Annotated in this window: 341 protein-coding genes, 1 tRNA gene and 1 riboswitch (2 of these 343 only partly in view); of the genes, 178 read left to right on the top strand and 164 right to left on the bottom strand. The window is 54.1% G+C overall.

The annotated features are described in order from the left end of the window. The 3 genes from LOC67_RS05470 to mdh all read left to right on the top strand — a co-directional run. Positions 1-319: the final stretch of a hypothetical protein gene (locus LOC67_RS05470; protein WP_230261494.1), read on the top strand. Its footprint begins 929 nt before the window's first position; only the last 319 of its 1,248 coding nucleotides appear in the window; the start codon falls outside the window, past its left edge; it ends in the stop codon at positions 317-319. A 29-nt stretch (positions 320-348) separates the two neighbouring features. Next, positions 349-1,677, top strand: a complete 1,329-nt coding sequence (locus tag LOC67_RS05465) for a hypothetical protein (protein ID WP_230261493.1) — start codon at positions 349-351, stop codon at positions 1,675-1,677. Between the two features lie 156 nt (positions 1,678-1,833). Continuing rightward, positions 1,834-2,781: a malate dehydrogenase gene (mdh, locus tag LOC67_RS05460; RefSeq protein ID WP_230261492.1), complete on the top strand. Its 948-nt coding sequence runs from the start codon at positions 1,834-1,836 to the stop codon at positions 2,779-2,781. Between the two features lie 238 nt (positions 2,782-3,019). On the opposite strand, the gene LOC67_RS05455 is transcribed toward mdh, so the two are convergent. Then, positions 3,020-4,093 carry an acyl-CoA dehydrogenase family protein gene (locus LOC67_RS05455; RefSeq protein ID WP_230261491.1) on the bottom strand — a complete coding sequence of 358 codons (1,074 nt, stop codon included), beginning with the start codon at positions 4,091-4,093 and terminating at the stop codon, positions 3,020-3,022. A gap of 228 nt (positions 4,094-4,321) precedes the next feature. On the opposite strand from LOC67_RS05455, the gene LOC67_RS05450 reads away from it, so the two are divergent. The 3 genes from LOC67_RS05450 (at position 4,322) to LOC67_RS05440 (ending at position 7,630) form a co-directional block, all read left to right on the top strand. Then, complete coding sequence (locus LOC67_RS05450; RefSeq protein WP_230261490.1) at positions 4,322-6,007, top strand: alpha-amylase family glycosyl hydrolase; 1,686 nt, start codon at positions 4,322-4,324, stop codon at positions 6,005-6,007. Between the two features lie 27 nt (positions 6,008-6,034). Further along, entirely contained in the window at positions 6,035-7,162 is a 1,128-nt protein-coding gene (locus LOC67_RS05445) for a glycerate kinase (protein ID WP_230261489.1), read from the top strand. A 63-nt stretch (positions 7,163-7,225) separates the two neighbouring features. Further along, positions 7,226-7,630 carry a GNAT family N-acetyltransferase gene (locus tag LOC67_RS05440; RefSeq protein ID WP_230261488.1) on the top strand — a complete coding sequence of 135 codons (405 nt, stop codon included), beginning with the start codon at positions 7,226-7,228 and terminating at the stop codon, positions 7,628-7,630. A gap of 272 nt (positions 7,631-7,902) precedes the next feature. On the opposite strand, the gene LOC67_RS05435 is transcribed toward LOC67_RS05440, so the two are convergent. Beyond that, on the bottom strand, positions 7,903-9,696 hold the full coding sequence (locus tag LOC67_RS05435) for a 30S ribosomal protein S1 (protein WP_230261487.1): 1,794 nt from the start codon (positions 9,694-9,696) through the stop codon (positions 7,903-7,905). A 483-nt stretch (positions 9,697-10,179) separates the two neighbouring features. Next, positions 10,180-11,283 carry a glucose 1-dehydrogenase gene (locus tag LOC67_RS05430; protein WP_230261486.1) on the bottom strand — a complete coding sequence of 368 codons (1,104 nt, stop codon included), beginning with the start codon at positions 11,281-11,283 and terminating at the stop codon, positions 10,180-10,182. A gap of 459 nt (positions 11,284-11,742) precedes the next feature. Between LOC67_RS05430 and LOC67_RS05425 the strand changes: the two genes are divergently transcribed. The 9 genes from LOC67_RS05425 (at position 11,743) to LOC67_RS05385 (ending at position 21,369) form a co-directional block, all read left to right on the top strand. Next, a complete protein-coding gene (locus LOC67_RS05425) occupies positions 11,743-12,492 on the top strand; it encodes a helix-turn-helix transcriptional regulator (protein ID WP_230261485.1) in 750 nt (249 codons plus the stop codon). Positions 12,493-12,609: 117 nt separating this feature from the next. Further along, positions 12,610-13,425, top strand: a complete 816-nt coding sequence (sufC, locus tag LOC67_RS05420; protein ID WP_230261484.1) for a Fe-S cluster assembly ATPase SufC — start codon at positions 12,610-12,612, stop codon at positions 13,423-13,425. An 80-nt stretch (positions 13,426-13,505) separates the two neighbouring features. Further along, positions 13,506-14,912: a Fe-S cluster assembly protein SufB gene (sufB, locus tag LOC67_RS05415; protein ID WP_230261483.1), complete on the top strand. Its 1,407-nt coding sequence runs from the start codon at positions 13,506-13,508 to the stop codon at positions 14,910-14,912. Positions 14,913-15,137: 225 nt separating this feature from the next. Beyond that, complete coding sequence (gene sufD, locus LOC67_RS05410) at positions 15,138-16,451, top strand: Fe-S cluster assembly protein SufD (protein ID WP_230261482.1); 1,314 nt, start codon at positions 15,138-15,140, stop codon at positions 16,449-16,451. 5 nt (positions 16,452-16,456) lie between these two features. Further along, complete coding sequence (locus LOC67_RS05405) at positions 16,457-16,777, top strand: metal-sulfur cluster assembly factor (RefSeq protein WP_230261481.1); 321 nt, start codon at positions 16,457-16,459, stop codon at positions 16,775-16,777. Between the two features lie 14 nt (positions 16,778-16,791). Then, positions 16,792-17,808 carry an ATP-grasp domain-containing protein gene (locus LOC67_RS05400; protein ID WP_230261480.1) on the top strand — a complete coding sequence of 339 codons (1,017 nt, stop codon included), beginning with the start codon at positions 16,792-16,794 and terminating at the stop codon, positions 17,806-17,808. Between the two features lie 227 nt (positions 17,809-18,035). Beyond that, positions 18,036-19,091, top strand: a complete 1,056-nt coding sequence (locus tag LOC67_RS05395) for a hydantoinase/oxoprolinase family protein (protein WP_230261479.1) — start codon at positions 18,036-18,038, stop codon at positions 19,089-19,091. Beyond that, positions 19,076-19,654: a hypothetical protein gene (locus LOC67_RS05390; protein WP_230261478.1), complete on the top strand. Its 579-nt coding sequence runs from the start codon at positions 19,076-19,078 to the stop codon at positions 19,652-19,654. Before LOC67_RS05395 ends, LOC67_RS05390 begins: the two co-directional genes overlap by 16 nt. Continuing rightward, positions 19,651-21,369, top strand: a complete 1,719-nt coding sequence (locus tag LOC67_RS05385; RefSeq protein ID WP_230261477.1) for a carbamoyltransferase — start codon at positions 19,651-19,653, stop codon at positions 21,367-21,369. Before LOC67_RS05390 ends, LOC67_RS05385 begins: the two co-directional genes overlap by 4 nt. 11 nt (positions 21,370-21,380) lie before the next feature. Here the strand turns inward: LOC67_RS05385 and LOC67_RS05380 are convergent, their stop codons facing one another. The 5 genes from LOC67_RS05380 to LOC67_RS05360 all read right to left on the bottom strand — a co-directional run bounded on the left by LOC67_RS05380 (position 21,381) and on the right by LOC67_RS05360 (position 27,073). Next, positions 21,381-22,034, bottom strand: coding sequence for a response regulator transcription factor (locus LOC67_RS05380; protein ID WP_230261476.1), 654 nt, complete (start codon positions 22,032-22,034; stop codon positions 21,381-21,383). 414 nt (positions 22,035-22,448) lie between these two features. Further along, on the bottom strand, positions 22,449-23,096 hold the full coding sequence (locus LOC67_RS05375) for a hypothetical protein (protein ID WP_230261475.1): 648 nt from the start codon (positions 23,094-23,096) through the stop codon (positions 22,449-22,451). 28 nt (positions 23,097-23,124) lie between these two features. Next, positions 23,125-24,891: a TIGR03545 family protein gene (locus LOC67_RS05370; protein WP_230261474.1), complete on the bottom strand. Its 1,767-nt coding sequence runs from the start codon at positions 24,889-24,891 to the stop codon at positions 23,125-23,127. Further along, positions 24,888-25,841, bottom strand: a complete 954-nt coding sequence (locus LOC67_RS05365; RefSeq protein WP_230261473.1) for a TIGR03546 family protein — start codon at positions 25,839-25,841, stop codon at positions 24,888-24,890. The genes LOC67_RS05370 and LOC67_RS05365 overlap by 4 nt, the downstream gene beginning before the upstream one ends. A gap of 341 nt (positions 25,842-26,182) precedes the next feature. Beyond that, on the bottom strand, positions 26,183-27,073 hold the full coding sequence (locus LOC67_RS05360; protein ID WP_230261472.1) for a hypothetical protein: 891 nt from the start codon (positions 27,071-27,073) through the stop codon (positions 26,183-26,185). A 1,328-nt stretch (positions 27,074-28,401) separates the two neighbouring features. Between LOC67_RS05360 and LOC67_RS05355 the strand changes: the two genes are divergently transcribed. The 12 genes from LOC67_RS05355 (at position 28,402) to LOC67_RS05300 (ending at position 40,685) form a co-directional block, all read left to right on the top strand. After that, positions 28,402-29,439 carry an acyl-CoA desaturase gene (locus LOC67_RS05355; protein WP_230261471.1) on the top strand — a complete coding sequence of 346 codons (1,038 nt, stop codon included), beginning with the start codon at positions 28,402-28,404 and terminating at the stop codon, positions 29,437-29,439. Between the two features lie 121 nt (positions 29,440-29,560). Next, on the top strand, positions 29,561-30,070 hold the full coding sequence (locus LOC67_RS05350; RefSeq protein ID WP_230261470.1) for a 3-hydroxyacyl-ACP dehydratase FabZ family protein: 510 nt from the start codon (positions 29,561-29,563) through the stop codon (positions 30,068-30,070). 276 nt (positions 30,071-30,346) lie between these two features. Then, the gene (locus LOC67_RS05345) at positions 30,347-31,111 is read left to right on the top strand and encodes a TerC family protein (RefSeq protein WP_410001118.1); all 765 of its coding nucleotides are present in this window, start codon (positions 30,347-30,349) and stop codon (positions 31,109-31,111) included. 227 nt (positions 31,112-31,338) lie between these two features. Then, positions 31,339-32,016, top strand: a complete 678-nt coding sequence (locus LOC67_RS05340; RefSeq protein WP_230261468.1) for a Dabb family protein — start codon at positions 31,339-31,341, stop codon at positions 32,014-32,016. A 52-nt stretch (positions 32,017-32,068) separates the two neighbouring features. After that, the gene (locus LOC67_RS05335) at positions 32,069-33,145 is read left to right on the top strand and encodes a mannose-1-phosphate guanylyltransferase (protein ID WP_230261467.1); all 1,077 of its coding nucleotides are present in this window, start codon (positions 32,069-32,071) and stop codon (positions 33,143-33,145) included. Positions 33,146-33,420: 275 nt separating this feature from the next. Continuing rightward, the gene (locus LOC67_RS05330; RefSeq protein ID WP_230261466.1) at positions 33,421-33,957 is read left to right on the top strand and encodes a TadE family protein; all 537 of its coding nucleotides are present in this window, start codon (positions 33,421-33,423) and stop codon (positions 33,955-33,957) included. A gap of 22 nt (positions 33,958-33,979) precedes the next feature. Next, positions 33,980-34,417 carry a TadE/TadG family type IV pilus assembly protein gene (locus LOC67_RS05325; RefSeq protein ID WP_230261465.1) on the top strand — a complete coding sequence of 146 codons (438 nt, stop codon included), beginning with the start codon at positions 33,980-33,982 and terminating at the stop codon, positions 34,415-34,417. A gap of 53 nt (positions 34,418-34,470) precedes the next feature. After that, the gene (locus tag LOC67_RS05320; protein WP_230261464.1) at positions 34,471-35,754 is read left to right on the top strand and encodes a vWA domain-containing protein; all 1,284 of its coding nucleotides are present in this window, start codon (positions 34,471-34,473) and stop codon (positions 35,752-35,754) included. 30 nt (positions 35,755-35,784) lie between these two features. Continuing rightward, positions 35,785-36,315, top strand: coding sequence for a hypothetical protein (locus LOC67_RS05315; RefSeq protein WP_230261463.1), 531 nt, complete (start codon positions 35,785-35,787; stop codon positions 36,313-36,315). A gap of 316 nt (positions 36,316-36,631) precedes the next feature. Then, positions 36,632-38,488, top strand: a complete 1,857-nt coding sequence (locus tag LOC67_RS05310) for a hypothetical protein (RefSeq protein ID WP_230261462.1) — start codon at positions 36,632-36,634, stop codon at positions 38,486-38,488. A gap of 259 nt (positions 38,489-38,747) precedes the next feature. Further along, complete coding sequence (locus LOC67_RS05305) at positions 38,748-39,740, top strand: sigma-54-dependent transcriptional regulator (protein WP_230261602.1); 993 nt, start codon at positions 38,748-38,750, stop codon at positions 39,738-39,740. A 744-nt stretch (positions 39,741-40,484) separates the two neighbouring features. Next, positions 40,485-40,685 (top strand): hypothetical protein, encoded by a 201-nt coding sequence (locus LOC67_RS05300; protein ID WP_230261461.1) that lies wholly within the window; start codon positions 40,485-40,487, stop codon positions 40,683-40,685. Positions 40,686-40,775: 90 nt separating this feature from the next. Here the strand turns inward: LOC67_RS05300 and LOC67_RS05295 are convergent, their stop codons facing one another. After that, a complete protein-coding gene (locus LOC67_RS05295) occupies positions 40,776-41,393 on the bottom strand; it encodes an RNA polymerase sigma factor (RefSeq protein WP_230261460.1) in 618 nt (205 codons plus the stop codon). A 598-nt stretch (positions 41,394-41,991) separates the two neighbouring features. Between LOC67_RS05295 and LOC67_RS05290 the strand changes: the two genes are divergently transcribed. Together LOC67_RS05290 and LOC67_RS05285 are read left to right on the top strand one after the other, a co-directional pair. Then, positions 41,992-42,618, top strand: a complete 627-nt coding sequence (locus LOC67_RS05290) for a sigma-70 family RNA polymerase sigma factor (protein WP_230261459.1) — start codon at positions 41,992-41,994, stop codon at positions 42,616-42,618. Positions 42,619-42,631: 13 nt separating this feature from the next. After that, on the top strand, positions 42,632-45,337 hold the full coding sequence (locus LOC67_RS05285) for a serine/threonine-protein kinase (RefSeq protein WP_230261458.1): 2,706 nt from the start codon (positions 42,632-42,634) through the stop codon (positions 45,335-45,337). 214 nt (positions 45,338-45,551) lie between these two features. Here the strand turns inward: LOC67_RS05285 and LOC67_RS05280 are convergent, their stop codons facing one another. From LOC67_RS05280 to LOC67_RS05265, 4 genes are all read right to left on the bottom strand, one after another. After that, on the bottom strand, positions 45,552-46,169 hold the full coding sequence (locus LOC67_RS05280) for a DUF4254 domain-containing protein (protein WP_230261457.1): 618 nt from the start codon (positions 46,167-46,169) through the stop codon (positions 45,552-45,554). Positions 46,170-46,259: 90 nt separating this feature from the next. Beyond that, entirely contained in the window at positions 46,260-47,264 is a 1,005-nt protein-coding gene (gene ilvC, locus LOC67_RS05275) for a ketol-acid reductoisomerase (protein ID WP_230261456.1), read from the bottom strand. Between the two features lie 162 nt (positions 47,265-47,426). Continuing rightward, the gene (gene ilvN / locus LOC67_RS05270) at positions 47,427-47,960 is read right to left on the bottom strand and encodes an acetolactate synthase small subunit (RefSeq protein WP_230261455.1); all 534 of its coding nucleotides are present in this window, start codon (positions 47,958-47,960) and stop codon (positions 47,427-47,429) included. Positions 47,961-48,393: 433 nt separating this feature from the next. Continuing rightward, positions 48,394-50,577 carry an alpha/beta hydrolase family protein gene (locus tag LOC67_RS05265; RefSeq protein ID WP_230261454.1) on the bottom strand — a complete coding sequence of 728 codons (2,184 nt, stop codon included), beginning with the start codon at positions 50,575-50,577 and terminating at the stop codon, positions 48,394-48,396. A 305-nt stretch (positions 50,578-50,882) separates the two neighbouring features. On the opposite strand from LOC67_RS05265, the gene LOC67_RS05260 reads away from it, so the two are divergent. Continuing rightward, entirely contained in the window at positions 50,883-51,764 is an 882-nt protein-coding gene (locus tag LOC67_RS05260; protein ID WP_230261453.1) for a dihydroorotate dehydrogenase electron transfer subunit, read from the top strand. A 236-nt stretch (positions 51,765-52,000) separates the two neighbouring features. Here the strand turns inward: LOC67_RS05260 and LOC67_RS05255 are convergent, their stop codons facing one another. From LOC67_RS05255 to ileS, 3 genes are all read right to left on the bottom strand, one after another. Next, on the bottom strand, positions 52,001-52,387 hold the full coding sequence (locus LOC67_RS05255) for a transposase (protein ID WP_230261452.1): 387 nt from the start codon (positions 52,385-52,387) through the stop codon (positions 52,001-52,003). A gap of 520 nt (positions 52,388-52,907) precedes the next feature. Then, positions 52,908-53,489 (bottom strand): phosphoribosylglycinamide formyltransferase, encoded by a 582-nt coding sequence (locus LOC67_RS05250; protein WP_230261451.1) that lies wholly within the window; start codon positions 53,487-53,489, stop codon positions 52,908-52,910. Beyond that, complete coding sequence (ileS, locus tag LOC67_RS05245) at positions 53,486-57,019, bottom strand: isoleucine--tRNA ligase (RefSeq protein ID WP_230261450.1); 3,534 nt, start codon at positions 57,017-57,019, stop codon at positions 53,486-53,488. Before ileS ends, LOC67_RS05250 begins: the two co-directional genes overlap by 4 nt. A gap of 399 nt (positions 57,020-57,418) precedes the next feature. On the opposite strand from ileS, the gene LOC67_RS05240 reads away from it, so the two are divergent. The 20 genes from LOC67_RS05240 (at position 57,419) to LOC67_RS05145 (ending at position 82,548) form a co-directional block, all read left to right on the top strand. Beyond that, positions 57,419-58,237 (top strand): ABC transporter permease, encoded by an 819-nt coding sequence (locus tag LOC67_RS05240; protein WP_315861038.1) that lies wholly within the window; start codon positions 57,419-57,421, stop codon positions 58,235-58,237. 47 nt (positions 58,238-58,284) lie between these two features. Continuing rightward, entirely contained in the window at positions 58,285-59,121 is an 837-nt protein-coding gene (locus LOC67_RS05235; RefSeq protein ID WP_230261448.1) for an ABC transporter ATP-binding protein, read from the top strand. A 2-nt stretch (positions 59,122-59,123) separates the two neighbouring features. Next, positions 59,124-60,383: an MCE family protein gene (locus tag LOC67_RS05230; RefSeq protein WP_230261447.1), complete on the top strand. Its 1,260-nt coding sequence runs from the start codon at positions 59,124-59,126 to the stop codon at positions 60,381-60,383. Between the two features lie 1,427 nt (positions 60,384-61,810). Next, a complete protein-coding gene (locus tag LOC67_RS05225) occupies positions 61,811-64,258 on the top strand; it encodes a polysaccharide biosynthesis tyrosine autokinase (RefSeq protein WP_230261446.1) in 2,448 nt (815 codons plus the stop codon). Between the two features lie 115 nt (positions 64,259-64,373). Then, on the top strand, positions 64,374-66,023 hold the full coding sequence (locus LOC67_RS05220; RefSeq protein ID WP_230261445.1) for a sugar transferase: 1,650 nt from the start codon (positions 64,374-64,376) through the stop codon (positions 66,021-66,023). A gap of 99 nt (positions 66,024-66,122) precedes the next feature. Then, complete coding sequence (locus LOC67_RS05215; RefSeq protein ID WP_230261444.1) at positions 66,123-67,424, top strand: hypothetical protein; 1,302 nt, start codon at positions 66,123-66,125, stop codon at positions 67,422-67,424. A 110-nt stretch (positions 67,425-67,534) separates the two neighbouring features. Next, on the top strand, positions 67,535-68,560 hold the full coding sequence (locus LOC67_RS05210) for a glycosyltransferase family 8 protein (RefSeq protein ID WP_230261443.1): 1,026 nt from the start codon (positions 67,535-67,537) through the stop codon (positions 68,558-68,560). A 19-nt stretch (positions 68,561-68,579) separates the two neighbouring features. Then, a complete protein-coding gene (locus LOC67_RS05205) occupies positions 68,580-69,221 on the top strand; it encodes a sulfotransferase family protein (RefSeq protein ID WP_230261442.1) in 642 nt (213 codons plus the stop codon). After that, on the top strand, positions 69,218-70,369 hold the full coding sequence (locus tag LOC67_RS05200) for a glycosyltransferase (RefSeq protein ID WP_230261441.1): 1,152 nt from the start codon (positions 69,218-69,220) through the stop codon (positions 70,367-70,369). Before LOC67_RS05205 ends, LOC67_RS05200 begins: the two co-directional genes overlap by 4 nt. Next, positions 70,366-71,556, top strand: a complete 1,191-nt coding sequence (locus LOC67_RS05195; RefSeq protein WP_230261440.1) for a glycosyltransferase family 4 protein — start codon at positions 70,366-70,368, stop codon at positions 71,554-71,556. Before LOC67_RS05200 ends, LOC67_RS05195 begins: the two co-directional genes overlap by 4 nt. A 63-nt stretch (positions 71,557-71,619) precedes the next feature. Next, positions 71,620-72,744: a hypothetical protein gene (locus LOC67_RS05190; protein WP_230261439.1), complete on the top strand. Its 1,125-nt coding sequence runs from the start codon at positions 71,620-71,622 to the stop codon at positions 72,742-72,744. Next, positions 72,716-73,426, top strand: coding sequence for a hypothetical protein (locus LOC67_RS05185; protein ID WP_230261438.1), 711 nt, complete (start codon positions 72,716-72,718; stop codon positions 73,424-73,426). The genes LOC67_RS05190 and LOC67_RS05185 overlap by 29 nt, the downstream gene beginning before the upstream one ends. A 238-nt stretch (positions 73,427-73,664) precedes the next feature. Then, complete coding sequence (locus tag LOC67_RS05180; RefSeq protein WP_230261437.1) at positions 73,665-74,918, top strand: glycosyltransferase family 4 protein; 1,254 nt, start codon at positions 73,665-73,667, stop codon at positions 74,916-74,918. Positions 74,919-75,043: 125 nt separating this feature from the next. Continuing rightward, a complete protein-coding gene (locus tag LOC67_RS05175) occupies positions 75,044-76,399 on the top strand; it encodes a hypothetical protein (protein WP_230261436.1) in 1,356 nt (451 codons plus the stop codon). A 205-nt stretch (positions 76,400-76,604) separates the two neighbouring features. Then, positions 76,605-77,855, top strand: coding sequence for a glycosyltransferase family 4 protein (locus LOC67_RS05170; protein WP_230261435.1), 1,251 nt, complete (start codon positions 76,605-76,607; stop codon positions 77,853-77,855). Between the two features lies 1 nt (position 77,856). Beyond that, positions 77,857-78,534, top strand: a complete 678-nt coding sequence (locus LOC67_RS05165) for an acyltransferase (RefSeq protein WP_230261434.1) — start codon at positions 77,857-77,859, stop codon at positions 78,532-78,534. A gap of 88 nt (positions 78,535-78,622) precedes the next feature. Next, positions 78,623-79,810: a glycosyltransferase gene (locus tag LOC67_RS05160; RefSeq protein ID WP_230261433.1), complete on the top strand. Its 1,188-nt coding sequence runs from the start codon at positions 78,623-78,625 to the stop codon at positions 79,808-79,810. Positions 79,811-79,820: 10 nt separating this feature from the next. Further along, positions 79,821-80,462 carry a WcaF family extracellular polysaccharide biosynthesis acetyltransferase gene (locus tag LOC67_RS05155; RefSeq protein ID WP_230261432.1) on the top strand — a complete coding sequence of 214 codons (642 nt, stop codon included), beginning with the start codon at positions 79,821-79,823 and terminating at the stop codon, positions 80,460-80,462. Beyond that, positions 80,459-81,943, top strand: coding sequence for a glycosyltransferase WbuB (locus tag LOC67_RS05150; RefSeq protein ID WP_230261431.1), 1,485 nt, complete (start codon positions 80,459-80,461; stop codon positions 81,941-81,943). The genes LOC67_RS05155 and LOC67_RS05150 overlap by 4 nt, the downstream gene beginning before the upstream one ends. A 2-nt stretch (positions 81,944-81,945) precedes the next feature. Further along, positions 81,946-82,548, top strand: coding sequence for a hypothetical protein (locus tag LOC67_RS05145; protein WP_230261430.1), 603 nt, complete (start codon positions 81,946-81,948; stop codon positions 82,546-82,548). Between the two features lie 42 nt (positions 82,549-82,590). On the opposite strand, the gene LOC67_RS05140 is transcribed toward LOC67_RS05145, so the two are convergent. The 5 genes from LOC67_RS05140 to cysS form a co-directional block, all read right to left on the bottom strand. Beyond that, a complete protein-coding gene (locus LOC67_RS05140; RefSeq protein WP_230261429.1) occupies positions 82,591-83,013 on the bottom strand; it encodes a response regulator in 423 nt (140 codons plus the stop codon). Further along, positions 82,982-84,907: a sensor histidine kinase gene (locus tag LOC67_RS05135; RefSeq protein WP_230261428.1), complete on the bottom strand. Its 1,926-nt coding sequence runs from the start codon at positions 84,905-84,907 to the stop codon at positions 82,982-82,984. The genes LOC67_RS05140 and LOC67_RS05135 overlap by 32 nt, the downstream gene beginning before the upstream one ends. Before the next feature lie 246 nt (positions 84,908-85,153). Continuing rightward, positions 85,154-85,783, bottom strand: coding sequence for a Holliday junction branch migration protein RuvA (gene ruvA / locus LOC67_RS05130; RefSeq protein WP_230261427.1), 630 nt, complete (start codon positions 85,781-85,783; stop codon positions 85,154-85,156). Positions 85,784-86,031: 248 nt separating this feature from the next. Beyond that, on the bottom strand, positions 86,032-86,514 hold the full coding sequence (gene ruvC / locus LOC67_RS05125; protein ID WP_230261601.1) for a crossover junction endodeoxyribonuclease RuvC: 483 nt from the start codon (positions 86,512-86,514) through the stop codon (positions 86,032-86,034). A gap of 80 nt (positions 86,515-86,594) precedes the next feature. Beyond that, positions 86,595-88,169 carry a cysteine--tRNA ligase gene (cysS, locus tag LOC67_RS05120; protein WP_230261426.1) on the bottom strand — a complete coding sequence of 525 codons (1,575 nt, stop codon included), beginning with the start codon at positions 88,167-88,169 and terminating at the stop codon, positions 86,595-86,597. Between the two features lie 686 nt (positions 88,170-88,855). Between cysS and ppdK the strand changes: the two genes are divergently transcribed. Beyond that, positions 88,856-91,495 (top strand): pyruvate, phosphate dikinase, encoded by a 2,640-nt coding sequence (gene ppdK, locus LOC67_RS05115; protein ID WP_230261425.1) that lies wholly within the window; start codon positions 88,856-88,858, stop codon positions 91,493-91,495. A gap of 195 nt (positions 91,496-91,690) precedes the next feature. Here ppdK and acpS read toward each other — a convergent pair whose 3' ends face one another. Together acpS and trpS are read right to left on the bottom strand one after the other, a co-directional pair. Continuing rightward, a complete protein-coding gene (gene acpS / locus LOC67_RS05110) occupies positions 91,691-92,071 on the bottom strand; it encodes a holo-ACP synthase (RefSeq protein ID WP_230261424.1) in 381 nt (126 codons plus the stop codon). A gap of 76 nt (positions 92,072-92,147) precedes the next feature. After that, on the bottom strand, positions 92,148-93,128 hold the full coding sequence (trpS, locus tag LOC67_RS05105) for a tryptophan--tRNA ligase (RefSeq protein WP_230261423.1): 981 nt from the start codon (positions 93,126-93,128) through the stop codon (positions 92,148-92,150). 499 nt (positions 93,129-93,627) lie between these two features. Between trpS and LOC67_RS05100 the strand changes: the two genes are divergently transcribed. Further along, entirely contained in the window at positions 93,628-94,791 is a 1,164-nt protein-coding gene (locus LOC67_RS05100; protein ID WP_230261422.1) for a TIGR03000 domain-containing protein, read from the top strand. A gap of 68 nt (positions 94,792-94,859) precedes the next feature. Here LOC67_RS05100 and LOC67_RS05095 read toward each other — a convergent pair whose 3' ends face one another. The 4 genes from LOC67_RS05095 to LOC67_RS05080 all read right to left on the bottom strand — a co-directional run bounded on the left by LOC67_RS05095 (position 94,860) and on the right by LOC67_RS05080 (position 103,906). Further along, positions 94,860-94,997 (bottom strand): hypothetical protein, encoded by a 138-nt coding sequence (locus LOC67_RS05095; RefSeq protein ID WP_230261421.1) that lies wholly within the window; start codon positions 94,995-94,997, stop codon positions 94,860-94,862. Between the two features lie 14 nt (positions 94,998-95,011). Beyond that, the gene (locus LOC67_RS05090; RefSeq protein WP_230261420.1) at positions 95,012-95,269 is read right to left on the bottom strand and encodes a DUF4404 family protein; all 258 of its coding nucleotides are present in this window, start codon (positions 95,267-95,269) and stop codon (positions 95,012-95,014) included. Between the two features lie 223 nt (positions 95,270-95,492). Then, positions 95,493-98,414 (bottom strand): ATP-binding protein, encoded by a 2,922-nt coding sequence (locus tag LOC67_RS05085; RefSeq protein ID WP_230261419.1) that lies wholly within the window; start codon positions 98,412-98,414, stop codon positions 95,493-95,495. A 56-nt stretch (positions 98,415-98,470) separates the two neighbouring features. Beyond that, entirely contained in the window at positions 98,471-103,906 is a 5,436-nt protein-coding gene (locus LOC67_RS05080; protein ID WP_230261418.1) for a DUF4347 domain-containing protein, read from the bottom strand. A gap of 431 nt (positions 103,907-104,337) precedes the next feature. Here LOC67_RS05080 and LOC67_RS27525 point away from each other — a divergent pair, with 431 nt between their 5' ends. The 5 genes from LOC67_RS27525 to LOC67_RS05055 all read left to right on the top strand — a co-directional run bounded on the left by LOC67_RS27525 (position 104,338) and on the right by LOC67_RS05055 (position 112,484). Next, positions 104,338-106,035 (top strand): TolC family protein, encoded by a 1,698-nt coding sequence (locus LOC67_RS27525; protein ID WP_230261417.1) that lies wholly within the window; start codon positions 104,338-104,340, stop codon positions 106,033-106,035. Positions 106,036-106,173: 138 nt separating this feature from the next. Next, positions 106,174-107,037, top strand: a complete 864-nt coding sequence (locus tag LOC67_RS05070; protein ID WP_230261416.1) for an efflux RND transporter periplasmic adaptor subunit — start codon at positions 106,174-106,176, stop codon at positions 107,035-107,037. Between the two features lie 6 nt (positions 107,038-107,043). After that, positions 107,044-108,879, top strand: a complete 1,836-nt coding sequence (locus tag LOC67_RS27520; RefSeq protein ID WP_230261415.1) for an efflux RND transporter periplasmic adaptor subunit — start codon at positions 107,044-107,046, stop codon at positions 108,877-108,879. Positions 108,880-108,899: 20 nt separating this feature from the next. Then, positions 108,900-111,071 (top strand): HlyD family efflux transporter periplasmic adaptor subunit, encoded by a 2,172-nt coding sequence (locus tag LOC67_RS05060; protein ID WP_230261414.1) that lies wholly within the window; start codon positions 108,900-108,902, stop codon positions 111,069-111,071. Between the two features lie 225 nt (positions 111,072-111,296). Next, positions 111,297-112,484 (top strand): HD-GYP domain-containing protein, encoded by a 1,188-nt coding sequence (locus LOC67_RS05055; protein WP_230261413.1) that lies wholly within the window; start codon positions 111,297-111,299, stop codon positions 112,482-112,484. Positions 112,485-112,647: 163 nt separating this feature from the next. Here the strand turns inward: LOC67_RS05055 and LOC67_RS05050 are convergent, their stop codons facing one another. Both LOC67_RS05050 and LOC67_RS05045 read right to left on the bottom strand, forming a co-directional pair. Continuing rightward, positions 112,648-114,810, bottom strand: coding sequence for a ferrous iron transporter B (locus LOC67_RS05050; RefSeq protein ID WP_230261412.1), 2,163 nt, complete (start codon positions 114,808-114,810; stop codon positions 112,648-112,650). A 27-nt stretch (positions 114,811-114,837) separates the two neighbouring features. Next, positions 114,838-115,119 (bottom strand): ferrous iron transport protein A, encoded by a 282-nt coding sequence (locus LOC67_RS05045; RefSeq protein ID WP_230261411.1) that lies wholly within the window; start codon positions 115,117-115,119, stop codon positions 114,838-114,840. Between the two features lie 787 nt (positions 115,120-115,906). On the opposite strand from LOC67_RS05045, the gene LOC67_RS05040 reads away from it, so the two are divergent. Continuing rightward, complete coding sequence (locus LOC67_RS05040) at positions 115,907-117,205, top strand: hypothetical protein (protein WP_230261410.1); 1,299 nt, start codon at positions 115,907-115,909, stop codon at positions 117,203-117,205. 13 nt (positions 117,206-117,218) lie between these two features. Here the strand turns inward: LOC67_RS05040 and LOC67_RS05035 are convergent, their stop codons facing one another. Beyond that, the gene (locus tag LOC67_RS05035; RefSeq protein WP_230261409.1) at positions 117,219-118,550 is read right to left on the bottom strand and encodes a 3-deoxy-D-manno-octulosonic acid transferase; all 1,332 of its coding nucleotides are present in this window, start codon (positions 118,548-118,550) and stop codon (positions 117,219-117,221) included. Positions 118,551-118,681: 131 nt separating this feature from the next. Continuing rightward, positions 118,682-122,398, bottom strand: coding sequence for a preprotein translocase subunit SecA (locus tag LOC67_RS27515; RefSeq protein ID WP_315861031.1), 3,717 nt, complete (start codon positions 122,396-122,398; stop codon positions 118,682-118,684). An 814-nt stretch (positions 122,399-123,212) separates the two neighbouring features. On the opposite strand from LOC67_RS27515, the gene rpiB (LOC67_RS05015) reads away from it, so the two are divergent. From rpiB (LOC67_RS05015) to LOC67_RS05005, 3 genes are all read left to right on the top strand, one after another. Beyond that, complete coding sequence (rpiB, locus tag LOC67_RS05015) at positions 123,213-123,746, top strand: ribose 5-phosphate isomerase B (protein WP_230261408.1); 534 nt, start codon at positions 123,213-123,215, stop codon at positions 123,744-123,746. Positions 123,747-123,765: 19 nt separating this feature from the next. After that, the gene (gene aroC, locus LOC67_RS05010; protein ID WP_230261407.1) at positions 123,766-125,031 is read left to right on the top strand and encodes a chorismate synthase; all 1,266 of its coding nucleotides are present in this window, start codon (positions 123,766-123,768) and stop codon (positions 125,029-125,031) included. Between the two features lie 193 nt (positions 125,032-125,224). Further along, positions 125,225-126,184, top strand: coding sequence for a hypothetical protein (locus LOC67_RS05005; protein WP_230261406.1), 960 nt, complete (start codon positions 125,225-125,227; stop codon positions 126,182-126,184). 55 nt (positions 126,185-126,239) lie between these two features. On the opposite strand, the gene LOC67_RS05000 is transcribed toward LOC67_RS05005, so the two are convergent. From LOC67_RS05000 to LOC67_RS04985, 4 genes are read right to left on the bottom strand one after another with little or no spacing between them, the layout of a single operon-like run. Then, positions 126,240-126,683: a DUF3750 domain-containing protein gene (locus LOC67_RS05000; protein WP_230261405.1), complete on the bottom strand. Its 444-nt coding sequence runs from the start codon at positions 126,681-126,683 to the stop codon at positions 126,240-126,242. Next, positions 126,667-127,692, bottom strand: a complete 1,026-nt coding sequence (locus LOC67_RS04995; RefSeq protein ID WP_230261404.1) for an ATP-binding protein — start codon at positions 127,690-127,692, stop codon at positions 126,667-126,669. Before LOC67_RS04995 ends, LOC67_RS05000 begins: the two co-directional genes overlap by 17 nt. Next, positions 127,689-128,198, bottom strand: coding sequence for a ribose 5-phosphate isomerase B (rpiB, locus tag LOC67_RS04990; protein ID WP_230261403.1), 510 nt, complete (start codon positions 128,196-128,198; stop codon positions 127,689-127,691). The genes LOC67_RS04995 and rpiB (LOC67_RS04990) overlap by 4 nt, the downstream gene beginning before the upstream one ends. Continuing rightward, positions 128,198-129,382 (bottom strand): Sua5/YciO/YrdC/YwlC family protein, encoded by a 1,185-nt coding sequence (locus LOC67_RS04985; protein WP_230261402.1) that lies wholly within the window; start codon positions 129,380-129,382, stop codon positions 128,198-128,200. Before LOC67_RS04985 ends, rpiB (LOC67_RS04990) begins: the two co-directional genes overlap by 1 nt. Before the next feature lie 329 nt (positions 129,383-129,711). On the opposite strand from LOC67_RS04985, the gene LOC67_RS04980 reads away from it, so the two are divergent. Further along, the gene (locus LOC67_RS04980) at positions 129,712-130,677 is read left to right on the top strand and encodes an SMP-30/gluconolactonase/LRE family protein (RefSeq protein WP_230261401.1); all 966 of its coding nucleotides are present in this window, start codon (positions 129,712-129,714) and stop codon (positions 130,675-130,677) included. 30 nt (positions 130,678-130,707) lie between these two features. Here the strand turns inward: LOC67_RS04980 and LOC67_RS04975 are convergent, their stop codons facing one another. The 3 genes from LOC67_RS04975 to tilS form a co-directional block, all read right to left on the bottom strand. Next, positions 130,708-132,762, bottom strand: a complete 2,055-nt coding sequence (locus LOC67_RS04975) for a PTS sugar transporter subunit IIA (RefSeq protein WP_230261400.1) — start codon at positions 132,760-132,762, stop codon at positions 130,708-130,710. A 262-nt stretch (positions 132,763-133,024) separates the two neighbouring features. Next, complete coding sequence (locus LOC67_RS04970; RefSeq protein ID WP_315861030.1) at positions 133,025-135,262, bottom strand: FAD-dependent oxidoreductase; 2,238 nt, start codon at positions 135,260-135,262, stop codon at positions 133,025-133,027. Positions 135,263-135,359: 97 nt separating this feature from the next. Next, positions 135,360-136,430: a tRNA lysidine(34) synthetase TilS gene (tilS, locus tag LOC67_RS04965; RefSeq protein WP_230261399.1), complete on the bottom strand. Its 1,071-nt coding sequence runs from the start codon at positions 136,428-136,430 to the stop codon at positions 135,360-135,362. A 195-nt stretch (positions 136,431-136,625) separates the two neighbouring features. On the opposite strand from tilS, the gene rny reads away from it, so the two are divergent. Then, the gene (gene rny, locus LOC67_RS04960) at positions 136,626-138,221 is read left to right on the top strand and encodes a ribonuclease Y (RefSeq protein WP_261366492.1); all 1,596 of its coding nucleotides are present in this window, start codon (positions 136,626-136,628) and stop codon (positions 138,219-138,221) included. Between the two features lie 9 nt (positions 138,222-138,230). Here the strand turns inward: rny and LOC67_RS04955 are convergent, their stop codons facing one another. The 8 genes from LOC67_RS04955 to tig form a co-directional block, all read right to left on the bottom strand. Continuing rightward, the gene (locus tag LOC67_RS04955; RefSeq protein WP_230261398.1) at positions 138,231-138,491 is read right to left on the bottom strand and encodes a DUF5989 family protein; all 261 of its coding nucleotides are present in this window, start codon (positions 138,489-138,491) and stop codon (positions 138,231-138,233) included. A 2-nt stretch (positions 138,492-138,493) separates the two neighbouring features. Then, positions 138,494-138,922 (bottom strand): hypothetical protein, encoded by a 429-nt coding sequence (locus LOC67_RS04950; protein ID WP_230261397.1) that lies wholly within the window; start codon positions 138,920-138,922, stop codon positions 138,494-138,496. Positions 138,923-139,628: 706 nt separating this feature from the next. Next, positions 139,629-140,429, bottom strand: a complete 801-nt coding sequence (locus LOC67_RS04945; protein ID WP_230261396.1) for a sulfotransferase domain-containing protein — start codon at positions 140,427-140,429, stop codon at positions 139,629-139,631. Positions 140,430-140,544: 115 nt separating this feature from the next. Continuing rightward, complete coding sequence (gene rsmH / locus LOC67_RS04940; RefSeq protein ID WP_315861029.1) at positions 140,545-141,438, bottom strand: 16S rRNA (cytosine(1402)-N(4))-methyltransferase RsmH; 894 nt, start codon at positions 141,436-141,438, stop codon at positions 140,545-140,547. Next, positions 141,438-142,346 (bottom strand): sugar phosphate isomerase/epimerase family protein, encoded by a 909-nt coding sequence (locus LOC67_RS04935; RefSeq protein ID WP_230261395.1) that lies wholly within the window; start codon positions 142,344-142,346, stop codon positions 141,438-141,440. The genes rsmH and LOC67_RS04935 overlap by 1 nt, the downstream gene beginning before the upstream one ends. Positions 142,347-142,745: 399 nt before the next feature. Beyond that, on the bottom strand, positions 142,746-143,015 hold the full coding sequence (locus LOC67_RS04930; protein WP_230261394.1) for an acylphosphatase: 270 nt from the start codon (positions 143,013-143,015) through the stop codon (positions 142,746-142,748). Next, positions 143,012-144,820, bottom strand: a complete 1,809-nt coding sequence (locus LOC67_RS04925) for a SpoIIE family protein phosphatase (RefSeq protein WP_230261393.1) — start codon at positions 144,818-144,820, stop codon at positions 143,012-143,014. The genes LOC67_RS04930 and LOC67_RS04925 overlap by 4 nt, the downstream gene beginning before the upstream one ends. A gap of 17 nt (positions 144,821-144,837) precedes the next feature. Next, the gene (gene tig, locus LOC67_RS04920) at positions 144,838-146,322 is read right to left on the bottom strand and encodes a trigger factor (protein ID WP_230261392.1); all 1,485 of its coding nucleotides are present in this window, start codon (positions 146,320-146,322) and stop codon (positions 144,838-144,840) included. A gap of 593 nt (positions 146,323-146,915) precedes the next feature. Between tig and LOC67_RS04915 the strand changes: the two genes are divergently transcribed. Continuing rightward, positions 146,916-146,988, top strand: a tRNA-Gly gene (locus LOC67_RS04915). Positions 146,989-147,233: 245 nt separating this feature from the next. Here the strand turns inward: LOC67_RS04915 and LOC67_RS04910 are convergent. Beyond that, on the bottom strand, positions 147,234-147,425 hold the full coding sequence (locus LOC67_RS04910) for a hypothetical protein (protein WP_230261391.1): 192 nt from the start codon (positions 147,423-147,425) through the stop codon (positions 147,234-147,236). A 377-nt stretch (positions 147,426-147,802) separates the two neighbouring features. Here LOC67_RS04910 and rpsJ point away from each other — a divergent pair, with 377 nt between their 5' ends. The 23 genes from rpsJ to LOC67_RS04795 all read left to right on the top strand — a co-directional run bounded on the left by rpsJ (position 147,803) and on the right by LOC67_RS04795 (position 165,090). Continuing rightward, on the top strand, positions 147,803-148,129 hold the full coding sequence (gene rpsJ / locus LOC67_RS04905) for a 30S ribosomal protein S10 (protein WP_147871869.1): 327 nt from the start codon (positions 147,803-147,805) through the stop codon (positions 148,127-148,129). Positions 148,130-148,441: 312 nt separating this feature from the next. Further along, positions 148,442-149,095, top strand: coding sequence for a 50S ribosomal protein L3 (gene rplC / locus LOC67_RS04900; protein ID WP_230261390.1), 654 nt, complete (start codon positions 148,442-148,444; stop codon positions 149,093-149,095). A gap of 5 nt (positions 149,096-149,100) precedes the next feature. Further along, positions 149,101-149,745, top strand: a complete 645-nt coding sequence (gene rplD / locus LOC67_RS04895) for a 50S ribosomal protein L4 (RefSeq protein ID WP_230261389.1) — start codon at positions 149,101-149,103, stop codon at positions 149,743-149,745. A 38-nt stretch (positions 149,746-149,783) separates the two neighbouring features. Continuing rightward, positions 149,784-150,107 (top strand): 50S ribosomal protein L23, encoded by a 324-nt coding sequence (gene rplW / locus LOC67_RS04890; RefSeq protein ID WP_230261388.1) that lies wholly within the window; start codon positions 149,784-149,786, stop codon positions 150,105-150,107. A gap of 70 nt (positions 150,108-150,177) precedes the next feature. Continuing rightward, complete coding sequence (gene rplB, locus LOC67_RS04885) at positions 150,178-151,035, top strand: 50S ribosomal protein L2 (protein WP_230261387.1); 858 nt, start codon at positions 150,178-150,180, stop codon at positions 151,033-151,035. 47 nt (positions 151,036-151,082) lie between these two features. Continuing rightward, positions 151,083-151,349: a 30S ribosomal protein S19 gene (gene rpsS / locus LOC67_RS04880; RefSeq protein ID WP_230261386.1), complete on the top strand. Its 267-nt coding sequence runs from the start codon at positions 151,083-151,085 to the stop codon at positions 151,347-151,349. 9 nt (positions 151,350-151,358) lie between these two features. Continuing rightward, positions 151,359-151,727 carry a 50S ribosomal protein L22 gene (gene rplV / locus LOC67_RS04875; RefSeq protein ID WP_230261385.1) on the top strand — a complete coding sequence of 123 codons (369 nt, stop codon included), beginning with the start codon at positions 151,359-151,361 and terminating at the stop codon, positions 151,725-151,727. A gap of 38 nt (positions 151,728-151,765) precedes the next feature. Next, positions 151,766-152,476, top strand: coding sequence for a 30S ribosomal protein S3 (rpsC, locus tag LOC67_RS04870; protein WP_230261384.1), 711 nt, complete (start codon positions 151,766-151,768; stop codon positions 152,474-152,476). Next, positions 152,415-152,831 (top strand): 50S ribosomal protein L16, encoded by a 417-nt coding sequence (rplP, locus tag LOC67_RS04865; RefSeq protein WP_094418260.1) that lies wholly within the window; start codon positions 152,415-152,417, stop codon positions 152,829-152,831. Before rpsC ends, rplP begins: the two co-directional genes overlap by 62 nt. An 81-nt stretch (positions 152,832-152,912) precedes the next feature. Next, positions 152,913-153,131, top strand: a complete 219-nt coding sequence (rpmC, locus tag LOC67_RS04860) for a 50S ribosomal protein L29 (RefSeq protein WP_315861037.1) — start codon at positions 152,913-152,915, stop codon at positions 153,129-153,131. A gap of 14 nt (positions 153,132-153,145) precedes the next feature. Further along, a complete protein-coding gene (rpsQ, locus tag LOC67_RS04855; RefSeq protein WP_230261382.1) occupies positions 153,146-153,472 on the top strand; it encodes a 30S ribosomal protein S17 in 327 nt (108 codons plus the stop codon). A gap of 26 nt (positions 153,473-153,498) precedes the next feature. Beyond that, positions 153,499-153,867: a 50S ribosomal protein L14 gene (rplN, locus tag LOC67_RS04850; RefSeq protein WP_230261381.1), complete on the top strand. Its 369-nt coding sequence runs from the start codon at positions 153,499-153,501 to the stop codon at positions 153,865-153,867. 41 nt (positions 153,868-153,908) lie between these two features. Beyond that, positions 153,909-154,256 (top strand): 50S ribosomal protein L24, encoded by a 348-nt coding sequence (gene rplX / locus LOC67_RS04845; protein ID WP_230261380.1) that lies wholly within the window; start codon positions 153,909-153,911, stop codon positions 154,254-154,256. An 18-nt stretch (positions 154,257-154,274) separates the two neighbouring features. Continuing rightward, positions 154,275-154,850: a 50S ribosomal protein L5 gene (gene rplE, locus LOC67_RS04840; RefSeq protein WP_230261379.1), complete on the top strand. Its 576-nt coding sequence runs from the start codon at positions 154,275-154,277 to the stop codon at positions 154,848-154,850. Positions 154,851-154,929: 79 nt separating this feature from the next. Further along, entirely contained in the window at positions 154,930-155,115 is a 186-nt protein-coding gene (locus LOC67_RS04835) for a type Z 30S ribosomal protein S14 (RefSeq protein ID WP_149498166.1), read from the top strand. Positions 155,116-155,137: 22 nt separating this feature from the next. After that, positions 155,138-155,533 (top strand): 30S ribosomal protein S8, encoded by a 396-nt coding sequence (gene rpsH, locus LOC67_RS04830; RefSeq protein WP_230261378.1) that lies wholly within the window; start codon positions 155,138-155,140, stop codon positions 155,531-155,533. A gap of 202 nt (positions 155,534-155,735) precedes the next feature. Further along, positions 155,736-156,275: a 50S ribosomal protein L6 gene (gene rplF, locus LOC67_RS04825; RefSeq protein ID WP_230261377.1), complete on the top strand. Its 540-nt coding sequence runs from the start codon at positions 155,736-155,738 to the stop codon at positions 156,273-156,275. 74 nt (positions 156,276-156,349) lie between these two features. Further along, positions 156,350-156,718: a 50S ribosomal protein L18 gene (rplR, locus tag LOC67_RS04820; RefSeq protein WP_230261376.1), complete on the top strand. Its 369-nt coding sequence runs from the start codon at positions 156,350-156,352 to the stop codon at positions 156,716-156,718. 57 nt (positions 156,719-156,775) lie between these two features. Then, positions 156,776-157,318, top strand: coding sequence for a 30S ribosomal protein S5 (rpsE, locus tag LOC67_RS04815; protein ID WP_315861036.1), 543 nt, complete (start codon positions 156,776-156,778; stop codon positions 157,316-157,318). Between the two features lie 84 nt (positions 157,319-157,402). Beyond that, the gene (gene rplO / locus LOC67_RS04810) at positions 157,403-157,900 is read left to right on the top strand and encodes a 50S ribosomal protein L15 (RefSeq protein WP_230261375.1); all 498 of its coding nucleotides are present in this window, start codon (positions 157,403-157,405) and stop codon (positions 157,898-157,900) included. A gap of 115 nt (positions 157,901-158,015) precedes the next feature. After that, entirely contained in the window at positions 158,016-159,410 is a 1,395-nt protein-coding gene (gene secY / locus LOC67_RS04805; protein ID WP_230261374.1) for a preprotein translocase subunit SecY, read from the top strand. A 356-nt stretch (positions 159,411-159,766) separates the two neighbouring features. After that, entirely contained in the window at positions 159,767-160,357 is a 591-nt protein-coding gene (locus LOC67_RS04800; RefSeq protein ID WP_230261373.1) for an adenylate kinase, read from the top strand. A gap of 155 nt (positions 160,358-160,512) precedes the next feature. Beyond that, positions 160,513-165,090 (top strand): PQQ-binding-like beta-propeller repeat protein, encoded by a 4,578-nt coding sequence (locus LOC67_RS04795; protein WP_230261372.1) that lies wholly within the window; start codon positions 160,513-160,515, stop codon positions 165,088-165,090. 5 nt (positions 165,091-165,095) lie between these two features. On the opposite strand, the gene LOC67_RS04790 is transcribed toward LOC67_RS04795, so the two are convergent. The 5 genes from LOC67_RS04790 to LOC67_RS04770 form a co-directional block, all read right to left on the bottom strand. Next, positions 165,096-168,119 (bottom strand): FG-GAP-like repeat-containing protein, encoded by a 3,024-nt coding sequence (locus LOC67_RS04790; protein WP_230261371.1) that lies wholly within the window; start codon positions 168,117-168,119, stop codon positions 165,096-165,098. Between the two features lie 140 nt (positions 168,120-168,259). Continuing rightward, positions 168,260-169,462: a DUF1559 domain-containing protein gene (locus LOC67_RS04785; RefSeq protein ID WP_230261370.1), complete on the bottom strand. Its 1,203-nt coding sequence runs from the start codon at positions 169,460-169,462 to the stop codon at positions 168,260-168,262. 100 nt (positions 169,463-169,562) lie between these two features. Then, positions 169,563-169,739: a hypothetical protein gene (locus LOC67_RS04780; protein WP_230261369.1), complete on the bottom strand. Its 177-nt coding sequence runs from the start codon at positions 169,737-169,739 to the stop codon at positions 169,563-169,565. 1,067 nt (positions 169,740-170,806) lie between these two features. Then, positions 170,807-173,101, bottom strand: coding sequence for an ABC transporter permease subunit/CPBP intramembrane protease (locus tag LOC67_RS04775; RefSeq protein ID WP_230261368.1), 2,295 nt, complete (start codon positions 173,099-173,101; stop codon positions 170,807-170,809). Then, positions 173,098-173,895, bottom strand: a complete 798-nt coding sequence (locus LOC67_RS04770) for an ATP-binding cassette domain-containing protein (RefSeq protein ID WP_230261367.1) — start codon at positions 173,893-173,895, stop codon at positions 173,098-173,100. Before LOC67_RS04770 ends, LOC67_RS04775 begins: the two co-directional genes overlap by 4 nt. A gap of 350 nt (positions 173,896-174,245) precedes the next feature. On the opposite strand from LOC67_RS04770, the gene LOC67_RS04765 reads away from it, so the two are divergent. Then, complete coding sequence (locus LOC67_RS04765) at positions 174,246-174,665, top strand: hypothetical protein (protein ID WP_230261366.1); 420 nt, start codon at positions 174,246-174,248, stop codon at positions 174,663-174,665. A gap of 155 nt (positions 174,666-174,820) precedes the next feature. Here the strand turns inward: LOC67_RS04765 and phoU are convergent, their stop codons facing one another. Beyond that, entirely contained in the window at positions 174,821-175,498 is a 678-nt protein-coding gene (gene phoU, locus LOC67_RS04760; protein ID WP_230261365.1) for a phosphate signaling complex protein PhoU, read from the bottom strand. Between the two features lie 418 nt (positions 175,499-175,916). Here phoU and LOC67_RS04755 point away from each other — a divergent pair, with 418 nt between their 5' ends. The 4 genes from LOC67_RS04755 to LOC67_RS04740 all read left to right on the top strand — a co-directional run bounded on the left by LOC67_RS04755 (position 175,917) and on the right by LOC67_RS04740 (position 180,764). Then, positions 175,917-177,482 (top strand): OprO/OprP family phosphate-selective porin, encoded by a 1,566-nt coding sequence (locus LOC67_RS04755; RefSeq protein ID WP_230261364.1) that lies wholly within the window; start codon positions 175,917-175,919, stop codon positions 177,480-177,482. Between the two features lie 80 nt (positions 177,483-177,562). Continuing rightward, on the top strand, positions 177,563-178,174 hold the full coding sequence (locus LOC67_RS04750; RefSeq protein WP_230261363.1) for a hypothetical protein: 612 nt from the start codon (positions 177,563-177,565) through the stop codon (positions 178,172-178,174). A 235-nt stretch (positions 178,175-178,409) separates the two neighbouring features. Then, positions 178,410-179,003 carry an RNA polymerase sigma factor gene (locus LOC67_RS04745; protein ID WP_230261362.1) on the top strand — a complete coding sequence of 198 codons (594 nt, stop codon included), beginning with the start codon at positions 178,410-178,412 and terminating at the stop codon, positions 179,001-179,003. An 18-nt stretch (positions 179,004-179,021) separates the two neighbouring features. Then, positions 179,022-180,764, top strand: a complete 1,743-nt coding sequence (locus LOC67_RS04740) for a serine/threonine-protein kinase (protein ID WP_230261361.1) — start codon at positions 179,022-179,024, stop codon at positions 180,762-180,764. 77 nt (positions 180,765-180,841) lie between these two features. On the opposite strand, the gene LOC67_RS04735 is transcribed toward LOC67_RS04740, so the two are convergent. Next, a complete protein-coding gene (locus LOC67_RS04735; RefSeq protein WP_230261360.1) occupies positions 180,842-181,480 on the bottom strand; it encodes a response regulator in 639 nt (212 codons plus the stop codon). Positions 181,481-181,848: 368 nt separating this feature from the next. Here LOC67_RS04735 and LOC67_RS04730 point away from each other — a divergent pair, with 368 nt between their 5' ends. Next, a complete protein-coding gene (locus tag LOC67_RS04730) occupies positions 181,849-183,288 on the top strand; it encodes a sigma-54-dependent transcriptional regulator (protein WP_230261359.1) in 1,440 nt (479 codons plus the stop codon). Between the two features lie 76 nt (positions 183,289-183,364). Here the strand turns inward: LOC67_RS04730 and LOC67_RS04725 are convergent, their stop codons facing one another. From LOC67_RS04725 to groL (LOC67_RS04640), 18 genes are all read right to left on the bottom strand, one after another. Then, positions 183,365-184,456 (bottom strand): formylglycine-generating enzyme family protein, encoded by a 1,092-nt coding sequence (locus tag LOC67_RS04725; protein ID WP_230261358.1) that lies wholly within the window; start codon positions 184,454-184,456, stop codon positions 183,365-183,367. Continuing rightward, positions 184,453-185,757: a DUF1552 domain-containing protein gene (locus LOC67_RS04720; protein WP_230261357.1), complete on the bottom strand. Its 1,305-nt coding sequence runs from the start codon at positions 185,755-185,757 to the stop codon at positions 184,453-184,455. Before LOC67_RS04720 ends, LOC67_RS04725 begins: the two co-directional genes overlap by 4 nt. A gap of 2 nt (positions 185,758-185,759) precedes the next feature. Next, positions 185,760-188,282 (bottom strand): DUF1592 domain-containing protein, encoded by a 2,523-nt coding sequence (locus tag LOC67_RS04715; protein ID WP_230261596.1) that lies wholly within the window; start codon positions 188,280-188,282, stop codon positions 185,760-185,762. A gap of 197 nt (positions 188,283-188,479) precedes the next feature. Next, positions 188,480-189,247 carry a PIG-L deacetylase family protein gene (locus LOC67_RS04710; RefSeq protein ID WP_230261356.1) on the bottom strand — a complete coding sequence of 256 codons (768 nt, stop codon included), beginning with the start codon at positions 189,245-189,247 and terminating at the stop codon, positions 188,480-188,482. Positions 189,248-189,307: 60 nt separating this feature from the next. Further along, positions 189,308-189,688 carry a histidine kinase gene (locus LOC67_RS04705; RefSeq protein WP_230261355.1) on the bottom strand — a complete coding sequence of 127 codons (381 nt, stop codon included), beginning with the start codon at positions 189,686-189,688 and terminating at the stop codon, positions 189,308-189,310. Next, positions 189,685-190,530 carry a sugar phosphate isomerase/epimerase family protein gene (locus tag LOC67_RS04700; RefSeq protein ID WP_230261354.1) on the bottom strand — a complete coding sequence of 282 codons (846 nt, stop codon included), beginning with the start codon at positions 190,528-190,530 and terminating at the stop codon, positions 189,685-189,687. The genes LOC67_RS04705 and LOC67_RS04700 overlap by 4 nt, the downstream gene beginning before the upstream one ends. Continuing rightward, the gene (locus LOC67_RS04695) at positions 190,527-191,225 is read right to left on the bottom strand and encodes a hypothetical protein (RefSeq protein WP_230261353.1); all 699 of its coding nucleotides are present in this window, start codon (positions 191,223-191,225) and stop codon (positions 190,527-190,529) included. The genes LOC67_RS04700 and LOC67_RS04695 overlap by 4 nt, the downstream gene beginning before the upstream one ends. Positions 191,226-191,417: 192 nt before the next feature. Beyond that, positions 191,418-191,912 carry a hypothetical protein gene (locus LOC67_RS04690; protein WP_230261352.1) on the bottom strand — a complete coding sequence of 165 codons (495 nt, stop codon included), beginning with the start codon at positions 191,910-191,912 and terminating at the stop codon, positions 191,418-191,420. A 53-nt stretch (positions 191,913-191,965) separates the two neighbouring features. After that, a complete protein-coding gene (locus LOC67_RS04685; protein ID WP_230261351.1) occupies positions 191,966-196,102 on the bottom strand; it encodes an ELWxxDGT repeat protein in 4,137 nt (1,378 codons plus the stop codon). 1,290 nt (positions 196,103-197,392) lie between these two features. Beyond that, a complete protein-coding gene (locus tag LOC67_RS04680; protein ID WP_230261350.1) occupies positions 197,393-198,646 on the bottom strand; it encodes a TIGR03032 family protein in 1,254 nt (417 codons plus the stop codon). A 188-nt stretch (positions 198,647-198,834) separates the two neighbouring features. Further along, complete coding sequence (locus LOC67_RS04675) at positions 198,835-199,278, bottom strand: hypothetical protein (protein ID WP_230261349.1); 444 nt, start codon at positions 199,276-199,278, stop codon at positions 198,835-198,837. A 261-nt stretch (positions 199,279-199,539) separates the two neighbouring features. Further along, the gene (locus tag LOC67_RS04670) at positions 199,540-200,103 is read right to left on the bottom strand and encodes an isochorismatase family protein (protein WP_230261348.1); all 564 of its coding nucleotides are present in this window, start codon (positions 200,101-200,103) and stop codon (positions 199,540-199,542) included. 21 nt (positions 200,104-200,124) lie between these two features. Continuing rightward, entirely contained in the window at positions 200,125-200,415 is a 291-nt protein-coding gene (locus tag LOC67_RS04665) for an FmdB family zinc ribbon protein (protein WP_230261347.1), read from the bottom strand. 228 nt (positions 200,416-200,643) lie between these two features. Beyond that, positions 200,644-201,222: a nucleotide exchange factor GrpE gene (gene grpE / locus LOC67_RS04660; RefSeq protein ID WP_230261346.1), complete on the bottom strand. Its 579-nt coding sequence runs from the start codon at positions 201,220-201,222 to the stop codon at positions 200,644-200,646. 36 nt (positions 201,223-201,258) lie between these two features. Continuing rightward, the gene (gene dnaJ / locus LOC67_RS04655) at positions 201,259-202,377 is read right to left on the bottom strand and encodes a molecular chaperone DnaJ (protein ID WP_230261345.1); all 1,119 of its coding nucleotides are present in this window, start codon (positions 202,375-202,377) and stop codon (positions 201,259-201,261) included. A 160-nt stretch (positions 202,378-202,537) separates the two neighbouring features. After that, the gene (groL, locus tag LOC67_RS04650; RefSeq protein ID WP_315861028.1) at positions 202,538-204,157 is read right to left on the bottom strand and encodes a chaperonin GroEL; all 1,620 of its coding nucleotides are present in this window, start codon (positions 204,155-204,157) and stop codon (positions 202,538-202,540) included. Between the two features lie 40 nt (positions 204,158-204,197). Beyond that, positions 204,198-204,494 carry a co-chaperone GroES gene (gene groES, locus LOC67_RS04645; protein ID WP_230261344.1) on the bottom strand — a complete coding sequence of 99 codons (297 nt, stop codon included), beginning with the start codon at positions 204,492-204,494 and terminating at the stop codon, positions 204,198-204,200. 132 nt (positions 204,495-204,626) lie between these two features. Further along, positions 204,627-206,333 carry a chaperonin GroEL gene (gene groL, locus LOC67_RS04640; protein WP_410001111.1) on the bottom strand — a complete coding sequence of 569 codons (1,707 nt, stop codon included), beginning with the start codon at positions 206,331-206,333 and terminating at the stop codon, positions 204,627-204,629. Between the two features lie 735 nt (positions 206,334-207,068). Between groL (LOC67_RS04640) and LOC67_RS04635 the strand changes: the two genes are divergently transcribed. Both LOC67_RS04635 and polX read left to right on the top strand, forming a co-directional pair. After that, positions 207,069-209,069 (top strand): hypothetical protein, encoded by a 2,001-nt coding sequence (locus LOC67_RS04635; RefSeq protein WP_230261342.1) that lies wholly within the window; start codon positions 207,069-207,071, stop codon positions 209,067-209,069. A 261-nt stretch (positions 209,070-209,330) separates the two neighbouring features. After that, positions 209,331-211,052, top strand: a complete 1,722-nt coding sequence (gene polX, locus LOC67_RS04630; protein WP_230261341.1) for a DNA polymerase/3'-5' exonuclease PolX — start codon at positions 209,331-209,333, stop codon at positions 211,050-211,052. Between the two features lie 99 nt (positions 211,053-211,151). Here polX and LOC67_RS04625 read toward each other — a convergent pair whose 3' ends face one another. After that, the gene (locus LOC67_RS04625) at positions 211,152-212,288 is read right to left on the bottom strand and encodes a lactonase family protein (protein ID WP_230261340.1); all 1,137 of its coding nucleotides are present in this window, start codon (positions 212,286-212,288) and stop codon (positions 211,152-211,154) included. 202 nt (positions 212,289-212,490) lie between these two features. Here LOC67_RS04625 and LOC67_RS04620 point away from each other — a divergent pair, with 202 nt between their 5' ends. The 3 genes from LOC67_RS04620 (at position 212,491) to LOC67_RS04610 (ending at position 218,340) form a co-directional block, all read left to right on the top strand. Beyond that, positions 212,491-215,805: a DUF11 domain-containing protein gene (locus LOC67_RS04620; protein ID WP_230261339.1), complete on the top strand. Its 3,315-nt coding sequence runs from the start codon at positions 212,491-212,493 to the stop codon at positions 215,803-215,805. 241 nt (positions 215,806-216,046) lie between these two features. Then, positions 216,047-217,039: a lipase family alpha/beta hydrolase gene (locus tag LOC67_RS04615; protein WP_230261338.1), complete on the top strand. Its 993-nt coding sequence runs from the start codon at positions 216,047-216,049 to the stop codon at positions 217,037-217,039. 29 nt (positions 217,040-217,068) lie between these two features. Further along, complete coding sequence (locus LOC67_RS04610; protein WP_230261337.1) at positions 217,069-218,340, top strand: sialidase family protein; 1,272 nt, start codon at positions 217,069-217,071, stop codon at positions 218,338-218,340. A 163-nt stretch (positions 218,341-218,503) separates the two neighbouring features. Here the strand turns inward: LOC67_RS04610 and pnp are convergent, their stop codons facing one another. From pnp to LOC67_RS04560, 10 genes are all read right to left on the bottom strand, one after another. Then, positions 218,504-220,753, bottom strand: coding sequence for a polyribonucleotide nucleotidyltransferase (gene pnp / locus LOC67_RS04605; protein ID WP_230261336.1), 2,250 nt, complete (start codon positions 220,751-220,753; stop codon positions 218,504-218,506). 524 nt (positions 220,754-221,277) lie between these two features. After that, the gene (gene rpsO / locus LOC67_RS04600) at positions 221,278-221,547 is read right to left on the bottom strand and encodes a 30S ribosomal protein S15 (protein ID WP_230261335.1); all 270 of its coding nucleotides are present in this window, start codon (positions 221,545-221,547) and stop codon (positions 221,278-221,280) included. A 106-nt stretch (positions 221,548-221,653) separates the two neighbouring features. Next, entirely contained in the window at positions 221,654-222,331 is a 678-nt protein-coding gene (cysC, locus tag LOC67_RS04595; protein ID WP_230261334.1) for an adenylyl-sulfate kinase, read from the bottom strand. A 163-nt stretch (positions 222,332-222,494) separates the two neighbouring features. After that, on the bottom strand, positions 222,495-223,346 hold the full coding sequence (locus LOC67_RS04590; protein ID WP_230261333.1) for an ABC transporter permease: 852 nt from the start codon (positions 223,344-223,346) through the stop codon (positions 222,495-222,497). Positions 223,347-223,350: 4 nt separating this feature from the next. Then, on the bottom strand, positions 223,351-224,160 hold the full coding sequence (locus LOC67_RS04585; protein ID WP_230261594.1) for an ABC transporter permease: 810 nt from the start codon (positions 224,158-224,160) through the stop codon (positions 223,351-223,353). A 163-nt stretch (positions 224,161-224,323) separates the two neighbouring features. Continuing rightward, complete coding sequence (locus LOC67_RS04580; protein WP_230261332.1) at positions 224,324-225,799, bottom strand: sodium/glutamate symporter; 1,476 nt, start codon at positions 225,797-225,799, stop codon at positions 224,324-224,326. Next, the gene (locus LOC67_RS04575; protein WP_230261331.1) at positions 225,796-226,359 is read right to left on the bottom strand and encodes a FliO/MopB family protein; all 564 of its coding nucleotides are present in this window, start codon (positions 226,357-226,359) and stop codon (positions 225,796-225,798) included. The genes LOC67_RS04580 and LOC67_RS04575 overlap by 4 nt, the downstream gene beginning before the upstream one ends. A 63-nt stretch (positions 226,360-226,422) precedes the next feature. After that, positions 226,423-227,112, bottom strand: coding sequence for an NAD-binding protein (locus tag LOC67_RS04570; protein ID WP_230261330.1), 690 nt, complete (start codon positions 227,110-227,112; stop codon positions 226,423-226,425). Positions 227,113-227,187: 75 nt separating this feature from the next. Beyond that, entirely contained in the window at positions 227,188-228,360 is a 1,173-nt protein-coding gene (locus LOC67_RS04565; protein WP_230261329.1) for an NAD(P)/FAD-dependent oxidoreductase, read from the bottom strand. Next, positions 228,357-229,160: a TIGR04282 family arsenosugar biosynthesis glycosyltransferase gene (locus tag LOC67_RS04560; protein WP_230261328.1), complete on the bottom strand. Its 804-nt coding sequence runs from the start codon at positions 229,158-229,160 to the stop codon at positions 228,357-228,359. The genes LOC67_RS04565 and LOC67_RS04560 overlap by 4 nt, the downstream gene beginning before the upstream one ends. 622 nt (positions 229,161-229,782) lie before the next feature. Here LOC67_RS04560 and LOC67_RS04555 point away from each other — a divergent pair. The 6 genes from LOC67_RS04555 (at position 229,783) to LOC67_RS04530 (ending at position 239,957) form a co-directional block, all read left to right on the top strand. Then, a complete protein-coding gene (locus LOC67_RS04555) occupies positions 229,783-231,306 on the top strand; it encodes a serine/threonine protein kinase (RefSeq protein ID WP_230261327.1) in 1,524 nt (507 codons plus the stop codon). A gap of 197 nt (positions 231,307-231,503) precedes the next feature. Next, positions 231,504-232,742: a 1-acyl-sn-glycerol-3-phosphate acyltransferase gene (locus LOC67_RS04550; RefSeq protein WP_230261326.1), complete on the top strand. Its 1,239-nt coding sequence runs from the start codon at positions 231,504-231,506 to the stop codon at positions 232,740-232,742. A 45-nt stretch (positions 232,743-232,787) separates the two neighbouring features. Further along, positions 232,788-234,971, top strand: coding sequence for a hypothetical protein (locus LOC67_RS04545; RefSeq protein WP_230261325.1), 2,184 nt, complete (start codon positions 232,788-232,790; stop codon positions 234,969-234,971). Positions 234,972-234,981: 10 nt separating this feature from the next. Next, the gene (locus LOC67_RS04540) at positions 234,982-236,259 is read left to right on the top strand and encodes a hypothetical protein (protein WP_230261324.1); all 1,278 of its coding nucleotides are present in this window, start codon (positions 234,982-234,984) and stop codon (positions 236,257-236,259) included. Between the two features lie 109 nt (positions 236,260-236,368). Continuing rightward, positions 236,369-238,315 carry an ABC transporter ATP-binding protein gene (locus tag LOC67_RS04535; RefSeq protein WP_230261323.1) on the top strand — a complete coding sequence of 649 codons (1,947 nt, stop codon included), beginning with the start codon at positions 236,369-236,371 and terminating at the stop codon, positions 238,313-238,315. Between the two features lie 355 nt (positions 238,316-238,670). Further along, positions 238,671-239,957 carry a PQQ-binding-like beta-propeller repeat protein gene (locus tag LOC67_RS04530; protein ID WP_230261322.1) on the top strand — a complete coding sequence of 429 codons (1,287 nt, stop codon included), beginning with the start codon at positions 238,671-238,673 and terminating at the stop codon, positions 239,955-239,957. Positions 239,958-240,066: 109 nt separating this feature from the next. On the opposite strand, the gene LOC67_RS04525 is transcribed toward LOC67_RS04530, so the two are convergent. The 3 genes from LOC67_RS04525 to LOC67_RS04515 form a co-directional block, all read right to left on the bottom strand. After that, the gene (locus tag LOC67_RS04525; RefSeq protein WP_230261321.1) at positions 240,067-241,131 is read right to left on the bottom strand and encodes a prenyltransferase/squalene oxidase repeat-containing protein; all 1,065 of its coding nucleotides are present in this window, start codon (positions 241,129-241,131) and stop codon (positions 240,067-240,069) included. 158 nt (positions 241,132-241,289) lie between these two features. Continuing rightward, complete coding sequence (mutM, locus tag LOC67_RS04520) at positions 241,290-242,174, bottom strand: bifunctional DNA-formamidopyrimidine glycosylase/DNA-(apurinic or apyrimidinic site) lyase (RefSeq protein WP_230261320.1); 885 nt, start codon at positions 242,172-242,174, stop codon at positions 241,290-241,292. 107 nt (positions 242,175-242,281) lie between these two features. Then, positions 242,282-243,223: a DUF429 domain-containing protein gene (locus tag LOC67_RS04515; RefSeq protein ID WP_230261319.1), complete on the bottom strand. Its 942-nt coding sequence runs from the start codon at positions 243,221-243,223 to the stop codon at positions 242,282-242,284. A 106-nt stretch (positions 243,224-243,329) separates the two neighbouring features. On the opposite strand from LOC67_RS04515, the gene trpB reads away from it, so the two are divergent. Both trpB and LOC67_RS04505 read left to right on the top strand, forming a co-directional pair. Continuing rightward, entirely contained in the window at positions 243,330-244,553 is a 1,224-nt protein-coding gene (trpB, locus tag LOC67_RS04510) for a tryptophan synthase subunit beta (protein WP_230261318.1), read from the top strand. A 192-nt stretch (positions 244,554-244,745) separates the two neighbouring features. Further along, entirely contained in the window at positions 244,746-245,429 is a 684-nt protein-coding gene (locus LOC67_RS04505; RefSeq protein ID WP_230261317.1) for a metal-dependent hydrolase, read from the top strand. A gap of 173 nt (positions 245,430-245,602) precedes the next feature. Here the strand turns inward: LOC67_RS04505 and nirD are convergent, their stop codons facing one another. Then, positions 245,603-245,938 (bottom strand): nitrite reductase small subunit NirD, encoded by a 336-nt coding sequence (gene nirD, locus LOC67_RS04500; protein ID WP_230261316.1) that lies wholly within the window; start codon positions 245,936-245,938, stop codon positions 245,603-245,605. A 114-nt stretch (positions 245,939-246,052) separates the two neighbouring features. Between nirD and LOC67_RS04495 the strand changes: the two genes are divergently transcribed. From LOC67_RS04495 to LOC67_RS04475, 5 genes are all read left to right on the top strand, one after another. Further along, positions 246,053-247,888, top strand: coding sequence for a TIGR03960 family B12-binding radical SAM protein (locus LOC67_RS04495; RefSeq protein ID WP_230261315.1), 1,836 nt, complete (start codon positions 246,053-246,055; stop codon positions 247,886-247,888). A 180-nt stretch (positions 247,889-248,068) separates the two neighbouring features. Beyond that, positions 248,069-249,217, top strand: coding sequence for a GNAT family N-acetyltransferase (locus LOC67_RS04490; protein ID WP_230261314.1), 1,149 nt, complete (start codon positions 248,069-248,071; stop codon positions 249,215-249,217). A 189-nt stretch (positions 249,218-249,406) separates the two neighbouring features. Then, entirely contained in the window at positions 249,407-251,566 is a 2,160-nt protein-coding gene (locus tag LOC67_RS04485; RefSeq protein ID WP_230261313.1) for a fused MFS/spermidine synthase, read from the top strand. A gap of 446 nt (positions 251,567-252,012) precedes the next feature. Further along, positions 252,013-252,324: a flagellar biosynthesis anti-sigma factor FlgM gene (locus tag LOC67_RS04480; RefSeq protein WP_230261312.1), complete on the top strand. Its 312-nt coding sequence runs from the start codon at positions 252,013-252,015 to the stop codon at positions 252,322-252,324. A 480-nt stretch (positions 252,325-252,804) separates the two neighbouring features. Next, positions 252,805-253,326: a Fur family transcriptional regulator gene (locus LOC67_RS04475; RefSeq protein ID WP_230261311.1), complete on the top strand. Its 522-nt coding sequence runs from the start codon at positions 252,805-252,807 to the stop codon at positions 253,324-253,326. 96 nt (positions 253,327-253,422) lie between these two features. Here the strand turns inward: LOC67_RS04475 and LOC67_RS04470 are convergent, their stop codons facing one another. Next, entirely contained in the window at positions 253,423-253,857 is a 435-nt protein-coding gene (locus tag LOC67_RS04470; protein WP_230261310.1) for a hypothetical protein, read from the bottom strand. 374 nt (positions 253,858-254,231) lie between these two features. Here LOC67_RS04470 and LOC67_RS04465 point away from each other — a divergent pair, with 374 nt between their 5' ends. Both LOC67_RS04465 and LOC67_RS04460 read left to right on the top strand, forming a co-directional pair. Further along, positions 254,232-255,146 carry a tetratricopeptide repeat protein gene (locus LOC67_RS04465; RefSeq protein ID WP_230261309.1) on the top strand — a complete coding sequence of 305 codons (915 nt, stop codon included), beginning with the start codon at positions 254,232-254,234 and terminating at the stop codon, positions 255,144-255,146. A 414-nt stretch (positions 255,147-255,560) separates the two neighbouring features. After that, positions 255,561-255,881: a hypothetical protein gene (locus tag LOC67_RS04460; RefSeq protein ID WP_230261308.1), complete on the top strand. Its 321-nt coding sequence runs from the start codon at positions 255,561-255,563 to the stop codon at positions 255,879-255,881. A gap of 90 nt (positions 255,882-255,971) precedes the next feature. Here the strand turns inward: LOC67_RS04460 and LOC67_RS04455 are convergent, their stop codons facing one another. The 3 genes from LOC67_RS04455 to LOC67_RS04445 are packed head-to-tail and all read right to left on the bottom strand — an operon-like array spanning position 255,972 to position 259,966. After that, positions 255,972-256,913, bottom strand: coding sequence for a CNNM domain-containing protein (locus LOC67_RS04455; protein ID WP_230261307.1), 942 nt, complete (start codon positions 256,911-256,913; stop codon positions 255,972-255,974). After that, positions 256,913-258,199: a CNNM domain-containing protein gene (locus tag LOC67_RS04450; RefSeq protein WP_315861027.1), complete on the bottom strand. Its 1,287-nt coding sequence runs from the start codon at positions 258,197-258,199 to the stop codon at positions 256,913-256,915. The genes LOC67_RS04455 and LOC67_RS04450 overlap by 1 nt, the downstream gene beginning before the upstream one ends. After that, complete coding sequence (locus tag LOC67_RS04445) at positions 258,200-259,966, bottom strand: ABC transporter permease (RefSeq protein WP_230261306.1); 1,767 nt, start codon at positions 259,964-259,966, stop codon at positions 258,200-258,202. A gap of 315 nt (positions 259,967-260,281) precedes the next feature. Here LOC67_RS04445 and LOC67_RS04440 point away from each other — a divergent pair, with 315 nt between their 5' ends. Beyond that, positions 260,282-260,476 (top strand): Flp family type IVb pilin, encoded by a 195-nt coding sequence (locus LOC67_RS04440; protein ID WP_230261305.1) that lies wholly within the window; start codon positions 260,282-260,284, stop codon positions 260,474-260,476. A gap of 214 nt (positions 260,477-260,690) precedes the next feature. Beyond that, entirely contained in the window at positions 260,691-261,572 is an 882-nt protein-coding gene (locus LOC67_RS04435) for an NAD-dependent epimerase/dehydratase family protein (RefSeq protein ID WP_230261304.1), read from the top strand. On the opposite strand, the gene LOC67_RS04430 is transcribed toward LOC67_RS04435, so the two are convergent. Beyond that, on the bottom strand, positions 261,569-262,441 hold the full coding sequence (locus tag LOC67_RS04430) for a DUF4465 domain-containing protein (RefSeq protein WP_230261303.1): 873 nt from the start codon (positions 262,439-262,441) through the stop codon (positions 261,569-261,571). The two genes, LOC67_RS04435 and LOC67_RS04430, sit on opposite strands and share 4 nt — an antisense overlap. 51 nt (positions 262,442-262,492) lie before the next feature. After that, entirely contained in the window at positions 262,493-263,308 is an 816-nt protein-coding gene (locus LOC67_RS04425; RefSeq protein ID WP_230261302.1) for a DUF1559 domain-containing protein, read from the bottom strand. Between the two features lie 240 nt (positions 263,309-263,548). Beyond that, positions 263,549-263,864: riboswitch (cobalamin riboswitch) on the bottom strand. A 97-nt stretch (positions 263,865-263,961) separates the two neighbouring features. On the opposite strand from LOC67_RS04425, the gene LOC67_RS04420 reads away from it, so the two are divergent. The 3 genes from LOC67_RS04420 to LOC67_RS04410 all read left to right on the top strand — a co-directional run bounded on the left by LOC67_RS04420 (position 263,962) and on the right by LOC67_RS04410 (position 267,041). After that, positions 263,962-264,786, top strand: a complete 825-nt coding sequence (locus LOC67_RS04420) for a 3-deoxy-manno-octulosonate cytidylyltransferase (RefSeq protein ID WP_230261301.1) — start codon at positions 263,962-263,964, stop codon at positions 264,784-264,786. Between the two features lie 195 nt (positions 264,787-264,981). Further along, positions 264,982-266,622 carry a CTP synthase gene (locus tag LOC67_RS04415; protein ID WP_230261300.1) on the top strand — a complete coding sequence of 547 codons (1,641 nt, stop codon included), beginning with the start codon at positions 264,982-264,984 and terminating at the stop codon, positions 266,620-266,622. Between the two features lie 53 nt (positions 266,623-266,675). Continuing rightward, on the top strand, positions 266,676-267,041 hold the full coding sequence (locus tag LOC67_RS04410) for a DUF1844 domain-containing protein (RefSeq protein WP_230261299.1): 366 nt from the start codon (positions 266,676-266,678) through the stop codon (positions 267,039-267,041). A 123-nt stretch (positions 267,042-267,164) separates the two neighbouring features. Here LOC67_RS04410 and LOC67_RS04405 read toward each other — a convergent pair whose 3' ends face one another. From LOC67_RS04405 to LOC67_RS04375, 7 genes are all read right to left on the bottom strand, one after another. Beyond that, entirely contained in the window at positions 267,165-267,620 is a 456-nt protein-coding gene (locus LOC67_RS04405) for a DUF420 domain-containing protein (protein WP_230261298.1), read from the bottom strand. 1 nt (position 267,621) lies between these two features. Then, positions 267,622-268,287: an SCO family protein gene (locus tag LOC67_RS04400; protein ID WP_230261297.1), complete on the bottom strand. Its 666-nt coding sequence runs from the start codon at positions 268,285-268,287 to the stop codon at positions 267,622-267,624. A gap of 151 nt (positions 268,288-268,438) precedes the next feature. Further along, a complete protein-coding gene (locus LOC67_RS04395; protein WP_230261296.1) occupies positions 268,439-269,482 on the bottom strand; it encodes a protoheme IX farnesyltransferase in 1,044 nt (347 codons plus the stop codon). Positions 269,483-269,503: 21 nt separating this feature from the next. Then, the gene (locus LOC67_RS04390; protein ID WP_230261295.1) at positions 269,504-270,613 is read right to left on the bottom strand and encodes a COX15/CtaA family protein; all 1,110 of its coding nucleotides are present in this window, start codon (positions 270,611-270,613) and stop codon (positions 269,504-269,506) included. Continuing rightward, positions 270,591-270,767 (bottom strand): hypothetical protein, encoded by a 177-nt coding sequence (locus LOC67_RS04385; protein WP_230261294.1) that lies wholly within the window; start codon positions 270,765-270,767, stop codon positions 270,591-270,593. The genes LOC67_RS04390 and LOC67_RS04385 overlap by 23 nt, the downstream gene beginning before the upstream one ends. Next, positions 270,764-272,128 carry a cytochrome c gene (locus LOC67_RS04380; protein ID WP_230261293.1) on the bottom strand — a complete coding sequence of 455 codons (1,365 nt, stop codon included), beginning with the start codon at positions 272,126-272,128 and terminating at the stop codon, positions 270,764-270,766. Before LOC67_RS04380 ends, LOC67_RS04385 begins: the two co-directional genes overlap by 4 nt. 210 nt (positions 272,129-272,338) lie before the next feature. Next, positions 272,339-273,130 carry a methylamine utilization protein gene (locus tag LOC67_RS04375; RefSeq protein WP_230261292.1) on the bottom strand — a complete coding sequence of 264 codons (792 nt, stop codon included), beginning with the start codon at positions 273,128-273,130 and terminating at the stop codon, positions 272,339-272,341. Positions 273,131-274,145: 1,015 nt separating this feature from the next. Between LOC67_RS04375 and purD the strand changes: the two genes are divergently transcribed. Next, positions 274,146-275,441 carry a phosphoribosylamine--glycine ligase gene (gene purD / locus LOC67_RS04370; protein ID WP_230261291.1) on the top strand — a complete coding sequence of 432 codons (1,296 nt, stop codon included), beginning with the start codon at positions 274,146-274,148 and terminating at the stop codon, positions 275,439-275,441. Positions 275,442-275,640: 199 nt separating this feature from the next. Here purD and LOC67_RS04365 read toward each other — a convergent pair whose 3' ends face one another. Further along, the gene (locus tag LOC67_RS04365; protein WP_230261290.1) at positions 275,641-276,060 is read right to left on the bottom strand and encodes a carboxypeptidase regulatory-like domain-containing protein; all 420 of its coding nucleotides are present in this window, start codon (positions 276,058-276,060) and stop codon (positions 275,641-275,643) included. Between the two features lie 59 nt (positions 276,061-276,119). After that, positions 276,120-277,256 (bottom strand): DUF1559 domain-containing protein, encoded by a 1,137-nt coding sequence (locus tag LOC67_RS04360; protein ID WP_230261289.1) that lies wholly within the window; start codon positions 277,254-277,256, stop codon positions 276,120-276,122. A gap of 689 nt (positions 277,257-277,945) precedes the next feature. Between LOC67_RS04360 and LOC67_RS04355 the strand changes: the two genes are divergently transcribed. Next, positions 277,946-279,520 (top strand): autotransporter domain-containing protein, encoded by a 1,575-nt coding sequence (locus LOC67_RS04355; protein WP_230261288.1) that lies wholly within the window; start codon positions 277,946-277,948, stop codon positions 279,518-279,520. A gap of 44 nt (positions 279,521-279,564) precedes the next feature. Here LOC67_RS04355 and LOC67_RS04350 read toward each other — a convergent pair whose 3' ends face one another. The 6 genes from LOC67_RS04350 to LOC67_RS04325 form a co-directional block, all read right to left on the bottom strand. After that, positions 279,565-280,974, bottom strand: a complete 1,410-nt coding sequence (locus tag LOC67_RS04350; RefSeq protein ID WP_230261287.1) for a tetratricopeptide repeat protein — start codon at positions 280,972-280,974, stop codon at positions 279,565-279,567. Continuing rightward, positions 280,971-282,938, bottom strand: coding sequence for a CRTAC1 family protein (locus tag LOC67_RS04345; protein WP_230261286.1), 1,968 nt, complete (start codon positions 282,936-282,938; stop codon positions 280,971-280,973). The genes LOC67_RS04350 and LOC67_RS04345 overlap by 4 nt, the downstream gene beginning before the upstream one ends. A gap of 197 nt (positions 282,939-283,135) precedes the next feature. Then, positions 283,136-284,047, bottom strand: coding sequence for a sugar phosphate isomerase/epimerase family protein (locus LOC67_RS04340; RefSeq protein ID WP_230261285.1), 912 nt, complete (start codon positions 284,045-284,047; stop codon positions 283,136-283,138). A 676-nt stretch (positions 284,048-284,723) separates the two neighbouring features. After that, complete coding sequence (locus LOC67_RS04335) at positions 284,724-288,062, bottom strand: DUF2126 domain-containing protein (RefSeq protein ID WP_230261284.1); 3,339 nt, start codon at positions 288,060-288,062, stop codon at positions 284,724-284,726. Then, entirely contained in the window at positions 288,059-289,012 is a 954-nt protein-coding gene (locus tag LOC67_RS04330) for an alpha-E domain-containing protein (RefSeq protein WP_230261283.1), read from the bottom strand. The genes LOC67_RS04335 and LOC67_RS04330 overlap by 4 nt, the downstream gene beginning before the upstream one ends. A gap of 163 nt (positions 289,013-289,175) precedes the next feature. Beyond that, positions 289,176-290,747 carry a circularly permuted type 2 ATP-grasp protein gene (locus LOC67_RS04325; protein WP_230261282.1) on the bottom strand — a complete coding sequence of 524 codons (1,572 nt, stop codon included), beginning with the start codon at positions 290,745-290,747 and terminating at the stop codon, positions 289,176-289,178. Between the two features lie 661 nt (positions 290,748-291,408). Here LOC67_RS04325 and LOC67_RS04320 point away from each other — a divergent pair. The 6 genes from LOC67_RS04320 to LOC67_RS04295 all read left to right on the top strand — a co-directional run bounded on the left by LOC67_RS04320 (position 291,409) and on the right by LOC67_RS04295 (position 299,107). Then, positions 291,409-293,607: a hypothetical protein gene (locus LOC67_RS04320; protein ID WP_230261281.1), complete on the top strand. Its 2,199-nt coding sequence runs from the start codon at positions 291,409-291,411 to the stop codon at positions 293,605-293,607. Between the two features lie 665 nt (positions 293,608-294,272). Continuing rightward, positions 294,273-295,010 (top strand): flagellar type III secretion system pore protein FliP, encoded by a 738-nt coding sequence (gene fliP, locus LOC67_RS27510; RefSeq protein ID WP_230261592.1) that lies wholly within the window; start codon positions 294,273-294,275, stop codon positions 295,008-295,010. A gap of 32 nt (positions 295,011-295,042) precedes the next feature. After that, the gene (locus tag LOC67_RS04310; protein WP_230261280.1) at positions 295,043-295,303 is read left to right on the top strand and encodes a flagellar biosynthetic protein FliQ; all 261 of its coding nucleotides are present in this window, start codon (positions 295,043-295,045) and stop codon (positions 295,301-295,303) included. Between the two features lie 57 nt (positions 295,304-295,360). Next, positions 295,361-296,188, top strand: coding sequence for a flagellar biosynthetic protein FliR (locus tag LOC67_RS04305; protein ID WP_230261279.1), 828 nt, complete (start codon positions 295,361-295,363; stop codon positions 296,186-296,188). Continuing rightward, positions 296,185-296,943 carry an EscU/YscU/HrcU family type III secretion system export apparatus switch protein gene (locus LOC67_RS04300; protein ID WP_230261278.1) on the top strand — a complete coding sequence of 253 codons (759 nt, stop codon included), beginning with the start codon at positions 296,185-296,187 and terminating at the stop codon, positions 296,941-296,943. Before LOC67_RS04305 ends, LOC67_RS04300 begins: the two co-directional genes overlap by 4 nt. A gap of 616 nt (positions 296,944-297,559) precedes the next feature. Then, complete coding sequence (locus LOC67_RS04295) at positions 297,560-299,107, top strand: 2-isopropylmalate synthase (protein WP_230261591.1); 1,548 nt, start codon at positions 297,560-297,562, stop codon at positions 299,105-299,107. 138 nt (positions 299,108-299,245) lie between these two features. Here LOC67_RS04295 and LOC67_RS04290 read toward each other — a convergent pair whose 3' ends face one another. After that, on the bottom strand, positions 299,246-300,946 hold the full coding sequence (locus LOC67_RS04290) for a glucuronate isomerase (RefSeq protein WP_230261277.1): 1,701 nt from the start codon (positions 300,944-300,946) through the stop codon (positions 299,246-299,248). A 316-nt stretch (positions 300,947-301,262) separates the two neighbouring features. On the opposite strand from LOC67_RS04290, the gene LOC67_RS04285 reads away from it, so the two are divergent. From LOC67_RS04285 to LOC67_RS04235, 11 genes are all read left to right on the top strand, one after another. Beyond that, entirely contained in the window at positions 301,263-303,131 is a 1,869-nt protein-coding gene (locus tag LOC67_RS04285) for a trypsin-like peptidase domain-containing protein (RefSeq protein ID WP_230261276.1), read from the top strand. Between the two features lie 354 nt (positions 303,132-303,485). Further along, on the top strand, positions 303,486-304,652 hold the full coding sequence (locus tag LOC67_RS04280) for a formylglycine-generating enzyme family protein (RefSeq protein ID WP_230261275.1): 1,167 nt from the start codon (positions 303,486-303,488) through the stop codon (positions 304,650-304,652). 300 nt (positions 304,653-304,952) lie between these two features. Beyond that, the gene (locus LOC67_RS04275; protein WP_261366406.1) at positions 304,953-306,032 is read left to right on the top strand and encodes an aspartate-semialdehyde dehydrogenase; all 1,080 of its coding nucleotides are present in this window, start codon (positions 304,953-304,955) and stop codon (positions 306,030-306,032) included. Beyond that, complete coding sequence (gene truA / locus LOC67_RS04270) at positions 306,029-306,853, top strand: tRNA pseudouridine(38-40) synthase TruA (protein WP_230261274.1); 825 nt, start codon at positions 306,029-306,031, stop codon at positions 306,851-306,853. Before LOC67_RS04275 ends, truA begins: the two co-directional genes overlap by 4 nt. 193 nt (positions 306,854-307,046) lie before the next feature. Further along, positions 307,047-308,546: a serine/threonine protein kinase gene (locus LOC67_RS04265; protein ID WP_230261273.1), complete on the top strand. Its 1,500-nt coding sequence runs from the start codon at positions 307,047-307,049 to the stop codon at positions 308,544-308,546. Positions 308,547-308,833: 287 nt separating this feature from the next. Then, on the top strand, positions 308,834-309,694 hold the full coding sequence (locus LOC67_RS04260; RefSeq protein WP_230261272.1) for an FHA domain-containing protein: 861 nt from the start codon (positions 308,834-308,836) through the stop codon (positions 309,692-309,694). 200 nt (positions 309,695-309,894) lie between these two features. Further along, entirely contained in the window at positions 309,895-311,253 is a 1,359-nt protein-coding gene (locus LOC67_RS04255; protein WP_230261271.1) for a lipopolysaccharide biosynthesis protein, read from the top strand. A 101-nt stretch (positions 311,254-311,354) separates the two neighbouring features. Then, positions 311,355-312,236 (top strand): NYN domain-containing protein, encoded by an 882-nt coding sequence (locus tag LOC67_RS04250; RefSeq protein WP_230261270.1) that lies wholly within the window; start codon positions 311,355-311,357, stop codon positions 312,234-312,236. 414 nt (positions 312,237-312,650) lie between these two features. Further along, on the top strand, positions 312,651-313,763 hold the full coding sequence (gene serC / locus LOC67_RS04245; RefSeq protein WP_261366399.1) for a 3-phosphoserine/phosphohydroxythreonine transaminase: 1,113 nt from the start codon (positions 312,651-312,653) through the stop codon (positions 313,761-313,763). Positions 313,764-313,885: 122 nt separating this feature from the next. Further along, positions 313,886-315,064 (top strand): phosphoglycerate dehydrogenase, encoded by a 1,179-nt coding sequence (locus LOC67_RS04240; RefSeq protein ID WP_230261269.1) that lies wholly within the window; start codon positions 313,886-313,888, stop codon positions 315,062-315,064. A 10-nt stretch (positions 315,065-315,074) separates the two neighbouring features. Next, entirely contained in the window at positions 315,075-316,241 is a 1,167-nt protein-coding gene (locus LOC67_RS04235) for an FG-GAP repeat domain-containing protein (protein WP_230261268.1), read from the top strand. 17 nt (positions 316,242-316,258) lie between these two features. On the opposite strand, the gene LOC67_RS04230 is transcribed toward LOC67_RS04235, so the two are convergent. After that, on the bottom strand, positions 316,259-316,765 hold the full coding sequence (locus LOC67_RS04230; protein ID WP_230261267.1) for a hypothetical protein: 507 nt from the start codon (positions 316,763-316,765) through the stop codon (positions 316,259-316,261). Between the two features lie 237 nt (positions 316,766-317,002). Here LOC67_RS04230 and LOC67_RS04225 point away from each other — a divergent pair, with 237 nt between their 5' ends. The 7 genes from LOC67_RS04225 to LOC67_RS04195 all read left to right on the top strand — a co-directional run bounded on the left by LOC67_RS04225 (position 317,003) and on the right by LOC67_RS04195 (position 326,762). Beyond that, entirely contained in the window at positions 317,003-319,096 is a 2,094-nt protein-coding gene (locus tag LOC67_RS04225) for a flagellar biosynthesis protein FlhA (RefSeq protein ID WP_230261266.1), read from the top strand. 39 nt (positions 319,097-319,135) lie between these two features. Next, on the top strand, positions 319,136-320,350 hold the full coding sequence (gene flhF / locus LOC67_RS04220) for a flagellar biosynthesis protein FlhF (RefSeq protein WP_230261265.1): 1,215 nt from the start codon (positions 319,136-319,138) through the stop codon (positions 320,348-320,350). Positions 320,351-320,659: 309 nt separating this feature from the next. Next, positions 320,660-321,460: a FliA/WhiG family RNA polymerase sigma factor gene (locus LOC67_RS04215; protein ID WP_230261264.1), complete on the top strand. Its 801-nt coding sequence runs from the start codon at positions 320,660-320,662 to the stop codon at positions 321,458-321,460. Between the two features lie 205 nt (positions 321,461-321,665). Then, the gene (locus LOC67_RS04210) at positions 321,666-323,447 is read left to right on the top strand and encodes an SMP-30/gluconolactonase/LRE family protein (protein WP_230261263.1); all 1,782 of its coding nucleotides are present in this window, start codon (positions 321,666-321,668) and stop codon (positions 323,445-323,447) included. A 24-nt stretch (positions 323,448-323,471) separates the two neighbouring features. Further along, a complete protein-coding gene (locus LOC67_RS04205) occupies positions 323,472-324,695 on the top strand; it encodes a glycosyltransferase family 4 protein (protein ID WP_230261262.1) in 1,224 nt (407 codons plus the stop codon). Positions 324,696-324,842: 147 nt separating this feature from the next. Then, the gene (locus LOC67_RS04200; protein WP_230261261.1) at positions 324,843-325,790 is read left to right on the top strand and encodes a serine/threonine-protein kinase; all 948 of its coding nucleotides are present in this window, start codon (positions 324,843-324,845) and stop codon (positions 325,788-325,790) included. Between the two features lie 6 nt (positions 325,791-325,796). Next, the gene (locus LOC67_RS04195; protein ID WP_230261260.1) at positions 325,797-326,762 is read left to right on the top strand and encodes an acetyl-CoA carboxylase carboxyltransferase subunit alpha; all 966 of its coding nucleotides are present in this window, start codon (positions 325,797-325,799) and stop codon (positions 326,760-326,762) included. A 79-nt stretch (positions 326,763-326,841) separates the two neighbouring features. Here the strand turns inward: LOC67_RS04195 and LOC67_RS04190 are convergent, their stop codons facing one another. Further along, positions 326,842-330,108, bottom strand: a complete 3,267-nt coding sequence (locus LOC67_RS04190; protein ID WP_230261259.1) for a GEVED domain-containing protein — start codon at positions 330,106-330,108, stop codon at positions 326,842-326,844. A 465-nt stretch (positions 330,109-330,573) separates the two neighbouring features. Beyond that, positions 330,574-331,203, bottom strand: a complete 630-nt coding sequence (locus LOC67_RS04185; RefSeq protein ID WP_230261258.1) for a CvpA family protein — start codon at positions 331,201-331,203, stop codon at positions 330,574-330,576. A gap of 220 nt (positions 331,204-331,423) precedes the next feature. On the opposite strand from LOC67_RS04185, the gene LOC67_RS04180 reads away from it, so the two are divergent. Further along, entirely contained in the window at positions 331,424-333,274 is a 1,851-nt protein-coding gene (locus tag LOC67_RS04180) for a M48 family metallopeptidase (RefSeq protein ID WP_230261257.1), read from the top strand. Between the two features lie 123 nt (positions 333,275-333,397). After that, on the top strand, positions 333,398-334,147 hold the full coding sequence (locus LOC67_RS04175) for a metal-dependent hydrolase (RefSeq protein WP_230261256.1): 750 nt from the start codon (positions 333,398-333,400) through the stop codon (positions 334,145-334,147). A gap of 9 nt (positions 334,148-334,156) precedes the next feature. Here the strand turns inward: LOC67_RS04175 and dtd are convergent, their stop codons facing one another. Beyond that, positions 334,157-334,615 (bottom strand): D-aminoacyl-tRNA deacylase, encoded by a 459-nt coding sequence (gene dtd, locus LOC67_RS04170; protein ID WP_230261255.1) that lies wholly within the window; start codon positions 334,613-334,615, stop codon positions 334,157-334,159. A 71-nt stretch (positions 334,616-334,686) separates the two neighbouring features. On the opposite strand from dtd, the gene LOC67_RS04165 reads away from it, so the two are divergent. Continuing rightward, complete coding sequence (locus tag LOC67_RS04165) at positions 334,687-335,592, top strand: DUF1559 domain-containing protein (RefSeq protein WP_230261254.1); 906 nt, start codon at positions 334,687-334,689, stop codon at positions 335,590-335,592. Between the two features lie 609 nt (positions 335,593-336,201). On the opposite strand, the gene LOC67_RS04160 is transcribed toward LOC67_RS04165, so the two are convergent. Continuing rightward, positions 336,202-337,422, bottom strand: coding sequence for an argininosuccinate synthase (locus LOC67_RS04160; protein WP_230261253.1), 1,221 nt, complete (start codon positions 337,420-337,422; stop codon positions 336,202-336,204). 45 nt (positions 337,423-337,467) lie between these two features. On the opposite strand from LOC67_RS04160, the gene larB reads away from it, so the two are divergent. The 7 genes from larB to LOC67_RS04125 all read left to right on the top strand — a co-directional run bounded on the left by larB (position 337,468) and on the right by LOC67_RS04125 (position 345,292). Continuing rightward, positions 337,468-338,490, top strand: coding sequence for a nickel pincer cofactor biosynthesis protein LarB (larB, locus tag LOC67_RS04155; RefSeq protein ID WP_230261252.1), 1,023 nt, complete (start codon positions 337,468-337,470; stop codon positions 338,488-338,490). Between the two features lie 56 nt (positions 338,491-338,546). Continuing rightward, entirely contained in the window at positions 338,547-339,443 is an 897-nt protein-coding gene (locus LOC67_RS04150; RefSeq protein WP_230261251.1) for an NAD(P)H-hydrate dehydratase, read from the top strand. Between the two features lie 45 nt (positions 339,444-339,488). After that, the gene (locus LOC67_RS04145) at positions 339,489-340,526 is read left to right on the top strand and encodes a substrate-binding domain-containing protein (protein WP_230261250.1); all 1,038 of its coding nucleotides are present in this window, start codon (positions 339,489-339,491) and stop codon (positions 340,524-340,526) included. Next, a complete protein-coding gene (locus tag LOC67_RS04140) occupies positions 340,523-342,001 on the top strand; it encodes a sugar ABC transporter ATP-binding protein (RefSeq protein ID WP_230261249.1) in 1,479 nt (492 codons plus the stop codon). Before LOC67_RS04145 ends, LOC67_RS04140 begins: the two co-directional genes overlap by 4 nt. Positions 342,002-342,062: 61 nt before the next feature. Further along, a complete protein-coding gene (locus LOC67_RS04135) occupies positions 342,063-343,127 on the top strand; it encodes an ABC transporter permease (protein ID WP_230261248.1) in 1,065 nt (354 codons plus the stop codon). 221 nt (positions 343,128-343,348) lie between these two features. After that, a complete protein-coding gene (locus LOC67_RS04130; protein WP_230261247.1) occupies positions 343,349-344,266 on the top strand; it encodes a bifunctional riboflavin kinase/FAD synthetase in 918 nt (305 codons plus the stop codon). 36 nt (positions 344,267-344,302) lie between these two features. Beyond that, complete coding sequence (locus LOC67_RS04125) at positions 344,303-345,292, top strand: DHH family phosphoesterase (RefSeq protein WP_230261246.1); 990 nt, start codon at positions 344,303-344,305, stop codon at positions 345,290-345,292. Positions 345,293-345,502: 210 nt separating this feature from the next. Here LOC67_RS04125 and LOC67_RS04120 read toward each other — a convergent pair whose 3' ends face one another. Beyond that, on the bottom strand, positions 345,503-347,437 hold the full coding sequence (locus tag LOC67_RS04120) for a membrane or secreted protein (RefSeq protein ID WP_230261245.1): 1,935 nt from the start codon (positions 347,435-347,437) through the stop codon (positions 345,503-345,505). Positions 347,438-347,685: 248 nt separating this feature from the next. Here LOC67_RS04120 and purB point away from each other — a divergent pair, with 248 nt between their 5' ends. Next, complete coding sequence (gene purB / locus LOC67_RS04115; RefSeq protein ID WP_230261244.1) at positions 347,686-349,134, top strand: adenylosuccinate lyase; 1,449 nt, start codon at positions 347,686-347,688, stop codon at positions 349,132-349,134. An 85-nt stretch (positions 349,135-349,219) separates the two neighbouring features. Here purB and ppk1 read toward each other — a convergent pair whose 3' ends face one another. The 3 genes from ppk1 to LOC67_RS04100 form a co-directional block, all read right to left on the bottom strand. Continuing rightward, complete coding sequence (gene ppk1, locus LOC67_RS04110; RefSeq protein WP_315861026.1) at positions 349,220-351,583, bottom strand: polyphosphate kinase 1; 2,364 nt, start codon at positions 351,581-351,583, stop codon at positions 349,220-349,222. 89 nt (positions 351,584-351,672) lie between these two features. Beyond that, on the bottom strand, positions 351,673-352,752 hold the full coding sequence (locus LOC67_RS04105) for a c-type cytochrome domain-containing protein (RefSeq protein ID WP_315861025.1): 1,080 nt from the start codon (positions 352,750-352,752) through the stop codon (positions 351,673-351,675). A gap of 427 nt (positions 352,753-353,179) precedes the next feature. Then, positions 353,180-353,896: a hypothetical protein gene (locus tag LOC67_RS04100; protein ID WP_230261243.1), complete on the bottom strand. Its 717-nt coding sequence runs from the start codon at positions 353,894-353,896 to the stop codon at positions 353,180-353,182. A gap of 484 nt (positions 353,897-354,380) precedes the next feature. Between LOC67_RS04100 and LOC67_RS04095 the strand changes: the two genes are divergently transcribed. Both LOC67_RS04095 and queC read left to right on the top strand, forming a co-directional pair. Then, positions 354,381-355,343: a 3'-5' exoribonuclease YhaM family protein gene (locus LOC67_RS04095; RefSeq protein ID WP_230261242.1), complete on the top strand. Its 963-nt coding sequence runs from the start codon at positions 354,381-354,383 to the stop codon at positions 355,341-355,343. Further along, a complete protein-coding gene (gene queC / locus LOC67_RS04090) occupies positions 355,340-356,032 on the top strand; it encodes a 7-cyano-7-deazaguanine synthase QueC (RefSeq protein WP_230261241.1) in 693 nt (230 codons plus the stop codon). Before LOC67_RS04095 ends, queC begins: the two co-directional genes overlap by 4 nt. Here the strand turns inward: queC and LOC67_RS04085 are convergent. From LOC67_RS04085 to LOC67_RS03985, 21 genes are all read right to left on the bottom strand, one after another. Next, positions 356,018-358,150, bottom strand: a complete 2,133-nt coding sequence (locus LOC67_RS04085) for a hypothetical protein (protein WP_230261240.1) — start codon at positions 358,148-358,150, stop codon at positions 356,018-356,020. The genes queC and LOC67_RS04085 overlap by 15 nt on opposite strands. Positions 358,151-358,156: 6 nt before the next feature. Further along, the gene (locus tag LOC67_RS04080) at positions 358,157-359,206 is read right to left on the bottom strand and encodes a prenyltransferase/squalene oxidase repeat-containing protein (protein ID WP_230261239.1); all 1,050 of its coding nucleotides are present in this window, start codon (positions 359,204-359,206) and stop codon (positions 358,157-358,159) included. Beyond that, positions 359,203-362,337 carry a hypothetical protein gene (locus LOC67_RS04075; protein WP_230261238.1) on the bottom strand — a complete coding sequence of 1,045 codons (3,135 nt, stop codon included), beginning with the start codon at positions 362,335-362,337 and terminating at the stop codon, positions 359,203-359,205. Before LOC67_RS04075 ends, LOC67_RS04080 begins: the two co-directional genes overlap by 4 nt. Continuing rightward, the gene (locus tag LOC67_RS04070; protein WP_230261237.1) at positions 362,337-364,382 is read right to left on the bottom strand and encodes a CARDB domain-containing protein; all 2,046 of its coding nucleotides are present in this window, start codon (positions 364,380-364,382) and stop codon (positions 362,337-362,339) included. Before LOC67_RS04070 ends, LOC67_RS04075 begins: the two co-directional genes overlap by 1 nt. Before the next feature lie 128 nt (positions 364,383-364,510). Then, on the bottom strand, positions 364,511-366,559 hold the full coding sequence (locus LOC67_RS04065) for a BatA domain-containing protein (RefSeq protein WP_230261236.1): 2,049 nt from the start codon (positions 366,557-366,559) through the stop codon (positions 364,511-364,513). Next, positions 366,556-367,434: a DUF58 domain-containing protein gene (locus LOC67_RS04060; protein WP_230261235.1), complete on the bottom strand. Its 879-nt coding sequence runs from the start codon at positions 367,432-367,434 to the stop codon at positions 366,556-366,558. The genes LOC67_RS04065 and LOC67_RS04060 overlap by 4 nt, the downstream gene beginning before the upstream one ends. 161 nt (positions 367,435-367,595) lie before the next feature. Next, positions 367,596-368,609: an AAA family ATPase gene (locus LOC67_RS04055; protein WP_230261234.1), complete on the bottom strand. Its 1,014-nt coding sequence runs from the start codon at positions 368,607-368,609 to the stop codon at positions 367,596-367,598. A gap of 428 nt (positions 368,610-369,037) precedes the next feature. Further along, positions 369,038-373,450, bottom strand: coding sequence for a VWA domain-containing protein (locus tag LOC67_RS04050; RefSeq protein ID WP_230261233.1), 4,413 nt, complete (start codon positions 373,448-373,450; stop codon positions 369,038-369,040). Between the two features lie 50 nt (positions 373,451-373,500). Next, positions 373,501-374,016 (bottom strand): RNA polymerase sigma factor, encoded by a 516-nt coding sequence (locus LOC67_RS04045; RefSeq protein ID WP_230261232.1) that lies wholly within the window; start codon positions 374,014-374,016, stop codon positions 373,501-373,503. A 185-nt stretch (positions 374,017-374,201) separates the two neighbouring features. Then, positions 374,202-376,259, bottom strand: a complete 2,058-nt coding sequence (locus tag LOC67_RS04040) for a protein kinase domain-containing protein (RefSeq protein WP_230261231.1) — start codon at positions 376,257-376,259, stop codon at positions 374,202-374,204. Then, positions 376,256-376,897: an ECF-type sigma factor gene (locus tag LOC67_RS04035; protein WP_230261230.1), complete on the bottom strand. Its 642-nt coding sequence runs from the start codon at positions 376,895-376,897 to the stop codon at positions 376,256-376,258. Before LOC67_RS04035 ends, LOC67_RS04040 begins: the two co-directional genes overlap by 4 nt. A gap of 128 nt (positions 376,898-377,025) precedes the next feature. Next, positions 377,026-379,095: an arylsulfatase gene (locus tag LOC67_RS04030; protein ID WP_230261229.1), complete on the bottom strand. Its 2,070-nt coding sequence runs from the start codon at positions 379,093-379,095 to the stop codon at positions 377,026-377,028. Positions 379,096-379,167: 72 nt separating this feature from the next. Beyond that, complete coding sequence (locus tag LOC67_RS04025) at positions 379,168-379,659, bottom strand: YraN family protein (RefSeq protein ID WP_230261228.1); 492 nt, start codon at positions 379,657-379,659, stop codon at positions 379,168-379,170. A gap of 126 nt (positions 379,660-379,785) precedes the next feature. Further along, on the bottom strand, positions 379,786-380,139 hold the full coding sequence (gene rplS, locus LOC67_RS04020) for a 50S ribosomal protein L19 (protein WP_230261227.1): 354 nt from the start codon (positions 380,137-380,139) through the stop codon (positions 379,786-379,788). Between the two features lie 57 nt (positions 380,140-380,196). Further along, on the bottom strand, positions 380,197-380,886 hold the full coding sequence (trmD, locus tag LOC67_RS04015) for a tRNA (guanosine(37)-N1)-methyltransferase TrmD (RefSeq protein WP_230261226.1): 690 nt from the start codon (positions 380,884-380,886) through the stop codon (positions 380,197-380,199). A gap of 52 nt (positions 380,887-380,938) precedes the next feature. Then, positions 380,939-381,364, bottom strand: coding sequence for a 30S ribosomal protein S16 (gene rpsP, locus LOC67_RS27250; protein ID WP_261366357.1), 426 nt, complete (start codon positions 381,362-381,364; stop codon positions 380,939-380,941). Positions 381,365-381,416: 52 nt separating this feature from the next. Further along, positions 381,417-382,892: a signal recognition particle protein gene (gene ffh / locus LOC67_RS04005; protein ID WP_230261225.1), complete on the bottom strand. Its 1,476-nt coding sequence runs from the start codon at positions 382,890-382,892 to the stop codon at positions 381,417-381,419. Between the two features lie 573 nt (positions 382,893-383,465). After that, positions 383,466-386,699 (bottom strand): ATP-binding cassette domain-containing protein, encoded by a 3,234-nt coding sequence (locus LOC67_RS04000; protein ID WP_230261224.1) that lies wholly within the window; start codon positions 386,697-386,699, stop codon positions 383,466-383,468. Positions 386,700-386,864: 165 nt separating this feature from the next. After that, positions 386,865-388,016 carry a hypothetical protein gene (locus LOC67_RS03995; RefSeq protein WP_230261223.1) on the bottom strand — a complete coding sequence of 384 codons (1,152 nt, stop codon included), beginning with the start codon at positions 388,014-388,016 and terminating at the stop codon, positions 386,865-386,867. A 126-nt stretch (positions 388,017-388,142) separates the two neighbouring features. Further along, complete coding sequence (locus LOC67_RS03990; protein ID WP_230261222.1) at positions 388,143-389,879, bottom strand: hypothetical protein; 1,737 nt, start codon at positions 389,877-389,879, stop codon at positions 388,143-388,145. 137 nt (positions 389,880-390,016) lie between these two features. Further along, entirely contained in the window at positions 390,017-390,589 is a 573-nt protein-coding gene (locus LOC67_RS03985; protein WP_230261221.1) for an HAD family hydrolase, read from the bottom strand. 72 nt (positions 390,590-390,661) lie between these two features. Here LOC67_RS03985 and LOC67_RS03980 point away from each other — a divergent pair, with 72 nt between their 5' ends. Further along, a complete protein-coding gene (locus LOC67_RS03980) occupies positions 390,662-391,906 on the top strand; it encodes a GspE/PulE family protein (protein ID WP_230261220.1) in 1,245 nt (414 codons plus the stop codon). 167 nt (positions 391,907-392,073) lie between these two features. Here LOC67_RS03980 and LOC67_RS03975 read toward each other — a convergent pair whose 3' ends face one another. Beyond that, positions 392,074-393,033 carry a bile acid:sodium symporter family protein gene (locus tag LOC67_RS03975; protein ID WP_230261219.1) on the bottom strand — a complete coding sequence of 320 codons (960 nt, stop codon included), beginning with the start codon at positions 393,031-393,033 and terminating at the stop codon, positions 392,074-392,076. Between the two features lie 79 nt (positions 393,034-393,112). On the opposite strand from LOC67_RS03975, the gene LOC67_RS03970 reads away from it, so the two are divergent. Together LOC67_RS03970 and LOC67_RS03965 are read left to right on the top strand one after the other, a co-directional pair. Then, on the top strand, positions 393,113-394,420 hold the full coding sequence (locus LOC67_RS03970) for a hypothetical protein (RefSeq protein ID WP_230261218.1): 1,308 nt from the start codon (positions 393,113-393,115) through the stop codon (positions 394,418-394,420). A 92-nt stretch (positions 394,421-394,512) separates the two neighbouring features. Continuing rightward, entirely contained in the window at positions 394,513-398,241 is a 3,729-nt protein-coding gene (locus tag LOC67_RS03965) for a bifunctional proline dehydrogenase/L-glutamate gamma-semialdehyde dehydrogenase (protein ID WP_230261217.1), read from the top strand. Positions 398,242-398,473: 232 nt separating this feature from the next. Here the strand turns inward: LOC67_RS03965 and ccsA are convergent, their stop codons facing one another. The 6 genes from ccsA to LOC67_RS03935 all read right to left on the bottom strand — a co-directional run bounded on the left by ccsA (position 398,474) and on the right by LOC67_RS03935 (position 407,966). Next, positions 398,474-402,058, bottom strand: coding sequence for a cytochrome c biogenesis protein (gene ccsA, locus LOC67_RS03960; RefSeq protein ID WP_230261216.1), 3,585 nt, complete (start codon positions 402,056-402,058; stop codon positions 398,474-398,476). A gap of 31 nt (positions 402,059-402,089) precedes the next feature. Further along, positions 402,090-403,127, bottom strand: coding sequence for a hypothetical protein (locus LOC67_RS03955; protein ID WP_230261215.1), 1,038 nt, complete (start codon positions 403,125-403,127; stop codon positions 402,090-402,092). Positions 403,128-403,531: 404 nt separating this feature from the next. Then, positions 403,532-405,253 (bottom strand): helix-turn-helix domain-containing protein, encoded by a 1,722-nt coding sequence (locus tag LOC67_RS03950; RefSeq protein WP_230261214.1) that lies wholly within the window; start codon positions 405,251-405,253, stop codon positions 403,532-403,534. 110 nt (positions 405,254-405,363) lie between these two features. Beyond that, positions 405,364-406,134: a hypothetical protein gene (locus LOC67_RS03945; protein ID WP_230261213.1), complete on the bottom strand. Its 771-nt coding sequence runs from the start codon at positions 406,132-406,134 to the stop codon at positions 405,364-405,366. A 194-nt stretch (positions 406,135-406,328) separates the two neighbouring features. Continuing rightward, positions 406,329-407,153, bottom strand: coding sequence for a histidinol-phosphatase (gene hisN / locus LOC67_RS03940; protein ID WP_230261212.1), 825 nt, complete (start codon positions 407,151-407,153; stop codon positions 406,329-406,331). Between the two features lie 156 nt (positions 407,154-407,309). Next, positions 407,310-407,966 (bottom strand): signal peptidase II, encoded by a 657-nt coding sequence (locus LOC67_RS03935; RefSeq protein ID WP_230261211.1) that lies wholly within the window; start codon positions 407,964-407,966, stop codon positions 407,310-407,312. 495 nt (positions 407,967-408,461) lie between these two features. Here LOC67_RS03935 and thrC point away from each other — a divergent pair, with 495 nt between their 5' ends. The 4 genes from thrC to LOC67_RS03915 all read left to right on the top strand — a co-directional run bounded on the left by thrC (position 408,462) and on the right by LOC67_RS03915 (position 413,044). Then, positions 408,462-409,889 (top strand): threonine synthase, encoded by a 1,428-nt coding sequence (gene thrC / locus LOC67_RS03930; RefSeq protein ID WP_230261210.1) that lies wholly within the window; start codon positions 408,462-408,464, stop codon positions 409,887-409,889. A gap of 325 nt (positions 409,890-410,214) precedes the next feature. Then, positions 410,215-411,018 (top strand): 4-hydroxy-tetrahydrodipicolinate reductase, encoded by an 804-nt coding sequence (gene dapB, locus LOC67_RS03925; RefSeq protein WP_230261209.1) that lies wholly within the window; start codon positions 410,215-410,217, stop codon positions 411,016-411,018. Between the two features lie 165 nt (positions 411,019-411,183). After that, entirely contained in the window at positions 411,184-411,543 is a 360-nt protein-coding gene (locus tag LOC67_RS03920) for a hypothetical protein (protein ID WP_230261208.1), read from the top strand. 199 nt (positions 411,544-411,742) lie between these two features. Then, positions 411,743-413,044, top strand: coding sequence for an MFS transporter (locus tag LOC67_RS03915; protein ID WP_315861024.1), 1,302 nt, complete (start codon positions 411,743-411,745; stop codon positions 413,042-413,044). A gap of 248 nt (positions 413,045-413,292) precedes the next feature. Here the strand turns inward: LOC67_RS03915 and thiC are convergent, their stop codons facing one another. From thiC to LOC67_RS03900, 3 genes are all read right to left on the bottom strand, one after another. Beyond that, positions 413,293-414,630: a phosphomethylpyrimidine synthase ThiC gene (thiC, locus tag LOC67_RS03910; RefSeq protein ID WP_230261206.1), complete on the bottom strand. Its 1,338-nt coding sequence runs from the start codon at positions 414,628-414,630 to the stop codon at positions 413,293-413,295. Between the two features lie 213 nt (positions 414,631-414,843). Continuing rightward, positions 414,844-416,232, bottom strand: coding sequence for a c-type cytochrome (locus tag LOC67_RS03905; RefSeq protein WP_230261205.1), 1,389 nt, complete (start codon positions 416,230-416,232; stop codon positions 414,844-414,846). 73 nt (positions 416,233-416,305) lie between these two features. Next, entirely contained in the window at positions 416,306-418,063 is a 1,758-nt protein-coding gene (locus tag LOC67_RS03900) for a hypothetical protein (protein ID WP_230261204.1), read from the bottom strand. Positions 418,064-418,156: 93 nt separating this feature from the next. On the opposite strand from LOC67_RS03900, the gene hisD reads away from it, so the two are divergent. The 5 genes from hisD to hisB all read left to right on the top strand — a co-directional run bounded on the left by hisD (position 418,157) and on the right by hisB (position 425,627). Then, positions 418,157-419,533: a histidinol dehydrogenase gene (hisD, locus tag LOC67_RS03895; RefSeq protein ID WP_230261203.1), complete on the top strand. Its 1,377-nt coding sequence runs from the start codon at positions 418,157-418,159 to the stop codon at positions 419,531-419,533. 44 nt (positions 419,534-419,577) lie between these two features. Next, a complete protein-coding gene (hisC, locus tag LOC67_RS03890; protein WP_230261202.1) occupies positions 419,578-420,636 on the top strand; it encodes a histidinol-phosphate transaminase in 1,059 nt (352 codons plus the stop codon). A gap of 199 nt (positions 420,637-420,835) precedes the next feature. Continuing rightward, positions 420,836-423,364, top strand: coding sequence for a hypothetical protein (locus LOC67_RS03885; protein ID WP_230261201.1), 2,529 nt, complete (start codon positions 420,836-420,838; stop codon positions 423,362-423,364). A 21-nt stretch (positions 423,365-423,385) separates the two neighbouring features. Continuing rightward, positions 423,386-424,945, top strand: coding sequence for an Hsp70 family protein (locus LOC67_RS03880; RefSeq protein WP_230261200.1), 1,560 nt, complete (start codon positions 423,386-423,388; stop codon positions 424,943-424,945). A 94-nt stretch (positions 424,946-425,039) separates the two neighbouring features. Continuing rightward, a complete protein-coding gene (gene hisB, locus LOC67_RS03875) occupies positions 425,040-425,627 on the top strand; it encodes an imidazoleglycerol-phosphate dehydratase HisB (RefSeq protein WP_230261199.1) in 588 nt (195 codons plus the stop codon). A gap of 458 nt (positions 425,628-426,085) precedes the next feature. On the opposite strand, the gene LOC67_RS03870 is transcribed toward hisB, so the two are convergent. From LOC67_RS03870 to LOC67_RS03835, 8 genes are all read right to left on the bottom strand, one after another. Continuing rightward, entirely contained in the window at positions 426,086-426,772 is a 687-nt protein-coding gene (locus tag LOC67_RS03870) for a hypothetical protein (protein WP_230261198.1), read from the bottom strand. Between the two features lie 154 nt (positions 426,773-426,926). After that, complete coding sequence (locus tag LOC67_RS03865) at positions 426,927-427,877, bottom strand: transglutaminase family protein (protein ID WP_230261197.1); 951 nt, start codon at positions 427,875-427,877, stop codon at positions 426,927-426,929. After that, positions 427,874-430,435 carry a circularly permuted type 2 ATP-grasp protein gene (locus tag LOC67_RS03860; protein WP_230261196.1) on the bottom strand — a complete coding sequence of 854 codons (2,562 nt, stop codon included), beginning with the start codon at positions 430,433-430,435 and terminating at the stop codon, positions 427,874-427,876. The genes LOC67_RS03865 and LOC67_RS03860 overlap by 4 nt, the downstream gene beginning before the upstream one ends. Before the next feature lie 327 nt (positions 430,436-430,762). After that, positions 430,763-431,668, bottom strand: coding sequence for a peptide chain release factor N(5)-glutamine methyltransferase (gene prmC / locus LOC67_RS03855; RefSeq protein ID WP_230261195.1), 906 nt, complete (start codon positions 431,666-431,668; stop codon positions 430,763-430,765). Beyond that, on the bottom strand, positions 431,668-432,747 hold the full coding sequence (gene prfA / locus LOC67_RS03850; protein ID WP_230261194.1) for a peptide chain release factor 1: 1,080 nt from the start codon (positions 432,745-432,747) through the stop codon (positions 431,668-431,670). The genes prmC and prfA overlap by 1 nt, the downstream gene beginning before the upstream one ends. Positions 432,748-432,934: 187 nt before the next feature. After that, positions 432,935-433,177 carry a 50S ribosomal protein L31 gene (gene rpmE, locus LOC67_RS03845; protein ID WP_230261193.1) on the bottom strand — a complete coding sequence of 81 codons (243 nt, stop codon included), beginning with the start codon at positions 433,175-433,177 and terminating at the stop codon, positions 432,935-432,937. 1,240 nt (positions 433,178-434,417) lie between these two features. Further along, positions 434,418-434,909: a fasciclin domain-containing protein gene (locus LOC67_RS03840; protein ID WP_230261192.1), complete on the bottom strand. Its 492-nt coding sequence runs from the start codon at positions 434,907-434,909 to the stop codon at positions 434,418-434,420. Positions 434,910-435,480: 571 nt separating this feature from the next. Further along, the gene (locus LOC67_RS03835; protein ID WP_230261191.1) at positions 435,481-436,488 is read right to left on the bottom strand and encodes an NAD-dependent epimerase/dehydratase family protein; all 1,008 of its coding nucleotides are present in this window, start codon (positions 436,486-436,488) and stop codon (positions 435,481-435,483) included. Positions 436,489-437,118: 630 nt separating this feature from the next. Between LOC67_RS03835 and LOC67_RS03830 the strand changes: the two genes are divergently transcribed. The 7 genes from LOC67_RS03830 (at position 437,119) to LOC67_RS03800 (ending at position 450,235) form a co-directional block, all read left to right on the top strand. Further along, a complete protein-coding gene (locus LOC67_RS03830; protein ID WP_230261190.1) occupies positions 437,119-440,436 on the top strand; it encodes a tetratricopeptide repeat protein in 3,318 nt (1,105 codons plus the stop codon). A 454-nt stretch (positions 440,437-440,890) separates the two neighbouring features. Beyond that, on the top strand, positions 440,891-441,931 hold the full coding sequence (locus tag LOC67_RS03825; protein WP_230261189.1) for a MotA/TolQ/ExbB proton channel family protein: 1,041 nt from the start codon (positions 440,891-440,893) through the stop codon (positions 441,929-441,931). 3 nt (positions 441,932-441,934) lie between these two features. Then, positions 441,935-442,372: an ExbD/TolR family protein gene (locus LOC67_RS03820; RefSeq protein ID WP_230261188.1), complete on the top strand. Its 438-nt coding sequence runs from the start codon at positions 441,935-441,937 to the stop codon at positions 442,370-442,372. A gap of 121 nt (positions 442,373-442,493) precedes the next feature. Further along, a complete protein-coding gene (locus LOC67_RS03815) occupies positions 442,494-445,259 on the top strand; it encodes a prenyltransferase/squalene oxidase repeat-containing protein (protein WP_230261187.1) in 2,766 nt (921 codons plus the stop codon). 346 nt (positions 445,260-445,605) lie between these two features. Further along, positions 445,606-447,078, top strand: a complete 1,473-nt coding sequence (locus tag LOC67_RS03810) for a MotA/TolQ/ExbB proton channel family protein (protein WP_230261186.1) — start codon at positions 445,606-445,608, stop codon at positions 447,076-447,078. Further along, on the top strand, positions 447,075-449,198 hold the full coding sequence (locus LOC67_RS03805; RefSeq protein ID WP_230261185.1) for a hypothetical protein: 2,124 nt from the start codon (positions 447,075-447,077) through the stop codon (positions 449,196-449,198). The genes LOC67_RS03810 and LOC67_RS03805 overlap by 4 nt, the downstream gene beginning before the upstream one ends. Next, entirely contained in the window at positions 449,195-450,235 is a 1,041-nt protein-coding gene (locus LOC67_RS03800; RefSeq protein WP_230261184.1) for a hypothetical protein, read from the top strand. Before LOC67_RS03805 ends, LOC67_RS03800 begins: the two co-directional genes overlap by 4 nt. 1 nt (position 450,236) lies before the next feature. Here LOC67_RS03800 and LOC67_RS03795 read toward each other — a convergent pair whose 3' ends face one another. Beyond that, the gene (locus LOC67_RS03795) at positions 450,237-451,100 is read right to left on the bottom strand and encodes a hypothetical protein (protein ID WP_230261183.1); all 864 of its coding nucleotides are present in this window, start codon (positions 451,098-451,100) and stop codon (positions 450,237-450,239) included. 26 nt (positions 451,101-451,126) lie between these two features. Continuing rightward, positions 451,127-451,666 (bottom strand): hypothetical protein, encoded by a 540-nt coding sequence (locus LOC67_RS03790; RefSeq protein ID WP_230261182.1) that lies wholly within the window; start codon positions 451,664-451,666, stop codon positions 451,127-451,129. A gap of 528 nt (positions 451,667-452,194) precedes the next feature. Here LOC67_RS03790 and LOC67_RS03785 point away from each other — a divergent pair. Further along, positions 452,195-453,055: an Rpn family recombination-promoting nuclease/putative transposase gene (locus LOC67_RS03785; RefSeq protein WP_230261181.1), complete on the top strand. Its 861-nt coding sequence runs from the start codon at positions 452,195-452,197 to the stop codon at positions 453,053-453,055. A 325-nt stretch (positions 453,056-453,380) separates the two neighbouring features. Here LOC67_RS03785 and gatB read toward each other — a convergent pair whose 3' ends face one another. Both gatB and gatA read right to left on the bottom strand, forming a co-directional pair. Further along, positions 453,381-454,853 (bottom strand): Asp-tRNA(Asn)/Glu-tRNA(Gln) amidotransferase subunit GatB, encoded by a 1,473-nt coding sequence (gene gatB / locus LOC67_RS03780; RefSeq protein ID WP_230261180.1) that lies wholly within the window; start codon positions 454,851-454,853, stop codon positions 453,381-453,383. 3 nt (positions 454,854-454,856) lie between these two features. After that, positions 454,857-456,314 carry an Asp-tRNA(Asn)/Glu-tRNA(Gln) amidotransferase subunit GatA gene (gatA, locus tag LOC67_RS03775; RefSeq protein WP_230261179.1) on the bottom strand — a complete coding sequence of 486 codons (1,458 nt, stop codon included), beginning with the start codon at positions 456,312-456,314 and terminating at the stop codon, positions 454,857-454,859. Between the two features lie 481 nt (positions 456,315-456,795). Between gatA and LOC67_RS03770 the strand changes: the two genes are divergently transcribed. Then, on the top strand, positions 456,796-457,710 hold the full coding sequence (locus LOC67_RS03770; RefSeq protein ID WP_230261178.1) for a hypothetical protein: 915 nt from the start codon (positions 456,796-456,798) through the stop codon (positions 457,708-457,710). Between the two features lie 6 nt (positions 457,711-457,716). On the opposite strand, the gene LOC67_RS27505 is transcribed toward LOC67_RS03770, so the two are convergent. From LOC67_RS27505 to mnmG, 3 genes are all read right to left on the bottom strand, one after another. Continuing rightward, on the bottom strand, positions 457,717-459,105 hold the full coding sequence (locus LOC67_RS27505; protein WP_230261177.1) for a sensor histidine kinase: 1,389 nt from the start codon (positions 459,103-459,105) through the stop codon (positions 457,717-457,719). A 29-nt stretch (positions 459,106-459,134) separates the two neighbouring features. Further along, positions 459,135-459,719, bottom strand: a complete 585-nt coding sequence (locus LOC67_RS03760; protein WP_230261176.1) for a response regulator — start codon at positions 459,717-459,719, stop codon at positions 459,135-459,137. Between the two features lie 511 nt (positions 459,720-460,230). After that, positions 460,231-461,373, bottom strand: the 3' portion of a protein-coding gene (mnmG, locus tag LOC67_RS03755) for a tRNA uridine-5-carboxymethylaminomethyl(34) synthesis enzyme MnmG (protein ID WP_230261175.1). 711 nt of this gene lie beyond the right edge of the window; the window shows 1,143 of its 1,854 coding nt (coding positions 712-1,854); the start codon falls outside the window, past its right edge — the gene reads right to left on this strand; it ends in the stop codon at positions 460,231-460,233.

The following is a 461,373-nucleotide window of genomic DNA, read 5'->3' as shown; positions in this document are numbered from 1 at the left end:
CAAACGGTTGCCCTATCGCTCAAGCGTCGGCGCCGACATCGCACCGGTCTTGATCGGCCGCGTCCTAACACCGGCTCGCGCGAGCGCCCAATCGCTGGATTTGAACAACCCGGCCCCGCAGCCAGCGCAGCAGATCACGACAGCGGGTTGGATAGGAATCCTGGTCACGGTCATTGCCGGTATCATGATCGCCGCAGGGTTAATGCTGCGTGCCGCAAAAGAATCGAAACGGACTCGAAAGCTAAGGCAAAACGCGATGGAGCAGGCGGGTTTTGATCCGCGTGTTTTACAAAGCGACCCTTCCAAAACCGCAGAATAGCCAACGAATCATCCGACACAGGAATCATTATGAAGTTCGGTTCTCGATGGGTCCGATTCGCGACCATCATCGTTGCGTTTTGCCTCGCTGGCTCCAGCGACAATTTTCAGTTCGCCAGATCACACGCCGAAAACGCGTTGAACCTACTGAGCGGTTTTGACGATCAGCGGATCCAAAACTGTTACCCGGTCACCGATACCGAGTCCGCAGCAGAAATGGCCAAACTGCTGTATCGAATAAAATCGATCAACGAAAAACGACTGCAGCAGTCATCATTGCAACTCGATTCAGATATCACTCCTGGTGATGTCGTTCACGTCGAAGGGGCGATCGAATCGATTCGCCAATATCCGTTACCGGATGACCTTTCGGAGTATCTGGAGATGGATGCCTTCCAAGAGGTCATTATCAATCATGCCTCCGGAAAACCTTTTTCGATCTTTGCACCACCACTTGCCGGTAAGATCGCAAAAGGCGACATGGTTTCTGCGGATGCGATCTTGGTCCAGAAATCAGACACCACGACGGCACTCGCAGCAAAGCGTCTCGCTTGGTTCCCCACGAACCCAGAAAAGCAGGGTTGGCAGATGCTCTCGTCAGTCGGATTCGACTTGAGTTTGATTTCGGATGCTGCTTCGCGTAATCGTCGCGTCCTTCAGGCGGAAGATGCCGATGCCTTTTACGGGTTGATGGCGGCTGCCCAGAAGGTTTCCTCGGTAAACGGAGGCGAACGGGTTGATCCTGTCGCGTTGTTGACAAGACCGACAGAGCTTTTCGCACAATGGATCAGCATCGATGCTGCGGTCGTTCGGGTAACTCGCATCGCAATCGATTCCGAATCCGTTCGCCAACAGCTTGGTCAGGACCACTACTTTCAGATCGATGCCAGTGGCGACCTGGGTAAAAAAGTGTTGCGTCTGGAGCGTGCCGAAGGCGAAACAGGACCGGCGATCGAAATGAGCGGCTCGTACCCGGTTACCCTCGTTTCAACAAAGCTACCCGAATTTTTGGATGCCGAATTCCGACAACGAAACTCGCTGGTCGCCATGATTAGCCACCCCGTCACCGTCGAAGGCTTCTTTTATCGTCTCTGGAGCTACAGCAACGAATTCATGACCAAGGAAGGTGGTGGCAAGCAAGTGGGGCCACTGATCGTCGCAGCAGACTGGACGTCACGACTGGATCCGACGCTCGAAGAAGAATCCGGAATCGCATGGTTTGGCTACGTCCTAGCTGCCCTAATACTGGGGGCAGTTTTGGGAACCTTCATTTGGCAACGCAAGAATACGCGTGAAGACGCTGCGATTCGCGAAAGAAACCGAAAGCCCATGACGATTAATATCCCCGACGAATCTTAATCTGCGATACGAAAGCCCAATTTGACGGCAGTGAACAACGTGTCCAGTCGGCCCTAGGCCACTTGACCGCCGCCGCTAGGTGGAGACGATGGTGCGCATGACCGGCGGGACGGCCGCCGCAAAGGCTTGAAACCTCTAACGCCAAAGAAATTCACCATGCGTCGCGCGAAAATTTCGATCATCGGAGCCGGAAACGTAGGAGCGACTTGCGCCCATTGGTGCGCGTCGGCCGAATTGGGAGACATCGTGCTTCTCGACATCCCGGCGACCGAAGACATGCCGGCCGGAAAAGCGCTCGATTTGATGCAATCCTCGCCGATCATGGGATTCGATTCCAATGTCATCGGAACCACCAGCTACGACGATACCGCTGACAGCGACGTGATCGTCGTCACCGCGGGTATCCCACGTAAACCAGGGATGAGCCGTGACGATTTGCTCGCGACCAACGCCAAAATCGTGACCAGCGTCGGTGAGCAAATTAAAAAGTCCAGCCCCAACGCAGTTGTCATTGTCGTCAGCAACCCGCTCGACGCGATGGTCCAACAGATGTGGAAAGTCACCGGATTTGACAAAGCCAAAGTTTGTGGCCAAGCAGGCGTTCTAGACACCGCGCGATACCGCACATTCCTTGCAATGGAATTGGGCGTTAGCGTCGAAGACATCAGCGCGTTGTTAATGGGCGGCCACGGTGACACCATGGTACCGATCCCAAGCTGCACCAGCGTTGGCGGTATCCCCGTTACGCAACTGATCGACACCGCGCGTCTTGATGAAATCGTTGAACGTACACGTAAGGGTGGTGCCGAAATCGTTTCGCTGCTGAAAACCGGCAGTGCCTACTACGCTCCCGCAGCGGCTTGTGCACAAATGGTTGAAGCCGTCGTCAAAGACAAGAAACGCTGTATCCCTGTCGCGGCATTGTGCGACGAAGAGTACGGTGTTGGCGGATACTATGTTGGCGTTCCCGTCATCATGGGCAACGGCGGTGTTGAGAAAGTCATCGAGCTGAACCTGACCGAAGCCGAAACCGCCGACTTCCAAAAGAGCGTCGACGCGGTGAAAGGCCTCGTCGCAACCATGGATGAATTGCTAAGCGCCTAGTCGCCAGCGAGTCTTTGTTAAGCCAAGTCGCCGGCACGTTTCAGTGTGCCGGCGAAGGATAAACAGCGGGCCATTTCAAAGTACCAGCCCGCAACACTCGCTGGCGTCACAGGGACTGTGACGGGTACTATCGAAAACCAGCACCACCAAAGTACCCAGCACGCTCCGCCGTGCTGGCCGCTCGCAACCATCCGGCAACACTCGCTGGCGTCACAGGGACTGTGACGGGGACTTTCTTCTACAGACCTGCCATCTCGCATAGATGAGCCTCTGCCACCGGTTGCGGACAACTCCACACCAAAAAGAAGAATGCCTGTTGGCAATAGCGTGCGACCGGATGGTTGGCCATCAAGCCGGCTCCTTTCGCAGTCGTCATCGCGGCGGCGGTCGTTCGCTGCACCAGGCTGTTTGCTTGGCTGCGCAGCTCGCTTAAATCAATATCGGACTCTGAATTCGTTGCCGAAAGCAATCGACTTCGAACCGCGAAATGCTCTTGATCGAATCGTTCCGCGATCGCACGCAAGTTCGTTCGATTGGTTGCCTCGAATTTCAAGTATTCCAAAGCTGCGAAAGAAAGCCCAAGAGCGAGTGCTGATGTTTGCAATCCACCGGCACCACCTGTTTTCTTGGTCGCATCGGATTTTGCTGACAGGACCTCTTCGGTTGGACCAGCGATAATAAAACGGTCGTCAACGAAAACGCCTTCAAGCTTCACCGAGTCAGTGCAACTTGACTCCATCGCGATCATCTTTGCCCCCGGTCCTGGATTCACTCCAGCGGTCTTCGCTTTTACCAAGGCCAGAACCTGCGATCCGTCGTCCAGACTGGCGCCGACCACGATCCAATCAACGCGACTTGCTCCGGTCACCCAAGGGATCATGCCGTCGAGAACATATCCTTGCTTGCATCTGGTCGCCGACACGACGGGGCGGTCTAGATGGCGGCGACTGGTCGTCAGATGACTGATCCCGACCGATGCGGTTTGACGCCCGTCGGCCAATTGGCTTACCAACGACTGATGCGCGTCGACTTGTGAACTTGCGACGAGGCGTTTCAATGCCCCTAAGTGCTGCGTGATGATGAACGTCGTCACCAAGTCTGCCTCGGCAAGCGTGATCAACGTTTCGATTTGCTGAACTGGCGACCAGCCGGCAAGACCAGCCAATCCGCGAATGACTCCAAAGTCCCCACAGGCCATCAAAGACTCTGCAGGCCAGTGATCGATGCTTTGCCATTTCGGTGCCGCGCTGGCAAGTGTCGCGGCAAGCGACGCCAGTGAAGTCAATGAGTTGTGCGCCATTGTTTCAGCCATTTCCTCGATCCGAATCTTCTTCGATCTCCACAACACGGGCCGTACCGGCAGATTGACCGCCGCAATCGCAGGTCTTTCTTGATCGAATCCCCCGCATTGTCAAGAACTGTAAACAATATGAACGCTCGGTTTGGCGGGATCGAGCGTTCGCGGGCATGAGCCCGTTCCATTCAGCGTCGGTCTCGGATGATCGGCTGCCATTACGCTGCTCGCAAGATTATTAACGCAATGATTGAATTGATTCGTTCGATTTATCCCGAGCATCTTGAGGAAGTCCATTCCGGAATCGAGGCCCTGCTTGAAAAGTATGCCGCCGAAATCAAGGCGGGAACTCAAGACGATCAAGAACAACTGACACAAAAGGATTCGATCCTTATCACCTACGGCGACAGCTTTCGCAGCGATGGCATCAGCCCGCTGCAGTGCCTGCGTCGATTTGCGACCGAACAACTTGGTGACAGCGTCAGTGCCGTTCACCTGCTGCCTTGCTTTCCCTACACGTCAGACGATGGCTTTAGTGTTCAAGATTATTACCAGATCGATCCGAAGCTCGGAAACTGGTTCGACATGCAGGAACTCGGAGAGTCCTTTGACCTGATGTTTGACGCGGTCGTCAATCACATCTCCAAAAGCTCGGATTGGTTCCAAGGGTATCTGAACGGCGTTCCCGAGTTCGATGAATTCTTTATCGCGGCGGATCCAGACGCTGATTACTCCAGCGTGACCCGCCCGCGAGCCCTACCGTTGCTTCACCCGTTTAAACGAGGCGACGAAACCGTTCACATCTGGACGACCTTTTCCGAAGACCAAGTCGACCTTAACTTTCATAATCCAAACGTCTTCCTTGCCGTCCTGGATGTGCTGCTGTTTTATGTTGCTCGTGGCGCCAAGTTCATCCGGCTTGATGCGATCGCATTTATCTGGAAAGAACACGGCACCAGCTGCATGCATCTAAAACAGACGCATGAGATCATCCAGCTATGCCGGAAAGCGATCGAGCAACTTCACCCGCATGTCGCACTGATCACGGAAACCAACGTTCCGCACAAAGAGAACATCTCTTACTTTGGCGACGGCACCAACGAAGCGCACTTGGTCTACAACTTCACGTTGCCTCCATTGTTGATGTATTCGCTGCACCAGCAGTCTGTCGAAAAGTTGACCGAGTGGGCAAGTTCTTTGGTTCTGCCCAGCGACCAAACTTGTTTCTTCAATTTCACTGCCAGCCATGACGGCGTCGGTGTCAGGCCTTTGCAAGGGATCATCGACCCAAGCGAAATTGATCAACTTGCCGACATCGCTCGATCACACGGTGGGTTTGTTTCAATGCGTGACAACGGAGACGGCACGCAATCACCTTACGAAATCAACTGCAACTATTTCGACTTTGCAACCGATCCATCGCTACCCGACGAGGTTCGCGTTCAGCGTTTTCTATTGACCCAGTCGGTGATGCTCGCGATACCAGGTGTTCCGGGCATCTACTACCATTCGATCGTCGGATCGCAAAACGATCGACAAGCGGCAATCGATTCGGGTATCAACCGACGTATCAACCGAGCAAAACTGCAATACGATCCGCTCGCCGACGAGTTAACCGATAGCGATTCGATCCGCGGGAAGGTTTTCAAAAGTTACAAGGCAATGCTTGATGTACGTGGGCAGGAACCGCTGTTTGATCCCTACGGTAAGGCGACTTACTCATCGCAAGGTCCGGTGTTTATTATCAAACGTGCTGGCGATGGGACCGAGCTATTTGCGGTTCACAATTTCTCTGACCAAGAACAAACAGTTCAGCTCTCAGCCGCTCCGCTTTCAGACATGCTGAGCCAATCTCGATTCGGTGACGCCAGTGCCGAAAGCTGCAATGTCACGCTAAAACCATACGAATTCATGTGGTTGAAAACGTCGTAGAGTCTTTCTTTCGCGAATCGTATTGATATGAACGTTCTGATCGTGCCCGACAAGTTCAAAGGATCGCTGACCGCAAGTGAAGTGATCGCGGCTATCGAATCGGGACTAAGAAGCCAACGACCAGATATCAATACTCACCCAGTCGTCGCGTCTGACGGGGGCGATGGATTTCTGGACGCAATATTGCAATGCCGAAACGAAGTCCGTCCAAAGCAGTGCAATACGCTGGACCCATTAGGTCGACCAACGGTTGCCGAATACGGATTCGATGAAAGCGAGAGCACTGCTTACGTCGAGATGGCACGTGCCAGCGGGATGGAGTTGATCACTGCAGCCGAGCGCAACCCCGCAATAACATCAACCGAAGGCACCGGTCTGCTAGTCGCCGACGCGATCAACCAAGGCGCAAAGACAATCTATGTAGGCCTTGGCGGTAGCGCAACCAACGACGGCGGCTGCGGAATTGCCAAAGCACTCGGCTATCGATTCCTGGATGATCACGGCAAAGAACTGGCCCCCGTCGGTGGCCAACTACATTCCATCAAGCATATCGATGGCTCTGGTGCAGTCGACTTGTCGGAGGTGCAAATTATCGCCGTCAACGATGTCGCCAACCCGCTGCTCGGACCCGAAGGAGCCGCCTTCGTTTACTCGCCACAAAAAGGTGCTGATCCCGCGATGGTACGCGAGCTGGATCGTGGACTTGATCACCTGCAATCCGTAGTGACCGGTGATCTTGGAATTGACGCGGCGAACGTGCCGGGCGCCGGGGCTGCAGGTGGGACCGGGTACGGGCTGAAAGTATTTCTCGGAGGCCGATTCATTTCGGGAATCGAATTTGTACTCGCACTCGCAGGTATGGAACGCTTATTGAGCGGTGGCCAAATCGATCTGATAATCACCGGCGAAGGACGCATCGACGATCAAACAGCCTATGGAAAATTGGTTCGCGGCGTCAGCGAGGTTGGTCAGAAATACGGCATCCCTGTCAAAGCCATTTGCGGACTGCTAGATCTGCAGGAACGCAGTGTCGAAGACATCGGCTTGGCTGACGTACTGCAGATCCATGATCCCAGTCGCCCTCTTGATGAAACCATCCGACAAGCGGCCAACCTAGTATCCGCCTCAGCGGCCAAACTGATTGCCAGTGCCTAAGCGGTTCGCAGGTGTTTAAGCTATAGATCGATCGGTCATAGTAACTGCGAGCCTGAGGTGGTGATGGACGTCTTGTATGGTTTAGAGCCGGAGCTTTCGAGCGGCGAATTCATTGACGTGTTGAAACGTTCGACACTCGCGGATCGGCGTCCTGTGGATTCACCGGACGTCATTGCGAAGATGCTTCAACACGCCGACCTGATCGTAACGGCACGCGACCAGTCAGGGTTACTGGTTGGGATCGCCCGCTCGATCACAGACTTTTGTTACTGCACCTATTTGTCAGACCTGGCCGTCGACGTTCAATTTCAACGAAAAGGCATCGGCAAACGACTGATCGAACAATCGCATCAGCATGCAGGCCTGGGAACCAACTTGATTCTGTTGGCCGCCCCCGCAGCAGAAAGTTATTACCCGCATATTGGCATGCAGGCGCACGGTTCGTGCTGGATCCGGCGTGGCCAATAGGATGGGAAACGAGAGTTTGTGACTGGACGGGACTCATCGCTTCGTCCACTACAGATTGCGGGCAGAGTCCGTCGAGAACCGACGCTAACGCGTTTCGGCTCAAGGTTGTCCTGGTAGGCATTCAGGCGGAGGGACTCATCGCTTCGTCCACTACCGATTGCAGAGCCCGTGGGGAACCGACGCTAACGCGTTTCGGCTCAGGGTTGTAGAAAAAGCCTCCCACCGGTGATCCGATGGGAGGCTTTCGTTATTCAGCAGTCGAATTTAGGAACTTAGTTCGCTGGCGGGAACAGAGGGCCTTCGCCGCTTCCGAGTCCACCCTTCAGCTCGCCATCTTGTGCAGGCATTTCGCTGGCTTCGGCGGCTTCGGCAGCAGCTGCTGCACGCTCTTCTTCCTCACCCCATTCGACACGTTTGAGCGACAGTCCGATCTTTCGCTCATCGGTATCGACACGCAAGACTTTGACTTCGATCTCGTCGCCAACTTTGACAACTTCTTCTGGGTTTTCGACTTTGTGCTCGGCCAATTCGCTGATGTGCAGCAAGCCTTCCAAGCCGTCTTCCAAACCGATGAAGACACCGAAGTTGGTGATCTTGGTGACGTTACCCTTGACCAATTGGCCAGGCTGGTACTTGTCTGGAATGTCGCCATCCCATGGGTCGTTGTCCAGTTGCTTCAGGCCGAGTGCGATACGACGGCGTTGCTCGTCGACGCTCAAGACGCGGCACTGTAGCTCTTGGCCTTTCTCCAGGACTTCGCTTGGGTGACCGATTTTGCGGGTCCAAGACATGTCGCTGACGTGAAGCAGACCGTCGATGCCTTCTTCGAGTTCGATGAACGCACCGTAATTGGTGAGGTTGCGAACCTTTCCGTTGACATCCGAACCTTCTGGGTAACGCTCCAAAACGTCTTCCCATGGGTTCTTTTGGGTTTGCTTCATACCCAATGAAAGCTGTTGGCCTTCGGGATCGACACCCAAGATCTTGACTTCGATCTTGTCGCCGATGTTGACCAATTCGCTTGGGTGATTGACCCGTTTGGTCCAGCTCATCTCGCTGATGTGAACCAGGCCTTCGATGCCTGGCTCCAGTTTGACGAACGCACCGTAGCTCATCACATTGACGACTTCGCCCATGTGGTTCGAATCGACAGGGTACTTCTGTTCGATGTTTTCCCACGGGTTGCGGTCCTTCTGCTTCAGACCCAAAGCGATCTTTTGCTTTTCGCGGTCGATGTGCAGAACCTTGACTTCGATTTCTTGGTCGATCGAAACCATTTCGGTTGGGTGCGAGATACGCTCCCAAGCCATGTCGGTGATGTGCAACAGGCCGTCGATGCCGCCCAGGTCGACGAACGCACCGAAGTCGGCGATGTTCTTGACGATACCTTTGCGGATTTGGCCGACTTCAAGTTCCTGCATCAAGAACGCACGATCTTCTTCGCGCTGGTTCTCGATCAGCGAACGACGGCTGATGACGATGTTGCGGCGGGTGTCGTCGATCTTCAAAACTTCGGCTTGGATCACGCGGCCGATGAAATCGCCGATGTCGCCGGGACGACGGATATCCACTTGGCTGCCTGGCAAGAAGACATCGACACCGATGTTGACCAGCAAACCGCCTTTGATCTTGCGGATGACCCAACCGGTGACCACTTGGCCTTCGCCGATCGTCGAGATGATCTTTTCCCACTCGATGATCTTCTCGGCTTTTTCCTTACTCAGGGAGATCATCCCGTAAGGATCGTCAGCAGCTCCGAAGTTGTCCTCCATCTCTTCGATCAAGACGCGGACAATGTCGCCGACCTTCGGCTTGGGCTCTTCAGGGCCCCATTCGTTCAGGTTGACGGTGCCTTCACTTTTGAAGCCAACGTCGATCAAGGCCCACTCGTCGTTCATTTCGACGATCTTGCCGTCGACGATCTGGCCTTGGCTGTAATCCTGCTGCTCAGCATGCTGCAAAAAATCGAGCAGCCAATCTTCCGTTTCCTCCTCTGGCGCTAGATTCGCCAGATCATCGAGCATATCGTCGTCTTCGAGGGAACGGATCAGATTGCGGTTAACCATGTGTCTTTCCGGTAGAATCCTAGGCGAGCTTCGCTTCTAAAAAAATTGCGTCTGAGGCCACTTTCCTGGGCTCTCGTGCTAGACGCCGCGAAGGAGGAGAAGATGTCCATCGTTCGCAAGAGGCGATCGCTGTGACTTGCTCGCGGCAGATTCAGGGGGTTGGTGGAAAAAATCGAACGCTTTGCACGTCCCAAGTACCGCAAAAGATTGAAAAGATGCGGTTCTGGACAGTCGAATTGCCGATTCATCCGGCATTCGAGGCAAAGTCCGGGCAACTTACCCGGATTCAATTCGCGTGAAGCTATCAGACACCGCTATCGGCGGCAATGGCAAGTCAACGGTTCTGTCTGATCGAACACAAGATTGTTACGTCGATCGACCTGAGCACCCGCCCAGCACCGATCGAGTCACATTGCCACACCAACATCTCTCGATCGGCCCATTCCGCCAGACGGGGCCGATCGAATTAGATCACGCGTCTTTTCACTCTTCGGCGACGTTGACGTACACCTTGAGTGCATCCTTTTCTTCGACCAACAGACGCATCATTTCCTGGTAATTATCCAGGCCGTCGACTGGGTGAGTCAGGATTTTGTCCAGAACGCCGGGGAACATCATGTCGCCGAGGGCCAAATCGCGGATCCCGCTTTCGAAGTGGGTGCGGTTTCCGTTGACGCTGCCGAGCAGCAACTTGTTACCCAAGACCCAGTTCAAATTGACGTTGTCCGAGGGGATTTCCAGGTTTTTATCACCGCCGGTGATGCTGGTCCAAACAACCACGCCGTTGTGACCGACGTGCTGCATCGCTTGGAAAGCGAGCATGCTGCTGCCGGTTGCGTCGACGATCAGATCTGGCTTTCCGGTCTTTTTGACCAGCTCTTCCATCGATGTTTCACGCGTGCTGATGTAGCTCGCTTCCATCCCGCTAACGATTTCGCTCTTCAAGTTTGGAGCTTCGCCGCGAGCCAGCGTGTAAACCTCAAGCCCACGCAGCTTCAAGATAAGCGTCGTCAGCAGACCGATTTGGCCAGAGCCCAGAACATAAGCCAAGCGGGGACGCCAGACTTTCATTCGCTGCTGTGCTTCGTAAGCCTGCTGAACCGCTTTGGCCGCACAACTCATTGGCTCCATCAATACGTGCAGGTGCTTCAGCCCTTCCGGCACACGGACGATGTACTCCTCCTCGTCGGCGAACTTTTCGGTCATGAAACCATGGCGAAGGTTGATGCCTCGCTCGTAATAGGTTTCTTCGCTGGTCATGTCGTTGGTGCCGATCATGTCATAGATCGACCCACCAGGCCGACGCACTGTAGCGGTCACATAGTCGCCTGGCTTGACGCGACGAACTTTGGGACCGACCGCTTCGACAACACCGAAGGATTCGTGTCCGATCACGAGGTAGTCGTCACCTTCGGGAGCGTTTCCATACAACGCTTCGTTGATTTCACGATCGGTGGCGTCGACGCCGACTTTCAACGTTTTAACTAAAACGCCGTTGCCATCGGGGAATGCATCGAGGGACGGCTCATGAACCTCGGTCAGGTGAACGCTGTTGGGAGTGCCGGGTTTAACCGCGACGGCTTTCATGGCAAATCGCTACTGGAGGGGGCGTTTAGAAAGGAAAGCCGCAAGCAAATCGCTTCAGCTTCTAACGATTGGTGGGGAAGGATTACAGGACAAGCGTATCCCGAAAAGCCCATCTGTCCGGGCGGATGATTATGACGCCCTAAAAGAAAGCAAATGGGAAAACCGGGTTTGCGCTGACCCGCTGAAAACGAATCGTACCAAGCGTCGCGGCAGCTTATTAGGGGGTGGTGACCGCTGTTTGGGGCAGATTCTGACTGTCGGTTAGCCGCCGTTAAATTGCTATCCAAACCGAAAAATTGGCAGCAAAGGGGACACGACTGCCGTTATCCCGACTTCATCGGGTGGTGGGCTCTGTTTTTTAACAACAGTAGTTGTCAAAAATGCCGAGGCTTGCAAAAGTAAGAGTGTTGCAAGTCGATTTCAGTTGCTTTTTAGTCCCAACCACCTCTGATTCTGGTCATGCGTACAGCGAATGGCAAGTCCGACAACTCGGCAGCCGACCATGCGGTGGTGCGGTCTGTCGATCGTGAACTGCTACGAGCAATTCCGACCGGCGAGCTGATTGGGATCGGAGAGCTGATTGATCGCCTGGGCGTTACTGCGACCGCCGTACGCCAGCGAGTTGACCGGATGCTCGACCGTGGATTGATCGAGCGCGAGAAAGTTGTTGCAGGACGCGGGCGACCGACATTCCAGTACCGACTGACCGATCAAGGCCGCCGAACCAACAGCGCCGACTCGACTGAACTGGCCGAGGCGATGTGGCAGGAGCTGCTTGCGATCGAAGACCCAGAGCTTCGCGATCGAATGTTGATTGGCATCGCAAAACGCTTGGGCAAGGAATACGCCAGCCGGTTGCACGAGGCGCGATTGGATGGATCTGCACCACTCGAAGATCGGATGCGGCTTTTGAGCAAGCTGTTGTCCGAACGTCGAGTCCGCAGTGACGTTGTTTCCGAAGGTGAATTGCCGGTTTTGGACATTAGTTCGTGTCCCTTCCCGACACTCGCCAATGGTGAGCACGACCATTCGATGTGCCGACTGGAAGAACTGCTGCTGTCCGAAGCGCTAGGCAAACCGGTGCATTTAAGCCAATGCCGCAAAGATGGTGACGCCTGTTGCCAGTTTGCCTTGGCCGACTCGACAGAGCACCAACGGCACCCGAGTAACTCGCTAAACGGCGAATCGGCAAATGCTTCGCGGGGTTAGCAGATGCTTCGCGGGGCTAACGGCTTTTCGTCGCCCTGCCAGAACGAACCAAGATCAGTTTAGTAATACAAAGTTTTTAGTCACAAACCGCAGCCAATAATTAGAAGTCAAGCGAATATGACTCACGTCTTGAAAATCGAAGACCTTCACGTTTCCGTCGGTGACAAGCCGATCCTGCGAGGCGTCAACCTGACCATCAACCATGGCGAAACCCACGCATTGATGGGCCCCAACGGTAGCGGCAAAAGCACGCTGGGCTTGGCGATCATGGGACACCCAGGATACGAAGTCACCAGCGGATCGATCACGCTTGACGGTGCAGACGTTTTGGAGATGGAACCCGACGAGCGTGCTCGTGCGGGGATCTTCATGGCATTTCAACGTCCGATGGCGATCCCCGGCGTCAAGATGGCCGACTTCTTGCGTCACGCGACCACCAATGTGCGACGTCCCGATCGTAAGGAAGGCGAAGAACTGATTCCGATGCGAGAGTTCCGCAAGGAACTGAAGGACAAGATGGAGCACCTCCGCATGGATGTCGAGTTCGCTCGTCGCTATGTCAACGACGGATTCTCCGGTGGCGAAATGAAGCGTGCCGAGATCCTTCAATTGGCGATGCTGCAACCCAAGTTTGCCGTGCTGGACGAAACCGACTCCGGCCTTGATGCCGACGCGGTTCGTTTGGCCAGTGAGTCGATCGCTGATATCGGTCACCAGAAAATGGGTCTGCTGATCATCACGCACCACGACAAATTGCTTGAGCACAACCCACCAGAATTCACGCACGTGATGCTGGGCGGACGACTTGTCGAAACCGGCGGCAAAGAACTTGCCGAAGAACTTCACCGCCAAGGATACGACCGAATTCGCAAGGCTTATCCAGAAGCCGAAGCACGCAACCAAGAGATGCTCGCCGAAGAAGCGATCGTCTAACTCTTCAGACGCGGTCACTTTGCCGTGTTTGATTGCCCAACAATACACTTCACTCCAGGTCGTGGAGATCCAATAGAACGATGAGCACCGACGCACCAAGTAAGCCCGAAATCGGCGAAATCAATAAGTACAACTTCCGCACCGAAACCAAAGGTGTGTTCAAAGCGAAAAAGGGTTTGAACCGCGAGGTTGTTAACCAGATTTCGGACATCAAGGACGAACCCGATTGGATGCGTGAGTTCCGCTTACGCTCGCTGGATATCTTCGAATCAAAGCCAATGCCCAAATGGGGCGGAAGCATCGACATCGATTTCCAGGACATCTTTTACTACCTCAAGCCGACCGAACAACAGGGTCGCACTTGGGATGATGTCCCACAAGAAATCAAAGACACGTTCGACAAGCTGGGCATTCCCGAAGCCGAGAAAAAGTTCTTGGCCGGTGTGAAGGCACAGTTCGAAAGTGAAGTTGTCTACGGGTCGCTGGAAGAAGACCTTGCCAAGAAAGGCGTTATCTTCACCGACACTGACACCGCCGTTCGCGAACATCCCGAACTGCTGCGTGAGTACTTCGGCAAAGTCATTCCGCCGGAGGACAACAAGTTCGCCGCGCTCAACAGTGCGGTCTGGTCCGGCGGTTCATTCATTTACGTCCCCAAAGGCGTGACGATTGATTTCCCATTGCAAGCGTACTTCCGCATCAACGCCGAAAGCATGGGACAGTTCGAACGAACCTTGATCCTGGTCGACGAAGGTGCCAACGTGCACTACGTCGAAGGCTGCACCGCGCCGATGTACAGCACCGAAAGCTTGCACAGCGCGGTTGTCGAAGTCGTTGCCAAACGGAACGCCCGCTGCCGTTACACAACGATCCAGAACTGGGCCAACAACATCTACAACCTGGTCACGAAACGTGCGTGGGCGTACGGTGACGCGACGATGGAATGGGTCGACGGCAACTTGGGCAGCAAGTTGACGATGAAGTATCCCGCCGTGCACATGAAAGAACCCGGCGCTCGCGGCGAGATCCTTTCGATCGCGTTTGCAAGTGCAGGTCAGCACCAGGACGCCGGTGCCAAGCTGGTCCACGAAGCGCCCAACACCACGGGCCAGATCATCAGCAAAAGCATCAGTAAGAATGGCGGACGAAGCAGCTATCGTGGCCTGGTAGCCGTTCAACCGGGTGCCCACAACAGCAAGAACAACGTCGTTTGCGACGCACTGATCTTGGATCCGGAAAGCCGCAGCGACACTTACCCGTACATCGAAATCAGCGAACAGGATGTCCAGATCGGACACGAAGCGAGCGTTTCGCGAATCGGTGAAGAGCAGATGTTCTACCTGCTGTCACGCGGCCTGACCGAACAAGAAGCCAGCACGATGATCGTCAATGGCTTTATCGAGCCACTCGTGAAAGAACTGCCGATGGAATACGCCATCGAAATGAATCGCTTGATTCAACTGCAAATGGAAGGCAGCGTCGGCTAGTCCGAATGCCGACGCCTTCGGCGGCGAAGCACGTGTTATTTAGGCATCGTGTTGTTTAAACACAGTATCGCTTAAGCATCGTGCTGACCTTAGCACCGTGCTGAAGTTCGCCGCCGCCAAGCTTTCATCGGGCTGTGTACAACGCGCCCGATCCGTGATTGATTGACGCCGACCCCAACACCGGCGCGACCCAAGCTGTACTTCAATTATCTCCAATAACATTCAATGTCATCTTCCACCGTTCACGCTTTCGATGAAGCCGGTTTCGAGGCTTTGCTAGAACAAGTCGCCGAGCCGGACTGGTTAGTCGCACTGCGTCGCGAAGCGTTCGAACACGCTTCAAAAATGGATTGGCCGCACCGCCGGCACGAAGAATGGATCCGTACCGACATTCGTACTTTCCAGCTCGGTAAGTATGGACTGCCAAGTCTCGGCGATACACCTGCCGAACTTGAATCCAGTCCACACCAGTTGGTCGAAGGCGTCCAGCTCGGCGGCCGAATCGAAACCGTCGATAGCGCTGTGGTGCAACACTCGCTCAGCGACGAACTGGCTTCCAAAGGCGTGGTCTTTGGACCGCTTAGCGAGCTGGCCGGTACGCACGCGGACCTTGTCCGCCCACACCTGTTTACCGCTTTTGATCCCGACCATGACAAATTTGCTGCTCTGCACGCGGCATTCATGGCCGGTGGACAGTTCTTGTACGTCCCCCGTGGCGTCACGATCAGCCAGCCGCTGCACATCGGCTCAATTATGAGCGACGGCGGAACCGACACGACGCACACACTGATTGTGCTCGAAGAAGGCGCCGAAGCGACCGTGTTGCACGAGTCCAACAGCTTGGATCCAAATGCGGGCGGACTGCACCTCGGCTCGATCGAACTGATCCAAAAGCCCGGTTCGCACCTGCGGTTTGTCAGCCTGCAGGAATGGGGACACAAAGCGTATCACTTCGCACAGCAGAAAGCGGTGATCGACCGGGACTGCACTTTGCAGTGGACGATCGCGGCGATGGGTTCGATGCTTTCAAAAGTCAATCAAACTGTCGACTTGATCGGCCCTGGTGCCGACAGCCAAGTCAACGGTGTGATGTTTACCGAAGCACGCCAACACTTGGCCTATCACACCCAGCAGCACCACCGGGCACCAAGTTGCCATAGTGACTTTTTGTACAAGGCCGCTCAGCAAGACAACAGCCGCACGGTTTGGCGTGGGATGATCAAGGTCGATCCCAAGGCTCAAAAGACCGACGGCTATCAACGCAACGATAACTTGGTGCTGTCCGCATCGGCGCGTGCGGATTCGATCCCTGGTTTGGAAATCGAAGCCGACGATGTGCGGTGCACGCACGGTAGCACGACCAGCAAGGTCGACGAGGAACAAATCTTCTATGCACGTTGCCGTGGATTCACACAGAAAGAAGCAACCCGAATGATCGTGACTGGTTTTTTCCAGCAGATCTTCGACCGAATCACCATCGAAAGTGTGCGGGAAGCACTCGGTGCCGCCATCGCCCGCCAAGTTCGCGAATACGAGTAAGAGAAATGGCTTTAGCAGAAGACAAGGTCCGTGAATCACTAAAGCAGGTGATCGATCCGGAACTATACGTTAACATTGTAGACCTGGGATTGATCTACGTCGTTAACGTCTCGGATGAGAAAGAAGATGGACGACACGATGTCCAAATCGACATGACGATGACCAGTCCCATGTGCCCGGCAGGCCCTCAATTGGTTGCCGGCACAAAGGCGGCCGCTGAAGAGCTCGAAGAAGTGGACTCTTGCGAGGTCAAAGTTGTGATGGATCCCCCGTGGTCTCCCGATCGCATGACGGATGAGGCTAGGGATCATTTGGGCATCTTTTAGGAAAGGATTGTGCTTTGAACATTTTCGTCGGTGAATATGTCTGCGGAGGCGGATTGGTCGGGGCGACCGATGAAGCGGGCTTGGACGAGTTGCGCAGTGAAGGCGAAGCCATGCTTCGCGCACTGGTCGCAGACGTTTCAAAGTTCGCCGAAACCACCGTTGTTCTTGATGAACAACTGGATGTCGAATGTGAAGCGACAACGAAAATTAAATTCGACAACGGCAGTCCGCTTTGGGCACAGTGGGCCAAGGCTGCTGCCGGTTGCGATGCAGCCCTGATCATTGCTCCCGAAGTCGATGGTTTGCTAGCCAAAGGCGTCGGCGTTCTGCGTAGCGCCGGAGTCGATGTGATCGCTGGCAGCGGCGACTTTCTGCGCGTCGCCAGCGACAAATTGCTAACAGCACAGTTGCTGCACCGTGCCGGGGTCAACCACCCACCTTTTGTTGCCCCCGAAGACGAACGCATGATCGGCGTCCTTGCCGACTGCCACAAGTTCGTCATCAAGCCTCGCGATGGCTGTGGCACCCAAGAGATTGAAACGTTCAGCGACTTTCGCGAAGCACGAAAGGCGCTCAAGACCGGATCGATTATGCAAGGCTGGATGAATGGCCGAAGCATTTCGATCTCCTATCTTGCATCGGGCAACTACCAAACGTTCTTGCCCGCGGTTTCTCAGGTCATCAGCCCGGAACACTGCAACTACAGCGGCGGCTGTGGACCGCTGGACGATGAATCACAACGTCGCGCCACTGCGATTGCTTCGCGTGCCATTGCGGCGATGCCGCCAACCGCCCGCGGCTTTGTCGGCTTGGACCTGATCCTCGGTGACGAACCCAGCCAAGACTGCGTCATCGAAATCAACCCTCGGCTCACCACTTCCTACGTCGGACTTCGCGAGATGATCCACGGGAACTTGGCCGCTCGGCTGTTTGATATGGAAACCGGCCCCGTACGCTGCAAAGCGACCGTTGAATCGGTGCGTTGGACGCCGGACGGAAAAGTCTACTTCGACGCACCGTTGCTCGCCTAACTGGCGATGATGCCTAGTGTCGCCCTTCACTCCGCAAGAGTAGCGGTCTTTCCCGCTTGTATTGTGGAGTGTAAGTCGACTCGTGAGAGATCAAACCACAAAACCAACAGGTCGCCCTTGGGTCATGGCTCAAACGGGCAATGGTCCCAACGCGAATCGCCCCAACGAGCAGGGTCACAACGAGCAGCGACCCGACAAGCAATGGTTCGGCCTTCATGAATTCATCGATGTGTTCAACCTATTCGCCTGTCGTCGGGATTGATATCGGGGGCGCGAATCTAAAGTACGCACACAGCAGTGGTGTCACGCTCGCAGTCGATTTTCCGCTGTGGCGAAAAAGCGATTGCTTGGCAACGCAATTGATCAACGATCTGGCGATATTGCCACCGCATCAGATGGTCGTTGTCACCATGACAGGCGAACTGGCAGATTGCTTTTTAGATCGTGAAGTCGGTGTCAAACATATCGTCGGCCAAACGCAACTGGCCGCTCAACGTTCCGGCGTCGGTCTGCAAATCTATGGTGTTGGCGGAGGATGGTATACCGACCAAACCTTCAGCGATCAAACCGATCGGATCGCAGCCGCGAACTGGCACGCTTTGGCAAGCCATGCGTCTAGCTATCTCCCTTCCGGACGAACAGGACTTTTGATCGATATCGGAAGCACCACAACTGACTTGATTCCGATCATCAATGGACAGGTTGCCACGGGAGCCCGAACGGATTTTGATCGTCTTTGTGAAGGTTCGTTGGTCTATGTCGGTGGTCAGCGAACACCAGTCAGTTCGATCGTCAACGAATTGACATTCAGGAACCGCCAAGTGCCCATCATGCGAGAAGTTTTTAGCACGATGGACGATGTCCGATTATTGTTGGGACTGACAAAGGAATCGAGGTCTTGCGAAACCGCCGACGGCAAGCCACGAGATTTATTCCACGCGGCCAACCGAATCGCACGAATGATTGGACTTGGACATCGCGAAGTTTCATTGAACGACGCAGCAAATTTGGCAGCACAAGTCTTTAATGCCGCAACCGAATTGATTGACCAAGGGATCAGAAAACTGTTCGCTCAATACGACATGCATGGCGTTCAAGAACGATCTGACGATGGACATGCAATTAATGTAATTGTCTCGGGTCATGCCGACGATCTGGTCCCAAAGTCGCTGCTAGAATCTGCTTCGCTACTTTCCGATCATTTGGGCCCTGAACAATCTCGCTGTGCAACGGCTATCGCGTTGACTCGTCTGTGGGAGCAACAGGTGTGCGACGCGTCATAAAGATCGGTGGAAGCCTGCTGCTACAGCCGAATTTGATCGAGGGCTTCTGTCGATGGCACAGCCTTCAGTCACCCGCAGACGATTACCTTATCGTCGGCGGCGGTAATCTCATCGAAGCGATCCGTGAACTTGATGCCCTTCACAACTTGCCGCCAGATTGGATCCATTGGCACTGTGTTGATCTATTGAAGTCAACACATCACTGGCTTGCCGATAGACTTCCGAGCTTTGATCCAATTCAAACTCAGGAAGAATTTGCCGCTCAAAAAGGCCGACCTCACTCTTGCGCCAATATGATCGTTCGCGTGGATAGCTTTTACCATCAAGGTGTCGATGCTAATCTTCCTGAAGACTGGCGTACGACAACTGATGCGATCGCTGGCTATCTTGCCAAACTGCTGATGGCCGAAGAGTTCGTGTTGCTGAAATCCTGCGATGCAGATGGAGCCTTATCCGTTGCAGAATTGGCCAAGCGAGGCATCATTGACGAGGCCTTGCCAATGATCGCCGACGGCCTACCCAAAATGCGGATTATCAACTTGGCTGCGCAGATCAAACAATGACCGCCATCCTAGGCCTATCCGCTTTCTTTCACGACTCCGCTGCAGCACTGATTGCTGACGGACGGATCATTGCCGCGGCGCAAGAAGAACGCTTCTCACGCATAAAGCATGACGAAGGGTTCCCCACATGCGCGATCAAATATTGTCTTGAAGAGGCAGGCTTAACCGAAGAGCAAATCGACTTCGTCGGGTTCTATGAAAAACCGTTGCTGAAGTTCGATCGGCTGCTAGAGACATACTTGTCATATGCCCCCGTAGGCTTCGTTTCATTTCGCAAAGCGATGCCGAATTGGATCGCAGAAAAACTGCGAATCCGGCGATTGATCAAGCAGGGGCTGAATCGAAAGTATCGTCGCCGTATCGTCTTTTGCTCGCATCACGAAGCACATGCGGCAAGTGCGTTCTACCCATCGCCTTTTGATCAGGCCGCGATCCTGACGATGGATGGAGTCGGCGAATGGAGCACTTCGACAATGGGAATCGGTCGCCATGATCAGATCAAATTGATTCAGCAAACGCGTTTTCCTCACTCGCTGGGACTGCTGTATTCAGCATTTACCCACTATTGCGGATTTCGCGTGAACTCAGGTGAATACAAATTGATGGGGCTTGCGCCGTATGGTCAGCCTCGATATGTCGATCTCATCAAAGACCGGTTGGTCAAGATCCATGATGACGGATCCTTTCGGCTTAACCTCGACTACTTTGGGTTCTGCCAAACGCTTCGGATGACGACACCGAAGCTTCACCGACTGCTCGGACGCGGCCCCCGGGAACGCGATTCGCAAATCGAGGCACTGGACAAGGATCTGGCTGCATCGATCCAAACTGTCACCGAGGAAATCGTGCTAAAAGCAGCGACGGAACTCCATCGCATCACTGGGCTCGACAAACTTTGCATGGCAGGCGGTGTTGCGCTGAATTGCGTAGCCAACGGGCGACTGCTTCGGGAAAGCCCATTTGAAAAGATATGGGTTCAACCTGCTGCTGGGGACGCGGGCGGTGCACTCGGCGTTGCGTTTCTGATCTGGCACCAACTGCTGAAAAAAGCCCGACCGTACGAACCATCCAGCACCGGAGTTGATTTTCAAAACGGAAGCCTGCTGGGGCCGAGCTATTCCGCGAAATCGATCGCCGAGCTGCTGCAGGGCAGGGGACAAGCGTTTCGGCAATTTGATGACGAAGATCTGCTCCATCACCACATTGCTAAACTGTTGGCCGAAGGAAAAGTCGTTGGACGATTCGCCGGGCGTGCGGAGTTTGGACCGCGGGCACTGGGCAACCGAAGCATCCTTGGCGACCCTCGAGTTGCCGAGATGCAGTCGACCATGAATATGAAAATCAAATTTCGCGAATCGTTTCGCCCCTTTGCCCCAGCAGTTTTGGCAAGCGAGGCACACCGCTTCTTTGATCTTTCGGAAGATACCACCAGCCCCTACATGCTGATGGTTTGCAATGTGAAAACAGATTCATTGCCTGCGACAACACATGTGGACGGCAGTGCACGGGTTCAAACGGTCAACGATGTCGACAACCCCAGCTTCGCAAAGCTGCTAAAGACATTCCATCAAACAACCGGTTGCCCGGTGCTGATCAACACAAGCTTTAACGTGCGTGGTGAACCGATTGTCGGCTCACCCGAAGACGCCCTGCGATGTTTCCAAAACACCGAGATGGACGCAGTTGTTTTAGAAAACTGCGTCATCGAAAAATAAGTTTGACGCGACTACTTTGAATCCAGCCGCGTTCGCAGAACCGCGAAGTCCGCAACCGAATCGGCATTCAGCTTTCGCAATGCTGATTGACGACGACGATCAACGGTTCGTGGGCTGATATCCAACTGGCGCGAGATCTCTCGGTTCGGATAGCCTTTGGTGGCAAGATCCAGAACCGCTGCCTCTTCGTTCGTCAGCTTATTGAGCAATTCTTCCGCCTCGGCGATTTTCGATGCTCGATGCTGATCGTCTTCAGAACGTTGCATCGCCAATTCGATTTCATCAGCAAGGCGCTGCAAGTGGAACGGCTTTTCCACCACACTGACGGCACCGAGCTTCATCGCATCAACAGCGGTTGCGACATCGGCAAAAGCGGTCAGCAAAATGACGGAAAGGCACGACCCTCGACCGGTTAAACGCCGAATCAACTCGACGCCTCCCATCTCCGGCATTCGGAGGTCGCTGATTACACAGCCCACCTCGTCCGGTTTAACGACATCCAACAGATACTTTGGATGATCGAAGGTAACGGGCTGATACCCAAATTCTCGCAACGACATCGCGAGACTGGATAGAAATTCTCGCTCGTCATCGACGATGTACAGCGATTTACGTTCGGTCGTTTCGATGAATTCGTTCACCGGCGCAGTTAGTGAAGAGGCCATGTAGGCTGTGAGGTCCGCGGAGGTCAAAACAAGTCTATTGGAGAGCACACTTCACTGTGCACTACACCATCCCAACTGTTTTTAGAACTCGCTCGGTTTTAACTTGTAAATGTCACCAAAGCCGCTCTGAATTGCCAGTTTTGGCCTGAACCAAGTTCGACTTCGTTCGGATGGCTGACAAACATCACCATCGGGAACGATCCAAGCAAGTTCCAAATCTCTGGTTCGCTGTTCAACATTGTTGCCCAACGACCATCCGCCCCGAGTGTTGTAGCGATCCGACGCTACCTACAGGTAATCATTGCCACAAAAACACCGGGTTTGCGGTTCCGATTCTCCTGTACACCCATAGTGATTCTATGTTACGTAGCAATCGCTAGCCAACTACGATCGGCGTTTGAGCAAAACTTTTCTTTAGTTTTTTTCTTGGGGGTCCGTCTTCCCCTGTTCGGTTGCACGCTTTGGTAGCGTCTTTAGGGAATCGGTTATTTGAGCAGCGACGCGCTCAATCGCGGCAAGAATACTGTCACACGAGGATCGGATCTTCTCCTCCTGCACCAGTCGTTCACGGCCAATCAATAGCGAGAGAACTTGGACTCCCATCGATGCGACGGACAGTTCGTTATTCAGCTTGTGTAGTACCGACCGAGTCTTTTCGATAACGGGCTGTTCCTGAAGGACCACAAAACAACCATTGATCGATTGCAGATTAGTCTCGTGTTCCGGCATTTCATCAACCTGCAACGGCCCACCGAAGTGTGGCGATACGCAGAGCGATTCGGACACATCGATCGAATACGAAGGCGTCGCCAACGGATAGTTTTGCTGAAATGTTTGCGGGCTGTCATTCGAGGGAGCCAAACGACACTGTTTCAGAAAACGATAACGATCCATCATCACCGCTGAATCGCTCGACAGATACTTGTCAGCCGGATGCGACCATTGCGACCCATCAGCATCGGGGCTTGCGAACAAACCTACCGTCGTTGCGTTCCCCCAAACTCGATCAATCTCGATCGAGTTTTCCGAAAGTGATCCCTGCCAGAAGACGATTTCATCCACGGTGTCTATCACTGCGAGGGTGAAGTGATCAGCGAAGGCGGCTTCTCAAGAGATCGTTCAGCCGACCGATCGTCACCTCAGAAGAATCAACACCACCTAAGACATCTTTTCCAAGGTCGGCTAACAACTGATCAGCCTTCGCAACAAGCTGCTGTGAACTTGCACTCTTCGTTGCGAACCAAGTTGTCAGTTGCTGCTGTTGATCAAGCAAGGCTTTGTCTGCTTTGGCAACCATCTTGGCTTTGGTCGCTTCCACTTGTTTTGCGATTGCATCGCTAGCAGCGTTCTTCAAGATGTCGCCTAGGTTGGTATCCATCTTCATTGCGAGATGGTCCCAGGTTCCTTCGAACTCTGCCTTGATCGTGATCATATCCACATCGGACAAGCTTTGGCGAAGTGCATCGGTTGCGGCAAGGGTTTCGTATTTGGAATCGACGTCCAAGCCAAGTTTGACGCCCGTTTGCTTACACGCCAGGATGCCATGGACTTGATCACCTTCGCTACGCATCTGAACCCAAATTTCGCGTCGTCCACCATTGATCGAAACGACCGCGTCTTTGTCGTCTCCCATCCGCATTGTTGGGGCTTCAGACTCAGGCCAATGGATGGTCAAGCGATCGACGTCGCTACCACTGCGACGGTCGCGAACGTAGCCAACTTTGACAGTCTGAGGTCCGTTCAGTTGCAGTTCAGCACGCAAAGGTTCATCGAGCAGTGTTGGCGAAGGCGTCATATTCTCGACCGTCCCGGTCAGCGAATAGGACTCGCCACCGGCACGCATTAGGCCTTGGATCTCGCAGCTTCGCACCAGAATATCTGGCTTGCGTGTCTGGCCTAACAGATCGATATCCACACCTCGGGCTCGTTCGTTTTCAGGCGCGACGACCGTATAGTTGGCGATTGTCCGGCCGTTTTCCCAGTACTGCTTGATGGTTGTGATCTGGTCTCGAACAGCATGACTGACCAAATCGATACCGGCGTTTTGTGATTGTGATAGGTCGCCGGGAACGAACTGATCGATTCGCTTCAAATCAGCTTGCTTAGCCAGTTCCAACTTCGCCAGGTCAGATTGAAATCGCTGCGGCAAAGTCTCGAGCGAAGCGATGATCGATTTCAACTCGGCGCGTGTCTCATCAGCCAGATTAACGGTGGTGCCGATTCGATCCCAATCTCGCAACGGGTTCTCGATCGCCTTGGCATTGCTTTTGAACTCGCGAATTTTCGTTTCAAGCTCTTTCGCACGTTTCGCAAGATCATCGTACTCGCGTTCGTAGCGCTGCTTGATGTCTTGACTAGTACGAACGGTTTCCAGCTCATCAGCAGCTTGCTCAACCTGATCGGTCAACTTGTCAGTGATGCCGCCAATCATTTGGCTCATCACACCGGGTCCGTCCGACAGGCTCGGGATGTCATCTTCGCTGGGCTCTTCGGGTTCAAAGTGTCCCGATGTTTCTCGCGACGAACCGACCTGAATTCCGGTGATCCGCCCACGGTTGGCAACCAAACGGCGATGCATCATCGCGTCGCCATCAAGTTCCAGTTCGATAAGGTCTGCACGTAATGCGTCGCGCAATTCTTTGTTGTCACGCGGATCGGCAACACGAAAGTCTTCGTAGCGGACCCGCGGTGGGAATAACATCACGTGGGTGCTGCCAATCTCGACCTTTGCGCCGGTGGCTGTTTGCAATCCCATGATCGTCGCCCATCGCGCCACCGGTCCCATGCCCAAACGCACGATCACCAGGACTGCTAAGACGATCAGTACCCGAGTAACTAAATAACGCCAGCGAATCATCCTGCCGCTTTCCTTTGCTGGGAGTGACGCAGTTGCTGAAGCAGATAGTTCAATGCTTCATCGTTGGAAGGTGTTTTGTCCGAATCATGGCCCTTCGGATCGTCTTGATCGCGATAGTCCTTCATTCGAATGACATCGATTTTGGTCTCCACCGAAACCAATTGTTCATTGGGTGGCAACTGGTCCGCCGTGGCGGTCTCGACCAGTCGCTGCTGCGCGGCCGAACCGGTCGCAGCTTCTTCGGTGATGAAATGTGTTTCTGTTGTCAGCACGCTATCGAGGGGCTCCGTCGAAGACTTGTCGCCTTTCTTTGCCCAACGTGGCGGCCGGGAAGCCGATTGAGAATCATCGATCCGAACCGATACGGGATGTGTTGCGGCTGAATCGTCATTGACGGCTTTGTCGTCGTGATTTTCGCCTGTACCGAGTTCTTTAGCAGACGGTCCATCAGCAGGGTTATCAATGCCAGCACTTTCGTCCGACGCGCTGGCCTCGTCAGTCGCCTTTTCTTCCTCTTCAACCGGCGCGATGTAGCGGAAGAATGGCAACGTGATTCTGTAAACCGGCCACACCGAGACAACGCCGATCAGAAAGCTGCCAAGAACCACCGTATTGTTTAAATCGGTCCACGGCATCAACGGAAAAGTCCATGCCTGGACGGCGAATTGATGACCTTGGGGATGGTTCAATAGATACTCACCGAGTTGATGTGAGTACTCGTCCAAACCAGGAGCAGCAAAGGAAACTCCGATCGCGACGGCAGCCATCAATGCATGATTGATTTGGAAGGTCAACAGTGTCAGCAAGACCAACACCGCCAACAAATTGCCGTGGGGAATGATCCCCAGCAATACGCCGAAGGCGCATCCCGCCGCCAATTGCTTTGGAAACCGACGATCAGCGATCGCTTTTCGAAGATTGTTGAGCAGCTTGAGCGAAAATACGACCATCGCAGTGCGCCTCCATGCGCACATCTAGCTTCTAGTTGTCCACCACTAGGCTTCATCGGCAATCCACCCAGCAGATATTCAATACAACCGTCACAAATTCACATGCCAGATGGATTCGTGATTTTGTCGCTGATTGCGGAAGATCGGTCGTGAAACTCTGTTTCGCAACCAATGACCCTGCCAAGAAGTTGATTCCTCGAAGCATCTTGTTGAGTCATAAGGCTAAAAACGCCAGGCCATCATTGAATGCCCACAAAAAAACGCTGACGGGAGGTTTCGCCAGCGTTTTCGATGTTTTCAGTTGGGTGACTCAGCCCGATCGGCTGAATCGAAAACCGTGCTCAGCTATCTTCGCTAAGTGATTCTTGGCTTTGCGAATCCTCGGACAGCGATTCGGTAGCCGATTCAGACTTACGTGAATCTGCGATGCGAGTCGCTTCGTTGACGACTGCGATGGCCGAGCGAAGTTCGATTGGAGAGAACCAAGCCACGTTGCCGGTGTACTTGCTTTCGACTCGGTTCTTTGCAGCCAATTCTTCCCACGACATCTTGTCCATCAGGTTCCATGCGGCCGCTTGAGCGGTGTTCTGTGCGACTTGGCGATTACCCAAAGCTTCGCAGAGGACATGGACGCGTTGGTCGGTGGTGACCAAGTCCAGTGGGACAATTTTGTAGGCCATCTTCGGTGTTGGGTCCGGCTTGCCGTGTTCGAGGCAAACGGTTGTGACTGCAAGTTTTTGTTGGCGATTGGGAGCGATACGCATCATACCGCCCATGCCCATACCACCACCCATGCCGCCCATGCCGCCGCCCATACCGCCTCCCATGCCGCCGCCGCCCATGCCGCCGCCCATGGCTTGACCGCCACCGCCGCCGCCCATGCCGCCGCCACCCATGCCACCCATGCCGCCGCCCATTCCTCCCATACCGCCCATGCCCATTTGGCGATTGATCGGAACACCAGCGAAGGCGCTTGGCATTTTCAGGTTGACGGGCTGATCGGTCAGGTTGCGAACCAGAACGTTCGCTTTGGCCGCGTTGACAGGAATGAACTTGACCTCAATCTGGCCTGCATCCATAGCGGAGAAAAACTCTGCTTCAGCCGCTTGGGGTTGATCGGGTACATCAGCAACGGCCACGGAAGCGACGAGTGCAAGCGCACTTGCGACTGCACCGCCGAAAACACGGCGAGAGAATTGGCGAACGGAGGATGTTTCGATTCGATAGAACACTTCGGAGTTCCTTGTGCGATTGGTGTCGCCCGGTGATGAGGCTGTCGCCCGGAAACGACGAGGGTTGGGGATACCAACACCGACCCGCGCCGGCCATCATCAATGTGATTGGCCGAGCATGGGGTGGTGAAACCGGGGTGAGAGGAAGAAGGCGTCGAGATCCGCGTCCCGATTTTCCCCAGGGGATGCGCAGAATCGTTTCCTCTTGCCTTTAATATCTTAGTTCGGCGAAAAGGCAGAACCAAGACAAAAGGTTATGAAGATGCCGGTGGAAAGTCGGAAAATCGCAAAACCGACACAGTGCGGGTAACCGGACACTTCGGCAGCTGATCGCAGACCGAGTCACACCCGGCAGATGGAGTCGACTTCAACCGCTTGGGCAGCAACCAAGCAGGCTCACCGGTTACCAGGCAGGCTCACCGGTACAGAATCTTCGCCAAGTCCGATGCCTATTGGTCCAATGCCGCCGGACGGCGTCCTAGACGACCTTGCCGACTGACGATTATTCGCCGGTGATCATTACCGCCGATATCGATCGATCCCGAAAAAAAAGCGGTTGAGTCTCAGGAATTCCGAAACTCAACCGCGTCGTTTGAAATCGCAAGTTTGCGTCAATGGGCTTCGTTGCTCCCACAGCAATTCAGCCCAATCGGCAATCCTGTTCGCCAGCGTCGAGTCAGCAGAACAACTGACTCTCACCGGTAATTCGGAACATCGACCAAATTGGGGACAGTGATCCGGTTTCTCTGAGGGTGAACAAGCGAATGTTGACCTGTAACGGGTATGCCGTTCCAGTTCGACGCATTGGGTAGACTTTGCCGGGTGAAGACCGTCGCAAAGCTGTCGCTATTTACTCAGCTGCTAATTCCTATTTGCAGCACGGACAGAGAGTCGATTGTCTTTTTCGAACATTCGACATTTGGGTTTTCGGGCTCGACGCGGGCCGCGTCGACACAGGACCCTCTGGATGTGCGCCCATTCAGCATCGAAATGTTTTTCGCTTGGCAGAGAAGCGATCCAGGAGCAATGGCGTGCGGGCGACATGTCTGATTGCCGCCAAAAAACAGCTGCCTATTGAGGGCATATGCCGCAGAACAGCCCTCACTTCTGACTGCCATTACCCTCTGTGGACGGATATTGAAGAATCTTTTACATCGTTGTTACAAGGATTGGTCTATCACGAGACAGACACAGAACAACAAATCCGTAGACTTTCCAACGTTCCGATTGTTGCTCGGCTTTTTCATTCGGAGAAGCGACCATTGCTGGCATTCACGGTTCGAGCACTAGCCGGCAGACATAGACCTCCCACAACGGACTCCGTCACGATGGCGAACGTAATTGAAACCCCCAAAAAGAAGAGTACGGGTAAACCGCAGCGTCTCGAATACCCCGATATGGAATTGGCGCAAGACGCCGTGTCTGGTGACGCGGTTGCCCTAGAAGCCAAAGATCAGGGCACCGCTGTCAATTTGTCGGGAATTCCGGCTTCTGATCGCAAACGAGCCGCCAACATTTCTTGGTGGGCAATCGGCTGGTTGGGCATGGCACACTTGGTAGTGCTGTTTGTCGCTCCGTTTACTTTCACCTGGGAAGGACTCGCAGTCGCAATTGGCCTGCACTGGCTGACCGGCAGCATCGGGATTTGCCTCTGCTACCACCGGCTGCTGACGCACTCCGGCATGAAGACGCCGACTTGGTTCAAATACGTCCTTACCAGCGTCGGCTGCCTAGCTGGCGAAGGTACTCCACTGGACTGGGTTGCCGACCACCGCAGCCACCACAAAAACAGTGATCAACCGGGTGACCCTCACTCGCCACACGATGGCGGTTGGTGGAGCCACATTTTCTGGTTGGCTTATCACACCCACAACGGTAACCGCAAAGCCTACCTACAAAAGTGGGCGCCCGATTTGTACAAGCTTCGCGGCATGCGGATCATGGACTACATGTTCTTGCCGATCCACATCGCGTCAGGTGCCATCCTATTCGGCATTGGTTACTACTTCAGCGGAATGGAAATGGCGGTTTCGTTGGTTGTCTGGGGTGTGTTTGTCCGATTGGTCGGCGTCCTGCACGCAACCTGGATGGTCAACAGTGCTTCACACATGTGGGGCTATCGCAACTACGAAACGACCGACGACAGTCGCAACAACTGGTTGGTCGCAATCATCGCGTACGGGGAAGGCTGGCACAACAATCACCACGCACACCCACGCATGGCAAAGCACGGTCACAAGTGGTGGGAATTCGACATCACCTGGCAAGCGATCAAGCTGTTCCGTGCCATGGGCCTTGTCTGGGATGTTGTTGACTATCGCAGCGTCGCTGAAAAGAAAGCCCGCGAAGAGCAGGCATCGGCATAGCAAGCAGAGTTGCCTTCGCCAGATAATCGTATCAGGCGAACCAGCTGAATCTGCTAACCACAGTTGAATATTCATGCCCGGTCGGATGCGTTCCGATCGGGTTTTCTATTTGGACCCAAACATGCCCGAAAGCCCAGCGTACTATCAGCACCGCTTCGAAACCGTCGAGCAGTATCTTCATCACCGAACGCCGTACCGGATGGTCGATTCGATCGAAAAGATTTCGCATGATCGAATTGAAACATCCGCAATCGTGGCGGCTGAAGCGTTTTATATGCCGGGGCATTTCCCAGGGGCTCCGATTGTGCCCGGGGCGATGATGCAGGAAATGACCACGCAGTCAGCAGGAATTTTGATTGCCGCCGAACACAACCCGATGGAAGACTTCGACACGTCCGACCCGAACGCGAATGAGTTTGCGTTGGGTGTGTTGGTTCGAATTAACCATGCACGCTTTCGAGGTTTCGCGCGGCCTGGGGATAAACTGTCGATTGTCGTCGAACTGATTGAACGCGAAGCAAACTGCTTTCAGTTTGTCGGCCGCGTCATCAAGGACGGGAACGCGATCATGAAGAACGGCTTTCAACTCGCCAATATTCCTTCCGCCCAATTGGTTGGAACACAGGTCTAGCAGTCGTTGGACTGGAAATACGGCAGGAACCGTGACAATACGCTGCCACCGGGTTGAGCAAGCACTGGGCCCCACACCATAATCCGGTCCCGATGGTGTGAACTTGCAACCCACGTATTCAACCCCGCGATTGCGATGATTGATCAACTTGCGACGATAGACTTCAGCGGATTCGGAATGCTGTTTGCCGAAGCGGCAACTCACGAGGCCGCGGCGAAGGCAGGGGACATGGCAGCCGACAGCCTATTTTCGCTCGGCGGAATCATGACGCTGGGAATGCTGGTTTTGCTGCAGGCAGTTCTTGGCTTTGACAACCTGCTCTATATCTCAATCGAAAGCAAGCGAGTCCCTGAGGAGGATCAATCAAAGGTCCGAAAGTGGGGCATCGGTCTGGCGATCGTCTTTCGGATCGTTTTGCTATTCGTGGTCGTCAAACTTATTGCGTTGCTTCAGGAACCGTTTTTCGGATTTGATTCCAGGGCGTTGTCGCTCAGCGTTTCCGGGCATAGCTTGATCGTGATCGGTGGCGGGGCATTCATTCTGTGGACCGCCATCAAAGAGATCTATCACCTTCTGGCGATCGAAGAAATCGACCATGACTCCGATGGCGGTGCCAAGAAATCCACCCTCGGGAAAGCGATCGCGTTGATCGTTCTGATGAATTTAGTGTTTTCATTTGATTCAATTCTAAGCGCGATGGCGTTGACGAAGAGCCTTGCGATCATGGCGACGGCGATCGTGATTAGCGGACTGCTAATGATCTGGTTAGCCGATCATGTCGCGGAGTTTTTGAAACGAAATCGCATGTACGAAGTGCTCGGCCTTTTCATCCTGTTCATCGTCGGTGTCATGCTGGTCAGCGAAGGCGGTCACTTGGCGTCGATCCAATTGTTCGGATACCACGTCCATCCGATGGCCAAGTCAACGTTCTACTTCGTTTTGGTCGTCTTGATCGTCGTCGATGTGGTGCAGGGGCGTTTCCAGCGCAAACTACTCGCTCAAAAACAGCGAGAACGAGTTGGCAACCAATCCACGTCATAAACCGCGTGAATGCCGGATCTCTCAGGCACGATTTAGAGCGCCAGTGTCCCGGCGGGCTCGGGTGTTCCGGATATAGAATTCCGCCTAAGACCAGGGCCACCTTGCGCGGCAGCTTTGTCAGTCGACTATCATGAAGCGAGTCGTATTCCCCGCCTCGCTTCCCTCCTTTCATCAAGTGTCGTCCAATGATCCGATTACTGATTCTTTCCGTCTGCGTGTCGACCGTCATGTCCACCACACTACGTGCTGAAGACCATCCATCACAAAAGCCCACTGGCTTATTAAGACACGCGGTTTTCTTTAGCTTTAAAGACTCATCTAGCAAGGAAGACGTTCAAAAGGTCGTCGACACCTTCGCGGCATTGCCGGATAAAATCGATTCGATCGTTGATTTTCAATATGGCGTCAACAACAGCCCCGAAGGTCTCGACGAAGGCTTCACGCACTGCTTCCTGCTCTCGTTCAAAGATGAAGCCGGTCGTGCGAAATACCTGCCACACCCGGCACACAAAGAGTTTGGCAATGTCTTGCGTCCACATATGGAGAAGGTGTTTGTGATCGACTATTGGGGCGATCCCAAACAACCCAAAGTTGACGAACCGTTGCTGCACGCCGTGTTCTTTGCGTTTAAAGAAGACGCATCAAAAGAAGGCGTCCAAAAGGTCGAAGAGGCTTTCGCAGCATTGCCAAGCAAGATCGATGGAATCAATGCGTTCGAATGGGGAATCAACAACAGTCCCGAACGCCATGACAACGGATTTACTCACTGCTTTTTGGTGTCGTTCGAAAGCGAAAACGCTCGCAAAAATTATCTGCCTCACCCGGACCACCAAGCCTTCGTCGGTGTACTAAAACCGGTTCTAGACAAAGTACGGGTGCTGGACTTCTGGGGCAAACGCCCGTAAGTCTATTGCAATCTTGCTGACAACTCGTCTGACTCAAAACTGAACGCAATCAATGTTGTATGCCGTCATCATGGCTGGTGGTAGTGGAACCCGCTTCTGGCCCGCTAGTCGCAAGCTGCGACCGAAACAATTGCTCGCGCTTTCCGGCTCGAACACCATGATCCAGGCCACCAGTGAGCGATTAAGCGAGCTGGTTCCTGCCGATCGTCAACTGATTTTGACGAACGAAATCTTGGTGGAACCGATCGCCGAGCAGCTGCCGGAATTGCCAGTCGCTAACTTGATTGGCGAACCGGCAAAGCGTGACACCGCACCGTGTATCGGCTTGGCTGCCTCATTGATTGCCGCTCGCGATCCGGAAGGGATCATGGCAGTGATGCCTTCGGACCATGTCATTGGGACGGACGAACAATTCTGCGCAGACCTGAAAGCCGCAGAAGAACTCGTCAACGAAGATCCAACTCGGATCGTGACGTTCGGAATTAAACCGACTTATCCGGCGGAGTCCTTCGGCTACATCCAACGCGGTGAAAAGTTAGCTCAAACGGACGCAAACGCGTTTGCCGTCGCGAAGTTCCGAGAAAAACCGGATCAAGCGACTGCCACAGAGTACCTGCAGTCGGGCGACTTCTACTGGAATAGCGGCATCTTTCTTTGGAAGGCGAAGACGATCCTGGCCGCACTCGAAGCGAACCAACCAGAAATGTTCGCCCACATTCAAAAGATCGCTGCGGCAATCGGCACACCAGAATATGACGATGTTTTGGATCGAGAATTCAAAGCGATCAAAGGAACCTCGATCGATTACGCCGTCATGGAAAGCTATGACAATGTCGTCGTCATCGAAGCCGGCTTTTCTTGGGATGACGTCGGCAGCTGGCAATCACTTGGTCGACTTCATCCTTCGGACCAGCAGGGTAACACTGCCGTCGGTGACCACCTCGCGATTGACACAACCGGCTCGATCATCTTTGGCGATGCCGATCATACAATCGTGACGATCGGCGTTGAGGACTTGATCGTGGTTCACACGAAAGACGCGACCCTCGTTGCACCCAAAAGCGCAGAAGAACGGGTTCGTGAAGCAGTCAAACTGCTGGAACAAACTGACCGGGTCGATCGGCTCTAGTGCTGATCGAATTCGGCACTGATTGTTTCGTCTGAAATGGCTTCTTCGCCCAGACCCACAGAATGATGTGGCGCTAACGCGCGCTCAAAGCCATGTCTGTTGCTTCGGCGAAACCGATGTTTCTTTTTTGCATCATTTTCTCCGACTGAGTGGCCGTACTCAGTCGGAGTTGGCGTAGTTTTGCCTGCATTGATGACGGTTTTTGCGTGCTAGTGACGCTAGCTGAGCTAGGTTTTCGAAGACCTAGATCCTCGCCTCAAGAGTCACTAACCCGCATGACCGTCATGTTTCTTTCCAAACGCCATGCTGCTGGAGGCGAAGCTTCCAGCCGCAATGCCCACTGCCGAAACGAAGTCGGCTCAGCAACGCAAGTTCGCGTCGGGCGGCATGGACGTCGAAGAAGATCCGATCGGCGCGCGGTCGCCACGGTCGAATTCGCAATCTGCCTTCCAGCCTTGATCGCACTAACGATCGGCACCATCGATATCTGTTCGATGCTGTTCTTAAAAGAATCCATCACCTTGGCAGCGTACGAAGGCGCGCGGATGGGTGTTGGGCGAGACCGCACCAATGGCGATGTCACTTCGCGGGTTCAAGCCTTTTTGGACGAACGCAACATCCAGTATTCCGGCGATCCTTGCACCTACGGATCTCCCGATTTTACCTCCGCGGATACGCTGGATAACGTCACGCTTACCGTTTCCGTTCCATGCGACGGCAACCTACTGATCCCATCAGTGTTCTATGGGGGAATGGACATCTCCGCTTCGGTGACGCTTCGCAAAGAGTACCAGAATTTGGCCAGCAACTAGTGCCAAATCAATGGAGACACCCATGACGAATCAAATAGCCAATCGAAGACGATCACGACGCAGACGCAAAGACCGCAAGGGCGCCGCGATCGTGGAGTTCGCAATCATCGCCAACCTGTTCTTTGTGATCGTGTTTACGTGCATGGAATTCGCACGCATGAACATGATCCGCAACCTAGCCCAAGACGCCGCATACTTTGCCGCTCGTCAAGCAATCGTTCCCGGTGCAACCTCCGGCGAAGCAATCGCTGCTGCCGAAGAGGTCATGGATATGATCACCACCACCGGCTACAGCGTTGATGTAAACGAGCTCAATGAAGACACGCCTGTTGTCGAGGTCAACGTCAAAGTCGACTTCAATGAAATCGCCCTGTTCGCGCCTTTGTTCTTACCCAACGCGGTGATCGAAACAACCGCCCGGATGAAGACCGAACGATACGACGGTTACTATCACCAATAGACGTGAAACCACGGGGAAGCTGACCTCTTCTCTTTTGATCAAGTTTTAGCACCATGAATATATCTATCGCTCGCAAACAATCGTCTTATCGACGTAACGGACTTCGCCGTCGCGGTTCCGTGATGGGAATGACCGCGGTCTTCCTGCCGATCCTGGCGATTCTAGCGGCATTCGCAATCAATGCCGCACACATGCAACTGACGCGTACGGAACTGATCGTCGCGACTGACGCTGCCGCTCGTGCAGCAGGTCGTGCGTTCAGTGAAGTCCAAACGGTTGATGCCGCCATCGATGCTGCTGTTTCGACAGCAGCACTTAACACCGTCAACGGAGATCCACTTCGCCTACGCACCGGTGACAACGACGGTGAGATTGAATTTGGGCTCACACTTCAACAAGGTGGCTACAACAGTCGCTACAACTTTCAGAAGATCCCAACCGGCGCTGTTCGAACGGGGACCGTTGCAAGTGCCGTGCGTATTCATGGAAAACGTCTTGGCGGATCACTATCGGGAAACGTTCCGCTGATCATTCCCGGTCTGTTGGACATGGATCGATTTGAAACACAATCCGACTCGGTCGCCATGCAGGTTGACCGTGACATCTCGTTGATCCTTGATCGTTCCGGTTCGATGGCCGAAATCAACTTCGACTGGGGGAGGGGCGAGAACCCATTCTCAAGTTCAGCGATCTACTGGGGATATCAACAAGGCATACTGACTCGTTCCTACAGAAACGGTGGATATCAGTATTACTACGCATCCGGGTACGATTCGGTCACTTACCAACAGTACCTCTGGGAAAACTACTTCGACAACGGACCGGCTCCGACGATGCCTTGGCAGGACCTTGTTGTCGCGGTGAACGCGTTTCTGGACGTACTGGATAAAACCAGTCAAGAAGAGCAAGTCTCCGTCGCGAGTTATTCAACCAATGCTTCGCTTGACACTCTGCTTGAAAAGAACCATCAAATCGTTCGCAACCGAGTCAATCAACTCAACACCGGTGGATGGACTGCGATTGGGAAAGGAATGCAAGAAGGCATTCAAGCTTTGGTCGACGGTCGCGCCCGCCCCTTCGCTGCCAAGACAATGGTGGTCATGACTGACGGGATTGAAAACCAATCACCTTGGGCAGCTCCGATCGCAAGGTCACTTGTCGCCAATAACCTTCTGACAATCCATACCGTCACCTTTGGCGATGGAGCCGACCAGCAGACGATGCGAGAAATTGCATCGATCGGAGGTGGTAAGCACTATCATGCCGCAACAGGAGCGGACCTGGTGCAGATTTTTGAAGAGATCGCGAACAACCTTCCAACCATCTTGACCGAATAGTCGTCAAGAATCGCACGGGGAATTGTTTTCATGTCACAACCAACGAACTCACCGCGTAAGCGTTCCGATTCAGGCAAGTCGCACTTCGGTGATATTCCTGATCGGAGCATCCAAAACGAACGGCGATCAATTTTGCCTCGCAGTAAAGCCGGACTGATCGCGGTCGCGGCTTCCTATCTGTTTTCGGTGACGTTGCTCGCGTTCGCCTTCACCGCACCGTTTAGGCGAACCGGAAACGCTGAAGCCGTCGAAGCGAAGAACGTCAAACTTGAGTACGAAGCTCGAATGTCTTCGGACCAATATGTCGACTTCTCACAGACTTTCGACCAACGGCTCAAAGACAACATGCGTCGCAAGGCGGAGAGCGAAGCGGTCGAATATCCAGACCATCAACAAGTGGTCGAGAACTGGGAAAAACGACAAAAGAAACGCCAAGCGATTCTCAGTGAGCTCAAACATGAAGCGGAAGAACACGGGATCGTGAAGGACACAATCCAGTGGAAATACGCGGAAGATCTCGAAAAGGTCAACCAGGACGGTCCCTCGAAGCAGAAACACTAGCTTCGTTCGGGGGTGGCTAGGATTGATCCGATGGACCGCTCGGCTTCTTAGAATCATCACGGATGACAATGCCGCGGACTGCTTTTCACGATTCGAACCTCAGCCATATTCTGACCCTATACTTGATCGGTCTTCGACCGTCGGTTCTGCCCACTTGGCGTCTAACGACCAGCCAACACTAGCCAGAAACCCCGAGGCAGGTGGTCCGCTGCCCCTAATTGGCGACCTTCTTGCGAGACCAGACGACAACTTTTCTGCGTTGCGATTAAGATATCCCAACGCACTCGTCGCACTTTTTCACCTGATTTATCTGCCCATGTGGTTCCGACGTCTCGCCCCAGCATTCTTGCTCACCACGATGTGGGCACCTCTGTCATTCGCTCAAACCGCTACAGAGCTGCCAACTCGTCCGGATGAACTGGTCCGGCAATTGTCTTCGCACGCCTCCACGGGAGGGCACGAACAAGCCGTGGCTGTCGGTCGCCTGATCCAGGTCGGCGCATGGAACGAAGCAGTTCGCTGGCTGGAAGAAATTGGCAAGTCGGACGAAACCGATGCCTTGGCTGATGCGGCGAGGACGATTGGTCCTACGATGATGCTTCGAGTTTCTCTTCGCGAAGAAATGACCGATGCCGCAAGAGACGCTTTGACCAAAATGTCAGCTGCTCTTAAGGAAACCAATCAATCCGCTCAAACGCTTCAAGCCGCGATCGCCGACCTGAACTCCGATTCGGTCGACAAGGTCGTCGCCGCCAATCGCGTTTTGCTTCAGGGTGGTCAAGCGGCGATCTCAGAGATGACAAAGGCAATCGGCCATGGCTTGTCTCAATCTCACTTCAACAAAGTCATCGAGGTCCTTCGAACATTTGGCCAGGACGCCGTCGATGCGGTAGGCGAGTTGGCTCTGTACGGTACGGCGAATGTCCGAAGCAATGCTTTGATCGCGTTCTTATCGCTCGCCGATCAAGAACGTGCCTTGTTATCGTCCCTCGGTGCTCAGTTCGGTACGAATTCGACTGAGGCAGAGCGGCAGATCGCGCGGCGTTTCACTGGCGTTAGCTCAAAGACCGACGCAATCCAATACATGACCGATCGATTGGCAATTCTTCGCGAAGACGCTCAGCGCTGCGTCAACAATCAAAACCCTGTGTTGATTTGGTCAATCGCGGACAAAGCGACTTCGGTCGCCGCGACTCGCAGTACAGAACTGTATCGTTGCTATCGCCAAGCATTTGACCTCGCTCAACAGATTCGGCGTTTTGACCAATTGCCACCAGCAATCATGAGAGAAGCCTTAGCCACCGATCTGACTTATCGAGTGATGGCTGACTTAGACTGGGGCACCCCGGAACAGCTGCAACAGGTTTCCTCAAGTTACGGCGAAGCTGTCAGTACCAGCAGCTTAACCACGGGACTGCGTGAAAGCATGTCGCGTGGCGATGAGGCAGCCGCCTTGGGATTCATCCGACTTCTAGCCGTTGACGCCGATCCTGAGACCCTAAATAGCTACGGTGGAAAGCGTTCTGCACTTGTCGACGCCGCGATCGAAGGAACGACACCTCGCATCCGCTACGAAGCTGCTGAGCTGATCGCGACATTGATCCAAAACGAAGGGCACGCGCACTTTTCTGGCTCAAGCGAAGTCAACCAAACGTTTTCGGAAATGGCATCGTTAAACGACCGCTCATCCGCAGTATTAATCGAAACTCGACCAAACGTCGCGGTCCAACAGGAAGCGATTCTCGGACAACTCGGCCATGATGTTCGACTGGTCACCTCGGCGATGCAAGCAGAACACGAAGTTGCCAAAGGCGGCGACCTGCGAATGATCGTCAGCAAGATTCAATTGGCTGATGCCGCCGCCGTCGAGCTGGTCGATCGAATCCGACGGTTGCCACGAGGTCGGAATATTCCGATTGTTTTCTTCAGTGACCAATCGGTTCATCCAGACGCGGTGGAGTCCGCAAAGCTAGAAACCCGCTCAAGTCGATGGAGTGGCGATCAAACGCCGTCGGTCTACGTCCTGCCAATCCCGGGTGGAACGGCGGCATTTTCGGACGTTCTAACCGAGGTGCAAGAGAAACAGCGTCTGGAGCCACTTTCGGTCAGCGATCGAGCTCGCTTCCAAAAAATCGCCCAAACCGCCCTGCAAAGTGTTTCGAATCGTCCTTAAAAAACGCCGGGTACCGGTGATCGAAATAAAACGCTAATTTCTCTGATTAGCTCGTGGACATTTGCGACGTCGTCGCGGGGTCATGGCGGAGCGGGTGATCCTTCTATGAACGTATAGTCTTTGTGGTGGACCGGGTTTCCGGGCGCTGCCGCTAGACGAGTCCACCACCATCGCATCGACGTCCAACGAAATGCTTGGCAATTCAGCGACAACACCACACGATACCGCACTACCGGGAATCATCGGTGATTGCGCAGCGATGCGAGAGGTTTACCGGGTGACGCGACGGGTCGCCGTCAGCAACGCGTCGGTCTTGATCCTTGGCGAAACCGGAGTCGGTAAAGAACTGATTGCCGGCGCGGTGCACAATCTCAGCCACCGAAGTGGGCGACCGTTTGTGCGAGTCAACTGTGGTGCGCTGAGCGAAAGCTTGCTCGAAAGCGAACTCTTTGGACACGTTCGAGGTGCCTTTACAGGGGCAGTAACCAACCGGACCGGTCGCTTCGAAGCGGCCCAGGGCGGAACGATCTTTCTTGATGAAATCAACAGCACCTCGCTAACACTGCAAGTCAAGTTGCTGCGGGTTTTGCAAGAGAAAGAATTCGAACGGGTCGGCGACACCAACACGCTTCGCACCGATGTCCGAATCATTGCCGCCAGTAACCGAGACCTGATGGGCGAAGTCCGCGCAGGCCGGTTCCGTGAAGACTTGTATTGGCGTCTGAATGTCGTCCCAATCGACATTCCACCACTGCGCAAGCGCCGTGATGATGTGCCATCACTCGTTTCGCATTTCCTGGATTACTACAACGAGCTGAACGATCGCTATGTCGTTCATATCGGGCCAGGAACCATGGACGCGCTACGAAACTACCACTGGCCTGGTAATGTTCGTGAACTCCAAAACTATATCGAACGCGCCGTCGTGATGGCGGAAACCGATGAGTTGGTTCTCGATCTGCTGCCAAAGTGTGTCACTGAAAATCAACCGCTTAACACCGACCCCATCTCCGGTGAAGGCCAACCTCGCAACTTTAAAGCGTTGACAAAATCGGTTGTGCAATCAGGTATTCGCGAAGCCGGTGACGACTCACAAGAACTCCATCGCAACGTCGTCGACAATGTCGAACGCGAATTGATCTCTCAGGTGCTGGAGTCCTGCAGCGGTGTCCAAACAAAAGCAGCAACCCGCCTTGGAATGAACCGGAATACGCTGCACAAAAAGATCAAAGACTACGGTCTTGGTGACTGAACAATCGACGGACCCGATCGAGCATCAATTAAAGCAGCACTCGTGTCCTCGCCGACATCGACACCGGGCGAGTTCCCTCTTCCAGTGATCGCTCGACGACACCCTCTACAGTGCGATAACTTTTGTGCAGTTCGCTCCAATGCCGTAATGCTGTCGGTATCTCCGTTTTGATCTCTCACAAAGCCGTCTTGGACTGCTTCATGCCCGGGGGAACAACGCTACCTTCACGGAGTGAAGGGCGACAATACGTGGCCAATCAGATTCGCATGTTCAGATGACGGGGCTGACGAACGCAATACGCGATGAACGCTTCCATCCAATCTCGAGAACTTTGGAACTCGCCGCATCTTCGTGCGTCACAGTGCAGCCATCGCATGCTAGATGCAAATAGGTTTGTGATCTGAAGCGCAGCACGTGCAAGATCGCATCGACCTACACAAGATTTGCCACAGGAACTTGTGTTCATGTGCCAAGCTTCAAAGTAGACATCGTTCCAATAATTCGTCCTGTTCCGACCCTAGTTGCAAGACGGGCTCCCCTGGACCTGGGGGGCAAATCATTGGATGAATCAAAAAAGATAGAGAAGCTGCAAATATTCCAAAACTGGATGCAAACTTGTTAGTAACAATCACGTTCTTCAATGGCACGGATTGCCTTTGGGATAGCTAAGCAAAGCAGATAGCCCTGTGCTTCGACGCAGATAAAGCTGTGCTTTGGTTTAGCAATAAACGAACGACTAGGTGAATGATGAAAGACTTGGATTACACCCTTGAGTTAGCAGACGGGACCGTTGTGAAAGTAGGCATGCTGGAAGGAACCCCACATCCTGACATCAAAGCATTTCATTTCCCCAAAGGCTCCCTGACTCCGTTTAGTCAGCAAAACCTTCCGAGCGCTCGCGAGGCAGATTTCGGAACGTCCAACCTACGAATGTCGCGCCGCTGATCTTTGGCAAGGCATCCGACTCCGCACGAAGGATGCAATTCGCCCTCGGCAAATCAATCCGGTCCGAGAATCGGAGAGAACGGCCGCAGATCAGTTCAGCTCATCAAAATGCTCGGGAAGCAACTCTCTTAGTCTCGCCCGAGCGCGTGCGAGCAGTGACTTGATCGCTTGTGGAGAGATCTCGAGCAAAGTAGCGACCTCGGTATAGCTTAGACCTTGGTAGTAGACCATTTCGATCGCTTGACGTTGCCGTGGGATCAGTCGATTGATCGCTGAACGCAAGCTTGCATTCAATTCAGCTTGCCGTATCCCTGCCGAAGGGCTCTCTTCAATATCCGTTGAATTGGACTCAATGTGGTCGAGCCCTACTTCCAAACCCGAAGCATCAACGGCAACTGATTTTCGACGCGCCCGGTTGCGCCGAACGTTCAGCGAATAGTTTTTCGTGATAAGCGAAAGCCAAGTGCAGAACTTTGCCGTGGGGACATAGTTGTTGCGAGACTGGAAGACTCGTAGGAACACTTCTTGGCTGACGTCTTCGTCGATTTCTTGTGAGCCGAAGACGCCTCGAACGACCGCGGAAACCAGTGGCGCGTAGAGATCCATCAGACCGTCGAGTGCGGCGAGTTCGCCCTGCTGAAGCTTGAGCATCAGTTGGACGCCTTCGTCTTCAAGGTATCGGTCGAATGTCGATGCGGGGGCAATCATACAGAAAGGGGGGGCAGAAGCAGGCGGGCTAAGGAGTAAAATGATTCAGTGAAGTGGCCCTAGAGGAAACAACGTAGCGGTAGCGAAGATTCAACAGCTTTTCATTGAATTCTTTACCAATGACAAAGGGGCATCTAGAAATGCTCTACTTCGTCAACGAACCTGTTTTTGTTGTTTAATTTTCCCTGGTATCCCGTTCTGATGAGTGGTTGGAAATCGCCGGTTTGGATGAGCCTCAACTTGCAACACGAGCAACAAATCCATTTCGCGAATGAACTGTTTTTGTTCATTTGCGAAACGATTCAAAGCTTCATAGCAAGTCAGGCTCTCAGGTGAGATTCTCAGTTCGCACCTGCGAACGAAGCGTGCCAACCCGCAAGACTCATTCGTGTTTGCAGGATGTCGTGCTTGCAGGACGTAACGAAGGATGCCAAGAACGAAGCATGCCTAGCGTGGTAGGATTTCTAGCGCGGTAGGATTTCTAGGGCTGATTGATGCGCATGTAGCCATCAGTCGTTGGAAATGAAACATGCTTCATGGCAGCAGACAAGTTGTCCTGACAGCCCCACGAAACAGTCTGGCGAAACGACTAATCAAGATGGTCGAAGACTTCGAACAACAAGAGATACGCAGCCGCCTAATGTCGGGCGGACAGGATGCGTTTGCGGAATTGTTTTCGGTCCATCGCACACGCCTTAAGAAGCTGTTATTTCACCACGTGGACACACGCCTCCGGACTCGAACCGACCTTTCTGACATTTTGCAAGAAGCGTACTTGGATGCGTTTCGTCGGATCGAACATTTTCTGAAGAAGCCCGAACTGTCTTTTTACGTTTGGCTTCGCCAGATCACATTGCAACGGTTGATCGATAACCATCGCGCCCACTTGCTAGCTGAAAAACGCAGCATCAAAACGGAGATTTCGTTATCCCAATCCGCCTACAGCTCGAAGACATCTCACGCCTGGGCACTCCAAATCGTTGAAAGCCAGCTTTCGCCGAGCCAGGTGGTGATGCATGACGAGATGGTCGCACGAGTCGAGCGGGCATTGGAATCGATGGACGCGACGGACCGCGAGGTGCTTATCCTGCGACACTTCGAAGAACTGAAAAACAACGAAGTTGCCGAAGTACTCAATCTCTCAGCCGCTGCTGCCAGCAACCGATATGTGCGAGCGTTAAAACGACTTCGCGATGTTGTGCTGTCCCACAGTGGGAATCAATGACTGGGCAATACCGATGGTAAGATCAACGGAACAGCGCGAACCGGTCGAAGTCCTCTGTGAACAGTTTCTAGAACAGTGGCGAAACGGCTCCGGTGTCAGCATCGAAGAATTTGCTTCGCGACACGAAGAAGCCAAGGATGACATCCTAACGCTTTTTCCGATGATGCTGGCGATGGAAAGCGTAAAAGAAAATCGGGTCAAAGAATCCTCACCGAGGCCGGTTCAGCTTCGCGTTGACCGCCTTGAACAACTGGGTGACTATCGGATCATTCGCGAAATTGGCCGTGGCGGAATGGCGATCGTCTTTGAAGCAGAACAGCAATCGCTGCATCGCCGCGTCGCCCTGAAAGTGTTTCCCGCTCAAGCGTTCGAAGACTCTGACCATCTGATCCGTTTCGAGCGAGAAGCCAAGATGGTCGCGGGGCTCTATCACCACAACATCGTTCCTGTCTATGGAACTGGGGAACAAGACGGACTGCATTACTTTGTGATGCAACTGATCGACGGGATGACCCTTGATCAATTCACCAAAGGCGTAAAATGCGATCAACATGATTCCCGCTTCGAGCCTTTGCGTGAACTGCTTTCACACCGCCAATCACATTCCCGCGAAACTCCCAAGCTAGAATCCGCAGAGCGTTTGATAGGCGATGCCGGCAAGCCAGACGGTGAAACCACTGAAGAACTTCGTCGCGGACGACAGTACTGGCACCGGATTGCCCATATCGGCAAACAAGTTGCCGAAGCATTGCAGTACGCCCATCAAAAAGGCATCCTTCATCGCGATATCAAACCATCAAATTTGATCTTGGATGCCGACTGGCGTGTTTGGGTAACCGACTTCGGACTGGCACATGAACTCACGCACGACCCCATCAGCCGCACCGGCGATATCGTGGGAACATTGCCCTACATGGCTCCCGAACGCCTCAACGGAATCACTGATGTCCGATCCGACGTCTACAGTTTGGGCCTGACGCTTTACGAGCTTCTGACATACCAAACAGCGATCGGCGGAATTAGCCGTAGCGAGATCCGGCGTAAGGTTCTTGATGGTGATGTCCCGCCGCCTCGATCGATCAGCAAAGACATTCCGAAGGATCTTGAAACGATCATCATGAAGGCGGTCATGCGCGAGCCACACTCGCGATACCCTACCGCCCAGGCATTCGCCGACGATCTCGACAACTATCTTCACGATCGTCCCATCCAGGCACGAAGGACCGGCTCAATCGATCGACTGCGACGATGGTCCCGGCGGAACCCTGCGGCCGCCTGCATGAGTTTCGCACTGTTGCTTTGTATCACCGTTTCCATGCTGATGGTGACCCTGCAGTGGCGACGAGCCGTAGCCGAGGGCGGCCGAGCGGAATCGAACCTTAGCCTCGCGCTGCATTCGATGGATCGATTGCTGGAAAGGTTCGAATCGGATTGGATGGAACACCCGTCGGTCTTAGATTCCGATCAAGAAACCGGGCCTGCGGAAATGCGGTTTGTCGTTTCTGATCGCAGCGCCTCGGTATTGCAAGAAGCCCTGTCGTTCTACGAACAGTTTGCCGAACAGAACGAAGGCGATCCAAGACTTAATCGTGACACCGCACGTGCGTATAGACGAGTGGGAGGGATTTACGAAAGGCTCGGGCACCTGCGTGATGCAGAGTCTGCCTACCGCAGCGAACTGAAAACGCTTCAGTCGATGGAAGAAACGCCCAGCTTCGAAAGGTTGGTAAGAATCACCGAGACCTATAACCGCCTGGCCATCGTGCTGAACGCGGAATATCGCCATAAGGAAGCTCGCGAACAACTGTTCAATGCCATCGGGCTGCTAAACAATCGCGACAACGAGGCACCCGACTCGGCGAAACTTCGCTACATGCTTGCACTCAGCAATCATAACCTTGGAAAAGTTCTCTGGTGGCTGCACGCATTCAGAGATAGCAACGTCAAACACCGATCGGCGATTGCCCTACTAGAAAAGTTGGTCGATGAGTTCCCTGAAGAAACCATTTATCGACACACACTCGCGAAAGCTTATCGCGACCACCGATTTTCGTCATTTAGGAACGACCGCCAGACCTCGCGAGCCTTAGAAGCATCCGCCATCTGCATTCTCGAAGACCTCGTCAACGACTATCCCGATGTCCCAGATTATCGCTGCGAGCTTAGTGAATTGCTGGAAGCATGCTCCAAGTTTGGCAGTGCACGACCAACCGAAAAAGAAGACCAAGCTCGCCGTGCACTTGAATTGTCGGAACAATTGGTCGCCGAATACCCAGCCATCCCGCGATATCAAGCATCACTCGCCAGATCGCTTTCGACCTGTGGTAGCCTCGCTGCAAGAACATCGCTGGAAGAGGCCGCTCCATACCACCGACGATCTGTCGCGATCTATTCTCGGCTGTGCAAGCAGTTCCCCAATGTCTACGACTACTTGATGTTTACCGCACACGCGATCGCATCCCATGCCGAATGCCAACTTCGGCTGGGCAATGAAGAAGATGCCCGCTTGGCATTCCGTGCTGCCGTTTCAAGACAAGAGAAATACTTGCAGATGCGTCCCGAATCTTTCTTCGGCAAGAAATGGCTCGAAGGACACCTGTGGACGCTGGTCCGGCTGGAAAAAGAGGCTGGCCGACTTGAATCGGCAGATTTCTACCGCCAGAAAGCAAAGTCGCTTCAACGCAAACAGCCATCGCGTTCAGGCGACGACGAGTCCTAGACCGCAAAGAGCTTGCCCGCCACGTGATGCGTCTGCCTAGCTTGGAGCCGCCGAACGATAGCAACCTATTGAACTTCAGCTCTGGACTTTCCCAAAGCGGCCTTCGATTCCACGAAACCAGCCGAAAAGAACGCTCCTTCCACGGAGTGAAAGGCGACCATGAATGAACAGGCCGGTAGTCAGCAACGCTTCCCGCGATCGCGTCCTACGATCCCTACGCGTTGTAGATCTCGGGATTCAATGACGGATCGTTATACATCTTCATCTGCCGATAAGTTTTGTGGCAAACTTTGCCATCGAAGATGTGATCGAGCAATTGCTGAAGCGAATTCGAAAGATCGGTGTGTTGCTGCTGACACAGATCGATTCTTGCCGCGACTTTGTTGCGATGTTCGGCATCCGCGTCATCACGTTCGAGCTGTTCGCGATAGTGATACAGCCGCAGCGACATAATTGACAGACGGTCGATCGCGCTGCCAGAGGTTTCGGTGTTCAGCGGTGCATTCGCAAGCGGCTGAATATGAAGCTGCTGCAGCGTCTCGGTAATCGCATCATCGAGCTTCTCGATCATATCGTTGCGAGCTTGATTGAGCTTATCGATCGCCCGTTTTACCTCGGCAATCTTTTCATCGTCCGCCGATGGGCTACGGGCAATGTCCTCTTGGTGCCAAAGCCGATAGTTGAACTCATGCTGTCGGCAAACCAATTCGAGAAAACCATCATAGGTATTCTCGATCGGCCCTTCATGCCATGCCGCAACGGTGTCGATTTGCAGTTGAGTAATCTCAGCAACGGTGGGTAGCTGTTGCTGCGCGACACTAGTTCCAGACATGGCTTTCTCCTTGTTGATGCCTTAAGCGGTCGGTACGACGTTTCGCGGCAAACTTAATCAGTCCCGCCGCGAAACGGTTCGACGTAAATCCTAGACTTCTTTTTCTTCGATCCAGGACATCATTTTTCGCAAGCCACGGCCGACTTGTTCAACACCGTGATCGCGTTCTTGGCGACGGGTCGCTTTGAAGAATGCAGCTCCACCACGGTTTTCCAAGATCCAGTTCCGTGCGAAGGTACCGTTCTGAATTTCGGTCAGAACACGTTTCATTTCAGCCTTGGTTTCAGGCGTGATGATGCGTGGTCCGGTGACGTAGTCGCCGTACTCAGCGGTGTTGCTGATGCTGTAACGCATGTAGCTCAAACCGCCTTGGTACAGCAAATCGACGATCAGCTTCAGCTCGTGCATGCACTCGAAGTAAGCCATTTCAGGTTGGTAGCCGGCTTCAACCAATGTTTCGAAGCCAGCCTTTACCAATTCGCTGACGCCACCGCAAAGCACAACCTGTTCGCCGAACAAATCGGTTTCGGTTTCTTCTTTGAACGAAGTCTCGATGACACCACCACGGGTGCCGCCGATACCTTTTGCGTAGGCCAGACCGATTTGCTTGGTTTCTTCGCTAGCGTCTTCACCCAAAGCGATCAACGATGGAACACCGCCACCCTTTTCGTACTCACTACGAACGAGGTGTCCGGGGCCCTTTGGAGCGACCAACAGAGTATCGATTCCCGTTGGAGGAACGATTTGTTGGAAGTGGATGTTAAAACCGTGCGAGCACATCAGCACGTTGCCTTTTTCAAGGTTTGGCTGGATGTCGTTTTTGTAGACGTCGGCTTGCACTTCATCTGGAAGCAAGATGTTGATGACGTCAGCTTGCTTGGTCGCATCGGCGATCGACAATGGCTTGAAGCCATGCGAAACGGCCAAGTCATAGTTAGCCGAACCGGGACGTTGACCGATGATGACGTTGACGCCGCTATCGCGAAGGTTCTGAGCTTGGGCGTGACCTTGCGAACCATAGCCTAGGATCGCAACAGTTTTGCCTTTCAAGTGCGAGAGATCGGCATCGTTGTCGTAGTAAACTTTTGCAGCCATAGATGAAGCAGTAGGGTGAACGGGTTGAGGAAGGAATGGGTTCAAATTTGAAAATGCGGAGTGGTCATTTAGCAGCGGATAAGAAACGCTCTGCGGCCACACCTCAAATGGGCGTCAACGGCGTTGACGCCAGATCGCAATTGGACGTTTTGCCGACTTAGACTAGGCGGTGGCCTTGGTCTGTTCGGCGACCACTAGGTCGGCGTCGCTACGTACCATTGCGACTCGCCCCGTGCGGACCAACTCGGTGATTCCGTAGGGTCGAATGCGTTCGATGAATGCCTGGACCTTGTTCTCACGACCACTGATTTCGATCATCAGTTCATCGGGTCCGACATCAACGATCTTGCCGCGAAAGATATCGACCAACTCACGAATTTCGGCTCGCTTTTGGCCCGGCGTTGCTTGGACTTTGACCAGCAACAAATCACGCTCAACAAAATCTCGGCTACTGACATCGATCACGCGTACGACGGTGACGATCTTCTCCAGCTGCTTGCGAACTTGTTCGAGAACTCGGTCATCACCGACGACGACGAACGTCATTCGCGATAGCGTATCGTCTTCGGTTGCACCGACTGCCAATGAGTCGATGTTAAAACCACGCGAGGCAAGCATCCCAGAAATGTGGGCAAGCACACCGGGAACGTTCTGCACCAAGGAGGAAAGAACGTGTCGCTGTGTGGGGCTGGACATGAGACCAGATTTCACCGTAAAGGGGTAAGGAACGAGCCAAAATTTGAGCCCGGTAGGATAATTTTGCCCGCTGATAGCAGCAAGGGCACCGGAGCAGGGCAGACAGTCCACCACAGGATTTGGTTCGGAATTGGGTGAATTTGATCCGGATTGCCGTCAATGTTGACCCCAAATTCGAACTTTCACTGCATCTTTCAGCCGCTGGAATCGCCTCAAACACCCTGCGAGCCCCTCGCACCCCCCATATCTGGGCGCCGCCTCGAAGCGGCCCTGATGCCCTAACCTCGCCTCAACCAGATCAAAAACCCTCCAGTTGGAGGGTGCGATCGGTCTTCCAGCTGGGATTCTCGCAAGGCTTTCTGAAGCGTTTTGATGGGTGGAGACAGCTTCAATCCGGAGGATCAATAATCCTGAGGCCCAACAATCCGGAGGCTCAACGCTCCGAAACCCGTACCGCATCGGCCGCGTTTGCGGCAGAGTAAACCTGTTGCACCAATTCGGGAACTTCGCCGCCGTCAACTTCGATCACATGCGGGGCTCGCAAGGAGACCAGCCCTGGCAAATCGAAATACTTGGACGCTCCCGGCACAAAATCGGCGTCTCGATAGTGGCTGACGCTACCAAATCGATAGCTCGGATTGGTAAGCACCAGCTCGTCCACCTGATCGGCTGCAAACACACCGGCTGCGATCACGGCAGGGAACTGGCCGACCAATCGGATGTTGGTTTCACTGCCGCGCTCGATCGATGCCAGAGCACACAATGTTTGATCATATCGCTTCACTAGCAGCGGGCGGTTGTAACCAAACGTGAATCCGGAATAGCTTCGCGGGTCGTCAATCAAAGGCTGAACAAGCTCGCCCTCGCGACGCTCTGGTGCCAACAGAAACGGCACGACCAAAGTAGAGTCAGGATAGTTTTCCAAGAACGCGACTTTCGTCCGAGAATCCAACCATTTCGACTGCATCCCGTCGTGGCTTGGATTGACGACAATCGACTTTGGCTTGGCCCCCGATTTGGCCGAAGAAAGTTCAATCATCTCGACACCAGACTTCCACGTTGGGTGCGAAACCAAGAGCCGGCGTAGACGGACACCCTCTTCGGTCTGATCCGACATCACCTCTGTCACCAATTCACTTCGATCGGGTAGCTGACGATCAAAGATGACACGCCACGCACCTCCTACAACTTCTCGAAACTGAGCTAGCTGCTCTGTGGCCTTGTCGGAATTGGGATCGGGAATCGTTTTGGAAAGAGCACGACTGTTTTGCCTTGACCACCAATTCAAAACTCGGCGTTCATGTTCGACACCGGTTTCTTTCGGAGCGGGATGCTGATCGTTGTAAACCGCCATCTCGGATTCAGTGAACGGCTCGAAATCGGATTCCGTTAGCGGTACATCGCCCGACAGGCCATCACCTATTAGGCCCAGGTGTTTCGCCATCCAGGGATACATCATCGAGCGTGTCACGTAGTTGTAGTTGTGTGGGTACTTCAGTAAATCGCCACACATCACGTTGTTGGGTTTTCCAAGCATCGCATAAAGCTTCTGTAGCTCTGGATAGCCATCGGCAAGCATGTCCTTGGTCCAATCATCTGCGGCAGTCATCCCTTGTGGCTTCGGAGCAAAGAGTGCCGCCAGTTCGACATTGCCGGTTCCGATACGCAAGTAGTTGCAGTTTTCGCAGTAGCATCCACCTTGCATCGAGGTGCTAACCATTCCGTTGGGAAAGGCGACTTTGACACGAGGATCAATCGCGGACAACAAGATCGTCTGCGTTCCGCCGCCGCTGCCACCGGTTACAGCCAAGCGATCTGGATCGACATCGGGCAACTCGCTCAAAAAGTCCAGTGACCGGATTGCGTTCCAGGTTTGCAAACCCATGATCGACTGCAGGTTCAGATCGGCTTCAATGCTGTAGAAACAGGGATTTTCCCGATCGGTTTCCTCCGGTCGTGCTTCGGCGTGTCGATGGGCAATCTGATAAGAAATTTGCTGCGAATCGGCGTAGCCCACCATGTCAAAAATAAACGCCACACATCCCATTCGCGCAAGATGGGCACAGCGTGCAAGTTTGGGATAGCGTCCAGACTTTTCGAATATCTCACCGCCGCTTTCAAGCTGCTTTGCCAACTCACCATCGCTTAGTTTCATCGTTCGTCCGCCGTGCCCATGGGGCGACAAGACGGCGGGCCGTTTCCCATCGACGATCCCGAACGAGTTATCTTCTGACGGGCGAAACAACATCCCCGAGACATAGTGCCCGGGCAAAGACTGAAAATACACCTTCTCGACGGTGAATCCGTCTCGCTGGATTTTGCCGTGAAAGACAGGATTCAGCGGAGTTTTCTCGGGCAATGGCCAGAGCCCCGTCCCAACCAAGACACGACGCTGAAGCTGAAGCCTGCGTTCCTCCCATTGCTCAGCCGTCGAGGGAACTTCGAACGGAAAATGGCCGTTCAATGTTTTTAGTGGAGGTGACTGTTCCGCGGTGTGGTCAGCCGAATTCGGTTTCGGCGTGTTTTCTTGAGCGTTCGTTTTTTCTTGAGCGATTGTGATCGCGGAAAAGCAGATCAAGCAGGCCGCCAAAGAATAAGCCAGTCCAGATCGAATCATCGGAAAACTCTCGCGTCAATCGTTGTTGGGGCGGGGAAGGGGAGGGTAGGGCAGGGCGGGGGATCAAAATTTCCACCCGGCGGGCTTCACTGTTTTAACCCTTTTTCGTTACCGTAGTGCGACGGCGCTCGAATATTCGGCTGGCAATTCGCCTCTGGCTGACCATTTGATGGGCCATCAACGTTTCCCGATCACGACGAATGGTATCCACGCATCACGATTCAGGTTGCCCTCAACGGATGACCGTTTCCGAGTGCAGAACCAATTCGCCGTGAAACGCATCCCTGTGACAAGCAGATTCAAACATGTCATCGTTGCACGCTGAATACTACGCCGACCAACTTGTTCAGCACCAAACCGAATTGGTGCAAAACGAGTTGATTGCGGAGTCCACTTACCGGTTGCGAGTGGCGTGCCCAGCGATCGCTGATCGCTGTGTTCCGGGGCAGTTTGTGATGATCCGACTCGCCGACGTTAACGCCCCACTGATTGGTCGAGCTTTCGCGGTCTGGGATGTCTTACCTGATGCGGACGGGACGCCCACCTTTGTTGATCTGATCTACCTTAAAAAGGGCAGCTTCACCACGGCGTGCGCGGCGAGTCCGGTTGGAACCAAGGTTTCACTTTGGGGACCACTGGGCAACGGTTTTGCCAACCGCCAATGCGATCGACTGATCATGGCCGTCGGAGGTATCGGGCAAACGCCAATGCTGTTGCTCGGCCGTGAAGCCTTGGGAACACAATCCTTCGGTCGTGCCGCGGGATGGGCAAAGCACGCGGAAGTGATTTACGGTGCAAGGCGAAGCTCGCTTCACGCAGGTGTCGAGCAATTTCGATCCGCCGGATTCGACATCACCTTGTGTACCGACGACGGGTCAGCCGGAACACAAGCCCTGGTACCTGATGTGCTCTCCGAGCGTCTGCAAGAGCTTGATGCGAAAGAAACGGTTCGAGTGGTTACCTGTGGCCCCGAAATCATGATGGAAAAGGTCGCCGAGGTATGCCAGAAGTTCCGCAGTGAAGGCCGGCTAATCGATTGCCAGGTTTCAATGGAAACTCCAATGGCCTGTGGCATCGGTATTTGCTTTTCGTGTGTTGCCAAAGTCAAGCAAGACGACGGCGAATGGGACTACAAACGGACGTGTGTCGAAGGCCCCATTTTCGAATCCGACAAAATCGTTTGGTAACGCAACCACAGCACAGTCCAAAACACCTGAGCCGCAAAGGCGCTAGCCGCGGTTGAAATAAACAATCATGCAGCAAAGCACAAACAACCGTCGCTAGCGCGATATCGGCTCAGTTCAATTTTCTTGAGCCGCAAAGGCGCTAGCCGCGGTTGAATTAAACAACCATGCAGCAAAGCACAAACAACCGTCGCTAGCGCGATCACGGCTCAGTTCAAACTGCCTGAATCGACCCGACGCTACTTACCTCGATCCATTCGATCTTGTGCTTCCTCAACATAGACCAATGCCTGCTCTAGAGCGGTCTCGGTTCTTAAAACCTGGATGTCCCCTTTCGTCGTCCAAACGGGTCGTCCAATAAAACGACGGTCAATTTCTCGTACCGCTCTGGTTCCATTCGCTTTCAGCTGATCGCGTACTCTAGTGATCTCGATGTCAGGGGCCGTCACGACTACATGCACATGATTGCTTCGTGTGCTGACGGCCCAAAGTTTCCATCCACGAAGGTCACAATGGGATCGGATCACTCGATCGACCACACATTGATGCTCATCCGAAAGCAAAATCACTTCGTGGCTTAATCGATCTTGGTGCCATTGCTGAAGTAGAGGTTGTGGCTGAGACATTCCCGTTGTTTTCCGTCGCCACCAGCGAGCATCACCTTGAAGAAACGTCCCGTACACGGACCAAGTCAGGAAAAGACCTGCGCAATTGGTGAGATGAGTTGCCATGTTTTTCGGAACGGGGCAGGTGATTTTTGGATCAACGTTCCATTTTAGGTTTCCAAAATCGCAACAAGAACAAGTGTAAATTTAACAACCGTCGCTAGCGCGATTACGGCTCAGTTCACTTTCCTTGAGCCGCAAAGGCGCTAGCCGCGGTTGAATCAAACAATCATGCAGCAAAGCACAAACAACCGTCACTAGCGCGAGAACGGCTTAGTCCTGTTTCCTGAGCCGCAAAGGCCCTAGCCGCGGTTGAATCAAACAATCATGCAGCAAAGCACAAACAACCGTCGCTAGCGCGATTACGGCTCAGTCCACTTTCCTTGAGCCGCAAAGGCGCTAGCCGCGGTTGAATCAATCAACCATTCATCACCGCACAAACAACCGTCGCTGGCGCGATAACGGCTCAGCTGATGGTTGCTCAAACCAATGTTCGGATCGCGTCGGGAAGGGCTTGGCATTCTTGCTCGAACACCCTTGCGGCTAGGCTGTCTGGAGTGTCTTCCTTGGTGACTTCACAGGCACGTTGCAAAATGATCGGGCCGTTGTCGTAGTGGTTGTCCACGAAATGGACGGTACACCCACTGATTGTGACACCGCGTTTGATCGCCGCTGAATGAACGTTGTGACCATACATGCCTTGGCCACCGAACGCCGGCAACAATGACGGATGGATATTGATCACCCGATTTTCGAAATCTGGTGGGATCATCACGTGCTTCAGAAAGCCTGCCATGACGACGTACTTGGCACCGCAAGCCCGGACCGGATCGAACATCGCTTTGCAATAATCCTCCTCGCCGTGATCTCGTTTACGGATGACAAGCGTTTCGATTCCGGCATCCTTTGCGATGTCAACTCCGCGCACGTCACTTCGGCTGCTGATGACTAATCGAATGTCGATCGGCAAACCATGCTGGTCACGGTGCACCAACAAATTCTCCAGAGTCCTTCCACCACCGCTTAAGAATACGGCGATGGGCAGCGATTGCTTCTCACTCATTTGCCGACCACCTTGCGAACGTAGACAGCACCATGCTCCGAGCTGGCAGCAGGAGCATCATCGAACTTGCCTACGGAGAGGCTGTCAGCCAACGTTTCGTCGCTGATCATGTCGCCATGCTCCTGGATCGCCTCAGCCACCTGGTCAGCTCCTGGCTCGACAGCGACCTCGATCCGATCGGTGTATTGGCAATCGATCTCTTTGCGCTGATTTTGAATCGCACGGATCAGGTCTTTCGCGATCCCTTCACGCTGCAGCTCAGGCGTGACTTCGGTATTTAAGACAACGACACAGCCTACACCCTGAGCCGCCGCCCAGCCGTCTTTGGCTTTCAGTCGCACTTCGATGTCTTGGCTGTCTAGCTCGATGGAGCTGTCTCCCAAAGCCAATTTGACAACGCCCTCGGATTGCAACGCCGCCAACAGTTCGTTGCCGTCCGCATCGGCTAAAGCCTTTTTGACCGCAGGAACTTGCTTGCCGACTTTGGGGCCCAAGCGTTTGAAGTTTGGCACCACAGTGTACTGCACATATTGATCGCCTTCGGTGGTGTAGTGAACCGCCTTGACGTTCAGCTCTTCACGAACCAATGCGTCGTGATTTTGCAACCAGCCGATCTTGGAATCGTCCGTCAGAATCACGGTCACTTCCGACAATGGCAAACGAACTTTTAACTTCTCACCGGCTCGTGCGGCTCGCCCCAAAGACGCGATCTCACGCAGCAGTCGCATCGACTCGGACAGTTCCTGGTCGATGACCTCTTTATTGCTGGTCGGGTAATCGCAAAGGTGAACACTTTCGAGCACCTTGCCGGCAAAAGGTTCGGTTAATCGCTGCCAAAGCGAATCGGCCAAGAATGGTGTGAACGGAGCGGCGAGCTTAGTCAACTGGATCAACGTTTCATACAAAGTCCAATAGGCATCGTGCTTGTCCTGCGAATCTTTATCGCTGGCCCAAAAGCGATCACGGCTTCGACGCACATACCAATTGCTCAGTCCATCCAACAGTGACGAAATCGCTTGGCAGGCGTTGTAGTTATCCAACGCGTCCATCCGATCGATTACCTTGGCGGTTGCCTGATGCAGCTCTGAAAGGATCCAACGATCGATCTCACTTCGCTGTGCTGCAGGGCGATACTTCGGAGCAGACGCCAATGATTCGGGCGAAAGTTGATCATCGGCTGCGGTCGCTTCACGCGGATCGAATCCGTCGATTTCTGCGTAGATCGAAAAGAAGCTATACGTGTTCCAGAGCCGTAATAGGAATTCAGGGATCGAATCTTTGATCGACTGCTCGGCATAAATGATCGAGTTCCAAGGTGCTTGATTGGCAAACAAATACCAACGCAAGGCATCGGCACCGTAGCGATCGAAGATCTCTTCGGGGCTACGGTAGTTCCGCAAGCTCTTGGACATTTTGCCGATCTGCTTGCTGAACTTCTTGCCTTGATGCTGCTTGGTTTCGGCCTCTTCTAACGCGATGATCTTTTTGCCATCGTCATCCTGGGCTTCCCACCACTGCGACAACATCAATCCCAAGACAATGCAGTTTCGAAACGGCACCGGATAATCGGCATCGGAGATCGACTTGTTTGCCGAGGCGGTATCCGAAGCGGCAGCCTCGTAGCCTTCTTCATAGATCGAGGCGCCTTCGCCAAACAACATCGTCGCGATCGCAAGCTGGCTGTAGAACCATCCTCGCGTCTGGTCGATCGCTTCGGAGATAAAGTCAGCTGGGAACTGAGATTTGAATTCTTTGTCGCCACCGTGCGGCCATCCCCACTGAGCAAAGGGCATCGCACCACTGTCGTACCAACAGTCGATGACTTCGCTGACGCGTTTCATCCGAGCACCTTCGGCGAACGGCGACGCGTAAGTCACCTCATCGATATAGGGCTTATGAACACGCAAATCGTCGACCAGATTTGGATCGGCAGCCTTGGCCTTTTCCCAAACTTCGGTACCGGAGACGCCCGGCTTTGCCAGTAGCTCGTCGTAGCTTCCGATCGCTTCCATCCGGCCAGTTTCTTGACAAACCCAAATCGGCAATGGGGTTCCCCAATACCGTTCACGCGACAGCGCCCAGTCGACATTGGATTCTAAAAAGTTCCCAAATCGGCCGTCACGGATATGCTCAGGCTGCCATCCGATCTGCGAGTTGTTCTTCAACATCAGATCCCGGAACTTCGTTGTCCGGATGAACCAGCTTTCCCGTGGATACTGGATCAACGGATCCTGGTCTGCTCGCCAACAGAATGGGTAGTCGTGCAAGTACTGTTCTTGCAAAAACATCAGGCCGCGTTCTTTCAGTTCACGCGATAGAGGCTTGTCGGCGTCTTTGACCCATGTGCCGATCAAGTCATCGCTGACCGCCTCGACGAACTTTCCGTCAGGTCCGACCGCGCAGAGCAGCTTCGGTTGTTCGCCTTCGACAAAACGACGGCGTTCTCGGTCATACACTTCATAGTCGACCTCGCCGAACGCGGCGGCTTGGTGAACGATGCCAGAACCGCTGTCGGTTGTCACAAAGTCTGCTTCGACAACTCGCCAATAATGGTGTAGCGAAGTCTGATCGCCATCAGGATTCACCAAGCTTCCCTGTGGATCACCGGTTGAATCCTTATAGCCGTCAAACGGTGGTGTGTAGCGAAGGCCGATCAAATCGGTCCCTTTGCAAGTTTCGATCGTCTCAAAATCACGCTTGGATTTTTCAGCGATCTTGGTCACCAAAGCCGACGCCATATAGATTTCGTCGCCCGATTCGGTATCGCGGACCAAGGTGTATTCCAATTCCGGATGCACCGCCGCATACATATTGCTGGGCAACGTCCAAGGCGTCGTCGTCCATACCAATAGACTGCGATCGGACTGATCGACTAGCGGGAACAAAACGTAAACGCTGGGGTCGGCAACTTCGCGATAACCTTGCCCCACTTCGCCACTAGAAAGCGCCGTTCCGCCTTGCGCCCACCACCAAACGATCTTGTGACCTTGATACAGCAGACCACGACCAAACAGATTCTTTAGGCTCCACCAAACGCTTTCGACATAGCTCTGGTGGTACGTCACATAGGCTTTTTCTAAATCAACCCAGAACCCAAGCCGCTCCGTCAGCCGCTGCCACTGCTGCATGTAGCGCCATACCGACTGCTGACATTTGTGAATGAAGGGCTCGACGCCAAAGTTCTCGATTTCCTCTTTACTGTGGATCCCTAGCTCCTTGCCCACTTCAACTTCAACTGGCAAGCCGTGGGTATCCCAACCCGCTTTACGCTCACAACGAAATCCCTGCATTGTCTTGTAGCGTGGGAAAACGTCTTTGATCGCACGGGTCAGACAGTGCCCAGGGTGAGGCATCCCGTTTGCCGTCGGGGGGCCTTCGAAAAAAACGAAGGGTGGCGCATCAGCACGTCGCTGCAACGATTTCTCGTAAATCCCATTTTGCTTCCAAAAGTCCAGAATCTCTTCTTCTAGCGAGGGAAATTTGGGAGTGGCAGGGGCAGCGCGAAATGGTGCGGCGGCTGATTTGGACATTGCTGTCAAATTGGAAGCTAAGACGGGATTGGTACAGACAGTCTCGAAGGAGGCGGAATTGTAGTGGCAGATGGCGATTTAATCGACACGGACGAAAGTTGAAACGTTCACGGGTGAAAACGGCCTTTCGAGGCATGCGGTCCCCCCGAGCGGACCTACTGGACAGACCTGTGATTTCGCCACTCCGAAATACCCCGCAACTTTGCCTCATCCGCAAAGTCAGCCCTGCCGATACAGACCGATATCCGGTGTACCAATCCGATTTCGCCGCTTCGGTATCAATGCGGCTTTACTTCGGTACCGAACCTGTTTCATCACAAGCGTCTGTTCCCAATGTCCACATCGGTTCCCACCGACAAAAAGCGATCCGGCAGTGAAGGTCCGCCTTCGGCCAGGGAGATGCTTTCAGCCTGGGTAATCCAGTGGGGATCGGCAGTTGTCGATGGCGTCGAAACGGTTGGCGATATCGCACTATTCGCCTGGCGAATGCTGGTCTGGATTTTTTCGCGACTTCCGCAACGCGGAACGCTGCTGACCAATTTCTACGAAATCGGAGTCTTAAGCCTGCCGGTGGTCGCGCTAACGGGGACCTTTATCGGAATGGTTCTTGCCGTTCAGACGTACTACCAGTTTCACGCGATCGGCCTGGAGACTCACCTTGGTGTGGTGATTAACACATCATTGGTACGTGAACTGGGACCGGTGCTTGCGGCGACCATGCTTGCCGGACGTGTCGGAAGTGCCATGGCTGCGGTACTGGGCACGATGCGAGTCACCGAACAGATTGACGCGCTGACAACAATGGGCGCCGACCCGGTTCACTACTTGGTGGTCCCGCGATTCTTGGCCTGCATCATGCTGATCCCTGCATTGACGATCATGGCAGACTTCATGGGAATTGTTGGAGGCTACTTCTACAGCGTCAACATCTTAGAAATCGACCATGCCGCTTACTTAACGCGATCCCGCGACGGCGTGGTTGGCTTCGACCTGTTTAGCGGAATCTTCAAGAGTGTGTTCTTTGGCGGCATCATCGCGATCGTCAGCTGCTACCAGGGCTTTCATTGCAAACCCGGTGCGGACGGCGTTGGCAAAGCAGCGACCTCGGCGTTCGTTTATTCGTTCGTGATGATCCTGGCGATCGACTTGGCGCTTAACATCATCTTGGATGAGATCTATTTCATGCTCTATCCGTCGGGGGCAAGCTTCCAGATATGAGCAGTGACGAAACTTCCAATGAACCATTGCAGCCGAATCAACGGCCAATGGCGGATCACACAGATTCGGCTGACGCGGAAACAACACAACCTGCTAATAAACCGCTGGTCGAAGCACAACAGATCGAAGTCACTTTCGAATCACAGACGATCATTCGCGATGTGACCGTATCGATCCCCGCAGGCGAAACGGTTGCCGTTATTGGCGAAAGCGGCTGCGGTAAAACCGTTTTCATGAAAACACTGGTCGGACTGATCACGCCGACCCGCGGTGCAATCCTGTTTGACAAACTGAATCTTGCGAAACTGTCACCGCAACATTTGAGCGATGTTCGACGACGGTTCGGCTTTGTTTTCCAAAACGCGGCACTCTTCGACAGCATGTCGATCTTTGACAACGTAGCCTTTCCGCTGCGTCAATCAACAGGCGCCGACGCAGATGAGATCCGCGAACGGGTGATGCGACACCTACAAGAAGTCGGCTTGCCAAAGTCCGTTGTACGCAAGCGACCGAGTGAATTGAGTGGCGGTATGCGAAAACGAGTCGGACTTGCACGTGCGATCATCTTAGAACCGGAGCTTGTCGTTTACGACGAACCGACAACAGGACTCGACCCGATCATGAGCGACGTGATCAACGAACTGATGCTTGATGTACGCCGCCGTTATCCGGTCACAAGCGTGATTGTGACGCATGACATGCGGACGGCGCAAAAGGTTGCCGATCGAGTGTTGATGTTCTACCCCAGGACAAGGCTTGATCGCCAAGCATCACAGATCCTCTATGACGGGCCTCCCGAAGGCCTTGAGGAGTCGCCTGACCAACGTGTTCGCCAATTCGTCCGCGGTGAAGCTGGCGACCGGATGAAGGAGCTTTCGAAATAGCGATGGATGACAATCGACTTAGATTCGGTGTTGGCGTTTTAGTCATAGCGGCGATCGGCATCGGGATAATCCTGACGTTTCTCTTTGGTGCCGTCCCAAGGGTGCTCACTCGTGAGTTTGAACTCAACGTGACGTTCCCCAACGCCGATGGCATCAGCAGCAACACCAAAGTTTTGCTGCGTGGTGTCGAGATCGGCCGAGTCTTGGAAAAGAAGCTTCAAGACAAGGATGTGTTGGTGCGCATTGCCATCGAATCGGCCTACCAGGATCGACTGACTCACGAGTATCTGCCCAGAATCGTGACCGGATCGCTGATCACGCGCGATGCAAAGCTGGAATTCTATAAGGCGGATGAAGAAGAACTGGTTTCCGTCTGGGACGATCAACTGCCAGTCGTGCGAGAGCAACGCTACACCAACGAACAGTGGATCAGCCGCGACGTTAAACGCAACGACCCGTTTGACCTGTTGACGAACATGGAAGACGAACTCCGTCTGACGCTACAGTCTGTTCGAGACGCGAGCAACTCGCTGAAGAGTGTCGGTGACAACGTCAGTCAGCTCGTTGGCGATGCCCAAAACGTTGTCGGAACCGCAAACGATGAACTCGGTGACTTGTCACAAGAAGCCCGACAAGCATTGGTGGAGTTTCAAGGCGCGATGCGTGAAGTCCGAGGGGTGCTTGCCAACGACGACCTGAAACAAGCGATGGCGGAACTGCCAACGGTGCTGACCGAAGCACAAGCGACCTTCCGTTCAACTCAGGAGACCTTTGACAGTTTCCGTGGAGTCGGCAATCAGTTTGAACGTGTCGGCATCGAAGCGGAGAAGACCGTGAAGAACGTCAACCAAACCGTTGATGCCGTGCGAGACACCGTGCAATCGGCCAAACGCAGCTTTAGCTCTGCCGAAAACGCGATCAAGAACATTGAGACCATTACCGATCCGATCGCCGAAAACAGCGATGAAATCGTTGCCCAAGCACTGACAAGCCTGCGGAACCTTGATCGAACGTTGAGACAGGTCGAATCCTTCGGCGCGACGCTGAACAACAGTGACGGAACAATTCGACGCCTACTGCAGGACGACGAAATGTATTGGAACCTAAAGCGAACCCTTGAGAACATTGAAATGGCCACAGCCAAGCTTCGTCCGATCATGGACGACGTAAGAATCTTCAGTGACAAGATCGCGAGGGACCCACGTGAACTAGGAGTGCGTGGAGCACTTAACAAACGTCCTAGTGGTTATGGCCTGAAATAGCCCATCCATGAATCCCCGTCTTCACTGGCCCGTCTTCGAAGAGGCGGGCACTGATCGAAAAAGATACAACTAGACAGCAAATAGTTGCTATCGAAGACAAGCGGTGACCTCCATCCCCCCCGCCACATCTATAGGCAAGACTGCGCGTCCTTTAAACGTTCGTTCGTGAACGCGCGCGAACATCTCTGTGTAACTTGCGTTTTGACAGATCTTCTCTGGGCAAACGATTCAACGCAGTTGTGCCAACTGCAACACCATTGCAGTTAGCTTAGCAGGCACTGAAGTTCACCTTGCGCGATTGCCCGCTTGCATGGCTCGTTCTGCCGTCCTCTAAAGCGGCTGAAACCACGTTGATCAGCTGCCTTCTTGGTACGGCGAATGCTTGTTGTGGGAAAAGTACTGCAACTGATCTCAGGTACTTGTTCCCCAGGTATTCATACTGCGGCTGATGGTGGTACCAGCCCCAAGACAATGATGAATGCTTTTCGAGCAACAACTAATCCCTGAACAAATCGACTCAGAAGGACGCGTACTAAATCACAAAGTTTTTCGTCGTTGGATGTATTCGCATCGATGTCAACGGAACGTGTTCTTCTGGATAACAAAAGACAGCTTCGCCGAATGTTCATCGCCGGTGACACGAATTGACACAAGGCAAACGACGCGAAAACAGAAACAGCGTCCACGTACGATCCATTCCTGTCCTATTGAGTATGCCACCACTGACATGACAGTGATGACAACATGATGAGTCGAATTGATTGCCTGCCAACACAGTGAACAACTGCAGGTCTATGCAACAACCATCGTTGGATTGTTACAACTGTCGCGCACAAACAAAACGTGGACCAATCGAATTCCACCAAGAACTATTCCAAGCCAATCCTCGGTAGTGATCGACAAGACGAACATCGACGCCCTTGGTTTTGATAATCGAAATTTCGATTTGTGTTCCTTGCCATCACCATTACAACCCATATCGTTCGTTGGCCACTTCGGGATGATGCGATTGGCAGCGGCATGCGAATAACCCACTTCCCGAAAAGGTGTAGATGTCACCCAAAGGGACGAAGTCCGCGCTTAACGGCTCGGTCCTTTGCAAAGTTCATCTCTACGCCAATCGGTTCCTTGAAGATTTCGGAGGTCTTCGATGACAACGAATCATTCTGAGAGCCTTATTCAGCCAGCAAAGCTTTTCGTTCGACGCTGCTGTGTTGATGCCAAACGCAAACCGATCCGTCTCAGCCACATCAGTTTGATAACAGGCTTTACGGTCGGCGGACTTGCAAACCTGAACTTGCGAGTGCCTGAACGGTCGATCATCGCCCGCCTTCTTAATCTTCCGAACGCATGCCATTCGCTCACCGGTATCAACTCCTGATGCCGTTCTTTTCCAATTCTGCTCCCAAATCAACAGCGGTTCACTGATGACAAATGCCCCCGCATCCGAATCGAACGAGCGAGAGCTAGATTTCAATCTGGATTTGGCCGGAATGCTTCGCCGCCGAATCCATCTGATCGCCTTCGGTCTGCTGGTCGGATCGACCGCCGCGACGATCTATTACCAAAAACAACAACCGCTCTACCAATCAAGCTTGACCGTCCTGGTTTCGCAAAAGTCCAGCGAAATCGCACGTAAGGGAGTCCGTTCCTCGGACGATTCAACGATTCCCGTGCAAGACAAGATCCTTGCAACTCACATGCAGCTGTTCACCAGCCCAAAGATTTTGCAGAAGGCGATCGACGACTTCGGACTCGACAAAAACGTCGGTCAGATCTCTCGCGGCCTCGCGATCAACAAAGCAGGCGAGGCGAGTATCCTGAATGCCACGTACGAAGATTCTGATCCAGAGGTCGCCGCAAAAGTCCTCGACGCGGTTTTCAAAGCCTACCACTCTTACGTCGAAACCCAATCGAAGTCAGTCGGACAGCAAGCGGTCGAACTGATTGCGACGACACAAGCACAGAACGAAAACGAACTCCGCTTGGCTGATGAAGAGTATCGTCAATTCGTCGCCTCGGTTCCCGCACTTGTCGGTTCCGGAGGGCTGTCCGATGACGTTCACCGTTCACGGCTTCGCAGCATCGAGACGGAATTATCCAAAGTTCGCCAGGCATTGGCAGATGCCAATTCGCGTCGTCAAGTGATCGTCAATGCGACCAAAGGCAAAGACCCCGAAGAGGTCACGGATGCTCAAGTGATGTCGCTCTTGTCTCAAGAAGACATCTCACGACTGAACGCGCTGGTCCAAATCAAAGAACGACGCAAAGTTCAACACATTGCCGACAGCCAAGAAGAAATCGACAACGCGATGGAGCGTCAGTCTTGGCAGGTCGAATTCCAAAGGTTAATGGGGCTTTCCAGTCAACGACATGTCCTCCGCACAACCTATGGCGCTGGACACCCAAGCGTTCGAGCGTTGGAAGCGGAAATCCAAAGCATTCGCGACTATGTCGACCAATATCGCACAGCCGATTCCGAGGACGAAGAATCTGTCGCGGACGCAAACTCAGCTGAGGCATTCGACCTTCCACCGGCTGAGATTCTGAAAACTTATTTCGAGATCCTTAAAAGCGACATCAATCAGTTCACCAATCGCGAACAAGAGCTGCTGGCACAATCGGAGCGAGAAACGGAGCTGGCCAAAGAAGTCGAGCTGACTGTGCTCAAAGGAGATTCGCTTCGTGCCAATCTTGATCGCGCACAAGCTCGATACGACGAAGTCTTCAAACGTCTTCAGGAACTAACACTCAGCAACGAATACTCCGGGTTTGCAACCGATCTGCTGGTGACGCCCAAAGCTGCCAACTTTCCGTTTTGGCCCAGCAAATCAAAAATCGCAATCTCCGGTGTGATGTCAGGCGTCATGCTCGGCTTGGTCTTGGCCATGATTGCAGAAATTCGCGATCGCACATTCCGCAACCCGACAGAAGTGGAAGCAGCCGTAGGGGCAAAGATCTTGGCTCATGCCCCACAATTATCATCAAGAAAGCTTCAGAAGGCTGCGATCCCCGATTCGAAAATTTCGCCAATGGTGGCGACGTTCCATCAGCCTTGTGGGAACGAAGCGGAAAGCTATCGAGCTTTGCGAACATCGATCTTGCTTCTGGCCAAACGTGAAAACAAAAACGTCTTTCTACTTTCAAGCCCAAGCCCCGGTGACGGGAAGACCACAACGATCTGCAACCTCGCCGTCTCGATCGCACAGACGGGAAAACGAGTTCTACTGATCGATGCCGATATGCGTCGACCAATGATTGACTATGTGTTTGGAATCGAAAACTCATTGGGTCTTTCCGACCTGATGCGAGGCCACCGCGCCTTGTCGATGTGCCTGAACGAATGCGAACAACTGAACCTCACGCTCTGTCCGAGCGGCACGAAAACGTCCAACCCGTCTGAATTGCTGGAGTCGCAACGGTTCGCAAAATTCATCGAACACATGCGTAGTGTTTACGACGTCGTCTTGATTGATTCACCACCGATCTTGGCTGTGACGGACGCGTCGATCATCGCGACACGCGTTGACAGTTGTTTGCTGGTCACCAAAGTCAAATCGAACAACGCGCCGCTAGTGCATCGCGCCTCAAGTTTGCTTGGTCAACAAGGTGCCACAATCGATGGCGTTGTGGTCAATCCCGATGATGGCCGCTTTGGCTATTCGGCATACAACTACTTTGCCAAACATGAATACGGGTATCTGAGCAGCTACCAAAGTCACTATCGCGTTGACGAACCGTCAACAACGACGAACTCGACAAGACGATTTGACGATGCGGAATCACCACTGGATAGCTACCAAATGGAACCGCCAATGGTTCAGTCTCCTCCACCAGTCAATGGACATGATTCATTAACGGTTGCTCGTAAATGAATCCAACACTAAATCGAAAGGCGTTCCCGCGACGGGTGCTGCTTTCAAATTTCGATTGTGCTGTTAAATCAACCCCTCGAAACTCAAACTCTCGGATCTCAAGGAAGGCACATCAATGACTACCACGCTAGACCAACGCGCGGTTCGTCAAGGTGACCCAAATGTCACACTGGATCATGCCGAGATGGCATCCCAGGGACGCCCCAGGGCAATGACGCCACTGAGTATGTTCGCGATCATGGAAATGGGTCGCAGACAAGCTTGGCAAGACGTCCGCACATCAGCACCGCTCGTGATTGTTGACGCGTTGTGTGTCATCACCGCACTGGCGATATCGACGGCGCTAGGTATCTGGACGAGCTTCGAGACTTCGGCCGTCTTCGCCACGAGCGTGACCGCACTGACTTTATGGATGCAGCACCTCAATGGACTCTATCCCGCTTGCGGTCAAAGTTACGCGACCGAGTTTCGCAGCATACTGCGGACATCGATGTTACTGTCCGTGGTAGTCGGCTTCGCGTTGATGACCAAGCATGATTGGGTGATCGGTCCAGTGATGACTTGGGCTGTTTTCACGATCACGCTTTTCCTGACTCTCGCTTCGGCTCGCCCGCTGGCAAGAAAGATCTTGGCGCGTTTTGACTGGTGGACACAACCTGTTGTGATTCTTGGCAATGGTCCCGAATGCCGCCAAACCCTAACACGACTGAACAGTTCTCGTCAGCATGGATTACGTGCAGCCGGAATCGTTTTTGATCCCGATCGCTACTGGCATGCCGAAGCGAGTGAAAACGCAAAACCGGTCTCTGGCCCGCATTTTGACGCCAAAAACGATGTGACAAAGAAGTCAGTCCCGCACACCGGGGCGACTCGGATCGCCGGCACGATGAAGCGATCGACGAGCCAATGGTTAGGCCCTTTATCGGACCTTGAAGCGATCATGAATCGTGCCGGTGCCTGCCGTTTGGCGATCGCAGACCCAGGCAGTGACCAATGGTACGACTTTCATTCGTTCCAAGGGGTGCCGCATGTCGTGATGCCATTGAATTCTGCGGGCCACCCCACAGAAACGGCAAGGCTTTGCCAAGTCGAAAACAACATCGAACTTCACTGTCGAACTGTGCTGACGCACCCGCATATGCTGTTAACCAAACGCATCATGGACTTGACGCTCGTCGTCCTGACAATGCCATTTTGGTTTCCGTTGATGCTGGCGATCGGATTGGCCATCAAAATTTTTGATCCCGGACCGGTCTTCTATTACCAACACCGGGTCGGTCGATTTAGCCATCCCTTCAGGGCAATTAAGTTTCGCAGCATGGTTTGCGAGGCTGACAAAAAGCTGCAAGCTTATTTGCAAAACAACCCCGATGCGAAAAAAGAGTGGCAATCAACGCACAAGCTTAAAAACGACCCTCGCGTCACCAAGCTCGGTTGCTTCCTTCGCAAGACCAGCCTCGACGAAATCCCTCAATTGCTAAACGTTCTCTATGGTGAGATGAGTTTGGTCGGACCGCGGCCCATCATCGATGGCAAAGACTACGACCGGGAGTACATCCAAGATCACCCAGAAGTCTTCGCCCTCTACCAGATGGTTCGTCCCGGAATCACCGGGCTATGGCAAGTCTCAGGACGAAACGAAACGAGCTACAAACAAAGGGTGTTCCTGGATCGATTCTATCTGCATAACTGGTCGATCGAGATGGACCTGTTCATCCTGTGGCGGACGGTAAAAACCGCACTGTTCCGCGAAGGCGCCTGCTAGGAAGGCACCCGCTTGAAAGTGATTGCGACCGTTTCGCCGCGGTGGCTTCATGATCCAGCCACACAACTCACTCTCGATTCTCGGATTCACATTTCGTTCATGCTGACACGCATCCAAGCGTCCCCCTACGCCGCACGGATATCAGACTGGGGACGGTTGCTGTCGGTGACGATTTCAGGGCAACTGGCCGTCCAAGCGATTGCCTTTTGCTGCGGCATTATGGTCATCCGCCTGCTGTCGATCGAACAGTACGCGCTATACACATTGGCCAATACGATGCTTTCGACCATGGGCTGTATCGCCGATTCGGGCGTCACCACTGGCGTGGTATCACAAGGTGGAAAGGTTTGGCGAGACCGCACTCGTTTGGGTGTCGTCTTAGCAACCGGAATGAACCTTCGTCGCAAGTTTGCTGCGGCGTGCATCTTGGTTTCGGCGCCAATCCTGATTCTGCTTTTTCAAAAACACGGTGCATCGTGGACAATGACGGCGACGATGATCGCGGTCATCATTCCGACGTTCCTGGTCAGTCTTTCGACCAAGATTTTTGAGGTCGCGCCGAAGCTTCATCAGAGCATCAAGCCGCTTCAGAATTCGCTGATCGGCACCGGTTTATTGCGAATGGTCATGACAGCGGGGTTCTTGATTACAGCTCCGTTTGGATTCCTGGCGATCCTTGCCACTGGGATTTCGCAGCTATTTTGCAACTGGCGATACAGACAGCTTTCGCTGCGTTATGCAGACTTTCACCAGACAGAAGACCCGACCGTCCGCTCGAACATCATGCGGATTGTCAAACGTTCCTTTCCTGGCGCGATCTACATTTCATTCTTGGGTCAAATCAACATCTGGCTAATCTCGTTCTTCGGCTCAACAGATGCAGTTGCTCAGATCGGCGCTTTGGGACGTCTTGCGTTACTGATCGCGGTCTTTCAATCAGTTTTCAACATCCTGATCGTGCCAAGGTTTTCGCGATTGCCGATCGAATCGCCGGTCATCCTCACGCGTTTCTTTCAAGTCCAAACGTTGCTTTGGATCTGTGGCGCTGGGATCGTTGTCGCCGTCGGGTTGCTACCTGATCAATTGCTTTGGTTGTTGGGGGATCAGTATGCAGGTTTGAATCACGAACTGATCCTGATGGCGATTATCTGTGCGATCACGTTGATCCGTTTCGGTATCCAATCGCTCAATTCGGCGAGAGGGTTTGTGATGAACCCTTGGATCTTCATGCCACTGAACCTGACGATCGTGACCGCCGGATATGCCTTATTTCCGCCGACAACTGTTTATAGCGCTTTGTGTGCTTCGCTTATCGGCAATGTTTTCGGACCGTTAATTCACACGGTTAATTTCTTTGTGCACTACCGCGCCGAAAAAGCAGTCGGATCGAACGACCAATGACCAGCCAAGTCGCAAAACCGAACCGGGGACCGGGACGCATTGCGAGCTCTAACAACAACAGCAGCCTTCACGAAGTCGCCCTCACAAAGTCACTCTGTCAATAATAAAGCATGACTAACCTAACAGTCGTTTCCGCCAGTGACTCGCGATACCTTCCCGGTCTATTTGTCACGTGGGGTTCAATCCTCAAATTCAGTCCGGATGTGGATATTGATTTCCACTTACTGCATGACGGAATCGCATCAGACGAACTGGCAGAACTTCGGAAGCAACTGGGACAAATTCGTGGGCGATTCACCCTAACCGACCACGAACTGGATGTCTCGCACTTTGACGGTTTCCCGGAGTTTTACTTTGACTCCAAAATGACATATGCGAGGCTGTTAATCCCACGAATCCTTGACGCCGACAAAGTTCTATACGTTGATACCGACGTCGTCATGACTCGCAACGTTGCTGAGTTCCAATCGTTAGAACTCGGCGATGCGATTGTCGGTGTTGTCAAAGAATGGGGATACGAGGGCGACCTAGATTCACGATTGTTCGCCGATGAATTCCCCGAAGTCCTCGCCCACCGGTATTTCAATTGCGGTGTGATCTTCATGGACCTGAATCGGATCCGCAACGAAGAACTTTTCGTTCGTGCGTCCGAAATCCTCACGGGTCATCCCAAACGCTGTCTGTACTGGGATCAATCGGCGTTGAACGTCGTTTTCGCGGGCAAATGCAAGTACTTGTCAGAGAACTCCAACTATCAAATCAAGCCGGGACACGAACCGTCGGTCGCGACATTGGAACAGCTGGTAAGCGAAGGGGTCAATCTTCACTACATGGCGAAAGCCAAACCATGGCTTTCGCATCAACAGTCGCTTTCGCACCGATTCTTTCATGCGATACGCGCCAGCCTTGAAGGTGATGTCGCTGCCGCCGAGCGAGTTCGCCAATCCAGGCCGGTTTGGACCGCTTGCATGGTCAACTGGATAAAGGGGGTACGTCTTCAAACCAAGGCGGCTCTTCGAATCGGAGACATTGGAAGTGCACGACGTCTTGGAAATGAACACATCCATCAAGCCCATTCGTTGTTGAAAGAAGCTGCTGCCAATCGCCGCGTTTCAGCCATGTTCCGTTCGATCTAACCCAACGACGATGACCAATATGAAAATCTTTTGCACCGGACTGTCTCGAACCGGAACGACGTCGATTTACGAAGGCTTCCGATACCTGGGTCTTCGCGCTTGCCATTTTCCATTCGCCATTTTTGGACAACCGGAAAAGATCGGCATCGAGCGATTTCAACCCAAGCTGAATCGAGGGCTGATTCAACGTTGGCAACTGCATCGAGAACTTAAAGCGATGCGTTGTCATGATCCGAGCGAGATCCTAAAGAAAAACGATGCGTTTTCGGATCTGCCAGTGCCGCTTTACTACCAGAGCTTTGACCGGCAGTTCCCAGACGCGAAGTTCATTCATACGACCCGTCCGATGACCGACTGGCTAAGCAGCATGGAATGGTTGCTGGATAAAGGTCGCTACGAAAAAGGCTGGGCGGTCGGTGAACTGGCTGACGAGCTTCACTATTCGATCTACGGTTGCACCAACTACGACGAACCGAAGCTAGCCAAAGCGTGGAACCGTCACGAAAACCAAGTTCGCGATCATTTTTCTGATCGGCCAGACAAGTTGCTGGTGCTGGATATTTCGAAAGGCGAACTTTCGTTTGAAAAGATCGCGCCGTTCCTAGGGTTGGAAGTCCCTGCTGATCCTTTTCCATCATCCAACGCGAAGGGCAAAGCATGAAAGTGTTCGTCCATAGCGCCACCGAGTGCTTCACTGACCACCTTCCCCATGGTGAAGGGCTGATCTTCTATGACTACCTGCAATCTTTGATTGCCCACGGGTATCAGTTTGATGGTTACAGCGCCAACGTCGCACTGAAGAAGCAGTTGGTCGGGGCTTCCATCGAAACATTCAAAAGCAGCTTTCCGCTTAAAAGTTTGCACCGGTTTGACTTTGGCAAGCGAATCAACCAACGATTTCGTGACGCGGTGCGTGCAGGGGCGCAGTACGACATCGTTTGGCGAGGGAATCCCTTTGAATCACTTTGCCCGGTCTGTCCAACGACCAACGGATTGCCACTTGTGGTCGGCCCTATTTTCTTAAGCTGGCCAAGTGAAAAGAAGGCGTCACGCATCCCCTATCGTCCCAGCCATCTTGCGTCACGTCTTGGTGCTCGAGGTTGGCAACAGACGCTGCAGAAAGCTGACCTGATCCTTTCGACCAGTTTAAAGCTGACCGAATCGTTTCGTCAGCGAGCCGACATTAGCGGACGGGTGATTACTATTCCCGTCATCATACAACGGCCCGCCGATATTCGTGCGGTCGTCCGATGTGCCAAACCGACGTGGAGGCTTTCTTGGGTCGGAAGACTGAGCCCAGAGAAATATCCGATGAAGGCAGTGCAGATCATCAAACAATTGGTCGATCGTGGGCACGATGTTCATCTGACGATGGCCGGTGAAGGCAAACTTCGTCAACAGATTGAATCGATGATTCAGCAGCTTGATCTGACATCGTCAATTCAGGTTCTTGGTGCGATCCCAAATCAACAGGTTTGGAAACTGCACGAAGAATGCGACATCCACCTGTCGACATCGCATGACGAGCCATACGGACGTGCAATTTTAGAATCCATGTGTGCTGGCTGTGTGCCGGTCGCACATCGTTCCGGCGGCCCGAAAGAGTTCCTTAGCAACCCGGACGAAGCAGTGCTCGTCGATTCGCATACGGTGTCATGCTATGCGTCCGCCATCGAACAGTTGATTGATGATGAGCAACGCTTTTTGAACATGTCTGGAAATGCAACCTCGGCAATGAATGCCTATAGCAGCGAACAAGTTGGCATTCGCCTCAATCAAGAGTTCCAAGCCCTTGGAGAAAGGAATTGAGAATCGGATTGTTCACACCGATACGCGTTTCTCGTGCCTTGGGTGCGTCCAAGAATCGGGTCGAATTCGCCGAGGCACTCGAACGTCAAGGATGGCAGACTGAAGTTTTTGGTGCCGAAGACATCGGTGCCGAACCGACCACCAGTCGCGAAGCCTACATCGAATATCAGCAGAAACTAAGGCGGTTCCTTTGCAACAATGAATCCGAGCTCGACATCGCGTTGGTGGAGGCAGACACGTTGCCTTTCCCACGCCAATCGATGCCGGAGGGTATGTTGCTGGTTGCTCGACCCGCGATGGTGGGGGTCTATCACACTCTGATTTCTGTTCCGCAACCGCAATTCAGCTTGGCAAGACGTATCGCACAAAAGGCGAAACAGGTAATCAGACCCCGATCATTATGGTCTAAAGAAGATTGCCGGGTGGGACAGCGAATCACTTGCCAAAACGTGGACTTAGTTCATGCTCTCACGCAGTGGGATGCCGACGCGTTAAGAGCCGACGGGGTTCGAAAAACCGCTATCGAGGTAATTCCCAACGGTATCCAATCGGACCGTGCAATAAACCTCCGTTCAGCAAGAGCGAAGCAATCATCGACGACCGATACGAAGTCGATCGTGTTCGTCGGAACGTTTGATTATCGCAAAGGATGCCTGGATCTGGCAAAGATCATGGGCCAGCTGTGGAGCCGAGATCCGGACTTCAAGCTAACCATCCTGGGAGCGAAAGGCCTATTCCAAACCGAACAACAGGTACGTAGTCACTTTTTGCCCGAACACCAAAATCGAATCAAAGTGGTGATGCGATTCGACAATGGCGAGTTACCCAACCTATTAGCCGCGCAAGCGATTGGAATTTTCCCCAGCTATATCGAAGGCTTCCCGTTTGGCTGTTTGGAAATGATCATGTCTGGACTACCGACGATCGCCTTTAAATCGCCAGGCGCAGAACACTTTGTTCCGGCAGACTTGCTCGTCAATCCGGGCGACACGAACGCTTCGGTAAACCTGATTGAACAACTGGCAAACGACTCAACTTTTTATTCACAAGCATCCGAATCGTGTCTTGAAGCGGCGTCTCCTTTCGACTGGGATCGCGTCGCGGACCGCGCGGCAAGGATCTACCAAGACGCCTTGGATCGACGACGAGGCGCAAAGCCTTTGGAACCACACTTCGTTCCGGCTTGACCATACCTCATACAAACTAACACCCTGACTGACATGTTACAGAATGATGGCCGTGGAGGCCCAATGATCATTCATCTCGTTCCCAACTCACGCGCCGAAGGCTGTGGTGTCACAGATTACGCGTCTGCAGTTTGCGATCAAATGCAACTGCTGGACCGAGAATATGAGACCAAGATCATCCGCATCAACGCGTACGATGGATCGACAACGACGGAATTTTTCGCGGCCCAGTTTTGGGGACACCTCAAAGAGCAATTGGCCGGCATCGAATCTGACATCACCGCAGTTGTCCTGCATTACAGCGGGTATGGTTACAGCCGTGACGGTGCCCCCGATTGGTTGGCCGCAGCGATGAACGATCGACCGGACTGTTTCGCATCGATTCCCATCGTCACTTTCTTTCACGAGTTGTACGCCACCGCATGGCCATGGCGTCGAACGTTTTGGCATAGCAGCCGTCAAAGACGTGTTGCCGAGTCACTGGCAAAGTCCAGCGACCATGTGCTGACCAACCGTCGTTTAAGTGCATCATGGCTTTCCGAATACGTTCAGCAAACCGATCAGCACGTCGGCTATTTGCCGGTGCCCAGCAACATCGGCGAACCCATTGACGTTGCCCCTTACGCGTCACGTAAACCGATCGCGATCCTGTTTGGCAGTCGGAATTTCAAACGGGCGTTTGCCAAAGGCACTGGCGCCCAATTGACTGCTGACATCTGCCAGAAGTATGGCATCAAGACGATTGTCGATATCGGCACCAAAGCCGACTGGAATACCAAAGCACTCGAGACCGCCGGGATTGAACTTCAGTGCCCAGGGTATCTCTCTGGTGATGAAGTGCTTTCGACGATGCTGTCGGCACGAGTCGGCTTTTTCAACTATTACCCAGACCACCTTGAAAAGTCCGGGATCCTTGCCGCATTTGCACGATGTGGTGTGCCATTGATCTCACCTCCGCGCGTCAATGCACAGTTGGCGCAGCTTATCGGCATTGAACACCCGCCGATGTTTTCGAAGTCGCTCCTATCGAAAACACAGCGACAATTCGATCACACGGCAAGGCGGACTTCTGAATGTCTGCACCAATGGAGCTTAAGCCACGGCGTGAAAGAACATGCCGAAATGATTATCAGCACATGTCTGGATGCAAAAACGCAAAATGAGGCTGCTGGCGTACCTTGTTACTAATCGCCACCGCCCCAAATTTGGCTCTTACCAATGGGTCAAGTATTGGGGAAAACGGTTGCGATTGGGCAAAGGCTTGACAACGCAGGTCTATCGTCAGTGGAAGTACGCGCCAAAGTGTCAACACTTTGGCCAGCGAGTTGCGATCTCAGAACTTTCTGTTTCTGGGAACTTAAACAAACTGTCCATCGGTGATGACTGTGCGATTGGTCGGGTCAGTATCCAGCTTCTTGACCGGGTGAACATTGGCAACTCGGTCGTTGTGAATGATGGCGCGAATCTGATTACAGGATCACACGATGTCCATGATCCGCAATGGCCGTTGATCACTCAGTCGATCACGATTGATGACTATGCCTGGGTTGCGACCGGGGCAACGATTTTGCCAGGTGTCACAGTGGGTCGCGGAGCCGTTGTCGGAGCATTCGCAGTCGTAGCCAAATCGATCCCACCGCTCGCCATCGCCGTTGGCAATCCGGCCAAAGTGATTGGATACCGAAAGACATCCGAGTTTGAGTATCAACCGAGCCAACTGTATGCGTTGTTTGAAGCTTGGTTGGGCCCGCCAGCTGGCTCTACAGACAAACAAGCAACTCAGCCGACAGTGATCCCCAACCAACCTGGGTTGTCGCAAGAACTCAGCGCCGTCCATACAGCGGGTGCTGACACCCCAATTTCGAGTTGACTTTGACTCCCATGATGTATCAATGTGACTCGAGTCAAACTGTTAGCTGATTGCGTGTAGCGGATCGTTTCTTCTGATTGCGATGAGCCAAAATTTCGACAGCCAGTTTGTTCCATTGTCACCAGCCTCACGTCGCGATTCTGGCTGGTTTTCGAGCCGGCGACAAAGCACCGACGCATTTAGAACCAAATCATCACTGCAGCTCAAAACAAGAGTCTTGGAGTATTCAAACTCAACGATGAATAAAATCGTTTTCGCACACCCAACCGGAAACGCAAATTCCCGCGCAGCGCTGACTGGTCTCTGCGAAGCATCGATCCTAAGTGAATTTCATACTTCGGTGGCAATGTATTCGGGCAACCTTTGGTCTCGGCTTTCATCGCTGCCCATGTGTGGCGAATTGAAACGACGATGCTTTGATGAACAGGCTCGAAAACACACTCGACATCGTGCGATTCGTGAACTCGGTCGCATCCTCGCTTCGAAAGCGAACTTGAAATACCTAACGCGTCGTGAGCAAGGCGTCTTCTCAATTGAAGCCGTCTATCGTGACATTGACCGACGTGTGGCACGATCGATTCGCAAAGGGCGCGGTGAAGCCGTCTATGCCTACGAAGATGGCGCACTGGAGTCGTTCCGCACTGCTCGCCAGAACGGAGTCCGGTGCATTTATGATCTGCCTATCGGATACTGGAAAACACAGCGAATGCTTCTTTCCGAAGAAGCCAAGCGATGGCCGGAGTGGGCCAGTACAATCACAAGCTTGCGTGACTCACCGACAAAGCTCGCCTACAAAGATGAAGAACTTCGGTTGGCAGACCGTATCTATGTCGCGAGCCAGTTCACCAAAAAGACGCTCGAAAACTTTGACGGGCCACTGGCGCCGATCGAAGTGATCCCCTACGGCTTTCCTCCCGCAGAAGCCCCGCGTGACTACGACGGTGTTCAAAAGAGAAAACTAAAGCTTCTGTTTGTCGGCGGACTGTCACAGCGTAAAGGTATCGCTGACATGTTTGCTGCGCTCGAACAACTCGGAACTGAAGTCGAACTGACCATCGTGGGTAAACCGATGGTCCAAGACTGCAAAGCATTGAATGCAGCTTTGCGACGCTGTCGCTGGATCCCATCCCTGCCGCACCAACACGTGATCGAACTGATGCGGCAGCACGACGTGCTGTTGTTTCCCTCTCTGTTCGAAGGCTTCGGTCTTGTCATCACCGAAGCGATGTCGCAAGGGACAGCCGTAATTACGACCAACCGAACGGCTGGCCCAGACTTGATCGAGCATGGTAGAAACGGCTGGATCGTTTCTGCCGGATCCACGGATTCGTTGCGGAATCAGATTCAAGAACTTTTGGACAAACCTGACCTCGTCGCGACTGTGGGCGAACAGGCACGCCAATCCGCTATCGCAAGGCCTTGGCATCGTTACGGCGACGAGTTGGCAGCGAGCATCCAACAGTTCCTGAAAACGGACCGACAAGCCGCATAGCGTCGGCTTTCGATCACAGATTCTTTGATCGTGAAATTGAGACAATGTCTCAAAGCAATCGTCTTCAACATTCTGCTTTGATCTGTTTCCGCGATATGAAAGCGGACACTCGTTCCTAATCGTCGATGTCGGAAATAAGTATTCCTTCGCATTCATCGGTAAGCAGCCTTCGCGACTGCTCAGCACTAACGTCTCCACTGGACACGTCCGGCGTTCGACTGATTCGCTACGGGATCTGGGCTTATGTGCTGCTGCTGATTTTCGAAGGAGCGTTGCGGAAATGGTTCCTCCCCGGATTGGCAACTCCGTTGCTAGTGATCCGTGATCCGATTGCCCTTGGTGTGATCCTGCTGGCCGGCCGGCACCGTCTTTTGCCGGTTAATACCTATGTGGTGACTGTCGTTTTGATCGGAGTCATCGCCACGATAGGGGCCGTCTTTTCCGGGCACGGCCATCCCTTTGTCGCCGCGTATGGTGCCCGCTTGATGCTGGTGCATTTTCCATTCGCATTTGTGATCGGAAAGGTCTTCAGTCGTCAGGATGTCATCAAGCTTGGTGAGGTCTTTTTATGGATCACGATCTTCATGGTGATCCTTGCCGGATTCCAGTTCATCAGCCCGCAATCCGCATGGGTCAACCGCGGTGTCGGCGGAGACATGGAAGGAGCGGGATTCGACGGTGCGATGGGCTACTTCCGCCCGCCCGGAACTTTCTCGTTCACAAACGGACTGACACTGTTCCTAAGTCTATCCAGCGCTTTTATCTTTTACTTCTGGCTTGAACCTCGCCAGACAAATCGGCTTGTGCTGCTCGGTGCGACAATCGCATTGATCGCGTCGATTCCTATTTCGATCAGTCGTGCACTTGTTTTCCAAGTCTTCATCACGATTTGCTTCACCACCATGGTTGCGGTTCGTCGGCCAAAGTATGCGAAGATGCTATTCCCGGCATTGATCGGGATTGGACTTGGCATCGGTGTCCTTGCGATGACGCCTGTCTTTCAAACTGCTATCGAAGTCCTGACCACGCGGTTCACCTCCGCCTCGAAAGCCGAAGGTGGCCTTGAGGGAACGCTGGGTGATCGATTCCTCGGGGGGATGATCACGGCGGTTGCCAATTCAACTGACAAAGCGATTTTCGGCGCGGGCCTTGGTCTGGGAACAAACGTTGGGGCGAAGTTAGCCACTGGCAAAGTTCAGTTCGTTCTCGCCGAAGCCGAATGGGGCCGAACGATCAGTGAGATCGGCCCGTTCCTAGGCGTTTCGCTCGTGTTCTTGCGCTGTGTTCTCGCACTACACCTGCTGTGGCTATCGTTCATCCAGATCAGCAAAGGTTCGCCGCTAGCCTGGATGATCATGAGCTTTGCTTTGCTGATCATCGCCCAGGGTGGGTGGGCGCAACCCACGGCACTTGGTTTCCACGCGTTGGTTCTGGGCCTTGTCATAGCCGCACTGAAGCCCTCGACGCCAAGTCACGCTTAGCTTTGCACAGACGATTCCTCTTTGGTGTTCAAGACGCCTGACTGAGATCGATTTTTGCAAAGGGCGACCATTGTCCTTTCAATCGGTCTGCGACAAAGCGGTCGCCCCTAAATCAAGTTCGCTAAAAGTGCGGATTGATTCTGACGTGCCTGTCGCTAACGATTGGCACATCCCCAACCCGATTTGATATCGATAGCACGATTCTGTGATTGCTCTGGAAGAACATACCGTTGAGCGGATTGAAAGTTCCGCTTCTGTACCAGCCTCTTCTCCGGCACAAGCTCCCTCGCACGTGGTCCTGGTTGGAAACTACCTTCCAGATCAACAAGAAAGCATGGAACGGTTTGCGGTATTGCTGCATCGCGAGCTTGCCGATCGTGGAATCGAGGTCCAGCATTGGCGACCGGTTTCGATTTTGGGACGCATCGCTGGGCGAACCACATCCGGCGTCGGCAAGTGGCTTGGATACTGTGACAAGTGGCTGTGCTATCCCGCGCTCGTGTACTTTCGAAGCCGCTTGAATCGCAAAGCACATTTCCATGTTTGCGATCACTCGAACTCTCCTTATCTGAAAGTTCTACCCAGCAAAAACACATCGATCACGTGCCATGATGTCTTGGCTGTCCGGGCAGCCGAAGGGTACTCCGATACATACTGCCACACGTCTCGGTTTGGGCGTCTGCTTCAACGTTGGATTAAAAACAATCTACTCCGTGCGGATCGTCTGGTAGCGGTTTCGCATCAGACAATGAGCCACCTTTATGAGTTCAACCCGACGGTAAGTACGGACCGTTGGCAAGTCATCCATCTTGCCTTGAACAACAATTTTTATCCGGCGCCGACTTCGCAGCGGCGAAAGCTGCTTGATCCCTATGGCTTGCGACCTTGTGAAGAGGAAGCGGATTTGGCAGATCCTGCGGAACACACAGAGCGGCAATCCAGTCGATTCATCATGCATCTTGGATCATCACTGCCGCGGAAAAACCGCGAGATGCTACTGAATATGGTCGGCCGATTGGGTGATCGCTGGGATGGAAAAATTTGCTTTGCAGGTGCCCCAGTCGATGATCGCTTGTGGGAACGAGCCAAAGAACTTGGCTTAGAAGATCGCATCGTCGAGATTTCCAAGCCCGACCATCAACTCTTGCTGGCGTTGTACTCAAGCTGTGAAGCATTCATTTTCCCTTCTTTTTCGGAGGGATTTGGATGGCCGGTTATCGAAGCTCAAGCCTGCGGTGCACCTGTCATCGCAAGCAACGTCGCACCGATGCCGGAAGTCAGTGGAGCGTCGGCGTTGCATGCCGATCCAAATGAGCCTGGCGAATTCGCTGACCAACTGATGTCGATTCAAGAGCCCAAAGCCCGCCAAAAGGTGATTGATCAAGGATATGAAAACTTGAAGCGTTTCACTTCGAAAGCGATGATCGATGCCTACGTCCAAATGATGGCTGAGTGAGATGCGGTTTGTTCGGTTGATTCTTAGGTTCGCATTGCTCGTGCTGCCATGGGCAATCCGCCGCCCTATCCTGGAAAAACTGTTCGGCTACCGCATTGCACCCACCGCACGAATTCGGCTTTCCTGGGTTTATCCTAAAACGTTGGTCATGGACGAACACTCAAGGATCGGGCCTTTCGTGGTGGCGATTAACTTGGACCGCGTTGAAATCGGAAGCCACTCATCCATCGGACGACGTAATTGGATTACCGGTTTTCCTACTGGAACATCCAGTCAACATTTCGCTGACCAAGCCGATCGCCGTAGTGAACTGATCATCGGACGTCATTCGGCGATCACAAAGAACCATCATCTTGACTGCACAAGCTCGATCGTGATTGGTGACTTCGTCACGATCGCCGGCTACCAGTCGCAGTTGCTGACGCACTCTGTTGATATCCATGTGTGTCGTCAAGCGAGCCACCCGATTCAGATCGGTAACTACTGCTTTATCGGAACCAAAACCGTGATCCTTGGTGGAGCTTCGCTTCCCGACTACTCGGTCCTGGGTGCGTGTTCGCTGTTGAACAAGCCTTTCGATAAGACGTTTACGTTGTACGCCGGCGTGCCCGCCCGTGCAGTTAAAGATCTTCCTCAAGAATCCAAGTATTTTTCGCGAGATGTCGGTTTCATTGTCTGATCACCCGAATGCGGTCACCACGCACGAGCAGTCAGCTCACCAGCCAAGCGACCGCCAATCGCCACGCGTGCTACATGTGATTCCTACGATGAATCCGTCATATGGCGGACCCTGTCAGGGTGTACGCAACTTGATCCCAGCGATGGATCAACTGGGATCCCAAAGTGAAGTGATTTCCTTCGACGAACCCAACAACGACTTTTCTTCGCTGGATCCATTTCCCGTCCATTGCCTAGGTCCGGGAAAAGGGCCTTGGTCGTACAACGGTGCCTATCGTCCTTGGCTGGAAAGAAACGCCAGCAACTATGACGTGATCGTGATTCACGGCGACTGGCTCTATCAATCGATTGCTACGATCAAAGCAATCCAATCACTTCGAAAACAGGCTGACGGCAAGACACTTCCCAAAGTCTTCGCAATGCCGCATGGGATGCTGGACCCGTGGTTTCAGCGTGATCCCTCGAGACGTCTAAAAGCGATTCGCAATTGGGTTTACTGGAAACTGATCGAACATCGGGTTATTTCCGATAGCGACGGCGTGTTGTTTACTTGCCACCGTGAGTTGGAACTGGCGCGAATCCCTTTTCGTCCTTATCGACCGAAGTGTGAAATCGATGTCGGATATGGCATTCCTAAGCCACCCGATTCGACATGGGAAATGGACGCCGCATTTCGCAAACGTTGTCCTCAACTGAAAGACCGACAATACCTGCTGTACCTCAGCCGTATCGATCCCAAGAAAGGGATTGATCTTTTGATTCGCGCATACGCCAAAGTTACCTCTGGACTGGAACCAGGACGATCGGTTCCGGCACTGGTTGTCGCGGGCCCCGACGATTCCTATTACGCCAAACAAATGAAGGCACTCGTTGCTGAACTAGGTCTTCAACACGACGGCAGTACCGATTCAGGCCAACCGGCGGTGATTTTTACCGGGATGCTCAAGGGCGATGCCAAGTGGGGCGCGTTCTATGGTTGCCAAGCATTCGTGCTGCCTAGTCATCAGGAGAACTTTGGTATCGCGGTGGCTGAAGCGTTGGCGTGTGGGGCTCCGGTTTTGATTTCTGACCAAGTCAACATTTGCGTCGAAATTAAAAATGCACGTGCCGGAATGGTCTCGGCGGACACATTCGATGGCACTTGCCAAACGTTGGAACGCTGGTTGGGGTTGCTGCCGACCGTCCGCGAAAAATACAGCGATGCCGCGACGGCTTGCTATGAACAACATTTCGCCGTCGACCGAGCCGCCGCAAAGTTCTACGAAGCCATCCAATAGCCGGACCGAAATGCTTGCCCCCGAACCTCGACAAAGGCTGGATCAATTTGATGCCAAAGTTGGACTCGACCGAGGCGTCTCGCGCCCCGTCGAGATACTTTGGTATCTGCTGAAGTGTCTGTTTTTCCTTAGTCCCTTGCCGTGGCCAAACGCACTAAAGCGGTTCATCCTGCGAACCTTTGGGGCCAAACTTGGCGAGGGAATCGTGATCAAGCCGCGAGTCAATATTCACTTTCCATGGAAACTGACAATCGGCGATCACTGCTGGATTGGCGAAGAAGTCTTCATCCTGAATTTCGAACCGATTCAATTGGGTAACAACGTCTGCCTGTCGCAACGAAGCTTTCTATGTGGAGGCAATCACGATTTTCGTGACCCGACGTTTTCCTACCGCAATGGACCGATCACGATTCACGACGGCGCATGGGTCGGAGCACAGTGCTTTGTCGGACCGAACGTCGCGATTGAACAATACGCAGTCATTGTCGCGGGCAGTGTTGTCACCAGCGACTTGCCAGGATCCATGATTTGCCGCGGCAATCCCTGTCAGGCGATCAAGCCACGCTGGCCGAACCGACAGCGTCCCGACGATCACCACGATCTTACTAGCGACACAGCACGGTTGACTTGCCCCAACGAGATACCCCAGTGAATATCCTTTTATACGGTCTGAACTACTCGCCCGAGGAAATTGGAATCGGAAAGTATTCGGGAGAGATGGTTGAGTTTCTTGCCGCACAGGGGCATCACGTCACGGTGGTCACATCGCCGCCCTACTATCCGCATTGGAAAGTCGGACAAGGATACAAATCGTGGGCTTACAAGACAGAGCTTGGCGAAACCACCGAAGGCTCTATCACTATCAACCGATGCCCATTGTGGGTCCCGCAAAATGCCAGCGGCGCCAAACGCATCTTGCACTTGGCTTCATTCGCCTTGTCAAGCTTTCCGGTTGTCCTTTGGAAAGCCATCCGAAAACGGTATGACATCGTGATGACGGTGGAGCCTGCGGCGTTCTGCATGCCAGCGACATTGATCGCGTCGACAGTCTCGGGTGCGAAGTCTTGGTTGCACGTCCAAGATTTTGAAATCGATGCCGCTTTCGAGCTTGGCATTCTGAAACAGCCCTTGCTGAAACGGCTGGTTCTGGCCGCTGAAGGCTTCTTGATGCGTCGATTCAAGAAGGTCTCCAGCATTTCACCCAACATGGTTTTCAAGCTCATTCAAAAGGGTGTCTCAGAGAACGACGCGACATTGCTTCCCAATTGGGTGGACTGCGAAGTGATGAAGCCTCTCGACGATAGCGTTGAAACAGGCGGCGATTTCATTCGCTCCACAGTTCCTTCTGCGATTGCAGGAACGTCCAATGCCTTGCGTATCGATGCGGCTGAACCGCCGATGACAAACGCCACAACATCGATCACAGAAATCCGCCGACAGTTCGGCTTGCCATCGGACCGATGCATCGCCATGTACGCTGGCAACATCGGGGCGAAGCAAGGCTTGGAAATCATCATCGAAACGGCACGCATGCATGCCGATCGTGATGACCTTTGCTTTGTAATCTGCGGGACCGGGGCTTCTCACGAACAGCTGCTGAAACAGTCTGCAGGAATCAAGAACCTGCATTGGCTTCCGGTGCAACCGCTTTCGCGATTCAACGAATTGATGAATTGCGCTGACATTCATCTTCTTCCACAACGAGCCGGTGCGGCCGACCTAGTCATGCCTTCGAAATTGACCGGCATGTTGGCAACGGGACGTCCCATCGTTGCCTGCGCCGCGCCAGGCACTCAAATCGCGGATGTGGTTAGCGGCAAAGGCTTAGTCGTCGCTCCAGACGACACCCAAGCATTCGCCGAGGCAGTCGTGCGGCTTGCCGAATCGGAAGACGAAAGGATCGAATTCGGCCGCGCTGGCAGACGCTACGCGGTCAACCATCTCAGTCGCTCTGCCGTTTTGTCCCGCTTCGAAAGAGAGCTTCAACAGCTAGCCGGGTTCCAAAGTGAACTGACGTTGGTATCACCAAAGTTTGAAGAACCGAACCAAACTCGTGAACGCCAATCGAGAGTCCGAACGACGTCGATCGGGCAAGACTCTAATCCTTCTACCGCGTCGCGAGTCGTTTCCTAGGCATGACTGATCGCAATAGCAAACCTCGCTTCCCGCGATACCGATATCTATTGGCTTGGATGTGGTGCATTAGCAGCCTTGCCGTTGCTGCGTACGCATTGTTGAAGCCCAGCACCACCGCAGCTGATCTGGTCGGAATTCCAGACCCGTGGGTCCAATGGCTGGACGAAAACTACAACCTGCGTACCTACGTGATGGCGGTGCTGATATGCGTTGGCCCAGCAAGCCTATTGGCCCACTACCAATGCACGATCATTCGCCGGTCTATCTTGGCAATCGTGCTGACGGTGCTGCTGGTCCTGGAGTTCTGTCAGCTGGCGATACCTAGCCGTGGCTTTAGCTGGCCGGACGTCTATTACACGATCGCCGGCGTGATCACTTGCGAGTTATTCGCCGTTGGGATGTTGCTATTCTGGCAAAGCAGCGTTCTGGATCATCTTTTGTTTGGATCCGATCGTGCGTCGGCGCGTCACAAGCAATTCTTTGCGTGGGCCTGCTTGGTGCTGATCGTGCTGCAGTTCGGCTTCGTCTTTGCGTCGAACTATCTGCCACCCGTCACGCAGGCTGTCTTGCCAACGTGGCTTGCGGATTGGCTCGGGCGATAGCGTCCTAGTCAAAAACCGCCGCATAATCGCGCTGCTACGTACTCAAGAAGCAGTGTCGATCAGGCTATCGAAGAATTGGACATATTCTTGGATGCCTCGGGGTTTGACGACGTAGTTGTCTGCCCCCACTTCTTCGGCTTTCCGCCGATCAATGATGTCACTGCTGTTGGAGCAGAGGAAGATATGTGGCTGGTCTTCTATCACGGGTTTTGATCGCAACCGTTCGACGATCTCAAACCCACTCATCCGAGGCATCCGCACATCAATGAGCACGAAGGCGGGTGCCGGCTCCGTGCCATCTTCAACGCCTTTCCAGAATTTGAAAAAGTCGTCACCACCCTGGAAGGTACGCAGCTTGTTGGTCAGTCTTGAGCGCGAGTACACCAGCTTGACGATATCAAGCTCCATTTCGTCATCATCGATGATGATAAAATCATGATCGCTCTGAATTTTGAAATCGACCATTTTGTTTCTTCAACGTGAATTTCAAGTGAGTGAAGTCTTCGCCTGACTCGGCGGAAATATCGCCTGAGTGTTTGTCGATAATGCGCCGACACAAACTCAGCCCGATTCCGGACGAATCTTCCTTTCCCGAGTCGCCTTTTCGAAACATCTTGAAGATTTCCTGAAGCTGGTTCGCAGGGATCGTTGACCCCGTATTCCTGACTCCAAAAACCCAACCGGCTTCATCCACTTCGGTAGCAGTAAAAGCTATCTCAAAACCATCACGATCAACGTACCGTAACGCATTTGCAATCAGATTATTGTACAACCACTCCAGTAGGGAAGGGTATCCCGATAATCCTGTCGGAAACGGATCTCGTTTGACAATTACCGATCGCAAACTCAATTGTTCCTCAAAACTATGTAATGCTTCGTCGATGATCTTGTCAAAATCAATCTGTTCGCGTGTCAGTTCCCCCCCAGCGAGCCTGGTCAACTGTCGGAAATCATCAACCATCCTGTACATTTGATCGGAGCACTGCTCGATCCGTGTTAGGTAAAACCCCATCGGATCTTCGGTACCAGATTCGGCCGCGTCCCCCTTGGGGAGCATCTCACGGAGCAATTCAAGCAAGTTGAGCTGTTTCCGCAGCGGCTCTCTTAGGTCGTGTGCGGCCAAGTGCGTGAAGTGTTCTAAATCCTGGTTCGCTTCTGTCAGCTGATGGTTTGCCGTTCGCAATTCGCGTTCATTTTGTTTGATTTCGGTCGCCATCGTCTCGAAGGCTCGGGCCAACGTGCCGATTTCGTCGTCACGCTGCACCGGCAGTATCTCGACAGTTTTTCGAGACCGAATGTTCTTTGCCGCTTGTGTGATCTGCTGCAAAGGAAGGGTCAGAAAGTTGGTTGTCATGTAGGCGACCACTAATGACAACAAGACCAAAAATGCGGTGGCGACGGTCGCCCACTGGATCACGCTCGATTGTGAGTCAGACACTACGATGTTCGTCGCTAGAACAGCCATCACGGCACTGCGGTTGTTTTTCACCGGCAGCAGTCGAAACTTACCGACCGCAAGCTGCTGGTGGCTGTCTTCAAGAACCACCGGATTCTGTATGCCGGCTTGTGTGACGATGGCTTGGCTGCCGGGAAAATCATCCTGGATCCGATAGCGTTTGCCAAACTCGAATCCGAACGTTTTGCTTCGATCGGGATGCAGCAGGTAGTCGCCGTTCTTATTGGCAATCAGAAACTGAAAAGAATCCGATCCGTCATTCAGCACGGTTTCAACTAGGTCGCTAAAACGCACGTTTATCACGACGATACCGATTGATTCTCCGGATCGGCTTTTGACCGGAGTTGCGATACGCAGCATCGGCTTATGCGGTTTTTCGATGGCTCCGAATTCACGATTTAAATCGATTTGAGAAACGAAAATTTCTCCCGCGTTCAGCTTGATCGCATCTTCGAAGTAGTACCGCGATCCTTTCTTTTGTAGGTGTTCCTCATCGACAACAACGATTCCGGAAGGCTTACGATCGACTCTGACGACTTCTTTGCCTTCGTCATCGAGCCCGATCAACCGAACCTGATCGAAATAGTCGCGATTGTTGATCGACTTTAGAAAGATCTCTTCAATCAAGTGAATTGCTTCACGACGTTGTGATTCGTCCGAATCTCCGTCACCGAGTGCTTGCTTGACCGTCGGGATCATTGCGGTCAAGACGATGTTGTCGACCAATGCCACCAACTCATTTTGGATCGACGTCACGCTCGCGGCTTGAATTTGAATCAAGCTTTCGGCTTGTTGATACCGTGTGATGCGTCGGTAACCGAAGAAGACAATGGCGCCGATAAACAGCGCCGTCGAAAGCACCAGTAGGATGGAGAACCAGCGAATTTGCCAAATGATTTTCATCGAGAAACCATCCCCACATCCCGCTTGGTTACTTTGAAACCAACTCGGTTTCGATCGCCGGTTGAATCAACTCATGTTCAGTTACGCTGCCTCGCTAGTGTAACTTTCAGCTAACGAAGCGTGTTTGATATTAGGGTTGGCATCCTACGAACGAAATCAGATTGACTGAAGCCAGCCAGACAAACCTGCTTGGTCATGCTGACTGGTTTATCTGAAGTGTGCGGTGGAGCGCGACATGTCCGCTTTCTAGACCGAACGTTGGTAGATCGCGGTCAACAACGATTCGGTGTCTTTGAACTTCTTCTTGCTGGCCAAAGCCTCGTCAATCAATTGACGCGCGTCAGCCTCGGAATGTCCCAGGGTAATCAGCGCGTCGAATGTCTCGCTGACGACAGCGTTCACGTTGTCGGTTGATTCACCCGCCGGCGTGGCTTGTTCGACCATCAACGCAAATCGTGGCATTTTGCGACGAAGCTTTGCGATGATACGTTCGCTTGTGGCGGGACCGATACCGGGCAGTGCCGACAACGACTTGGCATCCTGTTGCTCGATCATGACGGCCATTTCTTTCACCGGTCGCACCATGGCACGAAGTGCTTTCTTCACACCGACCCCGTCGACGCTGCAGAACAAATCAAAAAACTGACGCTCCGGTTCGGTCATGAATCCGACAAGACGTGGCGTCAACCTTCCGCCGCCTTGTGCGTTGCCTTCGATGTAATCCAAGGTATGAAGTTGAATCGTCTGTCCAACCTTGGTTTGAAGCTGTCGTCGGGTGTAGTCACCGACCAACACTTCGTAGTGAAACGGTGCCGATTCGATCGCGATGCTGGCTTCTCCGACGTAAGCCAACTTGCCTGAGATGTTAATAATCATGTTCGGTGAGTCCCTTCGTTGAATTGATGATCTAGCTGCGGTGTATTAGTGACCTGTGCTTCGTTCCACATGAAAACACGGGTTCGTGTCATCAGCCCCGGTTATTGCACCGAAACCGTGGCTAACGCCATACGGCTAATCCTAAATCAGGTTCGGGTCATCAGCCGACGGGCATTCGCCCCGGTTGTTGCACTGAAACCGCGGCTAACGCTATACGGCTAATCCTAAAATCGAGTTGAAACGAAGCACTAACCAATCGCCAACGGGTTAAAGCTGATGTGGTAGCTGCAGATGGCGATGGCGAGCGCGTCGGCGACGTCCGCCGGCTCCGGAACCGACTGCAGTCCGAGCTGCAGCCGAACGGCCTGTTGCATTTGATGTTTCGGTGCATGCCCGTTGCCGGTCATCACTTTTTTCACCTTGGTCGGTTCGAAGCTTTTCACTTCGATCCCGGCAGTTGCCGCGGCCAAACAGATGACGCCGCGGGCATGTCCCATCAAGATCGCGGTCTTGGGACGAGCGTAGTGCGAAAACAATTGTTCGAGCGCCACATAGCTTGGTGAATGCTGCTGGATCACCTCGCTGACGCCCTCGTGGATCTCCGCGATCCGCTGCTCAAGTGAATCTTTTTGCTTGCTACGAACAATGCCAGCTTCGATCAACCGAATTTCATGGCCGGTCACTCGGATGACTCCGTAACCGGTCGTATTCAATCCCGGGTCGATACCCAGGATTGTCATCGGTTTTGTGATCGCGTGAACGGTCGAACGAACATTCACGCGGTTGCCATTGCCCGGCAAGTGGGGCTTCATCAGGAAGTTTCCCAGGTCGTGCCTTCTTTCTTGTCCAACAACGAAATGCCGATGTCGGACAAACGGTTCCGAATCGCGTCGCCGGTTGCGTAGTCCTTTCGCTCGCGAGCTTCTTTGCGAAGATCGATCAGCAAGTGGACAGTCTTGTCCAGCATTTCTTGTGCTGCCTCGTCACCGCCACCCGCAGCAGGGACCTTGGTGAACAGTCCAAGGATATTGGTCAGTTCTTTCATCTTCTGCATCGCGGTCGTCAGCGAGGTGACTTCCGGGGCATCGACCTTCGCGCCTGGACCGAGTTTCTTTTCGTCGAGGTAGCGGTTCATCAAACGCAACCAATCGAACAAGACACTGACGGCCAGCCCGGTATTGAGATCATCGTCCATCGCGACGATGAATTTATTTCGGAACTCGTCAACTTGCTTGAGCAACTCATCGCTTCCGGGATCGAATTCGCCTTCGGCACGCGACCGAGCAGGCTCAAGCGAATCGTCATAGAACGACTTGCCAGTGATCTCTTCAAAGCGATCGAATAGGCGATAGAAACCTTCCAGTGCCGTACCGGCTTCTTCGAGCCCTTCGTCGTTGAACAGGATCGTGCTGCGGTAGTGGGTCCGAAGCAAAAAGAATCGGATCCGCGTTCCGGTATGGCGACGGATCAATGTGCTCAGTCCGCCGGCCCCTTTGGAACGGCTGATCTTGCCTTCGGCAGCTTCCTCGGGGGACGCTTCGGCAGCCGATTCACGATCGCTTTTGCCACCGACTTTGCCCTTCGCACCGGCTCGCATCAGCCCATTGTGCATCCAGTATTTGACCATCGGCTTGCCATGGCAGCAGCCGCTTTGGGCGAGTTCATTTTCGTGGTGCGGGAACATCAAATCGAGTCCGCCGCCGTGAATGTCGAAAGTCTCGCCCAGGATTTCTCGGCTCATTGCCGAACATTCGATGTGCCAACCGGGACGACCTTTGCCCCAAGGGCTGTCCCACGATATCTCGCCCGGCTTGGCGGTTTTCCAAAGTGCAAAGTCACCGGCGGAGCGTTTTTTGGCTGCCGCGCCACCGCCTTCGCCTTGCTGGTCGTCGATGTTGCGATTTGAAAGCTGGCCATATCCGGGATCTTTCACGACATCAAAAAAGACATCGCCGTCGACTTCGTACGCGAAGCCCTTTTCGATCAGGTTTTCGACGAAGCGGATGATGTTGCCCATGTGATCGGTCGCGCGGGGCATATAATCGATTTGGTTGACGCCCAACTCACGAAGGTTCGCGAGGTAGTCCGCGGTCATCTCGGTCGCGATCTGGGAAACCGGAATTCCACGTTCGCGGCTTTTGTTGATCAGCTTGTCATCGACATCGGTGATGTTCACAACCCATGTGGGTTCGTAGCCGCTGTATCGCAGGTATCGCTTGATCGTATCGAAGATGACGGGACCAACCATGTGGCCGATGTGGCTTTCGGCGTAGACCGTCGGACCGCACAAGTAGATGCCGACCTGAGGAGGATTCAGGGGCTGAAAGTCTTCCTTGGTTTTTGTCAGCGTGTTGTAGATTCGGAGCTTGCTGTCAGGGTTGGGCACGGGGCTGATCCGGCAATACAGGGGAAATGGGTCAATAACGCAGTAGAGTCCGTCAATGCGGGATTGTAGGGATCAGCCGGGATTAAGCCGAGACCGATTAGCTGTGTAATGCCGCGCTGCGGCGAAAGAGATGGCTGTGAAAAGCAGCCCAGCCGGGCAAGCGTGGCGCGCGGGCATGATCAGAAGATCGCTTCGGCACCCGAGATCGGGCTGATCCGACGCTCTACCATGGATTCAGTGCGGGCAGATTGACTGCGATCCGGGCTATCAGCAGCGATTCGTGCCGATGTGGACGGATCCGGGGCGACTTTGCGGCATCCGGTGTCAAGGGCGCTCGATTCAAGCGTTTTAATCGGTACGGATCCCCTGATCTCGCCACTCTTCTGCCGTACCTCTCATTGACCAAAACGCTTGACGGAAATAGATTTAGCCGCGCTCGGCCAGATAAGGTGAAGTGAATCGGGCGACTTTGGCGGATCTTCCGATGGTCCGCGGCCGCACCACTGCCGAGTAGGACGCCCCCGATTCGTCGCCAGAAGACGACTTATTTTCTCCCCCAGAGCTCTCACGGCGCGCTAGACCGTAAGTCCTTACCTGCACCAAATTTAACGGTGTAATCTTGGGCTCTTCGGATCGCCCGCGGCGGGCTCACGCCCTTTCTGAGACGGTTTCGATAGAGAACAACCATGGCGAACAAGATGGTCTATTACTTCGGTAAAACTAAAACCGAAGGCAAAGGCAAGTCAAAGCAACTCCTCGGCGGCAAAGGCCTGAACCTGGCCGAAATGACCTCGATTGGTCTTCCAGTGCCTCCAGGATTCACAATCACCACCGAAGTTTGCGGTCAGTATTACGAATCTGGCGAACAATTGCCCAGTGGCCTGATGGACGAGGTCGGTAAGGCTGTTAAGAAGCTGGAAAAAGAGCTGAGCAAGAAGTTCGGCGACAACGACAACCCACTGCTGGTCAGCGTTCGCTCCGGAGCCGCTGTCAGTATGCCCGGGATGATGAACACCATCCTGAACCTTGGTCTGAACGACGCCGCGACCGAAGGTCTGGCCAAAGCGACCAAGAACGAGCGTTTCGCTTATGACGCTTATCGCCGCCTGATCAACATGTTCGGCGACGTTGTCATGGGTATGGAACACCACACCTTTGAAGTCGCTTTCGATAAGATCAAAAAGAAATACAAAGTCGACGACGACACCCAAGTTCCCGCCGAAGGCCTCAAAGAACTTTGCGAAGCCTACAAAGCGGTCTACCAAAAACACACCGGTGAAGAGTTCCCACAAGACCCATTCGCTCAGCTTGAACTGGCGATCAAGGCTGTCTTCGGATCTTGGAATACCGAACGAGCAGTCAAGTACCGCGAAATCGAAAACATCCGCCACCTAGTCGGAACCGCCGTCAACGTTCAGTCGATGGTTTACGGCAACATGGGCGAAGACTCCGGAACCGGCGTCGCGTTCACTCGTAACCCCAACACCGGCGAAAACAAGTTCTACGGCGAATTCTTGATCAACGCTCAAGGTGAAGACGTCGTTGCCGGTATCCGCACCCCACAACCGGTTGCGGAAATGCCAAAGTGGAATCGTGCGATCCACAAGCAACTTCTCGAGATCAAAAAGATCCTGGAAGATCACTACACCGAAATGCAAGACATCGAATTCACCATCGAGCGTGGTGAACTGTTCATGCTGCAAACTCGGACCGGTAAGCGAACCGGTATCGCTGCGGTCAAGATCGCATGCGACTTGGTCAAAGAAGGCCTGATCGACGAGAAGGAAGCTGTCCTTCGCGTCCCACCAAACGCGCTGACTCAGTTGCTATTGCCTAGCTTCAAGACCACCGCTCGCAACGCCGCAGACGTGCTTTGCAAAGGCATTAACGCGTCACCAGGTGCTGCCGTCGGTAAGCTTGCCTTCACCGCCGAAGAAGCTCGTGAACGCAAAGACGCTGGCGAAAACATCATCTTGGTTCGCCGCGAAACCAGCCCCGAAGACGTTGACGGCATGAGCGCCGCAGTCGGTATCTTGACCAGCACCGGTGGTGCGACCAGCCACGCGGCTGTTGTTGCCCGTGGTTGGGGCAAGTGCTGCGTCGCCGGTGCGAGCGCCGTTCACATCGACGAAAAAGCCAAGAAGATCAAGGTCAACGGCAAGTCACTGGGCGCCAACGACGTCATCAGCTTGGACGGCACCACCGGTGAAGTCATGCTCGGTGAAGTCGAAACCCAAGAACCAAAACTGTCGGGCGACTTCGCAAAACTGATGAAGTGGGCCGATCAGTACCGCACCCTGGCCGTTCGCACGAACGCCGACTCGCCTGCGGACAGCAAGCGAGCTCGCGATTTCGGTGCCGAAGGTATCGGTCTGTGCCGTACCGAGCACATGTTCTTCGAACCAGAACGTATCATCCACATGCGTTCGATGATCTTGGCCGAAGACGAAGAAAGCCGCCGCGCCGCATTGGCAAAGCTGCTTCCGTTCCAACGCAAAGACTTCGAAGGCATCTTCAAAGCGATGAACGGACTGCACGTCACCGTTCGTTTGCTTGACCCACCGTTGCACGAATTCTTGCCTCACGACACTTCGGCACAAAAAGAAGTCGCGACCGAAATCGGTGTCAAACCAGGTGAAGTTAAAAAGCGTACCGCCGCTCTGCACGAAGCAAACCCAATGCTTGGTCACCGCGGTTGCCGCCTCAGCATCACCTATCCAGAAATCCTGGAAATGCAAGTTCGGGCAATCACCGAAGCTGCCATCAACTGCGCCAAGAAGAAGATCAAAGCTCATCCAGAGATCATGATCCCTCTGGTCGGTACCTTCCAAGAGTTGGCTCTGCTTCGCAAGAAAGCCGAAGAAACCATCGCCGCTACCAAGGCTGCGAAGAAGTACGAAGGTGAATTGGATATCGCGATCGGTACCATGATCGAAATCCCACGTGCTTGCTTGACCGCAGACGAAGTCGCCGAACACGCTGACTTCTTCAGCTTCGGCACCAATGACTTGACCCAAATGACCTTCGGCTACAGCCGTGACGACGTCGGTGGGTTCCTCGGCGATTACATCAACGAAGAAATCCTGGAAACCGACCCGTTCCAATCGTTGGATCAAACCGGTGTTGGCCAGTTGGTCGAAATGGGTGTCCAAAAGGGCCGCTCGACCAAGAAGTCGCTGAAGGTTGGTATCTGTGGTGAGCACGGTGGTGACCCATCGTCGATCGACTTCTGCCACCGCGTCGGATTGAACTACGTCAGCTGCAGCCCATTCCGCGTGCCAATCGCACGTTTGGCAGCGGCCCAAGCAGCGATCCGCAACGCCTAGTCGACGCGGGCATCCGCAACCGATAATCATGAATCGGGCAGATCACTTGGTCTGCCCGATTTTTTTATGCGCCAACGGCAAGGTTGTTGGCGGTGCTTGATGGCGGTTGCCCGAAAGCGGATACCGACACACCGTGTCAAAAACAGAACGTCACATCGTCAGAACAGCGACAGATGGAGAAACCGCAGTTCAACTCTATTCCGATTCTGCGATCACGTAGGCAACCGCATGTGTTCGACAAGCTGACAAGCTTAAATGCAATCGATCGATGCCATGGTCTTCGGCGCATTGCAAAGCGTTTCCCGCCAAGACAACTTCGTGGCCAACACCCGGCCGAACGACAATCTCGATTTCGTTCCAGCGAACACCACGACGACGACACCGCAGTGCCTTCATCACCGCTTCCTTGGCTGCCCAACGAGTTGCGAAATGGCCGGGCGCATCAGCCGACTGAACACAGTATTCGATTTCGTCAGCAGTGTAGACGCGTTCTAGAAACTGCTCGCCATGCGTTTCAATCATCTTGGCGATGCGAACAGTTTCAACGATTTCGGTACCGGTGGCGATGATCGGCATGGGTGAAGCCCGGCGGGGACCGGACGAAGCAAACGCGGAGAAGAGAGGCGTCGTGAAGCACAACGCCAGGGCAGCCTTATTTTAACCCAGCTGCCTTCTGCGTGCGCAACAGCACTTCGGCTGCAACGCTGCGCGCCCGCTGGGCACCTTTCGCCAAGACTTCGCGGACGAAATCAAGGTTCTGCTCAAGATCAACGCGGCGCTTGCGGGCCTCATCAAAATACGCTTCGCTGGCTTCGGCGATTGCCTTTTTTACTTCGCCATATCCAAAACCGCCACGTCGGTACATCGCCGCCATCTCCTCGCGCCCGGCTTGGTCAGCGAACAGACTGTAGAGCTGATAAAGGTGATCGCCCTCGGGTTCCTTTGCGTCTTCCATTGGACGGCTGTCAGTCGTGATTCGCATGATCTGTTTACGAATCTTTTTAACTTCGCCGAACAAGGGCAACGTGTTGTCGTAGCTCTTACTCATCTTTTCGCCATCGGTTCCAGGGACTTTCGCACTGTCGTCCAATACGTTGGCGTTGGGCAGTACGAAGGTCTCGCCGAACTGATGATTGAACCGACCGGCAATGTCTCGGCAAACTTCGATATGCTGAACCTGATCGGCACCAACAGGAACGAGCTGGCTGTCATAGGCCAAGATGTCGGCCGCTTGCAGCACCGGATAGGTAAACAGCCCCGCATCGGCAGCGATGCCTTTCTCGACCTTTTCTTTGTATGCGACACAGCGTTGCAAAAGCCCCATCGGCGTGCCGCTAAGCAAGATCCAGCACAGCTCGCTGACCTCAGGGATATCTGACTGAACAAACAAAGTTGCCTTTTCAGGATCCAGTCCCAAGGCAAGTAGGTCTAGCGCGACATTGATCACGTTTTCACGCAACTGGTCAGCATCGCGCACCGTCGTCAACGCATGCAAGTCGGCGATGAAATAAAAGCCATCGTTGTCATCTTGCAAATCGATGTACTGGCGAATCGCACCAAAGTAGTTCCCCCAGTGAGGTCGTCCGGTGGGTTGAATGCCGGACAGAACGCGTTTCGGTTTAGACTCGCCCATGAGGTGAACTTTTGAAGCTGTAAGAAATCGAGAATGAAAGTGGATTCAAACAATGCCGGGATCGAACCATGCGCTGAACTGAATCCGAGGCAATCTGATGCACCGAAGGATTCCAATCGAACTGAGCAACCAAATCGACTCAGTTCTGTTTGCAAAAGCGCATGTTGGCCCGTTGCAAACCGGGATTGTGGAGAAAACCGCTTCGTTTTTGAAGGCGGGGGTGCAACCGCAGGTCAAGAATCAGATTGATCTCACTTACTGATGACGTGATCAAATTGGCGCACTAAAGCCTACTAAAACTGCAGATTCGCGACGCTGAATTCGCAACGACGCACCGGCCAGAAGGATTCGGGGGCTTTCCAAACACCCTAAAGTCTTCCCAGTCTCTAAAATTTACCTGTTCTTCTTGATCGGCCTGATGCGACCGCTATCTTACTGATGCATCGGAGCCGAATTGTGCGGCATCATCAACCAGTAGGATCGGAGGGAATTTACAACTATGACGCGTTTTCGTTTTTCGGTCTGTATGGCGATGTTGGTCGCTGCAGCGGGCTTCTCTGACCTTGCCAGCGCGCAGGGTTCATCGGGAGGCTCTTCGGGCGGATCATCCGGTGGCTACGCCAGCAGTGGCGGCAGCAGCGGTGGTTCTTTGGTCAGCTACTACGGATCCTCCGGTGGCTACGCTAGCAGTGGCGGTTCATCGGGCGGATACGTCGGACCACTTCGACGTCTAGCTTCACGGATTCACGCTCGCCATGCGGCTCGGCACGCTTACTACGCATCCTCAGGCGGATCGTCCGGCGGCAGCAGCGGCGGTTCATCGGGTGGCAGCAGCGGTGGCGTCGCCATTCGCTACGTCCCTCAAGCCAGCTCTGGCGGCAGCAGCGGTGGCGTGCATAGTGTCTCAGCAGCCTCGACCAGCGTTCCTCTTAGCAGCTACGGTCGCCAACCTTCCGACGCATTGGCTGGCTACGAATCATCCAGCATCGAAAGCTCGTACCGCAAATACACCACGCCAAGCGATAACACCGCTGACCAAGTCGCAGCCGAAGCGGCTTCGAACGATTCCGATCGTTACGAAGCAGCCAAGCCAGCCCTTGATGACGATTCGGCTCTGTTGGTCGTCGCCGTTCCTTCGGATTCGGCAAAGGTTTTGGTCAATGGTCACGAAACCAGCAGCGAAGGTTCGGTTCGCAAGTTCATGTCGCGTGGTCTGAAAGATGGCTACCTTTACACCTACGTTGTAAAAGTCACCTACGATCATGAAGGTGAAACCAAGACCGATACCCGTGAAGTCAAACTGCGCTCGGGCGACAACGAACAGATTGTTTTCGAAGCACCAGCTGAAGAAGCCGCTGCTAGCGAAGAACTGAGCGTTTCTGTCACTCCTAGCGACGCTCCAGTTGTCACGGTTGTCAAACTTCACGTTCCATCGGGCGCGATCGTCAACTTGGCTGGTAACGACACCAACGGAAAAGGCGCCATTCGCACCTTCCGTACCACTCAGCTGAAGGCTGGTGAAAAGTGGACGAACTACACCGTCCGAGTGACCACCACCGTCGGCGGCCAAGATATCAGCCGTGAAAAAACGATCGATGTCGATGCGGGCAGCACCAACGAGCTGACCTTCGAATTCGACGATATCGCGCTTGCTCAGCGATAGCCCCAACGGCAATAACCGGCGTCCGGCCTAAAGCACGTTCAAACCCTGTGCGGCTTGAGCACGATGGCTCAGTTTCGGACGCCGCATTCCAAAAACAAAACGCCTGGCAGGTTGATTCCTGTCAGGCGTTTTTTATTGTCTTTTTCAAAGCTGTGGCTAGTTTGCAAGTCGCGATTGAAACTGCCACCAAGCAGGCTGCGTTCCATCTGAAATCGGCGTCTTAGATGCCCATCTGAGCCAAAATGTCAGCGATCCGGCCAACCGTCAACGTTAACTGAGGGTGTGAATCCTTGAACGCATCGGTTTGTCCCTGCAACAACTTGGCCAGCGAGGTCGAATCGACATCCTTCTCGTCGAGCGTCTCTGATATCTCCGCGGCTGCCTGACGAAGTCGAGCCGCTTCGTCGGCTTCCAGGTCATTGATCGACTCCAACGTCGCGTGAAGCTGCAAAAGTGCTTCTTCTAGTTCTTTTCGCATTGCCTGTTACCCATCTGACGCGTGGATCGAGGTTTCTTCAAGACCGATTGTCGCTCCATTGAAACCATCGCCCAACCAATATGTTATCCGTGAATAGGATTCGAACCTGTTCTGTCGAGCAGGTCAACTGGCTACAAATTGAGTTCGCCCCGAAAGAACTGAACCGACAACCGCCTCGCAGAAGTCGATTCCCGTCATCACTACCTGCTATTCTTCGCCTGACCTACAAAGCGGGGACCACAATACGTTCATTGATTGACCGGAGCTCTGTAATCGCGGCCTGACAGCCATTTCGATCTTTCTCACAAGCCGACTTTTCGAGCGCTCGTGTGGGTAGTTCAAACTGATCAAACCCGGCCGTCCCGCCAGTCCCGCGTAGCCAATGCCCAAGTCGGGCCAAGTCTTTCCAATCGCCTACGATCAGGGCCGCATCCATTGCGTCCAACTTGGTCTGTAAGATTTCCAAGAACTCCAGCAAGATTTCGCGGAATTGCTCGTCTTCCATTGGAAGGCTCGATTCAATGCAATCCAGTTGCGGTGTCGCGTGTGCTGGTGTCGATCCTTCCTGCACATCGCTGGCGTCAGCTTGATCCTTTGGAGAGCTGAGATTCGGAATCTGGACGATCGCATCTACCAAGTCGATTCGCGAAGCAAGGTGAATGATTTGACGTACGAGGACCTCGCACTCGGTCGCATGCTCTTCTTCGGCATGGTGCTGCAGGTCCTTTGTGGGCACGGTGAAATCATCAAACCCTGCGCTTCCGCTAACACCTTTCAGCCAGTGGGCTTCACGCGCAAGCGTTGGCCAATCTTCTGATTGCAGTGAACGAAGCAAACCTGGCAATCGTTGGTTCAAAACATCGATGAAATCCTGAGCGATCTCCAAGAACTCGGGGTCGTCCAGTGGGTAGCTGCAAACGATCGGCGATTGATCGCTGAAGTCATATCCACTCGAATCAGCTGACGATGGCGACTCTTCAAGCTCAGGGGGTTGCTCGGGAGAAGTCTGCTCCAGAATTGATTCCTCGGACATCTCCGAGTGGACAGTCGAAGTCCCTGCTTTCGGGTTCTGCTCGGCGTGGCGAACCATCGCTGCCACCTGGTCCGGATCGCGTTTGGCAAATTCTTCTGCAAGCGTTGCCATCAGTAGATCAATATTGATTGGCTTTGTTAGGAATCCGCTACATCCCGCATCGAAACACTTTTCTTGATCACCCTGCATCGCATTAGCAGTCAACGCAAAGATGGGAGCCGTGTATCCGATTTCACGCAGCGTTCTGGTTGCCGTGTAGCCATCCATCACCGGCATCTGCATGTCCATCAGGATCATGTCAAAGGCTCGATCACTGGCCTGTTCGACTGCCAACTGGCCGTTTTCGACGGCAATGACTTCGGCACCTGCTTTGCCCAGAACCAATTGCAGCAGTTTTCGGTTTGGTGATCCGTCATCCGCGACAAGGATTCGACATGGCGGAAGCTGCTGCACTTCTTTGCGGCGTGACGAAGCGGTTTCCAACGCGGCGATTGCCTTGTCAGGATCGATCCACTCAAGTCGGTCAGCAGGTCCGATGGGAATTTCGACAGTAAAGGTTGTGCCTTTGCCCAACTCACTAGCGAGTGAAATGTGGCCGCCCATCGCTTCGGCAAGTTGTTTGCTAATCGCCAGTCCTAAACCTGTCCCGCCGAATCGACGTGTGATCGAGGTATCGGCTTGCTGGAAAGGCTCAAACACTTTTGCCTGTGCATCTTTCGAAATCCCGATCCCGGTATCGATCACGTCGATCGAAAGGGTGCATTGGCCTTGGTTTGTTTTTGCCCGTGCGACGATACTAACGCTGCCTTCGTCGGTGAACTTGATCGCATTACCGGCCAGGTTCATGATCGCTTGGCGAAGTCGAACGCTATCCCCTTGGATTTCCAAAGGCAACATTCCTTCGCCGCTGAACTTCAACGCGATCTGCTTTTCGTCAGCCTTGCTTTTCAACAGGTTGGTCACGTCCTTGATAATTCGTAGCGGAGAGCAGGGACCGCTTTCAAGCTCCATCTGTCCCGATTCGACTTTCGACAAATCAAGGATGTCGTTAATCAAAGCCAGCAGGTGTTCGCCGCTGCCGTGGATGGTATCGAGGTATTCCTGTCTGTCGCTCGACGACGTATCGAAACCTCGGCGAAGCACATCGGTATACCCCAAGATCGCGTTCATCGGAGTCCGAATTTCATGGCTCATCCGTGCCAAGAATTCGCTCTTGGCTTGGTTAGCGTTGTCGGCTTCTCGTTTGGCGATTGATAGATCGCGTTTGGTTTCTTCCAATTGTGTGACGTCGTCGAAACTGACCAAGACGCCACGACATTTGCCTTCCTGGCCCAAAACCGGAGAGGCGTTTGCCATCAGAATCCTCGCCGGTTGATCGCCAACATTCAGCTGGATCATCGAACCTGCAATCAACGCTTCCTCACGCACCGCTTTCATCCAAGGTGTCGTTTGAATCGTCGACAGATCCCATCCCAAGGTGTCAGCGTTCTGTCCCAACAGTTCATCGCTAGGACGTTCCAACCAATCTGAGAACGATTGATTGGCAAGCACGATTCGCCCCTGTCGATCGAGGACCAACAAGCCTTCGGCAAGTGAGTCCAGTGCGTTGCGCACTCGCTTGGGAACGGTTTTCGATGGATCAAGATGCGATAACATCTTCTTCAGGTATAACTGAAACATCACGAAGCTGACCAACGAAACAAACCCGATCAGTCGCATCGATGGATCAGCGAACGTCCCGGCCCAGCTTTGATCGTTAATCGGTTGAAAACACAACTCGACCGTTCCCCAACGCTCTTTACCGCGACGGATCGGAACCTGGATGTGTGTATCGGTTGAACGCATGGCTTGATCGGCAGGCCAGTCCTGTTCGTGATTTCCAAATTCAGACAGCAGCGTCCCAGAATTGCGACGAACGCCTGCTGAGATCAAATCGTCGTTTCTGGTCACAGCCGATTTCAGCATTTCGTTCAAACGCCGCACCTCGTTGTGCGACATGTATTCAGAACTGACCCAGGCAACGTTTTCACAAAACTTTGCCCGACCCTGTCGAATGGCGGATTGCCGATCCGGAACGATGCCAAGCAACATGGCCGTTGACAGCGCCGACATGAGCAAACAGATCAGCCCGAGCGAGATTCGTGTTCTCGCGTGAAGTCTTAAAAATCTCATCGCTCTTCTCCGCCTCCGGCCTGTGGCTCATCGACGCGATCGTTGGCATCGTGCTCGGCCTGTTTTTTCTCAATCATGTTTTCTAACGAGTCGTCTTCGAATTCGTCCTCATCGCCTTCAAGATCACTAAGCACCAAAAGTGGATCGACGAAGCTCCAAGCCGGCAGGTGGGCAAGCAAACTAGTCGCCAGCAGTCCTCCGCGGACAGTCCAGACGACATAGCCAACCGAAAGGGCACTCGAAAAGCCTGCGAACGTTCCCGCGACCACCAGCGTCGTTTCGGTCGGATCGTTGATCTGTTCCTGAACTTTGTCTAAGTCATTCCAAAAGATTTCACTGTCGAATTCTCCCCACACCGATGCCGCTACCGAAATCGAACTGCTTCGAATCGCCAGCCGTTGCCGTGCAACGTAGTCATCGTTACGGTCGATCGACGCAACGTCTTCGTCCAGTTCCCCAAGATCATCACTGACCGTCAAAGCGACTTCGCCAAGCTGATCGACGGCCATGCCTTCGTCCGATGTTTCAGTAACCTGGGTTCCACCGGAAGCAAACGCGGTGGTCGAGATGGCGGCTGGCGGAGCGACCATCGCGACGGCGCCGGTCTGTTCCGCGCTCGATTGTTGTTCCGGTTCCGACGTCGTGTCCGCACTCGGCGGTTCGACCTCAGGCACGATATCGTCAACGATTAAAGCGGGTGCGGGCGGAATGATCGGAACGGTCACCAAGATCTGCACCGTGGCGGGTGAACTCTGTACGGTTCCGTCGCTAACCGCATAAGTAAACGTGACCAGTCCGCTTGTGGTCGTCGTCGGACGATAGATGAAGCTTCCGTCAGGATTCAATGTCACCGATCCAGATGTCGGTCCACTGATCAGGACTGCCGATAAGGTATCCCCATCGATGTCGGTATCATTCCCCAACACACCATTGCTGGCGACAACCAAATTAGAGTCCCGCGATGTGTTATACCGATCACCTGAAGCCTGCGGATTGTCGTTCACCGGCTGAACCGCTATCGCGACCGTTTCAATTGTCATCGCTGACGAATCATCCGCTTTGATACGCATCACGTCGCTACCATTGAAGTTCGAATTTCCCGTGTAGCTAACGCCGACTGCGGCAAGGGTTGTATTCAGCTCCGCTAGCGTTGAACGCACAACAACCTTGTCAGAGTTGTTCCCCGTAAGGTGCGACGTGTTGACGCCGAATGGGACGAACGGATTGATGAAGACGCGGCCCTGCGAAACGGAAAATGTCACTTCGATGATCCCGGCCCCAATGTCCGAATCGGAGACCGATATTCCTGAAATCGCCAACCAAGAGTCTTCCGATGCGGTCTGTGCCGCCGGAACTGTCACAGATGGCGGATCATTGACGGCGGCAACTTGAATGGTCGATGTGACAGCGCTTGAATTGTCCGCGCCATCGCTCGCGACGAAAACAATCCGACGTGCGGTCGTGGTTGGTGCGTCCGACGTGTTGATGTACCGAATCGTGCGAAGCACCTGTTGATAGTTCGCCGTGGTATCGGTACCTGTCAGCGTCAGCACACCGGCGGAATAGCTGGCGGAAATCGATGTGCCACTGGTATCAACGGTCAAAGATTCAAACGAGCCGTCGGCGATGTTGGCGATCGAGACCGTCAGGGATGTCAAGTTCGAACTATCGATGTCTCCGATCACACCGTCAGTCGCATCGACAATCAACACTGCCGCATCGCCTTCGGTAAACGTGTCGGTATATGCCCCGCCTGTCGCCCCACTAGAGTCATCCTGGTCCAGGTCGATCGTTGGTGCGTCATTGACGGGTGTCGGATTCAGTTGGATCAATCCGTCCGCCGGCCCGGCACCGGTACTGTCTTCGATGTGAACGACAATTTGAGAAGTTTGAACGTTGTCCGCAGTTGGAACAAATGCAACATCGGCGAGTGCCGCATTCACGTCCGCTACCGAACCGACCGCCTGCCATAAGCCGGTTGCCGAAGAGTAGGTGCTGGTCAAACTTCCGTAGGTTCCGGTTGTCAAAGCCCCGGTTGCCGGCAGGTCCAGCTTCAATTGCGCCGTTACAACTTCGCCTAAGTCCGGGTCGGATACGACGATATCTCCGAGGGCGACGCTGGAGGCGTCTTCGGTGTAATTGATCGCCTGAGTCAGGTTTGTCGCGGTTGCGGCCGAGTTCGTTGCGACGACGGTCACCTGAAGGTCAGGCGTGAAAACGATCGCGCGAGGCTTGTCGATTCCTGATAGATAGACATCGACAAAAGTCCCTGACGCGTCGTAGCGGAGAATCTCACCTTCGTCGCGGTTGGTCACGTACAGTAGATCATCCGGCCCGAACGCGATCATGCTTGGCTTGTTCAATCCGTTGGCACCGCTGGCAACAAACGTATCAACGAAGGCACCAGTCGTTCCGTCGTACCGCAGAATCGAATCGGTGTCTTCAGACGACACATAGATTCGCCCGTCGCGTCCTAGAGCCGCAGAGAAAGGTTTACTCAATCCGCCAGAACCTGCTGCGATGAATTCGTCAATGAACGCTCCAGTGGTCCCGTCATATCGCGAGACGTTGTCGGATTTGTTTCCAACGACATACAGGTTGCCATCGCTGCCGAACCAGATATCCGAAGGTGCATCCAAACCACCGGAACCGGACGTGACAAAGGCGTCGATAAAATTGCCGTTAGTCGCATCATAGCGCAGGATCCGATCGCCGTCGTAATCCCCAACGTAAAGATTGCCATCGCGACCGAAAGCAATGCCGGTTGATTTGCTCAGCCCGCCACTGCCGGAAGCGACAAATTCGTCGATCCATGCACCGGTATCGGGATTGAATCGCTGGACATTATCGGTTCCCAATCCGGTTACGTACAACAATCCGTCACGACCGATAACGAAGTCGGTCGCTTTTTCGATCGAGACAGAACTGCCAAAATCGACCTCGAACCCACCGGTCTGAAAATCGTAGCGTGCGATCTCATCTGATTCTTCGCTCCCGATGAAGACATCACCTTGATGCCAAACACCGTCTTCGTCGGTCGCGCTAACGAGGATATTGTGCGTCAGCCCTAGCACGTTGTAGGTATGAGTCACCGTTGTCGACGCACCGAGGTAAAGGTTCGTTGTCCCATCACCCCAATCGACTCGCCACGATGTAATCGAATCGTTGCCGGGATCTGTCGCTGACAGTGTCAAGGTGTACGTGTTACCGACCAAAATGCTAGACGGGCCACTTGCGGTGACGGTCGGTGCTTTGTTCTGAACGGTCAGCGTCGTTGTCTGTGTGCTAACGCCTCCGAAACCATCGTCCACTTGTAGTCCGATGGTGTAAGAACCGTCATCATCGATTCCAAAGCTTTGCAGCGTCGCCCATGATATGGTCGCACTGGCAGTGGTTGGCTCACCAGCCTCACCATAGATGCCGTCGTTATCCAAGTCCCAAGCGAAGGAAAGCGTATCTCCATCGCCATCCGATGAATCGGTGCCGTCCAGCGTCAATGAATCGCCTTCGACAATCGTGTACGGGGCTCCCGCATTTGGATCGGCAACGGGAACGGCATTGCTCCGGCCGAACTGGCGAAAGAAAACGCCTTGTGTGTCAACGTTCGATACTTGCTCGCCTTCACCACTCCACGCGACGACAAGATTGTTGACATCGTGAACCGCGATCGAGGCTAACTCTTGAGTCCCGTTGGTCGATTGATTGACGGCGATTTCCGAACCGATTTTGGATCCCGATGCATCAAATGCTTGATAGTAGATCCCCGTTTCGTCGGCATCGGGTTTTGAATACGCGATCACGAAACGATCATTTTCGGCAACATCGATGGTTGGAAAGTCGGCGCTGCTGCTGGTCGTCACACGAGTCGCCGCCGAAATTGACCCTCCGTCCTCAACGATCTTGAACCAGACTCCCTGAAACAAAAGTGCTTCGGAACGATAGGCAACGACATAGTCATCATTGAATTGCATCCCGACAACAATGTCACGTCGGGTTCCGAAACCTGAGCCGAGATCTCGTTTTGCATTGACGGGAGTGGACGATCCGTAGTCATAGCGGATGCCCCACAGGTCGGTCGAATCATTCCAGCCAATCGCATAGCGTCCGGTCTGATTGATATCGACAGCGACACCGGTTGCGGAGGCTTCGGTATCAACCGTGATCAGTGTTGTGGCCAGCTGGCTTAATGCGGGCGTCGAGGTGAAATCAAATGTCCGAGCAAAGATGCCTTCACTGGCCCCATCGCTTTCCCAAGCGATCACGATTTGGTCATTGTCATTGCAGGTAATACTGACGCCCGATTGGTCGCCTGTTTCTTGCAACGTGTTGACTAAAATGTCGTTGCCATCGATCGCCGTCCCGTTCTGATCAAATCGTCGGACGAAAATGCCTGTGCCATTGGCATCGTCAGCAACCCAGGCAATCGCGAACCGACCGGAACTGTCCATCGCGACCACCGGATCACTTTGGTCGCCTGCATCATTGACGGACACTCTTGTCGGAGTCCCAATCCGATTGCCGTCGGAATCGAAACGCAGAAAGAAAATGTCGGAACCGTCGTACGACGATTGATGATCCACATACACAACAACGGAATTTCCGTTCCCGTCCACGGCGACTGACTGATGCGCGGACTGCAACTCCTGATCTTGTGCGGGGACATCGTTAACGCGAAGTTCACCTGTCGGTGTCAATTCAGGTGTCGTTAGCAGCCCCACCCAACTCGGGTTGCCTATCTGCTGTGCAAGGTTGGATGTCTCCGTTTGCCCGATAACGAATTCCAGATCCCAGTCACCCCCCAGTGAGGAATGCCCAGTGTCGTCAGACGACGCGGCGATATCAGCGCCAGTCAATTCCGATATCGCTGCAAGCAACGTTTGCCCCGATCCGGTCTCGGCAAGCTCACAGCCATAAATCATCAAGTCAGCTTGCTCGCTAAGCGACGATTGCCACTTGGCCAATTCGCCTGCATAACCAGCCAAACTGTATTCATCCAAGACGGAACTGCCTAGTTTCAATGTTCCATCGTTACCGTGCGAAAGCAGGTGCAGTGCGTCGACGTCTTGGTAGCCTTCTAGGATTTCACTGATTTGCTCAATGCCATCCTTGGTTCCGTCAATCAAATAGATCTGCAACTCAGACTGGGTATCCGATCCAGCGATCTCATCAATAAGCGACTGATAGTCCTCGACCGAAGAGTCCACAAAAACGAGTTCCAGCCGAGCTTGTTGTTGCTGCGATTGTGTTTGTTGCGTCGGCTGCACGGTGTTGTCGTTTGGTGCCTCATCAATCATCGACGACTGTTCGACAACTACTTCGACACCCGCGGAAGGGTCCTCCACAGCCACTGGTGCAAGCGGGGTCGCACTAAACATCAACCGGGGGGATAGCGCAGTGGCATCCAGCGGGTTCGCATTTAGCGCTCGACTCATTTGTTTTGGGAACCAGGACATATCGTGCGTTATCGGCCAAAGCATCAGGTGCAGGGATTGATGAAACTTAGGTCAAATTCGAGCACAATTACCCTCCAAGGGCAGTCACATGGTCCGGTCCAAATCGATCGGTCCAGTTGTATTGATCAATCGGTTTGGTTGATGCCTATGAACTCCAACGAAGGCGCACTGTCGTCAACCGATCACTGCGATTGATGAACATTATTTTCGATCGCCGACGCTTACACTTCGCCGATGAACCCGATGGAGACTCCGCAGCGTGGTGTCTTCGGCTTCAGTGTTTTGAATCACGGATTGAAAAATTGCACGTCCGATACCCTCTAACGATTTCGCTAGTGATAAGCGTCCTATCGTTTGTATCGACGTCGCATGCGCAGACCAAACGGGATCTACCATCTTGGATCTCATCTGTGCCGGAACTCGATAACGTTTCCTCCGAGGAAACGGAAAACGATTTTATCAAGCTGATTCGCGAGTCCGATCTCGAGGACGAATCCGCAACTGTCATCAATCAAGAAAGCTCGGTCGCCCCATCGTCTTCATTGCGAGTCGATACGTCGGCAGTGCAACGTTTCCTGGCGAAGCGACAGCAACCGCTGGGTATTCCGAACGACTTCGAGCCTTGGTGGCAGTCGGTCGCGACAATCCCGCTGCATCTTTCACATAATTCAGTCCGGGTCGATGGCGACGCATTGATCCTTGAAGCGTTGCAGCACAGCTATCACATCGCGGCGCTGCGCGAAAACATTTGCATCGCCAATACGGGAATCACACGAGCGGCTTCGGAGTTTGATCCGACAACCTTTGTCGAAAGTAGGTTCGTGCGAACCAGCGTGCCGACCGGCAGCACACTGGACGCGGGCTCAGGCGTTGGTCGATTGCGTGAAGAAGACTTTCGAATCAACGGCGGTTTTCGCCGCAAGACGATCAACGGTGGCCAGTTCGAACTGGGACAACGCTTTGGCCTGCAAGACAGCAATTCACAGTTCTTCACGCCACAGCAACAAGGCAATTCGCGGCTCACGCTCAGCTTCAATCAGCCGCTGCTTAAAGGTGCCGGAACCACGGTCAATCGCAGTCTAATTGTGTTGGCAAATCTGGATACACAGGTCGCCAAACAACAGACCACCATCGGGATTCAGGATCACCTGCTAACGATTCAGGAGGCGATGTGGGGCCTGTATTTTCAGCGGGTTTCGATGTTGCTGCGTATCCGGCATTTGCAGCAAGCCTCGTCGATTCAAGAATGGTTGATCGAACGACAAGATCTCGATTCGATGGCTAGCCAAATCAAGCGTGCTGAGTCCGCCGTCGCATCGAGAACCGCAGAACTGTCTCGCGCTGCGTCGTCAATTCGAAATGCCGAGGATCGATTGCGAGCTCTCGTCAATTCGCCGCTTTTGACCGCCGATCGCTCGATCGAAATCATTCCGACCATACCACCGTCGGCTTCGCGAGTCCCAGTTCAGATGGAAGACGCGATTGTCACGGCACTGCAAAGCCGCAACGAAATCGTCGAACTCGGCTATGAACTTGACAGCGCCCGCGTGCGACTAAATATCGCTCGCAACGATCTTCTGCCGGCTTTGGACTTGGTCCTCGAAACCTACCTAAGTGGCCTCCGTGGCCGCTATGACATCAGCAACTCATGGATCGATCAGTTCAGTCGTGGTGAACCTAGCTACGCGGCGGGACTAAATTTTGAAGTCCCCGTCGGACGGAGGGCTGCTTGTGCGGACATTCGCCGACGACACGCTCAGATTCGTCAGCTTTCCAATCGCCTGAATGAAACGATCGCCAAACTCGAAAGCGAAGTTGCCGCGGCGGTTCGTGAAGTCGACACTAGCTATCGCGAATTGACAGCCCGCTATGTGGCGATGCAATCCGCCGGCCAGTATGTGGACTTTGTTGCCAACCGTTGGCGTGAACTACCGGGCGAAGGCTATTCGTCCAACGCGATGTTGGAAGACTTATTAGACGCCCAAGATCGGCTGCTCAATGAAGAAGTCGCTCTTGCCGATGCCCAGGTCGATTATGTGCTCAGCACAATCCGAATGAAACGCGCGACCGGAACTCTTCTTGAAATTCAATCTCCTATTGCCCCATAACCGTGTCGCACTCCGGTCGTTTTTTGGGTTTGGGAAGACATCTGTAACCTATCTTTTGGCTGATATTGCTAGGCAGTTTCGATTGACCTGCGTAGCGAAGCCTCCCGCAACTAGGTTTTACAGTTATCCAGGCCCCGTATGTCCATCTCGCGATACCGCCCCGCCTCGCTCGTATCACGCCTGATACCGGATTCGCGACTGACGCAAATGTTGCGCGTCGTGGGCATCCTAGCGATGGGTCTGCTTTCAAAATCGGTATTGGCGACGGAAATCGAAGGCTATGCCGAACCGTTTCGCATCATCGAAGTCGCATCAGACGAAACCGGCGTGATCGACGAAATGCTTGTTAACCTGGGTGATCAGGTTCGCCAAGGTGACCCAATCATGCGTCTACGCAGCGATATGCATGAGGCACAGCTGGCAATCGCCAAGCAGCAGATGTCGGTGACCGGGCGAAAACAGGCGACAGATGCGGAAGTCGAATTGACGCAATTGAGACTAAAGAAGATCCGTGATCTGCAAAGCACCGGGCACGCTCGAGTCGCCGAAGTATCGCGAGCGGAGAACGAGTACAAAGTTGCCGTCGCGAACCAAACGTCCATCAAAGAAGAACTCGAAACACGTCGACTTGAACACGAACGGTTGGTTTCACAACTGGCCCGCCGAACCCTTCATGCCCCATGTGATGGCGTCGTTACCGAAGTCCATCGCGAACTGGGCGAATTCGTCGCGCCAAACCAGCCTCAAATCATCACGCTGGTTCAAATCGATCGTCTGCTGGCCAACTTTGCTTTGATGCCTTCCCAAGTATCAACGCTATCGACCCATCAGCCCGTGCGAATTCGATTCAACGATTCCAATTCTCAGATCCAAGGAACCGTTCACTTTATCTCGCCGGTGATTAACGCCGAAAGCGGTACCATTCTCGTCCAGGTTCTTATTGATAATGGCAACGGACGATTCCGCAGCGGCGAACGTTGCACCATCAAGCTCAAGGACTGATTCATCGTGGGCTTAGGAACCGGCACCGATCCGTCGAGCACATCACCTAGCGTTGTGCCATTGATCCCTTCAAGGACTGAAGAAGATCTGCCGACGGAATGCCCTGTCCCTACGTGGGCATCGGATCTTGCCGATCTGCTGTCGGATCATCAAATCACGGCAGAACTGGCGTTGGTTTATCAACCTCGCAACGATAACGCCCCGGCCACCGTCTCGACCATTGCTTCGTTGTCAGGTTCCAGGACTCGCGAAATCGTTTCATCGAATCGACTTGGACAGCAGTTGCTGGTTGCTTGCCGACAATCTGCATCCGATGGGAACCCGCGCCAGCGACGCGAGCTTTCACATCACTTGGATTTTTTCGCCATCCCCATTGTCCCGGGCGATTCATATAGCCCCGTCCTCGGCCTGATCAGCAAAGCTTGCGAACGACCAGAACAGCGGAAACTCGCTGTCCAAGCCGTCGCCATCCGTATCGGTCAACAGCGGTTAAAAGCGGAAGCCGAGGGCGAAAAACAAATCGCCGAGGCGGCAGCCGCGATCAATGAACTCGCCTCCAAAGCATTGCAAGAATCTTCGCTATCATCCGCAGCCCAAGTGATCGTCAGCGAGCTTTCCCGTCACCTGGATTTGCCACAGATATTTCTTGGGTATCGCAAATCCGAAACTACCGGTTGTGAACTGTTAGCAGCCAATGACACCAGCCAACTCGATCAATCCGGCCAGAACGCGGACCTCATCCGAAACGCGTTTGATGAAACCCTTTTGCTCGGCCATTCGACAGTCCACAACGCAAGTCGACCAACTGACAACGGATCTTTAGAATCACTGTCTCGGCAGACGAATCATTCCGTCATCGCGATCCCCATTGCGAAAGAAACTGAACCTGCCAATGCGGTCGTTGTCGCTACTTGCAACAGTTCGGAACAAGCTGACTTCGCAAGCCGCTTTGTTAATGCGGCCGCACCCATGTTGTGCACCGTACTGGATGCGGTGACTCGAAAACATCGCCGGGTACGCTTTGATCTTTTCGCATCAAAACTTCGAGAACGACAAACCATTATCGCGGTCGGCATTATGGCTTTGATAGTCGCCGCGATGTTCGTTCCGGTTCCATACCGGGAAACCTGCGATGGCGTTGTCGAACCTGAGCAAAAACGGTTTGTCGCGATTCCCTTCGATGCGACGCTTCTGAAATGCGAAGTCAACCCGGGTGACACAGTCAAGGTTGGCCAGACATTGGCAGTGCTTGAAGATCGTCAACTGAACTGGCGTTTGGAATCTCTTCAAGCGGATTACCAGAAGGCTCAAAAAACGAAAGATGCTGCCCAAGTGGCACATGACTTTGCGAAGCAACGTATCTCCGAATTGGACATGCAAAAGGCGAAGCTCGAAATCGAGTTGCTACAACATCAGTTGCATGAACTTCAGATCCGCAGCCCGATTGATGGAATCGTCATCGCTGGCGACCATCAACGCAGCCAAGGCGTTCCGGTGAAAACCGGCGAGACACTGTTCGAGATCGCTCCGTTAGACAGAATGACGATGGAGTTTTCGATTGACGAAGAAGATGTTCGTAACATCGTCATCGGCATGAATGCGGAAATCCGATTGGATGCACTTCCCAACCAACGATGGGAAAACCCAATCCAATCGATCAGTCCACGCAGCGAAATTCGCGACGGACAGAATGTCTTTGTTGGTGAATGTGATATTCCTGAAACCGACATTGCGGTTCGACCAGGAATGTCTGGTCGAGTCCGGATCGATTGTGGAAAACGCCCACTGGGTTGGGTCTTATTCCATGGTCCCTATGAAGCTGTCTCACAGCGATTGTGGTGACCCACTAGGTGACCGATCCGATGCAAATACAATCAGCCCATTCATCAATTTCGCGCGATGGCGAACCGGCTCCGCACGATCATTTCGGCAGCGACGAATCAACCTCTGTCGTTCAACTGCGGTCGGATCTATCAACCAAAGTCGAACAGAGCGCGACGGGGGTCTGTGTCATTGTCGAAGACCTATTGGCCGACAAGTTTTATCGACTCGGTAAAACCGAATTTGCGTTCGCCCGACTGCTGGACGGCCGCAAAACACTTTCAGAATGCTACGCGGAACTGACAGTCCTTTACCCGGAACATTCGCTGCGATTCAGTGATGCGACTGAACTTTGTCGCTGGCTGATCGAAAACGATCTCGCCCATACGGCTAGCTCCAAATCCTCGAAACGATTTGTCGAATCGCGAAAGAAACGCCAAATCAAATCGATCAAGGAACGAAGCAACCCGCTGTCAGTCAAGTTCAATCTTGTCTCGCTTGATTCAATCGCGACACAACTGAACCGCTGGATTGGCTGGTGTTTTTCACCTGCAATGACATTCCTTTCCTGCCTGTGGATGCTCGTCGTCTTTGGCATGGGATTGCTTTATTGGGATACGCTCGGTGCGTTCGATCAGTTTCGCATCAGTGGTTCGACTGTCATGTTGATTGCCGCGACCACCGTCGTCCTAAAAGTTGTCCATGAACTGAGTCATGCGATCGTTTGCAAGCGATATGGCGGACGAGTTGGTCATTTGGGAATCCTGCTGATTTTGTTTGCGCCATTACCATTTGTTGATGTCTCGTCGGTTTGGAGATTCCGTTCTCGCCTACAACGGGTGCACGTTGCCTTGGCCGGTATTTACACCGAGCTTTTGATCGCGTCGCTGGCTGTTTGCTTGGCTTTCTATACCGATCAAGCATTGATTCAGTACGTGTGCTCGTGTGTTGTCATTTCGGCTGGGGCAATGACATTGCTTTTCAACGCCAACCCGCTGATGCGTTTTGATGGCTACTATGCGTTGACAGATCTACTGGGTTGGACCGATTTGCTTGGCGATTCACAGAAACGGATCGGGCAACTGACAAGGCGATTTTTGTTTGGGGATACGATCGACCAGGATTCCCATACCGCCTCGCAACGACTCCTTTTGACGGTCTACGGTTTCGCGGCATGTAGTTGGAAGTACCTGATCTGCACTATTTTGCTTGTCACCGCAGCGAAACTATTTCATGGTGCCGGATTGATACTGACATGCTTGGGTATCGTCGCTTGGATCATCCGTCCGTCGATTCGCGGTTGGAATACCTTTCGACGGCGTCCGGTGCGTGACCAAAGACGTGCAAGCGTCATCATTGGCGGTTGTCTGATCGCGACGACCTTGGTGCTGTTGATTGGTCGATCGCCCATGTCAATTAAATCACCCGCCATCGTTCAATACGCCGGTGAAGACACCGTTCGGGCGGAAGTCGATGGCTTCATCGATACGATCCATGCCCAACCGGGAAAGGTCGTCAATGCGGGTGACATTTTGATGACGCTTCGCAACCCGTCGTTAGGAATCCAAGCCGACCAACTTCGTATCGAAATCGATCAGTCCGACTTGGAAACACGCCGGCTTTTATTGCAAGGTTCGCATGCGGCTTCGCAAGCCAAATCGGCGCGATGCGAAGCGTTGCGTGAACGACTAAAGGCAACGCAACAACAGCTTGACGCGTTGGAAGTTCGCGCCCGTCATCGTGGCGTTGTGGTCGCGCGAAAGCTTTCCGAAAAGGCCGGCACCTATGTTCGCCAAGGTGACGAGTTAATGATCGTCAGCCAAGACGGTCATAAAGAGCTACGTGCGTTAATCGCACACACCCATGTCGAATCCTTGCAAGCCAAGTTGGGACAGACGATCCGCTATCGCGTTGCAGGGCACCCGACCGCCGAGGGAATCCTCCAGAGAATTAACCCTCGCGCGACGGAACACTGCCAGTTTCCAGAGCTACTGTCTATCAATAGCGGCCCGATGATGGTTCGAATTGTCCCCGATGCAGATTCACCACGAGACCGAAACCGACTTGTCGAACCGCATTTCGAAGCGGTCATTTCAATCCCCTCTGCCGTATCGATCGATCTGCGTAGCGGATTGCGTGGATCGATATCTCTCGGACTCGATCAACAAAGCTTCGCTCGACAACTTCAACAGCGATTTTTCGATCTCTGGTAGGCACACCATCATTGCAGTGAAACACCAACCCCCAACGGGGCGGCAGCAGCATTATCGGCAATATTGCGTCGCGCCAATCATGACGATTTTTCGCCGACTGTTTTCGCTCAACGGCAGTTGCGTTGTCCAGAACCGGCCAAATCACTGCATTTGCCAAGTGATGACTTAGATTTTTTTGTCCCTAAGTTTTCACTGGGATCAGCGTTTCGAATTCAGATTCTTCGGATGAACACGTCTAGCCTTCAATCTTCTCCCATTACCCCGGCAGCCGCTTTTAGCGGACCCGCTACCGGTGTAAGCAGTGTGAGCCGTCCGTCGCCGGACACGAAGCCTGGGCGAGTTATGATCGTCGACGATGAACCGATCAACATCAAACTGATTCAGAAGTTTCTCAAAGGTGCTGGCTACAACGATTTCATCACCACCGTCGATTCACGCGAAGCGATTGATCTGATCCATCAGCAATCGCCCGACATCTTGATCTTGGATGTGATGATGCCGCACGTTTCGGGCCTGGAAATTTTGGCTCAGGTTCGTGCAGACAAAGCGATCTCGCATTTGCCAGTGCTAATCGTGACGGCTTCGACCGAAGAAGAAACCAAGATCGAAGCGTTAGAGCTGGGTGCCACCGACTTTCTGCACAAACCGGTTAAACCGACCGAGCTACTGCCTCGGGTACGAAACGCGTTGGTGGTGAAAGAACATCATGACCAAATGGTGGCCTACTCCAAACGATTGGAAGCCGAAGTAGCGCAGCGGACCATGGACCTCGTCCAGTCTCGCGAAGAAGTCATTCAGGTCCTCGCTTGTGCTGCCGAATATCGAGACAAAGAAACCGGCAATCACGTCATTCGTGTCGGGCGATATGCCGGCTTGCTGGCACGACAATTAGGTTGTGCTGAGTCAGATTCCAAATTGATCGAACTTGCTGCGATCTTGCATGACGCAGGTAAGATCGGGATTGCCGATTCGATCTTGTTGAAACCCGGCAAACTCACCGAAGAAGAATTCGAGTTGATGAAGCGTCACTGCGAATTCGGCGAACGGATTCTTAAAGCGCAGCCCGTCGACTACGGGCGCAACCTTCTGCGCCAACACGGAAGTTCGACCCGATCACCGGTTCTTCGGATTGCCGCCGTGATTGCCCGTTCTCATCACGAACGCTGGGACGGTTCTGGCTATCCCGATGGCCTTGTCGGTGACGAGATTCCCTTGGTAGGCCGTATCACGGCAGTCGCCGATGTCTTCGATGCGCTCAGCAGTAAACGTTGCTACAAAGATGCGATGCCGATCGAAAAGTGCGTCGACATCATGAAAAGCGAACGCGGCAAACACTTTGACCCCAAAGTACTTGACGCCTTCCTCGCAGCCATCGACGAAGCCACCGAAATCGCGACGAACCTGGCGGACTAGATCGGCGGACTAGATCGGCGGACTAGATCGGCGGACTAGATCGGCGGACTAGATCGGCGGACTAGATCGGCGGACTAGATCGGCGGACTAGATCGGCGGACTAGATCGGCGGCTGCCAGTTGATCTGGAATTGAAACGCGGCCGATAAAAGCCACAGTCCGCATCAATAGCCGTAGGCTGATAGCGTTTGGTAAGCGATCAAAGCGCCGCCATAAGCGAGCAGCGTCATAAATCCAAACTGAATCGCGGCCCACTTCCAACTGCCGGTCTCGCGTTTGGTTACCACCTGTGTTGGCAAACACTGCATCGCGAGCACGAAGAAGACCAACAGGCTAATACTGGTCGCGCTTGAAAACACAGGACTTCCATCGGCATTTTTCTGACGCCGCAACGTTTCGATGAGACCAGCGTCTTCGTCTTCGGCACCTTCTTCACCTAAGCCATAGACGATCGATAAAGTTGACACGACGACTTCGCGTGCCGCGAACGAGGTGACAATACCGACATCAATCTTCCAATCGAATCCTAGTGGTGCAAACACCGGTTCGATGACTTTGCCAACACGTCCTGCGATCGAGTATTCCAATTGAGCGGCGGCTTGATCCAGTTCGTCGCTTGGCATTTGATCTGCTGGCAACTTTGGATACGTCGCGAGCGCCCAAAGAACGACAGAGATCAACAGAATGATTGTCCCTGCCTGACGTAAGAAGACGACAGCACGGTCCAGGGTGGTCAAAACGGCATTTCGAAAACTCGGAAGACGATAGCTTGGCAATTCCAAGACGAGTGGTGCCGCTTCACCAGGAACCAATGTTTTCTTCAGCAGAAATGCCGATGATAGAGCCGCGATGATCCCCAACAGGTATGCCGCAGCAAACAACAGCGAGGCTTTCAGCGGATCGTCACCAAACAAAAGCGCCGTTACCATCACATAGACCGGCAAACGGGCAGAGCAGGTTAATAGCGGTAGCACCAGAATCGTCACCAACCGGTCACGCCAATTTTCAATCGTTCGCGCAGCCATGATCCCGGGAATCGCACACGCATGCGCCGAAAGCATCGGGACAAAAGCCTTTCCAGGTAGCCCCACACGGCGCATGATCCTTTCCATCACGAACGCCCCTCGGGCCATGTACCCGGAATCCTCCAGCAACGTGATCACGAAAAACAGGATGCAAATCTGAGGCAAGAAGACGACCACACCGGCGGTTCCGCCAACGACGCCATCGATGACCAGACTACGAAAATCCTCGAGCGGAAGCATCGCGACAACGATCGATGTCACGCCCGCAATCGTTGCAGTCACTCGATTCCATTTGGTCTCATTCAACCAATATGCCAGCCCAAATACAGCCAGCGAACTGAGCACCACTAGTGGGTAATACGCCCATGACGAAACGGTCTCACTGGGCAGCACTTCACCAAGCCAATCGCCGATCAGGCCAAAACCGGATTCGATCGCTCCCATCGGCATGTCCGCCAATGAAAAGATCAGGAAGAACACGCCCAACATGACTGACACTAGAGCCAGCAGTCCAACGTTCGGCGAAGTCAACCAACGATCCAACCAATCCAGTTGTGACTGGCCTTTGTTTCCTTCCCGGACTGACTGACCAGCAATCTGATCGGCCCAATCAAAGCGAGCCGCGAAGGCGCAGCCTTTACAACCCGCGACGCAGGATCCACGGGCGATCGGAAGGTTCTTTTCCGCCGGTTTGGTTAGCTCATAAATCGCTTCGCGAAGTGCCCCAAGTCCGCGACCTTTGCGAGCACTGACCCCGACGACAGGACATTCGAGCCGCTGGCTTAGCGATTCAAAATCGATTTCAGTTCCGGCGGCTTCTGCCGAGTCCACCAAATTGACCGCAACGATCGTCGGCAGGTTAAGCTCCAGAATCTCGCTGGCAAGCACCAACGTGCGTGAAAGGTTGGTCGCATCGACAACAACGACAACGGCATTGGGCTTTTCGTGCAATCGCCCCGTCAGTTCGCCGCGGATACTGCGCGCCGCTACATCCTCTTCGGGACTGGCCGTTTGCATGCTGTACAAACCGGGCAGGTCGACCAGTTCGACGGTTTGTGACGCTTGGCATCGCGAGTCCGAATCGACTGCAGAAACGTTCAGAGACGCTTTTCGCAGGTCGACCGTGATTCCCGGATAGTTGGCAACCTTGGCCCGCATGCCGGCAAGGGCATTGAATAATGAAGTCTTGCCGACGTTGGGGTTACCGACCAGCAAAACGACCGGTGGAACTGACGCGTGGCTATTGGCAACTCGCTTCGGTTCATCATGTGAACCGAGGGTTGGCAAGAAAGAACTAGTCAAGTCATCTGCTCGTGAAGCGATGGCAGATCACGACCAAGTCACGCCGTAAGATTCCTCACCCGCGATCGATGTTTCGACAGGCGAGACGGAAATCAAAGAGGCGAGTTGTCGCGAAAGGCCGATTCGTGAATTGCCTAGCTGCAGCACCATGGGATCGCCTTGGCCGACCAGTTCCAAGACACGACCGGTGCAAATCCCGAGTCGCTTCAAGCGAATCGCATTCTGCCCCGATGCATCGACCTCGACACATTGGTACACGCCTTTGCTCGCCGCTGCTAGAACGCAGATGGTAGGTTGGACGGAGGCCATAGCAGTGGAATCCCACGAATCATGGACTTAGAAATTGAGAATCACTCTCAATAGAATCGCCGCCAGAACGGCCGCTGTCAAGAGTGTCATTGAAGCACAGACCGTACAGCCTCAATGATCCACTCTACCCACAGCCCCTCCACAGAGGCATTGCTGCCGCCAAAAACCACGCCGAAGTAAAACCAGGCGAGCATCAGGATTTCGAGTACGAAGAAACGAGTACCGGCCGAGGCCTGAGTACGAGTACGATTTTGAGATAGCCCAGTCGTACTCGTACTTCAGCGAAGCGGTACTCCTACTCGTACTCGACAAACGCCAAACACCACGACGAAGAAAACCAAGCCCCCCCGGGACCCGAGTACGAAGAAACGAGTACCGGCTAAAGCCTGAGTACGAGTACGATTTTGAGATAGCCCAGTCGTACTCGTACTTCAGCGAAGCGGTACTCCTACTCGTACTCGACAGCCTCCAAACACAACGCCGAAGAAAACCAAGCCCCACCGGGCCCCGAGTACGAAGAAACGAGTACCGGCTGAAGCCTGAGTACGAGTACGATTTTGAAAAAGCCCCGTCGTACTCGTACCTCAGCGAAGCGGTACTCGTACTCGACAGCCGCCAAAAACCACGCCGACGAAAAACCCTCCAAGTCCCCCGGCTGACCGTCGGCGCACTATGCTGTACCCCCGACCGATGCCGCAGATTTCCTGTCTGCGGCATTGAGCCAGCCTCAGCCTGCGCTGACAAAAAAATCCCTTCTCCGGCTCCCACCAACATTTTTGCACTCGCAATGCCCGCATCTAGATTCACTCGCCGTCAATTCGGACTGCTATCCGGAAGCCTTGCAGCAGGATTGATCAGCCGACCTTCCTTTGCCGCCGAAACGGGGCCATTGGAAACCTTCGTCCCCTGTCGCGCTGTCACTCGTGGCCCCAAAAACCACTGGTTTGGCTATTACGACAAACGAGAATTCGATCCAACCAACTCGTTGATCCTATCGAACGAAGTTGACTTCGAAGGCCGCTCCCCAACCGGTACCGATCGAATTGGGGTCGGCTACGTCGATACCGACAATCACGATCAGTGGATTCCGATCGGCACTAGCGGTGCTTGGGGATGGCAACAGGGCTGCATGCTGCAATGGATCGGAAACGATGGCAAACAGGTTTTATGGAACGACCGCGAAGGCGATTCCTTCGTTTGTCGCATCTATTCCACCGAGACAAAACAAGTGCGCACGATTGGCATGCCAATCTATACTGTCGCGCCGAATGGCAAGTTTGGCTTGTCAGCAGACTTTCGCCGTATCGACAATCTTCGGCCTGGCTATGGATACGACGGACTCGCCGACCCGAATGTCCACGATCGGGCTCCAGAGGATTCAGGAATCTGGCGAGTCGATCTCGAAACCGGCGAAGCCAAACTTATCTTGTCACTTGCCGATGTCGCATCGATTGCTTGGCCGGATGGTGATCTTCATCAAGAAGCTTGGCACTACTTCAATCACCTTCTTGTCAGCCCCGACAGTCAGCGGTTCATCGTCCTCCACCGCTACCGCCCTGAATTTGATCCCGCCACGTTGCAGTTCAAAGGCAACTTCGTCACCCGGATGTTGACAGCAGACATCGACGGAAACGACAGATACGTGATTGACCCTTCAGGCTACACGTCGCACTTCATTTGGAATGGAAACGACGCGGTCACGATGTGGACCAAACCCGCCGGCCAAAAGAACGGCTTCTACGATTTCATCGACAAGACCGATCAAGTCAAACCGATTGGACAAGACAAGATGCCTAGCAATGGCCACAACACTTACCTTCCAGCTCCCTATCAGGACTGGATCTTGAACGACACCTACCCCGATCGCGAAACAAGCCGCCAAACGGTTTACCTGTATCACGTGCCAAGTGGTCGCCGTTTTGACCTGGGGCATTTCCCATCACCGAAGGCATACCGCGGCGAATGGCGATGTGACACTCATCCTCGCAGTAGCAATGACGGCACCAAGGTCGCCATCGACAGTCCCCACGATGGTGGCAGGCAGGTCTACTTGCTGGACATCGCCGAGGTAGTCAACTCGATCTAGTCATTAACGCTGATCAAGCCGCTCGTGCAAATTCCAGCGGCTGCCCAGCCAAGAATTGTAATGTTCGATCGGTCGCCCCGCGGTGCTGAGCGATGACGGACTGCGCTGCTCGCCCCAGTTCGTCGGCGGCCGGTTGATCTACAAGACATCGATCGACAAACGCTTCCAGCTCTGTTTCGTTCGCGGTTCGCTTTGCGCCACCAGCTTCGATCAAACGGTTCGCGATCTCTTTAAAGTTACGTGTGTCAGGACCAAAGCAAACCGCACTGCCATACCCCGCGGGCTCCAACATGTTCTGCCCACCCCGATCGACAAAGCTTCCGCCAACGGTCGCGATCTGACCAACGCCCCACCAGTGCCGTAATTCTCCGATGGAGTCGATCAGCAGCACCCGATTCGCATCCCACTGTCCATCCGAACCAAGTCGCTCTGTCGCTTCCAATTTCCGATTCGAACGTCGACGACAAACCAAACCGTTGGACTGGATCAGTTGTGCAACCGAATCGAAACGTTCCCGATGGCGAGGAACCAAAATCAGTCGCAATTCAGGATGAGCTGTGACCAAGCGTTTGTAGATGCGAAGTGCCATCGCCTCTTCGCCTTCTTGAGTGCTGCCGACGATCCATACCCGATGCCATGGATCAACACTGGCCCAATTCAATCGGTTTTGAACCTCGACGGTATCTCGTGAATCCGGTGCGTTGTCAAACTTCAATGCCCCAGTCACGGTCACGACCTCTGGATCGGCACCACAGGCGACGAAACGCTCGGCAGTCGATTTGTCTTGGCAAGCGACCCCGCATAAGTCTGCAAAAATCGGACGCGTCAAACGACTGACACGTTGATAGCCGGCTGAGCTTCGCTCGCTCAATCGGGCATTGATAACCAACACTTCGGTTCCGGCTTGACGAGACAAGCGAACCAAATTGGGCCAAAGTTCCAACTCGACAAGGATCAATTTGCGAGGCATCAATCGTCGAAGCGTTCGGCGAACGGCCCAGGAAAAATCCAATGGGCAAAAGAAAACTTGATCGCTTCCAAAACGCTGCACAGCGAGATCGTAACCGGTGTCGGTACTGGTGCTCACGACGATCGGCGTCGTGGGATCCAATCGCGTCAACTTAGCAACCAGATCGACGATTAGGTTGACCTCGCCAACGCTGACCGCATGGATCCAAATCGGTGATCGCCCCGGCCCGCCACAGATCCGCTTTGCTTTGGACTTGGAGATGCCGAACAGTTTTTCGCTGATCCCACGTCGATAGCGTCCATGACGGACAATGCGATAAGCGATCCACGGGGATGCCAGCGTCAACGCAACCAGATAGACGAAGTTCGCGAACATGGCGGAATCCTTTCCCAGCCTTGGCTAAAGCGATCGATACACCAACCCTATCACTTGTCGCATCCAAACCGATCGGTCTGAAACGCTGTTTACCTGCGTTCAGACGTTCGGCTGTCAAACGACAAGCCAGACTACTTTCTCATACAGCAGGATTTGTACTTCTTACCGCTGCCACAGGGGCACGGATCGTTGCGACCGACTTTGACACCGACGTTGCGAATCGGTTCAGGCTTTTCGTCCGTCGCTTGATTGCTGGCTTCGGCAGCCTGCTGAGCTGCGGTTTGTGTTGCAGCCTTGGTTGCGGTTGCCGATGACGACTCGCTGGTAATCGACCGAGCCTCATCGTGGCGGGCTTTTGCATCGACCCAAGTACTACGAATGAAGTCCTGATTGAACGACTCCATACGGAAGACCAGGCCGGTAACCTGCTCACCAACCGACTCCCACATCTGATCAAACAGACGCATGCCTTCGCGTTTGTATTCGACTTTGGGATCCAGCTGAGCGTAGCCTTTCAAACCGACGCTGCTGCGCAGGTGATCCATCGTTAGCAGGTGGTTTTTCCACGCGTCGTCCACAATGTTCAACAGGATCTGACGTTCCATCCGACGCATTTCTGGGTGGAAACGATCATCAACTGCGCCGCTGACGGCCAATTGCAATTCATCGCGGTTCATCCGCGAGAAGTCTTCGGCATCAACCGATGCGCCCAGTTCGACCTTCATCCATTCGACCAAGTCGGCAAGCTTATTGTTGCCGCTGGTCGCGACTGCCGCTGTCTTATCGTCTTGAACGTTCGCAAACAGATCCGCAACCCGTTTTTGAGCCTCATTCATCAAAGGCTCCGCCGCATTAGCCATGTCGCGACTAAAAACGGTGAGTTGAGTTTTCAAGTCGTCACGGTTCAGCGGCACTTCATCGACGGCGAGTGCCTTTTCGAACCGACGCGAAATCCAGTCAACCAAGCCTTCGCGATTGAGGACAACCTGGGCACCTTGTTGAACGGTGAACTGTGAAATCCCGGCCAGGGCAGGGTACTCCGTTTCCTTTTCCGCGTAGGCCTGTTCGGCGCGTGTGACCAATTCATGTGTCACACTTCGACGGTCTTCGACGTCGCGGAATTCTTCCGGTGTGGTTTCGATTCCGAACCGATAACGCATCCAGCCACAGAGCATCCGCAGGCCATAGTCGGCGTCCAGCAAAGGCTCGCCTTCGCTTAGGTCGACTGATTCGATACGTTGATGAGCCTTCTCGATCAATTCCTTGATCAAGTCGTCTCGATCCATGTTCTTGAGCTGGTGGTCTTGATAGTTGGTTTCCAAAGCGGTGTTGGCCCACTTCGCCATCGCTTTGAGGTTCCATTCGTCTTCCATGCCTTGTGGCAGGTTTTCTTCGACGATTTCTTCGACGGTGACTTCGGCAGATCGCTCGGCTTGTTCACGAGCGTAGGCATCGGCCATCGACATTTCCATGTTCTGGAAATCCTTGGGCTCGAGCACGCATCCCAGCTTTCCACCGGCGAACGCGGCAAACATATCGACGCCGTAGTCTGGATCCAGAAACGTATCAACTTGCTTTTCGATCTGGGATTGAATCAGTTCCAAGATCATGTCGCGAGAGCTGTGACCATCCAACAGGTTTTGTCGGTATCGGTAAACCCGTTTTCGCTGTTCGTCCATGACTTCGTCATAGTCCAACAAGCTCTTTCGCATTTCGAAGTTGCGTTCTTCGACTTTCTTTTGTGCGGCTGCAATACGGCGTGTGACAAGCTTGGATTCCAGTGGCTCGTCCTCACGCATGCCGATGCGTTCCATCATGTTCTTAACCCACTCACCCGCGAAGATCCGCATCAGATCGTCTTCGAGTGAAAGGAAGAAGCGACTCGAACCGGGGTCGCCTTGTCGACCACAACGGCCCCGCAACTGAAGGTCGATTCGGCGTGATTCGTGGCGTTCGGTACCGAGTACACAAAGTCCGCCGAGTTCACGGATGTGTACGCCTTGCTCGCTCATCCCTTCGGCTTTATCAAACGATTCGACCAGCTCGTTCCATTCATCATCGGGAACATCAAGTCGGGTGTCGTATTTGTGCTGCAACTGAGCCCAAGCTTTGTTCTCGGGGTTACCGCCCAAGATAATGTCGGTACCACGACCGGCCATGTTGGTTGCGATCGTGACGGCAAACTTTCGTCCAGCCTGTGCGACGATGTCGGCCTCACGTTGGTGTTGTTTCGCGTTGAGGACTTGGTGCTCGATGCCACGTCGTTCGAGTAGGCGGCTTAGCTTTTCACTCTTTTCGATACTGACCGTACCGACAAGAACGGGGCGTCCTTTGTATTCGATCACGGTGATCTTTGACCGTGGGAAGTCTTGGACTTCCTTTTCCCCCTTGGCGACAAACTTGATCTGTTCGTCGTTCTCTTCCTTGATGTCACCCCAATATTCTTTTCCATCTTTGGTGACGATCACGTCCCACTTGACCGTGCGTTCGATCTCTTCAGCCAAGGCCTTGAACTTATATTCCTCGGTCAGATAAATGACGTCGGGATATTCGATTCGCTGCAAACCACGATTGGTCGGGATCGCGACGACGTCCAGCTTGTAGATTTTCCAAAACTCGTTCGCTTCGGTCATCGCCGTACCGGTCATACCGGACAGTTTCTTGTACATCTTGAAGATGTTCTGCAGCGATGCGGTCGCAAACGTTTGCGTTTCCGGTTTGATCGGCACGCCTTCTTTGGCTTCAACGGCTTGGTGCAAACCGTCGGACCATTGACGTCCATCCATCAGACGTCCGGTGAATTCGTCAACGATCACAATCTGGCGATCTTTAACGACGTAATTGACGTCCAGCTTGTATAGGAAGTGTGCTTTCAGAGCGTTATCGATCAGGTGGGGCCATTCCATGTTGCCCGCCGTGTAGAAGCTTTCCACACCGGCTAGCTTTTCAGCCTCGCGCACACCTTCGTCGGTCAACGTGACGTTGCGTCCCTTTTCGTCGACGGTGAAGTGCACGTCTTGTTGCAGCGAACGCGCGACACGGTCCGCGTCGGCATAGCGTCCCAAGTCCATCTCGCTCGGACCGCTGATGATCAACGGGGTCCGCGCTTCGTCGATCAAGATATTGTCGACTTCGTCGATGATCGCGTAGTTCAATGGGCCTTGGCACTGTTGAACTTCAGGCGGAAAACGATCGTCGCCTTGAGCAGCGGGGCGCATGTTGTCACGCAAGTAATCGAAACCGAATTCGTTGTTCGTTCCGTACGTGATATCACAACGATAGGCGGCTTGTTTCTCGTGAGTCGACATGCCCGATTGGATCGCGTTGACCGTTAATCCAAGGTTCATGTACAGCGGCGCCATCCACTCCATGTCACGGCGGGCCAAATAGTCGTTGACCGTAATGACGTGAACGCCTTTGCCTTCCAGTGCGTTTAGATAGGCGGGCAAGGTTGCGACCAGTGTTTTACCTTCACCAGTCACCATTTCGGCGATCTTGCCGGAGTGAAGCACCATCCCACCGATCAACTGGACGTCGTAGTGACGCATGCCCAGGAATCGCTTGCCACCTTCGCGGCAGACGGCGAAGGCATCGATGAGGATGTCATCGAGAGATTCGCCATCGCGAATACGCTTGCGAAAGATCTGCGTTTGCTCACGCAGCTCGTCATCGCTCATCGCAGCGTATTTGGGCTCCAAGGCTGTAATCTCGTCCGCCTGGGCTCGCAACGTCGCGACTTGGCGCGCGTTGGCCGAACCAAATACCGACGTAACACCTCGCTCAAACGAGCTCAGCAACCCGCCAAAGGCTGCTCCGGTAATATCCACAAGAGTTTCAAAAAACGACATCGTTGAATCGTTGGTTGGTTTCGATCGATCGCTCGCAGGGCAATTCCAAAGGCATCCGAGCCTTTTCATTCGCCGGAACTGGTTCATTCGCTGGAACGGGTTAATTCGCCGGACCAGCGGACAGATTGGCAGCGCAGCCCGTCTACGTCCAGATCAGCCAATTTCGGGCCAAATTCGCATCCGCCGAGTTGTCTCGACAGAAAGCCGGGTTGGCCTCATACGCAGCGAGTAAAGCTAAACGCTTTGGGCGACTTAGGTTAGGGTGTTTCGGCGGAGGGGTCAACGCCGATCAAAAACTGTCCGATTTTCATCGTTTCTGTATGCCAATACCCCACAACGACCGGCTAACGAAATTTGCCTCTCTGAGCTAAACTGCCCCCGTCGGCCGAAATGTCTCTCGATCGACGCGAGATGACAGCCAGCCCCCCGACCCATTGATTGCACAAACAACGTGTCGCCCGATCCCTGATCGCAAAATAAGAGATCTGTTTCGAGAGCTCAATTTTGAAGACTTGATACCTGAGCCGGCCGATTGGCTCTCCCCAGACCAAGTTTTCTCAAATGACGCTAGCAACCGTGAAGCACTGCTAGCAAGCCGCTTGAATTCTTAGCGAACCACCGACAGTGCAACCAAATCACCGTTTTATAGTTTTGCCGATCGAAGATTCGCGATTGAACACGTGAACGCTTGATCGCACGAAAAATGCTGTCCGACACGACCAACGACTGCCCGTTTCCTGTTTCGGTTGCTTAAGGCAGCCGACATCGAACCACCCGGCCGTCCCTTTTCGAACACCGCTGACCTATTCCGTCCATGAACGCCCAGCCGAAATCTGAAACGCCAAAATCTGAAAAGCCACTTCGTATCGCGATCGGAGGTGACCACGCCGGATTTCCACTCAAGCAAGTCATCGCCGAATGCCTTTCCTCAGGTGACCTCGGAGAGTTAGCGGGCGAGGTTGTCGATTGTGGGACCAACAGCACCGAGCGATGCGACTATCCGGATTTCGCGATCGCGGTATCGCGTGAAATCCTTTCGGGCAAAGCTGACCGCGGGATCGTGGTCTGCGGCAGCGGTGTCGGTGTCAGTGTCGCCGCGAACAAGATCCCTGGTATCCGCGCCGCAATTTGCCACGACACGTACTCGGCACACCAAGGCGTCGAGCATGACGATATGAACGTTCTGTGCATCGGTGGCCGCATCATCGGCAGTGAATTGGCGATGGAAATCGTCCGTGCTTTCTTGGGTGCACACTACACCCCATCGGAACGCCACCAACGACGACTGGACAAGGTCATGGAAATCGAAGCACAAGGTATCGACGCTCTCGACGGACCCCAGGCCTGACTCGGAGCCACTGCATATCATGGAAATTCTTGGTGGACCGTTTTATTCCGTTGCCGGCGCTGGCGAATCACATGGCCCTGGCATTACCACGATCATCTTCGGTTGCCCTCCGGGACTGAAAATCGATCGTCAAACCGTGCAGCAGTTCCTCGATCGCCGCCGCCCCGGTGGAAACAAGCACGGCACGCCGCGCAACGAAAAGGACAAAGTTGTCTTCCTGAGCGGCTTGTACCAAACGGATCACGATGCGCTGCTGGGACCGAGCACCATTTCGGTGAATGTCGATGGCAACACCTTCGAAACGGAGGCCTTCGAATCAGGCTTTAGCACTGGCGAACCGATTTCTGCTGTGGTTCTGTCGACCAGTAAAAAGTCTGGTGACTACACCCAGTTCATCGGTCCCGGCGGTCAAGTCCGCCCCGGCCACACTGACCTGCTGAAGTACCACAAATCACAAGGCTTTGTCGACATTCGTGGCGGCGGCCGCAGCAGCTATCGCGCGACAATCAGTGACGTCATCGGCGGCAGTGTGGCAAGACTGTTCCTGCAGCAGCATTTTCAAACGGTACTGGTTTCATCAATCAGCCAAGTCGGCGAGTTGCGTTCAGGAATCTCGTTGGCTGACGAATGCCAAAAGCTATACGACCAGTTTCGCAATCAGGACGGGCCGACACTGATTCCGGCTGACGCGATCGCGGAAATGCAGCGTTCAATCGACGAAGCCGAAATTCCTTCGATCGACTCAGACTTTGCAAACGAAGCTGGTGAACTGATCAAAGAGACTCGCAAGCAAGGTGATTCGCTCGGCGCCAGTGTCGAAGTCGTCGCGTTAAACGTTCCCGCGTTGCTTGGCGACCCTCTTTATCAATCCTTAAAAGCTCGTGTGATGGGAACGCTTGGCGGCCTGAATGCGGTTCAATCTTGCGAGGTCGGATCAGGAAAAGCCGTCGTCGGTCGGCGCGGCAGTGAGAACAACGATCCGATTCGTCGGTCCGGCTATACCACCAATACGCACGGTGGATTGATCGGAGGCATGACCACGGGAATGCCACTTGCCTTCGAGGTCGGATTCAAGCCCACCTCAACGATCAACAAACCGCAAAAATCAGTTTCTAAAGATCTTACCGAGATCGATTTTGAACTCGAAAAAGGACGCCACGACCCCTGCGTGGGTGTTCGAGCCGGGGTGACACTGGAATCTCGCATGGCAATCGAGCTGATGAACGCGGCACTTAGCCAACGTTCACAGTCACTGGCCGACGGTTTGCCATCGATCTTTGGCTGAACCAAAAGCTCCTCGTCGTTCCTGCTTCGCGATCTGATTTTGCCGCTAACGGATTGAGAAAGTAGACGCAGCAATTTGATTTGCTCGTGCTAAACTATGCCCACACCTGTCGCGACAGCCCACTTTTCTTGCACCAGATTTTCTCTGCCGTCTCATGAAGATTAAATGCCCAGGATGCGCCACGGTTCTTCAAGTGCCCGACACGGCAGCAGGAAAGGCAGTGAAGTGCAAATGTGGGAAACAGTTTCGTGTCCCCGGCGGAAGCCCTGCAGCAGCCGGCGGTAGCCCTAAACCTGCTGCACCGAACACCGCTCCAAACACGGCGGCCAAGCAAGCAGCTGCACGGCCCCAGCCGCAGCAACGCCCGGCGGCAACCAGTCCGACTGCGGCTAGCCCTGCGGCAGCACCGGCCCCTGCTGCCCAAGCGGCCCCACTTCCATACAACCCCTTCGCGACACAGACCCCACAATCGGGCGGAATTCTGGACGAGCTAACCGACTCGGATTTCTCCGGCGTTAAAAGCGTTTCGATTCCAGGCCAAGCCTCGCCGGCGATGAATAAAAGCGCGAGCGCGTCGAAGCTACTTGATGAAGCGATGTCGGTCAGTGGCGACCGCAGCAAAGGCCAAACCGGCCCATCGGGTCACGGACCACGACCTGGCTTCCTGACCTTCCTTGGGGTGATCAACGGTCTGTCCGCGTTGCTTTTCGTCGGCTTGATGCTGCTCGCGTTCGGCTTGATCAACATGTTCTCGGGTGCGGATGGACTTGTCCCCGAAGGAGCCGGGGGCACGCTATACATGCTCTCGATGATCATTCTCGGATCCATGGCGGTCCTTTCCCTGGCGACCTCCGTCGCATGCTTTGTCCCATCCAAAGCTTCGTGGTACGTCGTTCTGGTCAGCTATGGATGGGCGACGGCCAGTCACATCTTCAACATTATCAGCGTCGTGACAGAAGGTGAAATTGGCCCCGATTTTGGCAAGCTGGTCGGCCGGCTGGTCTTCGGAATCGGTATCTGGGCCTTTCTACACAACGATTCGGTCCGCAGGTTCTACGCGACAACCGAAGAGCCCGTCTGGAAACCTGTCGTTGCGGACGTGGTCGGTTTCGCGATCGGGGCAGGACTCGGAATCGCAGTGCTGGCGCTGTAAGCACTGAATCGGTCGACTTAACAAACGTCGATGATCCGTTTACTGTTTTGCGCAATCAGGCCCTATTCGCGTAGCGACGTCCGATCGCTCGAATGCCTAACTGATAGCGATCCTGCAAACACCATTGGATATAAGTGTTGCTATTGGGACCGGGAACGTAGTGATACCGATTGCACCAAGGATACTCGGTCGGTGACGACTTGATCCGCTCGGCAAGTTCGACAGCTTCACTGCCAACGAATTCGTGCAAGAAATACTTGGGGCGATTTCGTATCCAGACGAACGGCGACATCATGTTGCGATGCAAGTGTCCCCAGTAGGTTGGGCCACAAGCGGGATACTGCCAGACCTCCCAACGGTCGTTTCTTTGGCCATCGCAGATCACCAACCAACAGTGTTCTGCAAACCAGGCGATCCGTGGCAGACGTCCTGCCCAAAGCTGGACAGTGATCCCAGAAGCGGTGATTTCAGAAGCCGTGATCTCAGGAGCCGATGTCACCACGATCCCCTGTCGAACCTGCGGACAGATCGGCAGCGAAACAATCTACCAGTGTCGACAGGTTTGCCATCCGGTCGAGTTCACGCAGCGCCCTGACGCTTCGATCCAGTCTTGCCAGTGTCACCGCACGACTGGCCGATCGGCTGGCCTGTTCGCGCATCGTCGAACGATAATGCCCGATACACATCGCAAAGATATCGCGTAATGCGGCACGTCGTTTTGGCGCGTCCTTTCCGGCCGCTTCCATCCGATCGGTCACAATCCGCCGAATGGTCGCTGGGTCAGGAACTGGCTGACGGAGGGCTTCGGTGAGCGCGGTTCGGAATTGCCGTGTCGAATCATCCAGCAATCGCAGCGCGGCTGAAATGTCTCCGGCGGCAACATCGACGGCTTCGATGATGGCATCGTCGGTCGCGTCGACTTGATGCACATCGCGGATCAAGCGGATCGCGTCTTCGTCGGATAAGGGCCGAAAACGAATCACCTGGCAACGGGAACGAATCGTTGGCAATTGCTTTTGCTCGCTTGTCCCGACCAAGATGATAACGGCATCGGCGGGCGGCTCTTCCAAAGTCTTGAGCAGACAGTTGGAACCTTCTTCGTTAAGAAAGTCGGCGTCTTCGAGGATCGCAACTTTTCGTCGCCCGCAATACGGACTTAGTCGAACGTCTCGGCAAAAGCCTTCCTGCATCCGGACTTCGGGTGCCCCGATCAAAAGGTCTACGGGAATCGTCGTTCGATCTTTGGGTTTGCGGACGCGAATCACGTCGGGGTGCGTTTCGGCCCGCACCTGCACGCAAGCTTCGCATTTGCCGCACGGCTCCATCGCCTGTGGTGGCTGACGATCACAAAGCAGAGTTTGCGCCAGTAGTGTCGCGACGCTTCGCTTGCCAACACCGGCAGGTCCGACAAACAACAAGCTCCCCCCGAAGCGACCTTGCGAAATAGAATTTTTGAACCAATCACGCAAATGGTCGTTCCCGATCAGACTAGACCACTGGGCAATCATGTGGTTGTCCGCTGCGTCGCCTGTCCATCGGCTGATGATGAGTCATCACTTCCGGACGACTCGACATTCTTGGCTTCGAGCTTGCAGATTTTATCGAGACGCTTGGAATGGCGACCGCCGTCGAAATCGGTTTGCAGCCATCGAAGAACCAAATCGTCAACAGAACGCTCCCCGATCAGATCGCCGGGCAGACAGAGCACGTTCACATTGTTGTGACGTCGGCTCATTTCCACCATGACTTCGTCATAGCAGGGCGCGGCGCGCACGCCGACAAATTTGTTAGCCGCAATGGCCATCCCGATGCCGGTACCACAGATCAAAATCCCTCGCTCGGCTTCGCCACAGCTGACGCGTCGGGCGACACATTCGGCATAGTCGGGGTAGTCGACGGCGACTTCATCGAATGTCCCTTCGTCGATGATCTCAAATGAATTGGCTTGCAGAGATTGGATCAATCGTGCCTTGATGTGTACTCCACGGTGATCACTGCCTAACGATATTCGCATCAAGCTGACTCCTGATCCTCATCAATGGAATCGGTTGGACTAACGTCGTCGGCGGCAACGGGGAAAAAATCTTCGCCCAAATGTTCAAGCCAAACCGACAACTCGTTTTCCATCTGATCGGCACACTTTCGATACGAATCGACAGGCATTCCGATCGGATCGGTGATGTCCCCGCCGTCACGACGAAGTGTAAAAACACGATCATGCATTTCAGGCCAAGCTGCCAAGATCGCCGCGCGGTGTGCGCGGGTCATCGTCAAAACCAGATCGGCCACGTTCATGATTTCATCACCGAGTGGCTGGCTGGCATGGCCGGTCAAATCTAACGTGCGTTCACCCATGACTTCGATCGCTTGTGGGCTCGCGCACGACCCCACCGATGCCGCTACACCTGCCGACAAAACACGGACGGCATCCTCGCGTCCTAGTTTCTTCAGCAACAGCTCTCGCATCAAGGTTTCCGCCATTGGACTTCGACACGTATTTCCCGTGCAGACCAATACGATAACCGGTTTGACAAATTGATTCATAGCGGCTCGTTCGATGACCCCTTCTCGCAATAATTCCCAACGGCTCTCGATAACGCGAGCGACCGTCGATACACCACCATAACGAGTTGGACCGTCGTCGAGCAGCAGTGGAACCTCACCGCGGAACTGATCCAACACCCCCTGGGCTTCAAAGTTAGGATTACCCCCCTTATCGGTAGAATCCAAACGATGCGCCCCGGTCAGCACCAGCGGCGCCGCCATGAAGCGGTGAATTGATTCCAAAATTCGGTGATCGGCGACACGAAAACCAACCGTCTGACGTTCCCCAACGATCAGTTCACGCACGTTTCCCGGTAACTGCCCAATCGCCGAATGGGGATTGTCGCATGGCGTCACAAGCGTCAACGGACCAGGCCAACATCGATGGGCAAGTCGCCGCGCGACCGGTGCAGGTTCGCAGAAAAAGTCTTCTGCCGCCTGACGGCTACGCACCGAAATCGCGAGGGGGGCACCAACCTGGCCACGAAGTTCTGCCAATCGCTTGACGGCGGACTCGTTCAACGCATGAGCTGCGAAACCATACGACGTATCCGTCGGCAGTGCCACAACTTGGCCTTCGGTCAATGCCTGGACTGTACGATGGATAAAATCACGTGGGTCGTCGGTTTGGCGAAGATCAAAGACTTTGGTCATGAAAACCGACGAATAGAACAATGCTGACCGGTTAGGTGATTACGTTTCGCGGCGGGTTTCCCCAGCCAATCAAACCGTATTGTAGGCCTGGCAATTTTGAATCGGCAAGGACGCTGAATGTGCCCCAGCTGTCGCGATCCGGCAGTGCACACCACGGACGGACGGGATAGGTTCACCCCAACAATACGCCGACACACCAACCCCAGGGGAACAATCTCAGTACAATATGGCCATACACGCCTTCGATTCGCTGCACGACCCTGACTCGCTGCACGCCATGATTCGCAGCAAGCCCTCAATTCCCAGCAAACCCGGATACGCAAACTGCAATGACCTCTGTCAGCCGACGCACGGCCCTAGCGAACGCGTTGGCCGCATTCACCGCAGCAAATCTGGGTGGGTGCGTCAGCCGCAGTGAATCTGACACACCGGAGCTGATCTGGGGACGTCGAGGTCAAGCGAATGGCCGTTTTTTGACGCCGCGTGCAATCACAATCGACCGAAATGACCAACTCTACATCGTCGACAAAACAGGGCGAATCCAAGTCTTCGAGCCAGACGGAACCTGGCTCCGTGATTGGCGAACCCCGGATATTACCAATGGAAAGCCGACAGGAATGACAATCATGTTCGGCGATTCGCCCAGTGACGATTTGTTGCTGGTCGCCGACACCCATTACTATCGAATGCTCGCCTATACCCTCGAAGGCGAACGTATCGAAGAGCGTGAAATTGGTGGGACCAGCGGATTTGGGCCGGGTGAGTTTGCCTTCCTGACCGATGTCGCGACCGACAACGAAGGCTGCATCTATATCGGGGAATACGGCGACGCAGATCGAATCCAGAAATTCTCGCCCGATGGCGACTTTATTCTCTCCTGGGGAGCCACCGGCCGGGAACCGACACAATTCCTTCGCCCTCAAGGTTTGCACATCGACGGCAACGTGATGTGGGTTGCCGATTCCGGAAATCATCGAATCCAACGGTTTGATCTTTCAGGAAAGCAACCAGAGCTGATCGACATCTGGGGAAGCCCCGGAAGCGGCCCTGGTCAACTGTTTTATCCCTACGGTGTTTTTGTCATGCCCGAAGGCGACGCGGTAGTCTGTGAATATGGCAATGGCCGTGTTCAGCACTTCGATACCAAAGGCAATTCAATCGGCACGTGGGGCTCGCCAGGACTGCAACCCGGACAGCTCTACGATCCTTGGGGATTGGTCGTCGACTCGAAGAACCGAATGCATATCTTGGACAGCAACAATCACCGCGTTCAATGTGCCGCAGTCCCTACATAGCCCGATACCATTGGGCACAGCGACGTCTCACTACAGCCAGTGCAACTCCTCTTCATCGGGCGCTTCATCGGCGTCGAGAAATGCCAGGTGATCGTTGTCAAACAATCGTCCCAAGATCGCTCGCACCGGCACTAACAGCGCGATGAACACAGGGAACAAAATACGCACCGGCTGACTGGGAAAGACATTGACCACACAAAGCATTGCCAGACACACCAACTGGATCAATGTGAAATAGTGAATCGTTCGTGTTGGCACCCGACGGGTGTAGTGATTGACCGGATACAGAGACGAATCCATGAACAAGTATCCCAATCGTTCGACGAACTGAATGCCTCGCAACGAGACGAATCCCATGTAGAGGAAGATGCCGTACAACGCGGCCATTGGCACATACTTTAGCAGCGGCAATGCGAGCAGCGAGCCACCGATCAATAAATGAATGAAGAGGCCCGTGATTCGATTCTCTTGCACATGAATGATCTGTTCCTGCTTGTCACCTTTGCTGCCGACAACTTCTTCGGTGTCAGATAAAGCTCGCACGTGAGCTAACGAACGGACCGTTGCCGCTACCATCCAAGGCCAACCGAATAGGGAACACATCCCGATCAGGACTCCGACGACCATCAAGTCCCAGTGATATGACTCGCCTTTCTCTAGCTTGTTTTCGGGACTGTTGACCAAGCGAGCCGTGATGTTCTGTGACAGATAGACCAATACCGCCGCCAGTACGGCAGGTCCGACCGCGGCGAACTTAACCCACAAAGGCACACTCCAAAGGTCGACGATCATCCCGCCGCGCTCGCTCGCAGCAGCGGAGACTTCGAGCGTATCCAAGGTTGCCGCGCTGCCGAGCCACCATGCGACCCCGACCATCGACCCCAGTGCGATCGATGGCCCAAAGTCCGCCAAGAATTCTCGCATCCAAGAAAACAGGTACTTGCTGCGTCGGAACCCGGCAAGCGTCATCGCGATGTAAAACGTACCAACGGCCAGCACAATCGCGAGCAGCGGCTTTTCATTGGAAAGACCTTGTTCTGCCGCAACACGAAATCCTGCGACCAACGCTTCGATCGCTTTATAGATAAAGATCATCGACATCAGCGCCGAAAAGATCTCATCGGTAAAACGAGTGAAATACCGCATCAGGTTGCTGGCGTTGGAAAGCGCTAAGATCACCGTCAGCACGCTCGTCCAAATCCCGACCCATCCGTAGACTCCCAAGAAATGCTCGGACAGATTCATGTCTTGGCACAACTGGTACAGGATGATGGTAAAGATCAACAGAGGTCCGATCCCTCCGAGAATGATCAGTGGACCGCCGGCAAACAGTGAATACAAAATGCCGCAAACGGCTGTGGACAACAGCATCGCACCGGCCCCCATGACACCGTCGGTTTCCCTTCCCATTAAGCCACCAAAGGTGACCGCGGGTGCGACACAAGCAAAGTACATGAAAACGATGGAGGCGATACTTTTCGCCCGCAACCCATCGACGAAGTCTGACTTGTAATGTTTTAGCCGACGTGTCACATCAGCCTTCAGCCCCGCAAAAGGCTTTGACGCCGCTCGCAAACCTTCGGTGATCTCGCGAGGCTTGGCGGGTTTGGCCAACACCGTCCGCGTCAAATGCCGCTCGATCGCATCGAGTACGTCTTGAGCGTTCTTGGCATAGGTCAATTCGAAATGACAAACATTATCACTCATCATCCGTGCGACGGACGAGAGTGTGTCCAAGTGGGCGGACGCGTGTGTCGTCGGACCGACCATGAAAAAGATGTAGCGAGTCGCGATACCGTCGGGAGCACCCAAGTTGACAGCATGTTTCAGTCGCATAAAGACGACCGCAGGCTCGCTAATCCGGTCGTCGTAGTAGTGTGGGATGGCACACGCATGTCCGATTGCGGTTGGAAATTGCCGCTCACGCTCCATGATCCCGTCGACGACGACGTCACGCTGGCTTTCGGTAAGACGCCCGCTTTGAATTAGATAGTCAACGCCGGCAAGGACAACATCGGACATTGTCCTGGCGTCAACGTTTAATAAGCAGCTACCCTGCGATATCGCGTCGATCAATCGCTTCATCGATCGCTCTCCCTTGCGAGTCGTCTTCTATGTCGATTTTTTCCAGTTGGACGCGAGAGTATGACCGAAGATGCAAAAATCACCAAATTTCCGAAGCACGCGTTTTAGGGACGCGGTGCCTCGACTTGGTATTGAGCCCTCCAGAATGAACGCGGGCAAGCGTCTTAATCTAACCGAGCAAGATTGCGTCGCTGTTGAAGACGCGCCGATTTGAAATCGAAGTTCGATTTTTCAAACCGGCGACGCCGCTGCAAAGCGATCTCTATTGAGCCGGAACAAATCTAACCGCGTCTACGATCACATAACCATTCGTGTCTTCGTTCGTGATCGTCAATTTTGCCGGCTGTTGTTCATCAAATCGAAAAACACCGAGTGACGAAAAGGTCTTTTCGAGGGTCGGAGCTAACTTCTGGTTGACCATCACTGACGCGGTTCCGCCCGCATGTTCGATCGTCACGGGCACATTGGACGCGCGATTGGAATTTGGCGGGTAGGCCAGCTGCACGTCGTACTTCCCAGGCTTTAGATCGGTCTCAAAGGTCGCCGAATACATGCCATCACTCGAATGATTGTCATGCAAGTAACCGCTGACAAAGTGGGGGCGGTTGGCATTGCTGTGCTGCCAGTTCCCGACCAACTTTGCATCTTTGTCGTCGAGAACGACCCCGTCAAATTCCTTCGGGAACCGAACATTGGCACTCGACAATGTGCTCGCAAAATGAAGCACCTGCCCATCATCCAACAATCGCTTCTTCAAGTCCTCATAGGGAACCTCTTGAACCGATGTATTGCCGTCGATGGCCATGACCGCAGCCGTTGCTGCACTTTGGCCCAAGATCATAAAGACCGGTTCCATACGAATCGAACCGAATGCCACGTGCGAGCTTGAAACACAAACGGGCACCAGCAGGTTAGTGCAATCGTCAGCGCGAGGCACCAGGCTGTCATAGGAAATTTCATAGGGGCCATACGTCGAAACACCAACATCGCCTTCGTTCTGAACATGGCCTTTGGCGGTGATGTAGCGCTGGGTGTTATGGGAATCAATAGCGTACGATCCCATCCCGACCGACTTTGGCGTCGGACGACGCTTTTGCAATTCATTTTCGGTCATCACAAAAGTACCGATCATCCGCCGGGCTTCACGAACGTAGATTTGATGTGGCCAATTGCCATTGTCTGTGAACTCATCAGCCGACAATCCCCAGCGACTCATTTCATTTCGAATGGACTCTGGCACTCGCGGATCGCTGACATGAAAGTACAGCCATCCCTTTTGGTAATTCTCGTGCTCACGAATGATCGCCGCACGCTCTTTGTAAGTGGCTTCGGGATAGTCATAGTTGAACCCGATATTGTCAGTGCTCATCGGGCCATGGTTATTGGTATCCGTCTTACGATTTGGGATAGGGTCAAACTTGTTGAACGTTTCCTTCCAGCCAGCCTCATAGATTCGGGCCAACAGTTCGTAGTCAGCCGGGTCGTAGCCTTCCGGAGCCGTGAAGGGCACTCGGTTTTCGGGATGGTCCGTCAAGCACATGCGGAAGCAATAGGCTTGCACGCGGTGGTCGGCCGAACCTTTTTCACCCGGTGGATCGGTACTGATCCGAGGCAACACGCCACTGCTTGGATCATCCGCAATCACGTATGGACTGATCGGCGGCAGCACCGCAAAGTGGTGGCGGTGATGATTGATGTCGGTTTGAACGCCCGCCCAATTTTCGCCATAAGCGTCCTGCGACTCTCGGCCAACGTGATAGGGAATGTCAGCTGCCGCCATCAAGTCGCCTTCGTAGGTCACATCCAAAAAGATCTGCCCAGAAAAAACGTCACCGCTGAGCATCTTGATGGATTTGATCTTGGTTCCCGTCTTGGTCACACCTGATTTGCGATCGAGCCACTGATCACGATAGACAGGGATTTCAAAATCACGAACCATGTCTTCGAAAACCTCTTCGGCAATATGAGGCTCAAAGATCCATTGGGTGCGATTCTCTCCATCGATGGCCGCGTTGCCTTGCCCCTTGTTGCCATAGCTTTCCTTGGTCTGCCAATTCCAGTTCCCAGCCTTTTGATACTTTTGGTAAACGCGATGATAGAATTCGCGTGAAAGCCCGCCGATCACTTCTTTCTTGCCAGTATCGGTCCAGCCGAGTCCACCGCTTGATAGACCGCCAAGGTGCTTGTCCGGACAAACGATTAATACACTATGCCCACCCTGTTTCACTTTGACAGCCGCTGTCACCGCAGCACAAGTGCCGCCGTAGATCACGACATCAGCTTTGTAATTTTCGGCAGACGCGTTGGATGCTGATGACACTGTCAGTCCGACAACTGTCGCGATGCCCAAGGCAAAGCAAACCATTCGCCGGCCGAAAGAACGATCGGCTTGACGTTGAATCTGTATCGCTGAAGATCGCCGCGGGGCAGGGGAGTCCCAAGCCGAATCGTGATTTCCAATCATCCGATTGAATCCTTGCAAGTTGCTTTGTTCTGTCATGAAGGCAATCGATCCTACGAGCGTTCCGAGTTGTGATCAGCAACCCTCGCTTCAGGTGCTTGCCCCGTTTTCAAAGGGCTAGTGTAGCTGCCCGGCATCAAGCCTGCTGATCTCGATAGATTCGAATCGTCGCCGATTCACGCACTGCGACGATCGCCCCCGGCAAATGAATGCTTCCCGAGCCGCTGCCGCAGATCAGTTCCAACAGACGCTGCCAATGAAGCTGACTCATCGAACGTAGTGGCAACTGGTTTTTCTGGAAACAAACACGAAGAGCCTCCACAGTGACCGCCGCGTCTTGCTTCTCTAGTTCATCGCTGCGGCGGAGCACCAGCGGTTCATCGCTGACAAGATTCTTGTCCAACCAGTCGTCGGCCAAGCGACCGATCGTCTCTGCCCACTGACGCTGCGAAGCAATGGCCCGAGTGATACCCTGTGTGACGTCAGGAAATTGTTCCGCCATCTTTGGCAAAAGCTCATTGCGAATCCAGTTTCGGCTGTATTGATCGGATTCATTCGATGCATCATCACGCCAGGCATATCCCTCAGAACGCATTCCCTGGCGAATAAGCTCTCGGGAAAGCGAAAGCATCGGACGGGCGATGACAAAGTCGCGCCCGTCTTCGTCGGACGAGAACTCACGAAATGGGGCGATCCCGGCCAATCCCGCCGGCCCAGTCCCACGCATCAATCGAAACAGGACGGTTTCGACGTTGTCTTCAAGGTTGTGCCCCAGCATCAGGTAGCGAGCCCCATGTTGCTGCAGCACTTCTCGGAAAAAGCCATATCGTTGACGACGGGCATAGTCTTCATCGCTGCGATTGCCAGAACCGCGGCGAGTAACCACTTGGACGCCCAGTTGCCCGGCAAGATTGACAACGAATTCGTGATCGCCTTCGGATTGGGATCCGCGCAAAGCATGATTGAAATGGGCGACGACAACAAAACCGCGACACGCTGTCGATCGCGTTTGCGTGCCCGACCGGAGTTGTCGCTGGGCATGCTGACTCAATCGCTCGACAACGGTTCGCAACAGGGCAACGCTATCGGCGCCGCCACTGCAACCGATGACCACACCAACATCGCTATACTTGTGCGTTGGGAAGCTAGCCTGGAAAGCTTCTTGAATCTGGTCCCAGGAAGATGAATTGTCGACACCGTCGGACATGTTGCGGCACAAGTTTGGGCAACTTCGGGCCTTCAGTTAGGCATTCGGTTGCCGGGAATGGGTAGGGCACTGCCCACTGAGGACCAAAATTTGTTACGATCTTCACCGTCAGCGCGACACGGACTTGTCGTGCGAGCGGCCAGTCTACCGCCCTTTTCCACCCGCCGAACACGCCCCGTCGCCTTGACCCCATTGATGGCACTTTTCTTCGAGCCGCTGCTCGCTTCATCACTGGACGAGAACTTCTTCGTCTACTCCCTTGCTGGCGTTCTCGCCGGTGCAGTGTTGATGATGGGTTACCAGCGATGGAAATACACCGTTTACAAAATCAAATTGGCCGAGCGGGCTGATGAAATCCTCAACGAGGCCAACCGTCAAGCTGAATCGATGAAGTCTCAGATCGTCCTGGAAGCCAAAGAAGAGGCTCTGGAGATCAAATCGAAAGGCGAAACGGAACTTGCAGACGCTCGTCGCAGCCAGCACGCCCGCGAAGAAAAACTCGATCGGCGCAGCGAACAGCTCGATGTCCAAGAAGCGGACCTGCGAAAACAGCAACGTGGACTTGAAAATGCTCAGCAACGCCTCGATTCGGGGCTGAAAATGCTGACCAATAAACGAGAAGAACTGGGGAAACTTGAAGAGCAACAAAAACGACTTCTCGAAGCAATCTCCGGAATGACTCGGGCGGAAGCCAAAGAGCAATTGCTCGAAGTCCTCAACGAAGAACTCGAACACGAACGTGGAAAAGTCCTTCTCAAGCAGAAAAAGCAAATCACCGAAGCGGCCAAAGAACAGAGCCGTCAAATGCTGCTGACTGCCATGCAGCGGTATTCGTCTGCCTTTACCGCCGACAGCACGACCAGCACCGTCGATGTCCCCACCGACGACATGAAGGGACGAATTATCGGACGCGAAGGTCGAAACATCCGAGCGTTCGAAAAGGCAACCGGAATCGACGTCATCATCGATGATACCCCCGGCGTCGTTATCGTCAGCGGTTTCGATCCCGTTCGCCGCGAAATTGCCCGTCGATCACTGACCACTCTCATTGCGGACGGACGGATCCACCCATCAAAAATCGAAGAGGTCGTCAGCGAGACCCAGCGTGAAATCAACGAACTGATCATGCAAAAGGGCCGTGAAGCCGCCGACGAAGTCAACGTGCCAGGCCTTCACGATCGCCTGATCGAACTGCTTGGCCGGCTGCACTTCCGCACCTCCTACAGCCAAAACGTCCTCCGCCACAGTATCGAAGTCGCATTCCTCTCGGGCATGATTGCCGAAATGCTCGGCATGAACGGCGACGTCGCACGTCGATGTGGGCTGCTGCACGACATCGGAAAAGCCGCCGATCATGAACTCGAAGGCGGACACCCCAAAATCGGGGCTGACATCCTTCGTCGGCACAACGAATCCGCCGAAGTCGTCCATGCCGCTTTCGGCCACCACGACGAAATCGTCATCGAACACCCTTTCACCATGGTGGTCGCGACCGCGGACGCATGCAGTGCTTCGCGCCCCGGTGCTCGTCGTGAATCGCTGGAACGCTACATCAAACGCATGGAAGAACTCGAAGCGATCGCCAAACGCTTCGAGGGCGTTCGCGAAGCCTACGCGATCAGCGCCGGCCGAGAACTTCGAGTGATCGTCGACAGTACTTCAACGAACGACGAACAGTCCGCTGTCATCTGCCATGAAATTGCCAAGGCTTTCGAAAGAGAGCTGATGTACCCAGGCGAAATCAAAGTCACCGTGCTCCGCGAAAGCACGTTTACAGAAATCGCCAAATAGGCCGCCGGGCTAAAATAGCGTGTAAATGAACGGCGCCGCTGGCGAAGTCGTGACGAACGCCAGGGCGACCAACAGTAGCAGCACCACGACAATCGGCAGCAACCACCACTTCTTGTTGTAGCGCAAAAACCAAACGAACTCTTCGATCAAACCCGGATCGGGCGACGCGGCTTGGTCCTCAAATGTCTTTTCTGCAACTGACGCGCTGTCTTTCGCAGGCTTAGATTCCGCGGGCACACCTCGCGTTTCTATCTCGTTGTGATCCGACATCGTCAAAACATCCGAAAGTAGGATTCGTCGTCCTGCGTCGCTTCTAGCGGTTCCCAACCGGTTGTCGCCGACGGATCAACCTGTCGCATCGATCGTCCACTGAAACGAAACCAAATCCCAATCGGGACCACGACAAAGTAGTACAGCAGGGCGAGAACCAACGTTGTTGCGATCCAACGCAGTGGAAATGTCAACTGCTCGAAAGCACGCAGGAATCGCCCACGCTGGGCCGGGAATGCGGCAAACGCAAGCATGAACGCAAGTCCAGATGTCACAAATGCGATTGCGATCGATTTGGAAAGCGTGGAATCAAACTGGCGATGAATGACCATCGCCAGAACCAGCATCGCCCCCCCGACCGACAATCCCGAAAGCAATCCGGGAGACGTGTCAGGTTTGCCTGGTCGGTCGGAATGCGTCGCTTTTTTCATGGCCTACGATCATATCCTCGAACTTCCGCCTAGGGAAAACCAAAAGCCAACAGGACATCGCAACGAAGTCCTCAGAAATCGCCCGAAAGCCACGCGTAGGCCAACCGGATGCCAGATCCTGTCACCCGACCAGCACCTAAAGGCCTGCCGAACACCACCACGAAGGACTATTTCCAAATCGTCGCCTAAATCCTGAAAAAAAGTCGCCCTTCGGGCCCCCCGCCTTAACTCGTCATCGCCCAACGAGTTACCGCCAAACGGCCGATTCGGAGGCTTCAAAATGCCAAAATCTGCAGTTGACCGAGTCTGGGCGGCGCGTAACCTAGAGCTACCGATTGAGACCAATCGACGCGAACTTTCGTTTCGAGCGGCTCCCCTCAGAATGACGTAAGTCTTTGCTATCTATAAAGTTGCGTTCTACGCCACGCATTCTGACCCCCGCTAATAGCGTCGATATCGAGATTACCTATCTTCCGCGAGTTCGCCTCGCGTGGGGTTAACGCGGTCAGCTTGCGGCCACGGGCTGACGATCGTTGATGGTTAGAGTCCTCCGCTATAATCGTCTCCGAAACCTCACGGATCGGGCGCACGAGGTGCCCGATCGCGAACGCTCGCGAAGGTAGATCTTGCTCAAAATCAGCGGCGGATGCAGGGTGCCTAAATGGAGGCGGCCGGCAGCATTTGCAAACGGCGTCGCTCGTCCAACTCAGCCCGCTTTCTTCAGCAACGAACCGCTATTGGAATCCGGATAGTGTCGCTGCAGCACCGATGCGCTTCGCGATTCAAACGCGGACACTAACTCTGGCGCCACCTCTTCCCGGTAGGAATCGATGGCACCTCGGCGAACAAACCCACCGGGCTTCTTGAACACGACCATGTTCTGCCTGACCCAGTCACTGCGCCGTTCTACCTGCTGCATGTGCTCAAATGATGTCAGGCGAGCGACTTCCGCAATTTCTTGCTTACTTCTTTCGAGCTCTAGAAATTCGCAAATCCGCCTGAGCTGGTTCGGCTTGTCGAACTTCATGTCCTCGTAACGCAACCAAAGAAGATTGGCGTTAAAGGGGTTCGATTCCCAACTGGCAACATGCGTATGCCACTGTCCGCCAAAGACTTCTAGTTGGCCTAAGTAGACGTCACTGTGTGAAACGTCATGGCCCATGTTTCGCAACATGTGATAGTACGACAGCATGGCTTCCCGTCCATCACGCACAATGTAAATCACGTTGCGATGATGCTTCTTTGGTAAGTCGTGCGTTTTGAAGAAACAACGATCTTGCAACCGAAAATAGTGCGAATTCGCATGGACATCTGGCACCGTTAGATGAACGAGCGTCCGGCCAGCGGACTCATTCAATCCATGGATCAGGTGCGCGATGCAATGCTGCAGCAAGGTATTACCCGATTTCGGATACCCAGCGACAAAGACATCTTCGTCTGACGTGTTTTCAATGGAATAAACGGATTCAGAAAAGGAAATGTCCCGGGGCAAAGGACTTGGTTCCATTCCGGTCTCCCAGAAAGAAGTGATGGTAAACAGCAGTCTCCGGGGGGATGCTATCCAATTCCCCACATCACCGAAACATCGTTTTAGGGACTTCATTCACCAGAATCAGACGCGATTAACACCGTTCAGCGATGCGTAGTTTTGCACTGCGGGCCCTGGGATTGGCTGCGGTCTCAGCATCGGTTGGTCGTAGCGGTTTCTTTGTCAACACGTTCCAACGATCGTCATCTCGAAAGGCTTGCTTGACGATGCGATCTTCCAGCGAGTGGAAACTGATCACCACCATGCGACCGCCTTGGCTAAGCCAATCGGGGGCCGCACTAAGAGTCCGTGTCAGGATTCCTAGCTCATCATTCACCACAATCCGCAGCGCCTGGAAGGTTCGCGTTGCCGGATGAATATCATGGTTCTTCGATCGCGGGACACATCGTCGACAGATATCTGCAAGCTGCTGAACCGTACGCACATGCTCGCGCCGCTTTGCCGCGGCAACGATCTCTCGCGCGATCCGTCGACTGAATCGCTCTTCACCGAATTGATAGATCGCATCCGCAATCTCTTTTTCGCTTTGGCGAGCGAGCCATTCGCTAGCCGGAATCCCGTTCTCAGGATCAAACCTTAAATCGAGTGGACCATCGAACTGGAAACTAAATCCGCGTTCACGGTCGGCCAACTGATCGCTCGACAAACCTAAGTCCAGAACCATTGCGTCACAGCGATCAACTTCACAGACCTCCAGCGCCTTAGCTGCCTGTTCGTAACTCGCCAAGAAAACGCTCAATCGATCAACACTTTCCTGCTCGACACGCTTTAGAACCGCTGGGTCTCGATCGAGCCCAATGACAAGTTCAACCGAGTCAATCGCGTCGATCATTCGGCGGCTATGACCGCCACCACCGAACGTCCCATCGATCACCACTTTAGGATTGCATCCAGCGACCCATTCGACGATTTCGTCAGGCATCACGGAAACGTGGCAAGAACCTGACGAATAATCCGCGTCGTCCATTAAACCTTGTTCTGATTGCAATGCAGTGCGGCTTCCATATTGTCGGCGATTTCTTTCAAGCGATCCGGCCCACCGCCCCCGACTTCGGCCGCACACCATCCCTGAAACTTTATCTCACGTAGCGCTGCCTCGATACCGGGCCAATCGACGTCACCTTCACCGATTTTCGTAAACTGGTTCTTCTCACGAGAGAAGCCCTTGATATCCAGCTTCATAATCCGCGGCCCCAGCTCGCGGACCCAAGTCGCGATGTCGCCGTATTTCCAATGATTGCCGAGGTCGAACTGCAAACCAACTCGATCGGACTTAAATGAATCGACATAGTTTGCCAACGGTTTGACAGACTGCTCAGCGTCGCCATCGTGGTCGTACAAGAACTTGTTCCAAACGTTTTCGATCAGCAAGTTCACGTTGTACTTTTCAGCGGTCTCGATAGCAGCGTGCATATTGTCGGATGATCGCTTCCAGACCTCGTCCTGTGTTCCATCATTGCCGTGCCCCACGACCACGAGACAGCTATCACCACCCACCGCAGACGTTTCCTCAATCGATTGCTTCAGCTGCTGCAATGCTTTGGAACGCACTGCAGGATCCGGATCGCTGTGACGCACACTCCAGTGCTGACTCCCGACGCTACCATCGATCACGATCCCTGCAGACTTGGCGGCATGATTGATTTCCTCAACACTGATCCCTGGGACCGCTACTTCAACACCGTGAAAGCCAGCCGCTTTGGCCGCAGCAAACTTCTCCTCAAGCGAACCTTTCACGCCGATCATCCCGATCTTCAACGTTTTGCGAATCCAGGGTGTCGCTTCTGCTGCTGCAAAGACACGCCCACATTGGCCCCCAAGTATCGACAACGATCCGACAGCTCCAAGAGTTTGCAAAACTTGACGACGTTGCATGGCGTGACCTCAACGGGGTAGGGCAGGGCGGGGGAGGGTAGGGCGAGCGTGAGCTACCATTATGCTTCCAATCGACAACGAGAAGCAAGGATTGGAACCCTCGGACAGCCAAGTCGCAAGTTTTCGATGCGATCGGGGCATTGTTTTAACGTCTTTAAACGACTTCACCATCGCGATGTGCTATGGCTGAATCGGATCGACGCCTGATAAAGACACTCTGTGGCGTCGACAGGACTAGCACCCAACCACCACCCGCAATACCGCTTTAATCTCTAAGCGAAACACCAGCGGTGAAAGAACACAAATCCAGCGTGAGCTAACCACACCAAGGCAATCAGCGCCCAGCGCACATGGGAAAGCCTTCGCCTCGACCCACAAAGACGTCGACACACCGACCGCCTACGCAATTGAAAAGCCGCTGCTTCGGCCGAGAGGCTTTTCCCAAGAAACGTCACTGTGATCGATCGAACCTGCAGGGCGAGATTCGATTCGCTGAAGCAGTTCATCCAGATGTGTTTTCGGGCCTTCGACGTCCATCAACACACTTCCGTCGAACTCGTTGCGAACGAATCCGTGGACGTCCAAACCTCGCCCATGGTGAAGCGCCGTCGCACGAAAGCCGACGCCCTGAACGCGACCATGGTATCGGACAACGACGCGTTTATTCATGACTTCAACGACCGAATGTCATCTTCGCCTAGCGTCTCAGAGACGACAGGACCGTCGTTCACTTTCGCACCTGGTTCACCCGTACGCCGAATCGCCACCAAGCACATATCATCAAACGGCGGTGCATCACCGATATGCTGGAGAACAGAACCGACGATGCGATCTTTGATTGAAGTCACTTCATCCGTTTTGGAAACTAATTCGCGAATCGTATCGATTCCGAATTCTTCATCCTTGAAATCCATCGCCTCGTTGATTCCATCGGTGTAAAGCAGCAAGAAATCACCTGGCTTGACCGGCAACGAAACCGCTTCGTATTCCATTCCTGACATGATCGCGATCGGCAAACCGGATTGATCCGCACCCGGCTCGAGAATCTCTCCGTTACCGTTTCGGCGAACGATTGGCGGCATGTGTCCCGCATTGACGATCGTGACCGCTTCTTGATTCGGATCAACAACCACCATCAAGAACGTGACAAATCGCTCCACTTCCAAAGCACTCATACGATCGTTCAGGCATTCGATCGCATGCGCCACGTCGGATTCACTGGCGAGACAAAAACGCGTTTCGGCGGATAGCTTTGCCATGAACATCGCTGCCGCCACACCATGCCCGACAACATCCGCAACGACCACTGCGACACGTCCATCGGGCAGTTGGATGTAGTCGTAATAATCGCCACCGATGTGATTCGCCGCGCGATAGAAACTGTCAAACTCCCAACCGCTTGTCTCCGGTGACGATTGCGGCAAGAAAGCTTTCTGAACATCCGTAGCCAAACGCAAGTCCTGCTCGACTTCTTGCTGTTTGAGCGCTTGCTCGTGCATCTGAGCGTTCGTAATCAAGATGCCCGCTTGCGCAGCAACACCACTTAACAGATCGATGTCGTCTTCTGCAAACTGGCCACGTCCCTGCGTCGAATCGATCTGAATGGCACCAAACTTTTTCCCATCGGCATCGCCCAGCGGGGCACAGATCATACTCTTGATGGAAAAGTCCGCGATGGACTCACTGCTATCGAATCGACTGTCTTCGGTCGCATCAAACGAAAGGATCGATTCGCCGGTCGAGATAACACGCCGAATGATTGTCCGACTGATCCGCACCGTCTGAGTTTCGTCAACCTGTTGCCGCGTTTTTACCCAACGTGTCTGCAGCTGATCGTCATCGGTTTGCAAGACAACAAAGCCACGATCGGCCGACGGAAAAATCGCGAACAAGCTATCTAAGATTTTCGGCAGGACCTCATCCACCGAAAGCGCACTGCCAAGATTGCGATTGATCTTTAGCAACGCTTCTAACTTGGCTTCTGCAGTCGCCTGCATCTTCAGCCCGTCATCGGACTTTTCGTATTTGACGCGAGGGGCGATCGAGCGAGATGACTCTGGCTCATCATCCGTCATCACGATGCCGAAGTTTGAACCGGAGAATGAGACCTCCGACGATAGCGACGAAGCGAATTGAGGTACTTCGTCTGCATGAAAGACGAACTCGATCTCACTGATACGAATTCGGTCGCCTTCGCGAAGAACCTGGGCAGCGCTGAGTCGCTGCCCGTTTAGATAAGTCCCATTGCGGCTACCAAGGTCATGCACGGTGAAGCGTTTTCCTTCACCGATTACTTTAGCATGAAACCGGCTTACCGGCCCGGCGTCGACCACGATATGGCAATCAGGATGACGACCAATCGAAGTCTCGCCTTGGTGCAGTTTAAATCGTTCGGGGCCACCAGCAATTGTTGCCGCAGCAACGTCGGCGCCCCCGAGGGCGTTTTTACCTGGGCTTGTTGATAAGAACGCCATCGATTCAACAGATCCCCTTACTCTTTATCTTTGTCAGAGTTCGATTCTGGGGTCGAGTTATCTTCGTACTTCGCTTCTGGAATCGCACCATCGTTGCGAGTTCCCAAGACGCTGAAGTCAACCGGATAAGTCTCGTTGGTCGAATCGTCCATCTCGTCGGACATGTCCTTCTCGGTCACTTTTGCATTTTCGACGATCAGGTCAATCACCTTGCTCTCGACGATTTGGTTACGCAAAGCGTCCATCTGGCCAGTCTTTTCAAGACGACTACGGGTCTTACGTGGGCTGCTGCCAGATTGCTGACTGATCAAGTTGATCTCGACATCAAAGTCCTCTGGAGTTGCATCGATCTCTTGCTCTTCAGCAATTTGCTCCAACACGAAGTGCTCACGCAAAGCGGCTTCAGTGGTCGAACGTGCATTCTGCTGAAGCGCGTTTGCAATACCACGAATTTGCGTTTCGTCAAAACCGCTACGCTGCAATTCCATGATACGGCGCTGCATTTCGCGATAGGTTTGACGACGAACGAGATCTTCCGGGAGCTCGAACTGAACCGCATCGCTTAGCAGGTTAGTTACTTCACGACGGATGTGTTGCTTGACGCGATACTCGCTTTGACGCTCGAGTGATTCCTTGATGAAACCACGCAGTTCTTCTTCGGATTCGAAATCGCCCAACTCTTCCAGCAACGCTGGTGTCAGTTCAATGCTTTCCAACTTCTGAACTTCGACAACCGTCACTTCGGCAACAATGTTGCGTTCGGTTTCGCCAGCCGCTTCGCCGGACAATTCAACCTTCGTGGTTACCTTGTCGCCTTCTTTCTTGCCTGCAACGTCTTTGCCGAATTCGCTGCACAAGCCATCGCTAAAGGAAAGCTTTTCGGACAGAGTGACGACTTCTTCCTCAAGCTTCGAAATCGACTTTCCGTCTTCGGTGAAGTTGATGTTGACCAACAAACGGTCACCAAGTTCCGCCGCCTCTTCAGTCGCTTCCCAAGAAGCGCGATCTCGCAACACACGATCCAACGAATCGGTGATCGCTTCGTCGTCGATGTTGACAGCTGGCTTGGTCAGTTCCAAACCTTTCCATTCAGGTGTTTCGAAGTCCGGACGCACTTCGATGGTGAACTGATAAGTAAAGTCGCCTTCGCTGGGATCAGGAATCGAGTTGTAGTCGAAATCGGGCTCGCTAATCGCAGAGAAGTCTTCCGACTCAGTCACCTGAGTCAGGCTATCCATCAACAACTTGCCTTTGACTTGCTCGACAACGCGATCTTTGAATTGTTTTTCAACCAGACGGCGTGGTGCACGACCGCTACGGAAACCGGGAACCTGAGCCTCGGGTACCAACTCGTCGTATGCTTCTTTGAGGTAACGCTGAACCTCAGCCGATGGAATCGTCACGACAACTTCGCGCACGCAAGCCTGAGTCGTATTGACCTGGACATCCAGTTGCAGCTTGGGGCTTTCGGCCGTTTCGGGTGTATCGATGGACGTGGACATCCTGTGGCAAACCTTCGCGGGAAAATGGGGAAAGTGATTTGAAACCTATAAACGTCGCGGGGCAAACACGATGCCAATCACGCACCGAGCCAACCTTCTCCGCGAATATGTGTTTTCGCTTTAGAAGCCCGTAATCTATCGCGAATCAGTAAAAATCGGCAAGTCAATGTCTGCGTATTTTGCGGCAGATAAGCGATCAGCGTTTTCTGACGAAGCGGCAAAATTTCTGGACGAACACTTTTACCCGTTGCCGCGCAACGCCTACCGGACTGACAGCACGGAAGCAAACTCGGTCAGTGCATGCCCGAATCAATGGGGAAAACACCGAAAAACGATGCGTCAGCAAGCTATCCGCCATGCCGCCTTGAACCATCGCAAGCGAACGCAAAGCCCACAGATTTCGGTTGGTTCCAGGCCTACTGCTATCGGCAAAATTGAATGCGGCATCCATACGATCCCCTCTAAATATGCACGCTTCCCACCAACCAGAGAGGCTGAACTTGAGTCAACGGAAAGAATTTTGCATCAAGTTCACAGGAGGGCTTGCCGATCGATTAACTGCTGCTAACCTCTAGCCCCTCAACCAAACGCAAGCGGCTGTAGCTCAGTTGGTAGAGCATCACGTTGCCAACGTGATTGTCGTGGGTTCGAATCCCATCAGCCGCTCTCGATAAAAATTAAAAGCCCGCTGGAAATCTCCAGCGGGCTTTTTTCGTTTCCATACCGGCACCGCACCACACGAGACCATCGCCACACAACGCGATACCGGCAAGAACACCAAAGGCAACCGCGCACGCGGCCATCACGGAACGAAACCACAAGCGCGTGACAACAACGCAAGCGACCGAACAAGGCAGTGCCGCCAAAGAGCACAGCAACCCCAGAAGCGGACCAACCTAAAAACCAGACACCTACCCCAAGTCTGGTTTCTCACGCCCGTCGGCCCCATACCGATTAAAAGCGAAATACAAGTACGGCACCGGCAGGCAAAGCAACAACATGTAGAAAAACCGACCGACCAACACAGCGAGCACAATGGTGATCACAACAAAAACAACCCACACCCACCAAGTATCACGCCACAACCCTAAAACCTGATTCATCTGACGCCTCCGAACTCTCCAAGCCAAACCTGATCCACGCCCCAGCCATCCAACTGTCCACTGGTAGCAAAATCCCGCCAAACCAATCCAACGGGGGCCCGAACATCTGGGGCAAACACCCCGCCGAACGCCGTTCTTTACGGTATAACCGTCAACCTCACGCCGGGTATGCCAAACCAGGCAGTTTGAAAGAGAAACTTTTTTGAGGATTTTGCGAAGAGCCGTTGACGCTTGGCACGACCAAATCTACATTCTCGCCTCCCTGCAAGACTGAGGTCGAGCAGGTGGTCGCCGCAAAAGCATTCGCAACCCGCGATCAAACGTTTTTGCAAGCAAGATTTTGTTCGTTTCTATCCACTCTTTTTGGAATAACTAACGTGTCAGCCGGAGCTAACGAGGTCATCCGTATTCGTATGGAAGCATACGACCACTCCGTGTTGGACCAAAGTGCCCAGGAGATTGTGGATACCGTCAAGCGGACTCACAGCGAAGTGCACGGTCCTATCCCGTTGCCAACTCGCGTTGAGCGATACACAGTCCTTTCCAGCCCGTTTGTGAACAAGAAAGCTCGTCAACAGTACGAGATCCGAACTCACAAGCGACTGATCGATATCGTCCAAGCCACCGCGAAGACGATCGAAGCATTGAACAAGTTGAGCCTGCCAGCCGGGGTCGACATCAAGATCAAAGCTTCGGCTCGCTAAGCTAACGCGGCTAGTTAAGTTAGCCGGCAGTAAGCAAGCAGGCAATCCGAAAGGCTGTTGCCACCCAAGCGATCGATGCATCTGCGTCGCACGCTGAAACGTCAAAACGTAAACACACATCCGGTAATTCCGTATATGAACGGATTCCGGGCCGATAACCCAGGCACCCCGCTGCCCGATACGCAAGAGGCAGCATTGCAGCTTGAGGTTCGGGCCGGAAAGTTCGAAACCCCGATACGAGCCAGTGAGTCTCCACGGTAAACCCGTGGTGCGAGAGCTATGTCACCATCACTACTTGGTCGCAAGATTGGCATGACCCAGATTTATCAGGAAGACGGCAGCGTCGTTCCTGTAACCGTGGTTCAAGCTGGTCCCTGCAACGTTCTCCAGATCCGTTCAATCGAACGAGACGGATACGCCGCAGTTCAATTGGGTTTCGAAGACAAACCGCGCCGCCTGGCCGCTCGATCAGAGCGAGGCCATGTTGCTAAGCTTGACAGCAAACGCGCTAAGAAGCGTGCAGAAGCTGGTGTTGAGCTTGTCGAAAAGGCCGGCTGCGAGCCACAGCGATTCATTCGCGAGTTCCGTGGCGAATCTGATCTTTCTGTCGGCAACCAAGTCACCGTCGAAGTTTTCGAAGGTGTTAGCCGAGTCGATATTACAGGCACCAGCAAAGGCCGCGGCTTCGCCGGTGTCATGAAACGACATAACTTCTCCGGTCAACGTGCTTCGCACGGCGTCAAGAAGGTTCACCGGCACGCTGGTGGTACCGGATGCAGTGCATCGCCAAGCCGCGTCTTCAAAGGACGTCGCATGGCCGGTCAGTATGGAAATACGAAGGTCACGACGCGAAATCTGGAACTCGTCAAGATTGTCCCCGAAGACAATTTGCTGCTGATCCGGGGTGCTGTCCCTGGGCCGAACGGCGGTTTGATTTCGATTCGTCAAACGAACAAGGTGAATTAAGTCCGATGGCAACGCTACCGATTGTCAACCAGTCCGGCGAAGAAGTCGGCAAGTACGAAATCGACACCGAGCAGATCGCTGATCGAATCAGCAAGCAACTTCTGCACGATGCTGTCGTGATGTACCAAGCAAACCAACGCCAAGGCAACCACTCGGCTAAGACCCGTGGTGAAGTCAGCGGCACAAACAAGAAAATGTACCGTCAGAAAGGTACCGGTCACGCCCGAGCTGGTTCAAAGCGAACCAACGTTCGACGTGGCGGTGGTGTCGCTCGCACGGTCAAGCAACGTGATTACAGCTATCGATTGCCCAAGAAGGCTTTGCAACGTGCGACTCGCATGGCGATCCGCAGCAAAATCGACGACGGCGAGATGATTGTGATCGACAGCCTTGCTTTCGACGCACCAAAGACATCGCAGATGGCTTCTGTGCTGAAAGCTTGTGGTCTGGGAAGCACCACGACTTTGATCGCTACCGCTGACATTGACGGTGCGATCTACAAGAGTGGTCGCAACATTCCCGGTGTCGAAGTTCAACCGGTTCGCCAACTGAACGCTTTGTCGGTCCTTCGTCCTAATCGCATGCTAGTCACTAAGGACGCGTTGGATCGTATCAAAGACGGTTCATTCGCCAAAGCAGACGCCGAGTAAACAGGTAACCATCAGGCTTAACCGCCAGAGTAGAAACCATGGCAAGAATTCAACCACCGGCTCAGCCAGAAACGAAAATCAAGCTCGAGCCTCACCAGATCCTGCTTCGCCCGTTGGTGACCGAAAAAGGTGTTCACCGTGCGACTCGGCACAACGAATACGCCTTCGAAGTTCATCAAATGGCGACCAAGCCAGAGATCAAAGCTGCTGTCGAAAAGCTGTTCGAAGTACGGGTCGAAAAGGTTTGCACGCAGAACCGCAAAGGGAAGCTCAAACGCACCCGCACCGGTTTTGGACGCACCTCGGACTGGCGTCGTGCGATCGTGCACCTGCACAACGACGACAAAATTGACTTCTTCTAGGCCGATACGCCACGAAGAACCGACATCAAGCAACACAACAACAAACCACTAGAACCCCAAGACATTCGCGATGGGAATTCGCATCTACAAGCCGACCAGCGCCGGACGACGCAATGCGTCTGTCAGCGACTTTGCAGAGCTGACGCCCGGTTACGAGGTCGAAAAGTCCTTGCTGAAGCCGAAGCGAAAGACCGGCGGCCGAAACAACCAAGGCAAGATCACGGCTCGTCACCGTGGCGGCGGTCACAAGCAGAAGTATCGCATCATCGATTTCCGACGCGTTAAAGATGGCGTTGTCGCGACTGTTGACTCCATCCAATACGATCCAAACCGATCGGCTCGGATCGCGTTGCTGAAGTACCCTGACGGGGAAAAGTCGTACGTGGTCGCTCCAGGCGGTTTGGCTGCTGGTGACAAAGTACAAAACGGCCCAGAAGCACCTCCAACGGTTGGCAACTGCCTTCCGCTGAAGAACATCCCACTGGGCATGACCATTTGCTGTATTGAAATGCGAATCGGTGGCGGTGCGGTCTTGTGCCGATCTGCCGGAACCGGTGCGACTTTGATGGCTCGTGAGGCTGACTGGGCTCAGATCCAGTTGCCAAGCGGCGAAGTTCGCCGGATCCCAAGTCGCTGCCGGGCCACGATTGGCCAGGTTGGTAACAGCGAACACATGAATATTGTCCTTGGCAAAGCAGGCCGCGCACGATGGTTGGGTCGCCGACCACACGTTCGCGGTACCGCGATGAACCCGATCGATCACCCGCACGGTGGTGGTGAAGGTCGAACCAAGGGCGGACGTCACCCAGTGAGCCCGCAGGGCAAGAGCGCTAAGGGTGGTGCAACACGACAAAAACGCAAACCCAGTAACAGCTCGATCGTTCGTCGCCGCAAGAGCAAGCGATACGGTCAGTTGAAACTGCGTTAAGAAACGCCGAAACATTCACCCCCAGCGCGACACGTAACTGAAACACGATGAGCCGCAGTAGCAAGAAAGGCCCCTTCGTCGATCCGAAGCTGTACTTCAAGGTGCAGAAGCAGATGGAAGAAGGAAAGAAGACCCCGATCAAAACCTGGGCACGATCCTGCACGATCGTCCCTGAGTTCATCAACGTGACCTTCGCCGTACACGATGGCCGCAAGCACGTCCCCGTGCTGGTCACCGAAGATATGGTCGGTCACAAGTTGGGTGAGTTCGCACCGACGCGGACGTTCAAAGGCCACGGCGGCAAGAAAAAGTAAGGTCGATCGATGTCAATATTTAAAGCTAGCCATCGCAATGCCCGTATCAGTCCACGCAAAGTGCGATTGGTCGCGGATCTGGTTCGAGGTCAATACGCCGACGAGGCGTTGGACCTGCTGAAGTTCCAGCCGCAACGCGGTGCACGAATGCTGGAAAAGGTCATTCGCAGTGCAGTCGCAAACGCACTCGATCCCGACCAGACATCCGGCAACCCCTACCGCATTCAAGATTTGGTACTGACCGACGTTCGTGTCGATGGCGGATCGATGTTCCGTCGCATGCGACCACGTGCTCGCGGTAGTGCCCACATTATCAAGAAACGCAGTAGCCACATCAGCGTTTCGGTCACACCGATCGACGAAATCGCTGAAGTCTAAGCTCCACCGGTAACGGAATAGAACAAGAGAGATATTCGATGGGACAAAAAGTAAACCCGATCGCGTTTCGAACCGGAGTAACCCGCGGCTGGTCGAGTCGTTGGTATGCGTCCAAGCAAGACTTCGCGGACCTGCTGGTTGAAGACCGCAAACTGCGCAACTTCATCCGCAACCACCCGAAAAAGACACAATATAAAAACGCCGGAATCGATCGCATCGAAATCGAGCGAACACGCGACGAAGTTCGTGTGATGCTCTACGTTGCTCGCCCCGGTCTGATCATCGGTAAGAAGGGTCAAGAGATTGAGATCCTGCAAGCCGAATTGCAAAACCTGATCGGTCGACGAATCAACCTCAAGGTTGAAGAAGTCGGACGCCCAGAACTGCAAGCACAGTTGGTTGCCGAAGACATCGCGCAGCAGCTGCAAAAGCGATCCAGCTTCCGTCGTACGATGAAGCGATCGCTAGAACAAACCATGGATGCCGGAGCCAAGGGGATCAAAATCCAATTGGCCGGTCGATTGGGCGGAGCCGAAATGGCACGCCGCGAAAAACAAAGCTTGGGCTCAATTCCGTTGAGCACCTTGCAAGCGAAGATTGATTACGGGACCGCTGAAGCCATGACGCCACAGGGGCACATCGGTATTCAAGTCTGGGTTAACCAAGGTACTTACGGAGACGACAACGATGGCGTTGATGCCCAAACGGGTCAAGCATCGAAAAAGCCAAAGAGGTCGCATAAAAGGTAGTGCGACTCGTGGTAATAGGGTCGTCTTTGGTGACTTCGGGATCCAGTCTCTGGAACCCGGATGGATCAAAGCGACCACGATCGAGGCGGGCCGTATTGCGGCCCAACAGTATGTCCGCGGTGAAGGAAAGCTTTATATCCGCATCTTCCCCGACAAGAGTGTCACCAGCACACCACTGGAAACTCGGATGGGTAAAGGTAAGGGTGAGCCTGATTTCTGGGCCGCAGTCGTCAAGCCGGGAACGATTCTTTATGAACTCGGCGGCGTGACCGAACAACAGGCCAAGGTTTGTTTCGCTCGTTTGGCGAGCAAGCTGCCGGTCAAAGTACGTTTTGTCGAACGACGAACGTTTTAAAGCAGTGTGATGATTGGCGTCGGCGTTGCTGACGCCATCATCGAACCGATTCATTCCAACGTAACACGATTGGGCCTGGTCATGACCAGCAACAGTGAACTGAGAGAAATGAGCGATGAACAGCTCGAAGCGACTGCCGCAGAAGCGGCTCGTGAGCTGTTTCAATTGCGATTCCAGTCTCAGTCGGAGCGTTTGAATACGCCCAGCGATATCCGAAAGAACCGACGATTGATCGCTCGGATCAAAACGATCCAAACAGAGCGGTCGAAAGCCGCGGAAGCAAACTCCACACCAGCCTAAGTTAGCGAAGCAAAATGCCAAAACGCGTAGTTTCGGGCATCGTCACCAGCGACAAGATGGACAAGACGCGCCGCGTCGAAATCAATCGGTCGGTGAAACACCCCAAGTACAAGAAATACGTCCGTCGCCGTACCGTCTGTCACGTGCATGACGAGAACAACGAGTCGAACGTCGGCGACCGCGTCGAAATCGTCGAAAGCGAGCCGCTGAGCAAGCTGAAACGATGGCGATTGGTCCGTGTGATCGAAAAGAGCACGGAAGTCGACCTGGTTGCCCTGCGTGCGGCACGTAAAGAAGCCGAGCAGGCCGAAGCAGCTGCTGCTGGTAGTGAAAGCGAATAAGCCATTTTTGATTGTGACAAGTCACTATGATCCAACAAGAAACTCGCCTCGATGTCGCAGATAACACGGGTGCCCGTCAAGTCATGTGCATCAAGGTGCTCGGCGGAAGCCGACGACGCTTTGCCAGTGTTGGCGACATCATCGTTTGTAGCGTCAAAAGCGTGATTCCCGGTAGCGACATCAAGAAGAAGTCGATCGTCCGCGCCGTAATCGTCCGTACCAAGACGCCAACGCGTCGTGCCGACGGCAGCTACATCAAATTTGATTCCAACGCGGTCGTTTTGATCGACAAGGACAAAGGTCCTCGTGGCACGCGGATCTTCGGTGCTGTCGCTCGTGAACTGCGTGAACAGAACTTTATGAAGATCGTCTCCCTGGCTAACGAAGTAGTCTGACGCGATCAGACGTCAAGAGACGCTTCCACAAGGATACACCCATGCTACTGCAAATTGATGACGAAGTCCTAGTGATCTCCGGTGGTGACAAAGGTCACCGCGGCAAGGTCCTGGTCGTTGATCGCAAGAAGAACAAAGTTGTCGTCGAAGGTGCCGGCTTGGTCCGTAAGCACGTTCGTCGCAGCCAAAAGAACCCGCAAGGCGGTCGCCTGAGCAAAGAGATGCCCATTCACGCTAGTAACGTGATGCTCATCGATCCTTCCGACAACAAGCCAACCCGCATCGGTGTTCGCTACCTGGAAGACGGCTCGAAAGAACGATTTGCCAAGAAGAGCGGTGCCAGCCTCGGCCGCATCGCACCGGCACGTGATAGTTACAAAAAGTCATAGCGGCAAATAGATTTTAAGATGACTGACAAACCACGACTACAAGTAGCTTACGAAGATACGATCCGCGCCAAGCTGATCGAACAATTCGGCTACGCAAACGCTCACCAAGTTCCTCGCCTAGAAAAAGTCACCCTGAACATGGGTGTCGGGCAAGCGATCGGTGATAAGAAAATCCTGGACTTGGCGTACGAAGCGATGACCCAGATTGCTGGCCAAAAGCCAGTGATCACAACGGCTCGCAAATCGATCGCCGGTTTCAAACTTCGCGAAGGTATGCCGATCGGGTGCATGGTCACTCTGCGTCGGCAACGCATGTACGAATTCATGGACCGTTTGGTCGCAATCGTTCTGCCGCGTGTTCGCGACTTCCGCGGGATCAGCCGTAAAGCCTTCGATGGCAACGGCAACTACACAATGGGCCTGACCGAGCAATTGGTTTTCCCAGAGTTAAACCCTGACAAGTTCACTCGTCCGCAAGGGATGAACATCACGTTCGTCACCACTGCGAAAACAAATGACGAAGCTCGAACGTTGTTGGAAATGATGGGAATGCCGTTCAAGGCAGCCCCAGGAAAGAAGGATGCCGCCGCGTAAAGGCGACTTACCCATTATTTGTAGCCAACCGTTTCACCACTGAAACCTTTTCAAACGCTGAAACCCCCAGAAGACGCCCGTGGCAAGTAAAGCAAAGATCGCCAAGGCAAACCGGAAGCCGAAGTTCAGTACCCGACGCGAGAACCGTTGCAAGTTCTGTGGTCGACCCCGTGCGGTCTATCGCAAATTTGGGATTTGCCGAATCTGTTTCCGCGAGAATGCGAACTTGGGTTTGATCCCCGGTGTTCGTAAGGCCAGTTGGTAGAGCAACGGAGCGACGAAAAGCCATGATGACTGACCCTATTGCTGACATGTTAACCCGCATCCGCAACGCCGTTCGTGTTGAACGCCCGTACGTGGATATTCCCGCTAGCCGCGTGAAAAGAGGCATCGCTGATGTCCTTAAACGCGAAGGCTTTATCTGGGACTGGGAAGAAGTCGAACAGCACCCTGTCAACCATTTGCGTCTGGAATTGAAGTACGGCAGCAACGGCGAACGCGTGATCCAAACGATCAAGCGTATGAGCAAGCCAGGCCGCCGTCTGTACTGCCACTGCAAAGACCTCAAGCCTGTCTTGGGCGGTTTGGGAATCACGATTATTAGCACCAGCAAAGGTGTAATTAGCGATCGTGAAGCCCGCCGTGAAAAGGTTGGCGGCGAAATCCTTTGTGAAGTCGCCTAACGCAACTCAATTGAACGCTCGTCCGTGCAACGCGATTGCCGGCACCGACCAGCGTTGATTCGTAATTTGTTCGATCGGTCACTTCGTACGGACCGGTTCGAAACCCAGCCCTCCCCGCACCGGGCTGGCTGAGATAGAAAGAACATTTGAACCAACAGACCAGCCTTGGCCCGCCAAAGGCGTTTTCAGCAAGTGACCTGAAATGAGTCGTATCGGAAAAAAACCAGTCGAAATCCCAAGCGGAGTGACCGTTTCGGTTACCGATCGGGTGATCAACATCGAAGGCCCGAAGGGCAAACTCACGTTCACCCATCGCCCCGAAATCAACGTCGCTGTTGAAGACAACACCGTTGTCGTCAGCCGTGACACCGAGGCTCGGACCGCGCGTGAACTGCACGGCCTGACCCGCGCCCTGGTCAACAACATGATCGAAGGCGTCACCAAGGGTTACGAGAAGAAACTGGAAATCGTCGGTGTTGGTTATCTTGCCAGCATTTCTGGCGATACGCTTCAGCTTCGCGTCGGCTTTGCTAACGAACTGAGCCGCAAGATCCCTGGCGACCTAAGCGTTACCTGCCCCGATCAGACGCACATCGTCGTCCAAGGTTGTGACAAACAACGCGTCACACAGTTTGCCGCCGAAGTTCGTGCATTGCGAAAGCCAGAACCTTACAAAGGGAAGGGCATCCGGTACCAAGGCGAGCACGTCAAAATCAAACCTGGTAAGGCTGCGACCAAGTAATCGGACCAAGAGTTCCAGGTTTACAACGAATCACACAATTATCCAACCGAAGCGATCACTGCGACGGGACTGTTATGGACAAGAACAAGAAACTTCAAAAACAGCGAAAGCGACGCCGTCACCACGTTCGCAACGTGCTACGTGGCTCGGCAGATCGTCCCCGCTTGTGCGTACAACGTTCGCTCAAGCACTTCTCGGTTCAGTTGATCGACGACAACACCGGGAAGACCCTGGCCAGCGCCAGCACTCGCGACAAAACCCTGCGGGAATCGATCCCAGCCGGTGGAAATTGCGATGCTGCGGCTCAGATCGGCAAAACCATCGCCGAAAAAGCGACCGCGGCCGGGATCACTGCCGCGAAACTGGACCGCGGTCACAATAAGTACCATGGACGTGTGAAAGCATTCGCCGACGCCGCTCGCGAAGGCGGGTTGGTTCTATAACAGTCAACAATACAATTGCCGCCTGATCTTCTGGGCGGTCCACTGAGGGTTGGAACCATTAGTAACGCAAGTAACCAAAATCGTCGTCGTGGCAATAAGCCAGCCGAGGAGTCCAAAGATGACGGACTACTCGATCGCGTAGTAAAAATCAAACGTTGTGCTGCCGTTGTAAAAGGCGGTCGACGTTTCAGCTTCGCAGCCATGGTAGTCGTCGGTGACGGACAAGGTCGCGTCGGCTGGGGATACGGCAAGGCCAACGAAGTCCCACCAAGCGTCCAAAAAGCGACCAAGCAAGCGACCCGTGACATGATCAATGTCCCATTGGTCGAAGGCAGCATCCCACACCAAGTTTGGGGCCAGTTCGGCGCTGCTAAAGTGACGCTGATTCCAGCTGGTGCTGGTACCGGTATCATCGCCGGCCAAGCCGTCCGAGCGGTTTGCGAAGCTTGCGGGATTCACGACATTCTGACGAAATCCTACGGCACCAACAATCCTGTCACGCTGGTCAAAGCGACGGTCGACGCACTGAGCAAGTTGCGCACCCGTGAAGAGATCGCTGCCCTGCGTGGTATCAGTGTCGAAGAACTTTCGGCACACTAAAGTCCGCGTGCTGGTGACTGGTATCAAGTTACCGAAACGCCTGTTGAAGCAATCAAAACATACATTTAGTCACCGGGTTTCGTCATGAACCTAAACGATGTCCATCGCGGCATTCAAAAGAACCGCAAACGTAAACGTATCGGCCGTGGTCCTGGTAGCGGCACCGGCAAGACGTCGGCTCGTGGTCACAAAGGTCACAAGAGCCGTAGCGGTTACAGCCGTAAACCGAACTTCCAAGGTGGAGCAATGCCAATGTTCCGCCGCGTTCCCAAGCGTGGTTTCAACAACCGCTGGGCGACATCTGTCTTCGCAGTTAACGTTGGGACCCTCAACGATCGCTTTGAAGACGGTGATGAAGTAACACTCGAAGCAATGGCAGCGAAAGACGTCGCGAAGGGCACTTTTGACGAAGTCAAAATCCTTGGCGATGGTGAGTTGACCAAGAAGCTGACCGTCTCGGCGCACCGTTTCAGCAAGTCCGCTGAAGAAAAGATTCAAGCTGCTGGCGGTACCGTCAACAAGCTGGTCGCGAAGCGTACGCCTGAAGAACGCGTCGCTGCACTGAAAGAAGCCGGAAATTAATCGCCAACGAAGGCAGAAATCGCCTTCCGCAGACGCAGGACTGACCTCGCCGTCACTGGCTGAAATCACTACAGTTTCCGCAGATCATTTTGTCGAACATTGACGGGTCGAGCGAATGCTTGAAAAACTGCGAATTATCTTCACAATCCCCGAGCTGCGGAAAAAGATTTTCCTGACTCTCGGGTTGTTGGCTATCTACCGAATCGGTTTCCACATCCCGCTGCCCATGGTGTCTAACACACCAACGGACGCAGCGGGTGGCGCGTCTGACTTCTTGCAACGAGTCAGCTTGTTCGCCGCAAGTGACCTTCGCCAGCTAACCATCTTCGGTCTGGGAATCATGCCGTATATCTCGGCGTCGATCATCCTGCAACTTCTCGGTACGACAGTTCCCGCGCTTGCGGAACTGAAGAAAGAGGGCCAGGCAGGCCAGAAGAAGATCAACGAATACACGCGATATCTAACTGTTGGTATCTGTATCGTCCAAAGCTGGATCTATCTGTCGGTCATGCTGACCGCCTCCGGGCCCGGCGGTGGCAATATCAACCCTAACTTCCTCAACTCTGCCGGTACCGCGTTGTACTTCCCATGGCAGTTGACGGCAGTTGCGGTCATGACCTGCGGTAGCATCTTCCTGATGTGGCTTGGTGAGCAAATCGACGAACACGGTATCGGCAACGGTATTAGTCTGTTGATCATGGCGGGAATCTTGGCACAGATGCCAAAGGCTCTTTACGAGCTGGTCCGCAACATGGAAACCCAATTAACTGGCTTGTCGCGAGGACAGGTGGGTATCGAAACGTTGATCTTGCTGTTTGTGTTGTTCATCGGAGTCGTGATCGGGGTCGTGTTCATCACCCTCGGCCAACGTAAAATCCCAACGCAATCAGCGAAATTCACCCGCGGACGGAAGGTCTACGGTGGAACACGGCAGTTCCTGCCACTACGAATCAACCAAGCTGGCGTGATGCCGATCATTTTCGCAAGCAGCTTGTTGATGATTCCTGGCGTTGCACTCGGTGCGGCAGCAGGCCTGTTTGAACCTGGCAGCTTCTTGTTCAACGCACTCAACCTGGTTGGCTTGACACTGAACGATCCAGCATCGTTCGTCTACAGCCTGATGTATGTCGCGCTGATCTTCTTCTTCTGCTACTTCTGGACTGCAATTACCTTCAACCCGAAGGAAATCTCGGACAACCTGAAGGAAAGTGGAACGTTCATTCCTGGTTACCGTCCTGGCAAACGCACGACGGATTACTTGGAAAAGGTCATGCTGCGAATCACTTACGTGGGTGCCGCGTTCCTTTCGATCGTCGCCATCGTCCCGACGGTGGTGTACGGATCACTGGGCGTCCCATACTCGATCGCCGGTTTTTACGGCGGTACCGGACTTTTGATTGCGGTTAGCGTCGCATTCGACTTGGTCCAAAAGATCGATGCCCACTTGGTCATGCGTAACTACCGCGGCCTTTTGGAAGGTGCTGGCGGCGGAGTAACCCCAGTCGTCTAAGGACGGTTTTGGTTTGTGCCATACGATTCAATCACGGCAGCGGATCTGAAACAGATTCGCTGCCGTTTTTTGTGCGCGTACGCTAATGTTGTGCACGTTCCTTAGCGTTCGGCAAAATTGTTGTCGGCGACTGAGTCTTTGCTATAAATAAGTTTGACCAAATGCTGGGAGCATCGATCCGTTGACGACACGTTAATGGCACGATGGGCGTCAACAAGTTCATCACGGTCCTGCTGCTTGGTGTCTGCAGTTGCCGATGAGTGTTGGTTCGATCACCATGGCAACCGCGTTGACGTTTCTACGGAACGCTGTGTGAACTTGCGAAACAGACTTTGAACGGTAACAGGTCCAGGCAGGTGCGAATTGTATTTATCGGTCCGCCGGGAGCGGGCAAGGGCACCCAGTGCCGTCGCTTAAAAGACGAACTCGGAATACCGCATATCTCCACCGGAGAGATGCTGCGAGCGACTTCAAGCGAGTCACCGATTGGCAAAATGATTGCCGACCTGATCGACGGTGGGAATCTGGCTCCAGACGATCTGGTAATGCAGTATGTCGTCGAACGCCTCCGAAAACCCGATTGCCAAAACGGTGCGATGTTCGATGGGTTCCCGCGCACGGTGAACCAAGCCCGAATGCTGGATATCCATCTTGCTGAAAAGCAAACGCCATTGGATGTCGTGGTGAACTTGCACGCCGAGCCAGAGCTTTTGATCGCGCGTCTTTTGCAGCGGGCGGAAATTGAAAATCGGGCTGACGACACCTACGAAGCCATTCAGTCCCGGCTAGAGATTTTTCACAACCGGACGAAGCCAGTGCTGGACTACTACCAAGACGCGAACTTAGTGGAATCGGTCGATGCGATGCTGGGCCCCGACGAGGTTTTCGAGTCGATAGTCGATGTGATTCGCCGGCGTGTGACGTTCGAACAGCCCACCGCGAACTGAGCGTTCCGCTGCTGCAGATGACCGGTAGCCAGACGATCTTAGCTCCAGAGTTTTGACGGTCTCTCAATTTCGATTGTCCGGTACAATGGTTGTAGATTTCTACATGCCATCCGTGCCGAGCGATTTAGAGTCGGCCAAGACTGGAACATCGATCGATGCAATATCGTCAATCTTTATTCACTGCCAAGTTTGCAATCGCTGTTATGGCATTGGTCGCCTTGGGCACCATGCATCGAACGACTGTTTGGGGACAGCAACAACGATTCGGCGCCCCTCTGCAACGTAACGCGGCTCGGTTCATCGAACCACCTCGCTGGCTAGGCCAACAGATCCGCGATGCTGAAGAAGCGATTGAGCAGGAACGCTACAGCGATGCGATTGTCGTTCTCGGAGATCTGCTTGAGCGCGACCCAGATTCGGTCGATGACACCTCGATTGCTGGCCAAGATTTCTTTCTTGGGATCGAGGACCGGCAAGGCCAACGTCTGGAAAAAAGTTTGCTCCACCACTGTCAGCAGCTCATCGGCAAGCTTCCCGAAGCAGCGCTGGAGATCTATGAACTGCGTTACGGTGCGTTGGCGAATAAAGGTTTGGAACAGGCGTCTCAAACTCGTGATTGGAAAACGCTTCGCGACGTCCGGCGTCAATACTTTCATACGAAGGCGGGGTACCAAGCATCGTTTATCCTGGCACAACGTGAACTTTATCGTGGGCACCCTTTAGCCGCATCGATGTTGCTTGACGATATCGTTGAAAGCAGCCGAGCCGTACGCTTCTTAGGAAACGAGGTGATCGCATTGCATGCGGTTGCTTGTCGCCTTGGGGGGCGTTCTCTTCCAAAGTCCCTGGTCAACCATCAGATCGAAATCTCCGTTGCCGGATCTGAAAAGCAGCCGATCCGCAACTGGCGCGGATGGATTGACGAACATTACCAATTTCCGTTGCACCATTCGATTGCCGAATCGGGCGACTATCAAATGTTGGGCGGAAGCCTGTCGCGTAACGAATCAAACGCTGGCCAGATGCCACTGACCACGCCTCGCTGGATGTTGGAAACAACCGCGACACCTTTAGACGAAGAAGCACTGCGTCAAACAAGCGATGACTTAGCAGCCAGCGGTGAACTTCCACCACCAAGCTGGAGCCCCTTGCTGGTCGGTAATCAATTATTGATGCGTACCACAGAACGTCTTCGTGGTGTCGATCACCGAACGGGCAAACGAGTCTGGCACTACCCATTTTACGACCCTGAGGCTGCGCCCAACGAACCGCTTGGTGGGACCGCGAACGCAACCGGCATGAATGCCACCGGTGAACGTCTTGCGCGGACGGTGTTCAACGATGTGCCTTACGGCCAATTGACCAGCGATGGAAAACGCGTGTTCCTGTTGGACGACCTCATGCCTTCGGAACACGTTGTGATCAACCCGCTCGTCGGCGTAAAGGTTGCCGACCAGATCGAAAACGGCCGCAACACTCTTGTCGCATTGGACCTCGCCACCGAAGGAAAAATCCTGTGGCGTTTGGGAAAAGACTGGACGATCGAAAGTGAGCTAAACGAAGCGTTCTTCCTAGCGCCGCCTATTGCGGTTGAAGACGAACTGTTCACGCTGGTCGAACTGTCTGGGGACATCACGCTTGTCTGCCTTGATCCTCTCACAGGGCAAATGAACTGGAAACAACAACTGATCGCGGTCGAAGGTGCTGCGATTGGCCAAGACCCACCGCGACGAGTGAGCGGGAACTTGATCACCTACCATGAAGGTGTATTGATCTGTCCGACCGGGACTGGTGCGACGGTCACTTTCAATCTAGTTGATCGCACATTGCGTTGGGCAAACTCATATGAACGCCGGGCGAGCGCTCCAGTGCCTTTCGGCGGGAACACCACTTCGTCACGGGCTGATCAAGGCCGGCGATGGCACAGCTCAGTCGCAATCGCCAGTGGCAATACCGTGCTGGTCACGCCCGCGACTACAGACAACCTGTTCTGTTATTCGGTTGTCGACGGCAAACAAAAATTTAGCAAGGTACGACAAGACGCTTTTTATGTCGCCGGAATCCGCGAGGACCAATTCCTTGTCGTCGGCCCGCGAGATGTCACAGCCTACGATTTGGAAAACGGACGGCTAAACTGGCAGTCTGATCCAAAGCTGCTGACCGCGGGTGATCAAATCATCGGACGCGGCGTTTTTGGTGACGAGTTTTATATCATCCCCACAAGCAACAACGAACTGATCAAGCTGTCTCTTTCTGACGGCAAAGTCCAAGACCGACGAAGAACAACCTTTCCTCTTGGCAACCTGGTAGCTGTCGATGGTGAAATCATTTCCCAGGGCGCGACAACCATCGCAGTCGCCCTAGGACAAAAGACGCTGGGCCCACGTGTTGATCGTATCCTGCAAGAAGATCCAGACAACTTGGATGCGCTGATTCAGAAAGCCTTATTGCTGGCGGAAACCAAAGATCGTGACGGTGCCTTGGACGTGCTACGAAAGGCTCGGGAAGTTGACCCTGATAGCGATGATGTGCTGCTGCTTTCAATCGCTTTGATGTTGTCAGAACTTCGCGACAATCCCAATCCCGATCCTCGGCTTGAACAAGACCTAGAACGGATCATCGATACGCCGGTGCAACGTCTGGAATTTCTAGCGTTACGATTAGAAGCATCCCTGAGACACCAGAACTTTAAAACGGCTGCCGAGCGTTTGCTTGAACTTTCCACGACGGCAACCAAGTACGGTCCGGGTGGTGACAAAGATTCCGCAGTACTCCGTGAGTCAACACGCGACTGTGATCTAGATAGCTGGCTCGCTGCTCGTGCATCCGAGTTATCAGCGAAGGCATCTCAAAGCGCTTCGCTCGACGAAATTAAACAGACCGTGGATGCATTTTTGCAAAGCCGCACCTTCGGTTCATCTCAAGAACTTCTTTCGACAACCCAGCACCTTCGCCCACTGGGGGCACAATCGCTGGTTCGTGATGCTGTCGATCGGCTCATCGATGAAGAGAATGACTTTGCCGCCGAACGATTGTTGCTCGGGCCCCAACTGGGATCGAGAGTTCTTCGGGACGGTTATCCAGACCTGGCCGACGAAGACAAACTGCGCCTAGCCAAAATCTATCGCCGAGGACATATGGATGCCGATGCGTTAAAGCTTTTGCATTCGGTCAGTCAGTCTAACACCGCGTCCACAGACGAAATCGAGAAGAGCATCGCGGACATCACTGCGGAAGGAGAAGCAGTTGCCAAGATCGACCCGACGCAATCCGTTTCGATCAATTGGCAACAATCCAGCACCATGGGAATTTCTCGCACCCCGACGACGCAGTACACGGTTCGTCCCACAATCGATGGTGGTGAATCCTTCAACGGCTGGACGATCGCCAATTTGCCAAACGCGGTCATGATGCAAACGCCAATCGGACAATACGTACCGATGCCAATGGATGAATACCGGTCCGTACGAAACAGTGACCGCGCCGCAACCATCAGCGGCGGACTGATGATTTCCGAACGGCCGGGACGAATCTCTGCGATCGATATGACCCAGATGCAAACCGGTCGCCGCAATGACGCGTTGCTTTGGACACGTGACTTCGGTGGCAATGGATCGAATGTGAAACGGCAATCCAAACCGACAGCATTCGGAGATACCGTTTACTCCTATCCAACGAATTCGCTTGCGGCCAACGTCATTTCTGAACTACGCATCGGCCCAATCATGGGTGACCGCATGTTGGCGCTGCACTCCGGAGAACTGCTGGCCATCAGCACAGCAACCGGCGAGGTCATGTGGCGAAATTCGGAAGCCCCAGCCGTCGGACACATGGTTGTCGATTCTGGAAAAATTGCGATCGCGTCTTACATGCGAGGCGTGGTCTCGACGCTTACAAAATTCGATTTGTATGACGGTCAAAAAGCCGATTCGAAAGACTGGACGTTCGGTGATATTTGGACCTCTGCCGGCAAGCATGTGCTAGCCTACCAAGTCAACGATAAACAAAGCGGCGCGACCGTTCGGCTGATCAATCCATTTGATGTCGACAACCAAGTCGTCTTGGAAACCGAAGCTTTCGTCAAACAGCCGTTGGTTCAAGGCGTCGCGTCGGGTGCAGGGCGATTACTGCAAGATCGATTCATGGTGCTTTACGACGGCACCGGTCGTCTGTTGATCTGGGATATCGTCCAAGGTCGCCAAATCTGCGATCACTCCACAGGCAACTTCGACGCTTTGCAATCGATGCATGCGATGTGGATGAAAGATAGGATCATTGTTTTCGCTGCCAAAACGGTCACTCAAGGCGGCAACGGGATGCGAACGCAGCAAGGTGATTTCCATCAACCGGCTCATCGGATGATTTCGATTGACATCGAATCCGGCGACCTTCAGTGGCAACGTGAATTCGAGAATGCGTGGGGAATCACTGTGCACCAGCCTTTCGAATCACCCGTCTTATTGCTTAGCCGCTCACAAACGCTCTTCACCGTGAACCGATCGGTCCCCAAAATCGATCTAGCGATGATCCGTCTTAGCGATGGTGAGACGATTCATGAAGAGCTGGAAAAAGAAGTTCAGCCGCGTTCGAACGGTTTGACCACAGCAGTGATTCTTCAACCACAACAGAATCGAATTCGTGTTCAGATCGACAGCGAACTAGTCACCTATCAGTTCGGTGACGAGGCCACCGAGGCGACACCTGAAGACGAAGACATCGTTCCGAACCCATAAACTTACTAGGGTCCAGCTAGTTGAAACGCTTCCTGTGATTCGACCAGCAAGTAATCGCAATCGGCCGAAACGCTGCCGTAGTCGGTTGTATTGCCAGACGGCCATGTGACAGAGACGTTGTTGATACGCCCGATGCCGCCTAGTCCAACATGAATGCACTTTTCGTTCGCACACATGTAGCCATCCCCGGCAAGCAACTGAAACGTCTTCGACTGATCGTCCGTTGTGACGGTCACCTTGGCTCCGACCGCATCACGGAATGATTCGGTCGCTCGCAAGTAGAATCGAACTGAATTACCTGTTCGCTCGGTTTGATTAATCAATACTGATGACGGTTCGGCCACATGCGTGACGATCAAATCGTTGCGTCGGTCACGATCGAGATCTGCATACGCGACCGCCCGTCCCAGGTGCACCTTGCCAAAATATTCGCCGGTCTCGTCAGCGGTCTGTTCTTTCCAGCGACCGTTGGGCTTACGAGTAAACAACTGAGGTCGCATTTTATAGCCGTCGGAACTGTCAGCTGGCTTGTTGACGTGACCGTTGGCTATGAACAGATCCAAGCTTCCGTGGTTGGTCATATCGACCCACTGCGTTCCAAATCCTAACCAAGTCATCGTCGGCTCAAGCATTCCTGTTTGATACGTCCGATCAACCCAGCTGCCCGGTGCGACCTGTTCGTAAAAGGTGTTGTAGTCGGTTGAAAAGTGAGTGACATAGAAATCGATATCGCCATCGAAATCCGGGTCCGCTGCCGCGATACCCATCGAAGCTTGTGCCAACGAGATCCCGCTCAGCCCAACACCGCGAACCGTGCCGACTTCAGTCCATTGTGTCTTTCCATCATCCGATGTTGCTGGTGACCAAAGGTGATTGGCAGACATGTCGTTAGCTACATAAAAATCGATCCCTGGCATTTCGTCAAACAGTCCAGCAACGATCCCCAGTCCACGACCGCGTGCGGCGACCTCACCTAGTGAATCGGTCGAATCACGAAGTTGCATCGACGAGTCACCACACCACAGGACATCAGACTGGGCCGCAAAGAACAAAGGCGAGCAGGTTGTCACGTGGCTGTCGCCGCCGCAATGCTTTTCATAGGGCTCGCGACCATCGCAGTAGCATGATTCATAAAAGTCAGCTGAGCCATCAGAATTCAAGTCGGCGATCACACCAGATGTCGACCACCGCGCTCCTGACAGTCCTAGCTGGGCACTGCGTTCGCTGAAGGTCCCATCGCCGTTGTTTTGAAAGTATCTGTTTTCACCAATATTTAGATCGATCATGTCCGGGAATCCGTCACCGTTGACATCGCCGATCGCGATCCCCTGTCCAAATCCGGTATCGACGTAGTTCGCATCGACATCGCATCGCACGAATGAACCATCGACATTGCGATGTAGTTCATTGGTATCAGAGTTGCTTTCCATCGGCGTCCCGTTCAGCACCGCCGATGCTAAATCGGGCCAACCATCGAGGTCGAAATCGACAACCGAGACTCCTCCGCCGACAGTCTGGTAAATCCAAAAGCCGTTGCGTCCTTCTTTGACTCCTTTCAAGGAAGAATGCTCGTACCCACGTGCGAGCGCTTCGTCTTGGAATGAAGGCACAGGAACTTCCTGAGCGATGTTTTCGCTGATGTCGATATCAGGGAATCGCCATTGTGGCTTTGGAAAATCGGCAAGGTCTGACAACATGATTGCCAACGACTTCTCCGGTTGTTGCCACGGAGTCCCCTGATTCAGTTCTTTACGAATCTTCTTGTACCGAATCGCTACATCGGTAACCTTGTCTTTTGGAAGCCGCAACGCATGTCGCGCCCATGCCTCGGCGACCCAAGGACGCCCCAACGTAGCGACGCTTTGCGCGATTGATATGCCGATCCGTTGTGACGTTTCGTTCTTCTCGAAAAAGTCGTTCAAGTCACTGCGGAGTTGAGTTTCCAGTTCGATATAAGTTGCCACTTGCTGAGCCTCATCCTGCCGCCCCAACTGAAGCAAACTTTGGTGCAGGCCAATCATCGCTTTGAAGTTGCTGGGATCGCGACTGAGTGCTTCCCAGTAGGCTCGACAAGCTTCTTCGTGCTCGGAGCGATTCTGAGACCACTTTGCGATAACGTTCCAGTATTCTGGGTTTCCTGTTAGATCAACTTGCAACGACTCGACCCAATTTCGCAAACGTTGTGCGTCGTTGATTTCGACCAGGCATTTCCCATACATCAGCTGTGCACGTTCCATATTCGGTCGACGCTCTAGCAACATCTCCAGCTTGGTTGCCGCTGCATCGTAGCGCAGGTTTGAAACGTCGATCGCAGCCAGTCCTAGCTGTAGTTCCTCTCTTTCAGGATGGCTCTTCACCAAGCTGAATAGGTACTGCCAATCGGGTTTGACTCGTCCCGGATTGGTCGTGATCGCGACGGTTTCAATGTCTGACTGACCGTGCATGATGAGGGTTTGCAATGACGGCACGCCTTCATCGGTTACGCCGATCGCTGCGGAGATCCCTGCAATGTCGTAGTGAAATTGAGTGAAACGCGGGTGATGCTCGATGGCATTCTTGAGTGTTGCGACGGCGCTAAACGGCTGACCGGTTTGGATGTAGGCATCGATCAGCTTGACGAATAATTCACGGGACGGAATGTCCTGGGAGTCTGTCAAACTGCGATAGACTTCGATCGCCGCGTCTTTGCTGTTGTTTTTCCATAGTAGGTCCGCGTTCAGCTCGATCGTCGCTTCATCACCAGGATCTGCAATGAGACGTTTATTGATCGCCTTTTGCGCGTTTTCGATATTGCCAACGGCGATCTCATTGGCAATCGATTCCAATGTTGTTTCGGTATCGGCCAGTGGATCAGAAGGGGCTGACTTGGTCACAGCCTGAGACACCGGAGGTTCCGTTGATCGCTCTGTCGGAACTGTCTTGTGGCTATCAGACCCGGACTTGTCGCAGCCGATTGCCATCACGGCAAGGCATCCCAACAGATAGATGCCGATTGAAGAAGAGCTCGAAACCCGACGCAAGCGACTCATTGTTTTCCAATGGCTCGATTTCGATGGATGGTAATAGACAAAACACTCTCGCCGCGCGAGACGACGAGAGTGTTGCTTGTTTGATTGGCTTAGTTTTCCAGGGAACAGCGATGAACCGTTCCTCGAAAAGTTAGCTCAGATTAGAACTCGGAGTCGATAATTTCGTGACCCGCTTTGGTTCCCAGTGCTCCCCAAAGCCCGTAAGGACTCGGTTGACCAGCTCCCAGGCTTGTGCCTGGTGGGTTGGGTTCGCCGTAAGGGATATGCGACTGGTCACCGGTATCGATCGACTCGGTAATGAACCTGACCGCACCGTCACCCATTAGCACGTGAACCCCACCGGGGTGTCGGCTGGATGCGGTGAGCAGACCACGACTGCCGTGAGCTTCGATGATGTTGTAGCTGTTTGGCGGACGGATCGTGACGATCACGGACGATTGAGGACGTCCATCGCTCCAACGGTGTCCACGACCGTGGTTGATGTTATCATCCAAAGTCGCTGTGTCGGACCAAAATTGTGGACGCTCTGGATCGATCGCCCCGCTGGTTTCCCAGTAGTTTGGCGAACGACGCTCGACTTGGTTGTCCAACAAAGCCACCGTCATGATTTCACGTGAACCCAAATCAGCAGCATTTTCGCCAGCGGCGATGGTGTTGCTAAGACCGTCTTGGAAGTCACGGAATCGTGTGAAGTGACGAGCGTGGAATGCACCACGTCCCCAACGTTTGACGATTGATTCGTTCCAGCCACCGCCGGTCCAAGGCTTGCCATCGTGCCAGACACCTGAGTGGTGCTGTTCTTTAATCGCGTCACCGGTACAAGCAGCGTAGTTGCTGAATGCGACCTTGCCTGGCAACAGTGTTGCTGGGTCACTGGGGCAGCGGAAAGTTTGAACTTGAGTCAACCATGGAGCATAGAACTCTTCCCACGGTGGAGGTCCCATCGGTGGGAATGATGGAACGCGTGGAGTGATACGGTCACGTTCGAAACCGTATGGGTTAGCGATCTGATCCCACAGGCCTTGTTGCTCCATGAAGGGCAACGTTCCAACCATCCAGCTCAGCCAATGCGAATTATTAGTACCTGAACCACCGGACTTGGTACCGCCGGCGTTCATCGGAAGATTGCGAAATGCTGAATGATAGTTATGCAGTGCGAGTCCGATCTGCTTGAAGTTGTTGCTGCAGCTCATTCGACGAGCCGCTTCGCGAGCAGCCTGCACGGCTGGCAACAACAACCCCACAAGAATGCCGATGATGGCAATCACGACCAACAATTCGACCAAGGTAAAACCTTGCCGAGTTGATCGGTGTCGTAGAGAAGTTGGATGATTGTTAATCATTTGAAATTAGATACCAGAAAGGAATGAAAAAGAGGTTCGGTCGTCTCGTTTGAAAGCCGCCTTTTCAACCTTGTGACGCTCGAAACTTGACTGAAGATGCTTACTGGCCCGGAGGTTTAAGCATTTGTTCGGTGTAAGCCTCCGCTTCCGCTCGTTCTTCTGGAGTCGGAGGGGCGACTGGCAAATAGGTGGTGTCTTCACCACTCGATCCGCAGCCTGCAGCGAAGAGTACGGGTAGCAATACAACCCCCATACAAAACCAAAGAGACGCTTTCATTAAGGTGACCTCTCGATACGTGTAGTCGAATCTGTAAGCAAGTAAGCAAACGTCGCACAGGATATTAACCGAGACTTAGCAGTCGTCACTCAATTTGTTTTTATGACTTCGCGCAACGCTGTGGTGACATTCTTTGACACGTTTTTTGCGGGCAACGAATCGCCCCAATCGAACGAAAAAATTTTTTATCGACTGGGGGTACGCACTAACAAATTGACCGCGTTTTTCCCGAACGATTTGCTCAATGCGCCGAACATACATTCGCGATGCGGAACCTGTCGCAATGCAAAGAGAATGACACTTAACGCGATCGATATCACGGACCTCGGTGAACGACATCAAAATTGAGATCGTGCGTCCACGAACGAATTTTCTTTAGCGAAACGAAGCTCAAACAGAACGCAACAGAACACACGTGGTAATCCACCACACCTAAACGAACTGCCACATACGTGGGGAGAGCAGTCGCATGTCACTGAGATTGTTCTCGATTGAAATAACTTCTGTGTCGTTGCCAGCCCGTGATCGCATCAATCCGATGTGCTTTGAACCCCACACTGGAGACGTTTGTCTTTGAAAGGAAAAACACGTTCGCGTCATCGGCGATACATAGCAGCCTGTAGAGTTGCTGTTGTCGCCCTTCACTCCTTGAAGGTAGCGTGCGTTCCCGCTGGCCATGTGGAGTCGAAGGTGGCATTCTGTGAGATCAAAGCTGCCAATCAACAGGTCGATAGGAAGACGCCCCACAGGGCCGATTTGTCTCCCAGCTACAAGCTAGCCCCAGCGATGGTATCACTGACGGCCAACGCCGTAGCAGTCAACATCGTTTCCGTGGGGCCAGATCGGCCGAAGAAGAAATGCTGGCATCCTGCACCCACATTTGCATTGCCCAAACTTCCGCATTATCGAGCGTGCGTAAGAACCCCGTCGCGATCTAGACGGCGAAGGCAGATAGCAGATCGCAGCTCCCCAGAGGCTCACGGCCCTTGCAGACTTACTGTCCCCTGCAGAGGTTTACTGTCCCCTGTAGAGGTCACTGGGTGAGCCTCGCGAATCGGCAACAGTTTCTATTGTCCGACAACCGCAAACGATTTCGTTGGGTCGACGTAGTCCTGATGGTCCACAATCAGCTCCGATTCGCTTTCATCGCTTTCGAGTGTCATGGTTCCGAAATACAGCAAACAGGTGGTCGCAACCCCCATGCTGATCAATGTCCAGAACGGTTGGTAGGACGGCCCCAGATCTGTTTGGGTAACAAATAACTGTGCGCCTTCCCAGCTGCTAGTCGCAATCCGGTCCAACGAAACTGACAGTGCATTGTTGGTAACGTGGATCAAGATACATGGCAGGATGCTTCCTGTACGCAGTGTGATCCACCCCAGAACCACGCCCATAAGCGAAGCCGCGATCGATTGCTGCAACACCCCGTGGGAAATCCCAAACATCAACGCCGTTACCGCGACAGCCCGAAGTTTTCCTCGTTCGCGGACCAGGCCGCCAAAGATAAACCCGCGGAAAGCAAGTTCTTCACAAAGTGCAGGCACGACCGCCATCAGCAACAGCACCGACGTCCAAGGTGCAGCCGAGATATGCTCCGCGAAGGGTTTCATCGCTTCGGCTGCCTGTTCGCTGACCGGATACAGGTGGTTGATAAACTTCGACAGCATCACATACGTCGGGTGCAAAGTGACGCCGAACAGAATCGCCATCGGCAGTGCGGTCCAATGTGGCATCCGGATTCGCAAACTCTCGCGAATCGATGTTGTGAACATCGTTGCCATCAGCAACGGTGGAAACAGGATCAAGACTTGTGGCAGCATGACCATCTTGGCGATCCCAGTGAAATCGGTCGGAGCGACCGCAACGCTAAGCCTTGCAAAGAACAGCGTCACCAAGATGAATGCACCACAGGCATAGGCTTGCACCGGCGTTGCGGCATTTTGCCGGTCTCGCCAAAGGTGACGAACCCACATCCCGAGTTCCCATTGCTCGCCGCCACCAAATAGTACCGATTCGCTTTCGAATTGGTGACGGGCCCAACGTGCCGCCGCCCAAAGACACGTTCCGGTCACCGTCGCGACCATTGGCAGATAAAACAACGCTGTCGAGTATTGCGCCTCAACCAATGCACGCACCAACAAGAACATTCCCGTGACGGGGATCAAACTGGTTCCGATATTCAATGTCGACCCCGGAAGCATTGGCAACATTACCAACGGCAAGGTGATCATCATCAATGGCATCAAGTAGTACTGACCTTCCTTGCTACTACGCGCCATCGCCGCGACAGCTAGCGCGAGGGCGCTAAACAAACACGACAACGGAATCAAAGCCACGAACAACCACAACATGGGAACCAGTGGCGGAGCACCGAAGACTTGACTTGTCCCGGCGATACCAATGTGTTTGAAAACCAATGAGCTGGTCATCAGCATACTGCCAGCGTTTAGCAACGCGGTCAGCATACTAAACGTCGCTACCGCACCTAACTTGCCCCAAACGATTTCGCATCGCAAAGCGGGACTGCAAAGCAACGTCTCCAAGGTGCCTCGTTCTTTTTCACCAGCAACCAAATCGATTGCAGGGTAAAAGGCTCCAGTCATCGCCCAGACCAACATAATGAATGGCAACAGCTTGCTCCAAAAAGCCGCCTCGCGAGTACGCTTTGGCGACATGTCTTTGTCAGACCATTCAAAGGGCAAAAGGACTTCCGGGTCGATGCCAACTCCGGATAAGCGTTCCTTGATCCATTCGCCTCGCCATGCGGTTAGGATGGATGTGACTCGGCCTCGAGCGACGACGGACTGGTCACGCCCGGCATTGAAGAACAGTTCGATCTGCGAATTCGGAGGACGGTTCTCTTGGTTGGCCGTTCCGATCAGGTCTTCATCCAACGCGGTTTGTTTGAATTCCGGCGGGAATAGCACGACCAAATCGAACGCCCCCTCGGTCACCCAACGCGTCGCCTTTGAACGCACAGCCTCGTCTTGCTTGGACGGTTCACCGCCGGCAATTTCGCCCAGCTCATCCCAGCGATACGCCATCATCTCGATGGGATTTGAATCCTCGGTAAGATCAGCAACAAAAGCTTCGCCTTCGATCAGCGCCGGGCCATCGACGAGGTGCTCGGTTCCGACAACACAAATCGCCGTGGGGTGCTGCCGCGAAAACTGCGCGATCTGCAAAAGCAACATGCCTACCAACGGATAGAGCATGATGGGCAGTACCGCAATCGTGAATAGTGTTCGACGGTCACGTAGCTGGTCGCGCATCTCACGAAGATAGATCAACCAGATCGCGCTCCATCGAGCCTTGTCGGCTAAAGCGGCCCGCCTTCGAAGCTCGTCGGATTGCTTACTCATGCGATCACTTCTCCTTCATGTCGGTCGATCAGTGACTCATCGAGCCGACTATTTTCTTTTTCGTGTTGGCTGAGCAACCCGAAGAACAACTCTTCAAAGTCTTCTTCTTGGTGTCGCTGCCGCAGTTCTTCTAATGATCCGGTGTCAAGAATCTTGCCGCGATACATGATCGCGATCTTGTCACACAAACGTTCGACTTCACTCATAATGTGGGTCGAAAAGATCAGACACTTTCCGGCTTCACGAAGCGAACGGATCACGCCCAAAAGATTTCGCGCCACCAGGACATCCAAGCCAAGTGTGGCTTCATCAAAGATCAGTACCGGCGGGTCATGAATCATCGCCCTCGCGATTGACACTTTTTGTTTCATCCCGGTCGACATCTTGCCGCCCGGTACGTCGCGAAAGTCATTCATGCGGAGTTGCTCGAACAGATCGTTCATTCGCTGTTGCAGCTCGGCACGTTGCATCCCGTGCAATCGACCGAAGTACTCGACCATTTCCCATGCGGTCATGCGGTCGTAGATGGCGGTATTGTTGCTGACGAACCCGATATGGCGACGGACTTCGGCGGAATCGCGGACAACGTCATAGCCTGCCACGGTCACAATGCCCTCTGACGGTTCGAGCACCGTGCTTAGGATTCGGAGCACGGTGGTTTTCCCAGCGCCGTTGGGCCCCAGCAGCCCAAATATCTCGCCTCGTCGACACGTAAACGAGACACCGTCGACCGCTGTAAATCGACCACGCTGCAAATCCTCGTAACGTTTAGTTAGGTGTTGAACGTGGATCATGCGGTGGGACAGGTCCAGGTGGTCTGTGGATTGGGAACGCGACGCTGTATGAAGCTAGCTCATGGCAACACCCCGGTGTCGCATTTCTGAACATGCCAATTCGGATCGACCGATCCCAGGCGAAACAACCGTTAGAAGCGTCACCCCTTTAAGAACCACGGCCATGAATACGCCGCATATTTCCACCTCTGGAAAACACCCTCCATGGGACCAAAGCCAATCAACCCGAACAAGAAACCTTGGAAAAATCTTCGTCGGACGCTGAAATCGTTTTCCGAATCAGATATTGTGGGGACCTACTTTCGCTCGACCTTCAGACACTCTTCTCCCGCCCCTGTCTCGGTCAAATCATGTCCCGGTCAAAAATAAAGGCCAACCTTCGCGCTGCTGACCGTCGGCGACGTCGCCGCCTAGACGAGGGCTCGCGGAGCGCACCTCCAGTCCCTGCATCTGGCAAATCAGAGGCGGTTGCCCCCGTCGATGTAGCCGGGCTGGTCATCGAAGCGATCCTATCGGTCAGCGATTCACGCACACCGTTACGCGATAACTTGGTGATCAGCCTGCTCCGTTCACTCGCCAAGCAAGACGCTCCCTCCAATCCCGCTGTATTGTCGCTTTATGAAAAGGTGACAGGATTTCTGGACGGCCGCAAAATTGGCGGCAAAGCAGCAGCAGCGGCTGCGAAAGAACTTCTTGGTATCGCACCGAGCCACACCAGCGAAGACTCCCCCGATGGCTTTGTTCAATACCTGGAACTGATCGCCGGCTAAACGATCGCTGACTGGAAATTCGCTGCTAGAGAATTCGTAGGCTGCCGAATCACCTGTCCATCCGACGCAGGCAATTGACCTGAAAAGCAAACATGAGCTGGCGATAGAAGGATCGCCTGCATGATGACAGTGATCTTGATCAAGTCTGCCTTGATTTAGCCCGCCATATCACCGGGCAATTGGTGACGATGAATCTCACCATCGATGACGTATTCGATGTCTTCGGCGATGTTGGTTGCGTGATCGCCAATCCGTTCGACGATTCGCGAAGCAGAGAACACGTGCAGGTAGCCTGAAACCCAGTCAGGATTGCTGGCCATCTTCTCGGTGAGCTCTTCAATGACTTGGCGATTCATCTCATCCAAGTCCGCGTCGTCACGTCGAACTTTGGCAGCCAAGTTGTGATCGACTTTCAGAAATGCCTCTTGCGCGTTGCGCAGCATCTTGATCGAAAAGAGCACCATATCGGTGAGGCGGTTGGGAATTTCCAGTTGCGGGTATTCGACGAGTGACTCGGTTCGTTCCGCCAGATTGAGCGCAAGATCGGCGATTCGCTCGAGGTCCGCATTGATCTTCAACGCGGCCGTTGTGCGACGCAAATCGCTAGCGACAGGTTGATGCAACGCAAGCACAGCGAGGCAGTGCTCTTCGATTTGCACTTCGTTCTCGTTGATCCGTTCTTCCATCGCCAACACATTGTCAGCGGTCCCCAAACAACGTTCGCAAAGACCTCGATAGGCCGTCCGGATCATCGATTCGATCTGATCGCATTGGCCCGAAATTGCCTCTTCGATGGCGATCAAACTATGTTCGAGCGACTTTCGAGCGATCATTGATACCGACTCCAATTCTGAATTCCCAACGCACAAACAGCTTCTACACTGTTTCTTAACACTTCGTTAACAATAGACGATTATTTGCGGTGTGGCTAGGCAAATCGAACCAGATCTGCGGGTTATAGGTTCAAACCTTGCCGGCTGCGCTGAGTTGTCGCGGAATTCACCTTGCACGGTTCGTCGCGATGGAAAGGCATTCTCCTCGGTCATGTGGTGAAAACTTCACATGTTCGCGCAGCCGGCGACACAAACCAAGCCGATCGCCTGAATATGAGGCGGCGAATTTCGCAATTCCGAAATTACCTTCCCATCAACCAGACTCTGTAAACCTGCTGTGGTGAGCCCTAACGGAATGGTGCTCGGCGGTTTTCAATAGACTGTCAATTGCATGGATGCGATGAAACGATCAATCAACGTGCGCGCTAAGCGCCTATCGTTACTGCTTGCACTGTCGGCTTGTGTTTCCGGCACAGGCTTGGCGAATCAAAATGCAAGCGCCGAAGACGCATTCTCGTTCTTCGGACCTGAACAACCCGCCGATCGAATCGCTCTGCTAGAAGACGACGATCAACCGGCACAGCCGATCGCTGGCGATATCAACACAGAAATCGAAACCGCCGCGTCATCCACCGGCGGCGACATGGTTTCGCGTCAAGATTACGACGACCTTGTCGAGCGTTTCGATAGCTTGGAAAAGTCTTGGTCGGGCTACCAAGACAAGCTGAAAGACGAAGCGGATGCGAAAAAGAAGAAGCCCTCCGGCAAGCTGAACGGTCGCGTTCACTTGGATAACTGGAGCTTCCTCGATGAAGACGCAGGCACCAACTATCTCGAAAGTGGCGACCCAACCCAGGACCCACAAGACCGCTGGGACTTCCGTCGAATTCGACTGACGTTTTCGGGTGACGTTCCCGGCGACATGCTTTACCGCATCTCGATCGACTTCAACAATCCGAATTCGCCCGAGATGAAAGACGTCTACATGGGATTCAAGAATCTGCCACACAATCAGCAGTTCTTGATCGGAAACCAAAAACGGCCGATCGGTTTGGATCACCTAAACAGTAGCCGCCACAACGTTTTCATCGAACGTCCATTGGCGGTAGAAACGTTCAACGAAGACGCACGTCGCTTGGGTGCCTGTATGTACGGGCACAACGATTCAGAATCGGTCAACTGGCGCTACGGTGCGTTCTTGCTTGAGAACCTCTCCGGTGACGGTCGCTACCGTGGTGACTACGACGAAGCGGGTCTATACGGGCGTCTGGCAATGAGCCCATGGTATGACGAAATCAGTGGCGGCCGAGGCTACTATCACTGTGCGATCGCTGGTAGTGCGAACACCACCGACGCGGACGGAACGATCGACAACGATTCGAACTCCAACGAAGCTCGCTTCCGCACACGACCGCTCGCACGCAGCAGCTCGCGATGGTGGGATACCGGACGTCTTCTGGGTGCCGAGTCTTACCAACAGTTGGCTTTCGAATCGATGCTCAACATCGGTGCGTTTCAGTTGACCGGCGAATACATCAACACCTGGGTTCAGCGTGATCCGCTGGGTGGATTCAATGGCGAAGACTTGCACTTCCAAGGTGCTTACCTGTTTGCCAACTACTTCCTAACCGGCGAACACGTCCCACTAAAACGAACCTCGGGAACCATCGATCGGGTCAAGCCATTCGAAAACTTCTTCTTGGTTGATCGTTGCTGTGGCGGAACCGGAACGGGTTGGGGTGCGATGTCGGTCGGTATCCGTGCTGACTACCTGGACCTGTCCGATGGAGACATTCGTGGTGGTGATGGCTATGCGATCACACTTAGCAACAACTGGTACTGGACTGCGTATTCGAAACTGCAAACCAACCTTGTCATGGGCGAAATTGATGACGCAGGGCAAGGCCGTTCGAACGTCCCGTTGGCTCAAGGAGTCTCGGGTGACTTCACGATCCTTGGCTTCCGTTACATGATCGACTTTTAATGCGTCTTATCGATGCGGTAACACCTGCCGCTCGTACGGATGACACCCAACAAAACAAACTCCGATAGAGACCAATAAACATGATCAAGACAATCATCAACCACGGTTGCTGGATGCTGATGTTGGCCGCAAGCCTGATTTGCATGCCGACAAGCAACAGCAACGCCGGTGACGTGTTCAGTCAAACCGGCCTGAAATGCAGCTGCCCGGTTTGCGACCACACCTGCCAATTGAAAGCAGAACAAGTCGAAGAAGAGAAGACTTGTTTCAAAGTCGAATCCAAAGTGATCTGCATTCCACGCGTCGTCTTCCCATGGCAAAAGTCGAAGCAAGCCGCTTGTGCATCTTGCGATAGCTGCGATGGTCTTGGCTGCACCAACTGCGTTCACAACGGTGCTCGACTGCGAAAGATCTGTGTCCTGAAAAAAGAGAAGTACACCTGCCCTGCATGCAAGTACTCTTGGACTCCGGTTGAAAAAGACTCTTGCTGCGATTCGACCTGTGCGGCGATTCCAGTCGAGATGATCGAATCACACAACCAGCCGACGATCGCGACACCACCTGCGATCCAGGAAGCAGCTCCAGCAAGCAGCGCAGTGACACCAGATGTCACCGAGCCTATCTCGGCGGCGGACTACTACCGCATCCCAGCCCCCATTGTCGCCGGACGACCGGTCACCCCGATTCGGTAAACGTTGAGGAATGCCCCTCAAAACATGAACTGAAGCAGAGGCGAGAACCCGCCTGCAAGTAGACTTTCAACGCCGAGATTGAAGGTTACGAGAACCTCACGCCAGTTTTTGGCGTGAGGTTTTTTTGTCGATTACCCTTATTTCTCTACGTCGACAAATGTTTCCATTGTGCGATGGGAAGCCCGCAGTTTTAATTTGTTCAGCCTTGTACGACTTTGGGTTCCAGGCGACCGAGATGAACAACCAAGATATAGAATCACTACTTCGAAAAGCTGTCGAGGGGTGCGAGGATTCGACGACTCGTTTCGTCAAAGAGTTCGAGTCCCAAATCCGCTTGGAGATCCGCACCCGGATCGCGAGCTCACAAGTTCGCCGTATGCTCGATTCAGTCGACATCGCTCAGAGCGTTTTCACGGACTTCTTGATCGCGTCGCGAACCGGCTCCATCGCACAACTATCCCCGAACGAGGCGATAGCAAAACTGTTCCGTGCTTCACGTGAAAAAGTGCAGCAGAAAATCCGTTTCCACACCGCGCGAAAACGGGACATCCGTCGTGATAGCGGCACCGTCGAACAGTACCAAGACCTCACCAGCGCGATTCCCGAACCGACCGACAAAGCCAGCGAAGGTGACCTGAAAGAGTTCCTTCATTCACGCTTCGGAAGTGTCGACTACCGACTGGTCGAAATGAGAATGCAAGGTTGCTCATGGAGCGACATCGCTGAAGAACTCGGCTTGTCACCGGATGCATGCCGAATGCGTTTACAACGTTTACGTGCCCACTGGCCGCAGGACCTGGCTGAGCTATTGCCCCAACCGCGTGACTAGGGTTGGCGCCAAACGTTTATGGTCAACTCTTTCAGCCAAACACCAAACGACTTGGACGAACTCGAATTGCTCCTTGACCAAGCGTTGGCTTACCAAGCCGACATGGCAATGCGCGGCAGGGACTTTTCACTCGATTCAGTCCTCGCCCAATTCGGTCAACTGGCCGAACGTGGCGAAGCAGTTCTTGCAGTTCTCTACAACGACTATCGTCTCACGCCGGTCAAACAACGGCCCAGCCGACAGCGTGAGCTTTGCGAAAAGTTCCCCAGTCACGCCGCAGCGCTCGATCGTCAAATCGGGTTCGGACAGATCGTCGATTCATGCCTCGGCGATGAGGGCGAATCACAGGACACCGAAGACACCTTGCTAGAGGTGGACGATGCGGTCAAACCTCAGCGCGAGCGATTCAACCCGCTGGCATCCATCGATCAGCTAGGGCGATTCCAGATCGAGCGTCTGATCGGACACGGAGGAATGAGCAGTGTTTATCTAGCGCTCGACACGATGATTGATCGACTCGTCGCGATCAAGATTCCTCGCCCCCGTAAAGGCGGCAAAGCACATTTTGATGAACGCTGCTTTCAAGAAGCTCGTATCGCGGCCAAGTGTGACCATCCCGGTCTAATCGACATCCTCGAAGTCGGTCGTTGGAACGATTGGTTCTATCTTGTCAGTCGCTATGCCGATCGAGGTGACTTGGCGACTTGGATCGAAGATCATCCGGGCCCGCAACCGGTTGAGCAAGTCTCGCGTTTGATGACAGCGGTCGCCGAAGCCGTCGCCCACTGCCATAGCCGTGGTGTTCTTCACCTCGACTTAAAGCCCGCCAATCTACTTTTCACCACCGACGATGAGGGTCCCCAATCCGATGGAATCTTTCCCGGCAAAGTCCAGGTAGCCGACTTTGGACTGGCAAGGTTATCGGAATTTGATACCAGCGATGCCTCGACAACAAAGCAGTTCGGGACCTTGCTGTATATGGCCCCCGAACAAATCGAAGGCGACCAAACCCGGATTAATCAAACGACCGATGTCTTCGCCCTCGGTATTATCTTCTATCAGCTGCTAGTCGGGCACCATCCCTTCGAGGCGCCAACGCCTTTCGGTTTGATGCAGCGGATCTACCAAGGACAATTCATCGGATTCGAAAAGGGAAGCACAATCCCAATCGAACTTCAGAAGATCTGCCAAACATGCTTGGCGGTTGATCCACAATGTCGATATCAATCGGCAGAAGAATTGGCCGAAGACCTGAAACGCTATCAAGACGGACACGCGATCGCTGGTCTTCACGAATCGGCTTTTAAGAAAGCGTTACGCTGGTGCCGAAAGGAGTCTCGCATCAAAGAAGCCGCGATTGTCGCAATCTTTAGCCATGCCTCGATCGTCCTCGGACTCGCCTTCGGATTGGCAATCTTCCTATTCGTCGAATTTCCATTCGATGTCTCTCGAAAAGAAATCGCCATCGACCTGGGTAAGCTCGCTCTGTTCCCGCACATTCCGGCAATGCTAACGGGACTAGCGGTCTTGTCGGGACGACGCAATTGGCAGTGGCTTAGCACGATCATTGGAGCCTGCACCGTCGTGATGGTGCTACAGGCCTTCGTTTCGTTCGAAAGTCCGATCCGACGATACTCCGGTGAAACCTTCGCGTTTATCATCACCCATGTCTTGGTCGCGGGCATCGTGATTGTCACGTTTATCCCACAAGTCATCGCGATCCCAGCCTTAATTTCCTTCAATCGGCGTTCAAAGCGATAACGTTTTTCAGAATCTATGTCGCGACGAATCGCATTCGCTTATCGGCGCCCGACGAGCCAGCCACAGAAGGCGTTTCACTAAACGAAATTCTGTCGTACCGCGCGTACCGCAACATCGGTTCGATCACTCGCACCTGTTTTGCGCAGGATGTTCTGCACGTGCTCTTTGACGGTTTCGACACTGATCGAAAGCGACTTTGCGATCTCTCGGTTGCTTAGTCCAAACGCGACGTGACGCAGCACCTGAGCTTCACGCCCCGTCAATGGAAATTCCTCTGGCAGGTCTTTCGCTTTGACGGACGCGGTCAGCTTCTTTCGCAGGACATCCAACCGTCCCCCAGGAAAGCTACTTTGATGCTCTGCCGCGTATCGGATGACCTGTTCGATCATCTCGGCGCTGTCACACTTCAATAGATAGTCCTGCGCCCCGTTGGCAAGCGACCGGGCCATGTAAACCGGATAGTCATAAGCACTGAAGATCACGACTGGTAAATCGGGATGATCAGCGCGAAGTTCTTCCAGCAACGCAATGCCATCGCCCTTCCGCATTTGCACATCGATCAACAGAACATCAAAGTCCTCTTCACGGATCAAGTCTAACGCGTACTCGCCATCCGCAACCGCGACCTCGATGCTGATAGAAGTTCCATGCATCAATTGCGATATGCCTACTCGAGCGGCTTCGTGATCATCCACGACCAACGTTTTCACTGACATCTGCTTTCCAGTTCAAGCTTACCTAGTTGTCCAAACCTGCCATTCAATGCTGCTTGTGGACAGCCCTAGTTCCATCCGGACTTGCCCTGACGGTGCACACCTATTCATGGCGTACATTCGCCGCACCGGAAGTATGGCTCCCCGGTATGCTGAACCCCAGCCTTACCCCCCAAAAAAGTAGGCATTTGAACAGGGTTTCTTCTTTTCCCGTCCAGCCGATCGGCACTGCGGCCGAAGCGGGCGGCTTGGCGACGTCAATCAGCCGAATCGGAATCACTTTTTTGCGTGTTTCTTAACAGTGACCTAGACATTGATGAGGATTTCCATCCCTGCGTTGGCCCTTTTGACTTCGACGACGAACGAACAACATGACCTCACCGGCCTCAATCCTGCTTGTTGACGATGACTGGCACTTGGTTCAGTCCATGGCAGATTGGTTGCGCGAATTGGGTCACAGTGTTGATGTTGCGGACTGTATTGATGGTGCCAAAGTAACGCTCGACCAACGTCCGTACGATTTGCTGATCACCGACCTACGGCTTCGCGACGAGGACGGATTCCAGCTGATCGGCTACACGAAAAAGCGTCACCCCGACACGGTCGTTCTAGTGATGACCGGGTATGCGACGCCAGACACGGCGATCGAAGCGATCAAAGCAGGTGCGTTTGACCTGCTGACCAAACCGATGATCGATGACGAACTGAACTTGGCGATTAGCCGAGCCGTTTCGCAGCGAGAAATCGAACAAGAGAACGAAAAGCTACGCGAGCGACTTGACCGTCGATCCGGACTCGAAGGCATCATCAGCCATGACTACCGGATGATGAAGATCTTCGATGTGATCGATAGCGTCGCGGATGCCCGAGCATCGATCTTGATTACCGGTGAAAACGGAACCGGTAAAAGCATGATCGCACGTGCAATTCATGAACGCAGCGCTCGACGCGGAAAGCCATTTGTCGAAGTCGCATGCGGTGCTTTGCCAGATAATTTGCTCGAAAGCGAACTGTTCGGGCATGTCAAAGGCGCTTTTACCGGAGCGGCCACCGACAAGGTTGGTAAATTCCAACTGGCAGACCAAGGCACGTTATTCCTAGACGAAATTGGAACCGCTACCGCGGCGATGCAAGTCAAATTGCTACGCGTTTTGCAAGAGTTTCAATTCGAACAGCTCGGTGGCACCAAGACACAGTCGGTCGATACCCGAGTCATCCTGGCGACCAACGAAGATTTATCGAAAGCCGTGAGCGACGGTTCGTTTCGACAAGACTTGTACTATCGAATTAACGTCGTCAATATCGTGCTGCCTTCGCTTCGAGAACGCGTCGGTGACATCCCATTGCTGATCGATTATTTCTTGCGTGAAGCAGCAGAAACCTGCGGTCGCGATGTTGACTGTTTCGATTCCGAAGCGATCACTCAAATGCAATCGTATCGCTGGCCAGGAAACGTTCGACAGCTACAAAACGTTGTAGAACGTGCAGTCCTGCTTTCGCGAGGACGTCAGTTAACACTCAACGATTTACCTCCGGAAGTTCTTGGCCAGATTGCTGACCCGATGGGACCAGCAATCCCTGATTTGCGACCGGCAGGCCCCAACCTAGCTGTTGCTCCTGCGGACCTTCAAAACAAGAGCTTGCGTGAAGCACTTGAAGGCCCCGAACGCGAAATCATTCTGCACTCGCTGCGAAAAAACAATTGGAATCGCGCGGCAACCGCTGACGCATTGGACATCAACCGAACCACGCTATACAAGAAAATGAAGCGTTTGGGTTTAGACGATCCACGCCTACAATTCGCTCAGTAGATCTGAACGTGGCGAGAGTTGTTTTCTACACAACGCCGAATCTTGGCGAACCTCACCACCAAGCCGACAGTGCTTTTTACTTTGCATCCGCGTTCACTTCACGAACGATGCGAAACCCAGTGTAGACGCTGCTATCTGCCTTCTCGGCAAACGTCCTGATCGAAGCCCTGGTTGCCGCTGGCGTGCAAGTCCATGCGCCGCCACGCATGACTCGCCAATCTCCGTATTGATGCAAGTCCGTCGCCTCATCAAACACGGGATCCTTGAGGACGAATTGCTCTCTTTCTCGGCGCGAAATTCCGCTTAGATAACGGTCGTAAGCGTCTTCGGCCCAGCGATCCTGGCACCACTCCCAGACGTTGCCATGCAAATCGTGCAGCCCCCAGGCGTTGGCTTTGAAGGACCGAACCGGCGCGGTAAATACATGGCCATCGCCTTCACCCGCCGTCAATCGAACTGCTCGCGTGTACCGAGCCGTGTTTGGAAAACGTGCCTCTAACGCACCATCAGCAACATTGCCATGCGCATAGGCAAGGTCTGGATCGTTGCCGAATGAATACCAAGTTGTCGTTCCCGAACGGCAAGCGTATTCCCACTCTGCCTCGCTCGGCAATCGATGATTTCGGCCATCTTGTTCTGATAGCCAGCGGCAGAACGCTTGTGCGTCGTTCCAACTGACCGCGACAACGGGATGACGATCGCTCTGTTCGAATCCTGGCGACTGCCAAGTCACTGCGGGATCGGCATGGAAACGATCCACATAGTTATCCTCATCTGGAAACCATCCTAGCGCTCCGCCGTTCTTCTCTGCGTCGGTTCGATAGCCTGTCGCTTCGACAAATTCTCGAAACTGGCCGACGGTCACTTCACAGTCAGCTATCTCGAACGCCTTTGTCAGTTCGACCCGATGAGAGGGCCGTTCAAATTTAAAGTCTTGGTGATTGCTATAGGGATGGTCCAGGTGGAACCGCTGTTCGTTGCGATCGGAATTGTCAAATCCACGCATGAACGTCCCTGCGGGTATCCGCACGAAGCGAATGGCCAGCGGGCTTGCGTCGTCGGATTTGTCGACTTGTTGTGGATCAGTTTGTGCGACAGCCGATTTCGGAAACAGCATCGAACCACAAAGGATCGTCGCCATCATCAGGGCAAGTGGCAGCGTCTTCAAGCGACCAACTCCTCAATGACACCGGGGCTATCCTGAAACGACTCACTGGCTTTGACCCCCATTTTTTCGGCCATCGTTTGCCAAAGCGCCGACAGAGGTGTGTTTTCGGGCAATTGTAAATGGGTTTGATGCTTGATCCCCAAAGCCTCGCCGCCAGACAACACTGTTGGCAAAATCGCTTTGCTATGTCCGATCCCCATTCCACTGGAAAAGCCCAGCATGGAATGGTCAAGCAGCGTGCCGTTGCCTTCACGGATCGAATCCAAACGATCCAGGAAGTACGACCAATGTTTCATGTAGATCGTGTCAACTTTGGCAAGCTGTTCCAAGTTCGAGGGATCGTTTCCGTGGTGGGTCAATTCGTGATAGCCCTTACTGACACCGAATTCCGGATAAACACCGCCGGCCAATTCGGTACGTACAACGTAAGAAATCACACGCGTCGAATCCGTTTGAAAGGCCAGCGTGATTAGGTCATACATCAACTTGGCATAGTCGTCGTAGAGAAACTTCCCATTGCCTTCTGGAGTGACCGCGTTTTCGTAGTCACCTAATTCATTCAGGCCGGGCTTGGGTTTTGGTTTATCAGCCCAGTCAATCTCGCGAGCCAAGCTCTGTTCAACTTCGCGAATGGAATGGAAGTACTGATCCAATTGCCGACGATCATCTTGACTGATCTGCTTTTGGATTTGGCGTGCGTCATCGAGCACCGCATCAAGTACACTTCGGCGCTGACGAAACCCGATGTCCATTTCGGCTCGATCGGATTGGCTATCGGCGCGAAACAAGCGATTGAAAATTAGCTTTGGATCATTCTCGGCCGCCAATGGCACGCCTTGCTCGTTCCATGAAATCGTCGCGAGAGCTTGGCTGCCAAACCCGGTGCCTCGCTTGACAGAAAGCTGAAGCGATGGAAAACGAGTCTTCGCCCCATGGATTCTTGCAGCCAATTGGTCTGGCGATGCCACCTGCTTTTCGCCACGAGCAATCGAAGTTGCAAAGGGATAAGCACCGTCATGACCTCCACCGTGTTCTAAGTAGGTGCCGCTCAAAACGGTCAGATTCTCACGATGCTTTTCCAGCGGTTTCAATATCCGGGAAAACGATGCATCCTTGCCGAAGCCTTCCGGATAGAACTGCCGCATGTTCATTCCGGTACCGAAATAAAACATACCCATCCTTGGCACGATCTCTCCGGCCAATTCCGCGGCAGAAGCTTTTGATTCCAACCATGGCAAAGCAATCGTTGTCCCCAACCCGTGTAGGAAAGTACGACGGCGGAGCTTGTTTGCAATTCGCATCCCTATTTCTCTCCAAATACTTGGCTGGTCACCAGTCCGTGCAGTAGCGTCCGCATCGAATCGCCGCCACGAATCATCGTATCGATCATGTGTTGCAAATCATCGTCATCGGAAGGACTGACCGGACGCCCCAACGCATAAACCAACAAACGTTCTGCAACCCCGCGTCGGAAACGTTGTTTTTGCTGCACTAACAGCGACTTGAATTCGTCGTAACTATTGAAGGAAGTCCCATCAGGCAATCGTCCGCTGGGATCAATCGGCGGAACATTTCGACCACGAAAGTCCTCGCCGTCTTGTTCTGTCCGCCAAAGACCGATCACGTTGAAGTTTTCCAACGCCAACCCATAAGGGTCCAAATTGCGATGGCACGCGGCACAAGCATCAATTTGCTGGTGGGCAATCAATCGTTGACGCACCGTTAAACGTTCACCTTCGATGTTCGGTTCGATTTCGCCGGCATTGGGCGGCGGAGGGTCCGGCGGATCGTTGAAGAGCACTTCGCGGACAAAGACGGCACGAGAAACAGGTTTGGTTCGCACGCCATCGGATCCTGCTTGATGCACCCCGGCCATCCCCAGCAACCCGCCACGTGGTGAACCGTCGGGCAATTCCACTCGGCGAAATTGCTCGCCGCGCACACCTTCGATCTGGTAATGTTCGGCCAACCGCTCGTTGATGATCAGGAAGTCCGAATCGACTAGACAATCCAAAGCGAGCCCCTGCCGGACGAGATACCGAAAGAACTCCAATGGTTCTCGCACAACGGCTTCGGAAAGTTTGTCGTCGTATTGGCGATACAGAAATCGGTCCGGAGTAAACACCGTATAAGTCTCGGTCCGGAACCATTGCCGAGCGAAGCTATCCAAAAATCGATCTGACCTGGGGTCATCCAACATTCGATCGATCTGACGAACCAATTCGCCGGGCTCAGCGAGCTTGTGTTCGCTTGCCAATCGAAACAAACTCTCATCAGGCATCGAGTTCCAAATCAGATACGAAAGCCGTGACGCCAGCCGATACTCTTCTAGGTCGTCACTTTCGTCGCTGGCCTGATTGGGCTCCACCAGATACAGAAATTTCGGTGAGCACAATGCGGCAACGATCCCGACACGGATGGCTTCGTTAAAAGTCTCGCCCGCATCGAGTTCGGTTTGCACAACCGACAGGATGGGAACAAGTTCATTTTCCGTTATGGGACGACGCCAAGCTTTCGGCAAGAAACGAGCAAAGATTTCTCGCGCCGTATCGGGCTGCTGCTGATCAGCATTGCCGCCGAACAGAATCGAGGTATGGCTGACCGGTGGCCAAGCGTCATAAAGAGGTCCTTCGACTTCGATGTAGTCTAAGAAGACATGCGGAAACTGCTTCCAATCCAGCTTATCAGGATTTGGTGTTGAACGATCGCCACCCCAACCTTCGGCAATCTTGCGTCCGGATAGCCGAATCGTTTCGGTGAAATTGCCTTGCTTTCCAAGTTCATCGTTGCGACGCATGAAGTCCTCACCGGGGCGCTGCCCCATGTAAAGCTTTGCTTCATCAATCAACTGCACATGAACTTCACCGCCAAGCGTATCGCGAGGCACCACAACGGAGTATTCCTGCGGATCATCCCAGGAAGCTGTGACTTCGAATTCCATGATCTTCCGCATGGTTTCATCAGGATGATCATGCGTCACCAACAACCGCGGCACTCGACCGTCACTTCCTTTCACACCGCCGGCTTTCAATGTAAATCGATAAAAACCGTTCTCTGGGGCAACGTTGTTGTCGCGTCGACCTGGGTATCGCAACATTCCGAAGGACCGTGTTCCTCCTTCGACCAGACGTAGTCCGCCGGGAACCACTTCCATTCCCAACCGGGTCAACAGATAGCTAATCGCATGGCTGTCCGCGATCTCCTCAAATTCCAATCGCATCCTTTCGGTCGGATGCTTCGGTGGTCCATCCACGATCGCTCGATCGGCGATCCGCCGGGCTATCTTGTAGTAGGATTCCATTAGCGAAGGATCCAACTGCAACGCCGCGCTGACTTTGTCGAACCCTTCGGCTGTCCCGTCGGGCGGAAGCACATCGATCGGGCTTTCCCCGGTCGGGAACTTCATCGACAAAAGGTCCATTACCGTGTTGGTGTATTCGTGCCGATTCATCCTCCGCATTAATACGTTCTCGCCGGATCGCAAACCCGACTTTTCGGCCGCACGTACCTGCGATGTGACCCAGCTTGTCAGCAATGAAATTTCTTCAGCCGACAAGCGTTCTCGATCCTCTGGCGGCATTTGCCCTAGATTGATCTGTGTACGTACTTCGAGCCAAGTTGCCGCCGTGGCGTGATCGCTAAAGTCACTGCCGAGTTGATCGAGTCTTAATTCAGAGTCTTGCGAATCCGCACCATGGCAATCCAAGCAGGCTCGCTTCAGGATTTCACGAGCAACGGTGGCCGTTCGGTCATCAGAACCTGACGAAGCATCGGGCTGCTGTGCGAACAGGACTGACTCCGCAGCTGACGTCGCTAGTAAAGCCACAGCCAACAGCAAAGTCCGTAGAGTCGAGCTTTTAGAAACGCGTTTAGTATTCGCGTGAGGAAACATGCGGGCGGTGCAGGGCAGGGGAGTCGCAAAAGGCAGGATCGCGTCTCATTATACCCTCGCAACTGGTCTGATTTCCGCAGGGACAGATCAAAACTTTGCTCGATTCACTGTCGTCATAACGTCATCGACACTCATTCGCTTTCAACGATCAAATCCGTCAACGCATCGCGAAGAGGATCGTCGTCGGGACCGCAAAAGCCCCAGTGCAAGTGCTTTCGCCAACCTTCGGCGAATTCGAACTTGCCGCTCATTTTGCCCGTTTCGGCGTTCACGTCACGCAACGCTTGCAGATAACTGTCCATCCCTTGGCTCTGGTCAAGCCACTGTTTTTGGCTCTCATGACAGGCAAGCAGATCGACTTTCTTTTCCACGACATCGCTAACGTCGACATAGAAATGCGGCGTAACGATTTCACAGAGCTGTGTCCGATTGCCCACCGGCTGACAGTGATACACCGTGACCGGTTCGTAATAAGGATCAACCGGCGGATCACTGATCAGATTCGGCATCCCGTGAGAAAACGCCGCGCTGACAGCCAATCGACAGGAGTTTTGATGATCTTCCATGTAGTCGATCGGCGGCTGTGTCAGGACGATCGACGCCTTGGACTTGCGAACGATCGCGGTCACCTTGGCGACGTTTTCGATGTTGTACGCCGCTTCCATGTCCGGAAAGATGGGGCCGTAAAACGTCGCCCCCATCAGCTCACATGCCCTCTTTGCTTCTTCCAATCGAGTCGCTGCACATTCTTCGCGTGACATCGTTGTGCTGCCACGTGAACCGTCACAAAGATTGACGTAGTGCAAGTCCCAACCGAGTCGCCCTAGGTGCAACATCGTACCGGCCATCATGTATTCGATATCATCAGGATGCGCCGCGATGGCAAGGACCGAAGGCATGGGAGCGTTCTCCAATGAAGATACGTAGGGAATGAAACGGTCAACCGGAATCGAAATGGTTCAGGTTGATGCCGTGAACAGGGTAGCCAGCGATCGATCGAACTGACCTCGCGTCATCACTTTCTGAACGCCGATCTGCTTTGCCAGTTCCAATGGCTTTTCCTGAACATGGGGACCGTACGCAACCGTGATTGCATTCGGACAAACACGATCGCGATAGTCCATCAGTTGTTCCAACAGTCCACTGCGTGTGGACAGATCGACGATGACGAACTTGATCGATTCGATTTCAGGAAGCGCACCTGATAGCTTGAATGCGTAACCGGCATTCTGTGCAGCAGCGCGGACACGTGATGCGAAAATTAGATCGCCGGACAACAAGACAACGGTCTCTGCATTGTCCGACGAATCTTGGGGATCGCTTTCTTTCAAATCACTCACTGGCGTTTTTCCACTTCGCCCTTCATGAACTCAAACCCTTCCTTGGCCAGTTTGATTTCGGTATCAAACATCTTCCGCCAGATCTTGGTTGCCGCAGCGATTTCAGGAAGCGCCAGACCGAAGGCTTCGATCACAAGCCAGCCGTCATAACCGCTGTTGGTGATCGCATCAAAGTTCTCTTGCCAATTGACGCCGCCCTTACCAGGTGTGCTGCGGTCGTTCTCGCTGATATGGATGTGGATCAGCTTGTCACCACCAACATTGATCGCATCGGTGATGCTTTTCTCTTCGATGTTGGAATGGAACGTGTCGTACATCATTCCGCATGCCGGATGATCGACTTCGCGAACGAATCGCGCCGAATCCGCATGGGCATTCAGCAAGTAGCATTCGAAGCGATTCAGAGCTTCGACACCGATCCGTACCCCAACGTTTCCAGCATGTTCGGCACACTCTCGCATGCCTTCGACGCCCCATTTCCATTCGTCTTCGGTTGGGCCGGCACCGCTGAAAAGACCGATCGCGGAGTGATAGGGGCCGACAAGCGTTTCGATTCCCGCTTCGGCTGCCAGATCAAGTGTTTTCTTGGTCAGCTCGATTCCCTTCTTTCGTACTGCGGGGTCCGGCGAAATCGGGTTGTCTTCTTCGATTCGGATCGTGACGCCGGTTCGTTTCAATTCCATCGAATCGAGTTGCTTCCCGATCGCTCCGTAATCCAAATCCAGATTGAACATCGGCAACTCGACACCGTCGAACCCGATTTCCTTCAGCTGCTCGCAAACCGGATACATTTCCTCGGTCACTTCGCCGGTCCACAGCAGCAAGTTCATTCCGTATTTCATCGATCGTCAAATCCTAGCGGGGGGAGGGAAGGGAAGGGCGTCGAGCCGTCGGGACGAGTCAGCAAACTCGTTCGACGAGATTCTACCAATTCACGTGCATCGTGCAGCCATGGGAGGATCGATTGCGGCAATTCCACCAATCGAACTCGCCGCATCACTTGATTAAGCCGCATCAACAACCGATCTTCATCCAAATAGTCGTACAGAAACCGTGCTTCGCAGTACCGCTGGATCGTGGATACCATCCGATCGGTGGGATGCCCTGTGATTTCGTTGACACAGTTCTGAATCAACTCAGCAGAAGCCTGCTCAATCGTGGCGTAATACCGATCGGCAACTTCGGAATCATCACGGATCCAAAAGGCATCCAAGAAGATTTCGATCAAGATATGCCCAACAAACATCGGGCGAAAACCACGATCGCCGGGAAGTTGATCGCGAAGCTGAACCGCCAACTGAAGGTTCAGTTCCGCGAACGCCGCGGTCTGATGAAACCAACGATCGTCTTCGATGTGATGCAGAATCCCCTGGGCGATCAGCCGAATCGACGCATCGTTTGATCCCATCGCGGCGCTGGCGAGCTTTTCGCGTGCACGTATTTTCCGATTGATCACGCTTAACCAATCCGGGACCGCTGTCGCGATCGCAACGAGTGGTTCGTCCAGGTAGGGAATCGCGTGCGAAAGAAAATTCATTCGGAAAGTCTAGTCTGAAGGTGCTTCGCTATTCACCCTACCAATTGGTCAAATGCGAGGCATCATCAAACGCATTCAATACCAAGGCTTCGTTTTCCCAAACTTTCACGAAATTTGCGAATCGGTGCCGCAGGGAACCTTGGTATGCGACCAAATAATGCTTCCGCAAAACAGGTCGCCAAAGACAAACCGCTATAGATAGCTTGCCAAACGCGAATCCGGATAACCTTCGTAAAATCGTTTGATCCAATGTCGACCGGAGTGCTGCTGCAGATGCCGTTGCCATCCGAGCCGCTGCAGTAGACGGTCGGAAATCGCAGACGTCGAAACATGAGCCACGATCGCACAAACGTTTTTGAGTCGTGCGATTTCATCAAGAATGTGACAAGCACCGACGAAAGTCTTGTAACCCGCTTTGCGCCCACTGCGGATATAGTCCAGCGTTAAAAACGATGGCATGCCCAGTGGTGTGTGATAGTCCAGCCAACAGAAATCATCGTCTGGACGACCATAGCGGGTTTGCCACCAGACCTGGGCAACAGAAACACTGCCAACGAACCATCGTCGCTGCACCTCGACCAACTTTCCCTGCCGCATGATGATCCGGCCACATCGCCAACGTCGGATCAGGTCGGCTTGTTCACAGGGATTTTGGACGGAGCGATTTCGGAAGGCTTGGCCAAACACGGTCGTGATTCAAACGGGAGTATTCTTCGATCATACAATCGAAAAAATGTCCCTTAGAAAGAACCACGACGCAGAAGCTGACGCCTAAATTGGCCGAAATCTTGACCGTCGACATCACCATCACCGTCAAAATCCAACTCCGACCGATAACCGGTTGCCCCTGTTGATGTATCTAACGCCGCGCCGAAGATTCGCATATCGGCAGCGTCAACCTTGCGATCCCCGGTAGCATCACCGAGTAGCCGGAAGAAGTTATCCAGTGGGTCGCTGCCGAACTCGAAATCACTTGTCATCCCGAGCCCACTGGAAAGCGACGTGACTTGAGAACTGTCGATGTCTAGCCGGTAATTACCGCGTGAGAGACTGTTGCCAAGTCCGGTGCCGCCGAGCAAGTCGCGATCATCAACCGATGTTCCGCTGCCAAACGTCAGCTCGACAAAAGTCTTGCCAAGTTCATATCGCAAATCGACTTGAACAGTCGTCAAGGCTTCACCCGTTGTCGTGTTGGTCAACTGGATCGCCGTGGATGGCACGTCAACGGGACCGTCGAAGACCACGGTGATCAAGTCAACCACAGATCGTTGTGGCTGATGGACCGGTGCACCAGGCTCGCCGCCAATGATGACTTCGGCAACCGAGACAGACTCCTCACGAAGCACAAACAACTCACGACCGTTCACGCCGTTGTCAGCTGACAGATAGAACAACCCGTTGACTTCAACAACTTCAGACGGATAGCTACCGAACTGATCCGTCGGATTCAGATCGTCAACCTGCACCGTGGTCGTGGTTCCGTTGGTTGACCATAACTCTTGGTCAGCCGTGGTTGTTCCGGCAGCGCTAAACAGCATCCGCGACGGGGTTGCCAACAATGGAATCGGGCTGCTGCCTTCAGGGCCCGCAAGAATATCAGCCACCAAGTTCAAGTTATCCACCGCCCCGTTGGTGCGATACAACTCGCGACCGCTCGTCCCATCATCGGCGGAAAAATAAACCTCGCCCAATGCACTGAAGAAACCGTCAGGATCCGAACCGGACGATCCGGGATTTACATCGGCGATTCGGTAAGTGTTTGCGGCGACACCGTTGGAACGCCAGGGTTCAAACCCACTGGTTCCATCGTCAGCGCTGAAGTAAAGCACCCCACCGGCATCAATCAAATGATTGGGGTTCGAATCGCCGCTGGGATTGATGTCCTCAACAATAAAGTTGGACGTAAACGTTCGACGAAATAATTCGCGTCCCGCGGTGCCGTCATCAGCCACGTAGTACATGCTGCTACCGACGACGGTGAACTGGTCGGGGTTGGATGAACCGGTACCAACATTGATATCGTTGACCAACGCGACCGACTGATCACCGGGATTAAGCGTGAACAGTTCACGTCCGACATCACCGGTGACCGACGTCGCATCGGTGTCGGCACCAAAGAACAGACTGCCTTGGAATTCGACCAATCCCGTAGGATTACTACCTGTCGGCCCGGGAATTATGTCGTTTACTAATGTCGCGAAACTTGCCCCGTCGCTGGACCACAGTTCGTTCCCTGTGTTCCCATCATCCGCAACGAAATAGACACGCGAACCGCTGACCACGAAGAGCGTCCCGTCCTCGTCAAGCGGTTGTGGTGTACGATCAAACAACTGGATCGGGTCGTTCGTACCGTCGGTAATGTAGACGCCGCCGTCGATCCCACCGCTATTGTTATAGAAAACGATCTCTTGATTTTCGCCGGTAAACAACGTCAGCCCGGCAATACGATCAGCACTGCTTGGCGAAACGTCCGCGACCATCTCCACCGTCTCTAGCACGGTATCGGCTCGCCACACCGCTTCACCGTTGATCCCATCATCGGCGGCAAAGTAGATGTCATTGCCGACGACAAGCAATTCCTTAACACCGGCATCACCGGTCGCGGGATTGATGTTTTTCAACAAGCCAGACCCGAGTTCGGTTCCGTCACTTATCCATAGTTCACGATCTTCGTTGGCATCGAAGCTGGTAAACAGCATTTGACCATCAAGTTCGCCCAAGATTCGCGGCAGACCGTCCAGTGGAGCACCATATAGATCATTGCCTGGGCGCGTGTCGATCACGCGAAGGGTGCCGGATTCGGTACCGTCGCTGACCCACAATTCCTCACCATCTCCGGTAACATCATCAGCAACGAACAACAGTTGGTTGCCAAGCTTTGTTAGCTGACTTGGTCCCGAACTGCCCGTCGGAACGATGTCTTTGACCATCGTGGTCCCTGGTCCGGTTCCATCGGTCTTGTGCAACTCACGTCCGGCGCTGTTCAGCAGCGTTGTCGAAGGGCTTAGGTCTGCCGTCAGTGTCGCGTTCACTAAAAACGCTTCGGTTCCGCCATCAGGAAGACTTGGGAACGTTGCGTTACCGATCGACAAGCGAACGGTGGCGGATGTTACGGAGGCTCCACCGGGATCGGTAATTGAAACGTTGTTCGCGTCCCGATTGGTCACCCAGTTATCCAGTTCGTTGCCAGAAACCGTATCCGTCGCGGCTAGAGATCCGTTAAGGAACAATTCGAACAACAGACCTTCGCCAGCCTGTTCAAACTCATTTCCCGAAGCAAACCCCGAGAACGAGATGTTGCTCAATCCGGCAGGATCGCTGATGGTCCATTCCCAAAAATCATCAACCAAATCGCCGCTATCGATGTCCTCCACGTAAAGATCACCCGGGGCGATAGTAGTTAAGCCAACTCCGGCGGTACCGATGCGTGCGGAACTGCTGACCCATCCCGGTGGTTCACCGCTGGAGTCTTCCGACCCTTGAACCGAAGTGCTGATGTTTAGCACATTTCCAAAGATCGTCAGTTGCCCGTTGAAGGCCGAATTCGCGGCCGCGAATACGCCGGCATACGTCCCACCCGATGCGATCGAATTGTCTGCCGTCAACGTTGGTGAAGTCGCCGATACGCTCGTTGCGGGGATCGCACCTTGGGCACTAAAGAACAACTCGCTTCCGACGACTTCTAAATCCAGCGGATCGCTCGACCCTAACCCTTCGGTTGTATCGGCGACCATGCTGATCGTGGTCCCATCGGTCTTGAAAAGATGACGCCCACCGCTGGGCGCGATCGCCGAAAAGAACAGCTCGGTACCAAAGGGTGTCAACTCTTCTGGGCTTGTCGAACTACCGATGGTCAGATCGTCAACGATCATCGTACCGGCTTGAGTCCCGTCGCTACGAAATAGCTCGTAGCCTTCTTGCGCATCTTCGGCGACGAAGTAGAGCACGCCGTTTAGTTCGGTCAGTTCGGTCGGATACGATGAAAACGATTCGTCGTCGTCAGCAGTTCCAAGCGTACCGTCGAATCCCGCGTCGACACCCAAGTCGGCGACCATCATCGTGCCACCGGACGTCCCGTCACTTTTCCAAAGCTCAGTTCCGGAATCAGTTGACTGGTGACTGTCGTAAGCGGCAAAAAAGAGAGTCCCGTTGACGTCGGTCAATTCGTGGGGAATGCCATAACCGAAATCATGAACCAACTGTGTACCGGCTTGGCTACCGTCGCTGACCCAGAGTTCGTAGTTGAATGACGAATCGTAGCCGACGAAAAACAGCTTGTCGCCAGAGGCTGTCAGTTTCGGTTGGATATCAAGAAAGACGTCACTGGCGAGTTGTGCATCAAAGGCAACAACGGTCCCAGCTTCGGTTCCGTCAGACTTCCAAATATCCAGTTCGCCTGTTTCATCTTCGGCGACAAAAAACAGCTCGCCATTTTTGACGGTCAAGTCAAACGGGGCCGCACCATCAGGACCAGGCAAGATGTCCTTGACCAGCACGGTGCCAGCAGCGGTGCCATCGGTCTTCCACAGTTCGGCGCCGTGCAGGCCATCGTCAGCGGTGAAGAACATCTCGCTACCGAGCACAGCTACATCGACGCTTTCGTCGGCTCGGGAATCGACGCCAATGTCCGATGACTTGCCAAGCTGGTTGATGTCCGCGAACAGGTCGATCGCAAAGGTCAACAGATGACGCGATTCAAGTGTTTCGATCGAAGCGGCAAGATTACGACGAAGCTTTCCCGTTCGTCGTTTTTGCAGTGACTTCGTTTCACGTTTCCTAGTACGAACCGAACCATTGGAAACTACTTTCGCAAATCGCGATCGCGAACCGTCCATTGGGAATCTCAAAAGTTGTCGGGCAACGAATAGGTCAGACATCCGGACAGTTGTCGGTCACCGGTTCCCAATAGATAAGACTCATGCGCTGGACCTGCACAGCCGTTCGCCTCTACCGAGCCAGGGGTTCCAGTTTCCGCACCAGAAGCGGACAAGGTCCGTAGTATAGCCAAACCACCACCGCACAACCGACAAAATCATGCAAATCCAACCTGCGGAGCGCAAATCCGACGCTGGCTGCTTCATCGGTGGCACAAGATCGCCAAGCCCTCGCTTTTTTACTGCGTTTGGACCAACAGTACAGTGTGATAGGGCTGACCGATTCCTCAGAGACGATCGAGGAACGTCAAGCTTACGGTGCGATGGGTAGTCTGTGCGGGGCGTTCTCATCCACGCACAGACTTAGGAGCCATGCGCACAACTACCCCTGCGGTCACCTTAATCGTTGGCAGAATGGTTTGCGTGATTACCGACCGTTGCTGGCCCAGAGAGAGAACCGCAGGCTGGCGCCAAGCGGCTGATGGGAGAGTCAGTTGCCAATCAGCTGGTCAGGCACAAGACTGTTCGGCACGTTTTAGAACTGTAACCGCAAATGGCGGCCTGATCGCTCCAACCAAATACTCTGTGTCCTCCGTTGCTCTGTGTTTCACCTTCCCGGTTTTCCGGCATCCGATCCTACTGTTTGCCGAATGGTGCCACACACCAACAAGAGAGAGAACCGCAGGCTGGCGCCAGGCGACTGATGGGAGAGTCAGTTGCCAATCAGCTGGTCAGGCACAAGACTGTTCGGCACGTTTTAGAACTGTAATCGCAAATGGCGGCCTGACCGCTCCAACCAAATACTCTGTGTCCTCCGTTGCTCTGTGTTTCACCTTCCCGGTTTTCCGGCATTCGATCCTACTGTTTGCCGAATGGTGCCACACACCAACACGACGGTGGCTGTTTCGAGCCTGTTGTCGCTCTAGCTTGAAACTCGAAATAGCGGCTTCGCCGTAAGCGACTTTGGGTGCGGGCAGTCATGATATCGACAACTTCGATGGATGCCGAAGTCCGAACTCTGGGCTACATTGTCTCCCTCCGCCTGTTTTCCCGCCCGCAATGGATCGCAAAGTAATGGTCATCGAAGAATCGACCGTCGAGAAATTGCTGGATAAAAGCCAGGAAGAATTGTTGGCGATGGAGGAGCATTTGAAGCATCAGCTTCGCGACCGTGGCTGAATTTGAATTACGTCGGCTCCAAGACGCCCACCGTACTACCATCGCAACCACAAATAGCATCGACTTCCTGGGCACAGCAGAGCCTGATCGCCAGATTAAGAGTCGCCTCGGTTCCTAACGACGGCCGCTCGTCTGAATCTCTGGCGGAACAACCCAAACGGGAACCTGTTGGTCTTCTTGTGGGTAAGGACCACACAAAACGGTGCGCCGTGAATGTTCAATGACCTGCACATCGAACAGCTCTTCGATCCCCGATTCGAATTCCAAGAACGCAACATTGCGACCGCTGGCCAAGTCGATCACAACGATGCCACAGCGAAGTCGACTGGTGTCATCACAAATCGGGACGCCACCAAACACCGATGTCTCGCGCGCGCGGCTCATCCCGACAAATGCGAATTGCCCGGCAAAGGCCAAGCCACGACCGTATCCCGGATAATCAGAAACAACATCGACCTTTCCGGAATCCAAGTCAACCGCAACTAATTGCCCACGCCCACTGTCCAACAAGAACAACTTGCCTTGATGCCAACGTGGTGAATGAGGCATGCAGAAACCTTTTGTGATGACTTCGCCGGAGTCAACATCGACTAGCGCACCACCGCCAACTTTGCCTTCACGCCATCCACGTGCTTCGTTGGACGTGCCTAGACAAGTCACATACCGTGGCCTGCCGTCAATCATCGCCATCCCGTTTAGGTGACATCGATCCTGTGGGGCTAAGCCATCGATAAAAGGCGGCTGCCACCTCGGTACGAAGTTGTAATCGGGATGCAGTGTTGCCAAACAGGAGAACAGCGTATTGACCATCCAAAGCTCTTGCCCGTGCCCCCAAGCCATCTCATGAATGCTGATGTTTCCAGTTACAAACGACTCACGTGCCAAAAACGCTCGGTCATACGTTCCCGCCGGTTCTACTTGCCTTGCAAGAGACCCGGCATCTCGCATGAACCAAACGAGGTTTGGACCACCGACGGCAAGCGTCCTTGCCGAAATCGACTTGCCGATTTCTGCATCCCTCGCCTCCACGTTCGCCGCCCCTGCATCCACTGACGCAAGTGCATCCGGTATCGCAATTCCCATCGCTTGCTGAAAGTTTGAAAACCGCAAGTGCAACTCACCATCGGCCGCACCAATACTCGCGACCTTGCCAGCGGCATAGGTAGAGACCAACAGGGAACACCCAAGGTGCTCTAGGATCGGCACGAATTTTGAGCTATGCCGATAGTTAATTTTTCGTGCGGCAAAGGCTCGCTGCCCAGAGTTCTGTTTCGTCTGACTTGTGTTTCCGTTTGGCGAAACGGATTGGCCCGAATCGAAACCCTGGGACTCGGATGACGCAGGATCGTTTTGCTGGGGATCGGTCATACGAGCAGACAGTCAGGAAGTGCGAAGGAGAAGTTCTGTGACCCAGTTTGATAGGTCGTCAGAACAATGTATCGCATCTTGAAACATGCTGCCTTCGACATCGATGACTCAATACCGAAGGCAACTGAGATGAGCCTTTATTCAATTCGAGGTTCGAACAGCCAGATTCAAGCTCGACTTGGAAGGCTTCAAATCCCCAGCAACAAATGCAGCAATGAGGCACCGTTGCGGAGCATCGGATCACTTTCTCGCGCGGCAAAATCTATTGCCGGACGGGTCGGAACGATCGGTGATGAACCACGGTCGGGACGTTTCCCAGGAGCCTGGATTATCGCGGCCAATTCCCAGTGGTCCAGCCATGCGACACCGCACCCTTCACAGCTGTTGATGACCACAGTTCCCGGGCCATAGTAAGGATGCGTTTCCATCACTTCTAAACAAGCCGGACAATCCAGTTCTGACTTTAGCTCTTGATGATCCATCGGCGTTGGTGTCAGGTCCTCGCCCTGAAACGACATTCGCTTCTGATGGATGATCGTTGCCAAGCATCCTTTCTCGATCACAAAGCCACGACATTGCGGGCAAAGACAGACACGCCAGTTTCCATGCAAAGTCGCAAACTCGAGTGGCACTCTGCACTTCGAACACGCCACGCCCGGAGACTCTCCCAGCAGCACCAGTGGCTCGGCCGGGTCATCTAGCGGTGACGCAAACTCGTACTTCCCGCACGACAGACAGCGATGATGGTTGCGATTGGCAATCCATCGCATTTCTTCCTGACAGTCCTTGCACTGCATCGAAATGTGACCTAGCGATTGGCGTTTTGTTTCATCGATGAGTCGATTCGAAGACCGAACCGATCGTCTGAAACTTAGCACGCCAAACGGAATCACCTACAACGATTTTACGATGCGACTGATCGCTTTAAATTCGGGATGATCTGCAGTTTCGAGCCACTGATAGATCACCGATTCGAGCGTCGTGATGCTGACTCCCAAATCACGCAACTGCTCGATCGCCGTTTCATGTTCCCAACCGCCTCGTGCGGCAACCGCCTCACTGATCACGACCGGAGTTAAACCTTCTTGCTGCAGATCCAACACGGTTTGCAAAACACAAATATGCGTCTCGACGCCACAGATCAAAATTTGATCTCGCCCATCGGATATCCACTGATCTAACTCACGCCTGCAAACTGCGGCCGAGAAATCGAGCTTCTCCTCCGGTTCGTCGAACCAATCGTCAAGCGGCGACACCAAACCACCAAGCCCTTTCGGGTATTGCACCGTCGCGGCCGACGGGACTTGCAAACGCTCCGCGACACGTAGCAGTGCATCGGTAAAATGCACCACGTCCTCAGCCGAAGGGATCGCCGGAACCAGCTTTTCCTGCAGGTCGATGACCAAGACCGCCGAACGGTCGGCCGTTAATCGCTTGCTAGATCGCTGGTAGGGCATCTTGATCGTACCGGTGGTCGGTCAGTCTTTTGACTTTGGCTTCTTGGCAGCTTTGGTTTCTTTCTTACCTGAGTCCGACTTTGACTCCGAAGGTTTGCTGTCCGCTTTGGCGCCTTTCTTGTAGCTATCGCTGCGGTAGTCCGTTTGATAGAAGCCACTACCTTTGAACACGATCGCGGCACCGCTGCCGAACAATCGACGAAGCTTTAGCTTGCCGCACTCGGGGCACTTCTTTTTTACCGGATCGTTGATGCCCTGAAAGAGCTCCATTTCGTGCCCACAGGCATCGCATTGATAGTCATACGTTGGCATGGACAATCATCACCGCAAAAAGTGTTTGTTTAAAAGAGTCTATTCGATAGACGGTCTGACGATCAGCAGAAGATCAGACCGGACTGTAGGTTCTTACGATTGCCTTCATGCCCGCCACTGATGCGAGCGTAGGCTTTGAATTTTGTTCGGCCCTCCGACCGAATCGCTCCTGATGGGTCACCCGATCGATTGATCAAGGGTGCCCTCATCGCAGGCAGCTCGCCAGCGTTAGGCAGGGCCTTTGCTGACAACGACTTGGCTAGGCCGGATCACACGTTCGTGCAGCTTGAAGCCGGATTGCGCCACGTGCGCGATCTTGCCGCTTTCGACATCGTTGCTTGGCATTTGCGAGATCGCTTCATGCAAGTTCGGATCGAACTCTTCGCCTTCGGTCGGAATAGGCGTGACGCCATGCTTTCCAAAGACATCGTCCATTTGCTTTACAACCATCGCGACGCCTTCTTGAAGACCATCGGTCTGGCCGCTGTTGGCCGCTTCGATCGCGCGATAAAGATTGTCACGGACCTGCAGCAAGTCGACTACCAAATCGGTCGACGCGAAACGGATCTGGTCTTCGAAATCACGTCGCATCCGTTTGCGGAAGTTCTCCGCTTCGGCCTGGGCTTGCAAGACACGCTTGTCCGCCTCGGTAGCCGCACGTCGCAGACGCTCCATTTCTTCATCGCGAGTTTCCGGCTGCTCAAGCGTCTCGGCGTCATTGAACGCCTCGTCGACAACTTGCTCGTCAGCGGATTCCGATTCGACAGCGTTGCCGTCTTCTAATTCAGGATCGATTGGTTCACTCATGGTTCTTATTTAAAGATCACGTTGATCGTTGATGTACTAGAACAGGTCAGCGACCTTTTCGAGAAACGTTTTGCGGTGCGGAAGCACAGACTCGTGGTCCAATTCTGCAAGCTTCCGAAGTAGTTCTTCTTGTTCGCCGGACAGCTTCTTGGGGACTTCGATGAAAACCTGCACCAACAAGTCGCCAGCGCGTCCGCCACGTGGATCGACAACGCCTTTACCTCCAAGGGTGAAGACTTCGCCGTTTTGGGTTCCCGCGTCGATACGCAAGACTTCCGGACCGTCCAATGTCGGGACTTCCAATTCCGCTCCAAGTGCAGCTTGGCTGTAGGAGATCGGCAATTGGAGGATAAGGTTACTTCCGTCACGCCGGAACAGTTCGTGTGGCTTCACGGTGATGAAGCAATAACAGTCGCCCGGAGGTCCGCCGTTGGAACTTGCTTCGCCTTCGCCTTGGACACGAACACGCATGCCGTCGTCGACACCCGCGGGGATCTCGACAGTCAGTTCAGCCTTTTCGGTTTGCAGGCCACTTCCGCGACAGTCCGTACAGGGCTGGCTGATCTTTTGCCCGGCCCCACCGCAATGCGGACAAGCGGTCTGAACGCGTAGGATTCCTGCCGACTGAACAACCTGTCCCCGGCCACCGCATGTCGAACAGACCTCCGGCTGGCTGCCTGGGGCCGCACCACTGCCATCGCAGGTGCCACATCCGACGTGACGTCGGAAAGTGATCTCTTTGCTAACCCCCTTGGCCGCTTCTTCCAAGGTCAGCGTGACGTCGCAGCGGATATCGGCACCGCGTCGTGCGCGTCGTGACCGGCCGCCGCTTCGTCCGCCGAACAGGTCACCGAACATTCCGCCGCCACCGAACATCTCTCCGAAGGCTTCGAAGATGTCCTCGACGTCATTGAACTGGCTTGACGCGCCTTCGACACCGGAATGCCCATAGCGGTCATAACGCGATCGCTTGTCGGCATCACTGAGGACTTCGTAAGCCTCCGATGCTTCTTTGAATCGCTCGACGGCGTCTTCGGCCTTGCTACTGTCGGGGTGATACTTGATCGCAAGCTTGCGATAGGCGCGATCGATTTGCACCTTTGTCGCACTGCGTTCGACAGCTAGGACTTCGTAGTAATCTCGCTTATTACTCATCGACACAGACAGTCGTCGTGTATGTGTTTTGATTAATGGCAAATCGCATCCGATCGGGACACCATTTACCGCCTGGGTTGTCGCACACAAAAACGGGCCGCATGCCGTTCAATAGGCAGCGGCCCGTCGATGTGATTACGACTCAATCATCGCATCCTGCTTAAGAAACGACGCCTTCAGCGCGGACGCGTTCTTTGTCTTCCTTCTCAAAGTTGGTGACCATCGCTTCGGTTGTCAGCAACAAACCTGCGATGCTGCCTGCGTTGGTCAGTGCGGTACGCACAACTTTGACAGGGTCGATAACACCAACTTTGAACATGTCGGCATATTCGCCACTGTGGGCGTTGTAACCGATGCTGGCGTCTTTCTGACGAACTTCGTCAACGACAACGCTTCCGTCGATTCCGCCGTTGTCAGCGATCTGCTTCATCGGAGCCGAAAGGGCACCCAAGACGATATCGACGCCGATCTTTTCGTCGCCACGAGCCGACTTCTTGGCGGCTTCGACAGCTTCGATGCAGCGAACGAGTGCAACACCGCCACCTGGCAGGATGCCTTCTTCGACTGCAGCACGTGTGGCGTGCAAAGCGTCTTCCAAGCGTGCTTTGGTTTGCTTCATCTCAGCTTCGGTTTCTGCACCGACGCTGATCACGGCAACACCACCGGCCAACTTGGCCAAGCGTTCTTGGTACTTCTCTTTGTCGTAGTCGCTGTCGGTCTGCTCGATCTGAGCACGGATTTGGGCAACGCGTTGATCGATATCTTCGCGTTTTCCGCCACCTTCAACGATCGTGGTGCTGTTCTTGTCAACGGTGACGTTCTTCGCACGTCCCAGTTGTTCCAGCGTGACGTTTTCCAGTTGGATGCCCAAGTCTTCGCTGATCAGCGTTCCGCCGGTCAGGGTTGCGATGTCTCCCAACATTGCTTTGCGGCGATCGCCGAAGCCTGGTGCTTTAACGGCACAGACATTCAGCGTTCCACGCAGCTTGTTGACGACCAACAGGGTCAACGCTTCGGCGTCGACGTCTTCGGCGATGATCAACAATGGTTGGCCGGTTTGAGCCGACTTTTCCAACAACGGAACGAGGTCACGAATGTTGCTGATCTTCTTTTCGTACAGCAACACCAATGCGTTCTCGAGGCTGGCTTCCATCGTGCCCGCATCAGTGATGAAGTAGGGCGAGATGTAACCTTTGTCGAACTGCATTCCGTCGACGTATTCGACCGAAGTTTCGCGAGTTTTGCCTTCTTCGACGGTGATCACACCGTCTTTGCCAACACGCTCTAGTGCTTCGGCCAACAACTCACCAATCTTAGGATCGTTGTTTGCACTGATCGCACCGACGTGCTCGACTTCTTTCTTGTCTTCGACGGGACGTCCCATTTCCAACAAGTGATTGCAAGCAGCGTTGACAGCTTTGTCGATACCACGACGAACTGCCGTTGGGTTGCTACCGGCGACGATGTTTCGCAGACCTTCTTTGAAGATCGCACGAGCCAACACGGTCGCGGTGGTCGTTCCGTCACCTGCCAAGTCGCTAGTCTTTTGCGCGACTTCGATGACCAACTTTGCACCCATGTTTTCGAATCGGTCTTCCAATTCGACTTCTTTGGCAACGGTGACACCGTCTTTGGTCACGGTCGGACCACCAAAGGATTTGTCAATGATGACGTTGCGGCCGGTCGGTCCCATCGTCACAGCGACGGCGTTGGCCAACTTGTCGATCCCAGCAAGCATTCGAGCGCGAGCGTGATCGTCAAAAAGGAGTTGTTTTGCCACGAGAGGATTCCTCTATCAGTGAAAACGCGTACTGAATCGACTACAGAACCTTTGCCAAGATGTCACTCTCGCGAAGGATCTTCATTTCTTGGCCGTCGACTTCGATGTCGCTTCCGCCGTACTTTCCATAAATCACGGTGTCACCAATAGCGACGCTTAGTTCGCCACGGTTTCCGCTTTCGAGAAGCTTGCCAGGTCCGACAGCGACGATCGTTCCGCGTTGTGGTTTTTCGCGTGCCGCGTCGGGAAGAACGATACCGCCAGCGGTGGTGGTTTCCGCTTCGACAGGTTGAACAACGACGCGGTCATCCAGTGGACGCAGTTTTACTTTAGCCATGATGCGATGTATTCCGTTTGGTAGTGTTTGTTTATTTGTTTCAGTTGACGATCGCTCGCGTGAAAACGAGCGATCGATTCAAAGACCTGCGCAAGGTGCAGGGCAGGGGAGTGCAGAGCAGGGCACGATGAATTACATCATGCCGGGCATGCCCATGCCGCCCATACCACCCATGCCGCCCATGCCTGGCATGCCGCCCATTCCACCCATGCCGTGGTCATGGTGGTGGTCGCCGCCAGCTTCGTCTTCTTCGACTGGGATTTCGGTCACCAAAGATTCGGTGGTCAACAACAGCGTCGCGACGCTCGCAGCGTTGGTCAGCGAGGTTCTGACAACCTTTGCGGGGTCAACGATACCGGCAGCCAACAGATCGCAATACTTATCAGCATTGGCGTCGTAACCTTCGGTCTTGCCTTTCAGTTGGCTGACGCGGTTGACGACAACAGCACCGTCCATGCCGGCGTTGCTGGCGATGGTACGAAGCGGTTGGTCAAGAACGTTGCGGATGATGTGTGCACCGAGTTGCTCGTCGCCGGCCAGATCCTTGGCAAGCTTTTCGACAGCGGGTCGGCAACGAAGCAGAGTTGTGCCACCGCCAGGAACGATGCCTTCTTCCAAAGCCGCCTGAGTTGCCGCACGAGCGTCGTCGATCAACGCCTTGCGTTCTTTCATTTCGGTTTCGGTTGCAGCACCGACGTTGATCTGTGCAACACCGCCGGCCAGCTTGGCCAAACGCTCTTGCAGCTTTTCGCGATCGTAGTCGCTGTCAGTTTGATCGATTTCGCGACGGATTTGCTCGACGCGTCCGTCGATCGCAGCTTTCTTGCCAGCACCACCGACGATAGTGGTCGAATCGCTGGTGATACGAACCTTCTTGGCTCGGCCCAAGTCTTTCAGCTTGACGCTTTCCAGATCGATGCCCAAGTCTTTGAAGATCGCTTCGCCACCGGTCAAAGCAGCGATGTCGCCCAAGATTGCTTTACGGCGATCGCCATAGCCAGGAGCTTTCACAGCTGCGGCCGAGATGATGCCACGCATCTTGTTAACAACCAAGGTTGCCAACGCTTCGCCTTCGACGTCTTCGGCGATAACCAACAGAGGCTTCTTTTCCTTGCTGATCGCTTCCAGCAAAGGAATCATCTTCTTGTTGTTGCTGATCTTTTCTTCGAACAGCAGGATGTGGCAGTCGTCCAGTTCAACCGTCACGTTGTCTTGATCGGTGACAAAGTGTGGCGAAAGGAAACCACGATCGAATTGCATCCCTTCAACAACGTCAACATAAGTTTCGTTGGAGCGACCTTCTTCGACAGTGATCACGCCGTTCTTTCCGACGGTCGTGAAGGCGTTTGCCAGGACGTCGCCGATCGATGGGTCGTTGTTACCAGCGATGGTCGCGACTTGCTTGATCTCAGACTTGCTCTTTTCGTTGACAGGCTTCGCCAACTTTTGGATTTGAGCTGCGACCGCATCAACCGCTTTGTTAACGCCACGGGTCAGCGCCATTGGGTCAGCACCGGAGGCGACCATCTTCAGGCCTTCGCGATAAATCGCTTCGGCGAGCAAGGTTGCCGAGGTGGTGCCGTCGCCAGCGACTTCGTTGGTCTTGCTGGCTGCTTCTTTGACGAGCTGGGCACCCAGATTTTCAAAGGGGTCATCCAGTTCGATATCTTCAGCAACGGTGACACCGTCTTTGGTGACTTTGGGTGAGCCCCAGCCCTTGTCCAGCACGGCGTTGCGGCCGCGTGGGCCAAGCGTGCTCTTGACGGCTCGCGCCAATTTGCTGACGCCGGCCAGCAGTGGCGCTCGTGCGTCGTCGTCGAAAACGATTTGCTTTGCCACGACGTTGTCTCTCCTGTGAGGGTTCATATGCACCCCGGGTGTTCGAAACCGCCGGGAAAATCCGACAGCCCGTCTGAGGGGGTGCAGTTTGTTAGGGGAAATTCTTGATAGGGACTCGCCGACCGATCGCACCTACGTCTTCGCGATCTAGCCACGTCCGACCAACGGTCTACCTGCGGGAATCTGGCAGCCATCTTGGAATGACCGGGAAGTCATCCAACTCATGCCGTCAACGGCGACGTATGACGCTCGTTGGCAGCCGGCTCGGGACCAGCCTGTCGACTAAAGTGACAGTCCCGCTGATCGACCCCGCCTCAAAGCAACCGCCGTGCCAACCGGCCTCGTCAAAAAAATTTTCGTATAGCAGAGCGCAGCTTTCGCGGGATTTGACCGCGCAATTCGTGCACCGCCAAGGTGACATCGACTCACCGTTTTTTTCCCCGATTTTTCAACGATCTGACGCGCCACGAGACGTGCCACGATGGCAGACCTAACGACCTTGCTCCCGCACCAGACTCAACTGTCTGCCATCTCGGCGGCAGACTCGAAAATATCGACATGATCGGAAACTCTGGGTCCAAAACGCTTCCCAACTCCAAAGTCCGGCTGGCGAAATGATTGACCAAACCCTATCTGCAGCGTCCACTTCTGCAGGAGATCTGTGGACTTTCCACAACCACAGCCCCCCCGATAGCAACTCCAACAAGTAATCGACCGCTGCGACGGAAAGCTTCCATGACCATTTGCCGGCTCACCACCAAAATCGCTGCCACCTTCATCGCGGCATCCGCCCTCGGATGCGCCAGTGAAGCCAAGGCCGGTTGCCTGGACTGGCTCTTCGGACGCTCAAACGCCTACAGCAGTCCGGCTTACACCGCCAACTATCCGGTGGCTGGCTACACAGCCAACTATCCGTATACACCCGTCACCTCGCCAATGGGCATTGTCCCAGGAACGACTCCCGTTGCTGGAGTACCCGTTAGCGGCTATTCCTCCGTGAACACGTTCCCAAACGCAAGCGCAGGCGTCGTCGCTGCACAACGTCCCGCGATCACGGTGCAAGGTGACCCGGCATACCCAAATGGATATGCCTATCCCGGATACACGAATGTTCAGACATTCAATAACCCCTCGGTTTACACAGGCCTTCCGGTCACGACGCCTGCCAATGTGACGCCCTATCAGTCTTCGCGGATTCCACTGTCTTCGGGGGTTCCTCTGGCGACTGCGCTTCGCGGGTCTGCCAACCCGGTCTTTCCCTCGGCAACCTACACATCCAACTACGCCACTCCTGGCTACAACAACGCTGTCGCACCGACCAGCTACGCAGCTCCTGTTGGAACAACCGCTTTGCCTCTGGCATACGAACAGCCGCGATGGCGACTCGGTTCTGGCCTTGCACGATTTTTCAATTCGCTGCTCGGACGCAACACCGACTACGTCACAACGTACAATCAAGTCCCAATCACCTATTACCGACCGGTCACGACGCTCGATCCTGTCACCGGCACGAGCGTGACAACGCAGCAAGGCTGCAGTTCCTATGTGCAACAGCTACAGCGTGTTCCGTACAACACGTTGATGCCGACAACGATTACCCCAAGTCAGACAATTGCTCCAGCAGCGATCGATCCCTGCACGATTCCCTACGGGGCCGCCCCAACGACAAACACGTACGGTCAAACACAAGTCCTGCCACAAACATCCATCCCAGGCACCTTCTCGACACCGTCTGCGATCGGTCAAGTTGGCGGTGAGTTTTCTCAGGGAAGCTCCGGCGTGACAACGATCCCATCGACCGTGCCAGGCGCGACAATGCCTGGCAGCGGTTACCCGAACCAAGCTCCATTGACTGGCGCCGATCCTGCCGACCAGCGAGATACAGGCATGCCTGAGCTGCAGTACCAACAACGTCCTTCATTCGGCAGCTCAACCGAACAAGGTACGGGCACGGCTAACGGCTCGACCAACAACACACAGACACAAACGCCTGACAACAGCAGCCAGTCATACGGCACCGACCTCAATCCGTACGACGACTATTACCGATTCAAGGAACAGTCAGACGGATCCCAGCCGCAGTCTCAACCTGAATCCTCAGGCGATGCCGCTGAACCTGGTATTCAGCTTGATCCTCCGGTAACCGGACGCATGCGAGGCTCAAACCCGAATGGTCTGTTTCGCAACGACGAGCGTTTGACAACCCAAACACCTCCTTCGCTTAGCCTTCAGTCAAACGCGAATCAGACGATCAACAATCAAACGCCAGCTCCTATTGCGCCTACGTACAGCTCTGTTCGTCCTGTCGGTGTCCCACCGGTAAAACCGACAATCGCACAGCCGGCAAACGGATCAAGCCAAACGCAACCGACAGGTCTTTCACAACGAACGATCCCACAAGCTCGAGACCGCAGCGAAGTGCCTTCGTTCACAAGCCAACCTTCGGGATTGCAGAACCAATCGAGCGATCTGGAACCGCCCCCGCTACCGCCGGCATCCAACCGATCTGTGGAAGGATTTCAAACCAACTCCCGCCAAATTGGTGTCGAGGTTAAGGAAGTTAAACTTCGCGAGAACCCGATCCAGCAAGTCTCTTCTTGGGACTCGCTCGATCCCTTGCCTGCACCGACGGTAGTTCGTGCTAACTTGGCTCAGCCTCACCCGGTATCGAAACCTGTCGTGCAACCGGCACCTCGAAAACAGCGTAGCAGTGCCGGTTGGGTACCGGTTCAGTAGACGGCCATCGCGAAAGTACATCGGCTTTTAATCGACGAACATCGCTCGCCAGAAACGCTTTTTGATGACCGGTGCTGACCGTCGTGTTTTCGTTGGTCATTCAAGGTCTTTCGTCCGATAAAGCGATGCCTTGCTTCAGAGTGAGGATGCAACTCTTCACCGTGCAGGTTCGTGATTTCGAATTTGTCTGACGACGAATTTGATGTGATTCGCTAACATGCGTTTGTTAACAAACAACATTCGCTTAGAACGATCATATCGATGGACAACACGGGAATCGCGGCCGTTTTTGAAGAGCTTGCGGAGCTTCTGGAATTCAAGGGCGAAAACCCATTCCGCATTCGCGCGTACAAGCAGGGTGCCAAAGCGATTCGCGATCTTGACGAATCACTCGCTGACATCGTTTCAGATCCTGACCGCAAACTTTCGGACCTCTCCGGCATCGGCAAAACGCTCGCCGACAAAACGAAGGTCTTGTTGGAAACGGGTAGCTTGCCACAACTGGAAAAGCTGCGTGAAGAGATCCCCGATGTGATGATCCAGATTTCCCGCATCCCTGGGCTTGGCGCAAAGAAGGCGGCGACGTTGCAAAAGGAATTGCACATCGAATCTCTCGCCGATCTACGCAAGGCATGCGAAGACGGATCGGTCGCCAAGCTTAAAGGCTTTGGCAAGAAAACGGCCGAGTCGATTTTGGAAGGGCTTTCGATCGCCGAACAAGCTGCCGAACGGATCTATTGGTCCGCGGGCGATGACTTGGCACGATCAATCGGCAAGCACATGCAGTCCTGCAAGGCAATCAAGAAAATGGAATGGGCAGGATCCTATCGACGTGGCCGAGAAACGGTAGGCGATTTGGACCTGTTGGTCGTCGCCGATGACCGGGCAGCCGCAATGGACCACCTCGAAGCCTACCCAGAAAAGTCACAGACGATCGGCCGAGGCGAAACGAAGATCTCCATTCGAGTCGGCAAAGCTTTTCAAGTTGACATGCGATGTGTCGACGAAGACCAATTCGGTGCGGCACTGCAATACTTTACCGGTTCACAAGCACACAACATTCACACACGGCGCATCGCTAAGGACAAAGGGCTGAAGATCAACGAGTACGGTGTCTTCAAGCTTGATGATGATCAACAGGTTGCCGGCGCGACTGAACAAGACGTCTACGAAGCCATCGGACTGCCATGGATCCCACCGGAACTCCGCGAAGACCGGCTTGAATTCAAAGCCATCGACAACGGGGCTCTGCCAGAGTTGATCGAAACATCCGATGTTCGCGGTGACTTGCACATGCATACGACCGCGACGGACGGACAAAACACCATCCGTGAGATGGCGGATGCCGCGATTGAAAAGGGCTTGAAATACATCGCGATCACAGACCATAGCCAACGTGTTTCGATGGCGATGGGCCTCAATCCTGAACGGCTCCGCGAACAATGGGCCATGATCGATGAGATCCGCCCCGAATACGAAGATCAACTGATGATCCTCAAAGGCATCGAGTGCGACATCCTGGAAGCCGGCGACATGGACCTGCCCGAGGACGTCCTGGCCGAAGCCGATTGGGTGCTCGCGAGCGTCCACTATGGGCAGCGACAATCACGCGATCAGATCACAGATCGAATCCTCGGTGCGATCGAAAATCCACACGTCGATTGCATCGCTCACCCCACCGGCCGTTTGATCAATCGACGCCCGCCCTACGAAGTCGACATGGATGCGGTGCTTAAAGCGACAGCCAAGGCAGGTAAGCTGATGGAGCTGAACGCGAATCCCGCTCGGCTGGACCTAAACGAGATTCATCTGGCAGCCGCAAAGAAACTGGGCATCCCCATCGTTATCAGCACCGACGCCCACAGCATTCATGGGTTGGATGTGATGCAATACGGTATCAAGCAAGCACGCCGTGGCGGTTTGACCAAAGCAGACGTAGCGAACACGAAAACGTTCAAGCAGTTTCAGAAACTGGTCAAATAAACCATCGCGGTCAGCCAATCGCGGTGACCCTTCAACCGTCACGCCGGCTTTCACCAAGCGATCATCTGATATTGATCGCCGAATCCTATACAGCGGTCTTTAGAACAGCACACAAATTGACTGTGGGACGAAAACGGCATCGCGTGTGAATTGCAATTCGCCCGTCGTTTGATCGATGGTGAAAATCGAAATCGAATTCGTGTTCTTTCCTGCCGCCAGCAGAAAACGACCGCTCGGGTCGATATTGAAATTACGCGGCCACGCGCCATGGATCGGTTCAACTTCGATCAAGCTCAATCGCCCGGTTGCTTCTTCAACGCTATAAGCCGTGATCGAATCGTTTCCACGGTTTGCCGAGTAGACAAATTTCCCAGAAGCATGAACGCGGATTTCGGATGCACTGTTGAAGTCTTCCTTTGCCTTCACGCTTTCAGGCAAAGTTTCGATCGTCTGGATAGGCTTCATCGCACCCGCTTCCGCGTCATAGTCGAACACCGTCACCGAGAGCGCCAATTCATTCAGCACATAGACTTTGGTTCCGTCTGGGCTGAATTTCATATGGCGTGGACCGCCTCCTGCAGGACACTCTCCATAGCCATGAGGCGTCAACGTGCCTGCGGACGAATCGAGTTTATAGATCACCACTTTGTCCATTCCCAAATCGGGAACGAAAACAAAACGGTCATCGGGTGATGTTCCCGTCCAGTGCGCGTGCGCGGTCTCTTGGCGACCGGGTACGACACCCGATCCCGGTGGGTGTTCTTGAAGATCGGATCGTTCGACGAGGCTGCCAGATTCATCCAGCCGAAAACATGCGGTCGATCCGCCACCGTACTGGGCAGTCAAAACAACCTTACCGTCACGGCTGACCGAAACATGTGCCGCACCACCGTCACCGATCGGTAGCGAGCTATCTTCGACGAGCGACTGTTTACCGCTTTCTCCATCGATCTGATAAGCGACAACCGATGGTGTGCCGCTCTTGGTGGCAACGGCGTAAAGCATCTTGCCGTTGGGGTGTTTTGCCAAAAAGCCAGGCCCGCTGATCTCAGCGGCAAGTTCGATGTCACGTAGCTTGCCTGATTCTGTATCAAACGCACCGTGGTAGATCCCTTTGCTCAATCCGCCTCGTGGTGTCGATGTCCCAAACCAAACATCAACGACATCGGCGGCCGCTTCTCGACAAGCCGCTGTCATCATCAAAACTCCAACGATCAAGCAGACAGTAAAACGCATCAAAAGAATCCCCACCTTGGTGACTCGGCAAAACAGGAACGAAAGCGGGGACGCACCCCGAAACTGTGAAACATGGAACACGGGAAACAGGCTCGGATCGCCCGACAATCCGAACAACCGGCAAATTCTACTCAACTGTACCCGCGATGGTTCCGATATCGAGAGTGACAGAATGTATTTACGCACAATATGAGATGGACGCATGCTTCGCGGACGCTTCAAAAATTTCGCTATCTACTCGCTGATCGGGATCATGACAGGCGGCCCCGCTTGGTCAGCCACTCCCGGCAACGCATCGCGCAGCCTCCATCGGAAATCGGGTTCCGCTTCGTCGACTGGCGCCGTTCAAAGTGCCTTTGGCGTTCGCGAACCCGGACAGCAGGACAACGTTCGTCAGGTGGTCGGAAAGCAGCCTGCCGCACCGACAAAGGACACCGATCGAACGCTTTCGTTCATTCCACGGCTGCTGAGCGGGACGTCTAGCGATAGCACATCGCCCACGACAACCAGTCAAAACCACCAAGCCCAGCCGGGGGGGCGCACCAATGCTCCCAAACCGCGTGGAATTTTGAACGATCTGTTCGGTGTCAACAACAACAGCCATCAAGACGTAGCTGCCGAACAAACGGTTCGTGCCAGCAACGATCCACCGCCCCCAGTCAACTGGGACGGCATCCCCTACCACCAAGCGAAGTCGCAATCGCGGTCATCGAATCCAACTCCGATTCGAGATCCGAGACCAGGTGAAGCACGCATGTCTAATTCAGGACGCGTTGCCTCGTCGAACTCGGCCCGTCTGACACGTCAACCTGAAACACCTCAGCTTGATGCACCGACGTTGCCCAAAGCTCCTTCGTTGGAGACCGCGGCAACCAGCAGCCGACGAACCTCGACGCCTCCCGCAAAAGTTGTGTCGTCCAAGATCGAAGCCGAACGGCCTTCCACACTGTCACCATTATCTAGCAGTCGGCGAAGTGACCGACGAAGCCTACCTACGTTGGACGCATCGGAAATCGCCGCAGCACGCAACGCGAAACTCGATGAAGAAGATTTGGTTCCCAAGATTTCGCGACGGCGCATCAAACCCGATGCGAACGAAACAGCAAAATCAACCAAGCTTTCCGAAAACGCCGTTTCAGGTTCTCTGACAGATCAATCTGACGCCCCCAAAGCAAGTCCAACACCGGTCGCCGATAAAGTGGCCGCCGCGGACAAGCCAAAGGTCGATGCGCCCTCGGCACCGAAGGTTCAATCTAAACCGGTTCCGGCAAAGACCCCTTCGGCTGAAATCGCGACCAAGGCAGCACCGCAACCGGCGACAAATCCGGCCGAAACCAACAGTCCGGCCGAAACCAACCGAATTGCTGGTAGCGCCGCATCGTCCAATCCATCGGTGGAAACAGCTGAACCGAGTGCACCAACACAGTTCAACACAGCAAACTTGACCACACCCGCGCCGGCCGTCGCAACCAACGATGCGGCGACAAACAACATCGCTGGTGTGGACGACAATCAATCGCCACGCTTTGTCAAACCAACGATGTCAGCACCGGCAGCACCGAAATTCGGACCGCGAACCAATGTCGTCTCTGGACGGGTCGGCCCTCCGGCTAGTGAATTTCATACGGGTAATGCAAACAACACGATGCCCAATAGCGTCCACAACTTTGCACAACAACCCAATAGTGGCGTTGCACAGCCAAAGCATGATGCGGCACTGAAACCATCACACGTTCCATTGCACCCGGCAACCGGCTCGGTTGCTGGAACACCGATCGGTTCCGGTATCGCTGTCGGCGAGCCACATCCGGCAACCAGTTCGTTGTCGCTGCCCGCCGCGACTGCTCCACAACCCCAGGCTTCGATCGCACGGGCTCCCCAAATGCATCGCCCGTTGCCAGAGACAGCTCCGGGGTCGTCAGCTCTAGGAACGCCTGAGCAAAGCCCTCAGCCTTACGTCAACTCGGTTTCGAACTTGCCATCGGCGTCGACTCCCGAGCACCGTGTTGCTGCCAACCAAAGCCCCAGCGCGCCTTACGTCAACGCACCATTTACCGAAAACCAAGCCCGCAGCAGTGCAGCACCGAATGCTCAGAGCGAACTTTCGCCCGACGAGACGGCTGTCGCTTCCGAGCTACCTGGGATTCGCGTCGTCACCCAAGGCCCACGTCGACTGATCATTCGCCAGACAGAGGTCTTCGAGATCCGCGTTGAGAACCGCGGTTCGATCGATGCCGAAGGCGTCATGGTTCGTACCTCGGTTCCAGATTGGGCAGACCTCAAAGGCCAATCCGCTTCACGCGGTCAGCTTGATCCGCCAAATCATTTGAACAATCGACGACTGGTATGGGCCCTCGATCGCTTGCCTGCCGGAAGCAATGAAACGATGTATGTTCGACTGCAAGCTCTCCAAAGCGGCAGCCACGAACTGGATGTCGACTGGACGCTGGTACCGCAAAAGAGTGTCGCCAAGGTCGAAGTTCGTGAGCCGAAACTGGACCTCGTTATCGAAGGCCCAGAAGATGTCGTCTACGGCGAATCACAGACCTACAAAGTTCGTGTGCTGAACCCAGGTGACGGAATCGCCCCGAACGTCGTCTTTACTTTGTCGCCGAATTCGCCAACTCCACAAACGCAACGGATCGGCAATATTCCCAGTGGCAAGGAAGCACAGTTCGAAGTCGAACTTACCGCTCAAGATCTTGGTGACCTAAAGATCCATGGATTCGCTGCGGGAGATTTGGGACTGAAGTCCGAAGCCGAAAAGACCATCAAGGTACTCGCCGCAGAACTGGAAGCCGTTTTGGTCGGACCAGAACTGAAGTACCAAAACACCGATGCGATCTACCAGCTGCAACTGACCAACAAAGGTACGGCTACTAGCAAGAACGTCCAAGCCAGCTTGGGATTGCCACCGGGAACTCGCTACGTCGACGGGATCAACGAAGCCGTCAAGCGTGGTAATAAACTCACCTGGCAAATCGAATCGCTGCCACCAGGTGCAACGCGTGAATACGAATTCACTTGCAACATGACGGCAACAGGCAACCATACGTTTGACTTCATGGCCACCGGCTCTGCCGCAGGTCAAACAGCGGTCGCGTTGGAAACCCAAGTCGAATCGATTGCCGACCTTGTGCTCAGCATCAACGACCCTGCCGCACCGGCACCGGTCGGATCAGAAGTCACCTATGAAATCGTGATCAAAAACCGTGGTAGCCGAGCGGCGACGGATGTCCGAGCTGTTGCACAGTTCAGCAAAGGTATCGAACCACGCAGGATCGACGGCCACAGCGGCCAAGTCCTGACCGGTCAGGTGCTGATCGATCCGATTAGCAGCATTCGCCCCGGTGAAGAAGTTCGTATCCATGTGATTGCCGAAGCTGAGTCGGACGGACATCACCGCTTCCGCACCGAAATCCGCTCTGGCGAAACGGTACTCGTTTCCGAAGAAGCGACTCACTACATGAGCCGCAGAAGTGAGCGGGTAAGCCGACGCAGCACAACCAGCCGCTAAGAATTGGCACTGTCTCACCGCATGCACGTGCGGTGCACACAGGCTAATAAAACAACAGCAAACAGCCCGGTTCTAAGAATCGGGCTGTTTTTTTGCATCGCACTCTGAAATTTCCTCGAAGCAACGCCTCCGATCGGGGCTCGTTTAATCGTAGACCAAGACACATTCCGCCCCTCTTTCTACCGACCGTCACGAACTTCATCGCTCGTTTTGCCACGCCTCGCAAACGGAACACCATCGGATGTCAAAATCATTGCTGCTTTGTTTTGCCTTGTTCCTAGGCCTTCAAGCCAACCGAGATCAGGTAAACTCCGAGGATAACGCAACATCGGAAAAGACAGAGACTCAAACAATGTCGGAGCGTCACAACTTTAATCTGCCACTGAAAACGGCCGGCGGCACTCAACTTTGGACTGACCACCTGTGGCGATGTGGGTTCCGTGTTCAGCAAAATGCGTTGACCGGTCACTGGCGATTGCTTGATGAGGCAAACGTTCGTCGTGCTTGGGGCAACCGTTCACAGTGCGAAAATATGCTGGAACTACTTTGCCCATCCAAAGATCAGCCCCAGGGCCAGCACTATGTGGTTTTGCTTCACGGTTTGATGCGAACCTCAGGAAGCATGAAACCACTCGAACCTGTTCTGACAAAAGCCGGAATGCCTAACTGCCTTCGGTTTTCTTACGCCAGTACCCGATGCTCGATCGGTCAACATGCCGCGGCACTGCGAGAGTTGCTCGAAGCGTTGCCTGCCGATTCGACGTTCAGCTTTGTCGGCCACAGCATGGGCAATATTGTCGTTCGACATTTGGTAGGTGACTTGCAAAGTGACGGAGATCAACACGCTCTACTTCCACGATGCAAGTCCATGGTCATGCTTGGCCCACCGAACCAAGGTGCGGCGATCGCACGTCGTCTGGGAAAAACCAAGTTGTTCGAATGGGTTACCGGCCAAGGTGGCATTGAACTTGGACCGCAATGGGACGAATTCAACGCCCGTTTGGCGACGCCACCATTTCCGTTTCATATCGTTGCCGGCGATATTGATCCCCCCATTGCGAATCCACTGGTCGACGGCAGTGGCGATTATGTAGTCAGCGTTGAAGAGGCCAAGCTAGACGGGTCAACCAGTTTCCAAACCGTTCCGGTGCTGCATAGCTTTCTAATGAGCAACCCAGACGTGATGCAAAAGACAGCGGATCTGCTTGGACAGCCCGAAGTCGAACAGGACTGATCTTCTTTGCTTTACACTGATGCGTTGGGATGGATCAGCGGGAAACCGTGACACCAATCAATGCCTTTGCAATAGGAGTTCTATCGATGACAACCATCGCGTCGACGCGGCCTTTTCCAAATTCGATTCGACGATTGCCTCCTGCCACGCTGCGTTTATCACCTGCTACGCTGCGATTGGCGACTTTGCTACAAACTGTTGCTTTGGCGACCTGGCTAGGCACCTGCGTTTCGAAAGCCGCCGAACCCGATGCGGTCAAATCACAACACCGATATGAAATCGTCGTCGGGAACGCTGACCTACAAGCGAGGCAGCCCCAACTGGCGATTGGACATACCGGCCGAACCTATCTCGCGTTTGGCTCCCAAAGCGACATCTATGTTTGTCACGAGGAAGGGACACAAAGCGAGTTCTCCGCCCCTGTCAAAGTCGGTCACCTGGAAAAGCTTGCCCTCGGCATGAGACGAGGGCCGCGAATCGCTATTTGTGGCGACGCGATCGTGGTCACCGCGATCAGCCACAAAACAGGAAACCTAGTTGCCTATCAATCGAAAGATCATGGCGCGACTTGGTCGGATACTGTCATTGTAAATGACGTCGACGAAAGTGCTCGCGAAGGACTCCATTCGATGGCAAGCGATCGAAATGGAAATGCATACGTTGTGTGGTTGGATCTACGCAACGGGCACACCGAAATTTTCATCTCCAAGTCCGTCGACGCTGGGATAACCTGGTCTAAAAACTCACTCGTTTATCGCTCTCCTTCTGAAACCGTGTGCGAGTGCTGCCATCCATCGATCCAGATCGGCAACGATGGCACAATCTATGTGATGTGGAGAAACTTGATTGACGGAGACCGCGACATGTACCTGTCTAGCTCCCTCGATGGCATGACATTTAGCGCGGCGAAAAAACTAGGCACTGGAACGTGGTCACTCGATGCCTGTCCGATGGATGGCGGTGACCTAACTGTCAGTGACAAAGGACTGGTCACAACCGTTTGGCGACGCAAAGACACGGTCTACCAAGCGGTTCCGAACAATGCCTTTGAAATCGTGATTGGCAAAGGTGAACAGCCGAGTGTGACAGCCAGCAAGCGAGGCGTCTGGATCGCTTGGCTTTCAAGACGCAATGGCCCATTGCTGCATCGCTCACCAGATAGCGACCAAACTGCGAAGCTTGCAGACCAAGCAAACGATCCCGTAATCGCTAGCGACAGCAAAGGCGAAATTGTTGTTGCCGCTTGGGAAGAAAAGACCAAACAAGGTTCAACCATTGTTGTCAAACAACTGGCTAAGTAGCTGCGGGCAACACTCAGCGACAAACGCCATCATCACCTTATCCTGGTTGTGCCTATGAAAACAGCCGACTGCACCTTAGTGCGGCCGGCTGTTCATTTCGATATGTGTTCCTGAATCGAATTGCGATTCAGGTTGACGAATCACTCATCGTGAATCGGTCGGATCAGTCGCGACGCGAACGTCCGCCACCACCACCGCTGCCGCCACGGCGACGACCGCTTCCGCCGCGTCGGCGAGGACGATCACCGTCTTCACCGCCACCGTTGCCGCGATCTTCATCGTCATCGCCAACCATTGCAGCGATCTCGTCTTCTTCACCGAGTTCTTCGAGTGCCTGACGGCGGCTCAATTTCACTCGATCGTGCTCATCGACATCGATGACAAGGACTTTCATCGCATCACCAACACGCACGACCTTGTCGATGCTGCTGATGTAGCCGCTGCTCAATTCGCTGATGTGGCACAAGCCATCACGACCTGGCAGGATTTCAACGAACGCGCCAAAGTCTTTGATGCTGCTGACGATACCGTCGTAGATCTTGCCGATCTGAACGGTCGCGGTGCAAGCTTCGACTTGCTTCATCGCTTCGGCAGCCGATTCTTTGTTGTTACCAGCAACCAAAACGGTTCCGTCATCTTCGACTTCGATGACACAGCCGGTGGATTCCTGGATACCACGGATATTCTTTCCGCCAGGACCGATCAACGCACCGATCTTGTCGGGCGAAATTCGGGTACGCAACAAACGAGGAGCCGTTGGTGCGATTTCGCGGCGTGGACGTGGGATCGTGGTCAACATCTTGCGAAGGATCTCGATCCGTGCTTCACGAGACTGCTTCAAGGTCGCCCGAATGATATCGTCGCTGATGCCGGTGACCTTCAGATCCAACTGGATACCGGTGATACCGTTTTGGGTACCAGCGATTTTGAAGTCCATGTCGCCGAAGTGATCTTCCGACCCCAAGATGTCAGTCAACAGCACGAAGTCGTCTTCTGACTTGCGAACCAAACCGACTGAGATACCGGCAACTGGGTTGCTGATCGGAACCCCTGACGCCATCAGTGCTAGAGTTGCACCACAAACCGATGCCATCGAGCTACTGCCGTTCGACTCGGTGATGTCACTGATGACACGCACGGTGTAAGGGAAGTCTTCTGCCGAAGGCAAAACGGGCGCGACGCTTCGCTCAGCCAAGCAGCCGTGACCGATTTCGCGGCGTCCAGGGCCACGAATTGGGCGGCACTCACCGACCGAGAATGGTGGGAAGTTGTAGTCCAGCATGAACTTTTTGCTGAACTCGTCATGCAAGCCGTCAACGCGTTGTTCGTCACGGGCGGTCCCCAATGTGACGGTGATCAACGCTTGAGTTTCACCACGTTGGAAAACAGCGGATCCGTGGACACGTGGCAGGACGTCGGTTTCGCAGTGAATCTGACGCAGGCTTGTGGTGTCACGACCGTCGGGGCGAGTTCCCGAGACGATCAGGTCACGAGCAACGTTGCCTTCAAGGTCATGCCAGACTGATTTGAAGCGTTTGATGCAGATCGCACCTTCGGCTTCTGGATCAGGAATCATTTCCGCGATCGCTTTGTCACGCAGTTCCGAGCAAGCCGCAGCACGATCGTGCTTGCCAGAGGTCTGCATGGCGGCTTTGAAACTGTCGTAGTAAGCGCTGCTCAGCTTTTCCAGCAATCCGTCGTCTTCAGGTGCGACGTACTCGTCCTTAACCGGATTGACTTTTGCAACCAGTTCATCCAGCAGATCGAGAATGTCACGGATGATGCCGTGTGCGAAGCTGATCGCTTCGATCATCTGATCTTCGGGCATTTCGTTTGCGAAGCCTTCGATCATGGCGACTTGCTCGCGCGAGCCACTGACGATCATGTCCAATTCGCTTTCTTCCAACTCGGAATTGGTTGGGAAGGCGACCAATTGACCGTCGACCTTACCGACACGGACCGAAGCAATAGGTCCGAGGAATGGCAGCGAGCTGATCGCCAGTGCCGCAGAAGCACCGTTCATCGCCAACACGTCGCCGTCATTTTCTTGATCGCTAGCGACAACCATCGCTTGGACTTGGACTTCGTCCATAAAACCTTGTGGCCACAGCGGACGGATGGGGCGGTCCATCAGTCGCGAGCTCAAGATTTCCTTCGTGGACGGACGACCTTCACGCTTCAAGAAGCCGCCGGGAAACTTTCCGGCCGCCGCAAATCGCTCGCGGTAATCGCAAGTCAGTGGGAAAAAGTCGATACCTGGGCGAGGGCTGCTGCTCGTTGCGGCAACCAAAACGACCGTTTCGCCGTACTGCACGAGAACCGAACCGGACGCTTGTTTCGCCAACTGACCGGTCTCGAACGACAGCACTTGGCTGCCGATCTTCTTCTCAACGCGAATTTTATTGACAGTCACTTTTCTTTCCTTAACTACTACACTCAACAACAAAGGATTTTGCCTGACCGTCCCGGCCCCATTGCCGGCCGCCAAAGCAAAATCAGAAATTAGCGCCGGATCACAACAATCAAGATCCGAGCGGCGCACCGATGACAAACACACCCAAGGCTAGCGAGCCTTGATCGGGCAGGTCAGAAATAAGGTGCACGCCCAGCATCAAACCACGACGCCTTGATGATCCGACAAATCATGGCGTCACGACGAAACCAACGCTGGTCAAACTTGGCTGCTGACAACCGCGTGGCAGAGAATGCCACAGAAAGACCAAGTGGAAGCGGCTCCTACGGGGTCGATGGTCAATCGCTTATATCAGCCAAAGCAGCGGCAGGCGACTGTGCCCGCGCGAACCCCGCCCGGCGATATTTACAATGACCGCCGGGTCAGCATGAATAGAAAAGATCGCGAAAAGACTCTTCGATCGCCGCCACCATGGCGACTTTTGGCCGAAGCCTTGTCACGCCGAATGGCGGCCGATACGTGGGCTACTTTCGGATGCCCAGCTTTCCGATGATATCGAGGTATCGCTGTGGATCCTCTCCGCGGACATAGTCCAACAGGCGACGGCGTTTGCTGACCAAGCCAAGCAAACCACGCCGTGAAGCGTAATCTTTGTGGTGAGTTCGCATGTGCTCAGTCAGGCCATTGATACGCTCGGTCAAGATGGCAATCTGAACTTCTGGCGAACCCGAGTCACCATCAGCTGAACCGTGTTCTTTGATGACCTCTGCTTTACGTTCTTTCGAAATCGTCATTCGACTCTACTTCTTATTTCCTACGATTAACTTCGCTAACTCATCTCTCTTGCGTACAGAGGCGGTAGTTTACCGGCCTCGCGCAATACCGCAACGGCAAAAAATGTCAGATCCCGGCCCGCTGTGTCAAGTGTTCGCACACCTCAGCCGCTAAATCGGACACACTCCGCCCCCCCCCCCCATCAAGACGGATTTCGGGAGCCAAAGGCGCTTCATAAGGGTCGCTGATCCCGGTGAAATTCTTGATCTCGCCCGCGCGGGCCTTTTTGTACAGCCCTTTGGGATCCCGCGATTCGCAAATTTCCAGCGGAGTATCGACAAACACCTCAATGAAATCGTCGACTCCCGACGCATTGACGATGCTGCGGACCCGATCGCGATCCTTCCGATAAGGACTCACAAAGGCTGTTAACGTAATCAACCCAGCCCCGGCCATCAGGGACGCAACGCTGCCGATCCGCCGAATATTTTCTTCCCTATCGACCGCTCCGAACCCCAACCCAAATCGATTGGCAAATTCTTCGCCATGTTCCTCTGCCAAGACCGCCGGGGGGGCACACAAACCATGCCGCACATTGTCTCCATCCAGCAAAGTCGTCGCTCGCCCCTGCTGGTTCAACATGACGTCCAACGCATTGGCAACGGTGCTTTTTCCGCAGCCGCTTAGGCCGGTAAACCAAACCACACAGCCGCGTTGGCCCAACACTTGTTCCCGCATCGCGCGATCGACGCTGTGGTCATGCCAGACAATATCCTTGGAAACGTCATTACTTGGATCAGTCATGTTGCTGTGGTATGCGAGACTTGAGATGCACGAAATTGCGACTTTCACAACTTACGGCATCCAGACACGAAAACGGCGGCGCTAGCCAGTTTAACGTCAACCAGGAAAAGCCAAAGGAGACTCGCCAGCAAAGACCAAGGATAGGTGTCGCAATGATGATCGGCTAGCTGCTCGCACTACGATAGCTCAGCAAACTGCGACGAAACATCCAGCGGCTTGCCAACACGCTCAGCACCGTCGCCACTGCCGCCCAAACGACAAACCACTGCCCGCCAGACCGATCGGACACAGGTTGAGCCAAAATCCGAGCCGGTACATTGACGACCAACAGGATCGGGATCACGAAGGTAAACAAACCATAAAGCGGCTTGCCCCACGAACGATCATAGATCTCCATCGGATAGCGGCTGAAGTTGGTAATGTAAAACCAGAAATTATAGAGCGACTGATTCCTGCCCAGCCAAACACTGGTGGCACTCAGTGCGACCATCAAGCTGTACATCATCATCACACCACAGGCGACAAAGATCACGTACAGCAAAACCGTCAACGGCGAAGGTATCATCGGGTCGACTTCGCGTGTCGCGAGGTTGTAAAGCGATACCGCGGCAATCAAACCGCCCGCAAAAAAGTTGGAAAGCTGGCTCCAATCGATCCGCCGAAACGAGATCAAAAACTGCGTATCGATCGGCTTTAACAATGCAAAGTCCAACCCTCCGGTTCGAATCATTTCGCTGAACTCCTGCGCGTTCGGCATAAAGAACGCCTGCACTAGCGAATTGATAAACCAAGTCGTCGCGATAAACAGAAAGAACCGGTCTTGATCCCAACCGGTGCCTTCACCGATCGATCCGGTGTGCTCGAAGATGATCAAGTAAAACCCGACGTTCATCGCCGTCCAACCGAGACTGCTAACGCATTGCAGCAGAAAGTTTGTTCGGAACGTCATGTCACGAACCAAACTGTTGCGGGCGAAAGTCATAAAGACGCGAAGGTATCTACCTAGTTCGGACATCGCGTTAACCTCCGAATCCGCTATAGCGTCGTACGCCGCGTGCAAAAGCAACCCGACAAAGCACGATGAAGAAAACTAGCCACGCGGCTTCGATTCCGATTTCGATCCACAATTGATCTTCAGGGATCTTGCCTAGAAACACCGCTGCGGGGAAATAAGCCAAATACTTAAACGGCAGAAACTGCACCACGCTTTCGATACCGTCGGGCAGCATCGTCAGTGGGAACATGTGTCCCGACAGAAAGAAGCTAAACAGCATCACGACGAACAATAACGAGGTGACTTCTAAAAACCAGAATCCGATCATTCCGATCGCAGCTTCAAGAAAAAAGCCGATCAGGAATCCCATCACCAATGACATGCAAAACGCCACAAAGACCGAGACGCTTGGCCACCCGTCAACAAAGTAGTCGCGAGCCAAATAAAACACTAAAGCAAAGGGCGCCACCGCGATCGCATAGTACGCCAGCTTATGCGCAACCCGGGTCGCCAATAAAAAGCCGATGAAATCGATCGGCTGTATCAAGTAACGCTTGATCTCCCCATCTCGAATCTGCTGCGCGATGCCTGATGCCAAGCCTGGCATGCTGGAAAACGCCCGTGCGATCATCGTCAACAGGTAGTACGCCACCATGTCGCGGAATCGAAACCCGCCAATCGTGGTCGCATCGTCACCTTCGGCTGCACCAATCGAATCGAAGACGGCATACCACAAAAAGATCTGCGTGATGATCGGCAGAAAACGCATCAGCGTCCCGAGTGCAAAGTCGCCTCGGTAAACCAATCGCTCTCCCAGCGAAGTCCGCAAAATCATTCCCCAAACCGAAAACCGGTGCCAGGCGTTCGGCGGTGGAAGCGTTGATGATTCGCCGGTGGTTGGGGCAGCGACAGACAATTGCTTGCTCTATTGGATCGGACAAAGTGCGTTTCAAATCATTGACAGGAGAATATCGGACACGATTGCCCGCGAACAGGCATCACTCCGCCGCCACGACGTTCCGCTCGGACAAACGATTCCAGCGTCTTCCCAACATGATCAGCCCCAGCAAAACGAGACCGATTGCCAGTGTCGGCCACCAGATCGACACCCGTTCCAAAACCAACAAGGGAAGGGCGATGGTTAAAATCCCGCCACCGACAAACGGGGCCGAGATCGGAACCGCTAAGGCATAATCATTCGCCGCTGTCGTCTTTAAATCGGGATCGACGACACGCAGTAAGACGAATCCCGTCGCCGTCGTGCCCGTCGACATTCCATAGTTGATCAACCCCAGCGGAAACCAATTCTCACGTGGCAATACCCAGCGTGAGATCACCATCAAACAGACCGCGGTCCAAATAGCACCAAAAATAAACAGAACGCTAAAAGCACCTGCATAGGAAACCAATGTCTCGATCCTCAGTGATGCGATCGCCGCCACCACCAAGACTTCCATTGCGGTTGCCGACAGCCGCTGCAGCGTGATGTTGTCGAGCAGATTCCCTGCCCCAAATCTGCACATCAATTTTCGCAAGACCAGCCCGGCCAGCATTGTGTAGATAAACAATGGGAACCCAAGCAGGGTCGACGCGCTCATCCGCTGACTCAGTTCTGCCTGGGCACCCTCCGCACCCGCGTGGGCCCCCCAGCCGAATCGAAAATCCATCCAGTCGGCCGCTTGCTGAACACAGAACTGCGCCGCCATTCCCAATCCGACAGCGATCGCGATCCAAACCGCCTGCAATAACAACGGATCGATCGCCTCGGCCGGCATCACTTGATACCCAATCGCTGTGCGCTGCTGAGCTCGCTGCGGATCAGTCTTTTGATCTTCAGCAACATTTTGACCATCGGATCGCTTTTTAAACCAGCCACGGCGTGACCCCAGATTGATCCAAACGATCCCACTGATCACGCCGTAGACCAGCCCGCAAGTCGCCATCAGCATTCCCAAGTCCAACCCGGCTGCTAGCCCAACAGCGTCGCTTGCGAAGACGACTCCCATCGCGCCCGCAGTGCCATGCCCACCAGCGAAGCCGGCTTCAATCAGCATGCCAAACGAATTGGGGACCTGCATCATCGGTTGAATGACTGCCGCCGTTGCCAACAGGCCGACGAATGTTTCGCCCAGGACGATGATCCAGACCATCAATCCTTGGCGAGCGACTCGCGATGACGTCGACTGATCGATCGGACCACCAGATGTGTCCGGTGACTGGAGCATCATCGCCGCGAAGACAAACGCGACCAGCGGACCCGGCCACGAACTGAGTATTTGCGTTTGCTGCTGGATCCATGCGAGCGCCGGACCATCGACGGCCCCGGTTCGCAGAACCAACTGGACTAAGAACAGTCCGATAAAACCGGCAATAACGGACCCAGGTATAAACAGCCATCGCAATGGCTTGATCAGCTGGCGCAACACCACGCCCAGCAACAACAAGAAAGCGACAAAGACAACCGAAACGATCATCCAGCCGCCACGTTGGACCGGCGAATCGGTGCCCCGGGTCGAGATTGACTCGCTTGACGGTCATCGTATCGCGAGGCATCGCCGGCATGACGCGTTTGCGATCGACGCCCGATGATCTCAGGCCTGCCCAAACAACGTCCGACAATACGTTCGACTTCGTTGGGGTCGTCGATTTCAGCCAGTGTTGTTGGCTGGCCATTTTGCGATTGTCCCATGACGACAACCTTGTTGCCAACATGTAGATAAGTCACGCGAGTTCCGGACTCGATTGTCGAATTCCCCAGAACGCGGAAGACGTCTTCGGGAAGAGTGCCTGCGGTCTGTTGAGCATTCCCGTACTTTCGCGCCACCCAGACGACAACGCCAAACAGAGCAAGCACCAAAGTCAGCGCGCTGACAGTCGTCACCAATGGGCCAGTACTGCTAGCATTTACGGTGTTGTCGCTCGATGCGACATCATCGGGCAGGACAAAGTCCGGAAACTCCGCCATCACAGGCGTACTTCCGATAAAGCCGATGACCAATAAGCCGCAAATCGACAGGAGCAGGGATTTTGACATAGCCCACTATCTCGCCGAATTGAGCAGAAAAATCAAGGTCATTGCACCGTATGGGTTGGTCGATCAGCCACGCACGGGTCGGTACAAATCCAAATCAGACCGACCACCCAACGATGCATAGATCGCGACGATTTCCTTTAGCCCGGTCCAGAAATTCAGTTCCGTATCCTCTTGGGCGGCATGCCCACCGACGCGGAAATAGTAGTCCTGAGGCAATTCAAACCGGTGGTCGATCTGAACGTCACCGCCCCCGACAGCGACAATGATCGCTTCGAAGTCTTCTCCAGAAACCTCCTCGAAATCGGTATGAAGACGAAAATCAGGCGGCAATGCTTCACCGGTTTCGTCATCGGTCAGTTCAACCTGCTCAATACTCTGAACTTTCACGCCTTCGCGAATCCTTCCTCGCAACAGATCAGTCTGAGTCAGCGGCAACCACACCTGCCCCAACCATTGGCCGATTGTCAGCGGACCGGTTTGCGGATCGAGGCTGCCAGCTTGCGCATAGATCGCTGATCTTGTCAGCGGTGACATGCAACGATCAGGACTCATAGGAATCGGTTCGTCATCGCGACCAGCCAAAGCATTCGCCGCGTTTCCCGCTTCGAAAACCGTAACCTTGTACCCCAAGTATCGACCATAAAGAGCGGCTTCCAAACCCAAAGGCCCGGCTCCGATCACAGCGATCGTTCCGGGTGGATCCAAGGTTGCCATGTCGTCAAAAGCGTCTGTGTTCTGTTGTTCGTTTTCCATGGCGGGGATTGTAGGCATCGACAGCCGCAACGAAAGACCTTTCAACAGCGATCACAAGCACGGCAAGCAAGTCAATCAAATGTGCTGTTGTTGCTTGCCAACCGAAAATGGCTGAACCTCCAAAGGCGGCTGTTGGTCGAACATTAAATCGGCGAGACATACGGCAGTCCCCGGAGATAGGTGAATCCCGCTGCGATAGTGTCCGGCAGCGACGTAGATCGACTGGCTGTCGGGCAACTTGCCGAACATCGGAAACCCGTCAAAAGTCATCGGTCTTAGCCCGGACCAAGCGGTCACCTGGACAGCGTGCGAAAGTGCAGGGCAGATGTCTGCGACAAACTTTCGAAGGTCATGAAGGACGGCGGGCGTCGTTCCGTGCTGAAGCCCAACCTCTTCTTCGCAAGAACCGACAAGCACCAAACCGTCTTTGCGCGGTACCAAGTAGCGATTGCCAAAGTTGACAACACTCGATAAGTCCCTTTTGCCACCATTGAGCAACAAGATCTGTCCGCGGACCGGGATAATGCTCTGGGCCAGCTTCAGCCGCGGGGAAACCAATCCCGTCCATGAACCGCCACACACAACGACCTGGTCGCCTTCCCATGAAACCGTCTCTCCGGATCGAGTCGCGACAACGTTGACGGTTCCGGCCTGATGATGTTCAACAACATCAACTACCTTGGCGTCGTCAATCAGGGTTGCCCCGTTCGCTTCGCATGCCGACGCGAGCGCATTCAAGTACCGAGTGGTACGGATTTGATATTCATCGGGGACCCACCAAGCTTTCGCGTTTGCAGCCCGTTCGGTCCAGTGCTTCAGCGAAGGCTGCACGGCAGCCAATTGTTCTAGCGACCGCGGTTCACAGTCGATCGCCAAATCTTGCCAGTAATGAACCATTCCCATCATGGAAGCGATCTCGCCTGGGGTATCGGCGAGATACCAACCGCCACAACGCTCCAACTCGCAATCGATGCCGGTCTGATCGATCAGTTGGCTTGCCCACTTCGGAAACAATCGATGACTGAGCCCACGGAGTTGATCGATCGGATCCGTTGCGGAATCGAAGTTTGCCGGTGGCAGGATTCCAGATGCAGCCCAGGCTGAAGCTGAACGCCGCACCGACGACTTCCGCGACTGAAAGACTGGATCACGTTCGACAACGGTGACCTCGGCACCACGAGTTGTCAGTTCATATGCGATCGACATCCCGATCGCGCCGGCACCAACAACGATGACTTTCTTTTTCACTGTCCCGCCTCCTTCGCGAGAACACCGTCGATCTGTTCGAGCAATCGATGCCACGGCACCCGATTTGATTCCAATAACTGCCTTCGCAAATTGATCAGATCCGACTCGTTATCGACATCGCTAAGCTTCGCTGTTGTCCCGACCGATAGACCGGCAAGCTCGGCAACACGGATCGTTTCATCGAAAACTGATTCGGTACCCCAGCTGATATCTTCAAACAAAGAGTCGAAACATGGATCCCAACCACGAAGACCGATCAGATAGTACCCGCCATCGGCAGCGGGCCCCAGTACCACGTCATGACACGATAATAATGACTCGGCATCACTGATCACCGCCGAATCAATCAATGGGCAATCAGCACCGATCAGGATGCGTTTCGCATCTTCATTGACAGATATCGATGTCGACAATGGCCCTGATACATCACCATCGGCAAGTGGCTGCCGGAACCAATGTCGCATTCGCACACCCAAGTCCCCTGCGGATTGGGTAACGACGCCCCAGAGGTTTTCATCCTGTTGGCCAGCTTTCGAGGAGCCACTGCCGGACAGTTCCTTCAGCCAATCATCGAACGCTTCGCGACTTTCTGCAGGAGCAACGACGAAGACTTGCCGATAGGCAACCGCAGACATCGATTTCACAATGTGCTGACAAAACAAACGGTGAATTTCAGCGGCATTCGACAGGCCGATCGACTTTCCCAAACGAGTTTTAACGCGGCCGGGTTCCCAGTACTTGGCCATCACGCCAAAGACCGTTCCGGATGCATTGGGCCGATCAATCTGCTTTGATTCCATACCCGTCATCGCGATGCTCTGATGTCAGTCCGACTAACCGGTCTACGTGATTCTACCCAGAACAAGTGTTTCACTCGGTGGTTCGGGTCATGCCTCTACACGGCAAGCCCGCAAGGCACTTCAGCGTGGCTTGATAGACGCCAGGGGGGAACCGCTACCAGCAATCGCAAGAATGAATTGCAGGGCAACGATCGCAAAAGCGTTCAACCGTCCCATGCCGGTTGAATCCCATTTTTAACGCCGCGCCGCTGCAACGATCGGGGGGCAAATCGCCAAGCAACTGCTGCAATCACACCTGGATTGCACGATCACGCCACAATATCGGAAAGTTCATTGTATTGTTCCCACGCGATCCGGTTACGATAGGGGGCGTGGCGAGTGCGAAGCCGCATTGAGTGTTATTGAATCGACTGTTTTTTCCGGAAAAAGTTTTCTGTTGGTGGCGTTACTCGCTGATCGACGCAACTTTGTCGCTTAGACTTCGCATCGCTTGCAATTCCGACTTGGAAAACTACTCCTCTCGCGGTACACAACGCTTTTTCCAACTGACGCAGTGGTTGTTGACGCGTCGGATGAAAGCGACAGCCCCCATCGCCGGAAGGATTTGTTACCCTGACCGCCTATGTCCACTTTATCTCCTGAAAAGTTCCTGGAACTGATCGAGAAGAGCCGCTTGGTCGAGCCGACCAAACAGCAGCGGTTGGTGGAAAAGATTCGTGAACAGCTCGGCGGGAACCTGCCATCGGATGCAAAAACGCTCGCTCGCCTCTTCGAAAAGAAAGGCTTGCTGACCGCGTGGCACAACGAAAAGCTGCTCGCCGGAAAATACAAGGGCTTCTTTCTAGGCAAGTATAAGCTGCTCGGGCACATCGGCACCGGCGGCATGAGCAGTGTGTACTTGGCCGAACACATGGGACTGCACGATCGCCGGGCGATCAAGGTGCTACCTAAGAAACGAGTTGCGGACTCGTCCTATCTGGCACGCTTCCAACTGGAAGCCAAAGCGATCGCGTCGCTAAACCACCCCAACATCGTTTTGGCACACGACATCGACAACGAAGGCGATGTGCACTACATCGTGATGGAATACGTCGACGGTTTAGACCTGCAAGCCTTGGTCAAACGCGACGGGCCGCTGGATCCATCAACCGCTGCGGATGTGATCGGACAGGCCGCCCGTGGACTCGCCCACGCCCATTCCAAAGGCATCATCCATCGTGATGTCAAACCGGCGAACCTGCTGCTCGATTCCAAAAACGTCGTTCGCCTACTGGACATGGGTCTGGCTTTGATGGGAGCCGAAGACGAGGAATCGTTAACGGTCGCGAACAACGAAAACGTCCTCGGGACTGCCGATTACCTCGCCCCCGAACAAGCCCTCAACAGCCACTCGGTTGACCACCGCGCAGACATTTACGGACTTGGCTGCACAATGTATTACGTGCTGACCGGCCAACCCCCGTTCAACCAAGGCACCTTGGCGCAGCGCATCGCGATGCACCAAAAGGAAATGCCTAAACCGATCCGGCAGATTCGTCCCGATATCCCGGGGGAACTTGAAGGCATCTGTGTCAAGATGATCCAAAAGGAGCCCCAGTATCGCTACCAAACCGCAACTGACGTTGCCGAAGTCCTGGAGCGATTTGTCGCCAAAGTTCCTCGCGGACAAAAGGTCTCCATCGGCCTCGGCGACAAGCCTCAATACGTCGATGACGGTTCGTCTTCGATTTCACTCGACGATGCCGATCTGAGGCCCAACACTGGCGGCGACACCGTTTCCAATAAGAACAACGAAACCTTGGCAAGCAGCCGCAGCCGCTTGATCCAGGGCGAAGGCTTGAGCGCCAGCGATAGCGGCAAAATGGTCAACGTCGCTCGCCGAGATATCGACTTCAACGAAGGCAGCTTCTTAGATTTGCAAGTCGAATCGGGTTACACCGGTGGTCGTCCTCATCCCGCTTCACAATCTCGCGCCGGACGATCCAGCGTTCATGCGGGTGACGATTCGGGAATAAATCGGCAAAAAAGCCGTAAACCTCAACGCCAGCAGGGCACCGACAAGTGGCTGATCGGATCGCTTCTGCTTGCCTTCTTCATCGTCGCAGTCGGACTGGGGTTTATTCTGGCCAAAGCGACGGCACAATAGCCCTTTTGCGTAAACGCATTTGTCGGCTGTCGCAGTCAGTTCTTTTCGCGGAACGGTTTCGGGAACCGAACACCCTGAGTCTCCAAAGAGGTTTATCGGTTTTCATTCCCACAACTTTTTCGCCGGTCTGACGCCACCAGTACCGCTCGACAACGCACGCGGCTTTCCGTTTCGTACTTCTGCCAAGACCGTTTAGCATGACCGTCGTTTTCGACAGGCCCTACGAATTCGTTCCCCCGATTCGCTCCACCGCTTGGCCTTGGCTGATCCAGCGTTTGCGTCTGTACGATTTTTATTTGCGTCGCAAAGAAGGTGTCGTCGATTACGAACTGCGAAAGGTTGAACGTTTTAAACAGGCGATCGATGCCGGACATTCGGTGCTGCTTGCCCCAAACCACTGTCGTTATGCCGATCCGCTGGTCATGGGCTGGCCCGGACGCGAAATCGGTGTCCACGTCCATGCGATGGCATCCTGGCACCTATTTAATGAAGGCGCACTGGATGCATTTGCGATCCGCAGAATGGGCGGCTTTAGTATCTTTCGCGAAGGCAATGACCGCAAAGCTTTGGAAGCCGCGATCGACATCCTATCTGAAGGTCGTCGACCATTGATCGTTTTCCCCGAAGGCACCACCAATCGCACCAACGACGAACTAAAACCGCTCCTTGACGGTGTCGCATTCATGGCACGGACGGCCGCTAAACGACGACGCAAACGAAAAGACGATCCTGAAACCGCGGCGGTTTCTGGCAGCGGAGAAGTGGTCATCCAGCCGGTCGCGATTAAATACCTGTGCGTTGAAAAAATCGATCGCTGGGCAACCGAACAACTCGACCGTTTCGAAATGCAAATCGGCTGGAACCGAATGCCCTCGCGCTGCCTCCGCACGCGAACCATTCAACTTGCCGAAGCCATGCTCGCCTTGAAAGAAACACAATATTACGGCCGTTCTTGCGGAGGCCCGCTGCCACAGCGACGCGATGATTTGATCGAACACATCCTGACCGTGACCGAACAAGAAATGTCGATCGACAAGTCCACCGACATCGTTCGAGAACGTGTTCGAAACATTCGTTCGGTCGCCTCAACCCGGTTTTTCAGCGACGCCCATTCAGCCAAAGAGAAACAGCAATTGCGCCGACATGTCGATTCGGCGGATCTTGCGCAAGACCTCTCTTCTTATCCCGACAGTTATCTGATGGAAGACCAGGTAACGGACACTCGAATTGTCGAAACGATCCAGCGAATGCAGGAAACGATCAACGGCAAAGCCGATCACTCGATCCCGCTTAAAGCAGTGATCCAGTTCGATGATCCCATTAAGGTTGACACCGGGCGGCCTCCCAAAGGCCAACGCGACCCGCTGATGCAATCGGTCGAAGACTCGTTGAAATCGATGCTCGGCGAATTGTCCGGCGAAGCTCGAAAACTATAGTCCGGCTGCGCATTCGTCCGACAATACCAAGTCGGCTATGATGCAATGGACCTTCTCCCATCAACCATTTCTGTTCGCCCAAAACCGATGCCGCTGATTCGTGACATCTCGCCACTACTGCTGATTCACGCGGCGGTACTGGCACTCACGGTCATTCTTGGCGATGGCAACAGTGCCGATGCGGTGGTGCAAACCTGCTGGCTGGGTTTCTTGCTGCCTGGATGGTGCATCGCGCCGCTTTGGCAAGGAAAAACATCCTCCATGCTATCGCGTTACAGCGGCGGCATGATCACGGCGATGGCCGTGTATGCTGCTGCGATCGCGACCTTTTGTGCCTTGCAACTAAGCATGGCGTCCATGATCCGTTTCTGGATCGTGTTGTTGATCGCCTCGCTCGCAATCCGAGGCTTCACGCTGCACGGCGTAGAGCATGCTCCATGGCGAATCCCAAAGTCGCACTTGATAGTGATTGCCACATTGGTCGTCGTTTCGATCTGCATTTACGAAGCCCCCCGATCCAACGACATCCACCAATTCATCCTGCAGCAGCAGGACATGACCCGCTGGGAAACGCTACAGGTTTCCCCGATTGGCATGTCTGCAATGGAAGTCGACCAACCGATGCCGCGTTGGCGTGCGCATTACTTTCACTTGCTTCCATGCTTGATCAGCCAGTCCAGTGGTGTTGCTGTCGACTTAGTGCTACAGCGATACCTGACGATCCCGATCGCATTTAGCGTGCTTTTGTGTTTGGTTCATTTCATTCGCACGCTGTCGCTGCGAAGGGCAAGCTACCCGGTGTGCATGTTGGCAAGCCTTTCGCCAGTGCTATTTGGTTTCCGCAATTTCAATGCGTTCAACTATTCATTTCGGATCACGAACAACTTTCTTCTCGATAAAGACTTTGCGCTATTTTGGCTGATTCCGGCTATCGCGACGCTGACCGTTCAATGGGCCCGCGGAAGATCCAGATCGATCATCCCGCTATTGTTGTTAGCGCCCGCCGTCGTGCGTTTCCATCCACTGACGGCTGTTTACCTACTGATGTTGGTCCCGCCGTGCCTGCTCGCTTTCTATCGAAGCAAACGATTCCATATGTCTCGATCGATCATCGCATATGGCTATTTGGGAATTCTTTTCATCACGGTGCTCTTGCTAGGTGATGCGCAAGGCAATCATGACCAGATCCGTGAAGTCATCGTGATGGATTTCCAGCAGTCACTCTCAGGTCGACCGCTCCATTATTGGGTCGGGTTCTATAACACGATTAAAGATTCGGGCCTGCCGTCGGACACGTTGGCTTATCGTGGACAGACACTTTCACTTCAATCGAGTGTCATCACGGGATGTGGGTTGCTGCTTTTCATGCACGCCGGGTTCCTGATGATCGCTGCTCGGGATCTAGCTCGGCGCTATCTTTTGCGGAAAGGTCCAGCGAAACCACAAATTAGCCCTGCATTGATTCTGGCAGCGTCAAGCCTATCGATCCTTTGGCTAATCTGGTTTGCCAGCCCCTTCGTTCTCAGTCGGGTTCCCCACATCAGCGGCGGATACGAACGACTGCATTGGTTCATCTATCCTGCCGCGATCACCACATTGGCGATCGCGATCCAATCGATCATCCCGCCGTGGTTGCGTCGACGAAGCGAATGGCTGCTTGCCGCTCTATTGGTCACACCATGTTTGCTCTACCGATACGATATTGAATCACCAACATCGCAAATTCGTGGTATCAATAGCTTGCTTGATTTCGAACTCGCTGCAGCGACTGAACGTCGCGATCGATGGCAAGCGGTTGATCCCGCACGCAGTCTTTCGGACTTAAGACCAGCCGAACTGGCAGAAGACGACCAAGTACTTTTGCTGGAACTGTCAGCGACCTTGCATTACTGGCTGGTGGAATCAGGCTCGTACTGGCCTGACTGCTATGTTGAAGCCTTTGCTTGGGACCGTCGCGGAGAATCGTTCCTTGTTGACCGCCAGATATTTTATCACTTGCTGGACCGTCAACCGCTGGATGTCCAACCGTCTGCAACTCAGACGCTGACCATTCCAACGGTTTCAAAGTGGTTGGCGGAGAAGGGGATTACACTAATTGTCGATCGACGCCGCGGTGCGGCTGAATACTTAAATCAACTTGGGTTTGCCCCAATCGATTCCGATGGAACGATGTTTCGCAAAACACTGCTTGGAAAAACACTGACGGATCCAACAGAGCACGCTGATTGAATCCTCCGACATGGCCTCCAATCCCTACCAACCTCCGACGCAGTCGACTGAAGACAAGGCTGAGCAACCCGAAAATGGGTCAATCGAACCGCCACGGTACCTAGGGAACCTAAAAACGATCGAAGGTGACATCGGCGAACAGAAAGCGATTCGGCTTGCCAAAGTTTGTAAACAAGAACCAATCTTAGCCGAGCGCGCGAATCCCCCAACACGCAAGACATCGTGGTGGGGAATCACTTTTGGGCTGTTGATCGTCATCCCAATGATCGTGGTGTTTGAGCTTAACCCAGCGAATCAGACGTTCGTCTCGCTGATCACTCCGTCGATGATCTTTTCGTTCGTCATCATCACATCGCTGTTCGTCGTCATCCTACTGATCCTGACCTCGATCAACTCGCGTCGGTTCTTATTGGCTGACCCGCCGCTTGGTGGCCCGACAAAAGTTCATTTGGCAGAACTGGGACTCTCGCTAGAGAAACAAACGCGTGACGGCAGGGTCGTTGAAGTGTTCTGCGGCTGGCGACAAATACAAGCCTTTGTCAGCGAAGACGCCTGGCTGCTGAACCTGGCTTACTCCAGCCCTGTGCTGATACCTCGCGATTGGATCGACAATCAGGATCAACGGGTGGTGTTCGACGCACTGGTTGGCAGCATCGCCCGATGGCAGATCGAACAACCGATGGGATTTGATCTCGCTGCTATCCCGGATGAATCATCGGAATCGTTCCCGGACTACACCGATGGAAGCATCCAACTGAACATTTCGACCAAAGCGGAGCTGAAGGCACGGCATCGAATCCGTCGAAAAATCAAAACCGAGCTACCGGACTACCAAGCCGACGCCGCCAACACACCGCTACTAGGCTGGGCAGTCGTTCTTTGGAAACTGTTTCTATTCGCCCTATTCGTTTCGGCCAGCTGGATCGGCTTTGATCATTTCAATAATCATGCCGACAAAGGGCCATGGCGTCTGGTCGCTTTGATCCTACCACAACTCGTTTTTCTCTCAGTCGGACTTTGGTTTACGTTTAAAGTCAGTCGAGACATAACGCTCAGCGGTGCCATATCGGCGACCGATCTTTGGCTCGACCAACGCAGCCTTTTGATTCGTTTTCCTCTGGATACACTGCCCAAACGACTGCGGGTGAAGAACACGCTAGTTTTGGCAACCGAGACCGGTACGACCGCAGTCGTCTTGCCTCGGTCGTATTTCCAATCCGAATCCGCATTTCGGGAGGCAGAACAAGTGCTACTCGGCTCTACTACGGACGCCGATCCGGAACGTTGATTCAGTCGCCAGAGCTGCATCGGTTGTCAACGTAGAATTCTCGGATCGAGACACGTCTTAAAGAAATCAACAGCTTGCCAATGCTGGCTAACGTTCCTACCAATACTGCATGACCATTCAACCAAGCCGAAACCGATTCCGCGATTACCGCCAAACCGTACGCGAGCGAAACGCGACTAAACAGCCGCGGTCGGCCCGGGGCGGCAGCTTTCATGGACACGGTCGACCGGCCAAAAAGTTAGGCGACCGTGAACGCGGCTTCTGGGAACTGATCAAAGAATTCTGGGGACTGGTGCGACCTCACCGGCGTCAGATCTTTGTGGCCTTGGCTTTCCTTACCGTTGCCATCGGTCTACGACTGATCCCACCACTTGGAACCAAATTGGCAATCGATTGTGTGTTGACCGATCCGCCAAAACCATTGCCGGTTTACCTTTCCGGTTTCGATTTCCCAGACGAAAAGATGCAACGTCTGATTTGGATATCGGCTGCGGTTGTGATCACAACGGGAATCGCAACAGTCGTTCACCTTTTCAGCCGCTGGACGGCCACCAAAGCGGTCAACCAATCGCAGATCACGATCCGAAAGAATGTTTTCGAACACGCGATCCGACTGCCACTGGACAAAGTCTATGACCTGAAAAGTGGCGGCGTTGCCAGCTTGATCCGTGAAGATGCGGGAGGTGTCGCCGAACTGATCTTTTCGATGCTGTACAACCCGTGGCGCGCCGTCGTGCAGTTCATCGGAAGCCTCGTCATCCTGGTTTTCGTGGACTGGAAATTGATGGTCGGTGGTTTGCTGCTATTACCAATCGTGTGGGTGACGCATCGCACATACATCAACCGCATCCGCCCGCTATATCGCGACATCCGCAAACAGCGTCAACTGATCGATTCGAACGCCACCGAAACGTTTGGTGGGATTCGAGTGGTCCGCACGTTCTCTCGGTCGCGAAACGAATCCAACAAGTTCGTCCATGAAGGCGGCTTCCTCGTTCGCCAGCAATTGTTCACCTGGTGGTGGACTCGCATCATCGAAACGATTTGGGAAGTCTTAATCCCGATCGCATCAACAGGGCTGCTGCTCTATGGCGGATACCAAATCATTCACAGCGAACTGACACTTGGTGACATGATGATGTTTCTGGTGTACCTCACGATGCTGCTTGATCCCTTAGCAACAATCGCCGCAAGTGCGGTCGGATTTCAAAACAACCTCGCCGGGCTCGATCGAATCCTTGATGTCTTGGAAAATGAAAACGAACTGCCAAGCAATCCCAACGCGATCCATCTCACCAAAGCAAACGTTGCTGGCAAGATCGAAATACGCGATCTGACGTTCCGCTATCCGGACACCGAAACAGAAGTCCTAAAGAACATCTCGCTTGAGGTAAACGCTGGCGAAACGATCGCACTGGTCGGCCGTAGTGGAGCGGGTAAGACGACGCTGACGAACTTGATCGCCAGGTTCTATGACCCGAGCGACGGCAGCTTGGCTTTGGACGGTCGCGACCTTCGCGAGATCAACCTGGAATCCTACCGCAACCTTTTGGGGATCGTCGAGCAAGATGTGTTCTTGTTCGATGGCACAATCGCTGACAACATCACCTACGCGCGACGGCACTGCAGCCATGAAGAATTGCTGGCTGCCGCCAATGCTGCTGCGGCACACGAATTCATCGAAAAACTGCCCAATGGCTACGACAGTGTCATCGGCGAAAGGGGGGTCAAACTCTCCGGTGGACAACGTCAGCGTCTGGCAATCGCGCGGGCAATCCTGGCTGATCCCAAGATCCTGATTCTTGATGAAGCGACCAGCAATCTGGACAGTGAAAGCGAACGGCTGATTCAGCGTTCGTTAGAAACTCTGCTTCAAGATCGAACCGCCTTTGTCATCGCGCACCGCCTGAGCACCATTCGCAATGCCGATAAGATTGTTGTTCTCGAAGACGGCCGGATCATTGAAACCGGTACGCACACAGAACTGCTTTCACGCGGCGGACGGTACCAAGAAATGGTTCAGCTACAAATGACGGAGAGCCAAACGGCGGGATGACCCACCGTCCATCAGTGCGATGGTAGTACTTCAAGTGTCCCGATTCGATTGGCCAAGGAGGGTAAACGGCAGCAGCGATCGATCGGTGGCCAGTTCACTTTATGAGTGGCCTGCTCACTTTATCGGAGGCCCCTCGCTCGATCCGGTGGTATCCGAGCGACAGTCTTGATCGCGATTCATGCCCCCACGGCACTGAAAGCGGATACTCCGAATCGAATTTTCTTTCGGCGAGCATCTGAATTCAAAAACGGGGCCGTTCCACTAAAAGCAATCTCTTTTGGCTATGATGTGCGAATTGGCTATGATAAATGACTTCCCGATGTGCCTACCCTTTTCGCCGCAACCAAACACACCCATGAAATCTATTCAACTGCTTAGCATCATCGCGATCGCCAGTGTTTGCACGATCGTGAATGCTCAGGATGCAAACTGGCCTCAGTGGCGTGGCATCCACCGTGATGGGCATGCGGCCGAGCAACGTTTGCTGAGCTCATGGCCCGAAGGCGGTCCAAAGCTGGCTTGGTCGATCGAAGGTTTGGGCACCGGATATTCGGCCGTTTCGATCGTCGGCGACTCGCTTTACACGATGGGTTCCAAAGATGACCAAGCACTTGTGTATTGCTTGTCGATGGTTGATGGTGCAACCCAGTGGACAGCACCAATTGGGCCAGCCGGACAGGACGGTGACTACAACACCGGTTGGGGTGCCGGGCAACGGTCCACCCCCACCGTCGATGGCAATCAGGTGTTCGCATTGTCCGACAAAGGCGTCATCGCGGCCCTCGATAAAAATAGCGGTGAAGTGCAGTGGAGTGTCGACCTGGTTGCCGAATACGGCGGAAAGATTCCTGCCTGGGGCTACAGTGCGTCACCACTTGTCGACGGCGATCGAGTGATTGTCTGTCCTGGCGAAAAGAACTTCCTGGTCGGACTGGACCGCCAAACCGGCAAAAAGGTTTGGGGCAGCGAAGGTGTTGAAGCCTCAGCCGAATACGTTTCTCCGATCAAAGCCACCGTTGGCAACGTTACCTTTTATGTCACAGCCAGCAAGCCCGGCTTGTTTGGCTTCGACGCGAAGACCGGAAAGAAACTGTTCGAAGACACCGCCACGGGTAACAACATCGCAGTCATTCCGACTCCCATCGTCAAAGACGACTTGGTGTACCACACCAGTGCTTACGGTGCAGGTAACACATTGCTGCGTCTTGTCCCATCGAGCGATGGACTGCAAATGATTCCCCTGTATGCCTTGAACAGCAAGACGATGGAAAACCATCACGGGGGCGTGGTTCTGGTTGACGATGTGATTTATGGATTTACTAAACAGAGCGGCGGTGCGTGGATGGCACAGGACCTTGTTTCTGGCGAAGCATTGTGGACCGAACGTGCACGTCCTAATCGTAGCGGATCGATCTGCTACGCCGATGGCCGCTTGTATTGCTATGGTGACAAAGACGGCAGCGTCCTGTTGGTCGAACCGTCACGCGACCGTTACATCGAACATGGCAAACTGGTTCTTCCAAAGGAAACCAGCGTTGCACGTAAGCAAGGTGCAATCTGGGCTCACCCAATCGTTGGCAACGGCAAGTTGATCATTCGCGATCAAGACCTGCTGTATGCTTATGACATCTTGGCCGAATAAGCTTCAAAGACGATCATCATAGAGCGGCTCGAGTCTTAAACACGGTCGCTCGTCATCGGTCGCCGATCCGATTTCAAAACGGGTCGGCGACTGACAAAGGGGCAAGCTCTTAACGCTGATAGATAGGCAGATACCCGTAGTCCAGCTGCATCATGATCAGGTTGCATGCGGTGACATACACGGGATGAATTTGCCCTTGGTCCCAATAGCCGTCGGAGCGTTGTTCACTGGCGATTCGATCATAAAGCCGCGATCGGAACGGTTTCCAAAGTTCTTCACCTTGGCGATAAACAACCTGGCTGTAATACAGATAGGTGTAATGCCAATGCCCAAAACTGCGTGCACCATCGCTGATGCCATGCAGTTCCTTCTTGGTGTACTGCCACATCTCCGGTACATGCTCGCTGTCGTAATCGCCGGCATTGTAAAGGGCCGCTAGTGCCGCTGCGGTGATCGCAGGACGGCTGCTTCCGCGTTGCCGACTGCTATAGCTGATCCCGCCGTCTTTGTTTTTACACTCATAAATGTATTGCTTGGCCCGATCAATGACTTCGCCGCTGACCGGGATACCTGCGTTTCGACAACCACGTAACCCTTGCACCTGAGTGATGGTGGTTGACCCCTCGTCAAAATCGTTTCCCTCGGCGGCCGATACATAGCCCCATCCACCGGCAGCGGTTTGTGCGTAACCACTGAATTGAACCGCTCGGGTTAAGACATCGACGATTTCTTTACGGCGATCCAGCAGGCCTTCTTCGCCTAAGACCTGAGACAGGAACAGCATCGCGAAGCCGTGCCCATAGGTGTAGCGTTGATCGGTTTGGGGATCACCGATCAATCCGTTGCTACGACTTTTGCTAATCAAGAAATCAGCGGTCCGAGCAATCTCGTTTGCGTAGGGGCCCTGTGTGGTCGTCGAACCGCTTCCGATCATCGCGGTACCAGCCAAAGCGGCAATCGCGGTCGGGTAGACTTGAGTGTTCCAGTGGCCGCGTGAAGACTGCGTGCGGCTGAGCCAAGCCAAGCCCTTTTGAGTCGAGGTATCCCAGTTGGCGTTGCGTTCGCCATACGCCGGAGATGAATCTGAAACCAGCAAGCTGGACGCAACCATCGACGACGCAGCTAGGGAAGCTGTGCCTCGCAACCAGTTTCGCCGGCAAATGTTTTGAGTCATCGAAAATCAACTCCCTGATCGGGACTAACTGGCAAACCAAACCGACGTCGCAGACAAGATTGTCACCTGAAAACACGGTTCCAACCCGAAAACGCGATCGCGGTTCCTCGCATTTTAACCGAAGGCCTTCGACTGCGAACGACCACCAAGTCTAACCATTAACCGCCCCCCGACGACACTTCGATTTTTTCGACCGTCGGGTGCAGGCCGCTTTTCTTCTGACAAACGGGGCAGAAAAACGTGCTGCGTTGGGCTTGAACGATACGGCGGATGGTACCCAGCTGACATCGCGAACAGGGCTGATCGGCTCGGTCGTACACGCGGTGATAGTTTTGATAGCCACCGGATTGGTTCAGCGCGTTGCGGTAGGTGCCATCCGATAGCGTACTGCCTTCGTGCGCGATCGCTTCGTGCAACACCAGGCCCGTGGCAACGACGATGCGTTGCCATTGCGGCATTGAAAGTTGATCACATCGCGTTCTCGGATCGACACCCGCCACAAACAAAATCTCTGCGGCGTACAAATTCCCAATGCCGGCAACAGCTCGTTGGTCAAGCAATGCGACTTTGATGACGCGTCGACTAGATTTCAATTGGTCGCGAAGCGATTCTGCATCGATCTGAAGCGCATCCTGACCGAGCTTGGCCCGAACCTGCTGTTCCAGTTGCCCTGGCTGAAGCAACCTGAGCGTGCCAAGTCCGCGACGATCCCAAAACAGTAGCTCGGGATGAATTTCGCCGGTCAGCTTCATTCGAAACCGCAAATGGTCGGTTGTCGGCGGATCGGCCAACAAGACCAAACCTGTCATCCGAGGCTCGATCACAATCGATTGCCCATCATCAAGCACAATGATCACACGCTTTCCGAGCCGCTCGATACCGCAGATTTCACGATCACGTAGCCGGCGATTGATGGTACCGATGCCCGGTTCCATCAAGATCGGACGTCGCTGGCAGGGCGGACACTCTGCCGCCACGATTCGTTGCCCCACAATCGGCATAACGCCGCGGCGCATCGTTTCGACTTCGGGAAGCTCCGGCATGAACTCGCTTTAATATCCTTCGATTAGTAAGTGGTTCGGTCTGAATCGACCTGGGAAAATGCCTGCGTAGATTTTGCCTCGCATTCGCAATAAACAATCAATCGCCACTAACAATACACGTAACCCTCTTTGTGATAGCGAGGGTGGTTCGCAATTTCCCGATGATCCGCATTCACAAAGGCCGTCCAAACACCGACTCCGGCAAGCACCGCATCCAGGGCATCGCCGCCGGGATCATTCATGATCACCTTGCGGCGATGCGGTGAGATTTCAACAAGATGTTTTATCCCTGCCAAGATTGCTCGGCGAACGTGTTTTTGATCATCCGTCGGTGCCTGGCCTCCGGACTGTTTGTATCGCCGAAAAGGTAATTGCAATTTTTTCAACGTGGACGATGGACATGCTTCGGCAATGATCGAGCGGAGCGGTGTTTTTGACTCGCGTCTGTATTGAAATGGCAAGATCGCAACGGCAGGTTCAGCGATCAGGTTTGCCAAGATGTCGCGCATTCCGTGGAAAGTCTGGTAGATGATTCTGTAGTGATAACAATCAAATGGCGTTTTGGTTTCCTGATCGGTTGTCCGCCGCACATGCAGGGAACCCGTTTCCTGAAGTGAGAGCTCCACAAGTGTTCTGCCGAATTCTTTGGCATTTCCATTGAACTTGCCAATCAGATCGAGCTGGTTCCTCCACCCCCCAAGCGATAGCTCGATCGGCAATCCGAACGGAAAATCGCATCCCCAGAGCGTTTCCTTCTGGATTCGAATTCGGTCTGTAAGATACTCGTTGACCCGTTCGCGATCATCGCTGGCGGCAAGCCTGCCGAGCGGCTGCAGTGACACGAGCCGCAAAACAGGGGGGCCGTCGACTGATTTGTCCAGAATCAACTCAGCCGCCCAAGCGGTCCGGCCACTTTTCGCGGACCCGCTGTAATCGATTCCCATCACGGTATTGATCGGCAGCGAAGGGATTTGTTCCAAGACACGACTGGCTTTGGAAAGCGACAGCGAATCAGATTTCGCCTGGTTCGAACTAGCTGCGTTGACCACGGGACTTCAGCGGGGGAAGATGTGCTTTCAGTGACGCACCGGGCGGATCCATGCGGCGGATCCTTGCCGGCGCGTCCAATACATAACAACACCAAACAATAGCAGTATGAGTACCGTCCCTACGACTGGGGCCGCTTCGGCGTCAGTTCCAGATGAACGCGGCCGATTTGGCGATTTCGGTGGCCGTTTCGTTCCAGAAACGCTGACTCGCGCGCTCGAGCAGCTTTCCGAGGAATACGAGGTTGCCAAGAAAGACCCTGAATTCCAGCGTGAACTTGCCGGTCTTCTCAAAACTTTTGTCGGCCGACCGAGTCCGTTTTATCACGCAAAACGGCTTAGCGAAGCCTGCGGCGGGGCACAAATTTGGCTTAAACGCGAAGATTTGAACCACACCGGTGCTCACAAAATCAACAACACGCTTGGCCAGGCCTTGCTGACACTGCGGATGGGAAAAACGCGTGTCATCGCTGAAACAGGAGCCGGACAGCACGGCGTTGCCACCGCGACGGCATGCGCCCACTTTGGCCTTCCCTGTGTTGTCTACATGGGTGCCGAAGACATCCGCCGGCAAAAGCCCAACGTGTTCAGCATGCGATTGCTGGGCGCAGAAATCAGTCCCGTCGAAAGCGGATCGCGAACATTACGTGACGCGGTCAACGAAGCGATGCGTGATTGGATGTCGTCTGTCGAGGACACGCACTACATCATTGGCAGCGTGATCGGACCACACCCATTTCCGATGATGGTTCGTGATTTTCAATCGGTGATCGGTCGTGAAACGCGTGACCAATCACAAGAAGTCTTCGGCAAACAACCCGAATGTGTGGTCGCCTGTGTCGGCGGCGGAAGCAACGCGGCGGGAATGTTCTATCCGTTCATCGAAGACGACGACGTCCGATTGGTCGGCGTCGAAGCCGGCGGACGCGGCACCAATCCCGGTGACCATGCCGCCCCGATGACATTCGGTTCGCCCGGAGTCCTACATGGCAGTTACAGCTATGTGATGCAGGACGACGATGGCCAAACCTGTGACGTTCACAGCATGAGCGCCGGACTGGACTATCCAGGCGTCGGCCCTGAACACAGTTATTGGAAAGACACCGGTCGAGTCGACTATGTCCAATGCGGTGATGCCGATGCCATGCAAGCGTTTGACAAATTGGCGCGCACCGAAGGCATTATTCCCGCGCTCGAATCCAGCCACGCGCTGGCTCAGGCGATCAAGTTGGCCGGCGAAATGAAACCGGATCAGAACCTGGTCGTTTGCCTTTCGGGCCGAGGAGATAAAGATGCGATGGAGATTGCACGTTTACGCGGCGAAGATTATTGAGCCGAGCTTTGATCGCCGATAAGCAACAACGTTGCATCACTGACGAAGCTAACAAGTCGATGCCTTCATCCACATAGAGCCTTGCCGAAAAGGGGTCTGACCCTCTCCAGCAAGGCCGTGAAACTCAAGAAAAACTGTCTCGCCTCCAAAGGGTCAGACTCCTTTCGGATTGGCACTTAGTTCAGAAAGCAAATGATCAAATTGACATGGCTGTCACACGCAAGTTGGTACATCGAAACCCAGTCAATGCGAATCCTGTTGGATCCGTTTTTTACGGACAATCCAAAAGCCACCGCGAAAGCTGATGACTTCGCCGACTGCACCCATATCCTGGTATCGCATGGCCACTTCGATCATGTTGCCGATGTCGCCGCCGTTGCCGAAAAGTCCGGCGCCCAAGTAATCGCGATTTTCGAAATCGCACAGTGGCTTCAGCAAAAGAGCCAACTGTCTAATGTCATGGGAATGAACATCGGTGGTAAAGTCGACGTTCCCGATGGGTCAGTAAAAATGGTTCCGGCCATTCATAGTAGTGTACTGCCGGACGGTTCCTATGGTGGCATGCCTGCCGGATTCGTCCTGAACTTTGGTGACCGACGAATCTACTTTGCTTGCGACACCGCATACTTCAGCGACATGAAATGGTATGCCGGTGGAGTAGATATTGCCGTTCTTCCGATCGGCGATCTTTACACCATGGGTGTTCACGACAGCATCCAAGCGACGAAGCTGATTGAACCTAAATACGTTCTGCCAACGCACTACGACACTTGGCCACCGATCGAACAGAACGCCGCACACTGGGCTGCTGAAGTTCGTTCGGAGACTGACGCCGAACCGGTCGTGCTACAAGTTGGCGAAACATTCGAAGTCTGATCGCGAGAAGCGATTTCACCCGCTCAGGGTTTGACCTATCCAGAACCGTCGCGGCTTGAAGTCACTTGATCTTCTAGCCATGACGGTCCTAGCCGAAACGGTTCCGGGTCTGCTTTTGATCCCAACTAAACCGCGTTGAAATCGCAACGCCGACGAGTTCTAGCTCTTGGCTTCTAGTTCTTTGTGGGCTGTTCTTTTTCACGCTCGCGAACGAAGACTTCGTCGTCTTCAACCTTGACCTCGAAACAATCAACCTTTACCCGCGGATTGTCTTCCCACGTTCCGTCGGCAACACAGAATCGCCACGCGTGCCAGGGGCAAGTCACCGAATTGCCTTCGACGTACCCCTCAGCGAGTGAAGCCCCCATGTGCGGACAGAGATCGTCAATCGCGTACCAACTGCCGTCTTCCTGCCGAAAAACGGCCACCATACGGCCATTGACGGGAACCGCTCGACCGCGGCCTTTCTCGAAATCACTAACTTTTCCTACAGATTCAAAGTCACTCACCGGTCGGACGCCTGCGTCAAAAAGAGTTTGCCTTGCAAAAATAGCCCCTCAGCAGTCACACTTTAGGCGTTCGCAGTCTCACTGCCCACTCCCGCAAATTCCTGTGCGTTCCGCATGATCAATCAAAAACGTCGAAAACAACTCGAATCTCGAGTCTGGCCCCACGTTCAAACGCCAGCCCAATATGTCGGTGGCGAGCGGAACATCATCGTCAAAGACCACCGAAGTGTGCGAGGAAAACTGGCGATCGGATTCCCCGACGCCTACACCATCGGGATGAGCCACCACGGGCTGCAGGTGCTGTATTCACTTATCAATCGCCGTGACGATTGGTGCGCCGAGCGTGTCTTCACGCCATGGCCGGACATGGAACAGTTGCTGCGAAAGAACGACATCCCGCTATACACCTTGGAAACGTTCACCGCGCTTTCTGAATTTGACGTCGTCGGGCTGAGCTTACAGTACGAAATCAGCTCGCCCAACGTTTTGACGATGATCGATCTGGGCGGCATCCCGCTGAAAGCCTGCGACCGCACCATGGCCGACCCACTGATGGTCGCCGGCGGGCCGTGCTGCCAAAACCCTGAACCGATGGCAGACTACTTCGACGTCATGATCACCGGCGACGGCGAACCGGCACTGCCTGTTATTTGTGACCTTTGGCTGAAGCTAAAAAATCAATGCCGCCAACCCGACGGGTCTTTCGCGACCGGTGAAGCGGGACGCAAACAACGCGAAGATGCCTTGGCCGAAGTCGCCAAAACGCTCGAATACGCATACGTCCCAAGGTTCTACCAGCCTTCCTACGACAACGGCCGCATCGCCGATCTAAAACGGATTCGTGATGACGTCCCTGCGACCATCGCACCAAGTGTGATTAGTGACTTGGACGGCATACCGCTGCCCACCAAGCCGATCGTGCCCTACATCGATTGTGTACACGATCGAATCGCGATCGAGATCATGCGTGGTTGCCCACACCTGTGTCGCTTCTGTCAAAGCACTGTGATCAAGCGACCGCTGCGAATCCGCGAAGTCGAAACCATCGTTGATGCCGCTTGGGAAAGCTATCTCAACACCGGACACAATGAGATCAGCATCCTATCGCTTTCCAGTAGCGACTACCCGCACTTCGAACCGCTCGTCAAACGACTGCACGAAGTTTTCAAACCGCTGGGCGTCAACATCAGCGTCCCCAGCCTGCGGGTGAACGACCAGCTCCGATCGCTGCCACAATTGATCGGCACCGATCGCCGAAGCTCTCTGACGCTGGCACCAGAAGTCGCTCGCGATGATATGCGAGAGCAAATTCGCAAGAAGATTAAGAATAGTGACTTGATCGAAGGCTGCCGCAACGCGTTTCAAAACGGTTTCGATAGCGTCAAGCTGTACTTCATGTGTGGCTTGCCGGGTGAGCGAGAAGTCGATTTGGATGGCATCATCGACTTGGCCGAAACGATCGCCACCGTCGGCAAGGAAGTGCGAGGACGATACGCACGGGTCACTGCCAGTGTGTCGAACTTTGTTCCCAAAGCTCACACGCCTTATCAGTGGAACGGGATGCAGCGACGCGAGTACTTCAAATGGGCTCACAAGTACCTATGGAGTCGTCGTCAGATCCGTAGCGTCAACGTGAAGTGCCACAACATCGAAACCAGCCTACTTGAAGGCGTACTCAGCCGCGGCGACCGCCGCACCGGCGACGCAATCCGTATGGCTTGGGAACGTGGCGCCCGAATGGACGGCTGGACCGAGTACTTGGATCCGGAACGTTGGTGGACCGCGATTCACGACGCCGGGATCGACATCGAACGCCAAGTCCATGAAAGCTACGAAATGATGGACAAGCTCCCCTGGGATCACGTCAACGTTAAATTTGGTCGTGCCTACCTGGAAAAAGAGCAGGGCAGGGCAACCGTCCAATTAGCCGCAATGGCGAACGCCGTTTGATCGCTAGGGATGAGCGTCATCCGCTGCAGATAGGTTAGGCCGAAACATCGACATGATCGTTACACCGTCATCGGTTTCGCCCCTCGACCACCGGATGATCATTTTGTGCTCGCTCAATTGTGTCCACGTCCTAGGGTTGAACAGACGAGTCGGTTCCCCCCATTGTGCGATTGTGACACGATGCCAGTTGCTGAGCTATCATCGCAGAACGATTCTGCCATCGCATCCGAAACGCGGCTACAGGTCCGTTTCTCGCGGTACAACGAACTGTTAACGCTGATCCCGCGTTGGGAAGCGTTGGTGGAGCGTTGTATCTGGACGAATCCCTGCTACGAACCTGAATTCCTGTTGTCGTTGTTACGGACAATCGACATCGGCTCGGTTCGTGTCCTTGTCGCAGAACGCGGGAACGAGTTGGTTGGCTTGATGCCAATTGTTTCGACACGGCTTTATGGGCTGCCGATCCGAGCGGCCGAAGCTTGGCGTCCGGATGAAGCCTTCGATTCGACACCGCTATTAGATTCGCAATTTGCCGACGAAACGCTGCAAGCGTTCTTTGCCTCACTTCGCCAGGCTGGGTATCGACTGCTGAGTCTCAATACAGCGTCTGCCGAAGAGCCATTCGAGGTGGCGATGGCAAATGCGATCACGAAACAATCACTGGCCGCCTTTCGACGCGATCAATTTCAACGCGCTGCGCTACGTCCTCAAGGCGACATCGACGACTACCTTCGCCGCGTCCTTTCGAAGAACCGTCGCAAAAAGATCAATCGAGCACTAAAGAACCTTGAATCGCTTGGGAAAGTCCGATTTGAAACAGCTCAGACGAGGCGACAGTCCCGTGAGTGGATGGAAATTTTTCTGGACCTAGAAGCATCCGGTTGGAAAGGCAACGCTTCGACCGCGTTCGCCTCCGAGGACGATACTCTTGGGTTCTTTGTCGATGTCGTCGGTGAACTGATTGATTCCGAAAAGCTTCAATTGACTCGACTTTCTGTTGACGGTGCCCCGATCGCGATGCTCGTCGATATCCGAACACAAGATCACATCGCGTGCTACAAAACGGCGTTCGACGAGCGATACGCGGAGCACTCGCCAGGAATGTTATTGGAATGGCACAACGTCCAGCGAATGTTTTCGCAAGGGATCTCGCTGTGCGATTCATGTGGTGATCCAGACAACGAATTGCTGAACACCCTGTACGAAGACCGCTTAGCATTTCAGCACCTGGTCGTCAGCTTGCATCCTTGGACGAATCCAGTCCCTCGAACGGTCCTACCAGCACTGCAAAAGTTGGCCCAGACGGTCAAGCGGTTGCGTAAACCTTGATCGCGCAGCGAAAACCAATTGGGGCGAAACAAAGAACACCGGTTCGGCCCAGATATGCGACTTCGATTTGATGGAACGTTTTTTTAAACCTACGTTTCCTCGTCCATTCTGTCTTCAACGAATCGAAACACCTGGAAACAGGGACTGAGACAGACAATCGTTGACTCGCACGTGGGATCTCCACCGTTCATGTCTGCCCCCGAATCGCTTCAGCACGCAACATCGTCAAATCCGGACCAACGTTCTTTAGAACACCTGTCACCCGAATCCGGGATCGTTGATTCGGCCGGCGGACGGTCTCTGCTTTGGTTTGCCGCGGCGACCTTGTTGGGAGCCTTCTTGGTTTTCCAAGTCCAACCGATCATTAGCAAATGTGTGCTCCCATGGTTCGGTGGCACCCCTGCGGTTTGGACAACCTGCATGCTGTTCTTCCAAGTTCTCCTGTTTGCAGGGTATCTCTACGCACACCTGCTGCGAACGTTTTGTGCCCCGTTCGTCCAAGCCATCATTCATCTATCGCTATTGTGTGTGGCCGCATTGATGGTTCCGATCGAACCGACCGATGCTTGGAAGCCAACGGGAACGGAATCGCCGATGTTCTACCTGCTGTGGATGTTGGCCAGGCATGTCGGCTTGCCGTACTTTGTTCTATCCAGCACAGGACCGCTGATCCAAGCTTGGCTAAGTTTGCAAGATAGCAGCGAACGCGTTTACCGCTTGTACGCACTCTCAAATGCCGGATCGTTGTTCGCGCTGCTCAGCTACCCGTTTTTGTTCGAACCGGTTTTGTCCGTTTCGAACCAATCGACGCTTTGGTCTTTGCTGTTCCTTGCCTTTGTCTTGGTTCAGGGTTACGTCGCGACCAGCTTGCTGCGAATGCAGCGTCAAAGTCCATCTCATCCCTCCGAGGGCACAGAAGTTTCGTCGACCGATACGAAGGTTCCAAAGAAACAACTGCTCGCCTGGATAGCTTTACCAGCCCTTGCCAGTGTCATGTTGTTGGTCGTCACCAATCACGTCTGCCAAGACATTGCCGTTGTGCCATTCCTGTGGGTACTTCCGCTAAGCCTTTACCTTGCCAGCTTCATCGTCTGCTTTGATTCACCGCAGTGGTACCGTCCGAAACCGATCGCAGCGGTAACGTTGGCGGCACTGGCTTTGATTCAGGGCAAAACAATGCTACCCGGTAGCGTCCAATTGCTCGCCGAGGCAACTTGCTACATGGTGATGTTGTTCGGCGCGTGCTTGCTATGCCATGGGGAAGTCGCGCGATTAAAACCGGCCACCAACCGTTTGACGCTCTACTACGCCATGCTCTCTGCTGGTGGCGCACTTGGAGGAATCATCGTCGCGATTGTTTGTCCGCTACTGCTGAACAACCACGCCGAATTGCCATTCTTTGTCGCGCTGGTAACCGCGTTGACGTTCCTATTGTTTTTCGCCTGCAAGGGATGGAACCAGCCCAACTATGACTGGGCCGCTGCTGCTCGGCTAAAGTTTGGCGCATTGCTGGTGATGGTCACACCAATCATCACGATGGCCTTTGTTTCAAACCATCGAACGATCGCATCGCAGAGAAACTTCTTTGGTGTTCTGAAAGTCCGTGAAAAGCCTCTGGGGATCTGTTTGGTCCACGGCAGCACATTGCACGGGATGCAGCGATACGAACCTAATCAGGCACAACCGACGACTTACTATGGCCATGAAAGTGGTGTCGGCATCGTCACAAAATCACTGCAACAACAACATGAGTCACTTCGAATCGGAATCGTAGGGCTCGGCTGTGGAGTCTTGACCACATACGGACGTCCTTCGGATCAATACGATCTGATCGAAATCAATCCCGCCGTCATCGACATTGCAGACCGTTACTTCACCTTCATGCGTGATTGTCCAAGCCAATTGAATCGGCACATCGGTGACGGACGTTTGGTGCTCGAACGGATGCATGATAAGAAGTTCGATCTACTAGTTCTTGATGCCTTCAGCAGTGACGCGATCCCGGCGCACCTTTTGACGCGCGAATCCCTTCAGCTTTACAAACAGCGGCTCGCCGAAAATGGTGTGCTCGCCATCCACACCTCCAACAATCACCTCGAATTGTCACCGTTGGTGCATCGACTCAGTAGCGATGCGGGTCTTGAAAGCCGAATGTTGGAAGGCATTGGCAACAACGAGATCGGCACAACGCATTCGACATGGATGATCATTGCCAAGCCTGGACACAAGATCTTTGAAATCGAAGGACTCGCCAAAGCCACGAAGGCAACCGAACAGATGCTACGTGAAGCTCCACTGTGGACTGACCAACATCACGACCTGGTTAGTGTGTTGCGTCTGTGGCAATAATGCATGCTAAAACTCACGCGGTGGTCGGCTACTTCTCAAAGTCGACACCGCATTGCAAGCATTTGAATACGAGATTGAAGAATCTCTTCTGATTCGACTTGAAATCGCCGACCTGAGTTTGCTACCGTCGGATTCGACGTCCTCAGGATGCGCGCCGAAAGTTATCTAAAAAGGCTCAGGTTTAGCCCTCGGTCCTGCCGAGTACTTAAACTGTTTCCGCTTGCTTTGCGCTAGCAAGAGTCTCTTTAAAGCTGAATGGATTGCATCCTGGGACATGGATCGCGGCGCTCTTGGCCGATGCGGAAACGATTGGAGAGCAACAACGGACATTGTTGCGCGTCAATCCGGCCCCGTCGCTCAATCTCGCCATCCGATGCACCTTTGGTTACCGCTTTCGGTCATCGGCATCGGTATAATCCTCCCATCGTCACCGGAGCAAAGCTCAGATGCAAATCTACGGCCCCTTTCGGGTTAGCACTACACAATCAACTTCCAACGTCCAAGCCACCGGCAAGGTCGCTGGAAACGAATCGACTCGCGCAGCCGAGCAAGTCACCAGCCGTGGACCGGTTGATCAGCTTGACTTGAGCTCATCAGCCGCCAGCGCGAGCCGTATTGACGGTCAGAACGCAGTCGCTGGTGAAGGCATTCGCTTTGAGCGAGTGGCTGAGATTCGCCGTCAAATCGCTGATGGTGCATACGACACCCCAGAAAAAATGGACGCGGCCCTGGATCGCTTCCTCGATCTACTCGGCTAAACGCCGTCTGGACCAGTGGGCATTCATGCCCGGGGGGGCAGCGATGATTGCCCCCGTAAGGCTTGGTAATACAAGCACCGGTCGCTGTCTGAAAACCTAGGCAAGTTAGCGCTCACACGGCTGAAGGTGCGGTCATCCGCATCGAACACCGTTCGGCTCTCCGAAATCTCGCGCTACAAGTTTTCAGACGGAAGCAAGGTATGCGCTGCGAATCCGTTGTAGGTATTCGTGGCCAGCCCTAACACGCAAGAGATCTGAACGAGAGTTCCCGCCATTCGATTCGGGGGAATCTCGCCACCTTATCAAAGATCTTGGTCGCCACCGGAGCCGATTCTCGACCGATCGCGTTTCCAGCATCGCAAAATCCCTCTGCCGGGCGACAGCCATTTGATCGCCGTGTAGACTGTGGATGTACTGCCGTCGAGCTTGCTCAATTCTTCTCTGAAAACTGTTTCTAGTTCATTGTCTGAAACGTCAAAGATGCCCGATCAGACCACTGGTGATCCCGTGGCAACCAAGGTCGAACCTCTCAAGGTTTCGCTTTCGCCACAGGAGCGTTTTAGCGAATATCTGCAGTCACGTGGTTTAAGACAAACCAATCAACGCAAGTTCTTGATCGATCAAGTTTTCAGCCAGCACGATCACTTTGACGCCGAAGAGCTCATCGAACGTCTTCCTCGACGTGGTGAACCGAATTACGTCAGCACGGCGACCGTTTATCGTACGCTACGTGAATGCGTCGACGCTGGGCTTCTTAATAGTTTTCAGCTCGATGGCCGAACGGTTTACGACCATGACTACGGCTACCCCCAACACGACCACCTGTACTGCACACGGTGCCGCAAGCTGTTGGAATTTCAGAGCGACGAACTGATCGCGATTCGAGATTCCGTCGCCGCATTGCACGGATTTCGTGTCGAAAGCCATCGAATGATCATTCAAGGCATCTGCCGTGAATGTTCGCGAAGTCGACGTAAAAAGCGAAAGCAAGATCTCGTCTAGCAAGCCATCGTCATGGCAATTGCCTGGATCACATTACGCGATCGAGACCTCAGGGACACGTAAAAACAGTACCTGGTCGGTCGCAGTCCTCGGGTACTATCCCAAAATCTGCTTGAAGATCGCCGCCAAAATGGGCTCGTTCTTATCGAAGTCGCGGCTTTCGGCTTGCAATTGAACGACAAGGACATCCTCTTCGGGCCAGTCCGGAAGGTTGTCCAAAACGACAAGCCGACTGACGATCAGCAGATCCAAATAGTAGAAACGCAAATCGGTTGCTTTCGTATCCTCCGGCAGTACCTCCATCGATGTTTGATCTCGCTCCGGGTGGTCATACTCGGACGTGATCGCACCAACGATGCCTTCGACCAATTCATCCACTCGGTCAGCCTGCGTACGTTCGATAGCTAAAAAGCCGCCACCTGGGATGTCCAATGTGACACCCTGGTCGCCTTCGTCTTCGTCACGCTGGGCGACTTCCCAGTTATCGGGATAGAGAAACCGGATTCCGAAACTGTCAAATTGGGCGGGCATTTCAAACGGAGCAGGGAAGGGGAGTCGGGAAATTACCGATCGGGTGACGAACACGTCAGCCTCGAAAACTACATCTTGCGTTCGATGGCACTTCGCTGGTAGATGTCATCTTTGTCAATCAAGCCTCAACTCGAAAGCGACCATCCGATCCACCACCATTCGGCGGATCTGCCCAAGGGACCGAAATGGTCACTTGGGAAAACCGTCGAAGGCTGCCAACTGGCGGGCTCGATATTGTTTCAGGTCCAGCCGCTTAGACCTAGATCAAACTGGCAACGTGAACCGTTTGCGACCGAAAGGAGTTGGGCGCTGAATTGGCAAACGACTTTTCTGCGACAAACGCCAGCCACCCCAATTACTGCTCGCACAAATAAATGGACGCCCGTGCTTGGCTGAATCTATGCATGATCGCGCTCTGTATCCAGCTTTGTGGATGCCGCACGATCCGTAAGATTGGCAACAGCGGCGAAACCTTGGGTGCCCGACGGCTTTCGCGTAGCGGCATGGAATTCATGCGTCAGGGGCAATGGGACCAAGCCGAGCACCTTTTTGAAGAAGCCTTGGTGCTATGCAAGACTGATGACCGTGCCCATCGGGGGCTTTCCGAAGCGTACTGGAATCGCGATCAGAAGGAAGCCGCCATCCGGCACATGGAAACGGCGGTCAAACTAAGCGAACAAGACCCGCGTCTGGTCGTTCGGCTAGGGCAGATGTACCTGGAAGTCGATCGCCTGGAGGATGCCCAAAAGCAAGCCGAGATCGCTTTGTCATTACAGCGGGATATGGCAGAAACATGGGTGCTGTGCGGTGACTGCCTAAACGCGCATCAAGATCAGGACGAAGCTTTAGCCGCGTACCACCGCGCACTGGCGTTACAACCCGATATTGTCGATGTCAAAATGCGAGTCGCAGAAATCTACCTCAACCACGAGCGTTATGACCGGGTCTTGGCGACCCTCGATCGCGCCGAGGATGAAAGTGCGATCGGATCGCTGCCGACACGCGGACACATGCTGCGTGGCATCGCGATGAAAAATCTCGGTCGTCCCGAGTTGGCAATTAAACATTTTGCCAAAGCAAAGCTGCTGGCCCCGGAGATGGCCGAACCTCGCTTGCAGATCGCGGCGATTCGGCTCGAACAAGGTGACAAGGCTGGGGCAAGCGAAGAAATCGCCGAAGCGATCCGTCTGAATGAACCTCTGGTCGTTGAAAGCGGTTGGTCGGCGTTCCTGTTAACCCCAGAACAACTTGCCGCGACAAAGGCTGCTGAGGAACGAAAACTGAGGTAGAGTTGTTCGATCTCCTCACAGGCCCCATCAAGGCATCATGCAGTGGCCCGGTGATCCTCAACCGAAGTATCAGGATTCGTCTGATTAATCCGGCTATAGCGATTGATCGTTCGTCAATCTGCCCGTGCAGTCGCCCATGACTGTTACACGCGGGTTTTCCTGCGGACGGTCTCGTTAGTTTTCTCCCGCATCATTCCGCCCGGTCCCCAGCGGTAACCTACGCTTGGGTGACGAACTGTGTAGGCCGATGCGGCTCGGACGAATGTTTCTTCCCGTTCGTCAACCGCATCATTGTGGCAGTTGCCCCACACTGGCGTGTTTTATTTGCAGCCGGTGATGCCCATCAGGATTGGTAGGCCGACGGATCGGAACTTGCCCACACAACCACGTTCCTTCACTAAATGAGATCTTTTCATGTCGCTCTCCAATACCGAGTCGCTGCAAGCGTCCGACCTGGTAACTTCTCATCCGATCCCAACGACTTCTCAATCATCTGCGACATCGTCCAATCAGTCTTCCACAATGAATGGCGGATTTGTCGATCGACGAAAACAGGGCGGGTCCCGAACCTCAGGTGAACGACGACAATTCGGAAGTTCACACGATGGGTTGTCACATGCCGGCCGAGAACTCGCATTGGCCATCGACCGATACAAACTGCAACACCACCGACGTTACATCACCTGTGACGAGATGCTGCATGTGATTTCGCAGCTGGGCTATCGCAAAGACTGATCCGCGTTAGCGAACAAATAATTTTTGAAAGCCACGGTCAACAGGCCGTGGCTTTTTTCGTTCGGTCAATGATATCGCATCGATCCGACATCATTTGATCATCGGCTGCAACAATTGACGTCGCGTTACGACGGATTGCGTATTGTCGTGATCATCACACAGAAGCGCGACCTCGCTGGCAGCATCATACAAACGAAGCAGGACTTTCAAGTGACGACCGTGAATCGATTCGCGAATCACCGGTCGCACTTCAGCATCCGCCCCTGCGGTCGCTAGTTCCGAATAACGCACATAGCCAACAATCCGCTTCTTGTTTCGGACCAAGACGATCGGATGGTTCTGACGTCGCGCGCGATTTGCTTCTTCTTCACTGAGCGGCATATCAACCGTTGCCAAGCGATCAAGTGGCACGGCATACGAGATCGCCATCTGACTGCCAGTATCAAATAACTGTTCGACAAGTGACCTTTGACCGGAATGAAGCACGCCTGCTTCTTCGCCCGCCCGAAGGATCTGCATGAACTCACCACGTGCCATCGCTAAACGCAAGCGAAGTGGTGTCTGCCCGGTCACCAAGCTCAATAAAATCGACAAGCCTGCTAACACCATCGAAACAGGCAAGAAGACAACCGTCGCCAGCAAAATCAGCGGGCTGACAAGATTCAACAACCGATAAGGCGCCTGAAAAAACCAATACTTCGGCAGCAATTCGCCAAAGACGAACACGATCGGTGTCATCAACATCGGTCCAATCAATTCAGCAGTCGACGAGGCCCCGAACAACTCCCCGACCAGCATCACAATCGCAAAGCTGGTTAGAAAGTTGGCGATGTTGTTACCCACCAACGTAGTTGCGACAAAGATCGTTGGACGGTTGATCAACCAAATCATCGCCCGTGCCGGTGGCGAACCATCGAGTGCATCGAGCACCAATCGAGTCCGGCTGACCCGATATAGCCCCGTTTCGCTGCCGCTAAAGAATGCGCTGAGGACCAATCCGAAAAGGAAGATCGCGATCGAGAACATGATCATCAGATGCCATCTCCTTCCATTGAGCTTGCATCGTCAGCCTGGATCCGTTGGGCTTCGATCCGTACCCGTTCGTCATCTTGTTCGATGACCGTCAGGCGGAAACCACCGAGGATGGCCTCATCGCCCAATCGCGGTAACCGTTCATTGTGCCGCTGAATAAAACCAGCCACCGTCGCGATCGAACCTTCGGGTGTATCCACGCCGAGCCGCTTGGAAAACTGGCGTAGTGAAACACCGCCCGAAACTCGGTAACGGTCCGGCGCACACACCTCGATCGCGTCTGACACTGTCGCTTCGTCAAACTGATCGTGCTGTGGGGCAAGCATACGTCGGAAAATCCGATCGATCGACAAGGCTCCTATCCCGTCGCCGTATTCGTCGACGACAACTGCGACGCTGATATCTTGTTCGTTCAATTGGCTCAGCACCCGCGCCACCGGTGCGGACCAGGGAACGTAGATCACCGGTTCGACATACTGTTCGAAATGGTCCATTTGGCTCGGACGCAGCAGACGAACCGCGACCGTCCCCACCATTCGATCACCTTCATCATCAGTGACGATCACATAGCCACCAGGAATCGGACCTTCGAACACCGATTCACGAATCAGCGGAGGTTCGACAAGCTTCAGTTTACTACGTGGACGCATCAGCTCGCTGGCACGCATGTCAGCGATCTCAACCAAACTTCGCAGGGCTAAACGCTCACGAGCCAGCAGGGCAGCATCATCGGTACCGAGTTCAACCGCCCGTTCGATGTCCGCCAGATCGATCTCCGTTTCGGGTTGAAACGTCGGCCATAGCAATCGCCCCGCCAACAGATTCGAAGTTCGCACGATCGGCAAAATGGGACCGATCAATCGCACAGCCATTCCCATCGGCGGCGCCAAAAGGATCGAAGCTTTTCCCGGTGCCAGGACGGCGATACTTTTGGGCAACATCTCGCTGAAAAAGATGATCACCAACAGGCTGCTGATCGTAAACGCCGCGGCGACACTCGTCCCCGCATTGGGATCCGCTTCCAACTTACCAGCCACGATCGAGGCGATCGCAAAGTAAGTCATGTTGATCAAGAGATTCCAAAACAAGATCGCCGAAAGCAGCAGCTCGGAATCTTCGAGCAGTCGGTGAGCGATGCGTCCCCCGACGCCCCCACGTCTTAAGCGTCTACGATCGCGGGCGCCCAACGAAAACAGCGCCGCTTCGCTTCCGCTGAACAGCGCACTGAGCACAATCAGAATCGCCATCGGCATCAGCCATCCGGCATGCGGCGCTAGCGTACTCAATCAGCTATTCCCTTCGGCACCGCGGTCGCGTTCCAAAGACACATCAAATTCACTTAGTGCCGGAATCATTAGAGCGGCAATCGTAAATCCGTATCCGACCGCCATTGAAAAGAATACGAACAGGTGATCGGTCTGCAACAGAAACTGTGTAATCGAATAAAAGGTGATCAACGGTAGCGTGAACGATGCCAAGAAAATTGCACTCGAAGGGTTCCGCCATCCCAGGGACGCAAACAGAGCCGCCCCACCACCAAGAATCATCACCAAGAACGGCGCCAACTGCAATTGGAACGCACCACGGAAACTAACCATGATTGTCATGCAAATCGCAACACCGACACACAGAAAGAAAACCGTTCCTAAACTCGCCAAGGTCGCAGTTCGACCGGCAACATAGTTCATCCCCGAATGGATGCCCAACATCGCGACGAACATATACAGCACGATCGCGCCAAGCACCGCGTAAACCATGTTCTCGAATGTCATCACACCTTGGTAAGCAAGAAATCCCAACAAGACGACCGGCAACAGGATCAATTCCTTGCCGACGAAGAAGACGCCCAACAACTTACCAAACACGAATTCACGTGGGCTTAGATCGGTCACCAGCAGCAGATCCAACGCCAACCCGTCACGTTCACCGGTCACCGAATTGACCGCCAGTGCATTGACCAACACCAGACTGATGACTCCGATCGCCGCGACAGGCAGGGTGGCTGCTGGCAACGCGCGACCGATTCTAGCGGCAGGCTCAAACGCCGTTCCGTCACGCATCTGTCCGTAGATAACGGCCGCCCCCAAAAGAAACAGCAAGGCAAACGCAACCCGGATCACGACGACCTTTCGGCCGTACGCCCAAGTTCGCACTTCACGCCACAAAACGGGATTGCTCCACACGTGCCGTGGCTGGCGCACTTTCCAGCTGCTTGGCGATTCCTGCGATTCGGCTTCTTCACTAGTCTCCGGCTCCGGAGCTTTCATGCGGACTTCACGCGACGGATTCCAGATTCTCACCCGCATCACGCCGACAGCCAAAACCAAGACAGTTCCAGCGACAGCAAGACCACAAAAAACCGAAATCCCTAACGAAGTCTCCGCAGACAAGCTCGCCAACGGTGATGCCGCCGCGGCCAATGCCCGAATCGGGCTAATCGCTAAACGAAAAGCCTGCGACATCTCTAAGGTCGCAATCGCGATCTCGCTAATGCCTAGCAACATCAGCAGGATCAAAACGGTCAACGCGATCGCTTGAAATGTTTTCTCGCGCCAAAGACCAACCACCGTTCCGATCGAACCGGCGAAGACCACGGTTGCTGCCGTTACCAGAAACACAGACAAAACCTGGGCCGGCGATACACCACCTAGCAACGGCAAGACAAGGAACAAGGGCAGGGCAGCGAGCAACATCGCCAACGGACCCAGAAGAGTTGCCGTTAGCTTTCCGACAACGACCTCAAAGCCACTTAACCGCGTCATCAGCAACAGGATCAAAGTCCGTCGATCCTTTTCCTGTGCAACGCTGGAAGCCGAACCGACCGCCGCCAGACTGGACAACACCAGCAGCTGCAGGGGTGACAATAGCGAGAACATCCAGCCACCGAACCGAGCGGAATCCGCAACGGTCGACAACGAACGCGAACCGTCCAGCACAAGGTATCCGGTGCAGATCAGCCCGAACATCGCCAAAACGTACAGCCCTCTAGAGAGGTAAGTTTTGGTTCGCTTGGGAAGAACGATCGCTTCGCGGTTAAATACGGGTCCGAACATCAAGCCATCAATGATTTAGGAATGGAGCAATCGCTGGGGGGCGAAGGCAACAGATTATTGTCCGCCGCAGCCACCGGCAATGGTCGTGGTCAAGCGGCGAGTAACATCAACCACCGCCGAGAGGGGAAACGGAGCACGGCATTCGGCAGATTCTAAACAATCCGCACAACCGCGCTGAACTGCCAATTGAATGACTGTTCTTTATTACACCCTTAGGTTGCGTGCCATGATGCACGGATCTACGCAGATTGGTGGGCTATGTTTCGGTGGCTGCGCCCAATTCCCTGCGAAAATCACTCAATAACCATATTCGATATGAAATTCCCACACTTTATCCATTCCGCAATCTCGCTGATGCGAGATGAGGACGGCACGACGGCGGTGGAATACGCCGTGATGCTGGCCCTCATAGTTGCTGTCTGCATCGGATCAGTCATGAGTTTGGCCACAGAAACGCAAAAAAGCTTTGACGACTCAGGAGCGGCAATCGCTGGAGCGATGGCCAACTAGCCCTGGCTTGATCCATTTTAAATCTCAAGAAACCGCCTGGTCCCGCTGCTCGGTCCAGGCGGTTTCTTTTTTTTGGCAGGACCGATACTAGCCGCACTGAAAAATGAACTCTGCGCGAAGACCGCTCGGTCAAGCCGATGCCGAACTAGGTTCCGCCTTGTCGTGCCGATACATTCTAGGGATCAGCTTCGATTGCCCCCTTCAAAACATTCTTATGCGAATCGCATTGACCGGAGCGACCGGTTTTCTCGGCCGTTACTTGATCGACGAGCTAAGCCCCAAGCATGACCTTCAGGCTTGGCATCGCGGAGAAAAACCGCCCGCCAATGAATCTCCAGTCATCTGGATTAGCGGTCAACTCGGTACGCCTTGCACGACCGGTCCGCTTGTCGAAGGCGTCGACGCCGTGATTCACAGTTGCCTTTATCGAACAGGGGAATCGTTCCTGGCAGTTGGCGACGACCCGATCGATTACTGGGAAAAGAACACAACCGGCTCACTGCGTTTGCTCGAAGCGGCGAAGCAGGCCGGGGTGAAACGTTTCGTCTTCATCTCCTCCGGTGCCGTCCATGATGATGTGCTGCCTGGACAACCGCTTGATGAATCACATCCCCATCGTCCCAACACGCTATACGGTGCTTACAAAGCCTCTGTGGAATCTTTGGTCCATCACTATGGCAGTGATTCGAGGATGTGTAGCGTCAGCTTAAGACCGACAGCGATCTACGGTGCAGCCAACCCGATCGACCAATCCAAGTGGTATGAACTGGCTCAAAATGTCGCCGCCGGCAAAAGCGTTTCGGCAACCGGCGGAAGCAAATGCGTGCACGCACAAGATGTCGCAAAAGCTTGCCACCTATTATTGAACGCCGACGCCGAAATTAGCGGGGAAACGTTCAACTGCTGCGATCGCATGATTAGCGACTACGAAGTGGCTACCATCGCGAAAGAACTGACCGGCAGTTCGGCGACGATCGAAGGCCCTCAGAAGACAGCCAAGAATGCGATCGTCACCGATAAACTTGAAAAACTGGGCATGCGGTTCGGCGGTGAATCGCTGCTGCGTTCCACCGTCGAACAGCTGCTAGCCGCTTAGGCTGTGCGACGACGACGCAGCGCGAGTCCAACGAGCGCGACAGACAAACACGCAAACGAAGATGGCTCCGGGATCGCAGTAATGAAACGCAAGTTATCGATCGCTGCGTAGGCAGGTACGTTCAATCCGAACGTTGTGTCAAAGTCACTCGATTCAAGTGAGAAAGCCAATGACTTGGATTGCCCAAAACCGCTCAAGTCAACCGTTTGCCAACCTTCGAGATAGTCATCGGTATCGAAAACCGCACCATCGAAACGGGCAAGGTCGATCGTCTCGCTTCCTGTCTTGACGCCCGAAGCATCGAACCCAGTCATCGTCAATGACAGAAAGTCACCGGGTGAGAATTCTAACCCAGTGCTGAATCCATCGATCCCGTCGCGGAAATAGAGCGCGGTGTAAGTCGCATTCGCAATGTCGATCGACGCCAAGTCAACAAGGTCATCGAAGTACAGCGAAGCCGAACTGAGCGATTGCCCCGTTGGTGTTGTCGCGGTTCCGGTGTTGACCATTGCGTAGTTCTGACCAACGACTGCACCGCCGGCGCCATCGGACCCACCACCGGGCAAGGCTGCGAATTGATTTGTAAACCCTGGGTCGGTCGTGTTGCTATAACGCGAGTAGGAAAAACCTGGGCCGTATTGCTGTGTAGCGAAACTGACACCCTTGCTGGTGAATGCACCGGTGGGCGCGTCTTGCCCATAGCCGTTGTAGACATCGCCGCCGCCAAGCATTTGCATTCCAAAGACTTCAGGAAGCGTCGCGTCGTATGAATTCAGGTCTTCAAAGTCGACCACGGTTTCTGCACTTCCGCTTGCGGCCTGCAACAGGCAAATGGCAATCGTCATCGCAGGCACAATAAATCGTTTCATGGATTCAGTTTCAAATTAAAGGTCAATCAGGTTGCAAAAATGTGTACGCAATTAGTAAGCATCGGCCGCAATCACCTCGCGACCGTCTCGGGTGATCAATTGCCCTAGGACGATTTGATCAAGTGATTCATTAAGCAGATGGACAGAGCCATCTAAGAACAAAACCATGGCACCTGCGGGATGCAAAGACCGGATCTCGTTATCGATCGCCAAAGCACGGTCGTCGTTAATCGGATGAGCCTGCACGAAGACGTTGCCGCCATTAATCCATTCGCTGCTCGGCCCGACCATGTCCTCACCTGTCGCGATCGTGTGTGACAAGCCATCGAAGCAGTCACGAAACGCGATCACACGGTCATACAGGAACAGGCCATCGTCGCTCCGTCGGTCGACCAAACGCTCGCCGTACAGCCCGCCATAGCTGATATCCGCTCGCCCGTTGAAGTCGGGGATTTCGGTGGGGCACAAATAGGTTCCCACTGGCACTGCAGCCGCCTCGGCATTGGCTGGTGAATCGAAAGCCGATTCGAAGTCCACCGCGTCATACAATGTCTGCTCACCAAGACATCCCAGCAGCATCGCGGACCATGCCAGGTTCTTTCTCGTGGCAGGCTGTCCCCAAGCACGCCATTCCAAACAACCGATCGGCAGCGAACGATGAATGGTGTGGTAGTTGTGAAGCGCCACACCGATCTGATGTTGATTGTTTCGACAACTCGCTTGCCGCGCAGCTTCACGCGCGAATTGCACCGCAGGCAACAGCAGTGAAACCAAGATGCCGATAATCGCCATCACCACCAACAGCTCCACCAAGGTGAAGCCACTGACGGCGCGAAACCGACGATAGCGCAGAGGTTTATGAGTCATGTTCATCAATGACCGAACGCTGATCAGGAATCAGCCGATAGGGCCTCCGCAATACCACATCGATTCTGGACCAAGCGATTTCGATCGAAACGGCAGCAACCAATCAGGACCGGTTGCCAGCGAGATCGTTGCCGCGACGTCGAATACAGCTTGTATTCACGGCGCGACATATCGCGTTTGTCAGGACGACTGATGAATCTTGTGAATTGCGAATTGACGCTGACCTCACCCAAGAAGGTCCACGAGCGTCCGGTTGATGGTAGGTCTTCTGACTCCCGATGATGGATGACCTCAAGCCCCGCCTTCTCGTCATTGGCCGATTCGCTTCAATCCGGCGAAACGGGCCATGGACAATGGCGTAAAAGAGTGGAGCGATCACCTGAACAATCATTTGCCTGTACGACTGTGGTCTGCACGACGGCGGCCAGAGACCACTTGTGATTCACTGGCAAGATTGTTCAAACATCAGTTACAGCGGCCGGGCCGTCGTGGATTTACACCACATTCCCTGTTCAAACGGTCGAAACACAAATCGACCGTCTCACCACCAACCGTTGTGCTCGGAAAGTTAAACTGCCTTCAGCGACCTGTCAACTTATTCGGGATCGATCGATCATTCACTTGCCGTCGCCTTCATACGATCCAAACCGTCCATGACCAAGATTCAAATCGTGCTACCGGCCCGACTGGCTTCCTCCCGACTCCCAGAGAAGCTGTTGCAAAAAGTCGCAGGAAAGACGGTCCTGCAGTACACCTATGAAGCTGCCAGCGAAGCCAAATCGGCGTCCGCAGGAGTGATCGTCGCAGTCGATGACGTTCGCTTGGCCGAAGAAGTCAGCTCCTTTGGCGGCCGCTCGATCATGACGCCACCGGACTGCGCCAGTGGAACCGACCGCATCGCATTCGTCGCTGCCCAAATGCCCGATGTCGACCTATTCGTGAATGTGCAAAGCGACGAGCCCGAAATCGATCCCGATTCGATTGATGCCGTTGCCGATGCCTTGATCGGTGATCCGGATGCGGACTTTTCAACCGCGGCGACCCCAATCACGGATCCGAAATCACTTGGCGATCCCGGTATCGTCAAAGTCGTGATGGCGCCGTGGAATTCCGAATCGGCAGACGATTCCCCCACTGGCTCGATCCACGCAAACGGGGCAGAGAAGGGCAGGGCGGTGTACTTCAGCCGTGCCTGCGTGCCCTTTGACCGGGATGGCGACGCCAGCGAACGACTCGGCCAAGCCCCCACCACCTACTGGCATCACCTGGGACTCTACGCGTATCGCCCCTCATTCCTGCGTTGGTTTGCGGCTGCTCCGCCCAGCCATTTGGAGCAAGTAGAGAAGCTGGAGCAACTGCGTGCGATCGAAGCAGGTAAAAAGGTCTCCGTCGCCTTCGTTGGGCCCGCGGCATCCGGCATCGACACCCCCGCGGATTTGGAAGCTTTCCGCAATCGAAAAAACGCGATGTCATGCTAAGCCATCGCTGAAAAGTTTCCGCAAACGTCATCCTCCGACAGTACCGAAGCGAGGGACTATCGGCGGCCAGTAGAGCGAGTTCACCTGCACCTTTGCAGGCTGTTACCGCCTGCCGATTGGTTCATCGGATGAAAGACGACAATGGGCGCAAGGCACACCTTCACGTTTGCATCTGGCGCGGTATGATCCGCGTCCATGACGAAACACATCTTTGTAACCGGTGGGGTCGTTTCCTCACTCGGAAAAGGCCTGACTAGCGCCTCACTTGGAATGCTGCTGGAATCGCGTGGATTGCGAATCCGCATGCAGAAACTGGATCCGTACATCAATGTCGATCCGGGTACCATGAGCCCCTATCAACACGGGGAAGTCTATGTGCTCGATGACGGCAGCGAGACGGACTTGGACCTCGGTCACTACGAACGGTTCACCAGCAGTCCTCTGACGAGGGATTGCAACTACACCACCGGACAGATCTACCTGTCGGTGATTGAAAAAGAACGCAAAGGCCGATTCTTAGGCAAGACCGTTCAGGTCATCCCGCATATCACGAACGAAATCAAATCCGTAATCGCTCGCATGGCCAGCGACGATACGGACGTCGTCATCACCGAAATCGGTGGGACCGTCGGCGATATCGAAAGCCTTCCCTTTATGGAAGCGATCCGCCAATACGCTCAGGATGTCGGACGCGAAAACGTGCTGTACATGCACCTGACGCTGGTGCCGTACTTGAAAGCTGCCGATGAGCTGAAAACCAAACCGACGCAACACTCCGTCGGCCAGCTCCGCGAAATCGGTATCCAGCCGGACATCCTCGTCTGCCGCTGCGAACACTCGATCAGTCGCGAAGAACGCGACAAAATCGCACTGTTCTGCAACGTGCCTTCGGAAGCTGTCATCGAAGAGAAAGACAAGGACTTCTCGATTTACGAAGTACCGATTTCTCTGGTCGATAACAAACTAGACGAACTGATCGTCAAACGGCTAAACCTTCCCAGCAAAGCCCTAGACATCAGCCCCTGGACGGACCTGCTGCATCGTCTGCGAAACCCTCGTCACGAGCTAAGCATCGCTGTCGTCGGGAAGTACGCCGAACACAAAGACGCGTACAAGTCGATCTACGAATCGATCGACCACGCCGGCATGCACCACCAGGCGCAAATCCGCATCGGCCGAATCCAAAGTAGCGACATCGAGCGTGAAGGCGCCGAACGGCTGCTATCCGGCTATGACGGCATCCTGATCCCCGGCGGGTTCGGCGAACGCGGTGTCGAAGGCAAAGTGCAAGCGATCCGCTATGCACGCCAGCGTGGCATCCCATTTTTCGGCATCTGCCTGGGAATGCAGTGCGCTGTCATCGAATTCGCCCGCGGAATCTGCGGCCTTGAAAAAGCCCACTCAAGCGAATTCGACAAAGACACACCTGATCCGGTCATCTGCCTGCTCGACGAGCAACAGAACGTCACGCAAATGGGCGGAACGATGCGACTTGGTAGCCAACCGGCGATCCTTTCCGAAGGCAGCAAAGCTCGGCAGTGCTACGACAAAGAAGAAGTCGCCGAACGCCACCGCCACCGCTACGAATTCAACAATGCCTACCGAGATGCCTTCACCAAAGAAGGCTTGCTAATCTCCGGAACCAGCCCGGACGGCAACCTTGTCGAAATCGTCGAACTGCCAGACCACCCCTGGTTTGTTGCCGTACAATACCACCCGGAATTCAAGAGCAAGCCGCTTCAAGCACACCCGCTGTTTGCGGGCTTTGTTGAAGCCGCCATCCACCGCGCCAGCGAACGACGCTCACCGGACCACCCTGCCGTTAGCGATCGCTAACCAAGCGGCACACCTGCCCCCATTTCAACGACTCGTTCCTAACTACACCATCGATGTCCGAACAAAACAACGATCCAGAATTGGTTGTCGACGACGACTGGAAATCACAAGTCGAACAAGAAAAGACTGCCCCGGCGGAGCAAGCGGAATCGAACGATCCCACCGGCAACCTGCCGCCAGCTTCACTGGCCATGCTCATCAGCACTTTTTACAGCCAAGCGATGGTGGCTCTGGGTGTGATGGCGAATCCGGTCACCAACGAAAAGTCGACCGACCTGATGATGGCCAAGCATTTCATCGACACCCTCGAAATGCTGCAGGAAAAGACAAAAGGCAACACGACAGACGAAGAAGATAAGATGTACGACGAAGTCCTACACCTGCTTCGCATGGCTTACGTCGGTGCCTCAAAAGCCTAGTACCTAGTCAGCTCAAGTCAGCAAGCAACCGGCGCAAGCTGACACCCAATTAAAGCTGGCCCCACTGAAGGCCAGCCAAAGTGGTACTGACACCCGCTTCTTCTTGACATCGATTCGCGGCTTCTATGCCGCGTAGAGCTGGTAAAGCATCAGGTAGACCAAAACCCCGGTCACAGAGACATACATCCAAATCGGGTAGGCCCAACGCACTAGCTTTTTGTGCGCAACGATGCGACCTTTCTTTGCCAAGTACACCGCACGCAGCGCGAGGAATGGCACCGAAATCGCCAACAACAAGTGCGTCCCAAGGATGGAAAAATAAGTGTACCTAGCCGCCTGCGGTGCATCCGCGGGGAATCGCTTATTGGGTTCACCTGTGGTCTGAAACAGCGCCACCTTGTGAAGCAGATACAGCGCCAAGAACGCGGCACTGATCCCCAACGCGATCAGCATTAGCTTCTTGTGAACCTTCACTTTGCCACGCTTGATATTCACAAGCGCCATCGCCAACACAATCGTCGCCGACGTATTCAACAGTGCGGTGCAGTGAGGCAGAACTGTAGCGAGCGTCTCCCACATCTCAAATCATCTCATCAATTGCTTGCTGCAGCTTTTCCAACTGCTTCGGTTCCGGCCAACTATAAAAACCTTCGACGTTACCTTTGGGATCCACCAAAACGAACCGTTCCGTGTGGAAACCTTTGTTGACAGGCTGCTGGAAAAGATCACCCGCGATACGGCGGATGTAGAGCAAGTCACCAGTGAGGAACAACCACTGCTCTTGATCGGCATTGAACCGAGCAGCATATTCGCGAAGCACTTCCGGCGTGTCGGTTTCCGGATCAACCGAGATCGCCAAGAACTTCACACCCTTGCCTTTGTACTTCTCAGCAAGCATCTTCAACTTTTGATTCTGCTGAGGACAAACGCTAGGGCATGTCGTAAAGAAAAAACTAACCACATAGGGCTGACCGAGTAGATCTTCGCTACTGACGGTTTTGCCGCTGCGTTCGGTCAACTCAAAGCTCGTCAGCAAACCTGGAATCGCCGGCCGAATCACTTCGTCGTTTTCAATTTCAGAACTGTCGGTCACCAACGGAGCTTCACCAGGAGCAACCTCATTGGTAAAGACCGGCTCACCTGGGGCGGGACCGGGCGGAGATGCTGGACGGCGAAACGATCGACCGATGAACCCCAGAACGACCCCGAGGACCAGGATCAAAACGATACTTCCGGTAGTCTTCATTGTTCGCCTTTCGATGCTGATGTTCTTAGCAAGCTGCTCAAATCAGCCAGTTTCTTGGTTTGACCGCACCAGACTTGCTGAACTCGCCAGACTCGCAGAACTTGAATGCGAGCTGTCGTCACATGACACGCCGACTGCAGCTTAGTCAAAATCACCAAAAGACGCGCATCGTGACGACCGCCAGGACGGCTGGCAGAACCAACAACGACGATCGCAGTAAACGTCGGGCGGTAGCATCATCGCGGCTCTTCATAAAACCGACCGACGCGCGGAACATTGGCAGCGTCGCTGCCAGAACGGCGACTGTCGCCAAAGCCGATGGAACGATCGAATCGCTGGGGAAGCACAGCGCGACGCTGCAAACGGCTACCGCAAGTGACCCAACGACGCTTTGCACCGCCGCCGAAATCCCCGTGGGCTCGACGGTGGTCGTCATGCAAAATCCAGCCTCGGCGTACTGCCGACGATACAGCCAGGCGATTGCCATGAAGTGCGGGTATTGCCATGCGGCAAGCACACCGAACAACAGCCAGCCGGTCAAACTGCTAATCGATCCGCCGAACGCGGTGTAGCCGATCAACATCGGCAGCGCCCCAGCGATCGCTCCCATCGTCGTATTCCAAGAGGTTCGCGTTTTCATTGGCGTGTAGGCAAACACATACAGCACCCACGTTGCCAAACCGACAAGAGCAGGCTCGTAGCCAAACCCCAACCAAAGTATCGCAGTCCCCAAAGTTCCGATTGATGCGGTAAAGGCTGTCGCCAACGCTGTCGACATACGCGATGAAGGCAGTGGTCGATTTGCAGTCCGCGCCATTCGTCGATCAATCACGCGTTCCCAAATCTGATTCGCACCACCGGCGCTACCGGCAACCATCGCGGTTGCGAGCAGAAGCAGGCACAACGGCCCAATGGAAACCCAACCGCCAGCTGCAACCATGGCTGTCGCGACGGTCGTCACCAGAATCATGACAACGATCCGCGGCTTGGTCAGCTGGACCAAATCATTAATCAGACGTGTCTCCGCAACCGCTTCACTGGTGTAATCAACCGATCGAGCTTGCGGCCGCTGACTGAATGCAGGTCGACGAGCCTCTTCGGCATCCAATAACCCGACGGAACACTCACCCCCAATCGAAGCTCCTTGGCCTGCGACTTCAAGGGTGGGCTCGGCGATAAAGAGATTGCTAGACATGCTCTGCTTGATTCAATGCAATTAATTCGATGCCAGGACCGTATCTCGCGTGCCGGACTCGCCCGCACTCTGATCATTCGATTGGTTGACGTCGCTCAGAGTTTCCGACGAACTTGCCTTCGCCAAATTTCTTTGGCGAAAAACCTGCAATAACACGACCGCACTCGTCGCCAAAATCAAAGACCCGAACGCGACATGGGCAGTCACGATGATCGAGTCAATGAACCCTTTGGACTGAACCAAAAAACCTTGCCCAACCGGCAAAAAGGCCAACACCGTCGGCCATCCGTAATTGACGATCCAGGTTCCCGTTCCCAACAGGATTTGAACGCCCACAAACCATATCAACCAACCACTAAGCCTGGACAGCGTCAAATCGCCGCATCGACGCACCAAAAGCCATAAAACTGGTGTCAGAGCCCACAAAACAAACGCGCTGGTAATGTGTGTGGCCACCAACAGGGTAAACATCCGCGGAGTTGTCCAAGGCTGGACATGCCGAATCTGTGCCCCCAATGCTAGCTGTGTGTAGCTGAACAACACGGCCAGCCCGCCGACCAGGACAACAAACCACCCAAGCTTTCGCCCACCCGACCAATGGCTCTCGCGGTAGAGTCTGGTATTCCAGCGAGGCCCTGTTACCGAGGCTGCGATACAGCACATCACAAAAACGACGGGTCCGAAGCAACCGTGAATCATCGCGATGGTGCGGTCACTAAGTAAAACACGCACCCCACCTAACGCGCCTTGCGAAATAACGGCCAGCAAGATCGCTACGGCAAGCCCCCTGACCCAGCTGCGTTGCTCCCGCCGAAACGCGGCAATGACAATTGCGATGCTGACAAAACCGACCACGGCTCCCAGCAAGCGATGCCCATGCTCGATGAAAAGGTCGAAAGGGCCAAACATCCACGTCGAAATGGGATACAAGAACAGGTTGTATCCATACGTACCTGGCCAATCCGGCACCGCCATGCCAGCATCATACGTGGTCACCAAACCGCCGACCCAAATCAGCGGCCAAACTAGACAGACCGCCAACACGCATAAACGATGCAGCCAGGGCGATGCCTGCGGTGGCTCATTCGGATTGATCGATGTCACCGAGTTACCTGCCATCACGTGGGCCATATACCTGCTCGCCAAGGATTCCGCCAATCAGCGCCCCACCTGCACCGAAAACGGCACCGTAAATCACGCCTCCCAGACCAATGGCAATCATCAACGAGAAGCCAATAACCAATCCGATGATCGCTCCGATACTGCGATAGTGGTCTCGAGTCATTGCTGTGCCCCCGTCTCGTCTTGCACGGGTGCATCTTTTACCGGGGCTTGTTGATCACCAGGTCGGTTCAGCGGTACGTCCGCGTTTGTTTCCACCGACGAGGATCCTTCGGACGGAACCGGAACGCCGCCGAGTGTCTGAACGTAGTGCACCAAATCCCAAACCTGTTGGGGCGACAGTTGCTTTTCACTCGCTTCGCTACCAACCGGTGCGGCGGGCATCGGGGTTCCCGCAATCCCGGACACGATTCGTCGATACAACGCTTCGCCCTGGGCACCGCCTCGATAAACGCCGTCACTTAGCTTTCGCGGAAAGATTTGACGTGGACGCAGTGCCCCGGCAGCTCGAAACGGTTTCACCGCGTCCCGATCCTCTGGTGAAATTGAAAGCTTCGTCGTGAACTCTTTGGTCCAGTCATCGAAATCAACCGTTGTGACGCTCGCATCGCCTTCGGGGCCATGACAACCAGCACAGTTCACAACCCCTCCGGCTTTGGCATGAAACAAAGCCGTACCACGATCCACCGATAACGAATCAAACTTGCTCTCCTCGGGGACCGGAATCACCTTTTGGTCGGCATCAACCCAATCGCCAACGATCTCGTTCAGACGATCTTGGGCGACCTCCAAAGCGACCGGCAATGAACCGCCAGCGACGCTTTCTGGTGTGATCGAAACGAGTGCCTTCAAATCTGCATCGTCATCGGGCTTGGTGTCCTCATAGCCCAGTTCATCCACCGCATCGGAAAGCAACTTTCGTTCAAACTCACCGCGAACGGCAAGATAGATCAGATAGTCAACGATGGCGTTTCGATCGTCGATGTCGACGCGTGAAAAGGATGGCATTCCAGTTCCAGGTATGCCGCGAACGAGCAATTTTTGCAGATCCTGACGTGTCGGCTTGGCGTTGCGTTCGGTCGATTTCCACTTAAAAACGCCAGCACGAAAATCACGGGGGTAGGGATTCTGTAGCAATGATGCCGGACCGTCACCGCCACCGGCAATCCCGTGACATGTCACACAGTGCTCGGTGTACAAGCCGAAGTGACGGTTTTGTTTGTCGCTGTAAACGCGCCCGGAAGCTCGCTTCAAGTTTTCCAGATCAACCAATCGCTTGCCTTCATTATTCTCGATCCAGTCGCTTGGCCAAACCGGCGCGTTGGGCGTTCCGAACCACGTGGTCACCACCTGCTGCACATCCGTCATCGCAGCATCGGTCGCCACGTCACGACTCGTTTGGACGACGAGCTGATGAACGCGGTTGGATGGAAATCGCTGTACCGTCGAATCACAGCCACTGAGCAGCAAACCAACTGCCCCCAGGGTCGCGACGACGGGGAAGATCGTACGCAAGGCTTTCATGTCGGTAGCCTAACCGAAACCAAGGCAACTGGCTAAACCTGGTCATTGCAAAAAATTGTCGCAGCTACCGAGCCGCTGTGGCTTCGCTGGGATCGCAGTGGCTTCAATTCGCTCCCATCTGCCAAGGAAAAAAGCCGGCCCCACGAACGATCGCGAGTCCGGCTTTATTAGCAGTGTGCGGGGTTCCCCCCGACAGATCAGACCAATCGACTACTTGAATGCGTCGACTGGGACTTCGACAGTCATTTCGTTGACGCCTGCTTTGATATCGACTTCAAAGCGGCTGCTGCGCCAGCTGGTGTCTTTGCCGTCGACAATGACGTCTTTCAGCGAACCGGTTTCATGGTTAGCACGGAAAATAACTTCGCCGGTAGGCAAGCCTTTGATTTCCAGAACGCCATTTTCATCGGTGACGGCGGCGAATGGGTGGTCGACAACCAAGACCTGGGCCTTCATCCAGTTGTGGATGTTGCAAGCCACTGGTGTTGGTGCTGGCTCAGAATCTTTCAGCTCGATGTTGACGAACTGCCCCGGAGGCACGGTCAAGTTTTGAGCTTGGTTGTTGAAGAACTGGAAGTTCGCGTTGTGGGTCACTTCATCAGGGTTGGTAACCTTGATGGTGTCGCCTTTCTTCGCGATCAACACGTGAGGCTCGAATCGGCAATCTTCATTGGCCAAAACGTGAGTCACGGGTTCCAACTTCATCTTTGGCAATTCAGTGCCACGACGTCCTGTGTAGACGTAAACGATGACATTCTGAATGCCTTTGTTGTCAGCGTTGACAACAAGCGATTCATCTGGAATTGGGTTCTTACCACAAAAAGCCTGGTCAACGTTTGGATTGACAACGCCAGCCTTTGGCGCATCGCCCTTCAACTTGAAGGTCATCCGCAACGTTCCGGTCTCTGCCGCAGCGGGGGTAGTTAATACAGACGCCGAAACAGCTGCCACAGCACAACCGGCAGCAATCATTCGTTGAAAGAACGAGAGTGAACGTTTCACACTTCTACTCCTGGGTGGGGAAGTTTTTGACGCGTCAATCTTAGTCACGCGAGCCACGCAAGCGAAGTGCTGACGTGTGGAGACGAACAGACATGACGACAAAAAATAAGGCGACGACCGTCAAGGGAGTGGGGAGCTCTGACGGACGCCGCCTTTTTAAAACAAGTCGTCGGGGATCCGCGTCGCCATGGAGGTGGGAAGAAGAGATGGCGACAGATAACGTTTCCCGGCGGGACTCTTAGGATTATATGCACAAAGGTGTTCTTGTCCACCGCTAAAGAACACTAAAGTCAACCTAACTTCCATCACGACCGCTTTTGTCACCGATCAGACGGGATATCCGAATTCGGAGACGTCTTCATGTCATGAACAATGCATGAGGAAGCCCGGCAAACCGACGCCTGAACATCACAGGGACTGTGATGGGTACTATCACCAAAGTACCCGGCACGTTCCGCCGTGCCGACTTCCCACTAACCCACCCCAGCAGAGCCAACGCCTGAACATCACAGGGACTGTGATGGGTACTATCTCCCAAAGTACCCGGCACGCTCCGCCGTGCCGACTTCCCGACAAAACCCACCCCGACAAAACCAACGCCGGGCATCACAGGGACTGTGACGGGTACTATCACCAAAGTACCCGGCACGTTCCGCCGTGCCGACTTCCCACAAAACCCACCCCAGCAAAAACAACGCCCGGCATCAAAGGGACTGTGATGGGTACTATCACCAAAGTACCCGGCACGCTCCGCCGTGCCGACTTCCCACCGACTCCCTCTCCAATCTCCTGCCCGACACCCCGCATGTTCGCCCCCTACCTGATTGACGGGGAACGCTCCGCGCAGAAACTGTGTGCAGCAGATTGGCACTTGGCATTGCCAGCGGACAGCTTGTGAATAAATTCGCGTCCTGCCAGGCGACTTTCCGGATCACCAATTCCGAGTTCGCTTGACTTGGCAGCTCTTCCCGATACGCCTTCGTATCCCCTCGCTCGGCCCATTAGGGTAGGTTTGATGAAAGTTTTGGTTGTTGGCAACGGTGGTCGTGAACACGCATTGGCTTGGAAACTGGGGCAAAGCCCAAAGGTGACCAAGGTGTTTGTCGCCCCAGGCAATGCAGGCACTGCGACAGAAGCAACCAACATCGAAATCGAAGCAACCGATATCGCCGGTTTGGTTCAGTTCGCAACCAAAAACCAGATCGACTTGACCGTCGTCGGCCCGGAAGCCCCCTTGGTGTTGGGCATCGTCGACGCGTTCGAAGAAGCGGGCCTGCGAGTCTTCGGCCCCTCCGCAGCCGCCGCAGAACTGGAAGGCAGCAAAGTGTTCTGTAAGAACCTGCTGCATACCGCGGACGTCCCCACCGCTGACTACCGAACATTCCGCGGTACCGAAGATGCCTCGAGATACATCAAGGACAAATATCCAGAACCGAACGAACCGGTTCCCGTTGTCATCAAAGCGGACGGACTTGCCGCCGGTAAAGGCGTGATCGTTTGCGAGACCCGGCGCGACGCACTGGAAGCGATCGACCGTATCGCCGGTCAAAAAGAGTTCGGAGAAGCGGGCAACGAACTGATCATCGAAGAACGTTTGATCGGACAGGAAGCGAGCGTTTTGGCAATCACCGATGGCGAAACCATCATCTCACTACCTGCTGCCCAGGACCACAAGCCAGCTTTTGATGGTGACCAAGGTCCGAACACCGGCGGCATGGGTGCATACTGCCCAACCCCGATCGTTGATGAAGCGATGTTTGAACGCATCGAAAGCGATGTCTTGGTTCCCGTTGTGCACGCCATGAAACGCGCACGTAAGCCTTTCAAAGGCGTTCTCTATGCGGGACTGATGCTGACCAGTGCCGGCCCGAAGGTATTGGAATTCAACGTCCGTTTCGGTGACCCAGAATGCCAACCGCTATTGATGCGGCTTAAAAGCGACTTGTTTGAAGTCCTTTATGCGGCCGCCGAGGGCAAGCTAGCGGAAATCGGATCGCTGGAGTGGGATGATCGCCCAAGCATCTGCGTGGTGATGGCCAGTGAAGGCTATCCCGGCAGCTATGAAAAAGGTCTTGAAATCACTGGCCTTGCCGAAGCCGACGAAGTCGAGGACGTCAAAGTGTTCCATGCCGGAACCACGACACAGGACGGAAAGGTCGTCAATGCTGGTGGCCGTGTTCTAGGCGTTACCGCGATTGGCAATTCCATCAGCACGGCAAAGTTGAACGCCTACACCGCCGTCAAAAAGATTCGTTGGCAAGGTGCCTGGTGCCGAAAAGACATCAGCGACAAAGCGATCAAGGGCAGCTAGTTACATCGGTCATATCCGGTTGGCCATTCTCTGAATTGCTTGGAGAACAACGCCGAATAGTCTCGCACGAAGCGACCAATCAAAAGCAAAGCGGCAAGCTCCAGGCAACCACGCTCATCAACCACAATGAACGAAGCTGCCAAAAGCTTGCCGCGATAGGCGCGACATCAACCGGTGCCCCTCCGGTTTAGAAGTCACATTAGGTTGCATCAACCAATTGAAAGTTGATTTCGTTTTCACCGGAGACGACTTCCACTTCGCTCGGTTCTAGTTTCACTTCCCCAGTTGGACGCTTGCCATTGCGTTTGGGTCGGACCAATCCGGGATCGCCAGGCTTTCCCTTGGCAACTTCAAAACGAATCCGATGCTTACCAGTTAACGCACCGGGTTGGTTGGGAAGGTAATAGGCGGTGTAGAAGCCTTCTTCGTTCGTCAGTGCCAACGAAGGGCGTCCACCACCGATGGGAACAAACTCGATACTGCCGTTCTTGACGGGCTCGCCGTCGATCGTCAGCTTGCCCTCAATCTGGCCCAATTCAGGTCCGCCGGGACCACATCCGGTCACGGCAAAACTTGATAGAGAGAGCAAAAACAAAACAGAAGCCAATTTGGATTTCATTTGACCTTGGTCGAAAGGGTAGGTGGGATTTGAGGTGGGACGTCGATCAACACGCATCGTTATTGAGCCATGAAGGTTTGATCGAAGTTGAAGTGGTCGGCGCGGCCATTCAGTGCGGTGAAGATGTTGTCAAAGTCGATGCTGTCGGAGATGAATCGAACCGAACCATCACCGAGCAAGAACATGACGCCGCCGATGTGCTGTGAACGAAAACCGTTATGCAACGTGTGCTCGCCGTTCTGCGTCCAGTTCCCCGAGTACAGACTGTTGTTGGGATATCTCGGAACGGTGACGTTTGCCGTTTTGCCGTGATAAGCACTCCATGCGAAGTGCATTGGACGTGCAGCCCAAAAACCACCCGGGCCTCGACCTGGACGCGAATCTTCACGCTTCCCATCGAAGTGCTGCAGTTCCGAACCGTGCTCACCAACCGCAATCGTGTTGCTTAGACCGTCAAGAATGCTCGAAAATCGGCGTTCGCTAAATCGATTGTTCAACATCGAAATATAGCCGTCGTCCTGCAGCCATCCCCAGGACCATGTTGCTTTACCAGCGTAGTAACGATCCCACGAAAACGTGTTTGATCCCGGAGGGTTGTAGTAGCCGACGGTCGCGACGTAGTCAGGAATTTGCACTTGATAGCTGTTGGGTGCATCCGGATCTAAATCTCGAGTCGCTTGGCTCGTTTCTTGAAACCGAAAACGCTCCAACGCACTCGAAGGACAGTTGTAGGTGGGAACCTGTGTCTGACTCATCACTTCCCAGTTGCGATTGGGATAGATGGAGTCTTCGCTAAAGTCTGTCCCGCTAAAGTTCAGTTTTTCGGCCGCGGCGCTTTGTTCTAACTGCGGCAAAATGACTGTCATCCAAGAGGGCCCCGACGGCGGCGTTTGCCCGGGAATCAAGTCCGTGCGCAAACCATGGTTGGCAGGCATCTGCTTGAACTGCCCATGGTAGTTGTGAATTGCAAGCCCGATCTGTTTCAGGTTGTTGGAACATTGCATTCGTCGAGCGGCTTCGCGTGCAGCTTGAACTGCCGGTAGTAGCAGTCCAACCATGATCCCGATGATCGCGATCACGACCAACAATTCCACCAGCGTAAACGCTGGACGTTGTTGGATTCTTTGGGCAGGTCGTTTGACATCTCTGGATGTCGAACAATGGTCCGTTTGTGGATTGAGAGTTTGATCCATCATAAGAGTTCGGTAGGTTTCCAAGGCGTGACAATGAAACGCATCAGCATCGAGTGACGTGAGCTCGACCGAGCTGATGCACGATGAAGTGAGCTGGCTTGTGGAAGGTGACCAGCTCTTTGGCTTGCGTTGACACCCCTACGCGAAACCAATGCCAATCAACTTGGATTTGCTCAATTGACTCTGCTTGAGCATGCCTGAAACTCACTAAGGGAAATCGTTTCACTTCAATTGGCTCTAATTCACATTGGAGTGACTTAGCCAAATCGCTTCTCAAGGAACTTAGATGGTTTCTCGCGATTGACCTTTGCGAACGATTTTTCGCCGCCGCGCAGCGAGAGCACGCTCATCAGGCAGCGTGCTCAACTCCTAGGCCATCGCAGCAAAAAACGTGGTAATCAGCACCCCCTAAGTGCATGTAGGGCAATGGATTACTTTCATGCGTGAACGCACGTTTTCCTGCAACTCCCGATGAGCCGCAGAACTATCCGAAGACCACTCGCAACGAAAACGTAGACTGGACCGGTTATTCCAGTGAGTCGATGGCAAAGAAATCCTCACCAGTGAGGGTAAACCCTCACCCGATAGCAAATCCGACAGCAATCCGCTGACTTCAATCAATTCGCCCGTTTGGCTGCCCCTGGCAACCTAAACGTGGCCCCATGCAGCTTTTGGTGAGGAAGGATCCGGCCATGGTTAACAAAGCCCTGAAACGTCTTGCGCTGGCAGGGATGCTCGCTCTGGTTGGAGCACCGGTTTCCGCCCAAACCTTCACCTCAACCGATACGCCTCTCCGCTTGCCTCCCTCGGGGACAACAGGCACCACGGTTTCGTCGATCACGGTTGCTGACTCGTTCAACATCGCGGATCTCGACGTCAACATTGATTACAACCACACGTTCAACGGGGATATCAGCGCAACTGTCATCTCCCCGAACGGCACCAACGTCAATCTATTTGATAAAGTTGGTGCCGCCGCGAATGCACAGAACGGCGGCTACCGTTTTGATGACGACTCACCGAATATGAATTTCGGTTCGGGCAACCCAATCCCTCCTGGAACCTATTCTCCCAACGAAGCACTCTCGGCATTCAATGGTGAAGACGCGCAGGGCACGTGGACCCTGCAAATGAATGACGCGTTCGGTGGAGATTCCGGAACGCTAAATTTCTGGCAATTGCTATTCGTGGCGGTAGCTCCGACAGAGGATGCAAGTTTTGCAGATGTGCTTGCCGGATCCTCACTGCTCGAAGTCCAGGCCACGAGTCAGTTTCTTGATCTGCTCGCCAATCGACTGCGAGGCGGCGTGCCGACGAGTGCTCGCCAATACGCACATCAAGTCGCTCAGTTTTCTGCCGCACCTGCAGTCGACGAGAACCCGATTCGGCTGGTTTCGACAGCACCTTCGACTAACCAGATCCAACAAGTCGCTTACCACACAAACCCAGTCTACAAGCCACGGAAGGTGCTCAAGACCCAAGCTTGGGTTTCCGGATTCGGAGCACAAGGCTCGGTTGACAACGGTTTCAGCTACGATTTTGGCGGCGTCGCTTTCGGTGCCCAGCGTCAAGTTGATTGCTTTACAACACTGGGCCTGGCCGGGAACTACTTCAATGCCGACGGCGGCCGTAACGCCGGAAACGTCGAACTTGATTCTCTCGGATTCGCGGTTTATGCGAGTCGTCAACTGACTGCAAACGGATATTTTTCAGGAATCCTGGGCTATAGCAGCGGCGACTTTGACACCTACCGATCAACCTTAACAGGAAACGCTCTCGGTTCCACCGATAGCGATTCGTTCCAGAGCTATTTCGAACTCGGGCGCACCTTGTGTACAGGGGATTGGAAAGTCCAACCACACTTGGCATTCCAATATGTAGGAATGAGCTACGACGGCTATACCGAAACTGGAGCAGCCAGTTCCAATCTACAAGTCGCTGAAGACAACGTAGATTCCGCTCGAGGAATCATCGGAACAAGCATCTCGAAGAACATGTGTGTGCTTGGCGGATCCCTGGCACCGATCTACCGGATCGCTTACGCGCACGAATTTGCGGATACCAATCAGACGCTCAGCTCTCAGTTCGTCGGTGGCAACGCGCTCGCGATCAGCGGCGCGGAACTTGGTCGTGACTTCCTGGACCTGGGCGTGGGCTTCGCATACGCAACCGGTTCCGGTGTAACGCTCTATGCCGACTACGATGCACAGTTCACTTCAGAGCATGATCAACACAGCGGCCAAGGCGGCCTCATGTTTGCATGGTAATTCCTTAGCACTAGAAGTGCTGCGACTGTGATGTGTCTGTCGAACTAGCGATTGGCAACCGGATCAGAATCAGCATCAGCGACGCCATGATTCGAGGCGATCTGCTGAGCCAGTTCATGACGACCGAGTTGTCGATTGGTCTCAACAACGCCTAGCCATGCCTGCCGGTTACCGGGATCTTGCTTCGACAAACGTTCAAACTGGCTCAATGCTTCGTCATACTGGGACAACTTTTGCAGTGATTGCGCCAGTCGTAAACGTGCTTTTCGATGCTCCGGCTGCTGGGTCAATACCGCCCGGTACAACTCAGTTGACTTTTCGAACTGCCCCGTTGCCATGGTGACGGCACCTAGGTTAAGAAGCGTTTCGACATGCGTCGGATTCATTGTTGCGGCGATTTTCCAGTGTTTCATCGCACCGGCAACGTCATTAATTTTTGCCAAGGCGCTACCCAAGTTGCAGTGCGTTTGCGAAATGGCTTCGTCGGTGGCTTCCATCGCTAGTGCCCGTCTATAAAACTCGATCGCTTGAGGGTACTGCTGCGCTTTGAAGTTCTGATCCGCAATAAACTGATATCGCCGATGGCTTTTCAGCGATGACTCAACGGCCCAAAGCAAAGGATCATAAGGGCCATAGGGTCGACGATTGGCGACACTTGATTCCAACAACTTGGTTGCCAATTCCAACTGCCCCCGACGCCGATAAACCGTCCCCAAAGAAAACTGAATACTGCTGGCGCGAGGATCAATATCCAAAGCTCGCTTGAAATAACCTTCGGCGGTCACCAAATCATCTTCTTGCTCAGCGATCCTGCCGAGCGAATACAGTGCAAAGGCGTGGTTGGGAGTGATGGCCAATACTTCGTCAAACCACGCCTTTGCACTTTTTGTTTGACCGGCCGTCAATTGGATCTCCCCCAACCAGCACATCGCGGCAAGCCTTGCAGGCATGGTTTCCGGTTGGGTCTTGCTGATTCGCTTCAGCCCTTCGGTTAACTCTGCGATCGCTCGACCACTTTCGCCCTGCACGCGATGGACATGGCCTACCAAGCAATACCATCGAAAATCATCGGGTTGATTCGCCTTGGCCTGAGAATAGCAGTACGTTGCCGCTCGGAAGCTTTCCAAGCAATGTGCAATCATCCCCAACTCGCCAAATAGGTCGGCTGTTTTCTCCGGCTTCACCGTGGCGAAACGCGACTCGACATCCTCAATTTGCCGGACGATGGATGGTTCGATTGACGGGTTTTGCAGCCTTGGTATCTGATGTTTGCCGACCATCTTAAATCGTTCTTGGTCAAACATCAGATCGCTTGATTCCTTGGATGTCTCTGCCGATCGGTTCACATTTTTTTCGACGCTAGCCGAATCACAACCGAGCAGGGCAGAGACACCAACACTGCACGCCAATGTCAAAACGAGGCGTGACTTCCGTATTTCGCATGTTCGTTTCATCGACCGCTTCCTTGCCCGATGGTGGTGTAGCGTCCAATGGCGGGTGGATCAAAACGTTCGGTATTTCCATCCGGCCATTCCACTTCCAATTCTGAAACAATCCAATCGCTCGGCACACCAAATAGAACTCTGCTGTCATGTGCGCAGTAGTAGCTGCCGTCATTGCGAACTCGTCGCTTGATCACTTGTCCGCTGGATGACTTCAACTTTGCGACAGCTCCAACTTGATCACGCTTTGCATCTTGACCAACAAGCCGTAGCCCTATCCATGGCTTTTGATGTCCAACTTGATTTCGATACAAACGTGCCGGACCATCATTGTTCACCACAACGAAGTCCGAATCCCCATCGTTGTCCAAATCACCGACGACAAGTCCGCGGCTCATTTCAGACTTGCGAAACGTCGCATCCGTATGGTCGCTAACATCAACAAACTGTTTTCCGGTGTTCTGGAAAACTTGATTGGGCTGGCCTAGTGGGAAGGAATGATCTGTCGAGATCGTTCCGTTTTCTCGCTTCACGGTTCCATTGACAACGACCAAGTCCAAATTGGAGTCATTGTCAAAATCGACCCAACGTATTCCGAAACTGGTCATGGCCAAACTCGGTGCTGCCAAGCCGACCAAGTTTGTGCGATCGGAGAATCCTCCGCTCCCATCGTTTTCATAAAGCGTGTTGGTTTCGCCGGTCAGATGCGCAACGATCAGATCTTCGTCCCCATCGTTATCGAAATCTCCGGCGTCGACTCCCATACCGGCCTCAGCCACGCCAACAGCGTTGTACGCACATCCAAATAACAATGCGGAATCTTGGAACGTGCCGTCTTTTTGATTGATCCAGAGCCGATTCTCCATTCCGTCGTTGGCGACATAGATGTCCGGCCACTGATCTCCATCGAAATCGGCACCAGTCACACCCAGCCCGGCACCGTAAACGCCAGCGATTCCGGCCTGCTCAGATACGTCGATGAAGTGTCCGCGACCATCATTGCGAAAAAGTTGATCGGCCTCGCCGTCATAGCTATTGGGGCCACAGTAGTCCCGCCGACCACTCGCCCCGAAACATGGCTTGTCCGTGCTAGCGGAATAGGTGACATAGTTGCAAACATAGAGGTCCAACCAGCCATCTCGGTCATAATCAATAAAAGTTGCTCCGGCGCCCCAACGATCCGACCGCAAGCCACTCTCTACGGTCGCGTCGCCGAATGTTCCATCGCCGTTGTTGCGTAAGAACACGTTCTCGCCGAAGTTTGTGACATAGACATCAAGGTCACCGTCATTGTCCACATCCCCGTACGTCACACCTTGTCCGTACCCAGTTGAAACCGAGACGCCGCTTTCGCCAGTGACATCCGTGAACTTCAACGCCGCATTCGGATCACCTTGTGGTGAATCGTTTCGGAACAAACGGTCGCTTTGCCGAGCTCCGGCTTGTGTCGACGTGACTGCTGCAGAGGTCGCATCAGCGTCGCTTGCGTTTTCCTGTGACTCTTGTTTAGCAAAGTCTTCGAACTGGTGATCCTGAACAATATAGATGTCGAGGTCACCGTCGTTGTCATAGTCAAACAACGCTGCTCCGCTGCCGACGATCTCAAAGTACCGATAGTCCGGCGTTCGCCCTGCGATGTGCTGAAAATCAAAACCCGATGAGGTCGGTACCTCTTGAAAAAACATTTCCAGTGATCGATCAACTGCACCGCTACCGATCGAACCTTCTTTAGTCACAGTAGGTTCAGCCAATCCGCCCCGTGACAAATCTTCGATCTGGTCGATCGATTCCCCCGAGCGTTGATCACAGCCACTTGCCAACAGCATGCCCGCAGCGACGAAGTAGACGAACACTTGAGCGAGACTAAAGCGCCCAAGATTGGCGGTCCAAATGCGTGTAAACCACTTTGCGGTGATTCGCAGAAATAGCAAAAATGCCGACGTCGAAAACGACGCCGGGAGGACGCGGTGGGGCATATTTGTTTTTCGACGGCGGGGCAGCGGTCAATTCGCCCACCCCGATTCCGGATTCAGGTGGCAAATCACATCCGGCTATAGAGTGCCGAACCGTCGAAGACAAGATCAATCCTGTAATTCGCAGCGCGTGGTTGTATGACCTACCACGCGTGGCAGGACAGCCGAATGATCGCAATGAACGTCCATCGATATGCCGCCTAGCTTCGGCCCAGCCAAGACTTTAAGAGCCCCATGTCGTCTTTGATTGCTGCAAGATGCTTCGGCACCAGCTCTGCCGGACGGTGGTCCAGGTACTCTTCATGCAGCGAGATTGGACCGGAAAAACTATCCGCTTTCAGCATCGCGAAAAATTTCTCCGAAACCAGCCCCTGGCCCAGTGGGACATTGACAACCTTTCCCTTCTCCCAGGCAAAGTCTTTTACATAGACCGTATCGATGTGGTCCTTGATCATTTGATAGGTGGTTGGCCAGCTGGTTCCACCTTCGACGGTCGCGTGCCGAATGTCATAGGCCATCGCGATGTCCGTTGGGCTGATGCCCTCGAGCACCTGAGCGAGATCCCAAATCGATGCGCCCATGTAATTCACACCGGCATGGTTCTGGTAAAGCCCGATGACACCATAGTCATGATTCAGTGCGGCCAAGTCTTCGAACTGCGGTTTCCAGTTCGCAAGTTGGTCTGCGATCGGTTGATCTGATGAATACTTCATGTATTTCATCCGGTAGCGTTTAATGCCTAGCGTGGCCGCGGTCCGAATCACATTCTGAGACTCCGGGTCACTGGCGTCATTGATGTCCGATGTTAAGACCGTCACCTTCAACTTGCACTTATCGAGGGCTTCGACCAAACGCGGCAATTCGTCAGCAACATTGGCCGGTTCGATATGGCCTCCCTTGCGAATCGGGGCCTCAATGCCGTCGAATCCAAGTTCCGCGATCGATTCGGCAAGCTCGTCGAATGAAAGCGAATTGAATGGCTTGGTAAAAACCGCGATCGGATTGGACTTCAACGGTTCAGAGCTTTCGGCCTTGGCCTGTTGTACAAAGCTTGATGAGACAGCGGTTGCTGCGGTCAAAGATAAAAACCGGCGGCGGTCGAGAGAGATCATTGGTAAGCCCGAGACACGGTGGGAAAGATCGTGAAGGGGAGGGCAGGGGAGAAGTACGTGTGCCCTCGATAACGAGCGTCAGTTTAATGCAGAATCGGGCATGACGCAGAATTTCGTTGCCGAGTTTGAATTCGCTTCTCGAGTAGACGATTCAAAGTCCAAAGTGTCTGAAGTGATCTGCAGCCTGCGAGTTAACCTGTCCAGAGACTGTGCCTTGGCGGCTACTTACGAAACCTGGGGGTTAAGCAATCTGTGCAGTCAGCACGACGGAACGTGCTGGGTACTTTGAAAAATAGTACCCGTCACAGTCCCTGTGACGCCCAGGCGTTGGTTTACTGACATGTATTGCGAAAACATTCAGCACGGCGGAGCGTGCTGGGTACTTTGGAAATAGTACCCGTCACAGTCCCTGTGACGCCCAGGCGTTGGTTTGCAGACACGTATTGTGAAAACAGTCAGCACGGCGGAGCGTGCTGGGTACAAAGGGGCATTCAGCACGACGGAACGTGCTGGGTACTTTGAGAAATAGTACCCGTCACAGTCCCTGTGACGCCCAGGCGTTGGTTCGCTGACAGGTATCGTGAAAACCATCAGCACGGCGGAGCGTGCCGGGTACAAAGGGGCATCCAGCACGGCGGAGCGTGCCGGGCACTTTGACTGCAGCATACCGGATACATTAGCTCGCGCGATAGCGACGCAAATCGAATGTCACAGGGAAATCATTGGGTGAATCGACCGGTGGCATCTCAGGGATGAACAGCCGTCCGCCGGTCAGAGTCCCCGTTTGGAACCGAGCCGCTCGACGTGATTCCGCTTCGTTGGCATTGATCGGAAAGATCTCATGGGAGCGACCACTGGGGTCAGCCGCATGATAACGACAGCCACCGATCGAATACTGAGTCACTCGGTCAACGATATCGAACTGCAACGGGACGTCGACAGGAATGGTCGGGTGCAAGCAACGTGGCGGTTGCCAAGCTCTGAACTTAATCCCTGCGAGATAGCGGCCAGCAATCTGGCTTTGATGCATCGGAACCCGGCGACCATTGCACAACACGGCATGTCGCGCGGGATCGAATCCGTCCACACTTATCTGCAGACGCTCTAAAGAGGAGTCGACAAACCGGGCCGTTCCGCCTGACGACGGTTCTTCACCCATCAGATACCAAGGTTCGATCGCGCTGCGAACCTCTAGTTTCACATCCCCGTAAATCGCATCACCGACTTTCGGGAAACGAAATTCAAAGTGTGGTAGGTACCACTCGTGCTTGAGGTCGATTCCCAAATCGCAAAGTTTCGAAATCAGATCGCCCAAGTCATTCCAGATGAAATGTGGCAACATGAAACGATCGTAGAGAGCCGTTCCCCAACGGGCCAACGGAGCTCGATACGGAGTTTTCCAAAACGCAGCAACGATGCCTCGGATCAACAGCTGCTGTGCAAGATTCATTTGCGCGTTTGGCGGCATTTCAAAGCCACGTAATTCGACCAATCCCAATCGTCCGCTGCTGGAATCGGGAGAATAGAGTTTGTCGATGCAAAACTCTGCACGGTGCGTGTTACCGGTGAGGTCAACCAACAAGTCACGGAACAGGCGATCGACGGTCCAAGGCATGATGGCTTGGCCGGTCTGATAGAATTTCTCCATCTCGCGGATGGCAATTTCCATCTCATAAACGCTGTCACGGCGTGCCTCATCCATCCGCGGTGCTTGGCTTGTCGGGCCGATAAACTTACCGCTGAACAAGTACGACAGGGCAGGGTGGTTGTGCCAAAAACGCAGCATGCTTGCCAGCACGTCTGGACGCCGGATGAACGGGCTGTCCATCGGTGTGCTTCCACCCATGACCACGTGGGCACCGCCTCCGGTTCCCGTGTGCGTACCATCGATGTCAAACTTCTGCGCCGTTAATCGGCTTTCACGAGCATGCCCGTAAAGCGACGTGGTCAAATCCACTAGCTGACGCCAAGTTGACGTCGGCTGCACGTTGACTTCGATCACCCCGGGGTCGGGTGTGATTTTGAATAGCTCCAGTCGGTGATCTGGCGGCGGAAGATAACCTTCCAAAACGATCGGAATGTCCAAGTCGACACAGGTTTCTTCGACTGCGGACAACAAGTCCAAGTAGTCTTCCAAACGCTGAGTCGGTGGCATGAAGACGTGAATGCGACCGAAGCGGCATTCGACACAGAGGGCGGTTGGGATGACTTCGCCATCTTCGTCCTGCGGCTCGTCTTCTTTCTCTCGCTCCTTCTGCTCTTTTTCCAGTTGATCTTGGACCTGCTGAATCCGTTTGGGATCGTGGCGAACGATCTGCACCGTTGGCAACGGGTTGCGAGACGCAAATGGATCATAGGGCAATGAACTTACTGCACCGGGGCGTCCGGCCAACGGAAGACTGTCAAGCGGCAAACGCAAACCGATTGGCGAATCGCCGGGGATCACAAAGACCTTCCCACCACGAACGGGCCAGCGTCCTCCGATCCAACCCGGATGGGCTTGCCACCAGGCGCGGCGAAGCGGCAACACATGCCCGATCGGTTTTCCCATCCCCTGAGTAAACGTGCGCATCATCATCGCGCGTTCGTTGGGGTCTTCCAATTTGGGATCGGTCGGATCGACATCGATCGGCAACCGCTGTTCTTTCCAAAGATAGTGAAAGACGTCCTCATAGACGGGCAACGTCAATTTTGCCTCGATCCCCAGAACGCCGGAGAGGTGCTGAATGAATCGTCCAGCATCTTCATGGGTCAGCTTGTAATCTTTGCCTTCGTCCGCGATGTATTGTGGGTTCTGCCAAATGGGTTCGCCATCGGTTCGCCACATACAGGTCAACGCCCATCGCGGAAGCGACTCGCCGGGATACCATTTTCCCTGACCATAATGCAGCATCGCTCCGGGGCCGACTTCGTCCTTTAGACGGAGCATCAAGACGTTGCTTAAAACCCGTTTCTCGATACCGACAGCATCGGTGTTCCATTGTGGATCATCGGTATCATCGATGCCGACGAACGTCGGTTCGCCTCCCATCGTCAGGCGAACATCTTCGTCAGCTAAGACTTCGTCGATGCGATCACCCGCACTGAGGATCTCTTGCCATTGTTCATCTTGATAAGGCTTCGTCGTCCGCGGCGTCTCGACGACGCGGGTGACTTCCATCTCGTGAACAAATTCAACTTCGCATGGTTCATGCCCACCGGTAATCGGTGCCGAATCCTGGAAGTTAGGCGTGCATGAAAGCGGGATATGACCTTCACCGGCAAGCAGACCACTGGTCGGATCCAAACCAACCCAGCCCGCGCCAGGCAGGTAAACCTCGGTCCATGCGTGTAGATCGCAAAAATCAGCAACCGGACCTTCGGGGCCTTCAAGCGGTTTTTCGTCGGGAGCCAACTGAATTAGATAGCCTGAAACGAAGCGTGCGGCCATTCCGACGTGCCGAAACGCTTGCACCAACATCCATGCGGAGTCACGGCAGGAACCGCTTGCCAGCTCGAGCGTTTGCTCTGGTGTTTGCACGCCCGGTTCGAGACGAACGGTGTAGTTGACCGAGCGCTGCGCGTACTGATTCACTTCGACCAAAAAGTCGATCACGCGTTCGCTTTCGGTAGGTATTTCCTTAAGCCATTCTTGCAACCGCGGAGTCACCGGATCGGCGTTCAAATAGGGCGCCAGCTGAACTTTGATCTGCGGCGAATATTCAAAAGGCCAAGACTGCGCATGATCTTCGATAAAGAAATCGAAGGGGTTGATAACAGTCATGTCGGCTTGCAAGTCGACCGATACCGAAAACTCGGTCGTCTTCTTGGGAAAAACCAGACGCGCGACCGGATTGGCAAACGGGTCCTGTTGCCAATTCAAAAAGTGCTCTTCTGGCTGGACCTTCAAGTTGTACGAAATAATCTTCGTTCGGCTGTGGTACGCCGGCCGAAGTCGAACTAATTGTGGTCCAAGTCCAATTGCTTTTTCGTAGCGATATTGCGTCTTGTGGTGGAGAGCGACTCGGATCGTCATGAGGTTCCAGGGTTGTGAAAGTAGTCGCGGCCGAGCGAGTTACCGATGGCGTTTAGTTCCAGTTGCAAACGATCGATGAAATCGTGCATCCCGCCAGCGATCACTTCTTTGACGTTGGTGTTCTTTAAGCGATGTCGCAGGGCAGAAATTCGCTGTTTCGCTTCGCCGGGATGGTCTGCCCCCGACGTTTTTTCGATTTCACGCAACGACCAATCCGCCGCCGCAACGCAATAGTAAACGCTGCGAGGAAACGATCGATGGAACAAGAAAAAGGCAACGATCTTTTCGACGTCCACCAAGTGGTGTTCTCTTCGATAGGCTTCAAAGCCACTGATCGCGCGAAGCAACGTTGACCACTGCAGGTCATCGACCGCGGTGCCGATATCGTCAACGCTTGGCAACAGGTTGAAATACTTTGCGTCCAGAATGCGCGAGGTTTTGTCGGCACGCTCGAGCATTCGCCCTAAGTTAATGAATTGCCATCCCAGGTCATGTGTCATCGTTGTCTCAAGCACACCGCTCCACATCAGCGTCTGATTGCGGACGTGCTCAAAGAACAATTCCGTCGGATCGTCGGTCAACTGTGGCGTGCTGCTTTCGCAAACGAAATGATAAAAATTGTTCAGCTCACGGAACGCTTCGGTGGAAATCACCTCACGAACACCGCGAGAATTCTCTCGGGCGGCGCGGAGACAACTGAGCATCGAGTTCGAATACTCTTCATCGAATGCCAAGAACTGCACAACCTTTTGCCGGTCGGGCTTGCCGTACTTTGCGGTGAACCACTCGTTGTCACCGGTGACCTGCACAAGTGGTTCCCATGGATCGACGATGTAGTCGGCTTGCTCCAAAGTCATGTTCAACGTGACTTCGATGAAACGTGCCAGGTTCTCGGCACGCTCCACTTGGCGGCCCATCCAGTAGATTGATTCGGCGACTCGTGAAAGCATGAAGGAAGTCGTAGACCGGGGTGTGGATCGAATGGAGGTGGTCAGTGATTGTTGCTCGAAAGCAGCGGATTGCACTAGACCATAGTTGCATTGACTCGAGGGCCTGCCAATCGACGCTGACGGCAGACGATGCCGAGCGACGCGGTTGGCAAGTCCAGGGCGTCTAAGTTCGCGGCGGATCGATTTGTTCGCTGTCTGGGACAGGCTTGATTCCGTTTTTCAGGGACGCGACTTGCTGCCCTTCTTCAGCAACAACCCACGTGTCTTTGCTGCCGCCACCCTGAGACGAGTTGACGACCAACGAGCCTTTTCGGAGCGCGACACGCGTTAATCCGCCGGGCAGAACCCAAACGTCATCCTGCCGTCGGCAAAGGATGTAAGGCCGCAAGTCAACGTGGCGTCCTTCCAATTGACCGTCAATCAGTGTCGGGACCCGCGAGAGCTGCAAGGTCGGCTGGGCGATCCAGTTCCGCGGATCTGCTTTGATCTTTGCCGCGTACTCGGCTCGCTGTTCTTTGGTCGCATGTGGACCGATCAAGACGCCGTAACCGCCGGATTCGCCAGCTGCCTTGATCACCAATTCGTCCATGTGTTCAAGGACGTATTTTCGGTCATCTTCTTTCTGGCAAACGTAGGTCGGAACGTTCGGCAGGATTGCCTCTTCGCCTAGGTAATAGCGAATCATCTCAGGAACGAACGCGTAGATGACTTTGTCGTCGGCGATCCCGGTGCCGGGCGCGTTTGCCAAACTGACATTGCCCGCGCGGTAAACATCCATCAACCCGGCAACACCCAAGACGCTGTCTTTACGGAATGTTTTTGGATCGAGGAAGGCATCGTCAATTCGCCGATAAATGACGTCGACGCGTTTCAGACCGCCCGTTGTTCGCATGTAAAGGAAGTCGTTTTCGACAACCAAGTCACGACCTTCGACCAGACGGACACCCATGTTTTGGGCCAAGAACGAATGCTCGTAGTAAGCACTGTTGTAGATCCCAGGCGTCAAAACCACGATCGCAGGGTTTTCGACATTCGGCGGGGCGATCCCACGCAGCAAGTCGAATAAACGCCAACTGTAATCAGACACCGGGCGAACGCGTGAAGCACCAAAAACCTGTGGAAAGTTCCGCTTCATCACGTGCCGGTTTTGCAACACGTACGAAACCCCCGAGGGGCAACGCAGGTTGTCTTCCAAAACGAAGACGGTTCCTTCGTTGTCACGGATCAAGTCTGTCCCGGTGATGTGGCACCAGACGTCATTGAAGGGCTTTAACCCGTGACATTCCTTCAAATAAGCCGGCGAACTATCAATCAGTTCCTTCGGGATAATGCCGTCTTTAACGATCGCTTGTTCGTTGTAAATATCGCACAAGAATCGATTGAGCGCACGGATGCGCTGCTTCAACCCGGCATCGATGTGTTTCCACAGCATTGCCGATACGATTCGCGGGATAACATCAAAGGGAAAGATCTTCTCAGTCCCAGCAGAATCGCTGTAGACCGTGAACGTGATCCCCATTTGATACAGCGATCGCTCAATGGCTTGCTGCTTGCGGTACAGCTCTGCTGGCGGCAGCCGGTTAAAGAGCGACACCAGCTCTTCGGTGTCGGGACGCGAGAGATTTCGCTCGTCCACAAGTTCGTCGAAAAAACCATCGGTTTGATAGTTTGGTAACGACGGAGTCGACGACTGCGACTGACGCTGAAACGATTTTCCGGAAACTTGTTCTTGCATGACGGCTCGATGAGACTGCACTTCGGCTCGCGACCAGACAACCACGTTGGCGATGTCCAGCATACAACGTCACGCGAACGCTCGCAGGCTCGAACTGTGTCAAGAACGAACGAACGTGATCGATTGCAATGAATGCGTGCCCGTTTTGAATCGTCCAATCAAATTGGATTCTCCATCGCGTGGCACCTGATTAGCTCACGGGTCCGCCAAGTCCCGGTAGACGGTAGTAGTGTAAACAAATCTATGGATAATCGTGCGTTCCCTTACCGAGCTTTCATATTGCGGCGGCTGGTGTGCCCGCAATTGCCACGTAAGGTGCCAGGGATGGTCCCGTGATTCCAGAGAAAGTTTCTTAGCGACGTGGAAACCTTCGCAAAGACGCTCATACCGCGTTCAACCGATTTCGACATCGGAATGGCAGAATGTTGTTTCCGAACGATTATTGTGGTGCTTTTGTTGAAAACAGGAGCGATTAGAGGAAATGAGGCGAGATTGCTGGAAAGAATAAAATGATTTGCTCGAATGAACGCACGACTCGAAAGCACCTCGTTCAGATGAACATGGTTCGATTGCAACGGGCTCAATTTCAATGGGCTCGATCGAACATGGCGCGATTGACCCCAATTCAGTCCAGTCAGCTTTAAAACGGAAGTAGCCAGACTTGCGTCACGATTTCCTCCGTCGCCTGCCGATCTTCTCGTTGCTTACCGCCGCGGTTGCCGCAGCGGTGTTGCTTACTGGAGCGATACTGGACTTGGACATTCCTGCGGTTGGGCAGGGAGCCTTGGGATTTGTGATCCTGGCTTCCTCGATCGCCGATGCCATCCGATTGGCTCGTGGTGGAGCAGGGCAGGGCGGTGCGGATGAATCGTCCGGAATGCTAACCGCGTACACCAACGAAAATCTTAAGCAATGGATCGAAGAGCAATCAACGCTCTTGCAACAACGATCAAGCCAGTTGACGGACCGCGCGTTGGCCCTGCAACAATGGATGCAATTTCCCGAAGCGATCAACTTTCGAACCGATGGCGATCCATCGCAAATAAACCAATCGCAAAAAACGATTGCCGATCAACCCGAAACGGCTTCGCTGGATCCGCTGGAATCCTGTGACAAGGCGTTGCTAACGTTGATCGATGCGAAAACCAAAGAATTGTTCAACAGCATCAAACACGATGCGTATCGCAAGAAAACAGAACAGGGTTACGAGTTTAAAACCGAGAAGATCCGCGAAGATCTATTCCGGCTCGTTTCGGACGTCGCCGCGATCTATCGGCCAGACGATCCTGCGCCACTCTTGCGAACCAACGTCGAAGCCATCTCTCGCGCCGCCGGACGCGCGTCACTGCGTTTGCTGGTCGCCGTGGAAAGCTTGCCGGTTTCCTTAGCCACGTATGACTTTCAATCGATCTACAAACTGGTCACCCAGGCCGTCCGCACATTCGGTTTTTACAAATCGGCTAAACCGTATCTCGATGTCGCATCGACGATGTGGGCGGCCGGACGAATCGTCATCAGCGCCAACCCGATCACGATGGCCGCATGGTGGGCCGCAAGCAAAGCGACCACCTACGGCGCTTCCAAACTGGGGCAACATGTTCTCGATCAACAGGCAGTCGGCCTGATCCGTCAGCTGGTTGAAATCGTTGCGATCGAAGTCGCATCCATCTACTCGCCCATGGTTCGATATCGTGACATCCACTGGGTCTACGGCGTCGAACTGGTCCACCTGGCAAGCCGCCTAAAACTGTCCGACGCTGCACGCCTAGAAGCCATGCGACAATTGGCTGTCATCAACCTAAAAGACGAATACGGACGGGTTTCATTGATGCGTCAATTGGCCGGCGGACGGTCTTCGCATCCGGACCAGTATTCGCCGGCACAGTCGCTCTCGTTGGCCGACCGTACAATCGTTGCCGAACGTTTGGAAGAATTCCTCCTAACTCACGTGTTGTCCGGATCCAAAATCAATCGTGGCAACGCCGAGCTGATCGAACAGTGGCAAAACGATGCTGGCGAAAGGCTGGAAATTCAATTCCGAGCCGGAAAAGTCCATGCCGACGAAACGGAACAACTACAGCGAGCGGTCTGGGCAATCGCCGCATTCCTGCTCGAACACCTCGGAGATGAACCCGACGACTTAGAAGCCTCCTTGCTCACAACGAAATCATGGGGCGAAGTGCATTCTGATACCCAGCAAAAGTACCTTCAGCGGCTTTGTGATGATCCGCCATATCTATATCACCCTCCCGAGATCGCGCCGGAGGGAAACCTCGCAAAACTATTCCTGTCCGACCTCGCCTCCATCGCTGCATCACCACGAAATCGATCGGCCCCGACCGACGCGGCTTCGTTCGAAAAAGGCCAGGTAATCGAGCTGCCCAAACAGACGCGGGAAAGCACGCTTCGCGTCACCGCATACTTCCTTCGATCCGACCCCGACGCCATTGTCGAACACTATCGAAAAGCCAAAGCGGCAAACCTGGGAAACAAAAATTTACCTCACATCATTATCGATTCAGCAGCTTGGCTGTCGGAGCTTGCAGGACAGAAAAAACCACGGGCACTATATGGCCAAGCTCGTTTACGGTCCCCCGACGAGCCGGTCACCGATGCGGATTCGACCGTGGTGATCCGACTGAATGATGATGTCATTTGCTATGCGGTCGACGAAACTGTATCGACAATCCAAATCCGCATCCTGGGGCTCGGCCGCTGGAAAGACACAAAGTTCATCAAGCAGGGCGGCTACATCCGCAGCGACTGTGAGATACAGCTTCCAGGTTCAATCTCTGTCACCATTCCAGGCCCAACGTTCAGCAGCTACGAAGAATGGTTCAAACCTCTGACCGACGCCTAACGCCTGCCGACACAACGGTCTTCGAAGAAACCGATCACCGGCACCTGCGCTGAAATGACACCTCAATTGCTTGCATTGAGTTGCTGTCATTTAGAGCTTCGAAGGTGAAAACTCGTCTTTCGATGAATTTGGGAATTTCTCTAAAGTCCAGCGCAAAGGCGGCCGACGGGGACGCCTCGTTGCCGCGAAAGTACGTGTGAAGCACGACGTTCGCCACCAGACGACCACTCGTCCCAACACACCTGACTTCACCGTACGAAATGGCTCCATCATCCTTTCGACTTATTGCTGTCGTCTTGATGCTGGGCTTGGTGGTGCTGGTCCCAGACGAGGCCTTGCTGGGCGCGGAGACGATGGAGATTTCCGCACGTAGCAACGGCATCCGAACATTAAAAAACACTCCGGTGCAGCTAACCGGCGGTTCACAGTTCGCGAACGGTCCGGTTGTGGCAAGCCCCGCGACACAGGCGACCTCGCGATACCGATTGGCGATTGACGAGAACCTCCCATCGACCAATGAAAGCGCTACGCTGCGCCACACCGCTGCTGCGAATCCCGTCGCGCTTCAATCTGGATCGCCTCGGACGCCGTCAGTCAATCCAACTGGTGAAACATCATTTGGCTCCAACACATCGGCTGATGCCGAGGTCGACGAATCGGCAACGATCGTGACGCGACCGACAATGTCGCTCTCATCCGAAGCTCTGCAAACCATCGCCGGCGGCCCGGAATCTTGGGTGAGCCCTGAAAATGCCCGCGGCAGTCTGCAAACGATGCTGCTGCTTTCGGTTGTCAGCTTGGCGCCTGCGATTTTGCTAATGACGACTTGTTATGTTCGCATCGTCGTTGTGCTTTCCTTGCTTCGGCAAGCCATCGGCCTCCAAGCCTTGCCTCCAACACAAGTGCTGACCAGCATTTCGCTGTTCATGACAATGTTGGTCATGACGCCTGTCTGGACCGAAGTTTACGAAAAAGCGATTCGGCCCTACAGCGATCCCGATTCCGGAATGACCCTTGCCGACGCGTACGAGGCTGGGACATTGCCGATGCGCGAGTTCATGGCGAAACAGATCACATCGGCAAAGAACGTCGAAGATGTCTTCCTGTTCTATCGCCATGCATTTCCTGAAGGACCGCGACCGAGTTCCTATGCCGACATCCCGATGCGAGTGATGCTGCCGGCCTTTGTGATCAGTGAACTGAAAGTCGCCTTCCTAATGGGCTTTTCGATTTACCTTCCGTTCTTGGTTATCGACCTGGTCGTTGCCAGCGTCACGATGTCGATGGGCATGTTCATGTTGCCACCGGCAATGATTTCGCTACCTCTGAAACTACTGCTGTTCGTTCTCGTTGACGGTTGGCACCAAGTGGCCGGAATGCTACTGGCAAGTTTCGCGAAATAAGTTCCCTGGTCACCGTTAATGGAAACGTGCTGATGGACCCCAGCCAAGCAATCGATCTTTGCCGCCAAGCATTGTTCCTGGCCGCGTTATTGGCAGCGCCGGTGTTGCTCGCAGGCGCAGTGACAGGTCTGATCAGCGGATTGATCCAAACGTTGTTCCAGGTCCAAGACCAATCGATTTCGTTTGTTCCGAAACTGATTGTTTCCAGCTTGGTGTTGTTAGCATGCCTGCCATGGATGTTCTCAAGAATGATGGAATTCGCAGGCACGCTGTTCGCGACCGGCGGGATTTAGTGTCTCGCGGACTCTTAGTTCCACCAAACGGCTCCTTCACTCAACGCCATCGTCCTGATGTTTGATCAATTGCTGCAGTTCATTCCTGCCGATGCATTGGCGGCTTTGCCACTGGTCATCGCGATGATCGCGCTGCGTCTAACGGGACTGATCTTGGCGATGCCGGGCCTTTGCTTTGGCATCCCGATCCGAATGCGAATCGCATTGATCGCCCTGATGACTTTCGTCCTCGCACCTTCGGTCCTAAGGACGATTAGTTATCAGTACATCGATGTTCCCAGCAACGTTTCGGATATCGGAATCGACGAACTGGCCAATTGGCTTGTCGCCGGATCGCGAGAGCTGATTCTTGGAATCGTCATCGGCGGCATCGCTCAACTGTTGATCAGCGGAATGCAATTGGCGGGCGAGTTGATTTCCAGCAGCACCGGCATGCAACTCGCTGCGGTCGCAGACCCTTCAACGGGAACCACGGTACCGCAATTTTCGAAGTTGATCGGCATGATGGTCACCTGCCTATTTCTCGCTTCGGGCGGTCACAGGATTTTGGTCAACGCGCTGCTGGACAGCTTTCAACAAGTTCCCCCGATGGCGACTTATGAAAACAACCAGCTATTCGGCTTGCTTATCGAACAACTAACGATTGGGTTTCGATCCGGACTGCGCGTGGCCGCACCGCTGCTGGCCTGCATCGTGTTATCCAATGTTGTGGTCGCTTTGATCAGCCGTGCCATCCCAGGCCTGAATGTGATCGCCGTCGGAATCAACATTAATCTTCTGGCAGCTCTCGTGATCACAGGGCTGACGATCGGTTCGGCGGGATTGATCTTCGAATCTGAATTGACCGAGTCGATCGCGCGATTGGGGACGACGGTAGCGAGATGAGCGGGAAGATCCATCCACCGACCCCAAAGAAACGCCAAGAAGCAAGAGAGCAGGGCAGGGGACCACGAAGCAACGAACTTGTGTCGGCAGCAACGCTGTTAAGTGCAACGGGCCTGATGTCGTTGATCGCACCTCAGTTGGTTCGGTTCTTAGCAACAACGCTTGAAGACACATTCAACCGCCCACCTGAACTTTCGATCGAAAGTGGTCTCGTCTACAGCCGCATCGCCAGACTGGTTTTGGCAAGCGGCGTGGTACTGCTTCCGCTGCTGATCGGCTTGCTATTGATTGGAATCGCTAGCGGTCTGATGCAATCCAAAGGCAAGCCCGCCTTTGCCAAGTTGGTTCCATCGTTTGGCCGACTGTCACCGGCCAAACGAGCTGCATCAATGCTGGGAATGCAAGCGATGCTACGGACGGTCGTCTCGACGCTAAAGCTGATCGCGATCCTTTGCGTCGTCGTGATCTTCTTGCGGAATTCGACTCCTGTTATTGCCGGGCTAGGACAACTGCCAATTGCCATTGCCGGTGCCAAAGTTTTTGAGCTGCTGATCGGCTGCGCCGCATGGCTCGGAACGACGGTGATGCTATTCGCGATTGTGGACTACGCGATTTCTTGGTGGCAATTTGAACGGGACTTGATGATGACCGACCAGGAACTGCGTGAGGAAATCCGGAACTCACAACGCACAATGGTCCCCAACGCGGGAGTTTCAAATGCGGCGCGAACCACCGAGATCAGCGGCGTGACTTAGTGCTTGGCATCCATGTAGATCGGTCGAAGAATTCAAGTCAGGCGACCGAATTGGCCGAGACTAACTGCGTGGGGTTGGCGAGCAGTCCGCCAAATGCGGTCGTGTCGGAACACTGACGAAATCCGCCAGTTGACAACTTCCACTTGACTTTTGCGGACAAATCGACCTATTCTAGAACCATGACACTTTCAAACCTGCTACCTCTGCTACTACTCCTACTGCTCGGGCTACTAAGCCGCGGGCCGGAGATGAGGGTTTGCACCGTTGAAGTGAAGCGTTAACAGACGCGTCAAAACGAAACACAGCAAAGGCCCGAGTCCCGGCAACAGGACTCGGGCCTTTTTTTGTTTTTGAAGTTCATTTTGATGTCACATTCAGATTTGAACGAACCGGTTTGGACACATCGGCAGCCTCTTTGGAGACAAAGGGCAGCCGCTTTGGAGACAAGGGGCCGATTGTCCCCAGGTCGCTACCGCAAGGTGGACGATTTCCCAAGTCATCACGTAGGGGTGGTGGCGAACTTTTTATCCTTTGGCAGACTGATACATTCTCCGCAGACATTTAATGCATAGGAAATGATTCGATGAGTTCTTCTAGTTCACCCGTTTCAGGTGAAATGCCCGGGCCTGATTCGACGCCAGATTCAGCGACCCAGCAGCGTCATATTCGTATTTTCGACACGACGCTTCGCGACGGCGAGCAATCGCCGGGTGCGAGCATGAACCTGAGTGAAAAACTGGAAGTCGCGCACCACCTTGCCGATTTGGGCGTCGACATCATCGAAGCCGGATTTCCGATCGCATCGCCGGGGGATTTCGAATCGGTCAAACAGATCGCTCAGACGATTCGCAAATCAACGATCTGTGGCTTAGCACGCTGTAGCGAAAAAGACATTCTGCGTGCTGCCGATGCCATCGCGCCAGCCGAACAAGGCCGAATCCACGTGTTCTTGGCCACCAGCGCGATTCACCGTGAATTCAAATTACGAATGACCCCGGACGAAATCGTCCACCGCGCTGTCGAAGGCGTCAAACTTGCTCGCAGCCGCTGCGATGACATTGAATTTTCTCCCGAGGACGCTTGCCGCACCGAACACGACTTTTTGTGCCGAGTGGTGGAAGCGGCGATTGATGCGGGTGCAACAACGATCAACGTCCCCGACACCGTCGGCTACATCACTCCGGAAGAAGTTTTCAAGATCTTCGAAATGCTTCGCAACCGTGTCCCTAATATCGACAAAGCGGTGCTCAGCACGCACTGCCACGATGACCTGGGAATGGCGGTAGCCAACAGTTTGGCTGCGGTTGCGGCCGGGGCCGGCCAGATCGAATGCACCATCAACGGAATCGGAGAACGGGCCGGGAACGCGGCATTGGAAGAAGTCGTGATGGCGATGAAAACTCGTAGCGATTTCTACAACTGCACCACACGAATCGATTCGACGCGCTTGGTCCCAACCAGCCGATTGGTTAGCAAAGTCACCGGCATCAACGTACAGCGGAATAAAGCGATCGTTGGCCGCAATGCGTTCGCCCATGAATCCGGTATTCACCAAGACGGAATGCTGAAAGAGCGAAGCACCTACGAAATCATGTCACCCGAAGAAGTCGGCTTCGTTAAGACGGACTTGGTTTTGGGCAAGCACAGCGGCCGAGCAGCATTGGCGGATCGCGCCAAGACACTGGGCTTTCACTTGGAAGGCGACGAATTGCAACGTGTATTCGAGCAATTCAAAGTCTTGGCGGACAAGAAGAAGGAAATCTACGATGGCGACATCATCGCCTTGGTCCAACAACAGATCAGCACCGGAAATGGCCAAGCATGGTCTTTGGTGGACTATGAGGTGACGAGCTCGACTGGCAAGACGCCACGCGTGAAGCTGACGCTTTCCAACGGGCAGGAAGAAAAGTCCGCCGAAGTCGCCGAGGGTGACGGACCGATCGACGCTGCGTTCTGGGCAGTCGAACAGATCACCGGCCTGGAACTGATTTGCAAAGAGTTCCGCGTACGCAGCGCGACGTTAGGCCGCGACGCGATCGGTGAAGTCAACCTTGAAGTCGAACACAAAGGCCGACTTTATCGCGGCGTCGGTGTCAGTACCGACAGCGTCGAAAGCACCATCCTGGCGATGCTGAACGCGATCAACCGCATCATCGCATCGTAAAAGGGGTCAGGCCTCTTTTCCCTGCCTGCTCATCGATTTGCCAAGCCCTTCAAGACCATGAACGGCTTGGCAATCATGGGCAAATTTGCTGTTCCATTTCGGTTCAACAGGACAACTCGCTTGCGGGCGAGCGACCGATTAAGACTTATCCGATTTTTTCTCGTCTTCGTCGACGGGAAAGTGCAACTCGCCCGTCATCGGATCGGGGCGAAGCATCATCGTGTCACTATCAGGGGTGAATTCTCCGTCACCCGTGATCGGATGAATCTGAGAGCCGGGCGCGTCCGGTCCAGATGGATTCTCATCGCCCAGCAGGTCACCGACGTCCAGCGGCATCGCGTCGATTTCTGCGTCAAGCGTGGTCGCCGAATATCGGTCGCCAAGCTCTGCCATATAAACATCCCGAACGCCAGAGCCTTCGATCTCTTCTTCGTTGGGCACGGGATCCAGACCATCGTCGCCTTCATCATCGGTGCTAACGAGTTGGATTGAGGCTGCACCGGCTTTGATCGCGTCGAGATCTAGTTCAGGTGGTGCGCGAAAAATGTCGTCGACATTACCGCGAAGAACTTGCCGTCCGAGTTCGATCGCCTTCTCTTCGCTCCAACCATTTTCGCCAACGAATTCATCGGCCAACACACGCGACAAGATACGGCGATACATATCGAACTTCGGCAGAACGAATTCCAGCTTGTAAGCGTCGCTGTAGTAACCGATCTGCTTGTTGCGTGGCACCGCTTCTAAACGTGCGGCCGCGTCGCGGTGGATAAATGACGGCGTGTTGCTGTACCACCAGTGACCGTTGGTGATCACGTTGGGGAAGATCCAGCTATAACTAACCAACTCTTGGTTGGTAACACTCGCGAGCACGGAAACCGGAAATTTGACTCTTGGAAACGCATTGAACAGTTCGCGATACTGAATCAATGAGACTCGGCTGTCGTACAAATCCTGGCCCTGAAAAACGCCACCGGGATAAACGCCACGATTGACACCGATCATCAAATCGAACGGCAAGCCGAACTCGTCGCATAATTCAGCCAATGTCCAAAAGACTCGCTTGGACAAAGCCGCGATGTCTTCGGCACTGGCTTGCACTCCGTCAGTTAGGACAGACTGTAGAGCTTTCTGCGCCCGACCATCACTGACCATCGAGGGCTGGAAGCTTGGCGGGATCGAAATCGCGCAAGCGCGAGCCCCTTTGGTGACGAAGTGAATAAATCGCTGTCGCAACGCGTCACGCAGATTGCCCAACGAACCGTTCAGTGAGACGCCACTGGATTTTTCGAGTCGCTCCTGAACCTCTGGCTTTGCCAAATGGAAAACCAAATCATCGGTTCTCAAACAGGGGATATAGGTGCTGGTGTCGAATCCTTCCAAATCGTCGTCGAAGTCGTTGGTCAGGAAAACCGCTTCGACGTTGCTGTGATCGAGAACCGTTTGCGCCCAATCTGGCGAGCCCATTTTCGCTTCGGCACGGTCGTACAGTTCTTCCCAATTGTCGGGTGTAATTGCGTCGTCTGTGAAATCGAAGAACTCACGACAGATCTGAATCAACCAGTGATAGTTCGCGGTATTGGTGATATTTCCCAGACCATGAACCATTCGGCGGACTAGTTCGCGAGGTTCGATGCCGGGCTCTTCGATCTCTAGACGCGGCATCCCGGCCGAATGAACCAGTTCGGTGTAGTAGTGGTATCCGAGAATATCAGCAAGCGTTTGCGAGCCGGCGGAATGAGGGTTGATGTGGGTGTGCGGATCAACCAAACGGATTGCTGAAATGGCCTGATAAATGGTTTCGCGTGCCGACGAGAGATCACGTGCCGGTTGAGCTGCCATGAGGATGCCAATCTAGATTTGCGAAGCAAGGAGGATAAACGGGAGTCCAGCGGGGGAGATACCCCCTGGCGGGCCGCCGGAACGTCACCGACGAAACCAAGATCGACAGAGGACACTTTTGCCCACCGGTGATCCAGTTGGATTGTCGACAATTCTGACTGCTAACGCGAGACGCTGGTGCCGGTTTTGTCGGCACCTTGGCGAGAATTGCGGCTCTTTAGTCAAAAAAAACTTGCCGAACCGCAATCACATCGCGCTAGAATGGTCGTTTTATGCCGCGAATTCGTTTTCTGCCGGAGAGAAGAGACTGTCACCGATGGATCAGCCGTCCGATCGACAGACACCCGCGAATCGGGAATCGGTAAACCCCGATCCGCCGACGACTGCCCCATTCGTCAGCGGCGACTCGGCCGAGCACTCACCGAACGACTCCGGTCCTGCGATCCCTTTAGGCAGCGAATCGATGCGCGATGTCGTGCGGAATCCAGAAGACAATCCCACCGAAAACGACCATCGGACCAAACACAGCCGATCTGACCAACACAGCGACACACCGAATGACGCCCCAACGAAAAGCGTCGCCCAACGCAAACTGATCTTCCATCGCTTTGATCCCGGAAAGCCATCGACGCTTCGTCACCACATGGAAGTCGAATACGTCGACGACCAGCTTGACGATAGTCAGCATTCCGCAGAGCAGAACACAATCGGCCCGGATGACCGTCAAGCAAATGCACCTTTGACATTTAAGCCGACGCCAACTTCAAAGGCAGACTCGCATACATCCGAGCGTGAATCTTTCCCAACACGCATCGCGGTACCCAACCCACCAGTTTCTGGATCGCCAATACCGCCACCAAAATTTCAGGTGGTGGTCCATTCCGATAGCGAAGCAGGCTCCCCCGAGGCTCCTCCACGAATCCGCATCAACACCACCGAAAACGGTGAGCTGCAGCCAAGTGAATTGCAGACCGCCACGCGTCGATCGGCGGTCGAGTCACGTCGCGAAGTCGCGATCGAAATTAACCAACACCGACAACGCGGAAACGCAGCCAGCGCATTCCAGCAAGGGCTGGTCATGTTGGTCACGGTGTTGTCCGTCCTCGCTGCGGCTTGGTTTGTCGTCCCAGGAATTGTGGAGCGAATTCGCTACGCACAATACCGCGGGCAGCTTCGTGCGGAGTTTGAAGTTGCCAGTGAAGGGCTCAAAGACGTGTCGCTCGATTCGCTATCGCAGGCCTATCAGATGGTCAGTGCAGCGGTCGGTCCCAGCGTCGTTCACATCGATATCCAACGCGCTGCCCACCACAAGATCATTCACGACGACATCCCAGGTGCCCCCGCGATCCTGATCTCCGATCAAGGCAGTGGCGTCGTTGTTGACTCTGAAGGCTACATCCTGACCAATCGCCATGTGATTTCTGATAGCGATGAAATCCTGGTCACGCTTAGCGACGGCCGCCGAGTCGAGGGGGTCATCGTTGGCATGGACGAACTGACCGACCTGGCACTCCTCAAGGTAGACGCCAGCGGACTGATCCCGATCCCATGGGGTGACAGCGAACGGATTCGAGTAGGCTCACCCGTGTGGGCAATCGGCAGCCCCTTCGGACTCGACCGCACCGTGACGTTTGGCATCCTAAGCGGCAAACACCGCGTCGTTCGAGCCAAAGACCGGTATCAAGATTTCATGCAAAGTGATGTCGCGGTGAATCCAGGCAATAGCGGCGGACCGCTGGTCGATTCACATGGCACGATGGTTGGCATCAACACGGCAATCGTTGGCGATACCTACCAAGGCGTTAGCTTTGCCATTCCCAGCACTGTTGCCCAAAAGATCTATCATCAGTTGCGTGAGCACGGAAAGATCGAGCGTGGTTGGCTAGGTGTCTCGCTTGCCGAAGTCAGCGACGAAAAACTTCCAAGTGAAAACCATCGCTTGCGTGGAGCTCAAATTGCTGCGATCGCTGACATCCAATCGGGTGCTTCCCAAGCTGGCTTGGTCCCCGGCGACATCGTGACGCGAGTCGAGGGTGAAACGATTCGGGATGTCGATCATTTGATGCAAGTGATCGGCAACGCGATGGCGGGAACACGCGTCGAGATGCTGATCCTTCGAGACGGCGAAGAAAAGAAGTTCGACGTCAAACTTGGTCGTCGCCCTCCTCAACTAGACCGACGCTAGGTTCGACAATCCAAAAGGTCACACTTCGATCAGCTGGTCTGATGTTTCATTAAGCAGCAACAGACCACGATTAGATCAATCGGGGAACTAACCCCCGATCGATCAAATCCGGCTGATGCAGATCAGCTTTTCAGTTGGTCCATCCACGACAGACCACCCGCTAGTGGTTGCGATTGCCACAGACAGAAACAACGAAGCCAGTCTGTCACACCAACACAAAATGCGATCGAAATCGATTCATAGGTCATCTATAATTCCGTTGATCCAAATCTGATCTTCCATGCGGCCGATGATGGTCGCATCCCTCCGCTATCTCGTACCCCACCTAACATTGTGAAACGGTTGCTCTCGAGCTTGCTCTGTTTTTCGACCTTCCTTGTTGCGGCTTCGTCGACCGACGTCTGCTTTGGCGAAGAAACGCCTGGAATCGCGAAAGAAAAACCTGCAGAAGGCCCCTTTGTCAAAGTCGACGAAGGCTACATGGTTCCTTACGACTATCGGATTCCCGGTACCAATCAAACGATTTCGATGGTGCCTGTCCCTGGTGGCGAATTCATGCTCGGCAGTCCCGAGAGTGAAGAAAACCGTCGTGAGGATGAAGGGCCACAAGTCAAAATCAAAGTCGACCCGATGTGGGTGGCCAAGACCGAAATCACTTGGGGCCAGTACAAAGAGTACATGGACCTATACGCGATCTTCAAAGACTTTGAAGCCGACGGTGTCCGCCCCGTCAATGACAACAACAAAGTTGACGCGATCACCGCACCGACGGAACTGTACGAGCCGACGTTCACGTTCGAATACGGTCAAGATCCGAAGCAGCCCGCCGTAACGATGACACAGTATTCGGCGCAGCAATTCACCAAGTGGCTCAGCCTGATCAGCGGTCAGCAATATCGATTGCCTACCGAAGCGGAATGGGAATACGCAGCGCGTGGCGGTACCAAAACCGCATACTCATGGGGCGACGACTTAGACGATATCGACGACTACGCATGGTACTTTGACAATGCTGATGACGGCCAAGTCGCCGCTGGTAGCAAGAAGCCAAATCAATTCGGGCTCTACGACATGCACGGCAACGTCGCTGAGTGGACGATCAATGCGTATACCGAAGACGGCTACAAGAGCTTTGCCGACAAGAAAGACTTGCATGCTGTTGACGCGGTCATTTGGGCCGACATGCCTTGGCCATGTGTGCTGCGTGGTGGCAGCTGGGAACTCGACGCTGAAGAGCTTCGCAGTGCAGCCCGATTGCCAAGTAACTACGAAGAATGGAAAGCAGACGATCCGAACTTCCCACGAAGCCCTTGGTGGCTAACAAGTGATCCCGCTCGTGGTGTCGGCTTTCGAATCTTTCGGTCGTATCAGCCTCTTCCCAAAGAGAAGATCACAAAGTTTTGGGAAGCCCAAGACGAAGACACCATCCTGGATGTGAAATCACGCATCGATGGTGGCCGCGGCGGACTCGGTCTGGTCGACAAGGACCTTCCCAAAGCGGTCGAAGAAGCCAAAAAATAAGCGACTTCAACAGCTCGCAAACGCCTACCACCCGCACGGACAACAAACCAGTCCGTTCGGGTGGTTTTTAAATGCAGTACCAATGCCAGCCCTCCCCAAACTTGCCATGGCCAAGCAGCCTGCAATGACCAAGCTAAGTGAGCGGGAGCGATGCCGTCGCTACAGGTGGGATCGCCCGGAGGGGTTCACGAACGGTGATTATGAATCGTGGCTTTCAAATCGACGTTCGTGGCATAAACTTATTGGGCTTGCCGAAGCTCATTTGTTGTCTGGATCGTAATCCGGGGCGGTGCGAACCGGATGACAAACGGAGTTGTCCATCGCGTACATTCACCCTCGAACCCTAATTCTGGACTTACCCCCGTGTACGAAACACTGGCTGTCGTTGGTGCTACTGGCGCCGTCGGACGAATCGTTTTACAACAGCTTGAAACGCGTGATTTCCCATACAAGCGTTTGAAGTTGCTGGCTTCTCAGCGTAGCGTCGGTCAAGAAGTCGTCGTCAAAGGTGAGACGATCAAGATCGAATTGCTTGCCCCCGGAGCTTTCGAAGACGTTGACTTGGTAATCGCCAGCACTCCCGACGAAGTCTCAGCCGAGTTCGCTCCTTACGCGGTCAAAGAAGGTGCGGTCGTCGTCGACGAAAGCGGCTTTTGGCGCATGGACCCGACGGTCCCCTTGATCGTTCCTGAAGTGAACCCAGAAGCGATCGGCAACCACAAAGGCATCATCGCAAGCCCCAACTGCAGCACCACCCAGATGGTTGTCGCCTTGGCGCCAATTCACAAGGCTTGCAAGATCAAACGCGTTGTGGTCAGCACCTACCAAGCGACCAGCGGTGCAGGCTTGGCCGGCAACGTCGAATTGATGACCAGCACACAGAAAGTTCTCGATGGAGAAACACCATCGTGCAAGACGTTCCAGTATCCGATCGGCTTTAACTTGATCCCACAGATCGGAAGCGAGAAGTTCGAAGGTTACACCAGCGAAGAAATGAAGATGGTGTATGAGACTCGCAAGATCATGGGTGACGAAGACATCCAAGTTTGTCCGACCGCAGTTCGCGTTCCTGTGACCATCGGACACAGTGAATCCATCTTGGTCGAAACCGAAGAACCCATCACGGTCGAACAAGCAACGGAATTGTTTAACCAGGCCGCTGGAATCACCGTTGTAGACGACTTGCAAAATCGCCGGTATCCAATGCCACGTGATTGCGATGGCCGTGACGACGTCTTCGTCGGTCGGATCCGCCGTGATATCAGCGGCAACGGCAACGGGATCGCATTCTGGTGCGTTAGCGACAACCTTCGAAAGGGTGCCGCGACCAATGCCGTTCAAATCGCCGAGTTACTGCAGCAGTCGGTCGCCTCAGCTTGAACGATTCGGTAAGTCGTACGTTTGCCTTGGTGATCGCCTATGACGGAACGGACTATGCAGGTTGGCAAGTCCAGCCCGATCAAGCGACCATCCAAGGCACGTTGCAAACTTCGATCCGGCGCAGCACCGGTCAAGACGTGACCGTGACCGGAAGCGGCCGAACGGATGCAGGGGTGCATGCGTTTGGCCAGGTTGCCAGCTGCCGTTTTCCCAACTGGACCGCTTCCACCGAAGCATTGCTGCGGGCGATCAACTCACGCCTTCCCAATGCAATCGTCGTCAACGAAGTCCACCAGGCGGACCCAGATTTTCATGCCATCCGTGACGCGCTCGGTAAACGCTATCGATACCAAATTCAGGTTCGACATCAGCGAAACCCATTCGAACACCGCTATCGCTGGCGGTTAAGGCGTCTGGTTGATGTGGAATTGATGAAGATTGCCGCGAAAAAAATCATCGGCCATCGCGACTTTTCTAGCTTCGAATCGGCCGGTGCGGAGCGTAAATCCTCCGTCCGTGACGTTAGGGACTGTGTCGTGCTCCCTGCGCAAGATTTTGATCAGACAGGTCACCTTGCGATCGAAGTAGAAGCCAATGGCTTTCTCTACAACATGGTGCGTAATATTGTCGGCACGTTGGTCGAGGTTGGGCTGGGCAAGCAACCGCCCGAATGGATCGACGAAGTGCTGGAGCAAAAGAACCGGATCTACGCCGGTCCGACGGCTCCGCCCCAAGGGTTGTTTCTGAAACATGTTCACTACCTGCCGGGCTATCGCAGCACAATCACACCGGATCGACACGCGCCTTTAACCGATCCTTAACATTATTTGGGTTGTGATACCCGATAATGCGTTCAACTCATCGCCCCTAAACGCGACACCGTTTGGGGCGGCCGGATCAAAGCAACTGGCTTTGAACGGAAACATTTGAAACAGGACGTTCTTTAGAAAACGCCTCCCGCATGGGTTGCCGAAGGAGATCGAGTTTCTAACGCGTTCTTGGACAAGCTTATTTATGTCGGTAAACACCACGACCGCAGCCGAACCGGTTCTTGACGACGCGACGCGCGATTTTGTGCGGCGATCGATGCATGCCGGGCTGGTCGAATTGCCCGACATCAAGAAGGTCGTCGTTTCCCTGATGGCTGAGGACACGCGGTTCTCGCCAGAACGACTAGCGGACGGGTTGGTGGGAGCCAACTTATTAACGCCATGGCAAGCACGTAAGCTGCTGACCGGAAAAGCCAAGGGTTTCTATCTTGGCAACTACAAGCTGATGCGACCGCTGGGTAAAGGCGGCATGGGCGTCGTCTTCCTTGCCAAACACTCGGTGATGAATCGATTGATGGCACTGAAGATCCTTCCCTCCGAAGCATCCAAGGACGCCCGCCGGATCGAAAGGTTCAAGGAAGAAGCACGAGCCTCAGCGAAGCTGGAACATCCCAATATCGTTCAGGCCTATGACTTTTCCGAGGCCGACGGCAAGCTTTATATCGTGATGGAGTACATCGAAGGCGTCGACCTTCATCGTGCTGTTGTCCGTGACGGAGTGATGTCTCCGGCGGAATCACTTGATGCGATGATCCAATCGACTGACGCCCTCGCACACGCACACCAACGCGGGATCGTTCACCGCGATATCAAACCGTCAAACATGTTGCTACGCGCCGACGGCGTCATCAAAGTCAGCGACATGGGATTGGCCCGCATCGGATACACCAACGGTTCGTCCAACGAATCGCCCAATCGCTTGACCGGCACCGCCGACTTCATCGCGCCCGAACAAGCAATCGATAGCCAAACGGTCGATGCACGAGCCGACATCTATTCGCTCGGTTGCACTTGGTATTTTCTGCTGTGCGGGCGTCCGCCGTTCACTGGCAATAACGTTGCCCAACGCCTAGCCAAACATCAGACCGCACCGGTCCCATCGGTGAACAGCCTGCGATCGGATTGCCCCAAGGCAATCTCAGAACTGATCCAGAAAATGATGGCCAAACGCGCCGAAGACCGCCCCGCTTCGGCAGCCGAATTGCTGGTTCAGCTAAGACGTCTTCGCGGGACGGTTGCCAACGGTGGCGACCTTTCAGACCGACGAATCTCTTCTCGTGTTGCTTCGGATGAATCGCCTAGCCCAAGCTCGATTGACGATAGTGGGCCACTGAGGGATGCCGGTTCATCCACAGTTTCGGAATCCATCGACATTGATTTCGGAAGCCTGCCGCCTGTGGACTTATCAGCGCTTCCGCAGGTTCCGGTATCGCCACTGTCGACATCACAGCAGTTCGCCGTCCCAGCCAACAACGGCAAGTCCAACCCAAAGCACAGCTCACAAAATTCGAACGCGAATGGTGATTCCCAAAACATTTTGCTGGGAGTCGGCCTGGCCTTGTCAACATTGGCCTTGCTTGTCGTCGTTGGAATCACGTTCTACCAACTGACCAAAGAAGAAAAGAAAGAACGCCCACTGAAGGCGATGGAAAACGGCAAAGAGATTGTCGTTTTTCAAGAGTAGCTTGACAGCCAAAACGTTGACGCATCGTTGCTTTGCAGGTCTTGTGATCGTGAGAAGAGCATGGCCAGGGGATTTGTCGCCCCCTGAGTTTGATGTTTAGGTGAAGAGCACTGCGGGAATGAGCGACACTAGCCCAGATTTAAGTCGTCGATGTGATCGTTTCGACCTGATGGCCGCGATAACTATCCATACAAACCACTCGCATCAACCGCATCGTCCGTCTATGATTCGGGAGTGAATCTTCGATCCCCCCAACTGATCCTGTTTAGCCCCACTTATCTGACATAATGCCTGTCGAACTCGTTATGACCGAAGGCAGTCGCGCCGGCACCGCGGCACCGATTCATCTCGGTTATTACTTGGTGGGGCGCAACAAAGAGTGTCAGATTCGCCCTAAGAGTAAATCGGTTAGTCGCCGCCATTCGTTGCTGCTTCACAACGAAGATGGCTTCGGCGTGATGGACCTGAAAAGCACCGGCGGGACCTTTCTAAACGGCGAACGGATCGAACCGCACGTCTGGCAAGTTTTGAACGATGGCGATGAACTTCGCTTCGGCAAAGTCGGCTTTGCGGTTTCCATGAAAACGCCAGCCCTTGCTGTCACCCCCGAAGCCGACAGCGTCGCAGATCCAGCGTCGACCAGCGAAACCCCGCAGTCCTGGCAGAACTTTGATGTCGCTCAGTTCCTAGAAGCTGAAGATCAGATCGAGCAGGAAATTCGCTATGACTCGATCCGGCAGTTACCAGGAAACAAGGTTAACGGGTCCAAAGTAACCGGCTTATCCAAAGACGCTGACGACGCGGAAATCAACCTAGCTGAGCTGGAACACGACGCAAAGTCACACGACACATTCATCGGCAATGTCCCTGATGCCGATGCCGCTGGCGAAGATGTCGAGAAGCTAGACGTCGAAGTCGATGCCCAGCCGAAGAAAAAGCCGCCGCGAAAAATCGATCCTAAAGAGTACAAACGCAAACCGAAGCGATCGTTTCAAATGCCTCGTTTCGGAGGTGGGTTTGACACCACCTTCGACTGGAAGACCACTGCAATGATTTTCGTTGCAATCGGTATCATCAGCTTTCTGGGTTACCAGATCTACAGCTTCTCCGCCGGTCCGGAAATCGAAGTCCGCGAAAGTTTGGATTAAGTTGGCACGGGAACGAACAAGTGCTGTGGAAAGCCACACGTTTTGATCGTTTGTGTCGTACGCATCCGGCTTGGTTAGGTTGGCCCATGCTTTACCGCCGCTGCTTGATAGTTGCGTGTTAACCGCGTGTTAGCATTGTCGGACATAGCCGCGTTTCCTGATTCTGATTTACTGCCAAGGCGAACTAAACTCGTCACACCATGGTGCAAAAACTTGTGACGGACGATTCGCAACAGCTGCGTCAAGACGCAACTGATCCTGCAGAAGCCGTCAGTGACAGCGCGCCATCGCAATCCCTTCGCTCCAAAATCGCAAAACAGTTCGTCGGCACCGTCGGTGTCGCATTTCTGATCGTCGTCCTGCAGATGGGGCAGGGGATTCTGCTGGCGCGAAGCCTCGGCCCGACAGGACGTGGTGAGTACGCGACGGCGATGTTCGTTGTGCAGTTGCTGCTTTACATCGGCATGTTCGGTGGGCTTGAAGTCATCTGCCGTCATGCCGCTGAAGCCAAATTCGATGCAGAACGCCTACGCCGCGCGGCTCTTAAACTCGGCTTAACCACCGGGCTGGCCACCACCGGTGTCGCGATCGTGTTGAATGTCGTAGCGCTGCCGGCGGACAAACGCTACCTGATGCCACTGGCGTTCATCTGTGCCTTGTCACTGACCGGTCAGCAAGTGCTGCTAATCATGACCGGTATCGATCGCGGACAGGGACGTTTTGGAACGTACAACCTCCGTCGTGTGATCGGTGCGGCAGCGTTCCCGGTGCTTTTACTGGCGACGGAACTTGCCATGGGCGTGACCCTATTAACCGCATGCGTTCTTTTTGTGATCGCATCGATCGTTTCAATGGCCGTCTGCATCTACGGCCTACGCATGCCGCTGCGTGGCCCCAGTGCTCCCTCGGTGCCTGGCTTGATTAAAGAGAGCCGTCCTTATGCGTATTCAATGTTCGCGACTGACCTGTTCGAACGACTCGACCTGTTGCTGATCCTGTGGATCGCAGGGCTACGCGATCAAGGATTCTATGCGGCGATGGTGCCAGTGGCGTACCCACTGACTGTCATCCCCAACACCATGGGGCTGTTCCTTTTCAACGCAGCTGCGGGCCGCAAGAATCGACTTCAGATCATCGATGTGCATCGAATCCTGGGCGGCTCGATCGCTGTGCAAACCGTCTGCACAATCGTGTTCATGTTGTTGATCGCATGGGTCATCGAATGGCTTTATGGAGCCGAGTTCGTTCCCGCAGTCCATTTCGCCTATTGGCTGGCCCCTGTAGCGGCGATCAAAGGAATCTTGCAAGGGCTGGACAGCTACGTCAAAGGCCGCGGTCAACCGCTGGCGGCGATTCGATGCCGCTTGATTGCGATGGCCACGATGGTGCTCGTCGCAATCCTTCTTCAGCCTTACTATGGCGCGATCGCCGTCGCGATCGCAGCTCTTGTCGGACAGGTGCTTTGCTTGGTTTGGCTATCGGCGATTGTCTACACCGATGTCGCTCGGCAACAATCGGAATCGGATTTAACGATCGACCATCAAAACCCGGCGATGTAGCGATGCGGATGGTATGCGGACCAATTTTTTGGTGAGCTGCTACAATCGAATTGATGAATCCAATCTTGAATACTCGCCATCGGATTGTTTGGTGAACCGTTGTGTCTCTGCTACTACTTATCGACGGCTACAACATCACCCAACCGATCCGCACGAAGGCATCAGACCCTCGGTGGCTTGAAAAGAATCGGCGCGTGCTGCTGCGTGATTTGGTGAAATATCTCGATGACGAGACTCGACATCGGACCTGCGTCGTTTTTGATGCCGCGAACCCACCGAAGGATCGTGCGAGCGAGTATCAGCATCATGGGATCAAAGTCCGTTTCGCCGTCGGCTATCCCACAGCCGATGACCTACTGGAAGAACTCATTCGAGGTCATCACACGCCCAAAAAACTGATGGTGGTCTCCTCTGATCACCGAGTTCAAATTGCAGCCTCCCGACGATCTGCTGCCTTTCGTGACAGTGAACCATGGATGGATGCGCTGACCGATGGGACCATCATCCTGGCCGACGGAGAGTACTACTGCGTCGAAGGATCGAGCAATCCGGGGTCTTCAAAAGCCTTGTCGGAAAAATCGAAAGGGCAGGGCGGTGCTAGCGCGGCACCGAAACGTTCTGGACAAATCGATTCTGGACCAAACAGACGACAAGCGTCACTGAAACCACGGCAGCCTCTTCAAGAGATTTCATTGTCGGATCCAGAACTGGAAGAACTGCTCGCGACTGACCGTTTGCTCAAGCAGAAGGCTCCTAAAACAAAGCCTAGACCGTTGCCCGAATCGAGCGGAAAAAGCTCAAAGACACCTCCCCCCAAAGTGCCTCGAACGGGCAAGACAAAACCAACAGAACCGCCGGCGAAAAAAGCGAACAGCAAAACGCCGGACTCCAAATCGCAGCAGGGTAGGGTGGGAAAGCCTCGAATCGAGGATTCTGATGAAGTTAACGATTGGATGCGAGAATTCGGATTCGAACCGGAGTAAGTTCCTCGATCCGCTTGGGTGGGACGGACTCGATGGGTGACCCGGCGGAAGCCCCCCTTTACCAGGGGTTTTGAAATCGAGAAAATTCGTGCGAAATCGACGCGTGATGTTCTCCTAGGAGCCAAGCTTCAAGCACGATCCTGCCGTCAGTGATACGTGTCTGGAACAGCGGCCGAATCAATCCAGGGAGCTGATCGCGGCAAAACACGGTGACGTACAGGGCGACATACACAGTGGCAGAACAGCCCGTTGGAGGGTTCACAGTGCCATTGATGGCCTCCTACGGAAATTCTTCGGGTGCCAGCGGCCGAAAATTCTGTGCTTCGGCAAAGGCAAGTTGCTCCTTTCGCAGTCGCCCGACTCGACATAGAATCCCCGCTCATCCTCCACTTCCCCAACCAATCGATGCGATCGATGACTGCAACTGCGACCGATCAACGCGCCTACAATTTTTCTGCCGGACCAGCTGTTTTGCCTGAGTCGGTTCTTGAAGAGGTCCGCGACGAGCTGTTGTGCCTGCCCGGGGCACGTGCTTCGCTGCTTGAATTGAGCCACCGCGACAAGGTGTTTATTGACATCTTGCACGATGCAGAAAACTCGATTCGTTCGCTGTTGAACATCAGCGACGATTATTCCGTGATGTTCCTGCAGGGTGGTGCGGCACTACAGTTTTCGATGATTCCGGCCAACCTATTGCGTGGCCGCGATAAATCGGCTGCCTACTTGCAAACGGGAACGTGGGGCAAGAAGGCGATCGGCGAAGCCAAGAAAGAAGGCAAAGTTGACATCGTCTACAACGCGGCCGAATCGAACTTTAATCATGTGCCCACTCCGGGCGACTACGAAGTGTCCGACGACGCGGCGTACCTCTACTACTGCAGCAACGAAACCATTCAAGGCGTTCAATTCCAGGACGAACCGAAGTGTCCTGAGAACGTGCCGTTGATCTGTGATGCCTCCAGTGACTTCATGCACCGCCCACTGGACGTTAACAAGTACGGGATGATCTACGCCTGTGCTCAAAAGAATGCCGGGCCAGCCGGTGTGACGGTCGTCGTGATGCGTAAAGACCTGCTGGAAATCGGCAGCGATTCGTTGCCTGGATACCTGCAGTACAAGAACCACGCCGAAGCCGATTCGGAATGGAACACGCCACCAACGTTTGCCATTTGGGTGCTCGGTAAAGTCGCCCGTTGGCTATCCAAAGACATTGGCGGTTTGGAAGCGATGGAAAAGCTGAACCGTGAAAAGGCAGCGTTGCTGTATGACGCGATCGATTCGTCCAACGGTTTCTACAAGGGCCATGCCAAGCCCGAATGTCGTTCGTTGATGAATGCAACCTTTGTTCTTCCAAATGACGAACTGCAAGCCGCATTCCTGAGCGAAGCGGCCAACAACGACCTCGTCGCGCTCAAGGGACACCGCAGCGTTGGCGGTATTCGCGCAAGCATCTACAACGCGATGCCTAAAGAGGGCGCCAAAGCCCTTGCCGATTTCATGACTTCGTTCGCGACCAAGAACGCGTAGCGAACCTGCCTGACCTGAGCATGCACACTCAGGTATTGAAATTGGAGATCGAAGCGGCGCGCCCGCTTCGATCGGAATTAGTGTTTTGAACTTCTGACTTGCCACCGACACGACAGTACGCGATGTACAAAATCCTCACGCTCAACAACATCTCCGTCAAAGGACTCGAACGACTCCCGCGTGAGAAATACGAGATCAGCAGCGACACCAAATCACCCGATGCGGTCTTGCTACGCTCGTTCAAGATGCATGACATGGAGATCCCTGAGACGGTTGCCGCGATCGGCCGCGCCGGTGCTGGTGTCAACAATATCCCGATCGACAAAATGACCAAACGCGGGGTACCGGTCTTCAACGCGCCTGGTGCGAATGCCAACGCGGTTAAAGAACTGGTTCTCGCGGGATTGCTAATCGCGACTCGCAACATCTATCCGGCGATGAAGTTCGCCGAGACCCTTGAAGGCAACGACGCGGAAGTCTCGACCGCAGTCGAATCGGGCAAGAAGAACTATGTCGGTGCCGAACTGCACTCCAAAACGCTTGGCGTGATCGGACTCGGTGCGATCGGTATCCGTGTTGCCAATGCCGCCAGCGCCCTGGGAATGAAAGTGGTCGGCTACGACCCGTTGATTTCCGTCGAAAACGCGTGGAAGCTGTCGCGCAACATTCAACAGGCGATGAACCTCGATCACCTGTTTTCGCAGTGCGACGCCGTTTCCGTTCACGTCCCATTGCTGGACGCGACGCGAGGCTTGGTTAGCAAAGAACGCATCGCGATGATGAACGACGGTGCGATCGTCGTAAACTTGGCTCGTGGCGGAATCTGTGATGATGAAGCCGTCGTCGCTGCACTGGAAAGCGGAAAGCTATCGTCCTACGTGATCGACTTCCCGACCAGCGCTCTGCTGCGTCATCCTAAAGTCATCGCCTTCCCACACCTTGGTGCATCGACCGAAGAAGCCGAAGAGAACTGTGCTGTCATGGTCGCAGACCAAGTCCGTGACTTCCTCGAAGACGGCACGATCCGCAATTCGGTGAACTTCCCCGAAGCGATCCTGCCACGCGGTGGTAGCGGATCTCGCGTGACAATCGCCAACGCCAATGTTCCCAACATGGTCGGGCAGATCTCTGCTATCCTGGCAAAAGCCAACCTGAATATCGCCGACTTGTTGAACAAGTCTCGGGGCGAGTTGGCTTATACCGTTATCGACCTCGATGGAACGATCGAAGAGTCCGCACTGGAAGCGTTGCGAAGCATCGAAGGGGTTCTTTCGGTGCGGCACCTGCCTCTGAAAAAATAGTGGATCGCACATGCGTTCTGTCACGCTCGGCCTGCTGATCGTTGTCAACATTGTTCAACAGTCAGCGTTTGCCGAGCCTTGGCGGCGTCATGTGGTCGACAATCAATACCAGGGCGCTGACGGTGTGCGTCTAGGTGACTTTAATGGTGATGGCTTAAGCGATGTCGTCACCGGCTGGGAAGAGTCGGGATTGGTTCGTCTTTATCTGAACCCCGGCCCCAAAAACGTAAAACGTCCTTGGCCATCGGTCACGATCGCCAAAGCGGCTTCACCGGAAGATGCCGTCCCGATGGACGTTGACGGTGATGGCAAACTGGACATCATTAGTTGCCATGAAGGCAAACGTCGGCAAGTGCTTGTTCACTTTAGCAACGTTGCCAATTCGAACGACAATCAAGCATGGTTGTCGCCACGGTCCTGGAGCACGTCACCAATCGCTGCACTCGATGGCGTGATGTGGATGTACGCGTTGCCATTACCCTTAAACGACGGTCGCCAAGCGATTGTGCTCGGTAGCAAAGGCCCCAAAGCCAGCCTAACGCTGCTTGTTCCAGACCGAACGTCCATTGAAACAAAACGTCCCAATCGAGATTTGGACCAATGGCAGGTCATCCGTCTGCGGCAGGTCGGATGGACGATGTCACTCCGTTCGGTTGACATGGATGGCGATGGTGACCAGGACATTGTGTTTACCGATCGAAAAGGTTCGCGGAGTGCTGCGGCATGGCTGGAACAGCCGAAGAACCCGTCCGAACCATGGGAAGAGCATTTGATTGCGGGGCAGGGCAGGGAAGTGATGTTCATGACCGCCAGTCCAGAACGATGCTTGATCGCCACTCGTCGTGATGGATCGATCGATTGCGTCCGTCAAGATGATGGCTGGACCACGACACCAATCAAGCATCCTCCGTTCGTTGAATTCGGAAAAGCGATCGAAGTCCTGCCCGGCGGACAGATATTGCTATCCGCAAACACCAAGGCCAGCCGTCATCCCGATCAGCCTGGCCTATGGATTCGGGACATCGCTGGTAATTGGGACATTGTGGATCCCACACCGGCTGTCAAATTCGATCGCTTCGAATTGATTGACTTTGATGGTGACGGTGATTTGGACGCAATGACCTGTGAAGAGCGACAAAACTTTGGTGTCGTCTGGTACGAGAACCCCGGACTTTAATTCTTCTTCATTCTGCGCTAAGCCATTCGCTTTTTGATGTAGGTCAAGATCGCGCCGATGACCACAGAGACCGTCAGCAAGATCGCCGCGACTATTAAAGTGATTGCAAATGCTTGGACAGGTCCCAACGATGGCCCGCCACCATGGTCAAACGTCGCACCGACAACTTCAAATCCCACGATTCCTGCGAACAAATGCAGAATTGGGACAAATTGAAAAAAGGCGACGATGCTTCCGCCGATCGTGACACGTACCGCAAGGTTGGTGTGGCGATAGCACACCCACAGACCGATCGCGTAGATGGCCAGGACCGCAGGTAAGACGCCGATCCATCCGGTGGGCGCAAGCATGCCCATTGCGATTAACCCTGGCACAATTAGGTTGATGGGCAAGATTACCGACCACGCGAAGATGCAGTTTCGACGAATCCCGTCATCGACCGCAATCGATTGCACTGCGGGACGATCCTGATCTTCAATTTCGACGGGAGCCTGATAGGGGTTGTCTGTACTTGGGCCGTTCACGCCTTTCCCTTGGGGTTCTGAAAAACCGTCTTTTTAGTCAGCGGTACTACGTTGCGAACTGTGAAACATCGTTCGTGAAACAGGGGTCCGACAAAGTCAGTATGAATCTTGAATCGAAATGCAATTTTTTTGTACTTTCGCCAATCCTTGTCGAGATTCTTGCCGCTTCGTGTGGCACGCCCCACAAAATCGCTGACACTGTTCGTGACCAACCTGCAACGTATTCGAGCGCTATTGATGCCGGCCTTCATGATGGCCTGCATGGTCGTCATTTTGATGCCGCTGCCTGCCGCGGTAATGGATTTGTTGTTAGCGGGTAACGTTGCGTTGGCGGTTGTGATTCTTTTGACCGCGATTCATGTCAAATCGCCGCTCGAATTTAGCGTATTCCCCACCGCGTTGTTGGTAACAACGCTATCGCGTTTGGTGCTGAATATCGCAACGACTCGGATGATTTTGACCAACGCCCCGACACAGGGCGAAGACGCGGCAGGTGGAGTGATCCGAACCTTTGGTCAGTTTGTTGCCGGGAATCAAGTCGAAGTCGGACTGATCATCTTCCTGATTTTGGTGATCGTGCAATTCGTTGTCATTACGAAAGGTGCGACCCGAATCAGCGAAGTTGCCGCTCGATTTGCCTTGGACGGAATGCCAGGACGACAATCGGCGATCGAAGCCGACGTCAACGCGGGTGCGATCGACTCTGACGAGGCCGCACGGCGTCGGCAAGAATTGGTTTCCGAAGCCGACTTTTACTCCGCGATGGATGGGGCGGGAAAATTTGTACGTGGCGATGCGATTGCCGGGCTAGTGATTACCGCCATCAACATTATTGGCGGCCTTTACCTGGGCATCATCGTCTCGGATATGCGGATCGGCCAAGCGGCATCGGTGTTCACAAAGCTGACCATTGGCGACGGATTGGTCAGCCAACTTCCTTCATTGTTGATCTCGCTGGCTGCCGGCATTCTGGTCACGCGTGGAACACGAGCGACCAATCTACCTGATCGTTTTGTTGGCCAGATGCTAGGCAATTCCACAGCGATCGCGATCAGCGGTGTATTTGTCTTGCTTTTGACCGTCACGGGGCTACCGATCGTTCCGCTGCTGTTGCTTGGCGGCGGGCTGTTGTTCATCGCATGGACCTTATCGGTCAATCAGCGTGAAGCGGAAAAGGAACAGGCAATCGCCCGTGAAACTGAACAAGCAACAGCATCAGCCAATCAAAAACGCGTCGAAGACTTTTTGAATGTTGATCCGCTCGAAGTCGCGATTGGGCTTGGACTGCTCCCCCTTGCCGACCCTGCCCGTGGCGGTGACTTGATGCAGCGTATCTCTGCACTGCGGAACCAGATGGCAGCCGAAATCGGAATCGTGCTTCCCAAGGTTCGGGTAAGAGACGACGCGACCTTGGGCGAACTCGAATACGAAATACGTCTTTTCGGTGACTTTGTCGCACGCGGACAGTTGCGAACAGACAAACTGCTGGCCGTTGCCAACGGAAAAGTCACTGGCAAGTTGGAAGGCGAAACTGCGGAAGGCTTCGGCGCCCAGAGTGCCGTTTGGATTCCCAGCCAGCAGCGTGAGCAAGCCATGATTTATGGCTACAAAACTTTGACCGCCCCCGTTGTTTTGACCAATCAGCTGGAACAGGTGGCACGCGTCTATGCCGATGAATTGCTTTCGCATGACGCGACCGGGCACCTGTTGGATGAACTGAAACAGATCGCACCGGTCTTGGTGAACGAGCTGATCCCACAGCGGATGACAACTGCCGATGTTCAGAAAGTCCTGCAAGGGTTGCTTCGCGAATCGATTCCGATCCGACAATTGGGAATCATCTTAGAAGCGATCGGTGAAGCAACTTCGCGATCGATGGAAACCCTCGAGCAGATCGAGTTTGTCCGCCAACGGCTTGCCAGAACACTTTGCGTTCCGCTACGTGATGAATTGGGCGTGTTGCATGCGATTGCCTTTGACAAACCGACTCAATCGATGCTGATTAAGACAACAAATGATCAGTCCACGAATGACTCTTCATCGTCGGTCAGGCGTCAATCTGAAAGCGATTTCAACAAATCGAAAGACGTCACTTGCGACGCGATTCGTCAAGGAGTTAAGACGTTAATCGACCAAGGTCATCCTCCGGTCGTCGTCGTTGCCCCAGCTATCCGTCGACGTGTCAAATCGATGCTTGAAGCATCGGGTATCTGGGCACATGTTCTGTCGACCAATGAGATCACTGATGACACACAGGTCAACCTAACCGCGATCTCGATCCAACCGTCCGAACAAACAAAACACGTTCAAGCCGCTGGGCATGCCGCCTAAGGCGAATTGCCGTACGTTTCCCTCCTGATAGTACCACCGATGGAATCGAAAATATTTCGAGCCGCGAACCTACAAGCTGCGTTAGAGGAGATCCGAGAACAACTCGGTCCCAACGCATCGGTTCTAAGCACGCGGCAATGCCGGGAAGGTTGGATGGGCTGGCTGGGACATAGCTATGTCGAGGTCACAGCCAGGTCGGATGCTCCCGACCTGGCATCACATTCCAATCCGCCAACGGTTACCAATCCGTTTGATGGGGCAGGGCAGGGGAGTATCCGTTCGGAACTTGGCAATGCCCTGTCAAGGAATTCTCGTAGCGTTGACGAACTGCAGCGTCAGATCGATTCACGTCAGACGATCGCAGGAAATATTGGCCATCGAAACGATTCCGCCACCCCGGAAACCTCGACGATTCACTATCGGACTCAGTGGGACCCGTTGTCGGAATACCGATTCAAAATGGTTTCGCTAGGGGTCGAACCGACGGTGGTCGATCGTTGGATCCGATCCACCAACGCGTTTGCCAGTGGATTGACGGACCCGCCAACGATGTCGTGGCTGGAGCAGCTAAAACAATCAGTCAGTCGTGAGGTACAGATCGCTGGCCCGATCGCGATGACACCGGGCGACAGGCGAGTCGTCGCACTCGTCGGTCCCACCGGCGTTGGGAAGACAACCACGGTCGCGAAGCTGGCCGCGGGGTTCCGAATGAATCGCAAACGTCGTGTCGGATTGTTGACGATCGACACGTTCCGAATCGCAGCCATTCAGCAGCTGCAAGCGTACGCACAAATCATGGACCTGCCAATGCAGGTTGTCGAATCAGCCGACCGGATGCCCGAAGCGATTGAAAAGCTTGGGGACGTCGACTTGGTATTGATTGACACCGCGGGCAGAAGCCCTAGTGGCGAGGTGCATATCGAGGATCTGTCGCGGATCTTGCGCGCCGCACAACCCGACGAAACACACTTGGTGATCAGTGCCACCAGCACCGCTTCTGTCGTTCATTCAGTATTAGATGGATTTTCAATCGCTCGACCTACCGCAGCGGTCTTGACGAAGCTGGATGAAACCCCGTACACCGCAGGTGTGCTGTCCGCAATCGCGCGGTCCAACGGCGTTGCGGGAATTCCCGTCAGCTATGTGACCAACGGACAACACGTTCCAGAGGACATCGCCCCGGCGTCCGCGGATGTGTTGGTCGAGCGTTTGTTGCCCTCACCGGTGCAATGGACACAAATGGATGCGGCTTAAATGAATTTTTAAGCTCAACATCAACCCAACGGATAACCGATATGGAAAAAGTCGAAGGCTGGAAATTCTGAAAACGACTTGAACAGTTTTTTTGAGAGTCCGCATTCGGCGCCTAGGCAGACAGAAACACGGTAAGAGACAAGGAAGTCTCGAATAAACGTGGCCAAATGATTGGCCTGTCTGCCGAACTTATGCTGATGATTCGCTTGCCTTTGATTAAAGAAAGCGAACCACCGGTAGACAAACCTAAAAAGCCTAGCTGCCCGAGATACGAAATCGACGGCAAAAGAAAAGTTCACGGAGGATTGGATGCCAGCCGCAGTTTCAACGGACGATGAAATCCTTGAGGTTTGGAAACAGTTCAAACAAATCGAAAAGGATGCGGACCAATACGAACCTCTTCGCAACCGTCTGGTCGAACGTTACATGCCATTGGTTCGCTATAACGGCGAACGAATTTGGCAGCGTCTGCCCGACGGAGTCGAACTGGATGACCTGATCAGTGCAGGCATTTTTGGTTTGATGGATGCGATCGACGCCTACGACATGGATCGTGGCGTGAAGTTCGAAACCTACTGCGTTCCTCGTATTCGAGGCGCAATGCTTGACGAACTTCGAACGATGGACTGGGTTCCACGTTTGGTTCGAAGCAAAGCCAGCAAACTTGCAGTTGCCAAGAAGCAACTGGAAACCAAATACGGACGCCCGGCAACGATCGTCGAACTGTCAGAACATATGGAACTGTCAGTCGCCGAAGTCGAAAAGATGGAATCGGATGCCAATGCGGTCGGTGTCGTTTCACTGAATAAAAAGTGGTACGAAACAGACAGCTATAAAGACGTCCGTGAAATCGACATCCTCGAAGACAAAAAGGGTGAAGACCCAACCCGTCGCGTTCAAAAGAACGACCTGATGCGGTTGGTCACCAAAGGTCTTAATCGTAACGAACGCCTGATCATCATTCTTTACTACTACGAAGAATTGACGATGAAGGAGATCGGTGCGACCTTGGACCTGTCCGAATCACGCGTCAGCCAAATGCACACTTCAATCGTCAACCGATTGCAGAATCAGCTTGGTCGACGACGCGTCGAATTTGGCACCGCCTAATTCGATTCGCAATCGCGACAAAATCATCAAGGCCTCGACCGCAAGTCGAGGCCTTTTTGCATTGAATGCGGATGCGATCGCAAGGCCTCGTTCCTGACCATCGCCAAGAACGAATACACCGCACAGCATCGGAGCAGGGCAGGGGAGTATCATATTGGGGTCCCACCCCAGAACACACAGGTTCTCTCCCCACCTAGGTCTTCCCATGCGATGCCGAAATGGCCTTTCTGTTTTGTTGGCGATCTTGCCAACCATCAACGCGTTTGCAGAACGTCCCGTCGTTCCCAAAGGCACAACAATACAACTTGTCGATGCGGATTTCGAGTTGGCCGATGGTGCGGCATGGGATGGGGCAGGGCAGTTGTTTGTCCCCGACGTCAAACGAAAGTCACTTCGTTTGTATAACTTGCGAAAACCCGACCAAAAGCCGCGCACGCTAATCGAAGGAATCGCGATCTCGGGGACCGCATTTCAACACGGCCGGTTGTACCTGTCGGATAACCAAGGTGCTCGAATTGCTGTGCTGGAGCCCCCATACGCAAAACAGACTCCGAAAACTTTAGCCCAGTTTGACGCGACCGAGCGTCCCAACGACTTGACGGTGGATGTTCAAGGAAACGTTTACGTCACACTGACAAGGCAGGGTGCGATACGAAAGGTATCGCCAAGTGGCGGCACGACCGATATCGCGACCGGCTTGATCTCACCCAACGGAATTGCGATCGCACCATCAGGTCAACAGCTTTATTGCTCATCGGCGAAGACCGGCAAGATTTATCGCATCGATCTTGTCCAGCCTAACGCTCCCGAGCAGGCAGCAACCGTATTGGCTCAATTGCCAGAAACCGCAGATGGATTCCGTGGTGACGGGATGTGCGTTGACCGAGCGGGCAACATCTATGTCACCGGCGCAAAGGCAGTTCATGTCTTCAGCCCCAATGGCAATCACATCGGAGAACTGAGCCCCGATCATCGGCCAATCAACGCGATCATCGGCGGCAATACATTAAAGACCATTTACCTGAGCACCTTTGGCGGATTGTACGCGGCGGATCTAAATGCCGTCGGGGTGGCTCCGGCACCAAGGATGGATGGGCCCGAGACTAATCAGCCCGAATCTGATAAGCACAGGGTCGATGGACACAGTGATTCACCGACATCGACCGCGATTGGTGAAGGGATCCGAGCCGACTTGAATCTTGTCTATCACCGTGATGGAGAGCGAGACCTGTTGATGGATGTCTTTCGCCCTAGCTCGCAATCACCTAGCGACAGCGACCGCTTGTTGCCCGCGATTGTTGTTGTCCACGGCGGAGGATGGCAAAAAGGTGACAAGACCAAGTTCCGTGCTCTCGCGCTTCGGCTCGCCGAAAAAGGCTATGCCACCGCGGCGATCGAGTACCGGTTGGCTGGCGAGGCGTACTTTCCTGCCGCGATCCGTGACTGCAACGCCGCGACCGCATACCTTCGAAAGCACGCAAGTGACTTCGGCATTGATCCTAAACAGATCGCAGCTGTTGGGGGATCGGCCGGAGGGCACTTGGTCGGCCTCATGGCAGCTGGCGATGACAATGCCGAGTTGAAGCATCCCGCCCACCGAAACACTGACACCTCGCTTTCGGCAGCGGTAGTCTTGGCCGGCCCGCTGGAGATCGCGAGCGGTTCGGTGGCAGAGAAATCCATTGAAAATCCCCAGTCATCCAATGCCGTTGCGTGGATGGGGGGCGACGCCGAGCAAAAAAATGAACTCTATCGACTTGCCGATGCGTATGAGCAGGTTGATAAATCGATGCCGCCGACTTTATTTATCAGCGGCAGCTTGGATAACCCCGCGCGAAACGAAAAAACTCGTTCTCGAATGAAGCAGCTGGGCCGTCCGACAGGCCTCGTCATTCACGAAGGGGCCAAGCACGGTCACTGGAATCGAGCCGACTGGATCGAGCAGGTGGTCAACGACATCGATCAGTTTTTAAAACAGTCACAGTAAGATTACCGAAGCAGGAGCAACGGTTTGCGAGTCGCACACGTCATCACACGTATGATCATCGGCGGAGCCCAGGAAAACACGCTGCTGAACTGCCTGGACCTCATCGAAGAACATAACGATGAAGTGATGTTAATCACCGGTCCCGCCTTGGGACCGGAAGGCGACTTGCTTGAACGTGGCGGATTCTTTGGCGACCGAAGTCAATTGCGGGGCAGGGCAGGGGAGCTTGAAATAAAGCTCCTACCACAGCTTCGCAGAAATATTCATCCGACCCGCGATCTGTCGGCCTATCACGCGATCAAAAAGGCCTTGCGTGATTTCTGCCCCGACGTGGTTCACACCCATAGCGCCAAGGGTGGATTGTTGGGGCGGATCGCCGCTTGGTCACTTGGCGTGCCAGCGGTCATCCATACCGTGCATGGGGCCCCTTTCCACGATTTCCAACCTAGTCTCGCGAAAGACTTCTTTTGTCGGTGCGAACGATACGCTTCGAAAAAATGCCATCGGATCCTTTCGGTAGCCGACGCGATGACGGATTTAATGGTCGATGCCAAAGTCGCGCCGCGTAGCAAATTCACAACCGTTTATAGCGGGATGAATGTTGAACCATTCGTAAACGCCAACCAGACGCGTGACGAGGTGCGAAAACGTTACGGGATCGAAGACGATCACGTTGTCATCGGCAAGGTCGCACGGCTGTTTCATCTCAAAGGGCACGACGACTTGGTGACTGCCGCAGTCGAGGTGATCAAAGCTTGTCCCGAAGTTCGCTTCATGCTGGTCGGCGATGGAATCCTGAAAGACGAGCTAAAGCAACGAATCGATGAACTGGGAATCGCGAAACATTTCATCTTCACCGGCTTGGTTTCCCCGAGCGTGGTACCGGAGCTGATCGGCGCGATGGACGTTCTGGTCCATACCTCGCTTCGTGAAGGACTGGCCCGAGCATTGCCACAAGCTTTAATCGCCGGAAAGCCCGCCGTCAGTTTTGATATCGACGGTGCTCGCGAAGTAGTCATCAATGACGAAACCGGTTGCCTCATCCCGCCACGTGATTGCGATCGACTGTCCGGCGAGCTAATTCGCCTGGTGAAGGACGAAAACTTGCGGCAACGGATGGGTAGGGAAGGGCAGATGCGTTTTACCGAACGGTTTCGCCATCAAGCGATGACTCGCCAGATTCGCGAGATCTATCGGCAGGTGTTGGGGCAACAACCACCCGTAAGTGCTCGGTCGCCGGGTTTCTAAATCGGTCCGAAGTTGCCGATTCTCACAAAAACGCCGGTTTTCGCGGACTCAGAGGCCCTGGCGGACTTTGCGACCTTTTCCGAGGGTAGGGCCGTCAACTATGATGACCGGCCGTTATCACGCAAGAGCTTCTCGCACTGAAATCCGATGACAAAAACCCGAGACTTCTTTGGCCCGTACCGACTGGCCCGGCTTATTCGTTCTGGATCCACGGCAGAGGTGTGGGAAGCGATCGATGAGAACGACAACAGCCGATATGCGCTAAAAATCCTCAAAGGTAGCGTCGCTAAAGATAAGAGCGAGATCAACCTTCTCAAGCATGAATACAACGTCGGGCAGGACCTGCAGAACAGCCCGCGGATCATCAAGATTCTCGATCACCTGTTTGCGAACGATCGCCCATTTCTGGTCTTGGAATTGTTCAGCGAATTGAACATTAAACAAGCCTTGCGCCGCGGCCCAGATTCGCTCGCTTACATGCTGAACAAGATTATCGAGCAAGCCGGCGAAGGCCTCTATTACATGCACACGCGTGGTTGGATCCACTTGGATATCAAGCCAGATAACTTTCTGGTCAGCCGCGATGGCGAAGTGAAGTTGATCGACTTTACGATCAGCGAAAAGAAAAAGACAGGTCTCAGCAAGCTGTTTCACCGTGGCGGCTTAGCCAAGGGAACACGCAGCTACATGGCTCCCGAACAAATCCGCAGCAAGATCTGCGATGAGCGAACGGACATTTATTCATTCGGATGTGTCTTGTTCGAAATGGCGACAGGCAAACCGCCATACACAGGCGACACACCGAACGACCTTCTGAACAAGCACCTTAACGCTCAGGTGCCAAGCCCGATCGCTTACAACAACAATGTTTCAAAAGAGTTTGCCGAAGTCATTAAACGCATGATGGCGAAATCGCCTTCAGCTCGACCGCAATCGATGTGGGATGTGTTGAAGGAAGTTCGCTCGATGGAACTTTGGAGCAAACGGCCGCGCAAGCCTGAAATCAGTGTCTTCGACAACTTGCCCGGTATTCGCGGAGCGGACGACATGATCCGCAAACCAACCGCCGATGAACTCGATCCCGAACAGGAATAAATATAGATGCCAGGCCCCGGATTAGATTTTGAACTCGAGATCGCGGAACTCGAAAACCGCATTAGCGTTCTCGATCGTCAGACCGATCGAAATGAATCCGCCGATGCGGAACTGCGATCGCTTCGCTTGGATTTGGTCAAGCAACTGCGTGATGTTTACTCGTCACTTGACCCTTGGCAAACGGTCCAAGTGGCTCGGCACAAGAACCGTCCTTACACGCAAGATTATCTAAACCTTGCGTTCGATGACTTTGTCGAACTGCACGGCGACAAACACTTTGGTGACGATCGCGCGATGCTGTCAGGGTTCGCCAAACTGGACAGATTCAAAGTGATGGTGCTCGGTCACCAGAAAGGACGAACGTTCAAAGAACGCGCCGCATGTCACTTCGGCTGCGCTCACCCGGAAGGCTATCGCAAGGCGATGACCAAGATGCGGTTGGCAGAAAAGTACAACCTGCCTTTGATCTGCTTCATCGATACACCTGGGGCTTACCCAGGCGTCGGCGCTGAAGAACGCGGACAGGCTCAAGTGATCGCCGAAAGCATGTTCAAGATGAGCCAACTGAAGACACCGATCATCTGCATCGTGATCGGCGAAGGCGGCTCCGGCGGAGCACTCGGCATTGGTGTCGGCGACCGCATCGCAGTCTTGCAGCACGCTTATTACAGCGTGATCAGTCCTGAGGGATGCGCGGGCATTTTGTGGAAAAGCCACGAACATGCGCCACGCGCCGCATCGGCACTGAAATTCACCAGCGCCAACCTGAAACGACTGGGCGTCGTCGACGACGTGATCGAAGAACCGCTCGGCGGAGCTCATCGCGATCATCACCAAATGGCGTCGCGACTGAAATCTTATCTGTCGAAAACGCTGGCCGATCTGGAAACCAAGCCGATCGATGAACTGCTGGAATCTCGCTACGACAAATTCCGCCAGATCGGCGTCTTCCTAGAAGAGCCCGCTGTCTAACTATTGCGATTAGCTATCGCGTCTGATCATTCCGTCTACGGCCAAACGTAGACCGAGCGGGCAGTCGCTTCGAAATGCACTAGAAGAGTTCGATTTGATCCAACATCTCGAACTCTCCGAACCACCGGTCCCGCTCTCGATTCGCACTATCGAACCCTGCTAAAGCCAATAAGCTCGATGCTTCGGGACGCTCTGATTCAGAGGTCACCGAAGACATCGCTTCCAAAGTGGCTAAACGATTGATGACGGCTAAGGCGTCACGCGGTGCGATGATGCCGTCACCGTTCGCATCGTAATAAAAGCCCAACCAAGAATCCAAAGTTGACGGATCTGGCAGGTCACTGCTACCCGACTGAGAGTCTAAGACCGCCAACCGATTGATGACCGCCAGTGCATCACGCGGTGACGTCATGCCATCGTTGTTGACGTCAAATGGATTCAACAAGTTTATCCAGGGCAGGGGAGTTTCCAGCGAAACCGACCGGCCACTCACGGTATGGATCAACTGCTGCCGAAAGTGCCCCGGCTCAATCAAATCACTAGCCATGACCCAATCGGCCGCATCCTCGAAAATAACTTGATGCGGGGCCGAAGCCGCAATCACCAGTTCGTCAGAACCGGCAAGTTCAGCAATGGATGTTTCATCAATAACGATGCTTACACCCGAAACCATGGACAAATCAAGTTTTGAAAAACCCTTTGCCGAAATCATCCCACCCGCAGTGAGATCGAACGTGCCGGGGTACAAAATCTGAAGTGTGTTGAAGCCCTCGCGGCCGTCCAATTCGATCGCAGCGTTTGGCCAATCCATTTCCAAGATTTCGAACAACTGATCCTGGTTGCCGCCTATCACTTCGATCACATCAACGCTTGCAAATGGCGCCGCAAAGCGATACTGCCTGCCTGCAAGAACGCTCGGCTGGCCACCTTCGGTCGAGACTGAAACTTGCTCGTGGTCAAGAACAACGCTTCGCTTTTCCGAAACTGTCCCATCGGCGACGGTCAATACATAGTCTTCAACCTCTCCGTCGGTGGCGCTACCAAGTGGCGAAAGGCCACCGTCGCGACTGAGACGAAACCTTGCAGCGGTTACACCAGCAGTGGCACCACCGGGCACAATGAATGACTGAAGCGACATGCCAGCGGTAACATCGTTGCTGACAAAGATCTGCTCTCCGGGGTCGGACCAATCGCCGTCTCGATTGAAGTCAATCCAGGCATCGAGCTTGGCCGCTTCTGATGCAACCACCTCCACACTAGCCAGCGTATTGACGTCCGCGGCAACAACGTCTGTCAGAAAACGAATGCCTTCGCTGCGGGGCAGGGAAGTGGCCTCATCGCCAGCCGCCTGGGCATCCGGTTGACCGTCAGCTTCCACGTCAACAGACTCGCCCAGAAACACGGATCCAACTGAATGCCGCGCGCCGTTTTGAGCCAAGGTGACCGGGTAGGGACTGGGAGCATCGCCGAAGTCAGCCACATCGAAATCGTCGTCTCGAACCATTGCCTCGGCGAATCGATAGACTTCCGAAACCATGTAGTTATCAACTTCCTGAGTCCGATAAACAAACCCAGTATCGATTCGTTTAACCGAACTGCGAGAGACATGCCGAGACAGATTCAAACGTGACGAGGGGCGAGAACCATCCACAGGCACCTGAAACAAACCCACATCACCAATGAATGAGTCTTCTGACGAGAGATACGAAATCGTCTTCCCATCCGGGCTCATCTCAACATAGTCCTGACGTGCCAACGCGACCGCACCAACAGCATCACCATTTAAACGGATCAACGGTGTGGAACCGTCAGTTCGTACCGAATACAGTTCGATCAGCGTTTGCGGACCGCCGAAATAATCTGTGCTGAAGACCAAGTGCTGAGAGTCCGGGGTCAGACTCAAATAATGTGGTTTGACGCCAGCGGGAAGAGTCCCCAAAAGCATCGGCGGCTCGCCACCAATCGTCGGCACCGAATACACGGAATACGTTGATTGGTCTTGAATGTTTGCAAAGTAAAAAACGGTGTCCCCATCGTGGCTCATGAGAACGCGATTGATCACTTCGCGGCCTTCTGGTAGTTCCTGATTCAGACGAATCGGAGCGGAACTGCCATCGACCGGCGCACTCATTAAATCAAACGGAGGAATGATCCCGTTGTTGATGCGATAGACAACCCGTCCGCCATCAGGTGTGATCGCCCTTGCCGCGCTTCCGGTGTTCTGAACCACTCGCTGCGGCGGCAATGAGCCGTCTAGTGGAACTCGAAACAGCGACGTCTCTCTCACTCCCGGCGCAGTCCGCGCACTGAAAAACACCCACTCGCCATCCGCCGACAACTGCGGAAAGGGAATCGTAATATCGTTGTCCACACCCTCACTTAGCCGGATTGGCTCCGTCGATCCATCAAGCGAAGCGATGTAAAGTCCATCGTTTGGCTGGGCAGCTTGAAAGACGACACGATCGTCCTCGGTAAAGAACAAGCCGATGTCATAAAGATGATCAATTTCAAACCGCGGGTCACTTAGACGAACCGGGGCCGAACTGCCATCCGCCGGAACGGAATAAAGCTGCATCGATCCGGTGTTCGATTCCTCGAAAGCATAAACGATGTAACGCCGATCCGGACTGACTGAGATCGAATTGGATTGATCGATACTGCCACTATCCAACGGGCCACTAATGCGTACCAGTGGCGATGACCCATCGACGGGACGACGATAAAGATGGACCACATTGGCTTCTTCCAAGGCCCCTCGCATCACAACGGCCTGCCCATCGGAAACGACGATAATTCCTCCAGACGCTATTTGCCCAGATGATTGGTTTCGACCTAGCAGCACAGAAGGCTCATCACCAGAAAGCGATGTGGAATAGAACTCCTGGCCGCTATCAAAATTGGCATAGGCAAATCGCTGCGTGGCCTCATCAAAGTCGTATTCAGCAACAAACGTCCCTGGCTCCTGAAGAACTTGATGCTCACCAAATGGGACGACGCGGCCGCTCGAATCAAGCACTTGAATCCTGCCACGAAAAGAGCGATCGAGATCACGGGTCAGATCATCGCGAAGCGGAACGGCAACTTCCTTCGTGAGTTCACCAGCTTGAAAGACAATGGGCTTCGAGACGATGGGCTCGAAATCAGAACCGGCGACGGCGGTGTCTTCGACAGTATCAAATAGAACCGTCAAATCGTCATCCGAAGCTTCGTCAAGCGAAATCGTGAAAACGACTTCGGAATCGCTTTCAGACGCCTCGGGCACGGAGATCGAAGCGACGGCGAGAAGGCGACGATCGACGAGTGACTGAAACAGCAGTCGTCGCTTGCGATTAACAAGAGATTTCATCGGCAGCTGGCAGCGAGTGGAAGCAACAAACCCGCATTGTAGTAGCCTGAATCGGCCACATGTCGAACGGCCGGCTTGGTCGTCGACAACTGATCCGACACGACGGCTCCATCGGTTGTCGACAACCAAGCGAACAACATTTCATAGGTTGTCGACAACAGAGCAGCGGTCACCGCCCGGTGATCTCAAAGCCGAAGACCACGGCACACTCGGCAGCAAACCAAGCGTCTTGTCGACACGCCCGAACGACGATTCCCAGTCGCTCAAGACGCAGCCCAAAGCCAACATGCGAGCCCAGACAACAGCACCAAGCAAATCGACAGACAGAGAGCCACACGGGGAAACAGGGCAAAAAAGCCCCTTCTGCAACGTCCGATAATCACTCTTATGTTGTATTCGAAGTATTTTTTTCCCCGTGTTTGAGCCAATCCCTGGCGGAATGCAGCTCGCGATTGCAAGCTGGGCTCAGCTCTCGCTCATCAACTGCCCCGTTCCGAACAGTCCCGTGCCCGCCGGGCTGCCTTCGCCGGACGCTTCAGTCGCAGAGCCAGATTCTCCGCCGGCCTCGACACGTGACTTGGCGTTCTCAAACTCCGCGTCGAACCGTTCCAGGTAAGGCCGCAAGAAACGCTGAACCTCAGGCGGGATAACCGTTTCGCTGCGATCCAGATTTCGTGCGATGAACCGGCCGCTATTGCTGGCGACGATCTGAGAACGGATCGTGTCGCCCATCAGCGTGACCGCGAACAGCGTGATCAAGGTGCAATACAAAGCACCCTTGATCAGCCCGAACAGCGCGCCGATCTGACGATCGAATTCTTTCAGCCTCAGCCGGTCAAGCGTTTCCTTGACCATGTTGAATGCAACCCAGATGACTAGCGACGTCCCGATAAACAGAATCAGCATCGCCAGAAAAATGTCCCAAGGCGGCTCCGCGACAATCGATTCACTGAGCGGTTCGCGAAATCGATACGCAACGAAGTAGCTGACCACGATGGAAGAAATCGAAGCTAGCTGCCACGCAAATCCTTTGACAGCGCCGAATAAGCCCGCGCCAACCAGGATCGCTAGCATGACGTAGTCGTAAGGTTGCATTGCGGTGGGCGCTCCGAGTTTGCGGCTCCGAGTCAAATGGTGGGATCGCCTACGGCGTCAATGCGCGTCGGCTCATGGTGGCTTATAGGAAAAAGTCGCGATCAAACGAAGATCAATCGCGTCCGTGACGGACCTGCCGAGCTGTTCACATGGGCGGATTCAGGGGTGTTATCTTGAGGGAAGCCTTTTTGCCGGTCTCGTCTATTTTTCAGGTGCCTGCATGTCCGACCAACAGCACGACGATTTGTCCAAGCTGAGTTTTGCAAAAACGTTTTTTCTGCCAGCGTTAAGCGTTTTTCTTGTGCCCGTGATTGCGTATGGGTTTTATGTGCACGCGCAAAGCCGCATGAATGCGGAGGCTCGTGACGCGATGGTCAGCGCGATCCGTTCCGACGCGACCATCGCTCCGGAAGAGAAAGCCGCGATCATCCTGATTTATGAAAACGTGCCGTTCAGTGAGATGATCAAGGACCCCGGGTTTGCAGCTGGCATTGATGGCGAATTGTTGTTCCAGCACCGGTCGATCGAATGGTTGAAAATCACGTCGGCCGCTTGCGTCGCGTCGGGCGTCGCGATGTTTGTGCTTGGGTTGCTTGCCGTCATCGCTTCGACGCAGTCGCAGATGGCTCAGTACATCAGCCTAAAGGTTGGCTGGAATGTGCTAAGGATCTTTGGCGCACTTCAAGCGGTCGCCCAGGTCACTCTGTTGGTATCGCTGTCGTTTTGGGTCACGGCGCTGTGGTTCAACGTTTACGTGCCAAAGCTGATTTTCGTTGTGGCTTTCGTAGGTTTGGCGGCGATCTGGGGGTTACTGAAAGCGATCTTTGCTCCCGCTCGGATGGACTTGGAACTGCAAGGACAGTTGCTTGATCGACAAGCCGCGCCGCGGCTTTGGGCGGACCTGCAGCAGATCTGTGATCAATTGCAAACTCAGCCGCCTTCACAAATCGTTGCCGGAATCGACGACAACTTTTTTGTAACCGAGGCCCCCGTGATGCTCGACGGCAAGCGGCTAAAGGGGCGAACGCTTTATGTCAGCCTGTCGCTGTTAAAGCAGCTAAACGGCGAGGAAACGCGCGCCGTACTGACGCATGAAATGGCTCACTTCAGCGGTAATGACACGCATTATTCGAAACGTATCGCGCCGCTGTTGCAGCGATTTGATAACTATCTCGGTGCGCTTTATGAAGGTGCGATCACGAAGCCAATCTATTCTTTCATGATGTGCTTCCGCGGACTGTATGCGTTATCGCTCGGCAAGATCAGCCGAGAACGCGAATTCCGCGCCGACATGATCGCCGCCGGCGTCGCTTCGAATCGTTCGGTGGCAACTGCACTAATGCGAACGCTTGCGTACAGCACCTATCGAAATCAGATTGAGCAAGACCTCTTTGAATTCGAAGGTTCGCTTGAGAATGCGAAAATTGCCACGCGAATCGAAACCGGTTTCGGGCAATTCGCGCCTTCGTTTATCGGTGAGGACAATATCGCGTCGCTCCAGACGGCGCACCCTTTTGATTCTCACCCGCCGTTGTCCGAGCGATTGGAGGCGATGGGTTACCGTATCGATGCTCCGGAATTGCAACAGGACCTTTCGCTGCCCGGTGACGGCAGTTGGTATCACGGAATCACCAACGCGTCTTCGTTTGAAGCGACACAATGGTCGGACTATGAAGACAACTTTCGCAAGATGCATGCGCAATCGCTGCCGTATCGGTTTCTTCCCAGCACCGATGAAGAGCGAGAAATTGTCGAGCGTGATTTTCCGCCGGTCACTTATGAAGGCAAGAAAGGAACTCTGGCGATCGATTGTGACGGTATGACGTATGATTTGTGGAAGTCGGAATTGCCATTTTCCGATGCCGATTCGATGTCACTTGAAGACAGCGTATTGACAATTCAACGCAAGCATGGCGGCAAAGAGACGCTGAAGATTGGGCACTTTCGCGGGCAGACCGATTTGGTGGATGTGATCAATCGTTATTTCGTGCGTTACTGTACGGCGGCGGAATTACAGCAGGCTCGCGCAGCGGCACAGGAAAACGCCGAGCAGCAACAGTCCTCGAGCTAGCTCGCAGGTCTTGGCAAAGCCAATTTCGGTCTGGCGGTATGCCGGCAATTCTCGGTAAATATCATTGCCCGATTTTGTCACTCCACTGCCCTGCCCCGACTTTGCCAATTCAGTTTTGCTAGCGTGGCTGATTTCAAAACGCACATTTCCGCCAGCACCGTCGTTGGAGCCGCATACGGCTACTGGGGTGTGACATCTCAATCGATGACGTTGGAAAACGGCATCTTGGCGGGCGGACTGTGCGCGGTCAGCGGCATGCTTCCGGACCTGGATAGCGACGGCGGAATTCCGCTGCGTGAAATCAGCATGTTTGCTGCGGCAGTTGTCCCGATGATGATGCTGAACCGTTTCCGTGACTTCAACATGTCACACGAAACGATGGCCTTAGCCGCGATGCTGATTTATGTCGTCATCCGGTTTGTTGCGTTTGAATTTTTCAAACGCTTTACCGTTCACCGTGGCATGTGGCATAGCATCCCGGCGGCAGCGTCCGCCGGGCTAATCGCATACCTGGTGATGCCTTGCCCAAGTAATGCCGAACGGGCCTATAAAGCGGTCGCGGTCGTCGTCGGATTCATGGTGCACTTGATCCTAGACGAGATCTGGGCTGTGGAGGTCGGCGTTGGACGATTGCGAACCAAAAAGTCCTTTGGCACGGCACTGAAATTCTTCGGCATTAATCCGTTCGCCAACGTGATCGTTTACGCGATGCTTTTTGCGCTGATCTACATCGCGGCGAGCGACAACCAGATCGCCGGCCGATTGCGTGAGCGTGCGAAATACGATTTGTCGGAACAACAGCCACAATGGTCGCTGCCACAATGGCGACCGCCGATCTTTCGCGCCAGTCGCGATCAAGAAGACTATCGATAGTTGCAACGGCTACCGTGAAGAACCTTCAGCTTCGCGTTCAAGTATCATTGTCACGGGACCATCGTTGACCAACGAAACCTTCATATCGGCGGCAAAGATTCCGGTCTGGACTTGGACCGCTTGGTCACGGATCGCCGAAACATATTGCTGGTAGAGCTGGTTAGCCAGTTCAGGAGCTGCAGCGTCAGTGAATGCCGGACGGCGTCCTTTGCGGCAGTCACCGTAAAGGGTGAACTGACTGATCGCGAGCACCGCCCCCCCAACATCGGTCAACGAACGATTCATCTTTCCCAAGTCGTCTTCGAACACGCGAAGCTGAACCGTTTTGTCCGCCATCCATTTCACAACCTGAGCATCGTCGCCTTGACCGATCCCGACCAATGCAACAAACCCTTGGCCAATCTGCCCGACCACTTCGCCATCAACTTTGACAGAAGCTTCGGTCACACGCTGCAATACCACTCGCAAGAGCTTGTCCTTTAAAATAGATCTGCCTTCACGGCATTTGAATCGATAGATCGCTTACGACGACCCAATATATGCCTTATCTGTTTACTTGTCCGCACTGCTCGGCGAAGACCCAAGTCGAAGATCGATACAGCGGTCAGTCGGGCGAATGCTTTGCCTGCGGAGCCAAAATCGACATCCCTGATTTTGCCGGGACCGGTGAAACCGCGACATCGCGTCCGGGCCGCCGTCCGCTTGGATCAATTGTTGCTGCCAGCATCGTGCTGGTCCTTTTGGCGAGCCTCGTCTTCGCGGTCATTCAGTTCGGCGGCGCCAGTGTCGCACGCCTGGCATCGGTCCGCATCCAACGCTCGTCGATCAACAAACTGGAATCGATCGCCAAAGCGATGAACGCCTACGCAGCTGACTATGGGACGTACCCACCGGCGGTCCTCACGAACGCCGGGGGCGTTCCCATGCATTCCTGGCGAGTTTTGCTGCTGCCATACCTTGGCGAGAAAGACCATTTTGCGATGTTCGATCTCAGTAAACCCTGGAACCATCCGGTGAACCTGGAAGCTGCTTACACGATGCCGGATGTCTATCTGCACCCAGCCGACGACAGCGCCGTTCTCGATCGATCCGGGTACTACTTAATCACGGGAACCGGGACGCTATTTCCAGCGAGAGGCCCGATGAGCCCGGATCAGATCACGGACAAACCAGGCCAGACGATCTTGGTCGTCGCGGGAGCCCCACCAACGAATCGTTCGATCGGTGGCTGGACAGAACCGTATGACTATGACTTTTCAAAGATGCAAGGCATCGTCAACGGAGCACGAGGAACTGAACCGGGAGGCTTTGTTGATGAAGGAGTCACCATCGTGACAGCGGACGGTCGCGGTCACTTTCTCCCCAATAGCTTGACGCCTGCCACGTTCAATGCCTTGGTAACCCCAAGAGGAAACGAGCCACTCGCGGACGACACGTTGGATTAAGAAGCACCGATCACTCTGATCCGTTATCGCGCTAGCGACGGTTGAGTGAGTGGAAACAACTCAGGCAACAACCGCGGCTAGCGCCAAAGCGGCTCATGGAAATGCAAACTGAGCCGTTATCGCGCTAGCGACGGTTGAGTGGGTGCAAACAACACAGGCAACAACCGCGGCTAACGCCAAAGCGGCTCATAGGAAAACAAACTGAGCCGTGATCGCGCTAGCGACGGTTAAGTGAGTGCAAACAAAACAGGAAATAACCGCGGCTAGCGCCGAAGCGGCTCATGGAAATACCAACTGAGCCGTTATCGCGCTAGCGACGGTTGAGTGGGTGCAAACAACACAGGAAACAACCGCGGCTAGCGCCAAAGCGGCTCATGGGAAAACCAACTGAGCCGTTATCGCGCTAGCGACGGTTGAGTGGGTGCAGACAAAACAGGCAACAACCGCGGCTAACGCCAAAGCGGCTCATAGGAAAACAAACTGAGCCGTTATCGCGCTAGCGACGGTTGAATGACTGGATCCGCTATCAACCCAAATCCAACAAAAAAATGCGAGGCCGGAACCTCGCATTCGATCGATTCAAATATTTCCCGTTCGCCGGACCGCGAACTAGTACGCTCGTGGCGTTACACGTCCTTGGACGCGACTTGGCAAACCTTGAATTCGCAAGAAGCCTTCCGCGTCGTCTTGGTTGTACGACCCGCCGCCTTCCATGGTCGCGATCTCTTCGTCGTACAAGCTATTGGGGCTGGTGCGTGAATCGACAGCGATGTTGCCTTTGTACAACTTCAAAGTCACTTCACCGGTCACTGGCTTTTGTGCTTGATTGATAAACGACATCAACGCGTCCATCTTAGGCGTGTACCAGAAACCGTAGTAAACCATTTCGGCAACTTCGGGTGCCATGCGGTCACGCAGGTGCATCAAGTCGCGGTCCATCGACAGTTGCTCGATGTACATCAACGCGTCGTAAAGGACCGTCATACCAGGAGACTCATAGACGCCTCGGCTTTTCATTCCGACGAACCGGTTTTCAACCATGTCGATTCGGCCAACGCCATTGCGGCCGGCAATCGTGTTGAGCTGCTCGACCATTTCCAAAGCGCTGACTTCTTTTCCATTGAGCGTTACAGGAACGCCGGACTTGAATCCGATGGTGACCGATTCGCTTTCATCGGGAGCCTCTTGTGGGCTGACGCCCATGCCAAAGTCAACCAACTCGACACCGTTGACATCCAGCTCTTCAAGCTTGCCGGCTTCATAGCTGATGTGCAGGACGTTTTCATCGCTGCTGTATGGCTTGGCGACCGAAGCTTTGACGGGAATGTCCTTTTGTTCGCAGTACGCGATCAGCTCGGTACGACCGGGGAACGCTTCGCGGAATTCTTTGATTCGCCAAGGCGCGATGATTTCTACCGTCGGATCCAACGCTTCGGCAGCCAACTGGAAACGGCACTGGTCATTGCCCTTCCCTGTCGCCCCGTGGGCATACGCTTTCGCGCCGACTTCACGCGCGACTTGCAAGCAGATCTTGCTGATCAGCGGACGAGCGATCGAGGTCCCAAGCAGGTAGATCTGCTCGTACTTGGCTTGCCAAGCGAGGACGGGGAACGCGAAGTCACGGCAGAGCTCTTCGCGGACATCGATCAAACGTGCCGAAGCGGCACCACACTTACGAGCCTTCTCCATGATGGCGTCGCGGTCTTCGCAGGGCTGTCCCAGGTCGACATAAACGCAATGGACCTCGTATCCCTGGTCTTGAAGCCAGCCCAAAATGACGGACGTATCCAAACCACCGGAATAAGCGAGGACACACTTTTTGGTCGACATGAACTTTGTTCCTTAATCGAAAACTTTGAAAACGAAGCGACCGGGTTGATCGCCACCAACACTGTTGCGGCGGTATCCGGATGCGGATCGACGCCCGGAATCGCCGGGCAATCGCACAACTTAGCTTCTGGCAAGTGGGCCGAAAGACTGGATTCGGCTACGATTGTTGCCGCCATATTGAAGCATCGACACCGCCAATTGCGAACCCCCAACCAAGACATCGTCGCATTGTCCAACCGAACCACCTTTTCTACAGACCAAATTGCGGCCTTGCTCACCGACGTTGCGACCGGACGCACCAGCGTGAATCTTGCGATGGAGCAGCTTTCGGGGCAGCTTCCCAAGCCAAAATCGGCGGACGTTCCGCTCACATTGGACCTGGATCGCCAGCGACGCTGTGGGTTTCCCGAAGTGATCTACGGGGCGGGAAAATCGGCTGATTTGATCGCAGAAATCATCCGCCGCCAACGTGCCGCAGACCAAGACTCCCTTGCGACACGGGTCACCGACGAAATCGCCACCGCGGTGCAGCAACAAGTCACCGGCGTCCGCTACAACGAGCTGGCACGATGTCTGGTTTCCGGGGCGATTGCCGAAAACGCCCCTCAGCCACTGCCCCCCACCACAGCGAGGATGGTGCGTCATGTGGCCGTCATTACCGCCGGCAGCACCGACGCCCCAGTGGCCGAAGAAGCAATCGAAACCCTGCAATGGATGCGAATTCCCTTTCGAACTTTTAACGACATCGGTGTCGCGGGTCCGGATCGATTGCTTTCAGCGATTCCCGAACTGCGTCTGGCAACGGCGGTCATCGTGATCGCTGGAATGGAAGGCGCATTGCCGGCAGCCGTGGGCGGCCATCTTGCGGTCCCGGTCTTCGCAGTCCCGACCAGCGTCGGCTATGGGGCGACCCTCGGTGGCCTCACCCCATTGATGGGAATGCTCAGTTCCTGCGCGTCGAACGTCGCGGTGGTCAACATTGATGCCGGATTCAAAGCCGCCTACTTGTCCGGCTTGGTAATCAAAGGACACGATCCGATGAACGCTTCCCATGACGAAGAAGAATAACGTTAGAAAACCTAGACTGAGCCTGCACCACTATTAGCATTTCGAGATCGATCACGATGGAAGTCCCCTGCCCTCCTCCGCTGGATCAGCACCAGGCTTGGCCAACACGTTCAAGCGACGCCCACAAAGGGAACTTTGGTCGCGTGCTTTTTGTCGGAGGCTCACGAGGGATGGCCGGTTCGATCGCTCTGTCATCGATCGCTGCTTTAACAACAGGTTCGGGATTGGTGACGACTGCGATTCCCGATCGATGCTTGGAAACGGTTGCCGGGTACCATCCCGGGATCATGACGGTCCCTTTGGCTGATGATCCGCATGGCTGCTTTGCTGATGACGCAGTTGTTGATTTTGAACCGTTTGACGCGATCGGCTGCGGCCCTGGGATGCGTACGGGAAACGGAGCGACAAAATTGGTTGAACGGCTGTGGCACCACAATCAGACACCGCGTGTTTTTGATGCGGACGCAATCAATATCATTGCTCAGCAAAAATGGCTGCGTTCCCCTTCCCTTCTGCACGACCAGTCATCATTAGTTTTGACGCCTCATCCGGGCGAACTTCAACGGCTGACCGGCGTCAGTGCGAAGGACCGCCCCGGACAGATCGAAGCGGCAAAAAAACTATGCGAGGACTTTGGGATTACCATCGTCGTCAAAGGTGGCCCGACCTGTGTGGTGTCAGCATGTGGAACTTCAGGTAATTCAGCATCCGCACGATCGTATCTGAACAATACTGGAAACCCTGCAATGGCGACTGCAGGTAGCGGCGATGTCCTAACTGGCATCATCACATCGCTTTTAGGCCAGGGGCTTCAACCTTTTGATGCGGCTAAGCTGGGCGTCTATCTACATGGACTTGCAGGCGATTGCGCCGCGAAAAAGCTAGGGCAACCCTCCGTCACCTGTCGTGAAATAATTGGCCATCTGCCAGAGGCGATCTTAGCAATCCAATAAGCTCATCGGTTATGATGAGGGTTCGGTGAACCTTGTGTTCGATCCATGGCAAGAATATTGCCAACCGCCCTGCCCTTCCCTCCTTATCTATCTGCGATGAAGCGAATTAATTTGCTGGCCCTCTGCTTGGTAATGCTGACGGCTTGGACCGTTGGCTGTTCTTCTGACAGGTCTGCCTCCGATGGCAAAGACGTTCTCCGGATCGCGGTCATTCCCAAAGGCACCAGTCACGAGTTTTGGAAATCGGTTCACTTCGGTGCCGAAAAGGCTGCCGGGGAAATCGGAGGCGTGGAAGTCATCTGGAAAGGCCCGGTTGTCGAAAGTGATACCGGTAGCCAAATCGAAGTCGTCAAGGACATGATCACACGCGGCGTTGATGGCATCGTGTTGGCTCCCAATCAAAAGGGTGGCTTGGTCGATGCGGTTGATGAAGCGATTGGCGAAGGCATCCCGGTGGTCATCTTCGATAGTGGTTTGGAAAAAGGCCCCGACATCGTCAGCTATGTCGCCACAGACAATTTCAAAGGCGGACAGATGGCGGCCGATGCTATGGCGGCGGCACTGAATGAAAAAGGCAACGTAATCCTGTTGCGATATCTTGCCGGTAGCGAAAGCACCGAACAACGCGAAAACGGATTCTTAGATGCGATCGCAAACTATCCCGAAATCAACGTACTGAGCAGCGACCAATACGGTGGCGACAATGCAACCGAAGCCAAAGAAAAGGTCGATCAATTGCTGCAACTGCATGGCGATTCGCTCGACGGCATTTTTGCGGTTTGCGAACCAAACGCCAACGGCACCCTCGAAGCCATCAAGAACGCCGGGCAAGGTGGAAAGATAAAATTCATCGCGTTCGACCCGAGCGACTCCCTGATCACTGGCTTAGACAACGGCACGGTCCACGGCATCGTTCTACAGGACCCGGTTCAGATGGGTTACCAAAGCGTCAAAACGATCATGGCAGCGATCAATGGCAAAACGGCGGAAGAATTCCAAAGTACGGGTGAGTACTTGGCCACGCCTGAGAATATGAAAGACGATGAAATCCAGCGTTTGCTCAAACCACAGATTGTCGATTGAGTTCGCTACTTGAAGTTCACGAAATCAGCAAACGGTTCGGACCGACTGTCGCGCTGGACAAGGTCTGCATCGATGCAAAAGCTGGACGCGTCCTCGCGTTGATCGGTGAAAACGGTGCGGGAAAAAGCACGTTGCTTAAAGTGCTTAGTGGTGCCCACCGCGCCGACTCGGGATCGATGCGATTGGACAATCAACGGTATTCGCCAAGCGGCCCGATCAACGCTCGCAACCACGGTGTCGCGATCGTCTATCAAGAGCTTACGCTGGCGCCGGACCTAAGCATCGAAGACAATTTGATGCTCGGACGTTCGGGCACCAGCCTGGGAACCCTGTTCCGCAGTGCGCAGCGGAAACGAGTCCGCGATGCGATGGATCGAGTTGGGCTTGGGCATCTTTCGCCCAAGGCTCGCACCGGCGATCAATCGATCGCCACCTGCCAACTGATCGAAGTCGCACGTGCGCTGATTAGTGATGCAAAAATCATTTTGCTTGACGAGCCGACCAGTTCGCTTCCGGCAGCCGATGTTGATCGCCTGTTTGAGATTATCAACCAACTTCGCGACCGTGACTTGGCGATCATCTATATCAGCCACTTTCTCGAAGAAGTTCGGCGGGTGGCGGATGACTATGCCGTGCTTCGCGACGGCTGCAGCGTCGGAAGCGGCCAATTGTCAGAAATCACGGACGATCAAATCATCTCGCTGATGGTCGGCCGTGACGTCGATGATCTATTTCCCAAAGTCCCACATGATGTGGGGATGCCACGGCTAACTTTAAAAAACGTTTCATCCAATCCGATGCCGTCGGACGTTTCGCTGCGGATTTACGAGGGCGAAGTCTTCGGGGTTGCAGGTTTAGTCGGGTCAGGACGAACTGAATTGCTGCGTTGTCTGTATGCGCTCGAACCGAGTTACCAAGGGCATGTACAACTCGATGGCCGAAGCCTTCCACATCGTGTCGGTGCAAGACGACGCGCCGGGTTTGGGCTGCTGAGCGAAGACCGCAAAACAGAAGGACTGGCGCAAGACCTTTCGGTGACTGAAAACGTCTGTATGGGCAACCATCGATCGTTCAGTCGCTTGGGTGTGATTAACCTGCGTTTACGTAAAAAAGAAACCGAGCGATTAATTCGGCAGGTCGAAGTCAAAGCGCATAGCGCGGATCAATCGGTATCCGAACTGTCTGGTGGCAATCAGCAAAAGGTTGCTTTCGCGAGGCTGTTGGCGCAAGAAGCAGACGTCTACCTTTTGGACGAACCCACCAAAGGGATCGACGTCGGAACCAAAGCAGAGATGTACCGGATGATCGGTGAGTTGGCGGTGACCGGACGCACGGTCGTCTTTGTCAGTTCTTATCTTCCGGAACTGCTGTCGGTATGTGATCGCATCGGAGTGATGTCTCGCGGTAGGATGACCGAGATTCGAAAAGCCTGTGATTGGACCGAAGAAGACTTGATGGCGGCGGCGCTTGGCTAAGAGCCAGACCTGCGGCACGCCACGAAACAAGAAATATGGATTGTGTAACGAACGATCGAAGATGACAGAGAGTATTCAAACATCAGCCTCACCATGGAGGTTCCTTGGACGACTGGGCCCGACATACGCGTTGCTGGTCGTGATCGGATTGTTTTCGATCTTGGACTACCAATTCGGTAGCCAGAGTTTCTTCTCAGCGCGAAACGCTCGTGTGGTTGCCAACTCCGCAGCGTTGGTCGCTGTTCCAGCGCTTGGGATGACGTTGATCATCATTGCCGGAGGGATCGATCTGTCTGCCGGTACAGCGTTGACACTTTGCGGCACGGCGATAGCACTCGCATTCCGTGACTACACGGTACCGGTCGGCCATGAGGATTCGACTTACTGGATACTGTGTGCACTCGGTGTTGGACTGGCCGTTGGCATCGGATGCGGATTCGTCAATGGTGTCATCATCGCTGCTGGAGAAATCGTGCCGTTTATCGTCACCCTGGGCACGATGACAATCTTTCTGGGGATCGGCCAGGTGATCGCCAATGAATCAACGGTCTATCCGGTGTCAGAAAACTTGCCTGACTGGCTGCGTCACCTGTGCTACACCGGCAGCAACTCGGATCGTTATTGGCTGGACTTTTTGCACGTCCCATCGAGCGCGTTGATTGCGATCGTGTTAGGGCTTGCCGTCGCGATCGTGATGCACTTCACCGTCTTCGGACGCAACATTGTGGCGGTGGGTTCCAACCCGGCGACCGCGCGACTTTGTGGGATTCGGGTCGGCGCGACCACGGTCCTGGTCTATGCCTTGGCGGGTGTCTTCGTCGCCGTCGGTGCCCTGCTCTACTTTGCCAACGTCAAGAACGGAAACCCGACCGATGGGATGGGCAAGGAGCTTGAAATCATCGCCGCAGTCGTGCTCGGTGGCGGCAGCCTGAGCGGCGGGCGTGGTTCGGTCCTGGGGACCATCGTGGGCGCGTTGATCATCAAAACGATCGGCAGCGGTTGCACGATGCTTTCGATCCCCAACACATACACACACATCATCATCGGCGTCATCATCATCATTGCGGTCTTGATTGACGGCCTGAGAAGCGGAAAACCCAAATGGCTGTTTGACCGAATTGGATAGCGTTGCGAGCGGTGTGAATCCCCCTGTCGTCCCCACTCGCCAGACGAATCGCTTTCGACCAAACTACGTGGCTGGATATTCAGGGCCTACGTGGCTGGATATTCAGGGCTCTGCCGACTAAGTTTTGCGGTTTGATCGCAGCGGACGCTTTCCCACTTCAAATATTTCGCCATTTTCCCGCTCCCGTGACCGAGATCGTTTCGCTTGCCGATGCCACTGCGATGACGATCCCCGCTGCGCTACACGGGTGCGTTGCCACGATCGGCAATTTTGACGGGGTCCACCGTGGGCATGCCGAATTGTTAAACCAGGCAAAATTTCTTGCCGGTGAACTTCAATCCCCCACCGTCGCGTGCGTGTTCGACCCACATCCGATCGCGATTTTACGTCCCGACGCGGCCCCCAAACGACTATCAACGATCACCGAAAGGGCTCGACGGATGGGTCGGCTCGAGATCGACTACTTGGTTGTCATCCAAACGTCCAAAGAGCTGCTCGGACTTACCCCGGAAGCATTCTTTGAATCGTTGATCGTCAACAATTTGCGATGCACCGGCCTTATCGAAGGTGCAAACTTTTGCTTCGGCAAAGGTCGCCAGGGAAATGTCGAGCGATTACAAGACCTTTGCGACCAGAATGACATTCAATTTCGCGTGGCCGAAATGCAGTGCGAAAATGAGGACGTCATCAGCAGCACACGAATTCGTGAATGCCTAGCCAACGGCGACGTCGCTTCAGCAGCTGCCATGTTGGGAATCCCCCATCGTGTCGCTGGCAACGTGATCCGAGGTGATGGACGGGGCAACCAGATCGGGTTTCCGACCGCGAATATCAAAGTCAACGAAGTCGTCACGCCGGCACCGGGCGTGTATGCCGGATGGGCCACGCTGCCGAATTCTCGGACTCATAACCAGCCGATTGCCGCTGCGGTCCACATTGGGGAAAGCCCAACGTTTGGCTCAGGTGCACCAGAGCAGGTCGAAATCCATTTGCTGGATTTTGCAGGCGACCTCTATAACCAAGACATCGCGATCGATTTTGTCGACCGAGTTCGTGGAATAAAAAAGTTCTCATCGGTCACAGAACTGACCACTCAACTACGTCAGGACGTCGAAACCTGCAAACGCCTGCTTCGCTAGCCTGCTCAACTAATTATCTCTTTCGAAAGAAGCAACATGAGCATCCTTTGGAAACGTTTTTGCGATCAGATCAGCCACTACCAATCGTTTGTCTTGGTGAGCCATGTGCGGCCAGACTGTGACGCGATCGGTAGTGAACTGGGGATGGCTGGGATCTTGCGAAAACTTGGCAAGGACGTGCGAATCATCAATGCTCATCGCGTTCCACCTTCGCTGGAATTCCTAGACCCGGCAGGTACGGTTGAAGTTTTGGGTGATCACGTCCAAGCTGACGAAATCAGCTGCGACTGTTTTATGATTCTGGACACCAGTGCCTGGGTTCAGCTTGGCGACATGGCCGATGTGATCCGCAATGCCAAGTGTGACAAGATGGTCCTCGATCATCACGTCGGCGAGGACCAACTCGGCGCGACGATGTACAAGGACTATCAGGCCGAAGCCACTGGGACGCTTGTCGTCGCCGCAGCGGATGCTTTGGGCGTGGACATTGATCGCAAAATGGCGACCGCCCTATTCGCAGCAATCGCAACGGATACCGGTTGGTTCCGATTCAGCAGTGTCTCCTCTGATACTTACCGCGTCATCGCTCGACTGATTGATTGTGGGGTCGTGCCCGCAGAAATCTACGGCGACCTTTACGAACGTGACACGCTGGAACGACTCAAACTTCGAGGGTTGATTCTTTCACGCACTGCCAGCGAACTCGACGGAGCGTTGGTTCACACCTACGTCGAAAACCGAGACTTCGAAGCTGTCGGAGCGTTGCATAGCGATACCGAAGATTCGATCAACTTGACGCTCGCGGTTCGCAACACGAAGGCGGCTCTTATTTTCATCGAACAGCGACGTGGCGGGTTCAAAATTTCATTTCGCAGCCGCTGTGATCTCGACTGCAATGAGGTCGCATCAAAGTTCGGTGGTGGTGGCCACAAAGCTGCCGCAGGTGCGTTCCAAGAAGGCAGCTTGGATGACGTCCGTGATCGCGTACTCAGTGCGATGAAGGAAGAGCTTCAAAGAGTGCTGTAGTAGTCGCTCGGTAGCGAGATTCGCTGCCGAGACCTATGCCAGGTTCAGCTGAGTAGATCGCGTCATTCACAAAGTGAACCGCGGCAATAGAAAATCAACAGGCGACTGAACGCTAGCGTCGTGCCTTGTGAGTCCCGGGATGACGGATCACGAGATTTGGTCCGTCAGAAACGCAAATCTCTCGTGACCGCCATGCATCTCGGGATGAGACTATTGTTTCAGCAAGAAGCCGGTCATTTCCCAGCCCTCGTCTGACTTGGACCAGTAGACGCCGCCACCCTTCAGATAGGATTCGATCTCCGCAAACGGAGGCAACAGTGAAGCCTTCAGCGGATCCGCTTGGCCATTCTCTTGTTCATCTTCGGCAAAGCGACGGATCAAGTTCGCCAATAGCGAATCACTGTCTTTCAATTTGCCCTGACGCAGCAACTCGTAACGAGCACGCAACGAAACGTGGGGCTGATAAACACCATCGATGAAAACCTCTTGGGCACCAAGATCCTTCATCGCCTCGGTCACCGACTTGCAAGTCTCGGTGCTGTCCAAGCCGTCTCCGGTTGCAGCAGATAAGACACGCTGCCCCATCTTCACCAGAAACTCTGAGTGGCTGGAGAACATGAGATACGCTTCGGCCTCGCTACGAACAACCGCAATTGACCAATGGTTCAAAAGCGGATCGACGTCGTCTTCCAGATCGTCTCCGAACCCCAGTTCGGCGAGATCCGCATCAAGGTCGTCGTCACTAGTCCCGCTTCCCGGTTCGACTTGCCAGACATCGAATTCGGCAACGTCCAATTTCTGTGCGTCGGGCTCGACTTCCATCCATTTGCGAATGACTTCGGCGACGACATCAGGATTGACGATCCGGACTGCCACCAACATTCGGTCCGACTCGGGACTGACCGGCTTGGTGTTATCGGTGATCAATAAAATTTGATCGTCGAGGTTAGGAATGAAGTCTTTCGCGAAGTCCACTTGCGGACCTTCGACGTCGTCGCGAATACCGTCAAGCATGGGACGAAATAAGTCATCGCCCAAAGCCGCATTGACCAGCGATTCCGCTGACCAGAACGCCGTTTCCAGATCCCAATTGACGCGGTAGAACGCTCCACAATCGGCAGTAGGCCAAGCCGGAACGGGAGGCAACGGTTGATTGACTGGCTGCAGCATCCGCGCACCCTTGGTCAGCTTGCCGGAAGCCAAAAGGACGCCGCGATGCAAAATGTCAAAACGATCGCCGTTGACCGCACCGACACCACCCAAGGCTTCGATCACACCAAAGCCCTGCCCTTCCAGCAGCTCGATGATGTCCAGATCGTCATGTCGGTCGTATTCGAATACTTCGCGTAGGATTCGCCCCATCGAAAATGGCTCTGCATACCATTCCCAACATACTTTCGCGGACTCTTCCTTCGCTTGAGCAATCGCGTCGTTGGATTTCTTCATCGCATTGACGAAACTTTCACGTTTCGAAAACGCTTGACGCAGTTCTTCGTCATCAACAGCGGCTAGTAAGTTTTTGACGACGACTTCGCGGTCAGCGGCAATAAAGCGATCGCCGTTCCAAGAGATCGCGATCTCTTCAACTTTTAGCTGACCAGGCTTTGGCTTTGTCCGGTAGACGCGAATAGTTTCGTCACCAAAGGAGACATCATCGCGAGTCGCGCCACCAGCTTTTAGCTCTTCGTCGATCTGCTTGCCTGCAGCATCGGCGTCTTCTTGTCGACCACGCGTATCGGCGATGACGCAGAACGAAAATGGTCGCTTCGCATTTTCGAATGCCATCCACGCGAAAACGACTTCGCCTGATGCGATGTCATACAGGTCTTTCGCCTTGAGCCCAATTTTACGATCGAGCGTGTCGAAGTAGTTCAGCGCCCGCTCGCGTTGTGCATCGACAAAGGGCTGCATCTCTTTGGAGGCAATCATCTGCCCCAAATTGGTCTGCTGCCAAGCATTGCAAAAATCGGGCAGCCGAGGGATACGCACCACCCCGGCGGTCGATTCGGGCAGCAAATCGATCCCGCTGATGTAGGCGTCCTGGGGGTCCTGAGCCACCGAATGTCCGGTCAGTGTGCCTAGCACCAACGAGAACAACACGGCAGCCGACAAGAATTTTTGGCTGTATCGAAGAAAAGATTTCATATCGTTGTCTTTCGGCAATTTCCGCCTCGCGTGGTGGAAGGAACCTCGGGAAAAAAGTGTTTCTGCGGGAATTCTTCGCAATTGCTACCACGCTATCGTCATTCCCCGATGACTAGGCCAATCCGTCTGCATCGGTCCGCATCGAATGCTTGGATTGGCGATTTGCCAGTCTTGGGAACAACAGTATGTTATCGAACTCAATTTAACCGCGAAACGCCGTAAATTCTGACACTCCGCAATTCTCCAAAATGACCCAAACTGCCTCGCCATCTGCTGACACCCCCTACCAAAACCCTCTGATCGAGCGTTATGCCTCTCGTGAAATGGCTACCCTCTGGGGGCCTCAGCGGCGGTTTCGCACTTGGCGAGACATGTGGATCGCGCTCGCTGAAAGCGAACAAGAACTGGGAATCGACATCAGCGACAAGCAACTGGACGAGCTCCGCAAATTTCGCACCGAATTAAATCTCGATGTCGCGAAGGAGTACGAGCGAATCCGCCGCCATGACGTCATGGCCCATGTCGAAGCCTATGGAGACCAGTGCCCGAACGCCAAGGGAATTATTCACCTGGGAGCAACCAGCTGCTTCATCACTGACAATGCTGATGTCATTTTGATCCGCGACGCACTCCAATTGGTTGCGCGACGGCTCGCCGCCACCATTGACGCGATGGCCAACTTTGCGGCCCAGCAGCGTGCCCTGCCCTGCCTCGGGTTCACCCACCTGCAACCTGCACAACCGACCACTGTCGGAAAGCGTTGCTGCCTCTGGACCTACGACCTAGTCCTCGATCTGCAAGAGGTCGAACATCGGCTCAACACGCTCTGCGCACGCAGCGCGAAAGGGACCACGGGAACCCAGGCCAGTTTCTTGCAGCTATTCGGTGGCGACCACGACAAAGTGCGAAAACTCGAACGCCGCGTCGCCGAAAAGATGGGCTTTGAGCAGGTTTACTCCGTCACCGGCCAGACCTACCCACGAAAAGTCGACGCGCAACTGCTGGATGCTCTCAGTGGTATCGCACAAAGCTTGCACAAGATTGCGACCGATGTCCGATTGCTGGCTAGCCGCAAAGAAGTCGAAGAACCAATTGAAAAGCATCAAATCGGATCATCCGCGATGCCATACAAGCGGAACCCGATGCGAAGTGAACGCATCTGTGCCCTGACGCGTTACGTGATCAGCTTGCAGAGCAGTCCCGCGATGACCGCAGCGACTCAGTGGATGGAACGCACTCTCGACGACAGTGCAAACCGCCGCCTGGTGATCCCCCAAGCCTTCTTGGCGATCGATGCGTCGTTGGTATTGATGCAAAACATCGCCAGCGGATTTGTCGTCTATCCCAAAACGGTTGCACACAACCTGGCGAAGGAACTGCCCTACATGGAAACCGAAAACATCATGATGCGGGCAGTCGAAGCGGGTGGCGATCGCCAAGATTTGCACGAGCGGATTCGCGTTCACAGCCGAGCGGTTGCAGAACGAGTCAACGCGGAAGGCCTGTCAAACGACATGATTGATCGATTGAAAAGCGACCCAGCATTTTCGGCGGTCGAATTCAATACCGATATCAACCCGCTTGATTTTGTCGGACGTGCTCCCGAACAAGTCGACGAGTTCATTGCCGAACAAATCGAACCGATTCGCAAACGCTACGCGGAAACCGATTCGCTTAGCGTGGAAGTAACGGTCTAACGGACTGGTTGCGTTCGCATTGTCTCCTTACACACTCCGTGGCAGTAGCGCTCTACACCGCTATTGCCGCGGAGTAGAGGGCGACTTATTCCCCGGCTCGAATCGGCCGGAACGTCGTGCGGCGGTTCGCATCAGCTTTCTGCCACTGCTCGACAACCTCTTCGTACAGAACTCGTTGCGAGCGAAATTCCGCATGCTTGCCAGGCTTGGTGAGCTCGTACTCACCATCGGGTTTCATCTGCCAAGCGTTGGTGTTGTCCTGAAAGTAAGCCTTCAGAACATCTTTTAGCCGCTCGCTGCAAGCCGCGTCAGCAACAGGGACGAGCAATTCGACGCGGCGATCCAAGTTCCGTGGCATCCAATCGGCACTGCTGATGAACAGCTTTTCGTCGCCGCCTTGGTAGAACATCATGATCCTGGCGTGCTCTAAAAAGCGGTCCACGATCGAGACGACTTTGATGGTTTCGCTAAGCCCTTTGACGCCGGGACGCAGACAACACTGGCCGCGGACATTCAGCCGGATTTCGACCCCAGCGAGACTGGCACGATACAGTGAATCGATCACCTGGGTGTCCACCAGGGCGTTTAACTTAGCCACGATCTTGCCACGACCGCCTTGCAAGCAGCGATTCGTTTCGCCATCGATCAGATCCATGATGCGTTTGCGAATGCCGGTCGGCGCGGCAGCAAGCTCTTCCATTGCGCGAGGTTGGCTGGCCCCGGTGACCGCGTTGAAGAACGTCGTCGCGTCCTGCCCGAACACTTCATCGCAAGTCAGCAGCGAAATATCGCCGTACAGCTTCGAGGTAACTTCGTTGTAGTTGCCAGTACCAAAGTGCATGTATCGCACCACACCGGTCTGTTCGCGACGAACGATAATGCAAATCTTCGCGTGGGTTTTTAGTCCATGAATCCCATAGATAACTTGGACGCCGGCACGTTCCATTTCCCGTGCCCATTCGATATTCCGGGCTTCGTCGAATCGAGCTTTTAACTCGACAATCGCGGTCACATATTTGCCGCGTTCGGCAGCCCTTTCCAAAGCTGCGACGACGGGACTGTTCTTACTGGTCCGATAAAGGACTTGCTTGATCGCCAAGACGTCAGGGTCGACTGCGGCTTCTTCTATCAAACGAACAACCGAATCAAATCGCTCATAGGGATGGACCATCAACAGGTCACCTTCGGCGATCGTCGAAAACATCGTTTCTTCAGGATCGATCCGAGGGTGCGGTTTAGCCGGCCAAGGTTCGTCCCGCAAATGATCGAAACCTTCGATCCCATGCAGGGCAAATAGAAAACTTAAGTCCACTGGCCCGTCGACCGGATAAAGATCCTCCGGATGCAGGTCGTGCGCCTTTCGCAGGAACTCGACCGCGTCATCGCTGGCCGTTGACCAATATTCCAATCGGACAGGACGTGAATAGCGCCGGTTTTCGAGCACTTCTTCCATGCCGCCGAGCAAGTCGCTGGCTTCATCTTCACGCAGCTCGATATCAGCGTTACGGGTCAGGCGAAATGCAAAGCACTCTTCAACCTGACGACCGGGAAAGAAATCGCCGACAAAGTGCGAGACCAAATTTTCGAGCAAGATATATCCGTGGCGGCTATCCCCAGCGATCGACATCACACGCGGCAACGCCTTGCCAATCGGAATCAATGCATATTCCGATGTCTGACTAGCGTCATCTTGATCGTCTGCATTCGCTTGGCGGACGTTGGCCGCCCCCAGGCGTGATTTAGTGTCTTTCGTCAGCCGGACCAACACGTTCAGGCCTAGCCCTGGAAGAAGCGGAAAACGCTCCAACGTCACCGCCTGTGGCGAAAGAACCGGAAAGACATCATCTTGGAATCGATTGAGCGCCGCATGAAAGGCAGTCTCGCCCTCACGCTCCAGATCGACCTGGTGTATCCCAGCAGATTCCATTTTGGGAAGCACGGCTTCACGCAAAAGCTCGTACTGGCGTGAAACGATTTCGTGTCCTTTACGTGCGACAGCTTGCAATTGCTCTGTCGCGACCATTCCGGCCGGGTCACGGAAACCTGGGTTCCGTTTGTGGAGAATCTTCAACCCTCCCACTCGCACCATCATGAACTCATCCAAGTTCGAACTGGTGATCGCAAGGAACTTTCCCCGCTCCAAAATGGGTAGCGACTCGTTTGCCGCCTGTGCCAAAACACGTTCGTTGAATGCCAGCCAAGTCAGCTCCCGATTTAGAAATCGGTCACTCGGCAATGGTTCACTCGGCAACGCTTCATTTGCACTGTGCTTTTCATTTGCACTGGGCTTTCCCGCCGACACTTTTTTGGTTGCGTGATCGGACGAGGGCTGCTGAGATGACTTTGAACCGGAACCGCTTCGGCGTTTGCTGACGGGCGCCGTGTCTGCGGATTGCTTGTCAGCAGCAGACTTTTCACCAGACACCTTCTCTTTATCGCTCTTAGGCACGCGGTTCCCCTGCACTGTCATTTTCCGACCCAGGGCGCTCGAAATCCACTGCCAATCGCCCTTCGATCGTTGCTAGTCCCAAATCAAAATCAAGCTTCGTTGCCATCAGTATCGGTCTGCGAAGCCTCTTCTTCCGCTTCGCTTGAATCCGCTGCTTCCGGTTCGGCCACATCAGCTGTCGTTGCACCGAACAAAATCCGGAACGCTTTGGGATAGAAATCTTTGCCGTAGCTTAGCTCGCCACCCTGGTGGCCGACCAAGCCAACCAACACGGCAATCAGCAACAGCCCCGATTTCCACACCTTGGCTTTTGATGGATCTTGTTTGCGAACGCCAGCCAATGCGATCAACGCAAATACGACCGACAACACCGTCACGATAACGCCACTCCAGCGATGCCAGAAGACCTCACTATCAAAATCCACCTTGGTCCACGATCCATAGCCTTCTTCGACGGCAAATGACCAGCCCATCGCAGTCGAAGCGATCGCGGTAAGCGACCCGATCAACAGACAGGCCAATGGGATCTGGGTTCCGACAGCCGGCCACTTCCATCCCACAACGACAAAGAATCCGCCTAGCAAGAACAGAGCGATTGGAAAGTGAACGGTCGCCGGGTGAAAAAATCCTTGAAATGCCCAAACACGTTCGACGATGGATTTCGCAGCTTCATCCCCATCGACCGGAGCCTGCAGATCGGTTTCCAACATTTCTTCCAGTGGTGTTGCCGAAACGATCACGCCTTCGGGCCAATTTGCGCCTTCATTGATCCAGACGCGAATCATCGCCAATTCCGCAGGCAACAAAGGTCCGCCTTTTGACGGTGGCGGCATCATCATGTCAGGATCATCGGACAACATGTAGTCGGCATAGATGGTGCTCGATTCGGCATCACCGGGCTCCAAATATCCGAGCACTGACTCGGGGTCGTCGATTCGGAAATCCGCTTTGGCTTCATCCACGTTGTGACATTCGAAACAACGCGAAACAAAGATCGGACGAATATCGCGATCAAAGTTGATCACATGCCCTTCGTCATCCAGCGGCACACGATCTTGCCCGACGACGGATGAAGAGCACAGCGTCACACTGATGCACGCGACCATGCAACCGACCACATAGCGAATCGAATGGCTAGCGACAGATTTTGATAATTGATTTGCAAACATGATTGAACTCCGACGATGGGCACCACATGTGTCTACGAAGACAGATTCGGGATGCGTGGAACCCTCGGAACAAGATAAAGGAGGCGGGAGCAAAGTTGTCTTTGCGTGATGGAAAGGTGGGACCGTTAACCCGGCACGACCATCAAGAAATCTTCAACGGGACCGCTCGCTTTCACTTGATCGACCGAAAACGCCAATCGAAGCCAAGCGTTTTGCAACAAATGACCTTTGACTATCTCTGATAGGATCGTCTGACCATTATGACACAGTTGATCCAATAGAGAACGTGAGGTCCATCGATTTCGGGTCCAAAAACACGGTCTTTCGGACCGATCGGCCATTGATTGTTGATCTCAATCGGATGGTAAAAGATTAACAATCCAACCGTGCGGAAATGTCGATCGAGAACTGAAGCCGACTAAACAAGTTAGACCGGCTCTTTGGCTTCGACGGTCAGACCATGAAAGGCCGAGCCGATACCGAGCTTATTGATTTCATTCTTCACAGAAACCTTGTCCGCACGCTCCAGCGTTTCGACAACCTCATCGGCCAGCAGCTGGGCGAAGGAAGCTTTGGCATCGAGCTTTAACTGCTGCAGCTGTTTTTGATCAGGAAGAACTCCGGTCTTTGCTTCGGCCAAGCTCGCCAATTCATCCGGAGTGATCTTAGAATTCACGGTGGAATTCCAAAGGATCGTATATAGCGGTCGTGAGCGATCCTGGTGCTGCAGACGTTCCAAGGCTCGCCAAGCGCGGTCCAACAGACAGTCCCGCCACAGCATCAGCCAGATCTTCGAATCCGGAACCAGCAACGCACAGCGTTCCTTCATCTCGTCTTCTGTCAGTCCACCGACTTCGCTTAGGCGTGCCTTCGCACAGGAGCGAACAGCCTTCGCCAAATAGTCTCGCAGCCGTCCTTTGCGATGCTCGCCGAACCCAGCCGAAACGAGATGCGTCAAAAGGATCTTTAATGCCAAGTCCGCCTCTTGCTCAGAACCGAGCGACTTGATCAACAATCGGCGCATCGGTGTTAGATAGCGCAGCACAAAACCTGCAGCGCTTTCCGCTTCCGTCCAACTGTGGCTTGATCGGATTAAGTTGACGCTGCTTCGCGCCGCTGGAATTGAAGAAGTCTGGCTCGACATATCGCCTATTATAGCCATCGGAAAACCCGAACGTAGCCCTTGGCATTCAGATTGCCCCTTAATTGAGCCGTCCACAAACTCGCCTCGCGAGGTGCATCCGGACCAAGGTTTTGCGCAGAAGCCCCAAGAATCTTCGCAGCAGTAAGATTTGCGGTCTGAGGCAACTGCGGACTTCGGTGAAACAGAAAGCAGTCGATTAACAACGCCGTGATCTGCAACGCCACAATCGCGTCCCTGGCGATCGCCCGGCCGAAGGTCAATTGACCTGGACGCGATTTGCCGGGATGCTGTGAATGACCGGCCGAACGTGCCAGTAAAATTCACTCGGATCGTCAACTCCAACACCCGCCGCGACGCCTACGTTGAAGGCGGACTGGTATCCACGGTCCCCCAAAGGTCGCTCCGGAAGCCGGATGATCTGAAGTGATTTTTCTCAAGCCGTTCGTATGAATTCGTACCTCTCGTCGAAACCAAAGATCGCACCGTGACGCGTACGCCCATCAATGAACTGACCGACGGATTTTCGATCGACCAAGACTTTCGCTTGGCCGACAAACAGCTGCGTGTGAATCGGCAAGGCGGCAAATACCTGTTGCTAAAACTCGCCGACCGTTCCGGAAGCATCATTGCCATGATGTGGAACGTCGATGACTCGGACTACGAACAACTCGAACGCGGCGGGTACATTCGCGGACGTGGCCGTACACAAGTCCACCAAGGTGCCTTGCAAGTCATTCTCAGCGACATCGAATCGCTGACCGAACAAGATGTTGACTTGGAGGATTTCGAACAATTCGACGCCGCCGCTTCCGACAATGCGATCGACGATCTGCGACAGCTGATCGACGGAATGCACGACGTTTTCCTCCGCGGTCTAGGGCAATCATGGCTGGCGGATGACAACTTCGTCTCGCGTTTAAAAACGGCCACCGCTGCGGTTTCCAATCACCATGCGTATCCCGGCGGACTGCTTCGCCATACCCTCGACTTGATGCAGTTGTGCCAGTTCGTGGGCCCTCGCTACCCGCGTGTTGATACTGATCTATTGACCTTTGGCGCGTTCCTGCACGACCTCGGAAAGATCGAAGAGATCTCCGCCAGCGGCGAACTGACCTATACCGATCGGGGTCAATTGGTCGGACACATCGTGATTGGGGTTCAGATGCTGGACGCTGCGATTCGCCGGTATGAACAGGAATCCGAACAGGAGTTCCCTAGCGATCTAAAGATGCAACTGGAACACCTCATCGTTTCACATCACGGCCAACTGGAATACGGCAGCCCTCGATTGCCAGCGACCTTGGAAGCGATCACGTTGCATCATTTGGACAACATGGATGCCAAGATCACTTCCTTCACCAGTTTGATCGAATCCGATTTAACGAACAGCGAAAACTGGACAAACTATCACCCTTCGATTGGCCGAAAGCTTTGGAAGAAACAGTGAGCGAACAACGCCCTGCCGTCGTTTTACTTTCCGGTGGACTCGATAGTGCGACCTGTCTAGCGATCGCAAACGATGCCGGTTTTGCGGTCCACGCGATCAGCTATCGGTATGGACAACGACATGAATATGAACTGGAACGTGCTCAGCGACTCGCCGAACAATTCTCTGTCGTTTCGCATCATATCGTCGACATCAACCTATCGCAGTTTGGCGGTTCGGCGCTAACCGACCAATCGATCACCGTTCCCAAGTCAGAATCGGTCGACCAAATCGGAAGCGAGATACCTGTCACCTACGTCCCCGCACGAAACACCGTTTTCCTATCACTCGCGTTGGCGATGGCGGAAACGATCGGTTCGCTGGATATCTTCATCGGGGTCAATGCGCTTGACTACAGCGGCTACCCTGACTGTCGACCGGAATACATTGACGCCTTTTCCAAGATGGCCAACCTTGCAACCAAGGCTGGTGTCGAAGGAAAATCGCTTACGATCCACACGCCGCTGATCGACCTTACCAAAGCACAGATCATTGCCAAAGGCTTGCAATTGGGTGTCGATTACTCCATGACACTCTCTTGTTACGATCCCGGTGAAGGCGGTGTCCCTTGCGGCAGCTGTGACGCATGTTTGTTGCGTCTGAAAGGTTTCAGCGAAAATGGGCTAAGCGACCCTTCACTCAGCAGCTGATTCGTCATCGTACGAACGAGGATCTTTCACCGGTCGCAATTGCCAGCGACTGGACGGATGATGTGGTTGAAGTCCCAGCCAAACCGTTCGAATCGAATGCCGTGGAATGCGACAACGTCCAAAGTACTGATGATCTCCGTGGAAATCATTTTCGTCGTACTGCACGTTCGTTAGCGACAGACGTTCTCCAATAGCGGTCTCAATCACCGCATCGATGCGTGCCTGTTCGGATTGGAATTCGGGACGTTGTTCGGCGTCTAAGAACACAACCTCCCCGATCGATGAACGGTTGATTCGTCGTTCGACTTGCCTGACGCTAAGCGTCGCGGCATCGCCGTCTAGACCTAACAATCGCCCACGCAGCAAATCAGCTTGCGGCGATACCAACAGATGCGTTGGCGGCGAGGACTTCTGCATCCGCGGTAACGACAACGCGTGTTCCAAAGAACGGTCTTCGATTGGGTCGACGGCCTGCGATTGAATCGACCTAACGGAGTCTTCAGGGATGATGGTCGAACCACAATAGGTTCCATCAAATTGAATGCCTTGTTGATTGATCGCAGTGACTTCACCACCCATTTGATCGCCGCCACGTAAGACGATCCTCGGTGAAAATTCAGATGGAGACGCCCTCAGCTGAAAATCAATTTTTGTACTCGGGTTTGCTGCGATCCCCGTTACAGCCCTAAACATGGGGCTCTGAAACGCGATCCAGTCATCAATACCGCCTGCGGAAACCAGCTTCCCGTGAATCAACTGCGTCCCGTTTTGCAGACTAGGTCCAGTAGTTTGGTTCAGCCGTTTGGCTAACCCGATCACTTGCGACACCTTCAGCGGATCGATTTCGAATTCCATCCCAAGCTGCGTCTCGAAGCGGACTCGTCCATCTTCAGACTGCAACAGGCGACCACGCAAACGAGTTTGATCACGCAAAGTCATCTCGCATCCCGGCGCGGCTTTGACCTCGTTGCCAAAACTTACCGAACTCAAATCGCCGCGTTCTGCCACTTGATCCCAATCTTGTGGCTCTACAGTTGTTCCACTGAGTAACTCCATTCGCTTGCCCGACAGCTCGGCGGGTTGTTCCGACTGACCATCCCAGTGCATCACATCCAGTCGATGAACTCGAATGGAATCCCCTCGATTTGTCAGTGTCATTGTTTGGCGGATGATCGGTTGACCATCGGTCAGTTCGGCGCGTCCGATTTCAGTGCCACCGATTTCATTGCCACTGCTTAGAGCGATCAATCGACCTGCTCGTTGATCGATTCGGAACTCCAGACGCAGGCGTTTGGCGTCATCCAGAGGAACCATCGCGACATCAGAAATACTGGCATTGCCCCGCACAAGCGACAAGCTACTTCCGAACCATTCACAATGCGTCACCAATTGCTCTTCAGGTGATTGCGATACCGACCCGCCCAAACGAAAGCGACTCCCCTGCCCTGCCCCGCCTGACGCTCGATCACCCAAAGCAAGTTGGACATCGGCATCGCCCGTGCATTCGATATCAACCAACAGTCGAAATCGCTCCGGAAGTGCTAGCCGACCGACCACAGCACCGGGGCGTTCGGCGACTAACGTTTTTCCATCGCCCCAATTCCATCCGTCCTGAAGTTCATAGCGAGTCGGTAGTGAAACCAACGAAGCGATTCGCCCAGGCACATCGATCAATCGACGCAGACTCACAACGTGATCCCTGGTCAGCGACACGTCGCCCAGCAAAGCACTGCTGAGCTTAAAACCTTCGCTATCCCATGAACTCAACCTGCCAACCAACTGGCTATCGTCGACCAGATGGGCTGCAAACAATTCTGAATCAGCACCGTTTTGCTCCGCCGCCGATTCGCTACCGGCAACCCCATTCGCTTCTAGAAGGTCGTCAACCGAAGCTTCCACCGCGGTCGTCAAAAGTGGACAGCGGATCGAAATCGAGTTCTCGCCTTTCCCACCTTGAAGCATGCCTTGAAGACGACTTCCATCGGTGAATTGAAAAACCAGTTCCGGCGCAACGGTTTCTGATGCCGCTTCCGATGCAGACTGCGCAGCCAGTTTTACATGCGAAAAGCTTGCCAGAACGATTGCGCCTACGAATACCACTTTACTGAGATCAATCATCGTCCATCAACGCTCGTAGATGGGCAAGAAACGAAAGTTGACGCCTAACGCGAGCAACGACATGGATGTGCTATTGGTCACTCCCAATTCACCTTCGAAGCTACCGTCATCTTTCTGTTGATTCTTTAGACTGCGGATCAAATCTTCATTCCAGCGATTCCAGATCTCCAAGTCCCATTGAAACAACGCTTGCGCCTGATAGTAGCGAGCGTATTCGGGCCACCCCGGATCATCACCTTGATGATCGATCAAGTATTTTGCCGTTACTTGATAGGCCGGAAGATCTTTCCGGCGAGCAATCGCCATAACAAGATTTGCGATCCCGCTTCGGGCGATCGATTCCAATCCACCTTGGCTTGCTGTGGTATAGCCGACGGTGCCGTCGTCCGCTGTCATCGCCACGAAATATTCAATTGCCGAATTGATCGCGTCATCAGGCACTTCGATCCCAGCATTTCGAGCCGCCAACAGTCCCATCAATACCGCCCCGGAAACAGAGGTGTCTGCATCGCTTGCGCCGGGCGAGTAACGCCATGCCCTAGCACGGTTGCGTTTTTGCGAAGTCAAAGCTGACCGTACCGCAAGCTCAACCGCTTGACCGAGTGTTCGAGCATTCGCCGGACGATCGGTAAACAAGTCTGTCTCATCAACCATGCCATACGCTTCACTGAGGGCAAGCAATGCAAACCCATGGTGATACATGCTTGGTCCCATGTATCCGGTTTTCTCATTTTGGCTGCCGATGATATGCCGGATCGCTTTGCGAATGGTTTCGCGATAGGGCCCATGGTTCGGATCTTCACCAGACGCCAGGAACGCTAACAGAGCCAGCGATGTCGTCCCCGGTCCGGCAGCCTCGCCGGCCGGCCAAGTTCCGCGATCGTCCTGCGTCCTTTTCAGGAAACCGAGTCCATTACGATAGATTTCACGGACTTCACGAGGGACCTCTTGTCCAATCGCGATTTGATCGGATGTGTTGCCGGAAAGGGTGTTCTGCGCTGTAGCAAGGCTACTGAGAACACAAAACAACACACATGATCGAAGTACGAATCTCATTGATTGACGCCTCCAAGCCGTTGTTCTAAACGCATGAAGTATCGATCCAAGTCGGCTCGCATTCGTTGTGGTACTTCGAAGGACGACGCGCCGGTTGTGGTACTGACCTCGCCCGATCGCTGCGTCGCCATTTCGTTCAGTGCATCTCCCACCAACTTGATTGCCTCTTGATCGGTATCACCTCCGCTAGACGAAGCCGAATTTGAAGCGCCACCGGTGCTCGGATCAACTTTTCGGCTGCGAAGCAATAACTCGATCGCTTCGGTTTGTGCGGCGATGACTGATGGCCCGGTATCAGGCTGCACCATCGTTTCGGACGCATCGACCATCGCAGCCCTGGCTGCACTTAGAACCTCCGCTTCGGCGGCGAACTGGATGGCCGAATCACGATCGGTTTGCAGCGAATCGATGACTTGATCCAAGCGATCACGGATCGAATCCTGTGATTCACTTAAGCGAATCGCCTCGCTCGCGTAATCATCCGCAGCCATTGCCTTTCGTCCCCGCTCGGCCTGACGTGTTTCTTCACGCAAGTCCACCTCAGACTTCAATACACGGAGGACTTCCAAGACAACTTCTGGATCCAAGGACTTCTTAGCTTTGCCGCCCTCTTCGTCTTGTTGCTCGTCGTTGCTTGGCGGTTCGATCAAATCGTCAGCAAGTCGATCCAAGTTGTCGGCCCAATATTCCGCCGCAGCGATTGAAGCACCTGGTTGGTCTGGGAGATGGCGTTTTAGCAACCGCAACTGATCCAGAACGTTATCTTGTTTCATCTCTTCATAGACAACTTTGAACGAGCGCACCTCGCGTCGCTTTAGGAAAGCCTGCAAGTCATCCATCACACTTTGAAGCCGCGAAATTGTTTCTTCTGTATCGGATAAGCTGGCTTGGATATCAGTTTCGTCAATGGAATTCGAAAGCCCAAATCCGACGCTGATAAACTTGGCCAATCGCCCCGCAACGCGATCCTGCAAACGGCTGATCGCTTTCATGCGTTTAACCAAAGTACTGCCGTCCATTTGGCCCAACAGTTCACGCAATTGATCGGCAACGGCATCGAACTCGGCAACCAATTCCGCTTGATCCTCGACCGCTTGGGCAAGCTGCTGTTTTGACGACTTTTTCGCTGGCTTTGCCTTCTTGCCGGATTTCGATGTGTCGATGATGGTCGTGTCTGAAAGAGAGAGACGTTCAGTACTGGATGGATCCGAGGAATCAGTTTCGGCGTTCTCGCTTGCACCTTCATCGGTATCAGGCAATTCGCCCAATGTCGTCTCCATATTTGCAGCGGCCGCGAATTTTGACTCTTCAAATGCTTCGGCAGCTCCGCTGAGCATCTCAGCTACTTGCGGCATCTTCCCATTGGCCAAGTCATCGAGTGCACGAATTGACTGTGCAAGACCTTCCAAGTTGGCTGCGGGAACTTGATCGTTGGCCGCTGCTTGCGAAAGGATCGCTTTGCCGTCTTCAACGACTAGCTTCAGTCGCCTAGCGTTGTCGGCCTCCGCTGCAGCTTGCTCCGCTAACTTTTGTCGCCACTTGGTATCTCGCTGCGATTCGGGAACGGACATCAATTCTCGGTTGCCGGACAATAGCCTCAACTCCCGGTCGCGTACCTCGATCGCACCCTGCCGCCATCGAGCCAACTGGTCGCCAATCCAGACCGCGTGGTCTTCGGATGAAAGCACTGTCATCGAATATGTTTGGGTGTAAACCCTTGGTCGCCCTGGAAGATCGTCTTCTGCCCAAAACCGAATTGCGACCTCGCCTTCACCGGTACCGAATGCGGCAGGATTAAACAATGCCGTGACAGTATTTGAACCTTCCTCTGGCCCAATCACCCGTTCGCCTGAACGATCTTCATTGATCCACTGCACACCGACACGACGGACTGCAAAATCATCTTCCACCGATAGTAGGAACCGCAGTTGCTGTTGATTGAGAACTCGTGAGGGCAAGTTCGCTTCGTCAACAACGATGGTTGGAGGTTGATCGAATGTTCGTTCAATTTGGATGGTCGATTCTTTAGACAATCCGATCCCATATTGATCTGCAAGGTCGACCGTCACGGTTGACCGCTCGGCATCAACCGCCACATCAAAGCGGTCTTCATCAACCTCCACAGCTTCTCCATCAGCGGATGCGGATGAAAGAGGCGATGTCGCTTGCACATGGAGTGTCACATTTGCGTTCTCCAGTGCCTGAATCACGTTCGCGACAGGTTCGACTTCGATTGTTGACTGTTCGATTTGCAAATAGCTTGGCAATTCAACCGTTGCCCTAACGCTCGCGATTTCCGGTCGATCGACAGGCACCAACCGAACGGGCCTTGACGCATCTCCGATTGTCAACCGAGTATCGGTTTCGTGCATCAATGGCGGCAGCTCAAATCGATATTCTTCGTCTGCCAAGCTACCGTTGATTTTGCCAACGCCTTCAATCGAAAGCGCCGCCTGCCCCGGTGTCCAACGGCTTTCTTTATTTGCAGGAACGATCCAGTTTGCAGGTTCCCCACGGGGAACGACATACTGGTCAGGCACATGATCGATATGCACCAGTGTCTGACGTGAAATCGAGGCAAGCGGCATCACCATCCGACGCACCGAATTCCAAATCACATCCGGCATCAAAAAAGCCAACGTCGCAAGCACAACCGCCGACAGCACCGTCACACGACGGCAGCGTGACATTGATTGCGGGGGCAGCAACGCCAACAAGTTTCGCCTTTGTGTTTCTTCAGACACTTGCTGCAGCGCCGCGCGGCAAAGACGCATCGAGCGTTGTTGTTCGATCGCGCTATCGGCAAGCTCGATCGCACCAAGAAGATGATCGCCATAATTCGGATCATACTGTGTGATCTCTCGTGCGATGGAAGCCGCCGAACGGTGCTGACGAATCGATTGCACAACGCTTGCGATCGCGTATCCAACGATTGCGGCCGTCGCCATCCAGTACGCCAATCGCAAACCGACTGGCGTCTCGGCGAATCGATCAATCACCACAAGCAGTAATAGAGCTATGGTGGTCGTCGCGATCGACAGTTGAATCCCTCGAGACATCGAGCGACGGATCACCGCCTGACGATATTGATCCAGTTTTTCGGTCAGCGTTGTTGGTAGTTCTAAATGCATTAAAGCACTCCCGCCCATTTACGCAGGATCCAAAACAGGCTCAGTCCCCCGATCATTCCTAGCAGCACGATCGGGTGTTGCCATAAACGAATGGTCTGAGTCTTCACGTTGCGAGCGACTTGATTGTTGAGTGTTTGAATCAAATCTGACAACTCCGATGTCGCAAACGCGCGTCCTTGACCGAGTCGGGCCATCTCTCGCATCACATCGATGCGAACCGGACGCCCGACGGCTTCCACTGCCCTGCCCTTCACCGCGACTTCCGCATTCAATGTTTTGTCTTCGGATGGATGGTGAAGCGTCAATTGGTGCGTTCCGATCTGGCTAAACACCGCTTCGCCAACATAGACGCCCCAATCGCCTTCGCTATGATTGAGCGTAATCGTGCTGGATTGCCCACTCGGATCACGAATGAACAACTCAACGCTTGGCTCGGATGCGGGCTCGCCCTCTTCAGTCATCACGCTCGCCCTCAGCGAAACCGGCGAGGAAACAATAGGCTGCTCGGGTTGATAGATCAAACGCATCGATTCGCCGACAGCCATGTTCCGCCCATATGCCATCCAGCGAATGACTTGTCCCCAAAACCGATAATGGTATTTGTCTTCGACTCCCATTCGCCAACGCCATGCGGAATCGGTTCCCATCCAAAGGATTTTGCCGGCACCGAATCGACGCGTAACAAGCAATGGGACTCGTCCAAATTCGTTTGCGGCATCCGCATGCACCGCCAGGACTTCGCCTCCGCTTTTCGCCCTCTGAACAGGTGCGTTCCAGTAAAAACCGGGAAGCGATTGCCACAGCTTCCAGTTGTCCGATGGTTGATCTGCCAATTGGGTCAGCAAGCTTGCTCGACCGGTTTCGGTCAATGCCAGTCTGTTTCCTTGATCTTGGCTTGATGTCGTCGTTGCCTGTCCAGACTTTTGTAGATCTTCGTAAATCACTGGCACCAAAGTCTCCAGTGGCGAACTGCCAAGACTTGACTGCCGCATTTCTCGTCCAGGCATCAGGACCAATCCCGTCGCCTGTTGGGAAACCGTCCCGGCAATTAAATCGCATTGATCTTCCGTCAACTGTCCTTCACTAAGCCCGACGTCGCCTAGGAAGATTACGTCATACTCAGAAAGTTCAGAAACGCTTGCCGGGAACTCCGCGAGGTAGTCGTCGCCGCCACCACCGACACCTTCAAGCGATGGATGAAAAAGCAGTGAATTGACTTCGACGCCCGGATCGCGAATCAACGCGTTTCGCAGATAGCGAAACTCCCACCTCGGCTCAGACTCGACGATCAGGACTCGTAGACTTTCGGGGCGAACGTCTACCTGATGCTGCGATCCGTTATTTGTTAGATCGCTTTCCCCGCTGAACTGATCAACCGATACTTCAGCCTGATGATTCCCTTCGCCATTGGCCATCCAATGAAGTGTTCCGTCGTGACGAGCTCCAGCGGCAATGGTAATGCTCGTTTCTTCAACAGCTTCACCATCAACGGCCAAGCGAACCGTGACTGCTTTGCTTTCGGGAAACCAATTGGCGATCGTGTACGGAATTCGCAGTGGCTTTCCTTCAATCGCGACGGTGGGACAAGACACACCGAACAGCTCTAAATCAGGCAACCGCTGATCGCTTCCCACCGTGATCGTGTGCAGTGCAAAGCGTTGACCGGCTTGCAATGTTTTTTCCTGCACCACGCCCAGAGGAGACTCTCCGGCGTTCCAATCACCGTCCGAAATGACTACACATGATGCCGAATCGTCAAAGCCTAGTTGCCCGACCGCTGCACCTAGATTGCTTTGATTCACGTCGTCGACAAAGACATCTTTGACCACCAGATCCCATCGCGAATCCAATTCATCCCAAGCGGGCGATTTCGCAAACGCATCAGCAACGCTAAGGCGACTGCTCGGCACTGGACTTTCAGCTGGGTTAAAAGGCTGCGCATCAACCGTCGACATACTTTTCGAATGATCCACCAACACAATCACGCGTTGTGATTCGGTTTGCTCGACAACGGAAGTTTGCTCCGGCCGCCAAAACAGGATCACGGCCGCAATGATCAAAACACATCGTATAGATTCGCAGACGATCGTTCGAAACCGACGCGAGCAGCGTCTTACATTTAAGGTGGCGATCCACAAACAAGCCGCGACCGCCAAGATGGAAACCATCCACATCATGGCTGCCTCCCATCAAACGATTTTGTTCCGCTGCGATGTTCAACCGGACGAGACGATAGCGACAACCAACCTTCAACCAATAGTCCGACGATCATTGTCAGCCATAACGCCCCCCAAAGCTCACGCGTCACTCCTTCGGTTTCGTTGATCGACGAACCATCGATCGAAACGACATTCATCCGATGACCGGGCATCAAGGCTTCGATTGATGGATCGTCTAATGCCAAGTGACTGGCGACGTCCCGATTGATCGCGATCAACCTTCGATCTTGATCAAGGCTCTCGATACCGTAGACACCACGATGGAAGCCGCGTTCACGATTTGAGGAAACTTGATTCTCCGACAGATCTTGGCCGGCTGTTGCAGACGCGACGACAAGCTGCGGATCCGACTCCGCTCTTGTAAGTCGGCTTGCGGCTTCGGGTCCTGCGACAAATTCCTGCCGCCGAATTAATTGTTGATCAACCTTGGAAAGCGTCGCATCCAGAACCGCGAACAAACCCAAACCTTGACGAACGAACATCGATTGGTGATCTGATACGTCCGCACCGCAGAACCAATAAATCCCACGTCCCGTCTGACGCTGCGCTAGCCACACTGAACTATCCGTTAGCGTCGATACCGCGACGAACTCGCCTTCAATTTGGCTGGTTTGATCGACCATGAATTTAACGCCGGAGAAACTTGTTTCCTCGGGTTCGGTGTCTGACCATCCTCCCCACCGGACCCCTTGAAACTGGCTTTCCGGACTAGCAATCGTGGGTGGAAAAAAGGCGACGCTACCACCTGCTTTACAAAACTCCTCAATCACCTTCGCCGTTTCGCCGCTTGGCAATTGTCCCTGCCACCAAAGACTATCGGTGCCGTTTAGATTCCAACCGCCCTGCCCTTCCCCGACAGGTTTGCCAACCTGATCGGCAAGCGACGCGCCGCCGGCAATGTCGAATGCGACTTCGCCAAGGACCTCGCCCATTGCGATCAACGCATCACACGGCTGTTCGCTGACAATTGCGATGACGGGCTTTGCAGGTGGTGACAGCGTGAAGAACCAATCATCATCCGCCGGATTGCAATCGATCGGCAAAGACACCGAACCGTAAAGTTTCGATCCCTGAGCAACATTGATAGGAAAGTTATCCAGCGAAGCTTGCCCGTCCGACAGTTGTAGGTCGATCTCTTGTGTCGCGTTTCCAATCGCGACACGAACGGGAATCGTTTCGTTTTTTTGATCGGAGTCGACCTTGACGGAAAGCAGCAATCGACTGCTTTCCTCTGCACTTTCCTGCGATGTCGAATCGTTCCCCCATCGCAGATCGGTCACATGGATCGCGGAATTGGGTTCGTTTACATTCTCTTGGAAATCAAACCGATGGAGACGTAAACCGTCGCCGTACCGTTCACTCATCCGCCGAATCGACTGCCATGTAGGCGAGCCCGGATCCCATGTCGATTCACTTCGGTCGCTGACGATCCACAGATCAACCAGTGTCGCGTCTTGATCAGCCAAGTACTCAAACGCTGCCATCACCATCGCGGCCATTCCGGCCCGTGAATCTGCAGGCTGTGCCAAACTGCCATCACGCAGTGAATGCAAATCGGCAAGCTCAATCGGCTTTAATGTCACGCTATCGATCACAACCGGATTTTCGATACCCAGCGTTGCTAGTGTCTCCGCAACAGATTCCAATCCGCGTGTTTGTCTTGTACGTCCCAATGCATCTCGACGCTGCATGCCGGTCGACCGATCGATCAGAACAATCGTTTTACCGGTATCAGCAATCCGTCCCGCTGCCATCCCAAAGATGCCGCTTGATAGCGGACGAGCGAGTGCGAAAACGATCAAGCCGACAACGATCACTCGCGTTGCCAAGACCAACCATCGTCGCAACTTAGCTGGTCCGCGACGCATTTTGGTCGCCTGATAAAGAAACATCATTGCCGGCCAAGCGACGGTCGGATGCCGGCGGCGATGCAACAGATGAATGATCAAAGGGGCCAGGACCAGTGGCAACGCCCACAATGCTTCCAGTCTTAGAAAGCTCATCGTGAGGCATCCCCCAGACGTGCCGACATAAATCGCGATAACACGCCTTCGACCGAATCGCTGGTCATCACCCGGTGATAGTCAACCGCGGATCGATGCATCACCCTTTCGATGTTTTCCAAGTACTCGCGAACAGCTTCTTCATAGCCACTGCGAATCTCCTCGGGATCGACCAACATGGATTCGTCGCCTTCCATGTCTTGCAAACGGATCGGACGATCCCAGCTGGGATTAATTTCCTCCGACGTCATCACGTGAAACGCCACGACATCATGCTTTCGAAACGTCAGGTGCTCGACCGAGGTTTTTAACTGATCCAGTTCGAATAAAAAGTCAGATATCAGAACAACCATCGCGCGTTGGCGGGTCGATTCGGCGAATTCACTGATTGACTGACAAAGTGAATTTTCGCCCACGGGTTCCAACTGATCCATCCGAGCGAACAACTGTTCCACCTGACCGGCGATACGCCGCGGGGGCATGTTTTCATATTGACCGTCCCAGGCCGAAACCAAACCGGCCGCGTCACCTTGTTCGATGGCAAGGTAAGCGAGCGTTGCGGCGAGTTGCCTAGCGACATCATATTTGTTGGCGTACGCCATCGATCCGCTGGCGTCGAGCACCAAAATCAGTCGCAGGTTGGTGTCCGCTTCGAATTCTTTGACGTAGTACCGATCGCTTCGTCCGTAAGCACGCCAATCCAATCGCCGCAAGTCATCGCCTGCTTGATAGCGACGGTACTCGGCAAACTCCACACTGCTGCCGCGGTGTGGGCTTTGGTGCCGTCCGGAAACGCTGCCCAACATTGCGGCTCGCGCGACCAGCGGCAACGCGGAAAGGCGTTCGGCGATTCGAGCATCAAAGAATGAAGGCAAGGTGGGTGCTGGTTAGCTGGAGCAAGACGAGGCGATCAACCATTCATTTTGGCTTCGCGGAAATAACAAGTGCAGCCTTTCAAGGATGACACCGAGGTTCGCCGAATAAGGGTCGGCCCCTTTGGAAATCAGTTCGTCGAGCTTCGGCGACATCTGCTTCGCTAGCTCGCCTGCACCAAACGAGTCACGATTTCACGAGCGGAAATCTTTTCGGCCTGAGCCGCAAACGTCAGAACCAATCGGTGGGCGAGAACTGAAGGAGCGACCGCGACGATGTCTTCGCGCCGAACCATGTAGCTTCCATACAATGCCGCGCGACTTTTGGCACCAAGGATCAAACTTTGCACCGCACGTGGCCCGGCTCCCCAAGCAACCAATGGGATCAACCAGTCCGGTGCGGTATCACCATTGGGGCGAGTTTGTCGGACCAGTTTTGCCGCAAACTCATAAAGGTGATCCGGAACCGGTACACGGCGGACCAAATCCTGATGCTCAAGAATCTGAGCAACGTTGAGCAAAGATTCCAGTATCGGCTGACTCGCTCCGGTAGTCAGTCTGGCGATTTCGATTTCCTCGGCTTCACTCGGATATCCGAGTTCGATCAATGCCATGAATCGATCCAGCTGCGCCTCCGGTAACGGATAGGTCCCTTCCTGTTCGACCGGGTTCTGCGTCGCAAGAACCATGAATGGCGATGGAAGTGCGAATTCCTTTCCCAACACAGTGACGTTGCTTTCCTGCATCGCTTCAAGCAGTGCAGCCTGTGTCTTTGGCGGGGCGCGGTTTATCTCGTCTGCCAAGACAACATTGGCAAATACCGGTCCGCGAACAAACTGAAACTCACGTCGGCCTTCGGCGTTGTCTTGCAGAATGTCGGTCCCGGTGATGTCCATCGGCATCAGGTCAGGCGTAAACTGAATACGACTGAACGAGAGCGACAGTGTTTCGGCAAACTTGCTAACCAGCAGCGTCTTCGCCAAACCGGGAACGCCAACAAGCAGAGCATGCCGTCGAGCAAAGAAGCAAATTGCCAACTGCTCGATCGCGTCAAGCTGTCCGACGATGACTCGGCCAATCTCTGCCTTTAACGCCCCGTACGCATCACGCAGAGCGTCGATCGCGGCGACATCGTCATCACTTAAAGTATCGGTGTTTACGTCGAGTTGGCGGGACATACAGACGGTGGGTGGGTGCACGGCCCGCGTGCTGAAGTCCATTGCTTCGCCGTCGAACATCGACCGATCGTGCGATCGATGATTGCCTGGACTCCAACGGTCGGAAGTTTTAGATCGGGGCCACTGGAAGGACAGACAGTTTAACTAAAAAAAGCTATCTGGCGAGTGTCACCGGTGTCTCCCCAGCCTAGGGGAATCCCACAATTCCATGCGGCAAACGAACCGGCACCAAACGGTCCTTTCGTGCGTCCAATCGCCTTAAAAAAGCTTCTGGAAAACCGGCAGAAGTGAAACAAGGCTACGAGTGCTTCGTTCCATATGAAAATACGGGTTCGGGTCATCAGCCGACGGGCGTTAACCGCGGTTATTGCACTGAAACCGTGGCAAGCGCCATACGGCTAATCCTAAAATCGAATTGGAACGAAGCGTTAGCGTTCGAAATGGATTTCCTCACCGGCCGACAAGAGCCGACGGGAGACCGATTTCCGACCGCCCTCTAGCGAAGTGATCGTGATCAAAGCCTCGGTGGGCGTGTTGGTTCGATTTTGATCTTGGCGATAGAAATCGGCACGGATGGTGTAGGCACCCTGGGGTGCGGACGGCAGGGTGTAGATCTCTGGGCCGAACCCTTCGGTGGTGTCAAAAAACAATTGGCCACCGATCCTGGTTTTCTTGTGCCGGTAGTAACACTTTTCGCCGTTGGGCTCGGTGACATGCAAATCCAAATCTGAACGATCCGTATTCCAATCCATCGTCACGGTCAGTTCGACCTCGGATTCGTCCGTTAGCCCCAACTGCCTAGCCCTCGCTTTGGCATAACCGCCAAGCTTTGATTCTTTGTCGACTTGGGAAAGCACCGCCAACAACTCGATCTTGGCAACCTCTTTTGCGCCTCCCCAACGTTCGTTCCATTTTCCCGACAGCACCAGTTCGTAACAAACAATCGCTTCGTCTAGCTTGCCCTGATCGGCAAATGACTTTGCCAACAAGGTTAAACACTGTGGCTGATACGGGCGCGCCTTTGCCAAGCGGTACAACAGTGGCGCGGCTTGATCAGGACGTTTCCAAGCGATCGCTCGAAACGCAACGCTACGCAGGGCTTCACCATCGGATGGCTTGATCTCAATCAAGGTGCTCGCTGTTTTGATCGCATCGTCTGTTCCCAAAGACACTAAAACATCGTCCGCGAAACGCAGCACTTGAGGAAAACTTGGTGATTCCAAATCCAACTCGTCAAGAAGATTGATCTCGAACTGGTCACGGCTCACACCGCGACACTGCAATGGCTGCGTCTGGAAAGAGAAGGAATTCTCCGGAAGTGTTCGCAATGCCAGCCGTAGTGCTGATGGAACATTCACCAGCGATGCTTCCTGCAACGAATCGATCCAAGAACGAAACTGGTCGCGTGGCGAACCTTGATCTGATTGCGGCTTGAAAGTTCGAACCAGATCGTCAACTGAACTGCTGGCGATCACCAAGACATCTTCATCCGGCGTTAACTGCACGCCGAACCGTTCATAGTCTTGCGCACTTTCCAGCATCACCATCGAACAGGTTTGCCCGGGAACTCGAAAGTACCTTGCAAAAGCGGTCGTGACATCTTCAACGTTCGCGCCCAGTGGCTCCAACCGTTCAACGGCGACGCCACCATACATTCTTGCTGCGGAAGGTGAATCGACCGTAATGGATGGGGCAATCGTTTGCGACTTCGTCTCGGTGCCGCGAACATACGACAATTCAATCGAATTCGAAACTTCGCCGCGACCGACGATGGTTAGTGTCTGGCCCGGGTAGATGGCTTCAGACCCGCCGATGACCAATAATTCGTCAGCCCCTTCACCTTCAGACGCTTTGATACGCCAAGGTTGATTTCGATGCGCGATCGCTACCTGAGCAATTTCGTTTTGTTGATTAGCCTCAAACACAGCCCCACCGCTGGCATCTGCGATGCTTCGCAACGTTGACCGATCGTGAGTTGCACCGTCCACCACGTAGCAATACACCGCTGACTTGCTTTGTCGGATCGGATCCACGATCGAGGCGACATCGGTTGCGCCCCAGGTAGCCACACCATCGCTTAGCAAAAACAAAGCCGGATCCGGACCGTCGCCCTTTGCATTCCACTCAGGATTCATCGCACTTTGAAACGCACCAGAGATATCGCTCGCGCCCTGAAGCACCAGCGACGAGGTGTAGTCGCGAAGCTGTTGTCGTGTGGCTTCATCATTGGAAACATAGTTCGGTTTCCACCAATGCTGTGCGACATCGAACGTCAGCACCGAAAACTCTTTGATCGTGTCTTGGTTCTGTTGCAAAATCGCATGCAGCAATTCAACACGCGTCGCGAACGTTCCTGGTCGATCACTATAGGACGTATCCAGCAGGAAAACGGCTCGACCAGGTAACGACACGGTTTCCTGTTTCGGAACCTCTGCTTTGACTTGCATCGCAAAGTAGGACATTCCTGAGGTCTGATCGCGGTGACGAAGCAACGCGGTGTCGACACCGGACAAACGAGCGACATAATCTCGTGGCTTGGCATCTTCGTATCGAAAATAGGCTCGGCCACCAGAGATAAACGGCGCGGCCTCTGGCTCCAATTCGGCCGTCGTCCCGGGTGCAGCCACGATGTCAAACTCGACACGCCCACCCGCCTCGTCTTCTGGCAAATCCAACGCAAACTCCTTCTTACCATCAACGTCAGACAGGTTGACGTCATAGCCGACCACGATGCGATGTAGGCGTGCCGGTAGCAGTGGGAACACTTTGGTTTGAAAGATCCCAGCCCCCGCCCATTCAACCAACGCTGGGTCGACTCGCCGGCGAACCGTCTCCTCATAAGCCAGAGCCGCTTTTTGCTTTGGCACAATTCGCGCCGGCTTGACCGATGCAAAGATTGACTTGCCCTCTGCTTGATAGCCTGGATCGGTCGCACGTCGTGCGAGGTCCGAACCGCTGTTTCGAGTCTGTTCGCGTAGAGTCGAAATCAATTGCTCTGCCGGATCAAATGGGACCGGTTCGATCGGCTGCCCCTTACCCCGAGACACCGTGACGACAGGACGAACCGGAGCAGGCAATTCCGCCGCGCCGAATGCGAAATAGTGCAGTGCCGCATCCTCTGGCAAACGCAACATAAATTGCCCTTCCAACTGCCGACCGCGATCGTTGTAGTAATACATGTCGAACATTACTCGGGCTCGAAATCCATCGATTCGCACGTAGGTATCTCGCGCGACCAGCAGCAAATCGTCCTCATGTCCGACGCTAAGTCGAGCACGATTAGTCGACGCAGTCGCGGGCTTCCATGTCTTTGCTTTTTTCGATTCTTGAGAATCCAAATCAGCTTCGGCGGATAAACGATCACCGGCTTCCTCTTTCTCGGATAAGGCAGGCAGTCGACGTCGTGATTGTCGTTCGATCGATTCACCAGAGCGATCCTCGGGCATTGCCAAATTCAGTTCGGACCGTGGCGTTTCGCTGGGGACGATTCCTCGGCTTAGCTGGTCCTGCGTCTGCGGTAATCCTCCGGCCATCCCAAACGGTTCTGCCGGGTCTGCCCTTCCTTCCATTCCCCCCATGCCTCCCATCGCTTCCATGCTCATAGTCGATTCCATCTCGGCCAGTTCGCCACCGGCGTAGCCACCTAAGCTACGATTGCTATCTGCAATGTCGTCATCCGTCGGAGCAGAGGCAGCAGGGACAACCGTGGCAGGAGCAACCGTGGCACGGGCAGTGGCAGCAGGGGCGCTCTCTGCAGACATTGGTGCAGTAAACGGGTCAGATTGAGCACTACCCTCAACACCACCAAACGGATCACTCGCAATCGCTTTCAATGGTCTTGGAGACCTCGGTGCTGGGGCAGTTGCCGGTGCAGCAGATTCTGGTTCCGGGGTGGGTTCGGAATCTGCCATCGGTTCCGGGGGCGTCATCGCCGTTGCGATTTTTGCTTGAGGACGCAACTTGTCAGTCGGTGCGACACGACTTCGCAAGAAACGAGATTCATCGTTTGCCGAATCATCCTTCGATGCCACATCTTCATCGGCCGCGTTTTCAACTGCTTGCTCACCAGATGCGGTATCCATCACGTCGAAAGTTGAACCAGGCTGGTCAGCTATCATCGGCACCAACGATTGCTGCTTTCGTGAGCCAGCATCGATCGATTCAGTGTTACTTGATTCCACACTGCTCGATCCAGCACCGGATGGACTCGCTGACAATCCGGCAGCCCCCGACGAACCTGCCCCAACAGATCGCGTCGGTTGCACGGTCGTTGTATTTTCAGTGATCCCGTCATGGTTTTCAGTGATCCCGTCATGCAACTGAAGCGATTGGCTCAGCATCACATCTGGGCGTTCAGCTTGCTCATCAACGGTTTCTTCCGCCAGCGTGGGCATCTCGGCCATCGGCATTGGAATCGTGTCAGCTTCCTCGGAGGACGAAGAAGTCTGCAACTCGTCCGTCGAGCGGGTGACCTCACGCATGTTGGCGACCGACACGTCTGACGAATCTTGCAGCGCGAACCACGATATACCGACGGCGTAAAGAGCCAGAGCAGCAACGGCCAAACGTGTCCACAATCGACGAGAAGGCGTCGTCTCGTAGTGGTTTGGCGAAACCATGGAGGCTTCATCGATGGCGGCCAATTGGTCTTCGGTCAACACGTCATCGATCGCATCGTTGGAAACGGCCGACGAAACGGCATCGATGGTTCGCCGCAACTCCTCGACATAAGCTCGCAAACCTGGGTCGTCGGCAAGAGCCTTTTGAACTTCGTTGTGCCCCGCCTCATCCAGTTCACCCAACAGATAGGCAGTCAATCTTGGATCGTTCTTATCGATCATGATTCGTTACTCGTCTATGTGCACTTTGACTACTCTGATCACCGCCGTCTTCACGCATCAAGTTGCTGCATTTGTTGCCGCAGCTTTCCCAGTGCGGTGTGCAGCAGGTAGCCAACGTTGGTGACTGTCAGCCCTGTCGCTTCACTGATTTCGCGGTAAGCCAAACCGCTATGAAACCGCAATCGAATGACCTTTTGCTGGTTGTCCGGAAGCCCATCGATCAATCGCATGACCGCTGCGTTGTCTTGGGCGGCTTCTACCGCATCGGAGGCTCGATCGGAAACTTCGATCTCGCTCATCTGGTCGCTGTCGTGTGACATCCGCCGCTCCTTTCGCAAACGATTCAAAGCGTTGTTGTGACACACGCGGAATAACCATGCGACTTCGTGACCTACCAGATCGCCGGGCGCTTGCTTGCACAATGTCAGGAAGGTTTCCTGAACCACATCCCGGGCGGCATGCTCATCCTTGACGATTGAGCGCGCATAACGGATCAGCGGAGACTGGTGCTGTCGCACCAATTCCCTGACCCAGCCCTGTCGATCGCTCGTTTGTCTGTCTGCCATCGTTGCCTGTGTTCAACGTGTGTTTCTAAACAGCTAACACCCGCGAAGGAACTTTCTTAGGCGAAAGGAAAAAAACTTTTCTCACGCAAAAAAGCGAATTGCTGGCTCGAAAAGACGCGGATCCAAGGGCTCGCCGAGCATCCGATGGCAAAATCCTCCGCCCAATCAAGCTCACTCTGCCAAGCTCACTCGGGACTGACGACCTGTTCAGCGTTGAAACCGATGCCGACCAGTCCGCTGCCAGACTTGTCATGAAATTGCCCGTCATCTGAAACATCGTCGAAGGTGAATAATCCGACCACCCCAGGCTGATTGTTCAGCGTTGTCGGCGGTGCAAACGATTCATCGCTTTCATAGAGAACTCGATCCGAAATACGAACCGCATCGATCAAACCGGTAAAGAATCGCTGATCGTGCGGCCGCCACAGTCGACTGGGATCCACCCCACCAATAAACAGCCCCGGTGTAGTTGCCTGCAGCTCGAAATCCATCGTTTGCTGCGCCACGGGCTGACCATCGATGAAGATTCGCAGGGTTGCGCCATCCCATGTTCCCGCAACATGTTGCCAACGCCCCGTCGTTCCTTTAGTCGGTGCGTCAGCCGTTGTGTCTACTTCTGGGATCTCCACAGAATCGCTGGCGACAGACAACAGCGACTGCCCGTCTTGAAACCGTGCGATCCCCCACTGACCGTTGAAAAACAGCGTCGTCCAATTGCCCCCAAGCCAGCAGAGCGGATTGCAAAGCGAGGGATCGTCCAACCTCACGATCATCTCCAAAGTGACCTGATCAGGAGGTCCCGCTGGCATTGGCACTTCGATATATCCGTCTCCACTGAATCGGACCGATCGATTGATTGTCTTTGGAGGCTTCAGCCAAGAAAACAGTCCCGCCGCGATGACAAAGGTAGCGATCCCCAATAGCACCCCGCTTGCCGCACGCAGTCTGCCATAAATGGTTGGCGGATCCGCATGCACCATGGTCGTTGCCCCAGAAGCGTCGTCCTTGGAAACCACCGACTCCAAGGGATCATCCAGTTGCAGCGCTGACAGACGCTCAATCACAAACGCCATCGATCGAGGGCGATCCGCAGGCGACTTTGCCATCATCTCCTGAACCAGTTCAGCGAGCCGACTTGGTACGCCACCGGGAACCATCAAAGCCGGAATCGGCGCGGTCGCATGAAGCAAAATCGTATCAACAATCGAATCTCCACGATAAGGAGGCTTGCCCGTCAACAAATAGAACAGCACGCAACCCAATGAATAGATGTCGCTGCGTTCGTCAGCCTCCCGAGTATTTCTCGCTTGCTCCGGTGCCATGAAAGCGGCAGTCCCAACGACAGCCCCCGTATGGGTCAACTGGGCGGTCGCATCGGTATCGGCATTGCTGTCCGGTTTTTGCGATAGTCTCGCTAAACCGAGATCCAAGATTTTGACATGCCCTTCGTGGTTCAGCAGCAAATTCCCTGGCTTGATATCGCGATGGATAATGTGCTGGCCATGGGCATATTTCAATCCCTCTGCCGCATCGATGATCGCACCGATCGCCACCTGCCAGGCCATCGGTCCGTGCTGCTTGATGAACCGATTCAAGTCCATTCCGTCGACCAGTTCCGTGACTAAAAACGGCCGTCCGTTAATTTCACCGGCGTCGTAGGCCGTGACAATATTCGGATGCGAAAGCTTTGCGACAGCCATCACTTCACGGTCGAAACGCTTCTTCAGTTCTGGTCGATCGATCAAGTCGCCACGCATCACTTTGATCGCCACATCACGATTCATCGAACGGTGAATGGCTTGATAGACAACGCCCATCCCGCCCCCACCAAGTTTTCCGATCAACTCGTACTGGCCGATGGTTTCGATGATGTCAATCGCGTGCGGATCATCGGTACTAACCTCCGGAGCCTTCGTAGCAATTTCGTCGGCCAGACGAGTCGCTCCGGAAAGACTTTCCTGCAGCAGATGAATAAAGATCTTGTCGGGAACTTCGGGGAAGCGTCCAGTCAATTCAGAGACCAAGACTGTCTGCCCGGCCTCAATACGATACTGGACCTCCAGCCCTATCAACTGCTCGATCGCAGCACTTCGCAATTCCGTTGGCAGATCGTTTAGGTAGCTTTCGGCACAGGGGCGTTCGTCCGGCAGAGCCCCTTCTTTTTGCCAGCCTCGCAATGCGGCTTCACAATCATCACATCGTCGATTGATCAGCAACAGTTGCTCCGTTGTCAAATTGCTCATACGCCACCCTTAGAATCCGAACTGACATCCATTTGTTCGGCCAACAATCTCCGAATCAATGTCATCTTGCGTTCGATTGTGCGTCTGGCACAATCCAACTGAGAAGCGATCTCGGTGGTCGATTGACCAGAAAATTTGCCGACAGCGATCGGACGCAGCATCGGATCACCACTTTGATCCAAACGGGTCAACAACAACTGGAACTGCTCGGATAACTCTGCCGCCATCTCTGGCGAAGGGCCACGGCTTAGGAACTGATCGGCCGACAATTCCGCGTTCAGGCGTCCGCCGTGAAGATCGGCATCGCCCGCGGTCCCGGTCCCACCGCGTTTCTTGCTATTTTCATGACGCATCGCGTCGACTGACTTGTGGGCCGCGATGGAAACCAGCAATGGCCAAAGACTTTCGCGGTCAATCAGTTTTTCAAATCGCCCCTGCTCTGCAGCAAGGCAAAAACTTTTGATCGCACTTAACGCGATGTCTTCACCATCGCGAGCGGCAGTTCGTGCACCGGCCAACTGCCTTGCCGCCACGCGGGTCAACTTTTCAAAGTAAGCCGACCACAATGCTTGTGCCGCAAAAGAATCTCCGTCACGTATGCCATCGATCCATGCGGTGATCTCGTCAGCGGCTGTCATCTGTTGCTTCGGCTAATCGTTGTATGGGTCAGATGGTTGTCGGCCAGCTCGACCGACACGCACGGATTGCTGATTAACAATCAACACTCTGTAGGTACCACCGGAACCACAGCAGCGATCCCGCCAGTTTACTTTTGATTTCCGATGTACTTCCAATCGAGCTGAACACTTGAATCATCGCCAGCCAACGTGGTGACGGTGACCGGATGAACGCCCTTGGCCAAGCAAATCTTGGTTTGAAAAGTCTCACCTTTTTCAAAGTTAAAGTCCGCGTCGATTAGAGCGGCATCATGAATCCTTGCAAAGGTCTTGGTGCCACACTTCAACGTTGCTTCATACCAGCCAGTCTCATCAGCCGTAAAGCTGCCCTGATACTGGACTGCACCACTAGTCGCAGCGGAATCCATCTTCGCCGAAGTCCCCGAATCATCGGCGGTCAAGCCGGCCACATCGGGAACGTAAGCGAATTTGCCTTTAAAGCTTTGATAAGCCCATTGGGACGAAGGTTCGATAGCCGCACCCGGAATCGGTTCTTCGTCATAGGGACGCTTGGCTGATTCATTGCTACGTCGAATTTGCAACACCCGATCGTGCATTCGCTTTTGCAGCACCTCGAACTCGGGTGACGTCCCGGCAAGGTTGTTCAGTTCCTTGGGATCGTTCTTCACATCGTAGATCGCGAAGTCATCTTTGTGGTTTTGAATATTCACACGAACGCCCTTGTAGCCATCGACAAACACAACTTGCATTTGGTGCCTGCGCTGGTTTTGCTTCTGCTTTTCGAAATCCCCATAAGACGGCGTGCGTCCGTTTTGGAAATACTCGATATAGACCTGCCCTTGTCGCTGCTCTCCTTGACCAGTCAAAGTCGGCAGCAGCGAAACGCCATCGGTCCGGGCCGGCGGGGCGACACCGGCCGCATGGGCAAACGTTGGCATCCAGTCTTGAAACTGCGAAGGATGATCGTTCTTCGATCCCGCAGGAATTTTACCGGGCCACCACGCCAGGGTACCGACACGAATCCCGCCTTCCCAAACGTCACGCTTCGTCCCATCGAATGGCCCATAAGACTGAAACGATTGAGGCGTGTAGTTGACCCGCTTACCGTCCAGCGTTTGTAGGTATGACTCGTGGTGCGGGCCATTGTCACAACTGATCACGACCATGGTGTTGTCATCAATGGATAGGTCTTTCAGTGTCTGCAAAAGGTCGCCGACGGCGTTATCGATCCGGCGCACCATGGTCGCAAACCGTTCCTCAGCATCGGACCAGCCATGGCCGGTGTACTCAGGATGCCGATATCCGTCGACGGTTCCGGTCGCGGTATTGATCATCTGGCCCGGCTTGCCGAGCCACTGCAATCCACCATTCACTCCGTAGCCTTCTGGAAACTCAACCGACGGCAACTGAAGCGCGGCGTGTGGCGTGTCAAACGCAAGGTAAAGAAAAAACGGTTGCTCGCTATCGCTTTTAACATGGTCGATGATCCAGTCCTTTCCCCGTGCCGCGAACAAATCGGTGGTGTAGCACTTGGCAAGATCCTGACTGACTTCGTCATCGTTGAACCAGACCTGCTTAGGTGAACGATGGCTTTCGCTATCACCCAGCGGCCATTGTTCGGCGGGGTAATGCACGTGGCCATCGCGGTGACGAACGTAGCCATAGAATCGATCGAAACCACGTTTTGTTGGATAGGCATCCCACTGTTCGGGCGTTGCCGTGTCGTCACCCTTGCGCTCGGCACCACCCTGCAATCCGTACTTGCCAACCAGCCATGTCTGATAGCCTGCCGTTCGCATGACCGAAGCGAGCGTATGGTTGTTTGCCAAAGCCTTGTCGAACTGATTGTCGCGGACTTCCGTGTGACCTTGATGGACACCGCTTAATAGCGATGAACGGCTGGGCGCACAGACTGGTGCCGGGCAATAGTGCGCCCGTAACTGCGCGCCTTCGCTGGCCATCTGATCCAGCAGAGGAGTCCGATGACTTTTGTGATCCGTCAAACCATTTTGATGCAGAACACCAAAGTCGCCCCATCCCATGTCGTCCAACAAGATAAAGATCACGTTGGGCTTGGTTCCGGCATCACTTGCCGACACTTGAACCAGCGAAAAGAACAGGAGTCCGAAGAGGGGCAAAAGGCATCGTAGACGCATCATGTCAACCGAATGGAGGAAAGCGAGGTGGGACTCGGCCATTCTAATCGATCATGATCCGGCAAAGTGCGGCTCAGCCAGTGTCGTTGATACCTTATCAACAAGACGATCCGGCTAGGCCCACATCTGATGATCCCCAACGGCTTCGAAGGCGGCTTCGTAGTGCTCGATGCGGTCGGGGTCGCTGGCGGGATTCGGCCACCAGATGGCAACAACATCAAACCGACAGGGCGTACCGAGCAGTCCACGCCTTTTCAAGAATCGTAGTGCGGCCTGCGTGATGCGACGCTGCTTGTTAGAGTCGACCCGATCGGCCGGATGCCCCGGTTTCGTGGTCTTCAGCGTTTTAACTTCGACAAAGATCAGCAATCGTGATTTCTTGTCAGCGGCGATCAGATCGATTTCGCCGGCGCGGTCAGATTCATTTGCCGCGATGATGAGCAAGCCTTTCTTTCGCAGCAGTCGCGCGGCCGTTTGCTCGCCACGCAACCCGATCGGACCTTCAACATCGACGGATCCGAAACGCCACTGATCGATACGTTGCATCCACTTGCGGATCTGCAACCATTTCTGAGCGGTATCGAGCAAGGCCTGACATCGGGACATAGGGTTCACTTCAGTCCCAATCGTTTCGCGGTCAAGCACAGCGGCGTGCGAGACTAGCGATGGCCGCGAAACGAATTCGTTTTAACAGCTGCTTCGCGATGTGCGAAGCGAATCGCCTAGATGCGATTAGGATCGACGACGTTCTTTCAAACGGACAGCCTTACCAACACGTTGACGCAAGAAGTAAAGCTTCGCACGGCGAACGACGCTGCTGCGTTTCACTTCGACTTTCTCGATACGTGGGCTGTGGATTGGGAACTTACGCTCCACACCTTCACCGGCAACGATTCGTCGAACGGTGAACATCTCTTTCGATCCGCTACCGCTAATCGCGATCACGACACCGGTGAAAACTTGGATTCGCTCTTTGTTGCCTTCAAGAATCCGCAAGTGAACATCGACGGTATCGCCGATTTCAAACTTGGGCGGATTTTCCTTCATCGAGGATTGTTCGACTTTTTCTAGGATCGCTTGGCTCATCGCTAAAAGCCCTTCACTAAATCAGGTTATTGGTCGGTTGATGATCGAAATGTTGATTCAGTCGCTCAGTAAATCCGAGCGTCGCTGTTCAGTTCGGATTCGGCTCTGTTGGCTTCTCCACTCGGCGATAGCTTCGTGGTTTCCGCTTAATAGAACCTCGGGGACGTTATGTCCGCGATAATCCCTTGGTCGGGTGTATTGTGGAAATTCGAGCAACCGATTTCCTCGGCTGAACGAATCATCAATGTTACTGTTCTCATCGCCCAGCACGCCTGGCAATAGCCGGACGACGCCATCGATGATTGTCATCGCGGCGACTTCGCCTCCGTTGAGGACGAAATCACCAATGCTGACCTCTTCGGGCTCAAGGATATCGATCACCCGTTGATCGAACCCTTCGTAGCGTCCGCAGAGCAACATCAACCGCTCGCTCGTGGCAAAATCTTCTGCCATTCGCTGATCGAAACGTTTGCCCTGTGGGGTCAACAAAATTTTTCGCGCCGGGGTCGCAACCATTCGGTCAACGTCTTCGACACAAGGCACTGTCACATCGACTTGCAACAGCATCCCAGGCCCGCCACCAAATGGACGGTCATCGACTTTGCGGTGTGGTGTGTCAGCAGCCCAATCGCGCAGATCATGCCGGTGGATTTGGACGATATCTTTCGCGATCGCCTTTTCCAGCAAACTCTGCGTTAGGTAGCCATCAAAGATCGCCGGGAACAGTGTGACGATGTCGAATCGCATCGAATCAACCTCTCACGGCGATCAAAGACAAACCAACAAACCGCTTGGACGACTACTCTGCAGCCGCTTCGGTTTCCGCAGCAGCATCACCTTCGGCGGGAGCTTCTGCAGCCGCTTCTTCGGCAGGAGCTTCTTGAGCAGCCGGTTTCGGTGGTGCAGGCGGTGCGGGGGTGTATTCTTTTCGCTTACCCAATCGCTCGAGAGCTTCTTTTTGGGCATCCAAGTGGGTTCCGTTGCTACCGTACTTTTTGATCAGCACAGCGACCTTCTCACTTGGCTGAGCACCAACGCTCAACCAGTGATCGACGCGTTCGGCCTTCAATTGGACGCGAGCATCGGTTTCGGGGCACATGGGGTCGTAGTAACCCAACTCTTCGATCACCCGTCCGTCACGTGGCGAACGTTGATCCATCGCGCAAACGCGGAAGAACGGTCGGTGGGTGCGACCCATCTTTTTCAGACGGATTCGAACTGCCATTTCAAACTCACTAAGTAGGAAAAAAGGTGTATTTGATTATCGGTTCAAAACGCTATTTCTTGTTGCGTTTCATTTTGCGTTTCTGTTTGTCACGCTCTTTCTTTAGCTTGGCCCTTTCGGCATTGGACAATCGCTTGCCCGTGCTTTTTTTGACCCGCATCGAATCCAGCGAGCCATTGCCGCTGGTCATCGCGCCTTGAAGCTGCTGCATCATCTTAGCTCGGTCCATTGTTGAACCGCCTGCCATGTTCTGCATCAAAGGCTTCATGACTTCGAATTGCTTGACCAGCTGGCTGATCAAGGGCGTTTGAACGCCGGCCCCTTTCGCGATCCGAGTCCGCCGTGCGGCATCGATAATCTTGGGGTTGCGCCGTTCGGCTGCCGTCATACTGTTGATCGCACCAATCGTTTGGCGGATCCCACCGGCAGCTTCTTCGCTTTCCAGTGCTTCCTTGAATTGCCCCATTCCGGGCATCAAGCTCATCATTCGGCCCATCAAACCAGGCCGAGCGACTTTTTCCATCATGTTCTTGAAATCGTCGAGCGTGAACTCGCCGGAAGCCATCTTCGCTTCCAGTTCCTCACGCTCCTTTTCATCGACGATTCGGTGAGCTTCTGCAGCGGCGGCGACGATATCGCCCATCTGCAAGATCCGGCCCGCCATTCCCTCCGGACGGAAGGGTTCCAGCGCGTCGAGATGCTCGCCAGTCCCGATGAACTTGATCGGCACCCCGGTGACATGCTTGACCGATAACAACGCCCCACCACGGGCATCGCCATCGAGCTTGGTCATGATGACACCGTCAAGCTCCAACGCCTTGTTAAACGCATCGGCACTGTTAACAGCGTCTTGACCGGTCATGCCGTCAACAACCAAGTAGACTTGGTCGGGGCCAACCTTATTGTCAATCTTCTGAAGCTCGGCCATCAACTCTTCGTCGATTGCCAAACGACCCGCGGTATCAAGGATAACGACGCGTGAGCCATCGGCTTTCGCCTTGGCAACGCCGTTTTTGCAAACCTCAACGGGGTTTTTGTTGTCTGGTTCGGTGTAGACCGGCACGCCGACCTGCTCACCGACCACCTTTAATTGCTCGATCGCGGCCGGACGCTGCAAGTCGGCCGCAACCAACGTCGGCGTCACACCTTGCTCGACAAGCAGCTGCGAGAGCTTTCCGCAGGTGGTCGTTTTACCGCTACCCTGCAAACCGCAGAGCATGATGATCGTGGGCGCGTCTTTCTTCAGGTGAATCGAAGGGTCGACAGGCCCTAAAATCGAAACCAGTTCGCTGTGGACGATGCGAACCAGCTCTTCTTCCGGACGCAAGCTGAGCAAAACCTTTTTGCCCAACGCTCGGTCGGAAACGTGCCCCATGAATTCCTGGACGACGGGATAGCTGACATCCGCCTCCAGCAGTGATCGCTGAACGATATCCAGCCCTTCGCGCATATTGCCTTCGGTCAGCTTGCCTTTGCCACGCAAGCTTTTGAACGCCGACTGCAAACCTTCGGAAAGGGAATCAAACACGCGAAATCAGGGGGTAAACAATTATCTTGGGTTAATTACCAGGAGTCACAAACGTCAAAAACAAGGTTCCTGACGCTGGCCAGGGGGGCCGGGACAGCATCGCCAAAGGTGGTTGGCAATCTGGGTAAACCCGCGACCCGTGCGAGCACACCTATAGCGGTCGCGGGAAAGCCCGGCAGTGTAAGAGGCATACCGGGATGTTGTAAATGGAGAAAGCGGCTCTTTGAGTGCGAAAATTGGGCCAAAGTCACACTCGGACCGCAAATTCACAGCCAATAGTCAACCGTGACTCCCCCAACCGGTATCGCCCCCCGCGTCCGATGCACGGTCACAGGACCATTCCAATCGCCGCGCCCCTCAAATGAGGGAACCGGGGGTACGAAACGTTTTTGCGGTGGGTTTTATAAGAATCTGGTCTTCCGATTAGCCGATGGGCATTTGCCCCGGTTGTCCGTGCGAAAACCGCCGCTAACGCGGTGCGGCTCATAAGAAGATGGTCTTCCGATTAGCCGATGGGCGTTAGCCCCGGTTGTCCATCCGAAAACCGCCGCTAACGCGGTGCGGCTGATAGGGCTACTTAGTCGACTGCAACCCCGCCGTTTCCAAAACCCACCGCAACGGCGCCTTGTCGCTGACCAAACCCAGGTGGGTCAACGGAAACTCAACCCGAGACTGGGGATTCGGCAACAACATCGCACTATCAATACTGACCGCTCCGTCGCCAGCTCCGTCATCTAACTCGTCCGCCTGCAGTAGCTTCTCAAGCCGCTCAGCGTATTTCGGATCGATTCTCAATCGTTTCAATTCTTGGGGAAGCGACTTCGAAAGTTGCTCGCGCCGCTGGTCGGTCAGGAAACTTTTGGTGCCGGCGGCGACGTGAAAGTCGACGCCCGCGGGTCGAGGCCTCGCCAGTAAGTCCCGCAAAAAATCGCTGCCCGGTCGCAACGCCTGCGCCGCTTCGCCCTGACCATCCGCGACGGTGTTCAATGCACCACGTGTGACCGTTGCCAAGCGGAACAACACATCAAACAGTTCCAACTCGTCATGAAAGGACGCCAACGTGGAACCGCCGAACGGTGTCCCCAGGGTAAACACGTTGTCGATCGCGTTGTGCGGAGCGGACTCGTGCGTGACCGCCGACAGGGACACCAATCCACCCAGGGAATGGGCAACCAAATGCAAACGACTTCGTGGACTGTCGTCGTGGAATTGCTCAAGCGTCTGCGCCAACATCGCACCGATTTCATCAGGCGGGCCGTCGTTGGGATACTCAAATCGCATCCACGCGATGTCCTGCGCATCAAGCTCTTTCTGAGCCGCTGCGAACGTGCTCGCGCCGCCTTCAAGGCCATGAACAAAAACGACGACATCATTTTTGCCGATCGCTTCATCTCGTCCGACAAGCTGCGGCGGCGCAAGGTGCCGCATCAATTCCCATTTCGGCGTTTTGACAAGTTCGATTTTTAGCATCTGGTCATTTAGCGAGAACTTGATCTTGCCTACCAACTCTAACGCGACCAATCCCAAACGGTCTTGGCCATCAAGAGTGCGCAATCGAGGCTTCGATTCCGCACGACCACCGAATGCTTCGACAATCGCATTCTGGTCATATCGTCCATCGGTTATCTCAATGGCAATGACTTGATTTGAAGATTCCGAATCCTGCCCCGCGGCATGTTCAATCCCAACGGAACCACAAATAAGCAAACCAAAGACAAGCCACCCTACTAGCGCTGCACTAGCGCTAGCGAGTCGCAACTGACGAGGTCGTCCCAATCGTTTGATTTGAAGTTTTAGCGTCGCAAACGCCATCGCAAAGCACCCGAATGTCAGCCCCAGCAAAGTTTCCGCCGAACGCCACTGTACGGTCGATGCATTTTCGGGTGGCTCGGGACTGACCGCAAAACTGCGCAGCCACTTGTCACCGTAACGAGACAATGTCGTGTAGGAAATCAACGAAGTCAGCCATAGTGGTTCCGGCTCGACTTCATCTTCCCACGCAAATTCATCTTCGCTATCTGCTGTAACACTTTCACCACCATCGTCGGAGATGACTGTCAAACGATCATAGTCCGCTAGGGGTTCATATCCGTCGGGATTCGAAACGGCAAATGGGACACTAAAAAGGATTTGTACCATCATGATGACCGGTAGCATTGCCGCTGCCAATAATGGCGTCCGCCCAGCGACAACGGATATCAACACCCCTAACATCGTTGCCGCGATTGACACCAGAACCAAACACAAGGCGACACCGACAAGCTGGCTTGCACGCTCATCGACAAAGTATGACAGGTCAAGATATCGATAGCGGATCAAGTCCAGCAAAACCGCAAAGACGAGCGTTTGCAGCACGCCTGCTATCGCCAACACGAGCGACTTCGAAAACAGCATGGCAGCATCACCGATGCCATGCGAGCGTTCGTAGTCAATCAATTCGCGGTCGCGTGTGATCGACAAGTGGCTGCCACTTGCGGACATCCAAATCACCGAAACCACCGCCATGAACCCCAACCGCGTCATCGGTGCTATTGCACCGTAAAGACCATCAAGGACATCCCGATCTGGATCTGTCGGGACACTGATCGCCACCGCGATCGCAAATAACATAGGAACCATCAGCAGGCTGACAACCAACTGTGGAAGCGACAGCGGTCCGAAGCGAAGCCATACGAGTTTCGGTGAAGTTAACTTTTGACGCTCACGTCGCAACAGGATTCTCAATCGGCGAAACCCGCCGATGCGTTCGGTCAAGTCATCATCGGGCACCGGCACCAAGGGTGACTGAGTCGATGCCGATTCGGCCTCCAAGACACAACCGCCCTGATCGCTCGTCGCCATTTCAATCACGCGATCGAATTTGGCCAACACATGCCGGTGATGTGTTACCGCAACAATGCTCGCGCCACAGACAGATAAGGACCGAAGCAGTGAGATAATTTCGTCGGCCGTTTGGTGATCTAAACCGCTATCGGGTTCATCAAGAACAATCACACCGGCACCACTCAACAACGCACCCGCGATCCGAAAGCGGCGCAATTGCCCACCACTAAGCTGACTCGGAAATCGGTGCTTCGCTTCGATCGGCAATCCGACCGCGTCTAAAGCTTCATCGATCTCATAGGGCAGAATCTCACGTCCGTAGATCTGGCCGATCGATTCGAGTGCGTCGCCCAATCGCAGATCCGAATGAACCAAATCTTTTTGCGGTACGAAATAGACTCGGCCACGGACATCAACATCGTTCTTCAGTCCGCTACCATCGCGGATGGTCTCCAACAACGTTGATTTCCCACAGCCGCTAGGGCCGACGATTGCGGTCATCTGCCCATGGCGTATGGCAAGCTTGGTCGGGCAAAGTCGACCGGGCACTTCTGCATCAATCGCTAGATCAAACCCGGCGATAGGGCGAACCGGATGCAGACGTTCCGCATCATGATCAACCCGCCAAGCCAACGGTCCCAACTGCACAACGGTCCCGGGCAACAACAAACCGGCCGTGACAGGTCGCCCGTCGATGAACAGTCCAGCATCCGAGGCAATCCGGCAAATCCATTTCCTGTCCTTCGCGTCAATCAAGACGAGCGCATGCACCGGACTCAGTTCGCGGTGCCGAATTGCACGAGTCTCAACGCCATCGGCTTTTACTGGCTCTCGACCGATGACAACTTCGCGATCCAGCGAGATGACTTCACTGGCGTTCTGGTATTCAATCGCAGGCCGCTGAACAACGGACCGTTCAGATGCTGATTCGGCTACCGAAACGCTTGAGCCGAAGTTTGCTTCGAATCCCGAGCGGGCCTTCAAAGCGATCAGTCGCGACAGCGGAAATTCACACTCGCTGCAAACACCACTCCCCTGCCCTGCCCTAACCTGAGCACCTGAATCGATGGTTCGTTGACAACTAGGACAGATATTCACAGAGAACAACTCACCACGCTGGGTTCATCATCTTGGGTTGACTACACGTACTCAGTTATTGCTAAGCAATTTGGCTTCGTAGCGGAAATCGGTTTGCACGTCGCGCTGCCACTTTGTGCCAAAGAGCAAGTGATTTTTGCTACGCACGTTTGCCTTAATGTCACAGTTGCCGTTGGCTTGCAGGATTAGGTAATCGTCTTTTCCGAAGTAGACTCTTCCTTGTATCCCTCGCACCCGCGCATCATAGGCTTTCGCGTTGTGATCCAACATCAATGTCAAATCTCCGGACTGGATCGCCAACTGACGACAGGTCTTGCCGTCATAAATCGCATCGCGAAGGTAACGAAGTTTCAGCTCACCTTCGGAAGTCCCACCGCCATGAACGAGCATTGAACTTGCATTGTCGGCACTGACTTCCCAGCTATCGTTGACTGGCCGATTCGCATTTTCCATGACGTAGTAATCCAGCAAAGGATCTGCCGCTTGGGCCCAACGCCGAATGTCATCAAGCTTGACAGTGACAGGACCAGCGGTCTGCCGAACTTTTGTGATGCCTAAACCATTCGACCAAATGACTTCGAAAGTGCATCCAGAATACTGTTCGGGGTCTTCGACCAACCGAGCTTCTGCAATTTGCGTCAATCGCTCAACATCAAATCCGCCGACTTCGGCCAGACGCGTCAATGCTTTTTCATAACGCGGATCAACTTTGCCGTACGTCACCAACAGCTTGTAAGCAACGTCAGCGGGAGGGACTGCCGTTCGCGTGACATCCAGTAGTTGTTCCAATCCAATTTTCAGAATTGGCGACGCGTCGCTAAAGTCAGCCACTCGCAGCCGTTTCTCGCTGACAATCCGCTGCTGCGATGCCTCCAAGACTTGGATTTCAAATGTGATGTCGCCTAAGCGGTTGTCCAGAACCGTTGTCTTCCCGGAGTAGCGGTTGGTATAGACAACATTCGTTCGTCCTTCGATTCCCCAGTTTTCATTGACCGCCAAACCTTGCAGACGAAGCACTTTGGTTGCGGCCCAGCTCTTCCCAACCGGGTAGCGTTTACCGAGTTCGCGTTCATCGATTTTCTTGCTCGACTTCGCAGTTTCGGAATCAACGTTCAGCCAGTCGCTCGTATTTTCGGCGATCGTGTTGCCAGCGAAAAACAACAATGCGCCAAACGCCAACGTGAATATGAGTTTTGACTTCATGATCTTTGTTTGATTTTGTAGCGATATCTAACCGCGGCCGGATACTCGGTAGCACTTCGAAATTGCGTGGATGCGATCGACGTCAACGCCAGACTGCCTGCATCACCCCATTCATAACCGTTCATTCTAGAACGGCAATGATTCCAACGGGTCGACGACTTTCTGACCAATCGAACTTGGCGTGCCATTTGATTCCAACTCGCTGCCGGTCAGCGTCAAGGTTTCAAGTTTGATGGGCGGACCGTACGGAGCGTCGGCGTAAACCCATAAGGCATAGCCGCTGGCACTGTCTTCGAGTTTCAAGTTTTTTGATAATTGCCACAACAGCAGTGGACTGGCAAACGTGTGATCAATGACCGTCGAATTCCACAACGTTCCATCGATCTGCAGCCAGACTCGCATCCGATCACCGGCAAGATAGCTGTCGACCTTCAATGTCGTGGTCGCACGCTCCCCTTCGGAAACCGTCCAATCCCATTTCTTGGATTCGGAATCATTGGACGTTTCAAATCCCACCACGTGATTGACCCCTTCGATCGCATTCGGGTTTGCCGCGTTCACGATTTCCAATTCGAACTGACGAGTCTCGATGGCTTGGGCTAACCAATCGCCAAGGAAATCCTTCACGCGTCCTGACGCCATCAAAGAATGCTGTTCCTTGATCCGGTCGAGTGACTTATCACTTCGTGCCCAAGTCGACCAGCGTGAGTGCGCTTCATTTAAAGCATCAATCCGAGAAACCACATTTTCATATCCGACACGGTCCCAAGGTTCGTCGACAAAACGCTGCACCCGGAGCCGCAGTGGCTGATCAAACAGACGCCACTGTTTCTGTCCCTTCATCGCCGCCACTTGCCGTAAGCTCTGCACCCACCCATTGGGAAAGGACTCGCCGTCGGGTGTGGAAGCTTCCGCTTGTGCGATCGCTTCCATCAATGCCAGACCGGCGATCTCGTTTTGCCAACGTCGCTGTTGTCGGATCTCCGGATTGACCACGGGAGGCTGTGGAACGTTCGGCGGTGGTTCCGGTGGCGGCTGAAGCTTTTGCTGGGCGGCTGCCTGCTCTAGCTCCGCGATCTTGCCTTCGGTTTCCTTCAGCATCGTTTCCATATTCTGAAGCTCCTGCTGGCGCTGTTTGATTGCTTGATTGCTCAAGTACAAACTGCCACAAGTCAGGAAAAGCGTCAGGAGGCTTGCCGCGAAGGAAATTCGCAGTGCTGTGCGGTTGGTTTGCTGGCTTGCGATTCGGATAGCGAACTTCTGTGGCTCGACTGACTGTGCCAACGAACTTTCGATCAGACGAATCGCCGTTTTGCGGATCGCATGATTGCCGCGCGATCGCTTTAGGTTTTTCAAAAGCTTTTCGGTGAACTTGCCATCTTGTCGGCAGAGTTGCCAAATCTTTGCAACCGCCGCGGTTCCCAACGCGACTTCGGCCAGGACGATCCCCAATGCGTACCAGTCGTCTGACGGGGTTGCAGGTTTCCCATGCCGCAAGCGGTCTTCGGTGAAGTACATCGACTCGGGATCGCCCGAATGGACGTCATCCGGTTTCCCGGAATCGATCCACAATGTCGCCAATGGCTCCGACGCGGTTCCGCGATTGTGAAATGACTTTAACGTCACATTGCCGAATGCTCGCCACTGTTGATGCAACTGATCGAGTGATTGCACGACGTCTGCGAAAGACTGATAAAGATTCTTCTTCGCGAGAGGACTAAGTCCGTCCACTTGCAACGGAACAAAACCATCAAAGGCATGCCTCGACGGCCCACCTTCGGATACCTGCAGCGGCAGCGAAATTCCAGGAAGGAATTTGCCGGCTTCAAGCGATGAGACGTCGTGGGAATGATGGTCGGTCATCGTTGGACAGGCACCAATGGAACACCGGACGGGCGCGAACGTGGAGTCAAACCATAGCACGTTCGATCAGTCACTTGGGGGTGAATGATCGTGACACGTCCGCCCGATCACACTTCCCTGCCCTTACCGAACGTCACTTACCGAACATCGATCCAGTCCATCCCGGCAGCTTCGGCGGCTTGAAAACCGAGCGGCGAATCTTCGAAAACGACGCAGCGTTCAGGATTGACGCCCAACCTTGCCGCGGCTTCCAAAAAGACATCCGGTTCAGGTTTATGACGATCGGTGTCTTCGCTGGCAACAATCGTTGAAAACAGATCGGCGATCGCCAATGCATTCAGCTGCCGGTTGACGATGTCACGACCGCTACCACTGGCAACAGCCATCGGCTTTTTCTTGTGAAATGCCTTGGCAACCTCGCAAACAGCAACTTTGGGCTGCACCTGGACGATCAGTTCCGTAAACGCTGCCTCTTTCTCATCGGCAACGCTTGGCGCGTCAACGACCACATTTTGCTCCTCAGCCAAGATCTGCACGATGGACGCACTGGGCATACCTCCCATCGCGTAAAATCGGTCGTTGCTGAACTCTATCCCGTAACGAAGGAGAGTTTCTCGCCAGGCGACGTAATGCAACGGCATCGAATCTGCCAATGTGCCGTCACAATCAAAAATCAGCCCGTCATACTTTTCAAAATCGTTCGCATTCATACCGTCAGAATCTCACAACCCTCCATTTCTAGGAACCCCGCCGTCGAATTCAAAACTTAACGGCCAGCGACCATGAACCAGCCGCCACCGATCAATCCTACCGTCAAGTCCAGCCTGGATTCAGATCGTGATGCCGTCGCGTCGGACAAATCCGGCGCCGAAAACATTGCGTTTTGTGACTCCGTTTTTGTCAAGGCTCTTAAAGCCGGTGCGTCGGATATTCACTTCGAACCCTTCGAACAAGCATTCCGTGTTCGGATGCGCGTCGACGGGACTTTATCGCAAATTGCCGCCGGACCGTCGGCGGACTACCCCGCGATTTCTTCGCGTGTGAAGATCCTGTCAGAATTGGACATCGCCGAACGTCGACGCCCCCAGGAAGGACGGCTCAGGCTGAAGATCGAAGACCGATCGATCGACTATCGTGTCTCTTCGGTCCCAACTCGCTTTGGCGAAAAAATTGTTTTGCGTGTCGTCGACGCCACCGGCTTGAAAGCCGACCTGACAAAACTGGGCATGACCGCCAAAGAGTCCCAGTTGATGAACAACGCGACCGCTCGACCCGACGGCATGATCTTGGTCACCGGTCCGACAGGAAGCGGCAAAACAACCACCCTCTATTCGGCACTCAATCAACTCAACCGAATGGATCGCAACGTTTCGACGATCGAAGATCCTGTCGAATTCGAAGTGTTCGGGATCACACAGATCAATGTCCGCCGCGAATTGAACATGGACTTCCCACAAGTCCTGCGGCTTTTGCTTCGCCAAGACCCCGACGTCATCCTGGTGGGCGAAATTCGTGATACCGAAACGGCAAAGACATCGTTCCAAGCGGCATTGACCGGACACATGGTCCTATCAACGCTGCATACCAACGACACCGCGTCGGCAATCGCCCGGCTGCGTGAAATGGATGTCGAACCATTCCTGATCAACTCGGCACTGAATCTGATCATTGCCCAACGATTGGTGCGTCGGATCTGCCAGCACTGCCGAACGCCGGTTCAGATTTCGGCGGCACAACTGAAGTCGCTTCGTATCCCAGAAGAACAAGCTGCCAAAGCGACGTTCTGTCGTGGGCAGGGTTGCGTCAAGTGCAACGGATCGGGTTCCAAAGGTCGTATCGCGATTTTTGAAATGCTTGAAATGACGGGCAACATTCGGGACCGAGTTTTCGAAAATGCCTCGGCCGATGAAATCAAACGACAAGCCATCAAAGAAGGCATGCGCACATTGCGTATCAGTGCTTTGGCCAAAGCCTTTCAAGGCGTAATCACACTGGACGAAGCATCGATCTATGCGGCCCGCGATTAGCCTTGCTGACTCAGAAGCAGAGCCTCGACGCTCTAGCACCAGCGAACGGTGCGTGCGCACGAATCAAGTACTGCTGCACAAAAACTTTCCGTTGTGACTGTCCATAGTCTCCATCAGTGTTCAATTAGCGAAGATTAGTGGTTGGGAATCTGGGAACACTCATCTGATCAGAGACTTTCATCCTGCGGCGGATGAGGTTCACACTTGCGAAACCGGCTGGCGACGATTGTGTCGCAAATCAATTGACCGATGTGATAAATCATCATCGGTAAGACGCTGACGCCGCAATCGATTGCGATCTGCAATCCCACCATCAACGTCTTTTGGCTTCCGGCGAAACTGACAGCGATCTGCTCCTCACGCGGAAGCTTGATCACTCGCGCCCAGAGGTACGCAATCGTCAACGCGGCTAGGTGCACCGAGACAGCGGCAATGATCACGCTGACGATCACGATCGCGTCGCCGGCCGAACCACGGTCTCCATAGCTTTGGCTGACAATGGCCCCGAAAAACACCATCGCCAGAATTCCCATTTGGGCGAATAACGAAAGTCGCTTTTTGTTGCGATCCGCCCACGCGGCGAGCCCCATCCGCCGCATCAGTTGGGCGACGACCAACGGCAAAACCACGAACCAAAGCAACTTTTCCATCTGAGCCAACGGTGCAACTCGAGTTTGCATCGCCAGCACGATCTGAACTCCCATCGGAACGATCGCGATACAGGCCAGGTTGGTCACCACCGTCGTTACCATCGCGATCGAATCATCACCGCCAGCTTTGCGTGTCCAGACCGATGCGGATGCTAGCGTGCACGGCACCAAGCCGGCGACGAAAAGACCACCGGCATACTCCGTTGGCAGTGACCACATCGCCGGCAGGCACAGTAGCGGCACGCCGATCATGTTCATCCCGATCGCAAGAAGGCTTGCCGAAGGATGCCGAACGCTGCGTCCGATCGCGTCTGGACGAAGGGTAATTCCCATCGCCCACATGACGCATAAGAGAATCACCGAACGCAACCCACTTTTGCTAGCAAGGTCGACGAATTGTTCGGCTCCGAAATGCCCCACCAGGTACACGATCGCAAGTGCTATCAAAAACCATTGCGACCGAATCGTGCGTAACATGGAAACCGGTCTACCGGTGACAGGGGCGGGAAACTTAAAATCGGTAAGCCGGCTGCAATCATCTTAGATAGGTGCATGGATGCATGAACGAACCCAGCGAGCGATCGCTCGATTGTTGTTCGTTTTCTGCTGCGCGGTGCCCACCTTCTTAGTTTTATCAACCGTGTTGGTCACGTGGACGCCTTGGTACACGCACCGCCAGCTTACTCGGATCGAATATGAACTGGGACGCGAAACCGGCCTGATCGTTCACATCGACGATTTCGACCAAGTCGCACCAGGAAAATATGCCTTGCAAAACGTCCGCCTGGACGATCCCGAAACCAACGCGACGGTCGCTGAAATCCGCTTGGTTGACTACTACCGGGGGGAACGGCAGATCGGGATGCTACTACACCAAGTGACGCTTCGGTCTTCGGGACTCGGACGAGCTTGGTCGCTGGTTCACGATCGAATGCTGTCATCCCCCAGCAAAACAACGTTGCCCATCAAAGTCGAGGCGCGTGACGTCAGCATCGTCAGCGCCACTGGATCGCTTCCGTTCAATCACTTGAAGGCCGACGTGGCGCCAGAAAAAGATGGCGTACGACTGGTCATCGAAGCGCGTGACCGTATGGACCCCAATCAACCCAGCATCCGCGCGGAGATCTTTCGCGACCGGGCCGGTGAACAACCACTTAGCCGTGTGGTGCTATCGACCGATGGGACCGCCCTGCCCTGCTCCGCGGTCGCGGAATACCTGCCAACTGCAGCGAAGCTTGGCAACGAAGCCTTGCTAACTGGAACGCTAAAGTGCACCGAAACCCCCGAAGGCTGGACGCTAGATTTGGGTGGATGCTCGTTGAACAACGTGCAGTTGGTCGATCTGACACGCAGCCTGCGGTACCGTGTTGTTGGGAAAGCGGATATCCATATGAGTCGCTGCAAAATTACCCCAGGGGGTTGGGTAAGTGCGGTAGGCGAGATTCAGGCAACTGATTTGGGTCTTCCACAAAGGGTCCTGATTCGGATGCGTGATCAATTGGGGTTGAAACTTGATCCCCAAGTGATCGCCAGCCCTAACGGAATTGAATGCAAGCTAGCGGCGGTGCATTTCGAGATCATCGATGAAACCACCACGCTGACCGGTATCTGTCATCGTATCCGTGATTCGCTTGGCCCCGGGGTAGCCCTATATGGCTACGGCAAGGAGTTGGGGTGGACCGATGGGCAGTCCGTCCCGTCGGGACAGATCACTGCTTTCGTCGATCCGCCGGGGCGTTCACTTGGGCTTTTTAATCAAGTCTTTTTGCCTTCTTCGCCTTCGGTATCAATCGCAGCAGACCCCCGGGCGGAGATCCGCGATACGGCGCCGTACAGCGGTGGTCCGGCCATTCGACAAAGGTAAAGGGGCTGCGCGTCCAGTTGTCTGGGCTTCGATCTTGGGTTGGCTTGCAATCTGCATTGCAGTGTTAAGATGGATCTTCACCCAAGGAGAACATGATGCCTGTTGCGACCCCAATGCTGGACCTTGATGAGCTTCTTTCGATTGCCGATCAACACGGCAACGATGCCGACGCGGCGATCGCGATGGCAAAAGCTCTGCTGAACCGATCGCACGAGCTGCAGTCACCGCAAGAACAGCGGCAACAGGCCGAACTGTCGCGGATGATTCAGCATCCCGAGGACAAGGCAACCTTGGTCGAAATGACGGACCAAGCGTTCCGGACACACAGCTCCGCTCGTGTTGCCGACCAGCTAACACACCTGTTGGACATTCAGGGCATCCCGCGTTTTTTCAGTCCGCTGGAACAAACGATGTTGCGGGGATTCCAAACCTTTGGCGGCTACCTTCCCGGTGTTGCCGTCCCCATGGTCAAAGACAAAATGCGGCAGGAAACCGCGAACGTCATTCTGCCCGCCGAAGAAAGCCGACTTCGCGAACACCTCGCCGCACGACAAGAGTCCGGCGTGTTGATGAACGTCAACTTCCTGGGCGAAGCATTGCTGGGCGAAGACGAAGCCGAGCACCGGTTACATCATTACTTGCACGCTTTGCAAATGCCGGAAATCGCGTGTATCAGCGTCAAGCTTTCAACTGTCTACAGTCAAGTATCGACGATCGCTCGTGACCAAACCGTTCGAATCGTTGCCGACCGGATGGAATTGCTATACCGAGCCGCCGTGCGTGAACGGTTTACGTCCAATGGGCAAAGTTCGTCCAAATTCGTTTACTTGGACATGGAAGAGTATCGCGATCTTCATTTGACCGCAGATGTCTTTCGCAAAGCCCTCTCACGCCCGGGACTGGAACAAGCCCGTGCGGGCATCGCACTACAGGCTTACGTTCCTGATTCCTACGGTGTACTTGCGGACCTAATCGCTTGGTCAGCCGAGCGGGTCAAAGCTGGCGGACGACCGATCACGATTCGATTGGTCAAAGGCGCGAACATGGAAATGGAACGCGTCGAAGCATCCCTTATCGGTCTGCCTCAAACGCCCTTTGATCAAAAGCTACATACCGACGCGAACTTCAAACGGATGCTTCGCCTGTTGATCGAGGCAGCTGGCTCCGGTCACGTTCGTATCGGTGTTGCCAGTCACAACCTGTTTGACATCTCGCTGGCACTATTGTGGGGTGCACGCACGAAACGGATCGACGATGACAATGCATTCCGGCCAGGAGAATCGCTGACCGGAACGGCGCTTGATTACATGCAATTTGAAATGCTCGAAGGCATGGCAAACCATCAGCGTCGAGCGTTGTTTGAATCCACCCCAAGGATGCTGCTGTACGCACCGGCCTGTAAACGCGAAGACTTTCTAAACGCGATCGGTTACCTGATTCGTCGACTCGATGAAAACACCGGTCCGGAAAACTTCCTACGTTACTCGTTCCATCTGACACCGGATTCGAGCACCTGGATGGCTTTGGCCGATGGCTTTAAATCGGCGTTGGACTTGATCGACGATATCGACACCAGCCCACGACGTCAGCAAGACCGATTCGCACCTGCCAAACAGCCTGCCGCGGCCGATCACTGGTCGAACTATGTCAACGAACCTGATACCGATTGGTCACTGCCACATCACAGTCAATGGGCGAAAGCAATCGTCAATCGCTGGAGCAACCAAAGCGATGAAGACATCGAGGTGCCACTAAAGATCGGCTACGAAACCCGCGAACCGGATGGCCAACGCCGCCAACGTGAATCGTTTGATCCCTCGCGTCCCGAAGTCGTTTCCTGTCGCTTTACGATGGCAACCGACCAAGACGTCGACGACGCAATCACCATCGCCGATCAAGATCCTGATAACTGGCGATCGACCACATGGGAACATCGCAATGACTTGCTGCGTGCCGCAGCGCAGCTGATGCGAGAACGTCGCGGTGATTTGATCGGTTCAATGATGCTCGATGGCGGAAAGATCATCACCGAAGCCGACCCCGAAGTCAGCGAAGCGATCGACTTTACCGAGTTCTATCCGCTAACAGCAAAAGAATATCTGACCCGAGACAACCTGACATGCCGGCCGCGTGGAACCGTCGCAGTCATTAGCCCTTGGAACTTCCCACTGGCAATCCCGTGTGGTGGGATCGCGGCGGCCTTGGCGGCTGGCAATACCGTCATTTTGAAACCGGCCAGTGATACGGTTCTGCCGGCTTACATGATCGCCAAGTGCTTCTGGGACGCAGGCGTGTCGCCGAATGTGTTGCAGTTTATCCCTTGTAGCGGTGCCGGCGCGGGCAGCCGATTGGTGTCCGACAAGCGGATCGATGCGGTTGTCCTGACCGGCGGAACGGAAACCGCCAAAGAGATGCTACGTCTGCGAAGCGACCTGCACCTGATCGCAGAAACCGGTGGCAAAAACGCAACCATTGTCAGTGCGATGTGCGATCGTGACTTGGCAATCAAACACGTGCTACACAGCGCGTTCAGCCACGGCGGCCAAAAGTGCAGTGCGACCTCGCTGCTGCTTCTTGATCAGGAACTTTACGAGGACAAATCCTTCCGCGAAGCTCTCGCCGACGCCGCAAAAAGCTTGACCGTGGGGTCAGCCTGGAAACTGGATTCCAAACTTGGCCCTCTGATTCGCCCACCTTCGGGTGAACTTGAACAGGGCATCAAGGAACTCGAAAGCGGTGAAGAATGGCTCGTCCGGCCTCGGCTCGTTGACGAAAATCCGCAGCTCTATACCCCGGGCATCAAATGGAACGTTCGCCCCGGCAGCTTCACCCATAGCACCGAGTTATTCGGCCCGGTGCTCGGTGTGATGAAGTATTCCAAATTGGAACAGGCAATCGAGTGGGTCGCGTCAACCGGCTATGGACTGACAAGCGGCCTAGAGAGCTTGGATGATCGGGAACAGCAGCTTTGGCGAGAATCGATTCCGGCAGGCAACCTTTACATCAACCGGCCGACAACTGGTGCGATCGTGCTACGACAACCGTTCGGCGGCATTGGAAAAAGTGCCTATGGCCCAGGGGCCAAGGCTGGCGGACCGCATTACGTCCTTCCGCTGATGCATGTCGAAAACAGCGACACCGCGATTGCGGAATCGAAATCAACCCGTAAAGAACCGCTACCGCAAATCGAAAGCGTTCTTGAAGCGATCGAAACCGTCATCGACGAAGACGGTTTGTCAGTCGATACAGCTCGCATCGAACGCTTTGCACGGGTTGCCAGCGACTACGCGGTCACAACACTAAACCAAACGCATGACCATGTGATTTTGGTTGGGCAAGACAACTTGCGACGTTACCGACCACCGCATCAATTGCGCGTTCGCCTGACGGGAGAAGAGACGACAACTGAGATCGCCCTTTCGATGTTGGCTGCCGCCGCATCGAATTGCCACGCGACGTATTCGATGAATGGCAATGATCCTAACCGAGGCTTGATCGAGCACACCGCACTATCACTGGCTCGCTTCGGAAAATCAGATTGGCGAATCGAGTGGATCGAAGAATCTGATACGGCGCTCGCCTCCAGGATCTCCGACGGACGGGTTGATCGCTTAAGACTGCTGTGTGCTGATAAGCCACTTAGCGAAGAGCTGTTCGATGCTTGCCGCACAGCCTTTGTGACGGTTCTGGCTGAAGCTGTGGTTGATGATCCCGAAGTCGAAACGTTCCGCTATGTCCTCGAACAGTCGATCTCGTATGACTTCCACCGCTACGGCAACCTCGGTCGCCGCCCCTTGCTGGAAGCGAAAGAGAACAAGTAACGGGCAACGTTCGCTGGTTAAAAAATCAGCGCAATCTGAAACGGCGCCTACATCTCGCCGTTTAAACGATACTCTCCTTCGTTCTAACTCGATTTTAGGATTAGCCGTATGGCGTTAGCCACGGTTTCAGTGCAATAACCGGGACTAACGCCCGTCGGCTGATGCCCCGAACCCGTGTTTTCATATGGAACGAAGCACTAGTCCGGGGAGAGTTTTTTTATGCGACACGGAACTATGCGGTCGGTTTTGCCTTTCGGATCGATCCGGTAACAATGCCAGCCGCAATGAAAAGGATCTGCGAAGCGACAAAGCATCCGAACCAGAACATCACGCCTTTGGTGAAACCATAAGCGTGCAGTCCGATCCCCAGTTCGTTCGTTCCGAACCAGCTCCAAGCGGTGATGATATTGCCGGCGATGGCTAAGACAGAAAAGCCAAGCCCTTTGACCATGCCATCCCAACGGGCATGCAGCATCAAAGCGTTCCAAATCACGATCAGCAGCGCGCCGTTCTCTTTCGGATCCCAGCCCCAGAAGCGTCCCCAGCTATCGTCGGCCCAGAGCCCACCTAAGATCGTGCCGATGGTGCTAAAGAGAATTCCAAAACAGGTTGCCCCGTAAGTCATCCGGTAAACGTCCTTGGCTTTGTCATCTTTGCCGAACCAAGTCGAGAACAGATACAAAACTCCCAACAGGCCCGCCACCATCGTCGCCACATATCCCATCGCGACACTGATCACGTGTGTGGTCAACCAAAACTGGGTATCCAACACGGCTTCCAATACGGGCATCGTGTCATTCTTGTCCAAGCTATAGGCGACTAACGATGAAAGTGCCCCGGCCTTGGCAGCCATCATGTTGCCGAATCCCAGCCGGAAAATCCTGTCGATCACCAACCCGCCAAGCACGGCAGCCCAGCCGATGAACACGGCCGATGAGTGCAGATTGATGACCGGTGCGCGCCCGGTGATATAAATCCGGCAGCACAACGTGATCGAGTGAACCAAGAACGTAATCAGCAGGATCCCCCAAGTCGCATTACGCAAGCCGTGATTGCCAAACGCAAAGAAACCGACCGCTAAAATTAACGCGACAACGTAGAAGATAAACGCGATCCAGCGAGGCGAATTGTTCTGCATCCAACGCTCCACGGCGATCTTACGGATGTTCAGACCTGGAATCGGCTCCTGTTTCGAAAGCGCCAACTGTGCATCAACAGCCTCGTTGAAAGTCGCGTAGTCAGCTTTGTTATCGGAATAGGTATCGATCATTTGAGAAAACGCAGCGGTCGCCGTTTGAGACTCATCAGGCTCGGACATCAACTCCATGAAGAATGCGGATGCGAAAGGCTTCCATTTTGGATCGTTCACACTTGCGGCGATCTCTGCGTCGGTCGGCGGAATAATTCGAGCGACCGACATGTCTTCCAAACGCTTCATTCGTTGAAATAGATTCATCAGTCGAAAGCGTTCACGCAGCTCCGGCGGCAAATCTTCCGGCATGCCGTCAGAGTCGGTCGAACGAATGCTCGGAAGCTGGAACGTTTCCGCAACGCGTGTGTATTCCCTGGTGCGTTGATCCAGCTCAAGCAACTCGCGTTCTTTGAAAGACAGCTCCGCAGCATCTTTAGCCCGAGCGTTGGTCACCAACTTCATTGCCGCCTGCCAGTTTTCCAAAACCTCACGAAGCGAATAGAGCTTGCTTTGACGGCGAGGCAATGAAAGCTGACTACGAACTTCTTCCGCGTCTATACGGAACATCGGCATCTCGGCATGCTCATCGGTGTTGCTGGCGACTTCCATCAGCCACTGCATCGCCGACATTTTGCTTCCGTTGACGCGTTCTTTGATCGCATCGGGAGCGTTTTCGACCGGTAACGATTCTCGGGTGCTAATCGCTTTAAGTGTGAATCGTGCGTACGAATCCAAAGGCATCGTGCGACCGCCGAACTGAATCGGGATCTTTCCAGCGGTGTAAAAGTCGTAGCTTTGGTCGCGATTGGCCGGACGCATCCGGTTGCTGATTTCCTGCCGGGGAACCAACATCACGACGGCAAATAATCCGGCAATCAAAGACGCCCAAATGATCGGTTTGGAAGACTTCAATCGAAGCTGTTGTTCGCTACTAAGCCCCGCCATCTGTTTGACACGTTCGCGTTCACGACGACCGACAAATCGTTTCAACACACCGGTAAAGTGGGCAAGCATGCCGAGAGCCATGATGCTGCACGCGACATACGGAATCAGCCATCCGCTGTTTCGAACCACCTGTAAGCCGGTCATTTCTTTGCCGCCGGCAAGTGGGATGTAGCTGCTTTGAAAGAACGTTTCACCGCGATATCGCAGTGGGTTGTTCATCCAAACCCGTTCACGACGGTCTTCACCGGTTTCCGGATCGATGATACGCACGTAGCTGCTGTAATCACGCGGTGTCTCGGTCCCGCTGTAATTGCGTCGCTGAACGTCTTCCAGGTGCACCCAATACGGTTTGACTTCGCGACCGTATTTCATCCCTAGCTTGTAGGTGGTTTCCCCGACGGTGACTTCATCAAAGTCATCAATCGGAAATTTGATCGGATCGATCAGCCGCGAATCAGACAAGTACTGGCTAACCAAGTGGGTCCCCAAAGGCTCGCCACTCTCTTTGTCCAGCAACTCGATATAGGCTGAGGCCATGTTCTGTTCGGATTCCGCACCACCACGTTGACGGACATCGACAGCGACATATTGCAGTCCCATCCCGGCGGTCGCCGGATTGTTTTCCTTCGGAGCGCGGCGCAACTGCGAGTTCTTAAAGTAGTCCAATACTTTGATGTCGACCGGCAAAGCGTCATCGCTGATCGCCTGACCGCTTCGCTTGGCTGCGACCAGTTTTTCCGAAGGCACAGCGATCACTTTGTCTTCGCTTTCCGACGAAACGATAAAGTTCAGTTCGACCTTATCCAAGTTGACCAAGGTGTTGGTCGATTCGCCTTCGATCAAATTGATCCGTTGTTCCAACTGACGATCACCAAAGGCAAACTGCCCAACCATCAGCAGGCCGACGCCGAGGTGCAACAGCATGTTGCCACCCTGCTTGCCGAACAACAGGTTGCAACCGACAAGCAAAATCAAACCGGCCAAAAGGCCTTTGGCGAGTTGCCATACGATCCGCATTCCGGGATCACCGATACGACCACCGGTGATCAAGGTGTAGCAGATCACACCAAGAATGATCGCAGCGACGACATAGCCGAGCACACGCAAGCCTTTATGCTTCAAGCCCATCGACCAAGCGACCAGCCCAAAGCCTGACGCGATGGCGATCGCTTGCATGCACCGCCACAACGCGATGTAGGAGATCGGCGGTGCGCCTTGCAATCCGTCACTGCTGTGACCACTGGCAACGATCAAACCGGCCACCACGATACCGGCGATAATAAAAATCGTGCCGGCAAGTAGGCGACTACCCGAAGCATTGATTTTGAATCGTGTCGCTTTGGCAGCGATCAAGTTCACCATCAACAGTAATCCGATCAACGACCCACCGGGAAACGGGATCACGCCTGGAATGGGGCTGCTGTGGTTGTAAAACGCTTGCGGGAAAAAGTCATCGATCCGCACAAGCGCGATCCAGGTCAAGAAGTATCGCGCCTTGACCGCTTGCATGTTCAGTTCGTCTTGCGCCAGTGTCCCGACGAGGACAATGATCAACGAAGCTGCGAACAATGCGACGGTGATCCGGAGCGAACCGAGCGCCGTCAGCACTGTGTGCGGGCTGAACTGCGTAGTGCTCTTCTCAGCCGCGAGTGCGTTTGATGTTGAATTGACCGTAGCCATGATTGATTTGGACGTTGGTTGTCGAGGTGTTTTAGAAGGACAGCGATTCGAGGAAGGATTTCATTGCGTCTCGCTGCTCGGTTACCGTTGCCGGTGGTCCGGTCATCTTGACGAATTTACTGAAGCCGCCTTCGGTGGGAATGATGGTCGCATCGATCGAAAATTGCTCCGCAGCGGAATCCCCATCAATGATAAACCGCTGCGCCTTGTTGCCTGAAACTTCAAAAGTTTCTGCGTCCGCTAACATTTGATCTACCGCCGCGTCGTCGGGAGTGGACTTCATGACTTGTCCCATCCATCGAGCGACGTTGCTGCGCAGATCGCCACCGGCAGTGATCAACGTCACTTCCGCTGGTGAATCTTCCGGTCCGACACTGAAAGAAAGCTCTCGCATCCCTTTCGATCCGAGGTCTCGCCAGCCTTCAGGAAGATCGTATTGGTACTTCTTTTCTGCCGGTGTGTTTTGCGGAGCTTGAGCCATCGGTGGTGCCATTTGCCCCATCGATGACATCGGACCACCCGCCATCGAGGGCATCATCGATCCTGAACTTTGACCGGGCTCGCCAACGAAGTCAGCAAGGACGGCCTGCTTGTCTGCTGATGCCACATCGAACGCTTCGCCGCCAGCGAACTGCTCCTCCGATGGCTTTAGACCAACTTGGTTTCGCCAGCGATTCACATTCTGCAAAACATAATTTTCGTAGTCGCCGCTCAATGGCAACGTCGAAACACTCAGCTCCAACTGCTTGTTGTCGGTATTGATATAGACGGTCGCAAACCGCATGGGCTTCTCGCCACCCAAACGCCATGATTCCGGCAGGGGATTCAAAATCGGCTGACCTGAGTCACCAAACTCAACCGACTGGACAAAGCTCTTGAATTGATCAGCAACCCCATCGACCGCATCTTCATTGTCCATGATCTTGAAGAACCATGCGTCGCTTTGACGCGGCACAATGACAGCCAACATCCGCTGCTTGCCTGGAATCAACTCGGCAGGCGTGCGTTTGGAAATTGTGTAGGTCGAAATCTCAGGCTCGGGAGTGCAGCCGGTGACGACGATCGCCATCAGTAGCACGATCCAACCAGCGACTTGCTGTCTGGAATGGCCAACGAGGGCGCGCACGTTAAGCGTCAATGGTATCGAACCAGAGTTCATAGCAATGGAAGGCGGGATGGGTGTGAAATCCGTTTCGAAACGGAGGAAGGAGCGTAATCCTGACGCCGTCAGTATAGACGCGACGCCCCTATTGATCGTACCCACCTATTGCCTGAAGTTTAGACAACGCGTCTGCACTCCCTAAGGGCGTCCCCACCGGAACCCCCGGACTCCTGCGGAGACATAAACGGGCCCATCCAATCGCAGGAAAATATGTCGCAGCCGGACGCAACGGCCCAAAACGATGCGGCGAGATATTAAAGAATCTCAGCCGCGCTAGATCGCATGTAGAAAAGACAGCAACGCTGGGCGATTTAGGAATCCAATCCAGCCATGCTGATCAGCGAATCGGTCAATCCGCTAACCGGTGCCGACGTCTCGCTATAAGCCCACATGTTGCGAACCAGATCGGTCATCAGCATGCCGCCGAGCGAAAGCACCAGGATGATAAACATCAACGACAGGCACTGAAACAAACTGAAAGGAACCTCGTAACCGCGAGAAACAGCCCCCGCTGTCGGAGCAGCCATTTCGCCGTCTTCGACAACCATTCCTTCGTCCGCACCGAATGCATCGCCGCCGGCGTCTGCATCGGCACCCAAGCCACCATCGTCGAATGCGACTCCGGCTTGAGGTGCATCAAACGCGTCGGCGCCCAGTGGTTCGGCACCGGGATCGGCGAAGCCAGCGTCGGCGAAGGCATTTTCGTCGCCGAAATCAGCTTGTAGATCGACGACTTCAGAATCTTCGACTTCGATCACTTGTGAACTACTGTCCAAATCTGCGTCGAGGCCAACACCTGATGGAGAAAGCTGGAACTCTTCATCGGCAGCGGAGCCCATGCCGCTCTTGGAACCAGAAATCCCACTTCCGTCTGAAAGTTCGGCACCCAAATCCAACGCTGACAAGCTGCTGCCAGCCAAGTCCAGAGGCTCACTTTCGAGCGAAAGGCCGCTGTCGCTGGGGCTCATCAAGTTAATTCCGCTGTCACCAGCAACCGAGATATCGCTGACGCTATCGAGCATTAGATCGGCGTCGTCATCGGCGATCACCAAGTCGTCATCATCGCTCAGCGCGTCGTCCATTTCATTCATCACGCTCGAACCCAGGCCACTGCCCAAGCCGGACGAGGTCAACAGTTTTTCACTGTCGCCAGAAATCAATCCGCTTCCGCTGTTGGCTTGTTCGCCAAGAAGATCGAGTTCGCTGAGCACGTCTGCACCGGACGATTTCATCGGCTTGTCGGTGCTGGGGGCATCCAACTCGTTCATCAGTGCGAGGCTGCTTGCCCCTGCGGGGTTCGAATTCAGGTCACCGCTAACGGCATCCAAATCCAATGAATCGGAGTCATCGGCAAGCAACAGTTCGCTGCTGTCGTCTTCGGACAGATCGTTGGACAGCATGAAATCTTCGTCGGAAGCCGAATCGGCAACGTCGACATCACTGATCGATAGCTTCTCGGCTTCGCTTTCGATCGCCGCTTTGGCAACCGGTCCGGTGCTGCCTTCTTTCGGATCGATCGCGACATCGATTGAATCGGCGCTATCACGCAACAACGCGGGGTCGTCCAGTTTCAATTCGGCAGAATCGATTTCCTGGAGCAGTTCGTCGTCAGTTTCGAAAACCGAATCGACTTCCAGTTCACCGCTATCGGTCGCGACCAAAGAAACGTCGCTGCCTTTTCCATCAGTGCCGGTGACAAGATTGACGTCCGACCCGGTGCTGCCCTCTTTTAGCGGCTCCGAACCGATGTTGACGTCGCTGCCGTCAGCAGCGTCTGCTTGATCGCCGCCGATAATGGAACCGATGCTGGCCGAAGAATCGCCAAGGTTCGCGTCATCGACCAAGATTCCAGAACCGAAATTGTCATCGTCGGCGGCTAGGTCATCTGCCAAACGCTCGATTTCGTTTTCGGGGAACTTCCAGCTCGAACCGTCTCGGAAGCCTCGCACCTGACCTTGGCTGCGCAGTTCGACAAGTCGGTCAGAGGAAATACCCAGCTTCTTAGCTGCTTCGTCCAGTGAGAGATAAGACATGGTCGGTGGGGTCTTGGATTCCGAGAACAGTAAAGTAGATGTCGCGACGTCTTAAATTAATTACGTGGGGCAACGCCGCTACTTTTCTTTGCTCGGAATTAGACGAACCCTCACTTCACCCGACCCTGCAGAAGTCGGATTTGACTGGGAAGTGGGTCAGTAGCGTTGAGCGTTACAGAAAAGTCGGCGTCAATCGGTCGGCTACTAATGAGGCGAAGTACGCCTGACCTATCAATATGATACACGGCAATTTGCATTTTTCTCGTATTAACCAGCGCAATTGTGTGTGTTCCCGAGTCATCAGAACCGAAAAAGCCGATCAAATCGCCCGCAGCGGCAGTTTGGGGAGCATTACCGGCCCCTGTTTGAGCCGACGCCATAACATCTGCCAGAGGGGGCAAACCGACATTGCCGGTCGCTTGACTAGCCGACTCGGGGGAGCCTCCATAGTCAGCACCTGTCTGTGGGGTCACACCTGCTGTGCCTAGCCCAACCGGGTCACTGACCTGCTGCCCCCCAGCGAATCCGGCATTCTGCGGACTGCCCGGTTGGACAGGGACGCCACCGAATGGCTGAGACGGCTGCGACAATGTGCCCGCGCCAGATAGATTGCCTGGTCCAACCGCGCTGCCAACTGCGCTACCGACCGGCGCTGACGACTGAGCAGCCGCACTCGGATTCGGCGGCAGACGTCTGGCAGCACGTGCAGCTTTGTATTGCTGCAAAATGGCTTCTTCTTCCGGGGTCGGTGGCAGTCCAACGGGTTGCTGAGCTGTTCCGGGAATTGCAGACGCTGCAAGCAACACGGCAACGCTTACGATTAGGCTCGCGACGCCAATTCGCCCTGCAAAAACGGTCCCAAACTTTTCCCGTCCGTTCATCCGAAGAATCCTTTCGCTGTTGTACCCGTCGAATCTGATTCGTTGATTCAAACGGAGATTACCGAGTTTTTCGCGGCAATCGCAAGCCAGGAAACATGGCTTCATCGTGAACGGCAAACTCGATTCGCCGCTCCAACAGCTTTCTAACGGAGCTTTATTGGCTCAGCTGGCAAGGCATCAGTCGGGCGTGATGGCTATTGCAGCGCATCCATCACGGCGTCATGCAGCAGGCCGTTTGTCCCCACACCGTCGCCCCCGCGAACCGTGGCATTGCCTTTCCAATCGGTGAAACGGCCTCCCGCTTCCACGATCACGGGCATGATCGCGGCGACATCCCATGCGTTGCAAATGGGATCGACCATCACATCGGCACGCCCGGTCGCAACCAATAGATATCCGTATCCATCCCCCCAGGTACGTGTGATCCAGCACTGTTTTTCCAGTGTTTTGTAGCGATCTTCGGCCCCTCGTTCGTCAAACGAATCGACTTGGCTGGATAGGAACACGGCTTCAGAAAGCGATAGCTTCTGAGAAACGGCTGCTCGTTTCCAACCGCCCTCGCCGCGTCGGTGCCAGCATCCCAGCCCGTTGGATGCGACAACCACTTCGCCCAACGCTGGGATTAGGATGACACCCGCGATTGGCTGCTCGTCTTTCTCAATTGCCAAAAGCGTCGAATAAAGCGGCACACCACAAACAAACGACTTGGTTCCATCGATCGGATCGATGACCCAACGATACGCCGAATCGCCTTCACTTTCGGCAAACTCCTCGCCTTGCACCGTGTCTTCGGGAAACTGCTCGGCGATCAACTGACGAGCCAATTGTTCTGCTTCCCGATCGGCGATGGTGACTGGCGAGTCGTCTTTCTTGGCGTCAACCTGCAGCTGATCGTTTTGGAAATACTTCAACGTATGATCGCCAGCCGCTTTGGCAATCTCGATCATCGCCGAGAGGCGGCCACCTTCAAATTCATTCCATTGGTCAGGAGCGGTTGGCTTACGGCTGGAATCGTTCATCGCGAAGTCGTGCGTTGCAGGAAAGAGGCTTGCGTTGCCCGGCAGAAGGCACCGGTCTGAAGATGGTTCTGCAAGTCTTTAACAGGTTTGCGTCGGTTTTCACAGGACCGTCCGAGGCAACGCAATGGCGACGATGAGCACTAAAGCAAGGCGACACTACTGGTCGCTGACTGGCGTAACATCCGACTTCTGTGTCGATTCCGAATCCGGGACTGGCTGCATGAAGAAGCTCTGATAAAGCAGCATGCATGCACCGACAACAAGCAACGAGTCGGCGATATTGAAGTTTGGCCAAGTCAGACGCGCATTGATTCGCCAGAGGATCCAGTCACGCACTCCACTTCGCCACGCATCGGGATAAGCCGGATCCCACCACATTCCCATCCTGTCGTAAAGATTCCCAATAATCCCACCACCGACCAGACCAAGTGCGACGGTCAGCCACAGGGACTCGGCCGCCTTAAAGACGAACAGCCAGACGATGATGCCGGCTGCTGCCAAAACGGACGCGAGGGCGAACAGGGTGCCCTGCCCTGCACCGATCCCAAACACCGCGCCGATGTTGACCGCGGTCTCAATTCCAAAAAACGGCTCCCAAACCCACCAAATGTCCCTCTCGCCAGGCAATCCACGCCAATTAAAAATCCATTGCTTGCTCAGCAAATCGGTCGCTCCACCGACAATTGCAAGAATCGCGAAAAGAACAGCCCTGCCAGCGATCGGAACGGGTAGCTGGGCACCATTAGTGGGTCGTGGACTCCCGTCATTGTGCTCGCTGGCGGTGGCTTCGGCGGATTCAGGTTGGTCCGGCATGATCGGGAGGTGAAAGGGGATTGATAGGCGGGCGATTTACCCGATTCGACTGGATTCACCGTGTTCGACGGTTCGATTGCAGTTCTGGTCCGGCTGGATTCAAACGGGAAATACGGTGCTGACGCGAATTTCCAAACCTCGAGTCACCCCACCGAACTCCGTTTAACTTGGCGATCTCCATTCGCCAATTGAACCTACACGGTAGAATTGTCGTCTCAACTTGCCCAGATCAACTTCACTGGATCAAGGCGCTCGAAAGCGGAAACCACTAGCGACAAAACTTTGTTTGGCATCTATGCTTGCCCAAAACAACTTTGCGCTGCGGGGGAGCGAAAAAAAGCTCCGCTGTTCGCTTGCCGCCCCCCAAAGGCGGATTCGTTGCATTTGAGCCACTTGCAGTTGATGCGTTTGTCAGCCTTTTGACCGAACGATTCAGCACACCGTCCCGGCCGGACCCTGTTTAGGGAAATCACCAAACAAACGACACTTGTTGCCATGATTCAGTCCGCAAAAGAACCGTCGTCGATCAAGACCGATTTGGCATTCCAACGTTGCATCAACCCAGAATGTGGTGCGACTTACGATGCGGGCCAATTGCACACGTCCTGTCCCAAATGTGGCAACCTGCTGGATGTTGCCTACGAATGGGATCGACTGGAAGTTCCCAAAGACCTTCGCGAGTTCGAAGCACGCTGGTCTGAACGAACCAATCCGGTTCGTTTTTCGGGAGTCTGGCGCTTTCACGAACTTCTGCCGTTCGCCCCACAAAGCGAAATCGTCACGGTCGGTGAAGGACAAACGCTGCTGCAACAAACCGATGCCGTCGGCGGATTCGTCGGTATGGATTCGGGCAAACTGCACCTTCAGTACGAAGGCATGAACCCGTCGGGCAGTTTTAAAGACAACGGCATGTGTGCCGCGATCACCCATGCGAAACTGCTGGGTGCCAAACGAGCCGCCTGTGCTAGCACCGGCAACACATCCGCGTCGCTCGCGTTGTACTGCAGCGCGACCCGCTTGATGAAGGCGATCATCTTTATCGGCAGCGGCAAAATCTCGTACGGCAAATTGAGCCAGGCGCTCGACTACGGCGCATTGACGGTGCAGATCGCTGGTGACTTTGATGACGCAATGATCCGGGTCCGCCAAGTCGCTCAAGAGCTGGGCATCTACTTGGTCAATTCGGTCAATCCGTTCCGCCTTGAAGGCCAAAAGACGATCATGTTTCGCGTCCTCGAAGCACTGCGTTGGGAGATCCCCGACTGGATCGTCGTTCCCGGAGGAAACCTGGGTAACAGCAGCGCCTTCGGCAAAGCATTCATGGAACTGAAAGAACTCGGTCTGATCGACCGTGTCCCTCGCCTAGCGATCATCAATGCTGCCGGAGCCGACACGCTGTATGAGCTGCACGAGCGACGAGGCGTCCGCTGGAATGGTGGCCATGTGAACTTGGATCCCATCCGTGAATACATGGATTACATGGACCAAAACGGCATCAAAGCAGACACGCTGGCGAGTGCCATCGAAATCAATCGCCCGGTTAACCTGAAAAAGTGTTTGCGTGCCCTTGAGTACTGCGACGGCGTCGTCCGCCAAGTTAGCGACCAAGAAATCTTGGACGCGAAAGCAATGGTGGGCGCCGGTGGCTTCGGTTGCGAACCCGCTTCGGCTGCCAGTGTCGCTGGTGCCAAGGTCCTGCGACGCGAAGGTGTAATCGCACCATCGGACCGCGTCGTCTGCATTCTTACCGGCCACGAGCTGAAAGACCCGACCGCAACGGTGGCCTACCACACCACCGACCAAGAAGTCTTTAACAACACCTTGGGAAGCCGTGGTGTTAGCAAAGCATCGTTCGCCAACAAAGCGATCGCGGTTCCAAACGAACTCGATGACATCATCAAAGCGATCCAACTGTACGCATAGCAGGTTCCGGCGTCACACCGCCGACTGAGCCCCATGGAGCCCAGTGCTTCATGGAGGCCAGCGAGTTTCACCAAGGATCGAACCCTTGCAGATCGGCGGTGATCGTCAAACGCAGTCGCAACCAAGTGACGCGGCGAGTCTTTCGCGCCAGCTTGCATGACGAATGATTTCATGCGGTTGATCGGCAAGGAAATTTGGATAGGCCACTCGGAACTGCAGGCGGGTACAAGCTTTCGCTCCTACTTGTCACCCTGCAACGCATCATCCATCATCGGGATGATCGCATCTCTTTAAATTCAGTCGCTGCTTCCCCATTAAGTCACACATGTCAGATCTACTACGAATTGCCGTTCACGGCGCAGCCGGCCGAATGGGCCGCCGAGTCGTTGCCCTCGCCGCGGCTGATGAGTCGATCGAAATCGTTGCCGCGATTGAACACGACCAACATTCATTGCTGGGCACAGACGCCGGAGAAATCGCCGGCATCGGAAACATCGACGTTCCGTTGTCATCGAAATGGCCTACTGACGTTGACGTCGTGATTGACTTTTCGCTGCCGCAGGCGATCGATCGCTGTATCGATAAGTGCATTGCTCACGAAACATCGCTGGTCGTCGCGACAACAGGAATGACCGACGAACAGATCGAGCGGCTTCGTGATGCCGCCGAAAAAATCCCAGTCGTCTGGGCACCGAGCATGTCTCTGGCGGTCAATCTTTCGATGAAAGTCGCGCAGCAAATCACCGAAAAACTGCTGAATGTCCCCGGTGGACTGGATGTCGAAATCATCGAGCGTCATCACCGCTTCAAAGCCGATGCGCCAAGCGGAACCGCTTTGAAGTTCGGCGACATGATCGCCGAGAAAATGGGTGACGACACAAAGCACGTCCACGGACGCGAAGGCCACACCGGGCAACGTACGCGAAACGAAATCGGCTACCACGCTGTTCGTGTCGGCGACAACCCGGGCGAACACACGATCGTGTTCGGCATGCTTGGCGAACGCATCGAACTAAACGTCGCCGCCAGTAATCGCGACTGCTACGCCGGCGGCTCTGTCGCAGCGGCAAAATGGCTGAACGGGAAAACCGCTGGCATGTACGACATGTTTGACGTTCTAGAAATGTAGCCGCAGCCGCCCTGAAACTATTTCATGGCATGCGGCTAAGCCGCGCATCATCGCGGCAAAAAGCGGAAGTAGCGACCAACCGCTGCTCAATCCAAAACGGGCCGGCGATCGATCGCCGGCGTTTTCACCCACCACAGACCACTACGTTTCGTCAGTCGGATCACAATGAAATGTGACGAAGGTTATCGATGTGAAGTCTGTGGCGACGACGTGATGTCGATCGTTGATAGCGATTTATACCTGCGCTTTGTGATCGGTGAACTGGATCCTGAAACTCTGCACACAAGTGCCGAGCGACATCTCAAATGCAATCCGGTCCTAGCCCAGTTCATCGAACACGACGACTTTGAAACCGTCATCGTTTCTGGTCCGATGTCCAAAGCGGACCTGGACCCTGACTTCGTTGCCCAACGGACTGAACTGGTAACGGCCGGGTTTCGGCGGTTGCACGAAATCATCCAGTGGGAAGGCGATCGTGATATCACCGAGTACCCGCTGCCAGAAGTGGCTTCTCGATATCGCTAACAGGACATCGGATCTGCTGCCGCAGAAATCAATTCCGCTTGGCAACGGCGGCGCAATCTGGCAAAAGGTGTGCTGAAACCATGCTCAGCGCGCTTCTGGTGCCACTTGGCAGGTTCTACTAGTCGAAATTGCACTGTGAACACGATTGTGTACCACGCGTGCGGTCCGCTTCGATTTGGCTCAAACCAGTGCTGCCATCGTGATAAAACGATCCACACATTTATTTAACCCTGGCTTCATCGGCCTGATCGTCGCCCAATTCTTTGGCGCGATGAACGATAATATCCTGAAGGTGATTTTGACCTTCATGGTCATCAACGGGGCCTGGAGTGGACAACTCGGCCAAGGCGGCCAGGGTGTCGTCAGCATCTGCTTCACAGTGCCATTCATGCTGCTGTCTGGGTTCGCCGGTCAGATCGCCGACCGCTTTTCAAAACAGCAAGTGACGATGTGGGTCAAAATCGCGGAGATCCCCATCGCCGCCGTGGCAGGACTGGGATTCTATCTCCAAAACCTACCGCTCACCTTGTTCGCGTTGACCGCCTTGACCTGCCAAAGTTCGTTCTTTGGTCCCGCGAAGTACGGCATGATTCCCGAACTGGTTTCCGACCGTCACCTCAGCCGTGCAAACGGTGCGATTAACATGATGACGAACGTCGCGGTGATTGCGGGCACACTGATCGCGGGCATCGCTAGCGATCACTATGCAACCAAGGACGACACCCCTGGAATCCTGTGGCTTCCGGGAGCCTTGCTGGTCGCGACTGCCATACTGGGGTGGATCGCAAGTTACTTGATTCCACGTCTAGATGCAGGCGACAAGAACTTGAAGATCAAGCTAAACCCGTTCAGCACCTACATCGCGTCCATTCGCGAAATGGCTCAGACCCGATTGCTGATGGTCATGATGGCTTGGGGCTACTTTTATATGCTTGCCGGATTGGCGTTATTCATCGTTCCCGAATACACCGAAGTGCTACACATCAATCACACCGAAGCGAGTGTGCTGATGGGAGTCCTGGGGATCGCGATCGGACTTGGCTGTGCCGTTGCTGGATTATTGTCGGGCGACCAAATCCGTCCTCGGCTGACCCTGTTTGGGGCAATTGGTTTGGTACTGTTTTTCTTCCTGTTGGCAGCCGTCCCCCCGTGGATGCCTGACACGAAACCGCTCGTCCGTGTCGCACTTAGCAACGTTTCACTGCTAATCCTGCTGGCAGGGTTTTCCGCAGGATTCTACATCGTGCCGCTGCAAGCATTGCTGCAGAAGCTTTCACCAGATGATGAACGGGGTCAGTTTCTGGGAACCGCCAATGCAGTCTCGTTCGCCTTCATGACGGTTGCGGGAGTTCTGTACCCCGTGATCCGCCCAGGATTTGGCGACGCACCGCAGCGAATCTTCTTCATCTGCAGTGGTTTGATGCTGGTCGGAGCCGCCTTCTTCACTTATCGGCTCAGGGGCACCGGCATCCTGGTAAACACCAGCGAATCGCAAGCCTAGTGCTTCGTTCCAATTCGATTTTAGGATTAGCCGCATGGCGTTAGCCACGGTTTCAGTGCAATAACCGGGGCGAATGCCCGTCGGCTGATGACCCAAACCCGTAGTTTCATATCGAACGAAGCACTAGTCGCCTGAAAGAAGATTGGTGGCGAATGCGAGCTGAATCCCCAAACGATTGCAGAACGTCACGTTTAAAGAGAGTGACGTTCTGCTGCGAAGCTCGCCTGCCTTGACTAGAACTGGCTTGACTAGGACTGCTTTGCGTCCAGTGAAACAACCTGCTTTTCTTTTGCCATCTTGCGGATGTCCTCGGTGATCTTCATCGAGCAGTATTTCGGTCCGCACATGCTGCAGAAGTGGGCGCTCTTGAAGGTGTCCTGCGGCAGCGTTTCATCGTGGTAACGCTGTGCAGTTTCCGGGTCGAGCGACAAACGGAACTGCTCATTCCAGTCGAATTCAAAGCGAGCTTTGCTCAACGCATCATCGCGGTCTTGAGCCCCCTTGCGTCCGCGTGCAACGTCCGCCGCGTGGGCAGAGATTTTGTAGGCGATGACGCCCTGCTTGACATCCTCTTCGTTGGGCAAGCCCAGGTGCTCTTTCGGTGTGACGTAGCACAACATTGCCGCGCCGTGCCATCCTGCCATCGCGGCACCGATCGCACTGGTGATGTGGTCGTATCCGGGTGCGATGTCGGTCACGAGTGGACCGAGGACGTAGAACGGAGCGCCGTCGCACAGTTCCGCCTGCTTTTCCATATTCATTTGAATCTGGTGCATCGGAACGTGGCCTGGTCCTTCGACCATTACTTGCGTGCCGTTTTCTTTACCGCGTTTGGTCAATTCACCCAACACTTCCAATTCGGCGAATTGAGCGTCATCAGAAGCGTCAGCGATCGAACCTGGACGCAACCCATCGCCCAACGACCAAGTGACATCGTATTCACGCATGATGTCGCACAAGTCATCAAAGGCGTCGTAAAGTGGGTTCTGCTTGTTGTGAGCCATCATCCACTTCGCGATCAGCGAACCACCGCGACTGACGATACCGGTGACACGATTGACCGAAAGGTGCAAGTGCTCCAGTTTGACACCGCAGTGAATGGTCATGTAATCAACACCTTGCTTGGCTTGGTGTTCGACCATGTCCAAGAAGTGCTGGGCGTTCATGTCTTCGATGTTGCCGCCAAGCTCTTCAAGCATTTGATAAATCGGAACCGTCCCGATCGGCACTGGGCTTTTTCCGATGATCTGCTTGCGGATCTCATCGATGTTTTTACCGGTCGAAAGGTCCATCACGGTGTCGGCACCGTAGTGAACCGCGGTGTGCAGTTTTTCCAGCTCTTCGTCGATGTTGCTGGTAACGGCACTGTTACCGATGTTGGCGTTGATTTTGCATTTTGCGGCGACGCCGATGCACATCGGATCCAGAGCACCTGCGGCGTGCACCTTGTTTGCAGGGATGACCATTCGTCCCGCAGCGACTTCATCGCGGATGATTTCGACGGCCAAATCCTCACGCTGCGCGCAACGTTCCATCTCGGGGGTAATTTCACCAGCACGCGCTGCCAGAATTTGTGTTTTGCTCATCGATCAGAACTCCATCGGAACCCACGCGAAGTGGGAATGAAAGCCAAGCAACGACGTTTAATCGACCAATGCGAGCAGGTCGACCAAACAACCGTTGTCGGTATATGGGAAAGATGCGTGTCGCACCTAAGAAATTTGCTCAAATTGCCAATCTGTCTGGGCGTCCTAGTTATACGCCCGCGCTGGGATCGAGAGTAGGGCCGAGACGGTCCACTACAGCGTTTTCAAGTACTCCAAGACCGCACGTTTTTCTTCTTCGGTCAACAGATCCGGGTAATTGTGCCCTTTGCCGCTCTTGCCGAACACGCTCGTGTCAAAATAGCTACGTCGCCGAACCGGATCGTCCAAGTCGCCTGGTACCCCGTCGACAATCTCGACCGTCAAGCCAACTCGCTCCGAATCCAGTGCTTCGGATGCTGGCCGCCATACCCCGGGGCGTTCCTTTGGATGCAACAGATGCCAAAGCGTCGGTACACTTCCATTGTGCAGATACGGTGCACTGGCCCAAATTCCGTCCAGTGGCGGGGCGACATACCCAACGGGCGAAAGCACGGTTTCATGCTGCTCTGGCTCACCCGCATGGGCGAACCAGCTTTGCGCATAACGCCGACGACCTTCGACAGTCAGAGCTTTCAGTCGCACGGGGTCCGTTTGGACTTCGTCAATCGGGACACAACGATTGGGGTAAGTCCAATCCTTCCCGTATGTGCCATGACATTCGGCACAGTTCGAATTGAACACTGCCCTGCCCTGCTCTGCCAAGCGCTGATCAATCGATCCGGTGTACTTTGGAGGCCGCAACGAGGACAGATACGCATAGACATCTCGAAAGTTGTCTTCGTTGTCGCGATAGAACTTTGGACCGTTTTCAGGGACCAACGTGAACTGCATCAGCGCACGGTGCCCTTTGGCGGCAAATCCGTCGATGTAAATCGACGGCCGTTTATGGAAATACCACCAGGGCGGCGCGTCCATATCATGATGCGTGAAAGATGCCGGAAGCTTACGAACAACGTTTAGTTCCGAATCCCTGCCGTTCATCAACCCCATCCCAAAGACCACCGCATTGGTCGTCCCGTTGGTTGTCCCCAACGGAATGAACAACGCTCCGAGTTCCATTCGGCCAGGAAATAGCCCCAGTTTCGATTTTGTCTTGGTAAGTTCCTCCGTCAGCGACTGTAGCGCATAACGGTTGTTTGGAGCACCGGGGGTCGGCGTGCCATAGACGCTACCGCCATGACAAGAAAAGCAATTCATCGTCCAATTGCCTTCGGCGTCAACAACATACTGCAGCGGCTTACCCGAATCGTCGTTGGGACGAGTGGTTAGCCCGTATCGCTTGTAGGCCATCTTTCGACGCTCGTCTTCTGCGGCAGCGGCGGCACGATCACGCAACGGCTCGGGCCAGGACTTCCATAGCTGGTCGAACGTTGATTGATGAAAATCACTCGGCAGGACGGCCGTTTCGGTCAAAAATCGGTAGCCCGATTCCGCATTCCCAATTTCCTGGCCAAGCCCGTCATCCCCCAAAGCCTCCTGTGAGACGACAGACACCAGCATCAATCCGATCCAGATCAGAAGTTTTCGATCGTGGTTTTGCATTCGAATCGTCGTGCTTCCAGAGAGTCCAATGTCCTTTGTTGTGTTGAAGCCCCCCGCTTCAACCTACAGTCTATTAGTGACCGTCAAGTGATGCCGCTGATTCACCGTCAATTGCCGCAAAATCGATTTCCAAAACCGAGGGTCTGGCTTTGAAGCGCCATCGGTACTTGAGCTTTCGCACCTGACCTAAGCGTTCGATTAATGCGAGCACGTTCCCTCGTCCCGATCGCGACAACAACCAAACACGGGCCTGTTCGTCAGGTAACTGATCGACCAGCAAAGACAAGGATTCGATCGGCGATCGTGAGGAAACTAATTTGACCTCGTCGATCCGATACGGTCCTTGCACTGGAAACTTCAGGTAGTCCCAGAACCGTTCATCTTCCGCGGGCCAGCTCACTGGTGCTTCGGTGAGCAAGCTTGCTTCGATCAACCCGCTATCAAGCCACACAAAGTCGGACGTGGTGCTTTCTTGCTGGATCATTTCGACTGCTGATCGCCATCGCTCCCCTCGCAATTGCATCGGCAAATGACCAGCAGCCAACTTCGTCAGGACGCCTTGGTGCCAGAGCTGAAACCCGATCACAACCATCAATATGGCAATCGGTACAACACGTTGAAATGAACTTTGCCGCGAAATCGCAAACGCTCGATCAATCAGCTTTGCGGTGAGCTCGCCACCCGTCCATGCCAGCATCGGCAGTGCCGCGATGAAGTACCTACGATGCCATAACGGAACGATGTCCGCATAAGACGCGATAAAAAAGACAGCTGTTGCCGTTGCACTAATCAGCCCCGGTATCCACCAAAAACAGTCAGCCGATGCGGGCTTCATTATTGCTGACTTGTGTTGCGAAGAGGCCGCGTTTGGTCGACCGGCAACAAAACGGCATATAACCACACATAGCACCAGCGTGATTCCTGGAAACAACAATAGCGACCACCAATCCCAAGCGTCCAAAAGTTGCTTCGACCGCGTGGCCTGACCGAAAGCACGCCACAGATCTCGACGCTGCCAAGAATGTGGAAGTGACGAAGCGGCCAACAAGAGCGAGGTCAGCAGCCCAAATGTCAGCACTCCCAAATCACCCGACCAGACCTTCAAGCGTCTCATTCGCCAAGTCAGTATCAGACCGACCGGGAACAAAAGGCCCAAAGTGCCCAACGAAGTGGGGTGCAACAACCCAGCCAGACAGATCCAGAACGTCATCGAAAGGCGACCGACTCCCACCTGAACGGTGACTTCATCATCCGACGGTCCGGTCAAAGCGCGATCGACTTTGTTGTCTTGTCCCGCGATTTCATGCGAGCCTTTTGCCGTTTGCAGCATCTTCATCATTGAAGCCGTCGCGAATGCGGAACAAAGCATGACTGCCGCATAGGAACGAAGCTCCCCACCGAAAAAGACGGCGTGCTGATCGAATGCCAACAACAATGCCGCTGCCAATCCACCGCCAAGCCGCCCCGATGAACGTGTCACACCGAACAGCAAAACCAGTGCCGCAATCGCATTAAGAACGACGCTACTGATCCGCATCGCCCATTCGAATCCGAGCAGATTTGCCAAGCCCAGCAAGTCCACCGTCTTTTTCCAAATCCACAACGAATGGAAATAGCCCGTCGTTTGATTTCCATCCGCGGCACGGGCGGAGATATCAGGAAAATCGGCGGCAACGGCCCAGGCCGAATGCAGTTCATCCAGCCAAAAACTCTCGCCTCCCGACGGCCAACGCATCGCAACAACGGCGACCACAACGATAAATGCCGAGATCGCCAGTTGCGTTAAAGATGGGGGGCCGGTTGTCGCTTCAGTTTTCAGAATCTTTGTCATTTCCGCCGCAGTGTACCACTTCGCCCCCGATGCCTATCATGGGGCGTTTTCGACGATAAATAAGAAACTCGATTCGCTCGACACCAGTTTTTCATGAGCACTTCCCAGACATCGCCAAGTCAAACTCCGCCAAAAATCACTCGCGTTGACGCCCGAGCAGGCTCCGCTGAGATCCTTGACCAATTGCGCGAGAAACTTAGCCCTCGTGGTGATGTCGTTTCGCCGCGTGGGCGCGCACTGACTGAGGAAGTCTTTGGGGCACCGCTTACCCCGGTCGAGGTCGTTCAACGGATCTGCGAACAGGTTCAGACTGAAGGTACCGCTGCACTGCTGCACTACACCAAGCAACTCGACAAAGCAGACCTCAGTGCGGAACAGCTACGCGTTCCCGCGGAAGACTTGGCGGCCGCTCATGCGGCGGCCGATCCAGAGTTGCTCGAATCGATCCGCCGAATCCGCGACAATATCGTTCGATTCCAATCAGCGATCCTCCACAAGGACGTCACGATTGAACCGAATCCCGGCGTACGATTGACGCAGCGATACGTCCCACTACAGCGCGTCGGCGTTTGCGTGCCGGGAGGAGCGGCCGCCTATCCTTCGACCGTTTTGATGACTGTCGTTCCGGCCCAAGTCGCCGGTGTCTCAGAAGTTGCCGTTGTTGCTCCGCCGACTCCGTTTGGGGCTTACAACCAAGACATGTTGGCCACCTGCCACGAACTGGGTGTAACGGAAGTCTACCGCATGGGTGGCGCTCAAGCCGTCGCAGCGATGGCTTATGGAACCGACGACGTTGCCGCAGTGCAAAAGATCGTCGGACCTGGCAACCTGTTCGTCGCGCTTGCCAAGAAACTGGTTTACGGCACCGTCGACATCGATTCGTTCGCCGGACCGAGCGAAGTGATTGTGATTGCCGACGAAACCGCAAAAGCTGACTTCATCGCGGCGGACTTGCTCGCTCAAGCGGAACACTCCCCCGGCAGCGCGATCCTGATCACCTGGGATGAAGCTTTACTCGATGCTGTTGAAACCGAGTTGACCAAGCAACTGTCTGAACTATCACGCAGCGAATTGACGCTCGATAGCTTAGAAGCCTTCGGGGCCTTGATCCTTGTCCGCGATCAACAACATGCGTGCGAGTTAACAGACTCGTTCGCGCCGGAGCACCTGCACATTCAGACGGCTACCCCACAAGACTTGATCGCCTCGATTCAAAACAGTGGTGCGGCATTCCTAGGTCACTACACCCCAGTCGCCTTGGGTGACTATGCGGCTGGGCCAAGTCACGTGTTGCCCACCGGTGGGACGTGCACCTGGGCAGCAGGGCTTTGCAGCAACAGTTTCTTACGCAGCGGAAGCGTGACCGAGTTTGACCAAACCGCGATGCTACAAATCGCCGATGACGTCGAACGTCTAGCGGAAAAAGAAGGCCTGACCGCGCACGCACGCAGCGTTTCGATCCGCCGCTAAGCCGAACCTTTATCAAACGAACAATTCTTCTGGATAAGCTTGCTATGTCGAAAACCGACCTCCGCCCTGCCCTTTCGCGGATGTTGCCTTACACGCCTGGTGAACAACCACCGCCAGGAAAGTTCATCAAGCTAAACACGAACGAAAGCCCCTACCCTCCGCCCGAAGCGGTGATTCGTGCGATCCAAGACGCTGCCTCTGGCCCACTGAATCGCTACCCGGACCCAACCGCAAAATCGTTTCGCAATGAGGCGGCTCGTGTACTTGGCTTGCCAAGCCCGGACTGGATCTTGGCTGGCAACGGCAGCGACGAAATCTTGACGATCCTGGTCCGTGGTTTCGTTGGCGAAGGACAGAAATTGCGTCTGCCCTACCCCAGCTACATCCTTTATCGAACGCTCGCTGATATCCAAGGTGCGCGTTGGGAACAGACGACGTTCCTTGACGGTTGGCATCTTCCGACGATGTTTGGTGAAGGCCAAGACGACTTGCGGTTGGTGCTTCTGCCAAACCCAAATAGCCCCAGCGGCACGATTGTCCCCAAAGAAGAAATTGCCAAACTCGCCGAATCACTGCCCTGCCCTTTAGTTGTCGACGAAGCCTACGCGGACTTTGCCGGCGACAACTGCTTGGACTTGGTGCAATCACACGACAACATTTTGGTGACTCGGACGCTAAGCAAGTCCTACGCGCTGGCAGGCATTCGCTTTGGTTTCTTAGTCGGATCCCCATCGATCGTTTCCAAACTGGCCAATATCAAGGACAGCTATAACTGCGACTACTTGGCGACGGTTGCAGCGACCGCGGCAATCGGATCACAGGACTGGTTGCACGACGTCGTCGGAAAGATGAACGCGACACGCGCCCGCATGGAAACCCGTCTGACCGAACTGGGTTTCGATGTCACTCCCTCGAAGGCGAATTTCGTTTGGTGTACTCACCCAAGCGGAGAGCACGAAGCGATGCACCAATACCTGAAAAAGAATCAGGTTCTGGTTCGCTACATGAACTTTCCAGAGTGGGGCGACGGCCTGCGGATTTCGGTCGGCACAGACGACCAGGTCGACGCATGCATGATGCTGCTTGAACGGTTTCTCGCGTAGCTGATCGTCGATAATTGCCAATGGAGGTGACCGATTAGAGACTGCTGATCGAGTGGTTCTGGCAGTTCGCGGAACGCCGTGGGCAATTTGCGGAACGTAGGGGTCGAACTTGAGCACCTCCCCCCGCCTAGGTTAAACTAGAGTGGCTATCTAAGGACTCAAGTTCATATCCCGCCGATGGATCTATCGCTTCGTTTCGATGTTTGACCCTCTTCACAAGTGGCTCGGGATTCCGCCTTCGGAACAGCCTCCGAATGACTATCGCTTGCTTGGCCTGTCAAACTTTGAGAGCGATCCCGAAGTCATTGACGCCGCAGCAGATAGGGACCTGTCGTTTCTGCACGATTTGTCCAGCGGCGAACATGGCGACGAAGCCGAAGAATTGGCCAACCGTATCTCGGCCGCTCGGCTACGTTTGCTCAATCCGGAAAAGAAAGCTGCCTACGACGAACAGCTCCGTGAAGATCTTCGCGTGGAGGAAATCGACGTCGATGTCGACGCCGTGCTGCAAAGCTTCGAAGCGACCATGCAAGCCGATGAGCCTGCGATTACAGAAGCCTCTCCGCGTCCGAATTTATCAGCGGGATCCAGCCCCGCCGATATCCTGGGTATGGGCACACGATCGCCAGATGCATCACCGCCAGAAATCCCATCCGCTCCGAGAGCCAACCCCGGTAACATCCCACCGGTTCCTGGCATTTCACCGGTTCGAGCGAACCAGCGTGCTGGCGAACCGATAACGACCAATGCCAAACCACGACGCAAGAGCCGTGGATCAAAACTGACATGGCTGATCGGCGTCTTACCCGGCACGGTAATCCTGGCGGTTTTGCTTTTTAAGGTCTACACAGGCCAGTTACTTCTCGATCAAAAGAAGCTGGAAAGCCTGGGCGTTTCTTCGGAACATGCGTCTGCATTGGCGGGGATGTCGCAATCCGAAGATCCCAGCAATCAGCCAGAGACTGATAGCACCGAATCGACCGATGCTTCATCTGGCCAGGCGTCAACTAACACGCCGTCTCAAAACCAACCGCATGCGTCCCCCCGCATCAGTCAACTACCGCCGAATGCCAACACGTCCACGGCGAATCGTCAACCGCCATCGATGAATTCATCTTCAATCACGTTATCGACTCCCGGCAATCGCCCAACGACGCCACCAACTTCGACAATCTCAAACAATAGCCCCGCATCGCCAACACTCCGATCACTGCCAGGCATGCCGTCTGGTTTCCCCGCTGCACCATGGGAAATCCCCAGCGGTGAAGCGTTGGAGGCCAAAAAACAAATCGTGCGAGAGCTTTACCAGGACCAATACGACAAAGCGAAAACCGACGAGCAGCTGATTGCACTTGCGGACGAAATGTACGCCGCCGCGGTCCAAACAAACGATGACCCCGCAGGCAAATACGCTCTCCTAACAGCCTTGCTGAAAATATATATCCAAGGATCCGACCTGCAATCGGGGTTGGAGACGCTGAATCGGATGGCGGATTCATTTGGCGGAGTCGAAATCGAAGAACAAAAGCTCGATGCGTTCCAGGCGGTCAAACCTTCCAAAAGGAACACGAGAGTCTTCTGCTTTTATGCGATCGAAAACGTTACCGACGCGATCAGGAGTGGTCGCATCGATGTCGCTCGCCGAACGATGCAGATGATTGAAAACGACGTCAGCCGTGTACCGATCGAATTAAGGGGCGTTTTGAAAGATGTCGCACAACAGTTGCAGTACGCCGAATCGCTTATGGCATCTTACGAACAAAGCGGAATGACTTTGGAATCCGATCCGGATGATGCCGCTGCGATGGCGATCACCGGACGTTACCTGATCATGGTCGAAGACCGCTGGAACGAAGGGCTGCCCTATCTCGCTCAAGGAAACGATCCCTTGTTTAAAACAGCAGCTCAAGCTGAACTTAAACAGGAATCCGGCGAAACCGTACCGGCACTTCAGATCGCTGACCAATGGTTCGACATCATCGAACAAGTTGATCCCACGCTAGAAAAGTTTGCCGTGGCCGCACGGGCTAAAGAACACTACGTCAACGCCGAAAGCAAAGAAAGCACGATCGAGAGGCTCAAGATCAAGAATCGAATTGCCGTTCTTGATTCGATCCTGAATGAATCGCCCTTGCAGCAACTTCAACTGCTGCGATCAAACTTACCAGACAACGGCAGGTCCTCCCGAACGACACGGGCACCCTCATCGACCGATCGTGCCGAGATTCAAAATCCACATACCTTTGCCACCACCAGGAACAACCTTGCCGCGGTGTCTCCCGACAAGCAACAACTGAAGGTCGGGATGGGGCCCAACAACCGTGGCGGCGAAGCGATGGCGGGAGTGGAACTTCAAAATTGCGGTACGATCGATGTTGCGTACACCCCGTCACACACCACCGTCGACACGACCATCCCCACCAGTCTCGTTGGCTTTGTCATCGACTATAAAGTCGGTGCGGGATACGTTAAACGCGTCTTTGTAAAACTCTCCGCAAACGCCCTGCCCACACCGGCAAAGCTGCAAAGCCAGCATCCACACTGGGGCACCGGACGACGACCGCAACTAGAAATCCAGCGCAACTTACAATCAACGTACACGTTTGATCTGGAACAATGGGCACCGCTGAACTGGAATGGCGAGTGCTGCTTTTCTATTTATATGCGTGACGCAGGTTTAGAACGTGCGTTTACGGCGACGCTTCGCTTGAAAGCTCGACAATCGTAGCCAGGTCAAAGGAATCGAACGTTGACGGAATCAAAGACTGATTCGAATCGCAAGCCTCAGGCAGTCGGGATCGATTTAGGGACAACGTTTAGCGCGATCGCCTATGTCGACTATCGCGGTGAACCACATACGATCGCCAACAGCGAAGGCGACCTGACGACCCCGTCGGCAGCGTTGATCGAAGACGACGAAGTCACCGTTGGCAAACAAGCCGTCAAAGCACAGCGGACGCTTCCTGGCAATGTGATCACGTTCGCCAAACGCGACATTGGAAAACACGCCGTCGGCCAGAAAGTCAATGGCCGCGAACTGAAGCCCGAAGTCGTCGAATCGATGATCCTTTCGCGTCTAAAACGTGACGCCGAAAAGCGGTTGGGGATCGAAGTCAAACAAGCTGTGATTACAGTTCCGGCTTACTTCAACGAACCCAAACGTCGCGCTACGATCGCGGCCGCTGAATTGGCCGGCTTAGAAACTTTGGCGATCATCAATGAGCCGACCGCAGCGGCGATCGCCTACGGTCTGCAAACTCACAGCGAGATTCTTGGCCCACAAACCGTCTTGGTCTATGACCTCGGTGGCGGAACGTTCGACGTGTCACTCGTTCGTGTCGAACACTCGGACATTACAGTCCTTGCCACCGATGGAAACGCAAAACTGGGCGGCATCGATTGGGATCGCTGCCTAGGCCGCTGGCTTGACGACCAATTTGCAAAACGCTGCAAAGTCCGACCGACCGAATCCGAAGGCGGCACGGCGTTCCTGATGGCGGAAGCCAACGAGCTAAAGCATGCCCTATCCTCACGCAGCGAGGTCAAGGTTCTGCTGACGTTCGAAACGGCCACCTTAAAGACAACTTTGACACGCGCCGAATTCGAAGAGATGACAGCGCACCTGCTGGACCGAACCCGCTTTACCGTTCGCAAACTTCTCAAAGAAGCCGACGTCAAATGGGATCAGGTTGACCAAATCGTCCTTGTCGGCGGCAGCACTCGGTTGCCTCAAGTCACGAAAATGCTTAGCGAAGTGTCCGGCACCGATCCCAACCAGACGGTCTCGCCCGATGAAGCGATCGCGCATGGTGCGGCAATCTATGCCGACACGATTTTGCGAAAAAGGAAAGCCAAAAAGGAAAATACACCGGCCGAGCCGACTTTAAAAATCTCGGACGTCAATGCACACCAACTGGGCGTCTTGGGAATCGATGTGGAAACGCGTTTGCGCACCAATTACGTGATGATCAAACGCAACACGCCGATTCCCGCCAAGGTCGTCGCTCGGTTCGAGACACTGCGTAACAACCAACGCAGCGTGGTTGTGGAAGTTGTCGAAGGCGGAGACAAGCGGGGACGCTACGGCACCCACCTGGGCCGCTGCGTCCTCGGCGGCTTGCCGGCGGGTTTACCAGCCGGCACGGCAGTCGACGTAACGTTTCGCTATAACCGTAACGGATTATTCGTCGTCGAAGCTCGATTACCGCGAACCGGCCATGAAGCGTCCATTGTCGTTGAAAGAAACAAAACCATGGTCTCGTCTGACTCCATCGATGATTTCGAAGTTGAATGGAAAATCATGGAGTGACAAAATCATCAAGCAACCCTGGCAACAATCACGATTGCTTGAATAATCGTCTTGCCATAACGAGTCCTACCGATCTTCGATTTACCAAGCACCTATGTCCCGCACCGCATCGATCTCACGCAAAACCGGCGAAACAGATATCCAGTTGACCGTCAATCTGGACGGCAATGGCGAAGGAAAACGCAGTTCGGGAGTCGGCTTTCTCGATCACATGCTGGATCTGCTCACCCGGCATGCCCTGATCGACTTGGATGTTGCCGCGAAAGGCGATCTACATGTCGATGACCACCACACCACCGAAGACATCGGCATCGCCTTGGGAGCCGCCGTCCACCAAGCCCTTGGAGATCGCGCCGGCATCCGTCGCTACGGACACTTCACGTTGCCAATGGATGAATGTCTCGTCACCGCCGCTGTGGATTTGGGTGGCCGGTATGCGTTCGAATACAATGCCCCGATTGCCGCACACAAGATTGGGACATTCGACAGTGAATTGATTGAGCACTTCTGGCAATCGTTTGCCGCCAACGCCAATTGCAATTTACACGTGCTGTTGCACTACGGACGAAACTCGCACCACATTGCCGAGTGTGTGTTCAAAGCGACCGCCCGAGCAATTCGGATGGCGGCAGAGTCAGACCCCAGAAGCGACGCCGTACCAAGCACAAAGGGCGTTCTGTAGTCAGGGTGATCTGTAGTTTCTGGACACAGAAGATTTTTCAACCGTGGTTAACCGTTTGAGCCCCAGGACACCTAACCGCACGCTGGCGCGTAGCGGCTGATCTGGTCATCAACTGAGCCGATACGCGCTAGCGTCGGTTAATGGATTCGTAAAACAGCTGGAAACGCAAGGCGGGAGTGTCACCACATCAGCCGCTGAGCGTTAGCTCACGGTTAACAACGAGGTCTTCACGCAACCGCGGCTAGCGCCGTTGCGGCTCAGGAAGATAAACCTCTCTGGCCCGATTCGCGCTAGCGTCGGTTAATTGGATTGGATCAGTATCCACCGCTGCCGGAATCACACCTAACCGCACGCTGGCGCGTGGCGGCTGATCTCGTCATCACCCTGCCCCGCATACACGTTAGCGTCGGTTGTTCAGGACGAGACAGGACTCGTCGCCTCGCCCACGACCACCATTGCTATCGCGTGGTGATTGAATCGAGCGCGAAATCATCTCGTGCATCGAATGGATGAAACAACCGGGCGATTCGCTTGGCGAGGATATTCCCGACGAACAGCTTTCGGAACCTTGCCTCGGTCGTTTCACTCGTCGAAACTCCGCCGGCGATGTTCGGATACGTGAAGTCTTCCAGATCGCTGCTAAACAACTCCTCGCCAGTCTTGGTATCGACCACCGAAATGTGGATGTCCGCATGCCCGCGGAACAAAGTCGGTCCTTCCTGGAGCGACAATTCCAGAACCTCGATAGCGAGAACCTTGTCAGCGTTGACACCTCGTCCAATTTCGCCAAAGTCCATCTCGTCCCAACCGTGAACGTCACGCCAATCGGCGATCTTGTCCTCACGAACTAAGGCGATATCGTCGACTTCTGCACCTAAAATTTTGGCGACCGAATGGCTCAGCAATGCGGCAGAGATGTCATCACCAAAGCGACTGTTTTCGGTGATGGTAACGATTGCCACTCGACTGTCTTCCAGCCCTTCAAAAGCGGCAGGCGTTTGATCCGCCCCAGTCACATGCATGATGTTGGCAATCAGGGGCGCACAACCGGTTTGGAGCGATGCGGTGGCTGCAATGAGTAACGCTACAGTCTTGGCAAACGCCGTCATAAATACGCGGCGGTCGCTGGTTCGATTGATTCGCATCGGCAAGATTCCCTTTTTGCCATCGTCGTTTAGTCCTTGAATAGGTTCGGTACGCTATCGAACACCTAAAACGCAATGGCAATGTGCACAATTTGCCAGGTCTAGGCCCGAACCAGCCTGAAGAGTCGAAACTTGCTAGCAAGCAAACCCGACGCTATTCGTCCTGCGGCTCAACGTCGACGCTGACTTTCAAGATATTCGTGCCGCCACCGAGCACGACGCCTCGCATCGGACTGACGTCTCCATAATCACGACCGATACAAATCGGGATGTGGTCTGTCGAAACCAGGCAGGCATTGGTGGGATCGAGCCCCAGCCAACCGAGCTTCTCACCCCCATAGAGCTCGATCCATGCATGTGACTCATCGGCACCGACTAAGCGTTCTTTGCCTGGAGGTGGCGTGGTTCTCAAGTACCCGCTGACGTAGCGTGCTGCCAGGCCTAGAGAACGCAGGCAGGCGATTTGGACATGGGCGAAATCTTGACAGACGCCCGCGCGAAGTTTGAATGCCTGTTCGGTGGTGGTGTCGACGGTCGTTGCCGTCACGTCATAGGCAAAATCCTTGTTGATACGGCATGTCAGGTCCAATGCCGCTTCAAAGATTCCGCGTCCAGGGGAAAACGATTCGTTTGCGTACGCCGCGAAGGCCTCTGACGGATTGATTCGTGGAGAGCAATACCGGTGCTCATCAATTTCAGGATCAACCAAGCCTTGCCCTAAATTCAGCAAGCCTTCCCAAGGCTGCATCTTGTCGATCTCGGAAATGCTAGGCGATGTGACCGTCACTCGGCTTTCGACGATCACACGAAGAGCCGTATGGATCGCTTCGATAGAAAACGTCGTCACCAGATTTCCGAAATAGTCGTAGTGTTCGTCCCAACTATTTGGATCTGGGTCGATCGTCACCTCCGTTTCATCGCACAGTAGGTTGCCGCCAGTGACCGGCTGCATCCGCAGCTGGTTTTGACAGGCCGCAACCGGTTCGCTGTATTCGTATTCGGTTTGATGTCGAATTCGATAAGTCACGACGCGCGGGTTCGTCGGCAGGATCTCAGGAGCGTTTTTTTCGGGGCGTTGGCCTACGGGGCGAGTGCCGCTGTTCATCGTTCCGTACCCGTCAACTGTTGAGTCGATTCTGTGTGAATCAGATAACGCGCGTTGATCTGATTGAACAGTTCCGGCAGATCGCCGGCAATCTCTTCAAGCAATTGTTGCAGATTCTCAAGCCTGCCGTCTTTAGCAGTGATTGCCAGCTTCACAGGATCAGCGGTCGTGACACGAAACTGAAGCCCTGAAACGAGACGCAGAATCGCATCTGAACCGGTCGGCCCTTCGATCGTGGGCAGCTTATCCATCAGTGAAGCGATTCGATCAAACTGGAACTGCAACGACCTAGGGTTGGTTTCGTCGGTGACCAACAAATCGATCACCGGTGCGAGCTGCACCAGATTGATATACCTGGATCGATACGTCATCAAACAGTCGGCAACCTCTAAGGCCGCTTCACAAATCGGCTTGCCACTGTCGGTCGGCGGACACAACATCGTGGTCATCAAATCACAGATGTACTCTGCCCGCTCGATCCGTCGACCAAGCTCGATGAATTGCCAGACATGTGTCCTGACCACGCTTTCGCTGGTCAGTCCGGCAAGCGCGAGAAGGTCGACGATCAGTCGGCCGGTCCGATCGAGCGCCTCGTTGATCGTGACGTGCGCCGGATTCTTCGAACCGTCGGTCACGACTGGTTTGTTCAAATCACGAGCCGCTCGCTGAATGATTCGATACGCATCGATCGACAAACGATCTCGCACCGACGCGGCGTTATGCAGGATCGAATCCATGGTTCGACATAGCCCACGCGCCTGACCACGATCCAAGACCGACGCGGGCAAAATCTGCTCAACCGTAGGAAGACTGGCTGAAAACTGATCGACAGCGTAGCTGGGTTCGATCTGACCAGAGGAAGCGAGCGCGTAGACCAGCCTTCTTACTTCGGGAAGCGTTTCCCAGTTGTCTTCACCGGAAACCCGAGCCAGGGTGGTCCGCAGCAGGCGAGCTGCCGATTCGGCTCGTTCGGCATAGCGTCCCAACCAGAACAGATGCTCTGCTACCCGACTGGGCAGGTCTGCACCGCCGCGTCGGATACTGATCGTCGCTTTCGAATCTTTCAGTAACGTTTTGTGTTGGTCGACCGGCTTGTTGCTCGTAATCCAACAATCCAATGTCATCCCGCCGCTTACAAGCGAGCGAGTCAGATCTAATTCGTCTTGCCCCGCACGAGCCAACGCCCCCGGAAGCACGTTGATGCCGCTGGGTGTCGTCAACTGAAAACAACGCAAAGCAACTTTGCGCGATTCGATCGCTTCGCCGGACCAAATCGGCGTTCGGCTGAATCGCAACTTTCGCTGAGCCACATACTTTTCGGGTGACTTGTTCAGCTTGCCGAAGAACTCGTCACGCTGCGCCACATCGAGTTCATCAACAACAATTGGACGGCTGCTATTAACGATGTAGGCATCGCGGAAGACAAAGTCACCGATATTCTGCGTCACAAACGCTCGGTCATTCAGGTCCCCACACCAGTAGGTTTCGGCAGACTGCAGCGACAGCGGAGTCCCATAGAAAAACTCACTGGCCTTATTTAGATAAGCCATCAACGCGGGTGCTTGCGCCAACACGCTGCCGATCGTATTCACCACGGCAGCAGACTGACGACGAATGCAACGCATCAGCCCGGTCACACCTTCGACCGAGGCCGGGTTCAACTCCAGCGGATCACAATGACGATCAGAAACGTGTCGCCACAACACCTGGATCGGTTTAAGGCCGCCCAGAGTCTTCATGTGTAATTCACCGCCACGCACCGCCAAGTCGCTGCCTTGGACAAGCAACAGGCCCAAGTAACGCGCTAGATACGTGTCTTCAAATTCTCGATAGCTACCGCTAGGTGGCGTTAGTAAAGCGATCCGTGGGTTATCACGTTTTGACTTTGCCTGTGCACGTAGATGGTCAATCAGTGTTTCGAAGAACGAAGCCAACCGATGCGTGTTGGTGCGCCGAATCAATGTTGGCATGACTCGACTGGTGACGACGCGGTTCTCTAGCAGGTAGCCCAAACCGCTGGGGGCACGAGTCCGATCGCCAATGACCTTCCACTGACCGTCAACATCGCGAGCCAGATCGGTCGCCGAAACATGCAGCTTTTGTGAGCCAGGATCTAGTTCATGGTATGCCCGGTGGTATGTCGGATCAGACCAAAGCAACTCCCCCGGAATGATTCGCTCGCGAATTAGCCTTTGTGGGCCGAGCAAGTCATTGAGCACCGTTTCCAGTAACCGCGTCCGTTCGATCAAACCTTCGCGAAGCAGCTGCCACTCTTCTTGTTGAAACAAAAACGGGATCACTGACAGCCGCCACGGCCGATTCATCTGAGCCTGTGGCGAGGGTGCCGAATGGTCGGCAGGCTGGAAAGTGACGCCGTTGTCCCGGATGAACTGATCAACCGATCGAGAGCGTGTCTTTAGGATCGACGGCCCCAGCATTTCGACTTCGGAAGACAGCAGCGACCACTGTGGACGCACCGCCCCCGTCGCATCGACGCGTTCGTCGAAGTCACCATCGGTGTTCGGAAGTGAGTTCCAAAGGGAACCAGCCTGAAGCATCGTGTTCAAAGAATTCTATTTCCAGCGTACTGGTACTGACCCAGTCCTGATCTCAATTGAAGTGACCTGTGCAGTTGCCGTTGGGTTGGGCCGGGGATTGACCCCAGGGATTGGGTTCTTTCCGCCAACATGAATCAGAGGTCAGCATGACTCGCCATGCTGGAATCGCTCCACATTGCCCTTACACCCCTCGCCTTGCGGATTGTGTGTCACCATGGACCACCACAAGACGGATCGTTTTTGCGCAGCAATTCCGGTCTGTTTTTACACGACGAACGGCCTAATCCATTTGATATTTTGCCAGCTAGAACCCGCAAACGGGAAAATTCATTTGCGTTTCAGAGACAAAACCCGTTTGTGACCGGCAAGATCTTTGATGAAACGGGATTCTTCGTACTCCCCGAACTGTTCGGCAATCTCTGCGCAAGCCTTCGCAATCATCGGGCTTAACTCAATGATCAACCGTCCACCTGATTTTAGGCGGGTGAGAGATTGTTCCATCAGGCGTCGAATTGTCTCAGTGCCTTTGGGGCCTGAGACAAGAGCCGTTTTGGGCTCAAAGTCGCGGACGGTCCGATCCAATTCCTTGTATTCCGCCTCGGTAACATACGGCGGATTGCTGAGAATTAGATCGAATTGCGGGGGATCCTTAACCGCTTCCAACAAGTCGCTGGCAACAAAATTTATACGATCAGCGACATCATGCTGCTCCGCGTTCCAAGTCGCGATTTCAATTGCCGGTGCGCTCAAATCGACCGCCGTGACTTTTGCATTGGGACAATGAACGGCAAATGCGACCGCAATCGCACCACTTCCGGTTCCCACATCGGCAACCATCAGAGGCGAATGATCCGCTTGACGAGTAGCCGCAATCTGCTTGGCGCAATCCAAGGCCTCGATGACCAGATGCTCTGTTTCTGGTCGTGGAATCAACGTGTGTTCGTTAACACGGAATCGGAGCGAATAAAACTCCTTGTAGCCGACCAACTGCGCAACAGGAGTCCCTTCACCACGCCTGCGAACCAACTCGCGGAAAGCGGCCCGTTGCTCGGCATCAGGCTCTTGCTCAAACGCGGTGTAGAGCTCAATCCGGCTGCAATGTCGAGCGTGTGCAAGCAGGATTTCCGCATCCAGACGGGGCGAATCGCTGCCGTGCTTAGAAAAATAGTCTGTCGTCCACTGCAGCAATTTCAGGACGCTCCACTTTTCGGCGGACGTTTGGTTTTCAGACATTAATCAATCATGTCCCCGCGCATTTGATCGCGATCGTACTCGATCAACGCTTCAGTAACCGGTGCTAAATCACCGGCGATGATCTGGTCCAGTTTATAAATGGTCAGATTGATCCGGTGATCGGTCAGGCGGTTTTGAGGAAAATTGTAAGTCCGAATACGCTGGCTGCGGTCCCCAGATCCGATCAAGCCCTTGCGCTGCTCCGCTTGGCGGTTGGCTTCCTCTTCTCGTTTCTTTTCGTAGATTCGAGCTTTCAAGACCCGCAGGGCTTTGGCGAGGTTTTTGTGCTGGCTTTTTTCGTCCTGGCACTGAACAACGATGCCGGTTTCGTGGTGGGTCAGACGAACAGCCGACTCCGTTTTATTGACGTGCTGACCACCGGGTCCGCTGGCACAGAACTTATCAAGACGGTAATCGTCGGGCTTCAAGTCGACTTCGACGTCTTCCGGTTCAGGCATCACAGCCACGGTAGCGGCGCTGGTGTGGACCCGGCCCTGTGTCTCTGTTTCGGGAACCCGCTGCACGCGGTGTCCACCGGACTCGTAAGCCAAATCGCGGAATACGTTTTCGCCTTCAAGGGTCAACGTGATTTCTTTAAAGCCGCCCATGTCAGACACGCTGCTGTCCATGACTTCGACTTTCCAACCGCGCAATTCCGAATAGCGACGATACATTTCGAACAAGTCACGAGCAAACAGAGCTGCCTCTTCACCGCCCGTACCTGCGCGAACTTCCATGATGCAACGGGTTCGGTGCGAGTCTTCACCGCCGACGGTCATCGACAGCAGGTCTTCCCACAGGACCTCTCGTTCCTTGCGAAGCGTCGACATTTCCGCTTCGGCCATCTCACGCTCGTCGGCATCTTCGGCTGCCTCGGCCATCTCCTTACATTCGCCGATTTCCGTGCTCAGACGTTTGAATTCGCGGTACTTTCCGGCCAAGCGAGCCAAACCGCCATGTTCCCGAGCGGTCGCGCTCATCCGAGCCCCGTCGCCGAGAACTTCAGGGTCGGACATGTCACGTTCGAGTTGTTCAAAGCGACCTAGTTTTTCATCCAGAAGTTCGCGAATGCCGCTCATGGAAACCGAGAGGAAAAAGGGGATAGAGGGACGCCGTTCGGCCCAGCGGCCGATCGTTGCACCGGTTCAAGACGATGCTGACTGTAAACAAAAACCGCATGGTCCTGTACCGGATTAAGGGACCATGCGGTTGCGTTTGCCTTGCCGTGACCGTTCGGAAACGGTTCACGTGGCCAAGATGGCGTCGCTATTTCTTTTTCTTGCCTTTCGCTTGCAAGCTGCCGTATGAGCCAGCCGCAAATTTTTTCTGGAACTTGTCGATACGACCGGCGGTGTCAACAAACTTCAGCTTGCCGGTGTAGAACGGGTGGCAACCGTTGCAGATATCGACACGCATTTCGCCAGGGCGGACCGAGCGGGTCTCAAATGAATTGCCACAACCACAGACGACGGTCGTCTTTTCGTACTTAGGGTGAATGCCTTCTTTCATGGCACTAATGTCTCGCTAGTCTAGCTAATTCGGGGGTGGTCTGGCTGCTGTACAGATCCACGAAGCCCCAAAGGATAGGCGACGACCTACCGAAACGGCAAGGGCCTTTTTTCAAAGTCAAACCGTGCCCAGGCACCGACTTGGGTAAAATCCCGCCGATTCGAACGGCCATCCATTCATTTGGGGGGCGAGCGATCGCACGTCGACGCGCAATCGAGATGAGTTCCCGCCTAGAGTCAGGCAGATTTTCGTCATTCAAGCACCAAGACTTGAACGGAAGAACGCGAGCGAAAAACCGCCGTGGCCAGTGTTCGCGTTAGAAGCGGTTAGCCGAACCAATCGGAAACAACCTCCACATCAGCCGCAGAACGCCAGCTCGCGGTTGATACCGATGTGTTCACGCAACCAACGCCTTTGCGGCTCAGGAAGATAAACGGCTCTGAGCCGCATTCGCGCTAGCGACGGTTGAAGGGTTGGAAAACCAGCTGGAAACGGGAGGCGGGAGTGTCTCCACATCAGCCGCTGAGCGTTAGCTCACGGTTAACACCAAGGAAATCACTCAACCGCGGCTAGCGCCTTCGCGGCTCAGGAAGATAAACGGCTCTGAGCCGCATACGCGCTAGCGACGGTTGAAGAGTTGGAAAACCAGTTGGAAACGCGATGCAGGAGTGTCTCCACATCAGCCGCTGAGCGTTGGCTCACGGTTAACACCAAGGAAATCACTCAACCGCGGCTAGCGCCTTCGCGGCTCAGGAAGACAAATTACCTTGAACCGCATTCGCGTTAGCGACGGTTGATTGAGGTTCAAACTGCATCGGCGGGCAGAGCCCGCAGAACATTGCATGCGAGGCAGGAGCCTCGCACGAGAAATGAGCACTCGTCGCAAGGCTCCGCCTTGCAACGCACTGATGGCAGCCTCCCGGCTGCCGCGATGCACTCAACGCGGCTCAGGAAGACAAACCAACTTGAGCCGCATTCGCGTTAGCGACGGTTGAATGAGGTTCAATCCCCATCAGCGGGCAGAGCCCGCAAGACATTGCATGCGAGGCAGGAGCCTCGCACGAGGAATGAGCACTCGTCGCAAGGCTCCGCCTTGCAACGCAATGCATGGCAGCCTCCCGGCTGCCGCGATGCACGCAACCGCGGATAGCGCCTTTGCGGCTCAGGAAAACAAACCTCCCTGAACCGCGTTCCCATTAGCGACGGTTGCTTGAAACTCCTTCCAAACGACCAACCTTGATTATTCCTTTGGCAACAAAACCTTGTCGATGACATGGATGACGCCGTTGGAAGATTCGATGTCAGCCTTCACAACCTTTGCCTTGTTGATCATCACGGTGCCATCCTTGGTCATGATGCTGACAGTTGAACCTTGTGCGGTTTTCGCATCGTCCAACTTGACCACCTGACTGCTCATCACCTTCCCTGGGATGACGTGGTACTTCAGGATGCTAACCAGCTTGCCTTTGTTTTCTGGTTGCAGAAGACTCTCAACGGTTCCGTCTGGTAACGCTTTGAAGGCTTCGTCTGTTGGTGCGAGCACTGTGAACGGACCGTCGCTGGACAACAGCTCTGCAAGCCCAGCGGCCTTCACTGCTGCAACAAGCGTTGTGAACTTCTTCGCTTCAACAGCGTTCTCAACAATGGTTTTCTCACTGCTATCGGCGTACGCTTGTACTGCAACTGTTCCGGCCAAAACAAACGCCAGTGCCATGGTCATGATCTTACGCATAGTTCGAACTCCGCGATCGAATAAGAATTGACGCTACACGCCGGCTTGCGAGTCAACATGACTTGCGATGAAAGGGATTGGTTCAGCCGATCGTGTCGTTGATCAATTCGGTTGGGTGTGCGATCGGATTGTCAAACCACGACAAGTGAAATGAGTGTGTTCAACGACACATTTTTTTTGTCACTTGACGGCACGATATAAAACCCACTTATCGATCTTGCGGCAGCTCAACCGACGCGATCAAAAAAGTTTGAAATAGTCGGTTAACGACGCGCGACTTGGCCGGTTCACACTCGTTGCTTGCCGACTACTGAATCGCCTTGACGACGCGTCGCAAAGAATCGGGCGTCTGTAATCACCCGGCAAAACACGGCCTCAATGTGCGAACCGCCACTGACTACCCCAATCACGGAGATGGATAACGTGGCCTAAGGCCGGCGTCTTGGACAAATCATTGATGCCCTGTCGAGAAATTCTTCCGCGGCTTCTTGGCGCCGCGAAAAAAGTTTGGAAAGCGACTTAACGATCTGCTTGAGTCAGTCGACTGAGCTTTCTCGTGACGCACTTCGACCTAGGCTCCGGCCTGACGCATCTGCGCGGCAACCGAATCGATGATCGCGTCAAGATCGTTCGTCGCTTTGAAGCCGATCGTTTCGCGAATTCGAGTCAGGTCAGGAACTCGGCGGCGAATGTCTTCAAAGGATTCATCATATGCATCGGCATAAGATTGAAACTCGATTTCCGCTTTCGGATTGACCCTTTCGATAACTCGTTTGGCCAAGTCCAAAATGGAAACAGGTGTATCGCTACCGATGTTGTAAACACGCCCGTGCGCCGAAGGCTGTTCCACAAGTTCGATGACTCCGCGAACAACATCGTCGACGTGCGCGAAACAACGGATCTGCTTTCCATCATCATGGACCACCAATTTGTCACCTCGCAAAGCGGCGGCAACGAACCGGGGCAACACCATGCCATACGCACCGGTTTGCCTTGGGCCAACGACGTTAAAGAAACGCCCGACGACAACTGGCAACTGCTGCTCTTTATGGAACGCCAATGCCAAGAATTCGTCGATCGCTTTGCTAACTCCGTAGCTCCAGCGCGGCTTTGTGGTCGCTCCGAAAACCAAATCGTCTTCTTCGCACCAAGTCTCCTTGGGGTTTTTTCCATAGACTTCGCTTGTGCTAGCGATGAAGCACGGCACCAACTTTCCGCGTTTGGCCCGTTCGCCCAAGCGATCGAGAATCAACTGCGTCGGATACACGTTCCGCTCGATCGTCTGGATCGGCTGCGCCGCGATCAGCGCAACGCCGACAGCGGCAGCGAGGTGATAAACACAGTCAGCTCGCCCGATTACTTCCGCGACCAGTCGATCATCCTCGACTCCTCCCTGGATAAACTCCAGCCGGGGGTGGTCGATCACCGCTTGAAGATTGTTCTGATTACCCGTGGAGAGGTCGTCGACGATTAAGACGTTGTCCCCCCGATCGAGCAAGCGCTGAGCCAGATGGGACCCAATAAATCCGGCGCCGCCGGTAATGACTTGCGTTTTTCCAGTGGGGCGGATTTCGTTCACAGTTGGGTTTCGTAGCGGTGGAATCGGTGAGATTTGTCGATTTCGTGGTTTTAGACGAGTCTGTTGTACGTTCAGACCGGTCAAATTGGTTCGATGCGGGGTTACGACGCCAACCGAGCGGTCTCGTACCGTAGGGGTTTTGCGGAATAGGCCCCGCCAGAACAATTCGCTGGGTCGTGTTCGCTGGGCAGTATTCGCTGGGGAATGTTTTGCCCAGCAACGCCTCATCGCTAGAACCATATCGAATCTAGCCCGCATTTCGCTTGCAAAAACGCAGGTTGATCGGTTTGGGCAATTTGGGCGACGAACTATCGATGAAAACCTCGCACCGTTAAACTGGTTTAGTCAGTTGGGCAAAGTTCGACGAGGATCTCAGCTGGGGCAGATTGGGATGCGTCCTCATAAAAGTACCGGCTTTACTGGACGACCGATTCTTCATTTCCGCCACCAGCTCGATCGGCAATCGAATCGAAACGGAAGGCTGCCGCAGCAGCATCCTCACGGCTGGATTCTTTTGAACAGGACGGACGCCCTCCCCTGCCCGCACGCACCGCAATTCCCCGCTTGTGTCTCTGACAATATCTTCGTCGGTGACACCAAGCCACGGCCTATCGTCAAACAAGCAATTTCATGATTAGAAACGTCCTTGGGTACACCAATCGGTCGTCCCGTCGAACCGCTTTTTGTCGTTTGATCGCTTTATGGACTGCTCTGTTGTTGATCGGTAGCCAGAGCGATTCGCTGGCGGCCGAATCAACCGAGGAATCGATCGCGTTGTATGCCGACGCGGCGAATGCCCAAACGGGTGGCGCGTATGCTCTCGCAATCAACAATTGGAAAAAGTTCCTCGATAAATATCCCGATGACCAACTGGCCAGCAAAGCGGCGCACTACTTGGGTGTTTGCCACATGCAAAAAGAATCGCCCGACTACGGCGCTGCCGCGACCGCATTCGCACTGGCTTTAAAAGATCGCGAGTACGAACTCCGCGAAGAAAGCTTGGCAAACCTTGGCTGGTGTTATTACGCCGCAGCCGGCGATGGGCCAAAACGCGATGAGGACAAACTGCGAAAAACGATCGAGACGTTTGATCTACTTCGCAAAGAAAAGCCACGCGGCGACTATAGCGATCGCGCGTTGTTCTACACCGGTGAAGCTGCCTACGGACTCGGTGATCTGAAGAAAGCGATCGACGCTTACAACCGTTTTCTAAAGCTTCCCAACGCGAACGAATCCCCGCTGCGATGCGATGCCTTGTACGCGCGCGGAATCGCCTATGAAGAACTCAGTGACACCAAAAATGCGATCGCGTCATTTCAAGCACTATTGGATGGCTGTGCAGCTAGCGAATTAGCTGGCGACGTCTTGCTGCGCATGGGGGATCTAAGGATCACTGCAAAGGATTTCACGGCTGCGATCGATTCATTTCAAGAAGCCTTCGAAAAGGCATCCACCGACGAAGACAAAGCGTACGCATTATTTCGTCAAGCTTTCGCTTTGGTCCAAGCCGGACAACCTGGCGAAGCGGCACTGCGCTACGATCGACTAGAAAAAGATTTCGCCGATACCGCCTATGCCGCAAACGCAACTCTGGCCGCAGGTCAAAGTCTCTATCGTGCCGGTGAAACGGAGAACGCAGCCGAACGATTCGAACAAGTGCTTTCCAAAGGAAATCCCAACACAGCGACAGAGGCAGCGCACTGGCTAGCACGGATTTTTATAAGCAAACAAGATAACGCTGCTGCGATTCGTGTCGCGAAAGCTCAACTCGAAAACGCGGACGGACCATTTCTGTTTGACTTGCAAGTTGACTTGGCGGAAGCCTTGGCATCCGATCCTGCAACGGTTGCCGAGTCGATCGAGGTTGCTGAAAAAGCCTATCGCAGCGACCCGGAAGACCCGCTCGCATCTCGCGCACTTTACAACGCCGCGTTTTCGTTGCTGCAAATCAATCGGTATGACAAAGCCGGTGAACTGGCAAACGAATTCGTTCAGCGATTTGCAAACGATCCGCTTGCCGCAGACGTGCAGTTCATCGCTGCTGAAAGTGATTTGATGACGGGAAAGATCGATCAAGCGATTACCAAGTACCAAAGCTTGCTTGCCCAATCGTCTCCCGATGATCCACAGCGTCCCGTCTGGGTTTTGCGTACCGCGATGGCATTGAATCGAAAGCAGAACTACGACGCATGTGTTGGGTTGCTGAAACAAGAATACGCGGCGATTAAGAACGATGCACAAAAGGCCGAAGCGCAATTCTTGATGGGGCAAGCACACATGATGCTGAATCGCCCGACGGAAGCGGCGACCGCATTCGAGCAATGCGTCTCGCTGGTTCCTAACAGCGCTCGCGCAATGGAAGCCAGCTTACTGCGTGGCAATGCGTTGCTCGCCGCCGGTGAAACGGATAAAGCGAAACAAGCATGGACATCGTTAGTCGATTCCAATGGAACCACTCGCATGGCCGATCAAGCTCGCTACAAACTGGCGCAAGTGGCAGCCGATGCGATGCGTCATCAAGAGGCGATCGAACTTTACCAGCAGGTGATTCAGGCGAATCGTGACCCGGGGTTAATTCCCTACGCGCTGTATGGCTTGGGTTGGTCGAACATGCAAATCAATTCTCACGAAGCCGCCTTGGCACCGCTTTCGAAGCTTCTCGATGATGCCCCTTCGCATGCCCTTGCCGATGACGCCTTGCTCGCACGTGGAATTAGCTACCGAACGCTGAGCCAACTTGAACCTGCACGCCGTGATTTAGAAAGCTATCTGGCTGCTGATGCCTCCGATGAAAAGCCGAGTGGCGAAAACTTGGGTCACGCACTTTATGAGTTAGCCATCGTCGAACAGAAAAGCGATCGAAATGCGGCCGCCGCGGAAAGGCTTGAGCAACTGATCAAAGAGGTCCCCGACTATCCCGGAATGGATGAAGTTTTGTACGAGCTTGCTTGGTCCTACCGACAAGCAAAAAACGAACCCGGATCCGTCAGGAGCTTCAGAACCCTGCAAGACCGATTCCCTGATTCCAAATATGCAGCCGAAGCCGCTTACTTCGTCGCCCAGGACGCCTATCAACAAAGCGATTGGGAATCAGCAGCGCAATACTTTCGCCTAGCTGCGGATAAGACCAGCGACAATTCGACGAGCGAAAAAGCTTTGTATCGATTGGGATGGTCCCTGTTTAAAGCCGGGAAATTGGATGAGGCCAAGGAGGCGTTCAGCCAGCAGGCCGAAAAACATAGCGAAGGCGCGATGGCAATTGATGCCTTGATGATGGTCGGCGAATGCGCGTTCAAGCTAGAACGATACGAAGACGCTTTGAAAGCGTACCAAGCCGGTCGAGAACGAATTCAAACCAACGATGATTCTTCCAAAACCGTCATCGAGGCGGCCGAACGCCAAGTCCGCGAGCTGATATTGCTGCATGGCGGTCAAGCATCCGCCCAGTTGGGGAACTGGGACGAATCGGTCAACTGGTATGACGAACTAAAAACTCGTTTCCCCGCAACTGCGTACCTACCCCAGGTTTACTACGAAACTGGTGTCGCTTTCCAACAAAAGGGAGATAACGAAAAGGCGCTTGATTATTTTAAACAGGTCGCCGATCGCTATCGCCGTCGTGAAATCGGAGCACGTGCCCGCTTTATGGCAGGCGAAATCTATTTCGGTAACAAGCAATTCGACAAAGCGATCCCAGAATTCCAGGCCGTCATGTTTGGTTTTGGCGGAGCAGACGCTCCTTCGGAAATCAAGAATTGGCAAGCGAAGAGCGGATTCGAAGCGGGTCGTTGCAGCGAACTGCTCATGCAAGGGGCTCAGACCGCAGATGCTCGCGACCGAGCGAAGACGTTTGCTACACAGTTTTATCAATACGTGGTCGACAAACATGCCGAACACGAGTTGGTTGAAAAATCTGCGGCAAGATTAAAGGCACTGGGTGGAACTTGATGGGGGCGGATCGGACATAGAACCGATTGATGACGCAATTTGGGTCAGCATTCGGTACCTTGGAATCTTTCGTATCGAAACGAATTGACTGGAACGTTGATCATGATTCGCGATGCAACAGCAGCGCGGAATCGAGGGGCTCGATGAAACAACCAGCCCGAACATGAACGTTCGCTGTCTTCGTTTAAGAGTGAAATTTAGTCCGGTCTGAAAAAGGCAAAATTGACCGACGCGAGCCGCCTGTCGAACAAGTAGTCGACCTGAACCGATCATGCGGTTTTCCGGTTGATTCGAAACGACTCGGTTCGTACCAATCGATAACCCAGCAAGATGCCTAGTGGGATTCATTGAATCCACTGCCAACGTGCATCTTGCCCGTCAAAAGACCGAACAAGAAACGATGAAGTTCGAAGCCATTGCTATGAAGCATTCAATGCCGCAACCGCGATCGACGATGAAGCGGCCTATCGGTTGGTTAGCCGTCGTCATTCTGATTGCCACCACTGTGTCGGGGCTTTCGCTGACCAGTACGACAGTTGCCGAAGAAGTGAACTCGCCGAATACACCTGCGGTCGCAGGCAGCTCGGCAGCAGACGCTCCGGTATCAAGCATCCCTGCACTCGAACCGAATCAAACGGTTGGTGCGGATGACATTCAAGCGATCATGGCAGCCGAAGCAAACGATGACGCTTCACAGACAAGCGAGCCTTCTGGGATCGACATGCTGACCCTGTTGGTCAGTGGGGGGCGATTTATGATCCCGATCGGCCTGATGAGTTTACTGGTTGTCGCATTAGCGGCAGAACGCATGCTAAGCCTTCGACGCGGCAAGGTATTTCCCAAACCGTTGGTACGTGAACTGGAATCACTCGCCGATCCGATCGAACGGTTTGACCCATCAAAGGCTTACCTTACCTGTCTGAACAATCCTTCGCCAACGGCCAGTGTCATCGGCGCCATGTTGTTGCGAACCGGTCAGCCGCTCGGCGAAATTGAACGAGCCGCCAGCGAAACGCTGTCCCGCGAAGCTGACCGATACGCCTCGCCGGTACGTTGGCTTTCACTTGCCGCCGCCGCGACACCACTGATGGGATTGTTAGGAACAGTCTGGGGCATGATCGTCGCATTTCATGAGTCGACATCGCTGTCGGCAGAACGATCGCGCAGTGAGCAACTGTCCGAAGGGATTTACACAGCATTGGTGACCACGTTGGCCGGTTTGATCGTGGCGATCCCGGCAGCCATTTTGGCGCAGTATCTAGAAAACCGGATTGCCGCGTTGTTCCACAAGATTGAACAGTTCGCGTTTGACTTGGCTCCCGGATTAGCAAAATTCACGGGTAAGCAACGGATGGCGGCTGACGGAACTCTTATCGCGATCTCCGAAGTGGATGCCGAAGTTTCAGCGAAACGTGGAAAAGGCGTCACGCCCCCACCCCCACACGCGACCGTCCGGGGTGACGACGATGCCGGTCAATCATTCAAAGCGGGGTAACCGATGGCTGTTGAGATTAAACGCTCGAGTGTCGCAGGAACACTTAGCCTGACGCCGCTCATTGATGTCGTTTTTCTGCTGTTGATCTTTTTCTTGGTCACAAGTGAATTCGAAGAAGAAGAGCGCCGCCTGGACATCGTACTTCCCACCGCGACCAGTGCGGTTCCGATGGTCGGCAAACCTCGTGAACTGGTCATCGATATCGACGAGTCTGGCGAGATCTATATGCGTGGCCAAAAAACCACGCTGGCAGATTTGGAAAAACTGATCAAGGCGAGCGTTGCGTCCAACCCCACCAATCAAAGCGCCGTCATCAGGGCTGACCGCGGCACGTCATTCCAGCCCGTTGTCAGCGTCATGGATCTGTGTAACCGAACGGGAATCAGCGACTACTCGGTGACAACACAGGAAGGCCCACAAGAGTCCGAAGTGGTGAATTGAAAGCCCAACCCGCGTTCCCCAATTCTGTCACTAAAAACGTCGACGCGAGAAACGATCATCGGCGATTCGGATGGCTTCCCAATAACAATCGCCAGTCATTCATTCCACTAGCAACTCTTCGATGAATCGCAACTTTCACCGTCCGCGAGTCGACAACACGCCGGAGGATTCGGGCCGCATGTGGCCTTTGGATCTATTCGCAATCGTGCTCGGCGGGCTGGTGTTGTACTTGCTAGTAACACAGTTTCGCAGCGACGACCCTCGGTGGCTTTACAATCGAAACACGTACCTCTTCGCGGTACCGTGTATTTCGATCGTCTTGGCGGTTGTCCTCCGCTTGTTAAACAATCGCTACCTACGGAAATCGATTCAGCTCGGCTTTCTGTTCAGTGTCAGCGTCCATTTGTTGCTGTTGATCCTGGCAATCAACTACGTCGTGATCGCCCCTTTTCAACCGATCGCATCGAAGGGAAAAAAACGCGAACGGGCACCTATTCGCAAAACCGTTCCGGAACACATTTTCCAGGTCCCGCGGGAGACCAAAGAGACTCCGGATTGGTCCAAGCCGGTCGACGCCGAAACGACCTCACGGGTCATCCCCAAGGAACAGCGTCAGCTACCGCCGGTTCACCGTTCACAAGCTCGCTTAGAAGTCCCCAAGCCTCGACAGCCTGAAAAGCTGCCGATGCAAAAGTATCTGATGGAGCGGCAACAGGCGAGCGATGCTCTGCCAACTCCGGCTGATGCACCTGGTAAGCTTGCACGCCGAATGCCCCAATCGGAATCGACGAAGCCGTCAAACGAATCGATCGATATTCCCTCGGCACCACGATTGGCCGATTCGCCAGTTGAGGCCACTCCGACCGAACGCACACCAGAAACGGTCCCCGATAAGCTGTCTTCTGCCAGTCGAACGCCAAACGCGGCCAGCGCTATGAAGATGGCTTCCTCACAGCCCGCGCCTAGTCGTCCGATGCAGTCGACACAACTCAGTCCGGCGGCTTCGGCGATGAAGATGGAACCGGCGATGCCGACGATTGGTGATGCCGGACTCGCGCGTGTACGCAGATCCCGATCGATTGACCGTCCGGCGGCAATCGCCGGGTCCGCACCGGCGCCGGTGACCGTCGCGATTGCTCGCGAAAGCTCGGATGCTGCGATGATGTTGACTCCGACAGAGTTGCCGACAACACGGCTCGGTGAGACAACAGGTGCGCAAATCAGCCGTGGTGCGGCGCCAAGTTTCATGGCACAACAAACCCTACCTGAGCCGACGGGTGGTGCCGAAATTGCTCGCAGCGCGATCATGGCTGCGGCAGGTAGCCCTCAAATTACGACGGGGTCGGCCCCACAAGCCTCCGGCCGCTCACGACGCATGAACGTCGTCGACGGAATCGCCGCCGTAGGAACGATCAGCCCAAGTGACTTCATTCCCGACGTCGTCACAGAAGGAAGCGGTACAGCAACCGCAGAACAGTCGCTTGACGATCGACTGGTGGAAAAAGATCTCGGTATCGGTAGCCCACGCTCAGGCGGCCCTGTTGGTGCGGGAACGATTGACCCGACTCCACTGAGCGGCCCACCGATGGCTTTGGATATGCTTGCCGAAATGGGACCGGTGGGTATCGCCGATCAGCCGGCCGAACGCAGCGGAATCATGCCGGGTCAGATGCAGCCAGAAATCACTTCGCTTGAACTTCCACGGCAAGCCCGCCCGCGTCGCCAAGTCGGCGGCCCCGCAACACCGGCGGGAACCAAGATTGCCGCGGTTGAATCATTTTCACGCCGTGTGATGCGGACCAGTGGTGGCGCCGCATCGAGTGCACCAGGGATGGGTGGGCCTGCCACAGAAGAAGCAATCGAACGAGGATTGGCCTATCTGGCAAGCATCCAAAACGACGACGGAAGCTGGTCATTGCAAGGGCATGGCGACCGAGTCTTGCTTCGTAGTGATACCGCTGCGACAGGGTTATGCCTGTTGGCGTTCCAAGGCGCTGGCTACACCCACACCCAGCACCAGTATGCGGGGACGGTCAGCAAGGGACTTAAGTGGATGCTGGACAACCAACGTTCCAGCGGCAATCTCTATCGTAGCGAAGACCCCAGTAGCGATCGCAATGTGATGTTCTACAGCCACGGAATCGCGGCGCTTGCACTCTGCGAAGCTTACGGCATGACACAGGATCCTGAATTGCGGCAAGGTGCGCAAGATTCGCTGAACTACATCATCGAAACGCAACACCGCGACCGCGGCGGCTGGCGTTACTCACCCCAAGTCAGTAGCGACACCAGCGTGACCGGTTGGATGATGATGGCGCTCAAAAGCGGTGAACTGTCAGGCCTAACCGTCCCTCAGGAAACCTACGACGGGATTGACCATTGGCTTTCATTAGCCAAGGACGAATCCAATCGCATGGACCGCTACCGCTATAACCCTTATGCCCCAGACACCGTTGAACAACGACACGGCCGTGATTCCACGCCGACGATGACTGCCGTCGGAATGCTGATGCGGATGTACAACGGATGGAGCCGTGAGTTACCCGCAATGCAATCGGCGGCCGATTACTTGATCGCACACCCACCGCAATTGGGCGATGCTCGCCGTTCAAAACGTGACGCCTATTATTGGTACTATGCAACGCAATTCATGTTTCACATGGGCGGCGACTACTGGGACCGATGGAATCAATTCCTGAATCCGTTGCTGCTGGAGACGCAAATAAAATCGGGCCGTGACTCGGGTTCTTGGGATCCACAGTTACCCGTTCGCGATCGCTGGAGCGTCCATGCGGGACGCCTTTATGTCACGGCAATGAATCTGCTGAACCTGGAAGTCTACTACCGACACTTGCCAATCTACGAAGATACCGCGTCGGATCGATAACGGATGGCGATCGGCCGTGGGTCGTTTTCCGATGCGGTAGCGAAGCTGCCGGACGGTTCGGTCATCCTCTGGGCCGAGTTTCACGCCATTTGCATTCGTGCTGGATGAAGGCTCGTCACTCGGTGAAACGTTCTGCGAATGGTTTGAGCAAACTGACAACGGATCACACATTCACCAGCACGACATTTGATGCCAAAGGTGGCGAAATCTGTGAAACACCGCGATGGTAAATTTTGCGGTTTAGGTGAAGCTGAATCGATAGGACGGTCGATCAGCGTAACGAGACTATGCCGTCGGCAAACGTCGACGACACGTACCTCCCTCAACTCCTGGCAAGGAAGCTGGCGTGAGTCTGACCGAAAAGCAAAATGCTGCAAAACAGTCGCCGACTGTTCAATCTGACGAGTTCCTTACCCAGTGGATGGGGCCAATCGCCCTGATTGCCGGCGGCGTTCTATCCGGTGTTTTCTATGCCGTTGTCCTCTCGGTGCCTTGGGCTCCGCTGAAGCGATACTTCCTAGGGCACCCGGTCGCGATTGCCGCAACAGTGCTGTTCTGTGTGGCGGTAGCGATTCTGGCAATCAAATTTTGGGATGTTCGGCGTCAGTGGAAATACTTCCGCAGCGTCAGCGACCAGTCACTCGCCCCGCGTGACGAGGCTCGTTCACCTGCAGGGGAATTCCGCTCGCAATACGACGCCGGTTTTGTCGCAAAACACTGGGACGCCTACCTTGGAAAGTTGCCACGCCGAATGGCATCCAGTCAGCTCGTCGTCCGACTGCGCGAAGTCCTGCATCGACAATCAGGTCGCGGAACAACAAAACACCTTGCCGACGACCTGCGAGAACTTTCGTCCCGAGATGCTGATCAAGCACACACGTCATTTGCCCTGGTCCGAATTATCGTTTGGGCGATCCCGATGCTGGGATTCTTGGGGACAGTGATCGGTATCACGCAAACACTCGGCGGGCTGGATTTTTCCAGCGGAACTGCGGCGGTCGATAACTTGAAGAGCGGACTATATGTCGCTTTCGATACGACCGCCTTGGGATTGGTGCTTTCGATCGCGGCGATCTTCTTGCAGTTCCCGGTTGAAAAGAACGAGCAAGAGCTTCTGGCTGCGATCGACGAGCGTGTTGGTGTTTTGACCGGCCTACACTTGCCCGGTGATGAGCCAGCCGACAACCAATTCGAATTGCTCGCAAGTCTCTGCGAAGGCGTCCGTGCTGCCGTTGCCGAATCGCTGTCCAACCAGACCACGCTGTGGCGTGAAACGATTGATGAAGCTCAAGGCGTCTGGGCGGAAAGTCAGGAACGAACAACATCAGCTGTCGTTGACGCAATCAGCAGTTCACTTGCCCCGGCACTTCGTGACCATGCTTCCGAAATGGCTGCTGCCGCTCGTCACAATCGAAAGCTGATGGAAGAACAGTTCGGACAATGGCAAAGCCAGCTTGGCAATTGGCAGGAAGCGATCCTTGCCGGTGCCGAAGCGATGACACATCAACAAGGCTTGATGCTTGAACAGGTCGACGAGGCCGCGCTCGTGCGTGAGCAGGCACAATCAGTCCTGCAGCTGCAGCAAACGCTGGCCAGCAATGTCGAGATGCTGGAACATTCTAACCGCAGGATCGATGAAAACCTGGGCGTTGCAGCCGGTCAAGGGATGGCCGAAGCGATGATGGTGCTGGCTCGTGCGGTCGATACATTGAGCACCGAAATGTCAGACTTCCGATTGCAAGTTGCCAACGCGATCGAACTGGACCCAGAAGATTCATCTAGCGATGATCGATCCGAAGAAGCGAGGCGAGCTGCATGAGTGGGCGTCGGCGTCAGTCGCTTTCGCCAAGCCTGTTCCCGTTCTTGGCAGTGCTGGTCTGCACACTAGGAACACTGATCTTGTTATTGGCGTTAGTGGCGCAGAATTCTGCAACCACCGCTCGGCAAATTGCCGAGACGGCCGCCAGTGAAGCGAAACCCTCAGGTGATGCTCTGACTGTCGGGCAGGTCAACGACTTGGTCGAAGAAGAAGCGTTTCGCTTGGAGAAGCTGGTATCGTTTCGCGATGCGCAAACGAACGACTTGGAACGTCGGCGTGACGAACTTGCCCACGTCGAAGATCACATGCGACGGATCCATCTTCGACTGAAAGAAATCGCCGATGCGATGAAGAAGGCTCGTGACGAGACGATTGAAGGTGTCGACGCTGATGAACTAGAGCGACTGCAAAAAGAGCTCGCCGACAAAGAATCAACCGTCAAACGACTTCGCGAAGAAGTCCAAACCGAAAAGCCGCGTTTCGTCATCGTTCCGCATCAGGGCCCCAACGGTACCGGACGTCGTCCGATCTATTTGGAATGTCACGAGCGAGGCATCACGATTTGGCCCGAGGGGATCGAGCTGTCCCAATGGCAATTGGAACAATCGTCAACTCAAGCCAATCCCCTTGATGACGCACTGCGAGCGGCACGCTACCACGCATTGAATCACTACGGCGATGAGAAGCCACCGTACCCGATGCTTTTGGTTCGGCCCGACGGAGTCGAAGCATACTATGCGGCTCGCGCGGCGATGACCGAATGGGAAGACCAATTCGGTTACGAACTGGTTCCGGACGCTGTTGAGCTGGCCTACCCCAAATCGGACCCCGCTTTGAAGCAGAAGATGCTTTATGCGATCAAGGCTGCGACCGATCGTCAGCAACAGTATTCCTTTGCCCGCGCCGGCCAAGGATCGCATTCGTCTTCGAACCAACGCTACCCCGGCAACGGCATTCTGCCCGAAAACATTTCCCAAGCCAATTCGCGGTCGACGGGCGATGGCGGAAACAGATCGCTGGCCGGTTCCGGATACGAATCTCCACAACAAGCAGCTCAGCCGACCCCGCCAAAACGAGTGCCCAAACTGTCCGTTGCAGAAATGGATCGACGTGGTCGCAGCAGCGGATTCCGTGACCATCGTTCGTTGCCCATGCGCAGCTACGGGTATGGCAGTTCCTCTGGCAACCAATCGATCACCGCAGACGATGCCAAACGTCGACTGGAACGAATGATGGATGATGGTGCTAACTCATACGCTGCCGATTCACAAACCGGAAAGAACGACGCTTCCGGCGAACCGGAGCGTGGAATGTCGATGCCTGATCCGGGTGCAGCGACACAGCAGGGAGCCGATGATTTTGATCTGGCGATCGACGAAAGCAATTCGCAAACGCAGCCGTCGCAACAACAGCTCGATCTATTCGCTCCCGGTGCCATGCTTCTTCCTGACGCAACCGATCAGACACAGCAATCGGGCCAGGCGGGATATTCCGACACCGCAGCGAGACAGATGAAAAACAAGGAAGCGACCACAACCGAAGGCGGCGCGACCTTTTCGATTGGGCAAATGGGCAGCATGGGCCCCAACAACAATACTCAATCTAATCCGACGCAAGCCGCAGAAGTCAGCGCAAAGTCACCGGATGCAAATAATCCGATGCCACAGTCGGCGACAGCACAGAATGATTCTCCCACCCCACAGCGACGTCTCGTCCAACGCAGTGGTGTTGATTGGGCTTTGCCCAGCAGCGTTTCGCTGGGACGCGGCAACGAAATCATCCGCCATGTGAAATTAATGGTGTACCCCGATCGCTACGTTTTACCGGCGGCACGTGGGGCGGCGCGAACAGAGACATTCATGATGTCAACCAATGGTTTCAATCAAGCTTCGCTGGAAATGGCGACAGCAGTGCGAGATCGAATTGACCAATGGGGTGCGACTGCCCCAGGGTCACGATGGTCACCGCGTCTACAAGTGGTGGTCATGCCAGGAGCCGAATCGCAATTCAATCAACTCAATCGCTTGATGATCGGTAGCGGTTTACCAATTGAAGTCGATGCATCCAGTCAAGCAAAATCTGGTGCAACGAATACTCCGCTCGGTGGAGGTCTACGATGAGTCGACGTCGTGAAGATGGTGTCTCCGTTGGCCACGATGCCTTTCTGGACATCGTGGCAAACCTTGTCGGGATCCTGATCATCTTGGTTGTCATCTTGGGTGCCCAATCGCATTCGGTCATTCAAGAGGCGATTGTCGAAAGCGAACAGCAAGTCGATCAAGAACTCCGCGAAGCTACCGATAGTGATATGGACCAACTTGCTTCGATGGCCGCGCGGGCGGCATCGGCTCAAGTAGACTCACAGCGTTTAGAAAAGACGATTAAGTCGCTTGACCAAAAAGTCGCTCGTCAATCGGAACGCCGGACAGCTCTATTGACGCTGTTAAAGGACGCCGAAGAGACGCTTGAACAACAGAAGGCAGAGCTCGATAGCGAGCGTCAAGAACTTGCCGAGACGGAGGTGAAAGCTTCGTCGCTGCGCCGACAGATCGAAGAACTCGATGACACCGAACAAGAACTCGCCAACCGACAACCACCGGTCGTCGAAATCGAAAACCTGCCTACCCCAATGGCGAAGACCGTCTTCGGAAACGAAGTCTATTTTCGATTGAAGGGCAATCGCCTCTCGGTGATCCCCTTCGAAGAACTGGCCGAAGAAATCGGACGAGACTTTCGCCGGACCTCGGGCAGTTCCCGTGACGGCGTCTCGGATTCGGCCGTCGGTCCCGTCCGAGGCTATGTGGCACGCTACGTCATGAACCGTAGCAATGAGCTCGTTTCTGACGGCGGGAAAATTGCCCGAATGACGCGAGCACGCGTCATGGTTGCTTCGTTCGAACCGCTTCAAGAGCCACACGGCGATCCAATCGATCGCGTCCTTACCGATGACAACTGGCTTGATATCGAACTGGCCGGCCACTCGCCGGAAACATCCACGATCACCGTCGCAGTCTACCCGGACAGCTATGGAGCATTTCGTAAGCTACGGGAAAAGTTCTACTCCAAAGGCTATGCGACCGCGGCTCGCCCTATCAAAGATGGCAATCCGATCTATGTCAACTTCGCTGGCGGCGGCAGTCGTTCAGCAGCCCAATAGCCTAGCTTTGTTTCTTCGTGACAAAGAAACCGGCTGCCGAAATTCCGACCATGCACCACAGCACGGAAAACAACAGGTGGTTGGAAAAGAACGCGATCGAAAAATAGATGGTGACTCCAACAGCGGCAGCAGCCTTTGGAGGCAGCAACCACATGCCGAATCCGGCGATGGTTTCGACAACGATGACCTTGCGACTGTACCACGCCGCCATGACCTTCAGCGTCTCGGCATCATAGCGCTCTCGAAGCAGGTTGAAGACCCAAAAATCTCGGTCGATGAAATAGATGTCATAGAAAACTTCGCCCGACCAATATTCCGGCGTCCATTTTCCGACGGCACCACCTAACAATATCATTGACCCGATCACCCGGGACAAAAACGCAGCACGCTGCATCAGCGAAAAAGGCTCGTCGACCGGCATTCGAGTCGTCAACCAGAGCACCCACAATGACACCCACGCGCTAGTGGCGAATGTCATGTCGTTGTAGCTCGCTTGATGAACCAACAAGACGCCCAAGCACCCTGTTGTCGCGGCAGCGGCAATTGATCGCAGCCATGGTGCCAAACCAATCACACCAACGATGATGCAGCCGAGCGCACCTAAGTAGGCATTGCGAACAACATCCGCCGATTGCAGCCAGGCGGGAAAGAAATCGTCTGCAAGTGGAAATCGATGGTAAACCTCATCTGAGGCATAGAAGTAGGACCACTTCCAGACCAAGCCCATAAACAGCGTGACTTGAACCAATAGGTACGCCGCGAAAACACGACCGCTCCCCGGTTCTGGCAAGATAATGTCACTGGCTTGTGATGATGCGGTTACTGATTGATCCTCAACGGGATCGTCAATCGATGATTCATTCATTGGATCTTCTAAAACCTGGGCGTTCATTACTGCAACACCTCGGGAAAGATCAACTCACTTCCAATTTCGTTATCAGCTTCTGATTGTTTTGACTGGGTGTCAATGAATTCTGACGATTGACGAATCCATTCGTACCGCCCATCGCCAAGTGGCTGCGCCAGGATTTTTGATTCCAAAGTTTGGCCGCGGTAAGATGACCGGATGGTCAAATAACAGTGTCGACCTTCATGAAGCAATGAATATCGACCGTTGGCAAAGGTCAGCAGTCGCGTCGGGAAGTGGTTGATGTAGCGCGGCCGAGTGGTATCTAAAACCGGAGTGATCAAACCTTCCGGCAGGTCACTTATTTCATATTGATTGCCGAAGTTGTACATCGCCGGCACAGGAGCCTGGATCGCCCACAGCGCAAACGAGTCTGTGTTCAGATGAAATCGCCGCATCGTCGTGCGAGCAATTGCCGGATAGAACGGCATCAACAGAAGCCACACTGAAACGGCGCTCGCCAATCCCAGTATCGCGATAAACAAATAGTCCGGACGCTTCGGTTTTGCGTTTGCCTCGGTCATCAGACTTCCCCGTAAAGTCAGTCACAATCCCTACAACACGACCTCGACTTGACACTCGGCTGCTTTGACGAGCGAGGCCAATCTGCCGCTAGGTAACTTTACCTTACGAGTTAGACCCTATCCGAAAATGATCTTCCATGATCGTGGTTCGATTCTGAGAAGTCGTGGTCAGCACGCGGAGCGTGCTGGGTACTATGGGCAGTGTTGGCTGAGATAGTACCCGTCACAGTCCCTGTGACGCCGGTTGGCATACTGCTGATAATCACGTAATCAGCACGCGGAGCGTGCTGGGTACCATGGCAGTGTTGGCTGAAATAGTACCCGTCACAGTCCCTGTGACGCCGGCTGGGATGCTGCTGACAATCACGTAATCAGCACGCGGAGCGTGATGGGTACTATGGCTATGCAATGGTGCTTACAGCCATGGTGGAGGGCAATTTGGATAGTCGCCGAGACCACACACGCTCGCTAAATTGAACGAACACCTCATCTCTGGAAAACTCTTCTCACTTAGAACGGATCGCAATCATGGTCATCGGAATCGACCCACGCGTTGACTTTGCCTGCAAAATGCTGCTTGGCAGTCCAGAGCATCCTGCAATCACGATCCACTTTCTCAACGCAGTTCTTGCTGGCCAACCAACGATCACTCATGTAAAGATTTGCAATCCGATCTCGGGTAAACGTTACCAAGATGACAAACTGTCAATTTTAGACATTCTGGCGACCGACGATCATGGACGACTGTTCGATATCGAGATCCAAACAACGCTGCCAGCAGGTCTCCCCGAGCGGCTGACTTACTACGCCGCCAGCCAACTTATTGAGCAACTCGGTGAAGGCGATAGCTATCGCGATCTACGTCCTTCGATTGGGATTTGCATTCTCGATGCGATTCTCTTTAAGGACACAGCAAGCTTGCACATGGATTTTCAGCTGCGATCTAAGGAAGGTGAGTGTCTCACCAATTGCCTTCAAATACATCTTTTAGAGTTGCCAAAATATGTTTTGGATGCGGATAATAGAGTGCCACCGGCCCCGATCAAACAGTGGATGCACTTCTTCCGATTTGCCGCAAGTTCCACTCCCGAAGAGTTGTACCGCCAGCTTCCCGACCCGGCTTTTGTCGAAGCAATAGGAGTTCTGGAAATGATCGCCAAAGACCCTGAAGAACGACGTTACTATGAATCGCGTTTGAAGATGCAACGCGACGAACAAGCTCGGCTCGATGGTGCTAGAGAACAGGGCGAAGCAATTGGGCGTGTTCGCGTTTTGCAGTCGCTCGTTGGAAACGAAGAATTGCCTGTGGAGCAATTGTGTAGCAAAAGCTCTGAAGAGCTATCTGCGATGGAAGCAATGTTGAAACAACAACTTCGCGATCGTGGCTGAATCTCAAGAAACCGGTTTTGAGAAAATCCCCCACACTTCCACCGTAATCAGCACGCGGAGCGTGCTGGGTACTATGGGCTGTGTTGCCTGAAATAGTACCCGTCACAGTCCCTGTGACGCCGACTGGGATGCTGCTGACAATCACGTAGTCAGCACGCGGAGCGTGCTGGGTACGATGGGCAGTGTTGGCTGAAATAGTACCCGTCACAGTCCCTGTGACGCCGGCTGGCATACTGCTGATTATCGCGTGGTCATCACGCGGAGCGTGCTGGGTACGATGAATGCCTGAGCTTGCTGGGTACTGTGGGCCGACGAAGAACCGGATCTAGCTCTGGTTGATCAAACGTAGCGCGATTTCGCGTACCGTCTGTGGATTGGCATTGCGGTTTTGCTTTTTCGCTTGACCGATCAATGAACCGATCGCCTTTTGATTGCCTGACTTGACGTCTTCGACAACTTTTGGATTCGCATCTAGCAGACTCTGCACCAATGACTCCATCTCGGAATCATCAACAGCCTCGATCCCAAGTGACGCGATGGCGCTATCAACGCTGCCACCATTTTCGGCGAGGTGTTTGAACACGTCGCGAGCACGGTCGTTGGTCAATTCGCCTTGAATCACTTTTCGCAGCAGCTCACCGAGATCCTTTGCCTCCACGGCAAAGGATTCGATGTCCGTGTTCTGCTCTTTCAAAGTTCGCAAGACATCTTGTTGGATCCAACTGCTTGCGCGTTTCCCATCGTCACAGGTTGTTGCAACGGTATCAAAATACTCCACCATCGCCCGACCTTGCGAAACGATCACGTCAGCATCGTACTCTTTGATACCGTATTGTTTTTGCAAACGGGTCCGGGCTTCGCCGGGTGTTTCGCCAAGTGATTGACGGATCTCTTCAACACGCTCTCGCGGGATCCGGACGGGCAAAAGGTCAGGACAAGGGAAATATCGATAGTCAGCCGATTCTTCCTTTTCACGCTGTGGATAGGTGATTTCTTTGACATCGTTCCAACCGAAAGTACGTTTGCCCTTCGTCTGGATTGTCCAGCCATGCTCTTCCCATTCGCCATACTGTCGCTTGACTTCGTACTGCAGCGCCGATGCGACATTGCGAAAACTATTCATGTTTTTGATTTCGACGATCGGCGTCCGGATGACTTCGCCGTGTCGATCAATTTCCAAATTGACGTTGGCATCGACACGCAAAGATCCTTCCTGCATTTCACAATCGGAAACGCCAAGATGGACCATCGTTTCTTTCAACTTGGTCAGATAGGCCAAGCATTCTTCGGCGGTTCTCAAATCCGGCTCGCTGACAATTTCCAGAAGCGGAGTGCCGCAACGGTTCAAGTCAATTCGACTGTCAGCACTGCCCGCCGCTTCATCATGCATACTCTTGCCGGCATCTTCTTCTAAGTGGGCACGCGTGATGTGGATTTTACGTTTCTGCTCGGGGTCTGCGGGGTCATCGATCTCCAACACACCATCGACACAGATAGGCAAATCGAATTGGCTAATCTGATATCCCTTGGGAAGGTCGGGATAGAAGTATTGCTTTCGGTCCCATTTTGTCATCGGCGGGATGTCACAATCGAGCGCGAGTCCGGCTCGAATCGCAAGCTCAATAGCATGCTCATTCATCACCGGCAATGCACCGGGCAGTCCTAGACAGACCGGGCAGACTTGCGTATTGGGGGCACCACCAAACTTGGTACTACAGCCGCAAAACAATTTGGTTTTCGTTCGCAGTTGAACGTGGACTTCCAGCCCGATGATCGTGGTTGTCGGTAGCTCAGCCATGGCTTATCCGCGTGGTCGTTTGGTGTGATAGTCCGTTGCCGACTGAAATGCCGAACCGGCAAACAACAATCGAGCTTCTTCAAGTGCCGGTGCCTGGATCTGTATTCCCAATGGCAAGCCGTCGTCGTTGAATCCCGCGGGCAACGACATCGCCGGAACACCGGCCAAGTTGGCACCGACGGTAAATAAGTCGCAGAGGTACATCTGAATCGGATCGTCCAACTTTGCTCCCAATTCGAACGCGGGCGTAGGAGTCACCGGCCCCAACAACAAATCCGCTTGCGAGAACGCCGCGTCGTAGTCGCCACGAATCAAGCGACGCACCTTTAATGCTTGGTTGTAGTATTGATCGGCGTAACCTTCGCTTAACGCGTATGTACCGATCATGATTCGGCGTTTGACTTCTTCGCCAAAACCTTCGGCGCGACTTTTACAATACATCGCTTCCAAGTTGTCGCTCGCCGAACTGCGATGTCCGTAGTGAGCCCCGTCATAGCGTGACAGGTTGCTACTCGCTTCACTTGGTGCGATCACATAGTATGTCGGCACCCAGTATTCGCGGTGGGGCAAATCCACATCAACGATCTCGGCACCCAGTTCCGCAAAGACTCCGATCGCATGTGCGACGGCAGCTTTGACAGCCGGATCGACGCCATCGGCTTCCATCGATTCACGAAGCACGCCGACTCGCATTCCCCGCATATCATCGGACTCGGTTGCCGCGACGTAATCTGGAACCTCTGTGTACAAAGACGTCGAGTCGCGTTTTTCGAATCCGGCAATGGTGTTCATCAACAGAGCGCATTCTTTGGCACTCCAAGCGATCGGGCCGATCTGATCCAAGCTGCTCGCGAAAGCGACCAAACCATACCGACTGACACGTCCATAGGTCGGTTTCAGTCCCGTGACGCCACAAAACGCGCTCGGTTGGCGAATCGAACCGCCGGTATCCGTTCCCAAACTGAGCGGAACGGTCTGTGCTGCGACTGCCGCCGTGGCACCTCCGCTACTGCCGCCGGGAGTCCGCTTGATATCCCATGGGTTGGTGGTCACGCCAAACGCACCCGTTTCGGTGCTGCCTCCCATCGCGAACTCGTCCATGTTGGTTTTGCCAACAATCACGGCGTCTGCGGCACGCAGTCGTTCGACAACCGTCGCGTCATAAGGGGGGCGGAATCCACGCAACATTTCCGACGAACATGTGGTTGGCATGTCCGCGGTGCAAAGGACGTCCTTGACCGCGACCGGGACTCCGGCGAGCGCCCCTAGTGGCTCACCGGCGGCACGTTTCTGGTCAATTTTCTTGGCAGCCGCCAACGTCAATTCGCGGTCGATGTGGGTATAAGCGTTGTGCAGCTTCTGTGAAGCTTCGATCGCGTCAATCGCCTGCCCAGCGATCTCTACCGCTGAAACCTCGCCGTCGGCCTGTTGGCGAAGCAATTCAAATGCTGAATCGAGCATGAATCTTGAGCTCTGGAATCGGTTCGAATAGTCAAGCCGGGATTATCTGCCAAAGGTAGCCACTTTGACTACCACCTGTCCGACGCAGATTGTCTGCGTTCAGAAATGCCGTGAAAGCACGTGGTTTTGTCATCGAGCGACCATTCGCTGGAATGCTGTCGCACAGCTTGTATACAGCCGCTGGAAAACCAGCATCGGGGACTGATTTTGGTTCGCCCCAATACGACCTCAGAATCGTCAAATCCCCTCAGCTTTTCCCAGCATCCAATGAAATCGCAACATCTTCAAACTCCACAGGACCGGAAGAACTCTCACGGCAGATCCGAATTGATCGCGAAAATCAGGATGAGGGAACTCCCTCATCCCAATTCATTGGTATCAACAACTTATCTCAAAGCGTGCACCTCTGTTTCCACGGCGGCTCGACGGATACCGCTCGCGTGGAACATTGCCCCAAAGATTTGTTGTCAGAACCACTGCCATGATTCAGCCAATCAACGTTTTTCGATCACTTCACCTACGATCGCTAGTGCGCCCCTTATGCGTCTGCTGCGCCGTCGTTTCGGGTTGGAGCTACAACGCGACCGCCGCGACGGTGACCGATCCGACCCCACAATGGACACCGATTGTTTATTCGGGCGCCGGGCAGACAGACTACTACGACGACCAACAAACCGGAAACAGTAAGTCGATCGCAGATTTGGTCGGCAATATCAACAACCCATCCTTCTACTATCAATTCGATGATGGAGGCACGGTAGGAAGCTGGACCGACGGAAGCCTGCTGTTTCGTGTGCGGCTTGGCGCGGGTAGCACCACCGGGTTCTCGAGAAACGTTTTCGTTGGCATCGATGGCAACCAAGACGGCGCATTGGACCTCTACGCTGGTGTGCACAACCAAGGCTCCGCAGATGAGCTAGCGATCTATGGCACGGGTTCCGATTTGAATATCTCGCCTAGCACGACCAGCATCACCGGACCACTACAGACTTTTGCCGAGACATCGCAGAACTATCACTACGCCGCGGTCGATACTGCCGCAACCGATGTGGACTCGGACAATGAGACGGACTACTTCCTCAGTTTTTCGCTGCCCTTTCAGTCGATTGTTGACTGGATGCAGACTGAATCGTCACTCAGCGTTAACCAGGGCACGTCGTTCGGTTTCGTGCTTGCCACGGCAACCCAAGACAATTCGTTTAACCAAGACCTAAACGGCGTTCCAAAAGACTACGACGGATCGATGACCTGGGAACAACTCGGCGCGATCTCGGTGGGCACCTCTCCACTAGCGATTAGCGCCATACCAGAACCGTCTTCTGCGATCGCCCTGGGAATGTGCACGATTGCGATGCTGACCTGCTCGCGCCGGCGGCGACAGTCGCTTCGTCGCTAAAGTTATTTACTCTGGATTGTTTGGCAGCGTGATCGTTGCAACACAACCTGCCAAACCGCCTGTTAACGAAATTGTAGCTCCGTGGAGTTCTGCAATTCGATACGCCCGGCAAAGTCCCAATCCCAGTCCGCGTCCAGCTTCTCGACCACTGAAATAGGGATCAAAAGCATGCTTGGAAGCCTCGGCTGAAAGTCCGGGCCCACTGTCAGCGATATCGATCACCCAATTTGTTGGCGACGCGTACTGGTATTGATCAGTCCCGTCTGATCGCAACGAAACCACAATCGTTCCGCTTCGTCCGACAGCCTCAAACGCATTGCGAAGCAGCACTCGGATGGCTTCTAGGATCATCGATCGATCACCAATCGCGGTGACCTCTTCCTCCGGGACTTTGCTCAGCAAGCGAATCCCCTGCCCTTCTGCCATCGCTTCGTATTCCGCGCTCGCTTCACGAACCACGTGAACTAAATCAAAAGGTTGCAACACCGGTTCGGTCGGATTGGCATAGAACATCAACCCGGAAATCATCTCGTGTGCCCGAAACACCTGCCGGACGATTTGCTCTAGCGAATGACGTCGCCGATCATCCGCTTCATCGCTCGCCAACGCTTGGGCACGAGCGGAGATGTTTGCCAACGGATTGTTAATTTCATGGCTCAGCCCATACGCCAATTGCTTTGCCATCGAGAACTTATGTTCTTGAATTGTTTGATCGAATCGATGATCAACGGCGCGGCGTTCTTGTGAATCCAATGCCAATGCGTGCAACAATTGGCTGCCACTCGGCAATGCCGGATGATTAGCTGGCTCATCAACGTCCCAAATCAATCGTGGGATCTGATCCTGATAGTCTTGATCTGGGCCTAAAGCTTTGACGCGCAGCCACTCATTCGCATCTTCGACCCATGTTTGTGGATCTTTGGATCGCGATCGAGACATCAGCCGTGACCAACGTTGTTGATCGTTGTCGGTGATCGTTGGTGCCGAAAGAGCCCACTCACCGTCCGCAAACCGGCTTGCAAAATCAGCACTCAAAAACCAATGTGCAAGATCGGTTAGCGAAACCAACAACCCTGTTGGTGCTGAGAGCAATGCAAAAATCAGCAGCGGTGGATCTTTGGCGAGCGCAAGTTTCAGTCGGCCAATCAACGCACTTGTGTCGTGCGAGGTCGACTTGCTGGTTAGCGCAAGTGAGATTGCGACGGTCGCGGTATCTGATAGAGGCAACCAAGCTCGCGTCGCCTGCAATTGATCATTGCCATGCGACTGAGCATTCGGACTGTTGTCTGAATGCTCGGCAACTTGATTAACGATCGGCGGCAATACACCCCACCATCCGAGCGACCGAGTCGATTGCGGAACCATCGGCTCTTCCGTGGGTGTCTGGGCGCTCACCACCGCGTCCATCGTATTGGGGCAACGGGTTAGCTGACGCTGCGTTCAATTTCCAGCAGTTCGCAGGATCGCAACACCAAGTCGTCGATCGCAAATGGCTTTTGCATGAAGTCATTTGCACCGGCGGCTTTCAAGGCATCGACCTTGTTGTGTTCCACCATCCCAGAAATGCACAAGATCTTGACCATGTCCAAAGCTGGATCGCTGCGGACACGCTGGCAAACTTCTTTACCGTTGATATCGGGAAGCATCACGTCCAAGACGACAAGGTCAGGACGAAACTCTTTGACACCCATACCAGCGTCAAACCCGTTATTGGCCGTGCGGATATCGAAACGACCATCGCGTTCGAATCCTTCTTTCATCAATTCGACCAAATCTTGATCGTCGTCAACGATCAACAATTTCTTCTTGCCGCTTTCAAGCGCGTCAGTCGGAATCCCATTGTCCTTCATGAACAGATAAAGCTGCTCACGCGGAATTCGCCTAAACTTACTGCCTGGTACGCGAAAGCCTTTTAGCGAGCCATTGTCAAAGCAACGAATGATCGTTTGCTGACTGACTTTGCAAATTTTCGCCGCTTCGCCTGTCGTAAAGACCGTCTTTGTGGTCATCGCAGAAACCATCCTCCCTGCAGGACGAGCCGTTTCCCAACCTGTGCGTTAGTCGGTGGGCCACTTGGCTTTCGCAAAGCTCGCCCATCACGCGCGTCTTTCCGTGCTATTCAAAAGTCTGCACAACTGTGTTAGTCACCAAACCAACACGACACGCCTCTTTTAGCAAAACCTCCACGCTTCCACACAAGAGCACTTCGCCGCATTCTGTGCGAAAAACGCAGATAACAGCAAACTCCAAAACCCTCAAGTTTGCCGATCTTGCCCGACCAGCGAATCTTACCAATCTAACCGGCTAGGTCAAGATAGGAGAGCCTGGGTTGCTGGCCAAAGGCGATAGCTCACGCAAGATTGTTAATGTCGAGTTTGCGTTTTCACATGCCAACGGTCAGTCACCGAAGCCACAAAACGGCGAAGTAAAATTCCGCCGAACGCTTCGCTTCGCTCGCGAAACTGGAAATCGATTCGCTTTACCGAGCACGTTGCCTTTGATTCAACCAATCGATTGCTATCAAAGCGACTTTGATTTTGCTTCTTTCGAAGGCGCTTCCAAATAAGCCAACAAGAGCGCGATGTCGGCTGGCGTGATTCCGCTTATTCGCTGTGCTTGATCAAGAGTAACCGGACGAATCGAACTTAGCTTTTCCCGTGCTTCGGTACGCATGGCCGTGATGGTGGCGTAGTCGAATGAGATCGGAATCTTTTTCTTCAGCATCCGCTGCTGTCGGGCAACCTCATCTCGTTGCCGACTGACGTAGCCTTCGTACTTGATGTCATAGACGACTTGCTGTGCTGCTTGAGGACCGATCGTTGAAAGCTCACCAACGATGCCACACATCGTTTCCCAATCGACTTCGGGCCGACGTAGATAGACGTCGCCTTTGACATCACCTTTAGCGGTGCTGACCTTTGCCGCCGAAAGCAATTGCAAAGCGCGATCGATATCATCGAGTTTCTGCGCAAATCGCTGACGTCGATTTTCGCTAATCAGACCTAACTTGTCAGCATCGGCAGTCAGACGCCGATCTGCGTTGTCTTGGCGAAGCAATAAACGGAACTCTGCACGACTGGTAAACATTCGGTAAGGTTCGTCCGTTCCACTGGTAACCAAGTCATCAACCAAGACACCGATGTAGGCTTGATCGCGGGTTGGCACCCATGTTGATTTTCCGGCAACCAGTCGTGCCGCGTTCAGACCAGCAATCAGGCCCTGCCCTGCTGCTTCTTCATAGCCGGTTGTTCCGTTGATCTGACCGGCCAAAAACAACCCTGGCACCAGCTTCGATTCCAAGTGCGGCCACAACTGCGTTGGCGGACAATAGTCGTATTCGACAGCGTAGCCGTAACGCATGATCTGGGCTTTTTCCAAACCTTGAATCTGCCGGAACATCGCGTCCTGAACGTCGCGCGGCAAACTGGTCGAAATCCCGTTGACGTAGATCTCTTCGGTGTGATGGCCTTCGGGTTCTAAGAACAACTGGTGTGAATCTTTGTCTGCGAATCGCACCACTTTGTCTTCGATCGACGGGCAATAGCGTGGCCCGCGTGAATTGATTTGCCCGCTATACATCGGGGCACGATGCAAGTTGGCGCGAATCAGATCGTGTACCGCTTGATTGGTCATTGCGATATGGCAGGGAACCTGCTGGACATC

The sequence above is a fragment of the Stieleria sp. JC731 genome, from assembly GCF_020966635.1.
GTDB lineage: Bacteria > Planctomycetota > Planctomycetia > Pirellulales > Pirellulaceae > Stieleria.
This window is presented reverse-complemented; position numbering and strand designations above follow the sequence as displayed.

Coding starts and splice junctions, on each gene's coding strand:
- LOC67_RS04400 (WP_230261297.1), bottom strand. CDS start 268,287: ATGAAGACTACCGGAAGTATCGTTTTGATCCTGGTCCTCGGGGTCGTT.
- LOC67_RS04470 (WP_230261310.1), bottom strand. CDS start 253,857: ATGCCCGCCCAATTTGACAGTTTCGGAATCCGGTTTCTCTATCCCGAT.
- LOC67_RS03860 (WP_230261196.1), bottom strand. CDS start 430,435: ATGCTTCAGGCTGGTTCCCTTTGGAACTCACTTCCGAACACCGATGGT.
- LOC67_RS04670 (WP_230261348.1), bottom strand. CDS start 200,103: ATGCCCTACCAGCGATCTAGCAAGCGATTAACGGCCGACCGTTCGGCG.
- rpsH (WP_230261378.1), top strand. CDS start 155,138: ATGATGACTGACCCTATTGCTGACATGTTAACCCGCATCCGCAACGCC.
- LOC67_RS03920 (WP_230261208.1), top strand. CDS start 411,184: ATGAAATGTGACGAAGGTTATCGATGTGAAGTCTGTGGCGACGACGTG.
- LOC67_RS04275 (WP_261366406.1), top strand. CDS start 304,953: ATGACAAACGGAGTTGTCCATCGCGTACATTCACCCTCGAACCCTAAT.
- LOC67_RS04485 (WP_230261313.1), top strand. CDS start 249,407: ATGTCTGCCCCCGAATCGCTTCAGCACGCAACATCGTCAAATCCGGAC.
- LOC67_RS04980 (WP_230261401.1), top strand. CDS start 129,712: ATGACCTCTGTCAGCCGACGCACGGCCCTAGCGAACGCGTTGGCCGCA.
- LOC67_RS03885 (WP_230261201.1), top strand. CDS start 420,836: ATGTTTGACCCTCTTCACAAGTGGCTCGGGATTCCGCCTTCGGAACAG.
- LOC67_RS04120 (WP_230261245.1), bottom strand. CDS start 347,437: ATGAAATCTTTTCTTCGATACAGCCAAAAATTCTTGTCGGCTGCCGTG.
- LOC67_RS04765 (WP_230261366.1), top strand. CDS start 174,246: ATGTCCCGGTCAAAAATAAAGGCCAACCTTCGCGCTGCTGACCGTCGG.
- dapB (WP_230261209.1), top strand. CDS start 410,215: ATGTCAGATCTACTACGAATTGCCGTTCACGGCGCAGCCGGCCGAATG.
- LOC67_RS05160 (WP_230261433.1), top strand. CDS start 78,623: ATGAATCCGTCATATGGCGGACCCTGTCAGGGTGTACGCAACTTGATC.
- LOC67_RS04215 (WP_230261264.1), top strand. CDS start 320,660: ATGCCAGCCGCAGTTTCAACGGACGATGAAATCCTTGAGGTTTGGAAA.
- LOC67_RS05355 (WP_230261471.1), top strand. CDS start 28,402: ATGGCGAACGTAATTGAAACCCCCAAAAAGAAGAGTACGGGTAAACCG.
- LOC67_RS05230 (WP_230261447.1), top strand. CDS start 59,124: ATGGATGACAATCGACTTAGATTCGGTGTTGGCGTTTTAGTCATAGCG.
- LOC67_RS04590 (WP_230261333.1), bottom strand. CDS start 223,346: ATGTCCGAACTAGGTAGATACCTTCGCGTCTTTATGACTTTCGCCCGC.
- LOC67_RS04200 (WP_230261261.1), top strand. CDS start 324,843: ATGACAAAAACCCGAGACTTCTTTGGCCCGTACCGACTGGCCCGGCTT.
- LOC67_RS04985 (WP_230261402.1), bottom strand. CDS start 129,382: ATGACCAAAGTCTTTGATCTTCGCCAAACCGACGACCCACGTGATTTT.
- LOC67_RS04355 (WP_230261288.1), top strand. CDS start 277,946: ATGGTTAACAAAGCCCTGAAACGTCTTGCGCTGGCAGGGATGCTCGCT.
- LOC67_RS05290 (WP_230261459.1), top strand. CDS start 41,992: ATGGTCGAAGACTTCGAACAACAAGAGATACGCAGCCGCCTAATGTCG.
- flhF (WP_230261265.1), top strand. CDS start 319,136: ATGGAATCGAAAATATTTCGAGCCGCGAACCTACAAGCTGCGTTAGAG.
- LOC67_RS05435 (WP_230261487.1), bottom strand. CDS start 9,696: ATGGTTAACCGCAATCTGATCCGTTCCCTCGAAGACGACGATATGCTC.
- LOC67_RS04100 (WP_230261243.1), bottom strand. CDS start 353,896: ATGTCGAGCCAGACTTCTTCAATTCCAGCGGCGCGAAGCAGCGTCAAC.
- rplF (WP_230261377.1), top strand. CDS start 155,736: ATGAGTCGTATCGGAAAAAAACCAGTCGAAATCCCAAGCGGAGTGACC.
- rplP (WP_094418260.1), top strand. CDS start 152,415: ATGGCGTTGATGCCCAAACGGGTCAAGCATCGAAAAAGCCAAAGAGGT.
- LOC67_RS04995 (WP_230261404.1), bottom strand. CDS start 127,692: ATGATTGCCCAGTGGTCTAGTCTGATCGGGAACGACCATTTGCGTGAT.
- rny (WP_261366492.1), top strand. CDS start 136,626: ATGGCACTTTTCTTCGAGCCGCTGCTCGCTTCATCACTGGACGAGAAC.
- rpsO (WP_230261335.1), bottom strand. CDS start 221,547: ATGACGATTTCGAAAGAACGTAAAGCAGAGGTCATCAAAGAACACGGT.
- LOC67_RS05405 (WP_230261481.1), top strand. CDS start 16,457: ATGGCTTTAGCAGAAGACAAGGTCCGTGAATCACTAAAGCAGGTGATC.
- LOC67_RS05220 (WP_230261445.1), top strand. CDS start 64,374: ATGACTACCACGCTAGACCAACGCGCGGTTCGTCAAGGTGACCCAAAT.
- LOC67_RS05445 (WP_230261489.1), top strand. CDS start 6,035: ATGAACGTTCTGATCGTGCCCGACAAGTTCAAAGGATCGCTGACCGCA.
- rplE (WP_230261379.1), top strand. CDS start 154,275: ATGACTGACAAACCACGACTACAAGTAGCTTACGAAGATACGATCCGC.
- LOC67_RS04345 (WP_230261286.1), bottom strand. CDS start 282,938: ATGCCCCACCGCGTCCTCCCGGCGTCGTTTTCGACGTCGGCATTTTTG.
- LOC67_RS04435 (WP_230261304.1), top strand. CDS start 260,691: ATGCGAATCGCATTGACCGGAGCGACCGGTTTTCTCGGCCGTTACTTG.
- LOC67_RS04350 (WP_230261287.1), bottom strand. CDS start 280,974: ATGAAACGAACATGCGAAATACGGAAGTCACGCCTCGTTTTGACATTG.
- thiC (WP_230261206.1), bottom strand. CDS start 414,630: ATGAGCAAAACACAAATTCTGGCAGCGCGTGCTGGTGAAATTACCCCC.
- grpE (WP_230261346.1), bottom strand. CDS start 201,222: ATGAGTGAACCAATCGATCCTGAATTAGAAGACGGCAACGCTGTCGAA.
- LOC67_RS04025 (WP_230261228.1), bottom strand. CDS start 379,659: ATGTCCCGATGTCAGGCCTTGCTCGATACCGCTCAGAAATGGTTGCAG.
- LOC67_RS03840 (WP_230261192.1), bottom strand. CDS start 434,909: ATGCGTAAGATCATGACCATGGCACTGGCGTTTGTTTTGGCCGGAACA.
- LOC67_RS05255 (WP_230261452.1), bottom strand. CDS start 52,387: ATGTCTCAGCCACAACCTCTACTTCAGCAATGGCACCAAGATCGATTA.
- LOC67_RS05240 (WP_315861038.1), top strand. CDS start 57,419: ATGCTTTCAGCCTGGGTAATCCAGTGGGGATCGGCAGTTGTCGATGGC.
- LOC67_RS05380 (WP_230261476.1), bottom strand. CDS start 22,034: ATGGCCTCTTCACTAACTGCGCCGGTGAACGAATTCATCGAAACGACC.
- LOC67_RS05385 (WP_230261477.1), top strand. CDS start 19,651: ATGACCGCCATCCTAGGCCTATCCGCTTTCTTTCACGACTCCGCTGCA.
- LOC67_RS04795 (WP_230261372.1), top strand. CDS start 160,513: ATGCAATATCGTCAATCTTTATTCACTGCCAAGTTTGCAATCGCTGTT.
- LOC67_RS04415 (WP_230261300.1), top strand. CDS start 264,982: ATGACGAAACACATCTTTGTAACCGGTGGGGTCGTTTCCTCACTCGGA.
- LOC67_RS04430 (WP_230261303.1), bottom strand. CDS start 262,441: ATGAAACGATTTATTGTGCCTGCGATGACGATTGCCATTTGCCTGTTG.
- LOC67_RS04585 (WP_230261594.1), bottom strand. CDS start 224,160: ATGATTTTGCGGACTTCGCTGGGAGAGCGATTGGTTTACCGAGGCGAC.
- LOC67_RS04620 (WP_230261339.1), top strand. CDS start 212,491: ATGCTTCGCGGACGCTTCAAAAATTTCGCTATCTACTCGCTGATCGGG.
- LOC67_RS04545 (WP_230261325.1), top strand. CDS start 232,788: ATGGACCTTCTCCCATCAACCATTTCTGTTCGCCCAAAACCGATGCCG.
- sufD (WP_230261482.1), top strand. CDS start 15,138: ATGTCATCTTCCACCGTTCACGCTTTCGATGAAGCCGGTTTCGAGGCT.
- LOC67_RS04910 (WP_230261391.1), bottom strand. CDS start 147,425: ATGAATCAGGTTTTAGGGTTGTGGCGTGATACTTGGTGGGTGTGGGTT.
- LOC67_RS05040 (WP_230261410.1), top strand. CDS start 115,907: ATGCCCGCATCTAGATTCACTCGCCGTCAATTCGGACTGCTATCCGGA.
- LOC67_RS04105 (WP_315861025.1), bottom strand. CDS start 352,752: ATGTTTGCAAATCAATTATCAAAATCTGTCGCTAGCCATTCGATTCGC.
- LOC67_RS04335 (WP_230261284.1), bottom strand. CDS start 288,062: ATGACGATCCGAGTCGCTCTCCACCACAAGACGCAATATCGCTACGAA.
- LOC67_RS03825 (WP_230261189.1), top strand. CDS start 440,891: ATGAAGCGGCCTATCGGTTGGTTAGCCGTCGTCATTCTGATTGCCACC.
- LOC67_RS04530 (WP_230261322.1), top strand. CDS start 238,671: ATGAAATCTATTCAACTGCTTAGCATCATCGCGATCGCCAGTGTTTGC.
- LOC67_RS05135 (WP_230261428.1), bottom strand. CDS start 84,907: ATGAAAATCATTTGGCAAATTCGCTGGTTCTCCATCCTACTGGTGCTT.
- LOC67_RS04975 (WP_230261400.1), bottom strand. CDS start 132,762: ATGAAGCGATTGATCGACGCGATATCGCAGGGTAGCTGCTTATTAAAC.
- LOC67_RS04635 (WP_230261342.1), top strand. CDS start 207,069: ATGACCATTTGCCGGCTCACCACCAAAATCGCTGCCACCTTCATCGCG.
- hisB (WP_230261199.1), top strand. CDS start 425,040: ATGTCCCGCACCGCATCGATCTCACGCAAAACCGGCGAAACAGATATC.
- LOC67_RS05200 (WP_230261441.1), top strand. CDS start 69,218: ATGAAAGTGTTCGTCCATAGCGCCACCGAGTGCTTCACTGACCACCTT.
- LOC67_RS04745 (WP_230261362.1), top strand. CDS start 178,410: ATGAACAACCAAGATATAGAATCACTACTTCGAAAAGCTGTCGAGGGG.
- ccsA (WP_230261216.1), bottom strand. CDS start 402,058: ATGGCTACGGTCAATTCAACATCAAACGCACTCGCGGCTGAGAAGAGC.
- rpiB (WP_230261403.1), bottom strand. CDS start 128,198: ATGCGAATATCGTTAGGCAGTGATCACCGTGGAGTACACATCAAGGCA.
- LOC67_RS04030 (WP_230261229.1), bottom strand. CDS start 379,095: ATGGCCGAGTCCCACCTCGCTTTCCTCCATTCGGTTGACATGATGCGT.
- LOC67_RS04790 (WP_230261371.1), bottom strand. CDS start 168,119: ATGAGTCGCTTGCGTCGGGTTTCGAGCTCTTCTTCAATCGGCATCTAT.
- LOC67_RS04570 (WP_230261330.1), bottom strand. CDS start 227,112: ATGGAAAACGAACAACAGAACACAGACGCTTTTGACGACATGGCAACC.
- LOC67_RS05310 (WP_230261462.1), top strand. CDS start 36,632: ATGTGGTTCCGACGTCTCGCCCCAGCATTCTTGCTCACCACGATGTGG.
- LOC67_RS04775 (WP_230261368.1), bottom strand. CDS start 173,101: ATGAGTAAGCAATCCGACGAGCTTCGAAGGCGGGCCGCTTTAGCCGAC.
- cysC (WP_230261334.1), bottom strand. CDS start 222,331: ATGACTGATCCAAGTAATGACGTTTCCAAGGATATTGTCTGGCATGAC.
- LOC67_RS05440 (WP_230261488.1), top strand. CDS start 7,226: ATGGACGTCTTGTATGGTTTAGAGCCGGAGCTTTCGAGCGGCGAATTC.
- LOC67_RS03935 (WP_230261211.1), bottom strand. CDS start 407,966: ATGCCGGACCAACCTGAATCCGCCGAAGCCACCGCCAGCGAGCACAAT.
- LOC67_RS05235 (WP_230261448.1), top strand. CDS start 58,285: ATGGCGGATCACACAGATTCGGCTGACGCGGAAACAACACAACCTGCT.
- LOC67_RS03785 (WP_230261181.1), top strand. CDS start 452,195: ATGGTCATCGGAATCGACCCACGCGTTGACTTTGCCTGCAAAATGCTG.
- LOC67_RS04425 (WP_230261302.1), bottom strand. CDS start 263,308: ATGACTCATAAACCTCTGCGCTATCGTCGGTTTCGCGCCGTCAGTGGC.
- LOC67_RS05215 (WP_230261444.1), top strand. CDS start 66,123: ATGCTGACACGCATCCAAGCGTCCCCCTACGCCGCACGGATATCAGAC.
- LOC67_RS04945 (WP_230261396.1), bottom strand. CDS start 140,429: ATGGAACCAAGTCCTTTGCCCCGGGACATTTCCTTTTCTGAATCCGTT.
- LOC67_RS03900 (WP_230261204.1), bottom strand. CDS start 418,063: ATGACAAAGATTCTGAAAACTGAAGCGACAACCGGCCCCCCATCTTTA.
- sufC (WP_230261484.1), top strand. CDS start 12,610: ATGACTCACGTCTTGAAAATCGAAGACCTTCACGTTTCCGTCGGTGAC.
- LOC67_RS05035 (WP_230261409.1), bottom strand. CDS start 118,550: ATGTTCGCGAACTTCGTCTATCTGGTTGCGTTGACGCTGGCATCCCCG.
- LOC67_RS05350 (WP_230261470.1), top strand. CDS start 29,561: ATGCCCGAAAGCCCAGCGTACTATCAGCACCGCTTCGAAACCGTCGAG.
- LOC67_RS04970 (WP_315861030.1), bottom strand. CDS start 135,262: ATGACAGAACAAAGCAACTTGCAAGGATTCAATCGGATGATTGGAAAT.
- LOC67_RS04165 (WP_230261254.1), top strand. CDS start 334,687: ATGCCTTATCTGTTTACTTGTCCGCACTGCTCGGCGAAGACCCAAGTC.
- ppdK (WP_230261425.1), top strand. CDS start 88,856: ATGGCGAACAAGATGGTCTATTACTTCGGTAAAACTAAAACCGAAGGC.
- ilvN (WP_230261455.1), bottom strand. CDS start 47,960: ATGTCCAGCCCCACACAGCGACACGTTCTTTCCTCCTTGGTGCAGAAC.
- LOC67_RS04770 (WP_230261367.1), bottom strand. CDS start 173,895: ATGATCCACGTTCAACACCTAACTAAACGTTACGAGGATTTGCAGCGT.
- LOC67_RS04720 (WP_230261357.1), bottom strand. CDS start 185,757: ATGCGAATTGCAAACAAGCTCCGCCGTCGTACTTTCCTACACGGGTTG.
- LOC67_RS05425 (WP_230261485.1), top strand. CDS start 11,743: ATGCGTACAGCGAATGGCAAGTCCGACAACTCGGCAGCCGACCATGCG.
- LOC67_RS04780 (WP_230261369.1), bottom strand. CDS start 169,739: ATGAAAGCGTCTCTTTGGTTTTGTATGGGGGTTGTATTGCTACCCGTA.
- rpsQ (WP_230261382.1), top strand. CDS start 153,146: ATGCCAAAACGCGTAGTTTCGGGCATCGTCACCAGCGACAAGATGGAC.
- mutM (WP_230261320.1), bottom strand. CDS start 242,174: ATGCCGGAGCTTCCCGAAGTCGAAACGATGCGCCGCGGCGTTATGCCG.
- LOC67_RS05190 (WP_230261439.1), top strand. CDS start 71,620: ATGATCATTCATCTCGTTCCCAACTCACGCGCCGAAGGCTGTGGTGTC.
- LOC67_RS04255 (WP_230261271.1), top strand. CDS start 309,895: ATGGTGCAAAAACTTGTGACGGACGATTCGCAACAGCTGCGTCAAGAC.
- LOC67_RS04035 (WP_230261230.1), bottom strand. CDS start 376,897: ATGACAGCCGCTGACGAGATCACCGCATGGATCGATGGCATACGTGAC.
- LOC67_RS04160 (WP_230261253.1), bottom strand. CDS start 337,422: ATGTCGACCAAAAAGTGTGTCCTCGCTTATTCCGGTGGTTTGGATACG.
- LOC67_RS04360 (WP_230261289.1), bottom strand. CDS start 277,256: ATGATGGATCAAACTCTCAATCCACAAACGGACCATTGTTCGACATCC.
- LOC67_RS05450 (WP_230261490.1), top strand. CDS start 4,322: ATGATTGAATTGATTCGTTCGATTTATCCCGAGCATCTTGAGGAAGTC.
- LOC67_RS04235 (WP_230261268.1), top strand. CDS start 315,075: ATGCGTTCTGTCACGCTCGGCCTGCTGATCGTTGTCAACATTGTTCAA.
- LOC67_RS05145 (WP_230261430.1), top strand. CDS start 81,946: ATGACTGATCGCAATAGCAAACCTCGCTTCCCGCGATACCGATATCTA.
- LOC67_RS05395 (WP_230261479.1), top strand. CDS start 18,036: ATGTGTTCAACCTATTCGCCTGTCGTCGGGATTGATATCGGGGGCGCG.
- LOC67_RS04050 (WP_230261233.1), bottom strand. CDS start 373,450: ATGATCGATAAGAACGATCCAAGATTGACTGCCTATCTGTTGGGTGAA.
- rpsC (WP_230261384.1), top strand. CDS start 151,766: ATGGGACAAAAAGTAAACCCGATCGCGTTTCGAACCGGAGTAACCCGC.
- rpmC (WP_315861037.1), top strand. CDS start 152,913: ATGACCAGCAACAGTGAACTGAGAGAAATGAGCGATGAACAGCTCGAA.
- LOC67_RS04180 (WP_230261257.1), top strand. CDS start 331,424: ATGTCCGACCAACAGCACGACGATTTGTCCAAGCTGAGTTTTGCAAAA.
- LOC67_RS03830 (WP_230261190.1), top strand. CDS start 437,119: ATGATTAGAAACGTCCTTGGGTACACCAATCGGTCGTCCCGTCGAACC.
- LOC67_RS04540 (WP_230261324.1), top strand. CDS start 234,982: ATGGCCTCCAATCCCTACCAACCTCCGACGCAGTCGACTGAAGACAAG.
- LOC67_RS05315 (WP_230261463.1), top strand. CDS start 35,785: ATGTCACAACCAACGAACTCACCGCGTAAGCGTTCCGATTCAGGCAAG.
- LOC67_RS03970 (WP_230261218.1), top strand. CDS start 393,113: ATGCATGAACGAACCCAGCGAGCGATCGCTCGATTGTTGTTCGTTTTC.
- LOC67_RS04480 (WP_230261312.1), top strand. CDS start 252,013: ATGCAAATCTACGGCCCCTTTCGGGTTAGCACTACACAATCAACTTCC.
- LOC67_RS04390 (WP_230261295.1), bottom strand. CDS start 270,613: ATGGCCCACGTGATGGCAGGTAACTCGGTGACATCGATCAATCCGAAT.
- LOC67_RS04490 (WP_230261314.1), top strand. CDS start 248,069: ATGCCAGTTGCTGAGCTATCATCGCAGAACGATTCTGCCATCGCATCC.
- rplW (WP_230261388.1), top strand. CDS start 149,784: ATGGCAAGAATTCAACCACCGGCTCAGCCAGAAACGAAAATCAAGCTC.
- LOC67_RS04145 (WP_230261250.1), top strand. CDS start 339,489: ATGGCAAGAATATTGCCAACCGCCCTGCCCTTCCCTCCTTATCTATCT.
- LOC67_RS04295 (WP_230261591.1), top strand. CDS start 297,560: ATGCCCGGGCCTGATTCGACGCCAGATTCAGCGACCCAGCAGCGTCAT.
- dnaJ (WP_230261345.1), bottom strand. CDS start 202,377: ATGAGTAATAAGCGAGATTACTACGAAGTCCTAGCTGTCGAACGCAGT.
- LOC67_RS05100 (WP_230261422.1), top strand. CDS start 93,628: ATGACGCGTTTTCGTTTTTCGGTCTGTATGGCGATGTTGGTCGCTGCA.
- LOC67_RS04610 (WP_230261337.1), top strand. CDS start 217,069: ATGGATCAGCGGGAAACCGTGACACCAATCAATGCCTTTGCAATAGGA.
- LOC67_RS04700 (WP_230261354.1), bottom strand. CDS start 190,530: ATGAAATACGGAATGAACTTGCTGCTGTGGACCGGCGAAGTGACCGAG.
- LOC67_RS04130 (WP_230261247.1), top strand. CDS start 343,349: ATGACGATCCCCGCTGCGCTACACGGGTGCGTTGCCACGATCGGCAAT.
- purD (WP_230261291.1), top strand. CDS start 274,146: ATGAAAGTTTTGGTTGTTGGCAACGGTGGTCGTGAACACGCATTGGCT.
- rplN (WP_230261381.1), top strand. CDS start 153,499: ATGATCCAACAAGAAACTCGCCTCGATGTCGCAGATAACACGGGTGCC.
- LOC67_RS05055 (WP_230261413.1), top strand. CDS start 111,297: ATGAACACGTCTAGCCTTCAATCTTCTCCCATTACCCCGGCAGCCGCT.
- LOC67_RS04950 (WP_230261397.1), bottom strand. CDS start 138,922: ATGAAAAAAGCGACGCATTCCGACCGACCAGGCAAACCTGACACGTCT.
- LOC67_RS05045 (WP_230261411.1), bottom strand. CDS start 115,119: ATGGCCTCCGTCCAACCTACCATCTGCGTTCTAGCAGCGGCGAGCAAA.
- rplR (WP_230261376.1), top strand. CDS start 156,350: ATGGACAAGAACAAGAAACTTCAAAAACAGCGAAAGCGACGCCGTCAC.
- LOC67_RS04475 (WP_230261311.1), top strand. CDS start 252,805: ATGCCCGATCAGACCACTGGTGATCCCGTGGCAACCAAGGTCGAACCT.
- LOC67_RS03905 (WP_230261205.1), bottom strand. CDS start 416,232: ATGCAAAACCACGATCGAAAACTTCTGATCTGGATCGGATTGATGCTG.
- gatA (WP_230261179.1), bottom strand. CDS start 456,314: ATGCTCGATTCAGCATTTGAATTGCTTCGCCAACAGGCCGACGGCGAG.
- LOC67_RS03795 (WP_230261183.1), bottom strand. CDS start 451,100: ATGAATGAATCATCGATTGACGATCCCGTTGAGGATCAATCAGTAACC.
- LOC67_RS05095 (WP_230261421.1), bottom strand. CDS start 94,997: ATGGAACGCAGCCTGCTTGGTGGCAGTTTCAATCGCGACTTGCAAACT.
- LOC67_RS04185 (WP_230261258.1), bottom strand. CDS start 331,203: ATGCAACCTTACGACTACGTCATGCTAGCGATCCTGGTTGGCGCGGGC.
- rpiB (WP_230261408.1), top strand. CDS start 123,213: ATGAACGCCCAGCCGAAATCTGAAACGCCAAAATCTGAAAAGCCACTT.
- serC (WP_261366399.1), top strand. CDS start 312,651: ATGACTGCAACTGCGACCGATCAACGCGCCTACAATTTTTCTGCCGGA.
- LOC67_RS03990 (WP_230261222.1), bottom strand. CDS start 389,879: ATGACCGACCATCATTCCCACGACGTCTCATCGCTTGAAGCCGGCAAA.
- LOC67_RS05320 (WP_230261464.1), top strand. CDS start 34,471: ATGAATATATCTATCGCTCGCAAACAATCGTCTTATCGACGTAACGGA.
- LOC67_RS04305 (WP_230261279.1), top strand. CDS start 295,361: ATGTTTGATCAATTGCTGCAGTTCATTCCTGCCGATGCATTGGCGGCT.
- LOC67_RS05140 (WP_230261429.1), bottom strand. CDS start 83,013: ATGGTCGATTTCAAAATTCAGAGCGATCATGATTTTATCATCATCGAT.
- LOC67_RS04075 (WP_230261238.1), bottom strand. CDS start 362,337: ATGCATTTAGAACTACCAACAACGCTGACCGAAAAACTGGATCAATAT.
- LOC67_RS04405 (WP_230261298.1), bottom strand. CDS start 267,620: ATGTGGGAGACGCTCGCTACAGTTCTGCCTCACTGCACCGCACTGTTG.
- LOC67_RS05250 (WP_230261451.1), bottom strand. CDS start 53,489: ATGAGTGAGAAGCAATCGCTGCCCATCGCCGTATTCTTAAGCGGTGGT.
- rplV (WP_230261385.1), top strand. CDS start 151,359: ATGTCAATATTTAAAGCTAGCCATCGCAATGCCCGTATCAGTCCACGC.
- LOC67_RS04555 (WP_230261327.1), top strand. CDS start 229,783: ATGTCCACTTTATCTCCTGAAAAGTTCCTGGAACTGATCGAGAAGAGC.
- phoU (WP_230261365.1), bottom strand. CDS start 175,498: ATGATCGCTCGAAAGTCGCTCGAACATAGTTTGATCGCCATCGAAGAG.
- LOC67_RS05085 (WP_230261419.1), bottom strand. CDS start 98,414: ATGTCGGCGCTGTCAACGGCCATGTTGCTTGGCATCGTTCCGGATCGG.
- LOC67_RS05430 (WP_230261486.1), bottom strand. CDS start 11,283: ATGAAAGCCGTCGCGGTTAAACCCGGCACTCCCAACAGCGTTCACCTG.
- hisD (WP_230261203.1), top strand. CDS start 418,157: ATGAGCACTTCCCAGACATCGCCAAGTCAAACTCCGCCAAAAATCACT.
- LOC67_RS03790 (WP_230261182.1), bottom strand. CDS start 451,666: ATGACCGAGGCAAACGCAAAACCGAAGCGTCCGGACTATTTGTTTATC.
- LOC67_RS04785 (WP_230261370.1), bottom strand. CDS start 169,462: ATGATTAACAATCATCCAACTTCTCTACGACACCGATCAACTCGGCAA.
- LOC67_RS05260 (WP_230261453.1), top strand. CDS start 50,883: ATGTCATCGTTGCACGCTGAATACTACGCCGACCAACTTGTTCAGCAC.
- LOC67_RS04195 (WP_230261260.1), top strand. CDS start 325,797: ATGCCAGGCCCCGGATTAGATTTTGAACTCGAGATCGCGGAACTCGAA.
- rplC (WP_230261390.1), top strand. CDS start 148,442: ATGACCCAGATTTATCAGGAAGACGGCAGCGTCGTTCCTGTAACCGTG.
- ileS (WP_230261450.1), bottom strand. CDS start 57,019: ATGTCCAAATCAGCCGCCGCACCATTTCGCGCTGCCCCTGCCACTCCC.
- rplD (WP_230261389.1), top strand. CDS start 149,101: ATGGCAACGCTACCGATTGTCAACCAGTCCGGCGAAGAAGTCGGCAAG.
- LOC67_RS04710 (WP_230261356.1), bottom strand. CDS start 189,247: ATGCCTTCGGTCCTTGCCATCGCGGCGCATCCTGATGATATCGAATAC.
- LOC67_RS03815 (WP_230261187.1), top strand. CDS start 442,494: ATGAATCGCAACTTTCACCGTCCGCGAGTCGACAACACGCCGGAGGAT.
- LOC67_RS04340 (WP_230261285.1), bottom strand. CDS start 284,047: ATGATCTCTCTCGACCGCCGCCGGTTTTTATCTTTGACCGCAGCAACC.
- LOC67_RS04575 (WP_230261331.1), bottom strand. CDS start 226,359: ATGTCAAAATCCCTGCTCCTGTCGATTTGCGGCTTATTGGTCATCGGC.
- LOC67_RS04930 (WP_230261394.1), bottom strand. CDS start 143,015: ATGAATAAACGCGTCGTTGTCCGATACCATGGTCGCGTTCAGGGCGTC.
- LOC67_RS05370 (WP_230261474.1), bottom strand. CDS start 24,891: ATGATTCGCTGGCGTTATTTAGTTACTCGGGTACTGATCGTCTTAGCA.
- LOC67_RS04225 (WP_230261266.1), top strand. CDS start 317,003: ATGCCGGCCTTCATGATGGCCTGCATGGTCGTCATTTTGATGCCGCTG.
- LOC67_RS04365 (WP_230261290.1), bottom strand. CDS start 276,060: ATGAAATCCAAATTGGCTTCTGTTTTGTTTTTGCTCTCTCTATCAAGT.
- LOC67_RS04135 (WP_230261248.1), top strand. CDS start 342,063: ATGACAGAGAGTATTCAAACATCAGCCTCACCATGGAGGTTCCTTGGA.
- prfA (WP_230261194.1), bottom strand. CDS start 432,747: ATGAGCGGCATTCGCGAACTTCTGGATGAAAAACTAGGTCGCTTTGAA.
- LOC67_RS03805 (WP_230261185.1), top strand. CDS start 447,075: ATGAGTGGGCGTCGGCGTCAGTCGCTTTCGCCAAGCCTGTTCCCGTTC.
- LOC67_RS05305 (WP_230261602.1), top strand. CDS start 38,748: ATGCGAGAGGTTTACCGGGTGACGCGACGGGTCGCCGTCAGCAACGCG.
- LOC67_RS04265 (WP_230261273.1), top strand. CDS start 307,047: ATGTCGGTAAACACCACGACCGCAGCCGAACCGGTTCTTGACGACGCG.
- rsmH (WP_315861029.1), bottom strand. CDS start 141,438: ATGGACGACGCGGATTATTCGTCAGGTTCTTGCCACGTTTCCGTGATG.
- LOC67_RS05365 (WP_230261473.1), bottom strand. CDS start 25,841: ATGGTCGTATTTTCGCTCAAGCTGCTCAACAATCTTCGAAAAGCGATC.
- LOC67_RS04300 (WP_230261278.1), top strand. CDS start 296,185: ATGAGCGGGAAGATCCATCCACCGACCCCAAAGAAACGCCAAGAAGCA.
- LOC67_RS05345 (WP_410001118.1), top strand. CDS start 30,347: ATGCTGGTTTTGCTGCAGGCAGTTCTTGGCTTTGACAACCTGCTCTAT.
- LOC67_RS05330 (WP_230261466.1), top strand. CDS start 33,421: ATGACCGTCATGTTTCTTTCCAAACGCCATGCTGCTGGAGGCGAAGCT.
- LOC67_RS05175 (WP_230261436.1), top strand. CDS start 75,044: ATGTCGGAAATAAGTATTCCTTCGCATTCATCGGTAAGCAGCCTTCGC.
- LOC67_RS04085 (WP_230261240.1), bottom strand. CDS start 358,150: ATGATTGATCTCAGTAAAGTGGTATTCGTAGGCGCAATCGTTCTGGCA.
- LOC67_RS05300 (WP_230261461.1), top strand. CDS start 40,485: ATGATGAAAGACTTGGATTACACCCTTGAGTTAGCAGACGGGACCGTT.
- LOC67_RS04260 (WP_230261272.1), top strand. CDS start 308,834: ATGCCTGTCGAACTCGTTATGACCGAAGGCAGTCGCGCCGGCACCGCG.
- LOC67_RS03945 (WP_230261213.1), bottom strand. CDS start 406,134: ATGAACGGACGGGAAAAGTTTGGGACCGTTTTTGCAGGGCGAATTGGC.
- LOC67_RS04410 (WP_230261299.1), top strand. CDS start 266,676: ATGTCCGAACAAAACAACGATCCAGAATTGGTTGTCGACGACGACTGG.
- LOC67_RS04385 (WP_230261294.1), bottom strand. CDS start 270,767: ATGACTCGAGACCACTATCGCAGTATCGGAGCGATCATCGGATTGGTT.
- LOC67_RS05210 (WP_230261443.1), top strand. CDS start 67,535: ATGACTAACCTAACAGTCGTTTCCGCCAGTGACTCGCGATACCTTCCC.
- tilS (WP_230261399.1), bottom strand. CDS start 136,430: ATGTCCGACGGTGTCGACAATTCATCTTCCTGGGACCAGATTCAAGAA.
- LOC67_RS04040 (WP_230261231.1), bottom strand. CDS start 376,259: ATGAGCAATTTGACAACGGAGCAACTGTTGCTGATCAATCGACGATGT.
- LOC67_RS04285 (WP_230261276.1), top strand. CDS start 301,263: ATGGATCAGCCGTCCGATCGACAGACACCCGCGAATCGGGAATCGGTA.
- LOC67_RS04525 (WP_230261321.1), bottom strand. CDS start 241,131: ATGACTCAAAACATTTGCCGGCGAAACTGGTTGCGAGGCACAGCTTCC.
- LOC67_RS04750 (WP_230261363.1), top strand. CDS start 177,563: ATGATCAAGACAATCATCAACCACGGTTGCTGGATGCTGATGTTGGCC.
- LOC67_RS04550 (WP_230261326.1), top strand. CDS start 231,504: ATGACCGTCGTTTTCGACAGGCCCTACGAATTCGTTCCCCCGATTCGC.
- LOC67_RS04735 (WP_230261360.1), bottom strand. CDS start 181,480: ATGTCAGTGAAAACGTTGGTCGTGGATGATCACGAAGCCGCTCGAGTA.
- LOC67_RS04460 (WP_230261308.1), top strand. CDS start 255,561: ATGTCGCTCTCCAATACCGAGTCGCTGCAAGCGTCCGACCTGGTAACT.
- LOC67_RS04310 (WP_230261280.1), top strand. CDS start 295,043: ATGGACCCCAGCCAAGCAATCGATCTTTGCCGCCAAGCATTGTTCCTG.
- LOC67_RS05060 (WP_230261414.1), top strand. CDS start 108,900: ATGCAAATACAATCAGCCCATTCATCAATTTCGCGCGATGGCGAACCG.
- rpmE (WP_230261193.1), bottom strand. CDS start 433,177: ATGAAAGAAGGCATTCACCCTAAGTACGAAAAGACGACCGTCGTCTGT.
- LOC67_RS04625 (WP_230261340.1), bottom strand. CDS start 212,288: ATGCGTTTTACTGTCTGCTTGATCGTTGGAGTTTTGATGATGACAGCG.
- LOC67_RS05180 (WP_230261437.1), top strand. CDS start 73,665: ATGAATAAAATCGTTTTCGCACACCCAACCGGAAACGCAAATTCCCGC.
- LOC67_RS03965 (WP_230261217.1), top strand. CDS start 394,513: ATGATGCCTGTTGCGACCCCAATGCTGGACCTTGATGAGCTTCTTTCG.
- secY (WP_230261374.1), top strand. CDS start 158,016: ATGCTTGAAAAACTGCGAATTATCTTCACAATCCCCGAGCTGCGGAAA.
- rpsP (WP_261366357.1), bottom strand. CDS start 381,364: ATGGCAGTTCGAATCCGTCTGAAAAAGATGGGTCGCACCCACCGACCG.
- LOC67_RS05265 (WP_230261454.1), bottom strand. CDS start 50,577: ATGATTCGATCTGGACTGGCTTATTCTTTGGCGGCCTGCTTGATCTGC.
- LOC67_RS03820 (WP_230261188.1), top strand. CDS start 441,935: ATGGCTGTTGAGATTAAACGCTCGAGTGTCGCAGGAACACTTAGCCTG.
- LOC67_RS03800 (WP_230261184.1), top strand. CDS start 449,195: ATGAGTCGACGTCGTGAAGATGGTGTCTCCGTTGGCCACGATGCCTTT.
- hisN (WP_230261212.1), bottom strand. CDS start 407,153: ATGAACGATTCCAGCCGTAAGCCAACCGCTCCTGACCAATGGAATGAA.
- ilvC (WP_230261456.1), bottom strand. CDS start 47,264: ATGGCTGCAAAAGTTTACTACGACAACGATGCCGATCTCTCGCACTTG.
- LOC67_RS03975 (WP_230261219.1), bottom strand. CDS start 393,033: ATGTTACGCACGATTCGGTCGCAATGGTTTTTGATAGCACTTGCGATC.
- LOC67_RS04440 (WP_230261305.1), top strand. CDS start 260,282: ATGAAATTCCCACACTTTATCCATTCCGCAATCTCGCTGATGCGAGAT.
- LOC67_RS04560 (WP_230261328.1), bottom strand. CDS start 229,160: ATGGAATCAAAGCAGATTGATCGGCCCAATGCATCCGGAACGGTCTTT.
- LOC67_RS04695 (WP_230261353.1), bottom strand. CDS start 191,225: ATGAATTTTCTTTCGCACGCGATTCCCTACCTGGACGAACCACTCGTT.
- rplO (WP_230261375.1), top strand. CDS start 157,403: ATGAACCTAAACGATGTCCATCGCGGCATTCAAAAGAACCGCAAACGT.
- LOC67_RS05225 (WP_230261446.1), top strand. CDS start 61,811: ATGACAAATGCCCCCGCATCCGAATCGAACGAGCGAGAGCTAGATTTC.
- LOC67_RS04740 (WP_230261361.1), top strand. CDS start 179,022: ATGGTCAACTCTTTCAGCCAAACACCAAACGACTTGGACGAACTCGAA.
- trpB (WP_230261318.1), top strand. CDS start 243,330: ATGAGTACCGTCCCTACGACTGGGGCCGCTTCGGCGTCAGTTCCAGAT.
- LOC67_RS04955 (WP_230261398.1), bottom strand. CDS start 138,491: ATGTCGGATCACAACGAGATAGAAACGCGAGGTGTGCCCGCGGAATCT.
- LOC67_RS04925 (WP_230261393.1), bottom strand. CDS start 144,820: ATGGCGTTCTTATCAACAAGCCCAGGTAAAAACGCCCTCGGGGGCGCC.
- acpS (WP_230261424.1), bottom strand. CDS start 92,071: ATGCCGATCATCGCCACCGGTACCGAAATCGTTGAAACTGTTCGCATC.
- LOC67_RS04380 (WP_230261293.1), bottom strand. CDS start 272,128: ATGAAAGCCTTGCGTACGATCTTCCCCGTCGTCGCGACCCTGGGGGCA.
- mdh (WP_230261492.1), top strand. CDS start 1,834: ATGCGTCGCGCGAAAATTTCGATCATCGGAGCCGGAAACGTAGGAGCG.
- gatB (WP_230261180.1), bottom strand. CDS start 454,853: ATGGCTGAGCTACCGACAACCACGATCATCGGGCTGGAAGTCCACGTT.
- LOC67_RS05165 (WP_230261434.1), top strand. CDS start 77,857: ATGCGGTTTGTTCGGTTGATTCTTAGGTTCGCATTGCTCGTGCTGCCA.
- LOC67_RS04455 (WP_230261307.1), bottom strand. CDS start 256,913: ATGATCATGTTCTCGATCGCGATCTTCCTTTTCGGATTGGTCCTCAGC.
- LOC67_RS05295 (WP_230261460.1), bottom strand. CDS start 41,393: ATGATTGCCCCCGCATCGACATTCGACCGATACCTTGAAGACGAAGGC.
- LOC67_RS05080 (WP_230261418.1), bottom strand. CDS start 103,906: ATGAGTCGAGCGCTAAATGCGAACCCGCTGGATGCCACTGCGCTATCC.
- LOC67_RS04615 (WP_230261338.1), top strand. CDS start 216,047: ATGTCAAAATCATTGCTGCTTTGTTTTGCCTTGTTCCTAGGCCTTCAA.
- LOC67_RS04420 (WP_230261301.1), top strand. CDS start 263,962: ATGACCAAGATTCAAATCGTGCTACCGGCCCGACTGGCTTCCTCCCGA.
- LOC67_RS27515 (WP_315861031.1), bottom strand. CDS start 122,398: ATGTCGTTTTTTGAAACTCTTGTGGATATTACCGGAGCAGCCTTTGGC.
- LOC67_RS04665 (WP_230261347.1), bottom strand. CDS start 200,415: ATGCCAACGTATGACTATCAATGCGATGCCTGTGGGCACGAAATGGAG.
- LOC67_RS05455 (WP_230261491.1), bottom strand. CDS start 4,093: ATGGCTGAAACAATGGCGCACAACTCATTGACTTCACTGGCGTCGCTT.
- LOC67_RS04080 (WP_230261239.1), bottom strand. CDS start 359,206: ATGAGATTCGTACTTCGATCATGTGTGTTGTTTTGTGTTCTCAGTAGC.
- sufB (WP_230261483.1), top strand. CDS start 13,506: ATGAGCACCGACGCACCAAGTAAGCCCGAAATCGGCGAAATCAATAAG.
- LOC67_RS04150 (WP_230261251.1), top strand. CDS start 338,547: ATGGAAGTCCCCTGCCCTCCTCCGCTGGATCAGCACCAGGCTTGGCCA.
- tig (WP_230261392.1), bottom strand. CDS start 146,322: ATGTCCACGTCCATCGATACACCCGAAACGGCCGAAAGCCCCAAGCTG.
- LOC67_RS05340 (WP_230261468.1), top strand. CDS start 31,339: ATGTCCACCACACTACGTGCTGAAGACCATCCATCACAAAAGCCCACT.
- rpsS (WP_230261386.1), top strand. CDS start 151,083: ATGAGCCGCAGTAGCAAGAAAGGCCCCTTCGTCGATCCGAAGCTGTAC.
- LOC67_RS05325 (WP_230261465.1), top strand. CDS start 33,980: ATGACGAATCAAATAGCCAATCGAAGACGATCACGACGCAGACGCAAA.
- LOC67_RS03985 (WP_230261221.1), bottom strand. CDS start 390,589: ATGAATGCGAACGATTTTGAAAAGTATGACGGGCTGATTTTTGATTGT.
- trpS (WP_230261423.1), bottom strand. CDS start 93,128: ATGGGCGAGTCTAAACCGAAACGCGTTCTGTCCGGCATTCAACCCACC.
- LOC67_RS05335 (WP_230261467.1), top strand. CDS start 32,069: ATGTTGTATGCCGTCATCATGGCTGGTGGTAGTGGAACCCGCTTCTGG.
- LOC67_RS03760 (WP_230261176.1), bottom strand. CDS start 459,719: ATGACCACAAAGACGGTCTTTACGACAGGCGAAGCGGCGAAAATTTGC.
- LOC67_RS05280 (WP_230261457.1), bottom strand. CDS start 46,169: ATGTCTGGAACTAGTGTCGCGCAGCAACAGCTACCCACCGTTGCTGAG.
- LOC67_RS04330 (WP_230261283.1), bottom strand. CDS start 289,012: ATGCTTTCACGAGTCGCCGAATCAATCTACTGGATGGGCCGCCAAGTG.
- LOC67_RS04210 (WP_230261263.1), top strand. CDS start 321,666: ATGCGATGCCGAAATGGCCTTTCTGTTTTGTTGGCGATCTTGCCAACC.
- hisC (WP_230261202.1), top strand. CDS start 419,578: ATGTCGAAAACCGACCTCCGCCCTGCCCTTTCGCGGATGTTGCCTTAC.
- LOC67_RS04045 (WP_230261232.1), bottom strand. CDS start 374,016: ATGGCAGACAGACAAACGAGCGATCGACAGGGCTGGGTCAGGGAATTG.
- LOC67_RS04730 (WP_230261359.1), top strand. CDS start 181,849: ATGACCTCACCGGCCTCAATCCTGCTTGTTGACGATGACTGGCACTTG.
- LOC67_RS04290 (WP_230261277.1), bottom strand. CDS start 300,946: ATGGCAGCTCAACCGGCACGTGATCTCTCGTCGGCACGCGAAACCATT.
- LOC67_RS04240 (WP_230261269.1), top strand. CDS start 313,886: ATGTACAAAATCCTCACGCTCAACAACATCTCCGTCAAAGGACTCGAA.
- LOC67_RS03770 (WP_230261178.1), top strand. CDS start 456,796: ATGATTCAGCCAATCAACGTTTTTCGATCACTTCACCTACGATCGCTA.
- LOC67_RS05205 (WP_230261442.1), top strand. CDS start 68,580: ATGAAAATCTTTTGCACCGGACTGTCTCGAACCGGAACGACGTCGATT.
- LOC67_RS04580 (WP_230261332.1), bottom strand. CDS start 225,799: ATGATCGTTTCGGTTGTCTTTGTCGCTTTCTTGTTGTTGCTGGGCGTG.
- rplS (WP_230261227.1), bottom strand. CDS start 380,139: ATGAGCCAAGCGATCCTAGAAAAAGTCGAACAATCCTCGATGAAGGAA.
- LOC67_RS04325 (WP_230261282.1), bottom strand. CDS start 290,747: ATGCAAGAACAAGTTTCCGGAAAATCGTTTCAGCGTCAGTCGCAGTCG.
- LOC67_RS04395 (WP_230261296.1), bottom strand. CDS start 269,482: ATGTCTAGCAATCTCTTTATCGCCGAGCCCACCCTTGAAGTCGCAGGC.
- LOC67_RS05070 (WP_230261416.1), top strand. CDS start 106,174: ATGTCCATCTCGCGATACCGCCCCGCCTCGCTCGTATCACGCCTGATA.
- trmD (WP_230261226.1), bottom strand. CDS start 380,886: ATGCGATTCGACATCGTCACACTGTTCCCGGCGATCTTTGATGGCTAC.
- LOC67_RS03995 (WP_230261223.1), bottom strand. CDS start 388,016: ATGAAGTCAAAACTCATATTCACGTTGGCGTTTGGCGCATTGTTGTTT.
- prmC (WP_230261195.1), bottom strand. CDS start 431,668: ATGTCTGAAAACCAAACGTCCGCCGAAAAGTGGAGCGTCCTGAAATTG.
- LOC67_RS04125 (WP_230261246.1), top strand. CDS start 344,303: ATGAGCATCCTTTGGAAACGTTTTTGCGATCAGATCAGCCACTACCAA.
- LOC67_RS04190 (WP_230261259.1), bottom strand. CDS start 330,108: ATGAAATCTCTTGTTAATCGCAAGCGACGACTGCTGTTTCAGTCACTC.
- LOC67_RS04680 (WP_230261350.1), bottom strand. CDS start 198,646: ATGACCGATCCCCAGCAAAACGATCCTGCGTCATCCGAGTCCCAGGGT.
- LOC67_RS04535 (WP_230261323.1), top strand. CDS start 236,369: ATGACCATTCAACCAAGCCGAAACCGATTCCGCGATTACCGCCAAACC.
- groES (WP_230261344.1), bottom strand. CDS start 204,494: ATGGCTAAAGTAAAACTGCGTCCACTGGATGACCGCGTCGTTGTTCAA.
- LOC67_RS03865 (WP_230261197.1), bottom strand. CDS start 427,877: ATGAACAGCGGCACTCGCCCCGTAGGCCAACGCCCCGAAAAAAACGCT.
- LOC67_RS04505 (WP_230261317.1), top strand. CDS start 244,746: ATGATCAAATTGACATGGCTGTCACACGCAAGTTGGTACATCGAAACC.
- LOC67_RS05185 (WP_230261438.1), top strand. CDS start 72,716: ATGAGGCTGCTGGCGTACCTTGTTACTAATCGCCACCGCCCCAAATTT.
- LOC67_RS04935 (WP_230261395.1), bottom strand. CDS start 142,346: ATGCAACGTCGTCAAGTTTTGCAAACTCTTGGAGCTGTCGGATCGTTG.
- polX (WP_230261341.1), top strand. CDS start 209,331: ATGGACAACACGGGAATCGCGGCCGTTTTTGAAGAGCTTGCGGAGCTT.
- LOC67_RS03955 (WP_230261215.1), bottom strand. CDS start 403,127: ATGGCGATCGTCGTCACCGGCTGCACTCCCGAGCCTGAGATTTCGACC.
- LOC67_RS04445 (WP_230261306.1), bottom strand. CDS start 259,966: ATGTTCGGACCCGTATTTAACCGCGAAGCGATCGTTCTTCCCAAGCGA.
- LOC67_RS05465 (WP_230261493.1), top strand. CDS start 349: ATGAAGTTCGGTTCTCGATGGGTCCGATTCGCGACCATCATCGTTGCG.
- LOC67_RS05090 (WP_230261420.1), bottom strand. CDS start 95,269: ATGCGAAAAGAACTAGAAGAAGCACTTTTGCAGCTTCACGCGACGTTG.
- LOC67_RS04065 (WP_230261236.1), bottom strand. CDS start 366,559: ATGAGCTTTCTAAGACTGGAAGCATTGTGGGCGTTGCCACTGGTCCTG.
- LOC67_RS03870 (WP_230261198.1), bottom strand. CDS start 426,772: ATGCGAATCAATCGAACCAGCGACCGCCGCGTATTTATGACGGCGTTT.
- rplB (WP_230261387.1), top strand. CDS start 150,178: ATGGGAATTCGCATCTACAAGCCGACCAGCGCCGGACGACGCAATGCG.
- LOC67_RS04495 (WP_230261315.1), top strand. CDS start 246,053: ATGATCAATCAAAAACGTCGAAAACAACTCGAATCTCGAGTCTGGCCC.
- thrC (WP_230261210.1), top strand. CDS start 408,462: ATGATTCAGTCCGCAAAAGAACCGTCGTCGATCAAGACCGATTTGGCA.
- ruvA (WP_230261427.1), bottom strand. CDS start 85,783: ATGATTATTAACATCTCAGGCAAGTTGGCTTACGTCGGAGAAGCCAGC.
- rplX (WP_230261380.1), top strand. CDS start 153,909: ATGCTACTGCAAATTGATGACGAAGTCCTAGTGATCTCCGGTGGTGAC.
- LOC67_RS04465 (WP_230261309.1), top strand. CDS start 254,232: ATGGACGCCCGTGCTTGGCTGAATCTATGCATGATCGCGCTCTGTATC.
- LOC67_RS05155 (WP_230261432.1), top strand. CDS start 79,821: ATGCTTGCCCCCGAACCTCGACAAAGGCTGGATCAATTTGATGCCAAA.
- purB (WP_230261244.1), top strand. CDS start 347,686: ATGACCCAAACTGCCTCGCCATCTGCTGACACCCCCTACCAAAACCCT.
- aroC (WP_230261407.1), top strand. CDS start 123,766: ATGGAAATTCTTGGTGGACCGTTTTATTCCGTTGCCGGCGCTGGCGAA.
- LOC67_RS05285 (WP_230261458.1), top strand. CDS start 42,632: ATGGTAAGATCAACGGAACAGCGCGAACCGGTCGAAGTCCTCTGTGAA.
- LOC67_RS04055 (WP_230261234.1), bottom strand. CDS start 368,609: ATGTCCCGCCAACTCGACGTAAACACCGATACTTTAAGTGATGACGAT.
- LOC67_RS03950 (WP_230261214.1), bottom strand. CDS start 405,253: ATGTCTTATCTCTCACTGGACGAAGCAGCTAAGAAGCTGGGTATTTCC.
- LOC67_RS04685 (WP_230261351.1), bottom strand. CDS start 196,102: ATGTCTGACCTATTCGTTGCCCGACAACTTTTGAGATTCCCAATGGAC.
- LOC67_RS03980 (WP_230261220.1), top strand. CDS start 390,662: ATGAACCAGCCGCCACCGATCAATCCTACCGTCAAGTCCAGCCTGGAT.